The organism is Streptomyces sp. NPDC058812 (assembly GCF_042744565.1).
Lineage (GTDB): Bacteria > Actinomycetota > Actinomycetes > Streptomycetales > Streptomycetaceae > Streptomyces > Streptomyces thinghirensis.
Map to the genome: position 1 here is coordinate 196,669 of NZ_JBHYOB010000003.1, position 370,266 is coordinate 566,934.

Below are 370,266 nucleotides of genomic sequence, written 5' to 3' on the forward strand. Positions count from 1 at the left end.
GGCCGGTTGATGGCCGCCTTGACGCCGGTGTCGACGGTGGGCTTCCCGGCGAAGCGGTCCTTCTCGCGTACGGGCACGTCGTGGGCGAAGATCACGCCGTCCGCCGCCTCGATCACCGCCGGGTCGAGCCGGGTGAAGCCGGCCGAGCCCTGGGTCTCGACGGCGACCTCGACGCCCGCCTCGCGACCCGCGTTCTCCAGCGACTCGGCCGCCATGTAGGTGTGCGCGATGCCGGTGGGGCAGGAGGTGACGGCGACGACACGGAAGGGACGCCGGGGTTCGTCGCTCCCCTGGTCGGGGCTGCCCGTGGCGGTCTCGGCGGAGGCCGCCGCCGAGACCGCCACGGAGTCCTCGGCGCCTTCGGAGGCGTTTTCGGGCACGCCTTCAAAGACTCCTTCGGTACCGGTCGGCTCCTCCCCGCGGATCAGCGCCGCGGCGGCCCTCGCGTCGCCCACGGACCGCAGCGCGTCGGTGAACTCGGCGTTCATCAGCTGCCGGGCCAGGGCGGAGAGGATCGTCAAGTGGGCGTCGTCGGCGCCCGCCGGAGCGGCGATCAGGAAGATCAGGTCGGCCGGGCCGTCCGCCGCCCCGAAGTCGACGCCTGCCGCGCTGCGCCCGAAGGCGAGCGTCGGTTCGGTGACATGCTCGCTGCGGCAGTGCGGGATGCCGATGCCGCCGTCGAGGCCGGTCGGCATCTGCGCCTCCCGGGCGGCCACGTCGGCGAGGAAGCCGTCCAGGTCGGTCACCCGGCCCTGGGCCACCATCCGCTCGGCGAGGGCGCGCGCCGCCGCTTCCTTGGTGTCGGCGGACAGGTCGAGGTCGACCAGATCCGCGGTGATCATGTCGCTCATCGCGGGCTCCTTAGCTCGCGTATCGCCCGGAACGTGGGGTGGTGGGCGGGGGCGGGGAGGGGGACGGGGGCACTGCGGTGGGGGCGGGAGTCCGGGCCGCAGAGGACCGGGACGGGGTGGGAGTCGGGGTGGGAATCAGGGAGGGAGTCGGGGTGGGAGTTCATGACGCCGGTTCCTTCAGTGCGCGGTCCACCGGCACCTCCGCCGTGACCGCCACCGCCCCCGGGTCCAGGTCGGCCGGCGTCGGCATCACACTGCCGGGCAGCTGCACGGCGGCGGCGCCGTGCGCCACGGCGGAGGCTAGAGCTCCGGGCCCCGCTCCCCCGGCGACGAGGAAACCGGCCAGGGAGGCGTCACCGGCGCCGACATTGCTGCGTACGGCGTCCACGCGGGCGCTGCCGAACCAGGTGCCCGCGTCGTCCACGAGCAGCTGGCCGTCGGCGCCGAGGCTGGCGAGCACGGACCGGGCGCCCAGCTCCCGCAGTTCCTCGGCGGCCTTCACGGCGTCGCCGATGGTGGCCAGGGGGCGCCCTACGGCCTCCGCGAGTTCCTCGGCGTTCGGCTTGACCACGTCGGGCCGCTCGCGCAACGCCTGGAGCAGGGCGGGCCCGGAGGTGTCCAGAGCGATGCGGACGCCGGCGGCGTGCGCCCGGGCGACCAGGTCGGCGTACCAGGAGGGGGCGAGTCCGCGGGGCAGGCTGCCGCAGCAGGCGATCCAGTCCGCGCCGCGCGACTGCCGCCGCACGGTCTCCAGGAGCAGTTCCCGTTCGGCCGCCGACAGTTCGGGGCCCGGCGCGTTGATCTTCGTCAGGACGCCGTCGGCCTCGGCGAGCGCGATGTTGGCCCGGGTGACCCCGGCGATCGGCACCGGTGCGACCTCGATGCCCTGGGCGTCGAGCAGTTCGGTGACGAGGGCGCCGGACGGGCCGCCGAGCGGCAGCACCGCGACGGTGCGCCGGCCGGCCGCCGTCACCGCGCGCGAGACGTTCACGCCCTTGCCGCCCGGGTCCACGCGCTCGCCCGTGGCGCGGACCACCTCGCCGCGGTCGAGGGAGGGGACCTCGTAGGTGCGGTCCAGAGACGGGTTGGGGGTGACGGTGAGGATCATGCGCGTACTACTTCCGTGCCGGCGCGCTCGATGGCGGTGGCGTCTTCGGGGCTCATCCCGCTGTCGGTGATCAGCAGGTCCACGTCGCTCAGGGCGCCGAAGCGGGCGAAGTGCTCCTGGCCGTGCTTGGAGGAGTCGGCGAGCAGCACCACGCGGCGGGCGGCGGCGACCGCGGCCCGCTTGACGGCGGCCTCGGCGAGGTCCGGGGTGGTCAGGCCGTGCTCCACGGAAAAGCCGTTGGCCGCCACCACCAGCACGTCGGCGCGGATCTCGCCGTACGCGCGCAGCGCCCAGGCGTCCACGGCGGCGCGCGTACGGTGCCGCACGCGCCCTCCGACCAGGTGGAGCTGGATGCCGGGGTGGTCGGCGAGACGGGCCGCGATGGGCAGGCTGTGGGTGACGACGGTCAGCGAGGTCTCCGGCGGCAGCGCGGCGGCCATGCGGGCCACCGTCGAACCGGCGTCGAGGATCATCGTGCCCTCGGTCGGCAGCTCCGCCAGGGCCGCCTTCGCGATCCGGTCCTTCTCGTCGGCGGCCGTCGACTCGCGCTCGGCGAGGTCCGGCTCGAAGTCCAACCGCCCGGCGGGGATCGCGCCGCCGTGCACCCGGCGGAGCAGACCGGCGCGGTCGAGCGCCTTCAGGTCGCGGCGGATGGTCTCCGCCGTCACCTGGAACTCCTCGGCCAGCGACACCACGTCCACCCGGCCACCGTCCCGGGCGAGCCGGAGGATCTCCTGCTGCCGCTCCGGTGCGTACATCACCGCTCGCCTCCGACCGTGCCCGAACCTGTGGTTTGACTCGGAGATTACGCCCGGTATTCCGGAATGTAAACAGGGAAACGGAAGCACTCGGACCCAAACAGACATGAACGGGCATCATGAAAGGGGAGGGCGGGCCCGGCACCGAAGTGCCGGACCCGCCCTCCCCGTCTCCGCTCTCCGTCCCCGCCCTCTCGTCCTCTCAAGCGCGGCGCGATCAGACCAGCGCGGGCTTCTTCTCCTCCGCCCGCTCCCCCTCCTGGACCCCCTCCACGTGCTGGGCCGGCCGCCGGGGCAGCGCGAACATCAGCAGGAAGATGACGCCCATCACCCCGGCAACCCAGCCCAGCGCGTTCTGGAACGCGTCCGCGTAGGCGGGACCGATCCGGGACGGGGCCAGGTGGTCGCTCATCGTGCCGAAGAAGACCACCGAGACCAGCCCCAGCCCCAGCGCGTTGCCCATCTGCTGGACCGTGTTGATGAGCCCGGACGCCGCTCCGGCGTGCTCACGCGGCACCTGGGACAGCACCGCGTCCGTCAGCGGGGCGACGATCAGACCCATGCCGACACCCATGACGACGAGCGGCAGCGCCATCTGCCAGGACGTGATGCCGAGCCCGTACCGCTCCGACTCCCAGATGTAGAGCAGCACTCCGGCCGCCATCACCAGCGCGCCCGCCTGGAGCACCTTGCGCCCGAAGCGCGGGACCAGCTTCTGCACCGACACCCCGGCCGCCACGGAGACGGCGATCGAGAACGGTACGCCGGTCAGCCCGGCCCGCAGCGGGCTCCAGCCGAGCCCCTCCTGCATGTACAGCGTCCAGACCAGGAAGAAGATGCCGAGCGCGACCCCGAAGACGGTCTGCACGGCGATGCCCGCCGCGAAGCTCTTCACCTTGAACAGCGACAGCTCCACCAGCGGCGAACCGTCGCGCACGGTCTTCCGCCGCTCGTACGCCACCAGCACCGCGAGGACGACGAACGCGCCGGCCATCGAGAGGTACCCCCACAGCGGCCAGTCCAGCTCGCGGCCCCGGGTGAGCGGGTAGACCAGCATCAGCAGACCGAGGGTGACCAGGGCGACCCCGACCAGGTCCAGCTTGAGGGCGCGCGGCGCCTTGGACTCCGTGATGAAGCGGCTGCCGAGGACGAGTCCCGCGATGCCGACCGGCAGGTTGATGAGGAAGATGGGCCGCCACTCGAGCCCGAAGAGGTTCCACTCGGTGAGCAGCGCGCCCAGCAGCGGGCCGGAGACGGCCCCCAGTCCGACGATCGCGCCGAACAGCCCGAACACCTTGCCGCGTTCGTGTGCCGGGAAGGTCGCGTGCACGATCGACAGCACCTGCGGCACCATCAGCGCCGCCATGGCGCCCTGGAGGATGCGGGAGGCGACCAGCATCTCCGGGTTCACGGCGAGGCCGCACAGCGCGGACGCGACGGTGAAGCCGCCGATGCCGATGAGGAACACCCGCTTGCGTCCGTGGATGTCGCCGAGCCGCCCGCCGGTGATCAGGCCGGCGGCGAAGGCGAGGGCGTAACCGGCGGTGATCCACTGGATCTGGCTGAAGGTGGCGCCCTCGTCCTGCCGGATCGACGGGATCGCGATGTTGACGATGGTGACGTCGACCAGGTCCATGAAGGCCGCGGTCATCACGATCGCGAGGGCGAACCAGCGACGTCGGTCGCCCGCGACGGGCTGGGCGGGTGCGGGCCCCGGGGTGTGCGTTGAGGTCATGGAAGAAAGCTATGACCCCAGTAGGACAGGTCTCGTCCTAGAGGTGCGGCATCCTCGAACGTATGACGACGGACACTCCGGCCCGGCTCCTGACGCTCCTCTCCCTTCTCCAGACGCCCCGCGAATGGCCCGGCGGCGAGCTCGCCGACCGGCTCGGGGTCTCCCGCCGCACGGTCCGGCGGGACATCGACCGGCTGCGCGAGCTGGGCTACCCCGTGCAGGCGACCATGGGTTCGGACGGCGGCTACCGGCTGGTGGCCGGCAAGGCGATGCCGCCGCTCGTCCTCGACGACGAGGAGGCGGTGGCCATCGCGGTCGGGCTGCGCGCCGGCGCCGGTCACGCGGTCGAGGGCGTGGACGAGGCGTCGGTACGGGCGCTGGCCAAACTGGAGCAGGTACTGCCGGGCCGGCTCCGTCACCGCGTCGCCACCCTCCAGGCCGCGACGACTCCGCTGACCAGCGGGGACGGTCCGAGCATCGCGCCCGAGACGCTGACCGTCATGGCGTCGACGGTGGCCGGGCGGGAGCGGCTGCGGTTCGCCTACCGCGCCGGGGACGGCGTCGAGTCGCGGCGCGTGACGGAGCCGTACCGGCTGGTGTCGACGGGCCGCCGCTGGTACCTGGTCGCCTACGACCTCGACCGGGACGACTGGCGGACCTTCCGGGTCGACCGGGTGAGCGACCCGTTCGCGACGGGTGCGCGGTTCGCTCCGCGGGAGTTGCCGACGGGGAGCGCTGCGGAGTACCTGCGGCGCTCGATGCAGCGGCGCGGCGACTCGTACGAGATCGTGGTCGCCTTCGACGCACCGGTCGAGGTCGTCGCGGCACGGCTGCCGCAGTGGCTCGGCACACCGGAGCCGGCGGACGACGGCGCGTCGTGCGTCCTGCGGGCGACCGTGTCCGACGCGGTGGAGTGGATGGCGGTGCGTCTCGCGATGCTGGGAGTGGACTTCCGGGTGCGGGAACCGGCCGAACTGGTGGAGTGCGTACGAGGGTTGGGGGAGAGGTTGCTGAGGGCTACCCCGTAGGACCGCCCTCCCAGGCGACCTCCCGCAGTACCTGGAGATTCCGCAACGCCAGTTCCAGCGGGCTCCGCGGCCCCTCGGCCGAGGGGCCCTCCGCGGAGGCCGCCCAGTACTCCACCGCCACGCGCACCGCCGCACCCGCCACAGCTGCCGCGAAGTGCAGCTCGGGAGAGGCCCTCAGCCGCGCGGCAACGTTGTCGTCACCCCGGGCCGTCCGCACGGCCAGCACCTCCACGAGCCCCCGCTCCGCCGTCTGGCAGACCTCCGCCCACACCTTCCGCAGCGCCGGACTGGTCTCGGCCAGGCGGATGAGCGCGCGGGCCCATTCCCAGGAGGGCGCCGACACCCCGGCACCCGGCGTCAGTGTGTGCCGTACGGCGTACTCCAGGGCCTCGGGCTGGGACAGCTCGGCCGGGGCCTCGCGCACCGCCTGCGCCCAGCGCTCGGCGCCCAGGGCGTAGAGCGGGGCGACGGCCTCCTCCTTCGTCGCGAAGTAGCGGTAGAAGGTGCGCGGGGCGATTCCCGCGGCCCGGGCGATGTCCTCGGCCCTGGTGGCCCGCAGTCCCTGGCCGACGAAGAGACGGGCCGCCGCACGGGCGATCTCCATCCGGGTCTCGGCCTTGCGCCGCTCGGTCAGGGAGACGGGAGCCGGATTCAGGGAGCCGGGAGCCGGACCGGGCGCGGAGGTTGGACCGGGCGCGGGGGCCGCCGACGATGCTGGGGTGGTGCTGCTCACTTCGGCAGGCTATGCCGCTGTGGCAGAATCTGCCATTCGGCGGGCCACCCCGGGGTTCAGGTTCGGGGTGCCCCGCCTCCCACGTTCCGCTCCGGTCGGGGATGCGCCGCCTCGCCGAGCCGCTCCGGCGCGCGGCCGGCTCGCGCTTCCGATGCGGAAGGAGCCGGGCTGCGGCGCCCCGGGGGGGAGAGGCGCCGAGCCCGGCTCGGGAAAGTCCCGGCGCCGGGGGGAGTGCGTCGGGACGTGGTCCAAAGGGGTGGAGGGGCCGGAACGGGGCCGGTGCCCCGGGCCCGAACTGCTGGGCTCTGAGTTCTTGTTCCCGGGCCCCCGCCGGTTGAAGCAGCGTTGTACGGCCATGTTTGCGCGGGGTTCGGCCACCGGCGTACGCCCCACGCGTCACGTCACGCCCCCGCATCACGGACTCCGGTGGCGACCCGCCCCAGTCGTGCCACCGGCCGTCCCGCCACCGGCTGTCCCGCGACCCGCTTACGCCGCCGCCTCGAAGCCGGTGTCGCGGGCCAGCTTCTTCAGCTCCAGCAGCGCGTGCTTCTCGATCTGCCGGATCCGCTCGCGCGTGAGCCCGTGCTCCTTGCCGACCTCGGTCAGCGTACGCTCGCGGCCGTCGTCGATGCCGTACCGCATCTTGATGATGGAGGCCGTGCGCGGGTCGAGGCGGCCGATGAGGTCGTCGAGCTCCTCGCTGCGCAGCAGCGTCATCACCGACTGCTCGGGCGACACGGCGGAGGTGTCCTCCAGCAGGTCGCCGAACTGGGTCTCGCCCTCGTCGTCCACCGACATGTTCAGCGAGACGGGGTCGCGGGCCCAGTCGAGTACGTCGGTGACGCGCTCCGGCGTCGAACCCAGCTCAGCGGCGATCTCGGCGGGCTCCGGCTCGCGGCCGTGCTCGCGGTTGAACTCGCGCTGCACGCGCCGGATCCGGCCCAGCTCCTCCACCAGGTGGACGGGCAGCCGGATGGTGCGCGACTGGTCGGCGATCGACCGGGTGATGGCCTGGCGGATCCACCAGGTCGCGTACGTCGAGAACTTGAAGCCCTTGCGGTAGTCGAACTTCTCGACCGCGCGGACCAGGCCGGCGTTGCCCTCCTGGATGAGGTCGAGGAGGGGCAGACCACTGCGGGGGTAGCGGCGGGCGACCGCGACGACGAGGCGGAGGTTGGAGCGGATGAAGACGTCCTTCGCCCGCTCGCTCTCCTCGATCAGGGCCTCCAGCTCCTCCCGGGTGGCGTCCGCCCCGGTCTCCTCGTAACCTTCGAGGACCTGCCGCGCGAAGACACCCGCCTCGATGGTCTGGGACAGCTCGACCTCCTTGGCGGCGTCGAGCAGGGGTGTCCGTGCGATCTCGTCGAGGTACATGCCGACCAGATCGCGGTCGGCGAGCTCGCCGCCGCCTGCGCGGACGCTGGTTGCCGCGTCGGAGGTCCCGCCGGTGGCGGACTTACGACGGGCGACGGCACGGGTTGCCATGCGTACTCCCTTGCGATGGTGGTTCAGCGGGTGGTCCTGTGGACGCCGGGCACCGTGTGAGGTTGTCGTCTCCGGTGTTCTCGGTCCCGGATCCGGTCTCCGGTCCCTCTCGGGACTCTCCTCGGGTGCCCTGCATCCGATGGAAACAACGACTGGAATCCGGACAGAATTCCCAACCCACCCCCCGATTTTTCTGATCATGCAGTACCCTGTGCCGCCACATGAGGAGGCACGATGCCGTCGGGACGTACAGAGGTCCAGGTCAGGCCGGGAGTCGAGGACGATCTCAAGCCCCTCACCGACCTCTACAACCACTACGTACGTGAGACGCCCATCACGTTCGACACCGACCCCTTCACCCCGGAAGAACGCCGCCCTTGGCTGCTCTCCCACCCTGAAGACGGCCCGCACCGGCTGAGGGTTGCCACGGACGCCGACTCACAGGAGATTCTGGGCTACGCCACATCCAGCCCCTACCGCGCGAAACCCGCGTACGGGACCTCGGTGGAGACCACCGTCTACGTCGCCCCGCGGGCCGGCGGCCGGGGCATCGGCACGCTTCTCTACGCGTCCCTCTTCGCGGCCCTGGCCGGCGAGGACCTGCACCGCGCCTACGCGGGCATCGCGCAGCCCAACGCCGCCTCCGCCCGGCTGCACGAGCGCTTCGGCTTCCGGCACGTCGGTACGTACCGTGAGGTGGGCCGGAAGTTCGGCCGGTACTGGGACGTGGCCTGGTACGAGAAGCCGCTGTAGCCCTTCCCGTGGGGCGCGAGCCCTCCCCGCGGGGCGCGAGCCCTCCCCGCGGGGCGCGAGCCCTCCCCGTGGAGCGCGCTCAGCCGAACTGCACCGACCGCTTGGCCAGCCCCATCCAGAACCCGTCGATCACGGATTCCCGCAGGTCCAGCTCACCGGCCGCGTCCGCCGCCCCCATCGTCACGAACAGCGGGGCGAAGTGCTCGGTGCGCGGGTGGGCGAGCAGGCCCGCCGGGGACTTGCGGGCGAAGTCGAGCAGCCCGTCCACGTCACCGGCCTCAAGCGCGCGCCGGCCCCAGTCGTCGAACTCGGCGGACCAGGCGGGGATGCCGCTCTGGCGCAGCGCGGCCAGGTTGTGGGTGAAGAAGCCGGAGCCGACGATCAGCACGCCCTCGTCGCGCAGCGGCGCGAGCCTGCGGCCGATCCCCATGAGCCGCGCGGGGTCGAGGGTCGGCATGGAGACCTGGAGGACCGGGATGTCGGCGCCGGGGTACATCTCGACGAGCGGCACGTACGCGCCGTGGTCGAGGCCGCGGTCGGGGACGTCCCGCACGGGCGTGCCGGGGGCGCGCAGCAGCTTGCGGACGGACTCGGCGAGCGCGGGGGCGCCGGGGGCCTCGTAGCGCACCTGGTAGTAGTGCTCTGGGAAGCCCCAGAAGTCGTGGACGAGGGGGACGGTCCGGGTGGCGCCGAGGGCGAGCGGGGCATCCTCCCAGTGGGCGGAGACGACGAGGATCGCCTTGGGGCGCGGCAGGGCGGCGGCCCACGCGGCGAGTTCGCCGGGCCAGACGGGATCGTCGGCGAGCGGCGGGGCACCGTGACTGAGGTAGAGGGCGGGCATGCGCTCCCGAGTGGCGGCGGACATGAGGGCGACTCCCAGTACTTGGACTCTCGTACTTGAACTCTCAAGCTCTCTTGATGCGAATCTACGCCCGATTTGTTTAAACTTCAAGAAGTGGTTGCGTACGATGGGTTACATGAACACGGCACCCATCCCGGCCGCCCCCGCCGAAGAGCCCCGCTGGCTCACCGCCGAGGAACAGCGCGTCTGGCGCTCCTACATCGAGGCCGCGACCCTCCTGGAGGACCACCTCGACCGTCAGCTCCAGCGTGACGCGGGCATGCCGCACGTCTACTACGGCCTGCTGGTCAAGCTCGCCGAGTCACCGCGGCGGCGACTGCGGATGACGGAGCTGGCCCGGTACGCGAAGATCACCCGCTCCCGCCTCTCGCACGCGATCGCCCGCCTGGAGAAGAACGGCTGGGTGCGCCGCGAGGACTGTCCCTCCGACAAGCGGGGCCAGTTCGCCATCCTCACGGACGAGGGGTACGAGGTGCTGAGCGGGACCGCGCCGGGCCATGTGGAGGCCGTACGCCAGGCCGTGTTCGACCGGCTCACGCCCGAACAGCAGAAGTCCCTCGGCGAGATCATGCGGATCGTCGCCGAGGGACTCCAGCCGAGCGAAGCGGGTGCGGACCTGCCCTGGCTGCGCTGAGCGCGCGGCCGGGGCAGGTCCTGGGAACCGTGCGCGAGGGGCGTCCCCTCCCCCTGCGCACGGATGGAACAGGTGGCCCGAAGGGGTACCGCGTCCGGCGTCGCGTCAGTGGGCGACGACCGGCACCGGCAGCTCGTCCTCGGCCGCGTCACCCGAACCGGAGCCGGAACCCGTCACGGCGGTGCCGCCCGGGCGGCCGGCGTTGACGAAGGTCAGGGCGATCACGGCCGCCGCGACCAGGATGCCGACGGCGAACCAGATGGCGCTGGTGTAGCCCTGCACCTGGCCCTCCAGCTGGATCAGCTGCTGCTGGGACCGGGAGGTCGCGCCGCCGATGTGGTCGGCGACGTAGGACGTGGTCGCCGAGGCGGCGATCGTGTTCAGCAGCGCCGTACCGATCGCGCCGCCCACCTGCTGCGAGGTGTTGACCATCGCGGAGGCGACACCGGAGTCCCGCGGCTCCACACCCATGGTGGCCATGGACATGGCCGGCATGAACGCCGTACCCATACCGAGACCCAGCAGGAGCATGCCGGGCAGCAGCACGGCGGTGTAGGAGGTGTCGATCTCCAGCTGGGTCAGCAGCAGCATGCCGACGGCGGCGACGAGGAAGCCGGGACCCATCAGCAGCCGGGGCGCGACCCGGGTCATCAGACGCGTGCCGATCTGCGTGGAGCCCGTGATCATGCCCGCGATCATCGGCAGGAAGGCGAAGCCGGTCTTCACCGGCGAGTAGCCCTTCACGATCTGCAGGTAGTAGGTCAGGAAGAGGAACAGGCCGAACATCGCGATGATCGCCAGGCCCAGCGACAGGTAGATCCCGCCCCGGTTGCGCTCGGTGATCACGCGCAGCGGCAGCAGCGGGGCCTTGACCCTCGACTCGACCAGCACGAAGGCGACGAGCAGCACGGCGGAACCGACGAACATGCCGACCGTCACCGCGTCGCTCCAGCCGTTGGACTCGGCGCGGGTGAAGCCGTAGACGAGCGCGACCAGACCGAGGGTGGACAGGATCACGCCGGGGATGTCGAGCGGCGAACGGTTGCGGCTGCCCTGCGGCTCACGGATGACGAGGTACGCACCGGCCGCGGCGACGATCGCGAACGGGATGTTGACGAAGAACGTCCAGCGCCAGTTCAGGTACTCGGTGAGGAATCCGCCGAGGATCAGACCCACGGCGCCGCCGCCACCGGCGATCGCACCGTAGATGCCGAAGGCCTTGGCACGCTCCTTGGCGTCCGTGAACATCACGGCGAGCAGGGAGAGCGCGGCGGGCGCGAGCAGCGCGCCGAAGACGCCCTGGAGGGCGCGGGAGCCGAACATCATCGCCTCGTTGGTGGCCGCACCGCCGAGCGCGGAGGCGACGGCGAAGCCGGCCAGCCCGAGGACGAAGGTGCGCTTGCGGCCCCACAGGTCGGCTATCCGGCCGCCGAACAGCAGCAGACCGCCGAAGGCGAGGGCGTAGGCCGTGACGACCCACTGCCGGTTGCCGTCGGAGATGCCGAGGTCCTGCTGGGCGGAGGGCAGGGCGATGTTCACGATGGTGGCGTCGAGGACGACCATCAGCTGGGCGAGCGCGATGAAGACGAGCGCTTTCCAGCGTCCGGCGTCCGGGACGCCGGGAGCCTTGACGGCTGTTTCAGACATGGGGATACCCACTTCGGGACTTCGTGACGGAAAAAGGTGAGTAAAGGGACGGCTGGGCCGCCGTCCGCCCTTCAGGAAGGCCGGACGGTCAGGAGTCGGGAAGCTACGGAACTACTCGGGAAACCAATGGAACTACTGGAACTACTGAACTACTGAACTGCTGGAACTGCTGGAACTGGAACTGCTGCTGGAACTGCTCGGGAACTACTGATCGCAGGGCCGGCGCAGGTCCTCCATGGTCACGACCGTGCCCGGCAGGGCGGAACGGGCCGGAGCCCGCAGCCCGTCCAGGAACAGTTGCAGGTGGCGGTGGACGAACCGGTCGGCGCTCAGGCACCCCGTACCGGCCGGGGGCCGGCTGAGCTGGGCCGCGCCGATCATCAGGTCGCCCACGCCCACGTCGGTGCGGAGCTGACCGGCCGCCTTCGCCCGGTCCATGACCTCGGTGACGAGTCGCTCGACCCGTTCGCGCGCCGCTTCCAGGTCGGGGTGGTGCTGGTCGAACGTGCTGGACACCATGGGGCACAGGGCACTGATCCGCTCGTCGACGGAGACGTGCACGAAGCGCTCCAGCGCCTCGAAGGCGTCGCCGGTCTCCGCGAGAGCGAGCTCGGCCGCCCGTGCCGTACGGTCCATGACCGAGCAGACGACCTCGCGGACGAGGGCGTCGCGGTCGGGGAAGTTCCGGTACACCGTGGCGTTGCCGACGCCGGCCCGGCGGGCGACGTCGTCGAGCGGCACGTCGGGCCCGTGCTCGACGAACATCTCCCGGGCGGCGGTGACGATCCGCTCCCGATTGCGCAGGGCGTCGGCGCGCGGCCGGGTCACCTTCTGGCGCTCGGGGGTTGCGGTCTGCACGGCGTACTCCTCGGATGACTGGGGCTGACGATCCGGGGAGGGAATCCCCGTTTCGCTCGGACACAGGGCTAAACGGGGAAACGATCCCCGGTTATTTCCCGAACCCGAAGAGATCCACCGTGACCTGCGTCACAACCCGCCTGCCGCCCCGGGTCCGCCCACCGGGCACGTCCCCCGGTCGGCGGCTACCGGTGAGAAACCCACGATCGGCTCCTCCAGCGCGCGCCCGCCCACCCCTCGGCACAGGGTGATCGCAAGGGTGCAGCCGGTGTCCGGCGGCTGCCGTGGTCCGGGAGGTCTGCATGCAGCCGCAGCCGCAGGCGCCGAGCCGTCGGATACGCCCGCGCCGGCTGGCCGCGATCGCGACCGTCACCGTCGTGACCCTCGCGGTCAGCACCTCGGCCGGCACCGGCCGGCTCGCGCCGAGCACCACGGCCTCCGGCCCCGGCCCGGCCGCCCTCTCCCGCTCCTCCGCGCACGGCCCCTGCATGATCAGCGGCGGCTCCGAGATCCAGATGTCCGAGGGCGTCCCGACCTCCGCCGGCTACGCCCGCCCGACCGGCACCGTACGCGCCCTCACCCTGATGATCGACTTCTCGGACGCGCCCGGCGAGGGCAAGGCGCTCGACCGTTACGCGGAGTTCTTCCCGCAGACCGAGGAATGGTTCCGCACCAGCTCCTACGGCCGCCTCGACTACCGCTCCGAGACGCCGATCCGGGACTGGCTGCGCATGCCGAAGTCGTTCGCCGAGTACGGCATAGAGCGCGGCGCCCCCTTCGAGCCCGGCTACCGGAACCTGGTCCAGGACCTGGTGGCGGCGGCCGACGCGAAGGTGGACTTCCGGTCGTACGACCTCCTGAACGTGCTGGTCACCCCGAACGCGGGCCCCTCCGCCCTGGACACGGTCCTGTCCGTCACCTTCGCCGGCAACACCGAGGCCCCGGTCGCCGACGGCGTCCCGGTGGCCAACGCGTCCTTCGTCTACTCCCGCCAGGACGACGGCTCCGGCTCCTACGAGGAGACCGGCTACCGGGTCCTGCCCCACGAGAACGGCCACGTCTTCGGCCTCCCCGACCTCTACACCCAGGAGGGCGGGGGGGCCGTCGGCCACTGGGACATCATGAGCGAGGACTGGGGCGCCAACAACGACCTCCTGGGCTGGCACAAGTGGAAACTGGGCTGGCTGGACCCCTCCCAGGTGCACTGCGCCGCGACGCCCGGAACGACGGAGTACACACTGACCCCGCTGGCCCGCAAGGGCGGCGACAAGCTGGTGGTCGTCCCGCTGGACGGCAAGTCCGGCTACGCCGTCGAACTGCGCACCCGCGAGGGCAACGACGAGACGGTGTGCCGGCCGGGAGTACTGATCTACAAGGTCGACGCCGACGTGGACACGGGAATGGGCCCGGTGACGGTCTACGACTCCCGCCGGGACAGCGGCGGCTGCACCCGCAGCCCGAACGTCCACGCCGAACTCTCGGACGCCGCCTTCACACCGGGCGAGACCTTCAAGGACCCGCGCCGGAACATCACGATCGCGGTGTCCGGGGCGAACCTGAAGGGCGACCACCAGGTGCGGGTCACCCGCAGATGACCGGGTGACGGCCGACCCCGCCCCGCGGCGCATTACGGTAGCCCTGCCGCGACCGCCGCACCGGAGAGCCGACGCCCGCCAACACGGTGACGGCCGAGCCCGCCCGGCGACGGCATTACCGTGGGCCTGCCGCGACCGCCGTACCGCGAACCCGATACCCACCCACACGGCGACGATCGGCCCCGCCCCGCGGCCGCATTACGGTAGCCCTGCCGCGACCGCCGTACCGGAGAGCCGATGCCCGCCAACACCACGAACGACGCCGCCCGCAGGGAGGCCGCCGCCGCACCCGGCACCGGGGACGCCGAAACACGGCCCGCGCACGCACCCCCTCCGTCCGCCCCATCCGCCCCGCCGGACGAGGCGGTCGCGCCGCTGCTGCGCGGCATCGCCGTACTGCGGCGGCTGACCGAGGCGGACGACGGCGGCACCCTCAGCCTCAGCGGCCTGGAGAAGGCCACCGGCCTGGCCCGCTCGACGGTCGACCGCGTCACGGCGACCCTAGCCCGCATGGGATACGTCCGCCTGGACGGCCGCGACGTCACCCTCGCCCCCCGCCTGACGGAACTCGGCAACGCCTACCTGGCCGCCCTCCGCCTCCCCGCCCTGCTCTCCTCCCGTGCCGACGCCCTGGCCGGCGAACTGGACGAGTCGGTCTCCCTCGCGGTCGGCGACCGGGACGGCATCCGCTTCATCCACCAGGCCACCCGACGCCGCGCGATGTCCCTGAGCTTCCGCATCGGCGACCTCCTCCCCGCCGAACGCACCGCGCCGGGCCCGCTGTTCGCCACGGAGTGGACGGAGGCCGACTGGCGCCACTGGCACGAGCGCCGGGCCGCGGACCCGGAGGACCGCACCTTCCCCGCCGTACCCCCACGCGAGCACACCACCCAGGACGACGACTTCGAGCACCGCACCGCCGCCGCGGCGGCCACCGACTGCTCCCTGGACGACCAGCTGATCGAACCCGGCCTGGTCGCGGTCTCGGCCCCGGTACGGGACCCCGGCACCGGCCGGGTGGCGTGCGTGGCCAGCGTGGTGAGCCACACCAGCCGCCACACGGCCGAGGACCTGCGCACCACCCTGCTCCCCCGCCTCCGCGCGACGGTCACCGCGATGGAAAGCGACCTGCGCACCGCCCCACCACCACAACCGGGAACCCCCCGCTCCGGCCTGGCCACCTGGACGGCCGCGTCGAAACACGAACTGGGCCGGGAGTTCATCGAATCCCTGGCCCGCGGCCTGACGGTCCTGACGGCGTTCGGCGAAGGCCGCAGCGCGCTGACCCTCACGGAGGTCGCGAAGGCGACGGGCCTGGCCCGCGCCACAGCCCGCCGGGCCCTGATCACCCACGAACACGCGGGCCTGGTACGGCAGACCCCCGACCACCGCTTCACCCTCACCCCCCGAGTCCTCTCCCTCGGCTTCCCGCCCCTCTCCCGCACCTCCCTCCCCCAGATCGCCCAGCCCCACCTGACCGCCCTCGCCGAACGCGTCCACGAGTCGGCCTCACTGGCCGTCCTGTCGGACTCGGGCGAGGAGATCCAGTACACGGCCCGCGCATCGACGAGCCGCGTCATGAGCGCCCACATCACACTCGGCACCCGCCTCCCGGCCCGGTCGACGGCACTGGGCCACGTCCTCCTCTCCCTCCCGGAGGCCCGCTCCCTTGGCTACGCCCTGGTCGACGAGGAACTGGAGGCCGGCCTGCGCTCCCTCGCCGTCCCGGTACACGACCGCGAGGGCCGCACGGTGGCCGCGGTGAACGTCGCCATGCACGCCGCGCGCCGCACGGCAGCGGACTGCGTGACGGACATCCTGCCGCCCCTGAAGGAAACGGCCGCACGCATCGAGGCCGACCTACGCGAGGCGGGCCGCTTCCGCCGGGTCCCACTCACCTGACCAGCCCGCCACCCTCCCACCCACCCGCTACACTGTCGGCGGTGGCACATCCGCACCTCACCGTGCCGCCACCGGCCTTCGTAGCTCAGGGGATAGAGCACCGCTCTCCTAAAGCGGGTGTCGCAGGTTCGAATCCTGCCGGGGGCACAGCACTAAGGGCCAGTTCAGGGGCATGATCCCCTCGAACTGGCCCTTTGCCGTGATCGCGGCCGTGCCACACACGTGCCAGAAAGTCCGCTAAGAGTCCACATCACCCCGGGTCTCGCGGATCATGGAGCCGAGCCGATCGGCGATCTCGCGGTCACGTCCGCTGACCACGTGCTGATAGATCAACGCCGCACGCGGGGTGCTGTGGCCCATCCTCGTCATCAGCTCGCGCAGGCTCGCGCCGGACGCTGCAAGCGTGTTCCCGGTGTGCCGAAGATCGTGGAAGTGCACGTCTGCGGCGACCTTGGCTTTGATCCGCGCATTGATCCAGTCGTCCCGGAAGTTGCTTCGCCGTAGCCGACCGCCCTGGGGGCCAAGGAAGACATGCCCGTCACGGCCAGCACCGGCGAAGCTGTCGAGGTGCCGCTTCACGTCCGTCAGGAGTTCGGTCGGGAAGGCCACCGGCCGGACACCTGCGTCGGACTTGGGTGCCTTGTCGAAGAGCGCACCGGTCTGCATCTCGGCCTGCGACCGCCGGACCATGAGGGCAGCGTTTTCGGTGTCCACGTCCCGCCGGCGGAGTGAAGCCAGCTCCCCGAAGCGCAGCCCGGTGAAGGCTGCCAGGAGGACGAGCAGCCGGTATCGTGGGACGATCGCGTCGGCCACGGTGAACACCTCAGCCACCGTGAGGGTGGGACGTTCGGGTACGTCGTAGCAATCGGCGCCCTTGATCCGACACGGGTTACGCCGGATCAGCTCATCATCAACAGCCGTGTTCAGGATCGCGCGCATGATCTGGTACGCCTTGACCACGGTCGGCTCACCCGTCCGCGTGAGGCATGCCGTACGCCAAGCCCGGACTTGCGCCGTTGTGATCGAGGACAACGGGCGCTCGCCGAAGGTGGGCAGCAGATGCAGCCGGATCACCGACTCATGCCGCTCACGGGAACGGGCGGCGAGCTTGCGGTCCTTGAGCCATGCCGTCGCGTACTCGCCAAAGTGGACCTTGCCCGCGTCGGGGTCGGACCACTGGCCACGGGTGATGTCCGCTTCGATGTGGGTCAGCGCCACTTCCGCGTCCGTCTTGGTGGCGTACGTCTCCTCAGCACTGCGGAGCTGGCCCGTACCCGGGTCTCGGTATCGAGCCTGCCACCGGCCGGACGCGAGTTGCCGGACCGAGCCGAAGCGGCGGCGCCTGCCCTGATTGTTCGCCATCAGGCCACCCTCCGCAGCACTCCGGGCCGGACAGTCACGGGCTGCACGGTGTGCTCCGTGATGTAGGCGGACACGGCACTCTCGGGGATGCGGACGTGTCGGCCGACCTTGACGAAGACGATCCGCCGTTCTTCGATCAGGCGTCGAGGGAAGCGCACGCCGGTACCGAGCACCTCGGCAACCTGTTGCACCGTCAGAAGTCGATCCACGATCACCACTCCCCCTCAAACTCAAGGTCGGGCATGTCGGCCATGGCTTCGTGTGCTGTCTCTCGGTTCAGTCGGATCTCCTTTGCGATCGATGCGGCGAGCCAGGATTCACCGGGGGTGTGGCCTTGTCCGGCGTAGATCCAGTGGGCGAGGACGAGTGTGGAGCCCTCCGTGTCGTCGAGGTCTTCGGAGAGCCCGCGTTCGCGGCGTTCCTGGCGGGCGCGGTAGTCGGCGCGGACCTGTCGGCGCTCACCTAGGGTGGTGGAGTAGGCCCGGCTCTTGGTCATGAAGTGCCCGCGGAAACCGAGCATGTGAGCCCATCGCCACAGCAGCCGATCCGGGTAGGCGTCGTCCAGGACGTGACACGCCTCGATCAGGCGCCGAGTGTGCGCGGGCAGCGGAAGCTTGTCCAGCTCGGACAGCTCCCCGATCCGGCGATCTACCGTCTCGGTGGCCTCAGCCGCCTTCGTGGCGTACTTGGCGACGTAGGAGGCGACCGCCCCGTCCGTCAGCTCGACGCCTTCCAGGCCGCCGATGGCCTGCACGTCGACTTGCGAGCCCCACCGCAGCACACGGGCCGGGAAGTCGCCGGAAGCGGCCACCGGCACGGACACACGGCCCGTAGCGGCCCTGATCGCACCATCCAGAAGCGCGATCGTCGCCCACGCGGGCGGGGGACTGTCGGGCCCGTCCGGACCGTCGATGCGCACGACCGCGTGGAAGTGCACGGCCCCGCGCTTCTGGAACTCTGCGACCTTGCCGAAGGAGACCCGGCACACCTCCCGCATGGCCGCCTGGGTCAGGCCCGCACGGGCGGCGATCTCGCGACGGAGGTAGATCGTGAAGCGGCGCCACAGGTCGCCGGCGTAGTTGTTCCACAGCACCGCCCCGGCGTAGTCGTACCGGCCCGGGTCGAGGGCGGTACCGAGCGCCGGATCATCGTCGGAGTGGGAGCTGCCACACCGGCAGCGACCGGAGGCCGGACGATTGTGGACTGGCCCGAACGACGGGGCGGTGAGTGTGGCGAAGACGCCAGGATGGCGGCGAATCTCGCCCGGGATGCCCATGCGGGAGTCACCAGTGATCCCGGCTCGGATCAGGTGGTACACGTCGCCCGCGTAGGTCCAGGCGCAGGAGGGGCAACGCGAAGCACGCCGGTTGCCGCACGCCACCCGGAGCATGCCACCCGGCTCGCCCTCGGTGCTGTAGGAGTACAGGACCTCATGGGTCTTGGCATCGCGGGTGACCGTCTGGCCCATCAGGCGAATGGGGTTCGAGCAGCCGCCCGTCCGGCGAACCTGCTCCTGCCAACGGTCGAAGCCGGGAGCATTGGCCACCCGCAGCAGATCGGCCAGCGTCGTGGGATCGGTACCCATGGAGGCCGCAGCACCGGCCACGGCCTCCGGGGGGACGGGGAAGTCCGTCACGCGGCACCCCCGCAGACGAAGCACGGGCCGTAGCCCTCCTCGTACCAGTCCGCGTCCACGTCGACGGACCACGACGCCCACACCTGGCGGGTGTCGCCGCACTCAGGGCACGGGCCGTCCAGCAGGTACCGCAGGCCCCGGTCCCGAGCCTCGTTACTCATGGGGACGGATAGGGTGAGGAGGGAGGCCAGCTCTCCCGTGCGCCGGTCGCGCTTCGCGTTGGGGAAGCGCTCCGTGTGGGCCCGCTTCTGTTCGGCCGTGACCCGCTTCGCCTGACGCAACCGACGGAAGCCGGAAGCGAGAGCGGCGGTGTGACGAAGTTCGTCCAGCCCCATGCGGGTGACACCCTGGATGATCCAGGCGATGAGTCGGGCGTCCTCTCCGCGCTGGTGGCGGTAGCTGTCCGGCATGTCCGAGGCGTACAGCGCCACGGCCCGCTCACCGTTCGACAGGTCCGTGACCGACACGGCGGGGGACGAGGTAACAACCGGGGCGACGTGCTCAGCAACCAGGGTTGCGGGCATGATGGAAGCTCCCTTCGAGGGACGAAGGAGGGCGGCGATCTGCTTGGCGGTAGGTGCGTCGCCCTCCGGGTCATCTGCGGCTCAGCCGCGTGACTTAGCTTGCTATATAGCAGCGTAGAACACAAGAGGTAGTGCGGCATAGGGTGTGCTATGTCGCCAAGCTCTGTACGCTCGACACATGACGGTTGAAGCCCACGACCCCAGGCCGAAGAAGGTGCAGATCGCCGACGTCTTGCGCGGAGAGGTCGCCGCGCTACCAGCGGGGCACAGGCTTGCCTCGCTGCGTGAGGTGGCCGACCGGTTCAAGGTCACCACGGTGACAGCAGGCAACGCGCTCAAGCTGCTCGCAGAGGAAGGCGTGATTGTCTCGGTGCCAACGCGCGGATACTTCGTGCAGTCTCCGCAGGACGCAGGCGAGGCCAGGCGGGACGCCGGCGGGCCGGTTAACCGGGACGAGATCAACGCCATCCACTCCGAGATTCGACAACTTGCAGCCCGAGTAGCCGAGTTGGAGAAACGCGCTCAGTCCCCGAGCAATGCCTGACTGGTGATCCACCATGCGAGGCATCCGGCGGCGGCACTAGGGACACGTGCGGTGTCACTGGGGGACAGCTCCAGTGCCAACCCCCTGTCACCCCCCATGTCACCAGCTCTCTGAGTGCCAGACTCGTAGGCAGGCATCCGATAGGAGGCAGCAGATGAGTGACGAACGACCTGCGTGGGCGCGACGGCTCGCCTCAGAGCGCGAGGCCCGGCAGTGGTCGCAAGCCGAGGTAGTGGCCGCGCTCCGGGCACACGCCCCGAAGCCACTGCCCGAGGGCTCCAGCATGGTGCGCCAGTGGAAGCGCTGGGAGTCCGGCGAAGTCATGCCGAGCGACTTCTACCAGCCGATCATCGCGGCCACCTTCGGCACAGTCACTCACGCAATCTTTCCAGTGGCCGGGCACCGGGATGGGAACGCGGAGATTGCCGCCGTCAGCGGCATGGAAACGCTGGACATCATCAGCAGGCTGCAGGCGTCCGACGTGGACAACGCCACGTTGGAAGCGCTCCGGATCACTACCGACCGCCTTTGCTCCGAGTACCCATTCCTGCCTAGTGGGCAGCTTGCCGCCGAGGGTAGGCAGTGGCTCAAGCGCGTTGCGGGGCTTCAGTCTCAGCGGCTCACGCTCGCGCAGCACCGCGAAGTGCTCACGCTGTCTGGTTGGCTGGCCCTACTGATCGGGTGCGTCGAGTACGACATGGGCGACCGGGCAGCAGCCGAGAGCACGCGAAAGGCGGCGCTGTCTTTAGCTCGTGAGTCCGGCAACCCGGAGATCTCTGGTTGGGCCCACGAGATGCGAGCATGGTTCGCGCTGACCACGGGCGACTACCGCGGAATCCTCGCGGCGGCCCAAGCCGGGACGGAAGCAGCCCCGAGCCACGGTGTGGCCGTCCAGCTCGCTGGCCAAGAGGCGAAAGGTTGGGCACGGCTGGGCGACCGTCGCCAGACGGAAGTCGCGTTGGACCGGGGGCGGAAGCTCCTCGAAGGCATGCCGTACCCCGAGAACCTCGACAACCACTTCGTGGTGGACCCAGCAAAATTCGACTTCTACGCGATGGATTGCTACCGGCTGCTTGGCGAGGATCGGTTCGCCGAGAACCTTGCCAACGAGGTGATCCGAGCAGGCACGGACTTCGACGGGTCGGAGCGATCGCCGATGCGCATGGCGGAGGCGCGGATCACGCTTGGCGTAGTCGCAGCACGGCAAGGCGATTTGGACCAGGCCGTAAACTACGGCGAATGGGCTCTGAAAGGCGACCGTCAGTCTCTGCCGTCCTTGCTCATGGTCAGCCGTGAGCTTGCGGCCATCGTCAACCGAGACTTCCCCAATGAGCCGACAGGCCGGGACTACCTCGATCACCTGACCGCCCTAAGCCGCCCAAGCTAGAGCGTTACAGGTTTCTCTACCTCATCAAGCCCCGGCTGCGCTCCGCTCCGCCGGGCGCGCTTCCCGGCTCCGCTCCGGGCGACGCTCCTGCCTTCGGCCCGCTCCGCCCGCGCTGCGCCGACGCGCGCCCACGTGTGGATAGGACCGGAAGTCATGAGTCGAGCACCGTAGCGAAACGCCGGCGGGGGGGCCGGTCGGCTCCGAGACTTTAGGCAGCCACCATGGGGCGAGCCTCGAAGATCATGGCCCAACGTCGTGCTTTAACGGGCAGGTCCACAGACTGCCCGACTCGCCATCAGCTTAATGGGCCATGATCACTCGCCCCATGGCAGCTCCAGCCCAAAGTCTCGGAGCCGACCTCAGTTGCGAGGCGGCACCCGGCCCGCCTTGCGATCCGCAAAATAAAGCTGGATTGGATCTCCGCCCTGCATGCCGACCAACATCAGGTAGTACGCATCGAGTTCGCGAGCGCACCGAGCGCACACCCAGCCATACACTGGCTTCTCAGTGCGGCACCCCGCACCGCAGCGCTCACACGATCCACCAGTCTTCGCTTGAGAGACCCCACCCATAGAGCCGAGTTTGAAGGTCACTACCAAGGACCACAAGACCGCAAGTGATCGTGCCACTCTCGTGCCAGAACGGGCGGGGACTCACGGGGAATCACGGCGCCACGAGGCACGCTGGCGGAGGGATCGCCCAGCGCGCGAAACAGCAGCTCATGCACGTGATCGCCCAACCTCGCTCCTAAAGCGGGTGTCGCAGGTTCGAATCCTGCCGGGGGCACAGGGGAAGGGCACCTACGGACTCGTAGGTGCCCTTCGGAGTTCGCAGCCGGCGGTTCGGCTGCCGCGGGCTCAGGCGGCGTGCGGGCTGAAGGTGACATGTGAGTCGCCTTCGTCGATGGCCAGGTTCAACGTGCCTTCCAGTGCCTAAGCCAAGCGTCGCAGCAGCGGAAGAGTCGGCACGGTGTCGCCGCCCTCCATCCGGGAGACTTGGGGCTGGGTCATCCCAGCCCGCTCTGCCAGGTCTGTCTGAGACAGGCCGAGCTCGATCCGACGGTCGTAGACCGCCTGCCCCAGGTCGCCGGCCAGTCGCGCGTCGACGTACTCCTGGTCGTACTCCACCGCCTCACCCGCGAGCTGCTGAGCCCGGCGTGTCCTCCACGTGCTGTGATTCATCAGCTCTCCTTGCGCCGCTCGTACGTGTGATGGGCATGGGCATGCTCGGCCTCGCAGGCTTTCTGGGCCTGATGCGCACGCTCGACTTCCGCCGCCTCACGCATCCTCGTCTTACGGAACACCGTCAGCAGAACGATCCGTTGCGCCGGCGCGAGCCAGTACGGAATGCGTACGGCTTCGCCGCCCAACTCGAAGCGGGGCTCACGTAGTCGCTGCGCGGACTCGTGTCGTCAGCGGTGGATCGACCAGCCGCGTTCGCTCAGGGCCGCGCTCAGGGCGGGGGCCGCCGTGGGGCTCACCATCAGTTGGACCAGGCCCGCTTGGCGGCCGGTCGCGTGGTCGATGTGTATGTCCTCGATGTTGACGCCCGCGCGGCCGGCGTCCGCGAAGATGCGGGCCAGTTCGCCCGGCTGGTCGCTGATGGGGACGGCCACCGTCTCGTAGGAGGCGGGTGCCTCGCCGTGCTTGCCGGGTACTCTGGCGCGGCCCGCGTTGCCCCGGCGCAGGACGTCCTCGATGCCCGCCGCGCCGCCGCTGCGCTTGGCCTCGTCGGCGGACTGCAGGGCGCGCAGCGACTCGACGGTCTCCTCCAGGTCGGCCGCCACCCCCGCGAGCACCTCCGCGACGGGGCCCGGGTTGGCCGCGAGGATCTCGGTCCACATCCGCGGGTCGGACGCGGCGATCCGGGTGACGTCGCGGATGCCCTGGCCGCACAGTCGCACCGCTGTCTCGTCGGCGGTCTGGAGTCGTGCGGCGACCATCGACGAGACGAGCTGCGGGGTGTGCGAGACGAGGGCGACGGCCCGGTCGTGGGCGGTGGCGTCCATGATCACGGGTACGGCGCGGCAGAGCGCGACCAGTTCCAGGGCGAGGTTCAACACCTCCGTGTCGGTGTCCGGCATCGGGGTGAGCACCCAGGGCCGGCCCTCGAACAGGTCGGCGCTCGCCGCGAGCGGGCCGGAACTCTCCTTGCCCGCCATGGGGTGGGTGCCGATGTATGAGCCGAGAGGGAGGCCCAGGTCCTCCAGCTCGCGCCAGGGGCCGCCCTTGACGCCGGCGACGTCGGCGTAGCCGCGCGCCACCCCCGCGCGCATCGCCCCGGCCAGCACGGTGGCGGTGTGCGCGGGCGGCACGGCGACGAGCGCCAGGTCCACGGGGCCGGGGGGCGGCTCGTCGCTGCCGGCGCCGAGGGCCGCCGCCGTCCGGGCCCGGTCCGGGTCGTGGTCGGCCAGATGGACGGTGACGCCGCGTCCGGCGAGCGTCAGGGCCGCGGACGTGCCGATCAGGCCGGCTCCTATGACCAGGGCGGTCCTCATCGGGCGCCGTCCTCGTGCCGGGCGGCCGCCACGTGGCGGAGGGGGGCTGCGAGCCCTTTGTGCTGCTGGTCAGTGTTCACTTGCTCCGTCCATGTTCGGGAGGGCGCCCTTCGCCAGGACCGCGCCGGCCCGGGTCTTCAGGAACGCGCCTGTCCGGACGGCGGGCGTGGCGGGCGCGGTGGGCGCGGTGGGCGCGGTGGGCGTGGCGGGCGCGGTGGGCGTGGCGGGCGCGGTGGGCGTGGCGGGCGCGGTGGGCGTGGCGGCGTGGTGCCTGCGGCTTGGCCCGGTTCGGTCCGGGGGCGGCGTCAGTCGTCCCAGTGCTCGAGGACCCGGCGGCGGATCCGCTCCGGGTACGCCTGGGCGAAGGAACTGTGCGGGAGCCGGCCCTCGCCGGGGGCGGGCAGCAGCCCGTCGTGGAAGACGATCGGGCCGGACTGGGCGGCGCGCTCCTCGTGGGTATAGCAGTTCAGCAGCGGGTGGACGAAGCCGTACCACGCCTCCGCCCGGTCCAGGGGGTGGATCCGGGTGGCCAGCGCCCACAGCAGGTCGGTGTCGTCGGCCGGGTCGACGTCGTCGTCCAGGACGAAGGTGGCCGCCGTGGCGCGGCCCGAGTGGGACTCGGAGAGCACCTTGCCGATCCGGTGGGTGAGTTCGGCGGAGTCGACGCCGGGCAGCCGCTCCCGCCAGTCCCGCGGGACGGTGACCACCATCCAGTGCGACGCGGCGCGCAGCGGCGACCAGGCAGTGGTGACCGGCAGGCCGGCGGCGCGCAGCTCCGCCAGGACCTCGGCCGCCTGACCGACGCCCGTCACGGTGTGGAACTCGTCCACCGGCCGGCCCTCGGCCACCAGCGGCCAGATCGGGTCGTCGCGGTGGGTGATGGCCTCGACCGTGTACACCGGCTGCATCGACGTCTCGGTGGAGCCGTATCCGGCGAACTCGCCGAACGGTCCCTCCCGCGCGTCGCGGCCGACGGACAGGTGCCCTTCGATGACGATCTCCGCGCCCGCGGGCACGTCCAGGTCCACCGTCTCGCACCGTACGACGTCGACCGGCTCACCGTGCAGCGCCCCGATGTAGCCGGCCTCGTCGACCCCCGGCGGCAGCGGAACGCCCCCTACGAACGGGACGGCCGGGTCGCCGCCCTGCACCAGCGCGTACGGCATCGGCTCGCCGATCTTCACCCACTCCGACCAGATCATGCCGATGTGCTGCGCCGGGATCACCAGGCCGGTCATGTGCTTGCCGTCGATCAGCATGATCCGGGCGATCGACCAGTTGGTCCACCGGCCGTCCGGCGTCCTGGCGACGATGATGCCCCAGGTGTTGGCATAGGGGCCGCCGTCGAACTCGTGGACCCGGGGCACCGGGAAGCGGTCGAGGGTGGCGTCGTCGCCCAGCAGCACGTTCTGCTTGCAGGGCGCGTCCTCTCGCGCCACCGGCCGAGGGGGGACGGGCTTCGCGTCGCGGGTACGGGCCAGGTGGTCGACCAGTTCGGCGGCGGTGGTCCCGGCGGGCAGGCCGACGGACAGCGCGACCCGGGCCAGCGGCTTGCCGGGAGCGGAGCTGAGCGCGGCGGGCGCCCCGAGCAGCCGGAAGCCCGGCGCGACGCCCTCCACGTTCTCGAACAGCGGGGCGGGGGCCTGTCGTTCACAGGACAGGCGGCTGAACGCGGCGGCCTCCAGGTCGGCGCTCACCGGCCGCGTGACGCGGCGCAGGTCGCCTAGCGCCTCCAGCGCGTCGAGGTAACCGCGCAGCTCACCGAACCGGATCAGCGGTCTGGGGCCGGCCTCGGGGGCGATCGCCGGGCTGCTCGTAGGGCTGGTCGTGGGGGCGCTCGTGAGGGCGCTCGTGAGGGCGGTCGTCGGGCTGGTCGCGGGGTCGGCCGCCAGCCTGGTCGCCGGGCCGGCCGTGGGACCGGTCGCCGCCCCGGCTCCGGAGGCGATCACCGACCCGGCCGCAGAATCGGCCGCGGGGTCGGTCACCGCCCCGGCTGCGGGCTCGGTCACCGCCCCGTTCGTAGGCTCCGTCATAGGCCTGCTCATGAACGCGCGCTCCTCTGCTGCGTACCGTTGTGGCGTATCGCGGGGACGTCGGCCGCCAGGCCCGGCCGGCCGGCCGGCGGGCGCGGGAAGCCGTCCCAGCGGCGGGCGCCGGCGGCCTCGAGACCGAACTGGTCGAGAACCCGCATGACGATGTGGTCGACGATGTCGTCGACCGACTCCGGCCGGTTGTAGAAGGCGGGCATGGGCGGCACGATCGAGACGCCCATGCGGGCGAGTTCCAGCATGTTCGCCAGATGGATCTCGTTGAGCGGCGTCTCCCGCGGCACCAGGACCATCCGGCGCCGCTCCTTGAGCGTCACGTCGGCGGCGCGGCCCATCAGCCCTTCGGCGTACCCGGCCCGGATGCCGGCCAGCGTCTTCATGCTGCACGGGATGATCGCCATGCCGTCGGTGGGGAACGAGCCGGAGGAGATCGCCGCCCCTTGGTCGTCGGGCGAGTAGGCGACGTCGGCCAGCGCGGCCACCTCGCGGGCGCTCAGCCCGGTCTCCAGCTCCATCGTCGCGCGCGCCCAGCGGCTGAGCACCAGGTGTGTCTCCACCTGCGGGTTCCGGTGCAACTCGGTGAGCAGTCGAACGCCCAGCACCGCGCCGGTGGCGCCGGTCATTCCCACGATCAGCCGCATCCTGGCCCCCACCGCAATCTTCCGTGTACGGAATATCCTTGTACTGAATATACTGGTCGGCATGACGAACACAAGCCCTCGACCGCGACCACAACTGGAAGAGGCGCTGCCGCATCAGCTGCGCCGGGCCGGGCAGGCGTGGACGGCGCTGTGGCAGCAGCGCCTGCCCGACCTGACCAGTCCTCAGTTCGCGGTGCTGCTCGCCCTGGACGACCACGGCAGCCTGGACCAGTCCGCGCTGGGGGCCCTGACCGCCGTCGACCGCTCCACGCTCACCGTTCTGCTGGACCGCCTGGAGGCGCGCGGCCTGGTGACCAAGGAGATGGACCCGGCGAACCGCCGGCGCCGCATCGTCGCCCTCACCGACGCCGGCCGCCGGCGTCTGGCCGAGGGGGTCGAGGAGGCGGCGCAACTGCACGCAAGGGTGGAGGAGTTGCTGGGCGAGAAGCGGACGAGGCAGCTGGTCGAGATGCTCCGTGTCATGGGCGACATGCCGCAGCCCGCTTCCCCTCAATAGGCCGCAGCCCGCTTCCCCTCAAAAGGCCGCAGCCCACTTCCCCTCAATAGAGGGATGGGCCCTCCGAGCCGGCGCTGGAAGTGTGATCAGCGAACCGACTGGCTCCGCCTGGGAGGGCTGACGCATGTACAGACCGGCAACCGCGCAAAGGCTTGCCGGGCGCCTCTCCGGTCCGGTGCTGGGGCCCGGGGACGAGGGATACGCGGCCGAGGTCGCCGGGTTCAACCGGGTCCTGCGGCACCGGCCCGCGATGGTCCTCGGCGCACGGGACGCCACCGAGGTGCGCAAGGCCGTCGCCTTCGCGGCCGAGACCGGACTGCCGACGGCGGTCCAGGCGACCGGTCACGGCCCCTCGCGTGTCACCGAGGGAACCGGGCTGCTCGTCAACACCCGCCGGATGACCGGAGTGACCGTCGACCCCGCCACCCGGGCCGCCCGGGCCGAGGCCGGCGCGCGCTGGCGGCAGGTCGTCGACGCGGCCGCCGTCCACGGACTCGCTCCGCTCAACGGCTCCTCACCGCAGGTGGGGGTGGTCGGCTACACCCTGGGCGGCGGACTGGCGCTGCTGTCCCGCGCCTACGGTCTCGCCGCCGACCACGTCACCGCGGTGGACATCGTCACCCCCGACGGACTCCCCCGCACCGCCACCGCGCGGCGGCACCCGGACCTCTTCTGGGCGCTGCGCGGCGGCAAGGGCAACTTCGGCGTGGTGACGGCCCTGGAGTTCGGGCTCGTGCCGGTCACCCGGCTCTACGGCGGCGGTCTCTTCTTCCCCGGCGACAGTGCCGCCGAGGTGCTGCACGCCTGGCGGTCGTGGACGGAGTCCGTGCCGGAGGAGACCGCCTCCTCGCTGGCGCTGCTGCGGTTGCCCGCCCAGGAGCCGATCCCGCCCTTCCTGCGGGGCGGGCTCGTGGTGCACGTCCGCGTCGCCCACCTCGGCCCGGGCGACGAGGGGGAGCGACTGGTCAGGCCCCTGCGTGCCGTCGCCCCGACGCTCGCGGACACGCTGGGGGAGATGCCGTACACCCGCTTCGCGGACATCCACAACGACCCGGCCTCCCCCATCCCCTACGACGAACGCTCCGCCATGCTGCGCGAGCTGGGCCCGGACGCGGCCGACGACCTGCTCCGCCTCGCCGGCCCGGGCAGCGGCTGCGCGGACGCCGTGGTCGAGCTACGGCACCTGGGCGGCGCGCTCGGCCGGCCGCCCGCGGAGCCGGGCGCGGTCGACCACCGCGACGCCCTGTACTGCCTGACCACGCTCGGACTGCCCGGCGGACGCCCGGGACACGTCGTGGACGGCATGGCGCACCGCGGAACGGGCCGCAGCCACCTCAACTTCCTCGCCGGACCGGGCACCGCCCGGCTGGCCCACCGGGGCTACGCGCCCGACGCCTATGCGCGGCTGGGCGAGATCAAGGCCCGGTACGACCCGGAGAACCTCTTCCGGTTCAACCACAACGTCTCGCCGCGCGTGCGGGCCCCCGAACGCCCCGCGTGAGAACCCCCGACCACACGAAGACGCCGACTCGGCACACCTCACGAATCCTGGAAGGGACGACTCTCGATGACCACCAACAGCGCGGTGCAGGCCCCGCCGCGAACCGCACCCGGCGCGGGCTTGACCGGGCTCAGGCTCGGGGCCCTCTTCGGCCCCGTGATCTTCGGAGTGACCGCCGCGGGCGTGGCGCTGCCCGACGTCGCCATGGAGATGGAGGTCCGCCCGGCGGTCGCCGGCTGGGTGCTGACGGCGCACGCCCTCGCGCTCGGCGTGGGCACCGCGTTCTTCGGGCGCCTCTCCGAGAAGTGGGGCGTGCGCAACACCCTCCTCACCGGGGCCCTGTTCCTCGCCGTGGGCGCGGTGCTGTGCCTGGTCGCCCAGGACTTCGGCACCTTGATCGCCGGCCGGTTCGTGCAGGCGGCGGGCTCCGGCGCCATGACCTCCAGCGCCCTCACGCTCGCCTCGGGAGCGGCGCCCGAGCTCCGGGCGAAGATCCTGGCCATCTTCGGCGCCTCCATGGCCCTTTTCTCCTCCACCGCCACCCTCATGGGCGGCATGGTGACGGACTGGCTGGACTGGCGGCTGACCCTGGTGCTGCCGGCGCTCTCGCTGCTGCTGGTGCCCTTCTGCCTGGAGCTCGCGGCCTCCCGCCCGGGCTACGGCAAGGCCGTCGACGTGACCGGCGGCGTCCTGCTGGGCGCCGGCGCGACCTCCCTGCTGCTCCTCATCCAGGCATCCTCCCTCGATCTCGACACCCCGCTGGTGATCGGGCTGGCGGTGCTCCTCGTGGTGTCGGTGGCCGGCCTGCTGACGCGGATCGGCAAGCGGCCCGACGGGTTCCTCCCGCGTGAACTGGCCACCGACCGGACCTTCCTGACCTCGGCGATGATCGGCGTGGGCGGTTACGCCGGCCTGTTCGCCGCGATGTACGCGGTGCCGCAGATCCTCACCGTGCAGTACGGCTGGGGTGTGTTCAAGATCGGCGCCTGGCTGCTCCCGGGCGCGGTCGTCGGCGCCGTGGCCGCCCGCGTGGCCAGCAAGCTCACCGCCGGCAAGGGCGGCAGTCTGCTGCTCGCCGGTACCGCCGTCAGTTGCGCGGTGTTCCTCGGCGTCGTCGGCCTCGTCGACGGCGGCATCGTCGTCATGCTCATCGGCACCTCCATGGGCATGGCGACGTTCGCCGCCACTCAGGTGCTCACCACCGCCGTGCTCTCCAGCCGCCTCGCGCCCGCACAGCGCGGTGGCGCCATGGGCGTGCTCAACCTGCTGTTCTTCGTGGGCGGCGGCATCGGCTCGGCCGCGGCCGGGGCCCTCTCCGAGCACATGGACCTCACCAGCGCGCTCGCCGTCGTCGCGGCGCTCCCGCTGCTGGCCGGTCTGATCGCCCTGACGCTCCCGCCCGCCCGGGCGCAGCAGGAGGCCTGACGCCTACGGCGCGGAGGTGAGAACCACGAGAACGCCCCTCCCCCTGTTCCTGTCCATCGAGGAGCAGCGGGAGGGGCGTTGCCGTGAGCCGGTTCAGTGGGCCGGGACGCCCAGATCGACGTCGCTCAGGTCCAGCCAGAGGGACAGGATCCGGCGGAGCCCGTCGCGTTCCGTGCGGAGCAGGTCGTTCTCCAGCCGCAGTTGCTCCAGCGGGTCGGCCGTGACGGTGTTCGGCGAGGTGCGCGAGAGCAGCGCGAGGCCGGCCGGACGGCGGCCCTGGTGGCCGTCCGGGCGAGGGGCGGCGTAGGCCGGCGGGCCCGAGGGAGGCGAGCCCGCCGAGGAGAGCCGCCCCACCAGGATCGACTGGTGCAGGGCGTGCAGGTCCCGCGCCGGCTCGATGCCGAGGTCCTCGGAGAACCGCGCCCTGACGGCGCGGAAGGTCTTCAGGGCGTCCGCCTGGCGGCCCGAGTGGTAGAGCGCCAGCATCAGTTGGGCGCAGGCGCGCTCCCGGAAGGGGTTCTCGGAGACGAAGCCGGTCAGATCGCCGATGATCCGCTGGTGGTGCCCCAGCTTCAGCGCCACGTCGAAGTACTCCTCCCGCACGGTCAGCCGGTCCTCGTGCAGCCTGACGACGAGCGCGCCCAGCGCCGGGCTGTCGAGGCCGGCCGCGACCGGTCCGCGCCACAGCGCGAGCGCCGACTTCAGCAGCCTCTCGGCGCGCTCCAACTGGTCCTCGCGGACCATGGCCCGCCCCTGGGAGACGAGCCGCTCGAACGTGAACAGGTCCACGGCGTCCTCGCCGTGGACGCTGATCCGGTAGCAGGAGGGGTGCGTCTCGATCACACTGTCGCGCTCGCCGCCCCTGAGCAGGCGGCGGAGGCCGGAGACGCAGATGCGGATCTGTCCGTGGGCGGACGCGGGCGGCTTGTCGTCCCACATGACGTCGACGAGCCGGTCGAGGCTGACCATCTGATTCGGCTGCAGAAGCAGCGCGGCGAGTAATTTCTGCCTGCGGATACCGCTTATTTCTATTCGCTCCCCGCCGTTCGTCACGAGTAGCGGGCCAAGTATGTGGAACACGTGGTCGGCGCACATATCTATACCCCCGGTAATGATGTGCGAGAAAATGACGCACGGGCGCGTGAAGATCCGTAACCGCGCCAATGCAGTTGCCATCGGCATCACGTGAATGTCGATGGCAACTGTCGTCGGCGGCACAGGACTACGGTCGTGCGAGATGTTTCCTGGACCTCTGAAGAACCCTACTCGTAAACGTAGAACTTGGTGTGATCGAGCAGATCGGCCGGTGTCATCGTGTACCAGGGCGCGAGCTTGGTGTGCAGCGAGGGCACATCCGGGTGCTCTTCCACCGGAAGGTACTGGGGAACGTCCGGGTGCTGCTTCTGCCAGATCGACCAGGCCTTGTCGAGGAAGGAGTGGTGCATGAAGAAGATGGGGTCGTTCGGCGACCCGATGTACAGCATGTGGCCGCCCACCCAGGTGTGGCCGGCGCCGTGCAGCTTGCCCAGGTTGGCCTCGTGGGGGAACTTCGCGTACCCCTCCAGATGGTTGCGCAGGGACTGCGTCTCGGTGCCGTACCCCGAGGTGTAGTTGTAGGGCGGCGTGTCGTACGTCGGGAGGGCGAGGGTGTCCTCCAGCTCCTTCGTCGTCGGCAGGACGGGGTTCGTGGTGCCGAAGTCGCGGACCAGGTAGTCCCGGTCGTCCGCGGTGTAGTTGCCGTTGAACGCCGGGTGCTCGTCGCCGACCGGGACGACGCTGACGTTCAGCTTCCAGCCGTTGCAGCGGGCGAACGGGCCGGTCATGACCCTGCCGTCGCCGGGCCGGCCGTTGCCGCCCATGAAGTCGTCGGCCCACAGGGGCGAGTCGGGGCTCTGGTCCTTGGTCCAGTCCCAGTACGGGATGGTGACGGTGGGGTCGTACCGCTGCATCGCCCGCTCCAGGACCAGCAGGTACTGGCGGTGCCACGGGAACAGGCCCGGGCCCATGTGACCCCAGCGCTTGCCGACGCCACCGTCCTTGTCCAGATAGTCGCCCGAGTTGATCTTTATGTGTATCCGGACCAGCTCGTCGTAGACGCCTGTCTCCTTGACCCGCAGCAGCGCGCGGATGAAGCGTCTCTTCTCCGTGGCGGTCATGTCGAGGTGGTTCTTGCGAACGGGAACCATGGGCTTCTTCCTTCTCGGTTCTCTCGCGTCCGGGTCAGGCATGGTGGTGACCGCCGGAAGGCAGCAGGTTCGCCCCCCGCAGCTCGTCGACGGCCTGGCGGCCGGCGGCCAGCGGGGTGGCCTCGAACCGGTAGTGGCACATCGAGCTGAGGTACGCGCCCTCGCCCAGCTTCATCAGGTGCAGTTCCCGGCCGTCTATCCGCACCTTCTCGGTGCTCTTCGACACGGTGATCGTGCGGCCCTTGTACTGCTCGGTGTACAGGTCCCCCGACTCTTCCCCGGCCGCCCGGGGGACGGCCGCGTCGTCGTGCGAGGCGGCCCAGGTGTTGCCCGCGTGGATGACGGCGGCGGGCGCCGCCGCGACCGCGACGGCGCCCGCCATGCCCTTCATCACGTCACGTCGTTTCACTGCTGTCCTCCTGATTGAACAAACCACCAAACAGTGGTAAGCGTCTCGGCCAGCCTTGCAATGGGATGTATCGGCGGGATATCGCGCCGGTGGTACCGCGTCCGCGGGTGCGCCGCGCGGCTCTTCGCGAGATCAGGCCTGCCGGGGACGCGGCGCGATGTTGTGGTTGAACCGGAAGAGGTTGTCCGGATCGACGCGGGTCTTGATCTCGGCCAGCCGGGCGAAGGTGGCCGGTTCGTAGCCGCTCTCGGTGAGGTCCGCCGCGTCGGGACTGGCCAGGAAGTTGAGGTAGCGGCGCCCGGTGCCCCACGCCGCCATGCCGTCCACCACCAGAGGGGGCCGGTTGTCGGGCAGCGAGAGGGTCGACAGCGCGAAGGCGGCCTCCCGGTGGTCGACGGCGTTGGGCGTCTTCGGCGGCCGGCCGACCGCGCCGCCCAGCTGCCGCAGCTCCACGGCCAGGTCGATGCAGTCGGCGCCCGGGCCGGCCAGCTCCAGCAGCGCGCGCACGGCCGCCTCGTCCAGCTCGCGGAGCATCAGCGACCGCTCGCTGTAGGGGATCGGCTCGGTGGGGTCGTTGTGGATCTCGCCGCACCTCGTGTACGGCATGTCGGCCAACGTGTCGACGACCAGCGGACCGGCGGCGCGCAGCGGCCCGACCAGCCTGTCGCCGTCCTCGGCCGAGCCCAGGTAGGCGATCCGGACGTGCACGGTCAGCCGGCCGCGCAGGAAGGGCGGGATCGCCTCGACGTCCGGCAGCCGCAGCAGCGCCAGCGAGGAGGTGAGGTCCTCCGGCACGGTCGCGGCCCACTCGCGCCAGGCGTGCAGCACCTCCGCGGCGGCCTCGCCGGCGAAGAACAGCCCGCCGCCGTACAGCCGCTCCACCGGGACGAGACCGAACTCCAGGGCGGTGACGACGCCGAAGTTGCCCTTGCCGCCGCGCGCGGCCCAGAAGAGGTCGGTGTCCTGGTCGGCGGTGGCCCGGTGCGACTGTCCGTCGGGCGTGACGATCTCCAGGGCCGTGACATGGTCGGCGGCGTAGCCGTACTTGCGGGCCATCAGCCCGAGGCCGCCGCCGAGCGTGTAGCCGATCACCCCGGTCAGCGGGGACGAGCCGTTGAGCGGGGCGAGGCCGTGCTCGGCGGCCGCCTCGACCACCTCGAACCACTGCGTGCCCCCCTCGACCCGGGCCGTCCGCGCGGCCGGGTCGACGCGCACGCCGCGCATCCTGCGGGTACTGATCAGCAGTCCGCCGTCCGCCGCGGTGGACGGGCCGTGGCCGGTGGCCTGGACGGCGATCGGCATCCCGCGCGCGGCGGCGAAGGACACGGCCTCGCGCACGTCATCGGCCCCCGCCACGACCGCCATCAGGTCCGGAGAGTGCTCGGAGATCTGGTTGAACCCGTCCAGCTCCGGGGCGAAGTCATCGTCTCCCGGCCGCAGGACCCGGCCCCGGAGCCGTTCGGACAGCTCCCCCGCGGCCGGCTTCTCGATGCTCTTGCCTGTCGTCATCCTCAGTCCTCCCGGACCCGGTTGTGTGGCGGGACGGAAAGGACTCTGCCAAGCGCGGGGGCCGCGTCCCACCCCCCGTTTGAGGAGGATGCGGCGACCGGCCGCCGGGCCGGGCCCGGCGGCCGTCACCGTTACGGGACGGAGGCGGCCCCGTCGAGGATCCGGTGCCCTGCGGGCATCTCACCGCGCATCGCCGCGCCGAGTTCTTCCAGGTCCTCGTGGACGAGCGCCTGGGGCCCGTCGCACAGCGCGGTCGCCGGGTCGGGGTGCACGTCGACGATGATCCCGTCGGCGCCGACGGCCAGCGCCGCCCGGGTCAGGGGAAGCACGAGGTCGCGCCGCCCGCCCGAGTGCGAGGGGTCGACGATGACGGGTAGGTGCGACAGCCGCTGGACGATGGGCACGGCGGAGATGTCCAGGGTGTTGCGCGTGGCCGTCTCGAACGTACGGATGCCGCGTTCGCACAGCACGATGTCGAGATTGCCGCGCTGCGCGACGTACTCGGCGGCCATCAGCCACTCCTCGATGGTTCCGGACATCCCCCGCTTGAGCATGACCGGCTTGTCCACGTCGCCGACGGCCTGCAGCAGCGCGAAGTTCTGCGCGTTGCGGGTGCCGATCTGCAGCATGTCGGCGTACGAGGCGACCAGTTCGACGTCGTGGGCGTCGACCACCTCGGTGACGACGGGCAGGCCGGTCTCGGCGCGCACGTCGGCGAGGATCTTCAGCCCGGCCTCGCCCAGGCCCTGGAAGGCGTAGGGGGAGGTCCTGGGCTTGAAGGCACCGCCCCGCAGGACGGTCGCGCCGGCCGCCCGGGCCATCAGCGCCGCCCGCAGCGTCTGCTCCGGCGTCTCCACCGCGCAGGGCCCGGCGATCAGCGTCGGCGCGCCGGGGCCGATCGGCGCCCCGCCCACCCGGACCACCGAGCGGTCCGGGTGGCTCTCCCTGCTGATCAGCTTGTACGGCACCGAGATGCGCACCACCTCGGCGACCCCGCGCAGGGCGCCGAGACTGAGCGTGCCGAACTGCTCGATGTCGCCGACCAGTCCGACGACGGTGCGGCTCGTCCCGCGGCTGACGAAGGCCTCGCCGCCCGCCGACTCGACCCGCGCGACGACCGCGGCGACGTCCGACGCCGTGGCCTGTGGCGCCATCACGATCACCATGTCTCAACCCCGGACAACGGCCTGCCCCCAGTCCTCGTCGGGCCCGAACAGTTTGCGCGGCTTCATGGCGTCCAGTCGCTCCGCCAGCAGCGCGGTCGGCACCAGCGTGCCCTCGGGCACGGCGCCGGCCGCACAGGGCACCCCGAGTTCCGCCTCGACGGACGCGGCGAGCGACGCGGCGGCCTCTTCGCCGTCCCGGCCGGGCGCCTCGAACTCGACTACCAGACGGTCCCGTTCGGCCCTGGCCCGCCAGAACAGCACGCCATGGGAGGCGGGAAGCCGGTAGACCATCTCCTCCACCTGGATCTGTCCGAGACGCCGCCCGGCGACCGTGTAGCCCTGGCCGAGCCGGCCCATGACCCGCACGGTGGGGAGCTGCCACCCGCAGGGGCAGTCCTCGTACCGCAGTTCCACCAGGTCCTCGAGGTTGTAGCGCACCAGCGGCATCGCCTCGCGGTACAGCGGGGTGATGACCAGCTGCCCGGCGCCCTCGGTGGTGATCTGCCCGGTCTGCGGGTCGTAGATCTCCGGCAGCACCCGGTCGGCCCAGAAGTGCATCCGGCCGTACGGGCAGTCGCTGCCCAGCGGGCCGACCTCGGTGCAGCCGTACTCCTCGATGACCGGGGCACCCCAGATCTCCTCGATCCGGCGGCGGCGCGCGTTGCTCATGGGTTCGCCCGCCACGTACAGCGCCCGCAGCGACTTGAAGGAATCGGCGGGGTAGCCGGCGGCCTTGGCCGCCGCGACCCACAGCAGGCTCTCGCTCGGCGTCGACCAGGTCAGCGTCACCTCCAGGTCGCGCAGCACGCGCACGACCCGCGAGTAGGGCACCGCGAGCGAGCGGCAGTCGCCGGGGACGACGGTCGCGCCGCCGCGCATGGCGGCCCAGTGGGCCATGTGCCCGGCGAGCACCAGCCCGTAGGGGATGCGCACCAGCATGGTGTCCTCGGGACCGAGCGGGACGGTCTTGCGGACGAACCGGTCGGCCAGGTCGGTCCACTCCGCCTCGGTGAAATAGGCGGGGGTCGGGTTGCCGGTGCTGCCGCTGGACTCGTGGTAGGAGGCCAGGCGCTCCCTGGGCACGGCGAGCATGCCGAAGGGGTAGCTGTCGCGCAGGTCCGGCTTACCGGTGAGGCCCACCGCGGACAGCTCCTGCCCGGCCTCCAGGCGCTCGGCGTAGAACGGCGAGTCGAGAGCGTGCCGCAGCGTCGGCCCGATGCGCTCCTGCTGGAGCGCCCGCAGTTCGTCGAAGGACTTCCAGTCGCCGATGGCCGGCAGCGCGCCGGGCGCCGGGCCGGATGCGGCCGCTTCGGCGTTCAGGGCGACGGTCACGGGTTCCCTCCCGCGCGGGCGGCCTCGGTGATGGCGCCGGAGGCGATCATCTCCACGACCGCGGTGATGTCGCAGTCCATCTGCCGGTCCTTGGCGGCGAAGGGGACCTCCTTGCGGACGCGTGCGTGCACGGCCCTGGTGCGCGGGCTCATCTCGTCGACGCCGCGCAACTCGACGGCCTGGCAGGCGGCGAGGAGATGGATGGCCGCGACCTCACGGGTCAGTTCGATCACGTTGCGCGCGTCGCGCGCCGCGATCGGGGCCATGCTGACCTTGTCCTGGTTGTGGGCCTCGGTGGAGCGGGAGAACGTGGAGGCCGGACCCGCGTGCTTGAGCGCCTCGGCGGTGAGCGACGAGCACGCGATCTGCATGCCCTTGAAGCCGTGCTGGAGCCCGGCCTCGGTGTCGTCGTCGTCCACCCGGGCGATCAGGTTCGGGGTGAGGCCGTTGTTGAACTTCTCGTCGACCAGGAGCGCGAGCTGCCGGTCGAGCAGGTCGGCGACGCCGGCGACGGCCGTCTTCAGCGAGTCCATCGCGGTGACGACGTGCCCGCCGTAGAAGTTGCCGCCGCTGTACACGGCGCCCGTGGAGGGGTCGAACAGCGGATTGTCGCTGGAGGAGTTGATCTCCACCGTCATCCAGGTGCGGACCCAGTCGAGCATGTCCCGCAGCACGCCGTTGACGTGCGGGGCACAGCGCAGCGAGTAGCGGTCCTGGATGCTGCGGGCGAGCTTCTGGTAGTGCCGGCCGTCCAGCGGGACGTTCAGGTCGACGACCTGGTCGTACGTCATCGCCAGCGAGGAGCCCTCGAGCATCTCGTGGATGAACGCGGCGCTGGCGCGCTGGCCGCTGTGCGGCTTCTCGTTGTGGATGAACGGCGCGTAGTGGCCCCGGTTGCCGAGCATCCCCTCGCCGGCCAGCGCGGTGCAGATGTCGGCGACGTCGGCGAGTTCGGCCGCCGCCTCGGTGTTCAGGACGGCGAACGCCGAACTGAAGGAGGTGCCGTTGATCAGCGCCAGTCCGTCCTTGGCCTCCAGCGTCACCGGTTCGAGGCCCAGCTCGGCCAGCACCTCCGCGGTCTGGCGGGTCTCGCCGCGGTGGCGCACCTTGCCCTGGCCCGTCAGGGCGTTGGCGAGGTAGCAGAGCGGGACCAGGTCGCCGCTGGCGCCGACCGAGCCGCGCTCGGGGACGGCCGGCAGGATGTCGTACCGGAGGAAGTCCAGCAGCAGGTCCACGACGGGGAGGCTGACGCCGGAGTTGCCCCGGGCCAGGCAGTTGGCGCGGATCAGCACGGTGGCGCGCACGACCTCGTCGGAGGCCAGCGGGCCGGTTCCGTTCAGGTGGTAGCGGATCAGCTCGTTCTGCAGTCGTCCGGTCTTCTCCGGTGATATCTGCCGGTTGACGCTGTCACCGAAGCCCGTCGTCACCCCGTAAATGGGCTTGCCGGTCGCGAGGATCTCCAGCTTCAGGTTCCGGGAGGCGTTCATCGCCCGCAACGCGTCCTCGGAGACCGCGAATTCCGAACCTTCGCGGGATGCGGCGGCCACGGTCTGGGCGATGCTCAGGCCGTGCCCGTCAATCTTCATGGTCGTCACTTTGTGGACACCTTTCTCGCCGGTTGCCCACGAGTCTTGACCGCTGATGTTTCCCGTCGATATCGGAAAGGCGCCGCACGCGATATGCGGATGAGACGCCGAAGATACCCGGCCTCTTCAGGGTTGATCCAAGACCGGCACGGAGAAATGAGGAACCCCCATGATCTCCAATGGCGCGTTCGGCAGGCGGCTTCGCCTGCGGCGCCTCTACCGAAACGATTCCGAACGGCTGCTGATCGTGCCGATGGACCATTCGGTGAGCCAGGGACCGATCACCGGCGGCGAAGGACTCGACGCACTCGTGGGCCGGCTGGCCACCAACCGGGTGGACGCGATCGTCCTGCACAAGGGCAGCCTCCGGCACGTCGACCCCGCCTGGTTCGGCAGCACCTCGCTCATCGTCCATCTGAGCGCCAGCACCGTGCACGCTCCCGACCCGGACGCCAAGTACCTGGTGGCCGGCGTCGAGGAGAGCCTGCGGCTGGGCGCGGACGCCGTGAGCGTGCACGTCAACCTGGGCTCGGACGGCGAGCAGCGGCAGGTGTCCGACCTGGCGGTGGTCGCCGAAGCCTGCGACCGCTGGAACGTACCGCTGCTGGCGATGATGTACCCCCGCGGCCCCAGGATCAGCGATCCGCGCGACCCCGCGCTGGTGGCCCACGCGGTGACCCTGGCCGCCGATCTCGGCGCCGACCTGGTGAAGGCCCCGTACGTCGGCTCGGTGACGGAGATGAAGGAGGTCGTCGCCCTCTCTCCCGTCCCGGTCATCACCGTCGGCGGTCCGCGCAACGACGACGAGGGCCAGGTCCTTGCCCAGGTCGGCGAGGCGCTGAGCGCCGGCGTCGCGGGCGTGGCCATGGGCCGCAACGTTTTCGAGGCGCCCGATCCCGGCGTCATGGCCGGGAAGCTGGCCGACCTCATCCACAGTGAGTGACCTCTAGGAGCCCTGCACATGAAGCTCAGTTGGCTGGACATCCGAGGCGTCGACGAGGCGCGGGACGCCATCGTCCAGGAGGCGCTGCACCAGCGGGTCGACGGCATCGTCGCGGCGGACCCGGCATCCCTGGAGGGCCTGCCCCCGACCGTCACCAAGGTGCTGTTCCCCCGCGGCAAGGCCCTCCCGGAGGACTTCGGCGAGGCCACCGTGGTCATCGTGGACCCCGACTTCCACAAAATCACCCCCGCCGAGCTGAAGCTCGCGCACCCGGGGCTGGAATTCGGCCGGTTCGTGGAGATCGTCGACGCGAAGACGCTGGAGGACGCCTGTCAGTCGGCGCGCACCGAGCAGTGGAGCCTGCTGCTGTTCCGCGACCCGACCAAGATCCCGCTGGAGATCGTCATCGCGGCGTCCGCCGCCTCCCGGGGCAGCCTGATCACGGTGGCGGCCGACGTCGAGGAGGCCGAGATCATCTTCGGCGTGCTGGAGCACGGCTCCGACGGCGTCATGATGGCGCCCCGCAAGGTCGGCGACGCCACCGCGCTGAAGGCCGTGGTCAACGCCGAGACCCCCGACCTGGTCCTGACCGAGCTGGAGGTCGTCGGCACGGAGCACGTCGGCATGGGCGAGCGCGCCTGCGTCGACACCTGCACCTACTTCCGCGAGGACGAGGGCATCCTGGTCGGATCGCACTCCAAGGGCATGATCCTCTGCGTCAGCGAGACGCACCCGCTGCCGTACATGCCGACCCGCCCGTTCCGGGTGAACGCCGGCGCCATCCACTCGTACACGCTGTCCAAGGACGGCCGGACCAATTACCTCAGCGAGCTGAAGGCCGGCAGCAAGGTCGTGGCGTCCGACGTCGAGGGCCGCACCCGGCTCGTCACCGTCGGCCGGGTCAAGATCGAGACCAGGCCGCTGATCTCGGTGAACGCGGTCTCCACCGACGGCCGCGAGGTCAATCTGATCCTCCAGGACGACTGGCACGTGCGGGTGCTCGGCCCGGGCGGCAAGGTCCTCAACAGCACCGAGCTGAAGCCCGGCGACAAGGTGCTCGGCTTCCTGCCGACGGAGGACCGGCACGTCGGCTACCCGCTCGACGAGTTCTGCCTCGAGACGTGACGTAGTGGACGCGCTCCTGTATGTCCCGGTCCGGGTCGGCGACCTCGACGGCGCGGCGGCCGTCGTGCGTACGGCCCGGCCGGGTGCCGGTACGGAGCGGGTCGGCCTCGCCTTCACCGGCGAGGAACGGCTCCACGCCGCGCTGGGGCCCACCCAGCGGTGGGTCCGGTTGTCCCGGCGCGCACTCCTGGCGCTGCTCGGGCCACTGGGCATCGAGCACGTCCGGATCGACCCGCTCTACGTCGGACCGGAGATGCCGAGGATGCCGGAGGCGGCCGGCCCGCCGACCGTGGACGTCCGCGGGGACGGGCCCGTCCTGACCGGTCCGCGGCGGTACGCGCAGTGGCTCCCGGACGACGTGTGGTGACGGTCGGCTCCGGCCGTCACCACCGGCCCGGGGCCGCCAAGTGGCGTACGGTGGTGCCAGGTTGTGACAGGCAAGGCTGACTCTTCATCCGTAGACCACCCCGGAACGGAGTGCCGGAGATGCCCACTGCTCTCGGTCGCGACGAACTCCTCCTGCGCGCCGGACGAGCGGACAGCCCGCACACGCTGTTCAGCACGCTCGCGACGCAACTGCGCAGGGCGGTCCCGTACGACGCCGCCGTCTGGCGGGCCACCGACCCGGAGACCGGCATGATCACGTCGCCGATCTTCGCGGAGAACATCGAGGATCACAGCTGTGCCGTCTACTGGCAGTACGAGCTGTTCACGGAGAAGATCAACCTGTTCCGGGACCTCGCGCTGGCGCCGGTGCCGGTGGCCAGCCTGTGGGAGACCACGGGGGGCGAGCCCGAGCGCAGCTCCCTGTACCGGGGTTTTCTGGCGCCGCGCGGGGTGCACGACGAGTTGCGGGCCGTGCTGCGGGTGGATGGCCGGCCCCACGGGTACATCAGCCTGTTCCGGGAGAAGGGGCGGGCCGAGTTCTCCACCGGGGAGCGCAGGTTCATGGAGGACCTGGGCACGCCCGTCGCCCGCCTGCTCAGGGCGTACGCCAAACAGCGCCCCGAGCCCTCTGGTGACGCGCTGACCGGCACCGGGCTGCTGCTGTTCGACGCCGAGGGCGCCCTCGTCTCGGTCAACGACGAGGCACGGCGCTATCTGGAGGAGATGCCGCAGGGTCCCGCCTCGCTCACCGCGCTCGGTCTGCGCATACCCCTGTGGGTGCACGGCACCGCGATGCGGGCCAGGGCGATCGCCGAGGAGCGCGGCGGGGACACCGCGCGGATCAGGATGCGCACCCGCACCGGCCGCTGGCTGGTGTGCCACGCGTCCTGCCTGCGCGGGGCCGACGGGCGCCCGGGCGCCTCCGCGGTGATCATCGAACGCGCCCCGGTCTCCGACGTGACGCCGCTCGTCGTGCAGGCCTACGAGCTGTCGGAACGGGAGCTGGAGGTCACCCGGCGAGTGGCGCGCGGCCTGTCCACCAGCGGGATCTCCGAGGAGCTGCACCTGTCGCCGCACACGGTGCGCGACCACATCAAGGCGATCTTCGAGAAGCTGGGCGTCTCCAGCCGCGGCGAGTTGGTGGGCCGGCTGTTCACCGAGTACTACGAGCCGGTGGGTTCGTCCCCCACCGGCCGGCGGAGTTAGGGCTCGGCCCGCCGCCGCGGACCAGGCGGCGGCCGGGGGCCCCGGCGCGCCGGAGGAACCGGCACCACCCGAAGAACCGACCGCACCGCGGCCCCGCGCGGGCCGCCGTCCGAGCGGCCGTGCCCGCGCGCGTCCGCGGCCGTGCGCAGGGCCGGCATGTGCTCGGACCGGCATGTGCTCGGACCGGCCGCGGATCAGCTACCAGGAAGTGAAGATGCCGACCTCACCCATGCCGTACGGCGCCCCGCCGTACGCGCCGCCCCGGGCCGACGGCCCGGAATTCACCGTTCTGCTGGGCCCGGACTACTCGGGCAAGTCGTCGGTGCTGCGCCGTCTCGCCGCCAGCGGTCGCTGGACGGTGGTCACCTGCGACCAGGCGCCGCTCGACACCGATTACGCGCTGATCGGCCGAGCCCGCCGGGAACTGCTGTCCGAGGCGCTGAGGGCACCGGCCGGACGCTACTCGCCGGACATCCTCCTCACCCTGATGCAGCTGGCCGTGGTGCACATGCGCGACCGCGTGACCGGCGCACCGCCCGGACGGCCGGTGATCGTGGACTCCTACTACCTGAAGATCATGGCCAAGTGCACGCTGCTCGGATACGCCAATCCGTCGCTGTTCTCCTGGTGGAGGTCGTTCCCGCAGCCCGGCCGGGTGGTCTACCTCGACGTTCCGTCCGCCGTCGCCTGGGAGCGCAGCGGACGGGGAGATGCGCTGAACCCGATGGAGCACTACGGCGACACACCCACCGAGGAATCGTTCATCCGGTTCCAGGACGATCTGCGCGACATGCTGCGCGCGGAGGTGGCGGGCATGAGGGTGACCACTCTCGAACAGGGCTCCGACATCGACCGTGCCGTAGACGCCGTCGTGCACGCGACGGGACATCGGGCCGGTGTCTGACATGGGAGAAGACCTGTTCCCCGCCTACCGGAAAAGGGTGCTGACCGAGCGGGACGGACTGCGGAAGGCGCTCGGCGACGTGCGGGCGGCACAGGACAGCGCACTGCGGCACCTGCTGAGCGCGAACGCCGACACCGAATTCGGGCGGCGGCACGGCTTCGCCCGCTGCCGGGGTGTCGACGACTTCCGCGCGGCCGTCCCCATCGCCGACTACGAGGCCCTCGGCCCCTGGATGGAGGCCGCCGCGGCCGGCCGGCCGAACGTGCTGAGCGCCGATCCCCCCGTGGTCTTCTTCAAGAGCAGCGGCAGCACCGGCGACAGCAAACGGATACCGGTCACCAGGGAGTTCATGCGGACCTCCTTCTTCCCGCCCTACTACGCGGCCTGGGCGAACATCGTCGAGTACCACCCGGAAGCCGTCCGCAGGCCCGACGCCACGCTCAACCTCAAGCACGACCCCGCGCCCGCCGCGGACGCGACCCGCTCCGGCCACCCTCATCTCGGCGCCAGCCAGGTCGACTTCGGCCGGGCCTTCGGTGAGCGGCTGTCGGCGGAACCGGGCAGCCGCGCTCCCTGGAGCACCCTGCCGTCGTCCGTGGACCCGGCCGATCACCTGGGGCGCGACTACGTACGGCTGCGCGCAGCCATGGCCCACGACGTGCGCTGCGTCATCGGCATCAACCCCGCCGTGGTGGCCGCGCTGCCCCACCAACTGGTCCAGTGGTGGCCGCGCCTGGTCAAGGACGTGTACGACGGCACGGTCGACGGCCGTCCGGGGCCCGCGCCCGACCCGGAGCGCGCCAGGTTCCTGGACCGGCTCGCCGAACGCGCCGGCGCCCCGCTGCCCGCCCACGTCTGGCCGCGCATGGAGCTGCTGTTCTGCTGGACCACCGGACTGGCCTCGCTCTACCTCCCCCGGCTGCGCGAGGCGTTCGGGCCCGGGGTGAGCGCGCTGCCCGCCCCCGCGGCGGCGTCGGAGGGCTTCGTCGCCGTGGCGCTGGACCGGCATCCCACGGCCGGCTCGCCCGCGGTCACCGGCGGGTTGCTGGAGTTCGTCGACGCCGACGAGGAACTGTCGCCCGGCAGCGACACGCTGCTCTGCGACGAACTGGCGACGGGCGGCGAGTACCACGTCGTCCTCAGCCATGTCGGCGGCCTCTACCGGTACGCCCTCGGCGACGTGGTGCGCGTCGTGGACCGGGCCGAGGGCGTGCCCCGGCTCGAGTACGCCGGCCGGCGCACCCTGTCCGACGCCGCCGGCGAGCGGCTGCGCGAGGGGCACGTGGTGAGCGCCCTGCACGGCGCGACGCGTGCCACCGGCCTGGAGATCCGCAACGCCACCTGCCGGGTGACCGGGCGTCCCGCGCGGCCGGGCACGCCGGAGCCCGGCGCGGACGGTCCGCAGCGGTACACCTTCGCCGTGGAGCCGTTCGGCCGCTGGTCGCACAAGGAGACCGAGGCGTTCGCCCGGGCCCTGGACACCGCGCTCGGCGGGCGGTCCGACGGATACCGGGCGGCTCGCGCGAGCGCCCGCCTCGGCGCTCCCGGCCTGCACCGCGTGGCGCCCGGCGGCTTCGCCGCCGACTGGCAGGCCAGGGTCGCCCGGGGCACGCGGCCGGCGCAGGTGAAGGACCGGGTCTTCCAGAACGACGACGCGGCGTGGCGCCGGCTGCTCGGCGCCTGAACGGGCCGCCCGCACCCGCCGGGCGCCGGCAGAGCAGGCGTCCGGCGCCTTCCCGACGCGCGCCCGGCCCCTTCCCCCTCTTCAAGGAGCAAGCGTGGAAACCTTCGACGCGGTCGCCAGGACCTCCCTCCTCACGGCGGCACTGCGGGCCCAGGAGAGCCGGCGCCCGGACCGGTTGTTCCGGGACCCGTTCGCCGCCCGGCTGGCCGGCGTCCTCGGCACCGACCTGTTCGGCCGGATCGGCGACGCCACCCGGCCGAACCGCACCGGCCCCGCGGAGCCCGTACCGAGCACGTTCGCCTACAACGCCGTCAGGACCCGGTACTTCGACGACTTGCTGCTCGCCCGCGTCGCGGAGGCCGACCGCCCCCAGGTCGTGATCGCCGCGGCCGGCATGGACACCCGGGCCCACCGGCTGCCCTGGCCGTGCCCGGTCGACGTCTTCGAAGTCGATCGCACGGACGTCCTCGCGGCCAAGGAATCGGTGCTGCGCGCCGAGCCGGCGCCGCCGCGGGCGACCCGGCACCGGGTCGGCGCCGACCTGCTCGGCCCGGACTGGACCGCCGCGCTCGCCGAGGCCGGCTACGACCCCGGCCGGCCCTCGATCTGGCTGCTCGAAGGATTCCTCTACTACCTCACCCGGGAGCAGGTCGGCCAGGTGCTGTGCCGGGTGCGGGACGCCACCGCGCCCGGCAGCACGGTCGCCGCGGACCTGGTCAGCGCCACGGCCCTCACCGCGCCCGCCGTCGCGCCGCTGCTCGCGGTGTTCGAGAGCTGGGGCTGCCCGTGGCTGTCCGGGCACGACGAGCCGGAGGCGCTCTTCGCCGAGTACGGCGTCGAGGCGACGGTGCTGCAACCCGGTGAGCCCGGCGCCGACTTCGGCCGCTGGCCCGACCCGGTCCCCCCGCGGGACGTTCCCGGGGCCGGGCGCGTCTTCCTCGTCCACGGCCGACGCCTGTGACCGCGCCCCGCCCCAGGGTGCTGATCGCGCCGATCACCGTCACCCCCACCAAGGCACTCGGCCTCAGCCACATCAAGGGGCTGCTGTGGGTGGACGTCATGTTCCGCGCCACGCGGATGCTGGACGACCGCCACGTCGACTACCTCTACAGCAACACGGCGTTCAACGGCACCCGGCAGACCGCCGGCTTCTGGGAGTACCTCGACCGTGTCCACGGCGACGCCGACCTGAGCGCCGTCACCGAGCACGAAGTGGGCCTGCTCTACACGCAGTTCCAGACCCGCGGCGACCCGCCCGGCGACGCGGCCCTGCTGCCGTACGTCCGCGCCGTCGAGCAGACCGGCTGGACCCACCCGGTGAGCCGGCGGCTGCTGGAGCTGTGGCGCGGCCACTTCGCCTGGCTGGGCATGCACGACCCGGGCCTCACCGCCACGCGCCGGCCCGGGCTCGAGTTCGAGGAGACGGTCGAACGGCTCGCCAAGCACGGGCTCTGCCTGGACACGCGCGACGACGGCGGCCCCGTCTACCTGGACGCCACCGCCCAGGGGCTGCCCCTGCGCCCCGCCACGTCCGCCACGGGCCGCCCCAACTACCTGGGCTGCGCCCTGCGGGATCTGCTGCCGGCGGTGGAGGAGTACGACGAGATCGTCCTGCTCCACGACCGCGAGCTGACGGAGGACTACGTCCTGCTGCAGAAACTCCTCGGTGCGCTCGGCGGCGCCCGTGCGCACCGGGTCTGCCTGGACCGGGTTCCGCTGGACGGCGCGGTGCGCTCCAGCCGTCACGGCGTCGCCCACGCGCACACCGTCGCCGGGCTGGCCGGCGCGCTGCGGGACCACGCGTCACCGGAGGCCGTCCGGCTCGGCATGAGGCTGTACTTCGTCGCCGGGCTCGGCAAGGGCGCAAACGGGCAGTCCTACCGCGAGGACCTCCTGCGCCAGACCGTCGGGCGCGCCGCCGGACTGCTCGCCCGCGAGGACCCGCCGCCCGCCCCGGACGCCCTGGAGTTCGTGCGCCGGCAGACCGGCGGGCGGGCCCACGTGGACCCCTACCGGCTCACCTCCGCGCTGCTGCGCAGGCACCGGCGGGTGCCGCTGCGCGCCGTGGCCTCCGCCGTCTACCTCTGACCGCCCGGCAGAAGGGGCACCGCCCGTGTTCACCCAGCAGTACCTCCGGGAGCACGCCGAACGCCGCGTCCGGGCCGCGCACGCCGACTCGGCGCCCGAGCCGGGCCGGACGGCCGTGACGGTCGTGCTGCGGCGCTTCGAGCCCACGACGTTCGCGCGGTCCGCGGTGGCCTACGCCCTCAGCCTGCCGGACACCCTGAGCGAGCCGTGGCTGCGCGCGTACACCCGTACGGTCTTCCTCTCCGGCAACCCCGACAACCTCCGTACGCGATTCGCCTTCCACCACGTCAGCGCGGACGGCGCCATGGCGTGGACGCTGCCCGAGGACACCGGCGAAGTCCCGCCGCTGCGGCGCCTGCTGCGGCTCTTCCCCGCGGCCGCCCTGCCCCCGCTGCCCGCCCGGGTCGGGATACCGCCCCGGGCCGACGCCGGACCGGACGTTCACACGGCACGGCTCGACGTGGTCACCACCCGGGTGTCCCTGGCCGACTACCTCGTGCACGTCCACCACGCCCTGGCCGAGGCGGTCCTGTCCGGGCTGGTCGGCGCGGGCACTGGGGTCGTGCTCCGGCACCTGCCCCGACTCGACCCGGCCGAGGGGCCCTACGCCATGCTGCGCGCCGTCCCCGACCGGGACGCGGCCGACGGCCGGCTGCGCGCCTGCGCGGGCGTCGCCCGGTGCTGCGTTGAAGGCGAGGAAAGCGAAGGGACTTGAGTTCATTAGGAGAGAAATGAGAAGGAAGCCCCTTCATGGCCTCGCCGTGGGCAACGCTAGCACTCAGCCCGGGATCAAGTCGCGCAGATTTTCGAGGGTGACGACCCGGGAGTCCGGGTGCAGCCCCTCGGGGCGTTCGAGACCGATGTACGTCACGGGCTCGTCCGGGACGGGCTCGCCGTCCCACAGGTCCACGGCCGTGGTGTCGCGGGACATCAGGTCGATCAGGTACCCGACCGTGAGCTGCTCGCGCTCCACGAGGGCACGCACCACCTTGGACACCGACACCTGGTTCGCCTCGACCCGGTTCGCCGCCGAGACGCCCTTCAGGTACAGGTGCAGCCACTTCGCACGCCACCTGCCGTCGTCCCCGCGCCGGAAGACCAGAGGCAGCGCCACCCGGCCCGCCCCGCGCAGCTCCGACTTCATCCGCACCGTGCGCGGCTCGAACGGACGGCCCTTCTGCTCACCGTCGCGCAGCATGAACCCGAAGAACGACTCCTCGACCTTCTCGAAGCCTTCGCCCGCGTAGATGTTGACCTGCGGAACGATGAAGGTGCCGCGCACCCGGTCCAGGGACAGCTCGATGAACTCCGAGGCCCCGTCGGGCGCCTCGGTGACGTCGCCCGAGTGCTCGCCCCCGACGGCTGTCAGGGCCGTGTAGGAGAGCCAGGAGTCGGTGCTGTAGTCGCTGTGCAGGAGCAGGGCCGAAAGGTCGTAGTCGGTCGGGTACTCGGTCTCCTTCCAGTACACGAAGAAGCGCAGCAGTTCGCCGTCGATCTCCGAGACCGAACCCCGCGGCAGTACGCCGAACCCGGCCGCCGTCGCCCTGCCGCTGAGCGGGAGCGCCACGTCGAGGACGTCGGGGTCGAGCAGCAGCCGGCCCGGCGCCGGGAGCCGACGGCGCGTCTCGGCGTCGAGGGCGGCGATCAGGCGGTCCCGGTCGGCGGCCGGTACCGGGGGCCGGACGTCGGGGGCGGCCCAGGCGCGGCCCCGGCGGTTGACGAAGATGCGGGGTTCGTCGGTCTCCCGCTCCCGGTTGTGGAAGTGCTCACGGACCGAGAGGACGACCCGGCCGGAGACCTTGGGAGCGACCTCCACCGCGGCGGCCACCACCACGTCCCGCTCCTCCTGGTCGGCGGCGATGCGCAGCAGGAGGTCCAGGGCGCGGAACAGCCTGCCGGGAGCGGACTTCAGCAGCTCCACCGCACCGGGGACGTCGAAATCGTCGAGGCGCTGCTCGAGGCGGCTGCCGAAGGACCGCGCCTCCTTCTCGCCCCGCGCAACGGCGAACACGTCGGCGGCGTGCGGCCAGCGCGGGTACTCGTGCGGATGCAGACGCTCACCGAGCCGTTTGAAGGGCTCCCGGTGCGCGTGCACATCGGCGAGCTTCGCGGGGTTCGCCGCGACCACCGCGTCGAGGCCCGCGAGCAGTCCCCGGCGCACCGGCCGCGACAGCGCCCGGAACCGGGTCGGCTCCTGGAGCGTCACGTCGCCGCCCGACAGCGCGCAGGCCAGACGGAGCACATCGGTGACGGTGTCCAGCAGCAGGTCGGCGCCGGCGCCGAGGCGGGCCTCGTTGACGACCGCCCGGTTCTCCCGGACGGGGATCGACTCCGGCTGGGGGCCGAGCGCGCATCGCTCGGCGAGCGCCTCGAGGTCGCGCAGGTGGTCCTCGCCCAGTGGCGTCGTGCTGCCCGCCAAGGCCAGGTACAGGTCCGTGAGTTCGTCGTCCAGGTCCCGCCCGAGGTGCAGGACGGTCACCCGGTCACCCGCCGCGGCGATCAGCTCGTCCTGTGCCGCGAGCATCTCCTCGTAGGTGTGCTGGTAGCGGCCGTACGTGGGAAGGCTGAGCAGGTCCAGCACTCCGTGCGCCAGCTGCGTCAGCACGCTCTCGCGCGACGTGTCGTCGCCGAGCGCCTCCGTCACGCACCGCATCCAGAACTCTTCGGTGTCCGGCACGTTCGCCGGAAAGTCGATGAAGTACGCGTTGTGCCGGACGTGGTCGCCCACCATCTCGCTCACGGTGCGCAGCGTTCGCTCGGCCATGTGCACGACCGCGGCCTCGGACAGCCCGGACAGCCGCTCCAGCAGCTCGGCCGAGAGCTTGAAGCCCACGGATGTCAGCGCCGCGTCGAACTGCCGTGCGGCGGCGGCCCCCTCCCCGGCGGAGCCCTTCGGGGAGGGAAGACGGTGGGTGTGCCGGATGACCAGCGATTCGAGACGGTGCGCCATTCGGGGATGATCGCAGAGGTGCGAGAGCCGACGCACAGGAGTTTTCGCGTACGCGCTCCCAGCTGGCGTGGAGCCGCTCAGGAGCGGCCGTACTCCGCCAGGGCCGGTGCCAGCAGGTCGAAGGCGCGCGGCGCCTCCCGCGTCAGCACCTCCGCGATCTCCGGGTCGGCCGAGCCGGCCAGGGTCAGTTCCTGGATGCGGGAGAAGAGAACCCGGTGGACTCCGCCCAGCAGTGCCGCGGCCGTGCGGGGTGTGATGTCGTCGGGCGAGGCGGCCGTCGCCCCGGCCAGGGCCGCGGCCAGCGCCTCCTCCCGCCGGTCGTGGAGGCCGCGCAGGCAGGAGGTGAGGGTGGGGCTGTCGGCGATCATGCGGGTGAAGGCCGGGCCGGCGAAGCCCGCGACCGGGTCCTGGGCCTCCACCGACGCCAGGAAGGCACGGCGCAGGGCCGCCAGCGGGGTCTCGCCCGGTTCGCGCGCGGCGACGGTGCCGGCCAGGGCGCCGACGAACTGCTCCTGGTGGTCGAGGGCCAGGTCCTCCTTGCGCGGGAAGTAGTTCGTCACCGTCTTCTTGGCGACGCGGGCGGCGTCGGCGATCTCCGCGATCGTCGTGCGCTCGAAGCCCTGCTCGATGAAAAGCCTGGTCGCGTGGTCGGAGATCAGCTGCCGCGTCTCGCGCTTCTTGGTCTCGCGGAGGCCCGGCGCCGGTGTGTTCAGGTCCATGCGGTTAATCTTACCCCGGTAGTATTTATATGTTGACGATGAGGATACTCTCTGCGTAAAATTAGACTCGATGAACGAAATATCCATACGGGAGTACACCGTCAGCAGCCCGGACGCCGGCCCCTACGCCCTCACCGAAGGGCCGGACGGCGCCCTGTGGTTCACCCTCGTCCACCAGGACGCCGTAGCCCGCCGGGACCCGGGCGACGGGAGTGTCACCGTCCACCCGGTCGGAGCCGGGCCGACCGTGATCGCACCGGGCCCGGACGGGGCGATGTGGTTCACCGAGTACCGGGCGCACCGCGTCGGCCGTATCGCCCCTGACGGCAGCTACTCCTCCTTCGCGCCCCTGACCTCCGAGGGCGGGCCGTTCGGAATCGTCGCCGGGCCGGACGGAGCCATGTGGTTCACGCTGTCCGGCGTCGACCGCGTCGGCCGCGTCACCATGGACGGCGAGGTCACCGAGTACCCGGCGCCCGGCGCCTTCCCGTCCGCCCTCACGGTCGGCCCGGACGGGGCCCTGTGGTGCGCCCTCAACCAACAGAACGCCGTCGGACGGCTCACCACCGACGGCCGCGGCACCGCTCACCCCCTGCCGACCGAGGGCGCCGCGCCGGTGGGCATCGCCGCGGGGCCCGACGGCGCGCTGTGGTTCACCGAGATCGGGGCCGGGCGGATCGGCAGGATCACCGTGGACGGCGAGATCACCGAGTATCCGCTGTCCGACCCCGCGGCCCGGCCGCACGCGGTCACGGCCGGGCCCGACGGTGCGCTGTGGTTCACCGAGTGGGGCAGTGGCCGGGTCGGCAGGATCACCGTCGACGGCCGCGTCACCTCGTACGCGCTGTCCCGCCCCGACAGCGAACCGCACGGCATCGCCCGGCACGACGGCGCCGTGTGGTGCGCCCTGGAAACCGGCTCCCTGGCCAGAATCGAAACCACCGTGAAGGAGAACCTCGCTTGACCGAGCAGACGAACCACACCATCGACTCCCCCGTCTTCGACGCCGCCGCCGAGTTCGACCGGCAGGTCCGTACGCTCGAAGCGCTCGGCTACCCGGCGCTCTCCGGGCGCACGGAGGAGGAGTTCGCCGAGCTGGTGGCGCCCCTGCGCGCCGAGGCCGTGGCCCACGCGGGCGACCCGGGCCAGGAGTACGACGCCGCCGTGTCCGGCCGGGTGCCGTTCGTCCTGGTCGTCACCCGCGAGCTCGCCCCGATCGAGCGGGCCATGCCGCTGACCACGCTGCACGGCGGCCGGCTGCCCGGGTTCGTCGACCGCAGCTTCGAGCCCGGCTCCCTGGAGCGGTTCGTCGCCACCGAGGAGGCCGCGCCGCCCTGCCCGGACGGTGTCCACCTGCTGTTCGACGTCGAGCGCGGGGAGGAGTTCTGCGGGGACGTGCCGGGCGACGCGATGGCCACCGTCGCCGAGCGGGACCGCAGTCCGCTCACCATCGAGGAGGGCATCGCGCTGATGACGCACGCGCCGCGGATCCTGGTCAAGAACAAGTGCTTCTCGCTGGGCGGCTCACGGTCCGGCGACCGCCGGGTCCCGGCGATCTGGATCAGCCAGAAGGCCCCGAAGCTCGGCTGGTGCTGGGAGGGCAACCCGCACACCTGGCTCGGCATGGCGTCGGCCGGCGGCCGGCGGGCCTGACCGGACGCTCACGCCGGTCCGGCCGCTCCCCCGCCGCCATGGCCCTGGTACCGCAGCAGCAGCATCGCGGCGTCGTCGTGATGCGGCCCCGCCGCGTGCCGCACCAGGTCCTCGCGGAGGGCGTCCAGGGCGCGGTGGACGTCGGAGTCCTTCAGGAGGTGGGCGCGTTCGGCGAGCGGGTAGAAGCCGCCCTCGTCGTCCCGGGCCTCCGTCACGCCGTCGGTGTAGAGGAGCAGCTGGTCGCCGGGGGTGAAGGGCACCGGGAACGGCTCCGGGCCGGGGTCGCCGTGCGCGCCCAGGCCCAGCGGGAGGGCGTAGGAGGGCGGCTCCGGGAAGTCGGCGGTGCCGTCGCGGTGGACGACCATCGGGGCCGGGTGGCCGTAGTTGAGGAGGACGACCTGGTGGTCGTAGCCGATCTCGGCGACGATCGCGGTCACGAACTTCTCGTCCTCCAGCTCGCGGGCGACGCTGCGTTCCAGCCGCTCGCCGAGCTTGACCAGGTCCTTCTCGTCGTACGCCGCCTCCCGGAAGGTGCCGAGGACCCTGGCCGCGGTCTCCACCGCCGCCAGGCCTTTGCCCTGCACGTCGCCCACGATCACCCGGACGCCGTGCGGGGAGGCCACCACCTCGTACAGGTCGCCGCCGATCCGGGCCTCGGCGAGCGCCGAGGTGTACGAGACGGCCGCGTGCAGCGGGCCCGCGGTCAGCGGTACCGGGCGCAGCAGGACCCGCTGGGCCACCTCCGCGATCGACCGCACACTGGCCAGTTCCGCCTCCCGGCGCGAGCGCATCACGGCCGCCGCGATCCCGACGCCGGTCACACCGGCCACCGACACCATGGCGGTGTAGCCGCGGGGGCGGTCGAAGAGCCCGTTGTACAGCCCGAGGCCCACGCAGAGCAGCAGCGCGACCAGCCCGATCACCGCCGTACGCCGCCAGCCGCCGACCAGTCCGGCGAACGCCGGTCCCAGCGACACCAGCGGCAGGAGCCCCACCCCCGGCCCGGCCGTGAGATCCACGACGGCGACCACGGTCATGGCCGCGGCAGGCATCCAGGACAGCATCGTGGAGCTGGATGGCGACTTCTTCACGGTCATGACTACTCCGGTGTCGCAGCGCTCAAGAGTCGCCTTCTCCCTTGTTCTCAGGCGTCCCTCCCCAGTCTCTTAGACTATGCAACGGTTTGATCGCGCAGGAGTTCCCGAGCGGTCCTTAACCCAATCGAGGCCGAGCGACGCGCCCGTCGGCACGACATGTCGCGGGGCTAGCATCCGGGCATGACGACCTCAGAGAACACGCAGCGCAACGACAGCCTCCCCCTTGACGTCGGGATCGGCGCCCTCCAGGGCGGATCCGCCGACCTCTCCCAGTACGCGGGCCGGGTCGTACTGGTGGTCAACGTGGCCTCCAAGTGCGGGCTCACCCCGCAGTACGCCGGCCTGGAGCGGCTGCACGAGCGGTACGCGGAGCAGGGCTTCACCGTGCTCGGCGTGCCCTGCAACCAGTTCATGGGCCAGGAGCCGGGCAGCGCCGACGAGATCGCCGAGTTCTGCTCGGCGACGTACGGCGTGACCTTCCCGATGACCGAGAAGGTGGACGTCAACGGGGAGGGCCGGCATCCGCTGTACGACCGGCTGACGGGCTTCGCCGACGCCGAGGGGCACAGCGGGGACATCCGCTGGAACTTCGAGAAGTTCCTGATCGGGCGGGACGGCAAGGTCGCCGCGCGGTTCTCGCCGCAGGCCGAGCCGGAGTCGGCCGAGGTCGTGGCGGCCGTGGAGGAGCGGCTGGCGGGTTGACCTTGCCCCTGGGGCAGGCCCGAGCGTCGTCGTCGCCGGGCGGAACAGGCCGCCCGGCGACGGAGGATGACGACGTGGACGGTGCCCGCGACGACGAGTTGCTGACCATCGGGGCGTTCGCCGCGCGGGCCCGGCTGTCGGCCAAGGCTCTCAGGCTGTACGACCGTATGGGCCTGTTGGTGCCCGACCATGTGGACGAGACCACCGGCTACCGCTACTACCGCACCGGGCAGACCGAACGCGCCCGGCTCGTGGCCCTGCTGCGCCAGCTGGACATGCCGCTCGCGAAGGTCGCGGAGGTGGTCCACGCGGACGGGCCCGGGGCCGCCGTTCTGCTCGACGCCTACTGGGCGGGAGTGGAGGCCCGGGTGGCCGGGCAGCGGACGCTCGCCGACTACCTCCGTGGACGTCTTTCGGGGAGGAGCTCCGAGGTGTACGGAAAGTTCGTGGTCGAGACGGTGGACGTGCCCGCGCAGGTGGTGATCAGCGAGACCCGGCACACGCTGGCGGGCGAGCTGCCGGCGTGGATCGGTGCCTCGCTGACCCGGCTGGAGGAGGCGGCGCGGGGCTGCGGGGGTGTGACGGCGGCGCCGTTCGTCGTCTACCACGCCGAGGTGTCGATGGAGAGCGACGGCCCGGCGGAGTCGTGCGTGCCGGTCGCCGACGAGGTGGCGGCCCGGGCGTGGAGCGAGGAGCGGGGGCGGGCCTGGCAGTCACAGGTGCGGGTGGAGCCGGCCCGGCGGCTGGCCTACACCCGGATCACCAAGGCGCAGGTGGCCCATCCGCAGATCCTGGCCGCCTTCGAGGCGGTGGAGGAGTGGGTCGCCGCTCAGGGCCTGTCGGTGGCGGGTCCGTGCCGTGAGGTGTACTTCGCCGACTGGGAGGCGTCGGGCCCCGAGGACCCGGTGTGCGACATCGCGTTCCCCGTGAGCTGAGCTCGACCGAACCGAGCTGAGCTGACGCGGGGTCGGAACTGAACAGAGCCCTCTCGGCAAGGTCGGCGAACTGGTCGAGAGGGCTCCGTCGTGCCTGGGCGGCGCGCGGAGTCGTTACTCCTTGACCGAGGTCACGAAGGCGTTCCACGCGTCTGCGGGGAAGGCCAGGACCGGGCCCTCGGTGACCTTGGAGTCGCGGACGGCGAGTGCCGCCACGACCGGTGACTTGACCTCGACGCACGCGCCGTTTCCTCCGGAGTAGGAGGACTTGGTCCACGATTCCTGGGCGCCCTGAAGAATTGCCATGTCTGCTCCGATGGCGAGTGCTGAGTGCGGTTTACGCCAATGACGCTTGATCTTTGGCGTGATCGACGCTACTCGCTGCTCTCGCCGATCGGAGCAGCCATTCACCCGACCGGATGGCATATTCCAGGTGACTCTTCCAGACCGCGCACCAGGGGTGTAGCATCCGCCGCCACGTCAGCGGGCGTACTCCTTCGCCACATCCTCGATGCGCCGCCGCGACTCTTCCACGTTCAGGGCCTGCGCCCGCAGATGCTCGTACATCACCGTGTACTTCTGCACGTCCTGCGCCTTCTCCAGGTACAGGTCGCTGGTCACGCCCTCGATGTACACGACGCTCGAGTCGGCGGCGTCGGCGAACTCCAGGATCGAGTACTGACCGTTGATGCCGGGGTGCGCCCCGACGTCGAACGGCAGCACCTGCACGGTGATGTGCGGCAGCTGCGACATCTCGGCGACGTGCTCCAGCTGCTCGCGCATCACCTGCTTGCTGCCCACCACCCTGCGCAGGCAGGCCTCGTCCAGGACCACCCACAGCCGCAGCGGGTTGCTGTCGGCGGAGATGCGCTCCTGGCGCCGTATGCGGACCTGGACCCGTTTCTCGATGTCGGCGACCGAAGTCTCGGGCAGAGCGCCCTGGATGAGCGCCTCGGCGTACGGCCGGGTTTGCAACAGGCCGGTGATGATCTGGGGCTCGTAGGTCCGCAGCGACTCCGCGTCGGTCTCCAGGCCGATGTAGACGCTGTACGGGATGTCCCCGAAGGCGTGCCACCAGCCCTGTTGGCGCGAGTCCTTCGCCATCTGCATCAGCGAGTCGACGATCCGCTGGTCCTCGACCTCGTAGACCCCGCACAGGTCGCGGACGTCGCGCTGGCTGATGCTGCGCCGGCCGTTCTCCAGGCGGCTGATCTTCGACTGCGAGACCAGCAGCCGCTCCGCCACCTCCTCGGCCGTCATGCCCTTGAGCTCACGGAGCCGGCGCAGCTCCTGGCCCAGCCGGCGTCGCCTGACGGTGGGATTGACATTGGACGCCACGGGACGTGCACCTCCGGCTGCGTGACTCATACCTGCCACTTTGCGTATCTGCTGCTGAGCAGACTGCCACCAAGGTGCTTTCTACCGCTGGGAAACGGTCGATATGCGCCGCGTACACGCCAGTTCGGGGCGCCACCCGTACACATGGCCGCGCGGGGCGGCGGGACCGTACCGCTGTCCGGGCGTGCCGGACGTACGGTCGGTCCCGCCGCCCCGCGCGAACCTGCGGCTCCCGTGACCGGGCACAGGGGACTGGCGGTGCGGCGGTGCGGTACTGCTGTGACTCGCTGTTGTGACTGCTCACTGCGGTGCGTTGCTGCGGTGGGTGCGGCTCAGTGGGCCACCGCACGCGCCATGGATCCGTGGCGCGGTTGCGCCGGAACACCGCGGGCGGGTTCCGGGGCGGGCCTGGTTCCCGGTCCCGCGGCCTGGCGGCCGGCCGGGGCCGGGGCCGGGGCACGGCGTGGCTGGGCCGCCGCGCCGTTCTGGACGTCCATCACCGCGTGCGCCACCAGTCCGCCCATGGGGTCGTGCCTGATGAGGTCCCGCAGGCGGGACCGTGACGAGCGTCCTTCGTTGCCCGGGTAGAGGTGCTTGCCGAGACCGACCGCGTGGGCCAGCGCGGCGAGCGCCGCGGTCCGCGGGTCCGGCGGTACGCCGGTGCGGATCGCCGAGTCAAGGCGGGCCTTGATCTCCCTGCTGATCGCCGTGTCCGTCGCCTGATAGCGAGTCGTCGGCAGCACCCCGCACATCTGGCCCTCCACGGCATGCACCATGCCGCATCGCTCCAGATGCGAGAGGTAGGTCTGGCGCAGCCCCAGGCGGGGCCCGCCAATCCAGTTGACCGCCCGTACGGGAGCGCCACGCCTTCGCAGCAACTCCAACGCGCAGTCCAGTGTTGGATCTCCTGTCGGCCGTGGTGCCACCACGGCGATACGATCCCCGTCTGGGGCTATCCGTCCGGCCAGCGCCAGCTCCACCAGCTGTGCTCCGGCCAGACCGAGGTCGAGCGACTGCGGCTGTGCGGTGGTACCCGTGGTCGGGTCCAACGCCAGCAGCAGAAGCTCCTCCGGAAGTGTTCTGCGGCTCCTGCCCATCCATGCCTCCCCGCGTGGATGAGAGACAGGGTGACCCCTCTCACATTGGTCTGTCGAGGGTGCGTGACCGGTTCGTAGTGGAACCAGTAGGTATGTCGTTCTCGTCTACCGCGTGGGTTACCCCCGTACACAGGACACTGGTACATGGTTTCGGTACGGGTTCGGTAGCGCACACAGGACGTGCGGCGCATGGAGGAGGCATCGGTGGCGGGCGAGTCCCCCGACAGTTCGAAGCAGCGCGAGTCGTCGGAAGAACCGACGTCGGGGAGCGCGGGTCCGGTTCCCGAGGCCAGGACCGAGGCGAGCGAGACGCGTGATCCGCGGCTGGCGGTGGCACGGGAGGACGCGAAGCCGTCGGCGTCCGCCGGGTCCCGTGGGGGCGTCGATACGGCGACCCGGGTGCTGTCGGTTCGCGAGCGGGAGGCGGAGGGCGACGCGGACTCCGACACGGAGGCCGAGGCCGACGCCGCCGGCTCGGAGAACTCCGTCGAGGACGGCCTCTCCGAGACGCCCGAAGAGTCCGACAAATCCGAAGTTTCCGATACGTCCGACACGTCCGAGGGCGATCGCGCCGAGCCCGCCGCCACCACCGACGGCCGGCTGCGGGACGCCGTCGCGGCCTGGGTGGCGACCGCGGACGAGCGGGCCGCCGCGGAGGCCGGCGCCGAGGACACGGCGCGCGCGGGGGCCGCGGACTCCGACGCGCCCGAGGGCGGACGCGACGCGAAGGCCACGGACACCGACCCGGGCTCCGGGACCGGCTCCGACGCGCCCGCGGACGCCGAAGAGCACCCGGACGGCGAGTCCGACGACCACTCCGACGACCGCGCCGACGCGCGCGAGGGCACGGAGGAGCGCGCGGACGCTGCCGCCGCCGCGGACTCCGACGCGTCCGAGGACGCCGAAGAGCACGCGGACGGCGAGTCCGACGGCCGCTCCGACGCACCCGCGGACCCCGCGGAGAGCCCGGATGACGAGCGCGCCGCCGGGGCCGCCGACAGCGATGCCCGCGACGGCTCCGCGGACGACGAGCGACCCGTCGATCACCCCACCGCCGTCTTCAAGGCCCCGCGGCCCTCCGCGCCCGCCGTCGACCAGCCGACGACCATGCTGAAGCTGGGCGACACCGCCAATCCGCCCAAGACCGGCAAGGGCGTCAAAGGCGGCAAGGACGACAAGGGCGGCGACGCCCCCGCTCGGGCCGCCGAGAGCGAAGCCGAGCGGACCAGCAAGTTCGTCGCGCTCCGGCACCCGGACGACCCCGCGACGCGCAAGCCCCCGCCCGTGGCCCCCAGGGCGCCGCAGGCACCCCGTACCGGGGCCACCGCCGCCGTACCGCAGGTCGGGCCCGAGCGGACGACGCAGCAGCCGCTGCCGCCGAAGCCGCCGCTGGACCTGCTGGCGGAGCTGACGAACACCCCGCCGCCCCCGGAGACCCCGCTGCGGACGACGGTGCGCCGGGTCAAGATCTGGACCCCGCTGGTCATCCTGCTGGTGATCGTCTTCGGCGTCGTCCAGTCGATGCGCGCACTGCCCGCGCCGGAACTCGACCTCACGGCGCAGGACAGTTTCACCTTCGAGGGCGGCAAGCCCGAGATCCCGTGGCCGTCCAGCGGGCAGGCCGCGCTGGACGTGCAGGGCATCGGCACGTTCGGCTCGTCCGGCGATCAGAAGCCCGTGCCGATCGCGAGTGTCGCCAAGGTCATGACCGCGTACGTCATCCTGCGCGACCACCCGCTCAAGAGCGGCGCCGAGGGTCCGAAGATCGAGATCGACCAGGCGGCGGAGGACCAGTCGCAGGCCGGCCAGGAGTCGACCGTCAACGTGTTCCAGGGCGACTCGATCTCGCAGCGCGAGGCCCTGGAAAGTATCCTGATCGCGTCCGCGAACAATGTGGCGCGGCTGCTCGCCCGCTGGGACGCGGGGTCCGAGAAGGCGTTCGTGGAGAAGATGAACGCCGCCGCGAAGGACCTCGGCATGACCAACACGACGTACACCGACCCGTCGGGGCTGAACAACACGACGGTGAGCACGGCCGTGGACCAGGTGAAGCTCGCCAAGGAGGCGATGAAGGAGCCCGCGTTCCGTGAGGTCGCCGCGATGATGTCGTACGACGACTACAAGGGCGTCAACCACTCCAACTGGAACCACCTGGTCGGCCACAACGACGTCGTCGGCATCAAGACCGGCACCACCACCTCCGCGCTCGGCAACCTGGTCTTCGCGGCGAAGAAGGAGGTCGGCGGCGAGACCCGGACCATCGTCGGTGCCGTGGTCCGCCAGCCGGCGGGCGGCAAGGACAACACCATCCTCGGTGCCGCGCTGGACTCCAGCGACAAGCTGATCCGGGCCGCGCAGGACACGCTGGAGTCGTCGACGATCCTGAAGAAGGGGAGCGTCGTCGGGTACGTCGACGACGGCCTCGGCGGCCGGACGCCGGTCGTCGCCACACAGGACGTCAAGGCCGTCGGCTGGCCGGGCCTGACCGTCAAACTGACGTTCAAGGCGGACGAGGTGCCGCACACGGCCGCGGCCGGCACGAAGGTCGGCACGCTCACGGTCGGCGACGGCGAGGCGGCCGGCGCGGTGAAGGTGCCGGTCGCCCTGCAGGAGGACCTCGTGGAGCCCGCCTTCACGGACAAGCTGACCCGCCTGGGCTGACGGCCGGGCCGCGCCGACTCGAACGCCCCCACGGCCACCCGGCCGCGGGGGCGTTCGCGTCCCGGAAGGTCCTGGAAGGTCCCGGAGGGTGGCCGCGGGGTCCCGGAGGGGAGGAAGCCACGGTGCGGGAGTGCGTGCTAGCGTCACGAAACGGGCAGGTCGCCGGTCACGGGGAACGGGACACGGCCGTAAGCGGAAGACGGGACACGGGGAGTGCCTTCAGGTGGCCACTGCGGAGCCGACACGCGCCGACGACGCCGATCCGGGCCCGGGAGCCGGCCCGCGACCACACGTACCCGCGCCCCGCAAGGACGCCGGGGAGAGCGGGCGGAGCGGGCGGACCGGCAGTGGCCCGGCGGACGGCGGCCGTGAGCCGGACCGTGCCGAGCCGGAAGCGCCGTCCGCTGTGAAGGCCGCCTTCCTGGCCCTGCGCGAGCGCATGCTGCGCCACCCCGTGCTGTCCGTGACCGCCCTGGCCGGAATCCTCCACATCGCCTGGTTCTTCACGTTCGCGAACAGTGGCGGCGACCTCGCGGCGCAGGACGCGTGGTCGGAGTTCGTCGGCCGCCATCCGGACTCGGCGTACAACCTCGCCTGGTACGGCGGCATGCACCCGGTGTCGTACAGCGTGGTCTCGCCGTATCTGATGTCGGTGCTCGGCGTGCGTACGACGATGATGATCGCGGGGACGCTGTCGGCCGGGCTGCTGACGATGATCCTGATCCGCAGCCGGGTGGTCCGCAATCCGCTGTGGGCGTCGCTGGCGGGCCTGTTCGGGCTGCTGGGCAACGCGGCGTCGGGGCGGGTGACGTTCGGGCTGGGCATGATGTTCGGTCTGGGCGCGGTCGCGGTGGTGTTCTGCTGGCCCTACCGCTGGCGGCACGAGCGGTGGGCCAAGGGGCTGTGCGCGGCGCCGCTGGCCGCGCTGTCCACGATGGCCTCGCCGGTCTCGGGTCTGTTCGTGGGGCTGGTGGCGGTGGCCCTGTTCCTCCAGAAGCGCCGCCCGGGTGCCTGGTCGCTGGGTCTGGCCCCGGCGGCGGTCGTCGCGCTGTCGGCGGTGCTGTTCCCCTTCTCCGGTACGCAGCCGATGGCCTTCGGCTCGGCGGTCCTGCCGATCCTGTACGCGGGCCTGGTGTACGTGTTCGTGCCGCGCACCTGGACGACCGTACGGATCACGTCGGCGGTCTACGGCCTGTCCGTGCTGCTGGTCTGGCTGATCAGCTCCCAGATCGGCTCCAACATCACCCGCCTCGCGATGCTCTTCGCCGGGGCGGCGCTGGTGGCCGCGCTGCCGTTCACGGTGGCGCGGACGCGCAAGTGGTACGCGCTCGTGGTCGCGATCGTCGGCTTCGCCGGCTGGATCGGCTTCAAGTCGGCCGACGACGTCATCCACACCCAGCCGACCGCTTCCTGGGCGCGCGAGCTGGCGCCGCTCGTCAACGAGCTGCAGGAGGTCGGCGCGGAGAAGGGCCGGGTGGAGGCCGTACCCGCCCGCTCCCACCGGGAGGCCTCGGCGCTCGCGCCGTACGTGAACCTGGCCCGCGGCTGGACCCGCCAGGCCGACATGGAGCGCAACCCGCTCTTCTACGACGACACGCTCAACTCGGCGAACTACCACGAGTGGCTGAAGCGCTGGGCCGTGCACTACGTGGTGCTGCCCAAGGGCGAGCCGGACGGCGACGGCGGCAAACGCGAGCGGGAGCTGCTCCAGCGGGGCCTGCCGTACCTGAAGCAGGTCTGGGGCGACGCCAACTGGCAGCTGTTCCAGGTGCTGGACCCGACGCCGCTGGCCGAGCCCGACGCCGTCGTCCAAAGTGCCGAGCAGGACGAGTGGACGATCGACGTGAAGCGGCCGGGCCGCGTTCTGGTCCGGATGCCGTACTCGCCGTGGCTGAGCCTCGTCGACGCCGAGGGCAAGAAGCTGGAGCCGCCCCAGGAGACGGAGGCCTCCAAGAACGGCCCGGAGGGCACGCCGAAGACGTACGACAACGTCAACGGCTGTCTGACCGAGACGGAGGAGACCGCCGAGGGCGACAAGTGGACGATGCTGATCGCCCCGGAGGCGGGAACGTACCGGCTGGCGTCGCCGTACGGGCTGAAGCGGGGCACGCCGTGCCCGGACGAGCTGAAGTAGGCGGCCTCGGGACACCCCTCGGGTGTTCATGTAGGTGAACAGGGGTCAGCAAGCCGAACATTTTTACTCGCTCTTGACCCTCCCGTTCCTTGTCGTGCCCGCGTCGGCGCAACCACGATGAGCGGGCACTTCGCGGCCTGCCTCGCCCCTACCCCGCTCATGCGAAGTGCCAACCAGCTGAGCGGAGTTCACAAGGCGGACCCCGGAAGGGGGCACATGAACGGTCTCGACTGGTCCGTGCTCATCGGCTACTTCGCCGTCATGGTGGCGATCGGCCTCTGGTCGCACAAACGCGTGGACAACGTCAGCGACTTCTTCACAGCCGGCGGCAAGATGCCCTGGTGGCTCTCCGGCATCTCGCACCACATGTCGGGCTACAGCGCGGTGATGTTCACCGGGTACGCGGGCATCGCCTACACCTACGGCGTCACGTCCTTCGTCACCTGGTCCTTCCCCATCGCGCTCGGCATCGCCATCGGGTCCAAGCTGTTCGCGCCGCGCATCAACCGGCTGCGCTCACGGCTGCACGTGGCCTCTCCCCTGGAGTACCTCAAGAACCGGTACAACCTGCCCACCCAGCAGGCCCTGGCCTGGTCCGGCATGCTGCTGAAGATCGTGGACGTGGCCGCGAAGTGGGCGGCCATCGCCACGCTGCTGTCGGTCTTCACCGGCATCTCCCTCAACCAGGGCATCCTGATCACCGGCGTCGTCACGGGCATCTACTGCACGATCGGCGGCCTGTGGGCGGACGCGCTGACCGAGCTGGGCCAGTTCATCATCCAGCTGCTCGCGGGTGTGGCGATGTTCGTGGCCGTGGTCGTGAAACTCGGCGACCACGGCGGCTTCTTCGGCGTCTGGGACGAGCCCGAACTCCAGGGCCACGGCGAACCGCTGGTCGGCCCGTACGGCACGGTGTTCCTGCTCGCGTTCCTCTTCATCAAGCTCTTCGAGTACAACGGCGGCATGCTCAACCAGGCCCAGCGCTACATGGCCACGAGCAACGCCCGCGAGGCCGAGCGGTCGGCGCGGCTGTCGGCGGTGCTGTGGCTGGTCTGGCCGCTGGTGCTGTTCTTCCCGATGTGGATGTCGCCGCTGCTGGTGGAGTCGCAGAAGGCGGACGGCTCCGACTCCTACGCCCTGATGACCGAGCAGCTGCTGCCGCACGGTCTGCTGGGCCTGGTCATCGTCGGCTTCTTCTCGCACACCATGGCCATGTGCTCCTCGGACGCCAACGCCATCGCGGCCGTCTTCACCCGTGACGTGGCGCCGGTGCTGTCGGCACGGGCCAGGGGCTGGAGCGAACGCGCCGGGCTGCTGGCGGCCCGGCTGGCGACGGTCGTCTTCCTCGGCCTGTCGATGGCGGTGGCGACGCAGGTCGACTCGCCGACGTTCAAGGACATCATCACCGTCGTGATCAAGTGGGTCGCCGGACTGATGGGCCCGATCGCGATCCCGATGATGCTCGGTCTGCTGCGGCCCTTCCGCCGCTCGGGCCCGACGGCCGCGCTCACCAGTTGGGCGATGGGCCTGCTCGCCTTCTGGCTGGTCAACTACCCGATCAACTGGAACGTGGAGGGCGGGGTGCCGCTGGAGTACCAGGTGTCGATCCCGCTGGCCGTGTCGCTGGTCCTGTACGTCCTGATCGGTTTCCTGAAGCCGGAGGACACCCCGGAACGGCTCGCGATCATCGAGCGGGTCAACACGGACGGCGACGACGACGCCTCCGGCGCGGCGGCCGCGATCCCGACCCCGGCGGGCGGTGTGGAGGAGGCGCTGGGAACGGCGCGGGTGAAGGACTGAGCCACCCCCGACCAGCACGCTGCCCCGGCCCCGCGGCTCCTAGGGTGCGAACGCGGAGAGTACGGTGCCGTCCTCGAAGGTGACGAAGACGGCACCGCCGTGGACCAGCGTGCTGGTCGGGCCCTCACCGACCGTGGGCCAGCCGCTGAAGGTGTGGCGGTACGTGCCGACGCCCAGCCCGTCGGCGAGGACTGACGTGCCGACGCCCTCTTGGTCGGCCACGACCAGCTGGTCCCCGGCGATCCGCAGGATTCCCCTCCCCGACCAGGGCTGCGTCCATCGCACCCGGCCCGTGGTGACGTCGCGGGCGACGAGTTCCGCCTGCTCGGCGTCCGTCGCGCCCTCCCTGCTGGACAGGAGTACGCCGGTGCGGCTCAACGCCATGAGGCGCTCGCCCCGGTGGTCGCCCTCCGCCTTCTCCAGTGTCGTGCCGTCGCGGACCCCGGACGGGCAGGACAGGTGGGCGGCGCCGCGCGCCACCGGCTCGCAGCGCTCGGCCGCTTCGGCGAGCGTCCTGCCCCCCTCGGCGTCGAGAGCCAGGGTCCCGCCACGGCCGTGGAGGTGGAGGGAGTCGCCCACGACCTCCAGGGAGCCGGGTTCGACCGAGTCGAGCCTCCGCTCCCACAGTTGCTTCCGGCCCTCCGTGGCAGAGAAGGCACGGACCAGCGCGCCGCCGTTGCCACCGTTCTCCCGGTAGGCGACGAACAGCCGGCCCCCGTGGGTGCGGGCCTTGACGGGCGAATACCCCTTCCTGGTGCCCATGGTGGCCACGGGCTCACCGTCCCGGAGGCGCAGTACGGTGATGCCGTCCTCGTCCGACGACGGCACGTAGGCGTACGTACCGTCCAGGCCGGGTTCGGCCGTGCCTGTCCCGGCCGTCGCCCGGTCGTTCCCGGACGGGTAGCGCCACAGCAGGCCGCCGTCGCGCGCGTTCCGCGCCTCCAGCGAGATACGGCCCGAGTCCTGGTGCAGCCTGCACACCAGGGTGGTGCCGCCGAGCACACAACCGCGCGGCTCACCCTCGCCCTCGAACGAGGTGCTCCAGGGGGACCAGTCGCCCGGCAGCTTGCTCCGGTCCATCGCGTCGGGCCCGAAGTCGCTCATGTCGCTGCTGACGAAGGCCGTCGGCGGCGCGGCGGACGGAGCGCCCGGCCCCGCCGCTCCGCCCCCGCCGCCGGTGCCCGTGTCGTCGTCGCCGAGCGTGGCCGTCAGGACGGCCGTGACCACGCCGACCGCGATGCCCGAGGTGACCCCCGCCGCCCAGCGCAGACGGGTGCCGCGGCGCGAGCGGGACGGCGCGGCGAGCGGGGTGTCCCGCCCCGGGACGTGCTGCGAAGAGACGGCAGGGGCGGGCTGCGAAGAGGCGGCCGGGCGGGGCTGCGAGGCAGCGGCCAGGAGGGACTGCGAGGCAGCGGCCGGGCCGGGCGCGTGCCGGGGCGCGGGCGGCGCCAGCAGAGCCCTGCCCACCGTGGTCTCGTACTCGCCGATCACCCGGGTGATCCCGGCCGGCCACGGGAAGGCTCCGGCCCGCGGTTCGAGGGCGACGCCCGGCCGGGCGTTCGCGGCGGCCGGGTCCAGGCCGCGGGCGAGCTGTGTGGTCGTCGGCCGCTGGGCCGGGTCCGGGTCGAGGCACGCGGCGATCAGCTCGCACAGTTCACCGGGCACCCGCGACAGGTCGGGGCGGCCCTGCGCGATGCGGTGGACGATCGCGGCCAGTTCGTCGTCGTGGAAGGGGCCTTGGCCGGTCGCGGCGTAGCACAGGACCGCGCCGAGGCAGAACACGTCCGACGCGGCGGTGACCGACCGGTCGCCCGCGACGTGTTCGGGCGACATGAAGCCGGGAGAGCCGACCATGATGCCCGTCGCGGTGAGCGCCGTCGCGTCGTAGGCCTGTGCGATGCCGAAGTCGATGAGACGGGGCCCGCCGCTGCCCAGGACGACGTTCGCCGGTTTCAGGTCGCGGTGGACGAGCCGCGCACCGTGCACGGCGGCCAGTCCGCGGGCCAGGTCGGCGCCCAGTTCCCGGACCACGGGCACGGGCAGCGCGCCCGCGCGGGACACCGCCTCGTCGAGCGAGGGCCCGACGACGTATTCGGTGGCCAGCCAGGGCCGTTCGGCGTCCGGGTCTGCGGCGACGAGTGCGGAGACGTACGGGCTGCGTACGGCCCCCGCGGCCTGCGCCTCCCGACGGAACCGCAGCCTGAAGTCGGGCTGGAGCTCCAGGTCCCGGCGGACCGTCTTCAGCGCGACGAGGTCGTCGGGGCCGCCGTCCGGCGGGAGCGCGAGGTGGACGGTGCCCATCCCGCCGGAGCCCAGAGTGCCGAGCAGGCGGTAGGAACCGATGCCGTACGGGGCATGGGCGTCGAGCGGGCGCAGCACGTCGGGGTACTCCAGTTCGGGCGGATGCGGTGGGTCAGGCCGGCGGGAGTGCGAGGGAGCGTACGGTGCCGTCGTGGTAGGCGAGGTACAGCACCCCGCCGAGTGAGATCAGGCGCGGTCCCCACGCCTCCATGCCGATTTCCGAGTCCCGGAACCGGGCGTCGTTTCCGGGGGAGTCCTCGACCCAGTACCGCCCGCCGTCTCCGCCGTCCACCGGCAGGGTGTAGAGGTACTCGTTGTCCGCGACCACCGCTGTCCTGCCGACGATCACGGAGGACGAGGTGAGCGCTTCGGCCGGCTGGGGTGCGCCGCCCACCGTGCGGACGAGGGCCTCCCCCTCCTTCTGGAGGACGACGCGGTTCGGGTCGTCGGCCGGTTCGAGCCGGTAGGCGGTGCCGTCCAGGAAGGCCAGGGAGGAGGCGCCGCTGTACTCGGCGCCCGGCCAGTCACCGAAGGGGGCGGGGGTGGGGTCGCCCACGGGTGCGTAGTTCTCCGTGTCCAGCACCACGGTCCTGGGGCCGGAACCGCAGAGCACCTTGTCCGCGACCACCCGGATGTTCTCGCATTCACCGCCTTCTTCGACAGCGGCGTGGGTGGCCGCGCCGGTCCGGGCGTCGAAGCCCGTCAGTCCGCTGTCGGTGGTGGCGAGGACCCTTCCTTCCGCGAAGTCGAGTGCCATGTAGTGGGAGCCGGCCGATCCGGTCCCCGTGCGGTTGGACAGGGTCTTGTGCCACAGCGGTTCACCGGTCTCCGCGTCGAGGGCGTGCACGACGACCCCGTCCTTGTCGTGCGCGGTGAGGAACACGGTGCCCTCGCCCATCAGCAGGGGTGCCTTGTTGGCGAGTTCACCCACCGGCAGACCCCGCTCCCACCGGACCTCGCCGCCGGAGACGGACCTTCCGCGCACCTTGCCGCTCGCGTAGGAGATCACCAGGTCACCGTGGATCAGTGGCCGCTTGGCGCCGCCGGGGAGCCAGGTGCCGTTCATCGGGGTCTCGGCCGCCTTCTGCCCCGGAGCGGTGGACGGCACCGCCCAGCGCTGCTTGCCGTCGGCCGCGCCCACCGCGACCATGCCGCCGTCCACCGTGCGGCAGACCAGGATCTCGGGGTTCAGCGCACAGTATCTGGGACGGCCGGGCAACTGCGTGGTCCACGGCTGCCACCCGTCGGGGCGGGCGGACGGGTCGGCCGGGAAGTGCCGGGTGCCGTCGACTCCGCCCTCGTAGAGGCCGGAGGGCTTCTCCGCCACCGCTTCGGCCGTCGCCGAGGCCCTGGGCGATGCGGTGGGCGAGGCGCTGCCGCCCCCGGCCTCCGCCCCGCCCGGCTTCCCGGAGTCCTGCATCGCTCGCAGCCCGAACGCCCCGAGCACCCCCACCGCCGCGGCCGCGGCGATCACCGCCAAGATCCTGCGGCGGGACAGGCCCGTCGGGCGCGACGGCGGTGGAGCGGACACCGGAACCGGGGGCGGGCCGGTGACGGTCTCCGCGCTGTGGACGGGTGAGGCGCCCGGCATCGTGGGGGCGCGACCGGGCACCGGTCCGGCCTGCGCCACGACCCGTGCGAGCTCGTCCTCGTACCGGTCCACCAGGGCCCGCACCGCGGCGGGCCAGGCGGTGGCGCCGTTCTCCGCCGCCCCCGAAGCCTCCGCCGCCGCCTTGAAACGGGTCTCCAGCTCGACGGCGTCGGGCCGCGCGGCCGGGTCGAGGCTCAGGCAGTCCGCGATCAGCTCGCGCACCGGCCCCGGCACCGCGCCGAGGTCCGCGTCGGCCTGCGAGATCCGGTAGAGCACGGCGGCCACCGGGCCGTCCCCGAAGGGCGTTGCACCCGTCGCCGCGTAACACAGCACGGCGGCCAGGCAGAAGACGTCCGAGGCGGCCACGATGTGGCGACCGCCCAGTACGTGCTCGGGCGACATGTAGCCGGGCGAGCCGACCATCGCGCCCGTGGCGGTCATCGTGCTCGCGCCGAAGTCACGGGCGATGCCGAAGTCGATGACCCGGGGTCCGTCCGCGCCGAGCAGCACGTTCGCCGGCTTCAGGTCGCGGTGCCGGACGCGGGCGTGGTGGATGCCGCGCAGCGCGCGTGCCAGGCCCAGGCCCAGGTGGAGCACCGTCTCGACGGGAAGCGGGCCGGTCTCCCGCACCGCGCGGTCCAGGGTCGGGCCCGCCACGTACTCGGTGGCCATCCAGGGCTCGGCCCCCTCCGCGTCACCGGACAGCAACCGGGCGGTGAAGCGCCCTTGGACCGTCTGTGCCGTCGCTATCTCCTGGCGGAAGCGGTCACGGAAGGCCGGCTCGCCACTCAGGTCGGCGCGGATGGTCTTGACGGCCGCGAGTTCGGGCCGGGCACCGGCCGGGCCGGGACGTACGTCCGCCCCCAGATACACCTCGCCCATGCCGCCGGCCCCGAGCCGGGCGAGGATCCGGTACGGCCCCACCTGTCTCGGGTCTCCCTCGCCCAGTCCACCCAGCATGGCGGTGCGCCCCTCTCGTCTTGCGGAACACACGGCGCCGCAGCACGCGTCCAGGGGTGAACGGCCCCCCGCAGTCCCCTTGTTGACCTTGGTCCGGCGCCTCACCTTTACATCCGCGCGTACGGCCCGTCCACAGGCCCCCACACAATCGGGACGACCTCACGACGGCCGTGTGACGTTCGCTCGCGGGGTGCCGGTGCCCGGGGAGCCTCAGCGAAACCGACCCGGCCGGCTAACCCCGCGGGTATCGCGCCAGCCATCCCGGGGACGACCCCGCTGGGCCGTGCAGTGCGGGGCCCTGGGTCATCTCCATGGCGAAGTCGTCGGCCAGTTCCAGGATCGTCGGACGGCCCTCCAGCTCGGCCAGCCAGGCCGGGGGGAGGGCCGTCTCCCCGTGCAGCGCGCCGAGCAGTCCGCCGGTCAGGGCACCGGTCGCGGCGGAGGGCCCGCCGTGGTTGACGGCGAGCCGCAGCCCGTGCCGTACGTCCTCCCCGACGAGGGCGCAGTACACCGCGGCGGCCACCAGCCCCGCCGCCGTCCCCTCGCCGATCAGCTCGGTCACCCGCCCCGGGCCCGGCATCCCCTGCCGTACCGCTCCGAGTGCGTGCTGAAGGGCGTCCGACACGGGCTGGTGCCCCGGCCTGGCGGCGAACAGGGCGAGTCCCCGCTGCACGGCACCGTCCAGGCTCTCCCCGCGGGCCAGCCCGTGCACGATCACGGCGTACGCGCCCGCCGCCAGATAGCCGGTGGGGTGGCCGTGGGTCTGCGCCGCGCACTCCACGGCGAGCTGGGCGACCAGTTGCGGCTCCCAACCGACCAGGAGCCCGAACGGCGCCGACCGGGCGGCCGCCTCGGGCCCGCGCTCACCGGGATTCTTGGGCGCCTCCGGCGTGCCCATGGTCTCGTCGCCGAGTCCGAGCAGCAGCGCGCGCGTCGCGTCCCGGCGGGCGTACAGCCACTCCTCGTGGGCCAGCCAGCCGTCGTCCTTGCGCCGCAGGTCGGGTCCCCAGTCGCGCTGGGTGGCGGCCCAGCGCCGGTACGCCCGGTGCAGGTCGGTCGGCGGATGCCAGGCGCCGGTGTCCCGCCGTACCTGGGCGCGGATCAGCCCGTCCACGGAGAACAGGGTGACCTGCGTGAGGTGGGTGACGGCACCGCGCCGGCCGTACGCGGCGGCCAGATCGGTCAGGCCCTCCGCGCCGTGCGCCTCCCGGATGCCGTCGAGACCGAGCCCGTCGACGGGCGCGCCGAGGGCGTCCCCGACGGCCACCCCGAGCAGCGTCCCACGTACCCGGCTACGGAAGTCCTGCTGCTCGGCACGCCCCCAGACGGCACCGGCTGTCGCGCCCACCTGGACCTCCCCTCGGCACTGCCCACACCACTCTCCGTACGTACGACGTCCAGCACTGTATTCGAACAGGGCGGCCGGTTCAGGGGCGGAACGGTGTGGAAACGTTCACCTGGTGACGCGCCTCTCGCGGCAGCAGCGGACGAAGTCCTGGACGACGGGGTTGTCGTCGTCGGCCGGGGCCCAGGCGACACCGACACTGCTGGGACTCACTCCGGTGACGGGACGGTGGACGACGCCGGGGCGGGTGTAGAAGCGGGCCGCGGATTCGGGGGCGAGGGCGATGCCGTATCCGTTGGCGATCGCGCTGAGCCAGTCGTCCGGCTGCTCGGTGACCGCGCCGACGCGCACCGGGTGGCCGTCGCGCTCGTCGGCGGCCAGCCAGTACTCCCGCCACCGGCCCGTTTCGGGCGGGGCCGCCACGAACGGCTCGTCCCACAGGTCCCGGAAGGCGATCACCTCGCGAGCGGCGAGGGGGTGCGCCTCGGGCAGCACGACACAGCGGGGTTCGCTGAACAGGACCGTCACCCGCAGCGCCTCCTGACCGGGGAACGGCAGCCGCACCAGGGCGACGTCGACGTCCGAGTCCGCGAGTCCGGCGGAGGGGTTCGACCAGGCGGCCTGCCGCATCTCGGCCCTCCAGCCCGGCCGGCGCCGGGCGAACTCCGCGATGATCGGCTGTGTCGCCTCGTTGGCGGCGCTGGCGATGAACCCGACCCGCAGGACGCGGGCGGCACGGCTCGCCGCGGACCTCGTCTCCCGCACCGCCCGTTCCCACCCGGCCAGCAGGGCGGGGGCCCGTTCCGCCAGCGCCCGTCCCGGCTCGGTGAGGGTCATGCCGGTCCTCGACCGCGTGAACAGGTCCACGCCGAGCACGGCCTCCAACTGCCGGACCTGCTTGGTCAGCGCGGGCTGCGAGACGAACAACCGCTCGGCGGCCCGGGTGAGGCTCCCTTCCTCCGCCACGGCCTCGAAATACCGCAACAACCGGGTGTCGACGTCCATGCCGCCAGGTTATAGGCGCAGGTATTGGACGTCGCGGCACGCCGAGGTGAAGGCTTGGTCCGGGGAAACGGGTGGAAGGAGAGGCGTGTGTTCACGGCCTATGTGATCGTCACCGTCGTCGCCATCGCGGCGAACGCGGGGATCGCCGTCGCGGACCTGATGGGGGCCCGGTTCGTCCTCGCCAACTCGGCCGAGGTGGAGGTCCCCGCGTCGTGGATTCCGGGGCTGGCCGTGCTCAAGGGCGCTGGAGCCGCCGGGCTCCTCATCGGCCTCCTCGGCGTCCGGCCCCTCGGCATCGCCGCCGCGGTCGGTCTCGTCCTGTTCTTCGTCGGTGCCGTCGTCGCCCACGTCCGCACGCGGGTCTTCCACAACATCGCGTTCCCTGCCGGGTACCTGGCTCTGAACACGGCCGCGCTCGTCCTGGTGGCCATGTGAGTCGGAAAGCGTGAACACTTCGGGCGGTTCTGTCATCGGGCTGCTCGGATGAGCCGGCGGAGGACGGATTGCCGTCGGGTGTTCGCGGTTTACGCGGCTACATGGTCGGTGGGGCTGCTCGCGCGGCAGTCACGGCAGCGGCCCGGTCGCGGGGCGCGGAAGGCGCGTTCGCAGCCGTCACAGGTCTGGAGGGGGTCGGGCCGACGCGGGCCGGCGACCGACGGGCGTGGCGCGGGGAGCGCCGGAGGCAGATCCGCGGTGAGGCGGCGTTCCAGAAAGGCCGCCGGGTGACGGATCGGCTCCTGGGGCAGACCGGCCGTCAGGGTCCGTTCCACGGCCGTCGCGGGTACGCCGCGCTCCAGCCAGGCCGTGACGGCCGGGGCGAGACGCCGGACGTCACGCTCGGTCAGCAGCAGACGGGAGTCGTGAACGCGGAGACGAGCGAGCAACCCCGCCGCCGCCGCCGGGTCCACCCCTTGGTTCACTGTCGGGACCGCCGCCTGGTTCACCATCGGGTCCGCCGCCTGGTTCACCATCGGGTCCGCCGCCCGGTTCACCGTCGGGTGCGTCACCGGGGCGGCGTCGGCACGGAGCGCCAGGGCCGGGGATGCTGACTCGTCCGCGACCGGCCGGGCGGGGCGCGCCACGGCCGCGAAGGCGGCGCGCGGCCGGTTGCGGGAGACCGTCCGGGTCACGACTCGGCCCGATTGAAGACGCTCCTTGGTGCGTGCGAGGTAGCCGTACTCCTCCAACTCCCGCAGCGCGGCGGCGATGCGGATCTCGCCCTCGGGGAACTTGCCCGCCAGCGACTTGATCCCGACCGGGGCTCCGGCGGGCAGCGACTGGATGTGGACGGCCAGGCCGATCGCCGTCAGGGACAGCTCCGGGTGCTGGAGGAGGTGGTTCCCGACCACGGTGAAGTTGTCGTGGTGGGGGTGGTTGTCGTGCTCGACGCCACCGGTGAAACGGCCGGACGCGGCGCGCGAGCGCGCGCTAGGGTGCTGCTCAGTCATCGGGAAGGGCTCGCTTCCTCGGTGATCAGGCCCTCGCAGTGGGATGGCAGTCCCGGCGGGGGCCGAATCATGTCTGTGGTTGTCGTCGCGGCTGACGCTGCACCACGAACGCCTGCCTGCGCCAGCCGGGTTGGTGATATTCACTCCGGAGAGTGAGCGCCGGGGACGGCAGGGGTGGGTTGGGTTCTTTCCCCGGTTCTTTGGTCTTTGGCGTCGCGTCCGGCCGGGTCACGTCCGGCCACGACCCGGTGTCATTTCCACCCAGACGGTCTTGGCGGGGGACGGCCCCTCGTCCACGCCCCAACGGTCCGCGTACGCCGCCACGATGCGCAGCCCGCGCCCCGACTCCGCGTCGTCCGCCACCGGGTCGGCGGCGCGCGGGACCCGGTCGCCCCGCGCGTCGGTCACCTCGACTCGGAGGGTGCCGTCGGTGCGCAGCCGGAGCGCCAGCCGGAAGTCCCGGCCGGGCACGCGCCCGTGCAGGACGGCGTTCGACGCCAGCTCCGCCACCACCTGCGTCACCTCCTCGGACGGCTGCCCCCAGTCGTCGAGTTGGCGCTCGGCGAGCAGCCGGGCGAGCCGGGCGCCCCTTCGCGTCGCGGACAGCTGGATCGCGAACCGCCGTCCGACAAAGGCGGCCTGTAGGTCCAATTTCGCATTCACGTCACCCAGCGTGGCCGTCTGTCCCTACTCTGAACAGCGACGACCTCGGTACCCAACGTGACTGTCCGGGTGCCCGCCGTAGTCGTACGGGTCGTACGCCGGGAGGGGAAGACGTGGAGGACGAGGAAGCCGCGGCCGTACTCAAGACGGTCGGGCGGCAGATCAAGATGTGGCGCGAGGCTGCCGGGATGCGGCAGGCGGAACTCGGGGGCGCCATCGGATACGGCGAGGACATGGTCTCGTCCGTCGAACGCGGACGTCGGGTGCCCAAGCCGGACTTCCTCGACAAAGCCGACGAGGTACTGGGCGCGGGCGGCAAGCTCTCCACCATGAAGGAGGACGTGGAGAAGGCCCGCTACCCGAAGAAGGTCCGGGACTTGGCCAAGATGGAGGAGGAGGCGGTCGACCTCGGCGCCTACGCGGGCCATCACATCCACGGGCTGTTGCAGACGCCCGAGTACGCCCGCGCGTTGTACGCGATGCGCCGTCCGGCGTTCACGGAGGAGGAGGTCGACCGCTACGTCTCCGCCCGCATGGCACGGAAGGCCGTCTTCGAGCGGGTTCCCCACGCGCAGCTCACCTTTGTCCAGGAAGAGGTGACGCTACGACGCCCGCTCGGAGGCAGAATGGTGCTCCGACAGCAGCTCGAACACCTTTTGAAGGTCGGGAGGTTGAGACACGTCGAGATTCAGGTCATGCCGACGGACCGCGAGGACCACGCGGGGATGGCCGGGTCGCTGCAACTGTTGAAGCTGCGGGGTGGCAAGGCGTTCGGCCACTCGGAAGCCCAACTGCACAACCGAGTCATCACTGATCCGCAGGAGGTCCATACCCTGGACTTGCGCTATGGGATCATCCGGGCGCAGGCACTCACGCCCCGCGAGTCACTGGCCTTCATCGAGAAAGTCATGGGAGAAGAAGCATGACCCCCGCGCTCAAGTGGTTCAAGAGCAGCTACAGCAGCAACGACGGCCCGGAGTGCGTCGAGGTCGCCATAGCCCCCGCCGACACCACCGTCCACGTCCGCGACTCCAAGGACAGGCAAAGCGGCGCCCGACTGGCGTTCTCCGACGCCTCGTGGACAGAGTTCGTCGAGTTCGCGGCCGGGCGTTGACGGATCGGGCCGTGGGAGGAAGATCGTCGTCATGACGACCACCCCACGCGCCCTCAATCTCGCTGCCACCGTCCTCACGGGCATCCTCGCCCTCTACATCGCCCTCGTCGCCTTCGGGAACATCACCGACTTCGGCACCAACCAGCAGTTCGTGCGCCACGTCCTCGCGATGGACACGACGTTCAAGGACGACGACCTGATGTGGCGGGCGATCACGAGCGAGGGCGTTCAGGACACCGCTTACGTGGCGATCATCGTCTGGGAGACGGTCGCCGCGTTCGTGCTGATCTACGCGACCTGGCTGTGGATACGCCGGGACCACGCTCCCGCGCGGCGCATGACCACGTACGGCACGCTGATGCTGATGCTGCTCTTCGGGGCCGGGTTCATCGGGATCGGCGGCGAGTGGTTCTCGATGTGGCAGTCGGAGGACTGGAACGGACTGGACGCCGCCACCCGGGTGTTCCTGATCAGCGGTGTCGTGCTGATCGTCGCCCAGCTCACGCCCGGTGACGCGGACGCTACCCGACGACCGTGACCTTCGTGCCGGACGTCGCGAACTCCCAGAGCGCGTCGCCGTCCGCCTTGGGCAGCCGTATGCCGCCCGTCTTGGCGTCGGCGGCGGCCGGGGGCGGCGAGGAGCCGTCCACGGCGTTGGAGAAGGCGACCCACACGCCGTCCTCCTGGGCGAAGTACATGATCTGTTCGACCTGAATCCCGTCGGAGCCCGTCGTCGGGTCCTCGCGACGGGTGCCGACGCTGTACTCGCCGGGGTCGGGATCGACCGTGCCCGGCCACACCGCGAAGGACCGCCGGGCGGCGTCGCTGGCGTCGACCAGCCACACCCGGTCCTGACCGACCGAGTAGACGACGCGCCGCCCGGTGCCGGAGCCGTCCGGCACCCGGGCCGGCGCGGTCTCCTTCGGCGTCGGGTGCGCGTCAGCCGACGCCGAAGGGCTCGGCTCGGCGGCCGCGGCGGTGGGATGGGGTCCCTGGTCCGCCTGTACGGCCAGGACGCTCACCGCCGCGATCGCCCCCACGGTCAGTCCGGAGACCCAGGCCCATGAGGGAAGTCGGGCAGGCACGGGCACGCATCTCCTCAGCTACGAGAACCCCGACACACCGGGGGCCCGATCATCGTACTGCGGGCGGCCCGTGCCCCTGCTCCTCCCCGGATGTCAGTCCAGCACCGGCAGCAGCTCCGGCAGGTGGCCGTCGGAGGCCGTCGCCGCCCGCTGCCGCTCCTCGGGCACCGGGCCGTACAGCGTCGTCCGGGGCCTGGCCGGACGGCCCGCCGCGTCCGCGACCGCGATCAGGTCCTTGACCGACTTGTACGAGCCGTACGACGAGCCCGCCATGCGGGAGATCGTCTCCTCCATGAGGGTGCCGCCGAGGTCGTTCGCGCCGGAGCGGAGCATCTCCGCCGCACCCGCGGTGCCCAGTTTGACCCAGCTTGTCTGGATGTTGGGAATGTGCGGGTGCAGGAGGAGGCGGGCCATCGCCGTCACCGCGCGGTTGTCCCGCATGGAGGGGCCCGGCCTCGCGATGCCCGCCAGGTACACCGGCGCGTTGGTGTGGATGAACGGCAGCGTCACGAACTCCGTGAAGCCGCCCGTGCGCTGCTGGATGCCGGCGAGGGTGCGCAGGTGGCCCAGCCAGTGGCGGGGCTGGTCGACGTGGCCGTACATCATCGTGGACGAGGAGCGGATACCCAGTTCGTGGGCCGTCTCGACGACCTCGATCCAGGTCGCCGTGGGCAGTTTGCCCTTGGTCAGGATCCAGCGGACCTCGTCGTCGAGGATCTCCGCCGCCGTGCCGGGGATCGAGTCAAGGCCCGCTTCCCTGGCCGCGCTCAGCCACTCGCGGATGGACATGCCGGTGCGCGTCGCGCCGTTGACGACCTCCATCGGGGAGAAGGCGTGCACGTGCATGCCGGGGACGCGTTCCTTGACCGCCCTCGCGATGTCGAAGTACGCCGTGCCGGGCAGGTCCGGGTGGATGCCGCCCTGCATGCAGACCTCGACCGCGCCCACCTCCCAGGCCTGCTGCGCGCGGTCGGCGACCTGCTCCAGGGAGAGCGTGTACGCGTCGGCGTCCGTGCGGCGCTGGGCGAAGGCGCAGAAGCGGCAGCCGGTGTAGCAGACGTTGGTGAAGTTGATGTTCCGCGTGACGATGTACGTCACGTCGTCGCCCGACACGGACTTCCGCACGTCGTCGGCCACCTTGCACAAGGCGTCCAGCGCCGGGCCGTCGGCGTGCAGCAGGGCGAGGGCCTCGTCGTCCGTCAGCTTCGTGGGGTCGTCGGCCGCCGTCGCCAGCGCGGCGCGTACGTCGGTGTCGATGCGCTCCGGTGCCATGCCAGGGGCGGCGGCCTCGCGCAGGGCGCCCCAGTCGCCGTACACCTCGTCGAAGTCGTCGCGGCGGTCCGACGTACGGCCCTCGGTGTCGATGGTCGTGTGCAGGTCGGTGCGGCCGGACGCGGTGAACGCCTCGTCCGGTTCCTGCCACGGGTGGCCCTCGACCGTCGCGTCCTCGCGGGCCAGGCCGGTGGCCGGGTCGGCGAGGGCCGCCACGTGCGGGCGCAGCCGCGGGTCCAGCCAGGGTTCGCCGCGCTGGACGAACTCCGGGTACACGCAGAGGCGTTCGCGCAGCTCGAAGCCGGCCGTGCGGGACTTCTCGGCGAGTTCGTCGATCTGCGGCCAGGGGCGCTCGGGGTTGACGTGGTCGATGGTGAGCGGGGAGACCCCGCCCCAGTCGTCGATGCCCGCGCCGATCAGCCGCTCGTACTCCGAGTCCACCAGGTTCGGCGGGGCCTGGAGGCAGGCGGACGGGCCCATGATGTGGCGGGCGACGGCCACCGTGGCGACCAGTTCGTCCAGTTCCGCGTCCGGCATGCCGCGCATCGCCGTGTCCGGCTTGGCGCGGAAGTTCTGGATGATCAGTTCCTGGATGCCGTGGTAGGCGCGGGAGACCTTGCGGAGGGCGAACAGCGACTCCGCGCGCTCCTCGTAGGTCTCGCCGATGCCGATGAGAAGGCCGGAGGTGAAGGGGACCGAGGAACGGCCGGCGTCCTCCAGGACGCGCAGCCGGACGGCCGGTTCCTTGTCCGGGGAGCCGTGGTGGGGGCCGCCGGGCTCGGACCACAGGCGGGTCGCGGTGGTCTCCAGCATCATGCCCATGGAGGGGGCGACCGGCTTGAGGCGCTGGAAGTCGGTCCAGGTCATGACGCCGGGGTTGAGGTGCGGGAGGAGGCCCGTCTCCTCCAGGACGCGGATCGAGATGGCGCGGACGTAGGCGATGGTGTCGTCGTAGCCGTGCGCGTCGAGCCACTCGCGCGCCTCGGGCCAGCGGTCCTCGGGCTTGTCGCCGAGGGTGATGAGGGCTTCCTTGCAGCCGAGGGCGGCGCCGCGCCGGGCGATGTCGAGGACCTCGTCGGGGGACATGAACATCCCGTGGCCCTCGCGGCGCAGCTTGCCGGGGACGGTGACGAAGGTGCAGTAGTGGCACTTGTCCCGGCACAGCCGGGTCAGCGGGATGAAGACGCTCTTCGAGTACGTGATGACGCCGGGGCGCCCGGCGGCCTCCAGGCCCGCGTCCCGGACCCGGGCGGCGGACGCGGTGAGCGCTTCGAGGTGCTCGCCGCGGGCCTGGAGCAGCACCGCCGCCTCGGACACGTCGAGGGCGACGCCGTCCCGCGCGCGTTTGAGGGCGCGACGCAGGGAGTTCTCGGTGGGGCCCGTAGGACCCGCGGGGTCGGCGGGTCCGGTTCCGGAGGTCGCGGAAGTCGTCATCCTTCGAGCATACGAGCGGGGTGATCAGGACGCCGGGCCCGTCCCGCCGGCCCACCGCGGCGGGCCCGTGTCCCCACCGCGCGGTTTCCCGCTCTCAATCCGCCGAACCCCTTTCCTTGTACGGCAGTTCACGGCTCAATACGAGGGTTGCACGCACCACCCCTGCACCACCGATGTCATGTCACTGACGACACCTGGGAGCAGCAGCATGTGCGAGGACGACCACGCCGGGATCGGCAGACGCGCGGTGTTCGTGACGGGAGCCGCCGCCGCACTTACGTTGGGAAGCGTGAGCTTCGCTTCGGCGGCAGGCCGGAACCAGCAGACCAGAACCGTGCGCGGCACCCTTCCGCCCGGCTCCCCCGACTTCGTGTACGTCCCGGTCGAAGTCCCCTCGGGGGTCCGCGAGATCCGGGTCGCCTACACCTACGACCGCCCCACCGTCCCGGCCGGCACCCAGGGCAACGCCCTCGACATCGGCCTCTTCGACGAGCGCGGCACCGACCTGGGGGGCCGGGGCTTCCGCGGCTGGTCGGGCGGTGCGCGCACGGAGTTCTTCGTCCGGGCCGACGAGGCGACACCGGGATACGTCCCGGGGCCCGTGCGCGCGGGTGTGTGGCACATCGCGCTCGGCCCGTACACGGTGGCCCCGCAGGGGCTGTCGTACGAGATCTCGATCACGCTGACGTACGGGGAGCAGGCCAGGACCGTACGGCCGGTGTATCCGCCCGAGCGCGCCAAGGGGCGGGGGCGTGCCTGGTACCGGGGCGACTGCCATCTGCACTCCGTGTACTCCGACGGCCGCTACACCCTCGCCGAGATCGCGGCGCTCGCGCGGGCGGCGGGCCTGGACTTCATCAACTCCTCCGAGCACAACACGCACTCGGCGCACGCGCACTGGGCCGCGGAGGCCGGGGACGACCTGCTGATCCTGCTCGGCGAGGAGGTGACGACCCGCAACGGCCACGTCGTCGCCCTCGGCACCGATCCCGGCACCTTCGTCGACTGGCGCTACCGGGCCCGCGACAACCGCTTCGGCCGTTTCGCCCGCCAGATCCGCCGCGCCGGCGGCCTGGTCGTCCCGGCCCACCCGCACGCCACCTGCATCGGCTGCAACTGGAAGTTCGGGTTCGGGGAGGCGGACGCGGTCGAGGTGTGGAACGGGGCCTACACGCCCGACGACGAGGTGGCGCTGGCCGACTGGGACAGCATGCTGGTCGCCGCCGTGCGCGACGGGCGGGACGGACGGGGCTGGCTCCCGGCGATGGGCAGCAGCGACTCGCACCGCGCCCCGGACGTCATCGGCCGCCCGCAGACCGTCGTCCTCGCCGACGACCTGACGCGGGAGGCGATCCAGGAGGGCATCCGGGCGGGGCGGTCGTACGTCGCCGAGTCGGCGAAGGTGTCGCTGGCCCTCACCGCGTCCGGCGGCCGGGGCGAACACGCCGGCATCGGCGAACGGCTGCGCGTGGACGCCGACACCCCGGTCACCGTCCGCCTGGAGGTGACGGGCGCCCCGCGCTGCACGGTGCGCTTCGTCACGGACCAGGGCGTGCTGTTCACCGGCTCACCGCTGCCGGTGTCCGGCTCGGGCGTCGTGGAGTGGCGGACGACCGCCTCGTACGCGGCGTACGTACGGGCGGAACTGCGGCACGAGGCGGCGGCGGGGCCCCTGCCGGGAGCGCTGGCCGCGTTCACGAATCCGATTTTCCTGGGGCGCGGGTAGGCCGGCGGCAGGCATATTCGAGTAATCGGGAAACCGGCCGAATTGCCGTTCGCCGCCTCGGGCCGTGTAGCACTCATGTAGACTCGTCGTGCGTTATCGCAAGGGGAAGGAAGCCTCAAGGTGATCTGACAGGCGTGGAAACCGAAGGTCCCTCGGACTTCCTTCCCCGATTACCGCTCTTGTTCCTCGGCGGAGAATGCGCGGTCGTGCAATTCCCCGCGCTACTGGCGCACGAGGACGATCACATTCCAGATGAACGCCCCGTGGACGAGAAGACACGTGGCCCATGCCCCGCCCGTGCGGTTCCCGTGGCGCAGCACCGTGCTCCACCCGACCGCCATCAGGACGGCGGACAGGGCCAGAAGCCCCCAGGAAGCGGCGAGCCACGGCATGGAGGGCTCCGTGAAGAGCCTGACCAGCGCCAGGGGAGCGAGCGCGAGCAGAGGCAGGGCCCACGTGCCTTCCGTGGCGGCGCGGGGGGACATGGTGTCGGTCATACCGAGTACTCCGTGTCTTCGTGTTCGGCCGAGTGGGGCCCGCGTCAGCGAAGGGCGTTGTAGATCTCAAGGAGCGTCAGGCCCGGAGTGATGGCCTTGAGCGGCGCCTTCACCCACCAGGACAGCCCGTCGTACCACTTCTTGAAGTCGCTGTACTTGCCCTTGATGGCCTTCGCGAAGCCGCCGACCTTGCTGAACGCGGCCTTGATGGCACCCCACTTGCCGGCTGCCGCGTACTGGCCGTCGGCGACCGCGCGCATCTCCGAGCGCTCGGTCGCGGAGAGTTCGGCCGCCAGCGGGCTCGCCAGCAGGGTGCGCGCCGCCTGCTGGGCCTCGGCCTGCTGCGTGGCGGTGACGGTGACCCGCGTCGGGCTCGGGGCGGGCTGGGCCGCCTGGGCCAGACCGGCGGTCCCGCCGAGAGCGATGGCCGTCACGGCCGAAACGGCGGCCATACGCAGTGCATTGCTGTTCATTCGTATCTTCCTTGCGTCGTCGCAAGGGGAAAGAAGCCCGTGCATGGGCGATCTGAACAGGCGTGGAAACCGACGGTCCCCCCGGTACTTCTTCCCCCGATTCGGTCTGCCGTCGCCCTCTGGTCAGGAGGGAAAACGACATGTACCGGAACTCCATTGGTTGGTGGAGCGCCAGGCACACGAGCATGCTACCCACGAATCGATCACTTGACCACCGGCAGATACACGCACGGTAATTGAGCATTCATCGAATTCACGCCGGGCGGCCGTGCCCGCTCCCCGGCGTCAATTCCCGGCCAGGTCCACGACGACCGCCGCGTGGTCGGAGGGCCACACCCCGTCCACGGGCCCGTCGCCCGCCCGTCGCGCGGCACGTACGCGGCCGAGTCCGTCCGGTCCGGGCGGCCCCAGGAGGACGTAGTCGATCCGCGCACCCGGCACCGGGCCGCCGGGGATGTACGGGTTGACGCCGTCCCAGGTGGCGGACGGGGCCGACGGGTCGGCGTACTCCCAGGCGTCGAGCAGGGCGGCCCGCCCGGCGGCGTTGGGCTCCGCCCGGGTCAGGAGCCCGACCTCGGCGGAGTCGGGTGTGGCGTTGAAGTCCCCGGTGACGACGGGCGGGAAGGCGGTGCCGTGGCGGTGGGCGGCGACGAATTCCGCGAGCGCGGCGGTCTGTTCGCGGCGCACCGCCGAGGCGTCGCCGCCCGAGTTCAGGTGGGCGGTGAAGAACGGGACCGGGTGGCCGGGCGCGTCCAGGCGGGCGTACAGCGCGAGGCGTCCGTCGTCGAGTTCCCCGGGGGCGGGCAGCCGCAGCGCGGCCCGCTCCACCACGGGCCAGCGGCTGAGCACCGCGGTGCCGATGGCGACCGTGTCGTCCCCGATCCGGCGCTGCCACCGCTCGGGGGCCTCGGAGGCGGCCCAGGCGCAGTGCAGGCCGAGTTCACCGGCCAACCACTCGGCGAGGTTCGCGCCGTCGTCGGCGGCCCACACCTCCTGGAGCCCCACGACATCGGGCCGCAGCTCCGCCAGCACGGCGAGGATCGCCTTCTGCCGGTCCGCCCACGGCCCGAACCGCCACCACAGATTCCAGGTCACGACCCGCACACCCGCACCACCCGTCTCTTGGCCCAGCCCTCACCTTCCCTCTGAGGTTTCCGGGGAACATGGTGGCTTACGAGACGGGAGCGTGAACGAACGATGTCGAAGTCGTCCAACGCCGGCAATCCGCCCTACGCCGAGAAGAAGTACCGGGCCGTCACGGCCGTCCAGCGCCGCCTCAACGCCGTCCTGCGCCGCCTGCCGACCCAGACCGTGCTGGAGACCACCGGCCGCGCCTCCGGCCTCCCCCGCCGCACGCCGGTCGGTGGACGCCGCGTGGGCGACTCCTTCTGGCTGGTGTCGGAGTTCGGCGAGCGGTCCCAGTACGTCCGCAACATCCGGGCCGATCCGCGGGTACGGGTACGCATCCGGGGCAGTTGGTACACGGGAACGGCCCACCTCCTCCCCGACGACGACCCGATCGCGCGCCTGCGGCGCCTCCCCCGCTTCAACAGCCTCGCGGTGCGGGCCATGGGGGTCGGGACGGGGCTGCTGACGGTGCGGGTGGACCTGGAGGGGTGAGGGACCTGTGATCGGCGTCTCCCACGGCTGACGAGGTCGGCACGAGCAAGGCAAACTGACGTAGTTGCTCAGGATGTCTAGGGGGACTGCATGGACGGTGTACCGCGGGTACCGGAGCAGCGGCGTCCCGGATCCCCGGCGGAACCGGAGGATTCGACGGCGCTGCGTTTCGGTGTGCTCGGACCCGTACGCGCCTGGCGCGGCGAGGAAGCGCTGGCCACCGGCTCCCCGCAGCAGCGCGCCCTGCTGGCCGCACTGCTGCTCCGCGAGGGCCGTACGGCCACGGCCGCCGAACTGATCGACGCCCTGTGGGGCGAGGAACCGCCGTCGCAGGCGCTGGCGGCGGTACGCACGTACGCGTCCCGGCTGCGCAAGGTCCTGGACCCCGGCGTCCTGGTGAGCGAGTCGGGCGGGTACGCCGTGCGGGGCCTGGCCGACGGTGCGCTGGACCTGGCCGCCGCCCAGGACCTGGCCGCCGAGGCGGAGAAGGCACGGACCGCCGGTGACCTGTGCCACGCCCGTGACGTGCTGCGCCGCGCGCTGGCGCTGTGGGACGGCGAGGTACTGGCCGGCGTCCCCGGCCCCTACGCGGAGGCGCAACGGGTCCGTCTGGAGGAGTGGCGGCTCCAACTCCTCGAAACACGCCTCGACATGGACCTGGAGCAGGGCTGCCACGCGGAGGCGGTCTCGGAACTGACGGCCCTCACGGCGGCGCACCCCCTGCGCGAACGCCTGCGCGAACTGCTGATGCTGGCCCTTTACCGCAGCGGACGCCAGGCCGAGGCCCTCGCCGTCTACGCCGACACGCGGCGCCTGCTCGCCGACGAACTGGGCGTCGACCCGCGCCCCGGCCTCCAGGAACTCCAGCAGCGCATCCTCCGGGCGGACCCCGGCCTCGCCGAGCCCACCGCACCGGCCGCGGAGACGACGACGGCCCCGGTCCGCCCGGCCCAGCTCCCCGCCTCGGTCTCGGATTTCACCGGCCGCGCGTCCTTCGTCCGCGAGCTGAGCCACGTACTGTCCTCCGCCTCCGGCGAGGGGGACGCGGGCCGCGTGATGGCGGTCTCCGCGCTGGCCGGCATCGGCGGCGTCGGCAAGACGACCCTCGCCGTGCACGTCGCCCACCAGGCCCGGGCCGCCTTCCCGGACGGGCAGCTGTACGTCGACCTCCAGGGCGCGGGCGCACGTGCGGTGGAACCGGAGACGGTACTGGGCTCCTTCCTGCGAGCCCTGGGTACGGCCGATTCGGCGGTCCCCGACTCCCTGGAGGAGCGGGCCGCCCTCTACCGCTCCGTCCTGGACGGCCGCCGCGTCCTCGTCCTCCTCGACAACGCCCGCGACGCCGCGCAGGTACGCCCGCTGCTGCCCGGCACGGAGGGCTGCGCGGCGCTGGTGACGTCACGGGTGCGGATGCTGGACCTCGCCGGGGCGCACCTGGTCGACCTGGACGTGATGTCCCCGGAGGAGGCGCTGGCCCTCTTCACGAAGATCGTGGGCGAGGAGCGGGTGGCCTCGGAGCGGGAGGCGGCGCTGGACGTGGTCGGGGCGTGCGGCTTCCTGCCGCTGGCGATCCGCATCGCGGCGTCACGGCTGGCCGCCCGGCGCACGTGGACGGTGTCGGTGCTGGCGGCCAAGCTGGCGGACGAGCGACGCCGCCTGGACGAACTCCAGGCCGGCGACCTGGCCGTCAAGGCCACCTTCGAACTGGGCTACGGCCAACTGGAACCGGCCCAGGCCCGCGCCTTCCGGCTGCTGGGGCTGGCGGACGGCCCGGACATCTCCCTCGCGGCGGCAGCGGCGGTACTGGACCTGCCGGAGGAGGACACGGAGGACCTGCTGGAGTCCCTGGTGGACACGTCGCTGCTGGAGTCGGCGGCACCGGGCCGGTACCGGTTCCACGACCTGGTGCGGCTGTACGCGCGTGCGTGCGCGGAACGGGACGAGCATCCGCCGAGCGAGCGGGGGGCCGCGCTGTCGCGGTTGCTGGACTTCTATCTGGCTACGGCGGCGGAGGTGTACGCGATCGAGCGGCCCGGGGACCGGCTGGTGGACGGCCTGGAGCCGACGGAGTACCCGGGGCTCACGTTCGACGACGGTTCGGCGGCGCTGGACTGGCTGTACAGCGAGGCGGCGCCGCTGCTCGCGTGCGTACGGCAGTGCGCCGGAACGACCAGGTTGCGGCGGGCGGTGGACCTGCTGTGGGCGGCCAAGGACCTGACGGAGTCCGGCGCCAACTCCCACCAGTACGAGACGACGGCACGCGCGATGTGCGACGCCACCCAGGACGCCGGGGACGCACGCGCGCAAGGCCGGGCCCGGACCACCCTCACCAACGTCCTTCTGGTCTCCGGCCGCATCCAGCAGGCCGCCGAACAGGCGGAGTCGGCCATGACGCTGGCGGAGTCCGCGCAGGACAGGACCGCCGTGAGCTGGGTCGCCAACGACCGGGGGCTCATCTCGCTGCACCAGGGCCGGTACGCGGACGGACGGACCTTCCTGGAGCAGGCCATCGACGGGTACCGGGCGGCCGACAACCGCGCCGGCGAAGCGCTCAGTCTGTGCAACCTCTCCCGCGCGCACCTGGGTATGGGCAACACCGAGAAGGCGGTGGCCATCGCGCACCGCGGACTGACCGCACACCTCGACATCGGCCGAACCATGCGTCTCGCCAACGGGCACTTCACGCTGGGCATCGCGCTGACCGCGGCCGGCCGCCACAGCGAGGCTCTCCAGCAGTTCTCCGACGCCCTGTGCATCTTCGAGGGACATCGGCAGCGCCTCTGGCAGGGGACGACCAACTTCCGTATCGCCGAGGTGCACTTGGCCGCCCGCCGTCCCGCGCAGGCGGCACAGCACTCGGAACAGGCACTGGCGCTGGGATGCATCGGTGGCGACCGTATGCGGGGAAACGTCCTGACGCTGCTGGGCCGCTCCCTCTCCGCACTCGGGCAGGCGGACCGGGCGAAGGCGTGCTGGCAGGAGGCCCTCAACCTGCTCCAGCAGTGCGGCGCACCACAGGCGGACGAGGTGAGGGCGCTCCTCTCGCCCGTGACGGCTGCCTGAACCAAGTCACCCCCGTGGGCGTGCGGGTGGGGCGTTCAGCATTCGTTTATCGCCCTCGGGCACTGTCGTTCTTGTCACACCGTCGCGTCGGGGGGCAGGCGGGGTGGCCCGGGAGCCCGGGAAGTATCGTGCGGCTCCGAACGCCCGTCCGGCGGCCCACGGGGGAGCTACCGGGCGGGCGTTGCTCACTCGCCGACACCGCAGCAAAGGACTGATGACATGAGCGACAAGAAGATGGACGCGGAGATCACTCCGCAGGACAACGCCATGCCCACGCCGCCGGCGAACGACGAGACCGTCACCACGCTCGACAACGCCATGCCCAGTGGGCCCGTCCAGGACACCGTCAGGACGATGGACAACGCCATGCCGTCCCCGCCCGCCCTGGACCTGGACCGCGACGGCAAGTAGACCCTTTCCCACACGGGGATCGGCCGCGGCGGCGCGGAGGGGAGCCGCCGCGGCCGACGTGTGTCCGCCGCGGCCGGTGTGCGCGGTCCGGACTCAGGTGGTGCGGGCCGTCCCCGTGCCCTTCTCCGCGTCCAGCGCGTACACGCAGCGGTCCTTGCTGCACGCGTACACGATGCCGTCGCGGACGACCGGGGAGCCGGTGATCTCGCCGCCGGTCGCCAGCTTCCAGCGGAGGCGGCCGTCGTCGGCCTTGAGGGTGTAGAGCAGGTGGTCGGTCGAGCCGAAGTGGATGCGGCCCTCGGCCACCGCCGGGGCGCCCACGATGTCGCCGCCCGCCTGGAAGCGCCACTTCGGGGTCCCCGTCACCGCGTCCAGGGTGTAGAGGCCCTTGCCGCTGCCCACGTGGACGTGGCCGGCGGCCACCAGGACCGGGTCGGTCGAGGAGCGGGCCTCGGTCGCGATGCGCCAGCGGTCGCGGCCGTCGGTGGCGTCGAGGGCGTAGACCGTGCCGAGGTAGTCGGCCAGGTAGACGCCGCCGCCGGTCACCGCGGGGCCCGGCACGAAGGTGGGCGGGGCGAGGAAGACCGCCGGGGCCTCGAAGTGCCAGCGGACGTGGCCGGTGGTGACCTCCAGGGCGAGGGCCCGGGTGCCGGCGGAGACGTAGACGTATCCGTCGGGTGCCTGGGTGACGCGGACCGGCACTCCGCCGCAGGAGGCGGCATCGCCGATCGGGTACGACCAGCGCTCGTCGCCGGTTCGGGCGTCCAGGGCGCGCAGCCGGGCGTCCTGCCAGACGTACACCGTGCCGTCGTGGAGGGCCGCGCCCGCCTCCGGGGACTCGAAGTCGGTCTGGGCGCCGGTGATCTCCCACAGCTTCTGGCCGCCCGAGGCCTCCCAGGCCTGCACGCCGCCGCCGCGGGTGGCGGTGACCACGGTGCCGCGGGACGCCTGCAGCGAGTACACCCAGGCGTCCGTCTGCAGGCGCCACAGGTCGGCGCCCTCGCGAGCGTCCAGGGCGAAGAGGGTCGGGCCGTCGGAGGCGTGGATACGGCCGTCCGCGACCGCCATCGACCAGGCGACGTCCCGGGTCTTGAAGCGGCGGCGCCCGGTGGCCACGTCCAGGGCGTGCACCTCGAAGGAGGTGACGTAGACGAGGTCCCCGGCGACGGACGGCGTGCCCCAGACGTCGTTGGACATGCGGAAGCGCCAGGGGCGCCAGCCCGCCGGTGACGCCTCGGGAGGCGCGGTGGGGGCGGGCGGGGCCGCCGCCGGTGCGGCGGGGTCGGCGCCGTTGACGCCGGGGCGCGGGCGGGACCAGGACGCGGCGAGGGCGGACTCCGGCGGGGGTGCCGCGACCGCCGCGGAGCGCATGTCGGCGACGCGCGGGCCGGGGCCGATGGGCACCGAGGCGCCGGCCAGCCGGACCGGGCCGGAGTCGGGGGCGCCGACGGGCGCGGGCACCGGCGGTCCGTGCACGGGCGGCGCCGGTACGACGGGGTCGTGGGAGGGCGGGGGCGGCAGCACGGGCGCGGGTACGGCGGGGCGGCCGCCGGCCGGGCCACCGCCGCGGCCGCCGGCCGTCGCGGCGGGCTTGACCGGGGGGCGCCCGTTGCGGCGGCCCTCGATCAGGCCCACCGCCCGCTCGGGCAGCCACGCCGACGCCGTACCGCTGTCGTCGGAGCCGGAGCCGAACAGGTGCGGGGCGAGCTGGGCCTGGAGGTCGGCGGGGTTGGGGCGGCCGGTCGCCTCCATCTGCATGCAGGACTCGATGAGCGGGCGCAGCTCGTCCGGGAGCCCTTCCAGGTCCGGGCCCTCGCGCAGCAGCATAAAGACCGTCTCGACCGGGTTGGCACCGTGGAAGGGCGGGTGTCCGGTGGCGGCGAAGACCAGCATGGAGCCGAGCGAGAACACGTCGCTCGCGCCGGTGACGCTGCGGGAGTCCTTCGCCTGCTCCGGGGACATGTAGGCGGGGGTGCCGACGGCGACGTTCGTCATCGTCAGACGGGTGTTCGAGACGCCGGACGCGATACCGAAGTCGATCACCCGGGGGCCGTCCTCGACGACGAGGACGTTGGAGGGCTTGAGGTCGCGGTGGACGAGTCCGGCGCCGTGGATCGACTGGAGCGCCTCCGCCACGCCCGCCGCCAGCCAGCGCACCGCCTGGGCCGGCAGCGGCCCGCACTCGTTCACTATCTCTTCGAGGGAGGGTGCGGGGACGTAGGCCGTCGCCAGCCACGGGACCGCCGCGCGCGGGTCGGCGTCGACGACCGCCGCCGTGTAGAAGCCGGAGACCGCGCGGGCCGCCTCCACCTCGCGCGTGAAGCGGACGCGGAACAGCTGGTCCTCCGCCAGCTCCGTCCGGACCGTCTTGATCGCCACGCGCCGACCGGACGCCGAGCGCGCGAGATAGACCAGCCCCATGCCGCCGGCGCCGAGCCGGCCCAGCACCTCGAACGGCCCGATCCGCCGCGGATCGTGCTGCGTCAGCTGATCCACCACTTGCCTGCCACCTCCCCGTACGGGCCGCGCCACCCACATATGCACGCGACCGAAGTGCAGCGTCTCACCACCGCACCTCCGTGGCGCCACGCACCCCGATTCTTCCTGTCCGAGGCGCTGGTGGCGAACCTGGGGACAATCGGGGTGTCTCGCCCGATCCCGGGCATAGGGTTACGGCCCCACGGACCCGTTCAGCGTTGCAGCAGCGCGAACGACGCCCCCTGGTCGTCCGAGACCACGGCCACCCCTCCGTACGACGTCTCGAACGGCGGGACCCGTACCCGCCCGCCGAGCCGGGCCACCGCACCGAGCGCGGCCTCGACGTCCCCGACCAGGAAGTGGACGAGGAAGTGCGACGGCATCTCGGCGGGGAAGACGGACGAGACCGGGGCGCGGCCGAAGTCGGGGGCGGCGTCCGGGCCGAAGAGGGCGTCGTGGAAGAGGTCGCCGTAGAAGGTGTTGGCGGCCTCGGTGTCCCGGGTGTACAGCTCGGTCCAGGTGAAGGTGCCCGGCTCGTGCCGGCGCCCGAAGCCGGGGTGGCCGGCCGGCTGCCAGAGGGCGAAGACGGCTCCGTCGGGATCGGCGGCGAGCGCGGTAATGCCCAGGCCGCCGACCGGGTGGGGCGGGGTCACGACCTGACCGCCGCCGGCCCGGATCCGCTCGGCCAGTGCCGCCGCGTCCGGGGTGTGGAAGTACACGGACCACACGGTGGGCATCCGGCCGTCCGTCTTGCGCACCAGCGCGGCGACGGGCTCGCCGTCCAGCCGCGCCCACACGGACCCGCCTGCCGCGTCCTCCCCCGGCTCCTCGAAGGTCCAGCCGAAGAGCTCGCCGTAGAAACGCTTGCCCGCCTCCACGTCGGAGAGCTGTGCGTCCACCCAGCAGGGGACGCCTTCCGGGTGTGCGGACACCTCGCCCGGGTCGCCGGACGTCCGCTTCGCTGATGCCCCGTTTTCGGCCATGCCGTCAAAGTAACCGCGTCACCCGCACCTCGCAGACCAGCCACACCAGCCTCTCTCCTGCCGCGCACCCCATTTGCAGTCGGCCGAATCGCGCTCAGATCACCCGTCGGTAAGCTGACGGCATGACAGGACAAGTGCGTACCGTCGACGGCCGCGTGGCCGGTCGACGTGGGCAGGCGACCCGGCAGAAACTGCTCGACTGCCTCAGCGAAATGCTCAGCTCCTCCCCCTATCGCGATGTCAAAGTCATCGATGTCGCCCGCAAGGCCGGCACGTCGCCCGCGACCTTCTACCAGTACTTCCCGGACGTCGAGGGCGCCGTCCTGGAGATCGCCGAGCAAATGGCCGCCGAGAGCACCGGGTTGGCCGAGCTGACGGCGGGCCGCTCCTGGGTTGGCAAGGCAGGCTGGCGGACGGCGCAGGAACTCGTCGACGGATTCCTGGAGTTCTGGCGCAAGAACGACGCGATTCTCCGGGTCGTCGACCTGGGCGCGGCGGAAGGCGACAAGAGGTTCTCCAAGATCCGGATGAAGATCCTGAACTCGGTGAACTCCTCCCTCGCGGACTCCGTCGCCGAACTGCAGGCCAAGGGCAAGGTCGACAAGGACGTGAACCCCGCGGCGATCTCCGGTTCGCTGGTCGTCATGCTCGCGGCCGCCGCGTCGCACCAGAAGGGATTCTCCTCCTGGGGCGTCAAGCAGGCCGAACTCAAGCCGAACCTGGCCCTGTTGATGTACCTGGGCGTCACCGGCAAGAAGCCCACCAAGTAGCAGTACGCCCGGCAGCCTGTCATCCGGGCCGCGCGCCGCGCTACGCCGGCAGCGGCCGGTCCTGCACCACGTGTTTCATCACCAGCGTCGACGTCAGCCGCTGCACCCCGGGCAGGGTGGCGAGCCGCCCGTCGTAGAGCCGCTGGTAGGCCGCCAGGTCGGCGGCGACCACGCGCAGCAGGTAGTCCGGCTCCCCGAACAGCCGCTGCGCCTCCACCACCTCCGCCACCTCGCTGACCGCCCGCTCGAACTCGGCGACCGTGTCCCGGTCCTCCTGCCGCATCGACACGAAGACCAGCGCCTCGAAGTGCAGCCCCACGGCGGCCGGGTCCACCACCGCCCGGTAGCCGCCGATCGCCCCCGACCGCTCCAGCTCACGCAGCCGCCGGTGACACGGTGAGACGCTCAGCCGCACCCGCGCGGCCAGCTCGGTCACGGTCAGCCGCCCGTCCAGCTGCAGCTCGGCAAGAATCTTCCGGTCCATGTCGTCCACGGGGCAGATTCTTCCACCACACGCCCTGACCGGGGAAAACTTCGGGAACACCTTCGGGACGTATGCGCCTAATCTTCCCGTCATGGACTCGGGACTCCTCATCTCCTTCCTCGCCCTGGACCTCCTGCTGGTGTGCGTGCCGGGCGCGGACTGGGCGTACGCCATCACGGCCGGGCTGCGCGACCGGTCGGTGACGTGGGCGGTGGGCGGCCTGGTCGCCGGGTACGCGCTGCACACCCTGCTGGCGGCGGCCGGGCTGGCGGTGCTGGTGGCCGGGTCGCCGGGCCTGCTCACGGCGCTGACGGTGGCGGGGGCGGCGTACCTGGTGTGGCTGGGGTGGTCGGTGCTGCGCCGGCCCGGCACTCCGGGGGCGGCCGCGCGGGACGACCAGGCCGCCGCGCGGGGCGGCTCCCGCGCCCGGGTGTTCCTGCGCGGCGCCACGATCAGCGGGCTCAACCCCAAGGGCCTGCTGCTCTACCTGTCCGTGCTGCCGCAGTTCCTGGTCACCCGGGGTGCGCACCTGCCGGTGCCCGTGCAGACTGTCGTCCTGGGACTGCTGCACATGGCGTGCTGTGCCGCCGTCTACCTCACGGTCGGTCTCGCCGCCCGTGCCGTCCTGGGCGCGCGCCCGGCCGCGGCCCGCGCGGTCACCCGTACGTCGGGCGCCGCGATGCTGGGCATCGGGGCCTTCCTGTTGGTGCAGCGGCTGGCGTTGTCCTGACGGGAACAGCCCTGTGACCGGCCGGTGTTGCAGAAGGTACCGACGTCCGCACCCGCTGGAGGAGACCGGAATGGCCCTGACCCGCGAAGAGCGTGAGAAGTTCCTGGCCGAGCCCCACGTCGCGGCGCTCGCGGTCGACGCGGGAGCCGGCCGCGCCCCGCTGACCGTGCCGATCTGGTACCAGTACGAGCCCGGCGGCGACGTGTGGATCATGACCGGGCTCGACAGCCGCAAGAACAAGCTGATCAAGGCGGCGGGCCGATTCTCCCTGATGGTCGACCGGCTGGAGCCCACCATCCGGTACGTGTCGGTGGAGGGGCCGGTCGTCGAGACGGTCGCCGCCACCGAGGAGGGCCTGCGGGAGATCTCCGCCCGCTACCTCCCGGCCGAGAAGGTCGACGGCTACGTCGCCTTCGCCTCCGCGAGCCACGGCGAGCAGGTCATCGTCCGCATGCGGCCCGAGCGCTGGGTCTCCTCCGACCTCGGGTCGGTGTGAACCAGGGTCTGGCGCCCGTGACAATCGGGGCATGGGAACCGATCTTCACGAGTCGCTGAGGTCGCTGCGGGTGTGGGATCCCGCGGTCACCGAACTGCCGCCCTTCGACCCGGCCACCGCGCCCGGCGACCCCCTGCCCCTGTTCACGGCGTGGTTCGCCGATGCGGTGGCGGCCGGTCAGACCGAGCCGCACACCGTGTCGCTGGCGACGGCGGACGCGGAGGGCCTGCCGGACGTACGCGTCGTGATGCTGCACGGTGCGGACGCGGACGGCTGGTCCTTCGCCACGCACGCCGGCAGCCGCAAGGGCCGCCACCTCACCGCCCGCCCGTACGCCGCGCTCGTCTTCTACTGGCCGGTGCTGGGCCGCCAGGTGCGCCTGCGCGGCCCGGTCGCCGTCGCCCCGGCCGAGGAGGCGCGGGCCGACCTGCACGCGCGGTCGACCGGCGCCCTGGCCGCCGCCCTCACCGGACGGCAGAGCGCGGACCTGGACTCGCCGGACGAGTTGGCCCGCGCCTCCGAGGCGGCCTGGGAGCGGGCCGGCCGGGAGCCGGACGCGCCCGTCCCGTCCTGGACGCTGTACCGGCTGCTCCCCGACGAGGTGGAGTTCTTCCAGGGGGACGCCCGCCGCCGCCACGTACGGCTGGCCTACCGGCGGACGGAGGAAGGCGGCTGGGGCACGCGGCTGCTGTGGCCGTGAGCGACGGTCACCGGCCGGCGGGCGCCGCGGGCGCCTCGGGCTCTGGGTCCGTCGCCAGCCGCGCGTGCAGATGCGCGTCGCGGAACGTGTCGTGCCGGCCGGCCTCGAACATCGCCCCGCGCATCGTGCCCTCGTAGGCGTACCCGCAGCGTTCGGCGATCCGGCAGGAGGCGTCGTGGCCCACCGCGTGCCCCAGTTCCAGGCGGTACAGGCCGAGTTCCGCGAAGGCCCAGCGCGAGGCGAGGAGGAGGGCGCGGGTGGCGACGCCCCGGCCGCGGGCCTCGGGGAGCACCCAGTAGCCGACCCGGGCCAGCTTCAGCGGCAGGTTGATCTCGTTGACGCCGATGTGGCCCAGCACCGTACCGCTCTCCTCGTCCGTGATCCGGAACGACGCGGATCTGCCCTGCCCGGCGTCCCGGGCGCGTGCGCGCAGCGCTTCACGGGCGCCGCCGAGGTCCGTCCACAGCCTGAGCGGCGTGTTCCAGCGCTGGAACTCGGGGTCCAGGCAGCCGCGCAGCCACGTCTCGGCGTCGGCGTCGGACCCGGCGTCCCAGGACCGGAGGTGGAGGCCGTGTCCGCGCGGCTCGGTGAGGGAGGGGGCGAGGGTCTGCATGCGTGTGTGGGCCATCGAGCCATTCAATCCGACCGCCGGCGGCGGTCGTGACCGATCCGCAACCGATTCCGCTCTTGACCGAGACCCATCAAGCGAGAGCGTGATTACGCTCGCGGCATGGCCGACTCCACAGCGTCCGCTGAACCGCAGCCCGCCCACCCCGCGGACCGCCCCGTGTACGTCATAGGCGCCGGTCCCGGCGGCCTCGCCGTCGCCCACGCGCTGCGCGCGCGGGGTCTGCGGGCCGTCGTCCTGGAGCGGGCCGACCACGTCGGCGCCTCCTGGCGGCGCCACTACGACCGGCTGCGCCTGCACACCACCCGCCGCCTCTCGGCGCTGCCCGGTCTGCCGATACCGCGCCGCTTCGGCCGGTGGGTGGCCCGGGACGACATGGTGCGGTACCTGGAGAAGTACGCCGAACACCACAAGCTGGAGATCGTCACCGGCGTCGAGGTCTTCCGCGTCGAGCGCGCGCCCGACGGCGCCGGCTGGCTGCTGCACGCCTCGGGCGGCCGTGAGCTGACCGGCGCCGCGGTCGTGGTCGCCACCGGCTACAACCACACCCCGCGCCTGCCGGACTGGCCCGGCCGTGACACCTACACCGGCGAGTTCCGGCACGCCGCCGAGTACCGGAACGCGGCCGCGTACGCCGGCCGTGACGTCCTGGTCGTCGGCGTCGGCAACACCGGCGCCGAGATCGCCGTGGACCTGGTGGAGGGCGGGGCCGCCCGGGTCCGGCTGTCCGTGCGCACCGCGCCCCACATCGTCCGCCGCTCCATCGCCGGCTGGCCCGCCCAGTACAGCGGCGTCCTCGTACGGCGGCTGCCGACCCGCCTCGTGGACCGGCTCGCCCGGCCGCTGGCCAGGATCAGCACGCCCGATCTGTCGGCGCACGGGCTGCCCCGCCCGGACACCGGCCTCCTCACCCGGGTCGCCGAGGGCGCCGTCCCGGTGCAGGACGTCGGCCTGATCGACGCGGTGCGCGGCGGCCGGGTGGAGGTCGTGGCCGCCGTGGACGGCTTCGAGGGCGGCAAGGCGGTCCTCGCCGACGGCACCCGCGTCGCACCGGACGCGGTGATCGCGGCCACCGGCTATCTGCGGGGCCTGGAGGGGCTGGTCGGCCACCTCGGCGTGCTCGACGCACACGGCAGACCGGTCGTGCGCGGCGCCCACACCCCGGCCGAGGCCCCCGGCCTGTACTTCACCGGCTTCACCAACCCGGTCAGCGGCATGCTCCGCGAGCTGGCGACGGACGCGGTGCGGATCGCGAGGGCGGTGGCGAAGAAGGACGGGGGCCGGGTCTCGCGGCTGCCTGGCTGAGGGGCGGCCGGGCTGGGCGGCCGGGCTGGGCGGCCGGTACGCGGTTCAGGCCCGGGTCAGGATGCGCAGGTCCCCGGCGTCCGGGTCGCCGAACAGCACGAACAGCTCGGGTTCCCGCTCGGTGCCGCCGATCGTCCAGTACGTCTCCTGCCCGCATCCGCCGTCGGGGCGCAGGAGGACGCCGTCGCGGTGCGGCAGGTGGAGGCGGCCGTCCCGGTCGAGCGTCCACGTACCGGTGCCGTCGCACACGGTGAAGTCGCCGGCTCCGCCGTCCGCACGGGTGGCCGGCAGCTGGGCCAGCTCGGCCCGGCCGTCCGCGCGCAGCACCAGTACCGCCCCGTCGTGGCCGCGCCACTTCCCGGCGAGCCGGCCGGCGGAGAGCGCCGGGGGCTCGTAGTCGCCGACAAGGACGCTCCCGGACACGCCGACGACGACGAGCAGGGCCACCGACACGCCCGCCGAGCGGAACCAGACGCCCCAACGCCCCCACTTCCGCCCGCGCAGGCGGGCGAGGCCGAGCACGGGCAGTACGCCGAAGCCCGCGAACCACGGGAGGGTGGCGGTGACGGACCATCCCCACAGCACGGCACCCAACACGGACCAGCCCGTCCCGACCAGCACGGACATCACCAGGTGCCAGAGCCACTCGGGGCCGCCGGAACAGCGCGGTCGCAGGCGCGCCAGGACGGCGGCGGGCATGATCTGCGCGGTCGCGTGGAGTACGCCGAGGAACGGGAGGATCAGCGGCGCGACCAACAGCACGCACGCGATGGCGAACGAGCCGCTGTGGCCGCGGCCGTAGTCGTCACCTCCCGCCACCACGGCGAACCACCACACCAGCCACGCCGCCGGCGACTGCCCCGCGCACAGCGCCGCCGCCCGGTTCCACTCGTCGTTCGGCCAGGTCGGCCCCGCCGTGCCCCTCCCCATGCGGGGCAGCCTACGGTCCGGTCACGACAGGGCGGTCACCGGTACCGGGCGCCGTCGGATCACCAGTGCCATCAGCGCCGCCGCCGCGCACAGGGCGCCGGAGGCGACCCAGACCACGTCGTAGGAGCCGAAGGCGTCGCGGGCGACGCCGCCGAGGAAGGCGACGAGGGCGGCACCGACCTGGTGGGAGGCGAGGACCCAGCCGAAGACGATCGCGCTGTCGTCGCCGTAGTGCTCGCGGCACAGGGCGAGGGTGGGCGGGACGGTGGCGACCCAGTCGAGGCCGTAGAAGACGATGAAGAAGATCATCGGGGGGTGGACGCTGGGTGCGAGAAGAAGGGGGAGGAAGAGGAGGGAGACGCCGCGCAGGGCGTAGTAGACGGCGAGCAGGCGGCGCGGTTCGAAGCGGTCGGTGAACCAGCCGGAGGCGATCGTGCCGACCACGTCGAACACGCCGATCACGGCGAGCAACGACGCGGCGGTCGTCAGCGGCATGCGGTGGTCGTGGGCGGCGGGGATGAAGTGGGTCTGGATCAGGCCGTTGGTCGAGGCGCCGCAGATCGCGAAGGTGCCGGCCAGCAGCCAGAACGGGCCCGTGCGGGCGGCGGAGAAGAGGACCCCCAGCGCGCGGCGGGCGGCGCCGGGCACGGGGGCGGGCTTGGGCACGAACTCCTCGGCGCCGTAGGGCTTCTGGCCCACGTCCGCCGGGTGGTCGCGCAGCAGGAGCCAGACGAAGGGTACGACGGTGAGGGCGGCCAGGGCGACGGTGACGGCCGCGGGGCGCCAGTCGTACGTCTCGACGATCCAGGACAGCAGCGGCAGGAAGATCAACTGCCCGGAGGCCGAGGCGGCGGTGAGGACGCCGGTGACCAGGCCGCGCCGCTCGGTGAACCAGCGGTTGGTGACGGTGGCCGCGAAGGCCAGCGCCATCGAGCCGGAGCCGAGGCCGACCAGCAGGCCCCAGCAGAGGATCAGTTGCCAGGCGGAGTCCATCCACACCGTCGCGCCCGAGCCCAGCGCGATGACGATCAGGGCGACGGCGACCACGCGCCGGATGCCGAAGCGGTCCATCAGCGCCGCGGCGAAGGGGGCGGTCAGCCCGTAGAGCGCGAGGTTGACGGAGACGGCGGCGCCGATCGTGCCGCGCGACCAGCCGAACTCGTGGTAAAACTTTGGGGCACACAGCACGGTGAGCAGGAACAAGGGGGGCAAGACAAGGTGGACGTCACCATCTACGTACGACTCAGCCTCGATCAGCACGGCGACCAGTTGGGCGTTCAGCGACAGGAGGACGAGTGCCGGGCGTTCGCCGCAACCCGGGGCTGGACCGTACGAGAGGTGATCGCGGACAACGACGTCAGCGCCACCTCGGGCAAGGTACGACCGGGGTTCGAGCGGCTGTTGGCGTCCAAGCCGGACTCGATCCTCTGCTGGCACACTGACCGGCTCGTACGCAAGACGGAAGACCTGTTGCGAGTGATCGCACTCGGGGTCAACGTTCACGCCATCCACGCCGGACACCTGGACCTCTCGACTCCGGCCGGTCGAGCCACGGCCAAGACGGTTACGGCGTGGGCGGAGTACGAGGGCGAGCAGAAGGCGCTACGCCAGAAGGCATCGAACCTTCAGGCGGCCAAGAACGGCACGCCGCACAAGACAGGCTTGCGGCCGTTCGGATACGCCGACGACTACGTGACCGTGGTCGAGGCTGAGGCAGAAGCGATCCGCAAGGGGGCCGAGATGGTTCTTCAGGGCGAGACCCTGGCGGCCGTCGCTCGCTTCTGGACCGACCTCGGTCTGCTCGCTCCCCGCTCGTCGTCCGGCACGGCGAAGGGCGAGGCGAAGGGGTGGGGTGTAGGCGGAGTGAAGAAGGTGCTCATCTCCCCTCGGTACATCGCTCAGGCCACCTACCACGGCGAAGTGGTGGGTGAGGGGCAGTGGCCCGCGATCCTGGACGAGGCGACGCACTACGCCATCGTGTCGGCACTGACGAACCCCAAGCGCTTCACGGGTGGCGCACGTACCGGCTCGGCCCCTCAGACCCTGCTCGCCGGACTGGCTACCTGCGAGCGTTGCGGGGAGACCGTGCGAGGCGGCATGTACCGAGGGACCCCTGTCTACCGCTGCGGACAGAAGCACGTACGTGTACCCCGAGAGCTGGCCGACAAGCGAGCCGGTAACGCCGTCCTGGCGCGGATCGTCTTCCCCGACTTCCTGCCCTGGGTCCTCGCCGCTCGACAGGAGGAGGGAGACGACTCGGCCCACCTCCACCAGGAGGCGCAGACCCTGCGGGAACGGCTCGACGGGCTGGCCGTGGCCTACGCCTCGGGGTCCATCTCCCTCTCGCAGATGACGGCCGGTACCGAGGCGATCCGGGCCAGGCTCGACGAGATCGACGAGAAGCTGTCCGGTGTCACTGGCCTGCCCCCGATCGACCCCGTGTCGGGCATCGCTGGCCTGATTCAGGACTGGCCGAACACGCCGCTCCCCATCCGTCGAGCATGGGTCAAGTTCGTCACCACGATCACGATGCACCCGAACGGCTTCAAGAAGGCGGCGAAGATGACCGTGGACGACTACATGACCGTGGAGTGGAACCACACCGCCGACGACGAACCCGACGCGTAGCCTGCCCCACTCGACTCGCGCCCCGCTCTCACCCGAGGGCGGGGCTTCGTCGTCCCAGGCCACGCCTCTCCCGTTCCAGCATGGTGTACGATGCCGGGCCAGGTCGCCGCCGTCGCTCCCGACCGCAAGAGACCGAGTCCAGGCCCGAAGCCTTGGGCGCCCACCTGTGAAGCGCTGTGCCCTCCGCACAGCCACCCCCGCGAAGAAAGGGAGGCACATGTCCCGCCGTCCGGCGGGGGTCGCTGGCGCACTCGTGTGCGCCTCACAGGAAGGAGCCGCAACCAGTGGCCATCAGCTTCGGTCATGACCGCCCGTGGGGTGGAGTCTCCCAGCGCGAGTACCGGCGCATGTCGCAGGAACCCTGGCACCCGCTCGCCTACCGCGTGCACTTCGCTGCGCTGGGCTGGGCCGACCGCCAGGGTCATGCAGCCTTCGCCCCTGGAAAGCTGGCCGCTCTGCTGGGCAAGGAGGGCGAGCCCCTGTCCGACCAGAGCACGACCAACGCGGTCAACCGGGCCAAGAGGTTTGGCCTTGTCTCGCCCCGGTCGGGGGCCGCTTGCCTTGTCCTCCCCCCTCACCTCTTCCAGAAGGGGAAGGGTGCGCCGGTACCGTGCCGCGCCCATCAGGACCGGTGACCACACACCGCAGGTGTAGCCAGCACACGCCGCACGTGTAGCGGCATGGTCACTGACCTGCGGAAACGTTCGCCTCCTCTCTCTTCTTTTTGTCCTCACAGTTGCGGCCCCGAAGGGGCCGACAGAGGGAAGCACCTACGGCAAGCGAAGTAGGGGCGCGGCAGCGCCCCAAGAGGCAGGCACTGGCGAAGCGGCAGGCAGCATGGGCGGCCGAACGGCCGCCACAGTCCGAAGCCTCTACGGCAGAGCGGCCCCGAAGGGGCCGACAGGAGCAAGCCCAAGGGGGGGCGCTGCCGCGCCCCACAGGCAAGGACGTAAGGCTTCGTTCTGTGCACTCGTTCGCCGTCGCCAAGGAGGCAGCACAAGCCTTTGACCAGGCGCTACGCCGCAGCCGGCTGGAGTACAGGCCAGCCTGAAAGGCCCTGAAACCGTGGCAGGATTTGAGCCGGTAAGACACGGCGGTCGAGCAAGGACCCTTCAGGGGGTCATACCCCACCCCCTTCCGCCGTTGCCTCTCGCGTCGTCTCGGCCGTCCGCTTCGCCGTCGACCTGGCAGGCGTGAGCCCTTGCCTTCCCGCCGTCGACGGGCTGGTCCGTACCCCATGACAGGCGAACGGCTGTGCGCCAGCGTGAGCGGCTGACAGGCCGCGCCCCTGGCAGGCAGGCGAGAGCACAGCGACAGGCAGGCAGGCAGGCGCACGCCCGTTGCCGTGGCCAACCAGGCGCAGCGCTGGCCGACGCAAGGCAGAGGGACGCACCCGACCGTGGCGCAGCGTGACCAGTAACAGCCGTCTCGAAAACCAAGGTTTGTGAGACGAGACGGGAAGCACCCCGGAAGGGGGCGCAGCACTGTTCAAAACCCGTCTCGAAACTTCCGTCTCAGGCTTGATGTATTGAGACGAGTTCTGAGGCAGTCCCGGCCATGACGACGAACACGATCACCGGTCAGCTCATCGGATACGCCCGCGTCTCGACCGATGACCAGGAAGCGCAGTTGCAGCGCGACGCACTGGCGGCCGCAGGGTGCGTCCGCATCTTCGAGGACAAGGCCAGCGGGAAGAACACCGACCGGCCGGAGCTGCGGGCTGCACTCGACTACGCCCGCCCTGGCGACACCCTGTGCGTGTGGAAGCTCGACCGCTTCGCCCGGTCCCTCATCGACCTGGTGACCATGGTCGACACCCTTCGAGAGCGGGGCATCGGGTTCAAGGTGCTCACGGGTGCGCTGGCCAACATCGACCCCGGTACGGCAGACGGCCGTCTCATGCTTCAGGTCGTCGGGGCCATGGCCGAGTTTGAGCGCAGCCTCATCAAGGAGCGCACCCGCGCAGGACTGGACGCAGCCAAGGCGCAGGGTCGTACGGGTGGACGCCCGTCCGTCGTCGATGAAGACGTGCTCACTGTGGCCCGTGCCAGGAAGGCGAAGGGCGAGAGCGTGAGCGCCATCGCCAAGGCTCTCGGGATCTCCCGAGCCACCCTCTACCGCCACCTTGGAGAGAGCGCCTGAGAGAGGCGCACAGCGGCGCAGTCAGGCCGCCAGGGCACGGACAAGCATCGTGCCCACGGCCCTGCCCTCTGGCGGGTCGATCAAAGACACGCTTACGTCAGAGAAGCCCTGCCCCGTCAGGATGTGCCCCCACTCCTCCGGAGAGTGGTCGTGCCGCAGTCCGGCTCTGGCAGGCGCTGGCCCCTGGCTTCCTGGCGCCAAGTGCGAGAAGGCCAGGATGCCACCCAGCGCCATACGTGAGCGGATCAGCGGGAGCAGGGTGTGCGGATCGACGAACCACACGGCACCGAAGATCGAGAGCACGACATCGAATGTCTCGTCCGTCTCGCTCAGGAACGCCGTCGCCTCCGCCGTACGGAACTCAAGGTTCGGCAGACTGCCCCAACGCTCCCGCGCCGCCGCCTCGCGGGCGGGGGCCACGTCCACCCCCAGACCTGTTGCGCCAAGCGTGACCAGGTGCGCGAGGTTACTGCCACTTCCTGAGCCGAGTTCCAGCACCCGGCATCCAGCCACGGGACCGAGAACGCTCTCGTTCGGCCCGTGATCGGCGTACTGAGTCCAGTTCAGCCACGTCGTCTCGCCCTTGGCGTTCACGGTCCTGCGTGGCTTACTCCCAACCGCGTACCTGTCCCAAGACTCAGCCAATGACATGCAGTGATCCTTTCCGGCATGAGGGGCCCACCCCCCAACGTACGGGGATGGGCCCCAACTCACGTGCTGCTCACCACTACTTGGGCGAGTCGTGGCACCCGGCGTGGCACTGGTTGCAGTCGGCCGCGTCCTCCATGCCCCACAGGTCGGGGTCGATCTCGAACCCGGCCGCCTTGATGGCCTTGATCGTCTGCTCCAGAACGAGCGGGCCGCCGCTCTTGCGGTCGCGCCCGTCCTGCTTCGCCTTGTCGTCGCTGACGCACTGGACCCCGGCCGTCGTCCCCGGAAGCTCTGGAACGTGGTGGATGTACCGGCCGAAGTGCCGACTGGTGAAGTGGTGGTACGGGATCGAGTCGAGCATGAACGAGTGCCATGCCTCGTCCACCTGCTTGGACGGGCCCATGAGAAGGTCCGGGTTCTCGCCGCACGTGACCAGGTAGGCGATGGCCTGTCCGAACTTGGCCTCTGCAAGTTCGCGCGTGTTCTCCGGGTTGCGGAGGAGGAGGGCTACCTCCCGCTCCCACACGTCCGGGGTGATGTACGCCTTCGGGTCGCGGATCACTACTGCCGTGCTCATGCTGGCTTGCCTCCACGTAATTGGGTGTCCGTGGTGCTCCGGTCATGTCGCCCACCCCTGCACTTGGGGCACAGGCACGGCGGCATCAGGCCAGTAGCGAGGGGCTCCGCGCCCTCACCCTCGTACAGGGTTCGTGGCTTGGTCTGAGTGCCGTCGGCTCTCACCGTGTAAGCGCTGATGCGGATGGACATGACGACCATGTTCCGGATCGATCACGACCATTGCGGCGACGTTCAAGGCGTCCCTCGGGCGTCATGTCGGTGTCACCCCGAGGGCGTCAAACCGGTGTCATTGGAGGCGTGACGTGGCTACCCTCGGATCATGACGACTCCGGCCGAGCGGGAGCGAATCCCCAACGACGTGCTGACTTCCGTGCGCAAGTCGATGAACCTCAGCCAAGACGAGTTCGCCCGGGGCTTACGCGGCGCAGGCGAAGAGTTGGGGGAGCCGAACGACGCCTCCAAGCGACTCGTGCAACGCTGGGAGTCCGGGGAGACCAGGACATGCCGCCCGCTGTATGCGCGGGCACTGAAGCGGTTCACCGGCCGCACCCCCGAGTCGCTGGGGTTCGCGATCCCGATGGCACGCGTCCACTCAGACGGGGTAGGAGGCCACGACATGGAAGCTGGGGAAGTCGGCACAGCTGACGCCGCCACAAGCCCGGAGCCAGAGCCGCAGACCGAGTACGCAGGCATCTGGCTGTCCCAGTACGAGTTCTACTCGTCCAGCCGCGATGAGACGTTCGACTGCAAGCATCACGTTGTGATCGTCCAGCACGGCAACCGGCTGACAGCACAGAGCCTGCCTGGAGCGTCGACCAACCCGGACAGCCCGTTGTCTCTGGATCTCACGGTTGACCGGAACGTCGTCACCGGTACGTGGACCGAGCAGACGGCGGCTGACGGGTACTACCAGGGCGCCCGGTACCACGGTGCGATTCAGCTACTCATCGAGCCGACGGGCCGACGCATGGCGGGCAAGTGGGTCGGGTTCGGCAAAGACTTCGATGTGAACACGGGCCCGTGGGAGCTGCGCCTGCTCGACCGATCGACAGGCCGCGCGAGCATCGAGCGGTACTCGACCACACCGCAGTGAGGGATCGGGGGCGCTCCCCTGCGGGAGCCGCCCCGCGCAGGCGCCTGGCCACCGAATCCGCCCCGACCGGTTCGAACTGGCAGGTGCGCGCGACCCGCTTTCAAGTTCCCCAAAGCATCACCACGAGAACTCCTGGTGGAGCGGGTCGATGAGGATGCCGGGCAGGGAGCGGAAGGCGGCGGCGCCGATGATCGTCACGAACGTGACGGCGGCGACCCACCAGGCACGGTGCACCCGGGCGCGGCGGCGCGGGCGGGCGGGCTCCGGCTGGTGTACGGATGCTGCGGCGGCGTCGGTTGTCTGGGGCACGTCATTGAGCTTCCGATGCGCGATCCGTCCGATCCAGTGGCCCGAAAGACAGTGTTCGCTAGGATCGGGCCATGACGTCCGAGCGTACGTACCGCGCACACCGGCCGCACCGCGTCGTCGTCCTCGCCCTCGACGGCCTGCTCCCCTTCGAACTGGGCATCCCGCAGCGGATCTTCGGGCGCGCCAAGGACGAGCGGAAGCGCCCCCTGTACGAGGTCGTCACCTGTTCTGTGCGCCCGCCGGGGCCGGTGTGCACCGACGCCGACTTCGCGATCCTGGTCGAGCACGGCCCCGAGGCCCTGGCCACCGCCGACACGGTCGTCGTCCCGGCCTCCTACGAGCTGGGCCCCGTGCACGAGAAGGGCGTACTGACCGAGGAACTGGCCGCCGCGCTGGCGCTCGTCCGGCCCGGCACCCGGCTCGTCGCGATCTGCACGGGCGGCTACGTCCTGGCCGCCGCCGGATACCTCGACGGCCGGCCGGCGACCACGCACTGGGCCTCCGCGGAGCACTTCCAGCGACTGTTCCCGAAGGTGCGGGTGGACCCGGACGTGCTGTTCGTGGACGACGGTGACGTGCTCACCTCGGCCGGGGTCGCGGCCGGGATCGACCTGTGCGTGCACATCGTGCGCCGGGACCACGGCACCGCCGTCGCCAACGACGTGGCCCGCCGCACCGTCGTGCCGCCCCACCGCGACGGCGGGCAGGCGCAGTACATCCAGCGCCCGGTGCCCGATCCCCAGCAGTCCTCGACGACCAACGCCCGCGCCTGGGCACTCGGCCGTCTCCAGGAGCCGATCCAGCTGCGGGACATGGCGGCCCAGGAGTCGATGTCCGTACGCACCTTCACCCGCCGTTTCCGCGAGGAGGTCGGAGTCAGCCCGGGCCAGTGGCTCACCGGGCAGCGCGTCGAACGGGCCCGGCACCTGCTGGAGTCCACGGCGCTGTCCGTCGACCAGGTGGCCCGCGACGCCGGCTTCGGCACGGCCCAGTCGATGCGGCAGCACTTGCAGGCGGCGCTCGGGGTCACCCCGACCGCGTACCGGCGGACTTTCCGTACGGAGTTGTCCACAGCCTGTGGACAGTGAGCGGGAACTTCACCGCACCCCCTGGATCCCCCGCACTCGTCGCGCTCGTCGCGCTCGTCGCGCTCGTCGCGCTCGTCTCACTCGTCGGAACGGCGGCGCGGCGCTGTCCGCCCCGAGCATGGCATCGCGCGCCGCCACCCGACTCCGGCGCTCCCGCCCGGCTCCCATCGCCCCCGAGGGAACCGCCGCCGAATCACGACCCACGCTCGTCGAGGGCTCCGTCACCGAGGCCTCGTCGTCCCCTCGCGGCGAATCGCTGCCTACAAGCGTGAGGAAACGGTCACGATCCGTCAACCGGCAAAGGGGGATTCATCACTTATGCCCCGCATGCGCAGGACGCGCACGGAAGCATGCCCCGGCGCACTGCCGCACACCCCCGGGAGAAGCGGGGGCTCGTGCACCCGGCGCACCCCGCGCCGCCGGCCACTACACCACTTCGTACGCGAACCCCTCGTACGCCACCGCGCCGCCACCGCTTCCGCAGACCGGCGCGGTGTCCGCGCGCCCGGCGCAGCGGTCCAGTTCGCACCAGATGCGCTTGCCGGTGCCCTCCCGGCTCCAGCCCCAGCGGTCGGCGAGGCCGTCGACGAGAGCGAGACCCCGGCCGCCCGTCGCCTCGCCGTCCACACAGCGGGGCACCGGGGCCCGGTCGCTGGCGTCGTCCACTTCGAGGCGGACGGTCGCCTCCTCGGCCTCCTCGGCCACCGCTCCCGGCAGCACCAGCCGCAGCACGGCGGAACTGCCGGTGTGCACCACGGCGTTGGTGACCAGTTCGGAGACGAGCAGGACCAGCGTTTCGGCGAGTGGTTCGTCGGCCTGTATCCCGGCCCCGGCGAGCCGTGAGCGCGCCCACCGCCGCGCACGCCCCACTTCCGAGGGGTCGGGCCGGACCTCCAGCTGCACTTGAAGCACCTGCACCGCTCACACCATCCGAACCGGCGGACACAAAGGCTCGCGCCTCATGAGGGCCACGATCGTAGCCATTTTCTGCATGGCCAGAACAAAGGCCGGGCCAGGGATCACGGAACGTGAATCCCCTGTGGGACAGCATGGTTGACGTACAGTCACCCCAACAAGCGCTTCGGGCATATTCCAGCGCGAAGGAGTACCCGTGCGGCATACTGTGCGACGCTCGTTCCGGGGAGTCGAACAGGCGGCGGCCGACGGCCGTTCCACCCTGCGAGGCAAGGCGCACACTGCCGGTTCCGGAGCCGCCCCAAGGGCAACTCCGGCACGGCTGGCGCTCGGGACCACTCGCATCCCAGACAAGGTACCGGAGTGTGGCGCCGACTCCGGGCCGTGACGGGTCACACGGCGGACACAACCCGGTATCAACGCTCTGTGATGCCGTCCTGCCACGATCCGCGACACCTGTTCGGGAAGGCGATGACGGCCGTCGGCCCGGGACGCGCTACTCGGGCACGGTGAAGTACCGGGCGAAGGCCGGGACGATCTCCGCCTCCCCCACCTTGCCGTCGCCGTCCGCGTCGAGCGCCTCGGCGACCGACCGGGCGGCGTCCCCGGGCACGCCGAGCGCGGTGAGCACGCGCGCGGCGGCCTCGACCGTGGCGGCTCCGTCACCCTCGGTGTCGGCGACGTCCAGGGCCGCGTGCAGGAAGGGCCGGGCGATCTCGGCGAACCCGTCCGGGTTGTCCCGCAGCCGCTTGACCGCTCCGGAGACGAACTCCTCGCGGGTGATGCGCTGGTCGCCGTCCCGGTCGGCGATGCCGGCCATGCCCTGCCAGAACGCCTCCGCGCCGTAGTACAGGGCCTGGCCCTTCTCGGAGCGAGCCGCGGTGGCGAACTCGGCGAGCACCGCCTTGGCCGCCCCGCTGAAGTCCGAACGGTCGATGTATCCGTTGCCGTCCTGGTCGAAGGTGGCGAACCGCGCGGCGATCCTGCGCTCGTACTCGCTGTTGACCATTGTCTTCTCCGGCCGCCTCACGTCGTCGGTTTCGGTGGGTGCGTATCGCTCGTGCACAACGCTCGGAGCGTACGACGCCGGGCGCGGCCGCGGGCGGGATCTACGCGGAGAGCGGGCGCGGTTCGTCGCCGGTCGCCGAGGCGAGGTCGGGGTGGACGTCGAAGAGCCGGCGCACCCCGAGCGCACCGAGGACGCGGTTGACGTGGGAGCCGTCGACGGCTCCCTGGGCAGGCAGTATCAGGCGCAGCCGGCCCTGACAGGAACGGATGAGCCGCCGGGAGGCGATGAGCACGCCGACCCCGCTGGAGTCGCAGAACAGGACCTCGGAGAGATCCAGGACAAGGCTGTGCCGCCCCTCGGCCACCTCGTCGTGCACGCGCTGCCGCAGCACCGGTGACGTCACCAGGTCCAGTTCGCCCGACACCTGGAGCACGGCCCACTGGCCCTGCTCGCCGCCGGTCACGTTGAACGTCACCACCATGCCCTTCATTCGTCGGAACGTCCGGAATCACCCGAAACGGAAGCCATGCTTACGCTTCTTGGCGGCGCGCCTGCCCACCGGCCGTTCCCGCAAACGCTGGCCCGGAAACGGGGTCCGGTCGGAAGAGGCTTGTTTCAGACTGTTTCGATCCTGTTCGATCGAATCCGGTCGCACGATAGAGGGTAGGTGAGGCGGATCGGGCGCGTTTACCACCTGCGGGCCGTCGGGGCGCGCATTGGCACAAAGGGGCGTGCGGTGTCGGACGTGCCGACTACATTCGGGGAGACGGTGGCCGCAGGCTGGAGACCGGCACGGGCAGGGAACGAGCACGGAACGAGCAGAGGACCGCACAGGGGGTGAAGGGGCCGCATGGCGAAGAGGGACGTACCACTGCGCTGGGACCGCAAGATGCAGCAGCGGCTCGCGCGTGGGGAGGCCGCCGCCCTGGGCGAGCTCTACGACCGGTTCGCCTCGCTCGTGCACGGCCTGGCGCACCGGGTGCTCGGTGACGAGCGGGCCGCCGACCACATCACGCGCGACGTCTTCGCGCACGTCTGGGAGCACCCGGACGCCTACGACCCCCGGCAGGGCCCGCTGCGCACGTGGGTCGCCACGCTGACCCACCGCCTGGCCGTGCAGCGGCTGCGCGCCACCGAGACGGCCGCCCTCGCCCGCGGCGGCCCCGGCACCGCGGAGGAGCTGGAGAGCAAGGTGCGCCACGCCTCGGTCGCCGCCCGCGCCGACTACATCGTCCAGTCCATGCCGGCCCCGCTGCGGGCCGCCCTGGAACTGGCCTACTTCCAGCGCCGCGACTACCGCCAGACCGCCGCCGACCTCGGCGTCACGGAGGACGAGGCCCGCCGCCGCCTGCGCCTCGGCCTCCAGCTCCTCTCCACCGCCCGCGACGCCGGCGCCCCGGAGACCCCCGGCGCGCCACCGGGATACGGGGGTGCGGCATGAAGGGGGCGTACGACGAGAACGGGGCCGCCGAGGGGCCAGGGGGGCTCGGGGAGCCGGCGGGACAGGCTGGGCCCGGCGCCCCCGGTACTTTCGGCGGTCCCGGGCGCCCCGGCAGCCCCGGCGCGTCCGAAGGCGGCAACGCCCTGCCGGGCGCCCCTGGAGGACCCGGACACCATGGCGGAGGCGACGGGCCCGGCGGGCCGGCACCCGGCGAAGGCCCTGGTGGGTCTGATGGGCCTGATGGGCCTGATGGGCCTGATGGGCCTACGCCCAACCGTGGGGCCGGTGGACCCGGCGAGCCGACGTCCCACGACGGAGACGGCGGATCCGGTCCCGGCCCCGGTCCGCGTATACCGCTGCCCCGTGCGTCCGTCGAGGACGGTGGGCGGACGTTGCCCGATGCGGTGCCGGGCGGGGCGGTCGCGCTGGGGCACCACGTGTTGACGTCGCTCCTCGGGGCGTGGGCGCTGGCCGCCTGCTCGGCCGAGGAGGCCGCGGCCGTCGAGGAGCATCTCGGCGAGTGCGACGCCTGTGCCGACGAGGCGCTGCGGCTGCGTGAGGCCGTCGCGCTGCTCCAGCGACCGGAGAGCCTCGACCTGGACCCGGCCCTGCGCACCCGCGTCCTGGACGGGTGCCTGGAGCGGCGCCCGCCGCGCATCCCGGTACCCGAGTGGGCCACACCGTACGACGCCGAGACCGCGCGGCTGGACGCGCTGCTGCTGGACATCGGCGACGCCGAGTGGCACGCGCCGGTGAGGCTGCGCTGGTTCGAGGCCGACGAGGCCGCGAGCCGCCGTACCACCGTCGCCGGGGTCATCGCGCACCTGCTGACGGTGGACGGGCTGGTCGCGGTCGCCCTGGGCCTCGACGACCCGCTGGGCGACATCACCACACCCGCCCCCGCGCCGGCCGGCCGCACCGAGGCGTACTGGCGGGCCTCGCACTACCCGCCCACCCGCGCGGTGCGGGCACCCTGGCGCGAGCAGAGCCACGGCATCGTCCGCACCGTGTCGTTCACCGGCGACGCGGGCCGCATGCCGGTGTCGTACGGCGACTCCGAGCTACCGCTGCACGACGCGATGCTGGACCGGGCGTTCGAGTGCTGGGTGCACGCGGAGGACATCGCCGACGCGGTGGACTACCCGTACGAGCCGCCCTCCGCGCGCCATCTGAACCGCATGATCGACCTCGCGGCCCGAATGCTGCCGGGCGTCCTGGCGGCACGCCGACGGGCCGGGCTGGCCGCTCCGGGCGACCGCCCGCACCTGGTCACGGCGGGTGAGCCGGGGCGCAGCCTGCGGCTGGAGATCGAGGGCTCGGGCGGCGGCGAGTGGCTCATCCCGCTCGACTCCCCGGGCGCGGTGGGCTCCGCCGAGCACGAGGTGGCCCATATCGCCCTGGACGGCGTGGAGTTCTGCCGACTGGCCGCGGGCCATGTGCCTCCGGCGGAGGCGGCGGCGGGTCAGATGGGCGACCGGGAGGCGATCAGGGACGTGCTGTTCGCGGCGGCGAGCCTGAGCCGGATGTAAGGGGCGGTGGCTGCGTCGTCGGCGGCTGCGGGCAGTGGGTGATTGCTCGCGCAGTTCCCCGCGCCCCTGGAGGACGTGCAGTGGACACACCTTCAGGGGCGCGGGGAACTGCGCGACCAGCCCCCACCCGCCCGCAGCCGCCCGCGAGACGGATCCCCGGAGCTCCTGGGCGGAGCCCTTACGCGAAAACGACCGTCCGCCGCCCGTTCAGCAGAATCCTCCGCTCGGCGTGCCACTTCACGGCCCGCGCCAGCGCCTGGCACTCCACGTCCCGCCCCACCGCGACCAGTTGGTCCGGCGTGACGTCGTGGCCGACCCGCTCGACCTCCTGCTCGATGATCGGCCCCTCGTCGAGGTCGGCCGTCACGTAGTGCGCGGTCGCGCCGATCAGCTTCACGCCCCGCGCGTGCGCCTGGTGGTACGGCTTCGCGCCCTTGAAGCTCGGCAGGAAGGAGTGGTGGATGTTGATGATCCGGCCGCTGAGCTGCTTGCACAGGTCGTCCGAGAGGACCTGCATGTAGCGGGCCAGCACGACGAGTTCGACGTTCTCCTCGCGCACGATCTCCAGGACGCGCGCCTCGGCCTCCGCCTTGGTGTCCTTCGTCACGGGGATGTGGTGGAAGGGGATGTCGTAGGAGCCCACCAGCTCGGCGAAGTCGGTGTGGTTGGACACCACGGCCGCGATCTCCACCGGCAGCGCGCCGATCCGGGCCCGGAAGAGCAGGTCGTTCAGGCAGTGCCCGAACCTGCTGACCATGAGCACGATGCGCATCTTCTCGTCGGCCCGGTTGATCTGCCAGTCCATGTGGAAGGCGTCACCGATGGCCGTGAAGCTGGCGCGCAGCTTGTCCACGGTCACCGGCTCGTCGGCCGAGAAGTGGACGCGCATGAAGAACAGTCCCGTGTCATGGTCGCCGAACTGCTGGCTGTCCTCGATGTTGCAGCCGGTCATGAACAGGTAGCTCGACACGGCGTGCACGATGCCCTGCTTGTCGGGGCAGGACAGGGTGAGGACGTACTGGTCGGCCGGGGCGGCGGCGGCCGGCGGGACGGCCGCGGCGGACTGCTCGTTCATGCAGGACAGGGTCCCATATCCGGGCCCGCCGCCCGAGCACCGTCCCGTCAGGCGGACCGGGTCAGGATCTGCAGCACCTCGAGCGTGCGCGGCTCCACCTCCGGATCCTCGCCGTCACCGGCGGCCAGCCGCACGTGCGCGTCACGCGCCGCCCGCACCGCCTCCGGCCAGTCCGGGTGGTCGAGGTACGCGTTCACGGGCGCGTCCGGCCCCACTTGGTGCATGATCCGCAGTACGCGCAGCACGGCGGTGTCGACGAGCGCCGCCTCCTGCGAGTCGCGGAAGACCGTGCCCACGTACTTCTCGGCGGACCAGTGATCCAGCCAGGTGTCCTCCACCAGCCGGTACACCGCGTCGGTGACGTCGCCGTAGCCGTCCACACCGGCCAGCCAGACGTCCCGCTGGAAGGCGGGGGCGGAGAGCATGTGCAGCGCTGAACGCACCTGGCTGCGCCAGCGCCACCACGGCATGTCGTTGAGTGGCATGCCGCCCATGGTGGAGGAGCGACGGCCGCGACGGGAAGAGTTCTCCGAACCTTGCACGGTCATCGATCGTACGTTCCCCTCCACCCGTGCCTCACCGGCCCCCGTAATTCACCTCCGCGTCACCACGCGTTGACCGCAGATCACTTACAGGTTAGCCGTGTGACGGAATCGTGCGGGTACATGACCGGCAGGCGACCCACCCGCAGTACCTTCCTCCGCGGCCTGATCGGCCGCTCCCGGGCCACCCGCACCGGCGCTCTGTCCGCGGGCGCCCTGGTGGCGTGTGCGTCGCTCGCCGCCGGCTGCGGGATCGTCCCCGGTGCCACGGGGGGCTCCGGGGACGATCCGATCACCGTCATGACCTGGGCCCCGCAGGACACGGGCGCGACCAACAAACCGGGCATGCCCGCCTTCGCGCAGGCCTACGCCCGCTGGATCAACGACCGGGGCGGCCTCGCCGGCCGCGAACTCAACGTCCTGACCTGCAACGACCACAACGACGGCATCACCGCCGCGAAGTGCGCCCGGCGCGCCGTCAAGGAGAACGCGGTCGCCGTCGTCGGCTCCTACAGCCAGCACGCCGACTCCTTCTTCCCTGTGCTGGAGGGCGCCGGCATCCCGTACATCGGCGGCTACGGCATCACCAACACGGAGTTCACCAGCCCGCTGTCCTACCCGGTCAACGGCGGCCAGCCGGCGCTGCTGGCCGGCCTCGGCAGCACGCTCGCCGAGTCGTGCGGGCCCGTCACGCTCATCCGGCCCGACACCATCGCGGGCGACCAGCTGCCCGTGCTGCTCGACTCGGGACTGACCGCGGGCGGGCACGAGCGGGCCCACGACCAGCGGGCGGCGGAGGACGCCACCGCGTACGACGGGCAGTCGGAGCAGGCACTGGAGCGCGCGACCACCGACCCGGGCGAACCGGGGTGCGTGGTGCCCGTCCTCGGGGACCGCACCGGCACCTTCATGGACTCCTTCCGGCGGGCCCGCGAGGACTACCCCGAGGTGGGCACCGCGAGCGTGCTCGGCAGCGTCGACCAGACCACGATCAACGCGAGCGGCGGGACGTCCGGGCCCTACGAGGGGGCGTACGTCACCGGCTGGTACCCGGCGGTGAACGACCCGGCCTGGGACGGGATGAAGAAGGTGATCAAGGAGCAGTCGTTCGGCGACAACAGCGTCGACGCGGCGGATGCCGGGGTGCAGACCACCTGGATCGCGTACACCGTCCTCAAGGCGGCCGTCGAGTCGCTCGGCGACGGCGAGGTCAGCGCCGACACCCTGACCCGCGCCCTCGACGACGGGCTGAAGATCGACACGGGCGGGCTCACCCCGACCCTCCGATGGGAGTTCGCGGACAAGCTGGCGTCGGTCGGCTTCCCGCGCCTGGTCAACGCCGAGGTCACCCTCCAGGTCGTACGCCAGGGCCGCCTGGTGTCGGCCCGCGACGGCGCCGTGGACACCACCCGGACCCTGCAGAACGCCGACGTGGCCTGACCCGGCCCGGTCACACCGGGTCAGAGCTGGGTCGGCTCGCGTTCCGTCAGGCCGTACTTCTTGGCGATGGTGTTCCAGATCTTGGCGGCCTCGGCCTTCTCCTTGCTCGCCGTGCCGCTCGCCCGGTTGCCGGCCTGGGTGTGGCTGGTGGTGCGGGCCTTGCCCTTCTTGCAGCCCTTCTTGCCGGCCGTCTGGTCGGCCCAGGCCGCGTAGTGGTTGTCGGCCGACGCCGAGGCCTGCCACGCCTTGGTGAGGGCGGTGGTCAGCTCGGTGTGCTGCGGCAGCTTGTCCACGGACAGCTGGGAGAGGCTGGTGACCAGCCCGGTGCGCTGCTTGGCGGCCTCGCGCAGGTCCTTGGCCGCCTGGGGCAGGTTGTCGCAGGACTTCACGTCACCGACGGCGTTGATCACCGTGGTCCGGCTGTTGCCGCTGTCGGCCAGCAGCTTGTCCAGCTCGACGGCCTGCTGCCGGACCGGGTCGACGGACGGCGAGGCGGAGGCCGACGCGGACTCGGAGACCGGGGCCGTGGCGGACACGGTCTGGTTGCCGCCCTCGTCCTCCTCTCCACCCCCACCGGCCATCATGGCGCCGGCGCCGACGCCGACGACGGCTATACCGACGCCCACGGCCGCGAGGAGCGGCAGGCGCGAACCGGTCCGCCCGCCGCGGCCATCCCGGCCGCCCCCGCTGTCGTGTCCGCGTCGCCTGCCGCCGCCACCACCGCCACCCGGGCCCTGCGGGGCGTACATGGGCTGGTCGCCGGGGCGCGGATGCTGCGGCTCGTCGAAGGCGGGCAGCTGCTGGGTGGCGGAGGCGGGGCCGTCGGCGCCCGGCGCGCTGCGGAAGAGGTTGTCGAACTCGGCGGGCGGCTGCCGACCCTCGTCACCGCCGGGCGCGGCACCGTACGGGGCCGGGGCGGGGCCGCCGGGCACGGGCGCGATGAACTGCGTGGCCTCAGCGTCGGGGGTGGGCGCGGCGGGGGCGGGCTGGTACCCGGCCGCGGGCTGCGAGGGGTACTGCGGTGCCCGGCCGAGGAACTGCGTCGACTCGGCGTGCGACTGGGCGGGTCTCTCCGGAGGCAGCGCGCCCGGGGCCACGGGGGGTATGTACTGCGTGGCGCCCTCGTCCGCGGGTATCCCGACCGGCGGCAGGTACTGGGTGGCGCCCTCGTCGGCGGGCGTCGAGGGCGCGGAGGGGTGCGGGGCGTGCGGCTGGGGCCCGTGCGGCTGATACGCCTGGGGCTGGGGCGGCTGCGGCGGCTGGTGGCCGTGCGACTCGTGCGGCTGCGGCGCGGGCAGCTGGTGCCCCTGTGACTGCTGCGGCTGCGGGGCGGAGGGCGCCTGGCCGTGCTGTCCGTACGACGCCTGCGCGCCGTACGACGGCTGCGCGCCGTACGACGGCTGCGCGCCGTACGCCTGGCCGCCGTCGGCCGGTCCCCCGTACGTCGGGGCCTGCGCGCCCTCCGGGGGCAGCGGGCCCGGGCCGCCCTGGGGCGGCAGGGCGCCGGGGGCCTGGGCCGGGCCGCCGCCCTGCGCGGGCCAGGCGTGCGGGTCGGCCGGCTGGGCGGGGGACCGGTCGGCCTCCGGGGTCCCCCAGGGCTGGGCGCCGGGCGGCGTGGGCCAGCCCTGGCCCTGGCCCTGGGCCGGGCTCTGCTGCTGCTCGGGGCCCCACGGCCGGTCCCAGGCCTGGCCGCCGGGCGGCGCCGAGGCGGACACGGGCCCACCGGCCTGCGGGCCGGCGGGTCCGCCGGCCGAGCCCGGCAGCAAGGGCTCGCCGCCGTCCGAGGGCAGCACGATGCCTTCGTGCGCTTGCCGCGCCGAGGGCTCCTCGCCCTGTCCACTCTGCGTCACCGGGACTCCTACGAATGGGGGACCTTCGGAATCGTCGGCTCACGCTACCGGGTCCCCGGAGCCCACTGCCACGCAGCATGGGGCGTCAACTCCTTCCCTGTGACCGCGGTAACAAAACCGGGCCGCGGCACGCTGTTCATGGCACTTGCCGCTCACCGCGCCGGAGTTTCCGGCACGTTCACCCGTCCGCGGCCCGTTCGTTCACGCGGCGGTCCGCAGGTCGAGCCGCGCTCCGAACTCCCTTACCACCGCCTCCTCCCGGTACGGTTCCAGCCGGGCCTGGAAGTCCTCCAGGTACTCGGCGCCCCGGTTCGAGCGCAGCGTCCCGAGGAGCTCCACGGCCTTCGTCGCGGTGCTGCAGGCCTGTTCGACCTCGCGCTGCTGCACCTGCGCGGTGGCGAGCAGCACATGGCCGATGGCCCGCCTGCGCGCCCGCGACTCCGGATGCCCGTCCAGGGACTGCCGTGCGTACCGTGCCGCCGCGTCGGCCTGCCCGAGGTCTCGGTGGCAGTGCGCCAACTCGTCGGCGAGATACGCCTCGTCGAAGTGCGCGATCCACACCGGGTCGTCCCCGGAGGCGGGATCGGCCGCCTCCATCGCGCAGACCGCCCGTCCGGCCGCCGTGTGGGCCGCCCGTACGTCGCCCAGCAGCGCGTGGCCGCGTGCCTCGGCCGCGTGGAACATCGCCTCCGCACGCGGCGTCACCCGCCCGCGCGCCCCCTCCTGCGCCGCGCGCGCCAACTGCGCGATCTCGCGCGGGTTCCCGAGCTGCGCGGCCAGGTGGCTCATGGACGCGGCGAGGACGTACCCGCCGTAGCCGCGGTCCCCGGCCGCCTGCGCCAGCCGCAGCGACTGGATGTAGTACCGCTGGGCGAGCCCCGGTTGCCCGGTGTCGACGGCCATGTATCCGGCCAGCTCCGTCAGTCGGGCGACCGTGGCGAACAACTCCCGCCCGACCGCCTCCCGGTAGGAGCCGGCGAGCAGGCCGGAGACGACGCTGTTCAGGTAGTGCACGACGACCGGGCGCACGTGCCCGCTGCCGTACTGGTGGTCCAGGTCCACCAGCGCCTGCGTCATCGCCCGCACGGCCGCCACGTCGGACTGGCCCACCCGCGGCCCGGCCGAGCGCGACACCTGCGAGTCGGGGGCGGAAATCAGCCAGTCCCGGCTGGGCTCGACGAGCGCGGACGCGGCGACGGAGGAGCCGGACAGGAAGTCCCGGCGCCCCACGTCGCTGCGCCACAACTCGCAGACCTGCTCGATGGCTCCCAGTACCGTCGGCGAGAACTGGAGGCCGACACCCGACGCGAGGTTCTTGCCGTTGGCCATGCCGATCTCGTCGATCGTGACCGTGCGGCCGAGCTTGCGTCCGAGCGCCTCGGCGATGATCGCCGGTGCCCGGCCGCGCGGTTGCTGTCCCCGCAGCCAGCGGGCCACGGACGTCTTGTCGTACCGCAGGTCGAGACCGTGCTCGACCCCGCACATGTTGACCCGGCGGGCGAGGCCCGCGTTCGAGCAGCCCGCTTCCTGAATGAGCGCCTGCAGTCGTTCGTTCGGCTGCCGCGCGACGAGCGGCCTTGCGGCCATGGCGTAACCCCCATGCGGTCTCATGCGGTCTCGGTGCTGTCCCGGCGGACGAAAAGTTCCGGCCGTGAAGATCAATGCCCCGTCGATGTGCCGACAATGCGAGACTTGCGAAGCTTGCGAGGATTGCCGGAGCACCGGCCGACGCCGGCCCCACACGTGGCTACCCAGCTCCCGCGGCGAATCCTCCCGCGCGCCCCCACGCATGCACCCATGCGCCCCGGATGCGGAATCGATGCTCCTCCCCCGCGCGCGCACCGCCCGTAACCCCTGGTGAGCACGGGAGTTGAGTTCGACGTGGAAGAGACCATCCCCGGCACCGAAGCCGCCCAGATCCCCCAGCAGCGCGGCACATCGCTGCTGGAGACCGCCGTACGCTATGCCGAGGAGCGCCACTGGGACGTGTTTCCCGGCACCTGGCTGGTAGCCGCCGACGGGGTGCAGCACTGCTCCTGCGCGGACCCCGCGTGCGCCGCCCCGGGCGCGCACCCGGCGCGCGAGGACTGGGCGACGCAGGCGACGGGCAGCGCGACCGTGGCCCGCCGGATGTGGCAGAAGCAGCCGACGGCGTCGATCCTGCTGCCCACGGGGCGGACGTTCGACGCGATCGACGTGCCCGAGACCGCGGGGTTCCTGGCCCTCGCCCGGATGGAGCGGATGGAGCTGACGCTCGGGCCGGTGACGCTGACGCCGGACCGGCGCATGCGGTTCTTCGTCCTCCCGGGGGCCGCGGTGAAGGTGCCGGACCTCGTGCGGCGGTTGGGGTGGTCGCCGTTGTCCCTCGACCTGACGGCGCTGGGGGAAGGGACGTACGTGGCCGCGCCGCCCACCCGGTACGGGACGCGGGGCGCTGTGCAGTGGGCCTGCCGGCCGACGCCGGCGAACCGGTGGCTGCCGGATGTGGAGGAGTTGATCTCGCCGTTGGCGTACGCGTGCGGCAGGGATCGCTGAGGGGCGCCCCCTCCCGCGTGGCTCGCCTTGCCGGGCGTCCGCCGGCGGCACGTGATTGATCGCGTGGTTCCCCGCGCCCCTGGAGGGGCGCGTTCCCCCCGTAGGGTTCTTGTTGACGGAGGGAGACGTGGTGAGCGCGAGCGCCGTACGCGTACAAGGGCTTTGGAAGCGGTTCGGGCAGCAGGTTGCCGTGGGTGGGATCGATCTGGAGCTGCCCGCGGGCAAGTTCATCGGGCTCGTCGGACCGAACGGGGCCGGGAAGACCACCACCCTCTCCATGGTGACCGGGCTGCTGCGGCCGGATCAGGGATCGGTCGAGGTCGTCGGGCACGACGTCTGGCGTGATCCGGTGGAGGTGAAGGCCCGGATCGGGGTGCTGCCCGAGGGGCTGCGGCTGTTCGAGCGGCTGTCCGGGCGGGAACTGCTCGCCTACACGGGGCGGTTGCGCGGACTGCCCGGCGACGAGGTGGACAAGCGGGCCACGCAGCTGCTCGACGTGCTCGACCTGTCCGGAGCCCAGCACAAGCTGGTCGTCGACTACTCGACCGGCATGCGGAAGAAGATCGGACTCGCGGCCGCGCTGCTGCACAACCCCGAAGTGCTCTTCCTGGACGAGCCGTTCGAGGGCGTCGACCCGGTCTCCGCCCAGACCATCCGGGGCGTCCTCGAGCGCTACACCGCCTCCGGAGCCACCGTCGTCTTCTCCTCCCACGTCATGGAGCTGGTGGAGTCGCTGTGCGACTGGGTGGCCGTCATGGCCGCCGGCCGCATCCGCGCCACCGGCACCCTCGCCGAGGTGCGCGGCGAGGCGGCCTCCCTGCAGCAGGCGTTCCTCGAACTCGTCGGTGCCGGGGGCCGGGACGCCGGGTCCGATCTGGACTGGCTGGGCGGCGGGTCCCGATGAGCGCGGAGGCCACACCCTTCACCTCCGGCACGCAGGGCACACCTGCCGCGTCCGGCACGTCGGGCACGTCCGTCACGTCCGTCTTCGTACGGCTGAAACTGTCCCTGCTGCGCAACGGGCTGCGGCAGTCCGGCGGCCGGCGGGCCGCCTACGTCGCCTCGGCCGTCGTCGTGCTGCTCTTCGCCGCGCTCCAGCTGATCGGCCTGATCGCGCTGCGCGGATACGCGCACGTGGACTCGCTGGTCGTCCTGCTGGCGGCGGTGCTGGGCCTCGGCTGGGCGGTGATGCCACTGTTCTTCCCCGGCGGCGACGAGACGCTCGACCCGACCCGGCTGGTGATGCTTCCGCTGCGGCCCCGCCCGCTGGTCCGGGCCCTGCTCGCGGCGTCGCTCGTGGGCATCGGGCCGCTGTTCACGCTGTGCATGTTCGCCGGTTCCGTGGTCGCGGTCGCGCACGGCGGGGCGGCGTACGCCGTCGGAGTCGTCGGCGCCGTCCTCGCGCTGCTGGTGTGCGTGACCCTCGCCCGGGCCGTCGCCGCCGCCAACGTGCGGCTGCTGACCAGCCGCAAGGGACGCGACCTCGCGGTGCTGAGCGGTCTGGTCGTCGCGGTCGGGGCGCAGCTCGTCAACTTCGGCGCGCAGCGGCTCGGCTCGTCGGGACTGGAGCAGCTCGACCCGGCGGCCGACGTGCTGCGCTGGGTGCCGCCCGCGTCGGCGATCGGCGCGATGGACGCGGCGAGCGACGGGTCGTACGGCGTCGCGCTCGCCCAGCTGGCGCTGACCGCGGCGGCCCTGGTGCTGCTGCTGTGGGTGTGGGAGCGCCACCTGACGCGGCTGATGACCACGCCCGACGGCTCCACCCTGCAGAGCGACACCCGACCGGTCCGCGAGCGCGGCTCGGCCAAACTCGCCCGGCTGCTTCCCGCGGGCCGCACCGGCACCACCATGGAGCGCGCCCTGCGCTATGTGTGGCGCGACCCCAAGACCAAGGCGGCCTGGGTGACCTCGCTGGCCATCGGACTGATCGTGCCGGTGTTCAACGCCTGGCAGGGCACCGGCTCGGTCTACTTCGCCTGCTTCGCCGCCGGGATGCTCGGCATCCAGATGTACAACCAGTTCGGGCAGGACACGTCCGCGTTCTGGATGGTCGCGATGACGATCTCCTCGACGCGGGACGCGTACGTCGAGCTGCGCGCCCGCGCGCTGGCCCTGCTGCTGATCACCCTGCCGTACGCCACCCTCGTCACCGTCCTGACCACGGCGATACTCGACGACTGGCGGACGCTGCCCGAGGCGCTCGGCCTGTCCTTCGCGCTGCTCGGCGCGATGCTGGCGACCGGCGCGTGGACCTCGGCGCGCTTCCCGTACTCCATCCCGCAGGAGGGGTACAAGAACGTCGCCCCCGGCCAGGTCGGACTGGCCTGGATCTCGATCTTCGGCGGCATGGTCGGCGCGGCCCTGCTGTGCGCTCCGGTGATCGCGCTGACGATCTGGCTGAACGTGCGCGAGGGCGGCGGTGGCGGCTGGCTGCTGCTCCCGGTGGGCACGGTGTACGGCGCCGTGCTGACGCTGCTCGGTCTGCGGCTGGCCGCGCCGCGCACGGCGGGGCGGCTGCCGGAGATCCTGACGGCGGTCAGCAAGGGGTGACGGGTCGCCCCGGGGGGGCGGTCAGCCCTCCCGGAGAGAGTCCAGGAAGGGTTCGATGGCCGCCCGCCACGCCTCCGGCTGGTCGTAGTGGACGAGGTGGCCGGCGTCGGCGACCTCCGCGTACTGGCCGCGGGGCAGCACGCGGACCATCTCCTGCGCCTCGGCGCGGCCCAGCTCGCCGTCGAGGCCGCGCACGACCAGGGTCGGGCAGCGCACCTGGGCCAGCTCCTCCCAGTGGGCGTCGTAGACCCAGGTCTCGCGGGACCTGAGCATCTGCTCCGGCTCGAAGACGGGCCGCCAGCCGTCCGGGGACTCGGCCATCACCTCGGCGTAGAACGCGCCCCGGGCCGGGTTCGGCCGCTCCACCCACGGGTCGTCCTCGCCGAACCACTTGCGTACGTCGGCGAGCGTGGCGAAGGGGACCGGCCAGGCGCGGAACCACTCGGTCCAGGTGTGCTGCGAGGCGGCGCCGAGCGCGGAGGCCCGCATGTCGCAGATGATCAGACCGCGGACCAGGTCGGGGCGTTTGGCGGCGAGCTGCCAGGCGGTCAGCGCGCCCATGGCGTGGCCGATCAGGACGGCCGGGCCGAGGCCGAGCTGCTCCAGGGTGGCCTCGAGGTCCTCTACGTAGGCCTCGCGGGTGTAGGACGCCCGCGGGGGCTTGTCGCTGCGGCCGTGGCCGCGCTGGTCGAGGGCGACGGCCCGGTGACGCTCGGAGAGCCAGCGGGCGGTGGGGGCCCAGTGCGAGGCGCGGCCCATCAGGCCGTGGAGTAAGAGCACGCCCGGCAGGTCACCGGCCCCGTACGCGGCGCTCCCCCGGACCGTGTCCGCCGGGTTGTCCCCCGACGCCGTGTCATGCGTCCGGCGGTCGGTCTTGGGAGGGTCGCCGAACTCCCAGGCCGCGAGGCGTACGCCGCCCGCGCCGGTCACGTCGATGCGCCGCGCCATAGGTCCTGGCACCCCCAAGCTCCGCTCGGACCGTGTTCTGCCTGCCGTGCCTTGCCGTACCTGCCGTGGTGTCCGCGACCGATCGACGCTCGCAGAGTATCGAATGCCTATTCGAGAACGCCGTTCAGGCGGGCAACACCCCTCATTCGAGTGACACCTCTCAGGGATTGATCGCCGTCGCCGGGGGGAGATCTTCAACGGGAGGCGGACCGCTCGGGGAAAACGGTCCGAGGGGATTGACCCTGGGAGCTCGGGGCTCCGGGTCAGCACAGGGGAGGACAGGCCCCGGCGCCACACGGCGCCGGGGCCCTCTCCGTCTCTCCGGCACGCCCCACCCCTCTCCGTCCGGCCCCTCTCCGACCGGGCGACATCGCTGTCAGGCCACGGCCAAGAACTCCGCACGTCATATGCCTCACGCGACAGCCTTGCACGCGAAGCGTCCGGGCGCTGCGATTCGGCGCACTGAATCTCGGAAACGACGGGACCGGCCCGGTGGCGCGGATTCCCCTAGCACGGCGGGAAGTTGACTACCCGACGACCAAGGGCCCAACGACCGCTCAGCGCTTGGCGACGAACACGTGGGAGGCGATGTCCGCCTCCAGCTCGGCCGCCTCGCCGCCGCTGCCCACCAGCACGCCGCCCGCCGACTCCGTCACGCTCACCACCGAACCGGGCTGCACGCCCGCCCGGCGCAGCGTGTACATCAGCTGCGCGTCCGTCTGGATCGGCTCGCCGATACGGCGCACGACGACCGTCTTGCCCTCCAGCCCCGGGTCCAGGTCGGCGAGCGACACCATGCCCTCGTCCAGGAACGGGTCGGCGATGTCCGTCTCGCCCAGTTCCTCCAGGCCCGGGATCGGGTTCCCGTACGGCGACTCGGTCGGGTGCCGCAGCAGCTCCAGCACGCGGCGCTCGACGGCCTCGCTCATCACGTGCTCCCAGCGGCAGGCCTCGGCGTGCACCTGCTCCCACTCCAGGCCGATCACGTCGACGAGCAGGCACTCCGCGAGCCGGTGCTTGCGCATCACGCGGGTGGCCAGCCGACGGCCCTCGTCGGTCAGCTCCAGATGCCGGTCGGCCGCCACGGACACCAGACCGTCGCGCTCCATCCGCGCCACCGTCTGGCTGACCGTCGGGCCGCTCTGGTCGAGCCGCTCGGCGATCCGGGCGCGCATCGGGACCACACCTTCCTCCTCCAGCTCGAGGATGGTGCGGAGATACATCTCCGTGGTGTCGATCAGTCCGGACATTCGTGCCCCTTGATGAGATTGCCGGAGGCTACGGCCCACCGGCGCGTGCGCTGGCCCTGCATTCAATTCTGACGCATACCACCGACAACCGTGCCTCGCCGTGGAAACCCGGGCCCGCGCGGCCCACTGTGCCGCGTTGACGCCGTATTGACACCGCACTGGTCCAGACCGCACGGTGATCCGCGACGCAGCCACACCGAAGGGGTCCCGCATGAGCGACCGCAAGCCGGCCGGCCAGTTCATCGACGCCGCGATCGACCTCCTGCGACGCGTCCGCGACGAGGAGGCCGACACCGTCGAGGCGGCCGGCACGCTGCTCGCCGACACCGTGCAGGACGGCGGCCGGCTCTTCGCCTTCGGCGCGGGTCACTCCTCCCTCGCCGCCCAGGACGTCGTCTACCGCGCCGGCGGACTCGCCCTGATGAACCTGCTCGCCGTGCCCGGCGTCGTCGGCGTGGACGTGATGCCGGCGACGCTCGGCTCCGCGCTGGAGCGCGTCGCCGGCCTCGCGAGCGTCGTACTGGACTCCTCGCCGCTCCGCGAGGGCGACGCCCTGGTGATCGTCTCCCTCTCCGGGCGCAACGCCCTGCCCGTGGAGATGGCCCTGAACGCCCGCGCGCTCGGCGTACGGGTCATCGGCGTGACCTCGGTGGCGTACGCCTCCGAGACCAAGTCGCGGCACACCTCCGGCACCTTCCTCAAGGACCACTGCGACATCGTGCTGGACTCCAAGATCGCCGTCGGCGACGCGGAGCTCACCCTCGACACCGTCCCGGTGCCCTTCGCACCCGCCTCCACGGTCGTCACCAGCGCCCTCCTCCAGGCCGTGATGGCCACGGCGGCCGCCACCCTCGCCGACCGCGGCATCGAACCGCCCCTGCTGCGCTCGGGCAACGTGGACGGCGGCCACGAGTGGAACGGCCGCGTGCTGGACCAGTACCGCGACCGGATCTTCTACCGCCGCTGAGCGACCACGGCACGGGGGCGGAGGCAGACCGGTGCCGGACGCGCAGGGCAAACCCGTGCCGGACGCGCAGGGCAAACCCGTGCCGGACGCGCGGGGCAAACCCGTGCCGGACGCGCGGGGCAGACCCCGTGCCGGACGCGCGGGGCAGACCCCGTGCCGGACTCACCGCCCCGGACCAGCACGGGGCGCACCGCTCCGACCCCCACGGGCAGACCCGCGCCGGCACACCGCCCGGCCCCCAGGGGCGCGCCGCTCAGACCGGCACGGGGCGCACCGCCCAGACCCCCAGCGGGCGCGCCGCTCAGACCCGCGCAGGCGCACTACTCGGACCCGCGCAAGTGGCCACCATCCGAACCCGCGCACGGCCCTCACCCAGACCCGCGGAGCGGCCACCGCTCGGGCCTGGCGGGGCCCGCCGTCACAGACCCCCGCGGGACGCGCCGCCCGGGCGGGCGCCTGGCCGGGCGCTCAGACCCCCGCGGGACGCGCCGCCCGGGCCCCCGCGGGTGCGCCGTCCGGGGCCGGGGGCGTGGTCGGCCCCGGACGTCCCGGTTCGCCGCTACCGCTTCTCCACCTCGCCGGCCAGGTCCAGCGCCGTCGCGATGCGGACCGCCACGTCCTCGGCGTACATCGCGTCGGACCGCTCGAACGCGCTCCGCCCGGCGCCCCGCAGAAACGTGACAACGCCCAGCGTCCTGCCCCGGCTGCGCAGCACCGCGCACAGGCCGTGCACCGTGTCCGTCGGCCACTGCCGGGCCGCGGCCCACTCACGCACCTGCTCGGCCGGCACCGCCCGGACACCGGCGCTGGCCCGCACCGAGCCCGCCCGCTCCACGCACTGCACCGCCGGATGCCCCTCTCCGTAGCGCACCGGCATCCCCGCCGTCCCGGTCGGCACGCTCGGCCCGGGCGCACCGGACGGCGTGGCCGCGACCCGGACCAGCCGGACCGGGTCCGACGCGTCGGTGTCGGTCACCGCCCCGCCCACGACCCGGTCGATCAGGGCGTGGTCGGCGAACCCGGCGAGCGCGAAGTCCAGGTGGACGACCGCCGCCTCCGCCGGGTCCTCGCACTCGGCCGCCGCACGCGCCGCCCGGTGCAGCTGATTGGCCCGGAATCGCAGCAGCGCCGCCTCCTGCTCGGCCTGCTTCGACTCCGTGACGTCCTGGAACAGCCAGCCGACGCCCAACGGCACCGGCTCCTCCGCCAGCGGCGACGCCAGCCGCACGAACCCGCTGCGCCAGCACCGGCGCCGCTCACCCTCCGGGGTGCGCACGCTCACCCAGACCTCGGCGGGCGCGGGCGGCGCGCCCTCCGCCAGCACATGCGTCAGCGCGTTCTCCAGCTCCTCCACGCCCTGGACGAGCAGATCACCGAGCGGCCGGCCCAGTACGGAGGTGCGCCCGGCGCCCAGCGCACGCGCCGCGTGGGCGTTCACGACGGCGGGGCGCAGGTCCACGTCCACGAGCACGACACCCCAGCTCGCGTCCTCCAGCAGGGCCTCGCTCAGCGCGATGGACCGCTCCAGGTCGATCTGCGCGTGCACCTCGCTGAACGCGCAGTACACCCCCGCGGGCCTGCCGTCGGGACCGCGTACGGCCGCGGACTGGGTGCGCACCAGCACCCGCCCGCCGTCCTTGGTCAGCAGCGCGAACTCGTGCACCTGCCGCCCCGGGGCCCGCATCGCGGACAGCAGCCGCTCCTCGACCTCTCCGGCGTCCGCCCGGCGCACGGCCCACCCGGCGAAGCCCTGCCGCCCCACGGCCTCGGCCGCGGTCCAGCCCAGGATCCGCTCCGCCTCGCGGTTCCAGTGGGTGACGATGCCCTGCGCGTCGAAGGCGCACAGGGCGGCGTCCATCCCGTCGAGGAGCGCGGCCAACAGGTCCGCGCCGTCCCGCTCGGGCTGTTCCGGCTCGTCCGGCCCCAGCTCGTCGGTGGTCCCACTACGCCGGGAAGCACTCACCTGGACCCCCTGCAGGCTGCGTCCGCCGTACGGTACGTCGGTTCGCTCACTGGCCTTCATTCAACTCGAACGTGATGCAGCACACATCGAGTTCCCGCAAGATTGCAGAAATCGTTGTACTGCGGAAACTCGGCATACGCCGCCGTCATGAGGGGTGCGGGACGAGCCGCGGACCGACCCACGCGTCGCTCTCGCCGTCCAGTACGTACCGCTCCCGTCCCGCGAACCCGCGCGCCTGTCGCTCCGTCATGGGCGAAACCGTAGGTGACCAGCGAAGAAGCGTCCATGGGAGATCGGCGGCGAATCGGCTCGGAAAAACCGATTGATCGGTGGCCGAACGGTTCCTAGGGTGTGCGGTACACGAGAAGGGAGGTGGTTCGGCAGATGTATGAGAACCGGACGCGTGAGGTGGCTGCGGGCTAGCGGCCCGTCACCACACCGAGTGCGGTGCCGGACCAGCGCGTGAAAGACGCGTGCAGCCGGCCCAATCCCAAGCAGTCACCCGACCCGCGAGTCGCCGGTACGTCCGGCCGGCTCCTCCACTGGAGGAACCAGACTCGCGGGTCGTCTGCGTTTTCCGGACTCGTCGGACTCGTCAGTCCGCGATGTCGGCGTAGCCCTCGATGTCGCGCGGGTCGCGGGAGCCCGGGCCCACGTAGCGGGCGGAGGGGCGGACCAGGCGGCCGGTGCGCTTCTGTTCGAGGATGTGGGCCGACCAGCCGGCCGTGCGGGCGCAGGTGAACATCGAGGTGAACATGTGAGCCGGGACCTCGGCGAAGTCCAGCATGATGGCGGCCCAGAACTCGACGTTGGTGGCCAGGACCCGGTCGGGGCGGCGGGCGTGGAGTTCCGCCAGGGCGGCCTTCTCCAGAGCCTCGGCGACCTCGAAGCGAGGGGCGCCCAGTTCACGGGCGGTGCGGCGCAGGACGCGGGCGCGGGGGTCCTCGGCGCGGTAGACGCGGTGGCCGAAGCCCATGAGGCGTTCGCCGGCGTCGAGGGTCTTCTTGACGTAGGCCTCCGCGTCGCCGGTGCGCTCGATCTCCTCGATCATGTGCAGGACGCGGGAGGGGGCGCCGCCGTGCAGCGGGCCGGACATGGCTCCCACGGCGCCGGAGAGGGCCGCCGCCACGTCCGCGCCGGTGGAGGCGATGACGCGGGCGGTGAAGGTGGACGCGTTCATGCCGTGCTCGGCGGCGGAGGTCCAGTAGGCGTCGACCGCGGCGACGTGCTTGGGGTCGGGCTCGCCCCGCCAGCGGATCATGAAGCGTTCGACGACGGACTGCGCCTTGTCGATCTCCCGTTGCGGGACCATGGGCAGGCCCTGGCCGCGGGCCGACTGGGCGACGTAGGACAGGGCCATGACGGCGGCGCGGGCGAGGTCGGCGCGGGCCTGCTCGGCGTCGATGTCCAGGAGGGGTTTGAGGCCCCAGACGGGTGCGAGCATGGCGAGCGCGGACTGCACGTCGACGCGGATGTCGCCGGAGTGGACCGGGATCGGGAAGGGCTCCGCGGGCGGCAGGCCGGGGTTGAAGGCCCCGTCGACGAGCAGGCCCCAGACGTTGCCGAAGGAGACGTGCCCGACCAGGTCCTCGATGTCGACGCCGCGGTAGCGGAGGGCTCCGCCCTCCTTGTCGGGTTCGGCGATCTCCGTCTCGAACGCGACGACTCCCTCTAGCCCGGGTACGAAGTCGGACATCAGGCGGCTCCTCGTGATCGTGATGTGTGGCGACCGGTGCGGGGGCGGTGCGGTCGTCCCCATGGAACCGCCGGGTCCATCGGATCCGGCGGGCCCGTCGGATCCACGGTCGTCTCGACGACTCGCGGTCCTGGCGGTCACCCCTGTGATGCCCCGTACGGTCGGCGGTCATCCAACCGGATCGGGAGCAAGCACGATATCCCCGAGTGCCACGCTTGGGGAGGGGTTGCGGCACTCAGTGCCACTGGGTGACATAAGACACGGGCGCATCGGCCCGGATACGGCAGGATGGCCGGTGTGACCGATCGCGAAGCCGACTCCGCCGTTCCCTTCGATCTCGCCTCGATGCGCAAGCAGTACCGGGCCGAGGGGCTCTCGGAAACCGAGCTGGCGTCGACTCCCGTCGAGCAGTTCGCGCGCTGGTTCAAGCAGGCCGCGACGGAGGGCGGGCTGTTCGAGCCGAACGCCATGGTCGTCTCCACGGCGGACGCGGAGGGCCGGCCCGGCTCCCGCACGGTGCTGCTGAAGCACTTCGACGAGCAGGGGTTCGTCTTCTACACCAACTACGACTCCCGCAAGGCGCGTGACCTGGCCGAGAACCCGTACGTCTCGCTGCTGTTCCCCTGGCACCCGATGGCCCGGCAGGTGATCGTGACGGGGGTCGCGCGGCGGACCGGGCGGGACGAGACCGCCGCGTACTTCCGGACCCGGCCGCACGGCTCCCAGCTGGGTGCCTGGGCCAGCGTCCAGTCCGCGGTGGTGGCCGGCCGGGACGCCCTGGACTCCGCGTACGCCGAGCTGTCGGCGCGCTACCCGGAGGGCGAGCAGGTGCCGGTGCCACCGCACTGGGGCGGGTTCCGGGTGGTGCCGCGGGCGGTGGAGTTCTGGCAGGGGCGGGAGAACCGGCTGCACGACCGGCTGCGGTACGTGGCGGAGGCGGACGGGGGCGACGGGGGCTGGCGGGTGGAGCGGCTCAGTCCGTGAGCGGCCCGACCGGCGACTCCGACCGGCGTCGCTCAGTCCAGCGCCCCGTCCAGCAGCCGGGCCCACTGCTCGACCACGCGTTCCCGCCGGGCCGCGTCGTCGGTGAGGAGGTTGGCGAGGCCCAGGCCCCGGGCCATGTCCAGCAGCCCCTGGACGGTTTCGCGGGCGCCGGGGCGGGTCTCGTCGGCGCCGAGGAGGTCGACGGCGATGCGGTGCGTCTCGCGGCCGACGCGGGCCTCCAGCTCGGTCACCCGGCCGCGCAGCTGCTCCTCGTCGGAGGCGGCCACCCACAGGTGCAGGGCGGCGCGGAACAGCGGGCCGGTGTAGAGGTCGACCAGGGCGGCGACCACGGCCCGGCGGTCGTCCGCCGCCGCGCCCTCGGGGAACAGGGCCCGCAGCGCGACGGAGCGTTCCTCCGCGACGTATTCCACGGCCGCCGTGAAGAGGTCCTCGCGGGTCGGGAAGTGGTGCTGGGCGGCGCCCCGGGAGACGCCCGCGTGTTCGGCGACGACGGTGACCGTGGAGCCCGCCCAGCCGCGTTCGGCGAGGCAGGCCACGGCGGCTTCGAGGAGCCGTTGCCGGGTGACCCGGCTGCGGTCCTGCTTGGGAACGCGCTCCGCGCGGTCGGCCGTGTTCACGGCGCCGCTCACACCACCCATTCCGGATCCCGTCGTTCGAGGAAGGCCGTCATCCCCTCGCGGGCCTGCGGGGAGGCGAACAGCCGGGCCGAGAGCGCGGTCAGGCCGTCCGCGTCCCGGTCGAAGGCCTCCAGCACCCTAGCCGTGAGCAGCCGTTTCGTCTCGGCCAGCGCCTGCGGTGAGGCATGACGCACACCGTCCAGTACGGGTTCCAGTACGGCGTCCACGTCGTCGCCCGCCGCCGTGACCAGGCCGATCCGGGCGGCCTCGGCGGCGTCGAAGCGTTCGCCGGTGAGGAAGTAGCGGGCGAGGGCGCGGGGGTCGGTGCGGGGCAGGAGCGGGAGGGAGATGACGGCGGGGGCCACGCCGATCCGCACCTCGGTGAAGGCGAACGTGGCCGCGCGGGACGCCGCCGCGATGTCGCACACCGCCAGCAGGCCGAGGCCGCCCGCGCGGACGTGCCCGGTGACACGGGCGATCACCGGTTTCGGCACCTCGGCGATCTGCCGGAGCAGGCCGACCAGGGCGTCCGGGTCGGGCGGGTCGCGCAGGTCGGCGCCGGCGCTGAAGGTGTTGCCGGTGTGGGTGAGCAGGACGGCGCGGACGCCGGTGTCCTGGCCCGCGTCGGTGAGGGCGGCGGCCAGGTCGCCGACGAGGGCCGCCGAGAGGGCGTTGCGGTTGTGCGGCGAGTCGAGGGTGAGGGTCTCGACGCCCCGCGCGCGCGTGCGGGCGATCAAGGGGGCTTCCCGGCTCACGGGGGTTTCCCGGCTCACGTCCGCTCCCTGAGCTGTCGGCGGAGGATCTTGCCGCTGGCCGCCCTGGGCACGCCGTCGATGAAGGTGACCCGGCGGACGCGTTTGTAGGGGGCGACGCGTTCGGCGACGTACATCATGATCTCGCCCTCCGAGAGGTCGGGCGCGGCCGGCTGGCGCACGACGTAGGCGTGCGGCACCTCGTTCCCGTCGTCGTTGTAGGCGCCGATGACGGCCGCGTCGGCGACGCCGGGGTGGGTGAGCAGGAGGGCTTCGAGTTCTGCCGGGGCCACCTGGAAGCCCTTGTACTTGATCAGCTCCTTGACGCGGTCGACGACGAACAGCCAGCCGTCGGCGTCCACGTGCCCGACGTCCCCGGTGTGCAGCCAGCCGTCCTCGTCGATCATGGCGGTGGTGGCGTCGGGGCGGCCCAGGTAGCCCTTCATGACCTGGGGTCCGCGGATGAGGATCTCGCCGGACTCGCCGACTCCGAGGTCCTTGCCGGGGTCGTCGAGGGAGACGACGCGCATCTCGGTGCCGGCGATCAGCTTGCCGACGGTTCCGGGCGGCGCGGCGCTCATCGCGTCCAGGGGGACGATGTGCGTGCCCGGGGACAGCTCCGTCATGCCGTACGCCTGGCCGACGGGCGGCAGGCCGAGCCGCCGCGAGCAGGCGGCGGCGAGCTTCGCGTCCAGGGGGGCGGCGGCGCTGACGATGTACTTCAGGGACGAGAGGTCGTAGTCGGCGACCAGGGGGTGCTTGGCGAGGGCGAGGACGATCGGCGGGGCGACGTACAGGCCGGTGACGCGGTGGTTCTGGATGGCCGCGAGGAACTGCTCCAGGTCGAAGCGGGGCAGGACGACGACGGTGGCGCCGAGCCGCAGCGGGGCGTTCATGAGGGCGGTCAAGCCGTAGATGTGAAAGAAGGGCAGTACCGCCAGGACGCGGTCGCCCGGTGCGGCCGGCATCAGCGGTTCCAGCTGGGCGAGGTTGGTGGCGATCTGCCGGTGGGTGAGCATCACGCCCTTGGGGGTGCCGGTGGTGCCCGAGGAGTACGGCAGCGCGGCCACGTCCTCGGCCGGGTCGACGGTGACCGACGGTTCGGGCGCGGCGGACGCCAGCATGTCGACGAGCGAGCGGTGGCCGGGCGCGCTGTCGCAGACGAAGACCTCCTGGACGCCGCCCGCGAGTTCGGCGGCCCGGCGGGCGGTGTCCAGCAGGGGCGAGACGGTGACGATCCAGCGGGCCCGCGAGTCGCCGAGCTGCCCCGCGAACTCCTCCGCCGTGGCGAGCGGGTGCACCGTGGTGACCGAGGCACCCGCGCGCGTGGCGGCGTAGAAGGCCAGCGGGAAGGCGACGGTGTTGGGACTGTGCAGGGCGAGGACGTCGCCCTTGCGCACACCGGCCTCGGCGAGCGCGGCGGCGACGCGCCGGTGGAACCGGTCCACCTGCTCGTACGAGAGGGTGGTGCCGTCGGTGCCGTCGATCAGCGCCGGGGCGTCGCCGAACTCGGCGGCCCGGCCGAGCACCGCCTCGTGGATGGGCAGGTCGACGGGCGGGACGTCTGCGTACTCGCTGCGGAACATGGTTCCTCCAGTACGGACCGGTGTGGGCTAGTACGACTTGGGCAGGCCCAGGGTCTGGTGGGAGACGTAGTTGAGAATCATCTCCCGGCTGACCGGGGCGATACGAGCCACGCGGGAGGCCGTTATCAGCGAGGCGAGCCCGAACTCGCGGGTGAGGCCGTTGCCGCCGAGGGTGTGCACGGCCTGGTCGACGGCCTTCACGCAGGCCTCCCCGGCGGCGTACTTGGCCATGTTGGCCGCCTCTCCGGCGCCCATGTCGTCGCCGGCGTCGTACAGATGCGCCGCCTTCTGCGTCATCAGGCGGGCCAGTTCGAGGTCGATGTGCGCCTGGGCGAGGGGGTGGGCGATGGCCTGGTGGGCGCCGATGGGGGACTTCCAGACGGTGCGTTCGCGGGCGTAGTCGAGGGCGCGGGAGAGCGCGAAGCGGCCCATGCCGATCCCGAACGCCGCCGTCATGATGCGCTCGGGGTTGAGTCCGGCGAAGAGCTGGAGGAGGCCCGCGTCCTCGTCGCCGACGAGCGCGTCGGCGGGCAGCCGCACGTCGTCGAGGGTCAGTTCGAACTGCTTCTCGGCGGCGTTCAGTTCCATGTCGATCTGGCGGCGCTCGAAGCCGGGGGTGTCGCGGGGGACGATGAACAGGCAGGGTTTGAGCTTGCCGGTGCGGGCGTCTTCGGTGCGGCCGACGATGAGGGTGGCGTCGGAGATGTCGACGCCGCTGATGAAGACCTTGCGGCCGGTGAGGACCCAGTCGGTGCCGTCGCGGCGGGCGGTGGTGGTGATGCGGTGGCTGTTGGAGCCGGCGTCGGGCTCGGTGATGCCGAAGGACATGAGGCGGGTGCCGTCGGCGAGGGACGGGAGCCAGTCCTGTTTCTGGGCCTCGGTGCCGAAGCGGGAGATGACGGTGCCGCAGATCGCCGGGGAGACGATCATCATCAGCAGGGGGTTGCCGGCGGCGCCCATCTCTTCGAGGACGAGGGAGAGTTCGGTGATCCCGCCGCCGCCACCGCCGTATGCCTCCGGCAGGTTGACGCCGATGTAGCCGAGCTTGGCGGCTTCCTGCCAGAAGTGCTTGTTGTCGGTGCCGAGGGTGCGGGGGTGGTTCTTGGCGAAGGTGGATACCGCTTCGCGGAGGGACTTGTGCTCGTCGGATTCGATGAGGGTGGTCACGGAACTCCTTCGGTCGCTCTTCGGGTGCGGGTCCGTCGTGGCTGGTCGTGCTCACGCGGCGGAGCCGCATGTTCTGTACAGCCCCGCGCCCCTGGGTCAGCCGGTCTCGACGACCGCCAGGAGGGTGCCCATCTCCACTTGCCGCCCAGGAGCCACTGGCAGCGCGGTCAGCTTCCCCGTGGCCGGGGCGGTGATCCGGTGTTCCATCTTCATCGCCTCCAGCCACAGGAGGGGCTGGCCGGCCTGGACCGTCGTCCCCTCCGTGAGGCCCTCCGCGACGCGGACGACCGTGCCCGGCATGGGGGCGAGGAGGGAGCCCGGGGCGTGCTGGGCGGTGGGGTCGGGGAAGCGGGGCAGGGCGGTGAGGCGGGTGGCGTTCACGTGGATCCGGTCGCCGTACGCCGCCACCTCGAACCGGCGCCGGACACCGTCCGCTTCCAGCAGGACCAGGTGCGCGTCCGCGTGGACGACGCGTACGCCGTCGGCGGCCGGACCCGTGCGGGTGTGGTGGTAGCGGACCTCGTGTTCCTCGCCCGCCATGGCGTAGCGCTTCACCTGGGGCCGCGAGGGCAGGTTGCGCCAGGCACCGCCGAAGCGGGAGCGGCCGTGGGCGTCGGCGAGGGCGGCGGCCAGCGGGGCGAGGGGGTCGGCCGTCCCACCGCGGGTGAGGTCGGCGAGGTGGCGGTCGTAGAAGCCGGTGTCCATGCGGGCGGACGTGAACTCCTCGTGGCGCAGGGAGCGGACGAGCAGGTCCCGGTTGGTGACCGGGCCGTGGATCGCGGCCCGTTCCAGGGCGCCGGCGAGGCGGCGGACGGCCTCCGCGCGCGTGGGCGCGTGGGCGACGGCCTTGGCGAGCATCGGGTCGTAGTGGACGCCGATGTCGTCGCCGTCGGTGTAGCCGGTGTCGAGGCGGATGCCGTCCGGGACGGCGAGGCGGTGCAGGCGGCCGGTCTGCGGTGCCCAGCCGTTCGCCGGGTCCTCGGCGTACAGGCGGGCCTCGACGGCGTGGCCACGCGCGCGCGGGGGATCGTTTTCGAGGGCGTGGCCTTCGGCGACGCGGAGTTGGAGGGCGACGAGGTCGAGGCCGAAGACCGCCTCCGTGACCGGGTGCTCGACCTGGAGGCGGGTGTTCATCTCCAGGAAGTGCGCCCTGCCGTCCGCGACGAGGAACTCGACGGTCCCGGCGCCGGCATAGTCGACGGCGCGGGCGGCGCGTACGGCGAGATCGTGGAGCTCACCGGTGAGTTCGGGTGTCAGGCCCGGTGCCGGGGCCTCCTCGATCACCTTCTGGTGGCGGCGCTGGAGGGAGCAGTCGCGGGTGCCGAGGGCCCACACCGTGCCGTGGGTGTCGGCGAGGATCTGCACCTCGACGTGGCGGCCGTTCTCGACATAGGGCTCCACGAACACCTCGCCGTCGCCGAAGGCGCTCGCCGCCTCCGCGCGGGCCGCGGTCAGCTCGTCGTCGAGGTCGCCGAGGTGCCGTACGACGCGCATGCCGCGTCCGCCGCCGCCCGCCGCCGCCTTCACCAGGACCGGCAGGTCGGCCTCGGTGACGCGGGTGAGGGGCGCGATGCCCATCAGTTCCTTGGCGCGCGTCTTGGACGCCATCGCCTCGATCGCCTCCGGCGGCGGTCCGATCCAGGTCAGGCCCGCGTCGACGACGGCGCGTGCGAAGCCGGCGTTCTCGGAGAGGAAGCCGTAGCCGGGGTGGACGGCGTCGGCGCCGGCGGCGACGGCGGCCTTCACGATCAGGTCGCCGCGCAGGTAGGTGTCGGCGGAGGCCGCGCCCGGCAGTCGTACCGCCGCGTCGGCCACGCGCGCGTGGAGGGCGTTTTCGTCGGCGTCCGAGTGCACGGCGACCGTCCGGATTCCCAACTCACGACAGGTGCGGAAGATCCGGCAGGCGATCTCGCCCCGGTTGGCGACGAGGACAGTGCTGATCAAGGCGCTTCCCTCAGATTCGTTCACGGTGTTTCCCTCACATCCGGAAGACGCCGAAGCCGCCGCGCGCGCCCTCGTAGGGCGCGGTGTGGACGGCCGACAGACACAGGCCGAGCACGGTGCGGGTGTCGCGCGGGTCGATGACGCCGTCGTCGTAGAGCCGCCCGGACAGGAACATGGGCAGCGACTCCGACTCGATCTGCTGCTCCACCATGGCGCGCAGCGCCGCGTCGCCCTCGTCGTCGTACGGCTGTCCCTTGGCGGCGGCCGACTGGCGGGCGACGATGGAGAGCACTCCGGCGAGCTGCTGCGGGCCCATGACGGCGGACTTGGCGCTGGGCCAGGTGAAGAGGAAGCGCGGGTCGTAGGCGCGGCCGCACATGCCGTAGTGACCGGCGCCGTAGGAGGCGCCGAGGAGGACGGAGAGGTGGGGGACGCGGGAGTTGGAGACCGCGTTGATCATCATCGCGCCGTGCTTGATGATGCCGCCCTGCTCGTACTCCTTGCCGACCATGTAGCCGGTGGTGTTGTGCAGGAAGAGGAGCGGGATGTCGCGCTGGTTGGCGAGCTGGATGAACTGGGCGGCCTTCTGCGACTCCTCGCTGAACAGCACCCCTTGGGCGTTGGCCAGGATGCCCACCGGATAGCCGTGCAGGGCCGCCCAGCCGGTCGTCAGGCTCGTTCCGTAGAGCGGCTTGAACTCGTCGAAGTCGGAGGCGTCGACGATCCGGGCGATGACCTCGCGCGGGTCGAAGGGGGTCTTGAGGTCGCCGGGGACGATGCCGAGGAGTTCCTCCGGGTCGTACTTCGGCGGCTCGGCCGGGCCCGGATCGGGGTGAGCCTTGCGGTGGTTGAGGCGGGCGACGACGCGGCGGGCCTGGCGGAGGGCGTCGGGTTCGTCCACGGCGAAGTAGTCGGCGAGTCCCGACACGCGCGCGTGCATCTCCGCGCCGCCCAGCGACTCGTCGTCGCTCTCCTCGCCGGTGGCCATCCTGACCAGCGGCGGCCCGCCGAGGAACACCTTCGCGCGCTCCTTGACCATGATCACGTGGTCGGACATGCCGGGGATGTACGCGCCCCCGGCGGTCGAGTTGCCGAAGACGACGGCGACGGTGGGGATGCCGGCCGCCGACAGCCGGGTGATGTCCCGGAAGATCCCGCCGCCGGGGATGAAGATCTCCTTCTGCGACGGCAGGTCGGCGCCTCCGGACTCGACCAGGCTGACGCAGGGCAGCCGGTTGGCGAGCGCGACGTCGTTGGCGCGCAGGGCCTTCTTCAGTGACCAGGGGTTGCTGGCACCGCCGCGCACGGTCGGGTCGTTGGCGGTGATCAGGCACTCCACGCCCTCGATCGTGCCGATGCCGGTGACCAGGGAGGCGCCCACGGTGTACTCGCTGCCCCAGGCCGCCAGCGGCGACAGCTCCAGGAAGGGCGTGTCGGGGTCGAGGAGCAGCTCGATGCGCTCGCGGGCGAGGAGCTTGCCGCGCCCCCGGTGCCGGGCGACGTACTTCTCGCCGCCGCCGGCCAGCGCCTTGGCGTGCTCGGTGTCGAGGTCGGCGAGTCTGGCGAGCATCGCCTCGCGGTTGGCCCGGTGGTCGGGGGCGGAGGGGTCGAGGGCGGAGGCGAGGACGGTCACAGGAGAACCTCCGGGATGTCCACGTGCCGGGCGCGCAGCCACTCGCCGAGCGCCTTGGCCTGCGGGTCGAATCGGGCCTGCGCGGCGACGCCCTCGCCGAGGATGCCCTCGACGACGAAGTTGAGGGCGCGCAGGTTGGGGAGTGTGTGCCGGGTGACGGGCAGGTCGCGGGCCTCCGGGATCAGCTCCCGGAACCGGTCGGCGGTCAGCTCGTGCGCCAGCCAGCGCCAGGCGTCGTCGGTCCGCGCCCACACGCCGACGTTGGCGTCCCCGCCCTTGTCGCCGCTGCGGGCGCCGGCGACGAGGCCGAGGGGGGCGCGGCGTGCGGGACCCGGCGGGAGCGGCTTCGGCGGCGGCGGTTCCGGTACCTCCGCCAGTACGGCGGTGTCCTGGGCGCCTGGTACGGGAATCCGTTGCCCGTCGTGGAGGACGGCCACATGGTCGACGGCGCCATGGGGGACGTACACATCCTCGAAGACCCCATAAGGCGCGCCCTTTCCTGGTGGCGCCAGCACATGGAAGCCGGGATAGCTGGCGAGGGCCAGCTCGATGGCGGCCCCGCTCAACGCCCGCCCGACGACCTGCTGGTCGGCGTCCCGGACGACGAGCCGCAGCAGGGCGCCGGCCGTCTCCTCGGTCGGGGCGTCGGGCCGGTCGGTGCGGACCAGGTCCCAGCGGACGTCGGCGACCTTGCCGAGGGCGGGTTCCATCTGGGCCCGCACCAGGGCTGCCTTGGCCTCGACGCCGAGGCCGGTGAGCACGAAGGCCACCTCGTTGCGGAAGCCGCCGAGACGGTTGCGGCCGACCTTGAGGGTGGGCGGCGGGGCCTCGCCTCGCACGCCCTCGACGCGAACGCGGTCGGGCCCGTCCTGGGTGAGCCGTACGGTGTCCAGCCGGGCGGTGACGTCGGGCCCCGCGTACCGGGCGCCGCCCGTCTCGTACAGCAGCTGGGCGGTCACCGTGCCCACGTCGACGAAGCCGCCGGTGCCGTCGTGCTTGGTGATGACGCAGCTGCCGTCGGCGTGCAGTTCGGCGAGCGGGAAGCCGGGCCGGCGGACGTCACCCTCCTCGAAGAACGCGTAGTTGCCGCCGGTCGCCTGCGCCCCGCACTCCAGCACGTGTCCGGCGACGACGGCGCCCGCGAGCCGGTCGTACTCCGTGGGCGCCCAGCCGAAGTGCGCGGCGGCGGGCCCGGTGACCAGGGCGGCGTCGGTGACCCGGCCGGTGACGACCACGTCGGCGCCCGCGCGCAGGCACGCGGCGATGCCGAACCCGCCGAGGTAGGCGTGGGCGGCCAGCGCTCCCGGGTGGTCGGCCGTGAGGTCGTCGCCCTCGACGTGCGCGACCCGTACGGGAATGCCGAGCCGTGCGGCGAGGGCGCGTACGGCGTCGGCGAGTCCGGCGGGGTTGAGCCCGCCGGCGTTGGCGACGATCCTGACGCCCCGCTCGTGGGCGAGGCCGAGGCACTCCTCCAGTTGCCGCAGGAAGGTGCGGGCGTACCCGGCGTCCGGGTCCTTCAGCCGGTCCCGGCCCAGGATGAGCATGGTCAGCTCGGCGAGGTAGTCGCCGGTGAGGACGTCCAGCGGGCCGCCGGTGAGCATCTCGCGCATGGCGTCGAAACGGTCGCCGTAGAAGCCGGAGGCGTTGCCGATGCGGAGCGCGGTCACCGGGCGTCCCCCTTCGGCGGGCGTCCGGCTCCCGCCGGGCGTCCCGCTCCCGGCGGCCCCGCGAAGGCCTGGGCGATGTCCAGCCAGCGGTCGGCGTCCGGCCCCTCGGCACACAGGGCGAGGTCCGCGCGGTGGGCGCGCTGGGTGGCGAGGAGACAGAAGTCGAGGGCGGGGCCGGTGACGCGCTGGTCGGCGGCCTCGGGGCCGTAGGTCCACAGCTCCCCGCAGGGTGCGGTGAGTTCGACGCGGAACGGCTCGGCGGGCGGGGTGAGGCCGTGGGTCGCGTAGGCGAAGTCCCGGGCGCGGACGCCGATGCGGGCGATGTGCCTCAGCCGGTCGGTGGGCGGGCGCGTCACGCCGAGGGTGTCGGCGACGTCGAGGCCGTGGGCCCAGGTCTCCATCAGGCGGGCGGTGGCCATGGAGGCGGCGGCCATGGGCGGGCCGTACCAGGGGAAGCGTGCGCCGGGGGCCGACTCGCGCAGCGCCTTGTCGAGGGCGGCGCGGCCCTCCCGCCAGGCGGCCAGCAGCTCGGCGGGGGCCTGCCGGGCGCCTTCCTCGGCACCGTCGTCGACGTACCGGTCGGGCGCGGCGAGGGCCTGCTCCACCAGGGCGCGGAAGCCGTCCTCGTCGGTGACGGCGAGCAGGGCGGACCGGTCGGTCCAGGCCAGGTGCGCGATCTGGTGGGCGATCGTCCAGCCGGTGGCCGGGGTGGCGAGCGTCCACTGCTCCGGGCTCAACCGGGCGACCAGCGCGTCGAGTTCCTCACTCTCCTCGCGCAGGTCGTCGATCACGGGCGTCGGGTCGGACACGGGCGCTCCCCTCGGGCACGGCGGCGTGCGGCGCGGTGTGGTGAGGAGCATGGCAGGGGGGTCGGTAACAATCAAGCATGCTTGCATGATTTTTGCCCGCGGAGGTCCGCGGAGGTCCGCAGAGGTTTGCGGAGGACCGAGGCCCCGGGCGGTGAGGGACGTCAGGCCTCCTGTCCGGGCTCGGACCTCAGTCCGCGCGCCAGACCGTCATGTCCGCGGTGACGAAGCCGATGTCCGGCATGGCGGTCGACTTCACCTGGAGGACCAGCAGCACGATGTCGCCGTTGCGGTGCTTGGCGCAGATCTCGGTCCCGGCCGAGGCGGCGGCCAGCGGGAGGCGGTGGCCGTCGATGTCGGCCTCGGACTCGACGTCGGCCATCCTCTGACGGCAGTCCTCGTACGTGGTGCCCGGCTCGCCGAGCATCATGGAGAAGACGCTGGTGTCGCTCTCCAGCGCGCAGGTCTGCGCGCAGGTGAAGCGGATGTCTCCCTTGCGGTTGTCGCGTGTCTTCCCATCGCTGACGCTGAGTGAGTTCTTGGCGTCCAGCCACTGAGGACCGTAGGCGTGGGCCACCGGAGTGGTGGAACCGGCGGCGGCACCGTCGGCCGCCGCATCCGGCGCGGCCGGCCCGTCGGCCCCCGACGCGGACCCCTCCGTGGCCACCGTTCCGGACGCCGGGCCTCCGGACGCCACATCGCCGGGCGCCGCACCGCCGGGCGCCGATGATCGTGCCGTCGGGCCGGGGCCCCCGGACTCGGACGCGGACGCGGCCGTGTCCCGGTCGCGGTTTCGGTCCATCGCGTCCCGCAGCGTCCACGCCGCCGTGAGTACCAGCCCGCCCGCGGCCAGGGCGGCGGCCGCGACCAGGGCGACACGTCTCCTGCGGCGCCTCCGCTCGTCCGGCCCGGCCGGCCGCTGCGGCGCGGTCGTGCCGTACGGACCGGCGGGCCAGGGCGCGGCACCCGGACCGTACGGGGCGGCGCCCGGCCCATGCGGGGCACCCGGTCCGTACGGGGCGCCCGGCCCCTGAGCGGTGGCAGACCACTGAGCGGTGGCGGGCCCCTGCGGGGCGGCCGCCGGTTGCGGGGCGGTCCACGGCCGCGTGTGCACCGCGGTGAGAGCCCGCGACGGCTCCGGAGCCGGGACAGGCGGCGGAACCGTCACCTCCGACCCCGCGAACTCCCGCCAGACGTCCGGCCCCGCTCCCGTCTCGACGTCCCGCCCCAGTTCCCGCCGGCACCACTCGACGGCCTCCGCCGGGGTGACCCGCTCCCCCGGTTCAGCGGCAAGGCACCGGGCGAGCAGCCCGCGCAGCTGCTCGGGCAGCCCGGACAGGTCGGGTTCGGAGTGCACGATCCGGTACAGCACGCTGACCGCGGGCCCGTCCCCGTAGAGCGGCCTGCCCAGCGCCGCGAAGGCGGCCGTCTGGCCGAGTGCGAAGACGTCGGTCGCCGCCGTGACGTCACCCGCGGACGCCTGCTCGGGAGCCATGTACTGGGGCGTGCCGATCGCGGTGCCCGTGGCGGTGTGCGCGGTGCTGTCGGCGGCGAGCGAGATGCCGAAGTCGATGACCCGCGGTCCGTCCGAGGCGAGCAGCACGTTCGAGGGCTTGAGGTCCCGGTGCACGATCCCCGCACCGTGGATGGCCTGCAACGCCTCGGCGACCCCCGCCATCAGCCACAGCACCGCGGGCACCGGCAGCGGCCCGCTCCGGGCGACGACGTCCGACAGGGCGGGGCCGGGCACGTACAGCGTGGCCAGCCAGGGCGGCGCGCCGTCCGGGTCGGCGTCGATCAGTTCGGCGGTGTAGGCGCCCTTCACCTTCCGGGCCGCCTGGATCTCCCGGCCGAAGCGCCGCCGGAAGGTCGGGTCGTCGGCCAGTTCCGACCGTACGACCTTGATGGCCACCGGCCGGCCGCCCTGGGTGTGGGACAGGTAGACCCGGCCCATGCCGCCCGCGCCGAGTCGCGCCGCGAGGCGGTAACCGGCCACCGTGCGTGGATCGTCGTCCTGCAAAGGCTGGAAGACCTCGGCCGTGTGGTTCATCGGTTCCCTCCCCATGATCCCGATGAGATGACCAGGTCCGCAGCCTATGCGTTGCGGGTGACGACAGGTCCGACCGGGTGCCGGGGCGGGGTGCCGGGCCGGCACGCCGCCGGCCTCCGGGGGAGGCGCCCGGACGCGTCAGATACGTCGGACGTCGAACACCGGACGTCAGGCGGTCAGCGCCGCGAGCTCCGCTTCGGCGCGCTCGGTGACCAGGGTGAGAACCCGACCGGCGGCGGCCAGGTCCTCGGCGGGTATCCCGCCCCAGATACGGGCGGAGACGGGGGCGGTCACCGCGCCGACGGCGGCGAGCAGTTCTCGCCCCGCGTCCGTGGGGCGCAGGTGCGCGCCGTCGGTGGCGAGCAGATGCTTGGCCAGCAGTTCGTCGAGAGCAGCGTGAACGGCGGCCGGATCGGCCTTGAGGGAACCCCTGACCCGCTCGACGAGATCGGCCCGAGTCGGCGGGGCCTCGGCGTTGGCGGCGTCCCTCAGCGCGATCTGCTGCTGGAACGTCACGCCGTGCCGGGCCAGGAAGTGCTCCAGGACGCCGCGGGCGGCGTAGTGGGCCAGGCCGAGGACACGGGCGTCAGCGGCGGGCACGGTGGCCGCGGACGCGTGGTCGGTGGTGGTGGCGTTGCCGGTGGTGGTCATGTCGTTGTCCCCTGTCTCTTGTCGTTCGGTACGGCTGGAGCGAGAGGTACGTCGAGCAAGGCCGTCAGCTCGTCGGTGAACGCGCGCGTCCGCGCGGCGTCGAGGCCTCCGAGCGGCTCCAGCAGCTGCTGGAGCAGTTCCCGCACCACTGCGACGGCCTGCCGCGTGACGGCCTGCCCCTGCTCGGTGAGGGCAAGCTGCACGGCGCGTGGGTCGCGGGGATCACGCGTGCGCTCGATCAGTCCGGCCGACTCCAGAGCGCGCGCCAGTTTGGAGACGTACAGCGCCTCCATGCCCGTGTGGTCGGCGAGCCGGCGCTGGCTGGGCCGCTCACCTGTGCTCTGCATGCCGTGCAGAGACGCGACCAGTGAGTACTGGGCGTGCGTGAGGCCCAGCGGAGCCACCGCGCGATCGACCGCGACGCGCCACTTGTTGGCGAGCCGCCATACCAGGAAGCCGGGCGTGGGACCGGGTGAACCCTTGCTCATGACAGGTAGAGTACATGGCTACTATGTACATGGCTACTATTTTGCTGGCTACGCGCCCTTGGGCAGGTCCGGGACCGCCTTCACCCGCCGCCTGCGCCCCACCTGCGTACGCACCGCCCCCATGCTGGCCGCGATGACCAGGGCGATGGCGGCGGCCTGAGTGGCGGACAGGGCCTGGTCGAGGATGAGGAAGCCGGCCGCCGCGGCGATGGCGGGTTCCAGGCTCATGAGGATGGCGAAGGTGGGCGCCGGCAGGCGGCGCAGGGCGAGGAGTTCGAGGGTGTAGGGCAGGACGGAGGAGAGCAGCGCGACCCCGGCGCCCAGCGCCAGCGTCACCGGGTCGAGGAGCTTGCCGCCCGACTCGGCGATGCCCAGCGGCAGGAACAGCACGGCCCCGACCGCCATGGCGAGGGCCAGCCCGTCGGCCTGGGGAAAGCGGCGCCCGGTGCGTGAGCTGAAGATGATGTACGCGGCCCACATCCCGCCCGCCCCCAGCGCGAAGGCGGCACCGGCCGGGTCGAGGCTGTCGAAACCGCCGCCGCCGAGGAGGAACACGCCGGCCAGCGCGAGCGCGGCCCAGACCAGGTTGACGGCGCGCCGGGAGGCGACGACGGAGAGGGCGAGCGGGCCGAGCACCTCCAGGGTGACGGCGGGGCCGAGCGGGATGCGGTCGACGGCCTGGTAGAAGAGGCCGTTCATGCCTGCCATGGCGATGCCGAAGGCGACGACCGTGCCCCAGTCGGCCCGCGAGTGCCCGCGCAGCCGGGGCCGGCAGATGAGGAGCAGGACGACGGCGGCCACGACCAGCCGCAGGGTCACCACGCCGAGCGCGCCGGCCCGGGGCATGAGGCTGACCGCCAGCGCGGCACCGAACTGCACGGAGAAGCCACCGGCGAGGACCAGACCGACCGGCCCCAGGGAGCCCCGTCCGCTCGGGGCACCCGTCTGGTCGGAGGCGGGCCCCGTGCCCCCCACAGGTGCGGTGGCCGCGGTGGCCGGGGTGGACGGGGTGGCGGCGCTGGGGGTGGTCACGGGGCCTTCCTGGGTCTTGGCGCGGAGTCTTGGCGCGGGGCACGGAACTCTGCCGGGCACCGCGGTCGCACTGCGCCGGCCGGTCCAGAGTAATGACCTCCGGACAGGACCGTGCAGGGTTTACACACCTGACGATGAGTCCCTCGCCCCGCCCGGGTCAACTCCGTCCGTCATACGGACCGCCCGTCACGGCGGGTACCGTCCCCATGGCGCATCCCGTGCCCGCCCCCCACCACATATCCCGAGGTCCCGTGCGACGACTCCTTGCCCGCCTCTGGCGGCTCCTGCGCCCTGTCCAAAGCCGCGTCATGTGGATCCTGCACGCCAAGTTCGTGGTCGGCGTGACCGGCGTCGTACGCGACGACGAGGGGCGGGTCCTGCTCCTGAAGCACCGGATGTGGCCGCCGGGCCGCCAGTGGGGCCTGCCGAGCGGTTTCGCGCGCAAGGGCGAGGACTTCCGGGAGACCGTGGTCCGCGAGGTGCGGGAGGAGACGAACCTCGACGTGGAGGTGGGCCGCCTGGTCATGCTGAACAGCGGCTTCCGCACCCGCCTGGAGGTGGCCTACGAGGCCCGCCTGCTGGGCGGTGAGCTGCGCATCGACCCCTTCGAGGTCCTGGAGGCCCGCTGGTGCCGCCCGGACGAGCTGCCCGAGGGCGTCCAGCCGGTGTGCCATCCGCTGGTGCGGGGCGAGACGGTGCCCTGAATCGCCCGCGCGGGTGTGTCGAAAGCGCCGGTCTCCGATCGACGCAAGGGGTGAAGACACACACCCACCCCCGAGGAGCACCCCTCATGACCACCGTGACCGCGGACCTGGCCATCGCCCTCGACGGCTACGTCGCCGGCCCGAACGTCACCCTGGACAACCCGGGCGGCGACGGCGCCGAGCCGATCTTCGAGTGGATCCACACCCTGGCGAGCTGGCGGGAGCGCCAGGGCATGACCGGCGGGGACGAGAACCGCGACTCCGAGCTGATCCGCGAGTGGTTCGACGCCACCGGGGCGGTGGTCATGGGCCGGACGATGTACGACACGGGCGAGGAGTTCTGGGGCGACAACCCGCCGTTCCGCACCCCGGTCTTCGTCCTCACCCACCGCCCCCGCCCCACCCTCGTGAAGGAGGGCGGTACCACCTTCACCTTCGTCACCGACGGCATCCACAGCGCACTGGACCAGGCGAAGGCCGCCGCCGGGGACCGGAACGTCGACATCGGGGGCGGGGCGAGCACGGTGCGGGAGTACCTCGGAGCCGGGCTCATCGACGAACTCCAGCTGCACGTGGTGCCCGTGCTCCTCGGCGACGGGCTGCGCCTCTTCGAGGCACTGGACCCGGGGCGGCACGACCTCGAACAGATCAGGGTCGTCGAGACGCCCCTGGCCACCCACCTGAAGTACCGCTTTCCGAAGTGACCCGGACGCCGCCGGTCAGCCCATGCTTTTGGCGCCGTCCAGGGACTCGCGGATGATGTCGGCGTGGCCGGCGTGCTGAGCGGTCTCGGCGACGATGTGCATCAGCACCCGGCGGGCCGACCACTGCCTGTCGGCCTCGAACCACGGAGCCTTCGGCAACGGCTGCGTGGCCCCCAGGTCGGGCAGCGTGGCGACCAGGTCGTCGGTCCGGCGGGCCGCCTCGGCGTAGTCGGCCAGGACACCGGCCAGCGTCTCACCGGGCAGCATCCGGAACTCGTCGGCCCGCTGGACCCAGTCGGCCTCGGTCATGGCCGTGAAGTCTCCCATCGCCGACGGACCGTCCACGATGAAGTTCGCCCAACCCCGCTCGACCGAGGACACGTGCTTGATCAAGCCGCCCAGGCAGAGTTCGCTCGCGGTGGTCCGGAGTCCGGCCTGCTCGTCGGTGAGGTCACGGGTGGTGAAGCGCAGGAAGTGCCGTTGGTTGGCCAGCATCTCCAGCAGGTCGGCGCGCTCACCGGTGACGGCCGGGGCCTCGGTCGGGTCGCCGGTGGTCAGGTCGCGGGTGGTCGACTCGTCGAGAGTGGTCATGGTCTCCGCCTTCCGGTGTTCTGCTCCGTCGGTCGAGGACCACGCTATGACCTGTATAGGTCAGAGAATGTCCTAGATCACGCACGGCCCGGCGCGGAGTGCCTAGAGCGCGATCTCACCGCCGCCCATCAGCAGGCCCAGCCCCTCGGTGTCGTCGAAGGTGTCCCCGGACAGCCGGGTGACACCCTCGGTGGCAGGTCCCTTCGCCGTACCGGGCAGCACCCACGCGACGCCGTCGACCGTGTCGCTGCCCGGCGCGGTCACCACGAGGTCGGCACGGCCGTCGCCGTCCAGGTCGGTGAGGCCGACCGAAGCGCCGAAGTCGGCGTCCCCGCCCGGCGCGGCGCCGAGGTCGTCCCCGTCGAACAACCGGGCCCCCTCACCGCTGAGCCCGTCCGGCCCACCCGCCAGGAACAGAACCTGCTCCGGCCCCGGCTCCCCGTACACGTCCCACCGCGGCGCCCCGGCCACCACGTCCGCGTATCCGTCGCCGTTGACGTCCCCGGTGTCCAGGGCTACGAAGGCGGCGTCCTCGCCCACGGGTTCCTCGCCGGGCACGCCGGGAGTGTGCCGGTCGACGGTCGTCGTCCGCTTCCCCGGCCCGGCCTCCGACCCGTACACCACCGTCACCGAGCTGCGGCTCGCGTCGCCGCCCCGGGGACTGAGGACCAGATCGTCGTAGCCGTCGCCGTCCACGTCACCGATCGCCCCCTCCCCCGCGTCGGGGAGGCGGGTGCCCTCCGGCTGCGTGAAGCCGTCCCGGCCGCCGCGCAGGTAACTCACCGGCTGGTTCCTTTCGGACCAGGGCACCTCGGGTCCCGTGTCGGCGTCGTGGAAGCTCACCAGGTCGTCGATGCCGTCGCCGTCGAGGTCCCCGGCGACGAGGTCGCCGTAGTTCGCGGTGTCGACGTCCGGCGCGGGTCGACGCGGGGCGGGGACGCGGCCCGTCCCGGCGGGGGTGCCGTCGCGCCCGAAGGGCCCTTTGAACAGGCCCTTGTCGGAGCCGAGCCCGAAGACCAGGTCGGCGGCGAGGAGGGCGTCTCTCCGTCCCACACCTTCGAGCGGATCGACAACTACCCCATGCAGTAGCTGAACTGATGCGGCTCCAGAAACGACGCTCCGCTCGACTGGACCGGTCCACCGGTCCACCGGTCCAGTCTTTGGTTGTGGCCGCGTGGGACGACGCCAGTGCGCTGCCGCGCTCGAAGTCGTGCCACGGACGCAAACACGGCGAAACCGCGGCGACCGTCCGACCGGCCCCGGGGCGCGGCCACCAGCTGAAGGCTGATCGGAGCTGATGACATGACCGAGCCTATCGGCCGCCTCATCACGTGGGTGAGCCTGCTGCTCAAACCCCGAGGTGCCCACCACCGCACCGGCCCACGCCGAGCGGCCCTCCCCACACCGCACCATCCAGCCGCAATCGGCGTGGTCCCCCTTCCCTCCTACCGCAGCCCCTACGGCCTGCCCTTCGTCCTCGACGGCGCCGAAACGGCGGCCGTACGCCCATACGTCCGCGCGAGCGTGCTGCAAGAACTGGAGGCGGCCGCGTGACCCAACCACCCGAGCCGCGTCTGCTCCCCTGGTCAGGCCCCGAGAGCCTTCGACTCGGTGAACTGAGGAGCAGACGAACCGTGGCGGCCCCGACTCCTCCTGCGGAGCCGTCCTGCCTCGGGCAACTGCGAGCAGAACGAGGCCGATCCGCTGCCTCTAGGGTGTCCACACGAAGATTCACCGATCGGCCCGGAGATGCCATGCCACTGCAGATGAAGTTGGCCGCGATAACACTCGACTGCCCCGACCCGCCGGCCCTGGCGGCGTTCTATCAGCGGGCCACCGGTCTTGAGCCCCACCCGAATTCGGATGCCGACTTCGCGGGTCTCAACCGTGCGGACGGCCTCTTCATCGGATTTCAACGGGTCGACGACTACCGGGCCCCGCTCTGGCCCGGCCAAAGCGTTCCCCAGCAGCTGCACCTCTGCTTCTACGTCGCGGACCTGGACGAGGCCGAGGCCCTGCTGCTCGAGCTGGGGGCGGGGAAGCCGGATCACCAGCCTCATGAGGCGGCCAGGGCGCGTGTACTCACCGACCCCGCTGGTCATCCCTTCTGCATCTGTCGAGGCTGATCAGCGTCCCCTGGCCGACGAAGCCGGCTGAGCCTCTCGGATCCGCCGATTCCGCTCTCAGATGAGCGCGGCAAGTACATCAACCCGACTTTTGTTCGGGCTTTCTCCGACCCTGGCGGAGGGACTGCCGCCACCCGCCCGTCACTCTCCCTCCAACGCCTCCGCCAGCACCTCCGCCAGATGCCGCCCCCGCACCCCCGCCAACTGCTCCAGCTGCGTCCGGCACGAGAAGCCGTCCGCCAGGACCACCGCACCGTCCGGTGCCTCGCGCACCGCCGGGAGCAGCTGGTCCTCCGCGCAGGCGGCCGAGACCTCGTAGTGGCCGTCCTCGAAACCGAAGTTGCCCGCGAGGCCGCAGCAGCCGCCGGTCAGCTCGCCGGTCAGGCCGGCCGCCTCGCGCAGGCGGCGGTCGGCCGCGTCGCCCAGGACCGCGTGCTGGTGGCAGTGGGTCTGACCGGTGACCGGGCGGTCCAGGGCGGGCGGGATCCAGTCGGGGGCGTGGCGCTCCAGGGCCTCCGCGAAGGTCACCACGCGGGAGGCGAGTCGGGCCGCCCGCGGGTCGTCGTGCAGCAGCTCCGGCAGGTCCGTGTGCAGGGCGGCGGCGCAGCTCGGTTCCAGGACGACGACCGGTGCCGAGGTCTCCAGCACCGGGGCCATCAGGTCCAGCGTGCGGCGCATCACCGCGCGGGCACGGTCCAGTTGGCCCGTGGAGACGTACGTCAGGCCGCAGCAGACCCGGCCCCGGCGGGCCGTCAGGAGAGAGACCGCCGATTTCGACGTACCGTCGCCGACCACGGCACGTCCCCGCAGCGTCGGCGGCAGCGCCACCCGCAGCCCCGCCGCCTCCAGCACCCGTACGGCCGCCCGGCCCACGGAGGGTGAGAGATGCTCGGTGAACGTGTCGGGCCAGAGGACCACCAGATCACCGGACCCGGACCCGGACCCGGGCACGGGCACGGACCGTCCGGCACCCATACGCCGCCCGCGCCACCACCTGCTGAACGTCTCCCCAGCCAGCCGCGGCACCTCCCGCTCCCCCGCGATCCCGCCCACCCGCTTCGCCACCGCCGCCAACGGCCGGACGGAGGCCAGGGCATTGACGATCGGAGCCGTCCGGGTCAACGCCGCCCAACGCAGCCACACCGGCAGCCACCCCATCGCGTAGTGGGCGGCGGGGCGGCGACGGCCGGCGTAGTGGTGGTGCAGGAACTCCGCCTTGTACGTGGCCATGTCGACCTCGACCGGGCAGTCGGAACGGCAACCCTTGCAGGACAGGCACAGGTCGAGGGCGTCCCGGACCTCCGTGGAGCGCCAACCGTCGGTCACCAGCTCACCGGCGAGCATCTCGTGCAGCAGCCGGGCACGCCCGCGCGTGGAGTGCTCCTCCTCACCGGTCGCCCGGAACGACGGGCACATGACCGAGGAGCCCGCCGCCGACGTCGTACGGCACTTGGCGACCCCGACGCAGCGCCGCACCGCCGCCGAGAAGTCGCCGCCGTCGGCGGGGTAGCCGAAGGCCACGTCCACCGGCTCGCGCGGCAGTACGGAGAAGCGCAGGTTCGCGTCGAGCGGTGCCGGGCGGACCAGCATCCCGGGGTTGAGGAGGTCGTCCGGGTCCCAGACGGACTTCGCGCGCTCGAAGAGGGCGACGGTCTCCTCGCCGTACATCCTCGGCAGCAGTTCCGCCCGCGCCTGACCGTCCCCGTGCTCCCCGGACAACGAACCCTCGTGCGCCACGACCACGTCCGCCAGTTCCTCCGAGAAGCGGCGGAAGCGGGCCACCCCGGCGTCCGTCAGCAGGTCGAAGTCGATGCGTACGTGGATGCAGCCGTCCCCGAAGTGCCCGTACGGCGTGCCGCGCAGGCCGTGGGCGGACAGGAGGGCCCGGAAGTCCCGCAGGTAGGCGCCCAGCCGGACCGGCGGCACCGCGCAGTCCTCCCAGCCGGGCCACGCCTCCGAACCGTCCGGCATCCGTGTCGCCGTACCGCTCGCGTCCTCCCTGATCCGCCACAGCGCCCGCTGCCCGGCCGGGTCGGTCACCACCAGCGCGTCGACGACGTCCGCCGCCCGGACCACCGCCTCCGCACGCGCGCGTGCCTCCGCCCCCGACTCCCCGCCCGTCTCCACGAACAGCCACGCCCCGCCCCGGGGCAGCCCGGCCGCGGACGCCGGCGGCACCAGGTCCGCCGCCATGCCCTCGACCGTCAGCGGCCCGAGCGGCAGCAACCCGGCAGCCGCCTCCGCCGCCCCGGCCTCGTCGGCGTAACCGAGCACCGCCAGCGCACGCGCGCGCGGAGCCTCGACCAGCCGGACCACCGCCTCGGTCAGCACGCCCAGCGTGCCCTCCGAACCGCAGAAGGAGCGGGCCACGTCCGCGCCCCGCTCCGGCAGCAGCGCGTCCAGCGCGTAGCCGGAGATACGGCGGGGGAGGTCGGGGAAGCCGGTGCGCAGCCGCGCCAGGTCGCCGTCGACCAGCGCGCGCAGGCCCTCCGGCGCCCCGGCCCACTCCTGCCCGAGGCGCAGCCGCTCCCCCCGCGCGGTGAGCACCGTCAGCTCGCGCACGCTGTCCGCCGTCGTGCCCCACGCCACCGAGTGGGAGCCGCACGAGTTGTTGCCGATCATTCCGCCGAGCGTGCAGCGGCTGTGGGTGGAGGGGTCGGGGCCGAAGCGCAGGCCGTGCGGGGCGGCGGCCCGCTGCAGGCGGTCGAGGACAAGTCCCGGCTGGACGACGGCCGTTCGCGCCTCCTGGTCGAGCGAGACCAGCCGGTTCATGTGCCGGGTGAAGTCCAGGACGACGCCCGTGCCGGTCGCCTGTCCCGCGATCGACGTGCCACCGCCCCGCGCCACGACCGGCACCCCGCGCGCCCGGCACACCTCCAGCACGGCAGCCACGTCGTCGGCGTCTCTCGGTGCCACCACACCGAGCGGGACCCGACGGTAGTTGGACGCGTCCATGGTGGTCAGGGCCCGGGAGGTGACGTCGAAGCCGACCTCGCCGCGTACGGCCGTGCGCAGTGCTGCCTCCAGATCGGTCATGACTCCAGCATGGGCTCTCGTAGGTCGGCACAGGTCCGCAAGGCGGAGATCTCGTCTCATCGGACGGACATGTCTCCGTCCGGTTTCGCCGAGGAGATACCCTCCGGCTCGTGGCTGAGATCCAGATTCCTGCTGACATCAAGCCCGCGGACGGTCGATTCGGCGCGGGCCCCTCCAAGGTGCGGGTGGAGGCGCTGGACGCCCTGGCCGCCACCGGTACGTCCCTGCTCGGCACCTCCCACCGCCAGGCCCCGGTCAAGAACCTGGTCGGCAAGGTCCGTGAGGGCATCCGCGAGCTGTTCCGGCTCCCCGACGGCTACGAGGTGATCCTCGGCAACGGCGGCTCCACCGCGTTCTGGGACGTCGCGACCCACGGCCTGATCGAGGACAAGTCGCAGCACCTGAGCTTCGGCGAGTTCTCCTCCAAGTTCGCCAAGGCGGCGAAGCTCGCCCCCTGGCTGGCCGAGCCGACGGTCGTCTCCTCCGACCCGGGCACGCACCCCGAGGCGCGGGCCGAGGCCGGCGTGGACGTGTACGCGTTCACGCACAACGAGACCTCGACCGGCGTCGCCATGCCCATCAAGCGTGTCGCCGGTGCCGACGAGGGCTCCCTCGTCCTCGTCGACGCCACCTCCGGCGCCGGCGGCCTGCCCGTCGACATCGCCGAGACCGACGTCTACTACTTCGCCCCGCAGAAGTCCTTCGCCTCCGACGGCGGCCTGTGGATCGGCGTGTTCTCCCCGGCCGCCATCGAGCGCGCCGAGCGGATCCACGCGAGCGGCCGGCACGTCCCGGAGTTCTTCTCGCTGCCGACCGCGATCGACAACTCCCGCAAGAACCAGACGTACAACACCCCGGCGCTGGCCACCCTGTTCCTCCTGGGCGAGCAGCTGGACTGGATGAACGGCCAGGGCGGCCTGGACTTCACCACCGGCCGCACCAAGGACTCCTCGTCCCGCCTGTACGCCTGGGCGGAGGAGGCCAAGTACGCCGCCCCGTTCGTCTCGGACCCGGCCAAGCGCTCGCAGGTCATCGGCACCATCGACTTCTCCGACGACATCGACGCCGCCGCCGTCGCCAAGGTGCTGCGCGCCAACGGCGTCGTCGACACCGAGCCGTACCGCAAGCTCGGCCGCAACCAGCTGCGCGTCGCGATGTTCCCGGCGATCGACCCGGCGGACGTCGAGGCGCTGACCAAGTGCGTCGACTACGTGATCGAGAAGCTCTGATCACCGCTCTCGCGGTACGACGATGAGGGGCGCCCGGCAATCACCGGGCGCCCCTCATCGCTCTCCCGCTCCTAACGGCTGAGCCGCTGGAAGCGCCGCACCGCCAGCGGCAGGAAGATCGCCGTCAGTACCACCGGCCACACGCCCGCCATCAGCAGCGCGTGCTGCTCGACCCACGAGTCGCCGCCGCCGACCGGCGTGCCGAACAGTTCGCGGGCCGCCGCAGCCGTGGACGAGATGGGATTCCAGGCCGCCACCCAGCCCAGCCAGTCGGGCATGAGCTGCGGGGCGACGAAGATGCTGGAGATCATCGTCAGCGGGAACGCCACCGCGAACAGGCCGCCCGCCGCCTCCGGGTTGGGGACCAGCAGCCCCAGCCAGACCCCGATCCAGATCAGCGCGAACCGCAGCCACAGCAGCAGTCCGAACGCGCCCACGAAACCCCAGCCCCCGTCCGGCCGCCAGCCCATGGCCAGCGCGGTGAGCATCATGATGGCCAGCTCTGCACAGGCGACCACGAGGTCGGTCACACCGCGCCCCGCCACCACGGCCGAGGAGGACATCGGCATGGACCGGAAACGGTCGATGACGCCCTTGGTGGAGTCGTAGACGACGACGGTCGCGGTGTTGATGAAGCCGAACGCCATGGTCATCACGAACATGCCCGGCATCAGGAAGTCCTTGTAGTCCCCGCCGCCCGGCACCGTCATCGCGCTGCCGAAGACATAGCCGTAGAGGAGGACGGACAGGATCGGGAAGCCCAGCTGCCAGGCGATGTTGACGGGCTGGCGCTGGTAGTGGGTCAGGCCGCGGCGGACGATGTTGCCGCAGTCGGCGAGCAGCCAGTACAGCCGCCCGCGCTCACGCGGGGCCGTCGTCAGGTCGAGGGCGCTCATGCCGCCACCGCCTCCTTCCCCGCACTCGACTTCCCCGCACTCGGGTTCTCCGCACTCGTACGGTGTCCGGTCAGGCGCAGGAACACGTCGTCCAGGCTCGGCCTGCGCAGCCCGATGTCCTCCACCGCGACGCCCTCGTCCTGGAGGGTGCGCGCCACCTCGGTCAGCGCGGACACCCGGTCGGTGACCGGGGCGTGCACCCGCAGGCCCTCCTCGTCGGCCTCGGGTTCGCCGTCACAGACGCGGGCGACCACCTTCACCACCCTCGGTATCTCGGCGCGCTCGGCGACCACGACCTCGATGCGGTCGCCGCCGACCAGGTTCTTCAGCCCGTCCGGGGTGTCGTCGGCGATGGACCTGCCCTGGTCGATGACGGTGATGTGCGAGGCGAGCTTGTCGGCCTCCTCCAGGTACTGCGTGGTCAGCAGCACGGTCGTGCCGCTCGCCACCAGCGCGCGGACGGAGTCCCAGACCTCGCCGCGGCTGCGGGGGTCGAGGCCCGTCGTCGGCTCGTCCAGGAACAGGACGGACGGGGCGAGGATCATCGACGCGGCGAGGTCGAGGCGGCGCCGCATACCGCCGCTGTACTTGCCGACGCCCCGGTCGGCGGCGTCGGACAGGTCGAACTGCTCCAGCAGCTCGACGGCCCGCGCGCGGGCCCGCCTGCCGCCCAGGTGGAACAGGCGCCCGAACATCTCCAGGTTCTGCCGGCCGGTGAGCACCTCGTCCACGGCCGCGTACTGACCGGTGAGGCCGATCCGCGCCCGTACCTCGCGCGACCGCCGGGCGACGTCCAGGCCCGCCACCTCGGCCCGCCCCCCGTCCAGCCTGATCAGCGTGGACAGGATGCGCACGGCGGTGGTCTTGCCCGCGCCGTTCGGCCCGAGCAGGCCGTGCACGGTGCCCTCGCGGACGGCCAGATCGAACCCGTCGAGGGCGCGTTTCTCGCCGTACCGCTTCTCCAGGCCCTCGGCCCGTACCGCGTAACCGTCGCTCATGGGTCCCCCTCTCACTCCTTAATTGAGTACACCGTACCCTATTACGCGTACACCGTACCCAGTTTTTTCCTCGCGGCCATAGACTGACCTCATGGCAAGCGGTACGGAGACCAGCGGCAGCGGTGACATCGGCCGCACCCTCGAACTGTTGTGGGACACCGGCAGGCGGCCGAGCCGGGGGCCCAAACCGGGCCTGACGCTGGAGCGGATCGTGGAGGTCGCCGTCGAGGTCGCGGACCAGGACGGACTGGGCGCGGTCTCGATGCGCCGGATCGCCACGGAGCTGGGCACCGGCACGATGTCCCTGTACCGCTACGTCCCCGGCAAGGGTGAGCTGATCGACCTGATGCTGGACCGCGTGCAGCGCCCGTCCGAGGACCCCGACGACCTCGGCGACGGCGGCTGGCGCGCGGCACTGCACGCCCTCGGCCACGCCACCCTCGCCCTGTACCGCCGCCACACCTGGCTGCTGGAGGTCAACCAGTCCCGCCCGATCCTCGGCCCGAGCGCCATGGACGGCATGGAGAAGGTCCTGACCAGGATCAAGCCGATGGGCCTGACCGATCCCGAGCTGGTGTCGGCGATCATCATGATCGACGGGTATGTCGTCGGCGCCGCACGCACGCAGGTGTACGAGGCGGAGGCCGAGCGCCGGTCCGGGCTGACGGACGCGCAGTTCTGGGAAGCCCAGCAGCCGACGCTGGAGAAGGCCATGCTCAGTGGGCGCTACCCGGTCCTGGCCTCCCTCTCCGAGGACACCTTCGGCGCCGGCTTCGACCACTTCGAGTTCGGGCTGCAGCGCATCCTGGACGGGCTGGAGGTGCTGGTGGCCGCGCGGAGCGCGGCGCGCGGCTCAGCGGCGGCGGAACAGTCGCCGTAGCCCGAGGAACACGGCGGCGCACGCGACGATCAGGCCGACCGCCCCGACCTTGAGAGTGTCGCCGCCGGATCCGTCATCCCCTCCGCCGCCCTCACCCGAGGCGTCGGAGCCGCCCCCTCCCGACCCGCCGCCGCCCCCGGGCGCGTCCTCGGCCTTCACGGGGCTGCCCGCGCCCTCCATCCCGAGCAGCAGCTTCTCGCCGTCGGCGGTGTAGGTGACGGACTCGCCCTGCCCGAGGGGCACGCTGATCCGCCCCTTGCGCTGGATCTTCCCGCCGTTCCAGTCGTACCAGATGCCCCCGAGGTAGCCGCGCACGGCGAGCCGCTCGCCGTCCGGGGAGAAGGCGGCGTCGGTGGCCCAGAGGTCGACGGGGGCGGCGCGCCGGAAGACGTTGGTGCCGGAGGCGGAGAGCTTCGCCGGGCCCTCGTACAGGTGCCCGCCGTCCTCGTTCTTGTCGATGAGGTAGACCCGCCCGGTCTTCGGGTGGACGGCCATCGACTCCGCGTCGCGGGCGCCGTCCGCGTACTTCACGACGTACTGAGTCGCCTTGACCGTCTGGTCCTTCAGCTCCTTCGGCTCGGGCAGTTCGTAGATCCACACGTGCGGCCAGGTGCCACCGAGGTTGTCGCCGATGTCGCCGACGAAGAGCCGGTCGCCCGGTCCGACGGAGATCGCCTCGACGTCCCGGGGCGTGCCGACGCCGGAGAGCGCGACGCGGGCGACGGTCTCGCCGGTGGAACCGTCCACGGCGTAGAGGTACGGCCCGTCGTCCTGGTCGTTGTGCGTCCAGTAGATGCCGGGGTGCAGGCGGGAGGCGGCGAGGCCGCTGGACTCGGTGATGCGCGGATCCTTGATCGTGAAGCCGTCGCTCCCGTCGTCCCCGTCGGCGGCGGAGGCGGGCACGGCGAACGCGCCCACGAGAAGGGCCGCGGCGAGGAGGGCGAAGGGTCGGCGCATGCGCCAAGCCTGCCATCCCGCACGGGCGTTCACGGCGGGGGTCACGCACGGAGTCACGCTGCGTGGCCGGGCTCACATCGCGCGGGCCGGGCAGATCGTCCATGATGAGCGGATGCTCAGGTTCATGTTCGTCGGCGACTCCATGACGATCGGGAGCGCAGGCGAACACACGTGGCGCTACCGGCTGTGGCAGCACCTGCGCGACTCCTACGGCCGCCCCTTCACGTTCGTCGGCCCCCGCGAGACGCTGCACGACCAGTCGACGGACGCCCCCACCTCGTACGCCTACGCCGACCCCGACTTCCCCCGCGCCCACCTGGCCGGCTGGGGCGAGGGCTGGCACCACATGGCCCCGCTGATCGGCGAGACGGTACGGACCTGCCGCGCCGACGTGCTCCTCATCTCCCTGGGCCTGATCGACCTCGGCTTCTACACGAACGCGGAGCAGACCGCCGACAACGTCCGCGCCTTCGTGGCGGAGGCACGCTCGGCGAACCCGCGCGTCCGCATGGCCGTGATGCCGGTCGTCCCGAACATCCGGGTGGAGGCCGACACGTCCTTCGCCGAGCAGGTCACCCGGTTCAACGGACTCCTCGCGAAGACGATCGCCGACCTCGACGACCCGCGCTCCTCGCTGCTCCTCGTCCCGCCGCCCGCGTCGTACGACTTCCACGTGGACACCTACGACGGCACGCATCCCAACGAGAGCGGCGAGCACAGGATCGCGGAGGCGTTCGCGGAGGCGATGGACGAGGAGTGGGGGCTGGGCGGGCCCTACTCGGCCTCCCGGTAGGACACGGCCTGGCGTTCTGGCATATGCGCGTTCTCCCGTCTCCTGGTCGCCGTGCGTATCGTTGTACCGCGCGGCTGTACTCGTCGTTGGGGCAGCCGGGGAGGAGCGCCACGATGACCGTCGTAGACGACAGGATCGCCATGGCCGACATCAGTACGGAGCGCTTGGACGAGTGGTTCGAGCGGCTTGAACGGATGCCTGTCCCCGAAGGATTCAGGGCCGAGATCGTCGGGGGCACCGTCTACATGACACCGCAGCGCGGCACCCATTGGGAAATCATCTTTGAGATCGCGTCGGACATCCGGTTCCGTTTCGGAAGGCGCGCCAAGGTGCTCTCGGACGTCCGCATCGACTTCCCGGGTCACGAGAACGGTTTCTGCCCGGACGTGGTCAAGCTGCGCGACGGCGCGAAGGAGGACGACACAGGCCACTGGCGCTACGAGGACGTCGAGTTCGTAGCCGAGGTCATCTCCCAGGGCACCGCCGCCAACGACTACGGCCCCAAGAAGCTCGCCTACGCCAGCGCCGAGGTCCCCCTGTACCTCATCGCCGACCCGTACCAGGGCCGCTGCCACATCTTCACGCAACCCAAGGACGGCGACTACACGACCGAGACCAGGGTCGCCTTCGGACAGGAACTGGACCTCACCGACACCGTCCTCGGCCTCACTCTCAGGACCGACGCCTTCCCCCGCGACTGACCGACCGAACCCGCTTGCCTGGAGCGCACTCCAAGTCGTTGGCTTGGGGACCATGAAGTACACGCAGCTCGGACGCACAGGACTCAAGGTCAGCCGGCTCGTCCTCGGGACCATGAACTTCGGCCCGCAGACCGACGAGGCCGACAGCCACGCCATCATGGACGCGGCGCTGGACGCCGGCATCAACTTCTTCGACACCGCCAACGTGTACGGCTGGGGCGAGAACAAGGGCCGTACCGAGGAGATCATCGGCAACTGGTTCGCCAAGGGCGGCGACCGGCGCGACAGGACCGTCCTCGCCACCAAGGTGTACGGCAACATGGCCGCCGACGGAGAGGCGTGGCCCAACCACGACAAGCTCTCCGCCGTGAACATCCGGCGGGCGGTCGACGCCAGCCTCAAGCGGCTGCAGACGGACCACATCGACCTGTACCAGTTCCACCACATCGACCGCGCCACCGGATTCGACGAGATCTGGCAGGCCATCGACACCCTGGTCCAGCAGGGCAAGGTGCTCTACGCCGGGTCCTCGAACTTCCCCGGGTACAAGATCGCCCAGGCCAACGAGACCGCCGCCCGGCGCGGCGGCACCATCGGGCTGGTCAGCGAGCAGTGCCTGTACAACCTGGCCGAGCGCCGCGCCGAGATGGAGGTCATCCCGGCCGCGCAGGACTACGGCCTCGGCGTCATCCCGTGGTCGCCGCTGCACGGCGGGCTGCTCGGCGGGGTCCTGAAAAAGGAGGTCCAGGGCGGACGGCGCGCCTCCGGGCGGGCGGCCGACACCCTCGCCGACCCGGCCGGCCGCGCACAGATCCAGGCCTACGAGGACCTGCTCGACAAGCACGGCATCGAGCCCGGCGAGGCCGCGCTGGCCTGGCTGCTGACCCGGCCCGGCGTGACCGGCCCGATCGTCGGCCCGCGCACCGCCGAGCAGCTCACGTCGGCGCTGCGGGCCGTGGAGCTGGAGCTGTCGGACGAGCTGCTGACCGGGCTGGACGAGATCTTCCCGGGGCCGGGGCCGTCGCCGGAGGCGTTCGCCTGGTAGCGGCGTGAGCGTGGCGGCGGCCGCCTCACGGCCTGCTTACGGCCGCTCAGCCGAGGGCCGCCGCCACCGCCACCACGACGAGCATCAGCACGAGCACACCGGCCATGATCCGGTTACGGGTCTTCGGGTCCACGCCCCCGAGCCTAACCGGACGTGCCGAGCGGGCTGCGGGCGACCGTCTCGTAACGGGGCTGCTCGCCCGGCACGCCGGACTTCGGCAGGTCGCTGCGCACCAGCGCCAGGTCGGTCACGGTCCAGGCGGGGCCGGTGAAGCCGTCCAGGGCACCGACGTACGGCCGCACGTCGAACGCCTCCCGGCTGCGGGCCACCGTCAGGTGGGGCTTGTAGCGCCGGTGCTCGCCCATCTCGACGCCCGCCTTGCGCCCCGCCGACTCCGCCCGGTCCGCGAGCAGCCGCAGGGTCGCCACGTCACCCTCCGCTCCCGCCCACAGGGCCCGCCCGTGCCCGAACCGACCGCCCCCGCGCAACGCCAGCCGAAAGGGGGCGGTGCGGTGGGCGGCACGCTCCAGGCGGGCCGACAGGTCCGGTACGAGGTCGTCGTCCACCTCGCCGTAGAAGGCGAGCGTGAGGTGCCAGCCGGGACGGCCGGTCCAGCGCAGCCCGTCCGCGCCGGGCAGCTTCCGCAGCGCGGCCACCTCGGCGGCGAGGGCGGCGGTGACGTCCTCGGGGGGCAGTACGGCGGCGAACAGTCTCATGGCGTCACCCTGTCAGACCCGTACCGCCCGGGCCCTACGCCGCCGGCGCCAGCTCCTCGCGCCGCTCCCGCTCCACGAACCGCACCTGCGGATGCCCCCGGTGCCAGCCGACCGACAGGCGCAGGTTGCCGACGCGGGCCAGGACCAGGCCGATCACGACGGCCGCCGTAGCCGCTACCGCGCCGCCCGCCGCGAAGCCCGCCCGGGCGCCGTAGGTGTCCGTGACCCAGCCGACGATCGGGGCGCCGACCGGGGAGCCGCCGAGGAAGACCATCATGTACAGGGCCATGACGCGGCCCCGCATGGCCGGGTCGGTGGACATCTGGATGCTGGTGTTGGCGGTGACGTTGACCGTCATGCTGAAGACGCCTATCGGGACCATCAGCAGCGCGAACAGCCACAGCTCGGGTGCCGTCGCCGCCACCATCTCCAGGGCGCCGAAGGCCAGCGCCGCCGCGATCAGGACGCGCAGCCGGGCCGTGCCGCGCCGGGCGGCGAGCAGGGCGCCGGCCAGCGAGCCGACGGCCATGAGGGTGTTGAAGAGGCTGTAGGCGCCCGCGCCCGCGTCGAAGACGTCGTCGGCGAAGGCGGACAGGAACACCGGGAAGTTGAAGCCGAAGGTGCCGATGAAGCCGACCAGCACGATGGTCCAGATCAGCTCGGGGCGGCCGGCGACGTAGTGCAGGCCCTCGCGCAGCTGTCCCTTGCCCCGCGGGGCGCGCTGGACGGCGTGCAGTTCGCGGGCGCGCATCAGCAGCAGGCAGCTCAGCGGCGCGACGAAGGACAGGCCGTTGGCGAGGAACGCCCAGCCGGTGCCCACCCCGGTGATCATCAGACCGGCGACGGCGGGGCCGACCAGGCGGGCGGACTGGAAGTTGGCGGAGTTGAGGCTGACCGCGTTCTGGAGCTGGTCGCGGCCGACCAGCTCGGCGACGAAGGACTGGCGGGCGGGGTTGTCGACGACCGTGGCCAGGCCCATCGCGAAGGCGGCGACGTAGACGTGCCAGACCTGGACGTGGCCGGTCAGGGTGAGGACGGCGAGGAAGAGCGCGGTCACGGCCATCGATGACTGCGTGACCAGCAGCGTGGGGCGCTTGCGCAGGCGGTCGACGAGGACGCCGCCGTAGAGGCCGAAGAGCAGCATCGGCAGGAACTGCAGGGCGGTGGTGATGCCGACGGCGGCCGAGGAGCCGGTGAGGCTGAGCACCAGCCAGTCCTGGGCGATGCGCTGCATCCAGGTGCCGATGTTGGAGACGACCTGGCCCAGGAAGAACAGGCGGTAGTTCCGGACCCGGAGGGAGGCGAACATCGAGGTCTTGCGAGGGGCGTCGGGGGCGGTCGGGTCGTCGTGGCCGTCAGGTGCGGGGGCGGAAGCTGCTCCGGATCCCGTACTCAAAAGGTTCGCCTCCTCGCGAATGCTGCTTACCGGTGTGCGAGCTTCTCCAGCACGGGGGCGGCGGCGCGCAGTTTCGCCCACTCGTCCTCGTCGAGTCCCTCGACCAGCGTGGCCAGGAACGCGTTCCGCTTGCGGCGGCTCTCCTCGAGCATCACCACGGCCTGCTCGGTCTGCGTCACGACCTTCTGGCGCCGGTCCTCGGGATGCGGCTCCAGCCGGACCAGCCCCTTCGCCTCCAGGAGCGCCACGATGCGGGTCATCGACGGCGGCTGGACGTGTTCCTTGCGGGCCAGCTCGCCCGGGGTGGCGCGGCCGCAGTTGGCCAGGGTGCCCAGCACCGACATCTCGGTCGGGCTGAGCGACTCGTCGACCCTCTGGTGCTTGAGGCGACGGGACAACCGCATCACGGCGGAGCGCAGGGAGTTCACGGCGGCGGCGTCGTCGCCATGCTTGAGGTCCGGCATGTTCCTTAGCGTAACTCATTAGGCTAGCGAAATACCACCGCTTACGCGCCCGCGTGCCCGTGTCGCCCGCCACTGAAACCCGGACTTCACCCGTACGAGTGAGCTGATTCCGGAAATCGGAGCATCACCCGGTCGGTGGGGGCGACCCTCGTGCGCATGGGGACCAGCGTGCTCAGCCTGCGGATGGACGGGGAGCTGCTCGACCGGCTCCGGCACCATGCGGCGAAAAGGGGAATGAGCGTCCAGGACTATGTCGTCCGGACGCTCATTCGGGATGACTTCGACGAGCGGTTCCAGTCCGCCGTGGAGGAGACGGAACGGTTCTACGGGGTCACCTGAACCCCACCGGTCAGGTGAGACCCAGGGCCGGCATCAGGTAGTAGAAGGCGAACACCGCCGACACCACGTACATCGTGACCGGGACCTCCCGGCCCCGCCCGACCGCCAGGCGCAGCACCGAGAAGGTGATGAAGCCCATGCCGATGCCGTTGGTGATCGAGTAGGTGAACGGCATCATCAGCATCGTCACGAAGGCCGGGACGGCGATCGTGAAGTCGGTCCAGTCGATCTCCCGGATCGAGCCGGCCAGGATAAGGAAGCCGACCGCGACCAGCGCCGGAGTGGCCGCCTGGGACGGGACCATCGTCGCGACCGGCGTGAGGAACAGCGCCACGGCGAAGAGCGCGCCGGTGACGATGTTCGCGAAGCCGGTGCGCGCGCCCTCGCCGACGCCTGCCGTGGACTCCACGAAGCAGGTCGTGGCCGAGGCGGAGCTGGCACCGCCCGCGGCGACCGCGACACCGTCGACGAAGAGGACCTTGTTGATGCCCGGCATCTGGCCCTGGGCGTCGGTCAGCTTCGCCTCGTCGCTGACGGCCATGATCGTGCCCATGGCGTCGAAGAAGGACGACAGCAGGACCGTGAAGACGAACAGCACGCCGGTCAGCACGCCGACCTTCTCGAACCCGCCGAACAGGCTCAGCTCGCCGACCAGGCCGAAGTCGGGGGTGGCGACGGGGTTGCCGGGCCACTCGGGGGTGGTCAGGCCCCAGGAGGGGATGTCGGCGACCGCGTTGATGATCATCGCGAGGACGGTCATCGCGACGATCGAGATCAGGATCGCGCCAGGGGTCCTGCGGACGATCAGCGCCAGGGTGAGCAGCACACCGAGGGCGAAGACCAGCACCGGCCAGCCGAGCAGGTGACCGCCGGTGCCCAGCTGCAGGGGAACGGTGGTCTGGGCGGCGTCCGGCATCCGGGTGACGAACCCGGAGTCGACCAGGCCGATCAGCATGATGAACAGGCCGATACCGATGGCGATGGCCTTGCGCAGGCCGTAGGGCACGGCGTTCATCACGCGCTCGCGCAGGCCGGTGGCGACCAGCAGCATGACGATGAAGCCGGCCAGCACCACCATGCCCATGGCGTCCGGCCAGGACATCCGCGGGGCGAGCTGGAGGGCGACGACGGAGTTCACGCCGAGGCCCGCGGCGAGCGCGATCGGGACGTTGCCGATGACGCCCATCAGGAGCGTGGTGAACGCCGCCGTCAGGGCGGTCGCGGTGACCAGCTGACCGTTGTCGAGCTGGTTGCCGTACATGTCCTTCGCGCTGCCCAGGATGATCGGGTTCAGCACGATGATGTAGGCCATCGCGAAGAAGGTGGCGAAACCGCCGCGGATCTCACGGGGCAGCGTGCTGCCGCGCTCGGAGATCCTGAAGTAGCGGTCGAGGCCGTTCTGCGGGGGCCGCCTGTCTTCGGGCGACTCGGGGGACGGGGGGACCTGGGCGGAGGCCGAGGTGGGCATGCGAGGACCTCATCACCAACAGGTTCCCCCACGGCCTTATTGGTGCTTCCTACGAATGAAAGCGGTCAGAGACAAACGGGTTCAGTATGAACGTATGAGCCTCCGAGCGCTATCTCCGCGCGTAGATCCCGTGTGGTGGCACCTCGCGAGCCGGCGGTGCGGGGCCTCGTAAGCTGTACGCATGAAGAAGTGGACACCCACGCACGAGGCGCCGGAGCCCCTGGAGGGCCCCGTGATTCCGACCGTCATCGGCGGCACCGTCCTCTGGTTCGTCCTCTTCCTCGCGCAGCTGCCCTTCTACGGCTGGTTCGAGGACCACGGGCACACCTGGTGGGTGTGGACCTGCCTGGCCGGCGCCGGGCTCGGACTGATCGGCATCTGGTACGTGCGGGGGCGCGACGCCGCACTCCGGCGGGCCGCGCGGGACGACGCCTGACAGCCGTGCCCGAGCCGCCCCGTCTTCCCGAGCCGCCTGATCCGGCCGAGCTGCCCCATCCGGCCGAGCTGCAGCCGCTCCGGCCCGATCACGCGCCCGCGCTGCTCGCCTTCGAGCGGGAGAACCGCGCCTGGTTCGCCGCCTCCGTGCCCGACCGGGGCGAGGACTACTTCACCCGGTTCGACGAGCGCCTGCGCGCGCTGCTGGCCGAGCAGGGGGCCGGGGTCTGCTTCTTCCACGTGCTGGTCGGCCCCGGCGGCGAAGTGCTCGGGCGGGTCAACCTCGTGGACGCGGAGGGCGGTGTCGCCGAGCTCGGGTACCGGATCGCGGAACGGGCCGCCGGGCGCGGCCTGGCCACCCGGGCCGTACGGGAGGTCTGCGCACTCGCCGCCCGCGCGTACGGGCTGACCGCGCTGCGGGCCTCGGCCACCCTCGACAACGCGGCCTCTCGGGCCGTGCTGGCCCGGACCGGGTTCGTCGCCACCGGCACGACACGGCTCGACGGGCGCCCCGGTCTGACCTACCTGCGCACCCTGTAGTACCTGGGCATCAGGGGCCGGATCGCCCCGTCCTCCCCAGGTCGGATCTTCCCCGTATTCGGCGGGTGAAGCCGTAAATCCGCCCTTACCGTCGAACGCATGACGCATCTCGACGCGGACGACCGACTCGATCCCGCGGACCCCGTACACGTCCTTTCCCCGGCGACCGGGCTGACCGCGGCCGGGGTGGCCGAACGGGTCGCGCGCGGTCAGGTCAACGACGTCCCGGTGCGCAGCAGCCGCTCACTGGCCGACATCGTCCGCGCCAATGTCTTCACCCGGTTCAACGCGATCATCGGCGTGCTCTGGGTGATCATGCTGTTCGTCGCGCCGATCCAGGACAGCCTGTTCGGCTTCGTGATCCTCGCCAACACCGGCATCGGCATCGTCCAGGAGTGGCGGGCGAAGAAGACCCTCGACTCCCTGGCCCTGATCGGCGAGGTCCGCCCGACCGTGCGCCGGGACGGGACGGCCGCCGAGGTCAGCACCTCGGAGATCGTGCTGGACGACGTCATCGAGATCGGGCCCGGGGACAAGGTCGTCGTCGACGGGGTGTGCGTCGAGGCGGACGGGCTGGAGATCGACGAGTCCCTGCTGACCGGCGAGGCCGACCCGGTCGTCAAGCAGCCGGGGGACCAGGTCATGTCCGGCAGCTTCGTGGTCGCGGGCGGCGGCGCGTTCCGGGCGACCAAGGTGGGGCGCGAGGCGTACGCGGCGCAGCTCGCCGAGGAGGCCTCCCGCTTCACCCTGGTCCAGTCCGAGCTGCGCTCCGGCATCTCCACGATCCTGAAGTACGTCACCTGGATGATGGTCCCGACCGCGATCGGCCTGATCCTCAGCCAGCTGGTCGCGAAGGACAACGAGCTGGACGACTCGATCGCGCGGACGGTCGGCGGCATCGTGCCCATGGTCCCGGAGGGCCTGGTCCTGCTCACCTCCGTCGCCTTCGCGATCGGCGTCGTCCGCCTCGGCCGCAAGCAGTGCCTCGTCCAGGAACTGCCCGCCATCGAGGGCCTGGCCCGCGTCGACACCGTCTGCCTGGACAAGACCGGCACCCTCACCGAGGGCGGCATGGACGTCACCGGACTGCGCCCGCTCGACGGCGCCGACGAGAGCCACGTCCGCACGGTGCTCGGCGCCCTCGGCGAGGCCGACCCGCGCCCGAACGCCTCCCTCCAGGCGATCATCGACGCCTACCCGGTCGCCGAAGCCGCCGGGGACTGGCGCTGCACCGCGTCCCTGCCCTTCTCCTCCGCCCGCAAGTACAGCGGCGCCACCCTCGTCGAGGGCGACGGCGCCTCCGGCACGTGGCTGCTGGGCGCGCCCGACGTGCTGCTGGCCGAGGACGACCCCGCGCTCGCCGAGACCACGCGGCTCAACGAGCAGGGGCTGCGGGTACTGCTGCTCGCCCGCGCCGGCCGCGACCTGGACGACCCCGGGGTGGCCGAGGACGTCACGCCCACCGCCCTGGTCGTCCTGGAGCAGCGGCTGCGCCCGGACGCCGCCGACACCCTGCGCTACTTCGCCGACCAGGACGTCCGCGCCAAGGTCATCTCCGGGGACAACGCGGTGTCGGTCGGCGCGGTGGCCGCGGGGCTCGGGCTGTCCGGCGCCACCGTCGACGCGCGCCGGCTGCCCGCAGAGCGGGAGGAGATGGCCGAGGCGCTCGACGGGGGGACGGTGTTCGGGCGGGTCACCCCGCAGCAGAAGCGGGACATGGTGGGCGCCCTCCAGTCGCGCGGCCACACGGTCGCGATGACCGGCGACGGCGTGAACGACGTCCTGGCGCTCAAGGACGCCGACATCGGTGTGGCGATGGGCTCCGGATCGGAGGCCACCCGGGCGGTCGCGCAGATCGTGCTGCTCAACAACAGCTTCGCCACGCTGCCGTCGGTGGTGGCCGAGGGCCGCCGGGTCATCGGCAACATCACCCGGGTCGCGACCCTGTTCCTGGTGAAGACCGTGTACTCGGTGCTGCTGGCGATCCTGGTGGTCTGCTCTCAGGTCGAGTACCCGTTCCTGCCCCGCCACCTCACCCTGCTCTCCACGCTCACCATCGGCATCCCCGCCTTCTTCCTGGCCCTCGCCCCGAACAAGGAACGGGCCCAGCCCCACTTCGTACGGCGCGTGATGCGGTACGCGATCCCGGGCGGGGTACTGGCCGGGGCGGCGACCTTCACGACGTACCTGGTCGCCCGGCAGCACTACTCCGGGCCGGGGGCGCTGGACGCGGAGACCAGCGCGGCGACGCTGACGCTGTTCCTCATCTCGATGTGGGTGCTGGCGATCATCGCCCGCCCCTACACGTGGTGGCGGGTGGGGCTGGTGGCGACGATGGGCCTGGGCTTCGTGGTGGTGCTGGCGGTGCCGTGGCTCCAGGACTTCTTCGCGCTGAAGCTGGTGGGGGTGACGATGCCGTGGACTGCCGTCGGCATCGCGGTGGTCGGTGCGGGTCTTTTGGAGCTGACGTGGAGGTGGGTGGACCGGCGGTTCCCGGTATAGGGGTCCGTGATTCGCTGCGGCGCCGTCGTGGCTGGTCGCGCGGTTCCCCGCGCCCCTCAATGGGCGCGTCACAGCCCCGCCGACCGAAAGGCACCGCCCCTCAGTCGAACCAGCGGTCCCTCGCCAGTTCCTCCGTCCGCGACTCGTCCTCCAGCAGCGCCGCGACCTCGAAGCGGCGGGGCCACTGACCGGCCGCCCAGGCGAGCCCCGCCGCCACGCCCTCCAGCGTCGCCGCGTGCAGCACCCCGTCGTCCGTCAGCCGCCAGTCGATCTCCACACCATCGACGACCAGCTCCTCGTGCTCCACGTACGACGCCGGGGTCCGCGCCCCGAGCAGCACCCGCACCGGCTCCGGTACGCCGTGCTCGGCGCCCTCGGAGTCGACGCGGCCGGTGACCGACTCGCTCAGCCGCCGCACCTGGAACAGCTCCGCCAGCCCGGCGGCCCGGGCCGGCCGCACGGGCAGCAGCGGCACGCCCGACGTGAAGGGCAGCAGGTCCGGTGAGTCGACCACCACGGCGTCGGCGGCGTCCACCACCTCCACCCGGCCGTCGACCACGGCCCGCACGTCGTCCGGCAGGGTGACCCGCTCCGGGTCCAGCTCGGCCAGCGCGCCGTACAGGGCGTGCAGTTGGGCGGCCGTGACCGGGCGGTCGGGGTCGGCGAGGCGGTCCAGCAGCTCCGCCGCGCCGCCGGGTTCGTCGAGCAGGGCGGCAACAGACGTCCGTACGCCCAGCGCCCGCAGCACCTGCTCGTCCTCGAAACCGGTGGCGTCGGCCTCGTCGTACAGGCCCCGCAGCAGCGGGTCGCCGCCCGCCGCCCGCAGACCCGCCGGGCGCCGCCCGCCGAGCACCGGGTGCCCGCGCAGCCACCACGCGGTGTACGGCCGTACGACCTCGTGGGTGCCGTCGGGCAGGAGGACGCGCACGGACTGGACGAGCGCGTCGCGCAACGGGGGCTGCGACAGCAGGGCGAGGGCCTCGGGCCACCGGTCGTCGTCCACGAGGTCCAGGTCGCGCACGGCGACGATCTCGGTGGCGACCGGCGGGACGGGACTGTCCGGGAAGCGGTCGAGGACGTCCTCGCTCCACACGTCCACGGCGTCCAGCAGGCCCGCGTCGTCCGGCTCGGCGAAGTCGCCCTCGCGGGGCTCCAGTTCGTCCGGGTCGAGGACGACGTCGGTGGCGCGGACGAGAGCGAAGGTGACGAGCACCCCGCAGGCGGCCAGGGGCTCCGGCCCCCACTTCTCGGCCAGCTCCGCGTCCACGGAGGCGAGTTCGTCCTCGCGCATGACCTGGGCGAACGGGCCGCCGGGGAAGACGAGTTCGCCCGCCGGGGACAGCTCGCCGTCCTCGTCGGGCAGGGCGAGCGCGCCGAGCCACGGCTCGTCGCCGGGTTCGAGTCCGGCGTCGCGGACCAGGCCGAGGACGGTGTCGGCCAGTTCGTCTGCGTCGAGCGTGTCCTCCTCCCAGTTCGTGCCGCCGTCGTCCTCCAGGGAGGCGGCGACGGCGGCCCGGACCTGCGGGGTGGTGAGCACGGCACGCGGGGTGGCCGGCAGGGCGCCGAGCTTCTCCAGCAGCCCGTGGGCGGCGTCCGGGTGGGCGACCTTCAGACCGAGGCGGGTGAGGACCTCCGGATCGAGGGAGGCGGCCGCCCCGGAGGGCAGCAGCACCTGCCGGGGACCGATGGTCGTACGGCCGTCCGCGAGGGGCACGGGCAGCCCGGACAGCCGGTCGGGATCGACTCCGGCGAGGCTGTCGTAGAGCCGCCGCCACCAGCCGGGGTCCTTCTCCAGCCCGGCCAGCCGGTCGATCGCGTCGGTCAGCGGCACCCGGGCCACGCCCAGCGTGCGCAGTTCCGCCCGGCGCTCGAGTCCGGCGGGCAGCAGGGTCGGGAGCACCTCGGCGAGGACCCGCACGGTGTCGGTGCCCGCGCCCTCCACCACTTCGGCGTCGCGGGGCCGCAGGGACTCGGGCAGGTCGGGGTCGTCCTCGCGCGGTTCGGCGGCGGGCGGCAGGAAGGAGGTGCGCGGCAGCCGTTCGAGGATCACCTGCCGCAGCGCCCCGTCCAGCTCACCCTTGCCCAGCGGGCCGGGCACCAGGTCGATGAGGCCGGTCGCCACCGGCCGCCAGTCGGCGAGGAGCCCGGCGTAGGCGTCCGCGGCCCGCTCCGTCAGGAAGTCGGTCAGCGGGCCGCGCGCGGCGTGCCGGCGGGTGGAGTCCAGCGGGAAGGAGGCGATGAGCAGCGCGGGCACGCCGAGGGGCTCGTCACTGGGCGTGGGCGCGTGGACGAAGGGACTGGTGCGGGGGCGTTCGGGACCGCCGTCCGCGTCCACGGGCACCGCCCACGTCACGGACCAGTGGGGGCGCAGCCGCTCCTCCACCGGCCGGTCGGCGAGGAGGTCGGGGGTGAGGGGCCCGTGCGCGGCGACGGTGCGCCAACGGGTGACGCCCTCCCGGGAGTCGTCCACCACGGTCAGGGCGCCCTCGGTGCGGCGGCCCAGCGTGCGCACCTCGTCCGCCACCTCCACCACGACCTCCTCCAGACCCGGCAGGGCGAGGAGCAGGGCGTCGTCGACGGCGTGCAGGAGCCGTTCGGCGAGGTCGGCGGCGGCCGTGTCGCGGAGCGGCAGGATGACGGCCGTGTCGTACGGGCCGGGGGCGGTGCCCTCGGCCGGGAACGGCAGCCGCAGCAGCGGGACGTGCCCGTCGCGCCGCCGGATCTCGTCCCCCAGGCCGGGACTGTGCAGCGCGGTGTCGGCGGCCAGGCCCCGGGCCTCGACCAGGGACCAGCGCACACCGCCGTGCCGGCCGACGACGGCGGGCTCGTCGGTGACGGCCAGGACGGCGGCGAAGCCGACCCCGAACCGGCCGACCGCGCTCTCCCCGGCGTCCCGCTTGGCCGAGGCGCGCAGGGTGGACAGCGACTCGACGCCGGCCGCGTCCAGCGGGGCGCCGGTGTTGGCGGCGACCAGGACACCGTCGCGCAGGGTGAGACGGAGCCGGCCGGGCACACCGGCCCGCGCGGCGGCGTCGGCGGCGTTCTGCGCGAGTTCGACGACCAGCCGGTCGCGGTAGCCGCCGAGGACGAGGTCCTCCTCCGCGTTGGCGTCCTCACGGAACCGGGCCGGGCTCGTGGCCCAGGCGTCCAGCACCCCGCGCCGCAGACGTGCGGTACCGAACGGATCCGCGCCCTCGGCGGCAGGCCGCACGAACATGCTCACGGTGACTCTCCTCATCGACGGATCACGAAGGTACCGCCCGCTCAGCCCGTCCGGCGTCTGAGGACGAGGCCGTCAAGGCCGAAAGGGGGGTCTGGGGGCGCGGCCCCCAAGGAGCCCGGCCACACGCCCGCGCACGCTACGAGTGCCCCAGCTCCGCCGACGCCTCGTCCTCGGCCACCGGAACCGACCCGGAGTCCGCCGCCGGCCGCAACGGGAACGGATCGACCCGCGTCTCGTCGATCACCGGCGGAGCCACCCGCGGCGGCTTCGGCATGACCGCGGCCTCGGAGTGCCCACCGCACCCGTAGGCCAGCGACACCACCCGTCCGTCCGCCGGGGAGAACTCGTTGGCGCACACGCCGAAGGCCTGCCCCAGCGAGCCGCCGATCCGCGCCAGGAAGCCGCAGCTCACGCAGGACGCGGGGGCCGCCTGGGCCATCGCGGTCTTCGGGCCGAAGTCCTCCTCCCAGCGGTCCGCGGCGACATGCAGGCCGTACCGGGACAGCACCCGCGTGCGGCGCAGGCCCAGTTCCTCGGCGACGGCCGAGATCGTGCCGCGGGCCGGGACGGCCGACAGCTCGGCGGGCGGACCGGCCGTGACCTCGGCGTCCTCCGCCTCCACCAGTTCGGCCATCTCGTGGGAGACGGCGGAGTTCGGCGGCGGCTCGTCCTCGCCGGTCCAGCCGGGCTCCAGCCGCAGGTCCTCCGCGTCGGTGGGCAGCAGGTCGCCGGGGCCCATGTCGCCGGGGCGCAGCCGCTCGCTCCACGGCACCCACTCGGGGGCGAGGAGGGCGTCCGGGCCGGGCAGCAGTACCGCCTCGTCCACCGTGACGATCTTGGCGCGGGAGGCGCGGGCCACGGTCACGGCCCAGCGCCAGCCGCGGTACCCCAGCTCCTTGCAGGCGAAGTGGTGCGTGACGACCCGGTCACCCTCCGACACCATGCCCTCGTGCTCGCCGACGACGCCTGGTGCGGCGGCCTCCTCGGCTGCGGCGCGGGCGAGGTCGACGGCCTCGGCGCACAGACGGTCAGGGGTGCGGCTTCGCGTTGTCGCTGCGCTCACAGGTATCGCTTCTCTCCATACGCCGTCTCACGAGTGCGCCGCTGCCTGCGAGGGGCGGACGGAGCGGACCTGTGGACCGCGTCGACGTCCGCGCCCGATCGCGCTCGGGCACACCTACGTCATCCATTCTGCGGGATGGCCGTAAGGCGCGCGGCCGAGAACGTTCGCCACGGCGCGCTAGGCACGCTACCTGCTCATGTGCGCTGGGCCTACACCGACGGGAGTTTCGGCGGGGTACGGACCGGCGTTCCCCGGCCGTGACGGCGCCGGTGTCACCCGACTCGATCACCGCCATCCGTGCCGTATCGACGCTACAGCCCCCGCTCTCGGGGCACTATGACGGGGTGGCAGCCGCACGGACGGAGTTCAAGGGCGGGAGCCGGAGGCGTGGCCCCGGCTCCCGGTTCCGTGCGGTCGGCCGTGTCCTGCGCCTGCCGGTGACCGGGACGGCGCGCGGCATCCGCCGGGCGACGCACGCGCACGGCGCGGGCGAGTCCGGCCTCGGCAAGCTGATCGAGCTGCACGGGGTGAACGGCGCCGGCGACGTCATGATCACCGTCGCCCTCGCCTCCACCGTCTTCTTCTCCGTCCCCACCGACGAGGCGCGCGGCCGGGTCGCCCTCTACCTGGCCATCACCATGGCGCCGTTCACGCTCCTCGCGCCGGTGATCGGCCCGCTCCTGGACCGCCTGCCGCACGGCCGCCGCGCGGCGATGGCGGCCGCGATGGGCGCCCGGGCGCTGCTGGCGCTGGTGCTGTCCGGGGCGGTGATCGGCGGCAGCATCGAGCTGTACCCGGCCGCGCTCGGGGTGCTGGTCGCCTCGAAGGCGTACGGCGTGGTCAGAAGCGCGGTGGTGCCCCGGCTGCTGCCGCCGCGGTTCTCCCTGGTGAAGGCGAACTCGCGGGTCACGCTGTGCGGGCTGCTCGCCACCGGCGTCGCCGCGCCGATCGCGGCCGGGCTCCAGCAGGTCGGGCCGCGCTGGCCGCTGTACGGCGCCTTCGTGATCTTCATCGCGGGCACCGTCCTGTCGTTCACGCTGCCGCCGAAGGTGGACTCGGCGCGCGGCGAGGACCGGGCGCTGCTCGCCGCGGACGAGCGGCATCTGCACGGGCCGCACCGCAAGCCGGTCAAGCGGCCCGGGCTGCGCACGGTGGGCCCGGCGGTGACGCACGCGCTGGCCGCCAACGCCGGCATCCGCTGCCTGTCCGGCTTCCTGATCTTCTTCCTGGCCTTCCTCCTGCGTGTGCATCCGCTGTCCGGGCAGAGCGCGGCCGTGTCGCTGGGGATCGTGGGCGTCGCGGCCGGTGCGGGCAACGCGCTGGGCACGGCGGTCGGGGCGTGGCTGCGCTCGCGCGCGCCGGAGATCATCATCGTGACGGTCGTCGCGGTCGTGCTGGGTACGGCGGTCACGGCCGCGGTGTTCTTCAGCACCGTCCTGGTGGCGTGCCTGGCCGCGGTCGCCGGGTTCGCGCAGGCGCTGGCCAAGCTGTCCCTGGACGCGCTGATCCAGCGGGACGTGCCCGAGCAGGTCCGCACGTCGGCGTTCGCGCGCTCCGAGACGCTGCTCCAGGTCTCCTGGGTGTTCGGCGGCGCGGTCGGCATCGTGCTGCCGCTGAACGGCACGCTGGGCCTGTCGGTGGCCGCCGCGATCATCGCCGCCGGGTGGCTGACGACCGTACGGGGTCTGATCGGCTCGGCCCGGCACGGGGGGCCGGCGCGAGCGAGGGTGGCGTGACCACGCCACGCCGTACCCAGGTGGGGAACGGGCCGGAGGCGCCGTATAGCCTTCGCCCATGACCACGTTGCAATCCTCTGTGCGACGCCGCCGCGCCGTCGCCGCCGCAGGCGCCGTATCCGCTGGACTGCTCCTGCTGTCCGCCTGTGACCAGCCGACGCCCATGGCGACGGTCACGGTCGGCAGTGACTCGGTCAGCTCCGAGGCCACCTGTGGCGGCGAGGGCAAGGTCCTGAAGGCCGCCGAGATCCAGAAGTGCCTGCAGATCGACGACGTCGAGTCCATCACGGTCAACCCGGACGACACGGTGCGCTTCGGGGTGGACCCGGAGGTCGCCGACGAGCGCTGGACGATCCTGATGAACGGTCAGCAGCTGACCGACGACACGGACAACACGTACCGGACGGTCCCGGGCAGCGTGTTCTTCAACGCCCAGTACGGCGCCCAGGGCGACTCGACGCTCGTCACCATCAAGGCCGGCGACGGCAAGGACGACAGCGAGGAGGCCACCGGTCTGTGGTCCTTCAAGCTGAAGAAGGACGACTGACCACGTCCTCCATGCGCGTCCTCGTGGCCACCGCGGTCCCCGTCGAACGGGACGCGGTGGCTCGGGCGTTCCCGGAGCAGCAGGGCGCCGAGATGTCCCGCCCCGGGGTGACCCTGCACCGGCTCCCGGGCGGCTTCGACCTGCTGGCCGCCGGTGTCGGCCCCGCCCTCGCCGCCGCCTCCACCGCCGCCGCCCTGACCGCCGCGGCCCTCGGCTCCGCGCCCTACGGCCTGGTCGTCTCGGCCGGCATCGGCGGCGGCTTCGCACCCGAGGCGCCCGTCGGCTCGCTCGTCGTCGCCGACGAGATCACCGCGGCCGACCTGGGCGCCGAGACGGCCGACGGCTTCCTGCCGGTCACCGACCTCGGCTTCGGCACCGTCACCCACCAGCCGCCCGCCGGCCTCGTCCGCGCCGTCGCCGCCGCGACCGGCGCCCGCCCCGGCACCGTCCTGACCGGGTCCACCGTCACCGGCACCGCCGAACGCGCCGCGCTGCTGCGCGCCCGTCACCCGCGCGCGCTGGCCGAGGCCATGGAGGGCTTCGGCGTCGCCGAGGCCGCCGCCGCGCACGGGGTGCCGGTGCTGGAGCTGCGCGCGGTCTCCAATCCGGTCGGCCCGCGCGACCGCGCCGCCTGGCGCGTCGGCGACGCGCTCGCGGCCCTGACGGACGCCTTCGGGAAGCTCGCACCCGTCCTCACGAGTTGGAACCGACATGACCTCTGAGCCCTTGCAGATCGCGTACTCCCCCTGCCCGAACGACACCTTCGTCTTCGACGCCCTGGCGCACGGCCGGGTCCCCGGCGCCCCCGCCCTCGACGTGACGTTCGCGGACATCGACATCACCAACGGCATGGCCGAACGCGGCGAGTTCGACGTACTGAAGGTGTCGTACGCCGTGCTGCCGTACGTCCTCGGCGAGTACGCCCTGCTGCCCTGCGGTGGTGCGCTGGGCCGGGGCTGCGGGCCACTGGTGCTGACCCGGGAGGCGGACGCCGACCTGCGCGGGCGCACGGTCGCGGTGCCGAGCGAGACGTCGACGGCGTACCTGCTGTTCCGGCTGTGGGCGGCGGACACCGTTGGAATCAAGAGGGGCGGGCCCGAAGGGTCCTCGGCTGAGGGTGGTGGTGGGCGACGGGCGGGCGGGTTCGGTGAGATCGTCGTCATGCCGTTCCACGAGATCATGCCGGCCGTGCGGGACGGGAAGGTCGACGCGGGTCTCGTGATCCACGAGGCGCGCTTCACGTACCGGAACTACGGCCTGCACAAGCTCGCCGACATGGGCGAGCACTGGGAGCGGACCACCGGGCTGCCGATCCCGCTCGGCGCGATCATCGCGAAGCGTTCGCTGGGCGAGGAGACGCTGACCCGCCTCGCCGACTCGGTCCGGTCGTCCGTACGCGCGGCCTGGGACGACCCGGAGGTCTCCCGGCCGTACGTCATGGAGCACGCGCAGGAGATGGACCCGGCCGTCGCCGACCAGCACATCGGGCTGTACGTCAACGAGTTCACGGCCGACCTCGGCGAGGACGGCTACGCGGCGGTCCGGGGCCTGCTGACCCGCGCGGCGGCCGAGGGACTGGTACCGGCCCTCGGCCCGGACGCGCTGGCTTTTCCGTAGGACGTGAGACGTAAGGCCTGAAGACGTGCGGCGGGCGGCGTGCGGGGTCAGACGTCCAGCTGGTCGGCGACCGCGCGGAGCAGGCCGGCGATCTTCTTGCCGGCGGTCTTCTCGGGGTAGCGGCCCCGCTCCAGCATCGGGGTGATGTTCTCCAGGAGGGTGGTCAGGTCCTGCACGATGGAGGCCAGCTCGTCCGGCTTCTTGCGCTGTGCGGCCGCGACCGAAGGGGCCGGGTCGAGCAGGGTGAGGGACAGTGCCTGGTCGCCGCGCTGCCCGGCGACGACGCCGAACTCCACGCGCTGGCCCGGCTTCAGCGCCTCGACTCCGGCGGGGAGGACCGAGGAATGGACGAAGACGTCACCGCCGTCGTCGCGGGAGAGAAAGCCGAAGCCCTTCTCACTGTTGAACCACTTGACCTTGCCGGTAGGCACGTCTGTCCTCGTCCTCGTACTCGTCGGAAAACTGCTCGGAAACGGCTCTTGATAGCACTTGGGCGGGTCGTCCGGACCCGCCGGTACCAAGACTATTGGTCTTCAGGCCGGTGACAAGACGTCCCCCGGTTGTTCCCCAGGCCTGGGAACTACCCTGGTCGGGTGCGTGACAAAACCCAAACGAATTCCGCCGCGCCCGGTGACCGACTGATCCGCGCCGGTGCGATCGTCTTCTTCATCGGTACCGTGGCCACTCTGGTCACGGTGGCCCCGCTGTTTCTGGGGACGACGCCCTTTCCCACCTACATGTTCGGATTGAGCATGCTGATGGGAGTGGGCTTCCTGATCGCCGGTGCGGGGGTGTTCCGGTCGATCGCGGCAGGCCGGCGTCAGGCGCGTGCCGCGGCCGCCCCGTCGGCGTCGCCGTCGCGGTAGCCCGCGAGCCATTCCGGGAACGCGGTGAGGTCGGCGAGGACGACGTCGGCGCCGGCCGCGCGCAGTTCCTCGGCGCTGCACGGTCCGCTGGCCACCGCCACCGCGTGGGCGCCGGCGGTGCGTGCGCCGCGGACGTCGCCGAGGTGGTCGCCGACGTACACGTCCGCACCGTGCTCGCGCAGCGCCACGGCCTTCTGCTCGGCCCACAGGTTGCCGATCACGGCGTCCGGCTCGATGCCGAGGTGCGCGAGGTGCAGCTTGGCGTTCGGTTCGTACTTGGCGGTGACGACGATCGCCCGTCCGCCCGCCTCGCGTACGGCGTCGATGGCCTCCCGGGCGCCGGGCAGCGCGGGCGTGGCGGCGACGGCGTACGTCGGGTACATCTCCCGGTACAGCTCGGCGGTGGCGGCGATCGCCTCGGCCGGGAACCAGTGCGCCAGCTCCTCCTCCAGCGGCGGCCCGAGCCGCGTGACGGCCAGGTCGGCGTCGACGTACGTCCCCGTCCGCTCGGTCAGCGCCAGGTAGCAGGCGCGGATGCCGGGGCGTGAGTCGATCAGCGTCATGTCGAGATCGAAACCGACGGTGAGCGCGGGGCGGGTCGTGGAGGCCATGGGGCCCATTGTGCCGGGCGGGCCGGCGGGTCAGCCCCGGGGGCGGCGGGAGCGCCAGAGGAGGTACAGGGCGGTGGCGACGGCGGCGGTGCGCAGGACCCAGGGCCAGGTCTCGGTGACGGCGTCGTTCATGTGACCCTCGGCGATCGGGTCGCCCCAGCGGCCCTCCGTGCGGCCCCACAGCCAGACGACGCCGGCGGCGGCGACCGTGCCGGGCAGGCCCAGTACCGCCCACTTCGACTGGGCCGGGGTGAGCCGGCGGGAGAGGTAGGCGATCAGCCAGCCGATGCCCAGCGGGACGAGGCTGCCGAGCACGGCGCCGGCGACCAGCAGGGCGGCGGCGAGCAGCAGCAGGGGGTTGTTCCAGCCGCCCTCGGGCCACAGACGGGGCAGGCGGCGGCGCGGGGCTCCGTCCGGCTCCCCGGCGACCGGCTCCACGGCCTCCGCCACCACCTCGGCGGCCGCCTTCCCGGCGGTCCCGTCCTTCTTGGCCGCCGGGTCCTTCCCGGCCGTCGGGTCCGCCCCGTCCTTCTCCCGCGGCGGGGGCTTGAGCAGCTCCGGGATCTCCACGCCGCCGACGAACCCCGGCACGCTGTCGCCGCCTCCCCCGAACGGGCCGCTGTCCACCCGCCACCAGTCCGGCTGCGCGACGCCGCCGTCCCCCAGCTCGTGCGCGCTCGCCATGTGCGGCGGGGAGGGAGCGGGCGCGGGCTCGGGCTCGGGTGCGGGCGCGACCGGGCGGGGGCGCGGTACGGCGCGCCGCAGGCCCTTGAGCCGCTCCGCCTTCCGCGGTTCGCGCTCCCGCTGTACGGGGACGGCGGTGGGCGGCGGCACCGACGGCCGCGGGGCACCGCTCGTGCCGCCCGCCGCGTCGACGATGTCGTCCGGGCTGCCGAGCCGGTCCAGGATGCGACGGACGGCGGCGGGACTGTCCACGGTCGTCCTGGCGCGGTGCCGGTCGATCTCGTTGCGCAGCTCGGAGACCAGCCGCATGCGGGTGGCCGACGGCAGCTGCCGTTGCTGGGCCACGTCGCCGACACGGCTCAGGTACTCGTAGACGACCTGGTCGCTCTCGATCCCCACGGAGCCCTCCGGGGCGGTGTGTTGTGGTACGCCGTCGGACGAAGGTACCGAATCCTCCCGGGTGCGGCGGACGCGCACCGCGCGACCGCACGCGCACCCCGCCGTCGCACCCACCCGCTAACGTGGGCCGGATGAGCACCGAGGAGAAGTCCGCGGCCCCCCGGTCCCTCGCGGAGGCGCTCCGCGTCAGGGACGACGTCTCGCTGGCCGCCCTCCTGCGCAGCCGTCCCGACCTCATCACCCCCGTGCCCACGGACCTCACGCAGCTCGCCACCCGGGCGGGCACCCGGGCCTCGGTCGTGCGGGCGCTGGAGCGGCTGGACCGGTTCGCGCTGCAGACGGCGGAGGCGCTGGCCGTGGCGGCGGACCCGGCGCCGTACGACGAGCTGCTCCGGCTCATGGCCGGTGACGAGCGGGACCCCGTCGTCGCGGCGGCCCTGCCCCGGGCCGTCGCCCTCCTGCGCGAACAGGCCCTGGTGTGGGGCGCCGACGACCGGCTGCGGCTGGTGCGCACCGCCCGTGAGCTGCTCGCGCCCTCCCCGCAGCACCCCTCTCCGACGGGACTCGGGCCCTCGGTGCGGGAGGCGACGGCGGGGATGTCGCCGGGCCGGATCCAGGAGATCCTGGCCGCCGTCGGACTGCCCTCGACCCACGACTCCGTCTCCGCCGTGACCGCGCTCGGTGAGCTGTTCACCGACCGGGAGCGGATGGCGGGGCTCCTCGCCGACCTGCCCGAGGAGTCCCGCGAGGTGCTGGACCGGCTGGTGTGGGGACCGCCGTACGGCCAGGTCACCCACGACCCTGCGGCGCACCTGCGCCAACTGCTGGACAGCGGCCTGCTGCTGCCGACCGCGCCCGGCACGGTCGTCCTGCCCCGCGAGGTCGCCCTGCACCTGCGCGCGGGCCGGGCGCACCGCACGCCCGAGCCGGTGCCGCCGCCGGTGGAGGCCGCCGCCACGCACCGTCCACAGGTTGTGGACGCCACCGCGGCCGGGCAGGCGCTGGCGGCGCTGGCGACCGTCGAGGAGCTGCTGAAGGAGTGGGACGAGGGCGGTCCCGCGGTGCTGCGGGCCGGCGGGCTGAGCGTGCGCGACCTGAAGCGGACGGCCGTCGCGCTGGACGTGCCCGAGCCGGTGGCCGCGTTCTGGGTCGAGCTGGCCTACGCGGCCGGGCTGATCGCCTCCGACGGCGAGGCCGACGAGCGGTACGCGGCGACCCCGGCGTACGACGAGTGGCGGGAGCTGCCCACGGCGGAGCGCTGGGCGCGGCTCGCCGGGACGTGGCTGACGGCCACCCGCACGCCGGGTGTGGTCGGCGGGCGGGACGCGAAGGACCGTACGCTCTCGGCGCTGGGCCCGAACCTGGACCGTTCGGCGGCGCCGGAGGTACGGCACCGGGTGCTGGCCCTGCTGGCGGGGCTGCCCGAGGGCGCCTCGCCCACCGAGGAGTCGGTGCTGGCCCGGCTGCGCTGGGAGCGTCCGCTGCGCGGGCCCAGGCGGGACGGGCGGGACGGTCAGGACGACGACCTGCGCACCCGGCTGGCCCGCTGGACGCTGTCCGAGGCCGAGCTGCTGGGCGTCACCGGGCGCGGCGCGCTGGCGGCGCCGGGGCGGGCGCTGATCGGCGCGCCGGAGCCGTCGCACCCGGCACCGGAACCCGCGGGCCCGGGCGACAAGCTCCCCGTCCACCACCGCACGCCGCCCGCCCTCGCTCCCCCGAGCCCCGCCGAGCAGGCCGCCGCCACCGCGCGGGCCGCCCGGCTGCTCGCGCCGCTGTTCCCCGAACCGCTGGACCACGTGCTGCTCCAGGCCGACCTGACGGCGGTGGCGCCAGGGCCGCTGGAGCGTGAGCTGGCCGACGTGCTCGGAGTGCTCGCGGACGTGGAGTCCAAGGGCGGGGCGACCGTCTACCGGTTCACGCCGGGCTCGGTGCGCCGCGCGCTGGACGCCGGGCAGGCCGCCGCCGACCTGCACGCCTTCCTCGCCCGGCACTCCCGCACGCCGGTGCCGCAGCCGCTCACCTACCTGATCGACGACGTGGCCCGGCGGCACGGGCGGCTGCGGGTGGGCGCGGCCTCGGCGTACGTGCGCTGCGACGACGACGCGACGCTGGACGAGATCCTCGCCGACAAGCGGGCCGCGGGCCTCGGCCTGCGCCGCCTCGCGCCGACCGTGCTGGCCGCGCAGGCCGACCCGGCGGCGCTGCTGGAGGGGCTGCGCGGGATGGGGTTCGCGCCGGCCGCCGAGTCCGCCGGGGGCGATGTGCTGATCGCCCGGGCCGACGCCCACCGCACGCCGCCGCGGGCGGCGCCGGAGCCGGTCCCGGACGGTCCGCCGGTTCCCGACGACACGCTCCTGACGGCGGCGGTCCGCGCCGTCCGGGCCGGCGACCTGGCCGCCACGACCCCGCGCAAGCCGGGCCCCGGGGGCGACGCGGGCGGCGCCCCGGCGGCGGGGGGCGAGCTGCCCCGCACCGGCGCCGCCGAGACCCTCGCCACCATGCAGGCGGCCGTCATGACCGGCGAGGCGCTGTGGATCGGCTACGTGAACGCCGAGGGTTCCGCCAGCCAGCGCGTCATCGCCCCGATCCGGGTCGAGGGCGGCTTCGTGACGGCGTACGACCACACGGCGGACGAGGTGCGCACGTATCCGCTGCACCGGATCACCGGCGTGGCCGAACTCGCCGACGAGGCGACCTGACGGGCCCCTCTTTCGGGGGTACGGGCCGGATCATGCACGCCACGCCGGGTGATTAGCACCTGAGAGGGAGCTTTTTTCATAATCCGCATCGATTTTTCGGCGGTCGGGCAGCCACCGGGTGTCCTGCACACCGAACCGAAAGGAACCACCCGATGCGTGCCGTTCGTCGAGTCGCCACTGTCCTGACCTCCACCGCCGCGCTGATCGCGGCGTTCGCCGCCGAGGCCGCCGCGGTCGGTATCGACCTCGGTGGGGGCGTGACCCTCTGACCACTCTCTGACCACCCTCTGAACGCGACGTTCCCTGACGGCGGGCCGGGTCCCAGTCCCCTGGGCCCGGCCCGCCTTCCCCGGCCCCCGCCTCCCGAAAGGCACGCCATGCGCTCCAAGCTCCCCGATCCGGACGGCGCCGCCCGCTCCGCCGTCGCCGTCTCCGTCGCCGCCCTGATCACCGCCGCGGCGCTCTTCGGCGCGCTCGCCCCCGAGGCCACCGCGCTGCCGCTGCCCCTGCCGGCCACCGGCGTGGAGTCCCTGGTCACGGAGGGGGTCACCATCGAGGGACCGCTGATCAACAACCTCACTGTCCGGTAGCCCGGCGCCGCGATCAGGCACACTGGACGTTTGGCCGATCCGTCCAGTCGCTGTCGGCCGTACGCACGCGAAAGGGTGCCGCCCGTGAATGGTCCGCTGATCGTCCAGTCCGACAAGACCCTGCTCCTCGAAGTCGACCACGAGCGGGCCGGCGACTGCCGCCGGGCCATCGCGCCGTTCGCCGAGCTGGAGCGGGCCCCGGAGCACATCCACACCTACCGGTTGACCCCGCTGGGCCTGTGGAACGCGCGGGCGGCGGGCCACGACGCCGAGCAGGTCGTGGACGCGCTCGTCGAGTACAGCCGCTACCCGGTGCCGCACGCGCTGCTCGTCGACATCGCCGAGACGATGGACCGCTACGGCCGCCTCACCCTCTCCAAGCACCCGGCGCACGGGCTGGTCCTGATGACCACCGACCGGCCGGTGCTGGAGGAGGTCCTGAAGTCGAAGCGGATCGCGCCGCTGGTCGGCAACCGCATCGACCCCGACACGGTGGCCGTGCACCCCTCCGAGCGCGGGCAGATCAAGCAGACGCTGCTGAAGCTGGGCTGGCCCGCCGAGGACCTCGCCGGGTACGTCGACGGCGAGGCGCACGCCATCGAGCTGGCCGAGGACGGGTGGGCGCTGCGCCCGTACCAGAAGCAGGCGGTGGAGAACTTCTGGCACGGCGGCAGCGGCGTCGTCGTGCTCCCCTGCGGCGCCGGCAAGACGCTGGTCGGGGCGGGCGCGATGGCGCAGGCCAAGTCGACGACGCTGATCCTGGTCACCAACACCGTCTCCGCCCGGCAGTGGAAGCACGAGCTGGTGAAGCGCACGAGCCTGACCGAGGACGAGATCGGCGAGTACAGCGGGACGAAGAAGGAGATCCGGCCCGTCACCATCGCCACCTACCAGGTGCTGACGACGAAGCGGAAGGGCGTCTACCCGCACCTGGAGCTGTTCGACTCCCGGGACTGGGGGCTGGTCGTCTACGACGAGGTGCACCTGCTGCCCGCGCCGGTCTTCAAGTTCACCGCCGATCTCCAGGCGCGGCGGCGGCTCGGCCTGACCGCGACGCTCGTCCGGGAGGACGGCCGCGAGTCGGACGTGTTCTCCCTCATCGGCCCGAAGCGTTTCGACGCGCCGTGGAAGGAGATCGAGGCGCAGGGCTACATCGCGCCCGCCGACTGCGTGGAGGTCCGGGTCAACCTCACCGACTCCGAGCGGCTCGCGTACGCCACCGCCGAGACGGAGGAGAAGTACCGCTTCTGCGCGACGACCGCGACCAAGCGGAAGGTGACCGAGGCGATCGTGCGGCGCTTCGCCGGTCAGCAGATCCTCGTCATCGGCCAGTACATCGACCAGCTCGACGAACTCGGCGAGCACCTGGGCGCGCCGGTCATCAAGGGCGAGACGTCCAACGCCCAGCGGGAGAAGCTCTTCGAGTCCTTCCGCCAGGGCGAGATCAGCGTCCTGGTCGTCTCCAAGGTCGCGAACTTCTCCATCGACCTGCCGGAGGCGACCGTCGCCATCCAGGTGTCGGGCACGTTCGGGTCCCGGCAGGAGGAGGCGCAGCGCCTCGGCCGGGTGCTGCGCCCGAAGGCCGACGGCCACCAGGCGCACTTCTACTCGGTCGTCGCCCGCGACACGCTCGACCAGGACTTCGCCGCCCACCGCCAGCGCTTCCTGGCGGAGCAGGGCTACGCGTACCGGATCATGGACGCGGACGAGGTGCTCGGCGAGGAGGTCTGACGCGGGTCAGCGACGGCGGACGCCGGCCTCCTCGCCGTACTCACCGAGCACGACCACGTCGAAGGCGGCGCCCGCGAACACCCTGACGACACGCAGGGCGTCACCGAGCCGGTGCCGGTGGCTGCCGGCCACGGGCGTGGCACCGGACGCGCGGCCCGGTGCCGGGGCTGGGGAGATGGTTGCTGCGCTCATGTCTCCATGGTGCGACCGCGGGCCCCGGACCGGCATCGGTCCAAGGACCGAACCCCCTCCCCCGCTCCGTACACCTCCGGGTGGAGCCGTCCCCTCAGCCCGGAGGGCGCCGACCCCTAGGGGTCGGGAAAATCGTTGGCCCGCGCCGCGCCCGCTCCCCTAGAATCTCCGCTCTTGCCCGCCTCCCCACGGAGTGCCGCCGTCCGGACGGAAACCGGTCGGCCCACCGCGCGCAGCCCGCGCCCACCGCACCGCACCGCAGGTCACCCGGAGGCACTCCCTTGTCCACGCCCGTGCACGACGACCCCCTGTCCGATCCCCTGGCCAAAGAGCGCTCCCACCTGGCCGACTCCCGTTCCGCACTGCGCGCCATGCGGGAGGACGTCGAGTCCCTCGACATCACCGACGTCACCGCGAACTGGGTCAACGCCGCCGTCCTGGAGAGCCAGATCGAGCAGCGCATCAAGGCGCTGGCCGACCTCAGCGAGACCCCGCTGTTCTTCGGCCGGCTCGACTACCTGCACGCTCCGGGCGCCGAGCAGGCGGAGGGCGGGGAGGGCGAGCGCTTCTACGTCGGGCGGCGGCACGTGCACGACGCGGACGGCGACCCGATGGTGATCGACTGGCGGGCACCGGTCTCGCAGCCGTTCTACCGCGCGTCGAAGAAGGACCCGCTGGACATCTCGCTGCGCCGCCGGTTCGGCTACACCGGCGGGGACCTCACTGCCTACGAGGACGAGCACCTGTCCGACCCGGCCGAGGCGGCGGTCACCAGCAAGCTGCTCCAGCAGGAGATCGAGCGGCCCCGCGTCGGTCCGATGCGCGACATCGTGGCGACCATCCAGCCGGAGCAGGACGAGATCGTGCGCGCCGGGCTGTCGGGTTCGGTCTGCGTGCAGGGCGGCCCCGGTACCGGCAAGACGGCTGTCGGCCTGCACCGGGTCGCCTACCTCCTCTACGCCCACCGCGAGCGCCTCGCCCGCACCGGCACCCTGGTCATCGGGCCGAACAAGTCCTTCCTGCACTACATCGAGCAGGTCCTCCCGGCCCTCGGTGAGCTGACGGTCCGCCAGGCCACCGTCGACGACCTGGTGGCGCACGTCGAGGTGCGCGGCGCGGACGAGACGACGGCGGCGGTGATCAAGGGCGACGCGCGCATGGCGGAGGTCCTGCGCAGGGCCCTCTACTCGCACGTCACCATGCCCACCGAGGGCGTCGTCGTGGTGCGCGGCTCACGCCGCTGGCGGGTGGCCGCGTACGAGGTGGAGGAGATCGTCCGGGAGCTGCTCGCCCGCGACATCCGCTACGGCGCCGCCCGCGAGGCCCTCCCCCAGCGCATCGCGCACGCCGTGCTGGTGCGGATGGAGCGGGCCGGTGAGGCGCCGGACGACCGGGTGCAGAACGCGGTCGCGCGCAACGCCGCCGTGAAGGCGCTGGTGAAGACCGTCTGGCCGCAGGTCGAGCCCGCGAAGCTCGTCCTGCGCCTGCTCTCCGACGCGGACTTCCTCGCCGAGCACGCCGAGGGCGTCCTCACCGAGGACGAGCGGAAGGCGGTGCTGTGGGTGAAGCCGGCCCGCTCGGTGAAGTCGGCCAGGTGGTCAGCCGCCGACGCCGTGCTGATCGACGAGGCCACGGATCTCATCGAGCGCACCCACTCCCTCGGGCACGTGGTCCTCGACGAGGCGCAGGACCTCTCCCCGATGCAGTACCGCGCGGTGGGCCGGCGCTGCACCACCGGCTCGGCGACCGTGCTCGGCGACCTGGCGCAGGGCACCACGCCGTGGGCGACCCGCAGCTGGCCCGAGGCACTGGCCCACCTGGGCAAGGGCGAGGCCGTGGTCGAGGAGCTGACGGCCGGTTTCCGCGTGCCGACGGACGTCATCGCGTACGCGTCCCGCCTGCTGCCGGACATCGCGCCGGGCCTGACGCCGGTGGCGTCGATCCGTGAGAACCCGGGCTTCTTCGACGTCCGTACGACCGCGGACGGGACGGCGGACGTGGTGTCCGCGTGCCGCGAGCTGCTGGAGCGCGAGGGCTCGGTCGGCCTGATCGCCGCCGACGCGCGGGTGCCGGAGCTGGCGGAGGCCCTCGGGACGGCGGGGATCGGCTTCATCGGGCCGGGCGAGGAGACGACCCACGCCACCCGCCTGACCCTGGTCCCGGCCTCGCTGGCCAAGGGCCTGGAGTACGACTACGTGGTCCTGGACGAACCGCGGGCCGTGGTCGACGGCGAACCGGACGAGCGGACGGGACTGCGACGGCTGTACGTGGCGCTGACCCGCGCGGTGTCGGGGTTGATCGTGACGCACGGGGCGGGGTTGCCGCCGCAGCTGACGGATTAGCGCAGCTCGCGCAGCCTGCGGGCAGTCGCGCCGCGCAGCCTGCGGGCAGTCGTGCTCGCGTAGCTGCGGGCAGTCGTGCCTCCCCCAGTGCCCGAACGGCCTGGGAGGTACCCCCAGGGATGGCACGGGTGGGCGGTGGGGGCACCTCCCGCGCGAGCGCAGCCGAGCGCGGGGGAGGCACCCCGCACCGCCGGGCCGCGCGACCCACCCCCGCGAGTGGCGACGCGGGTTGTCGCGCAAGCAACGCTCAGTGCCCCAGCACTCGCCGCCACTCCCCCACCGCCGCCGCCGACACCGGCCCGTCCCACCCGGAGGGCCTCGCCGCGCCGCCGATGTGGAAGCCGTCGATTCCGGCGTCCAGCAGCCCGGGTACGTGGTCCAGCCGCAGGCCGCCGCCGACCAGGAGCTGCTGCTCGTACCCGGGTTCCCCCCGGCGCCGCGCCTCGGCGAGCAGTACGGTCAGGCCGTCGTCCACCCCGCCGGCCGCCCCGGCCGTCAGGTAGGTGTCCAGGCCAGGGAAGTCCGCGAGCTGCTTGCGCAGGGCGTCCCGGTTCGAGGCGCGGTCGATCGCGCGGTGGAACGTCCACCGGCACCCGTCCAGCACGCCCGCGACCCGCTCCACCGCGCCCAGGTCCACGTCGCCGTCCGCGTCGAGGAACCCGAGCACGAACTGCGTGGCCCCGGCCTCCCGCATCTCCGCGGCGACCCGCGCCAGCCGCTCGACGTCCCCGGCGGCGAACCCGTCCGCGAGCCGCAGCATCACCCGAACGTCGATGTCGACGGCGGCGCGGATCGCGGCGACGGTCGCGGCCGACGGGGTGAGTCCGTCGGCCGCCATGTCGGTGACCAGTTCGAGGCGATCCGCGCCTCCGGCCTGGGCGGCGACCGCGTCCTCGACGTCGAGGGCGATCACCTCCAGGACTGCACGCTTGCTCATGGGACCCCATTCGTCGGCCTGCTACAGGTCTAGTCCAATCCAAGACTACGCCCAGACAGCCGGCCAGGGCTCCCACTCATCCCCGCTCAGCCGCCGAAGAGGTTCAGCTCTCCCGCCTCCACCCCGGCCAGCTCGTACCCGGCCGCGTCGGCCACGGGCCGCCCCGCGTACAGCCGTACGAGGGTGGCGGCGTCCCCGATGAACCGTCCCGGCGGCCGCTCACCACTCACCTCGCCCAGCTTCAGCGGCTCGTCCACGTCGTCGAGGTCGGCGTGCAGCGGCACGTGACCGCGGTCGCGGGTGAGCGTGCCGAGCAGCGCGAGCGCGTCCGGCAGCCCACGCCCCGCGTAGGCCCCCGGCTCACCGAGGGCCACCCGCACATCACCCGCGTGCACCCACTCGCCCAGCGCGATCGCGTCCAGGGCACCGCCCGCGCGGCCGATCACCGGACCGGCCTCGGTCATGCCGCGCTCCAGTTCGTCGAGGACCCGGGCGTTCGTCCAGTCGGCGCGTTCGGCGATGTCGCGGTCGTTGGAGGCGGGCGAGAAGACACCGTCCTCGAAGCGGTTCTCCACCACCCGGATCAGCGCGCTGGAGCAGTGCGCCAGCACGTCCCGCACGGTCCAGCCCGGACACGCGGCCACCGGCAGCGCGAAGTCCCCGTCGGCCCGGGACCGCAGCAGCGGCACCAGTTCGTCCCGCTCGATGGCCAGCAGCCGCCCGGGCACCTCGGGGTCGCGTACGTCTTGCACGTCTGCAGGAGTCGTCATGGGCTCCACGGTAGGGCCCGGCCCGGCTCCCGGTCAGCGTTCGAGCAGGTCGTCCAGTTCGGCGGCGTAGAGCAGCGCGGGGTCGAAGTCCATGCCGGTGAAGTGGCCCGCGAGTTCCAGGGACAGGACGCCGTGCAGCCGGGTCCAGACGGTCAGGGCGCGGTGGACGGCGGCGGGCGGTGCGGGATGGCCGTCCGCCCACTGCCGGTGGCCCTCGATGTGCGTGTCGAACGGGGTCGCGGGGCGGTCCGAGGGCAGCGCGGCGCAGGCGTCGAGGATGACCGCCATGGTCTCGGAGGCGATCTCGGTGACGTCGTCGGGCGCGTGGTAGCCCGGGACGGGGGTGCCGAAGACGAGGAAGTAGCGCTGGGGGTCGTCGAGGGCCCATGCGCGCAGGGCGTGCGCCGGCCCGGCCAGGCCGGCACCGGCACCAGCGGACGCCCGGAGGGTGTCGGCGAGGCTCCGGTAGGCGTCCCTGACGAGTTCGGTGATCAGCTCGTCGCGGCCGGCGAAGTACCGGTAGAGGGCGGGCCCGCTCATGCCCATCCGCTTGGCGATCGCGTTGAGCGAGAGCGCGGACGCGCCCGCCGTGGCGATCTGCTCCCACGCGTGTTCCTTGATCTCGGCGCGCACCTGTGTGCGGTAGCGCTCGCGCGGGGTCTTCGTGCGCGTGTCCGTCATGGTCCGCAACCTCTCGGTGCCCTCTTCGCGCCTGCGCCACTACAGCTTCCAGATTCAGTGAGAAGCTATCACCCAAGCGAGGGACACACCCGCTGGAACAATGAGCCCATGGCCGACCTCGACGCCCTGCGCTCCCGTTTCGCCCGCACCCTGGACCGAGCCGCCGCGCCCGGTTCCGGCCGTCCCGACCCGGCGCCGTACGCCGACGATCTGCTCGCCCGCTGGCAGGAGCCCCAGCGGCGGTACCACACGCTCGCGCACCTGGCGGCGGTCCTGGACCACATCGACGTACTGGAGGAGTACGCCGACGACCCGGACGTGGTGCGCCTCGCCGCCTGGTTCCACGACGCCGTCTACCTTCCCGAGCGCTCCGAGAACGAGGAGCGCTCGGCCCGCCTCGCCGAGCGCGCCCTGCCCGAGGCCGGGGTTCCGTCGGAGAAGACCGCCGAGGTGGCCCGGCTGGTCCGCCTCACCGTCACCCACGCCCCGGCCGGCGACGACCGGGACGGGCAGGTGCTGTGCGACGCGGACCTGGCGATTCTCGCCTCGCCGCCGTCGGCGTACGCCGCGTACACGGCGGCCGTACGACACGAGTACCACTTCGTCCCGGACGACGCCTTCCGCGAGGGCCGGGCCGCCGTCCTCCGCCAACTGCTCGACCTTCCCCGGTTGTTCCACACCCCGCACGGGCGGCGCGAGTGGGAGGCGACCGCCCGCTACAACCTCACCGGTGAGCTGGAAATGCTGTCGCTCGGGGACAGCCCGGCACCGTAGCCTGCCCGGCATGCGGAGCATGGGTGGGGAACAGGTGGAAGAGGCCGTCGCGAGCGCCGTCGCGCTGCTGCGGACGGCGACGGACCGGGACTGGGCGGCGGTTCCGGCCGGGCGGCTGGAGTGGAGCTGCCGGTACACGGCGGAGCACATCGCGGGCGACCTCATCGCCTACGCGGGCCAGCTCGCCGGACGCGCCACCGAGGCCTACGTCCCCTTCGAGATCACCCTCGACGACGGTACGGACAACGACGGCGTCCTGCACGTCGTCGAGACGACCGGCGCGCTGCTCGCCGCCACCGTCCGCACCACCCCGCGCGAGGTCCGCGCCTTCCACCCGTACCCCTTCCGCAGCGCGAACCGCGAGGGCTTCGCCGCCATGGGGATCACCGAGGTCCTCGCGCACACGCACGACATCGCCGAGGGCCTCGGGCTGACCTACGAGCCGCCCGCCGAACTGTGCGCGGACGTCCTCGCCCGGATCTTCCCGCACGTCCAGCCCGGCGCCGACCCGTGGCGCACCCTGCTGTGGGCCACCGGCCGCGGCGAGCTGCCCGGACGCGCCCCGGTCACCGAGTGGCGCTGGCGCAACAACCTGGTGATCGAGGCCGAGCGCCTCACCCTCCAGGGCGTCACGCCCGCCGCCGCCACCGACCTGGCCGCGGGCGGCGACGGCGGCTTCGCGTGGGTCGAGAGCGGCCCTTTCCAGGGCACGCGGGACGCCGCCGGAATGCTGCTGAAGGCGTACGAGGCGGGTGTGCACCGGCCGGAATGGGGCGTGTTCGCACTCGTGCGCCGGGAGGACGGGATCGCGGTCGGCGGCATGGGCTTCCACGGGGCGCCGGACGAGGACGGCCGGGTGGAGATCGGCTACGACCTCGCCGAGGCCGCCCGCGGCCATGGCTACGCCACCGAGGGCCTGCGCGCGCTGTCCGCGTGGGCGCTGGCCCGCGAGGAGGTGACGTCGGTGTTCGCGACGACCGAGCACGCCAACCTCGCCTCCCAGGCCGTGATCGTCCGCGCCGGTTTCACCCGGGTCGCCGGGGACGAGGAGCAACTCGCCTACGAGCTGCGGGGCCCGCGCGGCTGAGCGGAGCCCTTGCGCCGGCGCAGTCCCGCCCCGTGCAACAGCCGCACCACCTCGCGGCTGCTGACCTCCAGCGCACCGGCGGACACGGCGTCGGCGTACCGCTGGGCGGGGATGTCGTAGTGGTCGCGTTCGAAGGCGCGGCGCGGCACACCCAGCGTCGCGGCGAACGCGTGCAGCTCGGCGTAGGAGGCGTCGCTGACGAGGTGCGACCACATACGGCCGTGGCCCGGCCAGGTCGGCGGGTCGATGTAGACGGTCACCGGGTCGTCCTCGTCACGTCTGCGGACCGCCGATGGCCGTGCCCAGCGAGCCGACCGCCGCGACCTTGACGCCCGCCTTGCCGCACACCCAGTGCGGGTCGGGGCCGAGTTCGGGCTCGACGTCCAGCGCGTGCGGGTCGCCGGAGCCGCACACCGGGCACAGCGGCCAGCGGCCGTACCGCTCCAGCAGGGCGTCCTGCACGTCCTGCGCGACCAGCCCGGCCACGAACTCCACGCCCTCCGGCCACTGCTCGACCCACCAGCGCCGCTGTACGACGGACTCCTCGACCAGCGACACGACGTCCGGCTCGGCGACCTGGCCGGCCACCAGGTCGGCGAGCACGAGGGCGCGCGCGGCGTGCAGCGCCTGCTCCAGGGGGCTGATGGGGTCCATGCACCCATTGTGCGCACTCTTGACCCACGGACCGAAACGAAAATATCTTTCATGAGTGACCGATGAAGTGAAGGAAACTTTCGGCAGCGCGGGCGGCGGCAGCGGTACGACCGGTGCGCCCGGTGCGACGGGTGGCCGCCGCGGTGCCGGAAGCGGCGGCGCGCCGCCCGCGCCCGCCGCCCTCGCGGCCAAGGTGCGCACGCTGGCGCCGTCGATGACCCGCTCCATGCAGCGGGTCGCCGAGGCCGTCGCGGGCGACCCCGCCGGCTGCGCGGCCCTCACGGTCACCGGCCTCGCCGAGCTGACCGGCACCAGCGAGGCCACCGTCGTGCGCACCGCCCGGCTGCTCGGCTACCCCGGCTACCGCGACCTGCGCCTCGCGCTCGCCGGACTCGCCGCCCAGCAGCAGTCCGGCCGCGCGCCCGCCATCACGACCGACATCGCGGTCGACGACCCGATCGCCGACGTCGTCGCCAAACTCGCCTACGACGAGCAGCAGACCCTCGCCGACACCGCCGCCGCCCTGGACACCGTCCAGTTGGGCGCGGCCGTCACCGCGCTGGCCGCCGCCCGCCGCACCGACGTGTACGGCATCGGCGCGTCCGGGTTGGTCGCCCAGGACCTCACCCAGAAGCTGCTGCGCATAGGGCTGATAGCCCACGCGCCCGGCGATCCGCACCTCGCCGTCACCAACGCGGTGCAGTTGCGGGCCGGGGACGTCGCCATCGCGATCACGCACTCCGGTTCGACCGGGGACGTGATCGAGCCGCTGCGGGCCGCCTTCGAACGCGGCGCGACGACCGTCGCCGTCACCGGCCGGCCCGACAGCCCCGTCACGCAGTACGCCGACCACGTGCTGACCACGTCCACGTCGCGGGAGAGCGAGCTGCGGCCGGCGGCGATGTCGTCGCGGACCAGTCAGCTGCTGGTGGTGGACTGTCTGTTCGTGGGGGTGGCGCAGCGGACGTATGAATCGGCGGCGCCGGCGCTCGCCGCGTCGTACGAGGCGTTGGCGCATCGGCATGGGTCGCGCGGGAGACCGTAGACCCCCGCACCTCTGGGCAAGCACAGGCACCGAAGTTGAAAAGAGCGGCTTCTCATGACCTCAACCCCCCACCACCCCGACCTCCGGTCCCAGTTGGAGACGTTGACCACCGAGGCGTTCCGGCCCGAGCTGGCCGAGATCGACCGGATGCCCACCCTCGACATCGCGCGCGTCATGAACGGCGAGGACACCGCCGTGCCCGCCGCCGTCGCCGAACGGCTGCCCGAGATCGCCGCCGCCGTCGACGCCATCGCAGCCCGCATGGCGCGCGGCGGCCGCCTGGTCTACGCGGGCGCCGGCACGGCGGGCCGCCTCGGCGTGCTGGACGCCTCCGAATGCCCGCCCACCTTCAACACCGCCCCCGGGCAGGTCGTCGGCCTCATCGCGGGCGGCCCGGACGCCATGGTCACCTCCGTCGAGGGCGCCGAGGACTCGGCCGAGCTGGCCCGCGCCGACCTGGACGCCCTCGCCCTCACCCCCGACGACGCGGTGGTCGGCGTCTCCGCCTCCGGCCGCACCCCGTACGCCATCGGCGCCGTCGAGCACGCCCGCGCGCGGGGGGCCCTGACCGTCGGGCTGGCGTGCAACAGCGGCAGCGCCCTGGCCGCCGCCGCCGAGCACGGCATCGAGGTCGTCACCGGGCCCGAGCTGATCACCGGCTCCACCCGCCTGAAGGCCGGCACGGCGCAGAAGCTGGTCCTGAACATGCTGTCGACGATCACGATGATCCGCCTCGGCAAGACGTACGGGAACCTGATGGTGGACGTCCGCGCCTCCAACGAGAAGCTGCGCGCCCGCTCGCGCCGCATCGTCGCGCTCGCCACCGGTGCCGCCGACGACGAGATCGAGGGTGCCCTGACCGCCACCGACGGCGAGGTCAAGCACGCGATCCTGACCCTGCTGGCCGATGTGGACGGCCCGACGGCCGCCCGCCTTCTGGAGGACTCCGGCGGCCACCTGCGCGCCGCGCTGGCGGCGGCGAAGGGCTGACCGCACGCTCGGGGGGTGCACAAGGACACCCCCCACTCCACGGCCGCCGCGCTGCTCCCCCTGGTCGGCGGCGCCGCGAACGTCGTCTCCGTCGCCCACTGCATGACCCGTCTGCGCCTGGGCCTGGCCGACCGCTCCCGGGTGGCGGACGCGGCGCTGCGCGCGCTGCCCGGCGTGCTCGGGGTGGTGGAGGACGGCGAGTCGTACCAGGTCGTGCTGGGACCGGGGGTGGTCGGCCGGGTGACGGAGGCGTTCGAGGCGCTGCTGGCGGCCAGCGGGGGCGGCCCGGCGGATGCTCCCGCCGGCACGGTGGACGGCGGGGGCGGCGCGGCGGATGCTCCGGTCGGCACAGCGGACGGCGGGGGCGGCGCGGCGGATGCTCCGGTCGGCACAGCGGACGGCGGGGGCGGCCCGGCGGATGCTCCGGTCGGCACAGCGGACGGCGGGGGCGGCCCGGCGGATGCTCCGGTCGGCACAACGGACGGCGGGGGCGGCCCGGCGGATGCTCCGGTCGGCACAGCGGACACCCCCGTCGGCACGGCGGACGTGCTCGCCCTGCGCGGCGCCGAACTGAAGGCGCGGCAGAAGCAGCGCAACGCGACCCCGCTCAAGACGGCCCTGCGCCGCGTCGCGAACATCTTCGTCCCGCTCATCCCCGCCCTGATCGGCTGCGGAATCGTCGCGGGCATCGCCGGTCTGCTCACGAACCTGGGGTGGCTCCCCGGCATCACGCCCGCCCTGGCCGCCCTCTCCTCCGCCTTCATGGCGCTGATCGCGGTGTTCGTCGGCCACAACACGGCGAAGGAGTTCGGCGGCACGCCCGTGCTGGGCGGCGCGGTCGCCGCCGTCGTCGTCTACCCGGGCGTGGCGAAGGTGACCGCGTTCGGCGCGGCGCTCGCCCCCGGCCAGGGCGGCGTCCTGGGCGCACTGGCCGCCGCGCTGCTCGGCACGTACGTCGAGAAGTGGTGCCGCGCCCGCCTCCCCGGCACCCTGGACGTCCTGCTCACCCCGACCCTGACCGTCCTGGTCTCCGGCCTGGTCACCCTCTACGTCCTCATGTACGCGGCCGGCGAGGTCGCCACCGCCATCGGCACGGCGGCCGACTGGCTCCTGACGACGACGGGCGCCCTGGCCGGCCTGATCCTCGGCGGCCTCTTCCTCCCCCTGGTGATGCTGGGCCTCCACCAGGCCCTCATCCCCATCCACACCACCCTCATCGAGCAGCAGGGCCACACCGTCCTGCTCCCCATCCTGGCCATGGCGGGCGCCGGCCAGGTCGGCGCGGCGGCGGCGGTCTACGTCCGTCTGCGCCACGACACCACCCTCCGTACGACGATCAGATCGGCGCTCCCGGCCGGCCTGCTCGGCGTCGGCGAACCCTTGATCTACGGCGTCTCCCTCCCCCTCGGCCGCCCCTTCCTCACCGCCTGCGTGGGCGGGGCGGCGGGCGGCGCCTTCGTCGGCCTGTTCGCGATGCTCGGCACGGACACGGGAGCGACGGCGATCGGCCCGTCGGGCTGGGCACTGTTCCCGCTCCTCGCGGGCGGCGGAGGCTGGGCGGTGACGGCGGGGGTGTACGGCGGCGGGCTGCTCACCGGGTACGCGGTCGGCTTCGCGGCGACGTACTTCTTCGGTCTGGGCGACGGCACCGCCCGCACCGTGTGCGACTCTGGGGAACATGAACCACGCCCAGCTGACCGCCCTGGGCCGCGCCCTGCGTCTCCTCGGTGAGCACGGCGAGGCCCTGACCGCCGACACGCCGGACGCCAAGCTGCACGAGGTCCGCGCGGACCTCAAGCGCGCGATGGACCAGCTGGAGGAGAGCGTCTCGACGACGGCCCCCAGCACCCGCTGCCCGGAACACCCGAACGGCCCGGTCGACAAGGCCGCCCCCGACCTGTGCCTCCTGTGCGAGACCCGCCGCCGCACCGCCCGCCGCGCCGAGTACAACGGCGGTCCGCTCCCCGCCCGGCACACCGAGCCGGTCCAGTCCCGGTACGGGATGCGGGGCGAGCGGCCGCAGCCCCAGCAGCGCTGGCTGCCCGAGCTGTGGAACGGCCAGGCGTGGCAGCTCTGCGGCACCCCGCGCCGCGACCGCCGCGAGGCCGAGCTGTACATCGCGGCCCAACTGCGCGCGCCTCGCGCCGCCATGGCGTACCGGCTCGTCCACGAGTTCACGGACTACGAGGTGCTGCGGGTGTGGGGCACGCCGGTCCGGGTGGACATCGAGCCGATGGGCGGCATCTGAGGCGTCCACACCCAGCACTCGTAGTACTCTGCCCGCAGTGGTCTGAGCGTAGTACTACACGTGGAGTGTCGCCCCATGGTGAGACGGAACGACGAACGTCGCGCCGCCCTCGTGGACGCCGCGATCGAGGTGCTGGCCGAACAGGGCGCCCGGGGCCTGACCTTCCGCGCGGTGGACACGAAGGCCGCCGTCCCGGGCGGCACCGCGTCCAACTACTTCGCCAACCGCGACGACCTGCTCACCCAGGCCGGCGCCCGCGTCTACGAGCGGCTCCACCCCGACGAGGCCACCATCGCCCGCCAGCGCACGGCGGGCCGCGACCGGGACACCTACGTCGTCCTGATGCGCGAACTGGTCGACCGCATCGCCTCGTTCCGCACCGGCTACCTCGCGCTGCTGGAACTCCGCCTGGAGGCCACCCGCCGCCCCGAGCTGCGCGCGGTCCTGACCGAGCGCATCCGCGCCGACGTCGCCGCCAACGTCTCCTACCACGAGGCGTCCGGCCTCCCCGGCGACGCGATGGCCGTCAAGCTGCTCTACCTCGCCCTGAACTGGCTGATCGTCGAACAGCTCACCCTGCCGGACGTCTTCACCCCGGCCGAGCGCGACGAGCTGGTGGCCGCCGCCGTGGAGCGCATCGTGGCGCCGGACTAGCTAGACGTGGAAGGCGGTGGTCGCTTCGAGGGCGGCCCGCTCGGTCGTGATCCGGTTCACCGGCGCGCCCCCGTCGGCGTAGCCGAAGGAGATACCCACGAGCAACTGCCCTTCAGCGACACCGAGTTCCTTCCGGACGGTGTCGGCGTAGAAGCTGAGCAGACCCTGCGGGCAACTGTCCACGCCGTACGCGGCCATGGCCAGGAGCAGCGTCTGCATGTAGGCGCCGACGTCGGCGGCCAGTCGCGCCCCGCCATCGCCGGTGACGAACAGGAACGCGGCATGGGGCGCCCCGTAGAAGCGCAGACTCTGCGCGTCGTAGGCCGCGCGTGCCGCGTGGTCGTCGGGGCTGATGCCCAGCACTCCGTACAGGCCGGCGCCGAACGCCGCCCGCCGCTCCTGATGGGCGGGTGCGTACATGCCCTCGGAGTACGGGAAGTCGGCCGAGGTGCGCTGTTCGGCGTGGGCCGCCCGCAAGGCGTCCGCCAGGCGTTCGCGCTTCGCGCCGCTGACCACCTCGACCCGCCACGGTTGCGCGTTGGAGTTGGACGGCGCGGCGCCGGCAAGGGCGAAGATCGCGCGCATCGTGTCGTCGGGCACGGCTTCGGGGCGGAACGCGCGTGTCGCGTGGCGCCCGCGTATCAGCTTCTCCGCATAGTCGCTCAACTCGGTGGAAACCAGCCCACCCATAGGACTCTCCTCAAGGCTCAAGGACGCTTAGGTAAACACTTACGTTTACCTACGACTCCACTGTAACCGAGCACCACCTCCTAAGTAAACGAGAACGTATACTTAGCTCATGAGTACGGTGACGACGGCATCTCGACGGCAGGGGCGCGGGGGGCGCGAACGCATCCTGGCCGCCGCTGCCCAACTGTTCGCGGCCCAAGGGATCAACGCGACCGGTATGGAACAGGTGGCAGAGCAGGCACCGGTGTCCAAGCGCACCCTCTACGCGCACTTCCGGACCAAGAGCGACCTGGTCATCGCCCATCTTCAAGACCTCGCCTCGTCGGGTCACACCCTGGAGAGCGCGCTGATTCGCGAGGACGTCCCAGCGAGAGAACGGATCCTCGCGCTGTTCACCCTGCCGTCGGCGGACGCGGCTCCAGTACGCGGATGCCCGTTCATCGACGCCGCCGCAGAGTTCCCCGACCCGCAGAGCGCGGTCCACTCCTACGCCCGCGACCAGAAACTGCTGATGGTGCGACTGGTCACGGCACTGGTGACGGAACTGGGCTGCCGCGAGCCCGCCGCACTCGCCGAACAACTCGTCACTCTCGCGGACGGGGCCGCCAGCCGCGCCATGGTGCTGGGTGAGGCGGACTACGGACGACACGCGCGGGCGGCAGCGGAGGTCCTCCTGGACAACGCTCTGGCCTAGCCCCGCACGCTCTCGTGGTTCGTCCTGCGCAGCCGGGCCCGCATCAGCTCTTCCGGCCGCGCGTCAGCCACCGAGCCCTTCGGGCAGTCCCACTCCCGGCCCCCACCGACCGGCCGCAGCCGCACGTTGCCGCCGACATGCCCCATGACCTCCCCCACGCGCCCGTCCCGCGTGTCCACGGCATGCGTACCGACGGCCGGCCGCTCACCCCGCACCACCGACGCCAGCCGCTCGGCGACCCGGACGTTGCAACGCCCCAGGTCGACCAACGCGAACGGCTCCTCACTCGCGCCGGTCACCGGATCGACGCACAGGGACGGCAGTACGACTCCGGCACCCACGAGGGCCTGCCGCAAGGACTCGACGACTTCTTCGGTCGACCGCACCCTTCCTCACCTCCACGCTGAGTTCGTGATTCGCGACACAGCGTGTCCGTTCCGCCCCTAACCTGGCCATACAGGGAGCCCCAACAACCCCTGCTGTGCGACCGGGAGTTCCGTGCCATGCCTGGACCGAAAGACCTCGACCCCGCCTCGTCCCCCCGCGCCCTCCTCGGCGCCGAGCTACGCCATGCCCGCGAGAAGGCCGGGCTGAGCCAGGAGGAACTGGGCGGGCGGCTGTTCGTCAGCGGCTCGTTCATCGGCCAGCTGGAGGCCGGTACGCGCAGGATGCAGCCGGAGTACGCGCGCTTGCTGGACGAGGTCCTCGGCACGGAGGACTTCTTCCAGCGCAACTGCGCGGCTTCGGCGAAGTCGAAGTATCCCGAGCATTTTGCCGAGGCGGCGGAGGCGGAGGCAGTCGCTACGACGATCAGGCACTATCTCCCGCTGCTCATCCCGGGCCTCTTGCAGACCCCGGCGTACGCCGAAGCCCTGTTCCGCACCTACCGTCCCATGGCCTCCGACCCGGAGATCGAGGAACTGGTGGCCACCCGCATGGAGCGCGCTCGGCTACTGGACGGTCCAACAGCGCCGCTGTTGTGGGTCGTACTTGACGAGGCCGCGCTCCGACGGCCAGTCGGCGGAACAGCGGCCATGGCGGAGGCCCTCCACCATGTTGCGGGCATGGTGGGCCGTCGCCGGGTCATCGCGCAGGTGCTCCCGTTCAGTGCCGGGACGCATGCCGCCATGGGAGGCTCGCTGAAGCTCATGGAGTTCGCCGACGCGGCTCCGCTCTGCTTCGTCGAGGGACTGGACATGGGCAAGCTGCTGGACGATCCCGCCACGCTCGCCCGCCACACCCTCACGTTCAGCCTCCTCCAGGCCACCGCTCTCTCCCCACCCGACTCCCTGGCCCTGATCCAGTCGGTGGCGCAGACTTACGAGCATGAACAGCACCCCTGATGCCGAACTCCGTAGCGTCACTTGGCACAAGTCCAGCTACAGCGCAGGGGACGGGGGCGACTGCCTCGAAGTCGCCGTCGAAGGGACCGTCGTCCCCGTCCGCGACAGCAAGAACCCCCGCGGCCCGAAACTCCTGTTCCGAGCCGACGCCTGGACTGTTTTCGTCAGCGACCTCAAGGCGTCCCCGGCCTACAAGTGACCGTGGGGGCCGCCCGCTTCTTGGCCAGTGTCGTGCTTCCACGACCCGAGTAAAGGGCGCTGCGCGTCGGCTGCGCCGATCGGCCTGCGGCCGACCCTTGACTCGGCTCGCTCCAGTACGAGGGAGAAGCGAGCAAGCGGCCCGGGAAAAGTGGTGGCCCGGGCACGCCGGTCCCCTGAGTCGGCTCCCGGCTCCCCGGCGTGATGGAGCGCGCTCGCGCCTCGCCAGCACGCCGGGAGAGCTTAGCGGCTTGCGGCGGGTGGGTGCTGCGGTGGCGCACCGGCTCCGGTGGCGGCACGCCTCGCCGTCTCGGCGACTACCGGTGGGTGCGCGCGGAGGGTGGTGGAGGGGGGTGATTGGAGCGAATGACCCACGCCCTATGGCCCTCGACACGCGTTTGCGCAGGATGAGCGGGTTGCGTGTGGGCGATGGGTGGGACAAACGCTCCAATCAGCCCCGCGAGCACCTCCCCTGGCCTGGCCTGGCCTGGGGACCCTCCCAAAAAGCGAGGACACTTCGGGCCGAAGTGTCCTCGCTTTTCGAGACCACCCCCGCCCCCACCTACTCACCGCAAGCCGCTGAGACGGCCCGGCGTGCATGCGAGGTGCGAGCGCGCCCCACAGCCCCGGGACGTCACGCAGCCGACGTAAGGGACCGGCGTACCCGGGCCACCGCTTTCCCCGGGCCGCCCGCACGCTTCTCACCCGTGGTGGAGCGAGCCGGGTCAAGGGTCGGCCGCAGGCCGATCGGCGCAGCCGACGCGCAGCGCCCTTGACGCGGGTCGCGGAGGCACGACACTGGCCGAGAAGCGGGCGGCCCCCACGGTCACTTGGAAACCGGGGGTGCCGTGAGGCCGGCTCTCACTCCCCCGGCTTCAGCAGAGGCAGCGCCGCGAACTCGTGCCCCTCCCACAGGCGCCTCGACGCCTCCTCCGGGTACGGCGCGACGACCGGCTCCGCGTCCAGGACCTGGACCAGGCGCCGTTCCGTGCCGTACGCGGGCCAGCCGGGGTCGCCCGTGCGCGCGAACGCGGTCCACGAGGACCGGAAACGGGACGACAGGGCGAGCGCCTCCGGCGAAGGTTCGGCACCGCCGAAGACGAGCAGCCCCACGTCGGCCTGGAACGTCCCGAAGAGGAGCGGGACGTCCAGAGCGTGGCAGGCGCCCAGCGCACCGTCGGCCGGGGCCGGCCAGGTCAGCTCGTAGACGTGGGCCCGGCCGCCGCCCGCGAGGTGTGCCTCGGCCAGGTGCAGCGAGGGCATGGCGAACAGCCAGTCGGTCTGCACGCGTTCGTACAGGTCGTTCGCGGACACGCCCGGGTACGCGGCCCGGTAGGCCTCTTCGCCGCCCGGCGCGTACAGGCGTAGGGCCGCGCTCGCGCGCTCCGCACCGATCTGGCCGAGCTTGCCCGCCATCGCGGTGAAGAGGCGGTTCTCGTCGCGGTTGTGGCCGACGATCAGGTCGACGTCCCGGGACGCGCCGGACGCGAGTGCCTGCCACGGTATGACCGGCAGTACGTCGCCGTCGACGACCGGTGAGTACGGGGTGACCGTGGGCGCGGCCCGGCCCCAGCGGTCCACGCGCCCGGGCATCTTCGGGGCGAGGGACTGCCCCGCCTTGACCAGCTGTCCCGGGTCCACGGCCGCCAGGTCGGCGACGGTGGGGCGCAGGCCGAGTTCGGCGGCGAGGGCGGCGCCGACGTCCCGGGCCAGCTCGTCGGAGTAGAACGTGCCCGGCACGCTCTGGGCGATGGCGCGGTGGAAGAGGCCGGCCGCGCGGGGCATCGCCATGAGGGAGGCCACGGAACCGGCGCCCGCCGACTCGCCGAAGACGGTGACCCGGTCCGGGTCGCCGCCGAACGCCGCGATGTTGTCCCGCACCCACTCCAGCGCGGCCACCTGGTCGAGGAGACCCCGGTTGGCGGGGGCGCCGTCGATGTGAGCGAAACCCTCCATGCCGACGCGGTAGTTGAAGGTGACGACGACGAGGTCGCCGTCCTCGGCGATGCGGCGGGCGTCGTAGCCGGGGCTGCCGGAGTGGCCGAGCTTGTAGGCGCCGCCGTAGATCCACACCATGACCGGGCGGCGGGCGGCCGGGTCGGGGGCGGGGGTCCAGACGTTGGCCGTCAGCCAGTCGTCGCCCTCGGGCACGTCCAGGACGCCGGTGGCGCCCGCGATGCCGAGGTCCTGCGGGGGCGGCGGGCCGAAGGAGTACGCCTCGCGTGTTCCGTCCCAGGCGCGGGCGGGGCGCGGGGCGGCGAACCGGGCCTCGCCCACCGGCGGTTCGGCGAACGGGATGCCGCGGAAGACGCTCAGGCCGTCCTCCCGCCGTCCCCGTACCGATCCGGCGGCGGTGCGCACCACGGGCCCCGAGGCCTCGGGGTTCGTCATCGATCACTCCTCACTGAACGCCGTTGGACGTACGTACGGCAGTAGTTGGTGATCCCACGGACTTTACGCCGCGGTGCGCATCCGGACCGGTCCGGGTCAGCTGAGGGACTTCAGCGACGCCGCGTCGTAGGGGGCGAGCGCGTCGAAGTTCCCGGCGAGGACCTTCTCGGCCCACCGCGGGTCCTGGAGCAGCGCCCGGCCGACGGCGACGAGGTCGAACTCGTCGCGCTCCAGGCGGTCGAGGAGGTTGTCGAGGCTGCCGACCGGGGCGCCCTCGCCCAGGAAGGCCTTGGTGAAGTCGCCGTCCAGGCCCACCGAGCCGACCGTGATGGCGGTCCTGCCCGTCAGCTTCTTGGTCCAGCCGGCGAGGTTGAGGTCGGAGCCGTCGAACTCGGGACGCCAGTAGCGGCGGGTGGAGGCGTGGAAGGCGTCGACGCCGGCCGCGGCGAGCGGGGCGAGGATCGCCTCCAGCTCCTCGGGGGTCTCGGCGAGGCGGGCACCGTAGGCCTCCTGCTTCCACTGGGAGTAGCGGAAGATCACGGGGAACCCGGGCGAGACGGCGTCGCGCACGGCGGCCACGATCTCGGCGGCGAAGCGGGTGCGGGAGACCGGGTCGCCGCCGTAGGCGTCGGTGCGGCGGTTGGTGCCCGCCCACAGGAACTGGTCGAGGAGGTAGCCGTGGGCGCCGTGCAGTTCCACGCCGTCGAAGCCGATGCGCTCGGCGGCGGCAGCGGCCTCGGCGAAGGCGCCGATGACGTCGTCCAGGTCGCGCTGGGTCATCACCTTGCCGGTGACCTCGTCCTCGCCGATGCGCAGGCCGGAGGGGCCGACGGCGGGGGCGTCCGCGAACGGCGGCTCGCCGGCCTTCCGCACCATCCCGACGTGCCACAGCTGCGGCACGATCGTGCCGCCCGCCGCGTGCACCGCCTCGGCGACCTTCGCCCAGCCGGCCAGCTGCTCCTCGCCGTGGAAGCGCGGGACGCTGTCGCTCTGCCCGGCCGAGTCGTGGCCGACGTACGTGCCCTCGGTGACGATCAGGCCGACACCGGCGGCGGCGCGACGGGAGTAGTACGAGACCACGTCGTCGCCGGGGATGCCGCCCGGGGAGAACATCCGGGTCATCGGGGCCATCGCGATGCGGTTGGGCACGGTCAGGCCGTTGATGGTGGCCGGGCGGGCGAGGATCTGGGCGGCGCGCGAGGCGGCGTCGGGGGCGGTGACGGTCACGTGGGGGCTCCTAGGGAGGTACCGGGTGGTATGTGCGCATGCATTGATCGCGCCTACACGACAACGGGCGCACCCCTCGCGGTCATTCCGCCCGCGGCTCCCGGCCCGGCGTGATCCATGGCACATCGCGGACGGGAGCCGGCGAAAACGCCCGAGGGCGGCACCCCCTGCCGGAACAGGGGGTGCCGCCCTCGGTACGTGAAGGACGGTCGATCAACCAGAGGTCGATCAGAAGTCCATGTCACCGCCCGGAGCGCCGCCCGCGGCGGCCTTCTCCGGCTTGTCGGCGATGACGGCCTCGGTGGTGAGGAACAGCGCGGCGATGGAGGCGGCGTTCTGCAGGGCAGAGCGGGTCACCTTCGCCGGGTCGATGATGCCCTCGGCGATCATGTCGACGTACTCACCGGTCGCGGCGTTGAGGCCGTGGCCGACGGTCAGGTTGCGGACCTTCTCCACGACGACGCCGCCCTCGAGACCACCGTTGACGGCGATCTGCTTCAGCGGGGCCTCCAGGGCGAGCTTCACGGCGTTGGCGCCGGTCGCCTCGTCACCCGACAGCTCCAGCTTCTCGAAGACCTGGGAGGCCTGGAGCAGGGCCACGCCACCACCGGCGACGATGCCCTCCTCGACGGCCGCCTTCGCGTTGCGAACGGCGTCCTCGATGCGGTGCTTGCGCTCCTTGAGCTCGACCTCGGTGGCGGCACCGGCCTTGATGACGGCCACGCCGCCGGCCAGCTTCGCCAGGCGCTCCTGGAGCTTCTCGCGGTCGTAGTCCGAGTCGCTGTTCTCGATCTCGGCGCGGATCTGGTTGACCCGGCCCTGGACCTGGTCGGCCGAGCCGGCGCCGTCCACGATCGTGGTCTCGTCCTTGGTGATGACGACCTTGCGCGCGCTGCCCAGGAGGTCGAGCGTGGCGTTCTCCAGCTTGAGGCCGACCTCCTCGGAGATGACCTCACCGCCCGTGAGGATGCCGATGTCCTGGAGCATCGCCTTGCGGCGGTCGCCGAAGCCCGGGGCCTTGACGGCGACGGACTTGAAGGTGCCGCGGATCTTGTTGACGACCAGGGTCGACAGGGCCTCGCCCTCGACGTCCTCGGCGATGATCAGCAGCGGCTTGCCCGACTGCATGACCTTCTCCAGGAGCGGCAGCAGGTCCTTGACGTTGCCGATCTTGGAGTTGGCGATCAGGATGTACGGGTCGTCGAGCGACGCCTCCATACGCTCCATGTCGGTGGCGAAGTACGCCGAGATGTAGCCCTTGTCGAAGCGCATACCCTCGGTGAGCTCCAGCTCCAGACCGAAGGTCTGGGACTCCTCGACGGTGATGACGCCTTCCTTGCCGACCTTGTCCATGGCCTCGGCGATGAGCTCGCCGATCTGGGTGTCGGCGGCGGAGATGGAGGCCGTGGAGGCGATCTGCTCCTTGGTCTCGACGTCCTTCGCCTGCTCCAGCAGGGCGGCGGAGACGGCCTCGACGGCCTTCTCGATGCCGCGCTTCAGGGCCATCGGGTTGGCACCGGCGGCGACGTTGCGCAGGCCTTCCTTGACCAGGGCCTGGGCGAGAACGGTCGCGGTGGTCGTACCGTCACCGGCGACGTCGTCCGTCTTCTTGGCGACTTCCTTGACCAGCTCGGCGCCGATCTTCTCGTACGGGTCCTCGAGTTCGATCTCCTTGGCGATGGAGACACCATCGTTGGTGATCGTGGGGGCGCCCCACTTCTTCTCGAGGACGACGTTGCGGCCCTTGGGGCCGAGCGTCACCTTGACGGCGTCCGCGAGCTGGTTCATGCCGCGCTCGAGGCCGCGCCGTGCCTCCTCGTCGAACGCGATGATCTTGGCCATGTGAAGTGGTCCCTCCAGGACTGGGGGTGATTCCTTCGGACCGCGCCCGCGCCCGCGACGGACGGCTCGCCGGCCTCGTGGTTCCTTCCCCACCCGGCCTGCGGGCCTCACCGACCCGGTCCTTCGTTGTCACTCTCACCTTCAGAGTGCTAACGCAATGATTAGCACTCGACCCTGCCGAGTGCAAGCGCCTCTCGGGGATCGGCGCGGGTTCGGGGCAGACCGAAGGGCCCGCACCCCGTGGGGTGCGGGCCCTTCGGAGAAGACCGCTGACTTGCCGTGGTCGCGCGTCTCAGGCGCTGAGGCGAACCATGTCGGCCTGCGGGCCCTTCTGACCCTGCGAGATCTCGAACTCGACCCGCTGGCCTTCTTCGAGGGTGCGGTAGCCGTCCATCTGAATCGCGCTGTAGTGGACGAAAACATCCGCACCACCGTCGACCGCGATGAAGCCGTACCCCTTCTCCGCGTTGAACCACTTGACGGTGCCCTGAGCCATGCCTAACTCCCCTATTACTGGCCCTTGCACAGATCCGCACTTCGCGGACCCGGGTCAGACCTCACCCCCCACGACTGGGGGCGTGCGCCGGAACGCGTCGACCGCGGCTGAATGTATCTGTCCAACTGCCGTCTGCAACAGGTCAATCGGACGAGAAATCTGGACGTACCTGGTCCGGAATGTGGCGAGAATTCGCCTGAATTCGGGTCAAGTCGGGGCACACAAAGAGAACAAAAGCCGCGAAATACGCCCACACTTTGGCTACATCTTGTCGGGCCGGCGGCAGGAATTCAGGGTTCCCGACCTTCCGATCGGGAGCGCGTTCCCCAACCCTACCGCGCTCAACCACATGGAATTGCCCCCTCCGCTTCTCTTACGGAGGGGGCAATTCGTTGAACTGAGCGTTACCGCGATTACCAGAGGTAACGAGGGGCGGGTCAGCCGCCGGCGACCGCCGGGATGATGGAGACGCCGGCGCCCTCCGGGGTCGCGGTCTCCAGGCCCTGCTCGAAGCGGACGTCGTCGTCGTTGACGTAGACGTTGACGAAGCGACGCAGCTTGCCCTGGTCGTCCAGGACACGGGCGGCGATACCGGTGTGGTTCTTCTCCAGGTCGGCGATGACCTCACCGAGGTTCGCGCCGTCGGCGGCGACCTCGGCCTTGCCGCCGGTGTAGGTGCGCAGGATGGTCGGGATGCGAACGGTCACGCTCATGCGAGGCCAGCCTCTCGGAAGGAGTCCAGGTTCGGGCGGATGGTGGCGGTGAGGCCGGTGCCGGCCACCGCATCGAGGGTCTTCAGGCCGTCGCCGGTGTTGAGGACGACGGTGGTGAGGGACGGGTCCAGGACGCCGTCCTCGATCAGCTTCTTGGTGACGCCGACCGTCACGCCGCCCGCCGTCTCCGCGAAGATGCCCTCCGTGCGGGCCAGCAGCTTGATCGCGTCCACGACCTGCTCGTCGGTCACGTCCTCCACGGCGCCGCCGGTGCGGCGCGCGATGTCGAGGACGTAGGGGCCGTCGGCCGGGTTGCCGATCGCCAGGGACTTGGCGATGGTGTCCGGCTTCTGCGGGCGTACGACGTCGTGGCCGGCCTTGTAGGCGGTGGACACCGGCGAGCAGCCCTCGGCCTGGGCGCCGAAGATCTTGTACGGCTTGTCCTCGACCAGGCCGAGCTTGATCAGCTCCTGCAGCCCCTTGTCGATCTTCGTGAGCTGGGAGCCGGAGGCGATCGGGACGACGAGCTGGTCGGGCAGGCGCCAGCCGAGCTGCTCGCAGATCTCGTACGCGAGGGTCTTGGAGCCCTCCGCGTAGTACGGACGCAGGTTGACGTTGACGAAGCCCCAGCCCTCGCCGGCCGGGTCGCCGATCAGCTCGGAGCAGAAGCGGTTCACGTCGTCGTAGTTGCCCTCGATGCCGACCAGCTCACCGCCGTAGACGGCGGCCATGACGACCTTGCCCTGCTCCAGGTCGTGCGGGATGAACACGCAGGAGCGGAAGCCGGCGCGGGCGGCGGCGGCGCCGACGGCACCGGCGAGGTTGCCGGTGGAGGAGCAGGAGAGGGTGGTGAAGCCGAAGGCGCGGGCGGCCTCGATGGCCTGCGCGACGACGCGGTCCTTGAAGGAGTGCGTCGGGTTGCCGGAGTCGTCCTTGACGTACAGACCGCCGGTGACACCCAGCTCGCGGGCCAGGTTGTCGGCCTTGACCAGCTTGGTCCAGCCCGGGTTGATGTTCGGCTTGTCGGCCACGTCGGCGGGGACGGGCAGCAGCGGGGCGTAACGCCAGATGTTCGCGGGGCCCGCTTCGATCCGCTTGCGCAGTTCCTCGGTGTCGTACGCCGAGAAGTCGTAGGCGATCTCGAGCGGGCCGAAACACTCCTCGCAGGCGAAGACCGGGCCGAGCGGTACGCGGTGACCGCACTCGCGGCAGGTGAGCGCCGCGGCGGGACCGAGATCGACCGGGGTGGCGGCGGAGGGGGTGGAAGCGGTGGTGTCGGTGGTGCTTTCGACAGTCTGCACAGCCATGTGAGGCGAGGCCCTTTCTCCTCATCTTCCTCACGACGCATCTCGCCGTGAGACGGATTTGGCACCTTCCCTAGCCGGGAGCCTCGCCACGTCCGCGTGACAAGAACCGACTGGAGGGTTGCCGGGGCTTCAACGGGCCGTATCCCTCTGCCCCTCTGGATGAGCGGTCTTCAGTTGTTGTTCGCGCGGTGACCCCGGCATGCGATGGTCACCCGCGTTGTTCAAGACTGTAACCGACGTCCATGACCGTTGAGATAGTCGTCCGAACCGCGAGATGGATCACAGAGGGAGCCGGAGACCGTGCTGGAAGAAGTCGAGCGCTGGCTGAGCGCACGCTCCTGGTCCGTGGCGGACCGGCCGATCCAGCAGCTCATGGCCGCCAAGCACGCCACCGGGCAGTCGGTCAGCGTGGTGCTCCCCGCCCTCGACGAGGAGGCGACCGTCGGCGGCATCGTCTCGGTGATCCGCCGGGAGCTGATGCTGCGGGTGCCGCTCGTGGACGAGCTGGTGGTCGTGGACTCCGGGTCGAGGGACCGTACGTCGGCGGTGGCCGCGGCGGCGGGCGCCCGTGTCGTGCACCGCGACGCGATCCTCCCCCGCGTCCCGGCCGTGCCGGGCAAGGGCGAGGTGCTGTGGCGCTCGCTGCTGGTGACCGGCGGCGACATCGTCTGCTTCGTCGACGCGGACCTGCGCGAGTTCTCGGCCGACTTCGTGTCCGGGATCGTCGGCCCGCTGCTCACCGAGCCGGACGTGCACCTCGTGAAGGCCATGTACGACCGGCCCCTCGACGCCGCTCCCGGCCAGGGCGGCCGGGTCACGGAACTCATGGCCCGTCCGCTGCTCAACATGCACTGGCCGCAGCTGGCCGGCTTCGTACAGCCGCTCGGCGGCGAGTACGCGGCCCGCCGTTCCCTCCTCGAACAGCTCCCCTTCCCCGTCGGCTACGGAGTCGAGCTGGGCATGCTGGTCGACGCCCTGCACCTGGTGGGCCTGGACGCCCTCGCACAGGTCGACGTCGGCGTCCGCAAGCACCGGCACCAGGACGGCCAGGCACTGGGCCGCATGTCCGCCGCGATCTACCGCACCGCCCAGCTCCGGCTGGCCCGCGGCCACCTGGTCCGGCCGTCCCTCATCCAGTTCGAGCGGGGCGCCGACGGCTTCGAGCCGCGCACGTACTCCGTGGACGCCGAGGAACGGCCCCCGATGACGGAGATCGCGGAGTACGCGGCCCGGAAGGCGGCCTGAGCGTCAGCCGGGTACGCCGTCCGACCAGCGCCAGGTGCCGCCGGAGTCCGGCTCGCAGGTCAGGTACTCGCCGCCGCGGCCGTGGGTGCTCAGGCCACGGTGCTTCTTGGCGCAGAACTGGCCGTCGGCGTAGCAGTTGCCCGCGGGACTGGTGAGCTCGCAGCCGCCGGTGCCGCCGCCGGAACCGGTGCCGGGGTCCGCCGTCCGGGCCGGCTCCTCGGGCCGCGGTTCCGGTTCCGGGGTGTACAGCGCGTCCCCGGAGCAGTCGTGGCCGTTGCGCGGGACGGTGAACGCCACCTCGTGGGAGCCGCCGGGGTCGTCGATCTGCTCGCAGACCTCCTCGCCCGCGGACCAGGAGGAGGCCCGCTTCCCGCCGGTGCCCTGGAGCTGGACGGCGTAGGCGAGCCCGGCCTTCTTGGCCGCACCGACCGCCTCTCCGATGGTGGCACCGGTGTGGTCGTCCAGCGTGACGACGGCGGGTGTGGGCGTGGGGGTAGGTGTGGGGGTCGGCGTCGCGGTCGGTGTCGGCGTCGGTGTGGCGGTGGCCGAGGCCGGTCGCCCGTCCGCCGCGTCCGCACCGGCGCTGCCGTCGCCGCAGCCGGCCAGGGCCAGCGCGGAGGCCGCGACCAGTGCCACCGCGCCCGCGCGTCCGCGCATGCGTATGGGCATGGAGCCCACCCCCCAGGAAGTTGAAATGTGCACCGCACATCCTCATTCCCTTCACGCCATCCACACAAGGCGCGTGACGCAATCGATGCCGAGGGACCGCCCGCCCACGTTTGAGGGTTTCGGGGCCGGGCTAGGTTGAGGCGTATGGCTTCAACCTTCGGTGCTGCTCAGGTGCTGGTCGCCTCCAACAGGGGGCCGGTCTCGTACGAGGTGCGGGAGGACGGTTCGCTGCACGCCAAACGCGGCGGTGGCGGGCTGGTCTCCGGACTGTCGGCCATCGGGCCGGACGCGGGGGCACTGTGGGTGTGCTCCGCGCTCGGCGACGGCGACCGCGAGGCGGTGCGGCGCGGGGTCGGCGAGGACGGCGTACGCATGCTGGACGTACCGGCCGACGTGCACGCGGACGCGTACAACGGCATCGCCAACTCCGTGCTGTGGTTCGTGCACCACATGCTCTACCAGACACCGCTGGAGCCGGCCTTCGACGCGGAGTTCCGGCGGCAGTGGGCCTCCTACGAGGCGTACAACCGGGCCTTCGCCGAGGCGCTGGCCGAGGAGGCGGCCGAGGGCGCGGTCGCGATCGTGCAGGACTACCACCTGACGCTGGTGCCGGGGATGCTGCGCGAGCTGCGGCCGGATCTCAGGATCGGGCACTTCTCGCACACGCCGTGGGCGCCGGTCGACTACTTCCGGCTGCTGCCGGACGACATCGCCGAGCAGGTGCTGCGCGGCATGCTCGGCGCCGACCGGCTCGGGTTCCTCACCCGGCGGTGGGCGGACGCGTTCACCGCGTGCTGCGACGCGCTGGTGTGCGGGCTGGGCGGCACGGAGATCGGCGTGCACGGGCTCGGCGCGGACGCGGACTTCCTGCGGCAGCGGTCGCACGAGGCGGACGTGGACGAGCGGATGGCGGCGCTGCGGGACGAGATCGGCACGGCTCCGGACGGCGGTGCGCGCCGCACGATCGTGCGGGTGGACCGGACCGAGCTGTCGAAGAACATCGTGCGGGGGCTGCTGGCGTACCGGGAGCTGCTGGCCGGGCGGCCGGAGTGGCGGGAGCGGGTGGTGCACGTCGCGTTCGCCTACCCCTCGCGGCAGGACCTCGCCGTGTACCGGGACTACACCGCCGAGGTGCGGCGGGTCGCGGATTCGATCAACGACGAGTTCGGGACGGCGGGGTGGACGCCGGTCGTGCTGCACGTGAAGGACGACTTCGCGCGGTCGCTGGCGGCGTACCGGCTGGCGGACGTGGCGCTGGTCAACCCTGTGCGGGACGGGATGAACCTCGTCGCGAAGGAGGTGCCGGTCGTCTCCGACGAGGGGTGCGTGCTGGTGCTGTCCCGGGAGGCGGGGGCGTACGAGGAGCTGGGGGAGGACGCGCTGGTGGTGAATCCGTACGACGTGTCGGGGACGGCGGAGGCGTTGCACGAGGCGTTGTCGGTTGGTGCCGGGGAGCGGGCGGAGCGGTCGAAGAGGTTGGCTGCGGCGGGGACGGCGTTGCCTCCGGCGCGGTGGTTTCTCGAGCAGTTGGAGGCGTTGCGGGGCTGAGCGGGGGCGGGTCGCGCGGCCCGGCGCCGGCGGGGTGCCGCCTGCGGCCCCCGTGCCGCCCCAGGCCGTTCAGGCACTGGGGGAGGCACGACTGCCCGCGGGCTGCGGCGGGGGCTACGCGAGCCGTGCGGCCAGGGAACGCAGTAGCCGCACCACTCCCGGCGGGCCGTCGACCACCACGTCCGCTCGTTCGCGGAGGTCCGGGACCTCGTCGCTGCCGCTGCAGACCAGGAGGCCGGGGGTGCCCTCGGTGCGGAGGGTGTCGACGGCCGTGAAGGCGGGCAGGTCACCGAGGTCGTCGCCGGCGTAGAGGACGGCCCCCGCGTCCAGCTCCCGGACGTACTCCCGCAGGGCCGCGCCCTTGTCCATGCCGGGTGGGCGCAGTTCCAGGACCATGCGGCCCGGTTCGACGATCAGGCCGTGGCGGGAGGCAAGGTCGGTGAGGGGGGCGCGCAGGGCGTCGAAGGCGGCCTGGGGGTCGGGGGCGCGGCGGGTGTGGACGGCGACCGCGTGGCCCTTCTCCTCGATCCACGTGCCCTGCCCCGCCCCGGAGCGCTCCAACAGCCCCGGCAGCTCGGCGCGGACGGCGGCGACGCCGGGGTGCGGTTCGGGAGTGGTGAGGGCGCCGGTGGCGGCGTCCCAGCGCTCGGCGCCGTAATGGCCGAGGACGACGAGGTGGTCGAGGCCGGGCACGTCGGCGAAGCCGCCGTGGTGGACCGCGACCTCTGCCGGGCGGCCGGTGATCACCGCGACGGAGGCGACCTTCGGGGCGAGGGCCGCGAGCGCCGGTACGGCGTCCGGGTGGGCGCGGGCCCGGTCGGGGTCGGCGACGATCGGGGCGAGCGTGCCGTCGAAGTCGAGGGCGATCACCGCGCGGCCGGGGCCGGTGAGAAGGGCGTCGAGCCCTTCGCGTCCGGCCGCCGTCGCGGGTGTCGGCAGGTGGTCCGGGGAGTCGTCACGGGTGGAGTCCTGGTGGCTGCCCATACCGCGAACCTATCCCGCCGGGGCGGAAGACAATCTCGCCGCTGCCTCGCCACTGCCGCACCGCTGCCCCATCGTGCCTCGCCGTGCCTCACCGCTCCGAGCGACGCGACTCCCGTATCCGGCGCAGCCGGTTGACCGTCACCGGGTCGGCCGCCAGGGCGCGGGGGTCGTCCAGGAGGGCGTTGAGGAGCTGGTAGTAGCGGACGGGGGCCAGGCCCAGCTCCTCGCGGATCGCGCGCTCCTTCGCGCCGGGGCCGGGGAAGCCGCGGCGTTCCAGCGCGAGGATGTCGCGCTCCCTCTGTCCCAGGTCCATGGACGGCACCGTAACGCCCGCCACCGACAGCGGCCCGATACGCCGCTACTCAGCCACTCCGCTACTCAGCGCTGCCCGCTCGCATCGCCGTCGTCTGGATCTGGCCGAGTACCTCCTCGGGGCTGCCGCCGGGGGCGACCGCCTGGCCGATCTGCTTCTTGACGTCCGCGCTGACCGAGGCCCAGGAGGTCTTGCCGACCGGGTACAGCTCGGAGAGCAGCAGTTCGTCCAGGAAGGGCTTGAGGTTCTTGTCCTCCGCGGCCGTGCTCATGACCTGGGACGCGGACGTGGTCACCGGCAGCAGGTCGTACTTGCGGGAGAAATCGAGGACGTTCTCGTCGCTGTAGACGAAGTCGAGGAAGTCGCCGATCTCCTCCTGGTGGCCGTTCTCCTTGAAGGCCGTCATCCAGTCGGTGACGCCGAGCGTGTTCCGGCTCTCGCCGTCGATGCCGGGAGTGGTCACCATGCCGTACTTGACCCCCTTGTCGGAGGCCATCTTCATCAGCGAGGGGTGCCCGTTGAGCATGCCGACGTCACCGTTGGCGAAGGCGGCGAAGGCGTCGGCCCGGTCGAGCTCGCCGGGGGCGACCGGGCCGGTGAGGCCCTCGCCGACCAGTTCGTCCCGCAGCCAGGTGAAGGTGGTGACGTTCTGCGGCGAGTCGACGGAGTAGGTGCCGACGTCGTCGGTGTAGCCGCCCCCGCCGCTGAGCATCCACTGCATCGTCTCGGCCTGTGCCTCCTCGGCGCCCAGCGGCAGCGCGTACGGGTACTTCACGCCCTCCGCCTTGAGCGCCTCGGCGGCCTCGGCGAGGTCGTCCCAGCTCTTGGGCGGCGTGATGCCGGCCTCGCTGAAGAGGGTCTTGTTGTAGAAGAGCACGCGGGTGGAGGCCGCGAAGGGCAGGCCGTACTGCACCCCGTTGACCTGGCCCGCGCCGGCGAGCTGGGAGACGAAGCCGGCCTGGACCGGGATGGAGAGCACGTCGTCGGCCCGGTAGAGCAGGTCCTTGTCCGCGTAGTCGGAGTAGGCACCGATCTGCGCCATGTCGGGCGCCTCGCCCGCGTCGACCATCTCGCGGACCTTGCGGTCGACGTCGCTCCAGGAGTGGACGGTGACGTCCACGTGCACGTCGGGGTGCTCGGCCTCGTAGGCCTTGGCCAGCTCGTCCCAGTATTTCTGGGAGCTGTTGGCCTTGCTGTCGCCGTAGTCGGCGGCGACCAGTTTCAGCGTCACCTCGCCGGAGTCTCCGGTGAGCCCGCAGCCGCCGAGGACCGCTGTCATGCCCAGTGCGGACACCACCGCGATCGTTCCTGTCCTACGCCGCTGCACCGTGATTCCCCAACCCTGCCGACGACTCGTCGTTCACTGCTTTGCTTACGCGTTCGCTTGTTCGCTTGTTCGCTTAACGGATTAAGGTCTACACCACGGCAGTGGACTAGACCTCTCCCGGGTCAACGGGCCACACTGTCCCCGTGAGACATGTCATCGCCCTCGATGTGGGCGGCACCGGGATGAAGGCCGCCCTGGCGGGGCCGGGGGGCGAGCTGCTGCACCAGGCCCGCCGGGCCACCGGCCGCGACCGCGGGCCCGACGCCGTCGTCGCGGGCATCCTGGACTTCGCCGCCGAACTGCGCGCCTACGGTGCCGACCGGTTCGGCGAGCCCGCCCGGGCCGCCGGTGTGGCCGTCCCCGGCATCATCGACGAGGAGCACGGCACCGCCGTGTACGCGGCCAACCTCGGCTGGCGCGACGTACCGCTGCGGGCGCTGCTCGGCGACCGGCTCGGCGGTATCCCGGTCGCCCTCGGTCACGACGTGCGCACCGGCGGGCTCGCCGAGGGCCGGATCGGGGCCGGGCGGGGCGCCGACCGGTTCCTGTTCGTGCCGCTGGGCACCGGCATCGCGGGCGCCATCGGCATCGACGGTGGGGTGGAGTCGGGCGCCCACGGCTTCGCGGGCGAGATCGGCCACATCGTCGTACGGCCCGGTGGCACCCCGTGTCCGTGCGGGCAGCGCGGCTGCCTGGAGCGGTTCGCGTCCGCGTCGGCGGTCAGCCAGGCGTGGGCCGAGGCGTGCGGCGACCCGGACGCGGACGCCGCCGACTGCGCCAAGGCCGTCGAGTCGGGCGACGCCCGCGCACTCGCCGTGTGGCAGGACGCCGTGGACGCGCTCGCCGACGGGCTGGTCACCGCGCTCACTCTGCTGGACCCGCGCGTCCTGATCATCGGTGGCGGCCTCGCCGAGGCGGGGGAAACCTTGTTCACACCGCTGCGGGACGCCGTCCGGCGGCGCGTCACCTTCCAGAAGCTGCCGGAACTGGTCCCCGCGGCGCTGGGGGACACCGCCGGCTGCCTGGGTGCCGGGCTCATGGCCTGGGACCTGCTCAGCACCACTCCTACGACCGCGACTCCCCCGGAGGTAACCACCTGATGGCCCCAAGCAAGGTTCTCGCCGGTGCCCGGGTGGTACTGCCCACCGGCACCGTGGACGACGGCCGCGTGATCGTCGACGGCACGCGGATCGCGGACACGGCGCCCCCCGGGGCGGAAGTCGTCGACGTGTCCGGGCACTGGGTGGTCCCCGGCTTCGTCGACATCCACAACCACGGCGGCGGCGGCGCCTCCTTCACCGGCGGCACCCACGAGGACATCCTCAAGGGCGTTCACACCCACCGACGGCACGGCACCACCACGGTGGTCGCCTCCACCGTCACCGGCGACCTGGACTTCCTCGCCCGGCGCGCCGGTGTGCTCGCCGAGCTGGCCCAGCAGGGCGACATCGCCGGCATCCACTTCGAGGGGCCGTTCATCTCCCCGTGCCGCAAGGGCGCCCACGACGAGCAGCTGCTGCGCGACCCCGACCCGGCCGAGGTCCGCAAGCTGGTCGACGCCGCACACGGGCACGCGAAGATGGTGACGCTCGCCACCGAGCTGCCGGGCGGCCTGGACTCCGTACGGCTGCTCGCGGAGCACGGCGTGATCGCGGCGGTCGGGCACACCGACGCGACGTACGAGCAGACGCTCCAGGCCATCGACGCGGGCGCCACGGTCGCCACGCACCTGTTCAACGCGATGCCGCCGCTCGGCCACCGCGCCCCCGGTCCGATCACCGCGCTGCTGGAGGACGAGCGGATCACCGTCGAGCTGATCAACGACGGCACCCATCTGCACCCGGCCGCGCTCCGGCTGGCCTTCCACCACGCGGGCGCCGCCCGGGTCGCCTTCATCACCGACGCGATGGACGCGGCCGGCTTCGGCGACGGCCGCTACCTGCTCGGCCCGATGGAGGTCGAGGTCGCGGACGGCGTGGCCCGGCTGGTGGAGGGCGGCTCGATCGCCGGCTCCACGCTCACCCTGGACCGCGCCTTCAAGCGGGCGGCGACGGTGGACGGGCTGCCCGTCGAGGACGTCGTCGCGGCGATCTCCGCCAACCCGGCGCGGCTGCTCGGCATGGCCGACCGGGTCGGCTCCCTGGAACCCGGCAGGAACGCCGACCTGGTGGTCCTGAACGACGCCTTCGACCTGGTGGGCGTAATGCGCCGGGGCGAATGGGTGGTCGATCCCCAACTGGGCTGATCCGTCCCCGAGTCCGGGCCCGGACCGGCGACGGTGGCCGGACCGACGGTGGCCGGACCGGGGGTGGGCCCGCCGCCGTCCTTTTGGCATGATCGTGTCCCCGGAACACAACGTCCGGGGACTCACGGCAGCCGCAGCCGATCGGGGGAGGTCGACGCACGTGACCCAGGTGATCCTCACCGTCACGCTGAACACCGCTCTCGACATCACCTACCGTGTCCCGGCCCTCCGGCCCCACGCCTCCCACCGGGTCACCGCGGTGACGGAGCGCCCCGGCGGCAAGGGGCTGAACGTGGCCCGGGTGCTGGCGGCCCTCGGACACGAGGTGACGGTCACCGGCTTCGCCGGAGGCACCACCGGGGACGTCGTGCGCGAGGGGCTCACCGGCGTGCGCGGGGTGGCCGACGCGCTGGTGCCGGTCGCGGGGGCGACCCGCCGCACCATCGCCGTCGTCGACGAACGCACCGGCGACACCACCCAGCTCAACGAACCCGGCCCGGCCGTCGCCCCCGCCGAGTGGAACGCCTTCCAGGAGACCTACGAGAACCTGCTGGCCGGCGCCGCCGCGGTGGCCCTGTGCGGCAGCCTGCCGCCGGGCGTCCCGGTGAACGCCTATGCCGGGCTGGTACGCACCGCCCGCGCCGCCGGCGTCCCCGTGCTGCTGGACACCAGCGGGGAGCCGCTGCGCCGGGGGGTCGCCGCCCGCCCGGACCTGATCAAGCCGAACGCCGACGAACTGGCCGAGCTGACCGGTTCGCACGAGCCGCTGCGGGCCATCCAGGCCGCCCGGCGCCGCGGTGCCCGCTCGGTGGTCGCCTCGCTGGGCGCCGAGGGGCTGCTCGCGGTGACCCCGGAGGGCCGCTGGCGCGCCGCCCCGCCCGCCCACGTCCACGGCAACCCGACCGGCGCGGGGGACTCGGCGGTCGCGGGTCTGCTCTCCGGCCTGGTCGAGCACCTGCCCTGGCCGGACCGCCTGGCCCGCGCGGTCGCCCTGTCCGCGGCGACGGTGCTGGCACCGGTGGCGGGTGAGTTCGACCGGGGGGCGTACGAGGAGCTGCTCGGACGCGGGGTCGCGGTGACGGCGGAGGCGGCGGGCGCGGCGTGACGTGCCGGCCCGTGTCGCCCAGGGCCTGTCAGCCAGGCCCTCGTCCTTGACCCAGGACGGCCTGTCAGCCAGGCCCTAGTCCTTGACCTGGCCCTTCTTCAGGGAGAACTGGTCCAGCAGGACGTTGCACTTGTCGCCGTCGGCGCAGGAGAGCGAGATCGTGTTGGTGCCCTTGTTGAGCGTGGGCCAGGCGTAGGTCTTGGTCCAGCCCTTGGCGAAGTCGCCGTCCTCGGCGCCGGTGAAGTTGCCCAGGTTCAGCTTGCTGCCGAACTCCTTGCCGTTGACCGTCAGGGTCATCGACTGGTCCTCGCCGGCCGCGCTGTAGCCGGCGAAGAGGGTGTAGAGGCCGTCCTCGGGGATGCCGTCGACGGTCCAGGTGACCGAGGCACCGGGCTGGTTGAGATTCGCCACATAGACGCCGCCGTCCGACCGGGCGCCCTCGATCTCCGACGCCGTCACCACGTCGGGCGACAGCCGCAGCGCCTTCGCGTCCACGGCCGGGAGCTCCACCTCTTCCTCCGCGCCGTCGCTGGCCGACGGGCTCGGGCCGGTGGTGTCGGACTGGGTGGGGGCGGCGCCGCCGCCCGCCTCGTTGCCGCCCTTGTCGTCCTCCGAGCCGCTGCTCGTCATGGCCACGGCGATGCCGATGACCACCGCGGCGACGACCGCGACCGCGCCGATCAGCAGACCCTTGGTGTTGGGGCCGCGGCGCCCGCCGCCCCCGCCGTGCGCCGACTGCTGCGGGGCGGTGGGAGCACCGCCGCCGGGGAAGGTCTCCGGCGCCGCGTAGTGCGCGTTCGACCGGCCGTAGACGCCCTGCTGCTGCCCGGCGGCCTGGCCGTAGGCGGCGGTCTGGCCGGCCTGGCCCTGCGGTGCCCCGTACTGCCGCGTGCCGACGGGACGCACCCGGTTGACGGAGTTCGGGTAGCCGTAGCCACCGGACGGCGGCTGGGCCCCGTTGGCCTGCCCGTCGGCGTAGAGGTAGCCGAAGGGGTCGTCGTCCTCGGGCGTGCTCGCGCCGTTGTTGCCGGGCGTCATCCCTAGGTCTCCTAACCAGATGCGGTGCGTGTGCGGTATGGGTGTGAGAGGGCGAGCCTACCCGCTCCCACTGACCCGAAAGGGTGACTCAGACCGCATCAAGGCGCTGACCTGGTGATCATCCGGCTCGGCGATGCTGTTTGGGACGAGATCGTTTCTCGACGTACATCCGTTCGTCAGCTGACTTCAGCACTTCGTCCGCCGTCATGCCGCAGTGGGCCCACCCGATGCCGAAACTGGCGCCCACGCGGACGGCCCGCCCCTCGGCCCGGATGGGCTGGATGATCTCGTTGCGCAGCCGTACGGCGAGGTCCTGGGCGTCGGCCCGGCCGAGCCCGTTGGCGAGGATCACGAACTCGTCGCCGCCGAGCCGGGCCACCGTGTCGCCGTCGCGCACACCGCCGCTGAGCCGGCGGGCGACCTCGATGAGCACGGTGTCACCGGCGTTGTGCCCGAACCGGTCGTTGATCGACTTGAAGCCGTCCAGGTCGCAGAAGAGGACCGCGAGCCCCTTCGTGCCGTCGTCGCGGCCGTCCGCGGGGGCGACGGCGTGCACATGGTGGTCGTAGGCGCCGTACGGCTCGGTGACCGCGCCGAAGTCGAAGGTGTGGCCGCCGGAGTCGAAGACGGCGGAGTCCCCGTACGCGGCGTCCATGGCGTCCACCACGCCCGCGTGGGGCGACTGCGGGCGCCGGCAGAGCCGGGCGGCGAGGCGGGAGCGCAGCTCGGCGGAGTTCGGCAGGCCGGTGAGGGAGTCGTGGGAGGCGCGGTGGGCGAGCTGGAGCTCGCGGCGCTTGCGTTCCTCTATGTCCTCGACGTGGGTGAGCAGGAAACGCGGACCGTCGGCGGCGTCGGCGACGACGCTGTTGCGCAGCGAGACCCAGACGTAGGTGCCGTCGCGGCGGCCCAGGCGCAGCTCGGCCCGGCCGCCCTCGGCGGAGGTGCGCAGCAGGGTGCCGATGTCCTCGGGGTGGACGAGGTCGGAGAAGGCGTAGCGGCGCATCGCGGAGGCCGGGCGGCCGAGGAGGCGGCAGAGCGCGTCGTTGGTGCGCAGGATCCGGCCGTGCTGGTCGCCGCCCATCTCGGCGATGGCCATACCGGAGGGGGCGTACTCGAAGGCCTGCCGGAAGCTCTCCTCGCTGGCCCTGAGCGCCTGCTGGTCGCGCTCCAGGCGGACCAGGGCGCGCTGCATGTTGGAGCGGAGCCGGGCGTTGCTGATCGCGATGGCGGCCTGGAACGCGTACATCTGCAGAGCCTCGCGGCCCCAAGCGCCGGGGCGTCGGCCGTTGCGCGGCCGGTCCACGGACAGGACGCCGATCAGCTCGCCGCTGTTGCCACCGCCCTGCGGGCCGGGGGCGTACATCGGGGCGAAGAGCCGGTCCGAGGGGTGCCACTCGTCCTCGAAGCGGGGCGCGGGCCCGTCGGTGTACCACTGCGGGACGTCGTCGTCGTCGAGGATCCAGCCCTCGGTGTGGGGTATGAAGATCAGGTCGCCCCACTGCTCGCCCATGCCCAGGCGGCGGTCCCAGGACTCCCGGGAGCCCGCCCGGCCGGTGATGAGCGCCTCGGCGGCCTGGTTGCCGGAGAAGGCGGCGACGACGAGGTCGCCGTCGGGGCGGACCAGGTTGACGCACGCCAGCTCGTACCCGAGGGCCTGGACGACGCCGTCGGCGACGGTCTGCAGGGTGTCGGCCAGGCTGCGGGCCGTGTTCATGTCGGCCATGACCTGGTGCAGTTGACGCAGGGACGCAAGACGGACGTAGGGCTCCGACTCGGTCTCCATGCTCGCCCTCCCCCCCGAGACCTCGCAGCGAATCAAGGGTTCTCTTCGGCGCCTGTACTGATGGTGCCCTTGCAGGTTCCCCGCCACTGAATCACAGCGCGCTCCCCACTCGGTACACAGGGTCAACAATTACCGCTCCTTGTGACTCAAGTCACAGCGAAAGATGAACAATTGAGTGGTGTTTCTGCGTTTTCCCTGTGCGTTTACTGAACGCAAAGTTTGTAGGTATGCGCACGTCTCCTTCTGTGGTCCTAGGTCCCGGTTCGGACCGGGGCCCGATGCCCCGCCCGCGGCCCGCCGATTAGCGTGGCGGGGTGCCGAACACTCCTTCCCTCACGTCCCCCGCGTCCCCCACGCTCCCGTTGCCGTCGCCCGTCGCCGGGCATGCTGAGGGGGTGAGCAACGAGGAGTTCCGTGCCGCCATGTCCCGGCTGGCCTCGGGCGTGGTCCTGGTGACCGCGCAGGAGGCGCCGCTCGACCCCGACGACCCGCAGGCGCCGCGCGGCGAGGACGTCGGGATGACGGCCACGGCGTTCATGTCGGTGTCCCTGGACCCGCCGCTGGTCCTGGTCAGCCTGCGCGAGGGCTCCCGCATGGACGACCTGCTCGACGAGCAGCCCCTGTGGGCGGTCTCCGTCCTGTCCGAGAGCCAGCGGCACATCGCGGGCCGCTTCGCGATGAAGGGCCGCGTCAGCGACCGGCTCCTGTTCGCGGACATCCCCTACCTGCGGGGCGAGGCGTCCGGGGCGCCCCTGGTGGGCGGGGCCCTGGCGACCCTGGAGTGCCGTACCGAGCAGCGGGTGCCCGCCGGGGACCACACCCTGGTCATCGGCCGCGTGCTGACCGCCTCGCTGCCGAGCGCTGACGGGGGGCCGCTGGCGTACTTCAAGGGGCGGTACCGGCAGCTGGGCTGAGCCGAATTCGCTCGCCCGCGCGTGAGCCGCGTATTTAGGGTGCGCGCATGACGACCGGCACCTCGCTCCGACCCCCGCTCCGGCTGGTGGAGATCACTCCCGCGAACCTCGACGCCGCCCTCGGCATACGGGTGCTCCCCGAGCAGGAACACGCCGTCTCCCCGGTGGTGAAGTCCCTGGCCGAGGCCTACGTCCACCCCGACGCCGCCTGGCCCCGGCTGATCCTCGACGGCGACCGCCCCGTCGGCTTCCTCATGGCCTTCTTCGACATCGACTGGTACGGGGACGGCAGCGTCCGGCGCTCCGGGCTGTGGCGGCTGAACATCGCGGCCGGGGAGCAGGGCCGGGGGTACGGCCGCTTCGCCGTGGAGTCGGTGGCCCAGGAGGTCAGCCGCCGCGGCGGCAAGGAGTGCTGGGTGACCTGGCATCCGGGCCCGGACGGCCCCGAGGGCTTCTACCTGGGCCTGGGCTTCCGCCCCAACGGGGAGACCAGCGAGGGCGAGACGGTGGGGGTGCTGGAGCTGGGCTAACTAGTCCCAGCTCTTCGGGGTGCGGCCCCGCTTGGTCTGCGAGCGCTGCTTCTTCTCCCGCAGGCGGCGTTCGTTGATGCCGCGAGGGATGCGGGTCGGCCTGCGGGGCTTGGGCGGGGGCGCGGTGGCCTCGGCGAGGAGGGCGGCGAGGCGTACGACGGCGGTTTCGCGGTTGCGCCACTGGGAGCGGTGCTCGGAGGCGCGGACGGTGACGAAGCCGTCGGTCAGGCGCCCGGCCAGCCGCTCCAGGGCCCGCCCCTTCCACACCTCCGGCAGGGCCTCGGTCCTCGCCAGGTCGAAGCGCAGCTCCACCGCCGTGTCCGTGGTGTTGACGTGCTGGCCGCCGGGCCCCGAGGAGCGCGAGAAACGCCAGACGAGCTCGGCCTCGGGCAGGGAGACGGAGCCGCGGATGACATGGGGACCGGACATGCCGTCCATGTTCCCGTCCCCGGGCGGCCCACGTCACCCCAATATCCTGATCCAGGCCTCGGTAAAGAAAGTAAAGAGAGCAGGAACCTTGCGTACCCCTCTCGTCGTTCATGGGGGTAGCTGTAGCTTTCTTGCCGTACGTACACGAAGGAAGGGACTCCCAACAATGGCTGTAAGCCTGTCCAAGGGTGGCAACGTCTCGCTCACCAAGGAGGCTCCGGGCCTGACCGAAGTCACCGTGGGGCTCGGCTGGGACGTCCGTACCACCACCGGCACCGACTTCGACCTCGACGCCTCCGCGATCGCGGTCAACACGGAGGGCAAGGTCTACTCCGACGCCCACTTCGTGTTCTTCAACAACAAGCAGACGCCGGACAACACGATCGTCCACACCGGTGACAACCGCACCGGCGAGGGCGCCGGCGACGACGAGGCGATCAACGTCAACCTGGCCGGCCTCCCGGCCGACATCGAGAAGATCGTCTTCCCGGTGTCGATCTACGACGCCGAGAACCGCTCGCAGAACTTCGGCCAGGTGCGCAACGCCTACATCCGCATCCTCAACAAGGCCGGCGGTGCCGAGATCGCCCGCTACGACCTGTCCGAGGACGCGGCCACCGAGACCGCCATGGTCTTCGGCGAGCTGTACCGCAACGGCGCCGAGTGGAAGTTCCGCGCCGTCGGCCAGGGCTACGCCTCGGGCCTGGTGGGCATCGCCCAGGACTTCGGTGTGAACGTCTGACGTTCACTCGCCCGTTCGTTCCGTACGAAGGCCCCCCGGTCGTGCGCCGGGGGGCCTTCGGCGTCCCGGCGGCGGGGCCTCACGGCGACAGGACGTCACGGCAGCAGGCGCCGCTCCTTCGCCACCGCGACCGCGCCCGCGCGGGTGTCGACGCCGAGCTTGTCGTAGACGCGGCGCAGATGGGTCTTCACCGTGGCCTCGCTGATGAACAGGGCGCGGGCGATCTCCCTGTTGCCGAGTCCGGTGGCGAGCTGGGCCAGGATGTCGCGCTCGCGGTCGGTGAGGGACGGGCGCGGGCTGCGCATGTTGGCCATGACGCGGCTGGCGACCGGCCCGGACAGGGCCGTGCGGCCCTCGGCGGCGGCGTGGATGGCCGCGAAGAGTTCCTCGGGGCGCTCGGCCTTCAGCAGGTAGCCGGTCGCGCCGGCCTCGATGGCGCGGGTGATGTCGGCGTCGGTGTCGTACGTGGTCAGAACCAGGACGTGCGGGGCGGCTCCCCCGGCTCCCCCGGCTGCCTCGGCTTGTGTGAGGCGGCGGGTGGTCTCCACGCCGTCGATGCCCTCGCCGAGTTGAAGGTCCATCAGCACCACGTCCGGCGCCAGCCGCGCGGCGAGCGCGAGCGCCTCCTCGCCGGTTCCCGCCTCGCCGGCCACCTCGATGCCGGGGGCGCTGTCGAGCAGGGCGAGCAGCCCGGCGCGTACGACGACGTGGTCGTCGCAGACCAGGATGCGCACCGGGGCGGGGCCACTGCCTGCCGGATCGGTCATCGGGGGGCCTCCAGCGGGTCGGCCGGGTCGGTTCGGGGCGTTTCCAGGGGGACGGCGGCGGACAGGACGGTGCCCTCGCCGGGGGCGGACTCGACGGTCAGGGTGCCGCCGAGCTGACGCAGCCGGGCGCGCATGGCGGGCAGCCCGTGTCCGCGCACCCCGGCGGGGGCGTCGGGCAGCGCGGCCGGGTCGAAGCCGTGCCCGTCGTCGGTGACGTCCAGGACGGCCTGGTCGTCGAGGAGGGTGAGGGTGAGCGCGACGGTGGACGCGTCCGCGTGTTCCCGGACGTTGGCCAGGGCGCCCTGGGCGATGCGCAGCAGGGCCGACTGGACGCGGTCGGGCAGCGGCGGGACGCGGGCGCCGTCGTCCACGTGGACGCGCACGGTGAGGTGGTCGCCGGTCTCCCGCGCGGCCAGGGCACGCAGCGCCTCCTCCAGGCCGCCGCCGCGGGCGAGGTCGGCGGGGGCGAGGTCGTGGACGAAGCGGCGGGCCTCGGTGAGGTTGTGCTCGGCGACGGATGCGGCGCCCCGGACGTGAGTGCGGGCCTTGCCGGGGTCGGACTCCCATACCCGCTCGGCCGCCTGGAGCAGCATCCGCTGGCTGGACAGGCCCTGGGCGAGGCTGTCGTGGATCTCCATGGACAGCCGCTGGCGTTCGGCGAGGGTGCCCTCGCGGCGCTCAGAGGCGGCGAGTTCGCGGCGGGTGCGGATCAGGTCGTCGATCAGGGCACGCTGCCGGGCCGCCTGCCGTTCGGTGTGCAGGAACACGGCGGCGGCGATCGCGGCGACGGCGGGCGGTGCGAGCAGCAGGTTCGGGTCGAAGCGCCCGGCGAGCCGGAACTGCGCGGCGACGACGAACACCGTCAGGACGGTCACCAGTACGAGCGCCGCCCGGGCCGGCAGGGTGCGCAGGCCGGTGTAGAAGAGGGGCACCGCACACCAGGAGAAGCTGGGCGCGAGGACGACCAGCACCATCCACACCACGACCACCAGGCCCAGCCAGGCCAGGCGCCGCCGGGCGGGCCGCGCCCCGGGACCGCTCAGCACGGGACCGCTCAGGACGGGCCCGAGCAGGTGCAGCACGGCCAGGGCGAGGGACAGGGCGAGGATCCACGGGGTGCGGGGCTCGCCGGGGTGGCGCAGCAGGAAGCGGGCCAGGGCACCGCCGAGCAGCAGGAAGAACGCCACGTGCATGACGGCGCCGAGCCACCGGGTGTCCGGGTCGTACGGCTTCGGCATCCCACGCGCCTCCTTTGTCGCCTTCGTGTCCTACAACGTGTCGTAGGAGACCGCTGAGCTGCGCGGACACTCCCATGGTGGCCCTTCGGGGCGGCCGGCGGGTCAGCCGATCGGATGACCCCGCCGTCGCCCGTTCCGCCGCCCACGAGCATCCGGAACGGCGACCGTGCGCCCCGGTCGCGGGGCGGAGGGTGGAGAGCAGACGGGATCCCTTCCCCACCCCGAGGAGCAGACCACCATGAAGAAGACCCTCTCCCGGCGCACCCGCATCGCCACCGGCGGCGCCGTCCTCGCCGCCGTCGCCGCAGGCACCTTCGGCACGGTGGCGGCGAACGCCTCCGCCTCCGACGCGGCCCAGGACTCCGCGGTGGCCGCAGCCCCCGCCGCCGCCGAGGCCGGCAAGCGCGACACCACCACCTCCACGCATCTGACGATCGACGCCGCGACCGAGGCCGCGCAGGCGGCGCTGAAGGCCGCGAAGAAGGAAGGCCAGCGGATCACGGTCGCCGTCGTCGACCGCAACGGCAACACGATCCTCACCATGCGCGGTGACGGCGCCGGCCCGCAGTCCTACGAGTCGGCCGAGAAGAAGGCGTTCACCGCGGTCTCCTGGAACGCCCCGACCAGCGAGCTGGAGGGCCGCCTGGAGAACGCCCCGAACCTGAAGGACATCCCGGGCACCCTGTTCCTGGGCGGCGGCGTCCCGGTCACCGCCGACAAGGCGCCGATCGCCGGCATCGGCGTCGCGGGTGCCCCGTCCGGCGCCCTGGACGAGAAGTTCGCGCAGGCGGGTGCGGCGGCGATCGACTAGCGACCGCCCGCGCCTGCCCGAAGGCCCCGACAACCGGTCCCAACGGGCGTTTCACGTGAAACGCCTCATAGGATCACGACGTGCGCACCACCCGTCTGCTCGTAGCCGCCGCCACCGCCACCGCCCTCGCGGCGTGCAGCGGTGGCGGCGCGGTCGATGGCACCCCCGGCGGCTCGGGCGTGCGCGACCCGTACTTCCCGAAGGCGGGAAACGGCGGCTACGACGTCGGGCACTACGACCTGACCCTGGCCTACGACCCCGACGCCGAGCACCTCACCGGCACCGCGACGATCACCGCCCGCGCGACCCGGGACATGTCCGCCTTCAACCTCGACCTCAAGGGCCTGGACGTCGAGAAGGTCACTGTCGAGGGCCGGGACGCCCGCTTCAACCGAGCCGGACAGGAGCTGACCGTCCGCCCGGCGGACGAGCTGGACGACGGGGAGACGTTCCGCGTGACCGTCCGCTACTCCGGCGACCCGGTGACGGTGACCGACCCCGACGGCTCCGAGGAGGGCTGGCTGCCCACCGAGGACGGCGCGGTCGGGCTCGGTCAGCCGACGGGCTCGATGGCCTGGTTCCCCGGCAGCCACCACCCCTCCGACAAGGCCACGTACGACCTCGCGGTGACCGTGCCGGAGGGGCTCGGGGCGGTCTCCAACGGTGAGTTGACGGGCGAGAGGACCCGCGACGGCCGTACGACGTTCACCTGGCACACCGCCGAGCCGATGTCGAGCCACGTCGTCACGGTCGCCGTCGGCGACTGGGAGACCGACCGCTCCACCACCGACGACGGCCTGCCGGTGTACACGGCCGTCGACCCGGAGCAGGCCGACGCGAGCCGGAAGGTCCTGGGGCGGATCCCCGAGATCGTGGAGTGGGCCCAGGAGAACTTCGGCCCGTACCCCTTCTCCTCCACCGGCGCGATCGTCGACCGGGCCGAGGACGCCGGCTACGCCCTGGAGACCCAGAACCGGCCCTACTTCCCCGGCGCCCCCGACACCGTCCTGCTCGTCCACGAACTCGCCCACCAGTGGTACGGGAACTCCGTCAGCCCGAAGACCTGGCAGGACATGTGGCTCAACGAGGGCTTCGCCACCTACGCCGAGTGGCTGTGGGAGGAGGACGAGGGCGGCGACACCGCGCAGGAGACCTTCGACGCGCTCTACGACGGGACCTACTACCCCGACGAGGACGCCGGCGACTCGATCTGGGCGTTCCCGCCCGCCGACCCGCCCGACGCGGAGGACATCTCCGCGAGCCCCGTCTACCAGCGCGGCGCGATGGTCCTGCACAAGATCCGCCAGACGGTCGGCGACGACGCCTTCTGGGACCTCCTGCGGGGCTGGGCCACCGCCCACCGCCACGGCAACGCGGACACCGACGACTTCACGGCGTACGTGGAGAAGGCGGCGCCGGACGAGGACTTCACGGAGATCTGGGAGGACTGGCTCTACGGGGACGGCCGGCCGGAGAGCCCGTGAGACACCACCGTCGCCCCGGTCTCAGCCCTCGAAGGCGTCGAGCAGCCGGGCCAGGTCCGGCGGCCAGAGCGGCTCGGGGGCCTCGGCGAGTTCCTTCCGGGTCCACCACCGCCAGGTGAGGATGCCGTCCGCGGCATGGGCGGCGGCGAGATGGGGGCCGGTGGGTTCGCGACGGGGGCCGTGTGCGACGTAGATGTGCTCGTGCTGGCGGACGGGGCCCACGCTCAGGTGCGTGAAGTCGTGTTCCCAGGTGCACAGCAGGGGTCCCGGCTCCAGGTCGGTCCAGCCGGTCTCCTCGCTCACCTCGCGCAAAGCGCCCTCGCGGGGGCTCTCGTCCGCCTCCAGGCCGCCGCCGGGCATCGCCCAGTGCACGCCGACCTCGACGTTGTCGTACCGGAAGAGGAAGACCGCGCCCCCGGGGTCGAGCACGGCGACGCGGGCGGCGCGGCGCGGAGTACGCGGCGGCTCGCCCGCCGGTCCGCCCAGTGGTTTGCGCAGCACTGTGCAGGGGCGGCCCAGGCGGAAGTCCGGGCGGTGGTCGACGGCCGCGTAGCCGAGGGCGGTCCAGAAGGCGAGTCCGTCTGGGTTGGCGTCGAGGACGGCGAGCCGTACGGCGGTGCGGCCCGCGGCCCGGAAGCGGTCCTCGACGAGGGACGCGAGCCGTCTGCCGTACCCCTGCCGCCGCAGCCCCGCGTCCACCATCAGCAGCCCGATCCACGGGTCCGGGTCGGCCGGGTCCGGGTGCCGGGCGAGCGTGACCGCGACCCCGACCAGCCGGCCCGCGTCCCTGGCGAGCAGCACCTCGGCCCCCGGCCGCGCCAACTCGTCGGCCAGCGCGGCCGCCACCTGCTCCGGGCGGATGTCGTCCGGGTCCGGGAAGTCACCGCCGAGCGCGTGGAAGGCACGGTTCGAGGCGTAGAGGGCGGTGAGTTCGGTGAGGAGGGGGCCCGGGATGTCGTGGTCGGGGGTGAGCGGGAGGCGGGTGAGGATCACGGAGGGCAACCTATCCGGTTCCGGCGTCGGCGGGCCGCCGCCGGGGTCGGCCCGCACCGGCCGGCCCGCCGCCATGACACCATCACCTGCGTGCTCGACATCGGCTACGCCCTCTCCACCCGCTTCCCCGACCCCCCGCAGACGGACTACCGCCGTGCGGACGTCCGGGCGCTGCGGCACGACCTGTTCTGCGGGGACGTGTATCTCGCCGACACCAAGGCGGACCGGGAGTTGTCCACAGCCTGGGGATGGGTGCCGGTGCTCGACTTCGCCTGGGCGCTGTGCGACATCGTGGAGCGCGTCGACCGGGACCCGGCGGGTTCCCGGGCCGCCCGTCCGCAGCGGGCGGAGCTGGACTTCACCGAGTCCACCGACCGCCTGCTCTTCGAGCGCCGCTTCGGCTGGGTCGACATCGAGGCCGAGTGGCTGCCGGAGAGCGAGCCCCCGCTCTCCTTCTCCCACGCCGAACTGCGCCGGGAGTGCCGCGACTTCCTGCACGACCTGATCGCCGACCTCACCGACATGCACGACGACCTGGCGGACAACCCGGCGATCTGGACTCTCCAGGCCCGCTTCCCGCGGGTCTCCTGAGCGCCTCGGCCCCCTCTTCGCGCCGGCGCCCCGCCCTACTCCCCCGCCAGCACCCGCACCCCCAGCTCCGCCGCCAGCACCGGCGCCAGGTCCAGCAACTGGGCCGGGCTGATCACCGCCCCCGCCAGCCGGTCCACGCCCCGGGCCAGCTCCAGCGGGGCGGCGCCGCGCAGGTCGACGTCCGTGAGGGTCGCCGCGCTGAAGTCCGCCCCCTTCAGGGCGCAGTCCACGAACTCGACCCGCTCCAGGCGGGCGCCCCCGAAATCCGGCTCGACCAGGACGCAGCTCTCGAAGACGACGTCCTTGAGCCGGGCCCGGCGCAGGTTCAGGTAGTCGATCTTGCCGCCGCGGATGAGCACCCGCTCCAGGACGGCGCCGTGCAGCTGGGTGCCGCCCAGGCGGGCATCGACCAGCTCGACGTCGCGCAGAGTGGCCTCGGCGAGCTGCGTACCGACGCCCCGGACTCCGCTGAGGACCGAGTCGAGCAGCCGGGCCCGGGGCAGGGACGCCTCGTCCAGCGCGCACCCCGTGAGCGCGCAGTCCATGAAGCGGGCGCCGGCGCCGTCCTGGCCGGCGAAGTCCGTGTCCCGGAACTCCAGCCCGTCGTAGTCCCCGTCCGGTGCCAGCTCTCCTCCGTCGTACGCCTCCAGCGGCGGCAGCCGCAGCTCCGGGCGCCGTGCCGCCCGCACCTTCGTCGCACCCGTACCGCCGCCGCCCGCCGCTCTCCTCGCCATGCCCCCATGCTGCACCCCGGCACTGACAGCCCGCTCCGACCTGCGCGAACACCTTTTCTCTCGGCCGCATGTCACATTCGGCACCCCCGCGGCCGTCGTACTCGCAGACAGGCACCACACCAGGCGACCCCGACCCAGAGGGAGACCCCGAGCCATGCATCGCATCACCGTCATCGGCGGCGGCTTCGCCGGACTGACCGCGGCCATCACCGCCGCCGAGGCGGGCGCCAAGGTCACCGTCCACGAGGCCCACCACACGCTCGGCGGACGGGCCCGGACGGCCGACGGCCGGTACCGGACCAACGACGGCCCGCACGCCCTGTACAACGGCGGCCCGCACTGGGCGTGGCTCAAGCAGCGCGACCTGATCGGTCCGCTCGCGCCGCTCCCGCCGCTGGAGGGGGCCCGGCTGCGGCTGCGCCACAAGGGCGTACTGCGCCGCACCCCGCCCTTCGCCATGCTCAAGCTGCTGCGCCGGGGCGCGGGGCGGGCCCCCGTCGACACCGACTTCCTGTCCTGGGCGACCGGCGTCGCGGGTGAGGAGGCCGCCCGGGCCGCCGCCCACTACTGCGCCGTCGCCCTCTTCCACCACGACCCGGGGTCGCTGTCCGCCGCCTTCGTGCAGGAGCGGCTGCGCCGGGCCGCCAAGCTGCCGCCCGAGGCGCACTACCCGCGCGGCGGCTGGTCCGGGGTGATCGACCGGATGGCGGCCCTCGCGTGGAACCTCGGGGTCCGGGTGGAGACGCTCTCCCGCGTCGACGCGGTGCCGACCGGCTCCCCGGTCGTCGTGGCCACCTCTCTCGACGCCGCCCGCCGCCTGCTGGGCGACGCCGCGCTGACCTGGCCGAGCGGCCGTACCACCCTGATCGACCTGGCGGTACGGACCCGGCGCGGCGACGCCTTCGCGGTCTCGGACCTGGACGCGCCGGGTTGGATCGAGCGGTTCACCGCGCAGGACCGCACCCTGGCCCCGGCGGGCGAGCAGCTGATCCAGGGGCAGATCCCCATCGCGCCCGACGAGTCGAAGGCCGACGGCACCGCCCGCGCCGAGCAGTTGCTCGACCTCGGCTTCCCCGGCTGGCGCGAGCGCCTCACCTGGCGGCGCGAGGCGATCGCGAACGGCCGTACCGGCGCCGTCGACCTGCCCGGCACGACCTGGCGCGACCGGCCCGCCGTCGACCGCGGCGACGGCGTCTATCTCGCCGGTGACCAGGTCGCCGCTCCGGGGCTGCTGTCGGAGGTGTCGTTCAACAGCGCGCTGACGGCGGTGTCCCTGGCCCTCGGCCGGCGGGAGCTTGACCTCAAGCATGCTTGAGGTCGTTGGGTGGGACCCACACAGCCCGCCTCACACTGGGGGATCCCATGCGCGCCATCCGCCTGCACGCCTTCGGCCCGGCCGAGAACCTCACCCTTGAGGAGGTCGAGGATCCGCGGCCGGGCCCGGGCCAGGTCCGGATCGCCGTCCGCGCGGCGGGCGTCCACCTCCTGGACACCGCCCTGCGCGAGGGCATCCAGGGCCCGTCGCCCGAGCCTCCCGCCCTGCCCACGGTCCCCGGCCGCGAGGTGGCGGGCGTCGTCGAGTCGCTCGGGGAGGACACACCCGAGAGCCTGCTCGGCACGCGCGTCGTCGTACACCTCGGATTCGCGCCCGGCGGCTACGCCGAACTCGCCGTCGCCGACCACACCCGGCTGCACGAGATCCCCGGGAACCTGGACTTCGCCGAGGCCGTCGCCATGATCGGCACGGGGCGTACGACGATGGGGATCCTGCAGTTCGCCGACCTCGGCCCCGATGCGGTGGCCGTGGTCCCGGCCGCCGCCGGCGGTATCGGCACCCTGCTGGTGCAGTACGCCAAGAACGCCGGCGCCACGGTGATCGGTCTCGCCGGCGGCCCGGAGAAGACCGCCCGCGTCGCCGCGAACGGCGCCGACCTCGCCGTCGACTACCAGGACCCGCGATGGCCGGCCAAGGTCCGCGCCCACCTGGGCGGCGGCAGTGCCACCGTCGTCTTCGACGGCGTCGGCGGGGACGTCGCCCGCGAGGCCGTCGCCCTGCTCGGGCCCGGCGGCAGGCACCTCGTCTTCGGCTGGTCGGGCGAGGGGCTGCACGACGGCGTCCCCTACCTCGTCGACGGCGTCTCCCAGCAGGTGCTCGGCCCGGTGATGATGGAGAAGGCCGGCGGCTCCGATCCCGTACGCACCCTGGAACTGCGCGCCCTCAGCGAGGCCGCCGAGGGCCGGCTCACCCCGGCCGTGCACCGCTTCCCGCTCGCCGGGGCCGCCGCCGCGCACCGCGCGCTGGAGAACCGGGCGACGACCGGGAAGGTGGTCCTGGAGCCATGAAAGGCGGCGGGTACGACCACCTGCGCAACGGGATGCGATACGCCCCGTTTCATGGTCTTCTGGCCAGATGAGTGGCACCCGGACAGGCGAGCCGGCCGCGCCCGCGGAGGCCGACCCCCGCCGCTGGTGGGGGCTGGTGGTGATCGCCCTGGCCCAGCTGATGGTCGTCCTCGACGCGACCATCGTGAACATCGCGCTGCCCTCCGCGCAGCGCGACCTGGGCATGTCCGACGGCAACCGCCAGTGGGTGATCACCGCCTACACCCTCGCCTTCGGCGGTCTGCTGCTGCTCGGCGGCCGGGTCGCGGACCTGGTGGGGCGCAAACGCACCTTCGTCATCGGGCTGATCGGCTTCGCCGTCGCCTCCGCGATCGGCGGCGCCGCCACCACGTCGGCGATGCTCTTCGGCGCCCGCGCCCTCCAGGGCGTCTTCGCCGCCGTCCTCGCGCCGTCCGCGCTGTCCCTGCTGACGACGACCTTCACCGACCCGAAAGAACGCGGCAAGGCCTTCGGCATCTACGGCGCGCTGGCCGGCAGCGGCGCCGCCGTCGGTTTCATCGTCGGCGGCGTGCTCACGGAGTACCTGAACTGGCGCTGGTGCCTGTACGTCAACATCCCCATCGCCGTCGCCGCCGTGATCGGCGCCTTCGTCCTGCTGCACGACCGCCCCGGCCAGACCGACGCCCGCCTCGACGTACCCGGCGTGGTCCTCGGCTGCGGCGGCCTGGTCGCCCTCGTCTACGGCTTCAGCGAGGCGCAGCCACGCGGCTGGACCGACCCGCTGGTGCTGGCGCTGTTCGCCGCGGGCGTCGTACTCCTCGCGGTCTTCGTGTGGTGGCAGACCCGCGCCCCGAGCCCCCTGCTGCCGCTGCACGTCATCCGCGACCGCAACCGCGCCGGCTGCTTCCTGACGATGATGCTGGCCGTCATCGGCATGTTCGGGCTGTTCCTGTTCATGACCTACTACCTCCAGGAGATCCTCGGCTACTCGCCGGTGAAGACCGGCCTGGCGTTCCTGCCGATGACCGCCGCGATCGTCATCGGCTCCACCCAGATCTCGGCCCGGCTGCTGCGCCACGTGGGGCCGCGCATGCTGATGGTCCCCGGCATGCTCCTCGCCTCCGGCGGCATGGTGATCCTCACGCAGATGACCGTGGACTCGGCGTACGCCGCCGAGATCCTGCCCGCCCTGATCCTGATGGGCCTCGGTATGGGCCTGACCTTCATGCCGGTCTTCTCCACCGCCACCGCCGGGGTCGCCCCCAGGGACTCCGGCGTGACCTCGGCGACGGTCAACACCTCGCAGCAGGTGGGCGGCTCGATCGGCACGGCGCTGCTCAACACCATCGCCACCAGCACCAGCGCGTCCTACATCACCTCCCACGTCACCGACCCGTCCCAGCGGGAGTCGGTCGTCCGGGAGGGCATCGTCCACGGCTACACGGTCGCCATCTGGCTGGCCGCCGGCATCATGCTGCTGGCGGGCCTGGTCGCGGGCCTGATGGTGACGGCCAAGGCCCCGAAACACGGCACCCCGGCCGAACGGCCGGTGCCGGAGCCGGTGGCCTAGGGCCTGTCCGACAATTCACGTCGTCGCCCGAAGGGCGGCCTCGCGGCGTCAGGTGCGTGCTCTGGGGGTCCCCCCGGCCGGAGGCTGGGGGAGTGCCGGGCGTAGAGCCTCGTACTGGATGTACTTGGCTCTGCGCCCGGTGCGGCGAGAGTGCGTGCATGGCATCGCGAGGCAGGCGGGAACTGTCAGACAGGCCCTAGGGGGAAAGGGGGCCCCGCCGTCCGCGGGGCCCCCGCAAGCGTTCCGCGCGGGTTCGCGCGGGCGGACAGTGCCAGCTCCGTCCCGCCACGCGGTCAGTGTCAGCTCCGTCCCGCCACGCGGTCAGTGTCAGCTCCGTCCCGCCACCCGGTCCGCGATCCGCGCCAGCCGGGACGACCCGGCGCCGTGGCTCGTGCGTTCGCGCCGGTCGGCCTCGCGGTAGACGGCGTACATGCCCTGCACGCCGAGCCAGCGCAGGGGCTCCGGTTCCCAGCGGCGTACCCGGTGGTTCACCCACGGCAGGTCGGTGAGGTCGGTTCGGCCGCCCTGTCCCGAGTCCCGCTGGACCAGGTCGCACAGGGTGCGGGCGGCGAGGTTGGCGGTGGCGACGCCGGAGCCGACGTAGCCGCCCGCCCAGCCGAGGCCCGTCGAACGGTCCAGGGTGACGGTCGCGCACCAGTCGCGGGGCACGCCGAGGACGCCCGACCAGGCGTGCTCGATGCGGAGTCCGGCGAGGGACGGGAAGAAGCGGACGAGGATCTCGCGCAGCGCCTCGACCGTCGCCGCCTGCGTGGTGCCGTCGTTGTCGGTGCGGGAGCCGAAGCGGTACGGCACTCCGCGCCCGCCCAGCGCGATCCGGCCGTCGGCGGTGCGCTGGGCGTACATGTAGGCGTGCGCCATGTCGCCGAGGGTCTGCCGGTCCGCCCAGCCGACCGACTCCCACTGCGCGTCGGTCAGCGGCTCGGTGGCGATCATCGAGGAGTTCATGGGCAGCCAGGTCCGCCGCTGGCCCTTGAGCGAGGCGGTGAAGCCCTCGGTGCAACGCAGGACGTAGGGGGCGCGGACGGTGCCGTACGGGGTGACCGCGTGCCGGGGACGGATCTCCGTCACCGGCGTCGACTCGTGGATCGTCACGCCGAGGCGCTCGACGGCCGCCGCCAGGCCCTTGACCAGTTTCACCGGGTGCAGGCGGGCTCCGTGCGGCGTCCAGGAGGAGCCGACCGCGTCCGCGACCCTGATCCGCTCGGCCGTCTCCCGGGCGCCGTACAGCTCCCGGTCCTTCTCGCCGAACGCCAGCTCGGCCTCGTGGAACGCCTTCAGCCGGACCGCCTGCGCGGGCGTGCACGCCACTTCGAGCACCCCGCCCTTGTGGACGTCGGCGTCGATTCCCTCCGCCCCGGCGGCGCGGATCACCTCGTCGACGGTGTCGTTCATCGCCCGCTGGAGGCGCACCGCGGCCTCGTGGCCGTGGAGTTCCGCGTACCGGTCGCGGCCCGCGATGCCGTTGTAGAGCCAGCCGCCGTTGCGGCCGGAGGCGCCGTAGCCGCAGAACTTCTGCTCCAGGACGGTGATCCGCAGGAAGGGGGCGGCCTGCTTGAGGTAGTAGGCCGTCCACAGACCTGTGTATCCGCCTCCGACGATCACCACGTCCGCCGACGCGTCGCCGGCGAGCGGCTCGCGCACCGCCGCCGGGAGGCCGTCGTCCGCGTACCAGAAGGAGATGCCACCGTTGACGACGCCGCTGGTCGAGCTGCTCATGGCAAGGACGTTAGCCCTGGTGAACGGCGCCTGTCTCCTTCGGATTCCGTCGAATTCCCGGGACCCCGGGGACCGGCGGGGTGCCGCCGGCGCCGGATAATCCCGTGACCGCCGTGCCGCCCGCCGGTAGCGTCGGCCGACGTGATCGACGTTCCGGACGCGCTCGCCGCCTCGCAGGCGAAGTACAACGGTGCGGCGGGCCGCGCCTTCATCGACGGGCTGCCCGCGCTGGCGGCCGGCTTCCTGGACCGCTGGGAGCTGCGCCTCGACGGGCCCTCCATGCACGGCTGGGCGGCCCTGGTGCTGCCCGTCGTGCGCCGCGACGGCACACCGGCCGCGCTCAAGCTCCAGATCCTCGACGAGGAGACCGAGGGCGAGCCCGTCGCCCTGCGGCTGTGGGACGGCGACGGGGCGGTGCGGCTGCTCGACCACGACCCGGCCACCGGCACCATGCTCCTGGAGCGGCTCGACGCGGCCCGCATGCTCAGCCACGTCGAGGACTCCCGCGAGGCCGTCCTCGTCATCGCCCGGCTGCTCGCCCACCTCACCGCCACCCCCGCGCCGCCCGGCGTGCGCCGTCTCGGCGACATCGCGCGGGGCATGCTGGAGCGGACGCCGTGGGCGCTGGAGCGCATCGCGGACCCGGCGGACCGACGGCTGGTCGCCGACTGCGCCGCCGCCGTGCGGGAGGTCGCCGACGAGCCCGGCGACCGGCTGCTCCACTGGGACCTGCACTACGACAACGTCCTCGCCGCGGACCGCGCCCCCTGGCTCGCCATCGACCCCAAGCCGCTGGCCGGCGACCCCGGCTTCGACCTGCTCCCCGCCCTCGACAACCGCTACGACCCGGGCGAGACCCGGTGGCGCTTCGACGCCCTGACCGACGTCCTCGGACTGGACCGGGAGCGGGCCCGCGCCTGGTCCCTCGGCCGCGTCCTGCAGAACAGCCTGTGGAACGTGGCGGACGGCGACCCGCTGGAGGCCGAGCAGCTGGCGATCGGGCGGCTGTTGCGGACGGCGTGAACTGTCAAGGCCCGCTGAATGCACCGTGGTTGAACACCGAAAGAGATCTCGTCGACGATCTCCCCGAACCCGGTCACGTGCCCCGTACGGCCGCTTCCGCGTCCATACGCTGACGCGGGTGCGAGGACAGCGGCAGGGACAACGGCAGACGGACGAGCGCCAGGACGGCGCCCGTGGGCGGACGCCCTCGGTGCCCCGGGCGGAACGCGCGCACGGCCTGGGCCAGGCCGGCGGACCCGGTCCGCGCTCCATGCTCGCGCTCCAGCAGAGCGCCGGCAATTCGCGGGCCACGCGGGCGGTGCGGCCGGGTACGGCGAACGGCGCGACCGCGCCGGGCGGGCCGGGCCTCGGCACCGTGACGGAGGCCGCCGAGCGCGGCCTGACGCTCCCCCCGTACCTGCTGGGCCTCCAGGCCCCGGGGCTGTCCTCGACGTACGGGCTCACCGGGCACGATTTCGTCCGCACCGTCGTGGCCGGCGCCGTCGCGCGCGGCGACGGCGCGGTCGCCGAGATCGCGGCGGAACTGGCCGCGCGGCCCGAGACGTTCTACGGGCGGGGCCGCGCGTTCGCCGTCGAGGGGGGCGAGGGGCGGGGCTGGTTCGACGTGACCGTCACCATCTCCCCCGCCACCGACGAACGGCCCCCGGAGATCGAGCCGGCCGCCCTCGCGCAGGCCCGCCAGGACGCCACCAAGGTCGACGTCCACCACAACTCGGCCGCCGCGGTGGGTGCCAGTTCGGGCGGCTCGACGAGTTACGGCGCGGGCGGGACCTTCTTCGGGCTCGCCCCCGTCGCGCCGGGCCTCTACCTGGGCGGTGTGGGCATGGCGCAGGCCCAGCCCTGGCAGTCCTCCCGGGAGAGCCGCGGCCAGAAGGGCGTGGCCGAACCGCGGGTGCTGCGCAGCGAGTCGGGGTCGGTCGAGGTACCGCGCAGGGTGCGTTACGGCGTACGGATCAGGCAGCAGGACGCGGCACCCGCGCCGACCGTGTACGGCCCCGGCACGCTGACCATGCGGGTGCCGACCGAGAGCCTCGTGCCGTACGACACCGCCGCGCCGCCACCGGCTCCGCGCGTCGACGACCCGGCCCTGGCCAGGCGCGTCCGGCACGCCGGTTCCCTCGCCCCGGTCGCCGTCACCGACGACGCCGGGCCGCGCACCGAGGACGCCGGGCCGCACGCGGGCGGTGGCGGGCTGTTCGACGCGGTCGCCTCCGTGCTGCATCCCTCGCTCACCGAGCCGGGCTCCCCCGGGCGGGCCCGCCTGTACGCGGCGACCTCCACCGCGGCCGTGCTGGAGGACATGCCCCGGCTGCTGGGCAACGGCGTCGTGAGCGACGACCTGACCGGGCCGGACCCGCGTACGGCCGGCGCGTACCGGATGAGCGCCCGGATCGCCGGCCTCGCCCCGGGCTGGGCCGCCGGCGCGACCCAGCTGCGCACCCACGCCCACGCCCAGCACACGGCCGCCGACGCGGCCGGCAAGGGGCGCTCCGGCGCGATCGGCGCGGGACCGGCCGTCGGTGTCGGCGTGGCCATGAACGCCGCCGTCGCCCGGGCCGGGGCGATGCCCACCGCCGCCGCCCGCAAGGCCCGATTCACCCAGTACGAGCAGACGACGGCCCGCCGGGTGGGCGCCGAGGTCCGGGGCGACAAGGTGCTCTACCTGGCCACCGTGGACCTCACCGTGGAGGGCACCGGGACCAGTTCCGCTCAGATGCTGCTGGGCCGGACCTCCCGGGTGGCCCGCCACTCCCTGCGGATGTGGATGACCCTGCGGGCGGACGAGGCGCAGGACATGGGGCTGCCGCTGCCGCCCGGGGTGACCGCCGGCCCGCTCGTCACCAGACCGAAGCGGCGGCGGGAGGGAGCCGGGGGCGGCCAGGAGACGGAGGAGGACGTCGAGCGTCACCTGCCGTTCGGGGCGATGGGGGCGAGCGTCGCGCTCGACAGGCTGGACACCACCGGGATGATCGCGTCCATCGAGAAGATGTTCGCCGCCGACCCCCGGCTGGAGGGCTTCCTGCCCCCCTTCGGCGACAAGCGGAAGCTGGGCGTCCCCGCGGCGGAGGCCCAAGCCCAGCGGCACAACTACCAGGAGCTGGTCACCCGGCTCTCGGAGACCAACCTGAAGGCGAACAAGGACCAGTTGCTGTCCACGGGCATACCGGTGCGGCTGCGCCGCAAGAGCCGTATGCACGCCCATGACGTCCAGATACGGGTCACCGGCACGCTCGGCGACTCCGAGTACGCCGGTGACATCGAGAAGTGGCTGGTGCGCAGCCACTCCGGGGTCAGCAGCAACCTGCAGAGCGGGCGGAGCAGTTCCCGGTCGGCCGGCTGGTCGGCGATCGGCCAGGTGCGGATCGTCCCCGGCGTCCTGACGGGCTCGGCCCGCCGCGACCGCAACCACATCAGCGCCCGCCGCAACCAGGCCGGGCCCACCACACGCAGCGACGTCCTCACCAACGGCTCCGAGGACGCGAGCGTCTTCTCGGCGCCGCTGAACATGCAGGTGCAGGTCACCATGACGCACCGGCAGCGCAAGGCCCGGCGCTCGGTCCTGCCCGGCTCACCGGGGCGCGACGTGCCCGAACCCGAGCGGATCGCCCGGATGGACGTGGCGCAGCAGGACGTACGGCTGGTCACGCCGACGGAGTTCACCCTGGACGGCGAGGAGAAGCGGCGCCTCGACGACGAGGGGGCCGCGCGCGGGGCACGGCGGCGGGGGCCCGAGTGGCGGGTGGACGCCGCGGGCATCGGCGACCTGGCCGGGCTGACGCCCCGCCCGGCGAGCGGCCGGACCCTGCGGAACTGGACGCTGGTGGAGACCGTCGGATCCGGCGCACCCGTCCGGGACCTGGCCTTCGACCTGCTGGCCGGGGCGGCGGCCAGGGACAAGGGGGTCCGCGAGGACCGGGCGCTGCAGACCGAGGGGCTCGCACCCCGGCAGGCGATCGAGGAACGGCTCAGTCCGGGGGCGCTCACCGGGGCGCTGCGGCAGGCGGTGTCCTCGGGGTGGGTGGTGAAGAACCTGAAGTACCCGCGCAGGCTCGCCGCCCTGGACGGAGCGGTGGGCATACGGCTGGCGCTGACCAACCCGCGGGTGCTGCACGAGGGCTCGGGACCCGGTACGGAGACCTTCCTGCTCGGCGGTCACCAGGCCGGCGGCCAGGAGGGGCGCGGCACCACCACGACGTACCAGGGCGGGCTGATGGGCCTGCAGAACGGTGCCGAGTGGCGCACCGGGCAGGGCGCGGCGGTGACCCGGAGCAAGGGGGAGAGCACCGCCGGGGCCGTCACCGTGTCCGGCACGGTGGAGCGCAACGCCCACACCCCGCGCAAGGCCCCGCTCTACCTGGTCCGGTGCGACCTCCTGGTCACCATGGTCGCCGAGGTCAAGGTCACCGGCGGCGGCCCGTACGTGACCAAGCAGGCGCGGACGCTGCCGGGCGAGGTGGGGGTGTGGCTGACGGCGGAACAGCTGTCCTCGCAGGGGCTGAAGCTGCCGAAGTCGGCGGCCGAGGCGCTGGGGATGGAGAGCGTGCTCGCGCCCCGGCAGGACCGGACGGGGACGGGGGCGGAGGGGTCCCGGCGGGCCGGCGAGCGGCCGGCGGACCGGCAGGCCGGCGCGCCGCTGGTCCCGCCCGCCGACCCCGCCCGCACTCCCGCGCGGCCCGTGCCCGATCTCGACGCCCGCCTGCCCCTCGGTATGGGCATGATCGAGAACCTGCCGAACTTCGTGCCGCTGCTGACGGAGCTGCGCGCCGCCCTCGCCCGCCGCGACAAGGGCCTGGCGGCGGACCTGCTGCCGCACCGGCAGCTGGACGACCCCAACGACAACGTGCAGCGGCTGCTGCGCGTCCTGGACCGGGACGGCTCCGAGGGGCTCCTGTCGAGCGCCATGGACGGCGGCGTCACCGTGGAGTTGTTCGACGGCCGCAGGACGCCGTACTGGGCGGTGTTCCGGGTCCGCCGGTCGGGTCCCGGCAGGTTCGCCGAGATGGCGACCGACAAGCGGGACATGGAGTACATCACCTCGGCCACCGCCCAGCGGGCGGACTCCCAGGAGCAGGGCGGCTCGCTCGGCGCGGAGGGCGTCCTCGCCGGCTCCGCCAAACCGGACGGCGGTGCCGGGCTGCTCAAGAGCACGGGCGGGGTCGCCGGCCTCGGCGCCACCACGGCCGACTCGCAGCGCAAGGGCTCGGCCTCCCGCACCCAGGTGGGCATGAAGCTGGTCGCCGACTCCGCCTCGGGCCCGGCGAGGATGCGGGTGCCGGTCGACGCCTCGCTGGAGCTGCACTCCGCGAAGGGCCGGGTGGCTCTCGCCCAGTTGGGGCGCAAGGAGCTGACACACCGCGTGCCGAAGGACGACCTGACGGCGCTGGCCCGGCTGGAGCCCGTCACCGCCCGGCCGGCCGGCGAACGTCCGCCCGCCGCCGCGGACGCCGACCCGGCACGGCTCGGCGCCTGGCGCGACGGGGGAGTCAGGCTGCCGCTGGAGGCGCAGGTCAACGGCTTCCAGGGGGCGCCGCAGGTACGGCAGTTGGTGGACGCTGCGGTGAAGGAGGCCGGCGGCGGCCACCGCTATCGCGACAAGGGGCAGTCCGCCGCGTACACCCTCCAGGAGGCCGTCTCCACCGAGTGGATGATCTCGGCGCTGCCGCTGCTGACCAACGCGGGGGCGGAGCTGCCGCCGGTGCACGCGAGCGGGCTCCAGGGCCAGGATCTACGGGCTTCGGTGCACGCGCGGCTGCGCGCCGGCAAGGTGCTCGGCACCGGCGCCAAGATGTCGTTCGAGGCGATCGCGCCCAGCGGCCCGGAGGGCCCCAGGCCCACCCAGGAGGACGGCCAGTACTCGGCGGACCACGGGCGGGCGGGGCGCGGACTGTTCGGCGCGGGCCTGCTCAACGCCACCGAGTTCCGGCTCAACCAGGCCCTGGCCAACGCGGACAGCGCGGGCGGGGCGGCCGACATGACGGCGAACGGCTCCGGCTCGATGCCGGTGCACAAACCCAAGCAGCGGTCCGTCCTCGTCCAGTTCACGGTGGATGTGCGGGTGGTGGCGCGGGTCGTGGCACGCGGCACGCACCGGACCGGGACGGCGGTGCGGGAACTGACCCTGCCCGCGCCGGTGGTGGTCCGGATGCCCGAGCCGGTCGCCCGGCGGCTGCTCGCCGAGACGGCGGACGACAGCAGGCTCCGTGCCGACGAAGGGCGTCTCGCACCGGCCGATCCTCAGTCCTGAGGGGTGTTGCGTGCGGGGTCTTGCCTGGCGTCCCGTGCGGTGCTCTGAGTGGCGTTCCGTGCGGTGTCGCGTGCGGCGGGGTGCGCGTCCCCGGGCCGACCGCCTCCGCCCCCGTTCCCGCCCAGCGCGCCGGGCAGCTCGGTCCTGCGGCGTATCCGCAGCTTGCGGTACGTGCTCGTCAGATGGGTCTCCACGGTGCGCCTGGCCAGGTGCAGCAGGTCGGCGATCTCGGTGTTGGTACGTCCGTCGGCGGCCAGTTCGGCGATACGGCGCTCGCTGCCGGTCAGCGCCCCGGCGCCGGTCCGGGCCGTCACCGCGCCCCGGGCGCCGCTCTCGCGCAGGGCCTCCCCGGCCATGTCGAGCAGCCGCAGGGCGCCCTTGCGTTCGGCCAGCTCGGCCGCCTCGCGCAGGCAGTCGCGCGCGCGGCCGCGGTCGCCGGTGGCGGCGAGCTGACGGCCCTGGGCGATGAGCGCCGCGATCAGCTCCATGTGGGTGTCGACGGGCGCGTCCCGCAGGGTGCGTACGGCCTCCTCGGCCAGCTCCAGACCGCGCCGCCCGCCGGTCGCGGTGCCCAGCACGCGCAGGGCGCGGCCCACCGTGCGCGGGGTGTTCCACACCCGGGCCAGCCGCAGTTCCTCCGTCGCCAGGGCCAGTGCCTCCTGGCCGCCGCCCAGCGCCAGCCGGCACTCCGCGATCGCCGTCCGCCACGGGGTGACGACCGGGCTGACCACCTCGCGGGCGGTCTGGCGCCGTCCGCACTCCAGGAAGTCGTGGAGCGCGCCCGCCGGGTCGCCGATGGCGGCGCGCAGCACGCCCCGGGCGTACAGGAAGCGGTTCAGCTCCCAGTTCTCCGGCACCTCGCGCAGGTCGAACCGGCCGGCGAAGCGCCGCGCCTCGTCGGTGCGGCCGGTGTGGACCAGCGCCATCACGGTGTGGGCGTCCCGGTTGGAGGGCCCGATGCGGGACGGTGCCGGGTCCCCCGCCGCGTCGCCGGTGGCGAGCAGACGGGCGTGGTCGCCGCGGGCCCCGGCGATGTCCGCGCGGGTGTTGAGGAGCGCGTGCTGCATCGGGTGCAGCAGGGCCGGGTGCTGTCCGGCGAGGCCGCGCTCCACGAGCCGGTCCGCCTCGTCGAGTTCGTCGGCCCACTGGGCGACCGCGGCGGCCGTGCCCAGCAGGAAGGGCTCGGCGAGCGGGTCGGTGGGCTGCGCGAGCAGGGCCCGTACGCGGGTCATCGCCTCCTCGGCCGAGATCAGCGCGGCCGTCGCCGCGTACCGCACGAGCAGGGCCTGTCCGGCGGTGCCCACCAGTTCCGGGGAGTTCTCGCCGGTCTCGCACAGCCACCGGTACACCTCCTGCCGGGTCGCCAGGTCCTCGTCGGACAGCAACAGGCCGGCGGTCTGCACGGTGCGGGTCAGACCCGGGTGGCCGGACAGCCTGCCCTCCGTACGCCGCAGCACCTCCATGGCCGTACGGATCTCACCGCGGCCGGCCAGCGCGGTGCCGAGGGCGACGGCCGTACGCACCCGGTTGCGGGGATCGGCCGGCAGGTGCTGCGCCTCGGCGAGGCGCGCGATGGCCGCCGGGGTGTCGGCCGACGCGTACTCCAGGGAGCCCAGTTCGGTCAGCAGCCGCTGGCGGAGGTCGTCCGGCAGCGGCTCGTCCAGCACCCGGCGCAGATAGCCCACGGCGTCGTCGGGCCGGGCGTCGTGCACGGCGACCGTGACCGCGTCGCGCAGGACGCGCAGCGCCCAGGGCAGTCCGACGGCCGGCGTCCGCAGCAGATGCCGGGCGACCGCCTCGACCCGGTCGCCCCGGCGCAGCATCGCCTCCGCCGCCGCCCGGTGCGCCGCCTCCCGGCGGGGCCTGGGCCAGCCGGTGAGCACGGCGTCGCGCAGCAGCGGGTGCGCGTAGCGGGGGCGGCCGACGGCGTCCGGTCGCAGCAGTCCCAGCCGGGTCATCGCGGCGAGCCACCCGGCGACCCGGGCGGGATCGGCGCCGGCTGCCTCGGCGAGCAGGTCGACCGGGTCCCCGGCTCCCGCCTCGGCCGCACGCCCCCGGGAAGGACGGAGGACCTGCCCCGGCGCCGTCCGGTGCGGTGCGTCGGAGGGCTCGGGGAGGCGGCCGAACCGGGGGTACGCGACGTGCGGGGCGTACGGGACTTGCGGGTCGTAGGAGGCTTGCGGGGCGTATGAGGCGTGGGGCGGGAACTCCGTGTGTGGGGCGTATGGGTCGTGCTGCGCGTAGGAGGCGTGCTGCGCGTAGGGGGCGCGCTGCGCGTGGGGGAAGTGTTGCGCGTACTGGTCGGGCTGCGCGGGCGGGGCGGGCTGCGCGGGCGGCGCCTCCTCGGCGGGCTCGGCTTCCTGGCCGCCCTGCGCGGACCGCGTGTGCGGCGTGGGCTCCGTGGGCCGGGCGCGCCGCACGTGCTGGTCGTGTCCCGCGCGTTGCGCGTGGTCGGGCGCGGCGGCGGAGTGGCTCGGCTCCGTGCCGGGGGGTGTGAGGGCATGCCCGGCCGCCCCGCGTCCGTTCGGCAGGGCCGCCGGGTCGGGTGCCGGGTCGCCGTCCGTGCCCGGTGGCCACGCCTGTTCCAGTGCCGCGAGGCAGCGGGCCACGTCGGCCGTCGCGGAGCCGGCGCTGTTCAGCCACCAGGAGACGGCCGCCGGGTAGGTCCCGGGGTACAGCGCGGCGCAGGTGTCGGGCAGGGGCGGGGCGCCGTCGGATGCGGGGCCGTCCTGCCGCGGGATGCCGCCGAGGTCGTCGAGCAGGGCGTGCAGGAGCAGCGGGCTGCCGGCGCCGGCCCGTACGCACTCCCGCGTCCAGCGCGGTCCGGCCGTGGGAAAGGCGGCGCGGACCAGCCCGGCCGCCGCCGCGTCGCTGAGCGGGGCGAGGGTGTGGGTGCGCACGAGGGAGGGAGACAGGGCCTGCGTCAGTCCGGCGGGCCGCGGTTCGATGTCGTACTGGCTGCGCTCGGTGGCCACCAGCAGTACCGGTAATCGGTCGACGCGCCGGGCCGCCTCGACCAGCCAGCGCCGCGAGGGGTCGTCGGCCAGGTGGACGTCGTCCACGGCCACCAGCAGCGGGCCCTCGTCCGCGTACGAGCGCAGCAGCCGCCACAGCCGGGCCGCGCTGCCGCGGTCGTCGCCGCCCGGCGCCAGGTCGGTGAACTCCGGTACCGGGCCGAGGAGGTGGAGGACCGTGGCGAAGGGAACGCCGGTGTCCTCGGGTGAGCAGCGTGCCCGCAGCACCCGCAGGCCGAGGTCCGCGGCGTGCCGGGTGGCGGCCTCGAGTACGGCGGTGCGGCCGGTGCCGGTGGCCCCGCGCAGCAGGACGAGGCCGCCGGTGCCGGCCCGGGCGCGCTCGGTCTCGGCCCTGAGCAGCTCCAGGGCGTCGTCGCGTTCGCGGAGCGGTCCGGTCATCGGTGCCTCCTGTGGTGGATGGTGCTGCTGCCCCGGCATGTGAGACGTAGGAACGCGGACGCGGGTGGTGTGAGGTGGCCCACGAACAGCGACGGCATCCCGTGGCCCGGGCGGTGGCTGTGTCGAGGCTCACGGTGGTGCGCGCCCGGCGCCACGGACTCGCGCGCCCTTGCGCAAGACCCTCCTGACCTGCTGGAACGTCCGCCCGGCGGCCCGTTCGAGAGGGTCCCCGCGCTGGTCTCGTGGTGTACCTCGTGGTGCTCCACGATTGCGCAGCCCCAGCCGTCACAGAAGTGTGGAACACGCTCATCCGCTACCGGCCTGCGCCGAACGGCGGGCTCGTGAACAGGGGGGAAACGGTTGCTCAACTCACCCCGGACCACCACCACAGCCACCCTCGGCGCCGGCGGATCCGTCGGCGTCGCCGACCGGCGCGTCCCGGTGGCGGTGTCCGCTCCGGACCCGATCAGCCGCGAGGGCGCGGTCAGCCAGTTGCGCCGCCACCCGGAGATCGACCTGCGCGAGGAGTCCGGCCCCGGCACCGTGGCCCTGCTCATCGAGGACGCGCTCGACGAGGCGGCGCTCGCCCGGCTGCGCCGGATCGTGCGCAGCGAGGGCGCGCGTGCCGTGCTCGTGGTCGGCGCGATCCGCGAGAGCGAACTGCTGGACGTCGTCGAGTGCGGCGTCGGCGCCATCGTCTGGCGGCACGAGGCCACCGCCCACCGGCTGGTGCAGGCGGTACTGGCCGCGTCCCGCGGCGACGGCGACCTGCCCGCCGACCTGCTCGGCCGGCTCATCAGCCAGGTGGGCACCCTGCACCGGGGCGCGGCGGGTCGCCCCGGCGCCCCCTCGCTGGGTCTCGCACCCCGTGAGGTGGACGTCCTGCGACTGGTCGCCGAGGGCCTCGACACCGGAGAGATCGCCGGCAAGCTGTCCTACTCCGAACGGACCGTCAAGAACGTCATGCACGGACTCACCACGCGACTCCATCTGCGCAACCGTGCGCACGCCGTGGCCTATGCCCTGCGGGAAGGCTACATCTGACCGAACGGGCAATCGAAGGCGGCCCCTCGGGGCCGCGCGGGCAGGCCGGCCTGCCCGGCCGCCGTCCCCGGCGCGCCTGCGGGCGGGGCGGCACCCGGGGGACGATCGGTGACGGACGGCGGCGGGCGAGACGGCGGGGCGGGAGCGCGAGAGTGATCCACGAGGTGGACGAGGTCCTCAAGAGCCTCCTCGGCGGTGGCGCGCTGACGGGCTCGGGCATCGACGTGTCCTTCGAGGCACCTACCCGTGACTGGGCGGCCCGGCGCAACGCCCCCGTGGTCAACGCCTATTTGTACGACATCCGTGAGGACGTGGCCCGGCGTCAGAGCGGGCACATGTCGGTGCGCGACGAACGGGACATCGAGGTGCGCCGCCGCCGGCCGCCGCGCTGGTTCCGGCTGTCGTACCTGGTGACGGCCTGGACGAAGACCCCGCAGGACGAACACCGGCTGCTGTCCGCCGTGCTGGCGACCCTGCTGCCGCGCGAGGTCCTATCGCCCTCCGAACTCCCCGCCTCATTGCGGGCGCTGGGGCTGTCGATGCCGCTGACGGTGGCCGGCACCCAGACGGAGTCCCGCTCCCTCGCCGAGATCTGGTCCGCCCTCGGCGGCGAACTGAAACCGTCCCTGGACCTGGTGGTGACCGCTCCCTTCCCCGCCTTCCCGGAGTACGACGCCGGGCCCCCGGTCACCGAGGGTGCGCTGGTCCGGGTGCGCGAACTGCCCGGCGAACCAGCGCAGTCCAGCGAGCGTGCCCACCGGCCCCACCAGGTGGCCGCCGCCCGCGCCGCCCGCAAGAACGCGACCTCTCACAAGGACGCGACCTCTCGCAAGGACGCGGTGAACGGCCGCACGGAGCAGCGGTGAGCGCCCCTACCGAGGAGGCGGCGACAGCCGCCCCGGGCTCCCCGGCGTCCGACCCGTCCGACCCGTCCGACCCGTCCGGCCCACCCGAATCGCACGACTCGCACGCCGATCCCGCGAACGCCCTGCTCACCCACCTCGCCGCCCTGCGGGAACGGGTGACCGCGCTGGTCGAACACCGCGCCGCCACCGACCCCACGGCCGACGACCCGCTGCGCGGCCTGTACCTGTCCGACGACGCCGTACGCCACCTGCTGCGCACCTGGCCGTCCGCCGACACCGCCGCTGCCGCTGCCGCTGCCACCGAAGCCACCGCTGCCGCCCCGCCGCACGCGGCCGCCGACGACCCGGCCGGTCCCGGCGACCGGCTGGCGCTGCTGGCCGGGGGGACGGGGCTGACCGAGCTGGACACCGCCGTCCTGCTCATCGCGCTCGCCCCCGACGTCGACCGCACCTTCGAGCCGCTCTACGGCTACCTCAACGACGACGTGAGCCGCCGCCGCGCCACCGTGGGACTCGCCCTCGACCTGTGCGGGGTGCCCGCCCACCTGGCGGAGGTCCGGGCCCGCTTCCACGCCTCGGCACCTCTGCGCGCGCTCGGACTGCTGGAGGTCGAGGAGCCCGAACGGCCCTTCCTCACCCGCTCGTTGCGGGTCCCGGACCGGCTGGCCGGCCATCTGCTCGGCGACGACACCCCGGACGCCGCGCTCCTCGGCCGGCTGCACCCGATGCCGGACCCGCTGCCCGCGGGCGCCGACGCCGAGGACTTCACGCGCCGCCTGGCCGCACGTCTGCACGACGGCCCGCTCACCGTCTACCTGCGCGAACAGCGCGAGGGTGACGGCCTGGCCGCCCTCGCCTCCGTCCTGCGCGCCGTGGGCCTCGACGCGCTGTGCTGCTCAGGACCCGAGGACGACCTCTCCACCGTTCCCGAGCTGCTGCGCGAGGCACGCCTCAGCGGCCGGGCCGTCGTGGTGTCCGGCCTGCCCGGCCAACCAGGCCCGTTGGTACGGGCGCTGACCGCGGCGACGGACGTGACCGTACTGCTGACGGACCCCCGCCCCTACGACCCGCACTGGGCACCCCACGACCCGCTGGTCCTGGACGCGCCGGGCCGCCGGGCCGGCGGAGCCGCCGCCTGGCAGGCCGCGCTGGGTCCCGACGCCGACGGGTTCGACCTGGCCACCGCCGTGGCCCCCTATCGCCTCGGCGGCGACCGGATCCAGCGGGCCGCGCACGCCGCCCGCGCCCTCGCCGCCTTCGACGGCGGCCCGGTCACCGCCGACCACGTCCGGCTGGCGGCCCGCCGGCAGTCGGCCTCCGGCCTGGAGAGCCATGCCCGGCGGATCCGTCCCGACGTGGACTGGCGGGACCTGGTCCTGCCCGAAGCTCCCCTCGTCCAGCTGCGCGAACTCGCCCTGCGCGCCCGCCACCGCGACCGCGTCCTCGGCGACTGGCGGCTCAGCGCGGGCGGTGGACGCGGCCGGGGCGTCCTCGGCCTGTTCGCGGGCGAGTCCGGCACCGGCAAGACCCTGTCGGCGGAGGTGGTGGCGGCCGACCTGGGCCTCGACCTCTACGTGGTCCAGCTGTCGTCGATCGTGGACAAGTACGTCGGCGAGACCGAGAAGAACCTCGAACGGATCTTCACGGAGGCCGACCGCACCGACGCCGTGCTCCTCTTCGACGAGGCGGACGCCGTCTTCGGCAAGCGCTCCGAGGTCAAGGACTCGCACGACCGGTACGCCAACATGGAGAGCGCCTACCTGCTCCAGCGGCTGGAGTCCTTCGACGGCATCGCCCTGCTCACCACCAACCTGCGCGCCAACATCGACGAGGCGTTCACCCGGCGCCTGGACCTGGTGGTCGACTTCCCGTTCCCGGACACCGGTCAGCGGCTCGCGCTGTGGCGGCACGGCCTGTCGCACGTCCCGTCCGCCGACGGCATCGACCCGGCCCCACTGGCCCGGGACTTCGAGCTGGCCGGCGGGTCGATCCGCAGTGCGGTGGTCACCGCCGCCTACCTCGCCGCCGGACGCGGCGACCACGTGACGGCGGGCGACCTCCTGGAGGGCGCCCGCCGTGAGTACCGCAAGGCCGGGCGGCTGGTGCCCGGCGAAGGCGGCTGGTGACCGTCAGTCCTGCTTCACCGGGACGATCTTCCACTCCTGGTCGTCGGTGTTGGTGCAGTTGTAGATCGTCAGCCGGGCGAAGAGACCGCCGCCGTTGGTGTTGGACACGTCCAGGCACTTGTTGTCGCTGACGAAATTGCGGATCCAGTAGTCGCCGCTGGGCTGCTTGTCGATCCACCAGAGCTGGTTGTCGCCGGTCGTGCCGTCGCAGTGGAACTCGGCGACGGGCGTCGTGATGGGCCGGGCGCCGAACTCGCCCAGATCCATGCAGAGCTCGTCCTTGACGTTCCGGATCTGGAAGAGAGCCGCCCCGCCGGGACCGCCCTTCTCGACCTTCACCTCAAGGTCCCAGATCTGGTTGTCCCCGTCGGTATCGTCGCAGACGGCCTGCTGGACGGGGCCGTTGATCTCCCCCTTCCCACGCCCGGGGAGTTCGGCGCACATGCCGGTGGTGGCGTTGCGCAGCAGGACGTTCTCGGCGGGCACCACGGGCTTCTTCTTCGCGGGCTTCTTGGGCTCCCCGCCGCCACCACCGCCGCCGCCGTCGCCACCGCCCCCGCCGCCTCCATCGTTCTTGGCCTCCTCCGAGGCCGGCTGTTCGGGTGCCTTCGGCACCTCGGGGGCCGACTCGGCCGCGCTGGGCAGCGTCTCCGGACCGGCGCTGGCACTGGGACTGGGCGCGAGCGCGCTACCCGCCTGCTCGATCTGATCCGTGGCACTGGTACGGACCTGCGGCTTGTACGCGATCCAGATCATCACGAACGCGATCGTCAACGCCAGCGCGATACCGAAGAACGCCGCCAGCCAGCCCGGCAGGAACCCACGCTGCACATACGTCCCCTCGACCTCCGTCGGCTCCACCCCCGACCGACGCACCGCCAACGTGTACGGCCGCTCCTCCTTCGACCCGAACCAGATGATCTGCCGCGGCTTCAGCGTCGTCTCCACGAACGCCGCCCGACCCGGCTCGATCTGCACATTCCCCGGCCGGATCTCGTACGACAGATGATCCCCGGTATCACTACCCGCGACCGACGCCGTCACCTTCGTATTACCGAGGTTGTCCACCGCCAGCCGCGGCCGCCCCCGGAACCGCCCCTTCACCGTCGGCGGCACCAACTCCGCCCGCACCTCAGCGAACGCGGTGATCGTCAGGTTCCCCTCCGGAACCGTCACCGCATCCGGATGCTCCGTCGGCGTGATCCGCACCGCATACGGATTCGGCCCCGCAGCCGCGTCAGGCGTCCGCGGCGGCGCGAACGTCAACTCGACCGTGCCGGTCGTCCCCGGATACAGCCGTAGCGTGGGCGGCTCCACCGTCGTCCAGGGCGCCACATCCCCGACGGGCTCGAACCGGTACTCGTCGACGACATCACCGGTATTGCGCACCCTCAGCCGCACACGCGTGCTGCTGCCGGGGTCGACGGTGGCGGACGCGGGCTCCAGGGAAGTCCAAAGGCTCACACGCCGACGCTACGCGTGTTCCGATACGCCGTCAGGAGCCATGGGGGCAGACCCGGTTGCCCCTCCGGGCGCGGTCACACGGTGAAACGGACGGCCTCCAGCTGAAGCTTCTTACCCATCTCACTGCCGAAGTACCGCCAGTTCGCGGGCTCGGCGCAGCCCTGGTTCAGCCAGCCCCTGTTCTGCACGTGGGTGTTCGCGCAGACGGCGCCTTCGACGGTCTTGATGGTGAAGCCCTCGAGGGCCGAGAGCGCCTCCTTGGTGCTCCCGAGATACATGTCCTTGCCGTCGGCGGCACTCGCCCACTTGTCGCCGGTCGGCCAGCCCTCGACGACGTGGGCTCCGTTGCCGCTGGTGCCCCCGGTCCCGGACACGGCGATGTTGAGGGCCTTGATGGGCAGGTCCTTGCCGACCGTGCCGGCTTCGGCGCCGTCGCACACCGGCTCCTGCCAGCCCTGGTCCGCCACATAGGCGCGGTAGCAGATGTGCCGGCCCTCACTGCGCGCGGCGATCTCCCTCACGGCAGTGGCAGCGGTCCGGGGTTTCGGCGGCTCGGCCTTCTTCGACTCGCTGCCGCCCTTCCCCTCGCCGCCCTTGTCTCCGCCGCCGTCACCCTTGGATTCCTCGGAGGCGGGCTGCTGTTGGGGCGTCTCGGCGGGGGCCGACTCGGCCGCGCTGGGCAGCGTCTCCGGACCGGCGCTGGCACTGGGACTGGGCGCGAGCGCGCTGCCCGCCTGCTCGATCTGATCAGTGGCACTGGTACGGACCTGCGGCTTGTACGCGATCCAGATCATCACGAACGCGATCGTCAACGCCAGCGCGATACCGAAGAACGCCGCCAGCCAGCCCGGCAGGAACCCACGCTGGACATACGTACCCTCGACCTCCGTCGGCTCCACCCCCGACCGACGCACCGCCAACGTGTACGGCCGCTCCTCCTTCGACCCGAACCAGATGATCTGCCGCGGCTTCAGCGTCGTCTCCACGAACGCCGCCCGACCCGGCTCGATCTGCACATTCCCCGGCCGGATCTCGTACGACAGATGATCCCCGGTATCACTACCCGCGACCGACGCCGTCACCTTCGTATTACCGAGGTTGTCCACCACCAGCCGCGGCCGCCCCCGGAACCGCCCCTTCACCGTCGGCGGCACCAACTCCGCCCGCACCTCAGCGAACGGCGTGATCGTCAGGTTCCCCTCCGGAACCGTCACCGCGTCCGGATGCTCCGTCGGCGTGATCCGCACCGCATACGGATTCGGCCCCGCGGCCGCGTCAGGCGTCCGCGGCGGCGCGAACGTCAACTCGACCGTGCCGGTCGTCCCCGGATACAGCCGTAGCGTCGGCGGCTCCACCGTCGTCCAGGGCGCCACATCCCCGACAGGCTCGAACCGGTACTCGTCCACCACGTCACCGGTATTGCGCACCCTCAGCCGCACACGCGTACTGCTGCCGGGGTCCACCGTCGCGGACGCGGGCTCCAGGGAAGTCCACAGGCTCACGCCATGACGCTACGAGTTCACCGGTGGCCCGGCAGGGGCCACCGGGGCAGCATCGCCGGGCCGGGAGGGCAGATCCTCGGTGTCCCGCACGGGATCAGTCCCGGAGTTCGTTGACCCGCGGCGGCTTGTTGCTCGTCCCGAAGCCCCGGAGGGTGAGCTTCGAGAGGCCGGACATGTGCTGGAACTGCGTGGACGTCACTTGGAACCGGGCGTTGCCCGCGTTGGGGTCCTTGTACGTGACGATGTCGGTCGCGGCGTCGTAACCGTCGAAGAGCACGGCGTGAGTGGTCGGCCGCATGCCGCTCAGCGGCTCCCCGGTGAGGTCGACCACGTCCGCGCCCCGGGTGTCGGCCGGGTACCGGCTACGCACACCGGCGTAGCTCGGCACCTTCGCGAGCTTCAGCGTCGTGGTCACGTCGCTGTGTTCCTGTCCTCGGTCCAGCTCCAGCGGCGTGCCGCCCAGCAACTCGCTCACCTCGTCGCCCGGTTCCCCGATCATCGTCACCAACTGCCGGGCGCGCTTGTGGGCCTGGCTGTAGGCCTCGCGTACCCCGGCGAATCCGGCGCTGCCGTTGGTGAAGTCCAGCTTGTCGACCGAGGCGTCGCTCTTCAGCGCCCGGCGGGCGAGGCCGGAGACCGCGTCCCGGGAGATCGCGGTGCCGCCGTTCGGGGCGTGCTGGCTCCAGTTGTCCAACCGCTCCACCATGTTCTCCAGCCCCTCCGCCATCATCGTCACGGCGAGCCTGCGGCCGTCCACACGGTTTCCCTGTGCTCTCTCCTTCCTCATGCGGTCGTCACGGTCCTCCGTGGACGGATAGGCCCGCATGGCGACGGAGAGGTACTTGATGGGCAGGCCGTGGTGCTGAGCGATGGCCTCCAGCACGTAGAGCCAGCAGGAGGGGCCCTGCTGCTTGGCGAGGTCGGTGACGCGCTGCACCGTGGCCCCGCCTCCGCCCGTGCTGCGCTGGACAGCCATGTCCGAGCCGTCCGCCTGCTCCGCGACGCTCCGCTGGGCGACGACGGACGGGGCGGTGCCGGCCCCGGACATGAAGGCGTCGCTGTCGGTGTCCGCCGCCCGCTCGGAGCCCTGCCCGGGGTCCGTGACGGTGAGGCCGGCACCGTGGTTGTTGCCCGTCTCGGGGATGCCCTTGATGTTCTTGTCGAGGTGGCTGGCCTCGTGGACGAGGGTCTTCGTGTCGGCCTTCGGACCGAGGAAGATGTGCTTGCCGACCGTCATGGCCTCGGCGCCCAGGGCCGCGGTGGCGCGCTGGGCTATCGGGTTGTCGTGCACGCGCCCCTCGGAGAGCCGGTCGTTCCGGAAGAACGGCTTCGCCTTGGCGAGGAAGGCCCCGGGGAGCGAAGTGCTCGGCGTGTTCCTGGCGGCGTCGAGGAGGCTGCGCTGAGCCGTCGGGCCGGTGTCCTCCACACCTCCGTGCCCACAACCGGGCCCGTGCTCGTGCGGGGCTTCCCGGCGTTGCACGGTCGGCGCCGCGTGCCCGCACCCCGGGCCGTGCTGGTGCCGCTCCGCCTCGACGGACCGGGCCACGGCCGCGTTCCCGGCCAAGCGCTGGAGGGTCAGCATCCGCTGGACGGGCGCGCTCGGCGCGGCCACCTGGCGGGTCGCCGGGTCCCGCTCGTCGGACGATCGGCTCCGCGTTCCGTGCGCGCGCACGACGCTCCCTTCGACACCGGACGGTTGACCACCCAGCCTTACCGGAACGCCCCCGCCTCCGGCAGGTCCGCGAGGGCAGCCTCGCGGGCAGTCCGGGCGGGCACCGGGAATCGCCGGCCGACCCCGCCGACCGACCCCGCCGACCGGTCCCGCCGACCGGCCCTACCCGCCCCCGGTGAACCGCCGCGCCTCGGACGCCGGCATCCGGATCACCACCGGGACCGGCAGCACGCCGTCCCGGACACCGACGGCCACCGCGCCCCGCACCCCCTGCGTGTGCCGTCGCCGCACCCGCGCCACGGCCCGGAACTCCAGGGTGAACTGCACGAGCGCCGAGGTCTCCTTGGGCTTCTGGAGCGGGACCGTGCCGGCCGCGTTGCCCACCGTTCCGGCCGCGCCGCCCTCGCTGCCGACCCCGCCGGGCGCGTTGGTCAGGCCCGACTGCTCGACCCGCACCGGCCCGCCGCCGCCCGAGAAGCCCGCCGAACGACCGTGCCGCGCCGCCTGCCGGTGCTCCACGCCCGCGGGACGGGGGCCCTCCGGGCCGCTCTGGGCCACCGTCTCGAAGGTCATCGGCTCGCTCTCGCCCAGCGGCCGGGCGTCGAGCAGCCGCGCGTGCAGCTCGCAGTCGACGTCGCGGCCCTCGGCGCCGGAGACGTGCACCGGCGGCAGCTCGGCCCCGGCGGACACCAGTAGCGGCAGGGCGGCCAGCAGCCACTCGGTGGAGACCGCCTCGCCGTGCGCGTAGTGCGCGGCGCTCCCCTTGCCGAGGCCGGTGCCCGCGTCGGCGCTCGCCATCGCCCGGCCGATCAGCGCCCGCACCTGCGGCGCACCCCGGAACCCGTCGGCCTGCGCCTCCATCGGCAGCCTCGCCCCCGCCGCCCGCCACGCGCCCAGCGCGGCCGGGTGGGCACCGCTCCCGCCCGGCGCGATCTCCGGCCGCCGCCCCGGGAGGCGCTCCTCGGGTACCGGAGTCACGTTGGCCAGGGCCGCCAGGTCCTTCTCCAGGGCGCGGTGCACCAGGGCGCCGCCGAGATCGACGCGGGCCACCTGCCCGTCGGCGGACCGCAGTTCCAGCTCGGCCGTGACCGGGACGCGCACCTTCACCGAGGGCGCCTCGCCCACGATGGCCCGCAGCCCGGTCTGGCCACGCTCGGCGACGGCCCGGCTGGTGGCCGCGGACCGGCCGGCCGCCGGCCCGAGAACCCCGGCGCTCCGGTCGGCGGTCGCCTCCCCGGACGCCTCGGAGCCGGTGAGCACGAGGCCCATGCCGTCGGAGCTGCTCTCCTGGTGGGTCCTCGTACGCTGCGCGGCCGCCACGGTCGCGTACTCCATCTCGCGGTCGCCGCCCGACGGCCCGACGATCTCACCGGCACCGGTCCGCCGGATGTGGAACACGGCCAGGTACGGCTTGGCACGGCGGCCGGGCCGACTGCTGTTGCGCAGCAGTTCCACGGGTACGCCGCCGTCCATGGCCCCGGCGAGCAGGCCGGTGGCGCCGGCCCGGTCCAGGACGCGCAGCAGCCGCTGCACGTTGTCGAAGCGGTCGTCGAGCCGGTGCGACGGCAGCAGGTCCTCCGCCAGGCTCCGGTCCTTCACCGCCGAGCGCAGCCGCTTCAGGAGGGGGACGAAGTCGGGCAGTTCGTCGATCAGGCCGAAGCCGATGGGCATGCCCTTGGCGTGCCCGGGCAGGGGCGTGGGGGCCGCCGGGGTGGCCGCGGGGGTGTCCGTCTCCCGCCGGTCCCTGCCTTCCTCCTGGCCCGCGCCGGTCTCGATCGCCTTGCCTTTGCCCTTGCCCTCACTCTCGCTTCTGCCTTCGCCCTTGCCGTCGCTCCTGCCTTCGCCTTTGCCACCGTTCTTCTCCGCCGCCGGGCCGGGCGTGCCGAACAGACCGTCCGGCCCCATCTGCGCGAGCGTTTCCTCCTGCTCCTTCGCCCGTTCCTCCGGGTCGCGCAGCCCCGCCGCCGCCAGTTGGGCCCCGGTGAGCCACAGGCCGACGCTGCCGGGGACCGTCCGCTGACCGGCCGCCGTGTAGGGGCCCCGGCCGTTGACGGCGACCTCGGCGACCATGCTGACGGCCAGGTCGCACTGGACGAGGTAGAGCGGGCGGCTGCGCGGGGCGACGGCGTTGCGTTCCACCGTGCCGCTCAGCGTCGCGCTCTCGGCGTCGGTCGAGGCCTTGGTGTTGCGGTAGGCCGGGGTCTCCCACATCGACCAGCCCTGGCCCGTCTCCATCGCCCGGGCGTTGGCCGAGTACGTCCTGCTCCTGGTCCGCGCCCGCTGTCCGGAGCCCTGGTGGCCGCCGAGCGCCATGTTCTCCATGCCCGCGCCGGTACTCCGGTGCCGTACCCGGGGGTTGGTGAGGGCGAAGCGGGTGCCGACCGCGCCGTCCAGCGCGGCGAGCCGCCTGGGATGGCGCAGGCCCGCCACCACCCAGCCCGAGCTGACGCCCTGCCGCAGTGCCGCCGTGACGGCCTGCGGGCCGAACCGGTCCTCGACCGCCAGGCGCGGCGCCAGGCCCTCCGCCTCGAAGGCGGTGTCGCCGGGCTTGTCGGTACGGCCCCCGCGCGCGGCCTGGGCGAGCAGCATGAAGGCCAGGTCGCGGATCTCCTTGGCGTCCCCGACGGTCTCCACGAAGTCCCAGTCCCGCAGACCGCGGCCCGCGGGCCGGGTGGTCAGGTCGGTGACGCCGGTGGCGTCGAGTTTGCCGATCCGGCCCTGACGCGCCGCGGCCCGGCGCCGGTTCAGCCCCTCGTACGCCTCGTCGTCCAGGGTGGTCGCGGTCGGGGCGCTCAGCCGCACGTCCTGGCCCTGCTCGCTCAGCTCGCGCAGGGGGTTGTCCTCGGCGGTGCGGTCGTCCGAACTGGCGATCACCTCGGCCGCCGGAGTGTGCCGTCCTGGACGTCCGGGGGTGAGGGCCCGCTTCGCGGTGCGCTCCCGGCTGGTCATGGTGACGTTCACGCCGAGCCACAACCGGGTGGCGAACGTGCTGGTCGACACGTCACCGCTGTTCAGCGAGTCGGTACGGGTCACCGGGCCGCCCTGGGCGCTGCGGCTGCTCTCCACCGCCGCCTCGGCGGCCACCTGCGCGGACAGCGCGCCGGGCACCAGAGTGCCCTGGACAGCACCCTGGACGCCCGCCTTCCGGGCGGACACACCGCCGGTCTGACCGCTCGACCCCACACCGGCGCTGCTGCGCACCAGCCAGTCGGGGGTGTCGCCGAGATAGGTGACCGGACCGATCCGGCCCCGGACGCGGACCTGTACGTCGTCCGACCTCAGCCCGGACTTGCGGCGCAGCCGCACGGGCACCCCGGTGGACAGCAACTGGTCCTTGTTGGCCCGCAGGTTGGTCTCGGACAGGACGGTCAGCAGTTCCCGGTAGTTGCGCCGCTGGGCCTCGGCGTCCGTGCGGTTCGCGGCACCGCCCGCTGCGGCCCGGCCGGTGGCGGCCTCGCCGAACGGCGGCAGGTAGCCGGCCAGCCGGGGGCTGGACGCGAACAGCCGCTCCAGCGTCTCGATCAGGGGGCGGGTGTCGAGGTGGGTGAGAGCGGCGCTGGAGCCCATCGCGTCGAACGGCAGATGGCGTTCGACCTTGCGCGGGCTGCCGTCGGCGTTCAGTTCGGGGGTGCCGTCGGCCTTCGTACGGTCCGCCTTGGTGAACAGTTCGCCGGGTTCCGTGCCGGCGGGCAGCGGCAGCCCCAGGTGCTGGGCCTCCTCGGCCCGCATGCTGATCCAGGCGTCGACGGTGTGCCGGGCCGAGCGGCCGGCGGGGGTGACGGTGTGCCCCGGCGCGGCGGGCCCGGTGCCCTCGACGGTCAGCAGGATCCGGCCCAGGTAAAGCGCCTTGGTGCCGCGCACCTCGGCGCCCTGGCGGGTGGCCGCCGCCTGGTCGGCCGAGGAGAACCGCATCCGCCGGAAGCTGACGCCGGGCATCGTCTTGAGGCGTACGGACGGCCCCGCGCCCGGAGCGCCGAAACCGACGGCGGGGCCGGCCCCCGCCATGCCGCTCATGCCCTTGCCCATGGAGGCGCCCATGCCGTGCTGTGTCTGCTGATGGGTGCGCAGCTGGGTCTGCCCGGCCTTCCACGCGGGGGTCAGGGAGACGATGTCGGCACGCATCCGGTAGGCGCTCTCGGCTCCGGCGGCGCCGGCCGACAGGTCCTCGCTCGCCACCCAGCCGGTCAGCAGGCGCGGCAGGTCCTGGAGGATCGTCGCGGCGCTGGTGGCCTCGTAGAGCCGGGTGCGGTCGGCGGAGTCCGGGGGCGCCGCCTGGGGGTGCAGGGTGGCGTTCACCTTGTCGAACAGGCCCCCGCCGCCGGCGTGCGGGGCGCCCCGGTCCTCCACGCCGACGACCGCCATCGAGGTGGCCTGCCGTACGCCCTTGCGCTGCTCCTCGGAGAGGCCGGAGCCGGGGGCGGGGGCGGGCCGCTCGGTGCCGAGGGGCACGAGGTGTTCCCGCGGCACGCGCATGGTGAGGGTGCCGTCGGCCTCCACGACCCGCGCGGTGCCGTAGGGGCCCTGCGGTCTGATCCGCACGGTGTAGCGCACGTGCCGCAGCGCCCGGACCGTGCCGCCGGAGCTGCGCAGGGTGCGCGGCTCGGCCACCGTCCTGGTGTTGTGCGCGTCGTGGTCGCTGCGCAGCCCGAGGCCGCCCGCGAGCTGCGCGCCGCCCCAGACGCCGGGCACGGGCGTCGGGACCAGGACCGTACCGGAGCCGCTGAGGCCGATCTGCTTCGAGCGGGCGGTGTCGGTCACCACGGTGGCGGACGAGGAGTGCTGCTGGTCCACCTTCGTGTCGTCGTCCCGGGCCGCCCGGTCGGCCGACGCCCGGTCGTTCGACAGGACGGGCGAGGCGGCGTCGGGGTTCTCGAACACGGAGGGCTCCGGCGCGGCGTGCCCCGGGTCCGGCCGGACGGAGACCGTGACGTCGTACGCGCCCTCGCTCCCCCGCACGGTGAAGACCCGGCCGCGGCCGTAGAAGGTCTCCGGCCGCCCCGCCAGCTCCCGCTCCACCGTGGCCACGTCGCGGTCCGCCCCGCCCGGTATCGCGGCGATCGCCCGGCCCACCGCCTCGTGGCCGGTCAGCCCCGACGCGGTGGAGAGCCCCGCCGACGTCATGTCCGTCAGATACGGGGGCAGCACCAGCGGTGGATGCTTCGGGGCGTTGCCGGGTCTCGCGATCTCCGGCCCCGTGCCGCGGCCGGTGACGGGCGGGTTGCGCCGGGCGCCCCGGACCGGACGGCGGCGCGGCGGGGTCCGGACGGCCGCCGTCCGCTCCCCTGTTCCGCCCTCCTCCTCCACGATCGGGGCCAGCGGCGCCCGCGCCACCACGAGCGGGCCGCCGACGGCGTCCGGCGGGCGCGGGGCGGGACGGTTGCCGATGAGGAGGGAGGCGGCGGCGTTTCCGGCGCTGCCCTGGATGGCCAGCAGCTCCCGCGGGCCGAGCGCGGCCCCGGAGCCGGGCGCCGGCGACGGCCCGCCTGCCTGTCCGCCGTACGACTCCCGCGCACCGGCCCTGCCCGCGTCGGCGGACCTGACCGGCGGGGGCACCGCCGCCGCGCGGCCCGGCACGCCGCCGTCCGGGCCGGGCTTCTCCTGTCGTCCCCGCATCGCACGCCCCTGCCCGACGAGGCGTCGGCCCCGTCCCTCGTCGCCGGCCGTCGAGAACCGGCGCGGGCTCGGCGTGGTGCGGAGCCCGGCCAGGCCGGGAGGCTAACGCATGAACGGGGGCCGGCCACAGGGTGAAGATCGAACGAAGGCTTCCCCGACAGGCGGTGCCGGACGGGGTTTCGGGGCTCCCACCAGCGGTCGGACACCCCGGCCTGCCCCAACGGGCACAGCCGGGGGCAAGGTCGGTGCCCCCACTCCGGCACCCCAGGGCGTTTCGGGGGGAGCAACGCGCGCGCGAGGGTGAGGGGCGTCCTGTCTCGTACCCCGAGGAGAGCAGAGCATGCCGTCCTACCTGTCGCCCGGCGTCTACGTCGAGGAGGTGGCCAGCGGCTCGCGCCCGATCGAGGGAGTGGGCACCTCGGTGGCGGCCTTCGTCGGCCTCGCGCCGACCGGCCCGCTGAACGAGCCCACGCTGGTGACCAACTGGACGCAGTACGTCGCGGCCTTCGGTGACTTCACCGACGGGTACTACCTGGCGCACTCCGTCTACGGGTTCTTCAACAACGGCGGCAGCGCCGCGTACGTCGTCCGCGTCGGCGGCTCCGCCGAGGACGCCGCCGCCGGTTCGGACGGGACGTCCGCTCCCGCCGCCGTGACGGGCACCGCCGCCCCGGCCGCGCTGCCGGCCGCCGAGCCGAAGCAGCTCGGCACGTTCGCCGTGACGGCCAACGCCGCCGGTCAGCACGGCCCGTTGTCCGTCGAGGTCGCCGACCCCGAGGGCGAGGGCCCCGCCGAGCGCTTCAAGCTGATCGTCAAGGACGGCGACAAGCCGGTCGAGACGTTCGACGTGAGCGCCAAGAAGGGCAACCGCTCCTACGTCGTCACCCAGGTGAAGGAGCGCTCCAAGCTCATCACCGTGACGGAGGCCGCGCCCACCGCGCAGCTGGCCCGCCCGGAGAACCAGAGCCTGACCCTGCCGGCGCCGCCGGCCGCCGCCCCCGCCGCCCCGGTCGAGAAGGGCGAGAGCTCGCACCCCGGCCCGGCCCACTACCTCGGCGACTCCGCGGACCGCACCGGCTTCGGCGGGCTGGAGGCCATCGACGAGATCTCCATGGTCGCGGTGCCCGACCTGATGGCCGCCTACCAGCGCGGCGCGATCGACCTGGAGGCCGTCAAGGCCGTCCAGCTCGGCCTCATCGCGCACTGCGAGCTGATGGGCGACCGCGTCGCCATCATCGACCCGCCGCCCGGCCAGAACGCCCGACAGATACGCGTCTGGCGCCAGGAGACGGCCGGTTACGACTCCAAGTACGCGGCTCTGTACTACCCCTGGATCAAGTCCTTCGACCCGGCCTCCGGCCAGTCCCGCCTGATCCCGCCGAGCGGCCACGTCGCCGGTATCTGGGCCCGCAACGACACCGAGCGCGGCGTCCACAAGGCCCCCGCCAACGAGGTCGTCCGCGGCGCCGTCGACCTGGAGCTGCAGATCACCCGCGGCGAGCAGGACCTGCTCAACCCGATCGGCGTCAACTGCATCCGCTCCTTCCCCGGCCGCGGCATCCGCGTCTGGGGTGCCCGCACCCTCTCCTCCGACCCGGCGTGGCGCTACCTGAACATCCGCCGGTACTTCAACTACCTGGAGGAGTCGATCCTGATCGGCACCCAGTGGGTGGTGTTCGAGCCGAACGACCACAACCTCTGGGCCCGCATCCGCCGCAACGTCTCGGCGTTCCTGGTCAACGAGTGGCGCAGCGGCGCCCTCTTCGGCCAGAGCCCGGCGGAGGCCTACTACGTCAAGTGCGACGAGGAGACCAACCCGCCGGAGTCCGTCGACCTCGGCCGGGTCATCTGCGAGATCGGCATCGCGCCGGTCAAGCCCGCCGAGTTCGTGATCTTCCGACTGGCCCAGTTCTCCAGCGGCAGCGGGGAGCTGGAGGAGTAGGACACGCGTCCTCCCCCCTCTCCGGCTCCTCCCTCCCCCCCCCGCCTCTCCCAGATCACTAGAAGGACAGCGAACACATGGCTCTCATGCCGGGTGACTCCCTCACAGCGAACAACTTCGGGCTCCAGATCGACGGTGTGATGGTCGAGTACCTCGCCGAGGTCAACGGCCTCACCCTCGAACAGGACGTCATCAAGTACCCGCAGAACAACAGCACCACCGGCAAGCACGAGACGGCCGTGCTCCCCGGCAACAAGAAGGACGGGCAGTGCACCGTCGTGCGGGGCATGACCCAGTCGTCGTCGTTCACCCAGTGGATCAACGATTCCATGAACGGCCGGATGTCCACGGCGCGGAAGAACGCCTCCATCATCCTGATGGACTCCGAGGACACCCCGGTCAAGCGCTACAACCTGCGCAACGCCTGGTGCAGCAAGATCGACGCCAGCGCGGTGAAGGCCGGCGACACCTCCGCGCTGACCGAGACGGTCACCATCGTGTTCGAAGAACTGGTCATCGAATAATGCGGCGTGCGGCTGTCGGGGCGCCCGCCGCGGCCCCCGAGGACCCCCAGACCGCGGCGGCGGGAGCGGACTTCCCCCGTTCGGCTCCCGCCGTCGCACCCACGGAGACACCTGCCGAAGCGGCACCGCGGCAGCAGCTGCGCACCGAGTTCCCCTTCGAACTGCCGCGCGGCTACGTCGACGACTCGGGCACGGTCCACCGGGACGGTGTGATGCGCCTGTCGACGGCGCGGGACGAACTGATCCCGCTGCGCGACGTGCGGGTGCAGGAGAACCCGGCGTACCTGTCGGTGGTGCTGCTCGGCCGGGTCATCACCCGGCTGGGCACGCTGACGATGGTGCACGACGGGATCGTGGAGAACATGTTCGCCTCCGACCTGGCGTTCCTCCAGGACTTCTACCGTCAGATCAACGCGGAGGGCCACACCCGCGCGGCCGTTCAGTGCCCGCACTGCACGGAGCCCTTCGAGGTGGAACTCGGCGGGAGCCGCCTGGGGGAATCGTGACGTACGCGACCGACCGGCTGCACGAGGAGATCGCGTACGTCGCCTACCACTTCCACTGGAGCCTGGAGGCGATCCTGGATCTGGAGCACCAGGACCGCCGCCGGTACACGGACCAGATCGCGTCGCTCGTGACGCGTGGCGCGGCGGAGGGCTGATCGGTGGGATTCCTGGACCGGCTGCGAGGCCGTCGTGTCGGACTGCGGGACGGCGTCGGCGGGGGCGTCGACGGGGGCGTCGCCGGGGGCGGCGTCGCCAGGGGCGGAGACACGCCCCCGGCCGGGGCCGCCGGCTCGGACCCGGGCGGGAGTACGGCGAGTACGTCGCACACGGCCGGACCCGCGCCCGTGGCCGTCGCCGCCTGGACGGGCCTGCCGCCGATCCAGCGGGCGACGGGGGACGCGCGTACGGGAGTCGCGGACGCCGGGTTCGGCGGTCGGCTGCCGACGTGGCAGAACCCGTCGTTCACGGGGGCGCCGTCCCCCGCGGTGCTGAACCCGGCGGCCGGCAGCGGCATGCTGTCGGGCACGTTCGGCGAGTCGGCGCCACCGATCGCGGGGCCCGGACACCCCGTGCGGTCGCTGCCGTCGGCGTCGCCGGCCGGCGCGGCTCCGGTGCAGCGGATGCCGGTCGCGCCGCTGCGGGCGATACCGGCGGCGACGGCGCCGTCCGCGCCCACGGCTCCAGGGCCGACCGCTTCGCCTGCGACGGTTCCTGGTGCCGCGTCCGCGACACCGGCCGCGCCGGTCCAACGGGCGCGCCCCGCCGGACCGTCGCCGTCCGCGACACCGGCCCAGCCCTCCCGTGGGGTACGCGTGTCACCGGTGCCGTCCGCCGCGCCACGCCCCCGGCAGTCCCTGACCAAGGCCCCGTCCGGGTCGGCGGCCGTGCAGCGCCGGGCCCTGCCCGCGAGCCGCCGGACCACCACCACCCTGCCGGACTCCCCGGGAGCGGCACCGTCGTCGCCGGACGGTGACCGAGGGGAACCCGGCGCGGCCCCGGGCCCGGTCACCTCCCCTGCCGCCCGCCCGCCCGGCTCCGGGGCGGCCACGGCCGCGGCGCGGACGGGTGCCACACCCACGGCGCCGACGGGTGCCACGGCCACCGGTGCTCCGGTGCAACGGGCGGCCCGACCGCACCAGCAGCCGCCGACCGGCACCGACACCCCGACGACGATCCCGTCCGGGGGCGACGCCACAACCGGCCTCCCGGTACAGCGCGCGGTACTCCGCCCCGACCCCGCCCCGACCACCGGCGCCCGGCGCTCCGCCCCGACGTCCACACCCACTGCTTCCGGCGACGGCACGGCAACCGGCACCCCGGTGCAGCGCACAACGCCACGCTCCGGCCCCGCACCGACCGCCGGTCCCCGGCGCTCCGCCCCGACGTCCACACCCACTGCTTCCGGCGACGACACGACACCCACACCCACCCCCGCCGCTCCCGGCGCCGGCCCGGCAGCCGGCGCCCCGGTGCAGCGCACAACGCCACGCTCCGGCCCCGCACCGACCGCCGGTCCCCGGCACACCACCCCGACGTCCACACCCACTGCTTCCGGCGACGACACGACACCCACACCCACCCCCGCCGCTTCCAGCGCCGGCCCAGCGACCGGCACCCCGGTGCAGCGCACAACGCCACGCTCCGGCCCCGCACCGACCGCCGGTCCCCGGCACACCACCCCGACCTCCACCTCCACTGCTTCCGGCGACGGCACGGCAGCCGGTACCCCGGTGCAGCGCGCGGTGCAGCGGCCCGGCCAGGCACCGGCCCCCCGCACCGGCCACACCCGCGGGACCGAGCCCGGCAGTGGCCGCCGGACCCCCTCGCCGGACGCCCCGGGCGCGCCGGTACAGCGCGCCGTACCTCAGCCCGGCCCCACCGCGGCCACCCGCGCCACCACCCGGCCCGGCCCCACCCCGCCCGGCAACCGGGCAACGCCCGCACCCGGCGCCGACCCGGCGACCGGCACGCCGGTGCGGCGGTCCGTACCGCGGCCCGGCTCCGCGCCGAGCGGCGCGACCGGCGAGCCTCCGGTCCAGCGGTCGGTGCCCCAGTCCTCCACCGGCACGCCTCGCAGCACCCCCGCGCCCGACGCCGCCCCCATCACCGGCCGTTCGGCCACCACAGCCGACGGCGCCACCAGCGACCTCCCGGTACAGCGAGCAGCGGCCCAGCCCACCGCTGGCACGCCCGGCACCGGCACCTCGCGCACCGGCCGGACACCGCCTGCGTCGCCGTCGTCGCCTGCATCGTCGACGACGGGTGCCACCCCGCCCGCCGGCCGTCCGGCGCCCCCAGTCGCAGGCAGTGCGACGACCGGCGCCCCGGTCCAACGGGTCATGCCTCCGCTCAACCGCCCCTCCGCAACCGCCGACCGGGCACCGGCCGCACCCGACCGCGCCGCGGCCTCCGGCACCCCGGTCCAGCGAGCGGTCTCTGCGCCCGGCCGCGCCCCCGCGAGCCCCGGGAAGCACGACGCCGGTCCCGGCGACACGGCACCCGGCAGCGCCTCCCGGACCAACGCGGCACCCCGCAGCAGCGCCCCCCGAACAGACACGGCACCCGGCACCCCGGCCCACCCGGCGTCCACGCCCCCGCCGGTCCAGCGAGCGGCGGCCCGGACCAACCCCGTACCGGCCCCGGGCAACGGCGCGGGCAAGCCCACCGCGCCCCGACCCGCCGACACCGACCTGCCGTCAGGCAGCCCCGCGGGCAAGGGAAGCGCCCCGGGCGCCCCCGGAGCCGCCACCTCACGCGGCACCAGCGGCGCGACCGACGCACAGCGGCCCTCGTCACCTCCCGCCGCCCCCGGCCGCCCCACCACCCCGACCGGCGCGCAGCCCCCTGTCCAACGGCAGGCGACGCCCCCCGCCCAGCCGAAGACGCCGCACCCCACGCAGTCTTCGCAAGCCACGCGGTCCACGCGGCCCTCACCGGTCCGCCGCGCCCACGACACCCCCACCCCGGCCGCCCCCGGCACCGCACCGCTCCCGCCCACCGGCCCGTCCCCCGCGACCTCGCGCTCGGCGCCGCCTCCGGTGCAGCGCTCCACCGACCGGTCGACCGAGGCACCGAACGCGGCCGCCACCGGCCCGACTTCCCCCACCGGCCCGGCGTCCGCCGCCCACCGCGCCGCCCCCGCCGACTCCGCGCCGCCTGCCGTCCAGCGGTCACTCCCGGGGAACGCCGGACCGGCCGCCGCCGTGCCGCTCTCCCGGCCAGGGATCGAGAAGCCGGCCGCACCCGACCCCACACACCCGGTGCAGCGCAGCGCCACGACGCCCCGCCCGGGGCTCGGCGCCTCCACCTCGTCCAGGCCGGCCAGCGCCGTACGCCCGCCCACGGAACCCGCTGCCGCCCCGCACGCACACCCGGCCCCCGGCCCGGCACCGTCCGCACCCGCGCCGGTCCAGCGAGCGGCGGCCCCGCGCCGCTCACCACTCGGCGCTCCCCTCCACGCCCCGCCGACCGACACCACGCCACTCGCCGCGCAGTCACCCGCACCGGCACCGGCCTCCAGCACCCTCGGCACCGAAGGCCGTACGCCGCCGCCGGTCCAGCGGTCCACAGCGCCGACCACCACCCCCACCTCAGCGGTCCCGCCCTTCGCCAAGGCCGCCCCGCCGTCACCCCTGCCGCCCCCGCACCGCGCCACAGCCACCAGTACGGCCGCTCCCGTACCGGCGACCCCGGGCACTCCCTCCCCCTCCCCCGCGCCCACCGCGCTTCAACCGACTCCCCCCGTCCAGCGCTCCACCCGGCCCACGCCCACCAAGGCCGTACCCCTGCGCCGGCCCACGCCCCCGGGGGCCACCGCCGCCGCGACCCCGCTCCCCGTGGCCCCCCTCACGCCTCCTCCCACACCGTCACCGCCCGGCCCACCGCACCCCGTCAGCGCACCCGCGGCACCGGCGGCGGACGCCGACGCCTCCTCCGCGCCCACCGTCCAACGCCTCTTCGGGCGCCGCACCGCCACCGGTGCCCTCGCCGCCCACGCGGCGGCCACCGTGTCCTCGGCCCTGAACCACCTGCTGCCCCCGACGCCCCAGCACGCCCCGGCCGACCCGCCGCCTCCCTACAGTCCGCCGGAGACCCAGAGCGCGTCACCGCCCGGCAACCCGCCCCCGTACTCGTCGAGTCAGGCCGCCCCGGCGCAGGATGGCCCGCCCCCCGCGTACACGGCGGTTCCGGCCGGCGGGTTCGACCCGCGCGAACTCACCGAGTTCCAGCTGGACGAACTGGTGCACCGGATCGTCGGCCGCGTCACCCGCCACGTCCGCACCGAACTGCGCATGGACCGCGAGCGGATCGGCAGACTCCGCGACCCCCGCCACTGACCGGCCCACCGCTCCCTCCGCGCACCTGACGCACCTGACACACCCGACAGAAAGGCCCACCCCCGATGCCCCGCCAGGACCCGGGCTCCACCATCTGGTTCACCCTCACCATCGACGGCGAGAGCCTCGGATACTGGAACGGGTGCGAAGGCCTGTCGTCCCAGGTGGAGATCGAGCAGCGCCAGGAGGGCGGCAACAACGGGTTCGTGTGGCAACTGCCCACCCGGGTGTCCTTCTCCAACATCCGGCTGACCCGCCCCCTCACCCCGGACACGGCCAAGGTCGCCAAGTGGATCTCCTCCGTCCAGACGGGGATCAAGCGGCCGACCGCGCAGATCTCCGCCCTGCGCGCGGACGGGTCACTGGTCGCCCGCTGGGGGCTGATCGACGTACTGCCCGTCAGCTGGCAGGGCCCCAGCCTCGACCCCGGCAACCCGGCCGTGGCGAACGAGGTTCTGGAAATCACCCACCACGGCTTCACCGACTGACGGCGCTGCGGAGCAGAGAGGAAGACCCATGGCAAAGAGCGGCAAGGGCGCCGGCAAGAGCCTCGTACGCGCCAACCTCGCCATCCACGAGCCCCCTACCGGCACGACCACCACACCCGGTGCGCTGATGCGTACGTTCGGCTTCGAGTTCAACCCGGCCCAGCTGTCCCTCACCCAGCGGACCCAGTGGACGGCGACCCCGACGGCGGCCGTGCGGAAGGCCGCGAAGCCGCAGTTCATGGGTGCCGAGCCGCGGGAGATGACCCTGGAGATCTTCCTGGACTCCTCCACCAAGCCGGGCGGCAACACGGTGCTGAAGAAGGTCGAGTCGCTGCTGCGCTGCTGCGAGGTGACCGCCAAGAGCCTCGCCTCCGACCAGCCGTCGCCGCCCTGGGTGGTCTTCGAGTGGGGGTCGTTCTCCACGGCCCGGTTCACCGCGTACGTCGCGTCCATCGAGGCGTCGTACACCCTCTTCGGCACCACCGGCATCCCCATCCGGGCCACCTGCCAGGTGCACCTGGTCGAGATCCCCGGCCCGACCCGGGGCCAGAACCCCACCTCCGGCGCACTCACCGCACAGCGCGTGCACCGGGTCGTCGCGGGCGACTCGCTCCAGTCGCTGGCCTGGCGGGAGTACGGCAGCGCGGGCGCGTGGCGGGCGATCGCCGAGGCCAACGGCATCGACGACCCGTCCCGCCTGCCGACCGGCACCGAACTCATGCTGCCCGCCGCCGAGGAGGTGCCGCACTGATGGTGCGTCCCGCGTTCTCCAGCATCGTCCAGGTCCGGATCGGCGCCGCGAAGCTGCCCGACGACATCGCCCTGATGCTCGTCGACGGCTGGGTCGACCAGGGCATCGGCGTGCCCGCGGCCTTCCGCCTCACCTTCCGCGACCCCGACCATCTGGTCCTCGGCAAGCTGAACGTGCAGTTCGGCACCAGGGTGGTCATCACCCCGGTGGCCGACGGCCAGGGCGTCGGCAAACCCCTGCTGACCGGCGAGGTCACCGCCATGGAGGCCGACTACGACGGCACCGGCAGCTACACCGTGATCCGCGGCTACGACTTCGGGCACCGCATGATGCGCCAGCGCCGCGTGGCCGCGTACCGCAACCAGAAGGCCTCCGACATCGCCCGCAAACTCGCCGCCATGGACGGCCTGTCCATCGGCCGGATCCAGCCGACGAAGGGCGCGTACGGGTTCATCAGCCAGTCCAACGTCACCGACTGGGACTTCCTGGCCCGGCTCGCCGACGAGAACAACATGGTGATGTCCGTGGACGCCAAGGGGAAGTTCCGGTTCGTCAAGCCGAACCCGTCGGCCGGCGCGCCCTCCCCGAAGACGGACGGCGACAAGAGCGCCTTCGTCCTCCAGGCCCGCCACGACATCATGCGGCTGCGGGCCGCGGTGACCGCCGCCGACCAGGTCGGCAAGGTCGAGTCGCGCGGCTGGAACGTCACCACCAAGAAGAAGATCACCGAACTCGCGCCCGCGCAGACCGACCCGGGCGTCACCATCGGCTCCACGCCGGGCGAGGCCGCCGGCAAGTTCAAGGCCGCCAAACTCGTCGAGACGGCCAACCCCTACGACAAGCAGGACGAGGTCCGGCACGCGGCGCAGGCCCTCGCCGCCGACGTCACGTCCTCCTTCGCCGAGCTGGAGGTCGCGGTGAAGGGCAGCCCCGACCTGCGGCCCGGCGTGCCCGTGGCGCTCAGCGACGTCGGCAAGCCCTTCGAGGGCAAGTACACCGTCACCTCCGTACGCCACCACTTCGGCGACAGCGAGGGTTACCAGTCCTGGATCACGGTCAGCGGACGCCAGTGGCGTTCCCTGTACGGGCTGGCCTCGGGCGGCGGCGGTGGCGTGGACCCCGCGAGCGCGGCCCGGCTGCCCAGCGTCGCCAACGCCATCGTCACCGACGTACAGGACCCCCTCAAGCAGGGCAGGGTCAAGCTCCAGTTCCCGTGGTTGGACGACACCTACGTCAGCGACTGGGCGCGCAGCGTGCAACTGGGCGGCGTGGGCGGCGGCGGCGTCTTCCCCATGGACGTCGGCGACGAGGTGCTGGTGGCCTTCGACCGGGGAGCGCTGGACCACCCGTTCGTGATCGGCGGGCTCTACAACGGCCGGGACGTGCCGACCAAGGTCGACGTCCCGCTGCACGACGGCCTGAAGAAGAAGGCCGTCCGGCACACCCTGTCCGACCGCCAGGGCAACCGCGTCGACCTGCTCAGCCAGCGCACCGGCGGACGCAAACAGGGCGTCCGGATCGCCAGCGGGAACGACAGGCTGACCATCAACCTCGACCGCACCAAGACCGAGATCACCGTCGACAGCGCGGGCTCGGTCAGCATCACCGGCAGCCGCTCGGTGTCGGTGGAGGCGGGCATGAACCTCACGCTGGAAGGCCGCCGCTCGGTGACGATCAGAAGCGGCGGGCCGCTCACCATGGAGGGCAAGGGCATCGTCAACCTCAAGTCGCTGGGCGGCGTGGTCGCGGTGAACGCGCTGGGCGGCGCCCTGAACCTGACGTCGACCGGTGCCGCGACCCTCACCGCCACGGGCCTGGCGACGATCACGGCGGCCAACACGAAGATCACCGGCGCCAAGCTCGACCTGTACGGCGGCTTCTTCGTCAACGAGATCAAGTACCCCTTCGGATGACCGGACGACCGCGCCGGCGCCCCGGGGTCGTCGGCACAAGGAAACGGGAAAGGCAGGAGGCCCCCTGATGGCCGAACAGTTCGTCGGCTCCGGCTGGTCGTTCCCCCTGCGCATCGGACCCACCGGCGGCATCGCCCTGGTCAGCGGTGAACGGGAGATCGAGGAGGCCATGCAGCTGGTCCTGGCCACCGCCCCGGGCGAGCGGCCGATGCGGCCCGAGTTCGGCTGCGCCATCCACGACCTCGTCTTCGCCCCGGTCAACGAGCAGACCGCCGGGCGGATCCAGCACGAGGTGTACACCAGCCTGGACCGCTGGGAGCCGCGCATCGAGGTCCACGAGGTCGAGGTCACCGCCGGTGACGACCAGAGCGTCCTCTACATCGACGTGCGCTACTCGATCCGCGGCACCAACAACCCGCGCAGCCTGGTCTTCCCGTTCTACGTCATCCCCTCCCACGACGAGCCGGACCTCCCCGACGGTCCTGCCGGGCCCGCGGGCCTCCCGGGCTCTCCCGAAAGCGATCGCTGATGTCCCTGCCCTCCCCCAACCTCGACGACCGCCGCTTCCAGCAGTTCGTCGACGACGCCAAGCGCTACATCCAGCAGCGCGCCCCGGAGTGGACCGACCACAACGTCTCCGACCCCGGCGTCACCCTCGTCGAGACGGTCGCCCACATGGCCGACCAGATCGTCTACCGGCTCAACCGGGTCCCGGAGAAGAACCACCTCGCCTTCCTCGACCTGGTCGGCATCACCCTCTTCCCGCCGTCCGCCGCCCGCACGGACGTCACCTTCTGGCTGTCCGCGCCGCAGGAGGACGCGATCCTCGTCCCGGTCGGCACCGAGGTCGCCACCCTGCGCACCGAACGGGACGAGGCCGTCGTCTTCGCCACCGAGCGCGACCTGACCGTCGTACCGTGCGAACTCGGCCGCCTGGTGGTGCAGCACAGCGGCGAAGCCGTCACCGACCGGACCACGGACCTCGCCGAGGGCAAGGACCTGCTGTGCTTCTCGGAGGCCCCGGCCCCCGGCGACTGCATGCTCATCGGCCTCACCAACGCGACCCCGCACTGCGCGCTCGCCCTGGAACTCGACAGCCGCGTCGACGGCGTCGGCGTCGACCCCCGGCAGCCGCCGCTCGCCTGGGAGGCCTGGACCGAGGACGGCTGGCAGCCCTGCGAGGTCGACCGGGACGGCACCGGCGGCCTCAACCGCCCCGGCGACATCGTCCTCCACATACCCGGCGGCCACGTCCTGTCCCGCAACGGCGGCCACGAGGCCGGCTGGATCCGCTGCCGGGTCACCGAGCCCCTGCCCGGCCAGCCGTTCTACACGACGTCACCGACCATCCACTCCGCCGAGGCGTACACCATCGGCGGCACCACCGGCACCGTCCACGCCGAGACCGTCCACGACGAGGCCCTCGGCGAGTCCACCGGCCTGCCCGGCCAGCGCCTGCGGCTCGAACACGCCCCCGTCGTCGCCGACGACCCGCCCGTCCTCCTCCAGACCGCCACCGGCGACGGCTGGCAGGACTGGCACGTCGTCCCGCACTTCGCGGGCTCCGGCCCCGACGACCACCACATCACCCTCGACGCCGCCACCGGCCAGATCGCCTTCGGCCCCGCCGTCCGCGAACCCGACGGCACCCTGCGCCAGTACGGCACCGTCGCCCCCAAGGGCGCCGTCATCCGCGCCCGCCGCTACCGCACCGGCGGCGGCAGGGCCGGCAACGTGGCCCGCGGCGCCGTACAGGTGCTGCGCACGTCCATCCCGTACGTCTCCGAGGTCGTCAACCGCGAGGCCGCCCGCGGCGGCGTCGACGGCGAGACCGTCGAGGAGGCGAAGCTCCGGGCGCCGATCACCCTCCGCGCCCAGGAACGCGCCGTCACCCTGCGCGACTACGAGGAACTCGCCCGCCGCGCCGCCCCCGAGACCGCCCGCATCACCTGCCTGGAGGGCAAGGAGGGCGAGCACGGCGCCTACGCCGTCCGCGTCCTGGTCGTCCCCCAGGCCGTTCCCGACCCCGGCGGCCGGCTCCGCTTCGAACAACTCGTCCCCGGCGACGCCCTCCTGGGCCGTATCACCCGCCACCTCGACGAACGCCGCCTCATCGGCACCCGCCTCGCCGTCGGCCCGCCCTACTACCAGGGCGTCACCGTCGTCGCCACGGTCCACGCCTTCCGCGGCGTCGACACCGACCGCGTACGCCGCCAGGCCCACGACGCGCTCTACCGCCACCTCGACCCGCTCACCGGCGGCACGGACGGCAAGGGCTGGCCCTTCGGCCGCCCCGTGCAGACCGGCGAGGTCTTCGCCGTGCTCCAGCGCGTCCCCGGCGTGGAACTCGTCGACGACGTCGTCCTGCACCCCGCCGACCCCCTCACCGGCAAACGCGGCGACCCCACCGACCGCATCGACCTCGAACCCCCGTCCCTGGTCTTCTCCTTCGACCACCGGGTCCGAGTGATCGGGGACGGCGCGTGACGGCCGCGTCCCACCGGGGTTCCGTCGACGGTCTCGGCTCCTCGCTGCCCATCGGCTCGATGCTGCCGGCCATCTTCGCCGACGACGACCTCGCCCAGCGCTTCGTCGGCGGCCTCGACGACGTCATCGCCCCGATCCTGAACGTCCTGGACTGCCTGGACACGTACTTCGACCCGGCCCTCACCCCGGCCGACTTCGCCCAGTGGCTCGGCACCTGGGTAGGCGCCGAGACCGACGGCACCGAACCCGAGGACCGGCTGCGCGCCGCCGTCGCCGCCGCCGCCCGCCTGCACCGCGTACGCGGCACCCGGCGCGGCCTGTCCGAGGCGGTACGGCTGGCGTTCGGCGTCGAGCCCGACATCACCGAGAGCGGCGGCGCCGAATGGAACGCCCGCCCTCTCGGCCCGTTCCCCGGCACCCCGCGCCCGCGCCTCCACGTCGCCCTCCGGCTGCCCGACCCGTCCCCGGCGGACACCCACCGCCTGGACACCCTCGTGGCCGCCGCCCGCCCCGCCCACATGCCCTACACGGTCGAAGTGACCGCCTCCGAAAGGACCCCGGAGAGATGACCACGCAGAACTGCGCCGAGTGCGGAACCCGCGCGGAACCGGGCCAGTCCTTCTGCGACGCGTGCGGTGCCGTCCTCCGCTGGGACCAGGCCGGCACCCGCACCGCGCAGCCCGCGGCCTCCTCGTCCGACCAGGGCCCCGGCTGGGACGCGTTCTCCCGCCCCGGCCCCGGCGGTACGGGCGTACCCCCCGCCCGGCACGGCCGCGCGACGCCCGCCACCGGCGGCCCGGACGACGACGACACCGAGGAGACCCCGGCGGTGCCCCACCCACGCCACCCGGCGGACACACCCGGGGCCGGGAGCGTTCCCGGTGCGGCAGGTACCGCGGGCGCCGCAGGTGCGGCAGGTACCGCAGGTACCGCAGGTACGGCAGGTACGGCAGGTACGGCAGCTACCGCGGGGGCAGCGGGCGCCGCCGGTACCGCGGAAGCGGGGGGCGCCACAGGCCCCACAGGTTCCACGGGCTCGGCCGCGACCTCCGGTACCGGCGGCTCCCCCAACGGCACAGCAACGACCGGGCCGACGGGCGCCCACGGAAGCACGGGCGACCCCGGAAGCACGGACACCCCCGGAGACACGAGCACCTCGGGAGGCACGGCGACCACCGGAAGCACAGACCCCACCGGAAGCACAGGCACCGCCGGAGGCTCCCGCACCCCCCGAGGCCCCCGCACCTCCGACGTGGACGAGACCGCCCCCACCACCCCGATGGCGTCCGCGCCGGCCCCGAACGCCCTCACCGACACGATGTCCGACCGCGCCCGCTCCCTCCTCGTCCCCGTCGCGGACCCGGAGGCCCACGGCCCGACCCCGCCCCCCGCCGTCGCCCCCGTCCTGCCCGGCCGCCCCGACGCGGACCGGCCCCAGGTCCGCGCCCCCGGCCACCAGCCGGACATCGCCAACGGCCCGCCCTGCCCGTGGTGTTCCACCCCCAACCGCCCCGACCGCCACTACTGCGCGCGCTGTGCGATGCCCCTGGACCGCACCGGCGAGGACACCACCGCGCCCGCCCCCTGGTGGCGCCGCCTCTTCGGCGGCCGGCGCCGCGAGACCCCCTGGGCCGGCGACCGCCCCCGCCTCCGCCGCGTCTTCGACCGCATCGGCACCTGGATCACCGTCCTGGTCGTCATCACCCTGGTGGTCCTCGGCTTCGTCTACATCCCCGACGGCGTCCAGGCCACCCGCGACCACTTCGCCAAGCGCGCCCCGGTCTCCCCGGACCGGATCACGGCCTCGCGCTCCTTCACCGGCCACAAGCCGGAACTCCTCATCGACAAGCTCAGCAACACCTGGTGGGGCCCGGGCATCTCGCAGTCCGGCCAGGGCGAGTGGATCGAGGTCAGCTTCACCGAACCGACCCGGCTGCTGGACCTGATCATCACCCCGGGCACCTCCACCAAGCCCGACCAGCTCAACCAGTCGGCCCTGCCGCACCGGGTGAAGGCGACGATCACGACGAAGGACGGCAAGACCACGACCCGCGACCTCACCTTGGACCAGGGCGCCGGCGGCCAGCGACGCCCCTTCCGCGTCGGCGAGGTCACCAAGGTCCGCTTCACCATCGAGTCGGCCCACGCGGCCTCCGCGAAAAAGCAGGTGGCCATCGCGGAGATCGAGTTCTTCGGCCCGTCGAGCGCCAACCGCGCCTGACCCACGCCCCGGTACACAGGGGGAACGTCCTCCGCCCGGCTCCGGCGGAGGACGTTTCCACCGAATGGACGCCACGCCGCGCGCCCCCGGGCGGCCCGCCGGAGTCTGAGGCCATGCCCTCAGCCCGAGCGATATCCACCGCTGCCCTGCTGGCCACCGCCACCCTGCTCTCCTGCTCCCTGACGGCCTGCGCGCCGACGGCACAGGACGGCGGCCGGGGCGGTGACGGCGGCGGCGCGGCAACCGACGCACCGGACGCAGACCGCTTCCGGAAGCAGTCCCTGAACTGGAAGGACTGCCCGGCCCCCTCCCCCGTCCAGGGCGGCGGCGAGGCCCCCGCACCCCTCCCCGACGGCACCCGGTGGCAGTGCACCACCATGCGGGCGCCACTGGACTGGAAGAACCCCTCCGGGGAGTCGATCGGCATAGAACTGATCCGGGCCCGCGCCGGCGGCGACACCGACGACCGGATCGGCTCGCTGCTCTTCAACTTCGGCGGCCCCGGCGGCTCCGGAGTCACCACCCTGCCCGCCCTCGCCCCCGACTACGAGAAGCTCCGCTCCCGCTACGACCTGGTGAGCTTCGACCCGCGCGGCGTCGGCAACAGCCGCGGCGTGCGCTGCCTGGACCCCGAGGCCGCCGAAGAGGCCGAGGAGCAGGTCGACGAGACACCGGACGACGGCGGCGACGAGACCGACGCGCTGATGGAGCTCAACAAGCTGATGGCCGCGGCGTGCGAGAAGAACTCCGGCGACGTCCTCCCGTACGTCGGCACCACCGAGGCCGCCCGCGACATGGACCTGATGCGGCACCTCCTCGGCGACGAGAAGCTCCACTACTTCGGGATCTCGTACGGCACCCAACTCGGCGGCGTGTACGCCCACCTGTTCCCCGAACACGTCGGCCGGGCCGTCCTGGACGGCGTCGTCGACCCCACCCACGACATGATGGAGGAGGCCCTCGGACAGGCCGCCGGATTCCAGCTCGCCTTCGAGCACTTCGCCGAATGGTGCGTCGAGCAGCGCTGCACGCTCGGCGAGGACGTGGAGGCGATCGTGGACACCGCCGTGGAGCTCGAGGCGGACCTGGACGAGACTCCGCTGCCCACCTCGGACGGCAGCGACCTGGACGGCGACGAGGTGCTCGCCGCCATCTCCGGTTCGCTCTACAGCCAGTCCTTCTGGCCCGCGCTCCTGGTCGGCCTGGAAGCGGTGACCGGCGGTGACGGCGACGTCCTGGCGGACCTGGCGGAGGCACTCGGCCAGCACGGCGCCGGCGGCGACAGCGACGACGGCACCACGGACGAGGGCACGGACGACCCCACGGACGAAAGCAACGAGAACGACGCCTTCAGGGCCATCACCTGCGACGACTCCAGCGACCGCTACACCGTGGCCGACGTGGAGCGGAAGATGCCCGAGTTCGTCGAGGCGTCACCCCTGTTCGGGCCGGGCCTGGCGTGGAGCGCGCTCTCCTGCGCCGGTTGGCCGGTGCCCGGAGAGGCCCACCACCCCGAGGTGAGCGCACCGGGAGCGGCGCCGATCATGCTGGTCGGGAACACCGGCGACCCCGCCACCCCCTACCAGGGCGCCGCCCGCATGGCCGAGGAGCTCGGCAAGGGCGTCGGCTTCGAGCTGACCTACCGCGGCGAGGGCCACGGCGCCTTCGACTCCGGCAACGCGTGCGTGCGCGACGCCGTCCACGCCTACCTGCTCGGCGGAGAACTCCCGAAGCCCGGCGCGGTCTGCGAACCGGAGCCCCTGCCGGAAGGCAAGTGACCCCCGGCCCCGCGATGGCCCGAAGGCCCGCCGTCCACTGGACGGCGGGCCTTCGCTCTCACTTCCGAGCCCCCTGTCGGATTCGAACCGACGACCTTCGCTTTACAAGAGCGGCGCTCTGACCAGCTGAGCTAAGGAGGCATCGCGCGGCGGCGCGCGCGGAGGCTGCTCCACTGTACACAGAGCCGGTGAACGATGGGGTTCGAAAATTTCGGCGAAGTTCACAGGTCCGCAGGTACTGACAGACCAGGTGAACGCCAGGTACCGTCCTGTGCCAGTTCACCCGTGTGGACTACACCACACCACCTTCCTACAACGGATCGTCCGGCACGTTCCTGCCGGTAGAAGGGGGCCCATCACCATGGCCACTGTTACGTTCGACAAGGCGACCCGCATTTACCCGGGTTCCACGAAGCCCGCCGTCGACGGTCTCGACATCGACATCGAGGACGGCGAGTTCCTCGTCCTGGTCGGCCCCTCCGGCTGTGGCAAGTCCACCTCGCTCCGCATGCTCGCGGGGCTCGAGGACGTGAACGGCGGCGCCATCCGCATCGGCGACCGCGACGTCACGCACCTGCCACCGAAGGACCGGGACATCGCCATGGTGTTCCAGAACTACGCGCTGTACCCGCACATGACGGTCGCCGACAACATGGGCTTCGCGCTCAAGATCGCCGGCGTCAACAAGGCGGAGATCCGGCAGAAGGTCGAGGAGGCCGCGAAGATCCTCGACCTCACCGAGTACCTCGACCGCAAGCCGAAGGCGCTCTCCGGCGGTCAGCGCCAGCGTGTGGCGATGGGCCGCGCGATCGTGCGTGAGCCGCAGGTGTTCCTCATGGACGAGCCGCTGTCCAACCTGGACGCCAAGCTGCGTGTCTCCACCCGTACGCAGATCGCCTCGCTCCAGCGCCGCCTGGGCATCACCACCGTCTACGTCACCCACGACCAGGTCGAGGCCATGACGATGGGCGACCGCGTGGCGGTCCTCAAGGACGGTCTGCTCCAGCAGGTCGACTCCCCGCGCAACATGTACGACAAGCCCGCCAACCTCTTCGTCGCCGGCTTCATCGGCTCCCCGGCCATGAACCTGGTCGAGGTCCCGATCACCGACGGCGGCGTGAAGTTCGGCAACAGCGTGGTGCCGATCAGCCGCGAGGCCCTGGCGGCCGCCTCCGACAGGGGCGACCGCACGGTCACCGTCGGCGTCCGCCCGGAGCACTTCGACGTGGTGGAGCTGAACGGCGGCGTCTCCAAGACCCTGTCCAAGGACGCCGAGGACGCCCCGGCGGGCATGGCGGTCTCCGTGAACGTCGTGGAGGAGACCGGCGCCGACGGCTACATCTACGGCACGGTCGAGGTCGGCGGCGAGAGCAAGGACCTGGTGGTCCGCGTCAGCAGCCGCGCGGTGCCCGAGAAGGGCGCGACCGTGCACGTCGTGCCGCGCCCGGGCGAGGCCCACGTCTTCTCGTCCTCCACGGGCGAGCGCCTCACCGACTGAGGACCCGCACGCCGGGAAACCGGGCGCCGGGAAACCCCACACTGAGAAACCACGCGACCGGGTGAATTCGCCCGCGTTGACGCGAAGAGCCCCGCGGCCTGCTGCGGGGCTCTTCGCGTTGTCGACAAATACCCCGACACAACGGACGTTTCGAGCAGTAGGCGTCAACGCTCTACCCATTTCCCGCCCCCTCTTCATCCCCCATCCGGGTGACTAAATGTCGCCAAATCATTACCGGGCGCTACCCTCACTCGCGTGAAGCACTCCGTGAAGCACTCCACCACCCGACAGACGCGACGCGGCCCGGGCCCCGCCCACCGGATCGGCCGCTCTCTCGCCTTCGTCCTGCCCGTCGTCCTGGTGCTCTCCGGGACCCTCGCCGTCACCCGGGTCAACTGGTCGGGCGATCCGGCCGACTCGGTGCTCGCCGCGTCGGAGGCATCGTCCTCCAAGGCCTCGTCCAAGGCCGCCGCCCGCGCGCCGCACGAGGTGCTGCGCGACCGGCTGCTGACCGAGCTGCAGGAGGAGGATCCGGGCGTCGCCCTCACCCACCTCCAGCAGGCCGTGAACGAGCGCCCGTCGCTGGCCGGCCACTGCGCGTCCATCGCCCGCGCCCTCGGCCGCGCCGCGGTCAAGGTGTACGGGCCGACGCGCGCCCAGTCGTACGCGCGCCCCGTCTGCGACACCGCCTTCGCCTCGGGCGTGCTGGCCGCGCACGGCTGAGCACCCTTTCGGGGGCCGGTGGGCCGCCGCGTACAGTTCGGGCATGACCGATCCGAGCGCCGCGTCCCGCCGCCCCGTTCAAGCCGTCGTCCTGGCCGGCGGACAGGGTTCCCGGCTGCGTCCCTACACCGACGACCGGCCCAAGCCGATGGTGGAGATCCCGGGCACGGGGACTCCGATCATCGGCCATCAGCTCGCCTGGCTGGCCGAGGAGGGCGTGACGGACGTCGTGGTCTCCTGCGGTCATCTGGCCGAAGTGCTGCAGAAGTGGCTGGAGACCGCCGACCTGCCGCTCTCCGTCACCACCGTCGTCGAGACGGAGCCGCTGGGCCGCGGCGGCGGCCTCAAGTACGCCGCCGCGCACCTGCCCCACCCGGACCGGCCCTGGTACGCCACCAACGGCGACATCTGGACCCGTTTCTCGCTGCGCGACATGGCCGACTTCCACGCCGAGCGGGACGCCGTCGCGACCCTCGCCCTGGCTCGCCCGCGGCTGCCGTGGGGCGCCGTGCAGACGGACGGCTTCGGTCACATCACCGACTTCATCGAGGCACCGCCGTCGACCTTCGAGATCAACGCCGGTGTGTACGTCTTCTCGCCCGCCTTCGCCGCGATGCTGCCGGAGCGCGGCGACCACGAGCGGACGACGTTCCCGAGGCTGGCCCGTGAGCGCCGGCTGGCCGGTTTCCCGATCCCGCAGGGCTCCTACTGGCGCGCGATCGACACCGCCAAGGACCTGACGGAGGCGGCACGGGAACTGGCGGCCCTGGGCGGCCGCTGAGCGCCCCGGTACGCCGATACGCCGAAGGGGCCCCGCACGTCACCCGTGCGGGGCCCCTTCGGCGTACGGAGGGCCGCGTGAGCCCTGTGGGCCGGCTAGCCCAGGAGACCGCCCACGAGGCGGCTGCCAGGCTCTCCGGTGGTGGAGGAGGAGCCGCCGCCGTCGTCCCCGCTTCCGGTGCCGCCGGTCGAGCCGCTGCCGCCGCCGGTCGCGGTGCCGCCGGAGGTGGGCCCCGCCGTGGTGCTCGGCGCCTGGCCGGCCGGGGAGGACTGCTGCGGCGGTGCCTGGCCCGTGGTGCCCTGGGTCTGGCTGGGCGTGCCGCCGGTGGCGGTGCCGCTGTCGCGGGTCGCTCCCGGGGCGGTCGCGGCGTCCTTGGAGGGGGTGGCCGCGCCGCTGGTGGCGCCCTGGGTGGGTGAGGCGGAGGCCGAGGGGGTCTTCGGCTTCCGGGTGCCGGGCTCCTGCGGGAGCGGGGTGCCGGGCAGTTCGTTGCGCGGGGCCTCGCCGGGGCCGGGGACGACCACGCGGTCGGCGTCCCGGACGGCACCGCCGAGCAGCGAGCCGACGAGGAAGGTGACGCCGACGACGAGGAAGGTGACGAGGGCGCCGCGGCGCAGGACGTAGCGGCGCAGGTCCCAGATGTCGGCGCGGGGGCCGAGCCGGCGCCAGGCACTGCCGGCGAGCCGGCCGTCCACGGAGTAGACGGGAGCACCCGCGATGATCAGCGGGGACCAGGCGGCGAGGTAGATGATGTCGGGCGCGTCGTAGACGGGGACGCTCTTCCAGCTGACGGTGACGAGCAGCGCGGCGGACAGGCCCGCGCCGATGACGGCGCCGACGCGCTGCCAGCAGCCCAGGACGGTCAGCACGCCCACGATCACCTGGAGGAAGGCGATGACGAGCCCGGCGCCGACGGGGTGGGCGAGGGCGAACTGACGCAGCGGCTCGGCGACGTCCCAGGGGTGCAGGGTGTTGAGCCACTTGACCATGGAGCCGCGTTCGCCGCCGTCGAAGTAGACGGGGTCGCAGAGCTTGCCCATGCCGGCGTAGATGGAGATGAAGCCGAGGAAGACGCGCAGCGGCAGCAGCACGACGCCGAGGTTCATCCGGCGGCCGGGGAAGTAGGCGTGCCGCGCCGGGTCGTCGGCGTGCCGCCTGGCGCGCGGCTCGGCCTGCTCCGTGCCGTCGTCGTAGCCGTCGGGACCGGGGCCGGAGCCGAAGTCCTCGCCGGTGTAGGCGGGTTCGTCGTAGGCGCTGCCGACGGTGCGCATGGCGGGCAGCAGCCGGGTGCCGTCGGGGGCGGGGCCGCGCTGGGCGCCGACGAGCGGGGTCTCGAGGGTCTGGGTGGCGGGTCCGTCGTCGTAGCCGTCATAGCCGTCGTAGCCCGGGACGCCCCCGTCGATGTCGACGCGGGGGATGACCTGCGTGGCTCCGGCGTCGGCGACCGGGTCCTCGGCGTGGTGGCCGGCTCCGGCCCGCACCGCCTGGAGCAGCCGGTGTGCGCCGGTGTCGTCCGGGTCGGACCGCCCGCTCCACACGAGGGCGCGGCGGCGGGCGGCGGCCGGGACGGCGGGATCCACGGCCCCTGCGACGGGCATGCGGGCGGTGTCCTGGGTGGCGCTCAAGTGCCGCGCGATCCGCGGGGATTGGGTCTGCCGCGCGGAGGTACCGAACTGCACGCGGAAGCTCGCGTGATTGACGATGACCTGGGCCGGATCGCTCGGCACCTTCACCATGCTCAGCGCGGGAGCGTCGTCGATTCCCGACGAGCGGTCCCCCGTGGGTGTGCGGGGTGTTCTGGTGTCCACACTCATCTAACCGAGTGATGTGTCGTTAGGACACTGCCTTGACCGCCCCGAACTGTCCGGACCGCGTCAAGCCTGCCCGGACCGCCCGGAACACCCCCTATGGGGGACCGAGTCGAACACCCGCTCCCCCTCCGGACTCAGCTCCGCCGCCGCGCCCCGCCTCGTACAGCACGATCCCCGCGGCCACACCAGCGACACCTCTCTCTGCCGCACTCGCACGCTGCGCGGCTTCGCACGGCTGCGCCGGCCTCCGACCGGCGGCGCCACCCCCGCACCGGCCAGAGGGCTCGCACCCCGCACCGACCGACGTCAGCTGCGCCGCCGCGCCGCCTCGTACAGCACGATCCCCGCGGCCACACCGGCGTTCAGGGACTCGGCGCCACCGGGCATCGGGATCCGCACCCGGTAGTCGCACGTCTCCCCGACCAGCCGCGAGAGCCCCTTGCCCTCGCTGCCGACCACGATGACCACGGGGCCGTCGAGGGCCGCCAGCTCGCCGAGTTCGGCCTCGCCGTCGGCGGCGAGGCCCACCACGGTGATCCCGGCCTTCTGGTACGACTCCAGTGCCCGCGTGAGGTTGGTGGCGCGGGCGACCGGCGTGCGGGCGGCCGTACCGGCGGACGTCTTCCACGCGCCCGCCGTCATGCCGGCCGCGCGCCGCTCGGGCACGACGACGCCGTGGCCGCCGAAGGCGGAGACGGAGCGGACGACGGCACCGAGGTTGCGCGGGTCGGTCACGCCGTCGAGGGCGACGATCAGCGGGTCCGCGCCCTCGTCGTGGGCGGCGGCGACCAGGTCCTCGGGGTGCGCGTACTCGTACGGCGGGACCTGGAGGACGAGACCCTGGTGGTTGAGCCCGTTGGTCATCCGGTCCAGCTCGGGACGCGGCGCCTCCATCAGGTTGATGCCGCCGCGCTCGGCCGCGAGCTGGAGCGCCTCGCGCACCCGCTCGTCGTTGTCGATGAACTGCTGGACGTAGAGGGTCGAGGCGGGCACACCATCGCGCAGCGCCTCGAAGACGGGGTTGCGGCCGACGACCAGCTCGGACGTCGACCGTCCGCCCCCGCGCCGCTGCGGGGTGCGTCCCGTGGCGCGGCGCGCCTTGGCGTTGGCGGCACGCTGCTTGGCGTGCCCCTTGCGCATCTCGGCGGGAGGCGTCGGCCCCTTGCCTTCCAGGCCCCGGCGTCGCTTGCCGCCGCTGCCGACCTGCGCGCCCTTCTTGCCGGACATGCGGCGGTTGTTCGCGGCCATGAGTTACCTGTCTCCGCTCTCTACGGGAGTGTGCGTAATGCTTGCGTCTTATGCAGTGTGCCGCCCGGAGGGCCGGGCGGCACAATCGATCTACGGGACCGGACGTCGCCGGTCGGCCGGGTCAGCGGGGGCCGAGGCTCCAGCGGGGCCCCTGCGGGCCGTCCTCGATGACCAGACCGGACTGACCGAGCTGGTCACGGATGGCATCCGCGGTGGACCAGTCCTTGCGCGCCCGCGCGGCCTCGCGCTGGTCCAGGACGAGGCGTACGAGGCTGTCGACGACGTGCCGCAGATCCTCGCCCTGCTCCTGCTCCCCGGCCCAGTGCGGGGCCAGCGGGTCGAGGCCGAGCACCCCGAGCATCGCACGGACCTCGGCGAGGTGGGCGACCGCGGCGTCCTTGTCGTCGGCGGCCAGGGCGCTGTTGCCCTGCCGGACGGTGGTGTGCACGATGGCCAGCGCCTGCGGCACACCCAGGTCGTCGTCCATCGCCTCGGCGAAGGCGGGCGGCACCTCGGCGGCGGGCTCGACGGCCTGGCCGGCCAGCTCGGTGACCCGCTGCACGAAGCCCTCGATGCGCGCGTACGCCGACTCGGCCTCGCGCAGGGACTCCTCGCTGTACTCGATGGTGGAGCGGTAGTGCGGCGTGCCCAGGTAGTACCGCAGCACGACCGGGCGCCACTGCTTCACCATCTCGCTCACGAGCACGCTGTTGCCGAGCGACTTCGACATCTTCTCGCCGCTCATGGTGACCCAGGCGTTGTGCACCCAGTACCGCGCGAAGGCGTCACCGAAGCCCTTGGCCTGGGCGATCTCGTTCTCGTGGTGCGGGAAGATGAGATCGATCCCGCCCCCGTGGATGTCGAACTCCTCGCCCAGGTACTTGTGCGCCATGGCGGAGCACTCCAGGTGCCACCCCGGGCGCCCCCGCCCCCACGGCGTCTCCCAGCTCGGCTCCCCGGGCTTGGCCGACTTCCACATGGCGAAGTCCCGCGGGTCCCGCTTGCCGCTCTCGCCCTCGCCCGAGGGCTGGCGCAGCTCGTCGAGGTCCTGGTTGGACAGCGACAGGTACCCCGGCAGGGACCGTACGTCGAAGTAGACGTTGCCCTCGGCCTCGTAGGCGTGCCCGCGCTCGATGAGGCCGCGCATCATCTCGACCATCTCGGTGATGTGGCCGGTGGCGCGGGGCTCGTACGTCGGCGGAAGGCAGCCGAGGGCGTCGTAGGCGTCGTTGAACGCCCGCTCGTTCTCGTACCCGATGGACCACCAGGGGCGGTTCTGGTCCGCCGCCTTCTTGATGATCTTGTCGTCGATGTCGGTGACGTTGCGGATGAACGTGACGTCGTAGCCGCGGTACGCGAACCAGCGGCGCATGATGTCGAAGTTCAGCCCCGACCGGATGTGCCCGATGTGCGGGGCGGCCTGCACGGTGGCACCGCACAGGTAGATCGAGACGCAGCCCGGCGTGAGGGGGGCGAAGTCACGAATCTGCCGGGCGCTGGTGTCGTACAGGCGAATAGTCACGACTCCAGGGTAGTAGGCGACGGACAGTGCCACGGGCGCACGTGCCCGCTTGTTACCGCGTCTTGCCCGACCGAGCCGGCGAGACAAGGCCAGCCTCTCGCCCGACCGAGCCCGTGAGACAAGCCCGACCTCTTGCCCGACCGAGTCGGGTGGTGGGTGGGCATAGGCCGGGGTCCAGGGGCGGAGCCCCTGGCGGGGTGCGGGGCGGGGCCCCGCGCGGCCCGCCCGACGCCGGCGCGACACACCCCCGGCCCAGGACACACCCCACCCCGCTCACCTAGACCCGCACGACCAACGCCGTAGCCACCGCCATCAGCCCTTCCCCCCGCCCGGGAAACCCCAGCCCGTCCGTCGTCGCCCCGGACACCGACACCGGCGCCCCCACCGCCTCCGACAACACCTTCTGGGCCTCGTCCCGCCGCTTACCGATCTTCGGCCTCGGCCCGACCACCTGCACCGCGACGTTGCCGATCCGGAACCCCGCCGCCCGCACGATCCGCGCCGCCTCCGCCAGCAGCGTCACCCCGGACGCCCCGGACCACTCCGGCCGTCCGGTACCGAAGTGCTGCCCCAGGTCCCCGACCCCCGCCGCGGAGAACAGCGCGTTGCACGCCGCGTGCGCGACGACGTCCGCGTCGGAGTGCCCGGCCAGCCCGGCCCCCTCGCCCTCCCACTTCAGCCCGGCGCACCACAGTTCGCGCCCGTCCTCGAAGGCGTGGATGTCCGTACCGATCCCGACCTGCGGCAGCGGAGGCAGCGCGGGCAGCCCGTCCGTCTCAGAACCCATCGTTCAGCCTCCTGCGCGCCAGCACGGCCTCCGCCAGCACCAGATCGAGCGGCCGCGTCACCTTGAACGCCTCCTCGTGCCCCGGCACCACCACCACCGTGAGCCCGAGCTGCTCGACCATGCTCGCGTCGTCGGTGACGTTGTCGGTCACCGTCTCGTGGGCGCGCACCAGCGTCCCCCGGTCGAACCCCTGCGGCGTCTGCACCGCGCGCAACCGCGCCCGCTCCGGTGTCGCCACGACCGGTTCCGGCTCACCCGGCACGGCGGCGGGCTCCACCTGCTTGACCGTGTCGGCGAGCGGCAGCGCGGGCACCACGGCGGGCGCGCCGTCCCGTACGGCCTCGATCACCGCGTCCACCGTGTCGACCGGCACCAGCGGCCGGGCCGCGTCGTGCACGAGGACGATGTCGTGCTCGGGCGGCAGGGCCTCAAGACCCAGCCGTACGGACTCCTGCCGCGACTCGCCGCCCGGCACGACGAGGAAGTCCGTCCTCTCCGGCAGCGCGTGCGCGTCGAGCAGGCTCTTGACCTCGGCGGCTCCGTCGGGCGGGGCCACGACGACGACCAGCGAGACCGCGCGGGAGGCGGCCATCGCCCGGACCGCGTGGATGAGCATGGGCGTGCCGCCCAGCGCGCGGAGGGCTTTCGGAGCGCCCGGTCCGAGCCGGACGCCCCGGCCGGCGGCCGGAATCACGGCCGCGGTCCGGGTGTTCGCACGGGTGACGGGGGGCATCTGGGCGGGCGAGGGACGCGATTCGTCAGACATCGGTTCCTGTCAGGTTTGTGTGCTCGACCTAGTTGGGTATGGCCTCACCGTGCCGGGCGCGACGCCTTGACCGGACCCTTCCGTGACCCTGGTCGAGCCAGCATCCCGGGTCCGGCACGCCAGGACCACGCCAGGCCGGGGGAAGTCCCCCGGGGTGATCGTACGAGGACTCGATCCGGGTACGAACATGCCGCAGCGCCCGGCGACAGCAAGGATGTCATCGGGCACCGCGGCATTTCAGTGCGCTGAACCGAGCGGGCAGCGGTCTGGGCCTCGCCTCAGAGGCTCAGGAGGCGAGCACCTCGTCGAGCAGGGCCTCCGCCTTGTCCTCGTTGGTGTTCTCCGCAAGAGCCAGCTCGCTCACCAGGATCTGGCGGGCCTTGGCGAGCATGCGCTTCTCACCGGCGGAGAGTCCGCGCTCGCGCTCACGGCGCCACAGATCGCGTACGACTTCCGCGACCTTGATGACGTCGCCGGAGGCGAGCTTCTCCAGGTTTGCCTTGTAACGACGCGACCAGTTCGTGGGCTCCTCGGCGTACGGCGCGCGCAGCACCTCGAAGACCCGGTCCAGCCCGTCCTGACCAACCACATCACGCACGCCGACGAACTCCGCATTGTCCGCTGGCACACGTACCGTCAGGTCACCCTGGGCGACCTTCAGCACCAAGTAGGTCTTGTCCACGCCTTTGATCTGGCGAGTTTCGATAGCCTCGATCAGCGCGGCCCCGTGATGGGGATAGACCACGGTGTCGCCAACCTTGAACGTCATGTGACAGGTACCCCTTCCGTGGCTATCCAGGGTAACACGGATACGGCGTCTTCTGAATGGCGTTTTCGCAGGTCAGGGCATATCTCGGGGCTTGACAACAGCAACAGGAACGTGCTGCGCCGCGCGAGCGGAAGAAAGTATTCGCAGGTCGGAGCAGCTCTTCAGGGCGCACGAAACGCGCACGTCACACGCACTCGGAGGCCCTCCCGCCTGCCCGAAACTCCCTATATGTCCGATTCCAGGCGTGCGACTTCCGCTACTCCGTTCGGTGACCGGGGCGGGCTTCCGGACGAATCCGGAATTGATCACGAGGTGCCCCGACCGACCCTCCGATGATCAATTTCCTGGCCGCCCGCGCATTCCCTCACGGAAAATTCGCGCGCCGATCGACGACCGGTATGACAGCCGGCTTCTTATGTGAATGACGGACGAGTACGAGCCACAAAACGAGGCGGGAACCGGCCCCGGAACGAGCGCGCCGCGCACCCCGTCCGCGCGCCGGTCCTGCCGCCTGCCGGGCGAAGCCGGGCGTCTTGGGGGAGGGTCGGGTGCGGCGGCCCGGGGACGGCTCGGTAGCCTGAAGCCGCTGACAGACACTTAGGGCGGCTTTATCCGTTGCCGCCACCTCGCTCGAGTCCAAGGAGTTGCCGCCGCCGTGAGCAGCAGCCTTCGACGCGGTGCCCTCGCCGCCGCCGCCATCGCGTTCTCGATCGCCTCGCTCGCCGCGTGCGGTGCCGGTCACAACGCCCAGACGCTGGAGATCAAGCCGGACAACGCTGCGACGACCGTCGGTGACATCCAGATCCAGAACGCGATCGTCATCACGCAGCCCGACCTCGAGTCGACCGGCCCGGCCGTGGTCTCCGCCACCCTGTTCAACAACGGCAGGACGGACCAGACCCTCGAGTCCATCACCGTCGCCGGCACCGGCAAGTCCGCCGAGCTGAAGCCCGCCAAGGGCGAGAAGGGCGGCAACGGCGGCCTGACCGTGCCGGCCGGCGGTTCCCTGGTCCTCGGCGGCGAGGACAACGCCTCCGCCGTCCTGCCCAGCAGCCGCGAGGCCATCCAGGACGGCAACGCGCAGGAGATCACCTTCACCTTCAGCAAGACCGGCGAGGTGAGCCTGCGCGCCTTCGTCGTCCCCGCCGAGAGCTACTTCTCCAAGTGGGGCCCGAGCGACGTCCCGGCGGCCCCCGGCGCGTCGGCGGAGCCGTCGCAGGAGACCTCCGGCGAGCCGTCCGACGGCCAGACCTCCGGCACCCCGGCCGACGGCACGACGGACCCCGCGACCGGCGAGTCCGCCGAGGCCGGGGACGGCACCGAGGGCGGGACCGGCGCCGGTACGGCGACGGACGGCACCTCGCAGGAGACCGGCACCGACGCCGGCCACTGAGCACCGTACGACGAAGGGCGGGACCTCTCCGGGAGGTCCCGCCCTTCGTCGTACCGCCTGCCGTCGAGGGCGCCGGCGACGCGCCCGGGCGCTCTACGGCTCGAACTTGTAGCCGAGCCCGCGCACCGTCACCAGGTACCGCGGCGCGCCCGGGTCGGGCTCGATCTTGGCGCGCAGCCGCTTGACGTGGACGTCGAGGGTCTTGGTGTCACCGACGTAGTCGGCACCCCAGACCCGGTCGATCAGCTGCATGCGGGTCAGCACGCGGCCGGCGTTGCGCAGCAGCATCTCCAGCAGGTCGAACTCCTTCAGCGGCAGGTCGACCTTGGTGCCGCCCACGGTCACGACGTGCCGGTCGACGTCCATGCGCACGGGGCCGGCCTCCAGCGCGGCGGGGGTGACCTCCTCCGGCTCGCCGCGGCGGCGCAGTACCGCGCGGATGCGGGCGACCAGCTCGCGGGAGGAGAAGGGCTTGGTGACGTAGTCGTCGGCCCCTATCTCCAGCCCGACGACCTTGTCGATCTCGCTGTCCTTGGCGGTCACCATGATCACGGGGACGTTGGAGCGGCCGCGCAGCTGACGGCAGACCTCGGTGCCCGGCAGGCCGGGCAGCATCAGGTCGAGGAGGACGAGATCGGCGCCGTTGCGCTCGAACTCGTCGAGTCCGTCGGGGCCGGTGGTCGCGACGGCGACCTCGAAGCCCTCCTTGCGGAGCATGTACGACAGGACGTCGGAGAAGGACTCCTCGTCCTCGACGACGAGCACACGGGTCACGGAAGGACCTCCGGAGCGGGAAGCGTTTCGTACGGGGAAGTATGGGGGGATGAGGGGGACCGCTCGGTCTCGGCGCTGAGTCCGGCGCGGTCGGGGCGCCGCTGTGCGCGGTCGCGGGCGGGGCCCGACTCCGGCAGTCGCAGCGTAAAGGTGGAGCCCTGGCCTTCGGCACTCCACACCGTGACCTCCCCGCCGTGCGAGGCGGCCACGTGCTTGACGATCGCGAGACCCAGGCCGGTGCCTCCGGTGGCCCGCGAGCGGGCCGGGTCGACGCGGTAGAAGCGCTCGAACACGCGCTCCTTGTCCTTCTCGGAGATGCCGATGCCCTGGTCGGTCACGGCGATCTCGATCTGATCGCCGCCGGGGGCGTTGACGCGGCGGGCGGCTATGCCGACGCGGGTGCGGGCGGGCGAGTAGTTGACGGCGTTCTCGACGAGGTTGCCGAGGGCGGCGGCGAGCTGGCCGCGGTTGCCGCGTACGTGCAGATCCGCCGTTCCTCCGGCGGCCATGGTGATCTGCTTGGTGCCGGCCGCGTGCCGGCAGCGGTCGATGGCCTCGGCGACCAGCTCGTCCACCCGGACGGGCTCGGCGTCGTCGAGGGGGTCGTCGTTCTGGACCCGGGACAGGTCGATGAGTTCCTGCACCAGGTTGGTCAGCCGGGTCGCCTCGATCTGCATGCGCCCGGCGAACCGCTCCACGGCCTCCGGATCGTCCGAGGCGTCCATGACGGCCTCGGACAGCAGCGAGAGCGCGCCCACCGGCGTCTTCAGCTCATGGCTCACATTGGCGACGAAGTCGCGGCGTACGGCCTCGATACGGCGGGCCTCGGTGAGGTCCTCGACCAGCAGCAGCACCAGCCGCGACCCGAGGGGCGCCACGCGTGCGGACACGGCGAGGGCCTCCCCCCGCCCGGTGCCCCGCCTCGGCAGATCCAGCTCGACCTGCCGTATCTCCCCGTCCCGCCGGGTGTCCCGGGCCATCTGCAGCATGGGCTCGACGGCGAGCTTGCCACCCCGGACCAGGCCGAGGGCGTACGCCGCCGAGCTGGCCTTGACCACCGCGTCGGCCTCGTCGAGGACGACCGCGGAGGAGCGGAGTACCGACAGGACGGTGTCCACGCCGGGCGGCAGCACGGGGTCCGTGTGGAGCGAGGTGCGCGTGGGGCGCTTCTGCTCTCGCTCGCTCCAGCGGAACGCCAGCATGGCGATGACGCCGGTGAGTACTCCGGCGATCGCTGCCGCTGCGGCGACCGCCGCGTTCACGTCCATGCGTCCAGGTTAGGCATGCCGAACGGCCCCGCCCCAGCCATCGGACTGCGACCTCGAACACTCGTCGCCCAGAGTTCACCTTGGAGCCAGGGATGGTTCATTTGTGATGCCGGAAACGGACGCGTACAGGCCGGAACGTGTAAGCGTGGGGGCACGGCAAGGGGTGCGAGCCGGTGACGAGCCAGCGCAAGCAGGCGCGAGCCGGTGCGAGCCCCACAAACGGACGTACGAGAGGGAACCCTGATGCGGGACGCGTACCACGAGGAACTGGATTCGATCGGCGACGGTCTGGTGGAGATGGCCCGGCTGGTCGGGTCGGCGATCGGGCGCGCCACGACCGCGATCCTCGACTCCGACCTGAAGCTGGCCGAGAACGTGATCGAGGGCGACCAGAAGGTCGACGAGCTCCACCACGAACTGGAGGCCCGGGCGATAGCCCTGCTGGCCCGGCAGCAGCCGGTGGCGACGGACCTGCGCATCGTCGTCACCTCGCTGCGGATGTCGGCCGACCTGGAGCGCTCGGGCGACCTGGCCCAGCACGTGGCCAAGCTGGCCCGACTGCGCTACCCGGAGCGCGCGGTCCCGAGCGACCTGCACGCGACCATCCTGGAGATGGGCCAGCTCGCGCAGCGCCTGATGGCGAAGGCGGCCGAGGTGATCATCACCAAGGACGTCGACCTCGCCCTCCAGCTGGAGCAGGACGACGACGCGATGGACCTCCTGCACCGCACCCTCTTCCAGCACCTGATGGACGACCGCTGGAAGCACGGCATCGAGACGGCCGTCGACGTCACCCTCCTCGGCCGCTACTACGAGCGCTACGCCGACCACGCCGTCTCGGTCGCCAAGCGCGTGGTCTACCTGGTCACCGGCGAGCACGTGGGCGACCTCCAGGCGGACATCCAGCCGACGACGCAGGTCGACGGGCCCGACGGGGCCTGACGCGGACCTGGGCGGGGAACCGGGCGGGGTGCTGGTCGGGGAACCGGGCGGGGAGCGCCCGGCGTGGGGCAGGGGCGCGCACGATCGCCCCAGTGCGCCGTTGATGCGACGGCCACTGGGGGCGTGCAATGGGCCCAGGCACCAGCCTCTAGGAGGAACCCATGGCCGATTCCCCCAGCACCAAGCCCGCCCCCACCCAGGAACGCCGGACCGAGCAGCCCCCCGAGCCCCGCAGCCTGCCCCTGATCGCCGCGTGCGGCTGCGGCTCGGGCTGCGGCTGCGGCTGCCAGTCGGGAAACCCGTGCCAGTGCGGCTGACGCACCAGCAGTGCTACGGCGGCCGGGTTCGCCCCGGCCGCCGTACGGGCGCACCCTGGAAGAAAGACCCTGAAGGGGGTGCGAAGCCATGGCTCACTTCATGGACGTGCACCACGGTATGCACGGCATCACCGCGGACCAGCTCGACAAGGCCCACCAGGCGGACCTCGCCATCGAGAAGGACGAGGACGTCCACTTCGAACACGCGTGGGCGGACCCGGACTCCGGGGCGGTCTACTGCCTCTCCGAGGCCCCTTCGGCCGACGCCGTCCAGCGCGTCCACGAACGCGCTGGCCACAAGGCCGACGAGATCCACGAGGTCCCACTGACGGTCTAGCCCTTCTCTCTCCCCTCCCGGGTACCGCGCCGTCCGACTTGAGTACGGGTACTCAGGCCCGGACCCCCGCCCCCGTCCGACCCTGGAACGCAGGACGACGACCAAGGGGAGACGACACCCGATGAAGCCCAGCCGGACCAGCCCGATACGCACCCTCGCCCGCCTGACCGTCGCCAACCGCGCCTCGGCGGTCTACCTCGCCCTGGTCGGCGGCGCGATGACCGTCGCCGCGCTGGAACCCCTCTTCGCGACCGACCCGGACACGTCCCTCATCTGGGTCTGGCCGGCCCTGTTCACCTTCCCGGCCTTCGGCTTCGTCGCCTGGCTCGGCGAAGCGGGCTGGGGCGGCGACGCGCCCACCTGGTTCTTCATCGGCGGCATCGTGCTCGCGGCCCTGGTCCAGTCACTGGCCCTGGGCACGGCCTGGGACGCCCTGCGGGGCCGCCGGGAGCGCCGGGGGCGTCTGACGACGGCGGGCTGACGCGGGGGTGTCGGCCGGAGCCGCCCAGGAAAAACCTGCCGACGCCCGCCGCGCCACCCCTAATGTGCCGTGCATGACAGAGCGACGTTCCATCCTCAGCGGCTCGACGTTCGAAGAACAGATCGGCTACGCCCGTGCCGTGGTCGACGGCGACTGGGTGCACGTCTCGGGCACCACCGGCTTCGACTACGCCACGATGACGATCTCCGAGGACGTGGTGGAGCAGGCCGAGCAGTGCCTGCGCAACATCGAGGCCGCGCTGACCGAGGCGAAGCGCACCTTCGCCGACGTGGTCCGGGTCCGCTACCTGCTCCCCGACCGAACCGACTTCGAGCCCTGCTGGCCGACATTGCGCCGCGCCTTCGGCGAGATCCGCCCGGCGGCAACCATGCTCGTCTGCGGCCTGGCCGACCCCCGCATGAAGATCGAGGTCGAGGTCTACGCACGCCGGGCAGAGGCCGTAACAGGCCGGTAGCCGCTCGGCCGCAGTTATAGGGATACAGTTTATAGAAACGTACCCCTATAACTTGAGGCGGGAATGAAGAAGCCCGTCGACATGTTCGACCGCGACTACGAGTGGTCGGCTCTGACCCGGTTCATCACCGACACCCAGCCCGGCGCGACCTTGGGTGTGGTCTCCGGTCGGAGACGACAGGGCAAGACCTTCCTGCTCGAGGCGGCCTGCGAAGCGGCAGGCGGGTTCTACTTCGGCGCAACGGAGGCTGCCGACGCCGAGTCCCTGCGCCGACTCAGCACTGCCCTCACCGCACACGCCCGGCCGGCCAGCCCGTACCACTTCGCCGACTGGCACGAAGCGGTGGACGCGCTGTTGGCTCTGGGCGGCGCCCAGCCAGTGCCAGTTGTGATCGACGAGTTTCCCTACCTGGCCAAGGCCAACCCGGAGCTGCCGTCGATCATCCAGAACGCGTTCCGGCCGCTCCGGGAACAGCGCACCGGCTCCCGGGCCCGCCTGCTGCTCTGCGGTTCCGCACTGTCGTTCATGGGCGGGCTGCTGTCCGGAAACGCGCCGCTGCGCGGCCGGGCGGGCCTCGAACTCGTGGTCCGCCCCCTGGACCATCGGCTGGCCGCGGACTTCTGGGGCATCACGGATCCACGACTCGCCCTGCAAGTACACGCGATTCTCGGAGGAACCCCCGCCTATCGCAGGGAGTTCGCGCGGGGCGACAGCCCGTCCGGCCCGGACGACTTCGACGACTGGGTCGTCCGCACCGTGCTGAATCCGGAGACCCCGCTCTTCCGCGAAGCCCGCTACCTACTGGCCGAGGAACCCGACCTGCGCGACACCGCGCTCTACCTGTCGGTACTCGGTGCGGTCGCGGAGGGCAACACCACGCGTGGCGGCATGGCCGGATACCTGGAACGCAAGGCCACCGACATCGCCCACCCGATCAACGTCCTGGAAGACGCGGGCCTACTCCAGCGCGAGGCGGACGCGTTCCGCACCAACCGCTCCACCTACCGCATCGCCGAACCCCTGATCGCCTTCTACCACGCGGTGATGCGGCCGGTCTGGCCTCAACTCGAACGCCCCGGCAACGCCGCGCGGGTCTGGCAGGCCAGCCGCCGCCGCTACGTCGCCAACGTCCTCGGCCCCCACTTCGAACAGGTCTGCCGCGAGTGGGCACTGCACCACGCCGACCCCGACCTGTTCGGAGGCCTCCCCGCACACGTCGGCCAGGGCGTCGTCAGCGATCCGTCCGCGCGTACGTCGCACGAGGTCGACGTCGCCGTCATCGGAGTAGCCGACGGAACGAAACCTCCGCTGCTGGCGATCGGCGAGGCCAAGTGGAACGACACGATGGGCATCGCCCACATCGACCGACTCCGCCGCATCCGGGACGTCATCACCCGCACCAGCCGTTACGACACCAGCCGCACCCAACTCCTCTGCTTCAGCGGCGCCGGCTTCGACGACAAGGCCCGCCACGCCGCCACCACCTCACCGGACGTCCAACTCATCGATCTGCGGGCGCTGTACAGCGGCGACGGGGTCTGACCGAACCTCCCGCAGCTGCCGCTAGGCTCCCCGCATGAGCAGCGACGAAGCCCTCTTCGCGTCCATCGAACCGTCAGAAGCAGCGCCGGCGGAGCCCGCCGATGCTGAGCCGTTGGCTGACGCCAGTGCCGAGGCACCTCAGCGAGTGCGGCCAACGCCTCACAAGTCGAAGCTCGTTGAGCTGCTCAAGAACCCAAAGCTTCCGGAGGACGACAGGTTCGCGGTCGAGGAATCGATAGAGCGATACAAGTCATGGGTCGGCGACATGGCGAGTATCGACGCCACCGGCAACGAACTCGTGCGGCAACTGGTTGACCTGACCAACGACTACAAGAAGAGCGTGGAGCTCGCTCTCATCTGGGACAGCGGAGAGGATTTCCTGTTCCGGCAACGGGGTCAGCTGAAGATCGACAACTCAATCATTGAAGAGTTCTTGCCGTGGTTGATCGATCCGCGGGTGATCCCTGCCTTGGCTGATCAGGATTTGTATGCCGGACCGGCCGGAGCTTTTGCTGCCGCCTACTTCTCCAGTTCCCTCACGGCCCCGGCCGATGCCATCTCCATGGAAGTCAGGAAGAAAGACCAGGACTTCACCCTGAGCAGGCGTGCCTACCTGAAGGCATCGTTCAAGTCAAACTTCCCCGCTGAAGCCACCTCCAGCATGGACGTATGGCTGGCCTACGTGGCCGCCGAATGCAAAACCAATCTGGACAAAACGATGTTCCAGGAGGCGAGTGCGACTTCTCATGACCTCAAGGTGGCTGTACCAGCAGCTCGTTACTACTTGATCTGCGAGTACCTGGACATGACGCCTATCAGTACTGCGGGTACAGATATTGACGAAGTATTGATCCTGCGCGGGAAGAGGCTGGGCTCTCACAAGAGGAAAGCGTACTCGTCAGCCGCAAACAGGAAGCGACTCAGGTCGGAGTATGTCGATTACATCGAGGCCAATCCGATCAGGTATGATGTCGTGCAGCGATTTGTCGACCACTTGAGATCCCTGTTCGAGGCCAAAGATCCCAACGAAGAAGATGTCGTCACCAAGGGATATTTCTAGAAAGTTGGAGAATGGACGTCGAGGAGATCTTCAGCGCGGTTCGGAGGCGTGAATTCGACCGCAGCTTCATCGGGCAGGCCGATCTCGACGTGCTCGTGCGGGAGCGGCGCAGTGCGCTCCCCTGGCGCGGCCAGTTCACCCCGGGCCTGGTGAGCAAGCTCCTCGACGCCTACTATCCCGGCTCCGGAATGGTAGTCGATCCGTTCCTGGGCAGCGGTACGACTGTCCTGGAATGCATTCGGAAGGGTATCCCGTCTGCTGGTGTCGAGATCAATCCCGCGGCGTTGGAGCTGTCCGGCATCCTGGAGATCGCGTCACTGCCGCACGATCAGCGACTACGGATCGTGCAGGAAGCCTCGTCATACCTGGACAAGGTTGCCGACGCAGGTCAGGACACACTCTTCGGTAGCTCGACAGGCATCGAAGACGTCATCGAAGACGTCGTTGAATATCTGCTTGATGGCCATCGCGGTGCCGTCGACAAGAACATCGAGCGCATCTTTTCCACCACCCTCCTGCTGAGCATGGGGGACAAGAAGGAAGCAGACGCGAAGAAGGTCAAGAAATCCTGGAATCAGGTGCGAGACCTGATCACGGATTTCCCTTCCGCCTCGGTCCCCTCCCAGGTAATCGCCGGCGACGCCCGCAGGGTCCCCCTCGGTGATGGGTGCGCAGGCCTTGTGGTCACCTCCCCCCCGTACATCAACGTGTTCAACTACCACCAGAACTACCGCCCTGCGGTGGAAAACATCGGCTGGAATGTCCTGCCTGCCGCCAGAACCGAAATCGGGTCCAACCGAAAGAATCGCCAGAACCGATTCCTGACAGTCATCCAGTACTGCGTCGACATGATGCAGGCGCTCTGCGAGATGGAGCGGTTGGTTTTCGAGGCAGGGAACGTCGTCCTGGTCGTGGGCCGGGAGTCCAGGGTGCGTGGCGTCGCGTTCTCCAACTCCGAAATCGTGGCCGCTCTGGCTGAAGGGCTTCCCAACCTGCGGTTCGCGCGATGGCAGGAGCGAAAATTCACCAACAGGTTCGGCGCTGTGATCTACGAGGATGTTCTGTCTTTCGAGGTGGACAAAAAAACATCCATCGTTCCTAGCGGGGCGAAGTTGGATGAATTCTCTCGCGAGGTAGCACGCCACGTATTGACAGAGGCGCTGGAGCAATCGGCGGATGACGTGCGGAAGGATCTGCAGAGCGCCGTCGAGAGCGTGACGAAAGTCGAAGCGTCGCCAGAATTGAGTCTGCTGAAGGTCTGAGAACGCTTGAGCCCCCGCGCCGCGAAGTAGCCGCGGTGCGGGGGCTCAGTGCTGTGGGCCTACTTCTTCTTGCCCTGGGTTTCCACCGCCCGTATTTTGGCGCTGATCAACGGGGGCTGCACCGCAACTGACCTGTGCTCGGGCGGTTGTTGGTGGTCGTTGTCTGTCGTTACTTGTTGACCTCGGAGGTTCCAGACAGGCTCCAGCTCCCTGACTACTCAGGTATCTCTCTGAGCGGCCTGGTACGCCTCGTATTGAGACCAGGCACGTTTGAGCGTCTCGACAGCCGCGTCGATGGCGCCGCGCTCTTCGAGGTAGTCAAGCTGGCCCTGCTTTCCCTTGTCGGAGGGCCAGTCGGGGTCATGGGAGACGTCCCGCGCGAGATCTCCAATGGCAGTGCGGTGATCGGCGTGAATCTTCAACCATGCGGTGAAGGTCTTCGGCTTGGGCATATCGGCATCCTTCCGCCGACGCGTCCGGGCTAACCCACGGGCCTGGTCCGCGTGAGGCTTGTCTTGTCGCTTGTCGGCCCGCAGGTCAGAGCCTGTTCCGGCTCACCCGCAGCGCGGTCCTCTCTCAGCACGACAAGCGCCAAGACAAGCGACAAGGGCGTCAGCAGTGCAGGCGCCCGGCGGAGAAGGGCGCCGGATGCGGCCTGCGGCAAGGGGAGGTCCTAGGGCTGTCCATCGATGACATCGACTTCGGCAGCGGCACCCTGCACGTGGTGCAGCGACTCAAGCTGAGCCTGAGCAAGGCGGTGTTCGCACCTCGAAGGGCGGCAAGCTCCGTGACGTGCCTCTACCCGACCCCGTGGCAGAGGCGCTCCAGGAGCGCATCAAGCGGTTCCCGCCCGTGGAGATCAAGCTCCCGTGGGTGCGGGCGAACGGCCAGCCGGTGGCCCGGCGGCTCATCTTCACGGACCGAACGGTGGGAGAGCATCAGGACACTCGCGGAGTACCTCGGGCACTCCGACCCGGGGCTGACGCTCAAGGTGTACGCGCACCTCATGCCGAGCAGTCGGGACCGGGCCCGTAAGGCTCTCGGCAGGGCACTCAGGCCGCCGCAAGATCACGAGGGCGGAGGTTCCAGGGAGGTTCCAGAGCACGGAAAAGCCTCCCACTCCGCGCCGCATGCGCAGGTGGGAGGCATGATCACAGAAGCTACTTCTTCTTGCCCTGGTTCTTCACGGCCTCGATCGCGGCCTTCGCCGCCTCCGGGTCCAGGTACGTGCCGCCCGGGTTCAGGGGCTTGAACTCGGCGTCCAGTTCGTAGGAGAGCGGGATGCCGGTCGGGATGTTCAGGCCCGCGATGTCGGCGTCGGAGATGCCGTCGAGGTGCTTGACCAGGGCGCGGAGCGAGTTGCCGTGCGCCGCGACCAGGACCGTGCGGCCGGTGAGGAGGTCGGGGACGATCGCGTCGAACCAGTACGGGAGCATGCGGACGACGACGTCCTTGAGGCACTCCGTCTGGGGGCGCAGCTCCGGCGGCAGGGTCGCGTAGCGGGCGTCGTCGAACTGGGAGTACTCGGCGTCGCGGTCCAGCGCGGGCGGCGGGGTGTCGTAGGAGCGGCGCCACAGCATGAACTGCTCCTCGCCGAACTCGGCGAGGGTCTGGGCCTTGTCCTTGCCCTGGAGGGCGCCGTAGTGGCGCTCGTTCAGGCGCCAGTGGCGGTGGACGGGGATCCAGTGGCGGTCGGCGGCCTCCAGCGCGAGCTGGGCCGTGCGGATCGCGCGCTTCTGGACGGACGTGTGGACCACGTCGGGCAGCAGGCCGGCGTCCTTGAGCAGCTCGCCGCCGCGCGTCGCCTCCTTCTCGCCCTTCGGAGTGAGGTTGACGTCCACCCAGCCGGTGAACAGGTTCTTCTCGTTCCACTCGCTCTCGCCGTGGCGGAGGAGGATCAGCTTGTACGGTGCGTCGGCCATGGCTCCGAGCGTAATCGAACCCCGTGATACCCCGCGCGGTGCGCCCGGTGGGCGGACGGTTGACGAGAAGTGTTAATTGGCTGGCCTCCCGCGGCCCCGTGCTCGTAAGTTGTGCTCGCCGCCAGAGGCACTTACAGCCAGCCGCTTGTCGTTCACGGGGGTCCCCATGTCAGTCGCCGGAGTGAGACGTGCCGCGCGCGAGTCCGTCTCCGGGCTTCCCCGCGAGTTCTGGTGGCTGTGGACCAGCACCCTGGTCAACCGGCTCGGCGCCTTCGTCGCCACCTTCATGGCGCTGTACCTGACCATCGACCGCGGGTACTCCGCCTCGTACGCCGGACTGGTGGCCGCTCTGCACGGGCTCGGCGGGGTCGTGTCCTCGCTCGGCGCCGGGGTGATGACCGACCGGCTCGGGCGGCGGCCCACGCTGCTGGTCGCCCAGGTCTCCACCGCGCTGTCCGTCGCGCTGCTCGGCTTCGTGCGGGACCCGGTCGCCATCGCGGCCGTCGCCTTCCTGGTGGGCATGGCGAGCAACGCCTCCCGGCCGGCCGTGCAGGCGATGATGGCGGACATCGTGCGGCCCGAGGACCGTATCCGGGCCTTCTCGCTCAACTACTGGGCCATCAACCTCGGCTTCGCGATCTCCTCCATGGCGGCCGGGTTCATCGCCGAGGTCAGCTACCTCGCCGGGTTCCTGATCGAGGCGGGGATGACCATGGCGTGCGCCGTCCTCATCTTCGTCAAGCTGCCCGAGTCCCGGCCGGAGCGGACGCCCGGGAAGGGCGGGGCCGCCGACGTCTCCGCGGCGAGCGAGCCCGCCGTCTCCCTCGGGACCGTCCTGCGCGACGGGCGCTACATGAGCGTCGTCGGGCTGTCCTTCCTCATCGCCCTGATCTTCCAGCAGGCCTACGTGGGACTGCCGGTGGCCATGGGCGAGGCAGGGTTCACGCCGGCCGACTTCGGCATGGCGATCGCCGTCAACGGCGTCCTGATCGTCGTACTGCAGATTCCCGTCACCCGGTTCATCGAGCACCGGGATCCGCGGCTGCTGCTCGTCCTCTCGTCCCTGCTGGCCGGGTACGGCTTCGGGCTCACCGCCTTCGCCGGGTCGGTCGGTGTCTTCGCCCTCACCGTGTGCGTGTGGACGCTGGCCGAGATCGTCAACGCGCCGACCCAGACCGGGCTCGTCGTCCGCCTCTCCCCCGTGCACGGGCGCGGGCGCTACCAGGGCATGTACACCATGTCCTGGGCGGTCGCCGCCCTCGTCGCCCCGCTGATGTCCGGTTTCGTCATCGACCACTGGGGCGCCGAGTGGCTGTGGGGCATCTGCGCGGTCGTCGGCACGGTGGCGGCGGTGGGGTACTGGGCGCTCATGCAGGGGCTGCCGGAGGAGGAGACGTTCACCTCCGGAGCCCCGGAGGACTCCGGAACCCCGGAGAGCACCGGACCGCCCGAGGCCGCCGAGGCACCCGCAGCCGCCGAGGCACCCGCGGCCCCCGCGCCCGCCAAGCCCGAGGTCAGCGCGGCCTGACGGTCGTCCGGGGTCACCGCCGCGCCCCGACCTCACGGAACCTCACGGGTGCATCCGCGCCCCCTTCAGCACCTTGTCCACCGCGTTCTTCGGGCCGTACACCGCGAGGCCGACCAGATCCAGTCCGGCCGTGGGCACGGCCCGTACCGCCGCCCGGTTGTCGCGGTCGTTGCCGGTGGTGAAGAGGTCGGACGTGAAGAGTGCGCGGGGCAGGGAACGGGAGAGCACGCGCGCGTGGGCGTTCGTCAGCGTCTCCTTGGTGCCCTCGAAGACCAGTACCGGCTGGCGGAACATCGGCAGGTAGCCGACCGCGTCGGCGTCCTCGTACGGCTCCCCGATCACCTCGGGGAACCGCGCGCCCAGGCCGCTGACCAGGAAGGCGGTGACGTTCAGGCGCTGCCAGGTCTCCAGGTCCTCGCGGAGCAGGACGGCGATCTTGGTGTCGAAGCGGACGGGGGCGTCGGAGGCCGCGGGGGCCGCGTCGTGCGTGCTCATACGGTGAGACTGCCGGTCGGCGTACGGCCGGGTCTTGTACGTTTTTTGCATGGCCGACCAGGACCGGCGGACCGTCTCCGCCTGGCGCCCCCTCGTCCCGGGCGTCGTCGAGGTCTTCCACGCCCACTTCACCGAGTACGCCTACCCGATGCACGTCCACGACGCGTGGACGCTGCTCATCGTCGACGACGGGGCCGTACGGTACGACCTGGACCGGCACGAGCACGGCACCCCGCACGACACGGTGTCGCTGCTGCCGCCGCACGTGCCGCACAACGGCTCCCCCGCCACCCCGGACGGCTTCCGCAAGCGCGTCCTGTACCTGGACGCCTCCCGGCTGGGGGACGAGCTGATCGGACCGGCCGTCGACGGCCCCGACCTGCGTGATCCCGTGCTGCGGCGGCGGGTCGGGCAGCTGCACTCCGCGCTCGCCCTGCCCGGTGACGAGCTGGAGGCGGAGAGCCGGCTGACGCTGATCGGCGAGCGGCTGCACGAGCATCTGCTGCCCCGCCGCGGGGAGCGCCCGGAGCGGCGGGACCCCGTCCTCGCCCGCCGGCTGCGTGAGCTGCTCGACGAACGGGTCGTCCAGGGGATCGGCCTGGCGGAGGCGGCCGCGCTCGTGCCCGCCCATCCGGCCCATCTGGTACGGGCGTTCAGCGGCGCCTACGGCATCGCGCCGCACCAGTACCTGATGTCCCGCCGCGTCGGCCGGGCCCGGCGCCTGCTGCTGGCGGGGCGCACCCCGGCCGACGTGGCCACCGCGACCGGGTTCTACGACCAGGCGCATCTGACCCGGCATTTCAAGCGGCTGGTGGGGGTCACGCCCGGGCGCTACCGCGTCGGCGGAGGAGCGGCCTGAGAGGACGCGTCAGTCCCCGGTGCGCTCGATCAGGTGCTGGAACGCCTCCAGGTTCCGCGTCGACTCCCCGCGCGAGGTCCGCCACTCGTGCTCCTTGCGGATGGCGGACGCGAAGCCCAGCTCCAGCAGGGTGTTGAAGGCGCCGTCGGCGGCTTCCAGGACCTGGCCGAGGAGGCGGTCGATCTCGTCGGGGGTGACGGTGGCGAGGGAGAGTTTCGCGCTGACGTAGATGTCGCCGAGGCGGTCGACGGCGTAACCGACGCCGTAGAGCTTGAGGTTGCGCTCCAGGAGCCAGCGGTGGACGGCGGGTTCGTTCTCGTCGGGGTGGCGGATGACGAACGCGTTGAGGGAGAGGGAGTGCCGGCCGAGGAGGAGCGAGACGGTCGTCGACAGCTTGCGGGTCCCCGGGAGCTTCACGACGTAGTTGCCGGGCTCGGGGCTCTCCCACTCCACCTCGGCGTCCTTCAGGGCGTCCTCGACGACCTGTGCCGCCTTCTGTGCTGCCTCAGCCATGGTGGGAGCGTACGCGACGGCGGTGGGAGTGGATCGCGGCCGTGTAGGCGTCGGCCGTGGCGGCGGCGGCGTTGTCCCAGCCGAAGGACTGGGCGTGCCGGGCGGCGGCGTCGCCCATCCGGGGCGTCAGCTCCGGGTTGTCGGCGAAATCGCGCAGCACGCGCGCGTACGCGGCGGGATCGTGGCCCTCGACGAGGCGGCCGGTGTGCCCGTCGCGCACGGCGACCGGGAGGCCGCCGACCGCGGCGGCGAGCACGGGCGTACCCGCCGCCTGGGCCTCGATGGCGACCAGGCCGAAGGACTCGCTGTAGGACGGCATGACCAGCACGGACGCGGCCCGGAACCAGTCGGCGAGCTGCTCCTGCCCGACGGGCGGGCGGAACCGTACGACGTCCGCGATGCCGAGCCGCGCGGCGAGTTTCTGCAGGCCCTCCGGCTTGGCGAGGCCGCTGCCGCTGGGGCCGCCGACGACGGGGACGACGATGCGGGAGCGCAGCTCCGGGCGTTCGTCGAGGAGTACGGCCACGGCGCGCAGCAGTACGTCGGGTGCCTTCAGCGGCTGTATGCGGCCGGCGAAGAGCGGGATCAGCGCGTCCTGCGGCAGGCCGAGGCGGGCGCGGGCGGCGGCGCGGGCGGACGTGACGTCCCCGGGGCCCGGGTCGGAGCCCTTGGGGAAGGGGCGGAAGCGGTCGAGGTTCACGCCGGGGTGGACGACGGCGACCTTGGCCGGGTCGGCGGCGTAGTGCCGGACCAGCTCGTCGGCCTCCTCGGCGGTGTTGGCGATCAGGCGGTCGGAGGCGGCGACGATCTGCGTCTCTCCGATGACGCGGGCGGCCGGTTCGGGGGTGTCGCCGTCGGCCAGGTTGGCGTTCTTGACCTTGGCCATGGTGTGCATGGCGTGCACCAGGGGGGCGCCCCAGCGCTGGGCGGCGAGCCAGCCGACGTGGCCGGAGAGCCAGTAGTGGGAGTGGACCAGGTCGTAGTAGCCGGGGCGGTGGCCGGCCCAGGCCTGCATGACGCCGTGCGTGAAGGCACACAGCTGGGCCGGCAGCTCCTCCTTGGCCAGGCCCTCGTACGGTCCGGCGTCGACGTGACGGACGAGGACGCCCGGAGCCAGTTCGACGGTGGGCGGGAGCGCGGCGGTGGTCGCGCGCGTGAAGATCTCGACCTCGATGTTGATCGCGGCGAGGCGCTGCGCCAGCTCCACGATGTAGACGTTCATGCCGCCGGCGTCGCCGGTGCCGGGCTGGTGGAGCGGCGAGGTGTGCACGGAGAGCATGGCGACGCGACGGGGCCTGCGCAGCAGCCGGAGCCGCGGGGAGGCCGCCGATGAACGACGCCCGAGCCTGCTGACGTACTGGCTCACGAGCCGTCCTCCTCGCTGCGGGCATGCCGGTCGGAGGACACGCGCCGCCCTCCACGGGGTGGAAACACCGGATGGCGGTGCTCCATTTCCGGTTTCCCGACCTTTGCCGAATCATTACCGCCGATCGCTCAACCGTTCGAGCGCTGGTTGCGTCAAAGAGAGCGGGCCGAGCCGCATACCCTCGTACGCATGCCCTCCCGCGCCACCCCCCGCCCTGTGGGCACCGTCACGCGCGGGACGACGAATCCGAACCGGCTGCGCCGCATGGACCGCTGGATCGCGGCCACCCACGGTGCCGAGCTGCGCCGCGCCGCCGATCCCGTCGCCGTCGACCTCGGCTACGGCGCCGCCCCCTGGACGGCCGTCGAACTGCTGCACCGCCTGCGCACGGTCGCGCCGCACGCGCGCGTGGTGGGCGTCGAGATCGACCCGGCCCGGGTTGCGGCGGCCGAGCCGTACGCGCGCGCGGGGCTCGCCTTCCGGCACGGCGGCTTCGAGGTCCCCGTCCCCCGGCCCCCGCTGCTGATCCGCGCGGCGAACGTGCTGCGCCAGTACGACGAGGACGAGGTGGCCGCCGTCTGGCAGCGGTTGTGCGCGCGGCTCGCGCCGGCGTCGGGGCGGTCCCGCGGCGGGCTCCTGGTCGAGGGGACCTGCGACGAGATCGGGCGCCGGCACGTATGGGTGGCGCTCGGACCCGAGGGGCCGCGCACGGTCACCTTGGCGACCCGGCTAGGCTCCCTGGACCGCCCCTCCGACCTGGCGGAGCGGCTGCCGAAGGCGCTGATCCACCGCAACGTCCCCGGCGAGCCCGTGCACGCCTTCCTGCGCGACTTCGACCGCGCCTGGGCCGCCGCCGCGCCCTACGCCTCCTACGGCGCCCGCCAGCGCTGGATGCGGGCCGTGCGGGACCTGACGGCCGACTGGCCGGTGACGGACGGGCCGGTGCGGTGGCGGCAGGGCGAAGTGACGGTGCGGTGGGCGGCGTTGGCGCCACGCGCGTGAATCCTCGGCCGTGGACCGTGGACCGTGAACCGTGAACCGTGGACCGCAGGCCGGGAACGATCTCGGTGCGGCGTTCGTCACACAGCGGGGAATCGCCGTACGGCGCGGCAGAAGGGGGAGCAGGAGGAAAGCACGACCTCTGTCGCTTTCCACGCCGGCATGGCACGATCCCCCAGGCGACCTATGTTACTGACGGTTAATCAGTTTGGGGGCGAGGTATGCGTACGGGGAAGCATGGCTTGATGACCGCTGCCGTGACCGTGGTCTGCGCGGTCACGGTGCTCGCGGCACCGGGCACGGCGTTCGCGGTTCCCGGGCCCACACCCTCACCCGGCACCCCGAGCGCCTCACCGTCCCCGGCCGCCACACCCGGCAAGGACCTGGAAGCCGTACGCAAGAAGCTCGACAAGCTCTACCGTGCGGCGGCCTCCGCCACGGACGAGTACAACGCCGCCGAGGAGAAGGCGGACAAGCAGTCCGCCGAGATCGTCGAACTGGCCAAGAAGATCGTCAAGGGCCAGGAGAAGCTCGACGGGCTGAAGGAGCGCGCGGGTGCCGCGGCCCGCTCCCAGTACCGCACCGGCGGCCTGCCCGACGAGGCCAAGCTGCTCCTGAGCGACGACCCCGAGGAGTTCCTCGACGGCACCGGCCGGGTCACCCAGGGCCAGCGCGCGACCAAGGGCCTGCTCGGCGAGATGACGCGCACCCAGGAGGACCTGAAGGCCTACGCGGCGGACGCCTCCGCCCAGTTCAAGAAGCTGGAGGCGAACCGCAAGGCCAGGGCCACCGCCCAGAAGAAGATCGAGAAGCAGATCGCGGCGGCCGAGAAGCTGGAGTCCGAGCTGGAGAAGGAGGAGAAGGAGCGCCTCGCCCGGCTGGAGCGGGAGGCCCAGGCCAAGGCCCAGACCGCCTGGCTCGACTCCGGCATCCTCAAGGATCTCGACACCAAGGCGACCGAGCGGGGCAGGAAGGCCGTCGAGTACGCCACCGCCCAGATCGGAAAGCCGTACCAGTGGGGCGCCGAGGGCCCGAAGGCCTACGACTGCTCCGGCCTGACCTCACAGGCCTGGGTATCGGCCGGGCAGTCGATACCGCGCACCTCGCAGCAGCAGTGGAAGCAGCTCAAGCGCGTCGACATCAAGGACATGCGCCCCGGCGACCTGATCATCTACTTCGACGACGCCAGCCACGTCGGCATGTACGTCGGCGACGGCTCCGTCGTGCACGCCCCGCGCCCGGGGCGCTCGATCACGATCGCCGGGGCGGGCACGATGCCGATCCTCGGCGTCGTGCGTCCGGACACGAGCACGGGCACGGGCGCGACACCCCAGGAGTGACGCGGGCCACGCCCTTCGCACCGGGCCGTGAAACGGGCCACGTGACCCAGTCCACGCCCGGTGCCCCACCCCGCGTGACGTTCGTCATCCCCGGCCCCCGGTCGACGTGTCCAACTGCGGTACGGAACGCGGCATATGACAGTGGCCGAGGGCCGACCGGCGTGTTCTGGACCATTCCGCAGCGGCACCGTCACCCGCTATGGTCCCCGTCGGTGGGTCGAGGTCCCTCGCCCCGCCATGCCCTCGGGGGGAGGGAAGGAAACCAAGACGATGCCCGTACCCGTACCGCGGCAGAGGGCGATCCCGGCCGCGGAGTGTGGTCAGGCGCCCGCCGCGTCCCCGGACCGCGGCCCTTCCACGGAACAGGCCCCGCCCGGGACGAACCCGGCCGAAAACCCCACCACTCGGCGAGAGAACCCCACGGAGAAGCGCGAGAAGACCACGAACGAGACCACGGACCAGCACGGGAGCACCGCCCCCACCAACCTGACGCTGCTGCTGATCGAGGACGATCCGGGCGGCTCGCCGATCGTGCCCGACCTGCTCGACCAGGCCGGCAAGCCGATCCGCGTGCGCACGGCCCGCAACCTCACCGAGGCCGAGCGCCTGCTGACCGACGACGTCCAGTGCATCCTGCTGGACCTCGCCCTGTCGGCACCCGCCCCGGCCCGCGCGAGCGCCGACGGCAGCGGGGACGGTGACGGGAGCGGTGACGACGAGCTGGCGGTGCTCAGGCACGTGCTGGAGCTCGCGCCCCGGCACGCCGTACTCGCGCTGACCTCATCCAGCGACGCCGAGCGCGGCGCGGAGGCCGTGGCGGTCGGCGCCCAGGACTACCTGTTCCGCGACGAGCTCGACAGCCGGCTGCTGAGCCGGGCGATCCGCTACGCCGTGGAGCGCAAGCGGTCCGACTCGGCGGAGCGGCGCCTGGCCGAGGGCCGGCTGCGCGCCCAGGAGAACCGTCGTCTGGAGCGCGGCCTGCTGCCGACCCCGCTGCTGGCCGGCTCCTCGCTGCGCTTCGCCGCCCGCTACCGCCCGGGGCGCTCGCGTGCCCTGCTCGGCGGCGACTTCTACGACGTCGTCCGCACCCCGGACGGCACCGTGCACGCCATGATCGGCGACGTCTGCGGGCACGGCCCGGACGAGGCGGCGCTCGGCGTGGAGCTGCGGATCGCCTGGCGCGCGCTGACCCTGGCCGGTCTCTGCGGCGACGAGCTGCTCGGCACGCTTCAGCAGGTGCTGGAGCACGAGCGCTCGGACGACGAGATCTTCGCGACCCTGTGCGCCGTGGACATCGCCCCGGACGGCCGCCGCGCCGGCCTGTGCCTGGCCGGGCACCCGTCGCCCCTGATCGCCGGTCCGGGAACGCCCGCACGGCTGCTGCCCTACGACAACAACGGCCCGGCGCTGGGGCTGCTGCCGGGCGCCCGCTGGCCGCGCACGCAGGTGGAGCTGGGCGCCGAGTGGAGCCTGATGCTCTACACCGACGGCCTGATCGAGGGCCACGTCGGCGAGGGCCGGGAGCGGCTCGGCCAGGACGGCATGGTGGAGATGGTCCGCCGTCAGTTCGCCGAGGGGCTGCAGGGCGAGCAGTTGCTGCGGGCGACCGTCAACGAGGTCCGCGAGCTCAACGGCGGCGAACTGGCGGACGACGTGGCAGTGGTCCTGCTGGACCGGACGGCCTGAGCGGGGCGGACGCGACGCCCGCGGTACGGATGGACCGCCGTATGTACGCGTCGCCGTACGGATGACCGTCGCGCCCCGCCTGCCGGTCTGTTGTGGCTGGTCGCGCGGTTCCCCGCGCCCCTGTGGGGCGCGGGGGCGCTTCAGCGGCCGCCGTTGTACGGGCCGTAGGGGCCGTCGCTGCTGGAGCCGCGGCTGCTGCTGCGGCCGCCGCCCGGCAGGCCGCGCAGCGCGGGCCGTACGTCGACCATGTACACGATCGTCGCGATGAGCCCGATGATCGGCAGGAACGACAGGATGTTGAAGATCAGGTTCACCACGAAGGCGATCCCGAGGATGATCAGCCAGAACGGCTTGGTCTTCTTGTCCGCCGCGCGGTAGGCGTCCTCACGGCGCATGGCGGCGTCGATCAACGCGAAGCCGCTGAAAAGGATCAGGGCGATGCTCAGCAGCCACATGAAGCCTGCGAACCCCTGCATCAGCACAACGTCCACCACCAGACTCGGATCGTCTCTACGCGGTCACCGTACCCGGAGAACGGGCCGGACACCCCAAGGGTGCCCGGCCCGTACCGTACTCGTGGTACCCGTCGCCGGTTACTTGGCGGGCGGCGTCGTCTTCTTCGCGGTGCCGTTGGTGCTCTTCCTGGCCGGAGCCTTGCGCGGGGCGGGGGCCTTCTTCGCAGCGGCGGTCTTGTCCTCCGTGACCTCGACCGGCTCGGACTTGGCGGGCTTGGCCGGCTCGACGGCCACGGCGAACTCCTCCACCTCCTCGGCGATGTCCTCGATGCCGTCGGCGGCCTGGCCGCGCCAGGTGCGGACCGCGTGCTCGCCGCGCTCGGCGACCTTCTCGTAGGTCTCCCGGGCCTTGACGGCGTACTCGGCGGCGACGCCGACCGAGCGCAGCGCGAGGTCCTGGGCGCTCTCGCCGAGCTTCTTGAGGTCGGTGTCGAGGGAGCCGAGGAGCTCGTTGGCCTTGGCCTGGAGGGTCCCCTGCGTCTCCTTGACGCGGGCCGTCGCCTTCTCCTGGACGGCCTTCGGGTCGGTGTTGCGGACGGCCTCGATACGGGACGGCGCCTCGGCGCGCAGCTGCTCCACCAGCACCGGCACCTTCTTGGCCTGCTGGAAGGCGAGGTCGGCGGTGCCGGCGGCGAAGTAGAGCGGGGTGGGGTCGCTGAGGGTCTTGCGCAGGTCGTCGGTGATGGCCATGGTGATGGTCCTCCGGTATTGCGTTCGGCTGAGGGTTTTGTGGTGGTCCCGCGCCCGGCCGGCTACTCGCTCCCGCTCATCCGGCCGTCTGCTGCGGGCCGGCGTCACTGCCGCCGGTCGTACGGGGGCCGAGGCCCGGTATGGAGGCCCCGCCTTCGGCGGCGTCGCCCGCCGTCGCGTCCTGAGCCGGCACCTCGTCGTCGGCGTCGGCGCCGAATCCGTTCTCCTTGCGGAAGGACTCGTAGATCTGGAGCAGCACCTGCTTCTGCCGCTCGTTCAGCGAGGGATCGGCGAGGATGACCGCACGCGTCTCCACGTCGTCCCGGTCGCGCTCCGCGTCGAGGATCCCCGCGCGCACGTACAGCGTCTCGGCGGAGATCCGCAGCGCCTTGGCGACCTGCTGGAGCACCTCCGCGCTCGGCTTGCGCAGCCCGCGCTCGATCTGGCTCAGGTACGGATTGGACACGCCCGCGGCATCGGCGAGCTGCCGCAGCGACAGCTGCGCGTTGCGCCGCTGCTCGCGCAGGTACTCACCGAGATTGCCGACGTTGAGCGATGCCATGCCTCCACGATGCCCCACGCTGCTAACTATTGCAAGCATGCGCTTGCAATAGTGTGCCTCGGGGCGTCGGACAGTGCGCCTGGGGTGCCGGACCGTGCGCCTCCGGGCGCACGCTCACACCGTCTCGCAGCGTCTGCGAAGCAGTTCCGCACCGTCGCCTTCGAGTTCGTCGCAGTACGTCGCGCGTCCGGTCATGGCCATCACCAGGGCCAGGGTGGGGCCGGACACGAGCGGCCCCGAACCGGTCGCGAACGGGCCGTCGTCCGCGACGAGCCTCAGCCCGTCGACGCGCCCCTTGGCGAGGACCACGAGATCCGACCCCCGGTAGTACTCGGCCAGCCGGGTGACGACCTCGACCGGGTGGTCGCGGCGGATGCCCAGCGGACGCCGGATGTCCTCTCCGTGCACGACCGTCTCGCCCAGCATGGCCACGGCAGGCAGCGGAGGCTTGGTGGTGCTCGGGACGACGCGCCGGAAGCGCTCAAGGGTCTCGGCCGGGGTCGTGCCCAACTGCTCGGCCAGCCGCACGGCCACCTGCTTGTCGAAGTCGAACCGGCAACGGATCACCCCCGCCATCCAGCGCACGGCGTTGAGGCTCGCGCCCGCGGTGAGGTGGGCGAGCACCTCACGCACCGTCAGGCCCGCGCAGAGCGACGGCGTTCCCCACCGCTCGTCGGCCATGTCCCCGAGATCGGCCGCCAACGCGGCTCGCTCGGCGCGGATCAGGGACCAGACCCCGGCCCCGCGGCCGCGGGACGCTGTCACTGCCGGATCAGTCATACGGAGGTCTCCCGTCACGGGGACCCGTCCGGGACAGGACGGCCCCTACCCACCTTTTTGTGCGTACTTGGCAGCGCGCCTCCCTCGGCCGAAGCTGAAGGGGCGGGTGATCGTCAGGAGGCCGCGCGGGTGGTGGCCTCCGGCCCGGCCAGCCTGTCCAGGCGCCGGTGGCCCCAGTCGGAGAGAGGAGAGAGGGCCTCGGCCAGGTCGCGGCCGAACGCGGTCAGGGAGTACTCCGTCTTCAGCGGAAGCACGTCGTACACCCGCCGGTCCACCAGTCCGTCCGCCTCCATCTCGCGCAGCGCCTGGGTCAGCACCTTCTCGGTGAGGCCGGGCACCCGACGGCGCAGTTCGGCCGGCCGCCGCGGGCCGGGCTCCAGCAGCCACAGCAGCGTCGTCTTCCACTTGCCCTCGATCACGGCGATCGCGGCGGTCACTCCGCAGACGTTCGGATCCTGACGCCGGTGCGCCATGCCGTGCCCCTTTCCTCAGCAATTGCTCTTTATATTACGGGAGTTGAACATGTCCGTGCACACCGACCAGTCTGCCGCCGCCGATCAGTCTGCCGCCACCGTCACCGTTCTCGGCCTCGGTCCGATGGGCCGGGCGCTGGCCGAGGCGTTCGTGGCCGCCGGGCTGCGCACCACCGTCTGGAACCGCACGCCCGGCCGGGACGCCGACCTGGTCGCCCGGGGCGCGGTCTCGGCGCGCTCCGCGACGGAGGCGGTCGCCGCCTCCCCGCTGACCGTCGTCTGCGTGGTGAACTACGACGCCTCGGACGCCGTACTGCGCCAGGACGCCGTCGCCGCCGCCCTCAAGGGCCGTACGGTCGTGAACCTGAGCGCCGACACCCCCGAGCGGGCCCGGGACACGGCCGAGTGGGCCGGCCGGCACGGCGTCCGCTACCTGGACGGCGCGATCATGACGCCGACCCCGACCATCGGCACGGACGACGCGGTGTTCCTGCACAGCGGCCCCGAGGAGCTGTACCGGGAGCACCGGCCCGTGCTGGCGGCGCTCGGCGGCACCCACACCCACCTCGGCGAGGACGCCGGGCGGGCCGCGGCCTACGACATCGCGCTGCTCGACATCTTCTGGACGGCGATGGCGGGCTACGCGCACGCCCTCGCCGTGGCCCGGGCGGAGGGCGTCACCGGCGCGGAACTCGCCCCCTTCGCCCAGGGCATCGCCGCGATCCTGCCGCCGCTGTTCGCCGAGTTCGCCGCCGACACCGACACCGGTTCGTACTCGGGCGACCTGAACCCGATCACCTCGGCCGCGTCGACCATGGCGCACGTGGTCCACGCCTCCGAGGCGCACGGCATCGACGCGAGCGTGATGCGCGTGATCGAGGGGCAGGCCCGGCGGGTCATCGCGCTCGGGCACGGCACGGACGGGTTCACCCGCGTCGCCGACGTGATCGGCCGCCGCTGACCCGCGCGCGGAACATCAGAAGGGCAGGGGCCGCCCGTGCACCACGTCCAGCCCGGACACCGCACGGGTGAGCACCACGTACAGCCGGTGCAGGCCCCGCCCCCCGGCGCCCTCCGCCTCCGCGATCGCGGCCGGTTCGACGGCGACGACGTGGTCGTACTCCAGTCCCTTGACGACACTCGCGGGCACCACGGCCACCCGGGCGCCCAGCGCCTCCGGTCCCGCCGCCGCGATCCCGGCGGCGTCGAGGGCGTCCCGCATCCGGGGCACGTCCGCGTCGGCGGCGACGACACCGACGGAGCCCTCCCGGGCGAGAGCGTCCCGTACGGCGTCGACGACCGCGCTCCCGACCTCCCCCGGCGCGGCGGGGCGCATCGTCAGCTCGCCGTCCCCGCGCAGGGAACGGGCCGCCGGTACGTCCACGTCCAGCCGCGCCAGCAGCCGGTTGGCGAGGCCGACCACCGCCTGCGGCACCCGGAATCCGGTGGTCAGCGGCGTGACGGGCGCGTCCGGCCGGCCCAGGTGGGCGAGGGTGGTCCGCCACGACCGCGCCGCCCACGGCGTGGTCCCCTGGGCCAGGTCGCCGAGGACGGTGAGCGATCCGAAGGCGGCCCGGCGGGCGATGGCCCGGCACTCCATCGGGGAGAGGTCCTGGGCCTCGTCGACGACGATGTGCCCGTAGCCCTCGGGGTGTTCGAGGAGCCCGGCGACCTCGTCGAGGAGGACCAGGTCGGCGGCGGACCAGCGGGCCGACCGCCACGACCGCGGCGCACCGGCCGCCGTCCACAGGACCGCCTTCCGCTCGTCGTCGTCCAGCAGTCCGTCGGCGGCCCGCGCCAGCGCGTCGGGGTCGCCGAGCAGCCGCGCGACGACCTCCTCGGGACGCACCCGGGGCCAGACGGCGTCGAGGTACGCGCCGACCGGCCGGGACCGTTCGATCCGGCGTACCCAGGCGCCCGTCCGCGGCCCGGCGCGCCGCTCGGCCAGGTCCTGGACGTACCGCACGATCCGGGCCCGCACCCGCTCCCGCCCGACGGTGTACGGCGGTTCCTCGTCCCGCACGTCCGCCACGATCCGGGCCAGTTCGTCGGCCGGGACCCGCCAGCGGTAGGAGCCGTCCGGTACGGCGAGGGAGTCGGCGGCGCCGGGGGCCACGCGCGCGTACAGGGCGCGGCGCAGCACCTCCGCCATCCGGGCGTCGTGCTTGACGGCGGCGGCCCGCTCGTCGTCGGCTCCGGTGACGGGGTGCCGCGCGATCTCCTGGGGGAGCGTCGACTGCCGTACGCCGGTCTCGCCGAGGGCGGGCAGTACCTCGGCGATGTAGGAGAGGAAGGTGGGGTTGGGGCCGAGGATCAGCAGTCCGCCGCGCCGGATGCGCTGCGGGTGGGTGTAGAGCAGGTACGCGGCCCGGTGCAGTCCGACGGCGGTCTTTCCCGTGCCCGGGGCGCCCTGGACGCAGACCGTGGCGGTGAGGTCCGCGCGGACGAGGTCGTCCTGCTCGGGCTGGATGGTGGCGGCGATGTCCCGCATGGGGCCGACGCGGGGCCGTTCGATCTCGCGGGCGACGATGTCGCTCGTACGGGACTCGCCCCGGCCGAGGTGCTCGTCCTCCAGACCGGTGAGGTCGGCCGAGTCCCCGCGGCTGCCGGGCGCCCACCCGAAACGGCGGCGGACGGCGACACCGCGCGGGTCGCCGGCGGTGGCCTGGTAGAAGGCCCGGGAGACGGGGGCGCGCCAGTCGACGACGAGGGGCGGGGCGGCGGGGTCCTCGGTGATCCGCAACCGGCCGACGTGCAGTCCGGCGCCGCCTCCGCCGGCGTCGGCGTCCTGAGCCGCGGCGAAGTCCAGCCGTCCGAAGAACAGCGGCCCCTCGGGCAGTTCGCGCAGCGCCTTGGCCCGGCTGCGCAGCCGGTGTCCGAGCACCTCGGCGTCGGCACCGGAGGCGGAGACGTCCTCGCCGGTGACCACGTGTTCCCGGGCGCCGTCGACCATGGCGGCGAGAGCGGTACGGCAGTGGTCGTGGTGGGCGCGTTCCTGGGCGAGGGCGTGCTGGAGGGCGGAGTCGGGTGACGTCATTCCATCGAGCGTACCCGAATAGCATTACCGAGTTACATTTTTTACTCAGTCGCGGGATGAGCCGGGTTCCGGCCGGCGAGCCCCGGCAGCCCCGCCGCCAGCCTGCCGAACGCCCGCTCCGCCGCCGCCACGGCATCACTCCGCACGTCCGCCACGCCCTCCCCGCCCGCGATCCGGCGCCAGTTCTCCTGCGCGAGGATCCGCTGCACGGCGATGATCTGCCCGGCGGCCAGCCTGGCCTCCAGGTCGCCGCCGAGGGCCTCGGCGAGCGCGGACTCCGACCGCTCCAGGTGCGTGTGCAGCCGGGCCACGAGGGCGGGGGTGCCGTAGAGCAGCGTGTGGAAGGCGAGTACGTCGGGATGGTCGCTGAGCCCGGTCACCGGGTCGGACCGCTCCAGCCCCGCCAGGAAGTGCCGGCGCAGCGCGGGGAGCGGCGCCGGCCCCTCCCCCGCCACCCGTGCCGCCTCGCCCTCGTGGTCGGCGATGCGGCGCAGGACGAGGTCCTCCTTCGCCGGGAAGTACCGGAAGAGCGTCGGCTTGGACACCTCGGCCGCGGCGGCCACCTCGGCGACGGACACCGCGTCGAACCCCTTCTCCACGAAGAGGCCGATGGCGATGTCCGACAACGACTGGATCGTCCGCTGCTTCTTGCGCTCACGCAGGCCGGTCTCCACCATGCGACGACCCTACGCCGGGACCGCCGGCCCCGGCTCAGGCGTCTGCCGGGACCAGGGCCGCCCGTGGCCCCCCGTGGTCTGCGTGCGGCAGCGCGCGGGCGAGGTAGGGACTGGCCATGGGCTTGTCCGGCAGGCCCAGGGCCGCCGTGGCCTCGGCCAGCGTCATCGCGTAGGTCTGGACGGCGCGACTGACGTTGGGTGCCTCCAGGCCGGCGCCCGTCACCAGGCGGTGGAGGTCGACGTAGGCGGAGCGGACGGTCTCGATCCACCGGTACACCCGCCAGTCGTCGTGCCAGTCGCAGGCGCAGTCGGGCGGCAGCCGGCGCTCCCACCGCCGGAACATGCGGTCGCGGATCTCCGGCCGCGTCGGCGTGAGGTGCATGTGGCGGACGAGGTCGTACAGGGGGTCGCCCACCATGGCCATCTCCCAGTCGATGAGCGTCAGGCCCCCGTCCGGGCGGCGCACCAGGTTCCACGGGTTGAGGTCACCGTGCAGCAGTACGGGCCTGCGCCGGCTCAGGGTGTGCCGGGTGAGGATCTCGGCCAGCCGCACGTTGTCCGGCAGACCCAGTTCGCGGGCCAGTTCCATCGTGGCCCTGGGCAGCTCGCTCACCATGCGCACCAGCTCGCCGCGCAGCCAGGGATAGAAGGCGGCCCCGTTCAGCGGGTCCAGCTCTCCGCACTCGACCTCGGCCAGTTCGCCCAACTGGTCCACGAGGTCGTCCGCCTCGTGCGGGCGCAGCCCGTGCTCGGGATGCTCCGGGGGGCGGAAGCCACCGGCCGGCCCTTCGTAGGAGTGGATGGTGAACTGCTCGCGCAGCCCGCTGGTGCCCAGGGCCAGCACCCGCGGAGCCCGTACGCGTGCCCTGGAGCGTTCGATCGCCGTCAGCACGGCGTGCTCGCTGAGGAACCGGCGCTCCAGGGGTTCGGCGGCGCCCACCTTGCGGCGGACCATGACGGGGAAGCCGACGCCCTCGACGTGCACGGCCGTGTTCAGATGCGCGGTTCCCTTGAAGACCCGGTCGGCGGCGGCCGTGCCCTCCTCCAGCAGCGCCCGGCTGACCGCCCGGGCGGGGAAGTCACCGCGGATGCGGACCCTTCGGTCGCGCTCCCACACGATCTGGAAGGGGGGCCGCCCCCGGCTGGGCCGGACGCCGTGCGACTCGTTCCACCGGAAGAGGATGCGTTCGATGGCCGGCTCGTCCGGCACGCTCCTCAGACGCAACGGTTCCTCCGCCGCCACCAGCGCCCGGCGCACCGCCCGGGTCGCGGCGGCCAGGTCCCGCTGGTCGAAGCGGTCGCCGAGCGACTTCGCGGCCCGCATGACGTCCGGGTAGACGGACTGGGCCCGCTCGAACGCGACGTAGTGCCTCAGGTCCCGGTCCAGGCCGTTGACGGCCTTGCCGCGCCGCTCCCCCATCACCTTGCGCCACGCCTCGATGACCTCCGGCCACTGGTACTCGGGGTAGCGCATGCGCACCAGGTGGGTGGCGAGGTCGTGGAGGGGGTCGCCGTAACTGGCCAGTTCCCAGTCGACGCAGGTCAGTGGGGGGTTCCCGCCGTAGGAGACGATCACGTTGTCCCGGTGCAGGTCCGTGTGGAGCAGGCTGAACGGGCGGCTGACGAGGGTGGGCACCCTTTCGGCGAACCGGACCAGGGCGTCCTCCGGAATGCCCAGCATGGCGAACAGGCCGCCGAACTCCGCCCGGTTGCGCTGCCTGATCTGCTCCTCGGCCGCGAACGCCAGCGCTCTGAGGAACGCGCTGCCGTCCCGGCCGGACCGGGGCCAGTGGACCGGCAGCGGAGGCAGGTGCTGCCTGCGCACCCGCGTCATGTCGGCGAGCAGCCCCGCCAGCGCGACGATCAGGTCGTGGTCGACGGGCGTGTCGCCCGGGCAGACGCTCGACAGGGGCACGCCATCGACGTAGCTGAGGACGACGACGTCACGGTGCTTGGCCAGACAGCGCGGGACGTTGTGCAGCACTCCCCAGATCCGGTTGAGCAGGTCGGATTCGTCCTGCCAGGTCCGGATCACCACCGGCAGGGCGGACGGGACGCGTTTGCGGACGGTGACCGGCGCGCCGTTCTCGGCGGCGACCAGCCGCGAGTCCTCGGCGGTGAGGGGGCGCACCATGTAGTTGAGGTTGTGGTGACCCCGTCCGAACCGCCCCAGTGCCGTCGCGTGAGCGAGGAACCGGTCGAACGCCTCGTCCGCCGCCCGCTCCAGTGCCGGCTTGCCAAGCGGGGACGGACGACTCACGGAGGCTCCAGGAGGGGCTTGCGACGCGCCAGGTCTTCATGCTGCGACGAAGAAAGTGGGCACACAGTACAGCCAGGACAGCGGCCCGCTGGAAGTACTCCAGTATTCGGAACGCACTTGAGCAACTCGGGTGACCGGAACGGGCGAATCGACCCCGCCACCCGGACCCCGGACACCCGTCGCACGGGATCGGCCGGCGGTCCCGCCCCGAGAACGTCCTGACGTCGTGATTCAGGCGTGACCGCGCACCCGGCCGTCCTCCCACAGCAGTTTCAGTACCGGCTCCAGTGAGTACACGACCGTTTCCGCGCCGGCCTGTCTCAGGAGCTTCGCCTTCTCGTCGTCGCGGGCGTAGCCCAGGAACGGCACCCCGGCCCGCCGGGCGGCGGTCAGGTCGGACGTGGTGTCACCGACCATCAGGGCCTGCCCGGGGGCGGCGCCCATCGCTTGGAGGGCCCGGTTCAGGCAGTACGGGTCGGGCTTGAGCAGGTGCAGATCCCGGGTGCGGCCGTAGATGTGGGGGGCGAAGCAGTCCAGCAGGCCCCGCGTGGTGAGGTACTCGCCCACCACACGCGGCGAGTTGTTGGTCGTGACCGCCAGTCCGACACCCAGCGCGGCCCAGGTCCGGATCAGGGGGTCCGCGTACGCCGTCGGCCGCGCGGTGGGCACGGCGCGCAGCTCCTCACGGGTCAGCCGTTCCTCGAAGTCGGCCGCGAGGTCGCTGCGGTGACGCCTGCGGTCGACCGCTCCCAGCAGGACGTGCGGATCCGGATGGACCTGCTCCTCCTCGCTCAGCAGCTCCTTGAGGCCCAACCGCTCCAGCCAGTCCACGAGTTCGCCCGCGACCCGGTCCGCGGAGTAGCCCGCGAACAGCCTGCAGACGGGGCCGTCGAAGTCCCACAGGACGAACCGGGCGCCCAGGACCAGATCCCTCAGCCCATCGGCCTGCTCGGCCACCGGTTCCGTCTGATCCGTATCAGAAGTCACTAGGAGAGTGTCATGTCCGAGGTGATGGTTTCCCAGAGGGCGTCGAACCACTTCTGTGATTCCTCCACGAACACCGCGTCCCGGTGACCCGCCCGCTTCAGGAAGGAGAACAGCAGCGACTGGGAGCCGAGGGCGTCGTACATCTCCAGTGTCCTGCTCTCGTACTCCTCCTCGCGCCGGGTGAGCATGTAGTAGCCGAGGAGCGCCTCGTCGCCGTTGAGCAGGTAGAGCTTCATCGGCGGGGTGAAGGGCAGTGCGCGGAAGGCGATGTGCACGTCGACGCGGTGGGTGGAGCGTACGGCGTGCAGGTTGTGCTGGAGCACCCGGGCCTGGGCGTTGCGCATCTGGAGCCAACGCTGGTGGACCGGGTCGTCCTCCGCGTCCTCGACCAGGACGGGGAAGGCCAGTTCGATGTCCCTCGACGGCATCAGGACGCGGAATTCGATGGACTCCGGGTGGATGCGGCCCTCGTGGATCAGGCGGAGCGGCTCACTCAGAGCCAGCATCAATGTCTCCGAGGTGTGGCACACGACGTCGACCCGCACCCGCGGTGCCGAGAACGCCTCCGCCAGCCGCGGCCCGAGCGCCACCATCGTCGGCTGCGGCTCGCCCCGGGGCGTGGCCGGCTCGGCGATGCGGGGCGGGCTGCCCTTGCTGACGTTGGTGAGCAGGCCGTCCTCCTGGAGCGCCCGCAGGGCCTGGCGGACGGTGCCGCGCTCCACCTTGAACTCGTCGGCCAGCTCGGCCTGGGTGGGCAGGCGGTCGCCCGCCTTGAGGTCTCCCCCGCGGATCCGTTCCCGCAGGATCTCGGCGATCTCCTGGGACGAGAGCCTTCTGCTGCCGTTCACGGACACGTTCTCCTGAGTCACGACCAAACGCTACAACTTCGGCCTACCTACAGGGAGTTGTTTGAAACTTGTTTATAGATAGTAGCCAAGTGGGGACAACATAGTCAGAGTTGGTTGCCAACTTGGTCTAGTTGGCGGAAGTTTCCCGTCCCAAACTTCCGAAGGGGGAAAGACCATGCCCGTTCTCGCCCTTGTCTCCGCGGTCCTCGTCGTCGCCTTCGAGCAGATCGTCCAGTGGAAGTACGGCGCCTCCGGCATCGTCGGCCTGCTCCTGCTCACCATCGGCATCAAGGCCAAGAGCCCGTCCGTCAGCTCCGTCGGAGCGGTGGTGCTGGCCCTGCTGGTCGCGGGCCCCGCGCTGTGACCGGGAGGTGATCAGGTGATGAGCCACGTCGTGAGCTACGTGGTCAGCTACGTGGTGAGCACCAGCTCCGAACTGATCGTCTCCCACAGCGCGTCGAACCACAGCCGCGACTGCTTCACGAACACCCCGTCGCGCAGGCCACCGCCCTGCTCGAAGGCGAACAGCGTCGAGCGGATGCCCTCCGCGTCGTACATCTCCATCGGCTCGTGGTCGATCTCCTGCTCGCGCCGGCTGAGGGTGTAGTACGCGAAGAGGGCCTCCGCGCCGTTGAGCACGTACAGCTTCACCGGCGGCGTGAAGGGCAGCGCGCGGAAGGTTACCCGCACGTCGATGCCGTGCGTGGCCCGCAGGCCCAGCAGGTTGTGCTGGAGCACCTGGCCCTGGGCGTTGCGCATGGCCAGCCACCGCTCGTGCACCGGGTCGCCGGCCCCGCGCCCGGCCACCGCCACCGGGAAGGCCAGGTCGATGTTCCGGCTCGGCAGCAGGACCCGGACGTCGATCTTGGCCGGTTTCAGTCGCCCCGCGTGGATGTGGCGCAGCGGTTCGCCGATGGCGAGGGTGAGGGAGACCGAGGTCAGGCACAGGGCGTCGATCTCGACGTGCGGGGCGGCGAAGGCCTCGGCGATCCGGGGCGCGAGGGCGGCCGTGGTGGGCATCGGCGGCGCCGCGGGCCCCGTCAGGGCGCCGTGGAGGTCGGGCGCGACGGTCGCGGGGCTCCCCTTGGACACGTTGGTGAGCAGACGTTCCGACTGCAGGATGCGCAGGGCCTGGCGGACGGCGCCGCGCTCCACGCCGAACTCGTCGGCCAACTGGGCCTGGGTGGGCATGCGCTGGCCCGGCTGCAGCCGACCGGACCTGATCCGGGCGCGCAGTTCGTCGGCCACCTCGCGGTGTGTTCTCTGTGGCCGCTGCGGTCTCTTCCGCCCATTGACGGGGGCATGTTCCGGCTCCACGACCAAACACTACAACTTCTCGCCATCTTTAGGCAGTTCGCGGAAAGGTGGTTATGAGACGGGCCCAAGCGGAGATAAGTACAGTGAAGTTGGCAGCCAACTTGAGCAACGTGGTCGGACCTTCAGGGGGTTGGCCACCACGGTGACAGGGGGTCAACCATGCCGCTCATCGCCATCGTCGTCGCCGCTCTGGCCATCGGGTTCGAGCAGCTCGTGCAATGGAAGTACGGGCCCATGGGCATCATCGCGTTCGTCGCGCTGTCCATCGGCATCAAGGCGAAGAACACCCTGATCGGCGGTGTGGGCGCGGTGATCCTCGTGATGCTGCTCGCCCAGTCCGGCTGAACCGACGTACTGCTGTCCGGGCCCCCTTCCGGAGGGGAGCCGGGAGCCCGGGCAGTCAGTCAGCACGACGCACGACAACCACAACTGAACAACGGCACAACAACCACAACCGAAGAGCAAGCGCTACGGATGCGCACACCCACCCGTCACCGGCAGAAGGGAGCCGCCTCAGAACATGTCCGGGCACCAAGGCCGCCTGGACGTACGCAGCAGGGCGTCGGCCACACGGGCGGCGCCCGCTCGTTCTTCCCGGACCCGGCCGAGCGCGGCCAGCCGCACCGCCGACTCGTCGCCCAGCCACAGCGCCGCCAGCTCGGCCACGTCGAGCACGAGGTGGGCGCTCTCGGTGGTCGGCGCGCAGGACGCCCCGTCCGCTCCCGCCTCCAGCCGCCACCGCCCGCCGGTCAGCCCTCCCCGGTCCGCGACCTCCAGCACCAGCGAGCCCTGCCCCTCGTACGTCCGCGCCTCCAGCGCCCGTACGACATCCAGGATGCGCACCCACAGCCAGTCCGCCTGCGTGCTGATCCTGGCCGCCCGCGGGTCCGGCAGGAGGTGCGGGAGCAGGTCGTCGGGGGCCCGCCAGCCGCTCTTCACCGTGGTGATCCAGTCGATCGAGCACAGGTAGCGCCACAGGGCGCGCTCGGCGTCCGGCGTCACGGCCAACAGCCAGTCGACGGTCGCCGTGTTCAGCGGCTGCTTGGCGTCGCCCCATTTGTCGTCGGACCTGTACGAGGCCATGCCCTCGACCTCGCCGTCCGCCGAGCGGTACACGGCGTAGAAGGGCTCGGTCCACGGTGAACCGTCCGTGCTCACGACCCCGGTCCGGGTCTGCCACCACAGCTCGGGCCGGCTCACCGCGCCTGGCTGGGCCCGGCGCAGCCGCTCGTGCAGTTCGGGGCCGAGCTTGCGGACGTCCTCGCCGTCCACGAGGTCGATCCGGCCGCCGTCCTCCGGGGCCGCCCAGCGCGCGTCGAGACCGGCGCGCGGCACGTCGACCGTCCACTCGGTCATGGTGGTGGCGGGGCCGAAGCCGTAGCGGCCGTAGATCGGGTACTCGGCCGCGATCAGTGTCGCGACGACGTCGCCCCGGTCCTTCGCCGCCGCCAGGTCCTGCGCCATCATGCGGGTGAGTACGCCGCGTCGGCGGTGGGTGGCGGTGACGGTGACGTTGGAGACCGCGTCGGCCTGCACGAGCGCGCCGCCCACGGCGGTGACCTGCTGGTCGAAGGACCGGAAGGTCCCCACACAGCGGTCGCCGTCGAAGGCGCCGAGCAGCCGGCCTGGCACGAATTGGTTGCGCCGGGCCTCCAACTGCTCCGCGGCGACGGCGGGCGGCATGAGGAATCCGGTGTTCAGGGCCCGGTTCCAGTCGGGGAACTCGGCCTCGGTGATGGGACGTACGTCGATGTCGGTGCGGCGGGTCATGCGCTCACGGTAGGTCGGCGACCGCACCGGCGTCGCGCGGATTTGCCCGCCCCGACGTCCCGGAAGCCGCCCGCCCCGGCCCCTCGGAAGGGCGCGCGCTCTCCGGGAGCCGCCCGGTCTCGGCAGGCCGCCCGATCTCGAAACGGGCCGCCCGCTCTCAGAAGGCCGCCCGGACCTCCCCCACCTCGCGTCCGCCGCCCAGCAGGGGCGCACGGCCGATGCGGTCGACCACCGGCCCCTCCACGCCCAGCAGCGTCAGCGCGCGGGCCAGGACCGGGCCCAGGGCCCGCGTCGCTCCGTCCTCGACCTTGAAGGCCAGGGCGCGGCCGTCCGGCAGGGCCACCGCCTGGACGGCCTCCGCACCCATCTTGGAGAGCGCGCCGGGCACCTCGCGCATCAGCCAGGTGTCGGCGCGGCGGGTACCGGCGACGTACTCGGGGTGGGCGCGCATCGCGTCGGCGACCCGGCGCTCCGCCGAACCCGGCTCGGCACCGGCGAAGGAGCGGAAGGCGCGGGCCAGCCCGACCAGGCTGACCGCCATCAGCGGCGCTCCGCACCCGTCCGTGCCGACGGCGGCGACCGGCTCGCCCGCGGCGTCCTCCACAACCCTGTGGATGATCCGCTGGAGCGGGTGCTCGGGGTCGAGGTACGACTCCAGCGGCCAGCCCCGCCGCGCGCAGACGGCCAGCATCGCGGTGTGCTTGCCGGAGCAGTTCATGGTGATCCGGTCGGGCGCCGCGCCCGACACCAGGTACGCGTCCCGCTCCTCAGCGTCCAGGGGCAGGTCGGGCGGGCACTGGAGCAGGGCCGGGTCCAGTCCGTACTCGTCCAGCATCCTGCGGACCAGGCCGCGGTGGAAGGGCTCCCCGGAATGGCTCGCGGCGGCCAGCGCCAGCCGCTCCCCCGCGAGGTCCAGGCCGGCCCGCAGGACGCCCGCCGCCTGCATCGGCTTGTTCGAGGAGCGCGGGAAGACCGGCGCCGTCACCTCCCCCAGCGCCAGCTCCACGGCACCGTCGGCGCCCAGCACGACCAGGCTGCCCCGGTGCCGCCCTTCGACGAAACCGGACCGGACGACCTCGGCGAGGACGGGCGGTACGACGGGCGAGAGGGCGGACGTGGGCGCGGGCTGGGACGGCTGGGCCGTCGGGGGAGGGAACGGTTGCGACGCGGGCATCGGCGGTGGCCTTCCGGACGGACGGCCCGCCGCGGCGACGGCCCGGGATCGCCGGGCCCCGGAGGGCGGCTCCGGAAGCCGTCCCTCGTGTCACACGAGCAGGTCGTCGACTTGTGCTTCCCCCTCACGGTACCGGCGTGCGATCTCCGCGCTGCAGTCGTCGGCCGTGCGCTGCAGCCGCTGCCGCCGACGGGAGACCTGTTGCTCGTAGCGCACGAGCCGGCCCATTCCGGCGGTCAGTTCGACGTCGGTGCGGGCCGTCAGGTCGGACAGCTCGACCTCGCCGAGCATCTCCGCGGCCAGCCGCCGGCACTCCTCGCTCCGCGGAGTGCCGAGCGTCACGTGCCGGGCGGAGGAACGCTGCCGGGCCGGTGCGTCGGTCAGGATCTCCGACAGCCGCTCGACCACGGACCCCTTCGCCGCGGTGGTCACCACGGACGCCGGCCGGCGCCGCGCCAACTCCGCCCGCAGAATGTCGATACGGCCCTGCAGCAGCCGCCGTACGTAGCTCAGGTCGGCCTCCTCGCGCTGCGCGTCCCGGCGCAGCGTGCGCAGCTCCGGCAGGCTCAGCGCGATCAGGTCGTGCCCCGGCGGATCCGCGGGCAGCTCCGGGCTGTCCGTGCGCTGTACGGGCGGCCGGGGCGCCTCCAGGCCACCCGGATATGTCAACGCGACAGTCCCAAGCGGCTGCCCCGTACTCGGTGTGCTCATATGCCTCTACCGTCCCCTCGACCGGCCTCTGGGGAGCATCGTGCCACCCCAAGTGGCCGCTATGTGACCGAGTGCCCACGATCGGCCCCGAACGGCCCCAGATGGGGGGGTTAGGGAGCGAAAAAAACCCCGGTACGGGCCCGTGTGCCCACACCCTAGGGGCGCACGGCATCATGACGGGATGCGTGCAGTGGTACAGCGGGTGGACGGCGCGAACGTCGTCGTGAACGGCGAGACCGTGGGAGCGATCGACGGCGAGGGCCTGTGCGTCCTGGTCGGCGTCACCCACGAAGACACCAAGGAGAAGGCGGCGCAGCTGGCCCGCAAGCTCTGGTCGGTGCGGATCCTGCACGACGAGAAGTCGTGCAGCGACATCGACGCACCGCTGCTGGTGATCAGCCAGTTCACCCTTTACGGCGACGCCCGCAAGGGCCGCCGCCCCACCTGGAACGCCGCCGCGCCCGGCGACGTGGCCGAGCCGCTCGTCGACGAGGTCGTCGCGCGACTGCGCGCGCTGGGCGCGACCGTGGCGACGGGCCGTTTCGGCGCACAGATGCGGGTGTCGCTGACGAACGACGGCCCGTTCACGGTGATCGTCGAGGTCTGAGGCCCCGGGCTCCTCCCGGGGCCCCGGGCTCTCAGGGTTCTACGACCGTCTCCTGGGCCGCAGCCGTGGCCTCCGCCATCAGGCGGGCGTCCACCGGGACGTTCCGCTTCACCAGGGCGAGGGCGACCGGGCCCAGCTCGTGGTGGCGTACGGACGTGGTGACGAAGCCGATCTTCCGGCCGTCGGGACCGTCGTCGGCGAGGCGCACCTCGGCCCCGTTCGGCGGCAGGTGGACCTCGCTGCCGTCCAGGTGCAGGAAGACCAGGCGGCGCGGCGGCTTGCCGAGGTTGTGCACCCGGGCGACGGTCTCCTGCCCCCGGTAGCAGCCCTTCTGCAGATGGACGGCCGTCCCGATCCAGCCCAGCTCGTGCGGGATGGTCCGGTGGTCGGTCTCGAAACCGAGGCGGGGACGGTGCTGCTCGACTCGCAGCGCCTCGTGCGCGAGGATCCCGGCCGCCGGACCGGCCCGGTCGGCGAACGCCTCCAGCCCCTCGCGCGGCAGGAAGAGATCACGGCCGTACGGCGTCTCCCGGACGGCGGCGCCCTCGGGGACCTCGGTGATCGAGCCGGCCGGCAGGTGCACGACCGCGGTGTCGGCGGTGCGGTCGGCGACCTCGACCCGGTAGAAGAACTTCATCGACTCCAGGTAGGCGATCAGCGCCTCCTGGCTGCCGGGCTCCACGTGGGCCCAGACGGTCGTGCCGTCGTCGACGAGGTACAGGGCGTGTTCGATGTGGCCGTTCGCGGAGAGGATCAGCGCCTCGGTGGCCTCGCCGGCCCGCAGGTCGCTGACGTGCTGGGTGAGCAGCAGGTGCAGCCAGCTCAGCCGGTCGTCGCCGGTGACGGTGACGACGCCGCGGTGGGAGAGGTCGACGAAGCCGGTGCCGTCGGCGAGGGCACGCTGCTCGCGGAACAGGTCGCCGTAGTGGGCGGCGACGCCTTCGTCCACGCCCTCGGCTGGGACGGCGCCGGGCAGGGACAGCAGGGGGCTCTTCATACGCCCTAGCCTACGACTCGGTGGTTGAGCCCTTCAGGGAACAGTCCTTGCACCGCCCGAAGATCGCGAAGTGCTTCAGGTCGGTGTCGAAGCCGAACTGCTCCCGCAGCTTGGCGGTGAACTCGGCGGCCACCGACAGATCGGCCTCGATCACGTTGGTGCAGTCCCGGCAGACCAGGTGGATGTGGTGGTGCCGGTCGGCGAGATGGTAGGTGGGCGCACCGTGCCCGAGGTGGGCATGGCTGACCAGCCCCAGCTCCTCCAGGAGCTCCAGCGTGCGGTAGACGGTGGAAATGTTGACCCCCGACGCCGTCTTCCTCACTTCGCCGAGGATGTCGTCGGGGGTCGCGTGCTCAAGGGTGTCCACGGCTTCGAGGACCAGCTGCCGCTGCGGGGTCAGCCGGTAGCCGCGCTGCCTGAGGTCGCTCTTCCAGTCGGTGCTCACCACACCCACGAGTCTAGGACCTCTTGGGCGGGGGCCTACTTGAAGAAGGCGATCCCGTCGTCGGGCATGTCATCGGGCAGGGCCTTGGCCCAGCGCTCGACGTCCTCCGGGGTGACGACCTTCTTCAGGTGCGCCGACATGTAGGGGCGCAGCTCGACCTCGGGGGTCTGCTTCTCGCCCACCCACATCAGGTCGCTCTTGACATAGCCGTACAGCCGCTTGCCGCCGGTGTAGGGCCGCGAGGCCGCCGTGCGGGCCACCGCGTCCGTGACCAGGTCGATCTGGGGCTTCTGGTCGGCCAGTTCGCCGTACCAGATCTCGATGACGCCGTCGTCGCGAGTCATCGTGACCTCGACCCTGCGGTTCGCGTCGATGCGCCAGAAGCCGTGCTCGGACTCCAGCGGGCGGACCTTGTTCCCGTCCTGGTCCAGGACCCAGCTGTGGGACCGGTACTCCAGGAAGTCCCGGCCGTCGTGGCTGAAGGAGACCTCCTGCCCGAAGTTGCACTTCTCGGCGCCCGGGAAGTCGTGCACGCCCGCGCCCGCCCAGTCGCCCAGCAGGAAGGCGAGGGGGACGAGGTCCTTGTGGAGGTCGGACGGGATCTCGATCATGAGCGGTACTTCCTGGCGTCGGTGATCAGCGCTGGCCCTGGTACAGCTTCTTCACGGTCAGACCGGCGAAGGCGAGGACGCCGACGCAGACCAGGACCAGCAGGGCTTCGAAGAAGATCTCCACGGGGTGCTCCTTGAGCGGGGGGCATACGACAGGGCCGCCCCCAGCTTACGCGGCCCCTCCGGACGCTTCCCGTCGGACTCCGCCCACGAAGGCGGCCCACGCGGGCGCGGTGAAGAGGAGCGCTCCGCGGGAGGGGTCCTTGCTGTCCCGGACGGGGACGAGGGAGGGGAGGTTGGGGGCGACCTCGACGCAGTTGCCGCCGTCCTGGTTGCTGTAGCTGCTCTTGCGCCACGTGATGTCGTTCAGGTCGATGGCTCGCATGACGCTTCCTCCAACATCCGCCCGATGAACTGCCGCGACCGGTCCGGGGAAAGGGCCAGATCGCGTACCCGATCGTATCGGAGCTGGAGCTGCTCGACAGGCGTGGTTTCCTGGACGAGTTCACCCGAGTAACCCGTCTCGACCCAGGCGACGGTCCGGCCCGCGGGGCCCCGCAGGAACATGGCGTCGGTGTTCGTCAGCCCGTGCAGCCCCGCCGCCCAGGGCAGCACCTGGACGATGACGTTGGGGCGCTCCCCCATCGCGGCGAGATGGCGCAATTGCGCCTGCCACTCGCCCCGGTCGCGCAGAGGGCTGCGCAGCACCGTCTCGGAGAGGATCGCGCGGAACTGCGGCCCGCCGGGCGCCAGCAGCAGCTCACGGCGTCCCACGCGGGCCGCCACCTGGGTGTCCAGCTCCGCTCCGGCCAGCCCGCCCTCCTTGAGCAGCTCGGCCGCGTACTCGGGCGTCTGGAGCAGGCCGGGGACGATGCTGGGCGAGTACTGCCACATACTCACCGCCTCGGCCTCCAGCACCATGTAGCGGCGGTACCGCTCCCTGAACTGCGTCGGGTCGGCCATCGCCAGCTCCCACAGGGTCAGCAGCAGCGGCGGCGTGCCGTAGTACTGGTCGAGCGCCTGGGCCACCTCCGGGCCGCCCAGGGTGTGGCCGTTCTCCAGCTTGCCGAACTGGGACGCGTCCCAGCCCACCACCTCGGCCAGGGCCCGCAGGCTCACGCCTCTCTCCGCGCGCAGCAGCCGCAGCTCCTCGGCGAACCGCTGCCTCGGTTCCTGGCTCCGCCCCGTGATCGCGATCCTCTGCGGCACCGCACCCCTCCCGGCTGTGGAATTTGTGGAATTTGAGCCGCCCGCTGTGGAACTTGGGGCCGTTTCGGGCTTGGCGACCCCCGGCGTGGGTCATGCTCGTAACTGCCCACCACTACGCAGAGTAGGGCAACTGTCGCATTCCGTACAGACGTTGACGTAAGGGAGCGGACCCGTGAGAACAGAACCGGCCACCTACGAGCCCGGCACCGTGCTCTACGACACCGCCGCCGCCAAGGTCGGTGAGTACCGGGGCCGCAGCGGGGCGCGCGTGATGCTCCGGCCCCTCGGTGGCGGCCGGGAGTGGGAGGCGGAGCCGGCCGCGTTGCGCCCGGCGACCGACCGCGAGCGCCTCGGGGCGAGCCTGCGTGCCGCGAACGAGCGCACGCTCGCCACACCCCCGGCCCCCGGCGACCCGGGCAGGCCGCCCGCGCCGGTCCCCGGCTGCGACGCCTGCGCCCGGCTGACCGGCCGGCGGGAGGCCGCGCGGGCGGCGTTCGACCACAGCGCGGTGACGGACGCGAACGTCCTGCTGCGCCAGCACCAGCGCGAGGAGCACAAGGCATGACGTACGACGGCGGACTGCCCTACGAGGAGTGCGGGCGGGCGCAGCGGCTCTCGCCCCGACGGGACCGCACACCCCTCTCCCCCGGCTTCGCGATGCCCCCGTTCCATCCGGGCCACCCACCTCGGCCCGCGCCGAAGCCCGCACCGGGGCGCGGGTCCGGGTCCCGGCCCCGGCCGTACGTCAGGCTGGACGGCGCCACCGTCAGCGGCCTGCTCACCGTCCTCTGCGTCGCGACGCTGCTGGCGACGATCACCTTCGCGGTCTGACGCCGCCCGCGCGGGCTACGCTTCCGGCATGGCGAAGAAGCTCGTGATCAAGGTGACGGCGGGGGCGGACGCGCCCGAGCGGTGTTCTCAGGCGTTCACGGTGGCGGCGGTGGCCGTGGCCAGCGGGGTCGACGTGTCGCTGTGGCTGACCGGCGAGTCCGCCTGGTTCGCGGTGCCGGGACGCGCGGCCGAGTTCGAGTTGCCGCACGCCGCGCCGCTGCCCGACCTGCTCGACTCGGTCCTCGCGGGCGGCCGGGTGACCCTGTGCACCCAGTGCGCGGCCCGCCGCGACCTCACCGAGAAGGACGTCATCGAGGGCGTACGCATCGCGGGCGCGCAGGTCTTCGTCCAGGAGGCGCTGGCCGACGACACGCAGGCCCTCGTCTACTGAGTCCTGCTGAAAAGCGTGAGCAGATGACGGAAAAGTGTCCTCGGGGCGCTCATCCGAGCGCCCCGAGGACAGCTGAGGGCGAAATGCTCGCGTTCTCCAAGGCGGACGGGCCCGCTCGGCACGCGCCCGGTCACGTAGCGTCCGTACGGGCGCGCGCCGCGCGGGGCCGTCAGCGGAGCAGCAGGGACTGCAGAGCCACGGTCTGCTGGAAGGGCACCGCCTCGGCCCCGCCCTTGCGGCTCTGCAGGACGACGGCCAGCACGTCACCGGCGCCGAGGTATGCCTGGCGGACGTGTTCGGTGCCGTAGGGCTCGGGTTCGGTGTACAGGGAGTACGACAGGTCGTCGACCTGTGCCTCCCTCGGGAAACCGTCGTCGGGGACGGTCTCTTCCGCACCGCGCACGGCGTAACCAGGGCCGCTGTACGACGCGAGATGACGGCTGCGCAACTCGTCCACAACGGCCGCGGTGTCGAACTGCAGCAGGTAGACACGGGTGTGGGTGCCGTCATCGGTGGTCCAACCGCGAGCGGCGATGTGGCGCAGCCCGTGGTCGACGAGTTTCTGCCGCAGTTCGTCGTGTTCCGCGGTGTCCCGGTACTCCTTCAGGAAGACGTCCGTCGCGAGCCAGCCGTCCGTGCCGTGCAACTCCTTGTCGGCCTTCGCTCCCTCGGGCGCCGGCAGCACGAGGGAACGCAGATCGGCGTAGTGGGCACCTGCCCTGTTGGCTTCGGCGAACGGTCCGGGGCTGCCGGACGGCAGCGGCGGCCTGGTGAGTGCGGGGTAGGACCATCGCCCGTCCGACTGCGTCGCCAGCCCGGGTACGTCCGTCCGCTCCGTCCGTGTGATGCCGTACGCCGTCGCCGACCCGACGGCGGCGAACACGGCGACGGCCGCGGTCCAGCGCAGCACGGCGCGCAGCGCACGGCGGTCCTTCGTCGCCACCGGGGGCGTCCTCGCCGGATCGGTGTCCCGGAAGACGGGCGGAGCGTCGGGCATGGGCGGCAGGGCGGGTGGGACCGGACGAGCAGCCTGCTCCGTCTGCTCGGTCTGCTCGGTCACACCGCCTCCCCGGGCTCCGCGATGCGGTCGAGCTGCTCGGTCAGCAGCGCGGCGACACTCTTGGCGCCGAACGGCCGCACTCCCTCGCCCGTGGCGGAGACCAGCACGTCGCCTCGATAGGCGGCGCAGAACATCATGTCGAGTCCTTCGTCCGAGTCAGCGGGCAAGCGGTAGCACCGGGCGTCCTTGTGGCCCTCGATGCGCGGTCCCGCCCGGAAGACGTCCAGGGCTTCGAAGAACGCTTTCTGGTCGGCCGCCCCGGAACGCACGGCTGCCCGGTCCTTCATCCGGGTCAACACCACGGTCAGGGAGAGGGCGCCCATCTGTTCGCCGTCGTGAATGCCCCCGGTGCTGGCGTAACTGCGCATGGCCACGCCCGTGATGTGCCGGCGTTCGATCTCCTTCTCCACTTCCCTGCGCTGCGATCGGGGCAGGCCGCTCAGCGACTCCTTGCTCAGAGCGGTCGCCTGGGCGCCGCTCAACGCGACGTCCGCCCCGAATTCCCCGAGGTCGGGCCCACGCGTCCAGCCGTCGGGCCGGTACGGCACGAGGGCCCGGGCCAGTCCGGTGGCTCCGGCCGACGGCTGCTTGCTGTCCGCCGCGGCCTCGGGGAACGCCCATACGGGCGCCCCCGCGTCCCGGGCAGCGTCCTTGACCGTGTCGACCGTGTACCCGACGGCACCGACGGCCGTCGCGACCAGCAGCCCGCCCGCGACGACACCGGCCCACCGCCCGCGACCCGCCCGCTTCTCGCTCACAACCGCTCCATCTGCCGCTCGGCCAGATCCATGATCAGCTTCTTGTCGATCCGCTTCGTTCCGGTCACCCAGACCTCCATCTGGATGTCGCCGCGCCAAGCGTGCGCCTCGGCCTTGTACACCGGCGCAGAGCCCGGCTCGGCCTCGGGGCGGTTGTGCACGAACGCCTCGCCGTCACCGGTGCCGGGAATCCCCCATCGATCGGTGTCCTCCTCCCGGGCCCATCCGGCCCAGTGCCGGCCGTTGTCGCTGGCCTCGTCGGCCGACATGACCTCTTCCTGACGGAACTGGATCAGGCGGATCTCCACGCTGTAGTCGTCCCCGACATCCCAGCCGGTGACGGCCGCGCGGCGGAACTCGTCAAGGATGTACTGCGAGAACTGCTCGTCCGGCCTTCCGAAGGTTCCGGTGTAGGTCGCGAGGTCCATCCACCCGTCGACGCTCTCCAGCCACTCGGCCTCCCGCGCCCCCTGCGGCTTCTTCAGCAACAGCTCACGCAGGTCACCGTCGGTCCGTACCCTGCGGTCCTGGTCGGCGGGCAGCGGTTCCGGTGCCTTCCCGGCGCTGCGCGCGAGCGTGGCCTGCGACAGCGGCGGCAGCTTCGTCGGCTCCCGGTCCGCCTGCACGAGCACTCCCGCGCAGGTACCGGCGACCAGACCCAACACGGCGGCGGCAGTGATGAGCAGGGCCGTACGCCCGCGCCGCCGGCGTCGTCCCGCCCCCTCTACGGTCCGGGACGGACCCGCGCCGCCGATCGGCGGCGTGCGGACCTCCGATGGCGTCGGCACGGCCGGTGCCGCGGGTCTAGCTGGTTCCTCTTCCATGATGTCCCCCACAGAACGTGAAGTGCGCGTTCCGTATGCGCGCACCCAGGAGACCCACAGCCGACGACCGGGGTTGCGGCGATGTTGATCACGATTCGGCCCCGACGCCGTGCACCGGGTGCGCGGCCCGGGCGCGACACGCAGGCGCCGCTACCGGGAGTGCGGGCGTTTCTTTCCGTCCAGTTCGTCCCACCACTCGTCGGACTTCGGGTCGCCGGAGGGGTCGTCCCACCAGCGGTCGTCGGGGCCGCGGCGGTTGGCGACCATCGCGGCGAGCGGGGGGATGACCATGGCGACCACGCACATGCCGACGGCCGCGGGGACCGACCAGAGGCGGACGACGCCCCAGGCCAGGACGAACAGGGCGATGCAGACGCCCATCATCACGAAGTAGCGATGCCGCCGCCGCGCGTACATACGTCCCAGGGTAGGTCCGGACACGCCGAAGGGCCGCACCCCGGGCGTCCAACCCGTGGGGCGCGGCCCTTCGGCCGTCGCTTGCCGCTGCCGCGTGCCGCCTGCCGTCAGACGGCGATCGCGACCTCCGCCAGTCCGCCCTGCTGGGCGACGACCGTGCGGTCGGCGCTGGCGCCCGGGACGAGCGCCCGTACGGTCCAGGTGCCCTCGGCCGCGTAGAAGCGGAACTGGCCCGTCGCGGAGGTCGGGACCTCCGCCGTGAACTCTCCGGTGGAGTCCAGCAGCCGGACGTAGCCCGTCACCGGCTCGCCGTCGCGGGTCACGTGACCCTGGATCGTGGTCTCACCGGGCTTGATCGTCGAGGCGTCGGGGCCGCCGGCCTTCGCTCCGCACATGTCGTACTCCTGAGGGTTGAGGGGGCGGACTTACTTGTTGGCGCCGAGCTCGATCGGCACGCCGACGAGGGAGCCGTACTCGGTCCAGGAGCCGTCGTAGTTCTTGACGTTCTCCACGCCCAGCAGCTCGTGCAGGACGAACCAGGTCAGGGCCGAGCGCTCACCGATGCGGCAGTAGGCGATGGTGTCCTTGGCCAGGTCGACCTGCTCGTCGGTGTAGAGCTGCTTGAGCTCGTCGTCCGACTTGAAGGTGCCGTCGTCGTTGGCGTTCTTCGACCACGGGATGTTGCGGGCGGACGGGACGTGGCCCGGGCGCTGCGACTGCTCCTGGGGGAGGTGGGCCGGGGCGAGCAGCTTGCCGGAGAACTCGTCGGGCGACCGGACGTCGACCAGGTTCTGCGCGCCGATCGCCTTGACGACGTCGTCGCGGAAGGCGCGGATGGAGGTGTCCTGCGGCTTGGCCTTGTACTCGGTGGCCGGACGCTCGGGCACGTCGGTGCCGTCGACCAGCTCGCGGGCGTCCAGCTCCCACTTCTTGCGGCCGCCGTCGAGGAGCTTGACGTTCTCATGGCCGTACAGCTTGAAGTACCAGTAGGCGTAGGACGCGAACCAGTTGTTGTTGCCGCCGTAGAGGACCACCAGCGTGTCGTTGGCGATGCCCTTCGCGGAGAGGAGCTTCTCGAAGCCCTCCTGGTCGACGAAGTCACGGCGGACCGGGTCCTGGAGGTCCTGGGTCCAGTCGATCCGGATCGCGTTCTTGATGTGGTTCTTCTCGTAGGCGGACGTGTCCTCGTCCACCTCGACGATCGCGATGTTGGGGTCGTCCAGGTGGTCCTGGACCCAGTCGGCGTCGACCAGGACGTCGCTGCGGCTCATGATTTCTCCTCCGGGGCAGTTGCGGCGGGGCGTGCGGTGAGAGGGGTGCGCGCGCTCGGGCGTGCGGCGGCGCGCGGATGCCCTGGGCAGGGCGGGTGAGGGGGACGGACGGCGGCGGCGCCGTCCGCTCAGAAGGTGCGACAGAGCATGGCGGCAACGCGGCACAGGTCCACTGCCCGCCGCTTCGTGAGATCCGCCTGTCGCTTCATGGGTACCGATCGTAGGGACGGATACCGGGCCATGTCACCGGCGTGTCGCATCATGAGACGGGATCGTCCGCGATGTGGGATCGAAGAAGGGGCGGGACTTCGCCGCATGTCCCCCCGGGCCGGGGTGCCCGCCGTCGCATCTACGGTACGGACGACACCGTCTCGCCTGTCGGACGCTTACCCGGCCAGCTCGACGTTCGAACCCTTCACCGTGATCTCGACGCCGTCCTTCGCCGCCTCGACCTTGTCCAGCTCGATGCCGCCCGGCAGTTCGTCGATGGTCTGCTGGAAGTCGGTGATGGCCCGGATCCGGGACTCCGCGAACTGCTTGCCGCCGATCTCCGGCAGGCCGTCGGCGACGACCTCCACGTCGTTGTCCTTGACCGTGACCGAGCTGAGCACCTCGACCGGCTCGGGCACTTCGACACCGAGCACCGTGGCCTGGAGCGACACCTTGATCTTGCCGTTGCCGCCGTCGGAGAGGCCGACGACCTTGGCGGTGATGCCGGGCGCGATGTCCGTGGGCTCGGACTTGGTGGCCTTCATCAGCTCGTCGTAGCCGACGGTCGCGGTGCCGGTGGCGGTGGCCGCGGTGGCGGAGCTGTAGTCGCCGGAGAACTCGACGCCCTTCATGTTCGCGCGCAGGTGGTCGATACGGATCTTCTCGCCGCCGTTGCCGGTGGACGCCTCGTAGTCGTCGATCCCGATCTCGACGTCGTCCAGCTCGCCGCCGGCGACCTGGGTGAGGAACGGGAAGCCGTTGATGGAGACGTCGGGTGTCGAGGACAGGTTCTCGGTGCTCCGCAGCTTGTCCGCCGCCTCGTCCTCGGCGAAGTTGACCGCCACACGGTCCGCGATCACGAAGAGCCCGCCCAGGATCACGACGACGATCAGCAGTATTCGCAGTGCACGCATGCGATGTTCCCCAACCATGGGCGGTCAACGACGGCGGTCCCCGACGACCGGCGGCCGTCCAGCGCGAGGGTAACGCGGCCGGGCGGGGCCGCCGGGGTTTTGTCGATCACCTGTGACAGGGGTGCCCGGGGGGCGGGAAGCCGGCTCGGCGGCGTCCAGCCCGGGCGGCGGATCAGGCGAGGGCCCTGCCGAGCACGTACACCGCCGGTGCCGCAGCCGCGAGCGGCAGGGCCACGCCCGCTGTGAAGTGGACGAACCGGGAGGGGTAGTCGTAGGCCGCCACCCGGTGGCCGATCAGCGCGCACACCGCCGCGCCCGCCCCGAGCAGCGCCCCCGACGTCCCGTAGTCCGTCATCGAGCCGGCCGCGATCCCCGCACCGGCCGCCGCGAGCAGCGCGACGACCACGGACGCCTGCGTCGGCAGCGGCAGGGCACGGGCCACGACGGCCACGGCCACCGCGATCGCGCCGACCGTCACCGCGTCCGCGTCGGCGGCGAGGTACCCGCCCGCGACGATCGCCAGGGCCGCCGCGGCGACGGTCGCGATCAGGCCGTACATCCGCTCGTCGGGGTCGGCGTGCGAACGCAGTTGCAGTACGAGGGACAGCAGCACCCACACCCCGAGCGTGCCGAGGATCGCCGCCGGGGAGCGGTCGGACACCAGCATCGCCGCGTCGGCGGCGAGCGCGCCCGCGAAGCCCAGCGCGATGCCCTGCCGGGCGGGCCACATGCCGTTCAGGCGGAACCAGCCCGCCGCGGTGACGGCCTGGAGGGCGACGAGCGGGACGAGCAGGGCGTACGTACCGAACGCCGCTCCGCCCGCCAGCAGCAGCCCGAGCAGCGCCGTGAGCCCGGCCGGCTGTATCCCCGGGTCGATGATCGGCGAGCGCCCCTCCGCGCGGGCGCGCTGCGCGTCGGTGACTCGCGTGTTCCCGGCGAGGGTGGAGGGGCCGTAGCCGGGCGCGTCGGAGGAGGGGGCGGGCTCAGCGTCAGCGACGGGGGAGGCGGGTTCGTAGGGCTGGGGGTGAGGGTGGGGCTGGGGGGCGTACGCCTGCGGCTGTGACGGGTACGGCTGGGGCTGCGCGTGCGACTGGGGCTGCGCGTACGGCTGGGGCTGCGCGTACTGCTGGGGCTGGGGCTGCGCGTGCGGCGCGTAGGGGCCGGTCGGTCCGTACGGCGTGCCCGCCGGCTCCTGGTACCCGTTCGGGGCCTGCGGCGGCAGGTACGCCGTCTCCTCCGCGGAGACCGGCGGCCGCACCTGGGTCTCCCAGGTCTGCCCCTGCCACTGCTGCGTGTACTGGCCGGCGTTCGGGTCCTCGTAACCCTGCCCGCCCTGATACGCCTGCTGCCCCTGGGGCTGCTGGTGCGCGGGCCACGCCTGGGCGTCGTACTCCGACTGCCCCTGCTGCCCCTGCTGCCATCCGTCGTGTCCCTCGTACGGCTGATTCTGCCCGTACGGCTGATGCGGCTGGTTGGTCATCGCTCACCCTCCTGCGAACGGCGGGAGGACCTCGACCGTGCCGCCGTCGGCCAGCCGTACCGTCTCATGCCCGCGCGTGCCCACGGGGTCGCCGTCGACGAGGAACGAGCAGCGCAGCAGTACACGCGTGAGTTCGCCGGGGTGCCGCTCGCGCACCGCGCCGAGCGCGTCGGCGAGCGTGGCCGCCTCGTACGGCTCCTCGGCCACTCCTGCCGCGGCCTTCGCGGCGGCCCAGTAGCGCACCGTGACCTTTGCCATCTGGATCCTTCGTCGCCGGTGCCGATCGGCGTCCGTGTCGATCGGCGGTGAACACCGTCAGGCTAGCCCGCCCGGGACACGGCCCAGTCGCCGATCCGGCACAGCAGGCCCTCGTCCGACGCGTGCTCGGCGTGGCCCATGCCGGGCTCCAGCCAGAGTTCGCCGTGGTCACCGGCCGCCTCGGCCAGCATCCGGGGGTGGTCGACGGGAAAATAACCGTCCCGGTCGCCGTGCACGACGAGAAGGGGCGTCGGCGCGATCCGCGGCACCGCCTCCACCGGCGACAGCGGCACCGGGTCCCAGTCCCGGTGATGGATACGGGTGCGCATGCCGTAGCGGCCCACCAGGCGCCCGGCGGGCCGCATCACCAGCCAGTGCAGTCGGCGCATGGGCGCCGTACCCCGGTAGTACCAGCGGGCGGGGGCGCTCACCGACACGACGGCGTCCGTGCGGGCGTCCCTGTCACCGCCGTCACCGCCGTCACCCTCACCGCCGTACAGCGCGGCGTGCCGCAGCACCACCGAGCCGCCCATGGAGAAGCCGACGGTCACCACGCGCGCGTGCCCGAAACCGCGCGCCCAGGTGACCGCCGCCGCCAGGTCGAGCACCTCCCGGTCACCGACGGTGGAACGTCCGCCGGAGGCACCGTGGCCCCGGAAGGAGAACGTGACCACGGCGCCGTAGCGCCCGAACGCCTCCGCGATCCGCCGTACGTGGGGCCGGTCGGCGTCGCCGGTGAAACCGTGCGCGACGACGAACACCAGGTCAGAGTCGTCGCGACCACTCACGCCCGGCTCGTACACGGCGTCGATCCGGACCCCGTCGGACGCGTGCAGGAAGGTGCGTGCGGGGGTGCGGCGCGGCGCCCCCCGGGACGTCTCGGAATGCGGACGGACGGTGGAACGCGCCACATCACCTGCCGGTCGGTTGCTCATGTCGGCTATTCTGCTGGGCAGAGGACTCGGGCAACGTAGCCCCCGGGTCCTTTTGTGCTTCCGGGAGCGCCGCCGGGCAGTCGTCGGGCGTTCACCTCCCGGACTCGCAGCGGGCCCCACGGGCACGGGATCCGCACCTGTACGAAGCAGTGCCGTAAACGTCCTCGCAGGGACCGAGGAGGAACCAGACGTTATGGGCGAGCGAACCGTGCACGACCGTAAGACGACCCAGGCAGGTGGGGCGCGATGAGTTCTCTGCTGCTCCTGACCAACGCCCTCCAGCCGTCGACGGAGGTGCTTCCCGCCCTCGGCCTGCTGCTGCACAACGTCCGTGTCGCGCCGGCGGAGGGCCCCGCCCTCGTCGACACTCCCGGCGCCGACGTCATCCTCGTCGACGGACGCCGTGATCTCCCACAGGTCCGCAGCCTGTGCCAGCTGCTGCGTTCCACCGGGCTCAGCTGTCCGCTCGTCCTCGTCGTCACCGAGGGCGGCCTCGCCGCCGTCACCGCCGACTGGGGCATCGACGACGTGCTGCTGGACACCGCCGGCCCGGCGGAGGTCGAGGCCCGGCTGCGGCTGGCCATGGGCCGCCAGCAGATCGTCGGCGACGACTCCCCCATGGAGATCCGCAACGGCGACCTGTCCGTGGACGAGGCGACGTACTCCGCCAAGCTCAAGGGCCGGATCCTGGACCTCACCTTCAAGGAGTTCGAGCTGCTCAAGTACCTCGCCCAGCACCCGGGCCGGGTCTTCACCCGCGCCCAGCTGCTCCAGGAGGTCTGGGGCTACGACTACTTCGGCGGCACCCGCACGGTCGACGTGCACGTACGGCGGTTGCGCGCCAAGCTCGGCCCCGAGCACGAGTCGCTGATCGGCACCGTCCGCAACGTCGGCTACCGCTTCGTCACCCCGGAGAAGCCCGAGAAGGGGGAGCGCGCGGAGGACGCCAGGGCGAAGGCCGGGCCCCGGACGGAGGCGCAGGCGGACACCGCGGTGGAGGCGACGTCAACGAAGGTGTGATACGCCCTGCCCAGGGCGGATCCATCCGCGTAGACTCCGCGCGTGGCCAAGGTGACTCGGGATGATGTGGCGCGACTGGCGGGAACTTCCACCGCCGTCGTCAGCTATGTCATCAACAACGGACCCCGGCCGGTCGCCCCGGCCACGCGCGAGCGTGTCCTCGCCGCGATCAAGGAACTGGGGTACCGGCCGGACCGGGTCGCCCAGGCGATGGCGTCGCGGCGCACGGACCTCATAGGCCTGATCGTGCCGGACGCGCGCCAGCCCTTCTTCGCGGAGATGGCGCACGCGGTCGAGTGGGCCGCCTCGGAGCGCGGGAAAATGGTGCTCGTCGGCAACTCCGACTACGTCGGCGAGCGCGAGGTCCACTACCTGCGCGCCTTCCTCGGCATGCGCGTCTCCGGCCTGATCCTGGTCAGCCACGCCCTGAACGACCTGGCCGCCGCCGAGATCGAGGCCTGGGACGCCCGGGTCGTCCTGCTGCACGAGCGCCCCGAGGCCATCGACGACGTCGCCGTCGTCACCGACGACCTGGGCGGCGCCCAGCTCGCCGTACGCCACCTGCTGGAGCACGGTTACGAGTACGTCGCCTGTATGGGTGGCACCGCCGAGACCCCGTCCGTCGGCGACCCGGTCTCCGACCACGTCGAGGGCTGGAGGCGCGCGATGAAGGAGGCCGGACTCTCCACCGAGGGCCGGCTCTTCGAGGCGCCGTACAACCGCTACGACGCGTACCGCGTGGGGCTGGAGCTCCTCTCCGGCCCGCAGCGTCCGCCCGCGATCTTCTGCTCCACCGACGACCAGGCGATCGGCCTGCTGCGCGCGGCCCGTGAGCTGCGCATCGACGTGCCCGGCGAGCTGGCGGTGGCCGGCTTCGACGACATCAAGGAGGCCGATCTGGCGGACCCGCCGCTGACGACGGTCGCCTCGGACCGGTCGGCGATGGCGCGGGAGGCGGTGGACCTGGTCCTGGACGACGGTCTGCGGGTGGCGGGCTCGCGGCGGGAGCGGCTGAAGGTCTTCCCGTCGCGCCTGGTGGTCCGGCAGTCCTGCGGCTGCGAGTAGCAGCTTCGCCGCACGGCTTTATATCGGGCATACGAGGTTCTGCCGGGCTTCTCAGGCAGCACTCAGGCCGCTCTCATACGGGGGCGGGAAGCTCATGAACATGACCGAGAGCCTCCGCCGCAACGGCGAGTACGAGCACGCGCAAGAGAACCCGTACGAGAATCCGTACCAGGGCGCCCAGCAGCACGCCTCCTCTCCCGTCAACCCCGAGTGGCCGCCCCCGCCGGCACAGCCGCCCGCCGCCTCCTTCCAGGACGGACAGCCCGAGCAGCCGCACAAGAAGCGCGCGTCCCGTCGTCGCGGCCCCGTAGCCCTGCTCGCGGCCGTGGCGATCGTCGCGGCGGCCGTCGGCGGCGGCACCGCGTACGGCATCCAGGAGCTGACCGGCAGCGACACCGTCGCTTCCAGCGCCACCAGCACCAACGTGGTGCCCGCCGGCCAGAAGGGCACGGTCGCCGGGGTCGCCGAGGCGGTCAGCCCGAGCATCGTCGAGATCAGCGCCACCTCGAACGCCGGTTCCTCCACCGGTTCCGGCGTGGTCATCACCGGCGACGGCGAGATCATCACCAACAACCACGTCGTCTCCGGCGCCTCGTCCGTCAAGGTCACGACCAGCGACGGCAAGCAGTACACCGCCCAGGTCGTCGGCACCGACAGCAGCAAGGACCTGGCGCTGATAAAGCTGGAGAACGCCTCGGGCCTGAAGGCCGCGACCCTCGGGGACTCCGACGGCGTCGGGGTCGGCGACCAGGTCGTCGCGATCGGCTCCCCGGAAGGCCTTACCGGCACCGTGACCAGCGGCATCGTCTCCGCCCTGGACCGTGACGTGACCGTCTCGACCGACGAGGGCCAGCAGCAACAGCAACAGCGGCAGGGGGGCGGCTGGCCGTTCGAGTTCGGTGGTCAGGAGTTCAACGGCGACACCGGCTCGTCCACGACGACGTACAAGGCGATCCAGACCGACGCGTCCCTCAACCCGGGCAACTCCGGCGGCGCGCTGATCGACATGAACGGCAACATCATCGGCATCAACTCCGCGATGTACTCGTCGGCCGAGTCCTCCGCCGGCGCGGGCAGCGTCGGCCTCGGCTTCGCCATCCCGATCAACACGGTGAAGGCCGACCTGCCCAAGCTGCGAGCGGGCGCCGACGGCTGAGCGGTCGGCCCGAGGCCGATGCGAACATGCGACGCTGAAGGCGTTGGCAGCCGTCACCCGACACCGCATCCGAGAATGCCGAGGAATCCGAGCCCATGAGCCCCGCAGAAGGCGACCGCGACCGTGACACCCAGCGCATCCTGATCGTCGACGACGAGCCGGCGGTCCGCGAAGCCCTCCAGCGCAGTCTCGCCTTCGAGGGGTACGACACCGAGGTCGCCGTCGACGGCGCCGACGCCCTGGAGAAGGCGGCGGCGTACCGGCCCGACCTGGTCGTCCTCGACATCCAGATGCCCCGCATGGACGGCCTGACCGCCGCCCGGCGCATCCGCGGCGCGGGCGACCTGACCCCGATCCTGATGCTCACGGCCCGCGACACGGTCGGCGACCGGGTGACCGGCCTGGACGCCGGCGCCGACGACTACCTGGTCAAGCCCTTCGAACTGGACGAGCTCTTCGCCCGTATCCGCGCCCTGCTGCGCCGCAGCTCCTACGCGCCGGCGGTGGATGCCACCGCCGACAACGAGGACACCCTCACCTTCGCCGACCTGACCATGGACCTGGCGACGCGGGAGGTCGTGCGGGCCGGGCGGCCGGTGGAACTGACCCGCACCGAGTTCACCCTCCTTGAGATGTTCATGGCACACCCACGCCAGGTCCTCACCAGGGAGCAGATCCTCAAGGCGGTCTGGGGCTTCGACTTCGAGCCGTCGTCCAACTCCCTCGACGTGTACGTCATGTACCTGCGCCGCAAGACCGAGGCGGGCGGGGAGCCGCGCCTAGTCCACACGGTCCGCGGCGTCGGCTACGTGCTTCGGCAGGGCGGCGCGGAGTGAGAGGGCTGGTCCGCCGCGTCCGGGCGCTGCCCATCCGGGCCCGGCTGTCTCTTCTGGTGGCAGCGGCCGTGGCGTTCGCGGTGGCAGCGGTTTCGGTGACCTGCTGGTTCCTGGTGCGCGATCAGCTGTACGACCAGCTCGACGATCAGTTGCGCAGCGAGCAGGTCTCGAGAGGGCTGCTGAACAGCATGCTGCGCAACTGCCAGTCGGAGGCCCCGGAGGAACTCCCCCAGGTACCGAACGCTCCCGTCGTCACCATCCTGTACTCCGACGGCTCGACCTGCGTCAATCCTGGAAACGAGGAGGTCCGCGTGCAGGACGCGGACGTGGATGTAGCCGACGGCCGGGCGAGGGATGCCCTGCACACCGCGACGACCACCGACGGCACCACCATGCGCGTCTACACCCAGCGGGTTTACGACGCGGGGACCGGGCAGGTTCAACCGGGCATCGCCGTCTCCATCGCCAAACCGGTCGCGGACGTCACCAAGCCCTTGTCTTCGCTGGTCTGGATCCTCCTCATCGTCAGCGGCATCGGAGTCATCGGAGCCGGTGCCTCTGGCCTCGCCGTGGCCCGTGCCGGGCTGCGCCCGGTCGATGAACTCACCGAGGCGGTGGAACACGTGGCCCGTACCGAGGACTTGGCCATCCGCATCCCCATCGAGGGCGGCGAGGACGAGATCGCCCGTCTCTCCCGCTCCTTCAACAGCATGACGTCCTCCCTGGCCAGCTCCCGCGACCTGCAACAGCAGCTCATCGCCGACGCGGGCCACGAACTCCGCACCCCCCTCACCTCCCTCCGCACCAACATCGAACTCCTCTCCCGCAGCGAGGAGACCGGCCGCCCGATCCCCGAGGCCGACCGCAAGGCACTCCTCGCCTCGGTCAAGGCCCAGATGACGGAGCTGGCCGCGCTGATCGGCGACCTCCAGGAACTCTCCCGCCCCGACACCGGCCAGCACGAGGGCCGCACCCGCATCCTCGCCTGGCACGACGTCGTCGAGTCGGCCCTGCGCCGCGCCCGCCTGCGCGGCCCCGAGCTGACGATCACGGCGGACGTACAACCCTGGTACGTACGGGCGGAACCGGCGGCCCTGGAACGCGCGGTCGTCAACATCCTGGACAACGCGGTGAAGTTCAGCCCCGAGTCCGGCACCGTCGACGTACGCCTCGCCGACGGCGTCCTCACCGTCCGCGACCACGGCCCCGGCATCCCCGCCGAGGAACTCCCCCACGTCTTCGACCGCTTCTGGCGCTCCCCGAGCGCACGCGCCCTGCCCGGCTCGGGCCTCGGCCTGTCGATCGTGGCCCGGACGGTGCAGCAGGCGGGCGGCACCGTGAGCCTGACTCCGGCCGAGACCGGTGGCGGCGGAACAGTGGCGACCGTTCGGCTGCCGGGGGCGCCGGTACCGCCGCCGGAGGCGGACGCGGCCGGCGGGGGTCAGTGGTAGCCGAGCATGCCGGGGGCATCGATGTCGACGGTGAGGAAGCCCGGTGGGTAGAGATCCTCCCGCCCGGTCAGGATGATCGACATGCCCCCCGAGTCCAGGTGCGGCGTCGCCACGTAGAGCGCGTGACACGTATCCGCACCACCCCAGCCGTCCCGCACCATCCCGCCGACAGTATTGGCCGCGACCTGACCGAGCGGATCGACGTGCAGGCCCGGAAGTGCCATCAGCGCGCCTCCGACGTTCGCCTCGCTCTCCTCGGCCTTCATGAGGCACAGCGCCGGGAGGTGCAGCCAGTCACCCGGCGTATGAGCGACATTGTCGGCGAGGCGATGGAGGGCCTCGTGGCCATGGGCGAGTGCCAGGGCCGCACCCGCGTCGAGAATGATCACGCGGCGCGCTCCCCGAGGACCCGGGTCTTGTCCGCCGCCATCGCATAGATGTTGGCCAGGACGTTCGGTCCGTTCTCGAACTCCTCATCGCTGAGTGTGCAGCCCAGCCGTTCACGCAGCACCGCGCGCGTGGCCGCCACCCGCTCCGCGATCTGCTCCGCCGTCGGCTGCTCCGAGGCCAGCTGCTCGACGAGCTGGCCGAGGGTCATGCCTCGCTCCTTGGCGACCTGCGCGAGGTGGTCACGGGCCTGGCGTGACACCTGAATGGTCGTGTTCTCTGCCATGACCCCACCATAGTCGCGCCACAGCCAGGAGGCCGCCGTCCGTCGCTTCGTTCACCCGAAGGTGCCTACGACCCTCGCCCCGCGTGACTCCGCCCAGCTCGGCCCGAGTGGCTATGCCCTCAGCCTGGCCACGAATGCCCCCCACGACATCGCCCCGAAGACCAGCACCCGCCCGTCCGGCATCTTGCTGTCGCGCACGGGGACGAGGCCGGGGTGACCGTCGGCGACCTCGACGCAGTTCGTGCCGCCCCCGTCGCTGTAGGAGGACTTGCGCCAGGTCGCGGCGGTGAGGTCAGGGAGTCGGTTCATGATCTGCGCTCCTCCAGAAGGCCCTTGATGAACGCCATCGACTCCACCGGAGTCAGAGCCGCGTCCCTGACCAGATCGTAGGACAAGCGAAAGGACAGGACCTTGTCCGGATCGTCGATCAACTCACCGAAGCCGTTGCCTTCCACGTAGGCAACGGGGTCGCCGACCCGTTGCCACAGGAGCCAGAGATGGCTGTCCATGAGGTCGTGCACACCAGCCGTGTAGGGCAATACCTGAAGCGCGACCGTGGGCAGTTCTGCCGCGTTCACCAGATGCGAGAGCTGGTCCCTCCACACCTTCCTATCCGGAACAGGTCGCCGCAACGCCCCTTCGTCCAATATCACGCGGATACTCGGCGCCGGTTGTCGATGCAGCAGCTCCTGCCGCCCCAGGCGCAAAGCGACCTGCTCCTCGACTGCCTCGCTGTTGCCTGCCGTTGTCCGGGCTCCTGACAACACTGCCCGGGCGTAGTCCTCGGTCTGCAACAGGCCCGGGACCCGGAGCTGGAACAGCCACATCACCCGAGCCGTCGCTTCCAGTTCCATGAACGCCTTGTACTTGTCCTTGATGACCTCCTGGCGCGCGTCGCGCCACAAGCGGACCAGCAGGTCGCCGGTGCCGTGATACCTGTCGAGGTCCTCCATGACCGCCCGTTTGGAGAGCCGTTCCCCTTTCTCCAAGCGGTACAGATAGCTCTTGTCGTACGAGGTCTCCTCAGCCAGCTGCCCCAGTGACTTGCCCGCCTTGTCACGCAGCATCCGGAGCGTCTCACCCAGCTCCGCACGTCTCGATTGCCCGTCCCCGAGCGGGTGTTCGCCCACCTCGCTCCTCCCGTTGTCTGCCAGCCAGGCAACACCTGACCCCTTTCGCAGCGTACGCGCGACCAGTGACGATCGAGGCACGAAACGTAATCACCGCTGGTCGCTGGTATCGAAGGGACAAGCCATGCCCACTCCCCCGCTCCGCCTCCTCCCCTGGACCACCCCCGAAGGCAAGCCTTGCTATCTGAGCACCGACGGCGGGGACAGCCGGCTCTCGCGGCTCGCCGATGACATCGAGGAGGCCCAGGTGGACTCGGGTGAGAAAGTACTCGCGGGTGCCAGGGCCGTACTCGCCGACCGGAAGGCGGGGGAGCGGGCGGTGCGGTTCGCGCTGGTCAGGGCGACGGAGGCCCTCGCGGATCTGCTCCGTATCGCGGTCAGCCGGGGCGAACGGGTCGCCGATGGTGGCAGTCGACTGCGGTGACACTTACCGGCCAACTGTCCGCGCCGCGCCCATATGAGCGCGGCGCGAACATCACATGCCGATGTGTACTCGCTTCGGCAGGGTCGGCTACCGCACCACCGTGATGCGGTCGGCCGCCGGCGGGGTGATCGGGTCGGTCGCCGACGAGTTGGCCGTCAGGTACTGCTCCAGCGCCGTCAGGTCGTCCGCGCCGACCAGTTCGTTCGCGCCCTCGCCCAGCGTGGGGAAGCCGTCTCCGCCACCCGCGAGGAAGCTGTTCGACGCGACGCGGTAGGTGGCCGCCGGGTCGATGGGGGCGCCGTTCAGGCGGATGGAGTCCGTGACCACGCGGTCCGCGCCGGTCTTGGTCAGGTCCAGGGTGTAGGTGAAGCCGGACGAGACCTGGAGGATCTTCGGGGCCGCCTCGTTCGGGCCGCTCACCTGCTCCTTGAGGACCTGGATCAGCTGGGCGCCCGTGTAGTCCTTGAGGTTCACGGTGTTGGCGAAGGGCTGGACGGTGAAGCCCTCGGCGTACGTGACGACGCCGTCGCCCTCGCCGCCCGTGGAGGTGTAGGTGAGGGGGGCGCGGATGCCGCCCGGGTTCATCAGGGCCAGGTCGGTCTCCGGGTCCTGGGTCCTGCCGTAGGCCAGCTGCGCGTCGGCGATCAGGTCGCCGAGCGGGGACTCGGTGCCGTCCCGGTTGATGTCGCCGGAGACGTAGCCGATGGGGCGGTTGCCGATCGGGGCGGCGAGGGTGCTCCACCTGTCGATCAGGCGGGTCATGTCCGGCGCCTTCGGGACGTCCCGTGTCACCACGTGGTTCGCGGACTTCACGGCCGTACGGGCGATGTCACCCGTCGCGCGGTCGTAGGTCAGCGTCGTGTCCGTGTACAGGCGGCCGAAGGACGCGGCCGACGTGACCATGCGGGGCTTGCCCGCCGGGTCGGGGATCGTGCAGACGTACGCCGCGTGGGTGTGGCCGGTGACCAGCGCGTCCACCTCGGGCGTGACGTTCTTCGCGATGTCGGCGATCGGGCCGGATATGCCGTCGCCGGCGCCCGGGGAGTCGCAGTCGTAGTTGTAGGAGGACGAGGCCGGGAAGCCGCCCTCGTGGACCAGGGCCACGATCGACTTCACGCCTTGGCGCTGGAGCACCTTGGCGTACTTGTCGATCGTCTCGACCTCGTCCTTGAAGGAGAGGCCCTTGACGCCCTCCGCCGAGACGATGTCCGGGGTGCCCTCCAGGGTCACGCCGATGAAACCGACCTTGACGCCCTTCTGCTTCCACACCCAGTAGGGCTTCAGGATGGGCTTCTTCGTCTTCTCGTCCAGGACGTTGGCCGCCAGGTACGGGAAGTCGGCGCCCTCGAACTCCTTGTCCGTGTAGCAGCCCTCGGTGGGGTGGCAGCCGCCGTTCTGGAGGCGGGCCAGTTCCCTGGCGCCCTCGTCGAACTCGTGGTTGCCGACGCTGGTCACGTCCAGGTCGAGCTTGTTCAGCGCCTCGATCGTCGGCTCGTCGTGGAAGAGGCCGGAAAGGAGGGGGGACGCGCCGACCATGTCGCCGCCTGCGGCGGTGATGGAGTAGCGGTTGCCCTCGCGGGCCTCGCGGAGGTGCGTGGCGAGGTATTCGATGCCGCCCGCGTCGACCGTCTTCGTCGTGCCGTCCGGCTGGAGTTCCGTGACCCGGCCGGAGGAGCCGGCCGGGGGCTCCAGGTTGCCGTGCAGGTCGTTGAAGGAGAGGAGCTGGACATCCTGGTAGCGGCCGTGGCCATGACCATGGCCGTGACCGCCGTTGCCGCGGTGGCTCTCGCCCGCGTTCGCCGACGCCGGAAGTGCCGCGGCGGCGAGCGCGCCGGCGGTGACGACCGTGGCGGCGACGGCGAGAAGACGGTTCGTACGGCGTCCGCGGCGCGGTTGGTACGACTGTGCTGTGGCTGGCATGCGCCCCCCTGTGGGTGTGCGTGAGCGCGAGCCGCTGAGGAGACGGCTCGTCGGCGCAGCAGCCTAGAGTCAACGCGCGTAGCGCGACAGGGGGTGACGGGTTACATCCTGGTGTACCTCCCCCGACGGCCCAACTGCCCCGACTGCCGCCGCTTTGCCGCACCCGCCCCTTACCCTCGTACGCATGACCAGCGACGACACCGTGCAGCCCGGCCGCCCCCGCTCGATCGAGACCCTCGCCGAACTCGCCCCGGAGCAGACCGACGCCGTGCTCGCCCTGCTCACCGAGGCCGCACGCAACGACGGGCAGCAGGCCGTGTCCGAACAGGGACGGCTGCAACTGCGCGGCCCCGCACGGGAGGGCATCGCGCACCTGCTGCTCAGCGTGAACGGCGGCGAACTCGTCGGCTACGCCCAGCTGGAGGGCACCGACCCGATCGAGCCCCCGGCCGCCGAACTGGTCGTCCACCCCTCGCACCGGGGCCAGGGGCACGGGCGGGCGCTGGGTTCCGCGCTGCTCGCGGCCTCCGGCAAGCGGCTGCGGATCTGGGCGCACGGCGGCCACTCCGCCGCCCGGCATCTCGCGCAGGTGCTCGGTCTGACGCTGTTCCGTGAACTGCGTCAGATGCGCCGCCCGTTGGCCGGCCTGGAGCTGCCGGACCCGCGGCTCCCCGAGGGCGTGACCGTACGGACCTTCGTGCCGGGACAGGACGACACCGCCTGGCTCGCGGTGAACGCGGCCGCCTTCGCCCACCACCCCGAGCAGGGCTCCCTCACCCAGCGGGACCTCGACGACCGCAAGGCCGAGACGTGGTTCGACCCGGCGGGGTTCTTCCTGGCCGAGCGGGACGGCGAGCTGATCGGCTTCCACTGGACCAAGGTGCACGCCGAGGAGCGGCTCGGTGAGGTGTACGTCCTCGGTATCCGCCCCGACACCCAGGGCGGCGGCCTCGGCAAGGCCCTGACCACCGTCGGCCTGCGGCACCTGGCGGAGCAGGGACTCCCGACGGCGATGCTGTACGTCGACGCCGACAACAAGGCGGCGGTGTCCGTCTACGAGCGCCTGGGCTTCGCCACCCACGAGACGGACCTGATGTACCGCACGGAGACGTGAGGCGGCCCGGCCCCGAGCCGGCCCGCCGAACCGGCCCAGTCCCGAGCCGACCCGCCGAACCACCCGCCAAGCCGCCCCGCTAAGCCGGTCCGCCAACCCCGCGCGACCGCCTCCCCCAGCGCCCCAAGCGGCTCCGGCCCGCACACCCCCCACACCACGGCCGCCGCCGCCAGCAGCGCCGCCCACCGGTCGTGCGCCGCCGGCCACCGCGGGTCGTCGGGCGGTACGAACAACGCCCAGCTCTCCGGCGCCAGCAGCGGCACGAGGACCGCCGCGAGCAGCAGGGCCGCCGCGACGGACGGCCCCGGACGCGCCTCGTCCGTCAGCCGTACCGCCGTCGCAGCACCGGCGAGCGCCAGTACGCCCAGCACCGCCGCCTCCACGGTGATGTCACCGGCCGGGGGCCGGGACGCCGAGGGGGCGAGCAGCAGTACGGCCGTCCACCACAGCGCGGCGAGCGGTGCGACCATGGCCACCCGCAGCGCCTGCCGCAGCGGGCGCCGGGTCGGGACGGGCGCGGTGAGGTCCCGGGCCGGGTCGTCCAGCAGGAAGGCCAGGCCGAGCGCGCCGACCAGGGCGACGCCCCGCAGGAGGATGAGCGTCTCCCAGGAGGTCGGTTCCGCGCCGACGGCGTCCGGCGTCGCGGCGAGCAGCAGCCCGAGAATCCCGGCCGCCGCCAGGCCACGCCACGGCAACGTGCGCCACACCGGGCCGACGAGGGCCGGTGTCACTCCTCGCACGAGTCCGCCTTCTGCGGCCCGGCCACACCCAGCAGTTCGGCGGCCCGGGCCGTCGTGACGCCCGGCGAGGTCAGCTCGTCCCAGTGCGCCTTCACCTGCTCGCCGACACCGGCGGGCGGGTCCTCCAGCAGACGCCGTACGACGTCCGTCTGCCCCTCCGTCATGGACAGCGGGTCGGTGGGCGACAGGACGACCGCGGAGCCCTGCACACTGTCGTCGACGCGGACCCGGCGCAGGGCGTTCATCGGGTCGTCCTGCCAGCTCAGGGACAGCCACATGAGGGTGACCATCCGCCCGTCGCAGATCTCGCTCCCCGCCTCCTCGGTGCCCGCGACGAGGACGGCGGCGACGGCGCTGGAGAACTCGGGAACCCGGTTGCCGCCCCAGGAGGTGCCCACGGTCACCTGGTGGGCGTCGGTGAGCGCGGGGATCGCGGCGTCGCCTTCCATCCCGTACCGGGCGTCGATCCGCTGCCGTACGACGAGCCGCCGGTCGTGCGCGGAGCCGCCCGTGAGGGACTGGACCCGGTCCACGACCCCGGCCCAGGTGCCGGTGCGGGGCTCCCACTCGGGGAAGGCGCAGTACGTCGACCGGCCGTGCTCGACGCAGGTCAGGTCGGGGCGTACCGAGGCGCGTTCGCGGGCCGCGGTCAGTTCCGGCGACGGCGCCGCGCCTCCGGCCTGCATGACGCCGCCCGTCACCGCCAGGGCGAGGGTCAGGACGACACCCGCCCGGACGGCCAGGTGCCGCGCTCCGGCGACGAGCACCGCGAGGAAGGCCGCGCACAGGGCCGCACCCGCCAGGTAGAGGGCGTGCCAGGCGGCGGGCCGTCCCAGCAGGTCGGAGGGCAGGGTGTTGGGGCTGACGTCGGCGACGACCGGCGCCAGCCAGGACAGCCCGCTCGCGCCACCCGGCGCCGTACCGAGAACGAGCGTGAACAGCAGCAGGACCAGCACCAGCGGCGCGGCGGGCGCGGACGGGATCACCCGGGCCAGCAGCACCCCGAAGGCCCCGAACAGCAGTACCGTCAGCGGTCCGACGAGCAGCTCGGCCGGCGAACCGTGCCCGACCGCGCCCGGCTTGAACGCCTCCCAGGCGAACTGACCGGCCACGCACACCGCGGTGAGCAGGACGGCCGGTACGACGGACAGCGCGTGGGCCACCGTACGGCGCCAGGGCGTCATCCCCAGCACCGCGAAGTGGTTCTCGGTGCCGTGCCGTCCGGAGCGCAGGGCGGCGAGGTTGGCGGACAGCAGGACGGCGAGGCCGACGAGCATCGGCATGCTCTGGGTGGCGCGGTCGACGTCCTGCAACGCCGGATAGCCGTCCCAGGAGCTTCGCGTACGCCAGACGATCCACGCGACGTACGCCGCGAAGGCGATGACGACGGGGACGCTCAGCAGCAACCGGCGCGCCTCGAACCGGGCCAGGGCGAGCACGGCCCGCGCGCCGCCGCGCGGCCCGGTCTCCACTGCGGGCGGGGACACCGTGAGTACGGCGCTCATGCCGACACCTCCGCGTCGGCACCGTCGAGGGTGAGCAGGTAGCCGTCCTCCAGGGTAGGTTCGACCAACTCCGCTCCGGCGGGCGGATCACCCACGTTCCGGAATGACCCGGTCCCGGTACGCCACCCGGCCTTCGCGCCCGCATCCCGCTCCGTACTGCTCCACACGCGCCCGGCGGCCCGCGCGGTCAGCTCGGCCGGGGTCCCGTCGAACCTCACGGCGCCGGCGGCCATGACGACCACCCGGTGGCAGAGCATCGCCACGTCCTCGGTCTGGTGGGTGGACAGCAGCACGGTCCGCCCGTCGCCCGCCCCGGCGACCAGCTCCCGGAACCGCATGCGCTGTTCCGGATCCAGTCCGACGGTCGGCTCGTCGAGCACCAGGAACCCGGGGTCCCCCACCAACGCGGCCGCGAGCGCCACCCGCTGCCGCATGCCCCCGGACAGCTTCTTGATCCTCCGCCCGCGCACGTCCCCCAGATCGACCTCCTCCAGCACCCGCCGCACCTCACGGTGCCGGGCGCCACGGTCCGCCAGTTCCTTCAGGATCGCGACGTAGTCGACGAACTCGAAGGCGGTGAAGTCCGGATGGAAGCCGGGCGTCTGCGGCAGGTACCCGAGCCGCCGCCGCACCTCCTGCCGCCCGCTCGCGGTCCCGGGGTCGTGCCCGAGCACGGTGAAGGCCCCCCGGTCGGCGGGCACGGCGGTGGCGAGCACGCGCAGCAACGTGGTCTTCCCGGCGCCGTTGGGCCCGAGCAGCCCGGTGACGCCCGGAGTCAGCCGCAGCGACACGTCGTCGAGGGCGCGGGTGCGGCCGTAATGGAGGCTGAGCCCGGAGGCGGAAACGGTGGGGTGGTTCATACGGCGCTCCCGTACAGGAAAGGGACAAGGAAGAAGGCAGGACTCACGCGGCACCCCGCGGAAAGACGTCGAACCGGTCGCGGAACAGGAACAGCAGCCCGGCACCCAGCACGACCACCACCCCGGACACGCCCTGCCCGGCCGCCGTGAACGGCGCCAGCGGACTGTCCTCGGCCGCGCGCGCCGCGTCCGCGGCCAGCAGCACGGCCACCCACGCCCCCGCGACCACGGACGGCGCGAGAACCGGACCCAGCCGGGGCGTCAGCGCGAGCCCGGTCGCGGTGAGGGCGAGCCCGGGCAGCAGCCAGGCCAGGACACGCAGCCCGTACCCCGGCAGGGCGAGCGTCGCCAGCCCGTTCACCCCGAGCGCGACGGCCAGCACGGCGACCGTACGAATCATCAGCAGCCGGAAGCCGTGCATCGGCGAGACGACGGCCATCTCGTACGTCGGATCCAGCGCGGGCCCGTAGGCGAGCGCCACCCCGGCCAGCGGCAGCAGCGGAGCGAAGGCGAGGAACAGGGTGGGCGTGCGGGCGGCGCCGGCCGTGAGGGCGACGGCGAAGGTCATCAGCAGCACGGCGACGACCGCGCCGAGCCAGGACCGGCGCAGTACGGGGGTGGCCGCGAGCAGCCGCGCGGTGCCGTCACCGACGCCGCACCGCACCAGCAGCCCTTCGAACCAGCCCGGCCGGGGCGCGTCCAGCTCCGCGTCGAGCCGCTCCCACCCCGCCTCCAGAGCGGCGGCGTCACTCACCTCGGCGAGTACACCGCGGCAGTGCGCGCAGGCGGTCAGGTGGGCGTCGGCGGACCACAGCGCGGGCGCCGCCAGTCCGCCCCGGGCGTAGGCCCGCAGGTCGTCCTCGTCCACGTGCCAGGTCTCCCGGCGACGGCTGTCCTCGTCACTCATGCCAGCGCCTCCCGCAGTTGCCGGCGGGCACGCATCGCCCGCGTCTTGACCGTGCCCGGCGGGATGCCGAGCAGGACGGCCGCCTCACGGGTGGTCAGCCCGTCGATGACGGTGGCCTGGAGCACCGCGCGCAGCTCCGGTGAGAGCCGCACGAGGGCGCCGGCGAGATCGCCGTGCTCGACACCGGCGAGCACCCGCTCCTCGGCGGAGGCCTCGTCGCGGTGCCGCAACCGGGCCAGCGCCTGCCGCAGCCGCCCCCGGGCGCCGTCGCCGCGCAGCACGTCGACCAGCCGCCGCGACCCGATCCGCCACAGCCATCCCGCCACGTCGCCCTCCTCCCGGTAGCGCGCACTGCCGCGCCACACCGCGAGGAAGGTCTCCTGTACGACGTCGTCGACGACACCGGCGTCGGCGCAGCGGCCGCGCAGGCGCGCGGTCAGCCAGGGGGCGTACCTGCGGTACAGCTCCTCGAAGGCACGCCGGTCGGCATCGGACGCGACGGCCCGCAGCAGCTCCCCGTCGCTTCTCGTTTCGCTCACATCTCCTCATCGGACGAGCCCGGCCAATCGGTTCACACGATCGCAGGCGGAAACGCTGGACAGGGGGGTGGGCCGGACCCGCGCGGCCGCCTCGGGCACCCCCGCCCGCACCACCGCCGGAGGCCCGCCGCTATCCCACACGTCATGTCCTCGTAACCATCGATTCAGACAGCCTTGCGACGCTCACCGAATGAAGCCGACCGTGCCACCAGGAGCAGAGCATCCCGCGCCGTCCGACGCGCCTGTCCTGCGCGCGGCGCGGAAGAATGGGTTCATGAGGCAGCCGAACACCCAGGCAGAGGTCCAGCACACGCAGCCCTCCGTGGGCTCCATCGCCGCGCACCGCCCGCACACCGTGGCCGCCACCGTCTCCGACCTGGAACCCGACATCGACGCGGACCTCGACGCGTACGAGGAGTCGGAGGAGTCCCAGGCCGGCGGCGCCCGGCTCCCGCAGGGCCGCTTCCTCGACCGCGAACGCAGCTGGCTCGCGTTCAACGAACGCGTGCTCGAACTGGCCGAGGACCCGGGCACCCCCCTCCTGGAGCGCGCCAACTTCCTCGCGATCTTCGCCAGCAACCTGGACGAGTTCTTCATGGTCCGCGTCGCCGGCCTCAAGCGCCGCATCGCGACCGGCGTCGCCACCCGCTCCGCCTCCGGCCTCCAGCCCCGCGAGGTCCTGGAGATGATCTGGGCCCGCTCCCGCGAACTCATGGCCCGGCACGCCGCCTGCTTCCACGAGGACGTCGCCCCCGCCCTCGCCGAGGAGGGCATCCACCTGGTCCGCTGGAGCGAACTCGCGGAGAAGGAGCAGGCCCGCCTCTTCACCCTCTTCCGGCACCAGATCTTCCCGGTCCTCACCCCCCTCGCGGTCGATCCGGCCCACCCCTTCCCGTACATCTCGGGCCTCTCCCTCAACCTCGCGGTCGTCGTCCGCAACCCGGTGACCGGCCACCGCCACTTCGCGCGGGTCAAGGTCCCCCCGCTGCTCTCCCGCTTCCTTGAGGCCTCCCCGGGCCGCTACGTCCCCATCGAGGACGTCATCGCCGCCCACCTCGAAGAGCTGTTCCCCGGCATGGAGGTCCTGGAGCACCACGCCTTCCGCCTCACCCGCAACGAGGACCTGGAGGTGGAGGAGGACGACGCGGAGAACCTCCTCCAGGCCCTCGAAAAGGAACTCATGCGGCGCCGCTTCGGCCCGCCCGTACGCCTGGAGGTCGAGGAGTCCGTCGACCGCGAGGTCCTCGATCTCCTCGTCCGCGAGCTGAAGATCGGCGAGGCGGAGGTCTACCCGCTCCCCGGCCCCCTCGACCTCACGGGCCTCTTCCGCATCGCCGGCATCGACCGCCCCGAGCTGAAGTATCCGAAGTTCGTCGCCGGCACCCACCGCGATCTGGCCGAGGTCGAGTCCGCGTCCGCGCCGGACATCTTCGCCGCCCTCCGCAGCCGCGACGTGCTGCTCCACCACCCGTACGACTCCTTCTCCACCTCCGTCCAGGCCTTCCTGGAGCAGGCCGCGGCCGACCCGGACGTCCTCGCGATCAAGCAGACGCTGTACCGGACGTCCGGCGACTCCCCGATAGTCGACGCGCTCATCGACGCGGCCGAGTCCGGCAAGCAGGTCCTCGTCCTGGTCGAGATCAAGGCCCGCTTCGACGAGCACGCGAACATCAAGTGGGCCCGCAAGCTGGAGGAGGCCGGCTGCCACGTCGTCTACGGACTGGTCGGCCTCAAGACGCACTGCAAGCTGTCGCTCGTCGTCCGCCAGGAGGGCGAGACGCTACGCCGCTACAGCCACGTCGGCACCGGCAACTACCACCCGAAGACGGCCCGCCTCTACGAGGACCTCGGCCTGCTCACCGCGGACCCGCAGGTCGGCGCCGACCTCTCCGACCTGTTCAACCGCCTCTCCGGCTACTCCCGGCGCGAGACCTACCGCCGTCTCCTCGTCGCGCCCAAGTCGCTGCGCGACGGCCTGGTCTCCCGCATACACAAGGAGATACAGCACCACCGCGCCGGCCGCCCCGCCTCCATCCGCATCAAGGTCAACTCGATGGTCGACGAGGCCGTGATCGACGCCTGCTACCGCGCGTCCCAGGCCGGCGTCCCGGTCGACGTGTGGGTGCGCGGCATCTGCGCGCTGCGCCCGGGGGTGACGGGCATGTCGGAGAACATCCGGGTCCGTTCGGTCCTCGGCCGCTTCCTCGAACACTCGCGGGTCTTCGCCTTCGGCAACGGCGGCGAGCCGGAGGTCTGGTTCGGCAGCGCCGACATGATGCACCGCAACCTCGACCGCCGGATAGAGGCCCTGGTCCGGGTCACCGACCCGGCCCACCGGGCGGCCCTCAACCGGATGCTGGAAACCGGGATGTCCGACGGCACCGCCTCCTGGCACCTCGGCCCGGACGGCGAGTGGACCCGGCACGCGACCGACGCGGACGGCCAGCCCCTGCGCAACATCCAGGAGATGCTCATAGACGCCCGGAGGCGCCGGCGTGGCACAGCGACACCTTGACCCGACGGACCCCACCGCCACGGCCACGGCCGCTGCCGGCCCGCCGGTACCCGCGGACACGGACGCCCTCGCGGGCTACCTGCGGGCGCAGGCCACGGAGTTCCTCCGCGCCCTGCGCCAGCACCGTGAATCGGGCACGGGCGCACACGGTGGGAACGGCGCGCACGGCGCGCGCCGCTCGGACAGAGCGACCCCGGCCGCGGCCCCCGTGGACGCGGCCCGCGCCCTGCGCCGCGCTGCCCGCCGTCTCAGCGGCACCCTGCACACCTTCCAGCCCCTGCTGGACGCCGACTGGGCGGAGAGCATGCGCCCCGAGCTGGCGTGGCTGTCCGGCACGCTGGCGATGGAGCACGCGTACGCGTCCCGCCTGGAACGCCTGCTCCAGGCCCTGCACCGGCTGTCCGGTTCGTCGGCGTTCCCGGCCCAGCAGACGGCCGACCGGGCCACCGCCGCCGTGTCCGCCGCCCACCCGGCGCCCCCGGAGCGCGGCAGCCTCACCGTGGGCGCGGCCAAGGCGGGCGCGCTGCTCGACCGCCAGCTGACCCTGGCCCGCACCCGGGCGCACTCCACCGCCCTCCAGGCCCTGGGCAGCAGCCGCTTCCACGCCGTCGCCGACAAGGTCGCCTTACTGGCGAGCGAGGTCCCGCTGAGGGCCACCGGCCCCGCCACGCCCGGGGCCCCGGCCACCACGTCCAACGCCGCGTCCCCCACCGACCTCCGCCCCTTGGCCGCCGCCGCGGAGAACCGCCTCACCGACGCCGTGGCCGCACTGCCCCTCGTCACCGCGGGGAGCCCGTACAACGCGGAGGCGCTGATCCACGGCCTCTCCCCGGACCCCGTCGCCCACCCCCAGGACGCCCCGTGGCACCAGGTCCGGCTGCTGCTGCGCCTGCACCGGTACGCACTGGAAGTACTGGCCGGCGAGGAGGCCGAGGTCTCCGAGGACGTACGCCTCCTGGCCGCCGGCGAGGCCCTGAACCGCCACCGCGACGCCGCGGAGGCCGCCGCGGCCGCGGCCCAGGCCGCCCGTACGCCACGCATCGCGCCCGCGACGGCGTACGCGCTCGGCGTGCTCCACGCCGACCAGCGGCATGAGGTGGAGGCGGCGAGGTACGCGTTCCAGCACAGCTGGCGCAAGGAACCCATCAGGCTGCCGTAGGACAGGAGGCGTGAGCGCACGTGAGTCCCGCAGACGACACCACCGTCCGCGCGGCCGGCTGCGTGCTGTGGCGGCGCTCCCCGGTCGACGGCGAGCTGGAGCTCTGCCTCGTCCACCGCCCGAAGTACGACGACTGGTCGCACCCGAAGGGCAAGCTCGAGCCCGGCGAGGACCCGCTCGCGGGCGCCCTGCGCGAGGTCGCGGAGGAGACGGGGTACGCCGCCGCACCGGGCGCCGAGCTGCCCACCGTCCGCTACCTCGCGAACGGCCGCCCCAAGGAGGTCCGGTACTGGACGGCCGCGGCCACCACCGGCGTTTTCGCCCCGTCCGACGAGGTCGACCGCATCCTGTGGCTGGAGCCCGCGGCAGCCCGCGCCCGCCTCACCCAGCCGCGCGACCGGACCCTCGTCGACGCCCTGCTCGCGACGGATCCGCTCGGGACCGCTCCGTGTCCTTGACGTAAGCGTTCCGTGACCTCACCGCACCGTCCACAGGGGTTCACCCCCCGTTCATTTATGCCCTTCGGCGGCTTCACCTGTTCTGCCTAATTTCGGCCTTACCGATACGGGGCGCTTCCCGAAAACGCGCCCGTGTCGCCCAGTCTTGATCGTCTTCAACGCCACTCCTCGCACGCCGCCGGATTCAGGACGGCGGCTCCTGGAAGGAACTCCCTCAGTGAAGCTTCAGCGCATGAACCGGCGGGCCCTCGCTCTCGGTGCTCTCGCCGTCTCCGGCGCCCTGGCCCTCACGGCGTGCGGCTCCGACGACACCGGCGGCAACAGCACCGGCGGTGACGCCAGCGCCACCGCCAACAGCAACATCAAGTGCGACGACGCCAAGGGCCAGCTCCAGGCCTCCGGCTCCTCCGCCCAGAAGAACGCGATCGACGCCTGGGTCAAGCAGTACGTCTCGGCCTGCCGGGATGTACAGATCAACTACAACCCGACCGGCTCCGGCGCGGGCATCACCGCGTTCCTCCAGGGCCAGACCGCCTTCGCCGGCTCGGACTCGGCGCTGAAGCCCGACGAGATCGAGCAGTCCAAGAAGGTCTGCAAGGACGGCCAGGCCATCGACCTGCCGATGGTCGGCGGCCCGATCGCCGTGGGCTTCAACGTCCCCGGCGTCGACACGCTCGTCCTGGACGCCCCGACGCTCGCCAAGATCTTCGACAGCAAGATCAGCAACTGGAACGACCCGGCGATCGCCAAGCTCAACCCCGAGGCCAAGCTGCCCGACCTCAAGATCCAGGCCTTCCACCGCTCGGACGAGTCCGGCACCACGGACAACTTCACCAAGTACCTGAAGGACGCCGCGCCGGACGACTGGAAGTACGAGGGCGGCAAGTCCTGGGAGGCCAAGGGCGGCCAGTCCGCCCCCGGCTCCTCCGGCCTCGCCCAGCAGGTGAAGCAGGTCTCGGGCTCCATCTCGTACTTCGAGCTGTCGTACGCCAAGGACGGCATGAAGACCGTCGACATCAAGACCGAGGCCGCCGAGCCGGTCAAGGCCACCGTCGACAACGCCACCGCGGCCATCGGCGCCGCCAAGGTCGTCGGCACCGGCAAGGACCTCGCGCTGGAGCTGGACTACACGCCCAGCGCCGACGGCGCCTACCCGCTCGTCCTGGTGACGTACGAGGTCGTCTGCGACAAGGGCAACAAGGCCGAGAGCCTGCCCGCCACCAAGTCCTTCCTGAACTACATGGCCTCGGAGGACGGCCAGGGCCTGCTGAAGGAGGCCGGCTACGCCCCGATGCCCACCGAGATCATCACCAAGGTCCGCGAGAACATCTCGGGCCTGAGCTGACCCGAGTGCGGTCCGGTCTCCCCGCGGGGGCCGGACCGCACCGTCCGGTGCACCGCCGCCAGGAGCCCCCGAGACGGGGTGCCTCCGCCCGAGCCGCCGCGTACGACGGCTCCGCAGACCGGAGAACCCGATGGACATAACCACTGATCCCCAGAAGCCCGCACCAGCACCCGTACCGCACCAGCCCCCCGGGAAGGACGCCAAGCGCGCCGCACGCGGCGCCACCCGCCCCGGCGACCGGATCTTCCTCGGGCTCTCCCGCGGTTCCGGCATCTTCGTACTGGTCATCATGGCCGCCATCGCGGCCTTCCTGACCTACCGCGCCTCGATCGCGATCAGCAAGAACGAGGCCAACTTCCTCACCACCCTCGAGTGGAACCCCACCGGCACGCCGCCGGAGTTCGGCATCGCGGTCCTGGCCTTCGGCACCGTCGTGTCGTCGGTCATCGCCATGGTCATCGCGGTCCCGATCGCGGTCGGCATCGCCCTGTTCATCACGCACTACGCGCCGCGCAAGCTGGGCGGCGCGATCGGGTACGTGATCGACCTGCTCGCCGCCGTGCCCTCGATCGTCTACGGCCTGTGGGGCGCGCTCGTCCTCGTGCCGCACATGGAGGGGCTCTTCGGCTGGCTGGACGAGTACCTCGGCTGGACCGGCGTATTCGAGTGGAACCAGGGCGCGCCGCGCTCGCTGTTCACCGTGGGCATCCTGCTCGCGATCATGATCCTGCCGATCGTCACCAACGTCAGCCGTGAGGTCTTCCGGCAGGTCCCGCGCATGCACGAGGAGGCCGCCCTGGCCCTCGGCGCCACGCGCTGGGAGGTCATCCGCATGTCGGTGCTGCCCTTCGGCCGCTCCGGCGTCATCTCCGCCTCGATGCTCGGGCTCGGCCGCGCGCTCGGCGAGACGATGGCCGTGGCGATGGTGCTCTCCTCGAGCTTCGAGATCAACTTCAGCCTGCTCGACACGGGCGGCGGCACCTTCGCCCAGAACATCGCCAGCAAGTTCAACGAGGCGACCGTGATGGGCCGTGACGCGCTGATCGCCTCCGGTCTCGTCCTCTTCGTCATCACCCTGCTGGTCAACGGTGCGGCCCGGATAATCATCGGACGCCGCAAGGAGTACTCGGGGGCCAACGCATGAGCCACGCAACCCTTACCCCCAAGAGCCGCAGCTCCCTGCGCGGCGCCACGCTGCCCAAGTGGTTCCTCTGGGCGGTCGCCGCCGGCTCGATCGCGGCCGGCCTGGGCATCAGCGCCGCGGCCGGGCTGAACAGCAGCATCCAGTGGGCCCTGATCGCCGCGGTCCTCTTCGTCCTGGGCACGTACGCCATCTCGGCGCGCGTCGAGGGCGGGCGCCAGGCCAAGGACCGGGTGGCGACCAGCATGGTGTGGGTCGCGTTCATCGTGGCCGTGATCCCGCTGGCCTCCCTGGTCTGGGCGACCGTCAAGCGCGGTGTGAAGGTCCTCGACGGCTACTTCCTCACCCACTCGATGGGCGTGGTCGCCGACGCCGAGGTGGGCGGCGGCATCTACCACGCCATCCTCGGCACCCTGGAGCAGGTCGGCATCGCCACCCTGATCTCCGTGCCGGTCGGTGTGCTGACCGCGATCTACCTGGTCGAGTACGGGAGCGGCAAGCTCGCCAAGGCCGTCACCTTCTTCGTCGACGTCATGACGGGCATCCCGTCGATCGTCGCCGGTCTGTTCATCCTCAGTACGTGGATCCTGATGCTGGACATGGGTCCGTCCGGCTTCGCCGGCTCGCTCGCCCTGTCGATCCTGATGATCCCGGTGGTCGTCCGCTCCACCGAGGAGATGCTCAAGCTCGTCCCGAACGAGCTGCGCGAGGCGTCCCTGGCGCTCGGCGTGCCGAAGTGGCGCACGATCCTGAAGGTGGTCCTGCCGACGTCGGTCGGCGGCATCACCACCGGCGTCATGCTGGCGGTCGCCCGCATCACCGGTGAGACGGCCCCCGTGCTGCTGCTGGTCTGGGGAACGGACTTCATCAACGCGAACCCGTTCCAGGACCCGCAGGAGTCGCTGCCGATGTACATCTATCTGCAGTTCGCCAACAGCGGCGGCTACGGCGCGGCCTACGACCGTGCGTGGGCGGCGGCACTGACGCTCATCGCCTTCATCATGATCCTCAACCTCGCGGCCCGCGGCATCGCCCGCTGGAAGGCCCCGAAGACGGGTCGCTGACGCGGCCAGAGCAACAACAGTCAGCGCCCCGGACACGCGAAAGAAGAAGTGATACCCATGGCCAAGCGCATAGATGTCAGCGGCCTCAACGCCTACTACAGCTCCTTCCTGGCCATCGAGGACATCTCGATGACCGTGGAGCCCCGCTCGGTGACGGCCTTCATCGGCCCCTCCGGCTGCGGCAAGTCCACGTTCCTGCGCACGCTCAACCGCATGCACGAGGTCACGCCGGGCGGCCGGGTCGAGGGCAAGGTCATGCTCGACGACGAGAACCTCTACGGCGCGGGCATCGACCCGGTGGCCGTGCGGCGCGAGGTCGGCATGGTCTTCCAGCGGCCGAACCCGTTCCCGACCATGTCGGTGTACGACAACGTCGCGGCGGGTCTGCGCCTGAACGGCAAGTACAAGAAGTCGGAACTGGACGACGTCGTCGAGAAGTCCCTGCGCGGCGCGAACCTCTGGAACGAGGTCAAGGACCGCCTGAACAAGCCGGGCTCCGGCCTCTCCGGCGGTCAGCAGCAGCGCCTGTGCATCGCCCGCGCCATCGCGGTCGAGCCGAACGTCCTCCTGATGGACGAGCCCTGCTCCGCCCTGGACCCGATCTCCACCCTCGCCATCGAGGACCTGATCGGCGAGCTGAAGGAGCGCTTCACGATCGTCATCGTGACGCACAACATGCAGCAGGCGGCGCGCGTCTCGGACCGTACGGCGTTCTTCAACCTGGCGGCGGTCGGTCAGCCCGGCAAGCTGATCGAGATCGACGAGACGGAGCGCATCTTCTCCAACCCGTCGGTCCAGGCCACGGAGGACTACATCTCGGGCCGCTTCGGCTAGGCCCGAACCCGATCCCCTCGCGGTGCTGCATGGCGGTGCCACCGCGAGGAGCACAAGGGCCCGCCCCCCGGTTCGGGGGGCGGGCCCATCGCTTCGCCCGCGCGCTGCTGCGGGCAGTCGCGCCGCGCTGCTGCGGGCAGTCGCGCCGCGCTGCTGCGGGCAGTCGCGCCGCGCTGCTGCGGGCAGTCGTGCCGCTGGGGCGGCACGGGTGGGCGCAGCGGCACCCCGCAACGCCGGGCCGCGCACCCACCCCGCCCGGCACCCGCGCCGGCCACCGCTACAGAAACGCCAGGTTAACGACCCAGAAGGAACACGCCGCCACCGCCGCAGCCGCCGGCATCGTGATGAACCACCCCATGATGATGTTCTTGGCGACCCCCCACCGCACGGCGTTCACCCGCTTCGTGGCCCCCACGCCCATGATCGCCGAAGTGATCACATGGGTCGTCGAGATCGGCGCGTGGAACAGGAACGCCGACCCGAACATGATCGACGCCCCCGTCGTCTCCGCGGCGAACCCCTGCGGCGGATCCAGCTCGATGATCTTCCGCCCCAGCGTCCGCATGATCCGCCAGCCACCCGCGTACGTCCCCGCGGACAGCATCAGCGCACAGGCGATCTTCACCCACACCGGAATGGGATCGCCGTAGTCCTCGACATCGGCGATGACCAGCGCCATCACCACGATGCCCATCGTCTTCTGCGCGTCCTGCAGCCCGTGCCCCAGCGCCATACCCGCCGCGGACACCGTCTGCGCGATCCGGAAGCCCCGCTTCGCCTTGTGCGGATTGGCCCGCCGGAAGATCCACATGATGGCGGTCATCACCAGATATCCGGCGAGCAGTCCGACCACCGGCGACACGAACATGGGGATGACGATCTTGTCGACGACCCCGTGCCAGTACACGGTCGTGCTGCCGGCCAGCGCGGCCCCGACCATGCCGCCGAACAACGCGTGGGAGGACGAGGACGGCAGACCGAAGTACCAGGTGATGAGGTTCCAGACGATGGCGCCCACGAGCGCCGCGAAGAGGATCCCCATCCCCTTCGAACCCTCTGGGGTCTCGATCACCCCCTCACTGACGGTCTTGGCGACCCCGGATCCCATGAACGCGCCGGCGAGGTTCATGACGGCGGCCATCGCGAGCGCCGCCCGGGGCGTCAGCGCGCGCGTCGACACGGACGTCGCGATCGCGTTCGCCGAGTCGTGGAAACCGTTGGTGTACGTGAAGAAGAGCGCGACCCCGATGGTCACGACCAGAGCGAAGGTGTCCATGAAGAGGTCAGGACTCCTTGACCGCGATGGTCTCCACCGTGTTAGCCACGTGCTCGAAGGCGTCGGCCGCCTCTTCCAGAACGTCCACGATCTGCTTCAGCTTCAGCACCTCGATGGCTTCGTACTTGCCGTTGAAGAGGTGGGCGAGCAGCTTGCGGTGGACCTGGTCGGCCTGGTTCTCCAGCCGGTTGACCTCGATCCAGTACTCGGTGAGGTTGTCCATGGTGCGCAGGTTCGGCATCGCCTCGGCCGTCAGCTCGGCGGCCCGCGCCAGCACCTCGATCTGCTGGTCGACGCCCTTGGGCAGTTCCTCGACGTTGTAGAGGACGACCAGGTCGACGGCCTCCTCCATGAAGTCCATGATGTCGTCGAGGGACGATGCGAGGTTGTAGATGTCCTCGCGGTCGAAGGGCGTGATGAAGGAGGAGTTCAGCTGGTGGAAGATCGCGTGGGTCGCGTCGTCACCTGCGTGTTCGGCGGCCCGCATACGCTCTGCGATCTCGGCCCGGGCGGATGCGTCCGCCCCGAGCAGTTCCATCAGGAGCTTGGAGCCCGTGACGATGTTGTCCGCGGAGGCGGCGAACATGTCGTAGAAGCTCGTCTCCCTGGGGGTCAGACGAAAGCGCACGTGGGGTCCTCGGGGTGCATCGGTTTCGGTCAGGCTGATGCTAGGCGCATCATCCGGCCACGGCTAACGGGCCGTCCCCCAGTGTCGCCCATCAGGCACAGTGATGAGCAGGGGGGCGACGCCAGGGGCTCCGTCAAGGCCCCTCTACCCCGCAAAGTTCGTTACCATATACCCGCTAGGGGTATATGCCCGCTATCTGCCCGAACTCTTCCCACCCTGCCCACTCTGCCCCACAACAGGAGGACGCGATGACGACCACCGAGGCCGGCGCAGGTGCGCCCTCCCCCGCCGTGGACGCGGTGGAGACGGACGGGACGGACGTCGTGACCGACCACGACCGCGGCGTGCACGGCTACCACAAGCAGAAGGACGAGCACCTCAAGCGCCTGCGCCGCATCGAGGGCCAGGTCCGCGGCCTCCAGCGGATGGTCGACGAGGACGTCTACTGCATCGACATACTCACCCAGGTCTCCGCCTCCACGAAGGCCCTGCAGTCCTTCGCACTGCAACTCCTGGAGGAGCACCTGCGCCACTGCGTCGCCGACGCGGCCGTCAAGGGCGGCGCCGAGATCGACGCGAAGGTGGAGGAGGCGACGAAGGCGATCGGCCGCCTCCTGCGCACATGACCCCGAACCGGTAGGACCGGCCGACCGCCCGCGAGCCCGGCCGGCCCCCTACCGGTCGGCCCCGGCCCCTCGTTCCTCGGCCACCCGCAGCACCTCGTCGATGCTCTCCAGGCTGAGCCGCTCCCGGGCGGCCGAGGCCGCGATGATCAGTTCGCCGCACAGCTCGATCTCGGCGAGGGCCACGTGGTCCTGAACCGTCGTACCGCCGACCGGAGCCACGCGCGTCACCTCGTCTCTGCCGTCACCGACTTCCTAGAGTAGGGAGCGGCCTACACACCGCGCATGGCACGGAAGGGCTAGTTCTTGCCGCCCGGCCCCTCACCCGACGCCTCGTCCGCCCCCTCGCCCGACGCCGCCGGCTCCCCCGGCTCCGCGGCGATCTTGCCGGCGTAGATGTCCCGGTCCTCCGGCAGCCGTACGCGCACGGCGGCGCCGAAATCGTAGAGCAGCGTCGTCGAGGCGACGGCCACGGTGCCCTCGTCCCGCCCGTTGGCGAAGCTGAAGCGGTGCCGGACCTTGCGGATACGGCCCTCGTCGTCGAGGTAGGCGTCGAACGGCACCTCGGCGGTGGCGAACCCCTTCGCCGCCGCGGCCAGCGCCTGCCTGTTCCCGTCCGACGCGCCACGCGCCGCCCTGGCCAGGTCCGCGGTCCCCCGGTAGTGCCGCACCGCGGTCCCCGCGACCTCCGTCCGCCCCACGTACGTCGCGGTCCGCGTACCGAGCAGCACCTCGGCGGCGGCGAGGGGGTCCGTCGCCCCGCCGGTCACCAGGTTCCCGTCGGACAGCGAGGCGGTCTCCACCCGCACCCACTTGTCGTCGGGCACGCCGGCCCCGCGGTTCTTCATGAACAGGGCACCCGGTGCGAGCAGTTCGGTGATCGGCCGGTGCTCACTCGACCCCGCCGGGTCCTGCGGCAGCCGGACCTTCAGCCGCCCGAGCCGCCCCTCGAAGTCGTACACACCCTCGCCCCGGATGGTCACCCGCGTCCCGCCGCTGGCCATCTCCATCGCGGTACGGGCCTTGGCGCTCCCGGCGGCCACCAGCCGGTCGGCCGCCCGGTGCAGCACGGCGACCGGGTCGCCGCCGCCCGCGCCCTGGACGGCGGCCCCCTGACCGGAACACCCGCTCCCGGCCAGACACACACAGATCACGCCCCCGGCGAGGACGAGCCCCCCGCCCACCCTCCCCTTCCGCCGCTCCCTCTCCCACCCGACCATCGCCACCTACCCAGCCGTCACACGCGTTGCGGACCCCCTGCCGTCCCGGTTAACGAGGGGCAGGCGACCCCGGTAACGTTGTGGGCGTGGCGCAGCAGGAAGGTCTGGAAGCTCCCCAGGAAATCCCGGAACACCTCACGACGACGGTCGAACAGGGCCCCTTCTGCCTGGCCCGCTGCACCTGCGGCTGGCGAGGCCCGGCCCGCAGAGCGAGAAGCCAGGCCCGCACGGACGCGAAGACCCACGCCCCGACCTGACCGCCGGCACCTACCCGAAGAACCGAGGGCACCCTGAGTACGGGCGCCCTCGGTCAGTACGGACTGTCTCAGGCGGCGAGGTCGCGCTCCCCCGCCTCGGCACTCTCCTTGCGCGCCCCCGGAATCACGGCGTCGCGCCCGGCGGCGTCCCCTCGCCCCCGCGCGCTGACCAGCCACCCCACCCGGGGCGACCGCTCGACGGCGCGGGTCAACGGCGTCAGCAGGGCCATGGCGACCGGCGACAGCAGCAGCGCGACCGCCGTACCGAGAGCGAAGCCGCCCACGACGTCCGTCGGGTAGTGCACGCCCATGTAGACCCGGATGAACCCGCCGAACACGGCCAGCACGATCGCGACGAGCCCGAACTTCCGGTTGGCGACGAACAGGGCGACGGCCAGGGCCATGCACAGCGTGGCGTGATCGCTCACGAAGGAGAAGTCGTCCTTCCCCGCGACGAGCACCTCCAGCCCGTCATGGGACTTGAACGGCCGCGGCCGTTCGACGAAACCCCTTATCGGTACGTTGACCAGCACCGCGACACCGGCCGCGAGCGGCGCCCACACCAGTGCCGCCACGTTCGAGGCCGCGTCCTCGCCGCCCCGCCGCCGCACGGACCACCAGCACCACAGCACCAGCAGCACGATCGCGAACAGCAGTCCGTACTCACCCACGAACTCCATGACCCGGTCGAACCAGTGCGGTGCGTCCTTGGCCAGGCCGTTGATGTCATAGAGCAGCTCGACGTCGGGGTTCGACCCGGATTCGGCGAGTCCAGCCATGGTGCTGCGGCCCCTTCGTCATGTCCTCCGGCGCACCGAACGCACGCCTCTTCTGCCACCCCCGTGGTCGTAGATCCGCCGGTTCCTTCTCATCCCGCACACCTACACGTCAACAGGAACGCACGGTCCCCGTTGATACGTTCCACGCTCCACCGAATGATCACGCAGACGTTATCGAAGAGAAACACGTCGCCGCAGCTCAGGGCATGGATTCACGCTGCGTCCAAACCATGGCATTCACACCGTCGTGGGCAGCGCTTTCGCGCCATCCTCGGTCACCCGGGTGGCCCCGAAGTAATCAGGGGTGTCGATCGGGTCGAACCGGATCACAGCACCCGTCCGCGGCGCGTCGATCATGTATCCGCCGCCGACATAGATCCCCACATGCCGGATGGCCCGGGAGTTGGTGAGATCGTCCGAGAAGAACACCAGGTCACCGGGCATCAACTCGTCCCGCGACGGATGCGGACCCGCGTTGTACTGGTCGTTCGCGACCCGCGGCAGCTTGATCCCCACACTCTCGTACGCCGCCTTCGTCAGCCCCGAGCAGTCGAACCGCCCACCCTGCTCGGGCGTCCCGTTCCCGCCCCACAGATAGAGCGTGCCGAGCTTCTTCTGCGCGTAGGCGATGGCCCCGGCGGCCTGCTCGGACGGATCGACCCGCGTCTCGGGGGCCGCGAAGCTCTTCTCCAGGGTCGTGATCACCTTGACGTAGTTCTGGGTCTCCTTGTACGGCGGCACACCCTGGTACTTGATCACCGCGTAAGCCCCCGCGTTGTAGGAGGCCAGCATGTTCTCGGTCGGATTCCCGGGCACGTCCTTCACGTACGACGCGAGGGAGCAGTCGTACGACGCCGCCGACGGGATGGCGTCCTCCGGGTCCCACACGTCCCGGTCCCCGTCCCCGTCCCCGTCGATCCCGTGGGTGGCCCACGTCCCGGGGATGAACTGCGCTATGCCCTGCGCCGCCGCGTGGCTCTGCGCCCTCGGGTTGAAGCCGCTCTCCTGGTAGAGCTGGGCGGCGAGCAGGGCGGGGTTGATGGCGGGGCAGAGATTGCCCCACTTCTGCACGAGCGGCTGGTACGCCGCGGGCACCGACCCCTTGGCGAGCTTCTTGGCCCCGCCACCGGCGCCGCCCGCAAGGTTTCCGGCGACGAGGTAGACGCCCACGACGAGCAGCATCACGAAGCCCAACCCGCCCGCGACCGCGACACCGGCCCCGACCCACATCTTGCGCATGGCCCAACTCTCCCCGATGCCGAAGCCGTTCAATAACACTTTCCGGCCATGTCGGCGGATCAAACTCCAACCGTCGTCACGACGGATCGTCAGAAGTGGGAAGCCTTCGCGCTCGGCGCCCGGGCGGGCGAGTTCGATCACTTCGCAGAAGGGCCCAACGACGCAACCACACGACAGGTTGCGCTCCAGCCTCATTGCCCGGCGTAACGGGACGTGATACACAGAGTGACCATACGACTCTTTGCATACCGGTCCGCACCACCCTGTTAGTGCCAGGCGCGGACCGGTGGCAAGCTATTCGCACGAAACCCGCCAATCAATGACGCCAAGTCGACATACGACGGCGCCATTGTCGGCGACAATGAGGCCTGACCTCTGCACGTCCGCAGAGGGTGCGGAACTACCCAACAGGGGCGGTGACTTACATGCTCTTTGCGGCCGACGAGGGAGACATCAACACCATCATCGGGGGGATCGCTCCGGACTGGGGCCCCTTCGGCAGCCTGGGCAACGAGGCCAAGATCATGATCGAGGTGGTGATGGCCGTCGCGATTCTGCTCTGCCTCGGCATCGCCATCTGGGGCGCCGCCAAGCAGCGCATCGGTGCCACCGCGCTCCGCGACACCTTCAGCGCGGAACAGGGCAAGGGCCTCATCGTCGCGGGCCTGACGGGCGTGTTCATCATCGGCTCGCTCGGCACGCTCTTCACCATCGTGTACGGAATGGCCGTGTAGCCCGGCGCGCATCCGTTCCTCCCCTCCATCCCACCCGCCCGTCGTGCCAACCGGCTGAGGTTGCGTTTCCCTGATGTCGAGTCACCACACCGCGCCCGCGCGGGAACCAGCACGGCTACCGTCGTACTTCTACGGCAGGCACGACGTCGAGGGGGCGTACGCGGCATGAGTCTCGGAGACGACCACCAGTCCCCCGGCGGTTACGGCGGCACGGGTCAGACACGGACACGGCTGCCCGACGGTGACGCCGACGGCTACGGCGGCCCCCGTCGCGGCGGCCGCTCGTCGTCCCGGAGCCTGGTCACCGTGGTCGGCGTAGTCGTCCTCCTCATCGCCGCGATCGCCTTCGCGAACCGTGGAGGAGACGATTCCGCAACCTCGGACGACACGGCCGCGGACAAGCCGAAGGCCTCGTCGACGGCGCCGTCCGGGACGAAGCCGGTGCAGTCGGGCTTCGCCCGGGATGCGCAGGGGGCGCAGAGCGCGGCGGCGAACTATGCGGTGGCGCTGGGTTCTGACGGCATGTTCGACAGGGCCAAGCGGCAGGACATCATCGACACCGTCTATGCGCCCGAGATCGCCGCGACCCGACAGACAGAGCTGGACGGCGCGTACTCGAGCCAGAAGTTCCTGGCGAACATCGGCCTCGACAAGAACGGCAAGGCGCCGGCCGGCCAGACCTTTGTCTCGCGGATCATCCCGGTCGGCACCAAGGTGACGGCGTCCAGCCCCGACAAGGCCACTGTCGAGGTTTGGTACACGTCACTTTTCGGGCTGTCCGGTGGCGACTCGACCAACCCGGTGACCGAGAGTTGGTACACCACCACGTACCAGCTGACGTGGACCAACAGCGACTGGAAAGTCATCGACTTCCAGCAGAAGGACGGACCAGTGCCCGTCGGTCGCGATCAGAGGGCCTCCACCGCCGACGACATGACGAAGGCCGTCGAGGAGTACGGAGGGTTCACGTATGCGCGCTAACCACCGCCTCCTCAAGGTCACAGCCGCGGTTGCCGCCGTACAGGCCGCCACGGTGCTGCTGGCTACCCGCGCCTTCGCCGCCCCCACGCCGTCGCCGACGGACACCGACGATCCCTGTGACCTCATCCGCGGCCCCGCCAAGGACTACTGCGAACGAGGCGAAGGCGGCGGCTCCACCGGAGGTGGCGGTGGCGGTGGCGGAACCCTCAACTCCCCCACCTCCGCCCTGGACCCCCTCTCCTCCCTCGCCAAGGGCTGCGCCGACGCCGCGTCCTGGACCATCGACAAGCTCAGCGCCGCCGTCCAGGACACGGCGAACGTCGACTTCACGAACCCGACGTTCCTCCAGCAGTACGCCGTCGTCTTCGCGGCGTCGACGATCCTCACGCTCCTCCTCTGGCTCCTCGCGGTGGCGAAGCGTGCCGTGCGCGGCGTCCCCCTCACCACCGCGCTCTCCGAGGCCATCGGGTTCCTCTGGCTCACCGTCCTGGCGTCGGCCTTCACGCCGCTGATCCTCTACACGGTCGTATCGGCGACCGACGGCGTCACCGACGTACTCGCCAAGGCGACCGGCGAGCAGACGGACACCTTCTTCGGCACGTTCTCCGCCGCCCTGGAGAAGGGCGAGGACATCGGCGGCGGACCGATCATGCTGATCGTCGTCTCCCTGGTGTCGATCCTCGCCGCCGGCGTGCTCTGGCTGGAACTCGTCATCCGCGCCGCCCTGCTCTACGTCGGCGCCCTGCTCGGCACCGTCGTCTACGCCGGCCTGGTCGACAAGAACCTGTGGGGTCACGTCCGCCGCTGGGCCGGGATCATGATCGCGGTCATCCTCGTGAAGCCCGTCATCGTGATCGTGCTCGGGCTCGCCGGGGCGCTCTCCGCCGACGACGGGCCGGACGCCTTCTCGGCCGTCGTCTCCGGCCTCGCCATCATCCTGCTCGCCATCTTCGCGTCCGCGATGATCTACCGCTTCGTCCCCGGCTTCGGCGACGAGATCGCGAACGGCCGCAACAACCGCATCATGCAGGGCGCCGAGGGCAAGGCCGCGGCCGTGATCAGCTCCCCGGCGAACCTGGTCGCCCAGGGCATCAGAACCCACAGCACCCGCCACAACGGCGACGGCGGAGGCGGCGGCGGCCAGTCCACCTCCTCCGCCGCGTCCCGTCCCTCGAACCCCGCCTCCGGCGGCGTCGCCGCGCACAGCTCGCGCCCCTCGAACGGAGGCGGCGGAAATGTCCCCTCCGCCGCACCCGCACCCCGCTCCGGCAGCCCGGTGAACACCCCCCACGCCAGCAACACCCGTAACAGCAAAAACAGCACAGGAGGTGACGGGCGTTGACGACCGAGTCCCACGTGTCCCATCCGGTCACGCCCCGCCGTACGTATCTGATCGGCCGCGCCCGGCCGAACGCGATCGTCGGCCGCAACCGCGAGACCGGTGAGATCGCGCTGATCGTCGTCGGCGCGTTCCTCGGCATGATGTGCGGGCTCCTCGTCCCCGTCCTGACCCTGCGCATCGTGCTGCTCTGCGGCTTCCCCATGCTCGCGCTGGCGGCCGTCTACGTGCCGTACAAGCACCGCACGTTCTACAAGTGGTTCGAGATCAACCGCAGCTACAAGCGGACGCTGCGCAGCGGCACCACCTACCGCTCCGGCGTCGTCGAGGCCGGCACCCGGCTCGACGGGCGGGAGGTCGAGGTCGGCCCGCCGCCCGGCATCGGCCGCATCACCTGGCTGGCGGCGCCCTTCGGGCCGGACGAGATCGCCGTACTGCTGCACGCCGACCGCAAGACGGTGACGGCCGCGATCGAGATCGAGGGCCCCGGCGTCGGCCTGCGCGACTCCGAGGACCAGGAGGCCCTCGTCGACCGCTTCGGCACCCTCCTCAAGCACGTGGCCAACGGCGACGGCTTCGTCACCCGCATCCAGATGCTCGCCCGCACCCTCCCGGCCGACCCCGACGCGCACGCCAAGGACGTCGCCCAGCGCGGCGACGACAAGGCGCTGCCGTGGCTGCAGCAGTCGTACGACCAGCTCCAGTCCATGGTGTCCACCAGCAGCGAGCAGCACCGCGCCTACCTCATCGCCTGCATGCACTACACGCGCGAGCTGGCGGCCGAGGCCAACGCCATGGCACGTGCCGCCCGGCCACAGAACGGGCGCAAGCTGGACCGGGACGCGGGCCTCGCGGTCGTGATGGCGCGCGAGCTGACCGACATCTGCTCGCGCCTGCAGGAGGCGGACATCCGCGTACGCCAGCCCCTCGGCCAGGGCCGGCTCTCCTCCCTCATCCACGCCATGTACGACCCGGACCACCCCATCGACCACATCCAGGCGATGACCAAGCGCAACGCCTGGCCGGCCGAGCTGGACGCCATGGAGCCCACCTACCTCCAGGCCAAGACCCGCGAGTCCTCCACCCGTGCCCCCTGGTGCCACGCCACCGCCTGGGTCAAGGAGTGGCCGATGACCCCGGTCGGCGTGAACTTCCTCGCGCCGCTCCTGGTCCACACCCCGGACGTCATCCGCACGGTCGCCGTGACGATGGACCTCGAACCCACCGAGGTCGCCATCGAGCGCATGCTGACGGAGAAGACGAACGACGAGGCCGAGGCCTCCCGCGCCGCCAAGATGAACCGGACCGTCGACCCCCGCGACATCGCCGCCCACGGCCGGCTGGACCAGCGGGGCGAGGACCTCGCCAGCGGCGCGGCCGGCGTCAACCTGGTCGGCTACATCACGGTCTCCTCCCGCTCCCCCGAGGCACTGGCCCGCGACAAGCGGACGATAAGGGCCTCGGCCGGAAAGTCGTACCTGAAGCTGGAGTGGTGCGACCGTGAGCACCACCGCGCCTTCGTGAACACACTTCCGTTCGCCACCGGCATCCGAAGGTAGGGGCTGAGCCTGATGCGGGACCCGCTGACCGTCCTCACCGAAGCCTTCACGTCCTTCCTCTTCGGGAAGGTGGAGACGACCCGCCTCCCCGTCCGCACCTCCACGGGCCAGGCACAGGCCGTCTACCTGCCGACCGCCGCGCCCGGCCTCGGCGACTCCGGCGTGATCATCGGCCGCGAGGTCTACTCCGGCAAGGGCTACATCTACGACCCCTTCCAGCTGTACGGCCAGCAGCTCCCCGCCCCGCACTGGCTGGTGCTCGGGGAGTCGGGAAACGGCAAGTCGGCCCTGGAGAAGACGTACGTCCTGCGCCAGCTCCGCTTCCGCGACCGCCAGGTCGTCGTCCTGGACGCCCAGGGCGAGGACGGGGCCGGTGAATGGAACCTCATCGCGCAGAAGCTGGGTATAACGCCGATCCGGCTGGACCCGATGGCGGCACTCGACCAGGGCATCCGGCTCAACCCCCTCGACCCGGCGATCACGACGACCGGGCAGCTGGCCCTGCTCCGCACGATCATCGAGGTCGCGATGGGGCACGGCCTGGACGAGCGCTCCGGCTTCGCGCTCAAGGTCGCGCACGCCTACGTCAACGAGACCATCGTCGAACGCCAGCCGGTCCTCACCGACATCGTCGAGCAGCTCCGCCACCCCGAGCCGGAGTCCGCCGAGGCGATGAACGTCGCCATAGACGACGTACGGGCGTGGGGCCTGGACGTGGCACTCGTCCTCGACCGCCTCGTCGACGGTGACCTGCGCGGCATGTTCGACGGCCCGACGACGGTCGGCATCGACCTCGACGCCCCCCTCATCGTCTTCGACCTCTCCCACATCGACCGCAACTCCATCGCCATGCCGATCCTCATGGCCATCGTGGGGGTCTGGCTGGAGCACACCTGGATCCGGCCGGACCGGAAGAAGCGCATCTTCCTGGTCGAGGAGGCTTGGCACATCATCAACAGCCCCTTCGTGGCACAGCTGTTCCAGCGGCTGCTGAAGTTCGGGCGACGGCTGGGTCTGTCGTTCGTGGCGGTGGTGCACCACCTGTCGGACGTCGTCGACGGGGCGGCGGCCAGAGAGGCGGCGGCCATCCTGAAAATGGCCTCCACCCGGACCATCTACGCCCAGAAGGCCGACGAGGCGCGGGCCACGGGGCGCGTACTGGGCCTGCCACGCTGGGCCGTGGAGATCATCCCCTCCCTCACCCCCGGCATCGCGGTGTGGGACGTCAACGGCAACGTCCAGGTGGTCAAACACCTGATCACGGAGACCGAGCGCCCCCTGGTCTTCACCGACCGCGCGATGACCGAGTCGTCCGCCGACTTCAACGACGACGCCCTGCGCGCCGCCGAACTGGAGGCGGAGGAAAGGGCGGCGGCCTTCATGGAACAGCACATCGGCGACGCGTCCGAATCGACGGTGGCGTAGGAAGACGGGAGGAACCGGACGCATGAGACCGGACGGACCGGGCGGACCGGACGACCACCGCGGCCGGCGGCCGGCCCAGCAGGGCGGCATCCCCGACGGCCTGCTGCTCGGCATACTCGCCTTCCTCCTCGGCATGACCCTGCTGGTGTGGACGGCGACCGGCCTGTCCGCGCTCTTCGCCCACGGCTCGTGGCCCTCCGGCGTCACCTTCACCGGCACACCCCTGGCCATGCGCCACCTGATCTCCGAGCCCCACGACATCCCCGGCGCCTGGCCGGACACCCCCGAGACGGCCCTCTCCGGGTACGGGCTGTTCTGGGGACTGTTCATCGGCCAGGTGATGGTGCTGGTCGTCCTGACGGTGTTCGTGATGGGAACGGTCGCCCGCTGGCGCGCGGTGCGGCAGCGGCGGCGCGTGGAGGCGACGGCGGCGCCCGTGCACGAGCCGGAGCCGACGCGGGAGCAAGTGCTGGAGCAGGTGCACGAGGTACCGATCCCCAGGGCACCGGAGCAGACGGCCCCGGAGCCGGAGCAGACGGTACGGGAGCGGGAGCAGCCGGTCCGGGAGCCGGAGCAGACGGTCCCGGAGGCTGAGCCCCTCACTTCTGTGGCCGACGGCAAACGAGTGGGTGGCTGGGAAACAAACCGCGCCGAGGGCGCGGTGCACTACGGCCCGCCGGACACCCGCCGCTCAACCGCCGCCCAGACCCTGCGGGACGCGGAAGGCCCCGCCCTCGTCATCACCTCGAACCCGGCCCTCTGGGCGGACACCAAGGACGCCCGCGCGAAACTCGGCCCCGTCCACCTCTACGACCCGAACCACCTCTGCGACACCCCCGCCCGTTTCCACTGGTCCCCCACCGCGGGCTGCGAGGACCGGCAGACGGCCACGATCAGAGCGGCCGCCCTCCTCGCCCCGGTCCGCCCCACCGCCCGGCTCGACCAGGCGGTCAGCGACACCGCCGAGTTGCTCCTGCGCAGCTACCTCCACGCCGCCGCCGTCGACGGCCGCACCGTCCGCCACGTCCACCGCTGGTCCCAGGGCCTCCAGGTCCAGGACGCCGTACGCATCCTCCGTACCAACCCCAAAGCCGCCCCCGGCTCCGCGGGGGAACTCGAAGGCGCCCTCACCGCCCACCCCGAACGCCGGGACATGGCGCAGCAACTGACCACCCGTGCGCTGACCACCCTCTCGACGGTCAACATCCGCGAGGCGTGCACTCCCAACCGAAATGATGCCCTCGCCTTGGATTCCTTCATCCACGAACAGGGAACGCTTTACGTGGTGGGTGAATCCATCGAAGACCCCCGGACGAGCCCGGGCGCGATGCCGCTGCTGACGGCGCTCGTCTCAAGCGTGGTCGAGCGCGGCCGGCGCATGGCCGAACGGTCATCCTCCGGTCGCCTCGACCCACCACTGACGCTCGTCCTGGACGACGTCGCGGCCGTGGCTCCGCTGCCCCAGCTCCCCGAGCTGCTGGCCACCGGGGCGGACCGGGGCCTGCCGACCCTGGCCCTGCTCCGGTCCCGCGAGCAGGGCCGGGCCCGCTGGCCCCACGACGAACTCCCGGTGTAGCGGCGGCCTCGGCACCGCCTCAGCGCTCCAGCACGAACTCCAGCTCGTAGTCACCGGGCCCGCCCACCAGCGGCACCGTCCGTCCGCTCGGCGCGAACCCCGCCTTCCGGTAGGCGCCCTGCGCCCGCTCGTTGTCCGGATGCACGATGAGCCGCACCCGCTCCAGGCCGCTCGCCCACGCCCACTCCAGCCCGGCGTCGAACAACGCCTTGGTCAGCCCGCTGCCCCGCCATTCGGGCCGCACGAACACACCGACCACGTGCCCCTGCCGCCGATCCACGGAGAACCCGGCCCAGTCCGTCGTCCCGGCCTCCTCCACCAGCAGCGTCAGCGTGCCGAGCCACATCCCTCCGGGCACCTCCGCGACGATCTGCCGCGCCCCGGACGCACCCTCCGCGGCTCCGGCCGTCCGCTCCTGCCAGAAGGAGTTCGGGCGGGCCGCGGCGGTGTCGTACGTCTCCAGGTAGGCGAGGTGCGCGAGCGGATCCCGCAGCGCACGCAGCCGCAGCTCCTTCACGGCGGGCCATTCGTCGGCGCGTATGGAGCGGATCACGTAGTCACCGGGGGCCGTGGCACTCATGCGGGCCACCGTAATACCCGGGTACTACGCCCCTCACCTGATATACGGCCTCCGGGCGGACGCCCCCTCGCCCGCCGGGCCGCGATCATGGTCGGATGGACCCCGTGAAGCCCGTGCCGGAAGACCGAGCGGCCGAACCCCTCACCGAGTACGTCCAGCGCGTCAACCGGCGGGTCCGCGCCTTCGACCGTCGCCGTCCCCTCGTGTGGGACCTGCACCTCACCGGTCTGTGGGTGCTGGCCGCCCTGATCGACGCCTCCGGCGGCTGGCGCAACGTCGCCCACGACCCCGACGTTCCCGTCGGCCTCGTCCTCGCGCTCAGCCTCGCCCTCTCCGTCCCCCTCCTCTGGCGCCGCAGCCACCCCCAGGTCGCGCTCCTCGTCACCCTGCCCGCGGCCCTGGTGAACGCCTGGTCGGGCGCCGCCCTCCAAGCGGCCCTGCTCCAACTGCTCCTCGTCCACCACATCGCCCTGCGCCTGCCGCTGCGCAACCTCTGGTGGGCGGTGCTCCTGGTGATCGCCCCGACCTGTGTCACGGTCGCCCGCTACGGGGACGGCGCCGGCTCCTGGAACCAGCAGGTCGGCTCGCAACTCCTCTCCGTCGGCGTGGCCGCCCTCATCGGCATCACCGTCCGCACCCGGCGGGACTACACCGAGGCCCTGGAGGACCGCGCCCGCCGCCTGGAGACGGAACGCGACCAGCAGGGCCGCCTCGCCGCCGCCGCGGAACGCGCCCGCATAGCCCGGGAGATGCACGACATCATCGGCCACAACCTCTCGGTCATCACCGGCCTCGCCGACGGCGGTCGCTACGCCGCCGCCAAGTCCCCCGAACGCGCCGCCCAGGCCTTGGACGCCATCTCCACCACCAGCCGCCAGGCCCTGGGCGAACTACGCCGCCTCCTCGACGTCCTGCGCGAGGAGGAGCGGAACGGCACCCAGGCGGCCGAACTGGCCCCGCAGCCCTCCCTCACCGACCTCGACCAACTCCTCGACGGCGTCCGCAGGGCCGGCCTCCCCGTCCGCACGACCGTCCAGGGCCAGGCCACCCTCCCGGAGGGCCGCCAGCTCACGGTCTACCGAGTCATCCAGGAAGCCCTCACCAACACCCTCAAACACGCCGGCCCCGACGCCACCGCACACATCGACCTCTCCTACGAGACCGGCGGCGCCGTCGCTCTCACCGTCACCGACACCGGCCACGGCGGCCCGGCCTCCGCTCCCTCCGAGGGCCGCGGCCTGCCCGGCATGCGCGAGCGAACGTCCCTGTACGGCGGCACACTTGAGGCCGGCCCACGTCCACGCCCCGAGCGGGGCTGGCGCGTCCACCTGCACCTACCGGAGGAACCCCCGCAGTGACCACCGTCCTCATCGCCGACGACCAGCCGCTCCAGCGCTTCGGCTTCCGGATGCTCCTGGAGAGCCAGGACGACATGACGGTCGTGGGCGAGGCGGCCAACGGCGCCGAAGCCGCCCGCATGACGGCCGAGCTCCATCCCGACGTAGTCCTCATGGACGTCCGCATGCCCGGCCTGGACGGCATCGAGGCGACCCGCCGCATCGTCGCGGGCGGCGGCCGCACCCGCGTCCTGATCCTCACGACCTTCGACCTCGACGAATACGCCTACTCCGGCCTGCGCGCCGGTGCCTCCGGTTTCCTCGTCAAGGATGCCCAGCCGGAGGAACTGCTCTCCGGCATCCGTGCCGTGGCCACGGGCGACGCGGTGGTGGCCCCGAGCCTGACCCGTCGTCTGCTCGACGCGTACGTCCACCATCTGCCGGCCGCCACCGCCCCGGACACCTCCCCCGATCCGCGCCTGGCCGCTCTCACCGACCGCGAGACCGAGATCCTGCGGGTGATAGGCCAGGGCTGGACCAACACGGAGATAGCGGAGCGCCTCCACCTCGCCGAGTCCACGGTCAAGACCCATGTGGGCCGCATCCTGTCCAAGACCGGCTCAAGGGACCGCGTCCAGGCGGTCATCCTGGCGTACGACACGAAATTGGTGGGGTAAACGGCAGAAAACGGCGGTGAACGCAGAAAACCCCGCACCGTTCCCGGTGCGGGGTTTCCTCGCAATGATTGTTCGGCGGCGTCCTACTCTCCCACAGGGTCCCCCCTGCAGTACCATCGGCGCTGTAAGGCTTAGCTTCCGGGTTCGAAATGTAACCGGGCGTTTCCCCTACGCTATGACCACCGAAACACTATGAAACAGACAACCAGCACACCCCCGTGGCAATAGGGGCGGGTTGTTCGTGGTTTCAGAACCAACACAGTGGACGCGAGCAACTGAGGACAAGCCCTCGGCCTATTAGTACCGGTCACCTCCACACCTTGCGGTGCTTC

The 370,266-nt window shown here is 72.3% G+C and carries 340 protein-coding genes, 2 tRNA genes, 1 rRNA gene, 5 pseudogenes and 1 riboswitch (1 of these 349 only partly in view); of the genes and pseudogenes, 166 read left to right on the forward strand and 182 right to left on the reverse strand.

The annotated features are described in order from the left end of the window. The 4 genes from ACFW48_RS07760 to ACFW48_RS07775 form a co-directional block, all read right to left on the reverse strand. A protein-coding gene (locus tag ACFW48_RS07760; RefSeq protein ID WP_386311397.1) for a fructose-specific PTS transporter subunit EIIC crosses the window boundary here: on the reverse strand, positions 1-851 show its start. The gene continues 1,255 nt to the left of window position 1, outside the view; only the first 851 of its 2,106 coding nucleotides appear in the window; its start codon is at positions 849-851; its stop codon lies beyond the left edge, outside the window. Positions 852-1,011: 160 nt separating this feature from the next. After that, positions 1,012-1,959, reverse strand: coding sequence for a 1-phosphofructokinase (gene pfkB / locus ACFW48_RS07765; RefSeq protein ID WP_386311399.1), 948 nt, complete (start codon positions 1,957-1,959; stop codon positions 1,012-1,014). Beyond that, positions 1,956-2,717: a DeoR/GlpR family DNA-binding transcription regulator gene (locus ACFW48_RS07770; RefSeq protein WP_386311401.1), complete on the reverse strand. Its 762-nt coding sequence runs from the start codon at positions 2,715-2,717 to the stop codon at positions 1,956-1,958. The genes pfkB and ACFW48_RS07770 overlap by 4 nt, the downstream gene beginning before the upstream one ends. 217 nt (positions 2,718-2,934) lie before the next feature. Further along, positions 2,935-4,452, reverse strand: a complete 1,518-nt coding sequence (locus ACFW48_RS07775) for an MFS transporter (RefSeq protein ID WP_386311403.1) — start codon at positions 4,450-4,452, stop codon at positions 2,935-2,937. 62 nt (positions 4,453-4,514) lie between these two features. Here ACFW48_RS07775 and ACFW48_RS07780 point away from each other — a divergent pair, with 62 nt between their 5' ends. Next, positions 4,515-5,480: a helix-turn-helix transcriptional regulator gene (locus ACFW48_RS07780; RefSeq protein WP_386311404.1), complete on the forward strand. Its 966-nt coding sequence runs from the start codon at positions 4,515-4,517 to the stop codon at positions 5,478-5,480. Here the strand turns inward: ACFW48_RS07780 and ACFW48_RS07785 are convergent. Both ACFW48_RS07785 and ACFW48_RS07790 read right to left on the reverse strand, forming a co-directional pair. Then, positions 5,470-6,213, reverse strand: a complete 744-nt coding sequence (locus ACFW48_RS07785) for a TetR/AcrR family transcriptional regulator (protein ID WP_386311406.1) — start codon at positions 6,211-6,213, stop codon at positions 5,470-5,472. The genes ACFW48_RS07780 and ACFW48_RS07785 overlap by 11 nt on opposite strands. Positions 6,214-6,699: 486 nt before the next feature. Further along, positions 6,700-7,698, reverse strand: a complete 999-nt coding sequence (locus ACFW48_RS07790) for an RNA polymerase sigma factor RpoD/SigA (RefSeq protein WP_386311408.1) — start codon at positions 7,696-7,698, stop codon at positions 6,700-6,702. 234 nt (positions 7,699-7,932) lie between these two features. On the opposite strand from ACFW48_RS07790, the gene ACFW48_RS07795 reads away from it, so the two are divergent. After that, positions 7,933-8,451 (forward strand): GNAT family N-acetyltransferase, encoded by a 519-nt coding sequence (locus tag ACFW48_RS07795; RefSeq protein WP_386311409.1) that lies wholly within the window; start codon positions 7,933-7,935, stop codon positions 8,449-8,451. Positions 8,452-8,530: 79 nt separating this feature from the next. Here ACFW48_RS07795 and ACFW48_RS07800 read toward each other — a convergent pair whose 3' ends face one another. Next, on the reverse strand, positions 8,531-9,316 hold the full coding sequence (locus ACFW48_RS07800) for a dioxygenase (RefSeq protein WP_386311411.1): 786 nt from the start codon (positions 9,314-9,316) through the stop codon (positions 8,531-8,533). Positions 9,317-9,428: 112 nt separating this feature from the next. Between ACFW48_RS07800 and ACFW48_RS07805 the strand changes: the two genes are divergently transcribed. Further along, positions 9,429-9,947 (forward strand): MarR family winged helix-turn-helix transcriptional regulator, encoded by a 519-nt coding sequence (locus ACFW48_RS07805; protein WP_386311413.1) that lies wholly within the window; start codon positions 9,429-9,431, stop codon positions 9,945-9,947. A gap of 105 nt (positions 9,948-10,052) precedes the next feature. On the opposite strand, the gene ACFW48_RS07810 is transcribed toward ACFW48_RS07805, so the two are convergent. Further along, positions 10,053-11,594 carry an MFS transporter gene (locus tag ACFW48_RS07810; RefSeq protein WP_386311415.1) on the reverse strand — a complete coding sequence of 514 codons (1,542 nt, stop codon included), beginning with the start codon at positions 11,592-11,594 and terminating at the stop codon, positions 10,053-10,055. A gap of 204 nt (positions 11,595-11,798) precedes the next feature. Beyond that, positions 11,799-12,452, reverse strand: coding sequence for a TetR/AcrR family transcriptional regulator (locus ACFW48_RS07815; RefSeq protein WP_386311417.1), 654 nt, complete (start codon positions 12,450-12,452; stop codon positions 11,799-11,801). Between the two features lie 302 nt (positions 12,453-12,754). On the opposite strand from ACFW48_RS07815, the gene ACFW48_RS07820 reads away from it, so the two are divergent. The 3 genes from ACFW48_RS07820 to ACFW48_RS07830 all read left to right on the forward strand — a co-directional run bounded on the left by ACFW48_RS07820 (position 12,755) and on the right by ACFW48_RS07830 (position 16,096). After that, entirely contained in the window at positions 12,755-14,047 is a 1,293-nt protein-coding gene (locus ACFW48_RS07820) for a M6 family metalloprotease domain-containing protein (RefSeq protein WP_386311419.1), read from the forward strand. Positions 14,048-14,284: 237 nt separating this feature from the next. Further along, positions 14,285-15,949: an IclR family transcriptional regulator C-terminal domain-containing protein gene (locus ACFW48_RS07825; protein ID WP_386311421.1), complete on the forward strand. Its 1,665-nt coding sequence runs from the start codon at positions 14,285-14,287 to the stop codon at positions 15,947-15,949. A 74-nt stretch (positions 15,950-16,023) separates the two neighbouring features. Further along, positions 16,024-16,096: transfer RNA gene (locus ACFW48_RS07830), tRNA-Arg, on the forward strand. Positions 16,097-16,186: 90 nt separating this feature from the next. Here ACFW48_RS07830 and ACFW48_RS07835 read toward each other — a convergent pair. From ACFW48_RS07835 to ACFW48_RS07850, 4 genes are read right to left on the reverse strand one after another with little or no spacing between them, the layout of a single operon-like run. After that, positions 16,187-17,311 (reverse strand): tyrosine-type recombinase/integrase, encoded by a 1,125-nt coding sequence (locus tag ACFW48_RS07835; RefSeq protein WP_386311422.1) that lies wholly within the window; start codon positions 17,309-17,311, stop codon positions 16,187-16,189. Next, positions 17,311-17,523 (reverse strand): excisionase family DNA-binding protein, encoded by a 213-nt coding sequence (locus tag ACFW48_RS07840; RefSeq protein ID WP_386312067.1) that lies wholly within the window; start codon positions 17,521-17,523, stop codon positions 17,311-17,313. Before ACFW48_RS07840 ends, ACFW48_RS07835 begins: the two co-directional genes overlap by 1 nt. Then, positions 17,523-18,917, reverse strand: coding sequence for a replication initiator protein RepSA (gene repSA / locus ACFW48_RS07845; protein ID WP_386312070.1), 1,395 nt, complete (start codon positions 18,915-18,917; stop codon positions 17,523-17,525). Before repSA ends, ACFW48_RS07840 begins: the two co-directional genes overlap by 1 nt. Before the next feature lie 26 nt (positions 18,918-18,943). After that, positions 18,944-19,471, reverse strand: a complete 528-nt coding sequence (locus ACFW48_RS07850) for a hypothetical protein (protein ID WP_386311424.1) — start codon at positions 19,469-19,471, stop codon at positions 18,944-18,946. A gap of 178 nt (positions 19,472-19,649) precedes the next feature. Between ACFW48_RS07850 and ACFW48_RS07855 the strand changes: the two genes are divergently transcribed. Together ACFW48_RS07855 and ACFW48_RS07860 are read left to right on the forward strand one after the other, a co-directional pair. Then, on the forward strand, positions 19,650-20,015 hold the full coding sequence (locus ACFW48_RS07855) for a GntR family transcriptional regulator (RefSeq protein WP_386311426.1): 366 nt from the start codon (positions 19,650-19,652) through the stop codon (positions 20,013-20,015). A gap of 154 nt (positions 20,016-20,169) precedes the next feature. Further along, complete coding sequence (locus ACFW48_RS07860; protein WP_386311428.1) at positions 20,170-21,402, forward strand: XRE family transcriptional regulator; 1,233 nt, start codon at positions 20,170-20,172, stop codon at positions 21,400-21,402. Between the two features lie 857 nt (positions 21,403-22,259). On the opposite strand, the pseudogene ACFW48_RS07865 reads toward ACFW48_RS07860, so the two are convergent. The 5 genes and pseudogenes from ACFW48_RS07865 to bagM all read right to left on the reverse strand — a co-directional run bounded on the left by ACFW48_RS07865 (position 22,260) and on the right by bagM (position 26,588). Beyond that, a pseudogene (locus ACFW48_RS07865) lies at positions 22,260-22,583 on the reverse strand (helix-turn-helix domain-containing protein). Then, positions 22,583-22,795 (reverse strand): annotated as a pseudogene (locus ACFW48_RS07870) (type II toxin-antitoxin system RelE/ParE family toxin); the annotation flags it as partial. The pseudogenes ACFW48_RS07865 and ACFW48_RS07870, both read right to left, overlap by 1 nt. An 18-nt stretch (positions 22,796-22,813) precedes the next feature. After that, on the reverse strand, positions 22,814-23,899 hold the full coding sequence (locus tag ACFW48_RS07875) for a prephenate dehydrogenase (protein ID WP_386311430.1): 1,086 nt from the start codon (positions 23,897-23,899) through the stop codon (positions 22,814-22,816). A 305-nt stretch (positions 23,900-24,204) separates the two neighbouring features. Then, complete coding sequence (gene bagN / locus ACFW48_RS07880) at positions 24,205-25,908, reverse strand: bagremycin/ferroverdin biosynthesis UbiD family decarboxylase BagN/FevL (protein ID WP_386311432.1); 1,704 nt, start codon at positions 25,906-25,908, stop codon at positions 24,205-24,207. A gap of 32 nt (positions 25,909-25,940) precedes the next feature. Continuing rightward, the gene (gene bagM / locus ACFW48_RS07885; protein ID WP_386311434.1) at positions 25,941-26,588 is read right to left on the reverse strand and encodes a bagremycin/ferroverdin biosynthesis UbiX family decarboxylase BagM/FevK; all 648 of its coding nucleotides are present in this window, start codon (positions 26,586-26,588) and stop codon (positions 25,941-25,943) included. Positions 26,589-26,649: 61 nt separating this feature from the next. Here bagM and bagL point away from each other — a divergent pair, with 61 nt between their 5' ends. The 3 genes from bagL to bagJ all read left to right on the forward strand — a co-directional run bounded on the left by bagL (position 26,650) and on the right by bagJ (position 30,031). Next, the gene (bagL, locus tag ACFW48_RS07890; RefSeq protein WP_386311436.1) at positions 26,650-27,105 is read left to right on the forward strand and encodes a MarR family transcriptional regulator BagL/FevM; all 456 of its coding nucleotides are present in this window, start codon (positions 26,650-26,652) and stop codon (positions 27,103-27,105) included. 124 nt (positions 27,106-27,229) lie between these two features. Continuing rightward, the gene (bagK, locus tag ACFW48_RS07895) at positions 27,230-28,606 is read left to right on the forward strand and encodes a bagremycin/ferroverdin biosynthesis FAD-dependent oxygenase BagK/FevA1 (RefSeq protein WP_386311438.1); all 1,377 of its coding nucleotides are present in this window, start codon (positions 27,230-27,232) and stop codon (positions 28,604-28,606) included. 66 nt (positions 28,607-28,672) lie between these two features. Further along, positions 28,673-30,031 (forward strand): bagremycin/ferroverdin transporter BagJ/FevB, encoded by a 1,359-nt coding sequence (gene bagJ, locus ACFW48_RS07900; RefSeq protein WP_386311440.1) that lies wholly within the window; start codon positions 28,673-28,675, stop codon positions 30,029-30,031. A gap of 93 nt (positions 30,032-30,124) precedes the next feature. Here bagJ and bagI read toward each other — a convergent pair whose 3' ends face one another. From bagI to bagA, 7 genes are all read right to left on the reverse strand, one after another. Continuing rightward, the gene (gene bagI, locus ACFW48_RS07905; protein ID WP_386311442.1) at positions 30,125-31,084 is read right to left on the reverse strand and encodes an AfsR/SARP family transcriptional regulator BagI/FevR; all 960 of its coding nucleotides are present in this window, start codon (positions 31,082-31,084) and stop codon (positions 30,125-30,127) included. Positions 31,085-31,293: 209 nt separating this feature from the next. Next, a complete protein-coding gene (gene bagH, locus ACFW48_RS07910; RefSeq protein ID WP_386311444.1) occupies positions 31,294-32,217 on the reverse strand; it encodes a bagremycin/ferroverdin biosynthesis o-aminophenol oxidase BagH/FevF in 924 nt (307 codons plus the stop codon). 34 nt (positions 32,218-32,251) lie between these two features. Next, positions 32,252-32,626, reverse strand: coding sequence for a bagremycin/ferroverdin biosynthesis copper chaperon BagZ/FevE (gene bagZ, locus ACFW48_RS07915; protein WP_386311446.1), 375 nt, complete (start codon positions 32,624-32,626; stop codon positions 32,252-32,254). Positions 32,627-32,758: 132 nt separating this feature from the next. Continuing rightward, positions 32,759-34,135 carry a bagremycin/ferroverdin biosynthesis FAD-dependent oxygenase BagG/FevA2 gene (gene bagG, locus ACFW48_RS07920; RefSeq protein ID WP_386311448.1) on the reverse strand — a complete coding sequence of 459 codons (1,377 nt, stop codon included), beginning with the start codon at positions 34,133-34,135 and terminating at the stop codon, positions 32,759-32,761. Positions 34,136-34,266: 131 nt separating this feature from the next. Further along, the gene (bagF, locus tag ACFW48_RS07925; protein WP_386311450.1) at positions 34,267-35,289 is read right to left on the reverse strand and encodes a phospho-2-dehydro-3-deoxyheptonate aldolase BagF/FevY; all 1,023 of its coding nucleotides are present in this window, start codon (positions 35,287-35,289) and stop codon (positions 34,267-34,269) included. A gap of 15 nt (positions 35,290-35,304) precedes the next feature. Further along, the gene (gene bagE, locus ACFW48_RS07930) at positions 35,305-36,633 is read right to left on the reverse strand and encodes a bagremycin/ferroverdin synthetase BagE/FevW (protein ID WP_386311452.1); all 1,329 of its coding nucleotides are present in this window, start codon (positions 36,631-36,633) and stop codon (positions 35,305-35,307) included. Further along, complete coding sequence (gene bagA / locus ACFW48_RS07935) at positions 36,630-38,219, reverse strand: bagremycin/ferroverdin biosynthesis tyrosine ammonia-lyase BagA/FevW (RefSeq protein ID WP_386311454.1); 1,590 nt, start codon at positions 38,217-38,219, stop codon at positions 36,630-36,632. The genes bagE and bagA overlap by 4 nt, the downstream gene beginning before the upstream one ends. A 169-nt stretch (positions 38,220-38,388) precedes the next feature. Here bagA and bagB point away from each other — a divergent pair, with 169 nt between their 5' ends. The 9 genes from bagB (at position 38,389) to ACFW48_RS07980 (ending at position 47,271) form a co-directional block, all read left to right on the forward strand. Further along, entirely contained in the window at positions 38,389-39,162 is a 774-nt protein-coding gene (gene bagB, locus ACFW48_RS07940; RefSeq protein ID WP_386311456.1) for a bagremycin/ferroverdin biosynthesis DhnA-type aldolase BagB/FevI, read from the forward strand. A gap of 18 nt (positions 39,163-39,180) precedes the next feature. Then, positions 39,181-40,287, forward strand: coding sequence for a bagremycin/ferroverdin biosynthesis 3,4-AHBA synthase BagC/FevH (gene bagC / locus ACFW48_RS07945; RefSeq protein WP_386311458.1), 1,107 nt, complete (start codon positions 39,181-39,183; stop codon positions 40,285-40,287). A gap of 4 nt (positions 40,288-40,291) precedes the next feature. Further along, complete coding sequence (locus ACFW48_RS07950; RefSeq protein ID WP_386311460.1) at positions 40,292-40,654, forward strand: SAV_915 family protein; 363 nt, start codon at positions 40,292-40,294, stop codon at positions 40,652-40,654. Between the two features lie 119 nt (positions 40,655-40,773). Then, entirely contained in the window at positions 40,774-41,880 is a 1,107-nt protein-coding gene (gene bagY, locus ACFW48_RS07955) for a LuxR family transcriptional regulator BagY/FevT (RefSeq protein ID WP_386311462.1), read from the forward strand. A gap of 214 nt (positions 41,881-42,094) precedes the next feature. Beyond that, a complete protein-coding gene (locus ACFW48_RS07960) occupies positions 42,095-42,784 on the forward strand; it encodes a hypothetical protein (RefSeq protein WP_386311464.1) in 690 nt (229 codons plus the stop codon). A gap of 1 nt (position 42,785) precedes the next feature. Next, positions 42,786-44,468: a GH3 auxin-responsive promoter family protein gene (locus ACFW48_RS07965; protein WP_386311466.1), complete on the forward strand. Its 1,683-nt coding sequence runs from the start codon at positions 42,786-42,788 to the stop codon at positions 44,466-44,468. A 94-nt stretch (positions 44,469-44,562) separates the two neighbouring features. Beyond that, a complete protein-coding gene (locus ACFW48_RS07970; protein ID WP_386311468.1) occupies positions 44,563-45,429 on the forward strand; it encodes a class I SAM-dependent methyltransferase in 867 nt (288 codons plus the stop codon). Next, complete coding sequence (locus tag ACFW48_RS07975; RefSeq protein WP_386311470.1) at positions 45,426-46,556, forward strand: hypothetical protein; 1,131 nt, start codon at positions 45,426-45,428, stop codon at positions 46,554-46,556. Before ACFW48_RS07970 ends, ACFW48_RS07975 begins: the two co-directional genes overlap by 4 nt. 25 nt (positions 46,557-46,581) lie before the next feature. Beyond that, a complete protein-coding gene (locus ACFW48_RS07980) occupies positions 46,582-47,271 on the forward strand; it encodes a DUF6182 family protein (protein WP_386311472.1) in 690 nt (229 codons plus the stop codon). Between the two features lie 63 nt (positions 47,272-47,334). Here ACFW48_RS07980 and ACFW48_RS07985 read toward each other — a convergent pair whose 3' ends face one another. After that, complete coding sequence (locus ACFW48_RS07985) at positions 47,335-49,506, reverse strand: hypothetical protein (RefSeq protein WP_386311474.1); 2,172 nt, start codon at positions 49,504-49,506, stop codon at positions 47,335-47,337. A gap of 77 nt (positions 49,507-49,583) precedes the next feature. Further along, complete coding sequence (locus tag ACFW48_RS07990) at positions 49,584-50,225, reverse strand: TetR/AcrR family transcriptional regulator (RefSeq protein ID WP_386311476.1); 642 nt, start codon at positions 50,223-50,225, stop codon at positions 49,584-49,586. Positions 50,226-50,295: 70 nt separating this feature from the next. Between ACFW48_RS07990 and ACFW48_RS07995 the strand changes: the two genes are divergently transcribed. Together ACFW48_RS07995 and ACFW48_RS08000 are read left to right on the forward strand one after the other, a co-directional pair. After that, positions 50,296-51,189, forward strand: coding sequence for a virginiamycin B lyase (locus ACFW48_RS07995; RefSeq protein WP_386311478.1), 894 nt, complete (start codon positions 50,296-50,298; stop codon positions 51,187-51,189). After that, complete coding sequence (locus tag ACFW48_RS08000; RefSeq protein WP_386311480.1) at positions 51,186-51,878, forward strand: DUF5701 family protein; 693 nt, start codon at positions 51,186-51,188, stop codon at positions 51,876-51,878. Before ACFW48_RS07995 ends, ACFW48_RS08000 begins: the two co-directional genes overlap by 4 nt. Before the next feature lie 8 nt (positions 51,879-51,886). On the opposite strand, the gene ACFW48_RS08005 is transcribed toward ACFW48_RS08000, so the two are convergent. Then, positions 51,887-52,975, reverse strand: coding sequence for a PP2C family protein-serine/threonine phosphatase (locus ACFW48_RS08005; RefSeq protein ID WP_386311482.1), 1,089 nt, complete (start codon positions 52,973-52,975; stop codon positions 51,887-51,889). Between the two features lie 180 nt (positions 52,976-53,155). On the opposite strand from ACFW48_RS08005, the gene ACFW48_RS08010 reads away from it, so the two are divergent. Together ACFW48_RS08010 and ACFW48_RS08015 are read left to right on the forward strand one after the other, a co-directional pair. Next, positions 53,156-53,677, forward strand: a complete 522-nt coding sequence (locus ACFW48_RS08010) for a glutathione peroxidase (protein WP_386311484.1) — start codon at positions 53,156-53,158, stop codon at positions 53,675-53,677. A gap of 74 nt (positions 53,678-53,751) precedes the next feature. Then, positions 53,752-54,612 (forward strand): MerR family transcriptional regulator, encoded by an 861-nt coding sequence (locus ACFW48_RS08015; RefSeq protein ID WP_386311485.1) that lies wholly within the window; start codon positions 53,752-53,754, stop codon positions 54,610-54,612. Between the two features lie 114 nt (positions 54,613-54,726). Here ACFW48_RS08015 and ACFW48_RS08020 read toward each other — a convergent pair whose 3' ends face one another. The 3 genes from ACFW48_RS08020 to ACFW48_RS08030 all read right to left on the reverse strand — a co-directional run bounded on the left by ACFW48_RS08020 (position 54,727) and on the right by ACFW48_RS08030 (position 57,047). Further along, positions 54,727-54,918, reverse strand: a complete 192-nt coding sequence (locus ACFW48_RS08020) for a DUF397 domain-containing protein (RefSeq protein WP_210963792.1) — start codon at positions 54,916-54,918, stop codon at positions 54,727-54,729. Positions 54,919-55,092: 174 nt separating this feature from the next. Next, positions 55,093-55,950: a helix-turn-helix domain-containing protein gene (locus ACFW48_RS08025; RefSeq protein WP_386311487.1), complete on the reverse strand. Its 858-nt coding sequence runs from the start codon at positions 55,948-55,950 to the stop codon at positions 55,093-55,095. Between the two features lie 332 nt (positions 55,951-56,282). Further along, positions 56,283-57,047: a GPP34 family phosphoprotein gene (locus tag ACFW48_RS08030; RefSeq protein WP_386311488.1), complete on the reverse strand. Its 765-nt coding sequence runs from the start codon at positions 57,045-57,047 to the stop codon at positions 56,283-56,285. A gap of 189 nt (positions 57,048-57,236) precedes the next feature. On the opposite strand from ACFW48_RS08030, the gene ACFW48_RS08035 reads away from it, so the two are divergent. The 3 genes from ACFW48_RS08035 to ACFW48_RS08045 all read left to right on the forward strand — a co-directional run bounded on the left by ACFW48_RS08035 (position 57,237) and on the right by ACFW48_RS08045 (position 63,642). Then, positions 57,237-59,708, forward strand: a complete 2,472-nt coding sequence (locus ACFW48_RS08035; RefSeq protein WP_386311490.1) for a D-alanyl-D-alanine carboxypeptidase — start codon at positions 57,237-57,239, stop codon at positions 59,706-59,708. A 223-nt stretch (positions 59,709-59,931) separates the two neighbouring features. Further along, entirely contained in the window at positions 59,932-61,842 is a 1,911-nt protein-coding gene (locus tag ACFW48_RS08040) for an MFS transporter (RefSeq protein ID WP_386311492.1), read from the forward strand. A 216-nt stretch (positions 61,843-62,058) separates the two neighbouring features. Beyond that, positions 62,059-63,642, forward strand: coding sequence for a sodium:solute symporter family protein (locus ACFW48_RS08045; protein WP_386311494.1), 1,584 nt, complete (start codon positions 62,059-62,061; stop codon positions 63,640-63,642). Positions 63,643-63,681: 39 nt separating this feature from the next. On the opposite strand, the gene ACFW48_RS08050 is transcribed toward ACFW48_RS08045, so the two are convergent. The 4 genes from ACFW48_RS08050 to ACFW48_RS08065 all read right to left on the reverse strand — a co-directional run bounded on the left by ACFW48_RS08050 (position 63,682) and on the right by ACFW48_RS08065 (position 70,844). Further along, positions 63,682-66,021, reverse strand: a complete 2,340-nt coding sequence (locus tag ACFW48_RS08050) for a protein kinase (protein ID WP_386311496.1) — start codon at positions 66,019-66,021, stop codon at positions 63,682-63,684. A 34-nt stretch (positions 66,022-66,055) separates the two neighbouring features. Then, complete coding sequence (locus ACFW48_RS08055; RefSeq protein WP_386311498.1) at positions 66,056-68,494, reverse strand: protein kinase; 2,439 nt, start codon at positions 68,492-68,494, stop codon at positions 66,056-66,058. A 232-nt stretch (positions 68,495-68,726) separates the two neighbouring features. Beyond that, positions 68,727-69,842: an ADP-ribosylglycohydrolase family protein gene (locus tag ACFW48_RS08060; protein ID WP_386311500.1), complete on the reverse strand. Its 1,116-nt coding sequence runs from the start codon at positions 69,840-69,842 to the stop codon at positions 68,727-68,729. A 105-nt stretch (positions 69,843-69,947) separates the two neighbouring features. Further along, positions 69,948-70,844 (reverse strand): LysR family transcriptional regulator, encoded by an 897-nt coding sequence (locus ACFW48_RS08065; RefSeq protein WP_386311502.1) that lies wholly within the window; start codon positions 70,842-70,844, stop codon positions 69,948-69,950. Positions 70,845-70,931: 87 nt separating this feature from the next. Between ACFW48_RS08065 and ACFW48_RS08070 the strand changes: the two genes are divergently transcribed. After that, entirely contained in the window at positions 70,932-71,279 is a 348-nt protein-coding gene (locus tag ACFW48_RS08070; RefSeq protein ID WP_386311504.1) for a DoxX family protein, read from the forward strand. Positions 71,280-71,368: 89 nt separating this feature from the next. Here ACFW48_RS08070 and ACFW48_RS08075 read toward each other — a convergent pair whose 3' ends face one another. Both ACFW48_RS08075 and ACFW48_RS08080 read right to left on the reverse strand, forming a co-directional pair. Next, positions 71,369-72,292, reverse strand: a complete 924-nt coding sequence (locus ACFW48_RS08075; protein ID WP_386311506.1) for a helix-turn-helix domain-containing protein — start codon at positions 72,290-72,292, stop codon at positions 71,369-71,371. A gap of 228 nt (positions 72,293-72,520) precedes the next feature. After that, positions 72,521-72,964 (reverse strand): ATP-binding protein, encoded by a 444-nt coding sequence (locus ACFW48_RS08080; protein WP_386312073.1) that lies wholly within the window; start codon positions 72,962-72,964, stop codon positions 72,521-72,523. 104 nt (positions 72,965-73,068) lie between these two features. Between ACFW48_RS08080 and ACFW48_RS08085 the strand changes: the two genes are divergently transcribed. From ACFW48_RS08085 to ACFW48_RS08095, 3 genes are read left to right on the forward strand one after another with little or no spacing between them, the layout of a single operon-like run. Next, on the forward strand, positions 73,069-73,881 hold the full coding sequence (locus ACFW48_RS08085; protein WP_386311508.1) for a helix-turn-helix domain-containing protein: 813 nt from the start codon (positions 73,069-73,071) through the stop codon (positions 73,879-73,881). Beyond that, positions 73,878-74,069, forward strand: coding sequence for a DUF397 domain-containing protein (locus ACFW48_RS08090; RefSeq protein ID WP_386311510.1), 192 nt, complete (start codon positions 73,878-73,880; stop codon positions 74,067-74,069). The genes ACFW48_RS08085 and ACFW48_RS08090 overlap by 4 nt, the downstream gene beginning before the upstream one ends. Positions 74,070-74,100: 31 nt before the next feature. Further along, positions 74,101-74,607 carry a DUF2165 domain-containing protein gene (locus tag ACFW48_RS08095; protein WP_386311512.1) on the forward strand — a complete coding sequence of 169 codons (507 nt, stop codon included), beginning with the start codon at positions 74,101-74,103 and terminating at the stop codon, positions 74,605-74,607. Here ACFW48_RS08095 and ACFW48_RS08100 read toward each other — a convergent pair. Both ACFW48_RS08100 and ACFW48_RS08105 read right to left on the reverse strand, forming a co-directional pair. Then, positions 74,591-75,154: a hypothetical protein gene (locus ACFW48_RS08100; RefSeq protein WP_386311514.1), complete on the reverse strand. Its 564-nt coding sequence runs from the start codon at positions 75,152-75,154 to the stop codon at positions 74,591-74,593. The genes ACFW48_RS08095 and ACFW48_RS08100 overlap by 17 nt on opposite strands. Before the next feature lie 93 nt (positions 75,155-75,247). After that, on the reverse strand, positions 75,248-77,860 hold the full coding sequence (locus tag ACFW48_RS08105; protein WP_386311516.1) for a bifunctional FO biosynthesis protein CofGH: 2,613 nt from the start codon (positions 77,858-77,860) through the stop codon (positions 75,248-75,250). Positions 77,861-78,068: 208 nt separating this feature from the next. Here ACFW48_RS08105 and ACFW48_RS08110 point away from each other — a divergent pair, with 208 nt between their 5' ends. After that, on the forward strand, positions 78,069-79,586 hold the full coding sequence (locus ACFW48_RS08110) for a CehA/McbA family metallohydrolase (RefSeq protein ID WP_386311518.1): 1,518 nt from the start codon (positions 78,069-78,071) through the stop codon (positions 79,584-79,586). 221 nt (positions 79,587-79,807) lie between these two features. On the opposite strand, the gene ACFW48_RS08115 is transcribed toward ACFW48_RS08110, so the two are convergent. The 3 genes from ACFW48_RS08115 to ACFW48_RS08125 form a co-directional block, all read right to left on the reverse strand. Beyond that, on the reverse strand, positions 79,808-80,083 hold the full coding sequence (locus ACFW48_RS08115; protein ID WP_386311520.1) for a hypothetical protein: 276 nt from the start codon (positions 80,081-80,083) through the stop codon (positions 79,808-79,810). A gap of 44 nt (positions 80,084-80,127) precedes the next feature. Then, the gene (locus ACFW48_RS08120) at positions 80,128-80,556 is read right to left on the reverse strand and encodes a hypothetical protein (RefSeq protein ID WP_386311522.1); all 429 of its coding nucleotides are present in this window, start codon (positions 80,554-80,556) and stop codon (positions 80,128-80,130) included. A gap of 285 nt (positions 80,557-80,841) precedes the next feature. Further along, the gene (locus tag ACFW48_RS08125) at positions 80,842-81,660 is read right to left on the reverse strand and encodes an endonuclease/exonuclease/phosphatase family protein (protein ID WP_386311523.1); all 819 of its coding nucleotides are present in this window, start codon (positions 81,658-81,660) and stop codon (positions 80,842-80,844) included. A gap of 93 nt (positions 81,661-81,753) precedes the next feature. Between ACFW48_RS08125 and ACFW48_RS08130 the strand changes: the two genes are divergently transcribed. From ACFW48_RS08130 to ACFW48_RS08140, 3 genes are all read left to right on the forward strand, one after another. Next, positions 81,754-82,176 (forward strand): nitroreductase/quinone reductase family protein, encoded by a 423-nt coding sequence (locus tag ACFW48_RS08130; RefSeq protein WP_386311525.1) that lies wholly within the window; start codon positions 81,754-81,756, stop codon positions 82,174-82,176. Positions 82,177-82,266: 90 nt separating this feature from the next. Next, positions 82,267-85,239, forward strand: coding sequence for a BTAD domain-containing putative transcriptional regulator (locus ACFW48_RS08135; protein WP_386311527.1), 2,973 nt, complete (start codon positions 82,267-82,269; stop codon positions 85,237-85,239). A gap of 219 nt (positions 85,240-85,458) precedes the next feature. Beyond that, positions 85,459-85,650, forward strand: coding sequence for a hypothetical protein (locus ACFW48_RS08140; RefSeq protein WP_386311529.1), 192 nt, complete (start codon positions 85,459-85,461; stop codon positions 85,648-85,650). A 93-nt stretch (positions 85,651-85,743) separates the two neighbouring features. On the opposite strand, the gene ACFW48_RS08145 is transcribed toward ACFW48_RS08140, so the two are convergent. Together ACFW48_RS08145 and ACFW48_RS08150 are read right to left on the reverse strand one after the other, a co-directional pair. After that, on the reverse strand, positions 85,744-88,149 hold the full coding sequence (locus ACFW48_RS08145) for a PQQ-binding-like beta-propeller repeat protein (RefSeq protein ID WP_386311531.1): 2,406 nt from the start codon (positions 88,147-88,149) through the stop codon (positions 85,744-85,746). A gap of 191 nt (positions 88,150-88,340) precedes the next feature. Continuing rightward, positions 88,341-89,111, reverse strand: coding sequence for a VOC family protein (locus tag ACFW48_RS08150; RefSeq protein WP_386311533.1), 771 nt, complete (start codon positions 89,109-89,111; stop codon positions 88,341-88,343). A gap of 134 nt (positions 89,112-89,245) precedes the next feature. Between ACFW48_RS08150 and ACFW48_RS08155 the strand changes: the two genes are divergently transcribed. Beyond that, positions 89,246-89,881 carry a TetR family transcriptional regulator gene (locus ACFW48_RS08155; RefSeq protein ID WP_386312075.1) on the forward strand — a complete coding sequence of 212 codons (636 nt, stop codon included), beginning with the start codon at positions 89,246-89,248 and terminating at the stop codon, positions 89,879-89,881. 40 nt (positions 89,882-89,921) lie between these two features. Here ACFW48_RS08155 and ACFW48_RS08160 read toward each other — a convergent pair whose 3' ends face one another. Further along, positions 89,922-90,374 carry an Lrp/AsnC family transcriptional regulator gene (locus ACFW48_RS08160; RefSeq protein ID WP_386311535.1) on the reverse strand — a complete coding sequence of 151 codons (453 nt, stop codon included), beginning with the start codon at positions 90,372-90,374 and terminating at the stop codon, positions 89,922-89,924. An 82-nt stretch (positions 90,375-90,456) separates the two neighbouring features. Here ACFW48_RS08160 and ACFW48_RS08165 point away from each other — a divergent pair, with 82 nt between their 5' ends. From ACFW48_RS08165 to ACFW48_RS08175, 3 genes are all read left to right on the forward strand, one after another. Next, the gene (locus tag ACFW48_RS08165; RefSeq protein ID WP_386311537.1) at positions 90,457-91,095 is read left to right on the forward strand and encodes a LysE family translocator; all 639 of its coding nucleotides are present in this window, start codon (positions 90,457-90,459) and stop codon (positions 91,093-91,095) included. A gap of 70 nt (positions 91,096-91,165) precedes the next feature. Beyond that, positions 91,166-91,591 (forward strand): pyridoxamine 5'-phosphate oxidase family protein, encoded by a 426-nt coding sequence (locus ACFW48_RS08170; RefSeq protein WP_386311539.1) that lies wholly within the window; start codon positions 91,166-91,168, stop codon positions 91,589-91,591. Positions 91,592-91,622: 31 nt separating this feature from the next. After that, positions 91,623-92,291: a pyridoxal 5'-phosphate synthase gene (locus ACFW48_RS08175; protein WP_386311541.1), complete on the forward strand. Its 669-nt coding sequence runs from the start codon at positions 91,623-91,625 to the stop codon at positions 92,289-92,291. Positions 92,292-92,298: 7 nt separating this feature from the next. Here ACFW48_RS08175 and ACFW48_RS08180 read toward each other — a convergent pair whose 3' ends face one another. Further along, on the reverse strand, positions 92,299-92,919 hold the full coding sequence (locus tag ACFW48_RS08180) for a GNAT family N-acetyltransferase (RefSeq protein WP_386311543.1): 621 nt from the start codon (positions 92,917-92,919) through the stop codon (positions 92,299-92,301). A gap of 102 nt (positions 92,920-93,021) precedes the next feature. On the opposite strand from ACFW48_RS08180, the gene ACFW48_RS08185 reads away from it, so the two are divergent. Continuing rightward, positions 93,022-94,224: a flavin-containing monooxygenase gene (locus ACFW48_RS08185; protein ID WP_386311545.1), complete on the forward strand. Its 1,203-nt coding sequence runs from the start codon at positions 93,022-93,024 to the stop codon at positions 94,222-94,224. Positions 94,225-94,269: 45 nt separating this feature from the next. Here ACFW48_RS08185 and ACFW48_RS08190 read toward each other — a convergent pair whose 3' ends face one another. Together ACFW48_RS08190 and ACFW48_RS08195 are read right to left on the reverse strand one after the other, a co-directional pair. Beyond that, the gene (locus tag ACFW48_RS08190; RefSeq protein ID WP_386311546.1) at positions 94,270-95,154 is read right to left on the reverse strand and encodes a hypothetical protein; all 885 of its coding nucleotides are present in this window, start codon (positions 95,152-95,154) and stop codon (positions 94,270-94,272) included. A 21-nt stretch (positions 95,155-95,175) separates the two neighbouring features. Beyond that, a pseudogene (locus tag ACFW48_RS08195) lies at positions 95,176-96,321 on the reverse strand (MFS transporter); the annotation flags it as partial. 51 nt (positions 96,322-96,372) lie between these two features. Between ACFW48_RS08195 and ACFW48_RS08200 the strand changes: the two are divergent. The 3 genes from ACFW48_RS08200 to ACFW48_RS08210 all read left to right on the forward strand — a co-directional run bounded on the left by ACFW48_RS08200 (position 96,373) and on the right by ACFW48_RS08210 (position 99,924). Beyond that, complete coding sequence (locus ACFW48_RS08200) at positions 96,373-97,782, forward strand: recombinase family protein (protein WP_386311548.1); 1,410 nt, start codon at positions 96,373-96,375, stop codon at positions 97,780-97,782. 284 nt (positions 97,783-98,066) lie between these two features. Next, positions 98,067-98,417, forward strand: a complete 351-nt coding sequence (locus ACFW48_RS08205; RefSeq protein WP_386311550.1) for a hypothetical protein — start codon at positions 98,067-98,069, stop codon at positions 98,415-98,417. A gap of 922 nt (positions 98,418-99,339) precedes the next feature. Further along, a complete protein-coding gene (locus ACFW48_RS08210; protein ID WP_386311552.1) occupies positions 99,340-99,924 on the forward strand; it encodes a recombinase family protein in 585 nt (194 codons plus the stop codon). 21 nt (positions 99,925-99,945) lie between these two features. Here the strand turns inward: ACFW48_RS08210 and ACFW48_RS08215 are convergent, their stop codons facing one another. Together ACFW48_RS08215 and ACFW48_RS08220 are read right to left on the reverse strand one after the other, a co-directional pair. Next, entirely contained in the window at positions 99,946-100,518 is a 573-nt protein-coding gene (locus tag ACFW48_RS08215; RefSeq protein ID WP_386311554.1) for a class I SAM-dependent methyltransferase, read from the reverse strand. 133 nt (positions 100,519-100,651) lie between these two features. Beyond that, positions 100,652-101,152 carry a glycine-rich domain-containing protein gene (locus ACFW48_RS08220; RefSeq protein ID WP_386311556.1) on the reverse strand — a complete coding sequence of 167 codons (501 nt, stop codon included), beginning with the start codon at positions 101,150-101,152 and terminating at the stop codon, positions 100,652-100,654. A 321-nt stretch (positions 101,153-101,473) separates the two neighbouring features. Between ACFW48_RS08220 and ACFW48_RS08225 the strand changes: the two genes are divergently transcribed. Then, on the forward strand, positions 101,474-102,247 hold the full coding sequence (locus ACFW48_RS08225; RefSeq protein WP_386311558.1) for a helix-turn-helix domain-containing protein: 774 nt from the start codon (positions 101,474-101,476) through the stop codon (positions 102,245-102,247). Positions 102,248-102,367: 120 nt separating this feature from the next. On the opposite strand, the pseudogene ACFW48_RS08230 reads toward ACFW48_RS08225, so the two are convergent. Next, positions 102,368-102,556 (reverse strand): annotated as a pseudogene (locus ACFW48_RS08230) (MFS transporter); the annotation flags it as partial. Positions 102,557-102,627: 71 nt separating this feature from the next. On the opposite strand from ACFW48_RS08230, the gene ACFW48_RS08235 reads away from it, so the two are divergent. Continuing rightward, the gene (locus ACFW48_RS08235; protein WP_386311559.1) at positions 102,628-103,644 is read left to right on the forward strand and encodes a GlxA family transcriptional regulator; all 1,017 of its coding nucleotides are present in this window, start codon (positions 102,628-102,630) and stop codon (positions 103,642-103,644) included. 426 nt (positions 103,645-104,070) lie between these two features. Here ACFW48_RS08235 and ACFW48_RS08240 read toward each other — a convergent pair whose 3' ends face one another. From ACFW48_RS08240 to ACFW48_RS08250, 3 genes are all read right to left on the reverse strand, one after another. Then, positions 104,071-104,547, reverse strand: a complete 477-nt coding sequence (locus ACFW48_RS08240; protein WP_386312076.1) for an ATP-binding protein — start codon at positions 104,545-104,547, stop codon at positions 104,071-104,073. A 508-nt stretch (positions 104,548-105,055) separates the two neighbouring features. Continuing rightward, entirely contained in the window at positions 105,056-105,568 is a 513-nt protein-coding gene (locus ACFW48_RS08245) for an EF-hand domain-containing protein (RefSeq protein WP_386311561.1), read from the reverse strand. A gap of 100 nt (positions 105,569-105,668) precedes the next feature. After that, positions 105,669-106,049 (reverse strand): STAS domain-containing protein, encoded by a 381-nt coding sequence (locus tag ACFW48_RS08250; RefSeq protein ID WP_386312079.1) that lies wholly within the window; start codon positions 106,047-106,049, stop codon positions 105,669-105,671. Positions 106,050-106,418: 369 nt separating this feature from the next. On the opposite strand from ACFW48_RS08250, the gene ACFW48_RS08255 reads away from it, so the two are divergent. Both ACFW48_RS08255 and ACFW48_RS08260 read left to right on the forward strand, forming a co-directional pair. Beyond that, entirely contained in the window at positions 106,419-107,009 is a 591-nt protein-coding gene (locus ACFW48_RS08255) for a sigma-70 family RNA polymerase sigma factor (protein ID WP_386311563.1), read from the forward strand. Then, positions 107,006-108,538 (forward strand): zf-HC2 domain-containing protein, encoded by a 1,533-nt coding sequence (locus ACFW48_RS08260; RefSeq protein ID WP_386311565.1) that lies wholly within the window; start codon positions 107,006-107,008, stop codon positions 108,536-108,538. Before ACFW48_RS08255 ends, ACFW48_RS08260 begins: the two co-directional genes overlap by 4 nt. A gap of 178 nt (positions 108,539-108,716) precedes the next feature. Here the strand turns inward: ACFW48_RS08260 and purU are convergent, their stop codons facing one another. Further along, positions 108,717-109,613, reverse strand: a complete 897-nt coding sequence (gene purU, locus ACFW48_RS08265) for a formyltetrahydrofolate deformylase (protein WP_386311567.1) — start codon at positions 109,611-109,613, stop codon at positions 108,717-108,719. A gap of 47 nt (positions 109,614-109,660) precedes the next feature. Next, positions 109,661-110,161 (reverse strand): hypothetical protein, encoded by a 501-nt coding sequence (locus tag ACFW48_RS08270; RefSeq protein WP_121747611.1) that lies wholly within the window; start codon positions 110,159-110,161, stop codon positions 109,661-109,663. Positions 110,162-110,278: 117 nt separating this feature from the next. Here ACFW48_RS08270 and ACFW48_RS08275 point away from each other — a divergent pair, with 117 nt between their 5' ends. Further along, positions 110,279-111,595 carry an ABC transporter substrate-binding protein gene (locus tag ACFW48_RS08275; protein WP_386311569.1) on the forward strand — a complete coding sequence of 439 codons (1,317 nt, stop codon included), beginning with the start codon at positions 110,279-110,281 and terminating at the stop codon, positions 111,593-111,595. A 20-nt stretch (positions 111,596-111,615) separates the two neighbouring features. Here the strand turns inward: ACFW48_RS08275 and ACFW48_RS08280 are convergent, their stop codons facing one another. Both ACFW48_RS08280 and ACFW48_RS08285 read right to left on the reverse strand, forming a co-directional pair. Continuing rightward, positions 111,616-113,445: a hypothetical protein gene (locus ACFW48_RS08280; RefSeq protein WP_386311571.1), complete on the reverse strand. Its 1,830-nt coding sequence runs from the start codon at positions 113,443-113,445 to the stop codon at positions 111,616-111,618. A 201-nt stretch (positions 113,446-113,646) separates the two neighbouring features. After that, positions 113,647-115,032 (reverse strand): transcriptional regulator, encoded by a 1,386-nt coding sequence (locus ACFW48_RS08285; protein WP_386311573.1) that lies wholly within the window; start codon positions 115,030-115,032, stop codon positions 113,647-113,649. A 294-nt stretch (positions 115,033-115,326) separates the two neighbouring features. Between ACFW48_RS08285 and ACFW48_RS08290 the strand changes: the two genes are divergently transcribed. From ACFW48_RS08290 to ACFW48_RS08300, 3 genes are all read left to right on the forward strand, one after another. Further along, a complete protein-coding gene (locus ACFW48_RS08290; protein WP_386311575.1) occupies positions 115,327-115,980 on the forward strand; it encodes a bifunctional DNA primase/polymerase in 654 nt (217 codons plus the stop codon). A gap of 112 nt (positions 115,981-116,092) precedes the next feature. Then, positions 116,093-116,884: an ABC transporter ATP-binding protein gene (locus ACFW48_RS08295; RefSeq protein ID WP_386311577.1), complete on the forward strand. Its 792-nt coding sequence runs from the start codon at positions 116,093-116,095 to the stop codon at positions 116,882-116,884. Next, positions 116,881-118,530, forward strand: a complete 1,650-nt coding sequence (locus ACFW48_RS08300; RefSeq protein ID WP_386311579.1) for a transporter — start codon at positions 116,881-116,883, stop codon at positions 118,528-118,530. Before ACFW48_RS08295 ends, ACFW48_RS08300 begins: the two co-directional genes overlap by 4 nt. A 21-nt stretch (positions 118,531-118,551) precedes the next feature. Here ACFW48_RS08300 and ACFW48_RS08305 read toward each other — a convergent pair whose 3' ends face one another. Both ACFW48_RS08305 and ACFW48_RS08310 read right to left on the reverse strand, forming a co-directional pair. Next, complete coding sequence (locus ACFW48_RS08305) at positions 118,552-119,478, reverse strand: alpha/beta fold hydrolase (RefSeq protein WP_386311581.1); 927 nt, start codon at positions 119,476-119,478, stop codon at positions 118,552-118,554. Positions 119,479-120,035: 557 nt separating this feature from the next. Further along, the gene (locus ACFW48_RS08310) at positions 120,036-120,728 is read right to left on the reverse strand and encodes a metal-dependent transcriptional regulator (protein ID WP_386311582.1); all 693 of its coding nucleotides are present in this window, start codon (positions 120,726-120,728) and stop codon (positions 120,036-120,038) included. A 211-nt stretch (positions 120,729-120,939) separates the two neighbouring features. Between ACFW48_RS08310 and ACFW48_RS08315 the strand changes: the two genes are divergently transcribed. Next, complete coding sequence (locus ACFW48_RS08315) at positions 120,940-121,695, forward strand: SIS domain-containing protein (protein ID WP_386311584.1); 756 nt, start codon at positions 120,940-120,942, stop codon at positions 121,693-121,695. Between the two features lie 559 nt (positions 121,696-122,254). Here ACFW48_RS08315 and ACFW48_RS08320 read toward each other — a convergent pair. Further along, a complete protein-coding gene (locus ACFW48_RS08320) occupies positions 122,255-123,718 on the reverse strand; it encodes a PAS domain-containing protein (RefSeq protein ID WP_386311586.1) in 1,464 nt (487 codons plus the stop codon). 535 nt (positions 123,719-124,253) lie between these two features. After that, on the reverse strand, positions 124,254-125,354 hold the full coding sequence (locus ACFW48_RS08325; protein ID WP_345632514.1) for a citrate synthase 2: 1,101 nt from the start codon (positions 125,352-125,354) through the stop codon (positions 124,254-124,256). Between the two features lie 288 nt (positions 125,355-125,642). Between ACFW48_RS08325 and pdxH the strand changes: the two genes are divergently transcribed. After that, entirely contained in the window at positions 125,643-126,338 is a 696-nt protein-coding gene (gene pdxH / locus ACFW48_RS08330; protein ID WP_386311588.1) for a pyridoxamine 5'-phosphate oxidase, read from the forward strand. 32 nt (positions 126,339-126,370) lie between these two features. Here pdxH and ACFW48_RS08335 read toward each other — a convergent pair whose 3' ends face one another. The 12 genes from ACFW48_RS08335 to ACFW48_RS08390 all read right to left on the reverse strand — a co-directional run bounded on the left by ACFW48_RS08335 (position 126,371) and on the right by ACFW48_RS08390 (position 140,752). After that, positions 126,371-126,997, reverse strand: a complete 627-nt coding sequence (locus ACFW48_RS08335; RefSeq protein WP_386311590.1) for a TetR/AcrR family transcriptional regulator — start codon at positions 126,995-126,997, stop codon at positions 126,371-126,373. Further along, positions 126,985-127,749: an enoyl-CoA hydratase family protein gene (locus ACFW48_RS08340; protein WP_386311592.1), complete on the reverse strand. Its 765-nt coding sequence runs from the start codon at positions 127,747-127,749 to the stop codon at positions 126,985-126,987. The genes ACFW48_RS08335 and ACFW48_RS08340 overlap by 13 nt, the downstream gene beginning before the upstream one ends. Then, on the reverse strand, positions 127,746-129,314 hold the full coding sequence (locus ACFW48_RS08345) for a 4-coumarate--CoA ligase family protein (RefSeq protein ID WP_386311594.1): 1,569 nt from the start codon (positions 129,312-129,314) through the stop codon (positions 127,746-127,748). Before ACFW48_RS08345 ends, ACFW48_RS08340 begins: the two co-directional genes overlap by 4 nt. Before the next feature lie 27 nt (positions 129,315-129,341). Then, positions 129,342-130,481, reverse strand: a complete 1,140-nt coding sequence (locus ACFW48_RS08350) for an acyl-CoA dehydrogenase family protein (protein WP_386311596.1) — start codon at positions 130,479-130,481, stop codon at positions 129,342-129,344. A gap of 96 nt (positions 130,482-130,577) precedes the next feature. After that, positions 130,578-132,425 carry a biotin carboxylase N-terminal domain-containing protein gene (locus ACFW48_RS08355; protein WP_386311598.1) on the reverse strand — a complete coding sequence of 616 codons (1,848 nt, stop codon included), beginning with the start codon at positions 132,423-132,425 and terminating at the stop codon, positions 130,578-130,580. 34 nt (positions 132,426-132,459) lie between these two features. Beyond that, positions 132,460-134,058 carry an acyl-CoA carboxylase subunit beta gene (locus ACFW48_RS08360; protein ID WP_386311600.1) on the reverse strand — a complete coding sequence of 533 codons (1,599 nt, stop codon included), beginning with the start codon at positions 134,056-134,058 and terminating at the stop codon, positions 132,460-132,462. Continuing rightward, on the reverse strand, positions 134,055-135,725 hold the full coding sequence (locus tag ACFW48_RS08365; RefSeq protein WP_386311602.1) for an acyclic terpene utilization AtuA family protein: 1,671 nt from the start codon (positions 135,723-135,725) through the stop codon (positions 134,055-134,057). The genes ACFW48_RS08360 and ACFW48_RS08365 overlap by 4 nt, the downstream gene beginning before the upstream one ends. Further along, positions 135,722-136,534, reverse strand: a complete 813-nt coding sequence (locus ACFW48_RS08370) for a TIGR03084 family metal-binding protein (protein ID WP_386311604.1) — start codon at positions 136,532-136,534, stop codon at positions 135,722-135,724. The genes ACFW48_RS08365 and ACFW48_RS08370 overlap by 4 nt, the downstream gene beginning before the upstream one ends. Positions 136,535-136,721: 187 nt before the next feature. Beyond that, positions 136,722-138,581 (reverse strand): protein kinase, encoded by a 1,860-nt coding sequence (locus ACFW48_RS08375; RefSeq protein WP_386311606.1) that lies wholly within the window; start codon positions 138,579-138,581, stop codon positions 136,722-136,724. 168 nt (positions 138,582-138,749) lie between these two features. Beyond that, on the reverse strand, positions 138,750-139,232 hold the full coding sequence (locus ACFW48_RS08380; RefSeq protein ID WP_386311608.1) for a MarR family transcriptional regulator: 483 nt from the start codon (positions 139,230-139,232) through the stop codon (positions 138,750-138,752). Beyond that, the gene (locus tag ACFW48_RS08385) at positions 139,229-139,720 is read right to left on the reverse strand and encodes a MarR family winged helix-turn-helix transcriptional regulator (protein WP_386311610.1); all 492 of its coding nucleotides are present in this window, start codon (positions 139,718-139,720) and stop codon (positions 139,229-139,231) included. The genes ACFW48_RS08380 and ACFW48_RS08385 overlap by 4 nt, the downstream gene beginning before the upstream one ends. Positions 139,721-139,768: 48 nt before the next feature. Then, complete coding sequence (locus ACFW48_RS08390) at positions 139,769-140,752, reverse strand: DMT family transporter (RefSeq protein ID WP_386311612.1); 984 nt, start codon at positions 140,750-140,752, stop codon at positions 139,769-139,771. A 251-nt stretch (positions 140,753-141,003) separates the two neighbouring features. Between ACFW48_RS08390 and ACFW48_RS08395 the strand changes: the two genes are divergently transcribed. Together ACFW48_RS08395 and ACFW48_RS08400 are read left to right on the forward strand one after the other, a co-directional pair. Beyond that, positions 141,004-141,456, forward strand: coding sequence for an NUDIX hydrolase (locus tag ACFW48_RS08395; protein WP_386311614.1), 453 nt, complete (start codon positions 141,004-141,006; stop codon positions 141,454-141,456). A gap of 86 nt (positions 141,457-141,542) precedes the next feature. Continuing rightward, positions 141,543-142,160 (forward strand): dihydrofolate reductase family protein, encoded by a 618-nt coding sequence (locus ACFW48_RS08400; protein WP_386311616.1) that lies wholly within the window; start codon positions 141,543-141,545, stop codon positions 142,158-142,160. A gap of 15 nt (positions 142,161-142,175) precedes the next feature. Here ACFW48_RS08400 and ACFW48_RS08405 read toward each other — a convergent pair whose 3' ends face one another. Next, the gene (locus tag ACFW48_RS08405) at positions 142,176-142,751 is read right to left on the reverse strand and encodes a DinB family protein (RefSeq protein ID WP_386311618.1); all 576 of its coding nucleotides are present in this window, start codon (positions 142,749-142,751) and stop codon (positions 142,176-142,178) included. A gap of 102 nt (positions 142,752-142,853) precedes the next feature. Beyond that, positions 142,854-143,804, reverse strand: coding sequence for a hypothetical protein (locus tag ACFW48_RS08410; RefSeq protein ID WP_386311620.1), 951 nt, complete (start codon positions 143,802-143,804; stop codon positions 142,854-142,856). A 249-nt stretch (positions 143,805-144,053) separates the two neighbouring features. On the opposite strand from ACFW48_RS08410, the gene ACFW48_RS08415 reads away from it, so the two are divergent. Both ACFW48_RS08415 and ACFW48_RS08420 read left to right on the forward strand, forming a co-directional pair. After that, the gene (locus ACFW48_RS08415) at positions 144,054-144,305 is read left to right on the forward strand and encodes a hypothetical protein (protein ID WP_386311622.1); all 252 of its coding nucleotides are present in this window, start codon (positions 144,054-144,056) and stop codon (positions 144,303-144,305) included. Positions 144,306-144,505: 200 nt separating this feature from the next. Beyond that, complete coding sequence (locus ACFW48_RS08420) at positions 144,506-144,877, forward strand: VOC family protein (protein ID WP_386311623.1); 372 nt, start codon at positions 144,506-144,508, stop codon at positions 144,875-144,877. A gap of 141 nt (positions 144,878-145,018) precedes the next feature. On the opposite strand, the gene ACFW48_RS08425 is transcribed toward ACFW48_RS08420, so the two are convergent. Then, positions 145,019-147,913 carry an FAD-linked oxidase C-terminal domain-containing protein gene (locus ACFW48_RS08425; RefSeq protein WP_386311625.1) on the reverse strand — a complete coding sequence of 965 codons (2,895 nt, stop codon included), beginning with the start codon at positions 147,911-147,913 and terminating at the stop codon, positions 145,019-145,021. 110 nt (positions 147,914-148,023) lie between these two features. Between ACFW48_RS08425 and serC the strand changes: the two genes are divergently transcribed. Next, positions 148,024-149,142 carry a phosphoserine transaminase gene (serC, locus tag ACFW48_RS08430; protein WP_386311627.1) on the forward strand — a complete coding sequence of 373 codons (1,119 nt, stop codon included), beginning with the start codon at positions 148,024-148,026 and terminating at the stop codon, positions 149,140-149,142. Positions 149,143-149,213: 71 nt separating this feature from the next. On the opposite strand, the gene ACFW48_RS08435 is transcribed toward serC, so the two are convergent. Further along, a complete protein-coding gene (locus tag ACFW48_RS08435) occupies positions 149,214-150,038 on the reverse strand; it encodes an ABC transporter permease (RefSeq protein WP_386311629.1) in 825 nt (274 codons plus the stop codon). After that, positions 150,035-151,036, reverse strand: coding sequence for an ATP-binding cassette domain-containing protein (locus tag ACFW48_RS08440; protein WP_386311631.1), 1,002 nt, complete (start codon positions 151,034-151,036; stop codon positions 150,035-150,037). The genes ACFW48_RS08435 and ACFW48_RS08440 overlap by 4 nt, the downstream gene beginning before the upstream one ends. A 91-nt stretch (positions 151,037-151,127) precedes the next feature. Here ACFW48_RS08440 and ACFW48_RS08445 point away from each other — a divergent pair, with 91 nt between their 5' ends. Next, positions 151,128-151,916, forward strand: a complete 789-nt coding sequence (locus tag ACFW48_RS08445; protein WP_386311632.1) for a TetR/AcrR family transcriptional regulator — start codon at positions 151,128-151,130, stop codon at positions 151,914-151,916. Here the strand turns inward: ACFW48_RS08445 and ACFW48_RS08450 are convergent. Continuing rightward, a complete protein-coding gene (locus ACFW48_RS08450) occupies positions 151,890-152,873 on the reverse strand; it encodes a WD40 repeat domain-containing protein (RefSeq protein WP_386311634.1) in 984 nt (327 codons plus the stop codon). The two genes, ACFW48_RS08445 and ACFW48_RS08450, sit on opposite strands and share 27 nt — an antisense overlap. Positions 152,874-152,985: 112 nt before the next feature. Between ACFW48_RS08450 and ACFW48_RS08455 the strand changes: the two genes are divergently transcribed. The 3 genes from ACFW48_RS08455 (at position 152,986) to ACFW48_RS08465 (ending at position 155,412) form a co-directional block, all read left to right on the forward strand. Then, complete coding sequence (locus ACFW48_RS08455; protein ID WP_386311636.1) at positions 152,986-153,666, forward strand: GDSL-type esterase/lipase family protein; 681 nt, start codon at positions 152,986-152,988, stop codon at positions 153,664-153,666. Between the two features lie 113 nt (positions 153,667-153,779). Beyond that, a complete protein-coding gene (locus ACFW48_RS08460; RefSeq protein ID WP_386311637.1) occupies positions 153,780-154,367 on the forward strand; it encodes a Uma2 family endonuclease in 588 nt (195 codons plus the stop codon). Positions 154,368-154,419: 52 nt separating this feature from the next. Continuing rightward, complete coding sequence (locus ACFW48_RS08465; RefSeq protein ID WP_386311639.1) at positions 154,420-155,412, forward strand: aldo/keto reductase; 993 nt, start codon at positions 154,420-154,422, stop codon at positions 155,410-155,412. Between the two features lie 143 nt (positions 155,413-155,555). On the opposite strand, the gene thpR is transcribed toward ACFW48_RS08465, so the two are convergent. Genes thpR through ACFW48_RS08480 form a run of 3 tightly spaced genes read right to left on the reverse strand, consistent with a single transcriptional unit; the run spans position 155,556 to position 157,988 of the window. Further along, the gene (gene thpR, locus ACFW48_RS08470; protein ID WP_386311641.1) at positions 155,556-156,128 is read right to left on the reverse strand and encodes an RNA 2',3'-cyclic phosphodiesterase; all 573 of its coding nucleotides are present in this window, start codon (positions 156,126-156,128) and stop codon (positions 155,556-155,558) included. A gap of 34 nt (positions 156,129-156,162) precedes the next feature. Beyond that, the gene (locus ACFW48_RS08475) at positions 156,163-157,524 is read right to left on the reverse strand and encodes an MFS transporter (protein WP_386311643.1); all 1,362 of its coding nucleotides are present in this window, start codon (positions 157,522-157,524) and stop codon (positions 156,163-156,165) included. Positions 157,525-157,550: 26 nt separating this feature from the next. Continuing rightward, entirely contained in the window at positions 157,551-157,988 is a 438-nt protein-coding gene (locus tag ACFW48_RS08480) for a MarR family winged helix-turn-helix transcriptional regulator (protein WP_386311645.1), read from the reverse strand. Positions 157,989-158,144: 156 nt separating this feature from the next. Here ACFW48_RS08480 and ACFW48_RS08485 point away from each other — a divergent pair, with 156 nt between their 5' ends. Beyond that, a complete protein-coding gene (locus ACFW48_RS08485) occupies positions 158,145-158,327 on the forward strand; it encodes a hypothetical protein (RefSeq protein ID WP_055417808.1) in 183 nt (60 codons plus the stop codon). A 10-nt stretch (positions 158,328-158,337) separates the two neighbouring features. Here the strand turns inward: ACFW48_RS08485 and ACFW48_RS08490 are convergent, their stop codons facing one another. Continuing rightward, positions 158,338-159,795: an NCS2 family permease gene (locus tag ACFW48_RS08490; protein WP_386311647.1), complete on the reverse strand. Its 1,458-nt coding sequence runs from the start codon at positions 159,793-159,795 to the stop codon at positions 158,338-158,340. Between the two features lie 181 nt (positions 159,796-159,976). Between ACFW48_RS08490 and ACFW48_RS08495 the strand changes: the two genes are divergently transcribed. From ACFW48_RS08495 to ACFW48_RS08505, 3 genes are all read left to right on the forward strand, one after another. Next, positions 159,977-160,231, forward strand: coding sequence for a DUF2530 domain-containing protein (locus ACFW48_RS08495; protein ID WP_386311649.1), 255 nt, complete (start codon positions 159,977-159,979; stop codon positions 160,229-160,231). 50 nt (positions 160,232-160,281) lie between these two features. Then, a complete protein-coding gene (locus ACFW48_RS08500; RefSeq protein ID WP_386312081.1) occupies positions 160,282-160,770 on the forward strand; it encodes a GNAT family N-acetyltransferase in 489 nt (162 codons plus the stop codon). 99 nt (positions 160,771-160,869) lie between these two features. Further along, the gene (locus ACFW48_RS08505) at positions 160,870-163,272 is read left to right on the forward strand and encodes an HAD-IC family P-type ATPase (protein ID WP_386311651.1); all 2,403 of its coding nucleotides are present in this window, start codon (positions 160,870-160,872) and stop codon (positions 163,270-163,272) included. Positions 163,273-163,372: 100 nt separating this feature from the next. On the opposite strand, the gene ACFW48_RS08510 is transcribed toward ACFW48_RS08505, so the two are convergent. Then, a complete protein-coding gene (locus tag ACFW48_RS08510; protein ID WP_386311653.1) occupies positions 163,373-166,495 on the reverse strand; it encodes a sacsin N-terminal ATP-binding-like domain-containing protein in 3,123 nt (1,040 codons plus the stop codon). A gap of 136 nt (positions 166,496-166,631) precedes the next feature. Continuing rightward, positions 166,632-167,558: a DUF3027 domain-containing protein gene (locus ACFW48_RS08515; protein ID WP_386311654.1), complete on the reverse strand. Its 927-nt coding sequence runs from the start codon at positions 167,556-167,558 to the stop codon at positions 166,632-166,634. 344 nt (positions 167,559-167,902) lie between these two features. Between ACFW48_RS08515 and ACFW48_RS08520 the strand changes: the two genes are divergently transcribed. Genes ACFW48_RS08520 through ACFW48_RS08535 form a run of 4 tightly spaced genes read left to right on the forward strand, consistent with a single transcriptional unit; the run spans position 167,903 to position 171,458 of the window. Continuing rightward, positions 167,903-169,294, forward strand: coding sequence for an MFS transporter (locus ACFW48_RS08520; RefSeq protein WP_386311656.1), 1,392 nt, complete (start codon positions 167,903-167,905; stop codon positions 169,292-169,294). Between the two features lie 58 nt (positions 169,295-169,352). Further along, positions 169,353-169,841 (forward strand): DUF2771 domain-containing protein, encoded by a 489-nt coding sequence (locus ACFW48_RS08525; RefSeq protein ID WP_386311659.1) that lies wholly within the window; start codon positions 169,353-169,355, stop codon positions 169,839-169,841. 11 nt (positions 169,842-169,852) lie between these two features. Then, positions 169,853-170,563 carry a futalosine hydrolase gene (locus ACFW48_RS08530; protein WP_386311662.1) on the forward strand — a complete coding sequence of 237 codons (711 nt, stop codon included), beginning with the start codon at positions 169,853-169,855 and terminating at the stop codon, positions 170,561-170,563. Further along, a complete protein-coding gene (locus ACFW48_RS08535; protein WP_386311664.1) occupies positions 170,553-171,458 on the forward strand; it encodes a 1,4-dihydroxy-6-naphthoate synthase in 906 nt (301 codons plus the stop codon). The genes ACFW48_RS08530 and ACFW48_RS08535 overlap by 11 nt, the downstream gene beginning before the upstream one ends. Positions 171,459-171,505: 47 nt before the next feature. Here the strand turns inward: ACFW48_RS08535 and ACFW48_RS08540 are convergent, their stop codons facing one another. Further along, positions 171,506-171,889, reverse strand: coding sequence for a cold-shock protein (locus tag ACFW48_RS08540; RefSeq protein ID WP_053132946.1), 384 nt, complete (start codon positions 171,887-171,889; stop codon positions 171,506-171,508). Positions 171,890-172,051: 162 nt separating this feature from the next. Between ACFW48_RS08540 and ACFW48_RS08545 the strand changes: the two genes are divergently transcribed. Then, a complete protein-coding gene (locus ACFW48_RS08545; RefSeq protein ID WP_386311666.1) occupies positions 172,052-172,324 on the forward strand; it encodes a hypothetical protein in 273 nt (90 codons plus the stop codon). Here ACFW48_RS08545 and ACFW48_RS08550 read toward each other — a convergent pair. Both ACFW48_RS08550 and ACFW48_RS08555 read right to left on the reverse strand, forming a co-directional pair. Beyond that, on the reverse strand, positions 172,279-172,935 hold the full coding sequence (locus ACFW48_RS08550) for an HAD family hydrolase (RefSeq protein WP_386311668.1): 657 nt from the start codon (positions 172,933-172,935) through the stop codon (positions 172,279-172,281). The genes ACFW48_RS08545 and ACFW48_RS08550 overlap by 46 nt on opposite strands. Before the next feature lie 30 nt (positions 172,936-172,965). After that, positions 172,966-174,018 carry a hypothetical protein gene (locus tag ACFW48_RS08555; protein WP_386311670.1) on the reverse strand — a complete coding sequence of 351 codons (1,053 nt, stop codon included), beginning with the start codon at positions 174,016-174,018 and terminating at the stop codon, positions 172,966-172,968. 131 nt (positions 174,019-174,149) lie between these two features. Here ACFW48_RS08555 and ACFW48_RS08560 point away from each other — a divergent pair, with 131 nt between their 5' ends. The 3 genes from ACFW48_RS08560 (at position 174,150) to ACFW48_RS08570 (ending at position 179,038) form a co-directional block, all read left to right on the forward strand. Continuing rightward, a complete protein-coding gene (locus ACFW48_RS08560; RefSeq protein ID WP_386311672.1) occupies positions 174,150-176,717 on the forward strand; it encodes a helicase-associated domain-containing protein in 2,568 nt (855 codons plus the stop codon). Positions 176,718-177,094: 377 nt separating this feature from the next. After that, complete coding sequence (locus tag ACFW48_RS08565; RefSeq protein ID WP_386311674.1) at positions 177,095-177,307, forward strand: hypothetical protein; 213 nt, start codon at positions 177,095-177,097, stop codon at positions 177,305-177,307. Positions 177,308-177,391: 84 nt separating this feature from the next. Further along, positions 177,392-179,038, forward strand: coding sequence for a DNA repair helicase XPB (locus ACFW48_RS08570; RefSeq protein ID WP_386311676.1), 1,647 nt, complete (start codon positions 177,392-177,394; stop codon positions 179,036-179,038). A gap of 6 nt (positions 179,039-179,044) precedes the next feature. On the opposite strand, the gene ACFW48_RS08575 is transcribed toward ACFW48_RS08570, so the two are convergent. Next, positions 179,045-179,230 carry a hypothetical protein gene (locus ACFW48_RS08575; RefSeq protein WP_375917620.1) on the reverse strand — a complete coding sequence of 62 codons (186 nt, stop codon included), beginning with the start codon at positions 179,228-179,230 and terminating at the stop codon, positions 179,045-179,047. 281 nt (positions 179,231-179,511) lie between these two features. Here ACFW48_RS08575 and ACFW48_RS08580 point away from each other — a divergent pair, with 281 nt between their 5' ends. Then, complete coding sequence (locus tag ACFW48_RS08580) at positions 179,512-181,572, forward strand: HelD family protein (protein WP_386311680.1); 2,061 nt, start codon at positions 179,512-179,514, stop codon at positions 181,570-181,572. 247 nt (positions 181,573-181,819) lie between these two features. Here ACFW48_RS08580 and ACFW48_RS08585 read toward each other — a convergent pair whose 3' ends face one another. The 3 genes from ACFW48_RS08585 to ACFW48_RS08595 all read right to left on the reverse strand — a co-directional run bounded on the left by ACFW48_RS08585 (position 181,820) and on the right by ACFW48_RS08595 (position 183,960). Further along, positions 181,820-182,509: a copper homeostasis protein CutC gene (locus tag ACFW48_RS08585; RefSeq protein WP_386311683.1), complete on the reverse strand. Its 690-nt coding sequence runs from the start codon at positions 182,507-182,509 to the stop codon at positions 181,820-181,822. A gap of 86 nt (positions 182,510-182,595) precedes the next feature. Then, on the reverse strand, positions 182,596-183,279 hold the full coding sequence (locus ACFW48_RS08590) for a maleylpyruvate isomerase family mycothiol-dependent enzyme (protein ID WP_386311686.1): 684 nt from the start codon (positions 183,277-183,279) through the stop codon (positions 182,596-182,598). Between the two features lie 33 nt (positions 183,280-183,312). Next, on the reverse strand, positions 183,313-183,960 hold the full coding sequence (locus ACFW48_RS08595; protein WP_386311688.1) for a TetR/AcrR family transcriptional regulator: 648 nt from the start codon (positions 183,958-183,960) through the stop codon (positions 183,313-183,315). Positions 183,961-184,068: 108 nt separating this feature from the next. Here ACFW48_RS08595 and ACFW48_RS08600 point away from each other — a divergent pair, with 108 nt between their 5' ends. Then, positions 184,069-184,734: a hypothetical protein gene (locus tag ACFW48_RS08600; protein WP_386311691.1), complete on the forward strand. Its 666-nt coding sequence runs from the start codon at positions 184,069-184,071 to the stop codon at positions 184,732-184,734. 10 nt (positions 184,735-184,744) lie between these two features. Next, a complete protein-coding gene (locus ACFW48_RS08605) occupies positions 184,745-185,821 on the forward strand; it encodes a GNAT family N-acetyltransferase (RefSeq protein WP_386311694.1) in 1,077 nt (358 codons plus the stop codon). Here ACFW48_RS08605 and ACFW48_RS08610 read toward each other — a convergent pair. Both ACFW48_RS08610 and ACFW48_RS08615 read right to left on the reverse strand, forming a co-directional pair. Continuing rightward, positions 185,794-186,081 carry a DUF4031 domain-containing protein gene (locus ACFW48_RS08610; protein ID WP_386311696.1) on the reverse strand — a complete coding sequence of 96 codons (288 nt, stop codon included), beginning with the start codon at positions 186,079-186,081 and terminating at the stop codon, positions 185,794-185,796. The genes ACFW48_RS08605 and ACFW48_RS08610 overlap by 28 nt on opposite strands. 13 nt (positions 186,082-186,094) lie before the next feature. Beyond that, positions 186,095-186,475: a hypothetical protein gene (locus ACFW48_RS08615; RefSeq protein ID WP_386311699.1), complete on the reverse strand. Its 381-nt coding sequence runs from the start codon at positions 186,473-186,475 to the stop codon at positions 186,095-186,097. A 55-nt stretch (positions 186,476-186,530) separates the two neighbouring features. On the opposite strand from ACFW48_RS08615, the gene ACFW48_RS08620 reads away from it, so the two are divergent. The 5 genes from ACFW48_RS08620 (at position 186,531) to ACFW48_RS08640 (ending at position 191,412) form a co-directional block, all read left to right on the forward strand. Further along, positions 186,531-187,520, forward strand: a complete 990-nt coding sequence (locus ACFW48_RS08620) for a MurR/RpiR family transcriptional regulator (RefSeq protein ID WP_386311702.1) — start codon at positions 186,531-186,533, stop codon at positions 187,518-187,520. Between the two features lie 54 nt (positions 187,521-187,574). Next, positions 187,575-188,510: an N-acetylmuramic acid 6-phosphate etherase gene (gene murQ, locus ACFW48_RS08625; RefSeq protein WP_386311704.1), complete on the forward strand. Its 936-nt coding sequence runs from the start codon at positions 187,575-187,577 to the stop codon at positions 188,508-188,510. A 15-nt stretch (positions 188,511-188,525) separates the two neighbouring features. Continuing rightward, on the forward strand, positions 188,526-190,241 hold the full coding sequence (locus ACFW48_RS08630) for a PTS transporter subunit EIIC (protein ID WP_386311707.1): 1,716 nt from the start codon (positions 188,526-188,528) through the stop codon (positions 190,239-190,241). Further along, positions 190,189-190,758 (forward strand): hypothetical protein, encoded by a 570-nt coding sequence (locus tag ACFW48_RS08635; protein WP_386311710.1) that lies wholly within the window; start codon positions 190,189-190,191, stop codon positions 190,756-190,758. The genes ACFW48_RS08630 and ACFW48_RS08635 overlap by 53 nt, the downstream gene beginning before the upstream one ends. Before the next feature lie 75 nt (positions 190,759-190,833). Then, positions 190,834-191,412 carry a TetR/AcrR family transcriptional regulator gene (locus tag ACFW48_RS08640; protein WP_210962320.1) on the forward strand — a complete coding sequence of 193 codons (579 nt, stop codon included), beginning with the start codon at positions 190,834-190,836 and terminating at the stop codon, positions 191,410-191,412. Here ACFW48_RS08640 and ACFW48_RS08645 read toward each other — a convergent pair whose 3' ends face one another. Then, positions 191,413-192,102, reverse strand: a complete 690-nt coding sequence (locus ACFW48_RS08645; RefSeq protein ID WP_386311713.1) for a nitroreductase family protein — start codon at positions 192,100-192,102, stop codon at positions 191,413-191,415. A gap of 109 nt (positions 192,103-192,211) precedes the next feature. Between ACFW48_RS08645 and ACFW48_RS08650 the strand changes: the two genes are divergently transcribed. Continuing rightward, the gene (locus tag ACFW48_RS08650) at positions 192,212-192,796 is read left to right on the forward strand and encodes a TetR/AcrR family transcriptional regulator (protein WP_386311715.1); all 585 of its coding nucleotides are present in this window, start codon (positions 192,212-192,214) and stop codon (positions 192,794-192,796) included. On the opposite strand, the gene ACFW48_RS08655 is transcribed toward ACFW48_RS08650, so the two are convergent. Further along, on the reverse strand, positions 192,793-193,182 hold the full coding sequence (locus tag ACFW48_RS08655; RefSeq protein ID WP_386311718.1) for a hypothetical protein: 390 nt from the start codon (positions 193,180-193,182) through the stop codon (positions 192,793-192,795). The genes ACFW48_RS08650 and ACFW48_RS08655 overlap by 4 nt on opposite strands. Positions 193,183-193,299: 117 nt before the next feature. Here ACFW48_RS08655 and ACFW48_RS08660 point away from each other — a divergent pair, with 117 nt between their 5' ends. Both ACFW48_RS08660 and ACFW48_RS08665 read left to right on the forward strand, forming a co-directional pair. After that, positions 193,300-194,139 carry a Scr1 family TA system antitoxin-like transcriptional regulator gene (locus ACFW48_RS08660; RefSeq protein ID WP_386311721.1) on the forward strand — a complete coding sequence of 280 codons (840 nt, stop codon included), beginning with the start codon at positions 193,300-193,302 and terminating at the stop codon, positions 194,137-194,139. Beyond that, complete coding sequence (locus ACFW48_RS08665; protein WP_386311724.1) at positions 194,123-194,338, forward strand: DUF397 domain-containing protein; 216 nt, start codon at positions 194,123-194,125, stop codon at positions 194,336-194,338. The genes ACFW48_RS08660 and ACFW48_RS08665 overlap by 17 nt, the downstream gene beginning before the upstream one ends. An 860-nt stretch (positions 194,339-195,198) precedes the next feature. Here ACFW48_RS08665 and ACFW48_RS08670 read toward each other — a convergent pair. The 6 genes from ACFW48_RS08670 to thrC form a co-directional block, all read right to left on the reverse strand. Then, positions 195,199-196,728, reverse strand: a complete 1,530-nt coding sequence (locus ACFW48_RS08670) for a carboxylesterase/lipase family protein (protein WP_386311726.1) — start codon at positions 196,726-196,728, stop codon at positions 195,199-195,201. Positions 196,729-196,824: 96 nt separating this feature from the next. Then, a complete protein-coding gene (locus tag ACFW48_RS08675; RefSeq protein WP_386311729.1) occupies positions 196,825-197,955 on the reverse strand; it encodes an NADH:flavin oxidoreductase in 1,131 nt (376 codons plus the stop codon). A gap of 228 nt (positions 197,956-198,183) precedes the next feature. Then, positions 198,184-199,797 carry a chaperonin GroEL gene (groL, locus tag ACFW48_RS08680; protein WP_386311730.1) on the reverse strand — a complete coding sequence of 538 codons (1,614 nt, stop codon included), beginning with the start codon at positions 199,795-199,797 and terminating at the stop codon, positions 198,184-198,186. 292 nt (positions 199,798-200,089) lie between these two features. Then, positions 200,090-200,293 carry a cold-shock protein gene (locus tag ACFW48_RS08685; RefSeq protein ID WP_004929928.1) on the reverse strand — a complete coding sequence of 68 codons (204 nt, stop codon included), beginning with the start codon at positions 200,291-200,293 and terminating at the stop codon, positions 200,090-200,092. Between the two features lie 437 nt (positions 200,294-200,730). Continuing rightward, complete coding sequence (locus tag ACFW48_RS08690) at positions 200,731-201,006, reverse strand: MoaD/ThiS family protein (RefSeq protein WP_121747678.1); 276 nt, start codon at positions 201,004-201,006, stop codon at positions 200,731-200,733. Beyond that, a complete protein-coding gene (thrC, locus tag ACFW48_RS08695) occupies positions 201,003-202,313 on the reverse strand; it encodes a threonine synthase (RefSeq protein WP_386311733.1) in 1,311 nt (436 codons plus the stop codon). Before thrC ends, ACFW48_RS08690 begins: the two co-directional genes overlap by 4 nt. An 18-nt stretch (positions 202,314-202,331) precedes the next feature. After that, positions 202,332-202,479: riboswitch (SAM riboswitch) on the reverse strand. 134 nt (positions 202,480-202,613) lie between these two features. Between thrC and ACFW48_RS08700 the strand changes: the two genes are divergently transcribed. Next, entirely contained in the window at positions 202,614-203,558 is a 945-nt protein-coding gene (locus tag ACFW48_RS08700; RefSeq protein ID WP_386311736.1) for a glucosyl-3-phosphoglycerate synthase, read from the forward strand. Positions 203,559-203,561: 3 nt separating this feature from the next. Here the strand turns inward: ACFW48_RS08700 and ACFW48_RS08705 are convergent, their stop codons facing one another. Beyond that, the gene (locus ACFW48_RS08705; RefSeq protein WP_386311739.1) at positions 203,562-204,227 is read right to left on the reverse strand and encodes a hypothetical protein; all 666 of its coding nucleotides are present in this window, start codon (positions 204,225-204,227) and stop codon (positions 203,562-203,564) included. Positions 204,228-204,371: 144 nt separating this feature from the next. On the opposite strand from ACFW48_RS08705, the gene ACFW48_RS08710 reads away from it, so the two are divergent. Then, entirely contained in the window at positions 204,372-205,775 is a 1,404-nt protein-coding gene (locus ACFW48_RS08710) for a trehalose-6-phosphate synthase (RefSeq protein WP_386311740.1), read from the forward strand. Between the two features lie 114 nt (positions 205,776-205,889). Here ACFW48_RS08710 and otsB read toward each other — a convergent pair whose 3' ends face one another. The 3 genes from otsB to ACFW48_RS08725 all read right to left on the reverse strand — a co-directional run bounded on the left by otsB (position 205,890) and on the right by ACFW48_RS08725 (position 208,351). Then, positions 205,890-206,759, reverse strand: coding sequence for a trehalose-phosphatase (otsB, locus tag ACFW48_RS08715; RefSeq protein WP_386311743.1), 870 nt, complete (start codon positions 206,757-206,759; stop codon positions 205,890-205,892). An 88-nt stretch (positions 206,760-206,847) separates the two neighbouring features. After that, complete coding sequence (locus tag ACFW48_RS08720; protein ID WP_210962334.1) at positions 206,848-207,072, reverse strand: DUF3263 domain-containing protein; 225 nt, start codon at positions 207,070-207,072, stop codon at positions 206,848-206,850. 61 nt (positions 207,073-207,133) lie between these two features. Continuing rightward, the gene (locus ACFW48_RS08725) at positions 207,134-208,351 is read right to left on the reverse strand and encodes an extracellular solute-binding protein (RefSeq protein ID WP_386312084.1); all 1,218 of its coding nucleotides are present in this window, start codon (positions 208,349-208,351) and stop codon (positions 207,134-207,136) included. A gap of 230 nt (positions 208,352-208,581) precedes the next feature. Here ACFW48_RS08725 and ACFW48_RS08730 point away from each other — a divergent pair, with 230 nt between their 5' ends. From ACFW48_RS08730 to ACFW48_RS08740, 3 genes are all read left to right on the forward strand, one after another. Continuing rightward, positions 208,582-209,499, forward strand: coding sequence for an ROK family protein (locus tag ACFW48_RS08730; protein ID WP_386312086.1), 918 nt, complete (start codon positions 208,582-208,584; stop codon positions 209,497-209,499). Continuing rightward, positions 209,499-210,644 carry an N-acetylglucosamine-6-phosphate deacetylase gene (nagA, locus tag ACFW48_RS08735; RefSeq protein ID WP_386311745.1) on the forward strand — a complete coding sequence of 382 codons (1,146 nt, stop codon included), beginning with the start codon at positions 209,499-209,501 and terminating at the stop codon, positions 210,642-210,644. The genes ACFW48_RS08730 and nagA overlap by 1 nt, the downstream gene beginning before the upstream one ends. Positions 210,645-210,813: 169 nt before the next feature. Then, the gene (locus ACFW48_RS08740; protein WP_386312088.1) at positions 210,814-211,749 is read left to right on the forward strand and encodes a 1-phosphofructokinase family hexose kinase; all 936 of its coding nucleotides are present in this window, start codon (positions 210,814-210,816) and stop codon (positions 211,747-211,749) included. Positions 211,750-211,824: 75 nt separating this feature from the next. Here the strand turns inward: ACFW48_RS08740 and ACFW48_RS08745 are convergent, their stop codons facing one another. After that, positions 211,825-212,787, reverse strand: a complete 963-nt coding sequence (locus ACFW48_RS08745; RefSeq protein WP_386311747.1) for a carbohydrate-binding protein — start codon at positions 212,785-212,787, stop codon at positions 211,825-211,827. A gap of 118 nt (positions 212,788-212,905) precedes the next feature. Continuing rightward, positions 212,906-214,570: a diguanylate cyclase CdgB gene (gene cdgB / locus ACFW48_RS08750; protein ID WP_386311749.1), complete on the reverse strand. Its 1,665-nt coding sequence runs from the start codon at positions 214,568-214,570 to the stop codon at positions 212,906-212,908. A 314-nt stretch (positions 214,571-214,884) separates the two neighbouring features. On the opposite strand from cdgB, the gene ACFW48_RS08755 reads away from it, so the two are divergent. Together ACFW48_RS08755 and ACFW48_RS08760 are read left to right on the forward strand one after the other, a co-directional pair. Then, positions 214,885-215,484 carry a flavin reductase family protein gene (locus ACFW48_RS08755; protein WP_386311751.1) on the forward strand — a complete coding sequence of 200 codons (600 nt, stop codon included), beginning with the start codon at positions 214,885-214,887 and terminating at the stop codon, positions 215,482-215,484. A gap of 47 nt (positions 215,485-215,531) precedes the next feature. Beyond that, positions 215,532-216,014: a GNAT family N-acetyltransferase gene (locus ACFW48_RS08760; protein WP_386311753.1), complete on the forward strand. Its 483-nt coding sequence runs from the start codon at positions 215,532-215,534 to the stop codon at positions 216,012-216,014. Here the strand turns inward: ACFW48_RS08760 and arfB are convergent, their stop codons facing one another. Then, positions 216,015-216,452, reverse strand: coding sequence for an alternative ribosome rescue aminoacyl-tRNA hydrolase ArfB (gene arfB / locus ACFW48_RS08765; protein WP_386311754.1), 438 nt, complete (start codon positions 216,450-216,452; stop codon positions 216,015-216,017). Between the two features lie 157 nt (positions 216,453-216,609). Between arfB and ACFW48_RS08770 the strand changes: the two genes are divergently transcribed. After that, positions 216,610-217,185, forward strand: coding sequence for a TerD family protein (locus tag ACFW48_RS08770; RefSeq protein WP_121747691.1), 576 nt, complete (start codon positions 216,610-216,612; stop codon positions 217,183-217,185). Between the two features lie 95 nt (positions 217,186-217,280). Here the strand turns inward: ACFW48_RS08770 and ACFW48_RS08775 are convergent, their stop codons facing one another. Then, the gene (locus ACFW48_RS08775) at positions 217,281-217,952 is read right to left on the reverse strand and encodes a response regulator (RefSeq protein ID WP_386311756.1); all 672 of its coding nucleotides are present in this window, start codon (positions 217,950-217,952) and stop codon (positions 217,281-217,283) included. Next, complete coding sequence (locus tag ACFW48_RS08780; protein ID WP_386311759.1) at positions 217,949-219,190, reverse strand: sensor histidine kinase; 1,242 nt, start codon at positions 219,188-219,190, stop codon at positions 217,949-217,951. The genes ACFW48_RS08775 and ACFW48_RS08780 overlap by 4 nt, the downstream gene beginning before the upstream one ends. A 238-nt stretch (positions 219,191-219,428) precedes the next feature. Between ACFW48_RS08780 and ACFW48_RS08785 the strand changes: the two genes are divergently transcribed. Both ACFW48_RS08785 and ACFW48_RS08790 read left to right on the forward strand, forming a co-directional pair. Continuing rightward, positions 219,429-220,001 (forward strand): heme-binding protein, encoded by a 573-nt coding sequence (locus ACFW48_RS08785; RefSeq protein ID WP_386311762.1) that lies wholly within the window; start codon positions 219,429-219,431, stop codon positions 219,999-220,001. A gap of 80 nt (positions 220,002-220,081) precedes the next feature. Then, positions 220,082-221,485 carry a M1 family metallopeptidase gene (locus ACFW48_RS08790; RefSeq protein WP_386311764.1) on the forward strand — a complete coding sequence of 468 codons (1,404 nt, stop codon included), beginning with the start codon at positions 220,082-220,084 and terminating at the stop codon, positions 221,483-221,485. Positions 221,486-221,506: 21 nt separating this feature from the next. Here ACFW48_RS08790 and ACFW48_RS08795 read toward each other — a convergent pair whose 3' ends face one another. Next, positions 221,507-222,478, reverse strand: coding sequence for a GNAT family N-acetyltransferase (locus ACFW48_RS08795; protein ID WP_386311767.1), 972 nt, complete (start codon positions 222,476-222,478; stop codon positions 221,507-221,509). 90 nt (positions 222,479-222,568) lie between these two features. On the opposite strand from ACFW48_RS08795, the gene ACFW48_RS08800 reads away from it, so the two are divergent. After that, on the forward strand, positions 222,569-223,069 hold the full coding sequence (locus tag ACFW48_RS08800) for a hypothetical protein (protein ID WP_386311769.1): 501 nt from the start codon (positions 222,569-222,571) through the stop codon (positions 223,067-223,069). 35 nt (positions 223,070-223,104) lie between these two features. Here the strand turns inward: ACFW48_RS08800 and ACFW48_RS08805 are convergent, their stop codons facing one another. After that, a complete protein-coding gene (locus ACFW48_RS08805; RefSeq protein WP_386311771.1) occupies positions 223,105-223,803 on the reverse strand; it encodes a pentapeptide repeat-containing protein in 699 nt (232 codons plus the stop codon). 154 nt (positions 223,804-223,957) lie between these two features. On the opposite strand from ACFW48_RS08805, the gene ACFW48_RS08810 reads away from it, so the two are divergent. The 3 genes from ACFW48_RS08810 to ACFW48_RS08820 all read left to right on the forward strand — a co-directional run bounded on the left by ACFW48_RS08810 (position 223,958) and on the right by ACFW48_RS08820 (position 227,716). Next, complete coding sequence (locus ACFW48_RS08810) at positions 223,958-225,118, forward strand: NAD(P)-binding protein (protein WP_386311773.1); 1,161 nt, start codon at positions 223,958-223,960, stop codon at positions 225,116-225,118. Positions 225,119-225,165: 47 nt separating this feature from the next. Continuing rightward, positions 225,166-226,146, forward strand: a complete 981-nt coding sequence (locus ACFW48_RS08815) for a zinc-binding dehydrogenase (RefSeq protein ID WP_386311776.1) — start codon at positions 225,166-225,168, stop codon at positions 226,144-226,146. Positions 226,147-226,213: 67 nt separating this feature from the next. Continuing rightward, the gene (locus tag ACFW48_RS08820; protein ID WP_386311779.1) at positions 226,214-227,716 is read left to right on the forward strand and encodes an MFS transporter; all 1,503 of its coding nucleotides are present in this window, start codon (positions 226,214-226,216) and stop codon (positions 227,714-227,716) included. 327 nt (positions 227,717-228,043) lie between these two features. Here ACFW48_RS08820 and ACFW48_RS08825 read toward each other — a convergent pair whose 3' ends face one another. Further along, complete coding sequence (locus ACFW48_RS08825; RefSeq protein ID WP_386311780.1) at positions 228,044-229,453, reverse strand: NAD(P)/FAD-dependent oxidoreductase; 1,410 nt, start codon at positions 229,451-229,453, stop codon at positions 228,044-228,046. Positions 229,454-229,594: 141 nt separating this feature from the next. Between ACFW48_RS08825 and ACFW48_RS08830 the strand changes: the two genes are divergently transcribed. Continuing rightward, a complete protein-coding gene (locus tag ACFW48_RS08830) occupies positions 229,595-230,476 on the forward strand; it encodes an aminoglycoside phosphotransferase family protein (protein ID WP_386311783.1) in 882 nt (293 codons plus the stop codon). 118 nt (positions 230,477-230,594) lie between these two features. Further along, positions 230,595-235,721, forward strand: a complete 5,127-nt coding sequence (locus ACFW48_RS08835; RefSeq protein WP_386311785.1) for a hypothetical protein — start codon at positions 230,595-230,597, stop codon at positions 235,719-235,721. Here the strand turns inward: ACFW48_RS08835 and ACFW48_RS08840 are convergent. Next, positions 235,712-239,134, reverse strand: coding sequence for an AAA family ATPase (locus ACFW48_RS08840; protein WP_386311788.1), 3,423 nt, complete (start codon positions 239,132-239,134; stop codon positions 235,712-235,714). The genes ACFW48_RS08835 and ACFW48_RS08840 overlap by 10 nt on opposite strands. A 360-nt stretch (positions 239,135-239,494) precedes the next feature. On the opposite strand from ACFW48_RS08840, the gene ACFW48_RS08845 reads away from it, so the two are divergent. The 3 genes from ACFW48_RS08845 to ACFW48_RS08855 all read left to right on the forward strand — a co-directional run bounded on the left by ACFW48_RS08845 (position 239,495) and on the right by ACFW48_RS08855 (position 243,170). Then, positions 239,495-240,178, forward strand: coding sequence for a LuxR C-terminal-related transcriptional regulator (locus tag ACFW48_RS08845; RefSeq protein ID WP_386311790.1), 684 nt, complete (start codon positions 239,495-239,497; stop codon positions 240,176-240,178). A gap of 152 nt (positions 240,179-240,330) precedes the next feature. Beyond that, entirely contained in the window at positions 240,331-241,044 is a 714-nt protein-coding gene (locus tag ACFW48_RS08850; RefSeq protein ID WP_386311793.1) for a DUF4255 domain-containing protein, read from the forward strand. Further along, on the forward strand, positions 241,041-243,170 hold the full coding sequence (locus tag ACFW48_RS08855) for an ATP-binding protein (RefSeq protein ID WP_386311796.1): 2,130 nt from the start codon (positions 241,041-241,043) through the stop codon (positions 243,168-243,170). The genes ACFW48_RS08850 and ACFW48_RS08855 overlap by 4 nt, the downstream gene beginning before the upstream one ends. Positions 243,171-243,173: 3 nt before the next feature. Here the strand turns inward: ACFW48_RS08855 and ACFW48_RS08860 are convergent, their stop codons facing one another. The 4 genes from ACFW48_RS08860 to ACFW48_RS08875 all read right to left on the reverse strand — a co-directional run bounded on the left by ACFW48_RS08860 (position 243,174) and on the right by ACFW48_RS08875 (position 253,421). Further along, positions 243,174-244,634, reverse strand: coding sequence for an RICIN domain-containing protein (locus ACFW48_RS08860; RefSeq protein ID WP_386311798.1), 1,461 nt, complete (start codon positions 244,632-244,634; stop codon positions 243,174-243,176). Positions 244,635-244,708: 74 nt separating this feature from the next. Beyond that, positions 244,709-246,136, reverse strand: coding sequence for a hydrolase (locus ACFW48_RS08865; RefSeq protein WP_386311800.1), 1,428 nt, complete (start codon positions 246,134-246,136; stop codon positions 244,709-244,711). A gap of 94 nt (positions 246,137-246,230) precedes the next feature. After that, positions 246,231-247,808 carry a DUF4157 domain-containing protein gene (locus tag ACFW48_RS08870; protein WP_386311802.1) on the reverse strand — a complete coding sequence of 526 codons (1,578 nt, stop codon included), beginning with the start codon at positions 247,806-247,808 and terminating at the stop codon, positions 246,231-246,233. Positions 247,809-247,970: 162 nt separating this feature from the next. After that, the gene (locus ACFW48_RS08875) at positions 247,971-253,421 is read right to left on the reverse strand and encodes a hypothetical protein (protein ID WP_386311805.1); all 5,451 of its coding nucleotides are present in this window, start codon (positions 253,419-253,421) and stop codon (positions 247,971-247,973) included. Between the two features lie 340 nt (positions 253,422-253,761). Between ACFW48_RS08875 and ACFW48_RS08880 the strand changes: the two genes are divergently transcribed. The 4 genes from ACFW48_RS08880 (at position 253,762) to ACFW48_RS08895 (ending at position 256,548) form a co-directional block, all read left to right on the forward strand. Continuing rightward, entirely contained in the window at positions 253,762-255,363 is a 1,602-nt protein-coding gene (locus tag ACFW48_RS08880; RefSeq protein WP_386311808.1) for a phage tail sheath subtilisin-like domain-containing protein, read from the forward strand. A gap of 77 nt (positions 255,364-255,440) precedes the next feature. Further along, the gene (locus ACFW48_RS08885; protein WP_053133134.1) at positions 255,441-255,887 is read left to right on the forward strand and encodes a phage tail protein; all 447 of its coding nucleotides are present in this window, start codon (positions 255,441-255,443) and stop codon (positions 255,885-255,887) included. After that, complete coding sequence (locus ACFW48_RS08890) at positions 255,887-256,393, forward strand: hypothetical protein (RefSeq protein WP_386311811.1); 507 nt, start codon at positions 255,887-255,889, stop codon at positions 256,391-256,393. Before ACFW48_RS08885 ends, ACFW48_RS08890 begins: the two co-directional genes overlap by 1 nt. Next, complete coding sequence (locus ACFW48_RS08895; RefSeq protein ID WP_167392550.1) at positions 256,390-256,548, forward strand: DUF6760 family protein; 159 nt, start codon at positions 256,390-256,392, stop codon at positions 256,546-256,548. The genes ACFW48_RS08890 and ACFW48_RS08895 overlap by 4 nt, the downstream gene beginning before the upstream one ends. A gap of 1,709 nt (positions 256,549-258,257) precedes the next feature. Here the strand turns inward: ACFW48_RS08895 and ACFW48_RS08900 are convergent. Then, positions 258,258-258,533, reverse strand: coding sequence for a hypothetical protein (locus ACFW48_RS08900; RefSeq protein WP_386311813.1), 276 nt, complete (start codon positions 258,531-258,533; stop codon positions 258,258-258,260). Positions 258,534-258,732: 199 nt separating this feature from the next. Between ACFW48_RS08900 and ACFW48_RS08905 the strand changes: the two genes are divergently transcribed. From ACFW48_RS08905 to ACFW48_RS08945, 9 genes are all read left to right on the forward strand, one after another. Beyond that, positions 258,733-260,730: a hypothetical protein gene (locus ACFW48_RS08905; RefSeq protein ID WP_386311816.1), complete on the forward strand. Its 1,998-nt coding sequence runs from the start codon at positions 258,733-258,735 to the stop codon at positions 260,728-260,730. A 65-nt stretch (positions 260,731-260,795) separates the two neighbouring features. Continuing rightward, positions 260,796-261,218, forward strand: coding sequence for a phage tail protein (locus ACFW48_RS08910; RefSeq protein WP_055417559.1), 423 nt, complete (start codon positions 260,796-260,798; stop codon positions 261,216-261,218). 28 nt (positions 261,219-261,246) lie between these two features. Then, entirely contained in the window at positions 261,247-261,969 is a 723-nt protein-coding gene (locus ACFW48_RS08915) for a LysM peptidoglycan-binding domain-containing protein (protein WP_386311818.1), read from the forward strand. Beyond that, positions 261,969-263,882 carry a VgrG-related protein gene (locus ACFW48_RS08920; RefSeq protein WP_386311821.1) on the forward strand — a complete coding sequence of 638 codons (1,914 nt, stop codon included), beginning with the start codon at positions 261,969-261,971 and terminating at the stop codon, positions 263,880-263,882. The genes ACFW48_RS08915 and ACFW48_RS08920 overlap by 1 nt, the downstream gene beginning before the upstream one ends. 67 nt (positions 263,883-263,949) lie before the next feature. After that, positions 263,950-264,411 (forward strand): GPW/gp25 family protein, encoded by a 462-nt coding sequence (locus ACFW48_RS08925; protein ID WP_386311824.1) that lies wholly within the window; start codon positions 263,950-263,952, stop codon positions 264,409-264,411. Next, on the forward strand, positions 264,411-266,369 hold the full coding sequence (locus ACFW48_RS08930; protein WP_386311827.1) for a putative baseplate assembly protein: 1,959 nt from the start codon (positions 264,411-264,413) through the stop codon (positions 266,367-266,369). Before ACFW48_RS08925 ends, ACFW48_RS08930 begins: the two co-directional genes overlap by 1 nt. Before the next feature lie 59 nt (positions 266,370-266,428). Continuing rightward, on the forward strand, positions 266,429-266,938 hold the full coding sequence (locus tag ACFW48_RS08935; protein ID WP_386312091.1) for a phage tail protein: 510 nt from the start codon (positions 266,429-266,431) through the stop codon (positions 266,936-266,938). Beyond that, positions 266,935-268,590 carry an NADase-type glycan-binding domain-containing protein gene (locus ACFW48_RS08940; RefSeq protein ID WP_386311829.1) on the forward strand — a complete coding sequence of 552 codons (1,656 nt, stop codon included), beginning with the start codon at positions 266,935-266,937 and terminating at the stop codon, positions 268,588-268,590. Before ACFW48_RS08935 ends, ACFW48_RS08940 begins: the two co-directional genes overlap by 4 nt. A 113-nt stretch (positions 268,591-268,703) precedes the next feature. After that, positions 268,704-270,368, forward strand: a complete 1,665-nt coding sequence (locus tag ACFW48_RS08945) for an alpha/beta hydrolase (RefSeq protein WP_386311832.1) — start codon at positions 268,704-268,706, stop codon at positions 270,366-270,368. A gap of 67 nt (positions 270,369-270,435) precedes the next feature. On the opposite strand, the gene ACFW48_RS08950 is transcribed toward ACFW48_RS08945, so the two are convergent. Then, positions 270,436-270,509, reverse strand: a tRNA-Thr gene (locus ACFW48_RS08950). 220 nt (positions 270,510-270,729) lie between these two features. Here ACFW48_RS08950 and msiK point away from each other — a divergent pair. The 3 genes from msiK to ACFW48_RS08965 all read left to right on the forward strand — a co-directional run bounded on the left by msiK (position 270,730) and on the right by ACFW48_RS08965 (position 273,370). Next, the gene (gene msiK / locus ACFW48_RS08955; protein ID WP_386311834.1) at positions 270,730-271,866 is read left to right on the forward strand and encodes a diacetylchitobiose ABC transporter ATP-binding protein MsiK; all 1,137 of its coding nucleotides are present in this window, start codon (positions 270,730-270,732) and stop codon (positions 271,864-271,866) included. A gap of 267 nt (positions 271,867-272,133) precedes the next feature. Continuing rightward, positions 272,134-272,589, forward strand: coding sequence for a hypothetical protein (locus ACFW48_RS08960; protein ID WP_386312094.1), 456 nt, complete (start codon positions 272,134-272,136; stop codon positions 272,587-272,589). Positions 272,590-272,632: 43 nt separating this feature from the next. Next, on the forward strand, positions 272,633-273,370 hold the full coding sequence (locus tag ACFW48_RS08965; protein ID WP_386311837.1) for an NDP-sugar synthase: 738 nt from the start codon (positions 272,633-272,635) through the stop codon (positions 273,368-273,370). 95 nt (positions 273,371-273,465) lie between these two features. On the opposite strand, the gene ACFW48_RS08970 is transcribed toward ACFW48_RS08965, so the two are convergent. From ACFW48_RS08970 to ACFW48_RS08995, 6 genes are all read right to left on the reverse strand, one after another. After that, positions 273,466-275,181: a DoxX family membrane protein gene (locus tag ACFW48_RS08970; protein WP_386311839.1), complete on the reverse strand. Its 1,716-nt coding sequence runs from the start codon at positions 275,179-275,181 to the stop codon at positions 273,466-273,468. A gap of 303 nt (positions 275,182-275,484) precedes the next feature. After that, the gene (rlmB, locus tag ACFW48_RS08975) at positions 275,485-276,426 is read right to left on the reverse strand and encodes a 23S rRNA (guanosine(2251)-2'-O)-methyltransferase RlmB (protein WP_386311841.1); all 942 of its coding nucleotides are present in this window, start codon (positions 276,424-276,426) and stop codon (positions 275,485-275,487) included. Positions 276,427-276,547: 121 nt separating this feature from the next. Continuing rightward, complete coding sequence (gene cysS, locus ACFW48_RS08980; RefSeq protein ID WP_386311843.1) at positions 276,548-277,948, reverse strand: cysteine--tRNA ligase; 1,401 nt, start codon at positions 277,946-277,948, stop codon at positions 276,548-276,550. A 277-nt stretch (positions 277,949-278,225) separates the two neighbouring features. Then, positions 278,226-278,735: a 2-C-methyl-D-erythritol 2,4-cyclodiphosphate synthase gene (ispF, locus tag ACFW48_RS08985; RefSeq protein ID WP_386311845.1), complete on the reverse strand. Its 510-nt coding sequence runs from the start codon at positions 278,733-278,735 to the stop codon at positions 278,226-278,228. Next, on the reverse strand, positions 278,725-279,501 hold the full coding sequence (gene ispD / locus ACFW48_RS08990) for a 2-C-methyl-D-erythritol 4-phosphate cytidylyltransferase (RefSeq protein WP_386311848.1): 777 nt from the start codon (positions 279,499-279,501) through the stop codon (positions 278,725-278,727). The genes ispF and ispD overlap by 11 nt, the downstream gene beginning before the upstream one ends. A 286-nt stretch (positions 279,502-279,787) precedes the next feature. Continuing rightward, positions 279,788-280,270, reverse strand: coding sequence for a CarD family transcriptional regulator (locus tag ACFW48_RS08995; RefSeq protein WP_003953493.1), 483 nt, complete (start codon positions 280,268-280,270; stop codon positions 279,788-279,790). 655 nt (positions 280,271-280,925) lie between these two features. Here ACFW48_RS08995 and ACFW48_RS09000 point away from each other — a divergent pair. After that, a complete protein-coding gene (locus ACFW48_RS09000) occupies positions 280,926-281,663 on the forward strand; it encodes a DUF461 domain-containing protein (protein ID WP_386311850.1) in 738 nt (245 codons plus the stop codon). Between the two features lie 93 nt (positions 281,664-281,756). Here ACFW48_RS09000 and ACFW48_RS09005 read toward each other — a convergent pair whose 3' ends face one another. Together ACFW48_RS09005 and ACFW48_RS09010 are read right to left on the reverse strand one after the other, a co-directional pair. Then, on the reverse strand, positions 281,757-282,437 hold the full coding sequence (locus ACFW48_RS09005; protein ID WP_310872655.1) for a response regulator transcription factor: 681 nt from the start codon (positions 282,435-282,437) through the stop codon (positions 281,757-281,759). Then, positions 282,434-283,705, reverse strand: coding sequence for a sensor histidine kinase (locus ACFW48_RS09010; RefSeq protein ID WP_386311853.1), 1,272 nt, complete (start codon positions 283,703-283,705; stop codon positions 282,434-282,436). The genes ACFW48_RS09005 and ACFW48_RS09010 overlap by 4 nt, the downstream gene beginning before the upstream one ends. A 243-nt stretch (positions 283,706-283,948) precedes the next feature. Between ACFW48_RS09010 and phoU the strand changes: the two genes are divergently transcribed. From phoU to ACFW48_RS09050, 8 genes are all read left to right on the forward strand, one after another. Then, positions 283,949-284,647 (forward strand): phosphate signaling complex protein PhoU, encoded by a 699-nt coding sequence (gene phoU, locus ACFW48_RS09015; RefSeq protein WP_386311855.1) that lies wholly within the window; start codon positions 283,949-283,951, stop codon positions 284,645-284,647. 161 nt (positions 284,648-284,808) lie between these two features. After that, on the forward strand, positions 284,809-284,964 hold the full coding sequence (locus tag ACFW48_RS09020; protein ID WP_193776344.1) for a hypothetical protein: 156 nt from the start codon (positions 284,809-284,811) through the stop codon (positions 284,962-284,964). An 88-nt stretch (positions 284,965-285,052) separates the two neighbouring features. Then, positions 285,053-285,301, forward strand: coding sequence for an SCO4226 family nickel-binding protein (locus ACFW48_RS09025; RefSeq protein WP_386311857.1), 249 nt, complete (start codon positions 285,053-285,055; stop codon positions 285,299-285,301). Positions 285,302-285,422: 121 nt separating this feature from the next. Then, entirely contained in the window at positions 285,423-285,782 is a 360-nt protein-coding gene (locus ACFW48_RS09030) for an SCO4225 family membrane protein (RefSeq protein WP_386311859.1), read from the forward strand. A gap of 73 nt (positions 285,783-285,855) precedes the next feature. Continuing rightward, positions 285,856-286,257, forward strand: coding sequence for a RidA family protein (locus tag ACFW48_RS09035; RefSeq protein WP_386311862.1), 402 nt, complete (start codon positions 285,856-285,858; stop codon positions 286,255-286,257). 63 nt (positions 286,258-286,320) lie between these two features. Then, positions 286,321-287,799, forward strand: a complete 1,479-nt coding sequence (locus ACFW48_RS09040) for an ATP-binding protein (protein WP_386311863.1) — start codon at positions 286,321-286,323, stop codon at positions 287,797-287,799. 34 nt (positions 287,800-287,833) lie between these two features. Then, positions 287,834-288,859, forward strand: coding sequence for a Bpu10I family restriction endonuclease (locus ACFW48_RS09045; protein WP_386311866.1), 1,026 nt, complete (start codon positions 287,834-287,836; stop codon positions 288,857-288,859). 11 nt (positions 288,860-288,870) lie between these two features. Then, a complete protein-coding gene (locus ACFW48_RS09050) occupies positions 288,871-290,121 on the forward strand; it encodes a DNA methyltransferase (protein ID WP_386311867.1) in 1,251 nt (416 codons plus the stop codon). Between the two features lie 218 nt (positions 290,122-290,339). On the opposite strand, the gene ACFW48_RS09055 is transcribed toward ACFW48_RS09050, so the two are convergent. After that, positions 290,340-290,573 (reverse strand): YozE family protein, encoded by a 234-nt coding sequence (locus ACFW48_RS09055; RefSeq protein ID WP_386311870.1) that lies wholly within the window; start codon positions 290,571-290,573, stop codon positions 290,340-290,342. Positions 290,574-290,758: 185 nt separating this feature from the next. Between ACFW48_RS09055 and ACFW48_RS09060 the strand changes: the two are divergent. Continuing rightward, positions 290,759-291,373 (forward strand): annotated as a pseudogene (locus ACFW48_RS09060) (tyrosine-type recombinase/integrase); the annotation flags it as partial. On the opposite strand, the gene ACFW48_RS09065 reads toward ACFW48_RS09060, so the two are convergent. Beyond that, on the reverse strand, positions 291,282-292,043 hold the full coding sequence (locus ACFW48_RS09065) for a phosphoglyceromutase (protein WP_386311872.1): 762 nt from the start codon (positions 292,041-292,043) through the stop codon (positions 291,282-291,284). The pseudogene ACFW48_RS09060 and the gene ACFW48_RS09065 sit on opposite strands and share 92 nt — an antisense overlap. A 166-nt stretch (positions 292,044-292,209) precedes the next feature. Between ACFW48_RS09065 and ACFW48_RS09070 the strand changes: the two genes are divergently transcribed. Then, entirely contained in the window at positions 292,210-293,571 is a 1,362-nt protein-coding gene (locus ACFW48_RS09070; protein ID WP_386311874.1) for an MDR family MFS transporter, read from the forward strand. Positions 293,572-293,613: 42 nt separating this feature from the next. Here the strand turns inward: ACFW48_RS09070 and ACFW48_RS09075 are convergent, their stop codons facing one another. Beyond that, positions 293,614-294,066: a DUF2000 family protein gene (locus tag ACFW48_RS09075; RefSeq protein ID WP_386311877.1), complete on the reverse strand. Its 453-nt coding sequence runs from the start codon at positions 294,064-294,066 to the stop codon at positions 293,614-293,616. A gap of 49 nt (positions 294,067-294,115) precedes the next feature. Here ACFW48_RS09075 and ACFW48_RS09080 point away from each other — a divergent pair, with 49 nt between their 5' ends. Beyond that, complete coding sequence (locus tag ACFW48_RS09080; protein WP_386311879.1) at positions 294,116-294,925, forward strand: AraC family transcriptional regulator; 810 nt, start codon at positions 294,116-294,118, stop codon at positions 294,923-294,925. Positions 294,926-294,934: 9 nt separating this feature from the next. Here ACFW48_RS09080 and ACFW48_RS09085 read toward each other — a convergent pair whose 3' ends face one another. Together ACFW48_RS09085 and mshA are read right to left on the reverse strand one after the other, a co-directional pair. Then, entirely contained in the window at positions 294,935-295,438 is a 504-nt protein-coding gene (locus ACFW48_RS09085; RefSeq protein ID WP_386311880.1) for a YbjN domain-containing protein, read from the reverse strand. Continuing rightward, positions 295,431-296,804: a D-inositol-3-phosphate glycosyltransferase gene (gene mshA / locus ACFW48_RS09090; RefSeq protein WP_386311882.1), complete on the reverse strand. Its 1,374-nt coding sequence runs from the start codon at positions 296,802-296,804 to the stop codon at positions 295,431-295,433. The genes ACFW48_RS09085 and mshA overlap by 8 nt, the downstream gene beginning before the upstream one ends. A 189-nt stretch (positions 296,805-296,993) precedes the next feature. On the opposite strand from mshA, the gene ACFW48_RS09095 reads away from it, so the two are divergent. The 3 genes from ACFW48_RS09095 (at position 296,994) to ACFW48_RS09105 (ending at position 300,829) form a co-directional block, all read left to right on the forward strand. Then, the gene (locus ACFW48_RS09095; RefSeq protein ID WP_386311885.1) at positions 296,994-297,806 is read left to right on the forward strand and encodes a class I SAM-dependent methyltransferase; all 813 of its coding nucleotides are present in this window, start codon (positions 296,994-296,996) and stop codon (positions 297,804-297,806) included. 218 nt (positions 297,807-298,024) lie between these two features. Next, positions 298,025-299,143: an NlpC/P60 family protein gene (locus ACFW48_RS09100; RefSeq protein WP_386311888.1), complete on the forward strand. Its 1,119-nt coding sequence runs from the start codon at positions 298,025-298,027 to the stop codon at positions 299,141-299,143. Positions 299,144-299,413: 270 nt separating this feature from the next. Beyond that, the gene (locus ACFW48_RS09105; protein ID WP_386311891.1) at positions 299,414-300,829 is read left to right on the forward strand and encodes a PP2C family protein-serine/threonine phosphatase; all 1,416 of its coding nucleotides are present in this window, start codon (positions 299,414-299,416) and stop codon (positions 300,827-300,829) included. A gap of 140 nt (positions 300,830-300,969) precedes the next feature. On the opposite strand, the gene ACFW48_RS09110 is transcribed toward ACFW48_RS09105, so the two are convergent. The 5 genes from ACFW48_RS09110 to ACFW48_RS09130 form a co-directional block, all read right to left on the reverse strand. Beyond that, complete coding sequence (locus ACFW48_RS09110; RefSeq protein ID WP_386311894.1) at positions 300,970-301,305, reverse strand: DUF2516 family protein; 336 nt, start codon at positions 301,303-301,305, stop codon at positions 300,970-300,972. A 117-nt stretch (positions 301,306-301,422) separates the two neighbouring features. Then, positions 301,423-302,034 carry a hypothetical protein gene (locus ACFW48_RS09115; RefSeq protein WP_386311897.1) on the reverse strand — a complete coding sequence of 204 codons (612 nt, stop codon included), beginning with the start codon at positions 302,032-302,034 and terminating at the stop codon, positions 301,423-301,425. 76 nt (positions 302,035-302,110) lie between these two features. After that, positions 302,111-302,596 (reverse strand): helix-turn-helix domain-containing protein, encoded by a 486-nt coding sequence (locus tag ACFW48_RS09120; protein ID WP_386311900.1) that lies wholly within the window; start codon positions 302,594-302,596, stop codon positions 302,111-302,113. Positions 302,597-302,710: 114 nt separating this feature from the next. After that, on the reverse strand, positions 302,711-303,376 hold the full coding sequence (locus tag ACFW48_RS09125) for a maleylpyruvate isomerase family mycothiol-dependent enzyme (protein ID WP_386311901.1): 666 nt from the start codon (positions 303,374-303,376) through the stop codon (positions 302,711-302,713). A gap of 113 nt (positions 303,377-303,489) precedes the next feature. Beyond that, positions 303,490-303,849, reverse strand: a complete 360-nt coding sequence (locus ACFW48_RS09130; RefSeq protein WP_386311904.1) for a winged helix-turn-helix transcriptional regulator — start codon at positions 303,847-303,849, stop codon at positions 303,490-303,492. Between the two features lie 49 nt (positions 303,850-303,898). Between ACFW48_RS09130 and ACFW48_RS09135 the strand changes: the two genes are divergently transcribed. After that, complete coding sequence (locus ACFW48_RS09135) at positions 303,899-304,810, forward strand: NAD(P)-dependent oxidoreductase (RefSeq protein WP_386311906.1); 912 nt, start codon at positions 303,899-303,901, stop codon at positions 304,808-304,810. 15 nt (positions 304,811-304,825) lie between these two features. Here ACFW48_RS09135 and ACFW48_RS09140 read toward each other — a convergent pair whose 3' ends face one another. The 5 genes from ACFW48_RS09140 to ACFW48_RS09160 all read right to left on the reverse strand — a co-directional run bounded on the left by ACFW48_RS09140 (position 304,826) and on the right by ACFW48_RS09160 (position 311,685). Further along, entirely contained in the window at positions 304,826-306,886 is a 2,061-nt protein-coding gene (locus ACFW48_RS09140; protein ID WP_386311907.1) for a HelD family protein, read from the reverse strand. Positions 306,887-306,927: 41 nt separating this feature from the next. After that, positions 306,928-307,563 (reverse strand): TetR/AcrR family transcriptional regulator, encoded by a 636-nt coding sequence (locus ACFW48_RS09145; protein WP_386311909.1) that lies wholly within the window; start codon positions 307,561-307,563, stop codon positions 306,928-306,930. A 34-nt stretch (positions 307,564-307,597) separates the two neighbouring features. Further along, a complete protein-coding gene (locus ACFW48_RS09150; protein WP_386312096.1) occupies positions 307,598-309,697 on the reverse strand; it encodes a phosphotransferase family protein in 2,100 nt (699 codons plus the stop codon). Between the two features lie 357 nt (positions 309,698-310,054). Beyond that, positions 310,055-310,810, reverse strand: coding sequence for an HAD family hydrolase (locus ACFW48_RS09155; RefSeq protein ID WP_386311911.1), 756 nt, complete (start codon positions 310,808-310,810; stop codon positions 310,055-310,057). Beyond that, the gene (locus ACFW48_RS09160; protein WP_386311913.1) at positions 310,810-311,685 is read right to left on the reverse strand and encodes a winged helix-turn-helix domain-containing protein; all 876 of its coding nucleotides are present in this window, start codon (positions 311,683-311,685) and stop codon (positions 310,810-310,812) included. The genes ACFW48_RS09155 and ACFW48_RS09160 overlap by 1 nt, the downstream gene beginning before the upstream one ends. Before the next feature lie 148 nt (positions 311,686-311,833). Here ACFW48_RS09160 and ACFW48_RS09165 point away from each other — a divergent pair, with 148 nt between their 5' ends. Further along, entirely contained in the window at positions 311,834-312,022 is a 189-nt protein-coding gene (locus tag ACFW48_RS09165; protein WP_345635879.1) for a hypothetical protein, read from the forward strand. A 47-nt stretch (positions 312,023-312,069) separates the two neighbouring features. Here ACFW48_RS09165 and ACFW48_RS09170 read toward each other — a convergent pair whose 3' ends face one another. Beyond that, positions 312,070-312,981, reverse strand: a complete 912-nt coding sequence (locus ACFW48_RS09170) for a FadR/GntR family transcriptional regulator (protein WP_386311915.1) — start codon at positions 312,979-312,981, stop codon at positions 312,070-312,072. A gap of 153 nt (positions 312,982-313,134) precedes the next feature. On the opposite strand from ACFW48_RS09170, the gene ACFW48_RS09175 reads away from it, so the two are divergent. Next, the gene (locus ACFW48_RS09175; protein WP_386311917.1) at positions 313,135-313,320 is read left to right on the forward strand and encodes a hypothetical protein; all 186 of its coding nucleotides are present in this window, start codon (positions 313,135-313,137) and stop codon (positions 313,318-313,320) included. A 168-nt stretch (positions 313,321-313,488) separates the two neighbouring features. Here the strand turns inward: ACFW48_RS09175 and ACFW48_RS09180 are convergent, their stop codons facing one another. The 3 genes from ACFW48_RS09180 to ACFW48_RS09190 all read right to left on the reverse strand — a co-directional run bounded on the left by ACFW48_RS09180 (position 313,489) and on the right by ACFW48_RS09190 (position 316,630). Continuing rightward, positions 313,489-314,745: a GNAT family N-acetyltransferase gene (locus ACFW48_RS09180; RefSeq protein WP_386311920.1), complete on the reverse strand. Its 1,257-nt coding sequence runs from the start codon at positions 314,743-314,745 to the stop codon at positions 313,489-313,491. Between the two features lie 157 nt (positions 314,746-314,902). Beyond that, entirely contained in the window at positions 314,903-315,919 is a 1,017-nt protein-coding gene (locus ACFW48_RS09185; RefSeq protein ID WP_386311921.1) for an asparaginase, read from the reverse strand. 90 nt (positions 315,920-316,009) lie between these two features. Then, positions 316,010-316,630, reverse strand: a complete 621-nt coding sequence (locus ACFW48_RS09190; RefSeq protein WP_310872623.1) for an aerial mycelium formation protein — start codon at positions 316,628-316,630, stop codon at positions 316,010-316,012. Between the two features lie 181 nt (positions 316,631-316,811). On the opposite strand from ACFW48_RS09190, the gene dtd reads away from it, so the two are divergent. Beyond that, on the forward strand, positions 316,812-317,237 hold the full coding sequence (gene dtd, locus ACFW48_RS09195) for a D-aminoacyl-tRNA deacylase (protein WP_337306866.1): 426 nt from the start codon (positions 316,812-316,814) through the stop codon (positions 317,235-317,237). Positions 317,238-317,268: 31 nt separating this feature from the next. Here the strand turns inward: dtd and ACFW48_RS09200 are convergent, their stop codons facing one another. The 5 genes from ACFW48_RS09200 to ACFW48_RS09220 all read right to left on the reverse strand — a co-directional run bounded on the left by ACFW48_RS09200 (position 317,269) and on the right by ACFW48_RS09220 (position 320,499). Beyond that, positions 317,269-318,234 carry a YgfZ/GcvT domain-containing protein gene (locus ACFW48_RS09200; protein WP_386311923.1) on the reverse strand — a complete coding sequence of 322 codons (966 nt, stop codon included), beginning with the start codon at positions 318,232-318,234 and terminating at the stop codon, positions 317,269-317,271. Positions 318,235-318,244: 10 nt separating this feature from the next. Continuing rightward, entirely contained in the window at positions 318,245-318,682 is a 438-nt protein-coding gene (locus ACFW48_RS09205; protein ID WP_121747840.1) for a Fur family transcriptional regulator, read from the reverse strand. 32 nt (positions 318,683-318,714) lie between these two features. Beyond that, positions 318,715-319,290 carry an FABP family protein gene (locus ACFW48_RS09210; protein WP_386311926.1) on the reverse strand — a complete coding sequence of 192 codons (576 nt, stop codon included), beginning with the start codon at positions 319,288-319,290 and terminating at the stop codon, positions 318,715-318,717. Between the two features lie 169 nt (positions 319,291-319,459). Further along, positions 319,460-319,675, reverse strand: a complete 216-nt coding sequence (locus ACFW48_RS09215) for a DUF397 domain-containing protein (RefSeq protein ID WP_386311928.1) — start codon at positions 319,673-319,675, stop codon at positions 319,460-319,462. Next, complete coding sequence (locus tag ACFW48_RS09220; protein WP_386311930.1) at positions 319,657-320,499, reverse strand: helix-turn-helix transcriptional regulator; 843 nt, start codon at positions 320,497-320,499, stop codon at positions 319,657-319,659. The genes ACFW48_RS09215 and ACFW48_RS09220 overlap by 19 nt, the downstream gene beginning before the upstream one ends. A gap of 172 nt (positions 320,500-320,671) precedes the next feature. On the opposite strand from ACFW48_RS09220, the gene ACFW48_RS09225 reads away from it, so the two are divergent. The 3 genes from ACFW48_RS09225 to ACFW48_RS09235 are packed head-to-tail and all read left to right on the forward strand — an operon-like array spanning position 320,672 to position 321,721. After that, positions 320,672-321,064: a hypothetical protein gene (locus ACFW48_RS09225; RefSeq protein WP_386311932.1), complete on the forward strand. Its 393-nt coding sequence runs from the start codon at positions 320,672-320,674 to the stop codon at positions 321,062-321,064. Continuing rightward, on the forward strand, positions 321,061-321,330 hold the full coding sequence (locus tag ACFW48_RS09230; protein WP_386311934.1) for a hypothetical protein: 270 nt from the start codon (positions 321,061-321,063) through the stop codon (positions 321,328-321,330). Before ACFW48_RS09225 ends, ACFW48_RS09230 begins: the two co-directional genes overlap by 4 nt. A gap of 28 nt (positions 321,331-321,358) precedes the next feature. After that, a complete protein-coding gene (locus ACFW48_RS09235) occupies positions 321,359-321,721 on the forward strand; it encodes a DsrE family protein (RefSeq protein WP_386311937.1) in 363 nt (120 codons plus the stop codon). 169 nt (positions 321,722-321,890) lie between these two features. On the opposite strand, the gene ACFW48_RS09240 is transcribed toward ACFW48_RS09235, so the two are convergent. The 10 genes from ACFW48_RS09240 to ACFW48_RS09285 all read right to left on the reverse strand — a co-directional run bounded on the left by ACFW48_RS09240 (position 321,891) and on the right by ACFW48_RS09285 (position 329,848). Beyond that, on the reverse strand, positions 321,891-322,718 hold the full coding sequence (locus ACFW48_RS09240; RefSeq protein WP_386312099.1) for a hypothetical protein: 828 nt from the start codon (positions 322,716-322,718) through the stop codon (positions 321,891-321,893). 59 nt (positions 322,719-322,777) lie between these two features. After that, positions 322,778-323,539, reverse strand: coding sequence for a hypothetical protein (locus ACFW48_RS09245; protein ID WP_386311940.1), 762 nt, complete (start codon positions 323,537-323,539; stop codon positions 322,778-322,780). Continuing rightward, positions 323,536-324,363: a hypothetical protein gene (locus ACFW48_RS09250; RefSeq protein WP_386311942.1), complete on the reverse strand. Its 828-nt coding sequence runs from the start codon at positions 324,361-324,363 to the stop codon at positions 323,536-323,538. The genes ACFW48_RS09245 and ACFW48_RS09250 overlap by 4 nt, the downstream gene beginning before the upstream one ends. Before the next feature lie 150 nt (positions 324,364-324,513). Beyond that, positions 324,514-324,780: a DUF3099 domain-containing protein gene (locus ACFW48_RS09255; protein ID WP_345635902.1), complete on the reverse strand. Its 267-nt coding sequence runs from the start codon at positions 324,778-324,780 to the stop codon at positions 324,514-324,516. Positions 324,781-324,887: 107 nt separating this feature from the next. Continuing rightward, entirely contained in the window at positions 324,888-325,175 is a 288-nt protein-coding gene (locus ACFW48_RS09260) for a DUF1416 domain-containing protein (protein WP_121747762.1), read from the reverse strand. A gap of 30 nt (positions 325,176-325,205) precedes the next feature. Then, positions 325,206-326,051, reverse strand: coding sequence for a sulfurtransferase (locus ACFW48_RS09265; protein WP_386311945.1), 846 nt, complete (start codon positions 326,049-326,051; stop codon positions 325,206-325,208). A gap of 386 nt (positions 326,052-326,437) precedes the next feature. Then, entirely contained in the window at positions 326,438-327,175 is a 738-nt protein-coding gene (locus ACFW48_RS09270) for a DUF2993 domain-containing protein (RefSeq protein ID WP_386311948.1), read from the reverse strand. A gap of 172 nt (positions 327,176-327,347) precedes the next feature. Further along, a complete protein-coding gene (locus tag ACFW48_RS09275; RefSeq protein ID WP_386311950.1) occupies positions 327,348-328,655 on the reverse strand; it encodes a hypothetical protein in 1,308 nt (435 codons plus the stop codon). A gap of 3 nt (positions 328,656-328,658) precedes the next feature. Then, a complete protein-coding gene (locus ACFW48_RS09280) occupies positions 328,659-328,913 on the reverse strand; it encodes a MoaD/ThiS family protein (protein ID WP_053133327.1) in 255 nt (84 codons plus the stop codon). 62 nt (positions 328,914-328,975) lie between these two features. Then, entirely contained in the window at positions 328,976-329,848 is an 873-nt protein-coding gene (locus tag ACFW48_RS09285; protein ID WP_386311953.1) for an alpha/beta hydrolase, read from the reverse strand. A gap of 246 nt (positions 329,849-330,094) precedes the next feature. On the opposite strand from ACFW48_RS09285, the gene ACFW48_RS09290 reads away from it, so the two are divergent. From ACFW48_RS09290 to ACFW48_RS09310, 5 genes are all read left to right on the forward strand, one after another. Further along, positions 330,095-330,868 (forward strand): winged-helix domain-containing protein, encoded by a 774-nt coding sequence (locus ACFW48_RS09290; protein ID WP_386311956.1) that lies wholly within the window; start codon positions 330,095-330,097, stop codon positions 330,866-330,868. A gap of 42 nt (positions 330,869-330,910) precedes the next feature. After that, on the forward strand, positions 330,911-331,933 hold the full coding sequence (locus tag ACFW48_RS09295) for a LacI family DNA-binding transcriptional regulator (RefSeq protein ID WP_386311960.1): 1,023 nt from the start codon (positions 330,911-330,913) through the stop codon (positions 331,931-331,933). Positions 331,934-332,027: 94 nt separating this feature from the next. After that, the gene (locus tag ACFW48_RS09300) at positions 332,028-333,089 is read left to right on the forward strand and encodes a S1C family serine protease (protein WP_386311963.1); all 1,062 of its coding nucleotides are present in this window, start codon (positions 332,028-332,030) and stop codon (positions 333,087-333,089) included. A 95-nt stretch (positions 333,090-333,184) separates the two neighbouring features. Beyond that, positions 333,185-333,925 carry a response regulator transcription factor gene (locus ACFW48_RS09305; protein ID WP_386311966.1) on the forward strand — a complete coding sequence of 247 codons (741 nt, stop codon included), beginning with the start codon at positions 333,185-333,187 and terminating at the stop codon, positions 333,923-333,925. Beyond that, positions 333,922-335,376 carry a sensor histidine kinase gene (locus ACFW48_RS09310; protein WP_386311969.1) on the forward strand — a complete coding sequence of 485 codons (1,455 nt, stop codon included), beginning with the start codon at positions 333,922-333,924 and terminating at the stop codon, positions 335,374-335,376. Before ACFW48_RS09305 ends, ACFW48_RS09310 begins: the two co-directional genes overlap by 4 nt. On the opposite strand, the gene ACFW48_RS09315 is transcribed toward ACFW48_RS09310, so the two are convergent. The 4 genes from ACFW48_RS09315 to ACFW48_RS09330 all read right to left on the reverse strand — a co-directional run bounded on the left by ACFW48_RS09315 (position 335,367) and on the right by ACFW48_RS09330 (position 337,116). Next, entirely contained in the window at positions 335,367-335,765 is a 399-nt protein-coding gene (locus ACFW48_RS09315; RefSeq protein WP_386311972.1) for a hypothetical protein, read from the reverse strand. The two genes, ACFW48_RS09310 and ACFW48_RS09315, sit on opposite strands and share 10 nt — an antisense overlap. After that, positions 335,762-336,049 carry a hypothetical protein gene (locus ACFW48_RS09320; protein WP_386311975.1) on the reverse strand — a complete coding sequence of 96 codons (288 nt, stop codon included), beginning with the start codon at positions 336,047-336,049 and terminating at the stop codon, positions 335,762-335,764. Before ACFW48_RS09320 ends, ACFW48_RS09315 begins: the two co-directional genes overlap by 4 nt. A gap of 111 nt (positions 336,050-336,160) precedes the next feature. After that, entirely contained in the window at positions 336,161-336,358 is a 198-nt protein-coding gene (locus ACFW48_RS09325; RefSeq protein ID WP_386311978.1) for a DUF397 domain-containing protein, read from the reverse strand. Then, on the reverse strand, positions 336,355-337,116 hold the full coding sequence (locus ACFW48_RS09330) for a helix-turn-helix domain-containing protein (RefSeq protein ID WP_386311981.1): 762 nt from the start codon (positions 337,114-337,116) through the stop codon (positions 336,355-336,357). Before ACFW48_RS09330 ends, ACFW48_RS09325 begins: the two co-directional genes overlap by 4 nt. Before the next feature lie 187 nt (positions 337,117-337,303). Here ACFW48_RS09330 and ACFW48_RS09335 point away from each other — a divergent pair, with 187 nt between their 5' ends. Next, a complete protein-coding gene (locus ACFW48_RS09335; protein WP_386311984.1) occupies positions 337,304-337,603 on the forward strand; it encodes a hypothetical protein in 300 nt (99 codons plus the stop codon). Between the two features lie 87 nt (positions 337,604-337,690). On the opposite strand, the gene ACFW48_RS09340 is transcribed toward ACFW48_RS09335, so the two are convergent. Beyond that, positions 337,691-339,523, reverse strand: a complete 1,833-nt coding sequence (locus tag ACFW48_RS09340) for a bifunctional metallophosphatase/5'-nucleotidase (RefSeq protein WP_386311987.1) — start codon at positions 339,521-339,523, stop codon at positions 337,691-337,693. Positions 339,524-339,707: 184 nt separating this feature from the next. Between ACFW48_RS09340 and mshD the strand changes: the two genes are divergently transcribed. Next, positions 339,708-340,637, forward strand: a complete 930-nt coding sequence (gene mshD / locus ACFW48_RS09345; protein WP_386311991.1) for a mycothiol synthase — start codon at positions 339,708-339,710, stop codon at positions 340,635-340,637. Here mshD and ACFW48_RS09350 read toward each other — a convergent pair. Genes ACFW48_RS09350 through ACFW48_RS09370 form a run of 5 tightly spaced genes read right to left on the reverse strand, consistent with a single transcriptional unit; the run spans position 340,577 to position 345,188 of the window. Next, positions 340,577-341,377, reverse strand: a complete 801-nt coding sequence (locus ACFW48_RS09350; protein ID WP_386311994.1) for an ABC transporter — start codon at positions 341,375-341,377, stop codon at positions 340,577-340,579. The genes mshD and ACFW48_RS09350 overlap by 61 nt on opposite strands. Further along, positions 341,365-342,882, reverse strand: coding sequence for an ABC transporter permease (locus tag ACFW48_RS09355; RefSeq protein WP_386311997.1), 1,518 nt, complete (start codon positions 342,880-342,882; stop codon positions 341,365-341,367). Before ACFW48_RS09355 ends, ACFW48_RS09350 begins: the two co-directional genes overlap by 13 nt. Continuing rightward, positions 342,879-343,742, reverse strand: a complete 864-nt coding sequence (locus tag ACFW48_RS09360; protein ID WP_386311999.1) for an ABC transporter ATP-binding protein — start codon at positions 343,740-343,742, stop codon at positions 342,879-342,881. The genes ACFW48_RS09355 and ACFW48_RS09360 overlap by 4 nt, the downstream gene beginning before the upstream one ends. 43 nt (positions 343,743-343,785) lie before the next feature. Then, positions 343,786-344,649 (reverse strand): zf-HC2 domain-containing protein, encoded by an 864-nt coding sequence (locus ACFW48_RS09365; protein ID WP_386312002.1) that lies wholly within the window; start codon positions 344,647-344,649, stop codon positions 343,786-343,788. Then, positions 344,646-345,188 (reverse strand): RNA polymerase sigma factor, encoded by a 543-nt coding sequence (locus ACFW48_RS09370; protein WP_386312005.1) that lies wholly within the window; start codon positions 345,186-345,188, stop codon positions 344,646-344,648. The genes ACFW48_RS09365 and ACFW48_RS09370 overlap by 4 nt, the downstream gene beginning before the upstream one ends. Before the next feature lie 274 nt (positions 345,189-345,462). Between ACFW48_RS09370 and ACFW48_RS09375 the strand changes: the two genes are divergently transcribed. From ACFW48_RS09375 to pstB, 7 genes are all read left to right on the forward strand, one after another. Beyond that, positions 345,463-347,703 (forward strand): RNA degradosome polyphosphate kinase, encoded by a 2,241-nt coding sequence (locus ACFW48_RS09375; RefSeq protein WP_386312008.1) that lies wholly within the window; start codon positions 345,463-345,465, stop codon positions 347,701-347,703. Next, entirely contained in the window at positions 347,684-348,862 is a 1,179-nt protein-coding gene (locus ACFW48_RS09380; RefSeq protein ID WP_386312011.1) for a CHAD domain-containing protein, read from the forward strand. The genes ACFW48_RS09375 and ACFW48_RS09380 overlap by 20 nt, the downstream gene beginning before the upstream one ends. Positions 348,863-348,882: 20 nt before the next feature. Next, complete coding sequence (locus ACFW48_RS09385) at positions 348,883-349,320, forward strand: NUDIX hydrolase (RefSeq protein ID WP_386312013.1); 438 nt, start codon at positions 348,883-348,885, stop codon at positions 349,318-349,320. A gap of 217 nt (positions 349,321-349,537) precedes the next feature. Further along, a complete protein-coding gene (gene pstS / locus ACFW48_RS09390) occupies positions 349,538-350,665 on the forward strand; it encodes a phosphate ABC transporter substrate-binding protein PstS (protein ID WP_386312016.1) in 1,128 nt (375 codons plus the stop codon). 130 nt (positions 350,666-350,795) lie between these two features. Then, positions 350,796-351,809 (forward strand): phosphate ABC transporter permease subunit PstC, encoded by a 1,014-nt coding sequence (gene pstC / locus ACFW48_RS09395; protein WP_386312018.1) that lies wholly within the window; start codon positions 350,796-350,798, stop codon positions 351,807-351,809. Continuing rightward, positions 351,806-352,870 (forward strand): phosphate ABC transporter permease PstA, encoded by a 1,065-nt coding sequence (gene pstA / locus ACFW48_RS09400; RefSeq protein ID WP_345635949.1) that lies wholly within the window; start codon positions 351,806-351,808, stop codon positions 352,868-352,870. Before pstC ends, pstA begins: the two co-directional genes overlap by 4 nt. Before the next feature lie 57 nt (positions 352,871-352,927). Next, positions 352,928-353,704, forward strand: a complete 777-nt coding sequence (gene pstB, locus ACFW48_RS09405) for a phosphate ABC transporter ATP-binding protein PstB (RefSeq protein WP_383556690.1) — start codon at positions 352,928-352,930, stop codon at positions 353,702-353,704. Between the two features lie 277 nt (positions 353,705-353,981). Here the strand turns inward: pstB and pitH are convergent, their stop codons facing one another. Further along, positions 353,982-354,980, reverse strand: a complete 999-nt coding sequence (gene pitH / locus ACFW48_RS09410; RefSeq protein ID WP_386312021.1) for a low-affinity phosphate transporter PitH — start codon at positions 354,978-354,980, stop codon at positions 353,982-353,984. A gap of 7 nt (positions 354,981-354,987) precedes the next feature. Then, on the reverse strand, positions 354,988-355,608 hold the full coding sequence (locus ACFW48_RS09415; RefSeq protein ID WP_053133402.1) for a DUF47 domain-containing protein: 621 nt from the start codon (positions 355,606-355,608) through the stop codon (positions 354,988-354,990). Between the two features lie 248 nt (positions 355,609-355,856). Between ACFW48_RS09415 and ACFW48_RS09420 the strand changes: the two genes are divergently transcribed. Next, the gene (locus ACFW48_RS09420; protein ID WP_386312024.1) at positions 355,857-356,234 is read left to right on the forward strand and encodes a metal-sensitive transcriptional regulator; all 378 of its coding nucleotides are present in this window, start codon (positions 355,857-355,859) and stop codon (positions 356,232-356,234) included. Positions 356,235-356,282: 48 nt separating this feature from the next. Here the strand turns inward: ACFW48_RS09420 and ACFW48_RS09425 are convergent, their stop codons facing one another. After that, positions 356,283-356,462, reverse strand: coding sequence for a hypothetical protein (locus tag ACFW48_RS09425; RefSeq protein WP_345635958.1), 180 nt, complete (start codon positions 356,460-356,462; stop codon positions 356,283-356,285). A gap of 68 nt (positions 356,463-356,530) precedes the next feature. Continuing rightward, entirely contained in the window at positions 356,531-357,451 is a 921-nt protein-coding gene (locus tag ACFW48_RS09430; RefSeq protein ID WP_386312102.1) for a hypothetical protein, read from the reverse strand. An 86-nt stretch (positions 357,452-357,537) separates the two neighbouring features. Here ACFW48_RS09430 and ACFW48_RS09435 point away from each other — a divergent pair, with 86 nt between their 5' ends. Next, positions 357,538-357,708, forward strand: coding sequence for a hypothetical protein (locus ACFW48_RS09435; protein ID WP_386312026.1), 171 nt, complete (start codon positions 357,538-357,540; stop codon positions 357,706-357,708). A gap of 68 nt (positions 357,709-357,776) precedes the next feature. Here ACFW48_RS09435 and ACFW48_RS09440 read toward each other — a convergent pair whose 3' ends face one another. Next, positions 357,777-358,487 carry a phosphatase PAP2 family protein gene (locus ACFW48_RS09440; protein WP_386312028.1) on the reverse strand — a complete coding sequence of 237 codons (711 nt, stop codon included), beginning with the start codon at positions 358,485-358,487 and terminating at the stop codon, positions 357,777-357,779. Between the two features lie 237 nt (positions 358,488-358,724). Then, a complete protein-coding gene (locus tag ACFW48_RS09445; protein WP_386312105.1) occupies positions 358,725-359,744 on the reverse strand; it encodes an NlpC/P60 family protein in 1,020 nt (339 codons plus the stop codon). Between the two features lie 407 nt (positions 359,745-360,151). Here ACFW48_RS09445 and ACFW48_RS09450 point away from each other — a divergent pair, with 407 nt between their 5' ends. The 6 genes from ACFW48_RS09450 to ACFW48_RS09475 all read left to right on the forward strand — a co-directional run bounded on the left by ACFW48_RS09450 (position 360,152) and on the right by ACFW48_RS09475 (position 367,340). Continuing rightward, entirely contained in the window at positions 360,152-360,460 is a 309-nt protein-coding gene (locus ACFW48_RS09450) for a hypothetical protein (RefSeq protein WP_121747793.1), read from the forward strand. Between the two features lie 165 nt (positions 360,461-360,625). Then, positions 360,626-361,441, forward strand: coding sequence for a hypothetical protein (locus ACFW48_RS09455; RefSeq protein WP_386312030.1), 816 nt, complete (start codon positions 360,626-360,628; stop codon positions 361,439-361,441). Beyond that, positions 361,431-362,783, forward strand: coding sequence for a hypothetical protein (locus tag ACFW48_RS09460; RefSeq protein ID WP_386312032.1), 1,353 nt, complete (start codon positions 361,431-361,433; stop codon positions 362,781-362,783). The genes ACFW48_RS09455 and ACFW48_RS09460 overlap by 11 nt, the downstream gene beginning before the upstream one ends. Next, a complete protein-coding gene (locus ACFW48_RS09465) occupies positions 362,780-364,339 on the forward strand; it encodes an SCO6880 family protein (protein WP_386312034.1) in 1,560 nt (519 codons plus the stop codon). The genes ACFW48_RS09460 and ACFW48_RS09465 overlap by 4 nt, the downstream gene beginning before the upstream one ends. A gap of 12 nt (positions 364,340-364,351) precedes the next feature. Beyond that, complete coding sequence (locus tag ACFW48_RS09470) at positions 364,352-365,764, forward strand: ATP-binding protein (protein ID WP_386312037.1); 1,413 nt, start codon at positions 364,352-364,354, stop codon at positions 365,762-365,764. A 22-nt stretch (positions 365,765-365,786) separates the two neighbouring features. Then, positions 365,787-367,340 carry a type IV secretory system conjugative DNA transfer family protein gene (locus ACFW48_RS09475; protein ID WP_386312040.1) on the forward strand — a complete coding sequence of 518 codons (1,554 nt, stop codon included), beginning with the start codon at positions 365,787-365,789 and terminating at the stop codon, positions 367,338-367,340. 19 nt (positions 367,341-367,359) lie between these two features. On the opposite strand, the gene ACFW48_RS09480 is transcribed toward ACFW48_RS09475, so the two are convergent. Next, positions 367,360-367,920 carry a GNAT family N-acetyltransferase gene (locus ACFW48_RS09480; RefSeq protein WP_386312042.1) on the reverse strand — a complete coding sequence of 187 codons (561 nt, stop codon included), beginning with the start codon at positions 367,918-367,920 and terminating at the stop codon, positions 367,360-367,362. Between the two features lie 95 nt (positions 367,921-368,015). On the opposite strand from ACFW48_RS09480, the gene ACFW48_RS09485 reads away from it, so the two are divergent. Continuing rightward, entirely contained in the window at positions 368,016-369,278 is a 1,263-nt protein-coding gene (locus tag ACFW48_RS09485) for a sensor histidine kinase (protein WP_386312045.1), read from the forward strand. Beyond that, a complete protein-coding gene (locus ACFW48_RS09490) occupies positions 369,275-369,934 on the forward strand; it encodes a response regulator (RefSeq protein WP_386312048.1) in 660 nt (219 codons plus the stop codon). The genes ACFW48_RS09485 and ACFW48_RS09490 overlap by 4 nt, the downstream gene beginning before the upstream one ends. 70 nt (positions 369,935-370,004) lie before the next feature. Here the strand turns inward: ACFW48_RS09490 and rrf are convergent. Further along, positions 370,005-370,121: ribosomal RNA gene (gene rrf / locus ACFW48_RS09495) — 5S ribosomal RNA — on the reverse strand. Positions 370,122-370,266 lie beyond the last annotated feature (145 nt).

Excerpts from the sequence above, each read along its gene's own strand:
- pfkB (WP_386311399.1), bottom strand. The coding sequence starts at position 1,959 with ATGATCCTCACCGTCACCCCCAACCCGTCTCTGGACCGCACCTACGAG.
- ACFW48_RS07770 (WP_386311401.1), bottom strand. The coding sequence starts at position 2,717 with ATGTACGCACCGGAGCGGCAGCAGGAGATCCTCCGGCTCGCCCGGGAC.
- ACFW48_RS07775 (WP_386311403.1), bottom strand. The coding sequence starts at position 4,452 with ATGACCTCAACGCACACCCCGGGGCCCGCACCCGCCCAGCCCGTCGCG.
- ACFW48_RS07780 (WP_386311404.1), top strand. The coding sequence starts at position 4,515 with ATGACGACGGACACTCCGGCCCGGCTCCTGACGCTCCTCTCCCTTCTC.
- ACFW48_RS07790 (WP_386311408.1), bottom strand. The coding sequence starts at position 7,698 with ATGGCAACCCGTGCCGTCGCCCGTCGTAAGTCCGCCACCGGCGGGACC.
- ACFW48_RS07795 (WP_386311409.1), top strand. The coding sequence starts at position 7,933 with ATGCCGTCGGGACGTACAGAGGTCCAGGTCAGGCCGGGAGTCGAGGAC.
- ACFW48_RS07800 (WP_386311411.1), bottom strand. The coding sequence starts at position 9,316 with ATGTCCGCCGCCACTCGGGAGCGCATGCCCGCCCTCTACCTCAGTCAC.
- ACFW48_RS07805 (WP_386311413.1), top strand. The coding sequence starts at position 9,429 with ATGAACACGGCACCCATCCCGGCCGCCCCCGCCGAAGAGCCCCGCTGG.
- ACFW48_RS07810 (WP_386311415.1), bottom strand. The coding sequence starts at position 11,594 with ATGTCTGAAACAGCCGTCAAGGCTCCCGGCGTCCCGGACGCCGGACGC.
- ACFW48_RS07820 (WP_386311419.1), top strand. The coding sequence starts at position 12,755 with ATGCAGCCGCAGCCGCAGGCGCCGAGCCGTCGGATACGCCCGCGCCGG.
- ACFW48_RS07825 (WP_386311421.1), top strand. The coding sequence starts at position 14,285 with ATGCCCGCCAACACCACGAACGACGCCGCCCGCAGGGAGGCCGCCGCC.
- ACFW48_RS07835 (WP_386311422.1), bottom strand. The coding sequence starts at position 17,311 with ATGGCGAACAATCAGGGCAGGCGCCGCCGCTTCGGCTCGGTCCGGCAA.
- ACFW48_RS07850 (WP_386311424.1), bottom strand. The coding sequence starts at position 19,471 with ATGCCCGCAACCCTGGTTGCTGAGCACGTCGCCCCGGTTGTTACCTCG.
- ACFW48_RS07855 (WP_386311426.1), top strand. The coding sequence starts at position 19,650 with ATGACGGTTGAAGCCCACGACCCCAGGCCGAAGAAGGTGCAGATCGCC.
- ACFW48_RS07860 (WP_386311428.1), top strand. The coding sequence starts at position 20,170 with ATGAGTGACGAACGACCTGCGTGGGCGCGACGGCTCGCCTCAGAGCGC.
- ACFW48_RS07875 (WP_386311430.1), bottom strand. The coding sequence starts at position 23,899 with ATGAGGACCGCCCTGGTCATAGGAGCCGGCCTGATCGGCACGTCCGCG.
- bagM (WP_386311434.1), bottom strand. The coding sequence starts at position 26,588 with ATGCGGCTGATCGTGGGAATGACCGGCGCCACCGGCGCGGTGCTGGGC.
- bagL (WP_386311436.1), top strand. The coding sequence starts at position 26,650 with ATGACGAACACAAGCCCTCGACCGCGACCACAACTGGAAGAGGCGCTG.
- bagK (WP_386311438.1), top strand. The coding sequence starts at position 27,230 with ATGTACAGACCGGCAACCGCGCAAAGGCTTGCCGGGCGCCTCTCCGGT.
- bagJ (WP_386311440.1), top strand. The coding sequence starts at position 28,673 with ATGACCACCAACAGCGCGGTGCAGGCCCCGCCGCGAACCGCACCCGGC.
- bagH (WP_386311444.1), bottom strand. The coding sequence starts at position 32,217 with ATGGTTCCCGTTCGCAAGAACCACCTCGACATGACCGCCACGGAGAAG.
- bagG (WP_386311448.1), bottom strand. The coding sequence starts at position 34,135 with ATGACGACAGGCAAGAGCATCGAGAAGCCGGCCGCGGGGGAGCTGTCC.
- bagF (WP_386311450.1), bottom strand. The coding sequence starts at position 35,289 with ATGGCGCCACAGGCCACGGCGTCGGACGTCGCCGCGGTCGTCGCGCGG.
- bagA (WP_386311454.1), bottom strand. The coding sequence starts at position 38,219 with ATGAAGATTGACGGGCACGGCCTGAGCATCGCCCAGACCGTGGCCGCC.
- bagB (WP_386311456.1), top strand. The coding sequence starts at position 38,389 with ATGATCTCCAATGGCGCGTTCGGCAGGCGGCTTCGCCTGCGGCGCCTC.
- bagC (WP_386311458.1), top strand. The coding sequence starts at position 39,181 with ATGAAGCTCAGTTGGCTGGACATCCGAGGCGTCGACGAGGCGCGGGAC.
- bagY (WP_386311462.1), top strand. The coding sequence starts at position 40,774 with ATGCCCACTGCTCTCGGTCGCGACGAACTCCTCCTGCGCGCCGGACGA.
- ACFW48_RS07960 (WP_386311464.1), top strand. The coding sequence starts at position 42,095 with ATGCCGACCTCACCCATGCCGTACGGCGCCCCGCCGTACGCGCCGCCC.
- ACFW48_RS07965 (WP_386311466.1), top strand. The coding sequence starts at position 42,786 with ATGGGAGAAGACCTGTTCCCCGCCTACCGGAAAAGGGTGCTGACCGAG.
- ACFW48_RS07985 (WP_386311474.1), bottom strand. The coding sequence starts at position 49,506 with ATGGCGCACCGTCTCGAATCGCTGGTCATCCGGCACACCCACCGTCTT.
- ACFW48_RS07990 (WP_386311476.1), bottom strand. The coding sequence starts at position 50,225 with ATGGACCTGAACACACCGGCGCCGGGCCTCCGCGAGACCAAGAAGCGC.
- ACFW48_RS07995 (WP_386311478.1), top strand. The coding sequence starts at position 50,296 with ATGAACGAAATATCCATACGGGAGTACACCGTCAGCAGCCCGGACGCC.
- ACFW48_RS08005 (WP_386311482.1), bottom strand. The coding sequence starts at position 52,975 with ATGACCGTGAAGAAGTCGCCATCCAGCTCCACGATGCTGTCCTGGATG.
- ACFW48_RS08010 (WP_386311484.1), top strand. The coding sequence starts at position 53,156 with ATGACGACCTCAGAGAACACGCAGCGCAACGACAGCCTCCCCCTTGAC.
- ACFW48_RS08020 (WP_210963792.1), bottom strand. The coding sequence starts at position 54,918 with ATGGCAATTCTTCAGGGCGCCCAGGAATCGTGGACCAAGTCCTCCTAC.
- ACFW48_RS08030 (WP_386311488.1), bottom strand. The coding sequence starts at position 57,047 with ATGGGCAGGAGCCGCAGAACACTTCCGGAGGAGCTTCTGCTGCTGGCG.
- ACFW48_RS08035 (WP_386311490.1), top strand. The coding sequence starts at position 57,237 with ATGGAGGAGGCATCGGTGGCGGGCGAGTCCCCCGACAGTTCGAAGCAG.
- ACFW48_RS08045 (WP_386311494.1), top strand. The coding sequence starts at position 62,059 with ATGAACGGTCTCGACTGGTCCGTGCTCATCGGCTACTTCGCCGTCATG.
- ACFW48_RS08055 (WP_386311498.1), bottom strand. The coding sequence starts at position 68,494 with ATGCTGGGTGGACTGGGCGAGGGAGACCCGAGACAGGTGGGGCCGTAC.
- ACFW48_RS08065 (WP_386311502.1), bottom strand. The coding sequence starts at position 70,844 with ATGGACGTCGACACCCGGTTGTTGCGGTATTTCGAGGCCGTGGCGGAG.
- ACFW48_RS08075 (WP_386311506.1), bottom strand. The coding sequence starts at position 72,292 with ATGACTGAGCAGCACCCTAGCGCGCGCTCGCGCGCCGCGTCCGGCCGT.
- ACFW48_RS08090 (WP_386311510.1), top strand. The coding sequence starts at position 73,878 with ATGACCCCCGCGCTCAAGTGGTTCAAGAGCAGCTACAGCAGCAACGAC.
- ACFW48_RS08095 (WP_386311512.1), top strand. The coding sequence starts at position 74,101 with ATGACGACCACCCCACGCGCCCTCAATCTCGCTGCCACCGTCCTCACG.
- ACFW48_RS08105 (WP_386311516.1), bottom strand. The coding sequence starts at position 77,860 with ATGACGACTTCCGCGACCTCCGGAACCGGACCCGCCGACCCCGCGGGT.
- ACFW48_RS08110 (WP_386311518.1), top strand. The coding sequence starts at position 78,069 with ATGTGCGAGGACGACCACGCCGGGATCGGCAGACGCGCGGTGTTCGTG.
- ACFW48_RS08115 (WP_386311520.1), bottom strand. The coding sequence starts at position 80,083 with ATGACCGACACCATGTCCCCCCGCGCCGCCACGGAAGGCACGTGGGCC.
- ACFW48_RS08120 (WP_386311522.1), bottom strand. The coding sequence starts at position 80,556 with ATGAACAGCAATGCACTGCGTATGGCCGCCGTTTCGGCCGTGACGGCC.
- ACFW48_RS08130 (WP_386311525.1), top strand. The coding sequence starts at position 81,754 with ATGTCGAAGTCGTCCAACGCCGGCAATCCGCCCTACGCCGAGAAGAAG.
- ACFW48_RS08135 (WP_386311527.1), top strand. The coding sequence starts at position 82,267 with ATGGACGGTGTACCGCGGGTACCGGAGCAGCGGCGTCCCGGATCCCCG.
- ACFW48_RS08140 (WP_386311529.1), top strand. The coding sequence starts at position 85,459 with ATGAGCGACAAGAAGATGGACGCGGAGATCACTCCGCAGGACAACGCC.
- ACFW48_RS08150 (WP_386311533.1), bottom strand. The coding sequence starts at position 89,111 with ATGGCCGAAAACGGGGCATCAGCGAAGCGGACGTCCGGCGACCCGGGC.
- ACFW48_RS08165 (WP_386311537.1), top strand. The coding sequence starts at position 90,457 with ATGGACTCGGGACTCCTCATCTCCTTCCTCGCCCTGGACCTCCTGCTG.
- ACFW48_RS08170 (WP_386311539.1), top strand. The coding sequence starts at position 91,166 with ATGGCCCTGACCCGCGAAGAGCGTGAGAAGTTCCTGGCCGAGCCCCAC.
- ACFW48_RS08175 (WP_386311541.1), top strand. The coding sequence starts at position 91,623 with ATGGGAACCGATCTTCACGAGTCGCTGAGGTCGCTGCGGGTGTGGGAT.
- ACFW48_RS08180 (WP_386311543.1), bottom strand. The coding sequence starts at position 92,919 with ATGGCCCACACACGCATGCAGACCCTCGCCCCCTCCCTCACCGAGCCG.
- ACFW48_RS08185 (WP_386311545.1), top strand. The coding sequence starts at position 93,022 with ATGGCCGACTCCACAGCGTCCGCTGAACCGCAGCCCGCCCACCCCGCG.
- ACFW48_RS08190 (WP_386311546.1), bottom strand. The coding sequence starts at position 95,154 with ATGGGGAGGGGCACGGCGGGGCCGACCTGGCCGAACGACGAGTGGAAC.
- ACFW48_RS08210 (WP_386311552.1), top strand. The coding sequence starts at position 99,340 with ATGACGACGAACACGATCACCGGTCAGCTCATCGGATACGCCCGCGTC.
- ACFW48_RS08220 (WP_386311556.1), bottom strand. The coding sequence starts at position 101,152 with ATGAGCACGGCAGTAGTGATCCGCGACCCGAAGGCGTACATCACCCCG.
- ACFW48_RS08225 (WP_386311558.1), top strand. The coding sequence starts at position 101,474 with ATGACGACTCCGGCCGAGCGGGAGCGAATCCCCAACGACGTGCTGACT.
- ACFW48_RS08235 (WP_386311559.1), top strand. The coding sequence starts at position 102,628 with ATGACGTCCGAGCGTACGTACCGCGCACACCGGCCGCACCGCGTCGTC.
- ACFW48_RS08245 (WP_386311561.1), bottom strand. The coding sequence starts at position 105,568 with ATGGTCAACAGCGAGTACGAGCGCAGGATCGCCGCGCGGTTCGCCACC.
- ACFW48_RS08250 (WP_386312079.1), bottom strand. The coding sequence starts at position 106,049 with ATGGTGGTGACGTTCAACGTGACCGGCGGCGAGCAGGGCCAGTGGGCC.
- ACFW48_RS08255 (WP_386311563.1), top strand. The coding sequence starts at position 106,419 with ATGGCGAAGAGGGACGTACCACTGCGCTGGGACCGCAAGATGCAGCAG.
- ACFW48_RS08260 (WP_386311565.1), top strand. The coding sequence starts at position 107,006 with ATGAAGGGGGCGTACGACGAGAACGGGGCCGCCGAGGGGCCAGGGGGG.
- purU (WP_386311567.1), bottom strand. The coding sequence starts at position 109,613 with ATGAACGAGCAGTCCGCCGCGGCCGTCCCGCCGGCCGCCGCCGCCCCG.
- ACFW48_RS08270 (WP_121747611.1), bottom strand. The coding sequence starts at position 110,161 with ATGACCGTGCAAGGTTCGGAGAACTCTTCCCGTCGCGGCCGTCGCTCC.
- ACFW48_RS08275 (WP_386311569.1), top strand. The coding sequence starts at position 110,279 with ATGACCGGCAGGCGACCCACCCGCAGTACCTTCCTCCGCGGCCTGATC.
- ACFW48_RS08285 (WP_386311573.1), bottom strand. The coding sequence starts at position 115,032 with ATGGCCGCAAGGCCGCTCGTCGCGCGGCAGCCGAACGAACGACTGCAG.
- ACFW48_RS08300 (WP_386311579.1), top strand. The coding sequence starts at position 116,881 with ATGAGCGCGGAGGCCACACCCTTCACCTCCGGCACGCAGGGCACACCT.
- ACFW48_RS08305 (WP_386311581.1), bottom strand. The coding sequence starts at position 119,478 with ATGGCGCGGCGCATCGACGTGACCGGCGCGGGCGGCGTACGCCTCGCG.
- ACFW48_RS08310 (WP_386311582.1), bottom strand. The coding sequence starts at position 120,728 with ATGTCCGGACTGATCGACACCACGGAGATGTATCTCCGCACCATCCTC.
- ACFW48_RS08315 (WP_386311584.1), top strand. The coding sequence starts at position 120,940 with ATGAGCGACCGCAAGCCGGCCGGCCAGTTCATCGACGCCGCGATCGAC.
- ACFW48_RS08320 (WP_386311586.1), bottom strand. The coding sequence starts at position 123,718 with ATGAAGGCCAGTGAGCGAACCGACGTACCGTACGGCGGACGCAGCCTG.
- ACFW48_RS08325 (WP_345632514.1), bottom strand. The coding sequence starts at position 125,354 with ATGTCCGACTTCGTACCCGGGCTAGAGGGAGTCGTCGCGTTCGAGACG.
- pdxH (WP_386311588.1), top strand. The coding sequence starts at position 125,643 with ATGGCCGGTGTGACCGATCGCGAAGCCGACTCCGCCGTTCCCTTCGAT.
- ACFW48_RS08335 (WP_386311590.1), bottom strand. The coding sequence starts at position 126,997 with ATGGGTGGTGTGAGCGGCGCCGTGAACACGGCCGACCGCGCGGAGCGC.
- ACFW48_RS08345 (WP_386311594.1), bottom strand. The coding sequence starts at position 129,314 with ATGTTCCGCAGCGAGTACGCAGACGTCCCGCCCGTCGACCTGCCCATC.
- ACFW48_RS08375 (WP_386311606.1), bottom strand. The coding sequence starts at position 138,581 with ATGAACCACACGGCCGAGGTCTTCCAGCCTTTGCAGGACGACGATCCA.
- ACFW48_RS08380 (WP_386311608.1), bottom strand. The coding sequence starts at position 139,232 with ATGACCACCACCGGCAACGCCACCACCACCGACCACGCGTCCGCGGCC.
- ACFW48_RS08385 (WP_386311610.1), bottom strand. The coding sequence starts at position 139,720 with ATGAGCAAGGGTTCACCCGGTCCCACGCCCGGCTTCCTGGTATGGCGG.
- ACFW48_RS08400 (WP_386311616.1), top strand. The coding sequence starts at position 141,543 with ATGACCACCGTGACCGCGGACCTGGCCATCGCCCTCGACGGCTACGTC.
- ACFW48_RS08405 (WP_386311618.1), bottom strand. The coding sequence starts at position 142,751 with ATGACCACTCTCGACGAGTCGACCACCCGCGACCTGACCACCGGCGAC.
- ACFW48_RS08415 (WP_386311622.1), top strand. The coding sequence starts at position 144,054 with ATGACCGAGCCTATCGGCCGCCTCATCACGTGGGTGAGCCTGCTGCTC.
- ACFW48_RS08420 (WP_386311623.1), top strand. The coding sequence starts at position 144,506 with ATGCCACTGCAGATGAAGTTGGCCGCGATAACACTCGACTGCCCCGAC.
- ACFW48_RS08425 (WP_386311625.1), bottom strand. The coding sequence starts at position 147,913 with ATGACCGATCTGGAGGCAGCACTGCGCACGGCCGTACGCGGCGAGGTC.
- ACFW48_RS08435 (WP_386311629.1), bottom strand. The coding sequence starts at position 150,038 with ATGAGCGCCCTCGACCTGACGACGGCCCCGCGTGAGCGCGGGCGGCTG.
- ACFW48_RS08440 (WP_386311631.1), bottom strand. The coding sequence starts at position 151,036 with ATGAGCGACGGTTACGCGGTACGGGCCGAGGGCCTGGAGAAGCGGTAC.
- ACFW48_RS08445 (WP_386311632.1), top strand. The coding sequence starts at position 151,128 with ATGGCAAGCGGTACGGAGACCAGCGGCAGCGGTGACATCGGCCGCACC.
- ACFW48_RS08450 (WP_386311634.1), bottom strand. The coding sequence starts at position 152,873 with ATGCGCCGACCCTTCGCCCTCCTCGCCGCGGCCCTTCTCGTGGGCGCG.
- ACFW48_RS08455 (WP_386311636.1), top strand. The coding sequence starts at position 152,986 with ATGCTCAGGTTCATGTTCGTCGGCGACTCCATGACGATCGGGAGCGCA.
- ACFW48_RS08460 (WP_386311637.1), top strand. The coding sequence starts at position 153,780 with ATGACCGTCGTAGACGACAGGATCGCCATGGCCGACATCAGTACGGAG.
- ACFW48_RS08465 (WP_386311639.1), top strand. The coding sequence starts at position 154,420 with ATGAAGTACACGCAGCTCGGACGCACAGGACTCAAGGTCAGCCGGCTC.
- thpR (WP_386311641.1), bottom strand. The coding sequence starts at position 156,128 with ATGAGACTGTTCGCCGCCGTACTGCCCCCCGAGGACGTCACCGCCGCC.
- ACFW48_RS08480 (WP_386311645.1), bottom strand. The coding sequence starts at position 157,988 with ATGCCGGACCTCAAGCATGGCGACGACGCCGCCGCCGTGAACTCCCTG.
- ACFW48_RS08485 (WP_055417808.1), top strand. The coding sequence starts at position 158,145 with ATGGGGACCAGCGTGCTCAGCCTGCGGATGGACGGGGAGCTGCTCGAC.
- ACFW48_RS08490 (WP_386311647.1), bottom strand. The coding sequence starts at position 159,795 with ATGCCCACCTCGGCCTCCGCCCAGGTCCCCCCGTCCCCCGAGTCGCCC.
- ACFW48_RS08495 (WP_386311649.1), top strand. The coding sequence starts at position 159,977 with ATGAAGAAGTGGACACCCACGCACGAGGCGCCGGAGCCCCTGGAGGGC.
- ACFW48_RS08505 (WP_386311651.1), top strand. The coding sequence starts at position 160,870 with ATGACGCATCTCGACGCGGACGACCGACTCGATCCCGCGGACCCCGTA.
- ACFW48_RS08525 (WP_386311659.1), top strand. The coding sequence starts at position 169,353 with ATGACCACGTTGCAATCCTCTGTGCGACGCCGCCGCGCCGTCGCCGCC.
- ACFW48_RS08530 (WP_386311662.1), top strand. The coding sequence starts at position 169,853 with ATGCGCGTCCTCGTGGCCACCGCGGTCCCCGTCGAACGGGACGCGGTG.
- ACFW48_RS08535 (WP_386311664.1), top strand. The coding sequence starts at position 170,553 with ATGACCTCTGAGCCCTTGCAGATCGCGTACTCCCCCTGCCCGAACGAC.
- ACFW48_RS08550 (WP_386311668.1), bottom strand. The coding sequence starts at position 172,935 with ATGGCCTCCACGACCCGCCCCGCGCTCACCGTCGGTTTCGATCTCGAC.
- ACFW48_RS08560 (WP_386311672.1), top strand. The coding sequence starts at position 174,150 with ATGAGCACCGAGGAGAAGTCCGCGGCCCCCCGGTCCCTCGCGGAGGCG.
- ACFW48_RS08565 (WP_386311674.1), top strand. The coding sequence starts at position 177,095 with ATGCGCTCCAAGCTCCCCGATCCGGACGGCGCCGCCCGCTCCGCCGTC.
- ACFW48_RS08575 (WP_375917620.1), bottom strand. The coding sequence starts at position 179,230 with ATGAGCGCAGCAACCATCTCCCCAGCCCCGGCACCGGGCCGCGCGTCC.
- ACFW48_RS08585 (WP_386311683.1), bottom strand. The coding sequence starts at position 182,509 with ATGAGCAAGCGTGCAGTCCTGGAGGTGATCGCCCTCGACGTCGAGGAC.
- ACFW48_RS08590 (WP_386311686.1), bottom strand. The coding sequence starts at position 183,279 with ATGACGACTCCTGCAGACGTGCAAGACGTACGCGACCCCGAGGTGCCC.
- ACFW48_RS08595 (WP_386311688.1), bottom strand. The coding sequence starts at position 183,960 with ATGACGGACACGCGCACGAAGACCCCGCGCGAGCGCTACCGCACACAG.
- ACFW48_RS08600 (WP_386311691.1), top strand. The coding sequence starts at position 184,069 with ATGGCCGACCTCGACGCCCTGCGCTCCCGTTTCGCCCGCACCCTGGAC.
- ACFW48_RS08605 (WP_386311694.1), top strand. The coding sequence starts at position 184,745 with ATGCGGAGCATGGGTGGGGAACAGGTGGAAGAGGCCGTCGCGAGCGCC.
- ACFW48_RS08615 (WP_386311699.1), bottom strand. The coding sequence starts at position 186,475 with ATGGACCCCATCAGCCCCCTGGAGCAGGCGCTGCACGCCGCGCGCGCC.
- murQ (WP_386311704.1), top strand. The coding sequence starts at position 187,575 with ATGACCTCAACCCCCCACCACCCCGACCTCCGGTCCCAGTTGGAGACG.
- ACFW48_RS08635 (WP_386311710.1), top strand. The coding sequence starts at position 190,189 with ATGAACCACGCCCAGCTGACCGCCCTGGGCCGCGCCCTGCGTCTCCTC.
- ACFW48_RS08640 (WP_210962320.1), top strand. The coding sequence starts at position 190,834 with ATGGTGAGACGGAACGACGAACGTCGCGCCGCCCTCGTGGACGCCGCG.
- ACFW48_RS08645 (WP_386311713.1), bottom strand. The coding sequence starts at position 192,102 with ATGGGTGGGCTGGTTTCCACCGAGTTGAGCGACTATGCGGAGAAGCTG.
- ACFW48_RS08650 (WP_386311715.1), top strand. The coding sequence starts at position 192,212 with ATGAGTACGGTGACGACGGCATCTCGACGGCAGGGGCGCGGGGGGCGC.
- ACFW48_RS08660 (WP_386311721.1), top strand. The coding sequence starts at position 193,300 with ATGCCTGGACCGAAAGACCTCGACCCCGCCTCGTCCCCCCGCGCCCTC.
- ACFW48_RS08665 (WP_386311724.1), top strand. The coding sequence starts at position 194,123 with ATGAACAGCACCCCTGATGCCGAACTCCGTAGCGTCACTTGGCACAAG.
- ACFW48_RS08670 (WP_386311726.1), bottom strand. The coding sequence starts at position 196,728 with ATGACGAACCCCGAGGCCTCGGGGCCCGTGGTGCGCACCGCCGCCGGA.
- groL (WP_386311730.1), bottom strand. The coding sequence starts at position 199,797 with ATGGCCAAGATCATCGCGTTCGACGAGGAGGCACGGCGCGGCCTCGAG.
- ACFW48_RS08685 (WP_004929928.1), bottom strand. The coding sequence starts at position 200,293 with ATGGCTCAGGGCACCGTCAAGTGGTTCAACGCGGAGAAGGGGTACGGC.
- ACFW48_RS08690 (WP_121747678.1), bottom strand. The coding sequence starts at position 201,006 with ATGAGCGTGACCGTTCGCATCCCGACCATCCTGCGCACCTACACCGGC.
- thrC (WP_386311733.1), bottom strand. The coding sequence starts at position 202,313 with ATGGCTGTGCAGACTGTCGAAAGCACCACCGACACCACCGCTTCCACC.
- ACFW48_RS08705 (WP_386311739.1), bottom strand. The coding sequence starts at position 204,227 with ATGCCCATACGCATGCGCGGACGCGCGGGCGCGGTGGCACTGGTCGCG.
- ACFW48_RS08710 (WP_386311740.1), top strand. The coding sequence starts at position 204,372 with ATGGCTTCAACCTTCGGTGCTGCTCAGGTGCTGGTCGCCTCCAACAGG.
- otsB (WP_386311743.1), bottom strand. The coding sequence starts at position 206,759 with ATGGGCAGCCACCAGGACTCCACCCGTGACGACTCCCCGGACCACCTG.
- ACFW48_RS08720 (WP_210962334.1), bottom strand. The coding sequence starts at position 207,072 with ATGGACCTGGGACAGAGGGAGCGCGACATCCTCGCGCTGGAACGCCGC.
- ACFW48_RS08725 (WP_386312084.1), bottom strand. The coding sequence starts at position 208,351 with ATGACAGCGGTCCTCGGCGGCTGCGGGCTCACCGGAGACTCCGGCGAG.
- ACFW48_RS08730 (WP_386312086.1), top strand. The coding sequence starts at position 208,582 with ATGAAGGCCGCCCTGGCGGGGCCGGGGGGCGAGCTGCTGCACCAGGCC.
- nagA (WP_386311745.1), top strand. The coding sequence starts at position 209,499 with ATGGCCCCAAGCAAGGTTCTCGCCGGTGCCCGGGTGGTACTGCCCACC.
- ACFW48_RS08745 (WP_386311747.1), bottom strand. The coding sequence starts at position 212,787 with ATGACGCCCGGCAACAACGGCGCGAGCACGCCCGAGGACGACGACCCC.
- cdgB (WP_386311749.1), bottom strand. The coding sequence starts at position 214,570 with ATGGAGACCGAGTCGGAGCCCTACGTCCGTCTTGCGTCCCTGCGTCAA.
- ACFW48_RS08760 (WP_386311753.1), top strand. The coding sequence starts at position 215,532 with ATGACGACCGGCACCTCGCTCCGACCCCCGCTCCGGCTGGTGGAGATC.
- arfB (WP_386311754.1), bottom strand. The coding sequence starts at position 216,452 with ATGGACGGCATGTCCGGTCCCCATGTCATCCGCGGCTCCGTCTCCCTG.
- ACFW48_RS08770 (WP_121747691.1), top strand. The coding sequence starts at position 216,610 with ATGGCTGTAAGCCTGTCCAAGGGTGGCAACGTCTCGCTCACCAAGGAG.
- ACFW48_RS08775 (WP_386311756.1), bottom strand. The coding sequence starts at position 217,952 with ATGACCGATCCGGCAGGCAGTGGCCCCGCCCCGGTGCGCATCCTGGTC.
- ACFW48_RS08780 (WP_386311759.1), bottom strand. The coding sequence starts at position 219,190 with ATGCCGAAGCCGTACGACCCGGACACCCGGTGGCTCGGCGCCGTCATG.
- ACFW48_RS08785 (WP_386311762.1), top strand. The coding sequence starts at position 219,429 with ATGAAGAAGACCCTCTCCCGGCGCACCCGCATCGCCACCGGCGGCGCC.
- ACFW48_RS08805 (WP_386311771.1), bottom strand. The coding sequence starts at position 223,803 with ATGGCGAGGAGAGCGGCGGGCGGCGGCGGTACGGGTGCGACGAAGGTG.
- ACFW48_RS08810 (WP_386311773.1), top strand. The coding sequence starts at position 223,958 with ATGCATCGCATCACCGTCATCGGCGGCGGCTTCGCCGGACTGACCGCG.
- ACFW48_RS08815 (WP_386311776.1), top strand. The coding sequence starts at position 225,166 with ATGCGCGCCATCCGCCTGCACGCCTTCGGCCCGGCCGAGAACCTCACC.
- ACFW48_RS08820 (WP_386311779.1), top strand. The coding sequence starts at position 226,214 with ATGAGTGGCACCCGGACAGGCGAGCCGGCCGCGCCCGCGGAGGCCGAC.
- ACFW48_RS08825 (WP_386311780.1), bottom strand. The coding sequence starts at position 229,453 with ATGAGCAGCTCGACCAGCGGCGTCGTCAACGGTGGCATCTCCTTCTGG.
- ACFW48_RS08840 (WP_386311788.1), bottom strand. The coding sequence starts at position 239,134 with ATGACCGGACCGCTCCGCGAACGCGACGACGCCCTGGAGCTGCTCAGG.
- ACFW48_RS08875 (WP_386311805.1), bottom strand. The coding sequence starts at position 253,421 with ATGCGGGGACGACAGGAGAAGCCCGGCCCGGACGGCGGCGTGCCGGGC.
- ACFW48_RS08880 (WP_386311808.1), top strand. The coding sequence starts at position 253,762 with ATGCCGTCCTACCTGTCGCCCGGCGTCTACGTCGAGGAGGTGGCCAGC.
- ACFW48_RS08885 (WP_053133134.1), top strand. The coding sequence starts at position 255,441 with ATGGCTCTCATGCCGGGTGACTCCCTCACAGCGAACAACTTCGGGCTC.
- ACFW48_RS08890 (WP_386311811.1), top strand. The coding sequence starts at position 255,887 with ATGCGGCGTGCGGCTGTCGGGGCGCCCGCCGCGGCCCCCGAGGACCCC.
- ACFW48_RS08905 (WP_386311816.1), top strand. The coding sequence starts at position 258,733 with ATGCCTCCGCTCAACCGCCCCTCCGCAACCGCCGACCGGGCACCGGCC.
- ACFW48_RS08910 (WP_055417559.1), top strand. The coding sequence starts at position 260,796 with ATGCCCCGCCAGGACCCGGGCTCCACCATCTGGTTCACCCTCACCATC.
- ACFW48_RS08915 (WP_386311818.1), top strand. The coding sequence starts at position 261,247 with ATGGCAAAGAGCGGCAAGGGCGCCGGCAAGAGCCTCGTACGCGCCAAC.
- ACFW48_RS08920 (WP_386311821.1), top strand. The coding sequence starts at position 261,969 with ATGGTGCGTCCCGCGTTCTCCAGCATCGTCCAGGTCCGGATCGGCGCC.
- ACFW48_RS08925 (WP_386311824.1), top strand. The coding sequence starts at position 263,950 with ATGGCCGAACAGTTCGTCGGCTCCGGCTGGTCGTTCCCCCTGCGCATC.
- ACFW48_RS08930 (WP_386311827.1), top strand. The coding sequence starts at position 264,411 with ATGTCCCTGCCCTCCCCCAACCTCGACGACCGCCGCTTCCAGCAGTTC.
- ACFW48_RS08935 (WP_386312091.1), top strand. The coding sequence starts at position 266,429 with ATGCTGCCGGCCATCTTCGCCGACGACGACCTCGCCCAGCGCTTCGTC.
- ACFW48_RS08940 (WP_386311829.1), top strand. The coding sequence starts at position 266,935 with ATGACCACGCAGAACTGCGCCGAGTGCGGAACCCGCGCGGAACCGGGC.
- ACFW48_RS08945 (WP_386311832.1), top strand. The coding sequence starts at position 268,704 with ATGCCCTCAGCCCGAGCGATATCCACCGCTGCCCTGCTGGCCACCGCC.
- msiK (WP_386311834.1), top strand. The coding sequence starts at position 270,730 with ATGGCCACTGTTACGTTCGACAAGGCGACCCGCATTTACCCGGGTTCC.
- ACFW48_RS08965 (WP_386311837.1), top strand. The coding sequence starts at position 272,633 with ATGACCGATCCGAGCGCCGCGTCCCGCCGCCCCGTTCAAGCCGTCGTC.
- ACFW48_RS08970 (WP_386311839.1), bottom strand. The coding sequence starts at position 275,181 with ATGAGTGTGGACACCAGAACACCCCGCACACCCACGGGGGACCGCTCG.
- rlmB (WP_386311841.1), bottom strand. The coding sequence starts at position 276,426 with ATGGCCGCGAACAACCGCCGCATGTCCGGCAAGAAGGGCGCGCAGGTC.
- ispF (WP_386311845.1), bottom strand. The coding sequence starts at position 278,735 with ATGGGTTCTGAGACGGACGGGCTGCCCGCGCTGCCTCCGCTGCCGCAG.
- ispD (WP_386311848.1), bottom strand. The coding sequence starts at position 279,501 with ATGTCTGACGAATCGCGTCCCTCGCCCGCCCAGATGCCCCCCGTCACC.
- ACFW48_RS08995 (WP_003953493.1), bottom strand. The coding sequence starts at position 280,270 with ATGACGTTCAAGGTTGGCGACACCGTGGTCTATCCCCATCACGGGGCC.
- ACFW48_RS09010 (WP_386311853.1), bottom strand. The coding sequence starts at position 283,705 with ATGGACGTGAACGCGGCGGTCGCCGCAGCGGCAGCGATCGCCGGAGTA.
- phoU (WP_386311855.1), top strand. The coding sequence starts at position 283,949 with ATGCGGGACGCGTACCACGAGGAACTGGATTCGATCGGCGACGGTCTG.
- ACFW48_RS09020 (WP_193776344.1), top strand. The coding sequence starts at position 284,809 with ATGGCCGATTCCCCCAGCACCAAGCCCGCCCCCACCCAGGAACGCCGG.
- ACFW48_RS09025 (WP_386311857.1), top strand. The coding sequence starts at position 285,053 with ATGGCTCACTTCATGGACGTGCACCACGGTATGCACGGCATCACCGCG.
- ACFW48_RS09030 (WP_386311859.1), top strand. The coding sequence starts at position 285,423 with ATGAAGCCCAGCCGGACCAGCCCGATACGCACCCTCGCCCGCCTGACC.
- ACFW48_RS09035 (WP_386311862.1), top strand. The coding sequence starts at position 285,856 with ATGACAGAGCGACGTTCCATCCTCAGCGGCTCGACGTTCGAAGAACAG.
- ACFW48_RS09040 (WP_386311863.1), top strand. The coding sequence starts at position 286,321 with ATGAAGAAGCCCGTCGACATGTTCGACCGCGACTACGAGTGGTCGGCT.
- ACFW48_RS09045 (WP_386311866.1), top strand. The coding sequence starts at position 287,834 with ATGAGCAGCGACGAAGCCCTCTTCGCGTCCATCGAACCGTCAGAAGCA.
- ACFW48_RS09050 (WP_386311867.1), top strand. The coding sequence starts at position 288,871 with ATGGACGTCGAGGAGATCTTCAGCGCGGTTCGGAGGCGTGAATTCGAC.
- ACFW48_RS09055 (WP_386311870.1), bottom strand. The coding sequence starts at position 290,573 with ATGCCCAAGCCGAAGACCTTCACCGCATGGTTGAAGATTCACGCCGAT.
- ACFW48_RS09065 (WP_386311872.1), bottom strand. The coding sequence starts at position 292,043 with ATGGCCGACGCACCGTACAAGCTGATCCTCCTCCGCCACGGCGAGAGC.
- ACFW48_RS09070 (WP_386311874.1), top strand. The coding sequence starts at position 292,210 with ATGTCAGTCGCCGGAGTGAGACGTGCCGCGCGCGAGTCCGTCTCCGGG.
- ACFW48_RS09075 (WP_386311877.1), bottom strand. The coding sequence starts at position 294,066 with ATGAGCACGCACGACGCGGCCCCCGCGGCCTCCGACGCCCCCGTCCGC.
- ACFW48_RS09080 (WP_386311879.1), top strand. The coding sequence starts at position 294,116 with ATGGCCGACCAGGACCGGCGGACCGTCTCCGCCTGGCGCCCCCTCGTC.
- ACFW48_RS09085 (WP_386311880.1), bottom strand. The coding sequence starts at position 295,438 with ATGGCTGAGGCAGCACAGAAGGCGGCACAGGTCGTCGAGGACGCCCTG.
- ACFW48_RS09095 (WP_386311885.1), top strand. The coding sequence starts at position 296,994 with ATGCCCTCCCGCGCCACCCCCCGCCCTGTGGGCACCGTCACGCGCGGG.
- ACFW48_RS09100 (WP_386311888.1), top strand. The coding sequence starts at position 298,025 with ATGCGTACGGGGAAGCATGGCTTGATGACCGCTGCCGTGACCGTGGTC.
- ACFW48_RS09105 (WP_386311891.1), top strand. The coding sequence starts at position 299,414 with ATGCCCGTACCCGTACCGCGGCAGAGGGCGATCCCGGCCGCGGAGTGT.
- ACFW48_RS09110 (WP_386311894.1), bottom strand. The coding sequence starts at position 301,305 with ATGCAGGGGTTCGCAGGCTTCATGTGGCTGCTGAGCATCGCCCTGATC.
- ACFW48_RS09115 (WP_386311897.1), bottom strand. The coding sequence starts at position 302,034 with ATGGCCATCACCGACGACCTGCGCAAGACCCTCAGCGACCCCACCCCG.
- ACFW48_RS09120 (WP_386311900.1), bottom strand. The coding sequence starts at position 302,596 with ATGGCATCGCTCAACGTCGGCAATCTCGGTGAGTACCTGCGCGAGCAG.
- ACFW48_RS09125 (WP_386311901.1), bottom strand. The coding sequence starts at position 303,376 with ATGACTGATCCGGCAGTGACAGCGTCCCGCGGCCGCGGGGCCGGGGTC.
- ACFW48_RS09130 (WP_386311904.1), bottom strand. The coding sequence starts at position 303,849 with ATGGCGCACCGGCGTCAGGATCCGAACGTCTGCGGAGTGACCGCCGCG.
- ACFW48_RS09135 (WP_386311906.1), top strand. The coding sequence starts at position 303,899 with ATGTCCGTGCACACCGACCAGTCTGCCGCCGCCGATCAGTCTGCCGCC.
- ACFW48_RS09140 (WP_386311907.1), bottom strand. The coding sequence starts at position 306,886 with ATGACGTCACCCGACTCCGCCCTCCAGCACGCCCTCGCCCAGGAACGC.
- ACFW48_RS09145 (WP_386311909.1), bottom strand. The coding sequence starts at position 307,563 with ATGGTGGAGACCGGCCTGCGTGAGCGCAAGAAGCAGCGGACGATCCAG.
- ACFW48_RS09150 (WP_386312096.1), bottom strand. The coding sequence starts at position 309,697 with ATGGTGCGCCCCCTCACCGCCGAGGACTCGCGGCTGGTCGCCGCCGAG.
- ACFW48_RS09165 (WP_345635879.1), top strand. The coding sequence starts at position 311,834 with ATGCCCGTTCTCGCCCTTGTCTCCGCGGTCCTCGTCGTCGCCTTCGAG.
- ACFW48_RS09175 (WP_386311917.1), top strand. The coding sequence starts at position 313,135 with ATGCCGCTCATCGCCATCGTCGTCGCCGCTCTGGCCATCGGGTTCGAG.
- ACFW48_RS09180 (WP_386311920.1), bottom strand. The coding sequence starts at position 314,745 with ATGACCCGCCGCACCGACATCGACGTACGTCCCATCACCGAGGCCGAG.
- ACFW48_RS09185 (WP_386311921.1), bottom strand. The coding sequence starts at position 315,919 with ATGCCCGCGTCGCAACCGTTCCCTCCCCCGACGGCCCAGCCGTCCCAG.
- ACFW48_RS09190 (WP_310872623.1), bottom strand. The coding sequence starts at position 316,630 with ATGAGCACACCGAGTACGGGGCAGCCGCTTGGGACTGTCGCGTTGACA.
- dtd (WP_337306866.1), top strand. The coding sequence starts at position 316,812 with ATGCGTGCAGTGGTACAGCGGGTGGACGGCGCGAACGTCGTCGTGAAC.
- ACFW48_RS09200 (WP_386311923.1), bottom strand. The coding sequence starts at position 318,234 with ATGAAGAGCCCCCTGCTGTCCCTGCCCGGCGCCGTCCCAGCCGAGGGC.
- ACFW48_RS09210 (WP_386311926.1), bottom strand. The coding sequence starts at position 319,290 with ATGATCGAGATCCCGTCCGACCTCCACAAGGACCTCGTCCCCCTCGCC.
- ACFW48_RS09215 (WP_386311928.1), bottom strand. The coding sequence starts at position 319,675 with ATGCGAGCCATCGACCTGAACGACATCACGTGGCGCAAGAGCAGCTAC.
- ACFW48_RS09230 (WP_386311934.1), top strand. The coding sequence starts at position 321,061 with ATGACGTACGACGGCGGACTGCCCTACGAGGAGTGCGGGCGGGCGCAG.
- ACFW48_RS09235 (WP_386311937.1), top strand. The coding sequence starts at position 321,359 with ATGGCGAAGAAGCTCGTGATCAAGGTGACGGCGGGGGCGGACGCGCCC.
- ACFW48_RS09240 (WP_386312099.1), bottom strand. The coding sequence starts at position 322,718 with ATGCCCGACGCTCCGCCCGTCTTCCGGGACACCGATCCGGCGAGGACG.
- ACFW48_RS09250 (WP_386311942.1), bottom strand. The coding sequence starts at position 324,363 with ATGGAAGAGGAACCAGCTAGACCCGCGGCACCGGCCGTGCCGACGCCA.
- ACFW48_RS09255 (WP_345635902.1), bottom strand. The coding sequence starts at position 324,780 with ATGTACGCGCGGCGGCGGCATCGCTACTTCGTGATGATGGGCGTCTGC.
- ACFW48_RS09260 (WP_121747762.1), bottom strand. The coding sequence starts at position 325,175 with ATGTGCGGAGCGAAGGCCGGCGGCCCCGACGCCTCGACGATCAAGCCC.
- ACFW48_RS09265 (WP_386311945.1), bottom strand. The coding sequence starts at position 326,051 with ATGAGCCGCAGCGACGTCCTGGTCGACGCCGACTGGGTCCAGGACCAC.
- ACFW48_RS09270 (WP_386311948.1), bottom strand. The coding sequence starts at position 327,175 with ATGCGTGCACTGCGAATACTGCTGATCGTCGTCGTGATCCTGGGCGGG.
- ACFW48_RS09275 (WP_386311950.1), bottom strand. The coding sequence starts at position 328,655 with ATGACCAACCAGCCGCATCAGCCGTACGGGCAGAATCAGCCGTACGAG.
- ACFW48_RS09280 (WP_053133327.1), bottom strand. The coding sequence starts at position 328,913 with ATGGCAAAGGTCACGGTGCGCTACTGGGCCGCCGCGAAGGCCGCGGCA.
- ACFW48_RS09285 (WP_386311953.1), bottom strand. The coding sequence starts at position 329,848 with ATGAGCAACCGACCGGCAGGTGATGTGGCGCGTTCCACCGTCCGTCCG.
- ACFW48_RS09290 (WP_386311956.1), top strand. The coding sequence starts at position 330,095 with ATGAGTTCTCTGCTGCTCCTGACCAACGCCCTCCAGCCGTCGACGGAG.
- ACFW48_RS09300 (WP_386311963.1), top strand. The coding sequence starts at position 332,028 with ATGAACATGACCGAGAGCCTCCGCCGCAACGGCGAGTACGAGCACGCG.
- ACFW48_RS09305 (WP_386311966.1), top strand. The coding sequence starts at position 333,185 with ATGAGCCCCGCAGAAGGCGACCGCGACCGTGACACCCAGCGCATCCTG.
- ACFW48_RS09320 (WP_386311975.1), bottom strand. The coding sequence starts at position 336,049 with ATGGCAGAGAACACGACCATTCAGGTGTCACGCCAGGCCCGTGACCAC.
- ACFW48_RS09325 (WP_386311978.1), bottom strand. The coding sequence starts at position 336,358 with ATGAACCGACTCCCTGACCTCACCGCCGCGACCTGGCGCAAGTCCTCC.
- ACFW48_RS09330 (WP_386311981.1), bottom strand. The coding sequence starts at position 337,116 with ATGCTGCGTGACAAGGCGGGCAAGTCACTGGGGCAGCTGGCTGAGGAG.
- ACFW48_RS09335 (WP_386311984.1), top strand. The coding sequence starts at position 337,304 with ATGCCCACTCCCCCGCTCCGCCTCCTCCCCTGGACCACCCCCGAAGGC.
- ACFW48_RS09340 (WP_386311987.1), bottom strand. The coding sequence starts at position 339,523 with ATGCCAGCCACAGCACAGTCGTACCAACCGCGCCGCGGACGCCGTACG.
- mshD (WP_386311991.1), top strand. The coding sequence starts at position 339,708 with ATGACCAGCGACGACACCGTGCAGCCCGGCCGCCCCCGCTCGATCGAG.
- ACFW48_RS09355 (WP_386311997.1), bottom strand. The coding sequence starts at position 342,882 with ATGAGCGCCGTACTCACGGTGTCCCCGCCCGCAGTGGAGACCGGGCCG.
- ACFW48_RS09360 (WP_386311999.1), bottom strand. The coding sequence starts at position 343,742 with ATGAACCACCCCACCGTTTCCGCCTCCGGGCTCAGCCTCCATTACGGC.
- ACFW48_RS09365 (WP_386312002.1), bottom strand. The coding sequence starts at position 344,649 with ATGAGTGACGAGGACAGCCGTCGCCGGGAGACCTGGCACGTGGACGAG.
- ACFW48_RS09375 (WP_386312008.1), top strand. The coding sequence starts at position 345,463 with ATGAGGCAGCCGAACACCCAGGCAGAGGTCCAGCACACGCAGCCCTCC.
- pstC (WP_386312018.1), top strand. The coding sequence starts at position 350,796 with ATGGACATAACCACTGATCCCCAGAAGCCCGCACCAGCACCCGTACCG.
- pstA (WP_345635949.1), top strand. The coding sequence starts at position 351,806 with ATGAGCCACGCAACCCTTACCCCCAAGAGCCGCAGCTCCCTGCGCGGC.
- pstB (WP_383556690.1), top strand. The coding sequence starts at position 352,928 with ATGGCCAAGCGCATAGATGTCAGCGGCCTCAACGCCTACTACAGCTCC.
- pitH (WP_386312021.1), bottom strand. The coding sequence starts at position 354,980 with ATGGACACCTTCGCTCTGGTCGTGACCATCGGGGTCGCGCTCTTCTTC.
- ACFW48_RS09420 (WP_386312024.1), top strand. The coding sequence starts at position 355,857 with ATGACGACCACCGAGGCCGGCGCAGGTGCGCCCTCCCCCGCCGTGGAC.
- ACFW48_RS09430 (WP_386312102.1), bottom strand. The coding sequence starts at position 357,451 with ATGGTCGGGTGGGAGAGGGAGCGGCGGAAGGGGAGGGTGGGCGGGGGG.
- ACFW48_RS09440 (WP_386312028.1), bottom strand. The coding sequence starts at position 358,487 with ATGGCTGGACTCGCCGAATCCGGGTCGAACCCCGACGTCGAGCTGCTC.
- ACFW48_RS09450 (WP_121747793.1), top strand. The coding sequence starts at position 360,152 with ATGCTCTTTGCGGCCGACGAGGGAGACATCAACACCATCATCGGGGGG.
- ACFW48_RS09455 (WP_386312030.1), top strand. The coding sequence starts at position 360,626 with ATGAGTCTCGGAGACGACCACCAGTCCCCCGGCGGTTACGGCGGCACG.
- ACFW48_RS09460 (WP_386312032.1), top strand. The coding sequence starts at position 361,431 with ATGCGCGCTAACCACCGCCTCCTCAAGGTCACAGCCGCGGTTGCCGCC.
- ACFW48_RS09470 (WP_386312037.1), top strand. The coding sequence starts at position 364,352 with ATGCGGGACCCGCTGACCGTCCTCACCGAAGCCTTCACGTCCTTCCTC.
- ACFW48_RS09475 (WP_386312040.1), top strand. The coding sequence starts at position 365,787 with ATGAGACCGGACGGACCGGGCGGACCGGACGACCACCGCGGCCGGCGG.
- ACFW48_RS09480 (WP_386312042.1), bottom strand. The coding sequence starts at position 367,920 with ATGAGTGCCACGGCCCCCGGTGACTACGTGATCCGCTCCATACGCGCC.
- ACFW48_RS09485 (WP_386312045.1), top strand. The coding sequence starts at position 368,016 with ATGGACCCCGTGAAGCCCGTGCCGGAAGACCGAGCGGCCGAACCCCTC.